The sequence below is a fragment of the Nocardia sp. NBC_00403 genome (assembly GCF_036046055.1).
Classification (GTDB): domain Bacteria; phylum Actinomycetota; class Actinomycetes; order Mycobacteriales; family Mycobacteriaceae; genus Nocardia.
Map to the genome: position 1 here is coordinate 917,762 of NZ_CP107939.1, position 461,373 is coordinate 1,379,134.

Annotated in this window: 343 protein-coding genes, 4 tRNA genes, 5 pseudogenes and 1 riboswitch (2 of these 353 only partly in view); of the genes and pseudogenes, 183 read left to right on the plus strand and 169 right to left on the minus strand. The window is 66.1% G+C overall.

What is annotated here, in order from left to right:
• The 3 genes in view from dhaK to ptsP are tightly spaced (at most 2 nt apart) and all read left to right on the plus strand, a layout consistent with a single transcriptional unit that may run on beyond the window.
• Window positions 1-698 carry the 3' portion of a dihydroxyacetone kinase subunit DhaK gene (dhaK, locus tag OHQ90_RS04080; protein WP_328407460.1) on the plus strand. The gene continues 304 nt to the left of window position 1, outside the view, so 698 of the gene's 1,002 nt are visible here — the last part of the coding sequence; its start codon lies off the left edge, out of view; the stop codon is at window positions 696-698.
• 2 nt (window positions 699-700) lie between these two features.
• Window positions 701-1,315, plus strand: coding sequence for a dihydroxyacetone kinase subunit DhaL (gene dhaL, locus OHQ90_RS04085; protein ID WP_328407462.1), 615 nt, complete (start codon window positions 701-703; stop codon window positions 1,313-1,315).
• Window positions 1,312-4,089 (plus strand): phosphoenolpyruvate--protein phosphotransferase, encoded by a 2,778-nt coding sequence (gene ptsP / locus OHQ90_RS04090; protein ID WP_328407464.1) that lies wholly within the window; start codon window positions 1,312-1,314, stop codon window positions 4,087-4,089. Before dhaL ends, ptsP begins: the two co-directional genes overlap by 4 nt.
• Before the next feature lie 428 nt (window positions 4,090-4,517).
• Here ptsP and OHQ90_RS04095 read toward each other — a convergent pair whose 3' ends face one another.
• The gene (locus OHQ90_RS04095; protein WP_328407466.1) at window positions 4,518-5,492 is read right to left on the minus strand and encodes a helix-turn-helix transcriptional regulator; all 975 of its coding nucleotides are present in this window, start codon (window positions 5,490-5,492) and stop codon (window positions 4,518-4,520) included.
• Window positions 5,493-5,626: 134 nt separating this feature from the next.
• On the opposite strand from OHQ90_RS04095, the gene OHQ90_RS04100 reads away from it, so the two are divergent.
• Window positions 5,627-6,022 carry a RidA family protein gene (locus tag OHQ90_RS04100; protein ID WP_328407468.1) on the plus strand — a complete coding sequence of 132 codons (396 nt, stop codon included), beginning with the start codon at window positions 5,627-5,629 and terminating at the stop codon, window positions 6,020-6,022.
• Between the two features lie 63 nt (window positions 6,023-6,085).
• Here the strand turns inward: OHQ90_RS04100 and OHQ90_RS04105 are convergent, their stop codons facing one another.
• Genes OHQ90_RS04105 through OHQ90_RS04120 form a run of 4 tightly spaced genes read right to left on the minus strand, consistent with a single transcriptional unit; the run spans window position 6,086 to window position 12,003 of the window.
• Window positions 6,086-6,931 carry an HAD family hydrolase gene (locus OHQ90_RS04105; protein ID WP_328407470.1) on the minus strand — a complete coding sequence of 282 codons (846 nt, stop codon included), beginning with the start codon at window positions 6,929-6,931 and terminating at the stop codon, window positions 6,086-6,088.
• Entirely contained in the window at window positions 6,931-9,567 is a 2,637-nt protein-coding gene (locus OHQ90_RS04110) for a phosphoribosyltransferase (RefSeq protein WP_328407472.1), read from the minus strand. The genes OHQ90_RS04105 and OHQ90_RS04110 overlap by 1 nt, the downstream gene beginning before the upstream one ends.
• Window positions 9,564-10,775: an HpcH/HpaI aldolase/citrate lyase family protein gene (locus tag OHQ90_RS04115; protein WP_328407474.1), complete on the minus strand. Its 1,212-nt coding sequence runs from the start codon at window positions 10,773-10,775 to the stop codon at window positions 9,564-9,566. The genes OHQ90_RS04110 and OHQ90_RS04115 overlap by 4 nt, the downstream gene beginning before the upstream one ends.
• 13 nt (window positions 10,776-10,788) lie before the next feature.
• On the minus strand, window positions 10,789-12,003 hold the full coding sequence (locus OHQ90_RS04120) for a hypothetical protein (RefSeq protein WP_328407477.1): 1,215 nt from the start codon (window positions 12,001-12,003) through the stop codon (window positions 10,789-10,791).
• Window positions 12,004-12,196: 193 nt separating this feature from the next.
• Between OHQ90_RS04120 and OHQ90_RS04125 the strand changes: the two genes are divergently transcribed.
• From OHQ90_RS04125 to OHQ90_RS04135, 3 genes are all read left to right on the plus strand, one after another.
• Window positions 12,197-12,772, plus strand: coding sequence for a TerD family protein (locus OHQ90_RS04125; protein ID WP_328407479.1), 576 nt, complete (start codon window positions 12,197-12,199; stop codon window positions 12,770-12,772).
• A gap of 191 nt (window positions 12,773-12,963) precedes the next feature.
• Window positions 12,964-14,067 carry a DUF475 domain-containing protein gene (locus OHQ90_RS04130; protein ID WP_328407481.1) on the plus strand — a complete coding sequence of 368 codons (1,104 nt, stop codon included), beginning with the start codon at window positions 12,964-12,966 and terminating at the stop codon, window positions 14,065-14,067.
• Window positions 14,068-14,156: 89 nt separating this feature from the next.
• A complete protein-coding gene (locus OHQ90_RS04135) occupies window positions 14,157-14,780 on the plus strand; it encodes a Tellurium resistance (protein WP_328407483.1) in 624 nt (207 codons plus the stop codon).
• Window position 14,781: 1 nt separating this feature from the next.
• Here the strand turns inward: OHQ90_RS04135 and OHQ90_RS04140 are convergent, their stop codons facing one another.
• Window positions 14,782-15,681: a DMT family transporter gene (locus OHQ90_RS04140; protein WP_328407485.1), complete on the minus strand. Its 900-nt coding sequence runs from the start codon at window positions 15,679-15,681 to the stop codon at window positions 14,782-14,784.
• Window positions 15,682-15,764: 83 nt separating this feature from the next.
• Here OHQ90_RS04140 and OHQ90_RS04145 point away from each other — a divergent pair, with 83 nt between their 5' ends.
• Window positions 15,765-16,304 (plus strand): CGNR zinc finger domain-containing protein, encoded by a 540-nt coding sequence (locus OHQ90_RS04145; protein ID WP_328407487.1) that lies wholly within the window; start codon window positions 15,765-15,767, stop codon window positions 16,302-16,304.
• 484 nt (window positions 16,305-16,788) lie between these two features.
• On the opposite strand, the gene OHQ90_RS04150 is transcribed toward OHQ90_RS04145, so the two are convergent.
• Entirely contained in the window at window positions 16,789-18,180 is a 1,392-nt protein-coding gene (locus OHQ90_RS04150) for a hypothetical protein (protein ID WP_328407489.1), read from the minus strand.
• A 225-nt stretch (window positions 18,181-18,405) separates the two neighbouring features.
• Here OHQ90_RS04150 and rpsF point away from each other — a divergent pair, with 225 nt between their 5' ends.
• The 6 genes from rpsF to OHQ90_RS04180 all read left to right on the plus strand — a co-directional run bounded on the left by rpsF (window position 18,406) and on the right by OHQ90_RS04180 (window position 23,652).
• Entirely contained in the window at window positions 18,406-18,693 is a 288-nt protein-coding gene (gene rpsF / locus OHQ90_RS04155) for a 30S ribosomal protein S6 (RefSeq protein ID WP_328407491.1), read from the plus strand.
• An 83-nt stretch (window positions 18,694-18,776) separates the two neighbouring features.
• Window positions 18,777-19,328 carry a single-stranded DNA-binding protein gene (locus OHQ90_RS04160; protein WP_328407493.1) on the plus strand — a complete coding sequence of 184 codons (552 nt, stop codon included), beginning with the start codon at window positions 18,777-18,779 and terminating at the stop codon, window positions 19,326-19,328.
• Between the two features lie 56 nt (window positions 19,329-19,384).
• Entirely contained in the window at window positions 19,385-19,636 is a 252-nt protein-coding gene (gene rpsR / locus OHQ90_RS04165) for a 30S ribosomal protein S18 (RefSeq protein ID WP_328407495.1), read from the plus strand.
• A 17-nt stretch (window positions 19,637-19,653) separates the two neighbouring features.
• Window positions 19,654-20,106: a 50S ribosomal protein L9 gene (gene rplI / locus OHQ90_RS04170; RefSeq protein WP_328407498.1), complete on the plus strand. Its 453-nt coding sequence runs from the start codon at window positions 19,654-19,656 to the stop codon at window positions 20,104-20,106.
• A 629-nt stretch (window positions 20,107-20,735) separates the two neighbouring features.
• The gene (gene dnaB, locus OHQ90_RS04175) at window positions 20,736-23,366 is read left to right on the plus strand and encodes a replicative DNA helicase (protein ID WP_328407500.1); all 2,631 of its coding nucleotides are present in this window, start codon (window positions 20,736-20,738) and stop codon (window positions 23,364-23,366) included.
• Between the two features lie 151 nt (window positions 23,367-23,517).
• Complete coding sequence (locus OHQ90_RS04180; RefSeq protein ID WP_328407502.1) at window positions 23,518-23,652, plus strand: hypothetical protein; 135 nt, start codon at window positions 23,518-23,520, stop codon at window positions 23,650-23,652.
• A gap of 8 nt (window positions 23,653-23,660) precedes the next feature.
• Here OHQ90_RS04180 and OHQ90_RS04185 read toward each other — a convergent pair whose 3' ends face one another.
• A complete protein-coding gene (locus OHQ90_RS04185) occupies window positions 23,661-24,560 on the minus strand; it encodes a LysR family transcriptional regulator (RefSeq protein WP_328407504.1) in 900 nt (299 codons plus the stop codon).
• 139 nt (window positions 24,561-24,699) lie between these two features.
• On the opposite strand from OHQ90_RS04185, the gene OHQ90_RS04190 reads away from it, so the two are divergent.
• From OHQ90_RS04190 to OHQ90_RS04195, 3 genes and pseudogenes are all read left to right on the plus strand, one after another.
• Window positions 24,700-26,025 carry an amidohydrolase family protein gene (locus tag OHQ90_RS04190; protein ID WP_328407506.1) on the plus strand — a complete coding sequence of 442 codons (1,326 nt, stop codon included), beginning with the start codon at window positions 24,700-24,702 and terminating at the stop codon, window positions 26,023-26,025.
• Between the two features lie 140 nt (window positions 26,026-26,165).
• Window positions 26,166-26,237, plus strand: a pseudogene (locus OHQ90_RS39335) (hypothetical protein); the annotation flags it as partial.
• Window positions 26,238-26,742: 505 nt separating this feature from the next.
• Window positions 26,743-27,471 (plus strand): aspartate/glutamate racemase family protein, encoded by a 729-nt coding sequence (locus tag OHQ90_RS04195; RefSeq protein ID WP_328407508.1) that lies wholly within the window; start codon window positions 26,743-26,745, stop codon window positions 27,469-27,471.
• Between the two features lie 545 nt (window positions 27,472-28,016).
• Here the strand turns inward: OHQ90_RS04195 and OHQ90_RS04200 are convergent.
• On the minus strand, window positions 28,017-29,285 hold the full coding sequence (locus OHQ90_RS04200) for an APC family permease (protein WP_328407510.1): 1,269 nt from the start codon (window positions 29,283-29,285) through the stop codon (window positions 28,017-28,019).
• Window positions 29,286-29,338: 53 nt separating this feature from the next.
• Between OHQ90_RS04200 and OHQ90_RS04205 the strand changes: the two genes are divergently transcribed.
• The 3 genes from OHQ90_RS04205 (at window position 29,339) to OHQ90_RS04215 (ending at window position 32,740) form a co-directional block, all read left to right on the plus strand.
• A complete protein-coding gene (locus OHQ90_RS04205) occupies window positions 29,339-30,298 on the plus strand; it encodes a GlxA family transcriptional regulator (protein WP_328407512.1) in 960 nt (319 codons plus the stop codon).
• A gap of 608 nt (window positions 30,299-30,906) precedes the next feature.
• Window positions 30,907-31,509 carry a DUF3558 domain-containing protein gene (locus OHQ90_RS04210; RefSeq protein ID WP_328407514.1) on the plus strand — a complete coding sequence of 201 codons (603 nt, stop codon included), beginning with the start codon at window positions 30,907-30,909 and terminating at the stop codon, window positions 31,507-31,509.
• Between the two features lie 937 nt (window positions 31,510-32,446).
• Complete coding sequence (locus OHQ90_RS04215; RefSeq protein WP_328407516.1) at window positions 32,447-32,740, plus strand: hypothetical protein; 294 nt, start codon at window positions 32,447-32,449, stop codon at window positions 32,738-32,740.
• A gap of 520 nt (window positions 32,741-33,260) precedes the next feature.
• Here OHQ90_RS04215 and OHQ90_RS04220 read toward each other — a convergent pair.
• Entirely contained in the window at window positions 33,261-33,986 is a 726-nt protein-coding gene (locus OHQ90_RS04220) for a GbsR/MarR family transcriptional regulator (protein WP_328407518.1), read from the minus strand.
• 274 nt (window positions 33,987-34,260) lie between these two features.
• Between OHQ90_RS04220 and OHQ90_RS04225 the strand changes: the two genes are divergently transcribed.
• Window positions 34,261-35,070 (plus strand): alpha/beta fold hydrolase, encoded by an 810-nt coding sequence (locus OHQ90_RS04225; protein WP_328407520.1) that lies wholly within the window; start codon window positions 34,261-34,263, stop codon window positions 35,068-35,070.
• Window positions 35,071-35,417: 347 nt separating this feature from the next.
• Here the strand turns inward: OHQ90_RS04225 and OHQ90_RS04230 are convergent, their stop codons facing one another.
• On the minus strand, window positions 35,418-36,698 hold the full coding sequence (locus OHQ90_RS04230; protein WP_328407522.1) for an MFS transporter: 1,281 nt from the start codon (window positions 36,696-36,698) through the stop codon (window positions 35,418-35,420).
• A gap of 132 nt (window positions 36,699-36,830) precedes the next feature.
• Here OHQ90_RS04230 and OHQ90_RS04235 point away from each other — a divergent pair, with 132 nt between their 5' ends.
• Window positions 36,831-37,028: a hypothetical protein gene (locus OHQ90_RS04235; RefSeq protein WP_328407524.1), complete on the plus strand. Its 198-nt coding sequence runs from the start codon at window positions 36,831-36,833 to the stop codon at window positions 37,026-37,028.
• A gap of 208 nt (window positions 37,029-37,236) precedes the next feature.
• Here the strand turns inward: OHQ90_RS04235 and rpoB are convergent, their stop codons facing one another.
• Window positions 37,237-40,752, minus strand: a complete 3,516-nt coding sequence (rpoB, locus tag OHQ90_RS04240) for a DNA-directed RNA polymerase subunit beta (RefSeq protein ID WP_328412533.1) — start codon at window positions 40,750-40,752, stop codon at window positions 37,237-37,239.
• A gap of 689 nt (window positions 40,753-41,441) precedes the next feature.
• Between rpoB and OHQ90_RS04245 the strand changes: the two genes are divergently transcribed.
• On the plus strand, window positions 41,442-43,166 hold the full coding sequence (locus OHQ90_RS04245) for a cutinase family protein (protein WP_328407526.1): 1,725 nt from the start codon (window positions 41,442-41,444) through the stop codon (window positions 43,164-43,166).
• A gap of 102 nt (window positions 43,167-43,268) precedes the next feature.
• Here the strand turns inward: OHQ90_RS04245 and OHQ90_RS04250 are convergent, their stop codons facing one another.
• The 4 genes from OHQ90_RS04250 to OHQ90_RS04265 all read right to left on the minus strand — a co-directional run bounded on the left by OHQ90_RS04250 (window position 43,269) and on the right by OHQ90_RS04265 (window position 46,601).
• Window positions 43,269-43,448 (minus strand): YegP family protein, encoded by a 180-nt coding sequence (locus tag OHQ90_RS04250; protein ID WP_328407528.1) that lies wholly within the window; start codon window positions 43,446-43,448, stop codon window positions 43,269-43,271.
• A gap of 63 nt (window positions 43,449-43,511) precedes the next feature.
• Window positions 43,512-44,315: a DUF1460 domain-containing protein gene (locus tag OHQ90_RS04255; RefSeq protein WP_328407530.1), complete on the minus strand. Its 804-nt coding sequence runs from the start codon at window positions 44,313-44,315 to the stop codon at window positions 43,512-43,514.
• Between the two features lie 138 nt (window positions 44,316-44,453).
• The gene (locus OHQ90_RS04260; RefSeq protein ID WP_328407532.1) at window positions 44,454-45,725 is read right to left on the minus strand and encodes an SGNH/GDSL hydrolase family protein; all 1,272 of its coding nucleotides are present in this window, start codon (window positions 45,723-45,725) and stop codon (window positions 44,454-44,456) included.
• 372 nt (window positions 45,726-46,097) lie between these two features.
• The gene (locus OHQ90_RS04265; protein WP_328407534.1) at window positions 46,098-46,601 is read right to left on the minus strand and encodes a MarR family winged helix-turn-helix transcriptional regulator; all 504 of its coding nucleotides are present in this window, start codon (window positions 46,599-46,601) and stop codon (window positions 46,098-46,100) included.
• A gap of 56 nt (window positions 46,602-46,657) precedes the next feature.
• On the opposite strand from OHQ90_RS04265, the gene OHQ90_RS04270 reads away from it, so the two are divergent.
• From OHQ90_RS04270 to OHQ90_RS04295, 6 genes are all read left to right on the plus strand, one after another.
• The gene (locus tag OHQ90_RS04270; protein WP_328407536.1) at window positions 46,658-47,269 is read left to right on the plus strand and encodes a hypothetical protein; all 612 of its coding nucleotides are present in this window, start codon (window positions 46,658-46,660) and stop codon (window positions 47,267-47,269) included.
• 89 nt (window positions 47,270-47,358) lie between these two features.
• Window positions 47,359-48,264, plus strand: a complete 906-nt coding sequence (locus OHQ90_RS04275; protein WP_328407537.1) for a DMT family transporter — start codon at window positions 47,359-47,361, stop codon at window positions 48,262-48,264.
• Window positions 48,265-48,344: 80 nt separating this feature from the next.
• Window positions 48,345-48,764, plus strand: coding sequence for a nuclear transport factor 2 family protein (locus OHQ90_RS04280; RefSeq protein ID WP_328407538.1), 420 nt, complete (start codon window positions 48,345-48,347; stop codon window positions 48,762-48,764).
• A 14-nt stretch (window positions 48,765-48,778) separates the two neighbouring features.
• Entirely contained in the window at window positions 48,779-49,423 is a 645-nt protein-coding gene (locus OHQ90_RS04285) for a class I SAM-dependent methyltransferase (protein WP_328407539.1), read from the plus strand.
• A gap of 135 nt (window positions 49,424-49,558) precedes the next feature.
• Window positions 49,559-50,920 carry a WS/DGAT/MGAT family O-acyltransferase gene (locus OHQ90_RS04290; RefSeq protein WP_328407541.1) on the plus strand — a complete coding sequence of 454 codons (1,362 nt, stop codon included), beginning with the start codon at window positions 49,559-49,561 and terminating at the stop codon, window positions 50,918-50,920.
• Between the two features lie 203 nt (window positions 50,921-51,123).
• On the plus strand, window positions 51,124-52,248 hold the full coding sequence (locus OHQ90_RS04295; protein WP_328407543.1) for an NAD(P)H-dependent flavin oxidoreductase: 1,125 nt from the start codon (window positions 51,124-51,126) through the stop codon (window positions 52,246-52,248).
• A gap of 17 nt (window positions 52,249-52,265) precedes the next feature.
• Here the strand turns inward: OHQ90_RS04295 and OHQ90_RS04300 are convergent, their stop codons facing one another.
• The gene (locus OHQ90_RS04300; protein WP_328407545.1) at window positions 52,266-53,234 is read right to left on the minus strand and encodes a DUF5996 family protein; all 969 of its coding nucleotides are present in this window, start codon (window positions 53,232-53,234) and stop codon (window positions 52,266-52,268) included.
• A 419-nt stretch (window positions 53,235-53,653) separates the two neighbouring features.
• On the opposite strand from OHQ90_RS04300, the gene OHQ90_RS04305 reads away from it, so the two are divergent.
• Window positions 53,654-53,827 (plus strand): hypothetical protein, encoded by a 174-nt coding sequence (locus OHQ90_RS04305; protein WP_328407547.1) that lies wholly within the window; start codon window positions 53,654-53,656, stop codon window positions 53,825-53,827.
• A gap of 36 nt (window positions 53,828-53,863) precedes the next feature.
• On the opposite strand, the gene OHQ90_RS04310 is transcribed toward OHQ90_RS04305, so the two are convergent.
• Together OHQ90_RS04310 and OHQ90_RS04315 are read right to left on the minus strand one after the other, a co-directional pair.
• Window positions 53,864-54,835, minus strand: a complete 972-nt coding sequence (locus tag OHQ90_RS04310; protein ID WP_328407549.1) for an oxidoreductase — start codon at window positions 54,833-54,835, stop codon at window positions 53,864-53,866.
• A 59-nt stretch (window positions 54,836-54,894) separates the two neighbouring features.
• Window positions 54,895-55,680: a GntR family transcriptional regulator gene (locus tag OHQ90_RS04315; RefSeq protein WP_328407551.1), complete on the minus strand. Its 786-nt coding sequence runs from the start codon at window positions 55,678-55,680 to the stop codon at window positions 54,895-54,897.
• 107 nt (window positions 55,681-55,787) lie between these two features.
• On the opposite strand from OHQ90_RS04315, the gene OHQ90_RS04320 reads away from it, so the two are divergent.
• Window positions 55,788-57,272, plus strand: a complete 1,485-nt coding sequence (locus OHQ90_RS04320; RefSeq protein WP_328407553.1) for an ABC1 kinase family protein — start codon at window positions 55,788-55,790, stop codon at window positions 57,270-57,272.
• 166 nt (window positions 57,273-57,438) lie between these two features.
• Here the strand turns inward: OHQ90_RS04320 and OHQ90_RS04325 are convergent, their stop codons facing one another.
• Entirely contained in the window at window positions 57,439-58,038 is a 600-nt protein-coding gene (locus tag OHQ90_RS04325; protein ID WP_328407555.1) for a DUF459 domain-containing protein, read from the minus strand.
• A gap of 89 nt (window positions 58,039-58,127) precedes the next feature.
• Here OHQ90_RS04325 and OHQ90_RS04330 point away from each other — a divergent pair, with 89 nt between their 5' ends.
• Window positions 58,128-58,919: a 2OG-Fe(II) oxygenase gene (locus OHQ90_RS04330; RefSeq protein ID WP_328407557.1), complete on the plus strand. Its 792-nt coding sequence runs from the start codon at window positions 58,128-58,130 to the stop codon at window positions 58,917-58,919.
• Window positions 58,906-59,697, plus strand: a complete 792-nt coding sequence (locus OHQ90_RS04335; RefSeq protein ID WP_328407559.1) for an SDR family NAD(P)-dependent oxidoreductase — start codon at window positions 58,906-58,908, stop codon at window positions 59,695-59,697. The genes OHQ90_RS04330 and OHQ90_RS04335 overlap by 14 nt, the downstream gene beginning before the upstream one ends.
• Window positions 59,698-59,712: 15 nt before the next feature.
• Here the strand turns inward: OHQ90_RS04335 and OHQ90_RS04340 are convergent, their stop codons facing one another.
• Window positions 59,713-60,576: an SDR family NAD(P)-dependent oxidoreductase gene (locus tag OHQ90_RS04340; RefSeq protein ID WP_328407561.1), complete on the minus strand. Its 864-nt coding sequence runs from the start codon at window positions 60,574-60,576 to the stop codon at window positions 59,713-59,715.
• A gap of 52 nt (window positions 60,577-60,628) precedes the next feature.
• A complete protein-coding gene (locus OHQ90_RS04345) occupies window positions 60,629-61,528 on the minus strand; it encodes a polysaccharide deacetylase family protein (RefSeq protein WP_328407562.1) in 900 nt (299 codons plus the stop codon).
• A gap of 270 nt (window positions 61,529-61,798) precedes the next feature.
• Here OHQ90_RS04345 and OHQ90_RS04350 point away from each other — a divergent pair, with 270 nt between their 5' ends.
• Window positions 61,799-64,171, plus strand: a complete 2,373-nt coding sequence (locus OHQ90_RS04350) for a lysylphosphatidylglycerol synthase transmembrane domain-containing protein (protein WP_328407564.1) — start codon at window positions 61,799-61,801, stop codon at window positions 64,169-64,171.
• 670 nt (window positions 64,172-64,841) lie between these two features.
• The gene (locus OHQ90_RS04355) at window positions 64,842-65,939 is read left to right on the plus strand and encodes a lysylphosphatidylglycerol synthase transmembrane domain-containing protein (protein WP_328407566.1); all 1,098 of its coding nucleotides are present in this window, start codon (window positions 64,842-64,844) and stop codon (window positions 65,937-65,939) included.
• Window positions 65,940-65,941: 2 nt separating this feature from the next.
• Here the strand turns inward: OHQ90_RS04355 and OHQ90_RS04360 are convergent, their stop codons facing one another.
• On the minus strand, window positions 65,942-66,652 hold the full coding sequence (locus OHQ90_RS04360) for a methyltransferase domain-containing protein (RefSeq protein ID WP_328407568.1): 711 nt from the start codon (window positions 66,650-66,652) through the stop codon (window positions 65,942-65,944).
• 131 nt (window positions 66,653-66,783) lie between these two features.
• Here OHQ90_RS04360 and OHQ90_RS04365 point away from each other — a divergent pair, with 131 nt between their 5' ends.
• Window positions 66,784-67,425 carry a TetR/AcrR family transcriptional regulator gene (locus OHQ90_RS04365; RefSeq protein WP_328407570.1) on the plus strand — a complete coding sequence of 214 codons (642 nt, stop codon included), beginning with the start codon at window positions 66,784-66,786 and terminating at the stop codon, window positions 67,423-67,425.
• Here OHQ90_RS04365 and OHQ90_RS04370 read toward each other — a convergent pair.
• Complete coding sequence (locus tag OHQ90_RS04370; RefSeq protein WP_328407572.1) at window positions 67,384-67,722, minus strand: cupin domain-containing protein; 339 nt, start codon at window positions 67,720-67,722, stop codon at window positions 67,384-67,386. The genes OHQ90_RS04365 and OHQ90_RS04370 overlap by 42 nt on opposite strands.
• 64 nt (window positions 67,723-67,786) lie before the next feature.
• Between OHQ90_RS04370 and yczR the strand changes: the two genes are divergently transcribed.
• Window positions 67,787-69,211 (plus strand): aminotransferase-like domain-containing protein, encoded by a 1,425-nt coding sequence (gene yczR / locus OHQ90_RS04375; RefSeq protein ID WP_328407574.1) that lies wholly within the window; start codon window positions 67,787-67,789, stop codon window positions 69,209-69,211.
• A gap of 234 nt (window positions 69,212-69,445) precedes the next feature.
• On the opposite strand, the gene OHQ90_RS04380 is transcribed toward yczR, so the two are convergent.
• Both OHQ90_RS04380 and fadD5 read right to left on the minus strand, forming a co-directional pair.
• Window positions 69,446-70,051 (minus strand): cysteine hydrolase, encoded by a 606-nt coding sequence (locus OHQ90_RS04380; RefSeq protein WP_328407576.1) that lies wholly within the window; start codon window positions 70,049-70,051, stop codon window positions 69,446-69,448.
• A gap of 65 nt (window positions 70,052-70,116) precedes the next feature.
• Complete coding sequence (gene fadD5 / locus OHQ90_RS04385; protein ID WP_328407578.1) at window positions 70,117-71,688, minus strand: fatty-acid--CoA ligase FadD5; 1,572 nt, start codon at window positions 71,686-71,688, stop codon at window positions 70,117-70,119.
• Between the two features lie 389 nt (window positions 71,689-72,077).
• On the opposite strand from fadD5, the gene OHQ90_RS04390 reads away from it, so the two are divergent.
• The 5 genes from OHQ90_RS04390 (at window position 72,078) to OHQ90_RS04410 (ending at window position 76,810) form a co-directional block, all read left to right on the plus strand.
• Complete coding sequence (locus OHQ90_RS04390; protein ID WP_328407580.1) at window positions 72,078-73,055, plus strand: NAD(P)H-dependent flavin oxidoreductase; 978 nt, start codon at window positions 72,078-72,080, stop codon at window positions 73,053-73,055.
• Window positions 73,056-73,128: 73 nt separating this feature from the next.
• Window positions 73,129-74,220, plus strand: a complete 1,092-nt coding sequence (locus tag OHQ90_RS04395; RefSeq protein ID WP_328407582.1) for an RNA ligase (ATP) — start codon at window positions 73,129-73,131, stop codon at window positions 74,218-74,220.
• 581 nt (window positions 74,221-74,801) lie between these two features.
• Window positions 74,802-75,257 carry a hypothetical protein gene (locus OHQ90_RS04400; protein ID WP_328407583.1) on the plus strand — a complete coding sequence of 152 codons (456 nt, stop codon included), beginning with the start codon at window positions 74,802-74,804 and terminating at the stop codon, window positions 75,255-75,257.
• A gap of 77 nt (window positions 75,258-75,334) precedes the next feature.
• Window positions 75,335-75,457 carry a hypothetical protein gene (locus tag OHQ90_RS04405; protein WP_328407585.1) on the plus strand — a complete coding sequence of 41 codons (123 nt, stop codon included), beginning with the start codon at window positions 75,335-75,337 and terminating at the stop codon, window positions 75,455-75,457.
• 456 nt (window positions 75,458-75,913) lie between these two features.
• Entirely contained in the window at window positions 75,914-76,810 is an 897-nt protein-coding gene (locus OHQ90_RS04410; RefSeq protein ID WP_328407586.1) for a recombinase family protein, read from the plus strand.
• On the opposite strand, the gene OHQ90_RS04415 is transcribed toward OHQ90_RS04410, so the two are convergent.
• The 3 genes from OHQ90_RS04415 to OHQ90_RS04425 form a co-directional block, all read right to left on the minus strand.
• On the minus strand, window positions 76,811-78,229 hold the full coding sequence (locus OHQ90_RS04415) for an outer membrane protein assembly factor BamB family protein (protein WP_328407588.1): 1,419 nt from the start codon (window positions 78,227-78,229) through the stop codon (window positions 76,811-76,813). It lies immediately after the preceding gene.
• A gap of 523 nt (window positions 78,230-78,752) precedes the next feature.
• The gene (locus OHQ90_RS04420; RefSeq protein ID WP_328407590.1) at window positions 78,753-81,437 is read right to left on the minus strand and encodes a helix-turn-helix transcriptional regulator; all 2,685 of its coding nucleotides are present in this window, start codon (window positions 81,435-81,437) and stop codon (window positions 78,753-78,755) included.
• 67 nt (window positions 81,438-81,504) lie between these two features.
• Window positions 81,505-82,455 carry an MBL fold metallo-hydrolase gene (locus OHQ90_RS04425; protein ID WP_328407592.1) on the minus strand — a complete coding sequence of 317 codons (951 nt, stop codon included), beginning with the start codon at window positions 82,453-82,455 and terminating at the stop codon, window positions 81,505-81,507.
• 175 nt (window positions 82,456-82,630) lie between these two features.
• Between OHQ90_RS04425 and OHQ90_RS04430 the strand changes: the two genes are divergently transcribed.
• From OHQ90_RS04430 to OHQ90_RS04450, 5 genes are all read left to right on the plus strand, one after another.
• Window positions 82,631-82,891 carry an acyl carrier protein gene (locus tag OHQ90_RS04430; protein ID WP_328407594.1) on the plus strand — a complete coding sequence of 87 codons (261 nt, stop codon included), beginning with the start codon at window positions 82,631-82,633 and terminating at the stop codon, window positions 82,889-82,891.
• Window positions 82,888-88,137: an SDR family NAD(P)-dependent oxidoreductase gene (locus OHQ90_RS04435; protein WP_328407596.1), complete on the plus strand. Its 5,250-nt coding sequence runs from the start codon at window positions 82,888-82,890 to the stop codon at window positions 88,135-88,137. Before OHQ90_RS04430 ends, OHQ90_RS04435 begins: the two co-directional genes overlap by 4 nt.
• Window positions 88,137-89,864, plus strand: coding sequence for a fatty acyl-AMP ligase (locus tag OHQ90_RS04440; RefSeq protein ID WP_328407598.1), 1,728 nt, complete (start codon window positions 88,137-88,139; stop codon window positions 89,862-89,864). The genes OHQ90_RS04435 and OHQ90_RS04440 overlap by 1 nt, the downstream gene beginning before the upstream one ends.
• A gap of 87 nt (window positions 89,865-89,951) precedes the next feature.
• Window positions 89,952-90,329, plus strand: coding sequence for a hypothetical protein (locus OHQ90_RS04445; RefSeq protein WP_328412535.1), 378 nt, complete (start codon window positions 89,952-89,954; stop codon window positions 90,327-90,329).
• Window positions 90,326-91,462: a cation:proton antiporter gene (locus OHQ90_RS04450; RefSeq protein WP_328407600.1), complete on the plus strand. Its 1,137-nt coding sequence runs from the start codon at window positions 90,326-90,328 to the stop codon at window positions 91,460-91,462. Before OHQ90_RS04445 ends, OHQ90_RS04450 begins: the two co-directional genes overlap by 4 nt.
• A gap of 68 nt (window positions 91,463-91,530) precedes the next feature.
• Here the strand turns inward: OHQ90_RS04450 and OHQ90_RS04455 are convergent, their stop codons facing one another.
• The 3 genes from OHQ90_RS04455 to OHQ90_RS04465 form a co-directional block, all read right to left on the minus strand.
• On the minus strand, window positions 91,531-91,935 hold the full coding sequence (locus tag OHQ90_RS04455; RefSeq protein WP_328407602.1) for an RNA-binding S4 domain-containing protein: 405 nt from the start codon (window positions 91,933-91,935) through the stop codon (window positions 91,531-91,533).
• Window positions 91,936-91,938: 3 nt separating this feature from the next.
• Window positions 91,939-92,529 (minus strand): C40 family peptidase, encoded by a 591-nt coding sequence (locus OHQ90_RS04460; protein ID WP_406239073.1) that lies wholly within the window; start codon window positions 92,527-92,529, stop codon window positions 91,939-91,941.
• Window positions 92,530-92,607: 78 nt separating this feature from the next.
• A riboswitch (cyclic di-AMP (ydaO/yuaA leader) is annotated at window positions 92,608-92,779 on the minus strand.
• Between the two features lie 223 nt (window positions 92,780-93,002).
• Window positions 93,003-93,287, minus strand: a complete 285-nt coding sequence (locus OHQ90_RS04465; RefSeq protein ID WP_328407606.1) for a hypothetical protein — start codon at window positions 93,285-93,287, stop codon at window positions 93,003-93,005.
• Window positions 93,288-93,458: 171 nt separating this feature from the next.
• Here OHQ90_RS04465 and OHQ90_RS04470 point away from each other — a divergent pair, with 171 nt between their 5' ends.
• The 4 genes from OHQ90_RS04470 (at window position 93,459) to OHQ90_RS04485 (ending at window position 98,612) form a co-directional block, all read left to right on the plus strand.
• Window positions 93,459-94,640 carry an ATP-binding protein gene (locus tag OHQ90_RS04470; protein ID WP_328407608.1) on the plus strand — a complete coding sequence of 394 codons (1,182 nt, stop codon included), beginning with the start codon at window positions 93,459-93,461 and terminating at the stop codon, window positions 94,638-94,640.
• Window positions 94,641-94,769: 129 nt separating this feature from the next.
• Window positions 94,770-96,716 (plus strand): acyl-CoA dehydrogenase family protein, encoded by a 1,947-nt coding sequence (locus tag OHQ90_RS04475; protein ID WP_328407609.1) that lies wholly within the window; start codon window positions 94,770-94,772, stop codon window positions 96,714-96,716.
• 434 nt (window positions 96,717-97,150) lie between these two features.
• Window positions 97,151-98,116 carry an alpha/beta fold hydrolase gene (locus OHQ90_RS04480; protein WP_328407611.1) on the plus strand — a complete coding sequence of 322 codons (966 nt, stop codon included), beginning with the start codon at window positions 97,151-97,153 and terminating at the stop codon, window positions 98,114-98,116.
• 208 nt (window positions 98,117-98,324) lie between these two features.
• A complete protein-coding gene (locus tag OHQ90_RS04485) occupies window positions 98,325-98,612 on the plus strand; it encodes a hypothetical protein (protein WP_328407613.1) in 288 nt (95 codons plus the stop codon).
• Window positions 98,613-98,665: 53 nt separating this feature from the next.
• On the opposite strand, the gene OHQ90_RS04490 is transcribed toward OHQ90_RS04485, so the two are convergent.
• Window positions 98,666-99,889 (minus strand): acetyl-CoA C-acyltransferase, encoded by a 1,224-nt coding sequence (locus OHQ90_RS04490; protein WP_328407615.1) that lies wholly within the window; start codon window positions 99,887-99,889, stop codon window positions 98,666-98,668.
• 394 nt (window positions 99,890-100,283) lie between these two features.
• On the opposite strand from OHQ90_RS04490, the gene OHQ90_RS04495 reads away from it, so the two are divergent.
• The 3 genes from OHQ90_RS04495 to OHQ90_RS04505 are packed head-to-tail and all read left to right on the plus strand — an operon-like array spanning window position 100,284 to window position 103,820.
• Window positions 100,284-101,114 (plus strand): hypothetical protein, encoded by an 831-nt coding sequence (locus OHQ90_RS04495; RefSeq protein WP_328407617.1) that lies wholly within the window; start codon window positions 100,284-100,286, stop codon window positions 101,112-101,114.
• A 16-nt stretch (window positions 101,115-101,130) separates the two neighbouring features.
• The gene (locus tag OHQ90_RS04500; protein WP_328407619.1) at window positions 101,131-103,071 is read left to right on the plus strand and encodes a fumarate reductase/succinate dehydrogenase flavoprotein subunit; all 1,941 of its coding nucleotides are present in this window, start codon (window positions 101,131-101,133) and stop codon (window positions 103,069-103,071) included.
• A gap of 2 nt (window positions 103,072-103,073) precedes the next feature.
• Complete coding sequence (locus tag OHQ90_RS04505; RefSeq protein ID WP_328407621.1) at window positions 103,074-103,820, plus strand: succinate dehydrogenase/fumarate reductase iron-sulfur subunit; 747 nt, start codon at window positions 103,074-103,076, stop codon at window positions 103,818-103,820.
• Window positions 103,821-103,870: 50 nt separating this feature from the next.
• Here OHQ90_RS04505 and OHQ90_RS04510 read toward each other — a convergent pair whose 3' ends face one another.
• The 4 genes from OHQ90_RS04510 to OHQ90_RS04525 all read right to left on the minus strand — a co-directional run bounded on the left by OHQ90_RS04510 (window position 103,871) and on the right by OHQ90_RS04525 (window position 105,800).
• Window positions 103,871-104,068, minus strand: coding sequence for a hypothetical protein (locus OHQ90_RS04510; RefSeq protein ID WP_328407623.1), 198 nt, complete (start codon window positions 104,066-104,068; stop codon window positions 103,871-103,873).
• Window positions 104,069-104,483: 415 nt separating this feature from the next.
• Window positions 104,484-104,705 carry a DUF397 domain-containing protein gene (locus tag OHQ90_RS04515; protein WP_328407625.1) on the minus strand — a complete coding sequence of 74 codons (222 nt, stop codon included), beginning with the start codon at window positions 104,703-104,705 and terminating at the stop codon, window positions 104,484-104,486.
• Between the two features lie 13 nt (window positions 104,706-104,718).
• Window positions 104,719-104,916: a DUF397 domain-containing protein gene (locus OHQ90_RS04520; protein WP_328407627.1), complete on the minus strand. Its 198-nt coding sequence runs from the start codon at window positions 104,914-104,916 to the stop codon at window positions 104,719-104,721.
• The gene (locus OHQ90_RS04525; RefSeq protein WP_328412537.1) at window positions 104,913-105,800 is read right to left on the minus strand and encodes a helix-turn-helix domain-containing protein; all 888 of its coding nucleotides are present in this window, start codon (window positions 105,798-105,800) and stop codon (window positions 104,913-104,915) included. The genes OHQ90_RS04520 and OHQ90_RS04525 overlap by 4 nt, the downstream gene beginning before the upstream one ends.
• A gap of 445 nt (window positions 105,801-106,245) precedes the next feature.
• On the opposite strand from OHQ90_RS04525, the gene OHQ90_RS04530 reads away from it, so the two are divergent.
• Together OHQ90_RS04530 and OHQ90_RS04535 are read left to right on the plus strand one after the other, a co-directional pair.
• On the plus strand, window positions 106,246-106,533 hold the full coding sequence (locus OHQ90_RS04530; RefSeq protein ID WP_328407629.1) for a hypothetical protein: 288 nt from the start codon (window positions 106,246-106,248) through the stop codon (window positions 106,531-106,533).
• Complete coding sequence (locus OHQ90_RS04535; protein ID WP_328407632.1) at window positions 106,533-106,739, plus strand: hypothetical protein; 207 nt, start codon at window positions 106,533-106,535, stop codon at window positions 106,737-106,739. Before OHQ90_RS04530 ends, OHQ90_RS04535 begins: the two co-directional genes overlap by 1 nt.
• A 175-nt stretch (window positions 106,740-106,914) precedes the next feature.
• Here OHQ90_RS04535 and OHQ90_RS04540 read toward each other — a convergent pair whose 3' ends face one another.
• Both OHQ90_RS04540 and OHQ90_RS04545 read right to left on the minus strand, forming a co-directional pair.
• Window positions 106,915-107,850, minus strand: a complete 936-nt coding sequence (locus tag OHQ90_RS04540) for a DNA-3-methyladenine glycosylase family protein (protein WP_328412539.1) — start codon at window positions 107,848-107,850, stop codon at window positions 106,915-106,917.
• A gap of 412 nt (window positions 107,851-108,262) precedes the next feature.
• The gene (locus OHQ90_RS04545; protein ID WP_328407634.1) at window positions 108,263-111,079 is read right to left on the minus strand and encodes an FAD-binding and (Fe-S)-binding domain-containing protein; all 2,817 of its coding nucleotides are present in this window, start codon (window positions 111,077-111,079) and stop codon (window positions 108,263-108,265) included.
• Between the two features lie 566 nt (window positions 111,080-111,645).
• Between OHQ90_RS04545 and OHQ90_RS04550 the strand changes: the two genes are divergently transcribed.
• Window positions 111,646-113,496: an ABC transporter ATP-binding protein gene (locus tag OHQ90_RS04550; RefSeq protein WP_442941444.1), complete on the plus strand. Its 1,851-nt coding sequence runs from the start codon at window positions 111,646-111,648 to the stop codon at window positions 113,494-113,496.
• Between the two features lie 2 nt (window positions 113,497-113,498).
• On the opposite strand, the gene OHQ90_RS04555 is transcribed toward OHQ90_RS04550, so the two are convergent.
• Entirely contained in the window at window positions 113,499-114,230 is a 732-nt protein-coding gene (locus OHQ90_RS04555; RefSeq protein WP_328407638.1) for a TetR/AcrR family transcriptional regulator, read from the minus strand.
• Window positions 114,231-114,352: 122 nt separating this feature from the next.
• Here OHQ90_RS04555 and OHQ90_RS04560 point away from each other — a divergent pair, with 122 nt between their 5' ends.
• Window positions 114,353-114,817: an MFS transporter gene (locus OHQ90_RS04560; RefSeq protein ID WP_328407640.1), complete on the plus strand. Its 465-nt coding sequence runs from the start codon at window positions 114,353-114,355 to the stop codon at window positions 114,815-114,817.
• Window positions 114,818-115,553: 736 nt separating this feature from the next.
• On the opposite strand, the gene OHQ90_RS04565 is transcribed toward OHQ90_RS04560, so the two are convergent.
• Window positions 115,554-116,549: an oxidoreductase gene (locus tag OHQ90_RS04565; RefSeq protein WP_328407642.1), complete on the minus strand. Its 996-nt coding sequence runs from the start codon at window positions 116,547-116,549 to the stop codon at window positions 115,554-115,556.
• Window positions 116,550-116,621: 72 nt separating this feature from the next.
• Window positions 116,622-117,692 (minus strand): DNA polymerase IV, encoded by a 1,071-nt coding sequence (locus OHQ90_RS04570; protein WP_328412541.1) that lies wholly within the window; start codon window positions 117,690-117,692, stop codon window positions 116,622-116,624.
• A gap of 89 nt (window positions 117,693-117,781) precedes the next feature.
• Here OHQ90_RS04570 and OHQ90_RS04575 point away from each other — a divergent pair, with 89 nt between their 5' ends.
• Window positions 117,782-118,342 (plus strand): TetR/AcrR family transcriptional regulator, encoded by a 561-nt coding sequence (locus OHQ90_RS04575; protein ID WP_328407644.1) that lies wholly within the window; start codon window positions 117,782-117,784, stop codon window positions 118,340-118,342.
• A 53-nt stretch (window positions 118,343-118,395) separates the two neighbouring features.
• A complete protein-coding gene (locus OHQ90_RS04580; protein ID WP_328407646.1) occupies window positions 118,396-118,845 on the plus strand; it encodes a PaaI family thioesterase in 450 nt (149 codons plus the stop codon).
• A gap of 64 nt (window positions 118,846-118,909) precedes the next feature.
• Here the strand turns inward: OHQ90_RS04580 and lon are convergent, their stop codons facing one another.
• On the minus strand, window positions 118,910-121,276 hold the full coding sequence (lon, locus tag OHQ90_RS04585; RefSeq protein ID WP_328412543.1) for an endopeptidase La: 2,367 nt from the start codon (window positions 121,274-121,276) through the stop codon (window positions 118,910-118,912).
• 355 nt (window positions 121,277-121,631) lie between these two features.
• Here lon and OHQ90_RS04590 point away from each other — a divergent pair, with 355 nt between their 5' ends.
• Together OHQ90_RS04590 and OHQ90_RS04595 are read left to right on the plus strand one after the other, a co-directional pair.
• Window positions 121,632-122,405, plus strand: coding sequence for a hypothetical protein (locus OHQ90_RS04590; protein WP_328407648.1), 774 nt, complete (start codon window positions 121,632-121,634; stop codon window positions 122,403-122,405).
• 56 nt (window positions 122,406-122,461) lie between these two features.
• Window positions 122,462-122,797, plus strand: a pseudogene (locus OHQ90_RS04595) (integrase core domain-containing protein); the annotation flags it as partial.
• A gap of 63 nt (window positions 122,798-122,860) precedes the next feature.
• On the opposite strand, the gene OHQ90_RS04600 reads toward OHQ90_RS04595, so the two are convergent.
• The gene (locus OHQ90_RS04600; RefSeq protein WP_328407650.1) at window positions 122,861-123,442 is read right to left on the minus strand and encodes a TetR/AcrR family transcriptional regulator; all 582 of its coding nucleotides are present in this window, start codon (window positions 123,440-123,442) and stop codon (window positions 122,861-122,863) included.
• Entirely contained in the window at window positions 123,439-124,131 is a 693-nt protein-coding gene (locus OHQ90_RS04605; protein ID WP_328407652.1) for a crotonase/enoyl-CoA hydratase family protein, read from the minus strand. The genes OHQ90_RS04600 and OHQ90_RS04605 overlap by 4 nt, the downstream gene beginning before the upstream one ends.
• Window positions 124,132-124,350: 219 nt before the next feature.
• Between OHQ90_RS04605 and OHQ90_RS04610 the strand changes: the two are divergent.
• The 7 genes and pseudogenes from OHQ90_RS04610 to OHQ90_RS04640 all read left to right on the plus strand — a co-directional run bounded on the left by OHQ90_RS04610 (window position 124,351) and on the right by OHQ90_RS04640 (window position 132,042).
• Window positions 124,351-125,817: pseudogene (locus OHQ90_RS04610) on the plus strand (MFS transporter).
• 162 nt (window positions 125,818-125,979) lie between these two features.
• Window positions 125,980-127,335: a hypothetical protein gene (locus tag OHQ90_RS04615; RefSeq protein WP_328407653.1), complete on the plus strand. Its 1,356-nt coding sequence runs from the start codon at window positions 125,980-125,982 to the stop codon at window positions 127,333-127,335.
• A gap of 108 nt (window positions 127,336-127,443) precedes the next feature.
• A complete protein-coding gene (locus tag OHQ90_RS04620; RefSeq protein ID WP_328407656.1) occupies window positions 127,444-128,235 on the plus strand; it encodes a TIGR03084 family metal-binding protein in 792 nt (263 codons plus the stop codon).
• Window positions 128,236-128,590: 355 nt separating this feature from the next.
• Window positions 128,591-129,352, plus strand: a complete 762-nt coding sequence (locus OHQ90_RS04625) for a hypothetical protein (protein ID WP_328407657.1) — start codon at window positions 128,591-128,593, stop codon at window positions 129,350-129,352.
• Between the two features lie 318 nt (window positions 129,353-129,670).
• A complete protein-coding gene (gene lhgO / locus OHQ90_RS04630; RefSeq protein WP_442941445.1) occupies window positions 129,671-130,819 on the plus strand; it encodes an L-2-hydroxyglutarate oxidase in 1,149 nt (382 codons plus the stop codon).
• Window positions 130,820-130,952: 133 nt separating this feature from the next.
• Window positions 130,953-131,423 carry an SRPBCC family protein gene (locus OHQ90_RS04635; protein ID WP_328407659.1) on the plus strand — a complete coding sequence of 157 codons (471 nt, stop codon included), beginning with the start codon at window positions 130,953-130,955 and terminating at the stop codon, window positions 131,421-131,423.
• Between the two features lie 10 nt (window positions 131,424-131,433).
• On the plus strand, window positions 131,434-132,042 hold the full coding sequence (locus tag OHQ90_RS04640) for a ribonuclease H family protein (protein ID WP_328407660.1): 609 nt from the start codon (window positions 131,434-131,436) through the stop codon (window positions 132,040-132,042).
• 87 nt (window positions 132,043-132,129) lie between these two features.
• On the opposite strand, the gene OHQ90_RS04645 is transcribed toward OHQ90_RS04640, so the two are convergent.
• From OHQ90_RS04645 to OHQ90_RS04685, 9 genes are all read right to left on the minus strand, one after another.
• Window positions 132,130-132,891: a hypothetical protein gene (locus tag OHQ90_RS04645; RefSeq protein WP_328407661.1), complete on the minus strand. Its 762-nt coding sequence runs from the start codon at window positions 132,889-132,891 to the stop codon at window positions 132,130-132,132.
• A gap of 169 nt (window positions 132,892-133,060) precedes the next feature.
• Entirely contained in the window at window positions 133,061-134,230 is a 1,170-nt protein-coding gene (locus tag OHQ90_RS04650) for an MlaD family protein (protein ID WP_328412545.1), read from the minus strand.
• A gap of 5 nt (window positions 134,231-134,235) precedes the next feature.
• Window positions 134,236-135,339: an MlaD family protein gene (locus tag OHQ90_RS04655; RefSeq protein ID WP_328407663.1), complete on the minus strand. Its 1,104-nt coding sequence runs from the start codon at window positions 135,337-135,339 to the stop codon at window positions 134,236-134,238.
• Window positions 135,336-136,427: an MlaD family protein gene (locus OHQ90_RS04660; protein ID WP_328407665.1), complete on the minus strand. Its 1,092-nt coding sequence runs from the start codon at window positions 136,425-136,427 to the stop codon at window positions 135,336-135,338. The genes OHQ90_RS04655 and OHQ90_RS04660 overlap by 4 nt, the downstream gene beginning before the upstream one ends.
• Window positions 136,424-137,422, minus strand: a complete 999-nt coding sequence (locus OHQ90_RS04665) for an MCE family protein (protein WP_442941312.1) — start codon at window positions 137,420-137,422, stop codon at window positions 136,424-136,426. The genes OHQ90_RS04660 and OHQ90_RS04665 overlap by 4 nt, the downstream gene beginning before the upstream one ends.
• The gene (locus OHQ90_RS04670) at window positions 137,419-138,447 is read right to left on the minus strand and encodes an MCE family protein (RefSeq protein ID WP_328407667.1); all 1,029 of its coding nucleotides are present in this window, start codon (window positions 138,445-138,447) and stop codon (window positions 137,419-137,421) included. The genes OHQ90_RS04665 and OHQ90_RS04670 overlap by 4 nt, the downstream gene beginning before the upstream one ends.
• Window positions 138,444-139,958, minus strand: coding sequence for an MlaD family protein (locus OHQ90_RS04675; RefSeq protein WP_328407668.1), 1,515 nt, complete (start codon window positions 139,956-139,958; stop codon window positions 138,444-138,446). Before OHQ90_RS04675 ends, OHQ90_RS04670 begins: the two co-directional genes overlap by 4 nt.
• Before the next feature lie 6 nt (window positions 139,959-139,964).
• Window positions 139,965-140,828 carry an MlaE family ABC transporter permease gene (locus OHQ90_RS04680; RefSeq protein WP_328407669.1) on the minus strand — a complete coding sequence of 288 codons (864 nt, stop codon included), beginning with the start codon at window positions 140,826-140,828 and terminating at the stop codon, window positions 139,965-139,967.
• Window positions 140,829-140,832: 4 nt separating this feature from the next.
• Window positions 140,833-141,651: an MlaE family ABC transporter permease gene (locus tag OHQ90_RS04685; RefSeq protein WP_328407670.1), complete on the minus strand. Its 819-nt coding sequence runs from the start codon at window positions 141,649-141,651 to the stop codon at window positions 140,833-140,835.
• Between the two features lie 562 nt (window positions 141,652-142,213).
• Here OHQ90_RS04685 and OHQ90_RS04690 point away from each other — a divergent pair.
• Window positions 142,214-142,888 (plus strand): S1 family peptidase, encoded by a 675-nt coding sequence (locus OHQ90_RS04690; RefSeq protein WP_328407672.1) that lies wholly within the window; start codon window positions 142,214-142,216, stop codon window positions 142,886-142,888.
• 43 nt (window positions 142,889-142,931) lie between these two features.
• On the opposite strand, the gene OHQ90_RS04695 is transcribed toward OHQ90_RS04690, so the two are convergent.
• Both OHQ90_RS04695 and lppU read right to left on the minus strand, forming a co-directional pair.
• Window positions 142,932-144,461, minus strand: coding sequence for an MFS transporter (locus OHQ90_RS04695; protein ID WP_328407674.1), 1,530 nt, complete (start codon window positions 144,459-144,461; stop codon window positions 142,932-142,934).
• 63 nt (window positions 144,462-144,524) lie between these two features.
• On the minus strand, window positions 144,525-145,172 hold the full coding sequence (gene lppU / locus OHQ90_RS39340; protein ID WP_442941313.1) for an LppU family putative lipoprotein: 648 nt from the start codon (window positions 145,170-145,172) through the stop codon (window positions 144,525-144,527).
• Between the two features lie 238 nt (window positions 145,173-145,410).
• Between lppU and OHQ90_RS04710 the strand changes: the two genes are divergently transcribed.
• The 8 genes from OHQ90_RS04710 (at window position 145,411) to OHQ90_RS04745 (ending at window position 154,489) form a co-directional block, all read left to right on the plus strand.
• Complete coding sequence (locus tag OHQ90_RS04710) at window positions 145,411-145,947, plus strand: DUF6764 family protein (RefSeq protein ID WP_328407680.1); 537 nt, start codon at window positions 145,411-145,413, stop codon at window positions 145,945-145,947.
• Window positions 145,948-146,006: 59 nt separating this feature from the next.
• On the plus strand, window positions 146,007-147,284 hold the full coding sequence (locus tag OHQ90_RS04715; RefSeq protein WP_328407682.1) for a serine hydrolase domain-containing protein: 1,278 nt from the start codon (window positions 146,007-146,009) through the stop codon (window positions 147,282-147,284).
• A gap of 111 nt (window positions 147,285-147,395) precedes the next feature.
• Window positions 147,396-148,715, plus strand: coding sequence for a cytochrome P450 (locus OHQ90_RS04720; protein ID WP_328407684.1), 1,320 nt, complete (start codon window positions 147,396-147,398; stop codon window positions 148,713-148,715).
• 366 nt (window positions 148,716-149,081) lie between these two features.
• Window positions 149,082-149,999: a L,D-transpeptidase gene (locus tag OHQ90_RS04725; RefSeq protein WP_328407685.1), complete on the plus strand. Its 918-nt coding sequence runs from the start codon at window positions 149,082-149,084 to the stop codon at window positions 149,997-149,999.
• A gap of 180 nt (window positions 150,000-150,179) precedes the next feature.
• Window positions 150,180-151,109, plus strand: a complete 930-nt coding sequence (locus tag OHQ90_RS04730) for a carbohydrate ABC transporter permease (RefSeq protein ID WP_328407687.1) — start codon at window positions 150,180-150,182, stop codon at window positions 151,107-151,109.
• A 71-nt stretch (window positions 151,110-151,180) separates the two neighbouring features.
• Entirely contained in the window at window positions 151,181-151,972 is a 792-nt protein-coding gene (locus OHQ90_RS04735; RefSeq protein WP_328412548.1) for a carbohydrate ABC transporter permease, read from the plus strand.
• Between the two features lie 19 nt (window positions 151,973-151,991).
• A complete protein-coding gene (locus OHQ90_RS04740) occupies window positions 151,992-153,320 on the plus strand; it encodes an ABC transporter substrate-binding protein (protein ID WP_328407689.1) in 1,329 nt (442 codons plus the stop codon).
• Window positions 153,321-153,412: 92 nt separating this feature from the next.
• On the plus strand, window positions 153,413-154,489 hold the full coding sequence (locus OHQ90_RS04745; RefSeq protein WP_328407691.1) for an ABC transporter ATP-binding protein: 1,077 nt from the start codon (window positions 153,413-153,415) through the stop codon (window positions 154,487-154,489).
• Between the two features lie 66 nt (window positions 154,490-154,555).
• Here OHQ90_RS04745 and OHQ90_RS04750 read toward each other — a convergent pair whose 3' ends face one another.
• The 3 genes from OHQ90_RS04750 to OHQ90_RS04760 all read right to left on the minus strand — a co-directional run bounded on the left by OHQ90_RS04750 (window position 154,556) and on the right by OHQ90_RS04760 (window position 157,887).
• A complete protein-coding gene (locus OHQ90_RS04750) occupies window positions 154,556-156,574 on the minus strand; it encodes a M13 family metallopeptidase (protein ID WP_328407693.1) in 2,019 nt (672 codons plus the stop codon).
• A gap of 73 nt (window positions 156,575-156,647) precedes the next feature.
• A complete protein-coding gene (locus OHQ90_RS04755; protein ID WP_328407695.1) occupies window positions 156,648-157,025 on the minus strand; it encodes a DUF397 domain-containing protein in 378 nt (125 codons plus the stop codon).
• Between the two features lie 10 nt (window positions 157,026-157,035).
• Window positions 157,036-157,887: a Scr1 family TA system antitoxin-like transcriptional regulator gene (locus tag OHQ90_RS04760; protein WP_328407697.1), complete on the minus strand. Its 852-nt coding sequence runs from the start codon at window positions 157,885-157,887 to the stop codon at window positions 157,036-157,038.
• 148 nt (window positions 157,888-158,035) lie between these two features.
• Here OHQ90_RS04760 and OHQ90_RS04765 point away from each other — a divergent pair, with 148 nt between their 5' ends.
• Entirely contained in the window at window positions 158,036-158,551 is a 516-nt protein-coding gene (locus OHQ90_RS04765) for a hypothetical protein (RefSeq protein WP_442941314.1), read from the plus strand.
• On the opposite strand, the gene OHQ90_RS04770 is transcribed toward OHQ90_RS04765, so the two are convergent.
• Window positions 158,548-159,090, minus strand: coding sequence for a DUF4190 domain-containing protein (locus OHQ90_RS04770; RefSeq protein ID WP_328407699.1), 543 nt, complete (start codon window positions 159,088-159,090; stop codon window positions 158,548-158,550). The genes OHQ90_RS04765 and OHQ90_RS04770 overlap by 4 nt on opposite strands.
• Window positions 159,091-159,379: 289 nt before the next feature.
• The gene (locus OHQ90_RS04775; protein ID WP_328412552.1) at window positions 159,380-160,171 is read right to left on the minus strand and encodes a pirin family protein; all 792 of its coding nucleotides are present in this window, start codon (window positions 160,169-160,171) and stop codon (window positions 159,380-159,382) included.
• Between the two features lie 259 nt (window positions 160,172-160,430).
• Between OHQ90_RS04775 and OHQ90_RS04780 the strand changes: the two genes are divergently transcribed.
• Entirely contained in the window at window positions 160,431-160,892 is a 462-nt protein-coding gene (locus OHQ90_RS04780) for an NUDIX hydrolase (protein ID WP_328407701.1), read from the plus strand.
• 1,016 nt (window positions 160,893-161,908) lie between these two features.
• Entirely contained in the window at window positions 161,909-163,255 is a 1,347-nt protein-coding gene (locus OHQ90_RS04785) for an MFS transporter (RefSeq protein ID WP_328412554.1), read from the plus strand.
• Here OHQ90_RS04785 and OHQ90_RS04790 read toward each other — a convergent pair.
• Complete coding sequence (locus tag OHQ90_RS04790; RefSeq protein WP_328407703.1) at window positions 163,229-163,771, minus strand: hypothetical protein; 543 nt, start codon at window positions 163,769-163,771, stop codon at window positions 163,229-163,231. The genes OHQ90_RS04785 and OHQ90_RS04790 overlap by 27 nt on opposite strands.
• A gap of 215 nt (window positions 163,772-163,986) precedes the next feature.
• On the opposite strand from OHQ90_RS04790, the gene OHQ90_RS04795 reads away from it, so the two are divergent.
• From OHQ90_RS04795 to OHQ90_RS04805, 3 genes are all read left to right on the plus strand, one after another.
• The gene (locus OHQ90_RS04795) at window positions 163,987-165,585 is read left to right on the plus strand and encodes a DUF4185 domain-containing protein (protein ID WP_442941315.1); all 1,599 of its coding nucleotides are present in this window, start codon (window positions 163,987-163,989) and stop codon (window positions 165,583-165,585) included.
• A gap of 79 nt (window positions 165,586-165,664) precedes the next feature.
• A complete protein-coding gene (locus OHQ90_RS04800; protein ID WP_328407705.1) occupies window positions 165,665-169,309 on the plus strand; it encodes a hydantoinase B/oxoprolinase family protein in 3,645 nt (1,214 codons plus the stop codon).
• 89 nt (window positions 169,310-169,398) lie between these two features.
• A complete protein-coding gene (locus OHQ90_RS04805; RefSeq protein WP_328407707.1) occupies window positions 169,399-170,214 on the plus strand; it encodes a hypothetical protein in 816 nt (271 codons plus the stop codon).
• A gap of 9 nt (window positions 170,215-170,223) precedes the next feature.
• Here OHQ90_RS04805 and OHQ90_RS04810 read toward each other — a convergent pair whose 3' ends face one another.
• Window positions 170,224-171,687, minus strand: coding sequence for a CCA tRNA nucleotidyltransferase (locus tag OHQ90_RS04810; RefSeq protein WP_328407708.1), 1,464 nt, complete (start codon window positions 171,685-171,687; stop codon window positions 170,224-170,226).
• A gap of 780 nt (window positions 171,688-172,467) precedes the next feature.
• Here OHQ90_RS04810 and OHQ90_RS04815 point away from each other — a divergent pair.
• The 8 genes from OHQ90_RS04815 (at window position 172,468) to OHQ90_RS04850 (ending at window position 184,783) form a co-directional block, all read left to right on the plus strand.
• Window positions 172,468-173,004: an NUDIX hydrolase gene (locus tag OHQ90_RS04815; protein ID WP_328407709.1), complete on the plus strand. Its 537-nt coding sequence runs from the start codon at window positions 172,468-172,470 to the stop codon at window positions 173,002-173,004.
• A complete protein-coding gene (locus OHQ90_RS04820) occupies window positions 173,001-175,649 on the plus strand; it encodes a hypothetical protein (RefSeq protein WP_328407711.1) in 2,649 nt (882 codons plus the stop codon). Before OHQ90_RS04815 ends, OHQ90_RS04820 begins: the two co-directional genes overlap by 4 nt.
• Before the next feature lie 785 nt (window positions 175,650-176,434).
• A complete protein-coding gene (locus tag OHQ90_RS04825) occupies window positions 176,435-180,148 on the plus strand; it encodes a murein biosynthesis integral membrane protein MurJ (protein WP_328407713.1) in 3,714 nt (1,237 codons plus the stop codon).
• 310 nt (window positions 180,149-180,458) lie between these two features.
• Window positions 180,459-181,043 (plus strand): RNA polymerase sigma factor SigM, encoded by a 585-nt coding sequence (sigM, locus tag OHQ90_RS04830; RefSeq protein ID WP_328407715.1) that lies wholly within the window; start codon window positions 180,459-180,461, stop codon window positions 181,041-181,043.
• A gap of 102 nt (window positions 181,044-181,145) precedes the next feature.
• On the plus strand, window positions 181,146-181,952 hold the full coding sequence (locus OHQ90_RS04835; RefSeq protein ID WP_328407717.1) for a hypothetical protein: 807 nt from the start codon (window positions 181,146-181,148) through the stop codon (window positions 181,950-181,952).
• 97 nt (window positions 181,953-182,049) lie between these two features.
• Window positions 182,050-183,036 (plus strand): thioredoxin-disulfide reductase, encoded by a 987-nt coding sequence (gene trxB / locus OHQ90_RS04840; protein WP_328407719.1) that lies wholly within the window; start codon window positions 182,050-182,052, stop codon window positions 183,034-183,036.
• Window positions 183,037-183,072: 36 nt separating this feature from the next.
• Window positions 183,073-183,405, plus strand: a complete 333-nt coding sequence (gene trxA / locus OHQ90_RS04845; protein ID WP_328407721.1) for a thioredoxin — start codon at window positions 183,073-183,075, stop codon at window positions 183,403-183,405.
• A gap of 181 nt (window positions 183,406-183,586) precedes the next feature.
• Window positions 183,587-184,783, plus strand: a complete 1,197-nt coding sequence (locus OHQ90_RS04850; protein ID WP_328407723.1) for an N-acetylmuramoyl-L-alanine amidase — start codon at window positions 183,587-183,589, stop codon at window positions 184,781-184,783.
• Between the two features lie 79 nt (window positions 184,784-184,862).
• Here the strand turns inward: OHQ90_RS04850 and OHQ90_RS04855 are convergent, their stop codons facing one another.
• From OHQ90_RS04855 to rpmH, 9 genes are all read right to left on the minus strand, one after another.
• Window positions 184,863-185,594: a GNAT family N-acetyltransferase gene (locus OHQ90_RS04855; RefSeq protein ID WP_328412558.1), complete on the minus strand. Its 732-nt coding sequence runs from the start codon at window positions 185,592-185,594 to the stop codon at window positions 184,863-184,865.
• A 252-nt stretch (window positions 185,595-185,846) separates the two neighbouring features.
• A complete protein-coding gene (locus OHQ90_RS04860; protein WP_328407725.1) occupies window positions 185,847-186,860 on the minus strand; it encodes a ParB/RepB/Spo0J family partition protein in 1,014 nt (337 codons plus the stop codon).
• A gap of 57 nt (window positions 186,861-186,917) precedes the next feature.
• Entirely contained in the window at window positions 186,918-187,868 is a 951-nt protein-coding gene (locus OHQ90_RS04865; protein WP_411998144.1) for a ParA family protein, read from the minus strand.
• Window positions 187,869-189,529: 1,661 nt separating this feature from the next.
• Complete coding sequence (gene rsmG / locus OHQ90_RS04870; RefSeq protein ID WP_328407729.1) at window positions 189,530-190,258, minus strand: 16S rRNA (guanine(527)-N(7))-methyltransferase RsmG; 729 nt, start codon at window positions 190,256-190,258, stop codon at window positions 189,530-189,532.
• A 196-nt stretch (window positions 190,259-190,454) separates the two neighbouring features.
• Complete coding sequence (locus tag OHQ90_RS04875; RefSeq protein ID WP_328412560.1) at window positions 190,455-190,985, minus strand: Jag family protein; 531 nt, start codon at window positions 190,983-190,985, stop codon at window positions 190,455-190,457.
• Between the two features lie 128 nt (window positions 190,986-191,113).
• On the minus strand, window positions 191,114-192,202 hold the full coding sequence (yidC, locus tag OHQ90_RS04880) for a membrane protein insertase YidC (protein ID WP_328407731.1): 1,089 nt from the start codon (window positions 192,200-192,202) through the stop codon (window positions 191,114-191,116).
• 4 nt (window positions 192,203-192,206) lie between these two features.
• A complete protein-coding gene (gene yidD, locus OHQ90_RS04885) occupies window positions 192,207-192,554 on the minus strand; it encodes a membrane protein insertion efficiency factor YidD (RefSeq protein ID WP_328407733.1) in 348 nt (115 codons plus the stop codon).
• Window positions 192,551-192,988: a ribonuclease P protein component gene (gene rnpA / locus OHQ90_RS04890; protein ID WP_328407735.1), complete on the minus strand. Its 438-nt coding sequence runs from the start codon at window positions 192,986-192,988 to the stop codon at window positions 192,551-192,553. The genes yidD and rnpA overlap by 4 nt, the downstream gene beginning before the upstream one ends.
• A gap of 21 nt (window positions 192,989-193,009) precedes the next feature.
• Window positions 193,010-193,153, minus strand: coding sequence for a 50S ribosomal protein L34 (gene rpmH, locus OHQ90_RS04895; protein WP_209885332.1), 144 nt, complete (start codon window positions 193,151-193,153; stop codon window positions 193,010-193,012).
• Between the two features lie 591 nt (window positions 193,154-193,744).
• Between rpmH and dnaA the strand changes: the two genes are divergently transcribed.
• The 13 genes from dnaA to OHQ90_RS04960 all read left to right on the plus strand — a co-directional run bounded on the left by dnaA (window position 193,745) and on the right by OHQ90_RS04960 (window position 213,120).
• On the plus strand, window positions 193,745-195,799 hold the full coding sequence (gene dnaA, locus OHQ90_RS04900) for a chromosomal replication initiator protein DnaA (protein ID WP_328407740.1): 2,055 nt from the start codon (window positions 193,745-193,747) through the stop codon (window positions 195,797-195,799).
• Between the two features lie 845 nt (window positions 195,800-196,644).
• Window positions 196,645-197,826 (plus strand): DNA polymerase III subunit beta, encoded by a 1,182-nt coding sequence (dnaN, locus tag OHQ90_RS04905; RefSeq protein WP_328407742.1) that lies wholly within the window; start codon window positions 196,645-196,647, stop codon window positions 197,824-197,826.
• A 235-nt stretch (window positions 197,827-198,061) separates the two neighbouring features.
• A complete protein-coding gene (gene recF, locus OHQ90_RS04910) occupies window positions 198,062-199,330 on the plus strand; it encodes a DNA replication/repair protein RecF (protein WP_328407744.1) in 1,269 nt (422 codons plus the stop codon).
• A gap of 332 nt (window positions 199,331-199,662) precedes the next feature.
• The gene (locus OHQ90_RS04915) at window positions 199,663-200,232 is read left to right on the plus strand and encodes a DUF721 family protein (protein ID WP_328407746.1); all 570 of its coding nucleotides are present in this window, start codon (window positions 199,663-199,665) and stop codon (window positions 200,230-200,232) included.
• Window positions 200,233-200,832: 600 nt separating this feature from the next.
• Entirely contained in the window at window positions 200,833-202,887 is a 2,055-nt protein-coding gene (gene gyrB, locus OHQ90_RS04920; RefSeq protein WP_328407748.1) for a DNA topoisomerase (ATP-hydrolyzing) subunit B, read from the plus strand.
• Window positions 202,888-202,948: 61 nt separating this feature from the next.
• Window positions 202,949-205,465 carry a DNA gyrase subunit A gene (gyrA, locus tag OHQ90_RS04925; RefSeq protein ID WP_328407750.1) on the plus strand — a complete coding sequence of 839 codons (2,517 nt, stop codon included), beginning with the start codon at window positions 202,949-202,951 and terminating at the stop codon, window positions 205,463-205,465.
• A gap of 38 nt (window positions 205,466-205,503) precedes the next feature.
• Window positions 205,504-206,625 (plus strand): DUF3566 domain-containing protein, encoded by a 1,122-nt coding sequence (locus OHQ90_RS04930; RefSeq protein ID WP_328407753.1) that lies wholly within the window; start codon window positions 205,504-205,506, stop codon window positions 206,623-206,625.
• 133 nt (window positions 206,626-206,758) lie between these two features.
• A tRNA-Ile gene (locus OHQ90_RS04935) sits at window positions 206,759-206,832 on the plus strand.
• 664 nt (window positions 206,833-207,496) lie between these two features.
• Window positions 207,497-207,883 (plus strand): hypothetical protein, encoded by a 387-nt coding sequence (locus OHQ90_RS04940; RefSeq protein ID WP_328407755.1) that lies wholly within the window; start codon window positions 207,497-207,499, stop codon window positions 207,881-207,883.
• 49 nt (window positions 207,884-207,932) lie between these two features.
• A complete protein-coding gene (locus OHQ90_RS04945) occupies window positions 207,933-208,277 on the plus strand; it encodes a hypothetical protein (RefSeq protein WP_328407757.1) in 345 nt (114 codons plus the stop codon).
• A gap of 121 nt (window positions 208,278-208,398) precedes the next feature.
• A complete protein-coding gene (locus tag OHQ90_RS04950; protein WP_328407758.1) occupies window positions 208,399-208,710 on the plus strand; it encodes a hypothetical protein in 312 nt (103 codons plus the stop codon).
• A gap of 101 nt (window positions 208,711-208,811) precedes the next feature.
• Entirely contained in the window at window positions 208,812-211,307 is a 2,496-nt protein-coding gene (locus OHQ90_RS04955; RefSeq protein WP_328407760.1) for a hypothetical protein, read from the plus strand.
• Window positions 211,308-211,320: 13 nt separating this feature from the next.
• Entirely contained in the window at window positions 211,321-213,120 is a 1,800-nt protein-coding gene (locus OHQ90_RS04960) for a glycosyltransferase family 2 protein (protein WP_328407762.1), read from the plus strand.
• A gap of 36 nt (window positions 213,121-213,156) precedes the next feature.
• On the opposite strand, the gene OHQ90_RS04965 is transcribed toward OHQ90_RS04960, so the two are convergent.
• From OHQ90_RS04965 to OHQ90_RS04975, 3 genes are all read right to left on the minus strand, one after another.
• On the minus strand, window positions 213,157-213,912 hold the full coding sequence (locus OHQ90_RS04965) for a hypothetical protein (RefSeq protein ID WP_328407764.1): 756 nt from the start codon (window positions 213,910-213,912) through the stop codon (window positions 213,157-213,159).
• Window positions 213,913-214,174: 262 nt separating this feature from the next.
• The gene (locus OHQ90_RS04970) at window positions 214,175-214,690 is read right to left on the minus strand and encodes an SRPBCC family protein (RefSeq protein ID WP_328407766.1); all 516 of its coding nucleotides are present in this window, start codon (window positions 214,688-214,690) and stop codon (window positions 214,175-214,177) included.
• The gene (locus OHQ90_RS04975) at window positions 214,683-215,057 is read right to left on the minus strand and encodes an ArsR/SmtB family transcription factor (RefSeq protein WP_328407767.1); all 375 of its coding nucleotides are present in this window, start codon (window positions 215,055-215,057) and stop codon (window positions 214,683-214,685) included. The genes OHQ90_RS04970 and OHQ90_RS04975 overlap by 8 nt, the downstream gene beginning before the upstream one ends.
• A 48-nt stretch (window positions 215,058-215,105) precedes the next feature.
• Between OHQ90_RS04975 and OHQ90_RS04980 the strand changes: the two genes are divergently transcribed.
• The gene (locus OHQ90_RS04980; RefSeq protein WP_328407769.1) at window positions 215,106-215,594 is read left to right on the plus strand and encodes an SRPBCC family protein; all 489 of its coding nucleotides are present in this window, start codon (window positions 215,106-215,108) and stop codon (window positions 215,592-215,594) included.
• Window positions 215,595-215,739: 145 nt separating this feature from the next.
• Here OHQ90_RS04980 and OHQ90_RS04985 read toward each other — a convergent pair.
• Window positions 215,740-215,812 (minus strand) — tRNA-Ala (locus OHQ90_RS04985).
• Window positions 215,813-216,379: 567 nt separating this feature from the next.
• On the opposite strand from OHQ90_RS04985, the gene OHQ90_RS04990 reads away from it, so the two are divergent.
• The gene (locus OHQ90_RS04990) at window positions 216,380-216,487 is read left to right on the plus strand and encodes a DLW-39 family protein (protein ID WP_328407771.1); all 108 of its coding nucleotides are present in this window, start codon (window positions 216,380-216,382) and stop codon (window positions 216,485-216,487) included.
• Window positions 216,488-216,853: 366 nt separating this feature from the next.
• Here OHQ90_RS04990 and OHQ90_RS04995 read toward each other — a convergent pair whose 3' ends face one another.
• Window positions 216,854-217,564 carry a YoaK family protein gene (locus OHQ90_RS04995; protein WP_328407772.1) on the minus strand — a complete coding sequence of 237 codons (711 nt, stop codon included), beginning with the start codon at window positions 217,562-217,564 and terminating at the stop codon, window positions 216,854-216,856.
• Window positions 217,565-217,699: 135 nt separating this feature from the next.
• Between OHQ90_RS04995 and OHQ90_RS05000 the strand changes: the two genes are divergently transcribed.
• The 3 genes from OHQ90_RS05000 (at window position 217,700) to OHQ90_RS05010 (ending at window position 221,397) form a co-directional block, all read left to right on the plus strand.
• Complete coding sequence (locus tag OHQ90_RS05000; RefSeq protein WP_328407774.1) at window positions 217,700-218,638, plus strand: acyl-CoA dehydrogenase family protein; 939 nt, start codon at window positions 217,700-217,702, stop codon at window positions 218,636-218,638.
• Window positions 218,639-219,523: 885 nt separating this feature from the next.
• Window positions 219,524-220,543, plus strand: coding sequence for an ATP-binding cassette domain-containing protein (locus OHQ90_RS05005; RefSeq protein WP_328407776.1), 1,020 nt, complete (start codon window positions 219,524-219,526; stop codon window positions 220,541-220,543).
• A gap of 35 nt (window positions 220,544-220,578) precedes the next feature.
• Window positions 220,579-221,397, plus strand: a complete 819-nt coding sequence (locus OHQ90_RS05010) for an ABC transporter permease (RefSeq protein WP_328412561.1) — start codon at window positions 220,579-220,581, stop codon at window positions 221,395-221,397.
• A 13-nt stretch (window positions 221,398-221,410) separates the two neighbouring features.
• Here the strand turns inward: OHQ90_RS05010 and OHQ90_RS05015 are convergent, their stop codons facing one another.
• The gene (locus OHQ90_RS05015; protein ID WP_328407778.1) at window positions 221,411-221,623 is read right to left on the minus strand and encodes a hypothetical protein; all 213 of its coding nucleotides are present in this window, start codon (window positions 221,621-221,623) and stop codon (window positions 221,411-221,413) included.
• A 214-nt stretch (window positions 221,624-221,837) separates the two neighbouring features.
• Between OHQ90_RS05015 and OHQ90_RS05020 the strand changes: the two genes are divergently transcribed.
• Both OHQ90_RS05020 and OHQ90_RS05025 read left to right on the plus strand, forming a co-directional pair.
• Window positions 221,838-222,365, plus strand: a complete 528-nt coding sequence (locus OHQ90_RS05020; RefSeq protein WP_328407780.1) for a peptidylprolyl isomerase — start codon at window positions 221,838-221,840, stop codon at window positions 222,363-222,365.
• Between the two features lie 4 nt (window positions 222,366-222,369).
• Window positions 222,370-223,242, plus strand: coding sequence for a rhomboid family intramembrane serine protease (locus tag OHQ90_RS05025; protein WP_328407782.1), 873 nt, complete (start codon window positions 222,370-222,372; stop codon window positions 223,240-223,242).
• Between the two features lie 54 nt (window positions 223,243-223,296).
• Here the strand turns inward: OHQ90_RS05025 and OHQ90_RS05030 are convergent, their stop codons facing one another.
• Both OHQ90_RS05030 and crgA read right to left on the minus strand, forming a co-directional pair.
• The gene (locus OHQ90_RS05030) at window positions 223,297-223,770 is read right to left on the minus strand and encodes a PH domain-containing protein (protein WP_328412562.1); all 474 of its coding nucleotides are present in this window, start codon (window positions 223,768-223,770) and stop codon (window positions 223,297-223,299) included.
• 99 nt (window positions 223,771-223,869) lie between these two features.
• Window positions 223,870-224,133 (minus strand): cell division protein CrgA, encoded by a 264-nt coding sequence (gene crgA, locus OHQ90_RS05035; protein WP_328407784.1) that lies wholly within the window; start codon window positions 224,131-224,133, stop codon window positions 223,870-223,872.
• Window positions 224,134-224,337: 204 nt separating this feature from the next.
• Between crgA and OHQ90_RS05040 the strand changes: the two genes are divergently transcribed.
• The 3 genes from OHQ90_RS05040 to OHQ90_RS05050 are packed head-to-tail and all read left to right on the plus strand — an operon-like array spanning window position 224,338 to window position 226,147.
• Window positions 224,338-224,982, plus strand: coding sequence for an aminodeoxychorismate/anthranilate synthase component II (locus tag OHQ90_RS05040; RefSeq protein ID WP_328407785.1), 645 nt, complete (start codon window positions 224,338-224,340; stop codon window positions 224,980-224,982).
• The gene (locus OHQ90_RS05045) at window positions 224,979-225,677 is read left to right on the plus strand and encodes a RibD family protein (RefSeq protein ID WP_328407787.1); all 699 of its coding nucleotides are present in this window, start codon (window positions 224,979-224,981) and stop codon (window positions 225,675-225,677) included. The genes OHQ90_RS05040 and OHQ90_RS05045 overlap by 4 nt, the downstream gene beginning before the upstream one ends.
• Window positions 225,677-226,147, plus strand: a complete 471-nt coding sequence (locus OHQ90_RS05050; protein ID WP_328407789.1) for a deaminase — start codon at window positions 225,677-225,679, stop codon at window positions 226,145-226,147. The genes OHQ90_RS05045 and OHQ90_RS05050 overlap by 1 nt, the downstream gene beginning before the upstream one ends.
• Before the next feature lie 4 nt (window positions 226,148-226,151).
• Here OHQ90_RS05050 and OHQ90_RS05055 read toward each other — a convergent pair whose 3' ends face one another.
• The 8 genes from OHQ90_RS05055 to OHQ90_RS05090 form a co-directional block, all read right to left on the minus strand.
• On the minus strand, window positions 226,152-226,571 hold the full coding sequence (locus OHQ90_RS05055; protein WP_328407791.1) for a CBS domain-containing protein: 420 nt from the start codon (window positions 226,569-226,571) through the stop codon (window positions 226,152-226,154).
• A gap of 121 nt (window positions 226,572-226,692) precedes the next feature.
• Window positions 226,693-228,597, minus strand: coding sequence for a Stk1 family PASTA domain-containing Ser/Thr kinase (pknB, locus tag OHQ90_RS05060; RefSeq protein WP_328407793.1), 1,905 nt, complete (start codon window positions 228,595-228,597; stop codon window positions 226,693-226,695).
• Window positions 228,594-230,120, minus strand: a complete 1,527-nt coding sequence (locus OHQ90_RS05065) for a protein kinase domain-containing protein (protein ID WP_328407795.1) — start codon at window positions 230,118-230,120, stop codon at window positions 228,594-228,596. Before OHQ90_RS05065 ends, pknB begins: the two co-directional genes overlap by 4 nt.
• A 37-nt stretch (window positions 230,121-230,157) precedes the next feature.
• Window positions 230,158-231,624: a peptidoglycan D,D-transpeptidase FtsI family protein gene (locus tag OHQ90_RS05070; protein WP_328407797.1), complete on the minus strand. Its 1,467-nt coding sequence runs from the start codon at window positions 231,622-231,624 to the stop codon at window positions 230,158-230,160.
• The gene (locus OHQ90_RS05075) at window positions 231,621-233,111 is read right to left on the minus strand and encodes an FtsW/RodA/SpoVE family cell cycle protein (protein WP_328407799.1); all 1,491 of its coding nucleotides are present in this window, start codon (window positions 233,109-233,111) and stop codon (window positions 231,621-231,623) included. The genes OHQ90_RS05070 and OHQ90_RS05075 overlap by 4 nt, the downstream gene beginning before the upstream one ends.
• Window positions 233,111-234,619: a PP2C family protein-serine/threonine phosphatase gene (locus OHQ90_RS05080; protein WP_328407801.1), complete on the minus strand. Its 1,509-nt coding sequence runs from the start codon at window positions 234,617-234,619 to the stop codon at window positions 233,111-233,113. The genes OHQ90_RS05075 and OHQ90_RS05080 overlap by 1 nt, the downstream gene beginning before the upstream one ends.
• A complete protein-coding gene (locus tag OHQ90_RS05085) occupies window positions 234,616-235,083 on the minus strand; it encodes an FHA domain-containing protein FhaB/FipA (protein WP_328407803.1) in 468 nt (155 codons plus the stop codon). Before OHQ90_RS05085 ends, OHQ90_RS05080 begins: the two co-directional genes overlap by 4 nt.
• Before the next feature lie 201 nt (window positions 235,084-235,284).
• On the minus strand, window positions 235,285-236,703 hold the full coding sequence (locus OHQ90_RS05090) for an FhaA domain-containing protein (protein ID WP_328407805.1): 1,419 nt from the start codon (window positions 236,701-236,703) through the stop codon (window positions 235,285-235,287).
• Window positions 236,704-236,931: 228 nt separating this feature from the next.
• On the opposite strand from OHQ90_RS05090, the gene OHQ90_RS05095 reads away from it, so the two are divergent.
• The 6 genes and pseudogenes from OHQ90_RS05095 (at window position 236,932) to OHQ90_RS05120 (ending at window position 283,224) form a co-directional block, all read left to right on the plus strand.
• A tRNA-Leu gene (locus OHQ90_RS05095) sits at window positions 236,932-237,014 on the plus strand.
• A 606-nt stretch (window positions 237,015-237,620) separates the two neighbouring features.
• On the plus strand, window positions 237,621-237,902 hold the full coding sequence (locus OHQ90_RS05100; protein ID WP_328407807.1) for a hypothetical protein: 282 nt from the start codon (window positions 237,621-237,623) through the stop codon (window positions 237,900-237,902).
• A gap of 87 nt (window positions 237,903-237,989) precedes the next feature.
• Window positions 237,990-254,732: pseudogene (locus OHQ90_RS05105) on the plus strand (SDR family NAD(P)-dependent oxidoreductase); the annotation flags it as partial.
• Window positions 254,733-254,916: 184 nt separating this feature from the next.
• A complete protein-coding gene (locus tag OHQ90_RS05110) occupies window positions 254,917-271,518 on the plus strand; it encodes a type I polyketide synthase (protein ID WP_328407811.1) in 16,602 nt (5,533 codons plus the stop codon).
• 45 nt (window positions 271,519-271,563) lie between these two features.
• Window positions 271,564-282,690 (plus strand): type I polyketide synthase, encoded by an 11,127-nt coding sequence (locus tag OHQ90_RS05115; protein WP_328407813.1) that lies wholly within the window; start codon window positions 271,564-271,566, stop codon window positions 282,688-282,690.
• Window positions 282,691-282,699: 9 nt separating this feature from the next.
• On the plus strand, window positions 282,700-283,224 hold the full coding sequence (locus OHQ90_RS05120; protein ID WP_328407815.1) for a PaaI family thioesterase: 525 nt from the start codon (window positions 282,700-282,702) through the stop codon (window positions 283,222-283,224).
• 66 nt (window positions 283,225-283,290) lie between these two features.
• On the opposite strand, the gene OHQ90_RS05125 is transcribed toward OHQ90_RS05120, so the two are convergent.
• The 4 genes from OHQ90_RS05125 to OHQ90_RS05140 all read right to left on the minus strand — a co-directional run bounded on the left by OHQ90_RS05125 (window position 283,291) and on the right by OHQ90_RS05140 (window position 288,492).
• Window positions 283,291-285,321, minus strand: a complete 2,031-nt coding sequence (locus OHQ90_RS05125) for an NADPH-dependent 2,4-dienoyl-CoA reductase (protein WP_328407817.1) — start codon at window positions 285,319-285,321, stop codon at window positions 283,291-283,293.
• Window positions 285,322-285,500: 179 nt separating this feature from the next.
• Window positions 285,501-286,370: a hypothetical protein gene (locus tag OHQ90_RS05130; RefSeq protein WP_328407819.1), complete on the minus strand. Its 870-nt coding sequence runs from the start codon at window positions 286,368-286,370 to the stop codon at window positions 285,501-285,503.
• A gap of 284 nt (window positions 286,371-286,654) precedes the next feature.
• The gene (locus OHQ90_RS05135; RefSeq protein WP_328407821.1) at window positions 286,655-287,176 is read right to left on the minus strand and encodes a hypothetical protein; all 522 of its coding nucleotides are present in this window, start codon (window positions 287,174-287,176) and stop codon (window positions 286,655-286,657) included.
• Window positions 287,177-287,292: 116 nt separating this feature from the next.
• On the minus strand, window positions 287,293-288,492 hold the full coding sequence (locus OHQ90_RS05140) for an NADH:flavin oxidoreductase (protein ID WP_328407823.1): 1,200 nt from the start codon (window positions 288,490-288,492) through the stop codon (window positions 287,293-287,295).
• Window positions 288,493-288,584: 92 nt separating this feature from the next.
• Here OHQ90_RS05140 and OHQ90_RS05145 point away from each other — a divergent pair, with 92 nt between their 5' ends.
• Window positions 288,585-289,349 (plus strand): SDR family NAD(P)-dependent oxidoreductase, encoded by a 765-nt coding sequence (locus tag OHQ90_RS05145; RefSeq protein WP_328407824.1) that lies wholly within the window; start codon window positions 288,585-288,587, stop codon window positions 289,347-289,349.
• 3 nt (window positions 289,350-289,352) lie between these two features.
• Here the strand turns inward: OHQ90_RS05145 and OHQ90_RS05150 are convergent, their stop codons facing one another.
• The gene (locus OHQ90_RS05150) at window positions 289,353-289,595 is read right to left on the minus strand and encodes a hypothetical protein (RefSeq protein WP_328407826.1); all 243 of its coding nucleotides are present in this window, start codon (window positions 289,593-289,595) and stop codon (window positions 289,353-289,355) included.
• Between the two features lie 181 nt (window positions 289,596-289,776).
• On the opposite strand from OHQ90_RS05150, the gene OHQ90_RS05155 reads away from it, so the two are divergent.
• Window positions 289,777-291,189, plus strand: coding sequence for a hypothetical protein (locus tag OHQ90_RS05155; RefSeq protein ID WP_442941317.1), 1,413 nt, complete (start codon window positions 289,777-289,779; stop codon window positions 291,187-291,189).
• A 381-nt stretch (window positions 291,190-291,570) separates the two neighbouring features.
• Here OHQ90_RS05155 and OHQ90_RS05160 read toward each other — a convergent pair whose 3' ends face one another.
• Window positions 291,571-292,215, minus strand: coding sequence for a TetR/AcrR family transcriptional regulator (locus OHQ90_RS05160; protein ID WP_328407828.1), 645 nt, complete (start codon window positions 292,213-292,215; stop codon window positions 291,571-291,573).
• A gap of 91 nt (window positions 292,216-292,306) precedes the next feature.
• On the opposite strand from OHQ90_RS05160, the gene OHQ90_RS05165 reads away from it, so the two are divergent.
• Window positions 292,307-294,472 (plus strand): MMPL family transporter, encoded by a 2,166-nt coding sequence (locus OHQ90_RS05165; RefSeq protein WP_328407830.1) that lies wholly within the window; start codon window positions 292,307-292,309, stop codon window positions 294,470-294,472.
• A gap of 766 nt (window positions 294,473-295,238) precedes the next feature.
• Here the strand turns inward: OHQ90_RS05165 and OHQ90_RS05170 are convergent.
• A complete protein-coding gene (locus OHQ90_RS05170; RefSeq protein ID WP_328407832.1) occupies window positions 295,239-296,246 on the minus strand; it encodes a stage II sporulation protein M in 1,008 nt (335 codons plus the stop codon).
• Window positions 296,247-296,288: 42 nt separating this feature from the next.
• On the opposite strand from OHQ90_RS05170, the gene OHQ90_RS05175 reads away from it, so the two are divergent.
• Window positions 296,289-297,083, plus strand: coding sequence for an RDD family protein (locus tag OHQ90_RS05175; protein WP_328407834.1), 795 nt, complete (start codon window positions 296,289-296,291; stop codon window positions 297,081-297,083).
• Window positions 297,084-297,101: 18 nt separating this feature from the next.
• Here the strand turns inward: OHQ90_RS05175 and OHQ90_RS05180 are convergent, their stop codons facing one another.
• The 5 genes from OHQ90_RS05180 to OHQ90_RS05200 all read right to left on the minus strand — a co-directional run bounded on the left by OHQ90_RS05180 (window position 297,102) and on the right by OHQ90_RS05200 (window position 302,315).
• Window positions 297,102-298,415 (minus strand): DUF58 domain-containing protein, encoded by a 1,314-nt coding sequence (locus OHQ90_RS05180; protein ID WP_328407836.1) that lies wholly within the window; start codon window positions 298,413-298,415, stop codon window positions 297,102-297,104.
• Between the two features lie 3 nt (window positions 298,416-298,418).
• Window positions 298,419-299,405: an AAA family ATPase gene (locus OHQ90_RS05185; protein WP_442941318.1), complete on the minus strand. Its 987-nt coding sequence runs from the start codon at window positions 299,403-299,405 to the stop codon at window positions 298,419-298,421.
• A gap of 355 nt (window positions 299,406-299,760) precedes the next feature.
• Window positions 299,761-300,846, minus strand: coding sequence for a DUF4129 domain-containing protein (locus OHQ90_RS05190; protein ID WP_328407838.1), 1,086 nt, complete (start codon window positions 300,844-300,846; stop codon window positions 299,761-299,763).
• The gene (locus OHQ90_RS05195; protein ID WP_328407840.1) at window positions 300,843-301,709 is read right to left on the minus strand and encodes a hypothetical protein; all 867 of its coding nucleotides are present in this window, start codon (window positions 301,707-301,709) and stop codon (window positions 300,843-300,845) included. Before OHQ90_RS05195 ends, OHQ90_RS05190 begins: the two co-directional genes overlap by 4 nt.
• A 60-nt stretch (window positions 301,710-301,769) precedes the next feature.
• Window positions 301,770-302,315 (minus strand): TetR/AcrR family transcriptional regulator, encoded by a 546-nt coding sequence (locus OHQ90_RS05200; protein WP_328407842.1) that lies wholly within the window; start codon window positions 302,313-302,315, stop codon window positions 301,770-301,772.
• A gap of 88 nt (window positions 302,316-302,403) precedes the next feature.
• Between OHQ90_RS05200 and OHQ90_RS05205 the strand changes: the two genes are divergently transcribed.
• Window positions 302,404-303,954: an MFS transporter gene (locus tag OHQ90_RS05205; protein ID WP_328407844.1), complete on the plus strand. Its 1,551-nt coding sequence runs from the start codon at window positions 302,404-302,406 to the stop codon at window positions 303,952-303,954.
• 345 nt (window positions 303,955-304,299) lie between these two features.
• Here OHQ90_RS05205 and OHQ90_RS05210 read toward each other — a convergent pair whose 3' ends face one another.
• Window positions 304,300-306,093: a DUF4407 domain-containing protein gene (locus OHQ90_RS05210; protein WP_328407846.1), complete on the minus strand. Its 1,794-nt coding sequence runs from the start codon at window positions 306,091-306,093 to the stop codon at window positions 304,300-304,302.
• A 413-nt stretch (window positions 306,094-306,506) separates the two neighbouring features.
• On the opposite strand from OHQ90_RS05210, the gene aroQ reads away from it, so the two are divergent.
• From aroQ to OHQ90_RS05230, 4 genes are all read left to right on the plus strand, one after another.
• On the plus strand, window positions 306,507-307,124 hold the full coding sequence (gene aroQ, locus OHQ90_RS05215) for a gamma subclass chorismate mutase AroQ (protein WP_328407848.1): 618 nt from the start codon (window positions 306,507-306,509) through the stop codon (window positions 307,122-307,124).
• 757 nt (window positions 307,125-307,881) lie between these two features.
• Complete coding sequence (gene gltB / locus OHQ90_RS05220) at window positions 307,882-312,534, plus strand: glutamate synthase large subunit (protein ID WP_328407850.1); 4,653 nt, start codon at window positions 307,882-307,884, stop codon at window positions 312,532-312,534.
• Complete coding sequence (locus OHQ90_RS05225; protein WP_328407852.1) at window positions 312,527-313,996, plus strand: glutamate synthase subunit beta; 1,470 nt, start codon at window positions 312,527-312,529, stop codon at window positions 313,994-313,996. Before gltB ends, OHQ90_RS05225 begins: the two co-directional genes overlap by 8 nt.
• A 519-nt stretch (window positions 313,997-314,515) precedes the next feature.
• Window positions 314,516-315,415 (plus strand): cutinase family protein, encoded by a 900-nt coding sequence (locus OHQ90_RS05230; protein ID WP_328407854.1) that lies wholly within the window; start codon window positions 314,516-314,518, stop codon window positions 315,413-315,415.
• Between the two features lie 63 nt (window positions 315,416-315,478).
• Here OHQ90_RS05230 and OHQ90_RS05235 read toward each other — a convergent pair whose 3' ends face one another.
• The 4 genes from OHQ90_RS05235 to lysX all read right to left on the minus strand — a co-directional run bounded on the left by OHQ90_RS05235 (window position 315,479) and on the right by lysX (window position 320,263).
• Window positions 315,479-315,817, minus strand: a complete 339-nt coding sequence (locus OHQ90_RS05235; RefSeq protein ID WP_328407856.1) for a hypothetical protein — start codon at window positions 315,815-315,817, stop codon at window positions 315,479-315,481.
• 136 nt (window positions 315,818-315,953) lie between these two features.
• Entirely contained in the window at window positions 315,954-316,571 is a 618-nt protein-coding gene (locus OHQ90_RS05240; RefSeq protein ID WP_328407857.1) for a histidine phosphatase family protein, read from the minus strand.
• A gap of 174 nt (window positions 316,572-316,745) precedes the next feature.
• Window positions 316,746-316,985 (minus strand): hypothetical protein, encoded by a 240-nt coding sequence (locus OHQ90_RS05245; protein ID WP_328407859.1) that lies wholly within the window; start codon window positions 316,983-316,985, stop codon window positions 316,746-316,748.
• 71 nt (window positions 316,986-317,056) lie between these two features.
• The gene (lysX, locus tag OHQ90_RS05250) at window positions 317,057-320,263 is read right to left on the minus strand and encodes a bifunctional lysylphosphatidylglycerol synthetase/lysine--tRNA ligase LysX (RefSeq protein ID WP_328412568.1); all 3,207 of its coding nucleotides are present in this window, start codon (window positions 320,261-320,263) and stop codon (window positions 317,057-317,059) included.
• A gap of 260 nt (window positions 320,264-320,523) precedes the next feature.
• Between lysX and OHQ90_RS05255 the strand changes: the two genes are divergently transcribed.
• Window positions 320,524-320,745 (plus strand): RNA-binding S4 domain-containing protein, encoded by a 222-nt coding sequence (locus OHQ90_RS05255; RefSeq protein ID WP_328407861.1) that lies wholly within the window; start codon window positions 320,524-320,526, stop codon window positions 320,743-320,745.
• A 16-nt stretch (window positions 320,746-320,761) separates the two neighbouring features.
• Here OHQ90_RS05255 and rraA read toward each other — a convergent pair whose 3' ends face one another.
• The 9 genes from rraA to OHQ90_RS05300 form a co-directional block, all read right to left on the minus strand.
• A complete protein-coding gene (gene rraA, locus OHQ90_RS05260) occupies window positions 320,762-321,250 on the minus strand; it encodes a ribonuclease E activity regulator RraA (RefSeq protein ID WP_328407862.1) in 489 nt (162 codons plus the stop codon).
• Window positions 321,251-321,420: 170 nt separating this feature from the next.
• Window positions 321,421-321,786, minus strand: coding sequence for a DUF5313 family protein (locus OHQ90_RS05265; RefSeq protein WP_328407863.1), 366 nt, complete (start codon window positions 321,784-321,786; stop codon window positions 321,421-321,423).
• Window positions 321,787-321,848: 62 nt separating this feature from the next.
• Window positions 321,849-322,229 (minus strand): DUF5313 family protein, encoded by a 381-nt coding sequence (locus OHQ90_RS05270; protein ID WP_328407864.1) that lies wholly within the window; start codon window positions 322,227-322,229, stop codon window positions 321,849-321,851.
• A gap of 81 nt (window positions 322,230-322,310) precedes the next feature.
• Window positions 322,311-322,769, minus strand: a complete 459-nt coding sequence (locus tag OHQ90_RS05275) for an SRPBCC family protein (RefSeq protein WP_328407865.1) — start codon at window positions 322,767-322,769, stop codon at window positions 322,311-322,313.
• 37 nt (window positions 322,770-322,806) lie between these two features.
• Window positions 322,807-323,703 carry a CopD family protein gene (locus OHQ90_RS05280; RefSeq protein WP_328412570.1) on the minus strand — a complete coding sequence of 299 codons (897 nt, stop codon included), beginning with the start codon at window positions 323,701-323,703 and terminating at the stop codon, window positions 322,807-322,809.
• A 32-nt stretch (window positions 323,704-323,735) separates the two neighbouring features.
• Window positions 323,736-324,281 carry a copper resistance CopC family protein gene (locus OHQ90_RS05285; RefSeq protein ID WP_328407866.1) on the minus strand — a complete coding sequence of 182 codons (546 nt, stop codon included), beginning with the start codon at window positions 324,279-324,281 and terminating at the stop codon, window positions 323,736-323,738.
• Window positions 324,278-324,937, minus strand: coding sequence for a YcnI family copper-binding membrane protein (locus tag OHQ90_RS05290; protein WP_328407867.1), 660 nt, complete (start codon window positions 324,935-324,937; stop codon window positions 324,278-324,280). The genes OHQ90_RS05285 and OHQ90_RS05290 overlap by 4 nt, the downstream gene beginning before the upstream one ends.
• A gap of 43 nt (window positions 324,938-324,980) precedes the next feature.
• The gene (locus OHQ90_RS05295; protein WP_328407869.1) at window positions 324,981-325,526 is read right to left on the minus strand and encodes a hypothetical protein; all 546 of its coding nucleotides are present in this window, start codon (window positions 325,524-325,526) and stop codon (window positions 324,981-324,983) included.
• Window positions 325,527-325,539: 13 nt separating this feature from the next.
• Complete coding sequence (locus OHQ90_RS05300; RefSeq protein ID WP_328407871.1) at window positions 325,540-326,175, minus strand: DUF6474 family protein; 636 nt, start codon at window positions 326,173-326,175, stop codon at window positions 325,540-325,542.
• A 502-nt stretch (window positions 326,176-326,677) separates the two neighbouring features.
• On the opposite strand from OHQ90_RS05300, the gene OHQ90_RS05305 reads away from it, so the two are divergent.
• From OHQ90_RS05305 to OHQ90_RS05320, 4 genes are all read left to right on the plus strand, one after another.
• Window positions 326,678-328,297 carry a TM0106 family RecB-like putative nuclease gene (locus OHQ90_RS05305; RefSeq protein ID WP_442941446.1) on the plus strand — a complete coding sequence of 540 codons (1,620 nt, stop codon included), beginning with the start codon at window positions 326,678-326,680 and terminating at the stop codon, window positions 328,295-328,297.
• Entirely contained in the window at window positions 328,294-330,261 is a 1,968-nt protein-coding gene (htpG, locus tag OHQ90_RS05310; RefSeq protein WP_328407873.1) for a molecular chaperone HtpG, read from the plus strand. Before OHQ90_RS05305 ends, htpG begins: the two co-directional genes overlap by 4 nt.
• Before the next feature lie 123 nt (window positions 330,262-330,384).
• Window positions 330,385-331,374, plus strand: a complete 990-nt coding sequence (locus OHQ90_RS05315; RefSeq protein ID WP_328399578.1) for an IS481 family transposase — start codon at window positions 330,385-330,387, stop codon at window positions 331,372-331,374.
• Window positions 331,375-331,695: 321 nt separating this feature from the next.
• Window positions 331,696-332,514 (plus strand): class I SAM-dependent methyltransferase, encoded by an 819-nt coding sequence (locus tag OHQ90_RS05320; RefSeq protein ID WP_328407875.1) that lies wholly within the window; start codon window positions 331,696-331,698, stop codon window positions 332,512-332,514.
• Window positions 332,515-332,592: 78 nt separating this feature from the next.
• Here the strand turns inward: OHQ90_RS05320 and OHQ90_RS05325 are convergent, their stop codons facing one another.
• A complete protein-coding gene (locus tag OHQ90_RS05325) occupies window positions 332,593-333,360 on the minus strand; it encodes an SDR family NAD(P)-dependent oxidoreductase (protein ID WP_328407877.1) in 768 nt (255 codons plus the stop codon).
• 217 nt (window positions 333,361-333,577) lie between these two features.
• Between OHQ90_RS05325 and OHQ90_RS05330 the strand changes: the two genes are divergently transcribed.
• The gene (locus OHQ90_RS05330) at window positions 333,578-334,450 is read left to right on the plus strand and encodes an SDR family NAD(P)-dependent oxidoreductase (protein ID WP_328407879.1); all 873 of its coding nucleotides are present in this window, start codon (window positions 333,578-333,580) and stop codon (window positions 334,448-334,450) included.
• Window positions 334,451-334,614: 164 nt separating this feature from the next.
• Window positions 334,615-334,671 (plus strand): annotated as a pseudogene (locus OHQ90_RS05335) (hypothetical protein); the annotation flags it as partial.
• A 391-nt stretch (window positions 334,672-335,062) separates the two neighbouring features.
• Here the strand turns inward: OHQ90_RS05335 and OHQ90_RS05340 are convergent.
• The 3 genes from OHQ90_RS05340 to OHQ90_RS05350 form a co-directional block, all read right to left on the minus strand.
• A complete protein-coding gene (locus OHQ90_RS05340; protein WP_328407881.1) occupies window positions 335,063-335,836 on the minus strand; it encodes a TMEM165/GDT1 family protein in 774 nt (257 codons plus the stop codon).
• Window positions 335,837-336,131: 295 nt separating this feature from the next.
• A complete protein-coding gene (locus OHQ90_RS05345; RefSeq protein WP_328407882.1) occupies window positions 336,132-336,659 on the minus strand; it encodes a peptidase in 528 nt (175 codons plus the stop codon).
• 517 nt (window positions 336,660-337,176) lie between these two features.
• Window positions 337,177-337,800, minus strand: a complete 624-nt coding sequence (locus OHQ90_RS05350; RefSeq protein WP_328407884.1) for a superoxide dismutase — start codon at window positions 337,798-337,800, stop codon at window positions 337,177-337,179.
• 304 nt (window positions 337,801-338,104) lie between these two features.
• Between OHQ90_RS05350 and msrA the strand changes: the two genes are divergently transcribed.
• Entirely contained in the window at window positions 338,105-338,785 is a 681-nt protein-coding gene (msrA, locus tag OHQ90_RS05355) for a peptide-methionine (S)-S-oxide reductase MsrA (protein WP_328407885.1), read from the plus strand.
• Between the two features lie 67 nt (window positions 338,786-338,852).
• Here the strand turns inward: msrA and OHQ90_RS05360 are convergent, their stop codons facing one another.
• Window positions 338,853-339,464, minus strand: coding sequence for a hypothetical protein (locus tag OHQ90_RS05360; RefSeq protein ID WP_328407887.1), 612 nt, complete (start codon window positions 339,462-339,464; stop codon window positions 338,853-338,855).
• 544 nt (window positions 339,465-340,008) lie between these two features.
• Here OHQ90_RS05360 and OHQ90_RS05365 point away from each other — a divergent pair.
• The 4 genes from OHQ90_RS05365 (at window position 340,009) to OHQ90_RS05380 (ending at window position 343,960) form a co-directional block, all read left to right on the plus strand.
• Complete coding sequence (locus tag OHQ90_RS05365; RefSeq protein WP_328407889.1) at window positions 340,009-340,383, plus strand: rhodanese-like domain-containing protein; 375 nt, start codon at window positions 340,009-340,011, stop codon at window positions 340,381-340,383.
• Window positions 340,384-340,476: 93 nt separating this feature from the next.
• Complete coding sequence (locus OHQ90_RS05370) at window positions 340,477-341,580, plus strand: DUF4328 domain-containing protein (RefSeq protein ID WP_328407891.1); 1,104 nt, start codon at window positions 340,477-340,479, stop codon at window positions 341,578-341,580.
• Entirely contained in the window at window positions 341,577-342,341 is a 765-nt protein-coding gene (locus OHQ90_RS05375; protein WP_328407893.1) for a glycerophosphodiester phosphodiesterase, read from the plus strand. Before OHQ90_RS05370 ends, OHQ90_RS05375 begins: the two co-directional genes overlap by 4 nt.
• 698 nt (window positions 342,342-343,039) lie before the next feature.
• The gene (locus tag OHQ90_RS05380) at window positions 343,040-343,960 is read left to right on the plus strand and encodes a DUF5926 family protein (RefSeq protein WP_328407895.1); all 921 of its coding nucleotides are present in this window, start codon (window positions 343,040-343,042) and stop codon (window positions 343,958-343,960) included.
• 304 nt (window positions 343,961-344,264) lie between these two features.
• Here the strand turns inward: OHQ90_RS05380 and OHQ90_RS05385 are convergent, their stop codons facing one another.
• From OHQ90_RS05385 to OHQ90_RS05405, 5 genes are all read right to left on the minus strand, one after another.
• A complete protein-coding gene (locus OHQ90_RS05385) occupies window positions 344,265-344,813 on the minus strand; it encodes a ferritin (RefSeq protein ID WP_328412572.1) in 549 nt (182 codons plus the stop codon).
• Window positions 344,814-344,884: 71 nt separating this feature from the next.
• Complete coding sequence (locus tag OHQ90_RS05390) at window positions 344,885-345,433, minus strand: ferritin (protein ID WP_328407897.1); 549 nt, start codon at window positions 345,431-345,433, stop codon at window positions 344,885-344,887.
• Window positions 345,434-345,442: 9 nt separating this feature from the next.
• Window positions 345,443-346,651 (minus strand): LCP family protein, encoded by a 1,209-nt coding sequence (locus tag OHQ90_RS05395; RefSeq protein ID WP_442941322.1) that lies wholly within the window; start codon window positions 346,649-346,651, stop codon window positions 345,443-345,445.
• Between the two features lie 548 nt (window positions 346,652-347,199).
• Complete coding sequence (locus OHQ90_RS05400) at window positions 347,200-347,994, minus strand: CPBP family intramembrane glutamic endopeptidase (RefSeq protein WP_328407901.1); 795 nt, start codon at window positions 347,992-347,994, stop codon at window positions 347,200-347,202.
• Window positions 347,995-348,040: 46 nt separating this feature from the next.
• The gene (locus OHQ90_RS05405) at window positions 348,041-348,802 is read right to left on the minus strand and encodes a DUF2470 domain-containing protein (protein ID WP_328407903.1); all 762 of its coding nucleotides are present in this window, start codon (window positions 348,800-348,802) and stop codon (window positions 348,041-348,043) included.
• 146 nt (window positions 348,803-348,948) lie between these two features.
• Between OHQ90_RS05405 and OHQ90_RS05410 the strand changes: the two genes are divergently transcribed.
• The 3 genes from OHQ90_RS05410 to OHQ90_RS05420 all read left to right on the plus strand — a co-directional run bounded on the left by OHQ90_RS05410 (window position 348,949) and on the right by OHQ90_RS05420 (window position 351,150).
• Window positions 348,949-349,377 (plus strand): hypothetical protein, encoded by a 429-nt coding sequence (locus OHQ90_RS05410; protein WP_328407905.1) that lies wholly within the window; start codon window positions 348,949-348,951, stop codon window positions 349,375-349,377.
• A gap of 196 nt (window positions 349,378-349,573) precedes the next feature.
• Complete coding sequence (gene pheA / locus OHQ90_RS05415; protein WP_328407907.1) at window positions 349,574-350,488, plus strand: prephenate dehydratase; 915 nt, start codon at window positions 349,574-349,576, stop codon at window positions 350,486-350,488.
• On the plus strand, window positions 350,485-351,150 hold the full coding sequence (locus OHQ90_RS05420) for a histidine phosphatase family protein (RefSeq protein WP_328407909.1): 666 nt from the start codon (window positions 350,485-350,487) through the stop codon (window positions 351,148-351,150). Before pheA ends, OHQ90_RS05420 begins: the two co-directional genes overlap by 4 nt.
• 5 nt (window positions 351,151-351,155) lie before the next feature.
• On the opposite strand, the gene OHQ90_RS05425 is transcribed toward OHQ90_RS05420, so the two are convergent.
• From OHQ90_RS05425 to OHQ90_RS05450, 6 genes are all read right to left on the minus strand, one after another.
• A complete protein-coding gene (locus OHQ90_RS05425; protein ID WP_328407911.1) occupies window positions 351,156-351,986 on the minus strand; it encodes an ESX secretion-associated protein EspG in 831 nt (276 codons plus the stop codon).
• Window positions 351,983-353,134 (minus strand): PPE domain-containing protein, encoded by a 1,152-nt coding sequence (locus OHQ90_RS05430; protein WP_328407913.1) that lies wholly within the window; start codon window positions 353,132-353,134, stop codon window positions 351,983-351,985. Before OHQ90_RS05430 ends, OHQ90_RS05425 begins: the two co-directional genes overlap by 4 nt.
• Before the next feature lie 43 nt (window positions 353,135-353,177).
• Window positions 353,178-353,498 carry a PE family protein gene (locus OHQ90_RS05435; RefSeq protein ID WP_328407915.1) on the minus strand — a complete coding sequence of 107 codons (321 nt, stop codon included), beginning with the start codon at window positions 353,496-353,498 and terminating at the stop codon, window positions 353,178-353,180.
• 157 nt (window positions 353,499-353,655) lie between these two features.
• Complete coding sequence (locus OHQ90_RS05440; RefSeq protein WP_328407917.1) at window positions 353,656-354,006, minus strand: metallopeptidase family protein; 351 nt, start codon at window positions 354,004-354,006, stop codon at window positions 353,656-353,658.
• Between the two features lie 16 nt (window positions 354,007-354,022).
• Window positions 354,023-355,159, minus strand: coding sequence for a septum formation family protein (locus OHQ90_RS05445; RefSeq protein WP_328407918.1), 1,137 nt, complete (start codon window positions 355,157-355,159; stop codon window positions 354,023-354,025).
• Between the two features lie 95 nt (window positions 355,160-355,254).
• A complete protein-coding gene (locus tag OHQ90_RS05450; protein WP_328407920.1) occupies window positions 355,255-356,961 on the minus strand; it encodes an aldehyde dehydrogenase family protein in 1,707 nt (568 codons plus the stop codon).
• A gap of 226 nt (window positions 356,962-357,187) precedes the next feature.
• Here OHQ90_RS05450 and serS point away from each other — a divergent pair, with 226 nt between their 5' ends.
• The 3 genes from serS to OHQ90_RS05470 all read left to right on the plus strand — a co-directional run bounded on the left by serS (window position 357,188) and on the right by OHQ90_RS05470 (window position 363,058).
• Window positions 357,188-358,450, plus strand: coding sequence for a serine--tRNA ligase (serS, locus tag OHQ90_RS05455; protein ID WP_328407922.1), 1,263 nt, complete (start codon window positions 357,188-357,190; stop codon window positions 358,448-358,450).
• A gap of 201 nt (window positions 358,451-358,651) precedes the next feature.
• Entirely contained in the window at window positions 358,652-360,514 is a 1,863-nt protein-coding gene (locus OHQ90_RS05460) for a putative bifunctional diguanylate cyclase/phosphodiesterase (RefSeq protein WP_328407923.1), read from the plus strand.
• Window positions 360,515-361,294: 780 nt separating this feature from the next.
• Window positions 361,295-363,058: an MFS transporter gene (locus OHQ90_RS05470; RefSeq protein WP_442941323.1), complete on the plus strand. Its 1,764-nt coding sequence runs from the start codon at window positions 361,295-361,297 to the stop codon at window positions 363,056-363,058.
• A 69-nt stretch (window positions 363,059-363,127) separates the two neighbouring features.
• Here OHQ90_RS05470 and OHQ90_RS05475 read toward each other — a convergent pair whose 3' ends face one another.
• Entirely contained in the window at window positions 363,128-363,772 is a 645-nt protein-coding gene (locus tag OHQ90_RS05475; protein ID WP_328407924.1) for a TetR/AcrR family transcriptional regulator, read from the minus strand.
• Window positions 363,773-363,886: 114 nt separating this feature from the next.
• On the opposite strand from OHQ90_RS05475, the gene OHQ90_RS05480 reads away from it, so the two are divergent.
• The 4 genes from OHQ90_RS05480 to OHQ90_RS05495 all read left to right on the plus strand — a co-directional run bounded on the left by OHQ90_RS05480 (window position 363,887) and on the right by OHQ90_RS05495 (window position 368,000).
• Window positions 363,887-365,143 (plus strand): oxygenase MpaB family protein, encoded by a 1,257-nt coding sequence (locus OHQ90_RS05480; RefSeq protein ID WP_328407925.1) that lies wholly within the window; start codon window positions 363,887-363,889, stop codon window positions 365,141-365,143.
• 206 nt (window positions 365,144-365,349) lie between these two features.
• Window positions 365,350-366,306 carry a DMT family transporter gene (locus OHQ90_RS05485; RefSeq protein ID WP_328407926.1) on the plus strand — a complete coding sequence of 319 codons (957 nt, stop codon included), beginning with the start codon at window positions 365,350-365,352 and terminating at the stop codon, window positions 366,304-366,306.
• Window positions 366,307-366,451: 145 nt separating this feature from the next.
• The gene (locus tag OHQ90_RS05490; protein ID WP_328407927.1) at window positions 366,452-367,441 is read left to right on the plus strand and encodes a peroxiredoxin family protein; all 990 of its coding nucleotides are present in this window, start codon (window positions 366,452-366,454) and stop codon (window positions 367,439-367,441) included.
• Window positions 367,442-367,661: 220 nt separating this feature from the next.
• Entirely contained in the window at window positions 367,662-368,000 is a 339-nt protein-coding gene (locus OHQ90_RS05495) for a BP74-related protein (RefSeq protein ID WP_328407929.1), read from the plus strand.
• Window positions 368,001-368,200: 200 nt separating this feature from the next.
• Here the strand turns inward: OHQ90_RS05495 and OHQ90_RS05500 are convergent, their stop codons facing one another.
• Together OHQ90_RS05500 and OHQ90_RS05505 are read right to left on the minus strand one after the other, a co-directional pair.
• Window positions 368,201-369,742: an MBL fold metallo-hydrolase gene (locus OHQ90_RS05500; protein ID WP_328407931.1), complete on the minus strand. Its 1,542-nt coding sequence runs from the start codon at window positions 369,740-369,742 to the stop codon at window positions 368,201-368,203.
• A 42-nt stretch (window positions 369,743-369,784) separates the two neighbouring features.
• A complete protein-coding gene (locus OHQ90_RS05505; RefSeq protein WP_328407933.1) occupies window positions 369,785-370,777 on the minus strand; it encodes a hypothetical protein in 993 nt (330 codons plus the stop codon).
• 135 nt (window positions 370,778-370,912) lie between these two features.
• On the opposite strand from OHQ90_RS05505, the gene OHQ90_RS05510 reads away from it, so the two are divergent.
• Window positions 370,913-371,665 (plus strand): lysophospholipid acyltransferase family protein, encoded by a 753-nt coding sequence (locus tag OHQ90_RS05510; protein ID WP_328407935.1) that lies wholly within the window; start codon window positions 370,913-370,915, stop codon window positions 371,663-371,665.
• 216 nt (window positions 371,666-371,881) lie between these two features.
• On the opposite strand, the gene OHQ90_RS05515 is transcribed toward OHQ90_RS05510, so the two are convergent.
• The 3 genes from OHQ90_RS05515 to OHQ90_RS05525 form a co-directional block, all read right to left on the minus strand.
• A complete protein-coding gene (locus OHQ90_RS05515) occupies window positions 371,882-372,250 on the minus strand; it encodes an Imm8 family immunity protein (RefSeq protein ID WP_328407937.1) in 369 nt (122 codons plus the stop codon).
• A complete protein-coding gene (locus tag OHQ90_RS05520) occupies window positions 372,250-372,834 on the minus strand; it encodes a hypothetical protein (protein ID WP_328407939.1) in 585 nt (194 codons plus the stop codon). Before OHQ90_RS05520 ends, OHQ90_RS05515 begins: the two co-directional genes overlap by 1 nt.
• An 841-nt stretch (window positions 372,835-373,675) precedes the next feature.
• Complete coding sequence (locus OHQ90_RS05525) at window positions 373,676-374,554, minus strand: helix-turn-helix domain-containing protein (protein WP_328407941.1); 879 nt, start codon at window positions 374,552-374,554, stop codon at window positions 373,676-373,678.
• Window positions 374,555-374,639: 85 nt separating this feature from the next.
• Here OHQ90_RS05525 and OHQ90_RS05530 point away from each other — a divergent pair, with 85 nt between their 5' ends.
• Window positions 374,640-375,521: an NAD(P)H-binding protein gene (locus OHQ90_RS05530; RefSeq protein WP_328407943.1), complete on the plus strand. Its 882-nt coding sequence runs from the start codon at window positions 374,640-374,642 to the stop codon at window positions 375,519-375,521.
• 252 nt (window positions 375,522-375,773) lie between these two features.
• Window positions 375,774-375,845: transfer RNA gene (locus OHQ90_RS05535), tRNA-Gly, on the plus strand.
• Here the strand turns inward: OHQ90_RS05535 and OHQ90_RS05540 are convergent.
• The 15 genes from OHQ90_RS05540 to OHQ90_RS05610 form a co-directional block, all read right to left on the minus strand.
• Window positions 375,827-376,288, minus strand: a complete 462-nt coding sequence (locus OHQ90_RS05540) for a YbaB/EbfC family nucleoid-associated protein (protein WP_328407945.1) — start codon at window positions 376,286-376,288, stop codon at window positions 375,827-375,829. The genes OHQ90_RS05535 and OHQ90_RS05540 overlap by 19 nt on opposite strands.
• A gap of 22 nt (window positions 376,289-376,310) precedes the next feature.
• Window positions 376,311-377,711, minus strand: coding sequence for a hypothetical protein (locus OHQ90_RS05545; RefSeq protein ID WP_328407947.1), 1,401 nt, complete (start codon window positions 377,709-377,711; stop codon window positions 376,311-376,313).
• Window positions 377,712-377,970: 259 nt separating this feature from the next.
• Window positions 377,971-384,474 (minus strand): hypothetical protein, encoded by a 6,504-nt coding sequence (locus OHQ90_RS05550; RefSeq protein WP_328407949.1) that lies wholly within the window; start codon window positions 384,472-384,474, stop codon window positions 377,971-377,973.
• Window positions 384,475-384,530: 56 nt separating this feature from the next.
• Window positions 384,531-386,186, minus strand: coding sequence for a hypothetical protein (locus OHQ90_RS05555; protein ID WP_328407951.1), 1,656 nt, complete (start codon window positions 386,184-386,186; stop codon window positions 384,531-384,533).
• A 103-nt stretch (window positions 386,187-386,289) separates the two neighbouring features.
• A complete protein-coding gene (locus tag OHQ90_RS05560; RefSeq protein ID WP_328407953.1) occupies window positions 386,290-387,525 on the minus strand; it encodes a cytochrome P450 family protein in 1,236 nt (411 codons plus the stop codon).
• On the minus strand, window positions 387,522-388,796 hold the full coding sequence (locus OHQ90_RS05565) for a cytochrome P450 (protein ID WP_328407955.1): 1,275 nt from the start codon (window positions 388,794-388,796) through the stop codon (window positions 387,522-387,524). Before OHQ90_RS05565 ends, OHQ90_RS05560 begins: the two co-directional genes overlap by 4 nt.
• Window positions 388,793-389,428 carry a GTP-binding protein gene (locus OHQ90_RS05570; protein ID WP_442941324.1) on the minus strand — a complete coding sequence of 212 codons (636 nt, stop codon included), beginning with the start codon at window positions 389,426-389,428 and terminating at the stop codon, window positions 388,793-388,795. The genes OHQ90_RS05565 and OHQ90_RS05570 overlap by 4 nt, the downstream gene beginning before the upstream one ends.
• Window positions 389,409-389,780, minus strand: coding sequence for a DUF742 domain-containing protein (locus OHQ90_RS05575; RefSeq protein WP_328407956.1), 372 nt, complete (start codon window positions 389,778-389,780; stop codon window positions 389,409-389,411). Before OHQ90_RS05575 ends, OHQ90_RS05570 begins: the two co-directional genes overlap by 20 nt.
• Window positions 389,777-390,193, minus strand: a complete 417-nt coding sequence (locus OHQ90_RS05580; RefSeq protein ID WP_328407958.1) for a roadblock/LC7 domain-containing protein — start codon at window positions 390,191-390,193, stop codon at window positions 389,777-389,779. The genes OHQ90_RS05575 and OHQ90_RS05580 overlap by 4 nt, the downstream gene beginning before the upstream one ends.
• On the minus strand, window positions 390,190-391,524 hold the full coding sequence (locus OHQ90_RS05585) for a sensor histidine kinase (protein ID WP_328407960.1): 1,335 nt from the start codon (window positions 391,522-391,524) through the stop codon (window positions 390,190-390,192). Before OHQ90_RS05585 ends, OHQ90_RS05580 begins: the two co-directional genes overlap by 4 nt.
• A 951-nt stretch (window positions 391,525-392,475) precedes the next feature.
• The gene (locus tag OHQ90_RS05590) at window positions 392,476-394,803 is read right to left on the minus strand and encodes a heavy metal translocating P-type ATPase (protein ID WP_328407962.1); all 2,328 of its coding nucleotides are present in this window, start codon (window positions 394,801-394,803) and stop codon (window positions 392,476-392,478) included.
• 281 nt (window positions 394,804-395,084) lie between these two features.
• Window positions 395,085-396,020: a hypothetical protein gene (locus OHQ90_RS05595; protein ID WP_328407964.1), complete on the minus strand. Its 936-nt coding sequence runs from the start codon at window positions 396,018-396,020 to the stop codon at window positions 395,085-395,087.
• Between the two features lie 29 nt (window positions 396,021-396,049).
• Window positions 396,050-396,277, minus strand: coding sequence for a heavy-metal-associated domain-containing protein (locus OHQ90_RS05600; RefSeq protein WP_328407966.1), 228 nt, complete (start codon window positions 396,275-396,277; stop codon window positions 396,050-396,052).
• A gap of 74 nt (window positions 396,278-396,351) precedes the next feature.
• A complete protein-coding gene (locus OHQ90_RS05605; RefSeq protein ID WP_328407968.1) occupies window positions 396,352-397,770 on the minus strand; it encodes an MFS transporter in 1,419 nt (472 codons plus the stop codon).
• 524 nt (window positions 397,771-398,294) lie between these two features.
• Entirely contained in the window at window positions 398,295-399,056 is a 762-nt protein-coding gene (locus OHQ90_RS05610) for a carboxymuconolactone decarboxylase family protein (protein ID WP_328407969.1), read from the minus strand.
• A gap of 119 nt (window positions 399,057-399,175) precedes the next feature.
• Here OHQ90_RS05610 and OHQ90_RS05615 point away from each other — a divergent pair, with 119 nt between their 5' ends.
• Entirely contained in the window at window positions 399,176-399,733 is a 558-nt protein-coding gene (locus OHQ90_RS05615) for a TetR/AcrR family transcriptional regulator (protein WP_328407971.1), read from the plus strand.
• 289 nt (window positions 399,734-400,022) lie between these two features.
• Here the strand turns inward: OHQ90_RS05615 and OHQ90_RS05620 are convergent, their stop codons facing one another.
• Entirely contained in the window at window positions 400,023-400,730 is a 708-nt protein-coding gene (locus OHQ90_RS05620; protein WP_328407973.1) for a sterol desaturase family protein, read from the minus strand.
• Window positions 400,731-400,840: 110 nt separating this feature from the next.
• Here OHQ90_RS05620 and OHQ90_RS05625 point away from each other — a divergent pair, with 110 nt between their 5' ends.
• Window positions 400,841-401,992 (plus strand): RNA-guided endonuclease InsQ/TnpB family protein, encoded by a 1,152-nt coding sequence (locus tag OHQ90_RS05625; RefSeq protein WP_328407975.1) that lies wholly within the window; start codon window positions 400,841-400,843, stop codon window positions 401,990-401,992.
• Between the two features lie 66 nt (window positions 401,993-402,058).
• Here the strand turns inward: OHQ90_RS05625 and OHQ90_RS05630 are convergent, their stop codons facing one another.
• Window positions 402,059-402,781 (minus strand): FadR/GntR family transcriptional regulator, encoded by a 723-nt coding sequence (locus OHQ90_RS05630; RefSeq protein ID WP_328407977.1) that lies wholly within the window; start codon window positions 402,779-402,781, stop codon window positions 402,059-402,061.
• A 186-nt stretch (window positions 402,782-402,967) separates the two neighbouring features.
• On the opposite strand from OHQ90_RS05630, the gene OHQ90_RS05635 reads away from it, so the two are divergent.
• A complete protein-coding gene (locus tag OHQ90_RS05635; protein ID WP_328407979.1) occupies window positions 402,968-403,312 on the plus strand; it encodes a YrdB family protein in 345 nt (114 codons plus the stop codon).
• Window positions 403,313-403,587: 275 nt separating this feature from the next.
• Here the strand turns inward: OHQ90_RS05635 and OHQ90_RS05640 are convergent, their stop codons facing one another.
• The 8 genes from OHQ90_RS05640 to OHQ90_RS05675 all read right to left on the minus strand — a co-directional run bounded on the left by OHQ90_RS05640 (window position 403,588) and on the right by OHQ90_RS05675 (window position 413,663).
• Complete coding sequence (locus tag OHQ90_RS05640; protein WP_328407981.1) at window positions 403,588-403,932, minus strand: PCC domain-containing protein; 345 nt, start codon at window positions 403,930-403,932, stop codon at window positions 403,588-403,590.
• Between the two features lie 128 nt (window positions 403,933-404,060).
• Entirely contained in the window at window positions 404,061-404,723 is a 663-nt protein-coding gene (locus OHQ90_RS05645) for a hypothetical protein (protein ID WP_328407983.1), read from the minus strand.
• Complete coding sequence (locus OHQ90_RS05650) at window positions 404,720-406,387, minus strand: ABC transporter family substrate-binding protein (RefSeq protein WP_328407985.1); 1,668 nt, start codon at window positions 406,385-406,387, stop codon at window positions 404,720-404,722. Before OHQ90_RS05650 ends, OHQ90_RS05645 begins: the two co-directional genes overlap by 4 nt.
• An 11-nt stretch (window positions 406,388-406,398) precedes the next feature.
• Window positions 406,399-408,078: an ABC transporter family substrate-binding protein gene (locus OHQ90_RS05655; RefSeq protein WP_328407987.1), complete on the minus strand. Its 1,680-nt coding sequence runs from the start codon at window positions 408,076-408,078 to the stop codon at window positions 406,399-406,401.
• A gap of 32 nt (window positions 408,079-408,110) precedes the next feature.
• Window positions 408,111-409,820, minus strand: a complete 1,710-nt coding sequence (locus OHQ90_RS05660; RefSeq protein WP_442941325.1) for an ABC transporter family substrate-binding protein — start codon at window positions 409,818-409,820, stop codon at window positions 408,111-408,113.
• A gap of 24 nt (window positions 409,821-409,844) precedes the next feature.
• Window positions 409,845-411,695 carry an ABC transporter ATP-binding protein gene (locus OHQ90_RS05665; RefSeq protein ID WP_328407991.1) on the minus strand — a complete coding sequence of 617 codons (1,851 nt, stop codon included), beginning with the start codon at window positions 411,693-411,695 and terminating at the stop codon, window positions 409,845-409,847.
• A complete protein-coding gene (locus OHQ90_RS05670) occupies window positions 411,692-412,612 on the minus strand; it encodes an ABC transporter permease (RefSeq protein WP_328407993.1) in 921 nt (306 codons plus the stop codon). The genes OHQ90_RS05665 and OHQ90_RS05670 overlap by 4 nt, the downstream gene beginning before the upstream one ends.
• A 73-nt stretch (window positions 412,613-412,685) precedes the next feature.
• Window positions 412,686-413,663, minus strand: coding sequence for an ABC transporter permease (locus OHQ90_RS05675; RefSeq protein ID WP_328407995.1), 978 nt, complete (start codon window positions 413,661-413,663; stop codon window positions 412,686-412,688).
• Between the two features lie 257 nt (window positions 413,664-413,920).
• On the opposite strand from OHQ90_RS05675, the gene OHQ90_RS05680 reads away from it, so the two are divergent.
• The gene (locus tag OHQ90_RS05680) at window positions 413,921-414,721 is read left to right on the plus strand and encodes an HAD family hydrolase (protein WP_411998148.1); all 801 of its coding nucleotides are present in this window, start codon (window positions 413,921-413,923) and stop codon (window positions 414,719-414,721) included.
• An 87-nt stretch (window positions 414,722-414,808) separates the two neighbouring features.
• Here the strand turns inward: OHQ90_RS05680 and OHQ90_RS05685 are convergent, their stop codons facing one another.
• Window positions 414,809-417,223 carry an N-acetylmuramoyl-L-alanine amidase gene (locus OHQ90_RS05685; RefSeq protein ID WP_328412581.1) on the minus strand — a complete coding sequence of 805 codons (2,415 nt, stop codon included), beginning with the start codon at window positions 417,221-417,223 and terminating at the stop codon, window positions 414,809-414,811.
• 318 nt (window positions 417,224-417,541) lie between these two features.
• Between OHQ90_RS05685 and OHQ90_RS05690 the strand changes: the two genes are divergently transcribed.
• Window positions 417,542-418,930: a SpoIID/LytB domain-containing protein gene (locus tag OHQ90_RS05690; protein WP_328407997.1), complete on the plus strand. Its 1,389-nt coding sequence runs from the start codon at window positions 417,542-417,544 to the stop codon at window positions 418,928-418,930.
• A gap of 103 nt (window positions 418,931-419,033) precedes the next feature.
• Here OHQ90_RS05690 and OHQ90_RS05695 read toward each other — a convergent pair whose 3' ends face one another.
• Window positions 419,034-419,534 (minus strand): MarR family winged helix-turn-helix transcriptional regulator, encoded by a 501-nt coding sequence (locus OHQ90_RS05695; RefSeq protein ID WP_328407998.1) that lies wholly within the window; start codon window positions 419,532-419,534, stop codon window positions 419,034-419,036.
• Between the two features lie 107 nt (window positions 419,535-419,641).
• On the opposite strand from OHQ90_RS05695, the gene OHQ90_RS05700 reads away from it, so the two are divergent.
• From OHQ90_RS05700 to OHQ90_RS05720, 5 genes are all read left to right on the plus strand, one after another.
• Window positions 419,642-420,580 carry an EamA family transporter gene (locus OHQ90_RS05700; RefSeq protein WP_328408000.1) on the plus strand — a complete coding sequence of 313 codons (939 nt, stop codon included), beginning with the start codon at window positions 419,642-419,644 and terminating at the stop codon, window positions 420,578-420,580.
• A gap of 83 nt (window positions 420,581-420,663) precedes the next feature.
• Window positions 420,664-421,437, plus strand: coding sequence for a MerR family transcriptional regulator (locus OHQ90_RS05705; RefSeq protein WP_328408002.1), 774 nt, complete (start codon window positions 420,664-420,666; stop codon window positions 421,435-421,437).
• Window positions 421,438-421,680: 243 nt separating this feature from the next.
• Window positions 421,681-422,259 carry a hypothetical protein gene (locus tag OHQ90_RS05710; protein ID WP_328408003.1) on the plus strand — a complete coding sequence of 193 codons (579 nt, stop codon included), beginning with the start codon at window positions 421,681-421,683 and terminating at the stop codon, window positions 422,257-422,259.
• 59 nt (window positions 422,260-422,318) lie between these two features.
• Complete coding sequence (locus OHQ90_RS05715) at window positions 422,319-422,894, plus strand: hypothetical protein (RefSeq protein ID WP_328408005.1); 576 nt, start codon at window positions 422,319-422,321, stop codon at window positions 422,892-422,894.
• A gap of 290 nt (window positions 422,895-423,184) precedes the next feature.
• The gene (locus tag OHQ90_RS05720; protein WP_328408007.1) at window positions 423,185-423,805 is read left to right on the plus strand and encodes a hypothetical protein; all 621 of its coding nucleotides are present in this window, start codon (window positions 423,185-423,187) and stop codon (window positions 423,803-423,805) included.
• A 302-nt stretch (window positions 423,806-424,107) separates the two neighbouring features.
• Here the strand turns inward: OHQ90_RS05720 and OHQ90_RS05725 are convergent, their stop codons facing one another.
• The gene (locus OHQ90_RS05725) at window positions 424,108-424,734 is read right to left on the minus strand and encodes a TetR/AcrR family transcriptional regulator (protein ID WP_328408008.1); all 627 of its coding nucleotides are present in this window, start codon (window positions 424,732-424,734) and stop codon (window positions 424,108-424,110) included.
• 106 nt (window positions 424,735-424,840) lie between these two features.
• Between OHQ90_RS05725 and OHQ90_RS05730 the strand changes: the two genes are divergently transcribed.
• On the plus strand, window positions 424,841-425,563 hold the full coding sequence (locus tag OHQ90_RS05730) for an SDR family NAD(P)-dependent oxidoreductase (RefSeq protein ID WP_328408011.1): 723 nt from the start codon (window positions 424,841-424,843) through the stop codon (window positions 425,561-425,563).
• A gap of 22 nt (window positions 425,564-425,585) precedes the next feature.
• On the opposite strand, the gene OHQ90_RS05735 is transcribed toward OHQ90_RS05730, so the two are convergent.
• Window positions 425,586-426,809: a hypothetical protein gene (locus OHQ90_RS05735; protein ID WP_328408013.1), complete on the minus strand. Its 1,224-nt coding sequence runs from the start codon at window positions 426,807-426,809 to the stop codon at window positions 425,586-425,588.
• 246 nt (window positions 426,810-427,055) lie between these two features.
• Here OHQ90_RS05735 and glf point away from each other — a divergent pair, with 246 nt between their 5' ends.
• The 16 genes from glf to OHQ90_RS05815 all read left to right on the plus strand — a co-directional run bounded on the left by glf (window position 427,056) and on the right by OHQ90_RS05815 (window position 453,316).
• Complete coding sequence (glf, locus tag OHQ90_RS05740; protein ID WP_328408015.1) at window positions 427,056-428,282, plus strand: UDP-galactopyranose mutase; 1,227 nt, start codon at window positions 427,056-427,058, stop codon at window positions 428,280-428,282.
• A gap of 77 nt (window positions 428,283-428,359) precedes the next feature.
• Window positions 428,360-430,297, plus strand: coding sequence for a glycosyltransferase (locus OHQ90_RS05745; protein WP_328408016.1), 1,938 nt, complete (start codon window positions 428,360-428,362; stop codon window positions 430,295-430,297).
• A gap of 116 nt (window positions 430,298-430,413) precedes the next feature.
• Window positions 430,414-430,926: a phosphatase PAP2 family protein gene (locus tag OHQ90_RS05750; protein WP_328412583.1), complete on the plus strand. Its 513-nt coding sequence runs from the start codon at window positions 430,414-430,416 to the stop codon at window positions 430,924-430,926.
• 1 nt (window position 430,927) lies between these two features.
• Window positions 430,928-431,854 carry a decaprenyl-phosphate phosphoribosyltransferase gene (locus OHQ90_RS05755; protein WP_328408017.1) on the plus strand — a complete coding sequence of 309 codons (927 nt, stop codon included), beginning with the start codon at window positions 430,928-430,930 and terminating at the stop codon, window positions 431,852-431,854.
• A gap of 4 nt (window positions 431,855-431,858) precedes the next feature.
• Window positions 431,859-433,814, plus strand: a complete 1,956-nt coding sequence (gene zomB / locus OHQ90_RS05760; protein ID WP_442941326.1) for a flagellar motor control protein ZomB — start codon at window positions 431,859-431,861, stop codon at window positions 433,812-433,814.
• A 235-nt stretch (window positions 433,815-434,049) separates the two neighbouring features.
• Window positions 434,050-435,141, plus strand: a complete 1,092-nt coding sequence (locus OHQ90_RS05765) for an alpha/beta hydrolase (protein ID WP_442941327.1) — start codon at window positions 434,050-434,052, stop codon at window positions 435,139-435,141.
• 325 nt (window positions 435,142-435,466) lie between these two features.
• On the plus strand, window positions 435,467-436,528 hold the full coding sequence (locus OHQ90_RS05770) for an alpha/beta hydrolase (protein ID WP_328408021.1): 1,062 nt from the start codon (window positions 435,467-435,469) through the stop codon (window positions 436,526-436,528).
• A gap of 351 nt (window positions 436,529-436,879) precedes the next feature.
• On the plus strand, window positions 436,880-437,923 hold the full coding sequence (locus tag OHQ90_RS05775; RefSeq protein WP_328408023.1) for an alpha/beta hydrolase: 1,044 nt from the start codon (window positions 436,880-436,882) through the stop codon (window positions 437,921-437,923).
• A gap of 281 nt (window positions 437,924-438,204) precedes the next feature.
• A complete protein-coding gene (locus OHQ90_RS05780; RefSeq protein ID WP_328408025.1) occupies window positions 438,205-439,239 on the plus strand; it encodes an alpha/beta hydrolase in 1,035 nt (344 codons plus the stop codon).
• A 263-nt stretch (window positions 439,240-439,502) separates the two neighbouring features.
• On the plus strand, window positions 439,503-441,275 hold the full coding sequence (locus tag OHQ90_RS05785; protein ID WP_328412587.1) for an alpha/beta hydrolase-fold protein: 1,773 nt from the start codon (window positions 439,503-439,505) through the stop codon (window positions 441,273-441,275).
• A 102-nt stretch (window positions 441,276-441,377) separates the two neighbouring features.
• Entirely contained in the window at window positions 441,378-441,914 is a 537-nt protein-coding gene (locus tag OHQ90_RS05790) for a DUF732 domain-containing protein (RefSeq protein ID WP_328408027.1), read from the plus strand.
• Between the two features lie 14 nt (window positions 441,915-441,928).
• Complete coding sequence (locus tag OHQ90_RS05795; protein ID WP_328412588.1) at window positions 441,929-442,903, plus strand: cutinase family protein; 975 nt, start codon at window positions 441,929-441,931, stop codon at window positions 442,901-442,903.
• Window positions 442,904-443,097: 194 nt separating this feature from the next.
• Window positions 443,098-444,117 (plus strand): LLM class F420-dependent oxidoreductase, encoded by a 1,020-nt coding sequence (locus tag OHQ90_RS05800; protein ID WP_328408029.1) that lies wholly within the window; start codon window positions 443,098-443,100, stop codon window positions 444,115-444,117.
• A 193-nt stretch (window positions 444,118-444,310) separates the two neighbouring features.
• On the plus strand, window positions 444,311-446,224 hold the full coding sequence (gene fadD32 / locus OHQ90_RS05805; protein ID WP_328408030.1) for a long-chain-fatty-acid--AMP ligase FadD32: 1,914 nt from the start codon (window positions 444,311-444,313) through the stop codon (window positions 446,222-446,224).
• A gap of 114 nt (window positions 446,225-446,338) precedes the next feature.
• Window positions 446,339-451,741, plus strand: a complete 5,403-nt coding sequence (pks13, locus tag OHQ90_RS05810) for a polyketide synthase Pks13 (protein ID WP_328408032.1) — start codon at window positions 446,339-446,341, stop codon at window positions 451,739-451,741.
• A 30-nt stretch (window positions 451,742-451,771) separates the two neighbouring features.
• Window positions 451,772-453,316 (plus strand): acyl-CoA carboxylase subunit beta, encoded by a 1,545-nt coding sequence (locus OHQ90_RS05815; RefSeq protein ID WP_328408034.1) that lies wholly within the window; start codon window positions 451,772-451,774, stop codon window positions 453,314-453,316.
• Window positions 453,317-453,382: 66 nt separating this feature from the next.
• On the opposite strand, the gene OHQ90_RS05820 is transcribed toward OHQ90_RS05815, so the two are convergent.
• Complete coding sequence (locus tag OHQ90_RS05820; protein ID WP_328408036.1) at window positions 453,383-453,880, minus strand: peptidylprolyl isomerase; 498 nt, start codon at window positions 453,878-453,880, stop codon at window positions 453,383-453,385.
• A gap of 265 nt (window positions 453,881-454,145) precedes the next feature.
• On the opposite strand from OHQ90_RS05820, the gene OHQ90_RS05825 reads away from it, so the two are divergent.
• Window positions 454,146-457,484, plus strand: a complete 3,339-nt coding sequence (locus OHQ90_RS05825) for an arabinosyltransferase domain-containing protein (RefSeq protein WP_442941328.1) — start codon at window positions 454,146-454,148, stop codon at window positions 457,482-457,484.
• A 109-nt stretch (window positions 457,485-457,593) separates the two neighbouring features.
• On the opposite strand, the gene OHQ90_RS05830 is transcribed toward OHQ90_RS05825, so the two are convergent.
• The 3 genes from OHQ90_RS05830 to OHQ90_RS05840 form a co-directional block, all read right to left on the minus strand.
• Window positions 457,594-457,842: a hypothetical protein gene (locus tag OHQ90_RS05830; RefSeq protein WP_328408038.1), complete on the minus strand. Its 249-nt coding sequence runs from the start codon at window positions 457,840-457,842 to the stop codon at window positions 457,594-457,596.
• On the minus strand, window positions 457,839-458,243 hold the full coding sequence (locus tag OHQ90_RS05835; RefSeq protein ID WP_328408040.1) for a winged helix-turn-helix transcriptional regulator: 405 nt from the start codon (window positions 458,241-458,243) through the stop codon (window positions 457,839-457,841). The genes OHQ90_RS05830 and OHQ90_RS05835 overlap by 4 nt, the downstream gene beginning before the upstream one ends.
• 161 nt (window positions 458,244-458,404) lie before the next feature.
• Window positions 458,405-461,373, minus strand: the 3' portion of a protein-coding gene (locus tag OHQ90_RS05840; RefSeq protein ID WP_328408041.1) for an arabinosyltransferase domain-containing protein. It continues 604 nt past the right edge of the window; only the last 2,969 of its 3,573 coding nucleotides appear in the window; its start codon lies off the right edge, out of view — the gene reads right to left on this strand; its stop codon occupies window positions 458,405-458,407.

Sequence of the window (461,373 nt, forward strand, 5' to 3'; positions counted from 1 at the left end):
TCGTCAAGAACTACACCGGCGACATCATGAACTTCGAGATGGCTGCCGAGCTTGCTGCCGCCGAAACGGGGGTCGCGGTCACCGCGGTTGTGGTGAACGACGATGTGGCCGTGCAGGACAGCCTCTTCACGGCAGGCCGCCGTGGCGTCGGCGCCACCGTCGTGCTGGAGAAGATCGCGGGCGCCGCCGCGGAACAGGGCAGGTCGCTCGCCGAGGTCGCCGAGGTCGCCCGCACTGTGAACGCCAACTCACGCAGTATGGGCATGGCGCTGACCTCCTGCACCGTCCCCGCTGCCGGTAAGCCGACCTTCGAGCTCGGCGAGACCGAGATGGAGATCGGCGTCGGCATCCACGGGGAACCCGGCCGCCACCGCGCGCCGCTCGCGCCCGCGCGGGAGACCGCCGCAATGCTGGTGGAGCCCATCCTCACCGATCTGCCGTTCACCAAGGGCGACACCGTGATCTGCTTCGTGAACGGGATGGGTGGCACGCCGCTGCTGGAGTTGTACGTGATGTACAACGAGGTGGCCCGCATCCTCGGCGGCCATGGGATCGGGATCGCCCGCTCCCTGGTCGGCCCCTACATCACCTCGCTGGAGATGGCGGGATGTTCAGTGACATTGACCAAGGTCGACGACGGCCTACTGACTCTGTGGGATGCGCCGGTGCGCACGCCCGCCCTGCGCTGGGGAGTGTGACGATGATCGATCCGATCCACTGGGTGCGCCGCTTCGCCGAGCTGATCGACGAGCACACCGACGAACTCACCGAGCTCGACGCGGCCATCGGCGATGCTGATCACGGCAGCAATATGCAGCGCGGGACGGCAGCGGTCGTCGCGGCGCTGGCCGAGTCCGCGCCGACAACACCGACCGAACAGCTGAAACAGGTCGGCATGACGCTGATTCGAACGATCGGCGGTGCGAGCGGGCCGCTCTACGGCACGTTCTTCCTGCGCTGCGCGGCCGCCGCGGGCGAAACCGACTTCGACGCAGCCGGTTTCGCGAAGGCGTTCCGGGCCGGGCTCGACGGGATCGTGGCACGCGGCAAGGCGGAATCCGGGGACAAGACGATGTTCGACGCGCTTGCGCCCGCGGCCGACGCGCTCGACGAGCGCCTCGCGGCCGGGGCTGATCTCGCCGCGGCACTCGAGGCCGCGGTAACCGCGGCCGAGGCCGGACGCGACGCGACCATTCCCATGCTCGCACGCAAGGGCCGCGCCTCCTACCTCGGCGAACGCAGTGTCGGGCATCAGGATCCGGGCGCGACCAGTGCGGCACTGCTGGTGCTCGCCGCGAGACAGGCGGTTCGATGATCGGCATCGTCGCCGTCTCACACAGCCGTGCCCTCGCCACCGCCGCTGTCGCGCTGGCCACCGAGATGCTGCACGACCAGCCGATCCGCATCGAGGTGGCGGCCGGGCTCGACGAGCACACCTTCGGCACCGACGCGATCGCCGTCGCCGATGCGATCGCCGACGCCGACTCCGGCGACGGCGCACTGGTATTGATGGACCTCGGCAGCGCTGTGCTCTCCGCCGAGCTCGCGGTGGATCTGCTCACTTCGCCGCATCAGGTGCGCTTGTGTTCGGCGCCATTCGTGGAGGGCCTGATCGCGGCCGCCGTCGCGGCGGCCGGTGGCGCGGGGCTCGCGGAAGCCGCGGACGAGGCCGAGAATGCATTGGCGGGCAAGCGAACTCACCTCCAGGAACCGCAAGCCATCGCGGACAGTGCGCCTGAGCTGATGTCGGCTGCGGCCGAAGGTGTGCGCGGTGCGCCGCAAACACTGCCCGGCAGCGACCCGACAGCGTCGGCGGCCATGGAACCGGGCGCCAGCAGCGCGGAGCCGACCGCTACCGGCACATTTGTCGTCACGAACGACCATGGGCTGCATGCCCGTCCGGCGGCACGCCTCGTCGCCGAGATACGCCGCCTCGCGGCGACCGTCCGACTGCGCAATCTGTCGACCGGCGCGGGCCCTGCTTCGGGAACAAGCTTGAGCCGGGTCGCCGCCCTCGGTGCGCTCTCCGGTCATGAAATCGAGGTCGTGGCAACAGGTCCGAGCGCAAAGGATGCGGTGGACCGCGTACTCGCTCTCGCCGCGCGCCGATTCGACGAGACGGCCGGTCGGGCCATCGTTGAACCTGACGCTGCCGGGTCTTCCATCCGCACCAGCAAGGGAGCCGGCCCGTATCCGGCGCCTGCCGATCACCCAATTCCCGCGCCGACCGATCACGGCACAGGCCAATTTTCCAAGCCCACTGGTCATGACGAAGGTCCTTTTCCCACGCTCACCGGTCAGAGCGCAGGCCCAATCCCCTCACCCACCGGTCAGAGCGCAGGCCCAATCCCCTCACTCATCAGTCAGAGCACAGGCCTGAACCCCTCACCTGGTCAGCGCGCGGGCTCAATACTCTCGCCCACCGGGCAAGGCCCGACTCCCACACCCACCGGACAGAGCGCAGGCCCAATTCCCGCGTCTGCGGGCATTGGTATCGGGCGTGCTTGGCGGATCGGGCAGACAGAATTCGATGTGCCCGAAACTCCGTCCGGCCCACCACAAGTGGAGCGAGAACTGTTCGATGCGGCCATCTCGGCCGTGCGTGCCGACATCGAGCGAACTCGCGCGCATGCGGGTGCGGAGGCCGAAATCTTCGAGGCGCACCTGCTGCTACTCGATGACGACGAGCTGATCGGCGCCGTCCATCAGGGCATCGATGCCGCGGGCTCTGCTGCCCGCGTGTGGTCCGAGGTGCTGGAATCGGCTGCCGCCGACCTGGATCGGCTCACCGACGACTACCAGCGAGCCCGCGCCGCCGACTTGCGAGCCATACGCGACCAGGTGCTCGCGGCGATGCTGGGCCACTCCACCGAGATGATCAGTCGCGCAGGCATTCTCGTCGCGGCGGACCTGACGCCTGCCCAGGCCGCCGGACTCGATCGCGACCTCGTCACGGGAATCGTGCTCGCCCAGGGCAGCCCGACCTCGCACAGCGCCATCATCGTTCGTGCGCGCGGCATCCCCGCCGTGGTGGGTGCGGGTGCCCATGTGCTCGCGGTCCAGGACGGGACTGTTATCGCAGTGGACGGCGGCACCGGCAGACTCGTGATCGAGCCCGACGCGGCAACCCTCGCCGCCTTCACCGGGCTCGCGATCTGGCAACGCGAACAACGTCGAGCCGCCGAGGCGGCGGCCGACAAACCCGCGATCACCCGTGACGGGGTGACCATTCACATCGCGGCGAATGTGGGCAGCGACCTCGATGCGACCGAAGCCGTGCGCAACGGCGCGGACCTGGCCGGATTGGTGCGCACCGAGTTCTTGTTCCTCGGCCGTGACGACGCGCCCTCCATCGATGAGCAGGAGCAGGTATACCGCGCGGTGGCCGAGGCATTCGGTGGTCGCCGCATCGTACTGCGCACCCTCGACGTCGGTGGAGACAAACCGCTCCCCTACATCGATCAACCGACCGAAGCCAACCCCTTCCTCGGCGTCCGAGGCATCCGGCTCGCCCTTGCCCGCCCCGCATTGCTACGCGACCAGCTCACCGCTATCTGCCGAGTCGCCGCCGACCATCCGGTGAGCGTGATGTTCCCCATGGTCACGCAATTGGAGGAGCTGCTTGCCGCCCGCCGCATCCTCGACGAAGTCGCCCCGCCCGGTATCACACCGGAGGTCGGCATCATGGTGGAAGTGCCTGCGGCAGCCGCGAAAACGGCAATTTTTGCCGATCACGTCGACTTCTTCAGCATCGGCACCAACGACCTCACCCAGTACGCGCTCGCAGCCGAACGCGGCAACGAAGCCCTCAGCACCCTCGCCGACCCCCTCGACCCCGGCGTACTCCGGCTGATCGCCATGGTCTGCGAGTCGGCCGGATCCGCACGAGTAGCGGTCTGCGGCGAAGCCGCTGCCGACCCAGTAGCAGCCCCACTATTACTCGGACTCGGCGTTCACGAACTCAGCGTCGCCCCACCCGCGATCCCACTGGTCAAGGCGGCGGTCCGCGACCTGGACCTGACCGAATGCCGACAAGCAGCAGCCCGAGCCCTGGACTGCACATCGGCCACCGAAGTACGCACCAGATAACAGAACAGCCGGCACCTGAACTCATCCAACTGCCCGACAACACAACCACAACCAGCCCTCTCACCGGAAGGACGAGCTGTGGTGCCGTTCTCGGGCCTTCCTCTATCGACGGTCCACCAGAGCCTGGAGTCCGCGCGAAGCGTCGGCGACCGACGGCCGCCACACCGTGCGGATCTCGGTTTCGGAACTGTCTGGAACGTGAAAGTTGTTCAAAGACAATTACCTTCAGGACTCCGGAAGCTCACACCACCGAAGTGGACAATCCCACGGGGCCCCGACGGCTAGGTGTTACGGGGTGGGACATTGGTGACGGTCCGCAACACCAGGCAGCACTGCGCGTTGCGCACGCGTCGTTCGGTGGGCTTGCACCTACCAATATGGAACGGTCCGAATCGCGTCGGCGGCGGCTCGGCACACGGCGACAACTCTCAGGATGACTCTGCGTAGCGGGTGGCGATCACGGCGGCGCGGTTGCGCAGGGATGTGCGCAACGACTGCGGCGCCAGGGCTTCCGCGTCCGTAGTGAGCTGCCACAGCGCCCATTCGGCGTATCGTGAATCCTGGAAGGTCACCTCCAGTCGCAGCCAGCCGTTTGCGTCCGGTTCCTCGGTGTGGACGGCCAGCGCGGTGCTCACCAGGTCCTCCCGCCGCGCCGGGTTCACCCGTACCAGCACGGCGATCTGGTCGCCGCTGGTCCGAAACTGTGTGCTGCGTTCCTGCCAGGCCCGGTCCAGATCGACGCGGTCTGGTCGCTGTGCCGGTTCGGGAAGTTCCTTTGCAGCCAACACCCGCGACAGCCGGTAGGTACGGTCCGCGCCAGATCTCGTGGCCAGCAGGTAGCCCCGGTCGCGAACGATGACCAGGCCGATCGGGTCCACCGTGCGCCACTTCGGGGTCTGGTCGAGCGCCGCGTAGTGGATGCGCAGCTTGTTTCCGGCGAACACCGCGCGCCGGACCTCGGCCAATATGGTGCCGGGCGCCTCCTCAGCGACCAGCCGACGCGACAGCAGATCGGTCTCCGGGTCGATGAGCAATCGCTCGGCCACGTCAGCTGCGGTGTCCCGATAGCTTTCGGGTAGCGCGTCGACCACCTTGAGCATCGCCGAAGCAAGCGCCGAGCCGAGGCCGAATGCCTGTGCGCCGCGCCGCGATCCGGCGACCAGCAAGGCAAGCGCCTCGTCGTGGTTCAGCCCGGTGAGCTCGGTCCGAAACCCAGGTAACAACGCGAAACCGCCGCACCGGCCGCGTTCGGCGAAGACCGGGACACCGGCCGCGGACAGCGCGTCGATATCGCGCAACACGGTGCGGGTGGACACCTCTAGTTCGTCGGCCAGCTCGGCCGCAGTCAGTCGGCCGCGCTGGCGCAGCAGCAGCACCAGCGACACCAACCGGTCGGCGCGCATACGAAAACTTTACCGAATACACGACACAGGATGTCGTGATTCGCTGGGAGGCTTACCGCCACGGCGTCACAGACGGCGGCTACCGGGCCGCTGGACGCACGTACTTCAACGAATCGAATGGAGCTGAAGTGGTAATGGAACGAACGGCAGTCAACCCGGTGACGTGGTCGGTGGAGATGGGATTCAACCAGGGTGAGCTCGTCTCCGGGCACACCCGGACCCTGTACTGCTCCGGGCAGACCGCGATGAGCGCCGACGGCAAGCCCCAGCATGCCGGTGACATGGCTGCGCAGTTGGCGCTGAGCCTCGACAACTTGGAGGCCGTGCTCGGAGCGGCCGGCATGTCCCTCGCGAACCTCGTCCGGCTCAACGTCTACACCACCGACGTCGACCTGCTTTTCCAGCACTACGGCGTGCTGGCGTCGCGGTTGGGCGCTGCCGGGGTGACGCCGACTACCACGATGCTCGGGGTCACACGGCTGGCGATCCCCGGCCAGATGGTCGAGCTCGAGGGAACCGCAGTCGAGTGATGCCACCGCGCCGCTCCGGTAGGGCTGCCGGAGCGGCGATTAGCAGGAAAGTGGGTGATTTCCCTATTCAGCGGACAGCGGCGCGGCTTTGATGAACCAGTTGATGATCTCCTCGCCGGCGAGGATGCCCGAGGCCCGGGTGATGGTGAGATTGGGATGAGTGAAGTTCAGTTGCTCGAGTTCGCCGTGGCGGGGTCGGATGGCCGAGTCGGCCGTGCGGAGCATTTCGGCATCCAGTGCGCCGTCGCCGGCGGCGAGAGTCATTGCAGCATGGGACAGCTCGCCGTTCTCGACCAGTCGGCGGCGAACTTCCTGGACGGCGCGGCTCTTGCAGACGGCCGTCGGCATGGTGTAGATCTTGCGGCCCTGCTGGGAGGCCGACCACCCGCGAGTGCGGCACCAGCCGTCCCATTCGGCGAGGAAACCCTCGGGCACCTCTTTCGGCTTGACCACCAGATAGTTGAACAGGTGGTCGGCGACACGGAACTTGGTGACCCAGCTGTCATCGATGCGCGCACGGAGCTCGGCATTGATCTCCGACAGCGTCGCACCGCCCGCGCGAACCTGGTCGTCGATATCGATGCGCCAGCGCATATCGGGCAGACCGTCGACAAGGATATTGCCGCCGTTGCTGGTGATCGCGTATCGCCATGGGGCGCCTGGCAATTGGATGCGTTCGAACTGCTTGATGGTGCGGGTGGTCGTCGGAATGACGGCGGCGGGTTCGGTCAGGGTCTGCATCCGCAGGGCCGCGGTGGTCGTCATGAACGACAGTGGCTCACCTTCCAGATGCTCCACACACACCGTCGGCACCGCGGTGGCCGCGCTGAAAGCGTTGCGCGAGTAGATCATCGTCCGGTCCAGGTCGGTGGCTACCAGCGTCTGTCTTCGTAGGCTTCGTAGGTGCATCACTGCTGTACGTCCTTGATCAATCCCATGCACGAATAGGCGAGGTCTCCCACGACCTCCACCGGGACACCGCGGGCCGCGGCAAGCAAGCGCAGGTGAGCGTGCTCGGGCGCATCGGCCGCACGGACGAGCACCCGCCACGGCACGCGACGCAGCAGCACCCTGGTGGTCTCGCCGACACCGGGTTTCACGAAATTCACGCTACCGATGCCGTACTGCTCACGCACCCGCTCCACCGAGGCCCAGCCCGACCAGGTCGGTGTCCGGTTGCTGTCGCGGATGGCAGCGACCTCGGCGGGCACCCGGTCTCGGACCGCGTCGAAAGCGCCGCTCACCGCGTCGAGCAGACGCACGGAGACATCGTCACCGGTCAGCTCGCGATAGAACTTCGCGCCGTGGAAATCGCCGGGTGCGATCAGGGTGTCGTTCAATACCGTGCGTGAAATCAGGCCGGAGACGGTCGAATTCAGGCAGGCCGACGCGATGAGGAAGTCATCGCGGGTGCCGTAGGTACGCACGCAATGCCCCGGATCGGCGAGTACGGCCAGTTCGTCGTTGAACCGAGCGCCACCCGCGGCGTGGTACGCGTCGAGTGCTTCGGTGAGTTCCCTGGTGATGGCGCCCTTGCCGGTCCAACCGTCGACGAACACCACCGACGCCGGATCATGATGCTTGGCAAGGTAGTCCAATGCGACGGCATCGATGCCGCGATCACGCACGATCGACACCGCATAATGCGGCACCTCGAGACTCGGCAGGTCGCCGCAACGGCCGGCAGCCAGCCAGCGGCGCATGAGGATACCCACTGGAGTGCCGGCACGAGCCAACGACACCAGCACGATGTCGTTGCCGCGCTCGGCGACAACCAGCTCCGCCACCGTCGCGACGGCAAGCGCGAGCCGCTCGGCACTGGCCTCGAGCACCTCGTCGAACAACGACCGATAGGCCGCATCCGGCTGATATTCGACCGGCAGCGATTCGGCGTAATGCGCGACTCCCGCCTGGATCCGACGCTCCCGCTCAGCGACGTCCGCCTCGAGGTCGACGTCGGACAGATCCTTCAGCAGCCAGGAAACCTCCTCGGGCGCATACGATCCGAAGTCCGGACCGTGCAGCGGAGCGGGAAGTTCTACTGCGGGGACGGTATTCACAGCAGCTGACCTCATCATGGCGACCGTGTCGGGCACTGCCGTACCCGACGGCAATTGATCGACCCGCCCTGCGTGCAGCATGCGCGGATCAGCACCGGGCAACACCGCGACGACGGCATCGGCGCCGGAGGCGGTGAGCACATCGATCAACCCACCGTCGGCAACGAGTTCGGCGGTGTCGGCAGGGGAATCGATGACGACAACCAGGACCGGATCGCCGCCCGCTGTGGAATTCGCCGACTGGCTGCCGAGGCTTTCGTCGGTGCCGACGAGTAGGCTCGACCGCTGCATCGACTCCGGATCGCGCGCGCCGGAAAACTCCTCGGCCCAATGCGCGTTGTAAAGGTAGCGAGGCTGCTCCTGACCGACCTCCGGTGCCAGGAAACGGAATCCACGACGCAGTGGATAGCCGGGTTCGTCGAGCACGTACGCCGGTGACCGCGTAGTGGTCTGGTACCGGGTCGGCATGCCGGATTCGGCGAGTTGCGCCGCCATCCGAAGCGGCATGTACATCAACTCTTCGTGCGCTAGCACGATCACCGGCCGGCCGGGGAATTCCGCATCGAGCTTCGTCCGCACCACCTCGGTCGCAGCGGTGACAGCGGAATCGAACGCGGTCATGTCCGAACGCAGAATCCCATGCCTACCGCCCTCCGGCACCGCCGCGGGCCACGGTAGTTCCATTCGCGTGAACGAACCTCGCTGCTCAGCAATAGGATTCAGCTCAGGTTCGGGTAGCGCGGCGACCGCGTCCACCAATCCGTCCGGCAATGCGGTGCGGCCGGACGCGAGGCACACCGTGTCGATCCGCGCGCCGATTCGCTGCGCCGCCGCTTCGAAAGCGGCGCGATCATCCTCGGTGCGCATATCCACCAGCGAAGCAAGCAGGTAGTGCGACCTCGGCGAGAACGCGTGCAGCGCATGGATTGCATCGAGAGCCGTAGCGCCGGTGGATATCTCGTCGTCTACCAACACGAGCGGGAGGTCGTTGGCGAAAATATCGGCCGGTGCAGGTTGCAGCTGGTGCGAGGTGGCGTGCGAATGCCCCTCCTCGAACCCGGTGAGTGTCTCCGCTTCGGCGACGTCTCGCCGGGTCGAATGCAGGTAGCAGCCCGCACCGATCCGCGCCGCCACACAATGACCGAGACCTGTTGCGGTTTCGGCGAACCCGAGTACGACCGCTTCCCGGTCACCGAGCACTCCGCGCACCAGGTCACCGAGCCGGTTGCCCGCATCGAGCACCACTCGTGGGTCCGTCGGCAGATGCTTGCCGAGCACCGTCGACACCAGCAGATGCGCGCGTCGCGGGTTGCGACGCAGGCCCGGCTGGATCAGCGACTCGATCGACAGTTCTACCGGTAACGCGCTGGTCGCCACGTCGGGATCGACCGGTCCGTACGAATCATCGTGGAACAGCGCCATACCGAGCGTCCTCGTCGCCCAGGGGATAGCAGTCCCGATCAGGTCAGCAGACGCGCCACTCATACCTTCACCATCGCCGACAGCAGATCCACGAACGAAACTCCCTTATTCGCCACACCGAACACCCGCGCCCGCAGCAGCGTCTGCCGCGCCCAACTGCGGTGCGGCCGCATCTCGTTCATCTTGTTGCGGTAGCCGGATGCCGCAACACCACCCACGTCGACCTGCAGAATGTCGAGTGCGTCGGAGTACTCCTCGTGCGTCACCACCGACAGCGCGTGCACGGCGGCCACGTGCGAGGGGTGGATCACCGTCTTGCCTTGGATGCCGTTGGCCCGGTCCAGCGTGATCTCACGCAGCAACCCGTCCAGATCCCGGCTGACCAGGTACTGCCGGAACGGCACCGCATCGGACTCTTCGAAGGGCGCGGTGCGCAGCAACGGCCGGAACATCCGCTCGTGATCGGCGAAGTACTCCCATACCGGGCCGGTGATGACGAAACCCGTACCATCCGCTCGCCCAAGGTAATTCACGATGTCGGCGATGACATCCGCGACCACCCGCACGTCGTAGATGGTCAGATCCCGGTCACGCCGGATGCCGAAGGTCGAGCACATGTCCGTCGCGCCGACCCGCACCGCGAGCACCCGCTCCCGATGCTCGGCGAGCAACGTCGCGATCTGGGTCAGCTCGTCGTCGCGGGTCTGCCGATGCACCAGTCCCGCCGATTCGAGCACCGGCATCCCGTATATCGGCCGGTCGAGCAGCTCCGCGGCGGTCTCGAGCGCGTCGAGATATTTGGTTCCCGTGGTGCTGTCGAATTTGGGGAAGACGAATCCGGTGAGCACCGCCGCACCCGCCCCGAGCTGCTCGACGATCTCGGTGATCGCGTCCGCGTCGCGAACCCGGACGAACAGCAGCGGATTCGGATCCTCGCTGCCTGCCAGCAGATCCAGCGTCGCCACCGTCTGCTGCTTGGCGAATTCCACCTCGTGGTCGGCGACCGCGTCCTCGAGATCGATCACCATCGAACACACGCCGCGCTCGGCACGTTTGGCGATCGTCACGGCGAGATCCGGCCGGGTCGCGGGTGCGTACAACGTGGCGCCGAGCGCGATCGCCAGTAGCTCCCGATCAGCGTGGTCGCCGAAAGGTTCGGGCTGCCGATGGAAAAGATGCCGTGCCTCCGGGCCGTGCAACTGCCGAAAATGGCGCAGTGGCAGTCGTTTCCGCAGCGAAACCGCCTGCGGGACGGCGATGCCTGCGGTCATCGTTGCCCCATCCTCATTCTCGTCGTGGTCCTGCTTGTTTTCTCATTCGATCCACTACCCCGGCTATGAATTCGGTGATGGAATCCAGTTCCGTCACATAGGCCCAGTAGTCGGGGTGTCGCCCCGACAGTGTTTCGGCGATTCGGTCGATTCGGTCCACCTGTGCATCGAGCACAGATCCCCATTCGGCGGTGAGCCCCCGGCCCACCGCGAGCATTTGTGCGTCCCGCAGCCGAAATCGTACGGCCTTGGCCTTCTCTTGCGGATTGTCCCGAACTTCGCGCAGCATGGTGAGCCGTTTGGTCACGGCGTCCACCTGCTGCTCGGCCTCGGTCAGAGACCCGCGCGCGGATGTGGTCAGATCAAGTGCAGACTCCGGGTTGTTCTGGGCCAATGCCACGCGCGCCTGTACCAGGGCTACGTCCGCGGCATCGATGGCCCGTTGGCTTTCCCGCCCATTGTTAGCCAGATCCGCGGAACTTGCAGCATTGAACTCGCGCAGCAGCGTAGAGAAGGCCGGCGCCAGCCGTTCGGCTCTGGTGCGCACGGCCGCCAACCTGGTGCTCGCCGAGCTGATCGCGGTGGTCGCGGTCCCTTCGCGAGATGGGGCCTGCGCCAATGCTTCTGTCAATTCCTTGGTTGCCGCTTCGAGGCGATTGGCAGCGGCTCGGACGGTCGCGGCAGCCTCGGGACCTGCGGCTTCCAGTGTGATCAGAGCCTCATCGACGGCGGCCGCGGCCTGTCGTACCGACGGGTAGCCGACGTAGTCCGACTCGGCCGCCTGCCGGCGAACACCCGCCGCGGTGATCTTCACCTGTTCGGCCAGCTGCGGCACCGTCCGATACACGGCAAGGGCGCGCTCGAGCTGTGTCTGATTGCCGCCGTAGAACTCATCCACCGCCACCGCCGCCGCATTCAGCTGCCGGACCAGCGCATCGGCGCGGGCCTGCCCCTGTGGGACGGGAGTGCCGTCGCGCTCGGCCGTATCCAACTCGTCGTTGAACGCCAGGTACGCGCCCGCCGCGTCATAGCACCGGCTGCGCACCGTTTCCCAGTTCGCGCTCATCCGTCGATCCGGGAACACTTGCTCGGCGGCGTGCACGGCCGCCTCGGCCGCGCTCTGGCGCCGATCCATATCGAGGAAGCCAGCAGTCAGCGCCGGTCGGGCCTGCTGAATCCATTCATTGTGCCCCGATGACCGGAACCATCCACGCCTGCGGCCTGCCACGCCCCGATGGTAGGCGGTGGACTCGTGTGTGCCTGCCCGAGCACAAGACTGCGCACCTTCCGGCGATCTTCCAGTTCGCCGGGGGTTGTACGGGTTCCTACGCAACTTCGCCGAAACCTACTACTGTCGTATGTCGTACCCGGCGATTCGGACATGCTGGGAACCTCAAACGTCTATTGAAAGGGATTCCCGCATGGGTGTCAGTTTGTCCAAGGGCGGCAACGTCTCGCTGACCAAGGCGGCGCCGAACCTTACCGCCGTTGCGGTCGGTCTCGGGTGGGACCTGCGGTCCACCACCGGCACCGACTTCGACCTCGATGCCAGCGCCATCGCGACCGGTGCGGACAAGAAGGTGCTGTCGGACCAGCACTTCGTGTTTTTCAACAACCTCAAGTCCCCCGAAGGCGCCATCGAGCACACCGGTGACAACAAGACCGGTGAGGGCGAGGGCGACGACGAGGTGATCAACGTCGACCTGGCGGCCACCCCGCCGACGATCGAGAGCATCTTCTTCCCGGTTTCGATCTACGACGCGGACGGCCGTCAGCAGTCCTTCGGTCAGGTGCGCAACGCCTACATTCGCGTCGTCGACCGCAGCAACGGCTCCGAATTGGCCCGCTACGACCTCACCGAGGACGCCTCCACCGAGACCGCCATGGTCTTCGGTGAGCTGTACCGCAACGGGGCCGAGTGGAAGTTCCGCGCCATCGGCCAGGGCTACGCTTCGGGTCTGGCCGGTATCGCCCGCGATTACGGCGTGAACGTCTAAGCACGACCTTGCTTGTCAGGGGGCTCGGCGACGGGCCCCCTGTTCGCGCGACAACGCGCCGAGACGCACGCAACACCGTTGGACAACCGCCGATTCAGCAGCCACGCTGGAACTAGCCGTCACCAACCCGGTCTCTTCATTCACACGTGCTCGGACGAAAGTCCGAGTCGCCGCATAGGAAAGGTCCCCGCGTGGTCCTGCGCATTTTCGGCATGTCCTTCATCGTCACGGTGGTCTCGCTTATCGTGGCGTTCCTGTACGGCGGACCGACCGCGTTCGCACTCGCCGCGATCCTCGGTATCCTCGAGGTCTCGCTGTCGTTCGACAACGCGGTCATCAATGCGACTGTGCTGGAACGAATGAGCGAGTTCTGGCAGAAGATCTTCCTCACCATCGGTGTGGTGATCGCGGTGTTCGGTATGCGCCTGGTCTTCCCGCTGGCGATCGTGTGGATCACCGCGGGCCTCGACCCGGTGAAGGCCTTCGATCTGGCGCTGAACCCGCCCGCCGACGACGCCGCGACCTTCCCGGACGGCAGCAAGAGCTATGAGACGTTGCTCACCGACGCACACCCGCAGATCGCCGCGTTCGGCGGCATGTTCCTGCTGCTGCTGTTCCTGAACTTCATCTTCGAGGAACGCGACATCACCTGGCTGTCCTGGCTGGAGCGGCCGCTGGCCCGGCTCGGCAAGCTCGACATGCTCTCGGTGGTCGTCTCCGGTGTCGCACTGATCCTGACCGCGGAGTTCATCGCAACCGAAGAAGAGCGCGCCACCGTCCTGCTCGCCGGCTTGCTCGGCATGCTCACCTACATCGTGGTGGACGGACTCGGCTCGATGTTCCACACCGAGGAGGAGGACACCGACGGTCCTTCGGAACTCGCCAAGGCCGCGGGCAAGGCCGGGTTCTTCCTGTTCCTGTACCTGGAAGTGCTCGACGCGTCGTTCTCCTTCGACGGCGTGATCGGCGCCTTCGCCATCACCTCCGACCCGATCATCATCGCGCTCGGCCTCGGCCTGATCGGCGCCATGTTCGTCCGCTCCATCACGGTCTACCTGGTGCGCAAGGGCACGCTCTCGGAGTACGTGTATCTGGAGCACGGCGCACACTGGGCGATCGGTGCGCTGGCCATCATCCTGATGGTCTCGATCGGCGTACACATCAACGACCTCGTCACCGGCCTTGTCGGTGTCGCGTTCATCGGTGCTGCCTTCATCACCAGCATCGTTCGCAACGGTCGCGAGGATGATGCCGAAGAAGTGAAGAGCGAACGGGAACCGACGCCGGTAGGCTGACATTCGGCAGACAGTCGACGAACTTCGAGCGGCAATGGCTGTATTTCAGCCATTGCCGCTTTCTTTGTGTACGAGGGGGAATCGCTCCGATGGCGAAGGACAACACTCCCGGCGGCGTCAACCAGTCGAAATTGACGCTGTCGAAAGCTACGCCGAGCACCACCCTCGTCAAACCCGGTGACCAGCCCGGAGTCATGCGGGTGAACCTGAATTGGACCACCGGTTCGAAGGGTTTCTTCCGCAAGTCCAAGCCTGTCGAGCTGAAGCTCGGTTGCCTCTATGAGCTGTCCAACGGGGCCAAAGGTGTGATTGCGGCTATCGGAAACAATTTCGGCGCACTGGATTCCGAGCCGCACATCGTCCTCGACGGCGACGATCGCAGCGATGCGGCGAACGCCGGCGCGAACCTGCACATCGATCTTGCGAGGCCAGAACTGTTTCGACGCGTCCTGATCTTCGCCGCCGGCTCCGACGGCGTGCCGAACTGGGCCGCCGCCAATGGCGTTGTCACCCTGTTCCCCACATCCGGCCCGCAGATCGAGGTTCGCCTCGACGCCCCGGTGCGAGGCGCCGACTCGTGTGCTGTTGCGCTGCTGCAGCATCAGGGCACCGGCATCACTGTGCACCGGGAGGTCCACTATGTCGAGGGCGCCCAGCGCGCCATCGACGAGGCTTACCGGTGGGGCATGGACTGGCACAGCGCGAGCACGTAGCTCAGCGCGCCCCCACCGCCACCACGCGCGGCTGTTCGACCGCGGCAACAGGTCGCCGCGACGCGAGCACCATGCCGATCACGCCGACCGCGAGTCCGGCAACGGTCAAGGGCCGCAACGGTTGATCGACCAGCAGCCACGCGAGGGTCGCGGTCACCACCGGCGTCGCGAAGAACAGTCGGCCGACCCGGGTCGCATCCCAGCGCTGCAGCATGTGGTTCAGCAGCAGGAACGCGACCATCGAGTTCATGAACACCATCCAGGCCAGTGATTGCGCGAAGCGGCCCATATCCCAGATATGCAGTTGCCCACTGGCCCAAGCCGATACACCCGCGATCGGCGCGCTCGCCACCACGTGCACGGCGGTCGCTGCGCGTGGATCAACCTGCGGGACGAACCGTTTCTGATACACCGTCCCGATGCTCAGGCCGAGCAATCCGACCACGCACAACAGTAGCCCGACCATCGACATGGCCGACTGGTCCAGCACGGCCAACCCCACACCGACGCCGCCGATCCCGAAGCCGAACCACTGCCGCACCGTGACGGTTTCGCCGATGAACCCGGCGAACAACGCGATGACCACCGGATTCAACCCCTGCACCAGCGCGATCACAGCACCCGAAACATGGTGGCTCATCGCGGTATAGAACGCACCGAACTGCACGATCTGCATCAGCAGACCCGCAACGACCACATGCCGGAGCTCGGCACCCTGTGGCCATCGCGCCCCCACCGCTCGCGCGTACAGCGCGAGCAACAGGCCCGCGATGGCGAACCGCCCGAACAACACCATCAGCGGCGGCGCGGCGCCGACTCCGATGATCCCCGCGATGAACGCACTGCTCCACAGCACAACAAAGAGCGGCTGCATGGCCACCGTCGCGATGCGATCTTTCACGAATCCTCCCGATGCAACCGGCTAAAGCGGTTACTACCGTCGCACCTGCTTTACTAACCTGTCAAGGCGGTTACCATGAAAGGGTGTTCGCCTTCGTAAGCGGTAACCTCGCCCTGGACTTCGCAGGCACGGTCAAAGCCCGAGCCACGACGTTCGACGACTACCTCCGGACACCGGCCGACCTCGACGAATGGCTCGTCGCCGCCGATCTGCTCGACGGCGAACCACACTGCGACACAGCGATATTCGACCGTGCCGTGCGCCTGCGCGAAGCCGCCTACCGACTGGCCCTTGCCGCCGCCGAGGATGAACCGTTCGCCGAGACCGACCGCGGCATGGTCAACGAGCTGGCAGTCGGCGAACTGCCCCGTCTGACACTGCAATCCGATGCCACGTTGATCCGCACCGGAACTCCCGAGGCCGCCATCACGGCCATCGCCCGTGCCGCCGTCGAAATGCTCGGTGGACCCGAGCGGCAGCTGATCAAGGCATGCGGCCGCCCCGTGTGCACCCGCCTCTACGTGGACACCTCACGCGGCAAGTCGCGCCGCTGGTGCGATATGACCCAGTGCGGCAATCGCGCCAAGAGCGCCGCATTCCGCGCCAGACACGCCGCGGACTGAGCAAACCCACCCGACTGCCCAACTAGGCGGCTGCCTCGCCTTCGCTCGACCCGGCGCGGCTATCGGCGGACCGCGTCCGACAGTGCCATTAAGCGGCTGCCTCGCCTTCGCTCGACCCGGCGCGACTGTCAGCGGACCGCGTCCGACAGTGCCATTAAGCGGCTGCCTCGCCTTCGCTCGACCCGGCGCGGCTATCGGCGGACCGCGTCCGACAGTGCCATTAAGCGGCTGCCTCGCCTTCGCTCGACCCGGCGCGGCTATCGGCGGACCGCGTCCGACAGTGCCATTAAGCGGCTGCCTCGCCTTCGCTCGACCCGGCGCGGCTATCGGCGGACCGCGTCCGACAGTGCCATTAAGCGGCTGCCTCGCCTTCGCTCGACCCGGCGCGACTGTCGGCGGACTGCGCCCGACAGTGCCATTAAGCGGCTGCCTCGCCTTCGCTCGACCCGGCGCGACTGTCGGCGGACTGCGCCCGACAGTGCCATTAAGCCACCGGCACCAAGTCGCCGCGGTCCAAACGCGAGATCGGCGGTGGCGCAGGTCGGAACCCGCGCGGCAGCGCCCGCGCGAACAGGAAGAAGAACACTACGAGCAGAACGGCGCGACCCCAGACACCGAACTGGACCACGTTCTCCATCAGATCCACCGAGGTGCCGGAACCGATCGAATAGAAGTATCGGAACACCCCGATGCCGATAGCCGCGTCGGCCACCAGGTACGCGCCGATCGCCGACCACGGCACTTCGAGCAACACCAGGAACGGAACAAGCCACAACGTGTACTGCGGCGAATGCACCTTGTGGAACAACAGGAATCCACACAGCATCGCGCCGCTGACCCCGATCCACGGGAAGGCGCCGGTCCTGGTGAATCGCTTCCAGCCCAACCACATCGCGAGCGCGAAGGACGCGAGCACCAGGGTGGGCGAGGCGATCGACACCGCATGCTGAAAGGCCGTCTCGCTGTCGGCGTCCTGCCCGAACAGCTGCCGAAGTCCCCAGTACCAAATGGAATTCGTGGTGATATCGGCCTGACGCAACTGCTGGAAGGTGATCGACGCCCGCCAGCCCTCGTAACCGGCGAGTGCGAAAGGCAGATTCACCGCCACCACGGTGCCGACGGCAGCGGCAGCCGCCATCAATGCGCCGCGCACATCGAGCCGCGCCGGCTCGAGATCTGCCACCTCGCGCCGGCCACCGGTGAGCACATAGGCCAGCAACGGCAGCACGAAGATGCCCGGGTACAGCTTGAAACAGAAGCCGACGCCGAGCAGTACCGCGGCGAGTATTCCCCTGGTGCGCAATGAATATCGGGTCATCGCGGTGACCACGTACACGGCAGCCACCGCCGTGCACACCACGGGGAGCTCCCAGTTGTGGAATGCGTACAGTACCAACGGCGGCCCCGCCGCCCACAGCAGCGCCGCACGTCCGGACAGTCGAACGAGCAACCACGCGGTCAGCAGCGCGAACGGCGCCAGCAGCAGCGCGGAGTGCAGCAGAAATTCGGCGTCATTGTGGGCTCCGACCGCACCGAGCCACATCAGCACACCGCTGAGCACCGGATATTCGACCGCACCCCCGGTCAGCATGCCGTCCTCGGTGATGCCGCCGTCGATATACGGAAAAACATGGTTGTCGATGTCGCGCCCGAGCCACAGGAACTGGATATCGGAATAACAGACATCCGAATCCTTGAGCACGTCGAACACCGAGCTGCGACCGTCCTCGGCAAACGGTGCACCCGCACAGCGCGCCTTGTTCAGGTAGGCGAGCGCCAGCGTGAGCCCGCACAGCAACACCACCACGGCGGAGAGCGCCGCAGTGCGCGTCACACGGCCTGCGATCCTGTCGCTGGCGGCCAGTCCGGTCGGCATGACGACCACCCTAAGTGGCCGGGCCGGGCCACGTTTGGGTCCCCCGCGGATGCGATCGCCCGCGCACCACCCACACCAGGGCGAAATCAGCGGGAGCCAGGCAGCTGTGGGGGCGTTTCGGCGCTCAGCAGCTGCTCATGTAGCCTTGTCGGGTTGCTGACGCAACGACCCTCCTGCCACGGAAAGTCCGTGGCCGTTTCCTAGTCCACAGGAGGTGATTGGTCCGTGCGTCATTACGAAGTGATGGTTATCCTCGATCCGAGCCTGGACGAGCGCACCGTAGCCCCGTCCCTGGAGACCATGCTCGGCGTGGTTCGTACCGAAGGCGGCAAGGTCGACAAGGTCGACATCTGGGGCCGCCGCCGTCTCGCCTATGAAATCGCCAAGCAGGCCGAAGGCATCTACGCGGTGGTCGATCTGACCGCTGAGCCCGCCACGGTCAAGGAACTCGACCGCCAGCTGGGCCTCAACGAGTCGGTGCTGCGCACCAAGGTTCTGCGCCACGGCAAGTGACTCTCGATTGCGTCGGAGCCTGTCTCTAGGCTCTAGCGCAACAGCGAGTGCATTGCGGACTGCAACCGAGCAGGAGGAACCACATGGCAGGCGACACGGTCATCACCGTCATCGGAAACTTGACGGCCGACCCCGAGCTTCGATTCACGCCCGCGGGCGCAGCGGTGGCGAATTTCACCGTCGCTTCGACTCCCCGCGTGTTCGACCGTAATTCGAACGAATGGAAAGACGGCGAAGCGCTCTTCCTGCGCTGCAACATCTGGCGTGAAGCTGCGGAAAATGTCGCTGAAAGCCTGACCCGTGGTTCCCGCGTCATCGTGAGCGGACGACTGAAGCAGCGCTCCTATGAAACCCGCGAGGGTGAGAAGCGCACGGTCGTCGAGCTCGAGGTCGACGAGGTCGGTCCCTCGCTGCGTTACGCCACCGCGAAGGTCGCCAAGGCCAATCGCGGCGGCGGCGGTGGCGGCGGATTCGGTTCCGGCGGCAGCGGTGGCGGCGGTGGCAACTTCGCCCCTGCCGGTGGCAGTGGTGGCGGAGGGCGTTCCGGCGGCGCCGAGGACGACCCTTGGGGCAGCGCACCTGCGGCAGGTTCCTTCGGGGGCAACAGCCGCGTAGACGACGAACCGCCGTTCTGAGAACGGCATTCATCGGCCCGGATCCACTTGGGCCATCAATGATTACGGAGTAAGACATGCCTAAAGCGCCAGCGCGCGAGAAGGTGCTGAAGAAGAAGGCTTGCACCTTCTGCAAGGAAGCCAAGACCGGCACCGTCAATATCGATTACAAGGACACGCAGCTGCTGCGTAAGTACGTCAGTGATCGCGGCAAGATCCGCGCTCGCCGGGTGACCGGCAACTGCGTGCAGCACCAGCGCGATGTCGCCGTTGCCGTGAAGAACTCGCGTGAGGTTGCACTGCTGCCTTACGTGTCGACGGCTCGCTGAGACAGGGAGGCATCGCAATGAAGTTGATTCTGACTGCTGATGTGGACAACCTCGGTGCTCCCGGCGACACCGTGGAAGTCAAGGACGGCTACGGCCGCAACTACCTGCTGCCCCGCGGCCTGGCGATCGTTGCCAGCCGAGGCGCTCAGAAGCAGGTCGAGGGCATCCGCCGGGCGCAGGACGCCCGCAAGGTGCGCAACCTCGATCACGCCAACGAGCTGAAGCAGACCATCGAAGGCCTCGAGGCCGTGTCGCTGTCGGTGAAGACCGCGGGCACCGGCAAGCTGTTCGGCTCGGTGACCCAGGCGGATGTCGCCGCGGCCATCAAGTCGGCGGGCGGCCCTGTTGTCGACAAGCGCAGCATCGAGCTGCCGAAGTCGCACATCAAGTCGACTGGCAAGCACGGCGTTGTGGTGCACCTGCACCCCGACGTGATCGCCAAGTTCGACCTTCAGGTCGCCGCGAACTGAGTTCGCTCCGAAGGCCACTCTCGTGTTCGGCACGAGAGTGGCTTTCGACTGTAATAGCTAAATGTTTGCCATTCGGCAAAAGGGTGATCTGGGTCATTCTCGGCAAATCGCCGCAACGGTTCTACCTCCGGTTATTCCACTTGTGGATCGTCGAGAAAACCAACCGTCCGCAATGTGACCTAGGCCATATCAGTAATCCACACTGTTTTACTCAACACGCCCGGCTGTTCAACTGGACCGACACGCCGACCCGAGATTCATCCACACGTGGATAGATTCGGAAATCAATATCTATCAGCGCGTTTGAATGCAATGACCTGGGTTTTCCCCAAGTAGTACACAGGGGGTGCACACCGTTGGGTAAACAGTCCCCAACTTATCCACAGATGTGTGCACAGTCCGGTTTGGTGACCGCCCCTCCGGTCGCCTAGGTTCGTCGCAATGTCATGAACAGACCAGCAGGAACGTCATGATTCGGTACCTTGCCGCAACGGTTGCTGGAACCCGCTGACGGCGCCCGCGAACGGTGGCAGCCGCACCCGCTGCTGCACGCCCAACGTGTCGGTACCCGGGAGTACAACGAGTCATCGATAGTGTGAATCCCGGTGGGGAAAGGACGGTCGAGTCTGGTGGCAGTCGTCGACGACCGCGGACACGCGGAATACTCCGAGCCGCCCGGCGAGGACTTCGGCAGGCAGCCTCCGCACGACCTCGCGGCCGAGCAGTCGGTGCTCGGCGGCATGCTGCTCAGCAAGGACGCCATCGCCGACGTCATCGAGGCGCTGCGGCCAGGAGATTTCTACCGTCCCGCCCACCAGGCCATCTTCGACACGATCCTCGATCTATACGGCCGCGGCGAACCCGCCGACCCGGTGACCGTCGCCGCGGGCCTCGACCGCCGCGGCGAACTCAAGCGCATCGGCGGCGCCCCCTACATCGTCACCCTCACCCAAACCGTCCCGACCGCCGCCAACGCCGGCTACTACGCCGAGATCGTCGCCGAGAAGGCCATCCTGCGCCGCCTCGTCGAGGCAGGTACCCGCATTGTCCAATACGGCTACGCGGGCGCCGACGGCCAGGACATCGCCGAGGTGGTCGACCGCGCCCAAGCCGAGGTCTACGAGGTCACCGAACGCCGCACCACCGAAGACTTCCTCCCGCTCGAAGAACTCCTCCAGCCGACGATGGACGAAATCGACTCCATCGCCAGCCGCGGCGGCATCTCCCTCGGCGTCCCCACCGGCTTCACCGAACTCGACGAGGTCACCAACGGCCTGCACCCCGGCCAGATGATCATCGTCGCGGCTCGACCCGGCGTCGGTAAGGCACTCGCGCTCGACACCCCGCTGCCGACGCCCACTGGTTGGACCACAATGGGTGAAGTCCGTGTCGGTGACGAGCTCCTCGACGCCAAAGGCACTCCGACGCGCGTCGTCGCCGCAACCGACGTCATGTCCGACCGCCCCTGCTACGAGGTCGAATTCTCCGACGGCACAGTGATCGTCGCGGATGAGGAGCACCAGTGGCTCACCGAGACACGGGCATCTCGACGCTCTGCACAGCAGGCAGAGACCGGTCACAACGGATACCGCAATCAACGTACATTCGCAGCGGTTCGCACCACCGCGGACATCGCGCGCACGTTGCGCTGCGAAACAGCCGACCGCAGGGTCAATCACTCGGTCGCCAACACGCGCGCTTTGCAACTGCCTGCACGCGAATTCCTGGTGCCGCCCTACACCCTCGGTGCCTGGCTCGGCGACAGAACGTCTGCTGCAGCACAGCTCACCACTGCGGATCCCGAAATCATCGCCTGCATCGAAGCAGAAGGGATCGTTGCGATCCCGTCCCCATCGGCGTACTTGCGCTACCACCTGCAGCTACCCGCCGACGAGCCGATCATGCCCCGTGCGTGCGCAGTGTGTGGTAACGAGTTCGTCCCACACACCAGCGAGGTTCGTACCTGCGGTCGATCATGCGGCGGCAAAGCGCGCTTCCACTCCGCCCCTGTTGCGGCCCCGTCCTGTGCGCATTGCGGTGGCCCCTCCATCGGACTTCGGCTGTGCCAGGCGTGCCGAAATAGTGTGGGTAGCGTGCAGGCTCGACTGCGGACCATCGGTGTGCTCGGCGACAAACACATCCCCATCGAATACCTGCGGTCTTCTGAGCACCAACGGCGGGCGCTGCTCGCGGGGCTGCTCGACACCGATGGAACCGTGACCAGCGGCGGCTCTGTTCAGTTCACGGTAACCAATGGGCGGCTATTCCTCGATGTGCAGGAGCTCGTGGTCAGTCTTGGATATCGCGGCCACGTTTCTACCAAGCGTGTCCACGGCCGGTCCGAGAAATCATCAACCGCTTACACGATGACGTTCTCGACGGACGACGAAGTATTCGGGCTGTATCGAAAAGCGATACTGCACAAAGAGCGGCGTGCGAGTCGCAGTACGGCACGGTCCAGCTCGCGGTACATCGTGGACGTCCGCAGGATCGACAGCGTGCCGATGCGCTGCGTCGAGGTCGACAACGCCGAGCACTTATACCTGGCCGGACGAGCCATGGTGCCCACCCACAACTCCACGCTCGGCATGGATTTCATGCGCAGCTGCTCGATCAAGCACGGGCTGCCGAGCGTTATCTTTTCGCTGGAAATGAGCCGTACCGAGATTGTCATGCGTCTGCTCTCGGCCGAGGCGAAGATCAAGCTGGGCGATATGCGTTCCGGTCGGATGAGTGATGACGACTGGACCAAGTTGGCGCGGCGGATGAGTGAGATCAGTGAGGCGCCGTTGTTCGTCGACGATTCACCCAACCTCACCATGATGGAAATTCGAGCAAAGGCGCGTCGACTCAAGCAACGCCACGACCTGAAACTCGTTGTCGTCGACTACCTCCAGCTGATGACGTCCGGTAAAAAGGTCGAATCCCGACAGCAGGAAGTCTCGGATTTCTCGCGAAACCTGAAGCTGCTCGCCAAAGAACTCGAAGTACCCGTCGTCGCCATCAGTCAGCTGAACCGTGGTCCCGAACAGCGAACCGATAAGCGCCCCATGGTCTCTGACCTGCGCGAATCCGGCTCGCTCGAACAGGACGCCGATATGGTCATCCTGCTACATCGCCCCGATGCAATCGAACGGGACGACCCACGGGGCGGCGAGGCCGATCTGATTCTCGGTAAGCACCGTAACGGCCCCACCGCAACCATCACTGTCGCGCACCAACTGCACCTGAGCCGGTTTGTGGATATGGCCCGCGGATAGGTGCATTTTGTAGGGTCTCAATGAAAATGGCCAAATCTCAATGAATATGGCCAGTCAATAGCCTATTGGCTATCTCTGTATGACGCGGCTACTCTGGCTCGCCGCAGCGGTCTCTGGCGCAGGCCCCTGCCAAGGGCGAGGAGGCGAGTGTTTGGCAGGCAAGAAGGGGTTCGACTGCGCGGCAATGGATTCCGATGTCGCCGCCTGTGCCGAGATCGAGTTCCGGCCGGCGAGCCGCGAGCAAGAAGCTGTCGATCAGTTCCACTGGGTGCGAGTCGACCGGTAGTTGCAGAGTCAACTACCGTTCGACGGCGCCTGCTTGCTTGCGGTTCTGGTCTGTGCAGCGGCGAGCAGGCTCAGCGCGGAGGCGCGAGGTGTGGGGTCGGGTAGCGCGAGTGCGGCGGGAACGCGGATCGGAGGGTCGGGCTGGATGAGGGCGACGGCGGTGAAGTCTTGCGAGACGACGCCGGCGGGGAGCAGGGTCCAGCACCCTCCGGAGGCAACGGGTCCGGCAAGGAGGTCTTGGACTCGGGTCAGAGTCGGCCCCACGCGGGGGGTGAACCCGGCCGCTTGGCAGGCGGCCGTAAACAGGTCGTAGATGCCGGGGTTATCGGCGCGGGCGGATCGGGCCAGGGGGAGCTCGGCGAGCGTGGCGAGGTTGCTGGCGGTGCGGGCGTATGCGGCGGGGACGGCCAGGAGTAGCGGCTCGTCCCAGAGGTGATGAACTCGCACACCCGGGGTGTCCGGTGGCGCTGCCACGAATGCGGCATCGAGGTCGTTAGCGGCGAGGGCGGCGAGCTGACCGGTCGTTGAGGCGGAACTTGTCACCTGGAGCGTGATGCCGGGGTGGGCGTCACGGACAGCGGCAAGAGCAGCTTCGATACGAGGGCTGAATGCGACGCTGCTGCCGATCCGCAGTAAACCGGTGTTACCGGCGGCGATGTCGACGGCCGCAGCAGCGGCACCGTCGATGCCGCGTAGCGCGTGGCGCGCGTGGACAAGGAATGCCTGGCCGTCCGGCGTGAGCCGGGCGCGACGGTGGGACCGGTCGAACAAGGTCAGTCCGAGTTCGCGTTCCAGCCGCGCGACCTGCTTGCTTACCGCGGATTGAACGATGTGGAGGGCCTCCGCGGCCCGGCCGAAGTGTTCACATTCGGCGACGGTGACGAAATAGCGCAGCTGCCGGACCTCCATCGCCACTGCCCTCCTCGCCGCGATCAATTCCTCTTGGTGATTGTTTCATGGCTGTGGTTGGTCGTTGATCGGCCCTGGTGAGACCGGCTGGAATAGAGCGTGCAAGTAGACGTCATCAACCAGCGTGGAAGGAGTCAGCATGGTGGAACCGGTACATGTCTCAGAGGGGCGCTGGCGGGCCGCGGCAACAACGATTGTGAACGCGAAGGTCTTCGACGGGACAAAGTCGCAGAACTGGACTTCGGTCCGGTTCGCTGACGGCCTGATCACCGAGTGCTCGGCCGCCTCGGCCGCCCAAGAAGGCGACGAAGTGATCGACGCGGGTGGCGGGACTGTGCTTCCCGGTCTGATCGACGCGCACGTGCACCTCGTTCCCGGCGCCCTCGCGCAATCGTTGACCTTCGGCGTTACCACCGTTCTCGACATGTTCAGCAAACTCGACCTGGTGGCCAGGGCCAAGGAGCAGGCCGGCTCCCGTCCGGACGTGGCCGATGTGCGTTCCTCGGGTGTCGGTGCCACCGCGCCCGGCGGGCACCCGTCGATGATGTACGCCCCGTTCCCGACGTTGACCGCCGCTGACCAGGCCGAGCAGTTCGTCGCGGAACGGATCGCGGAGGGCTCGGACTATCTGAAGATCATCTCCGGCACCGGGGGTCTATGGCCGTCGCTGGACTCCGAAACCATCAAGGCACTGGTCACTGCCGCGCACGCCCGCGGATTGGTCGTCGTCGCTCACGTGAGCTCGACGGCCGGTCTCGAGGAGGTCGTGTCCGCCGGTGTCGACGTGGTGGCACACGTCCCTGCGGACGCCGAGCTGGACAAGGACCTGGTCGAACGCATGGCCGAGGCCGGAATCGTGGTCGGTCCGACGCTGGCCACCATCGAGAACACCCTCGGTGAACCGGGTGGCGCAGCAGTGGTAGGGGACCCGCGGCTCGCTGCGGCGCTCGGGGACGCCTGGGCACGCCGGTTGACCTCGGGTGCCTCGGGATGGCGTGGCCGGGAAATGCCGCCCTACTCGCGGGCCGAGGACAACGTGCGGCGACTGGCCGATGCGGGGGTCACTCTGCTGGCGGGCACCGACGCCCCGAACCCAGGGACCGTGTTCGGAGCAAGCCTGCACCGGGAGCTGGAACTCCTTGTCCGGTGCGGCATCAGCCCGGCGCAGGCCCTGGCCGCTGCCACATCCGAACCGGCACGAGTGTTCGGCCTCGCCGACCGAGGACGTGTCGCGCCCGGGCAGCGCGCGGACCTGGTCCTCGTGTCCGGTAACCCGTTGACGGACATCACCGCAACACGAGCGATCGAGCGGATATGGCGCGCGGGCACAGCCTGCGATCGACGCGCCTTCGTCGCGAGCACTGCCGAAGCTGAGCAGCTTGACGCTTTCGACGCCCAGGTCGCCAAGGTCGTGGCAGCCGTGCGCGAACGCTGGTCCGACTTCGGCCCGAGGAAGGCCCCCTGAACGCAGGTCCCGTAGCTCATTGACCGCCCAGATGTGGCCGGCGGCAGCGCCGACGGAGGCAACGCCTCGGCGTACCCGCCCCCGAGACTCCGGCCGCACCCGCCACCGGATCGCCGCCCACCGCCGAAGCACGGGCATGGGCGCGCGCAACTGGCATCGTCGTCCCCGACCGCGGCAGAATGATTGGCCACGACTCGGCCAGTCGGCCATGATTTGAGATTCCGCTCCCGCCGCTGACCGGTAGGCGGATGGTCCTCGCCAGTTACGGTGCAGGGCAAGAGGATCCGGTGGTGAGCGTGGTGGCGCCGAGGGCATCGAGGTCTCGGCGGTCGGCCACTGTCGATGCAGTCCAGGTCGCGTTCCGTTTCGGCATGCACGAGCGCCGGGCAGTCGTGAGTGCTGCTGTGGCTGACCATTCGTCAAGGGATCCCCGCTGCGCTGGATCTACCTGACCATGATCGCGGTCGGCATCAGCGTCCATAACTTCCTGCCGCCTGGGCGACCCGCCGATGCTCGACTCGGCTCGCTACCTCGAGATCGGTCTGGCCCTTATCGCTCTCATCGGCGTGCTTACCGCGCCTGGCACCCCGTGACCCAGCACGAGACCACTGCTGGTTCGGTTGAGACGGGCGACCGACCGGTCTTGTCGAAACCGGCTCAGAATGGATGATCTCCGCCGAAGATGGACGGCATGAATCGGCGCGAACAAGGAGCAGCGTGATCAGGCATGTTGGTATCTTGGCGCACAGCATCGAAGGCGCGGCGCTGTGCTTGCGGACGCTGTCGCAGGAGGGTGCCCACGATCTCGGAACGCACGAGCACGCCGATGTGACCCTGGATTGCATCGCGATGGGCCGCAGCATGCCCGCGTGGGAGGCCGGTGATCACGGCGCGATTCGAAAGACCCTGGCCACCAGCGTCAATCGCCTCGCCAACGCCGGAGCCGAATTCTTCGTCTGCCCCGACAACACCGCGCATATGGCGCTGGAGTCCGATGGCGAAGACCTGGCTCTGCCGGGTCTGCACATCGCCGAAATCGTCGCGGAAAAGGCGGCCGCGGACGGTTATCGGCGGGTCGGCGTGCTGGGTACCAAGTACACGATGACCGGCCCGATCTACCCGCGCGTCTTTGCGGCCAAGGGAATCGACGCCGAGATCCCGGACTCCGACGAGCGCCGCCTGATCAACGACATCATCTTCACCGAACTGTGCGAAGGAGTGTTCACGGCCGTATCCCGGCAGCGCTACCTCGATATCATCAACCGCCTGCACGGTCTAGGCTGTGACGCCGTCGCCCTGGTTTGTACCGAGATCCCACTGTTGGTGACGCCGGACGTATCGCCTTTGCCCACACTGGATTCCACTCGCCTGCTCGCTACGGCCGCCCACCAGGTCGCCATCGGGGCTCGCCCGCTTCCGACCTGGTATGGCGGCACCATCGACTGAGGTCGTTGTCCGCCAACGATTTCGACACGCCATGACATCCGCGGCAGGTCGTTCCATGCCACGGCCGTCACTCGATTCGGTTGGTGCTCATTGGTTTCCCTCGGCGCACCATCAACCGAATCACGCAACGCGGACCTCACGAAGGAAATGCCATCAGACTGAGACAAGCACCGCTCGCCGCTACGTCAGACAACCCGAAACAGCCAGGTCAGCCAGCCGATGGATGCCAAAATCCTTTGAGATCCTACAAGACTGTAGGGTCTCAATGAACATGGCCGAGTCTCAGAATAATTGGCCACGACTTGGCCAATTGGCCACAATTTTGAGCTTCCGCTTCCCTTCGCTGGCCGGTTGGCGGGTGATCATCGCCAGTTGCGTTCCAGTGCAGAAGGATTCGATCGGTGACCGCTAAGGTGTCGCGGACATCGAGGTCTTCACCGACGACCCTTGCTGATGCGTGCAAGCCGTCCCGATCTGGCTCCGGCTCATGATCCGCCGAAGAGAACCTGTCTTCCTGGGCGAACCGAGCGAGATCCGGAGTCGTGTCAGGCATCGGCTCGCATGTGCTGCCGGGGGATGAGTAGTACTGCGATCGCGATGACGAGTGGGATCAGCAGGTGCCGGCCCGCGAACGGCACGGTCACGACCAGAAGCGCGACAGCGACGACGGCGACCAAGCGTTGCCCTCCCGTGAACAGACGTGCTGCGGCAGCCGTGCCCAGCAGGTAGGTCGCGAGCACGAGGACAGCGGGGATGAAGACGATGTCGTCGGTGCCCCAGCCGAAGACGGCAGCACCGACCAACCCCGCACCGCCGATTGCCGCGACAGCCAGTATCGCGATGATCGGAGCGTCGTGCCGGTTGCGGCGGGTCAGGATCCGGGGTGCCCAGCCATCGCGTCCGAGAGCGAAGCCGAGCCGGGAGACCGAGGCGACGAAGGCGTTGCTCGTGCCGAGGCAGATGACGACGGCGGCCCCAGCGACGACGCCGACCGCGGACAAGCCGAGCCCCTGCTCGATGATGACGCCGAGCGAAATGCGATCGAGCGCGCGACTGCCGTAGGACTCGGTTCCGACGACTGCGAAGGCCACACCGAGGTAGAGCACGGTGACGATCAGGATCGTCAGTAACGTCGCTCGCGGGAGGGTGTGCTCGACGTCGCGGAACTCGGCTGAGAGATGTGCGATCGCCTCCCATCCGGCGAAGGCGAAGAAGAGCACGACCACGGCTCGGCCGACCCCGTTGACGCCGTGCGGAGCGAACGGCGTGAAACTCCCGAACTGGATGTGTGGGAGCGCAACCAGGATCACCGTGATGAGGATTATCGCGACGCCGATCGCGAGGACGATCTGAACACGGGCACCAAGCTCGAGACCGACAAGATTGGCGATGACCGCGACCGCGAGCACGCCCGCGGCGATAGGCGGCTCCCAGCGCTGGGACAGGCCGAGCGCGTCCGCGACGTAGTAGCCGGCGGTCAGCGGCACGATGGTCTGCCCGACGGAGCCCGCAATGAAGTACCACCAGCCGGCCACCCCACCGGCGGAGGCTCCGAACGCCCGGGAAGCGAACGTCGCGACACCACCCGCGTCCGGGAATCGTGACGCCAGCGCAGCGAAGGTGAACGCGAGCGGCAGGCCCATCGCCGCGCTGAATGCCCAAGCGATCAACGACGCGGGCCCGGCCAGCGACGCAGCCTGACCGGGGAACACCAGAACTCCGGCACCGAGGATCGCGCACATATACAGTGCGACCCCCTGCGCCATCCCGATCGTGGTCGCAGAGTCGGTCACTGTCGTCTTTTCGCTCGTCACTCTCCTATCCCAGTCGATTCACCCCGGGCACGGTGAGTGTCATAGTTGACAACATGCGCAAGAGAACAGACACCCATCGGGTGGCGCTCGCGGTGATGCCGGGTGCTCCGATCTTCGAACTCGCGGTTCCCTGCGAGGTGTTCGGGATCTCTCGCCCGGAAATCGTCGACCCCTGGTACGAGTTCCGGGTCTGCGCTGCCGAACCCGGAGTGGTGGTCGCTGCCGGATTCGCCGCGACCACACCGCACGGGCTCGACGATCTCGTCACCTCGGACACGGTGATCGTGCCCGCCTGCACGAACATTCATGTTCAACAGCCCACCGAACTGGTCGACGCGGTCCGCGAGGCACATCGGCGCGGTGCACGGGTCGCGGCGATCTGTACCGGCGCGTTCGTGCTCGCCCAAGCCGGACTTCTCGACGGCCGTCGCGCCACGACCCATTGGATGCACGCCGACGACCTGCACCGCCGCTACCCGCACGTCGACCTCGACGCGAACGTGATCTACGCCCAGGACGACCGCGTCCACACCTCAGCGGGAACTGCCGCGGGTATCGATCTCTGTCTCGAGCTGGTCCGCCAGGACCACGGCACCGCGGTCGCCAACGCCCTCGCACGCCGCATGGTGACCCCGCCACACCGACCCGCGGACCAAGCTCAGTACATGCTCGCCCCGGTCCGGTCGCCCAGCGCCCCACCCCTGAGCGAACTCACCGAATGGGCCATGCAGAATCTTGCCGAACCGATCCGGCTTCGTGACCTCGCGGCACGCATACACCTCAGCGAGCGGCAACTCACGCGCCAATTCCTCAAAGCGTTCGGCCGAACTCCAGGCAGCTGGCTCGCTCGTGAACGCCTACGACACGCGCAGACGCTCCTCGAGACCACCGACCTCACGATCGCCGCCGTCGCGAGTGAGAGCGGATTCAGCACCGCGGCCGGGCTCCGTGCGGCATTCGCGAAACACCTCCAGACCTCACCAAGCGACTATCGTTCGACCTGGGCAGCCTGAATCGACAGTAAGCCACCAACCATGGGTGCCACAGACCGTCACTGGCCCACTCCCGGCGCTCGCCCACCACGGCCGATGACCCTCACGCCACTCGGCCGAGCTGTCCTCGACGCTGCACGCATCTCATTGACGAGTCCTGCTCGGAACTAGCTCGGCTGCTCTTCGCGGACTTCGATTCGAATGTTAATCACATTGTGGCGCAACCATTTCTACTCAGCACTGAAGTCGATGATCGGCCCCGAAAGCACATCCCGAGTCGAACACCGGAATCCACGCGATAGTGACCGCTGAGACCGCCGACCTGAAGGCGATCTCGGGTCGAACTCCTCGCAGCACCAAATACAGAGGGGGCCGTGACATCCGGCAAAACGACGCGGCCGGAGCCAAAGGGGAAGCGCGCGCGGGGATCGACCGTGAGATGGATCCGAGAACCGCTGGTCAAAGGCTGTGCGAAATGATGTCGAAAATGAGAACGTCCAGGTCGGTTTGTTTGCGTCTGCAATGATCACGGATTACTAGTGACCGCCTGGTCCCACTGGGATAGGGCGGCGACCTCGACGATCAGGGTTTCGATGATAAGAAGAAGCTTCGCCGCTGGTTGCCTGGTGATGAGTGCGACGACGCTGGTCGCCTGTGCTGGTAGTTCCACCGATCAGGGTGCGAACACGGTGGTTTCGGCGACGGCCTCGCCCGCGACGTCTGCCCGGCCGACCGCCTCCGTGCAGGTGAGCGTTCCACCGGCGCCGGTGCAGACCGGCGCCGCACAGGTTCGGTTCGATCCATGCGTGAGTGTGGGCGACGACCTGGTGACCCGGGCCGGATTCGCCCCGGCGACTCGCGAAAGATCCACAGCCGAAGGCGTTTCCGGGCTTCTCACGACTATCGGCTGCCAATTCTGGCGTGAGACCCTTGTCGATGGTGAGAAGTACCCCACTGGCGGGGTGTCGGTGACGTCGAGCGATTTGACTCTTGACGATATCCGGAAGAGCCCCAGCTACAACATATTCAACTCCGACCCGATCGGCGAGCGCGAGGCCGTGCTGTACCGGACGCCGCAGGTTGGCGGCGGTTGCTGGGCGTCGATCAAATCATCCGACGGGACTTTCACGGTTGGCCTGATTGTGCCCCCCGGTCCGGTTGCCGTGCCGTCGGCATGTGACCAGATCCGCCAGATCACCGAAACCTTCAGCGAATCACTCGGCACCAACTAGTAACTCCATTTGACGGACCATGCCCGCACGTAGGGTCTCAAAAATCGTGTCCAAATCTCAAAAGATTTGGCCACTTGATGGTCACTTGGCCATGGTTTTGAGATTCCTCGGTCTGCTCGCCCTCATTGATGCATGCCAACGTGGAGTTCACCTTCGCGTGGACGGAGGCACAGATGAAGGCTCGCGGCCGGCGCTACAAGGTCTGGAGTGAGCCTGATCCGGTTGAGCTGGGCAACATCCGGTTCCTAGCGGGATATCGGCGCGACTGACTGTTCGATCCGGAAGTCCGTGAGGTGCTGCGGAATTCGGTGTCGGATGGGATGACTGCTGGCGAAGCGTTCCGGTCCGCACCTGCGTTGCCTGCACCGACTGCGCGGGCAGAGGTGCTGCATCGTCAAGATGAATATGTCCGATCGATTGAGGCCAACAAGCGTCATGATGACGGTGTGATGTCCAGAGCTGCCGCATGATTCGGTTTCAGGACTCTCATCAGAGATCGCCACTCGGTGGCCAGTTGGCCAATTTCGGTGAGATTGTCTCGGCATGACTGCGTGGTTCGAACGAGCTTCCGGGTGAAACACATCGTCGCTCAACCGTTTCGGTTGCGGTTTCCCTGTTGACGGCAAGGAACGCAGGCACATTCCGACTGCCTGCTGCGACAGACGATGAGGCCACACCGTTGCGACAACCCGGACAGCCACTCGTCGTAGCTTCGGGAGATGCCAAGGGTGGTGAGAACCTACAGCTCTTCGTACGGGGGACACCGCAGGCGGCCGACACCGGACCGCGGGCAGGTAACCCCTTCACCGGCGGGCACGTCCTCGCGGGGGTGCCGGATCGACACCCGAGGGTGCCTAGGTACCTCAACCGATTTGGCCAAGACTCGAGGGGACACACACACACCAAACGAAGGACGAGTTTGAGTACACGCCGCGTAATGAAGGCCCTGACCGCCTCCCTGCTCATCGCCGGTGGCCTGATCGGCGCCTCGGCCGGAGTTGCCCACACAGACCAAAGAACGAATCCGGGCGGGACTGGCGCCTACTTCTGTACGTCGAGCGGAACCACCTACGACGTCGGCGGCAAGATCCACCATCCCGACGGCTCCGACCAGGTCTGCCAATCCGACGGCACCTGGAAGCGGATCGCGCCGCCAATCAACAGCGGCCCAGGGCAGGTCAGCCCCGGCTACGGCTCCTCGATTCCCGGTATCACCCCGGGGTTTAGATGACCCTGCCCGACCCCGTGTAAGCAGGACACCCCCGCTGGCCTGGCGCGTCACCCTGGCCGGGTGGACGATCCCGGTGGTGTGCGAGCGCAGCGATCAGAAGCTGCCTGCTGCCTGCGGCATCCTCGGGAAACGAGTCTCGGCGGAGCAGGCGGGACGATCACGCGACCGACCGCCGACTAACGACTGACGCGCCGCCAAAAGCCTTTCCGGACTGAGGAAAATGCGGATTGTTCTGGCCGGCGGCGACGGCGTCCTACTGTGCGGTGCTCGCCGCGCCGATGGTTGCCCTGTCCATGGGCTACTTCCCGATCGCCCTGTTGCGGCGGAGCCACGCGGACAAAGCCCCTAGCGCCGTCCGTCCTGTTGGAATGGCTTCGACAGTCCTGTTCGACGGATCCTCTCGCGATGTCTTACGGGAGCAACCCCGGCCCGCATCGTGATGTCGGCCGCGGAAATGCCGGGGAATTGAGACAGATTGCGGTGGCCACACTGTGCGTGACCGCCGCTCAGCGAAGGATCATTACTGTTGCTCGGTGCTGCGGGCGGCCAGGCTCTGCCGCCACTGCTCCATGGCCTGTCGGTAGGCCTCGCTCACGAGGAGCAGGAGTTCGGCGGAGGATTCGAAGCGGGCGCCCGCCGGGGTTGTGGGTCCGAGAATCTCGGCTGCGCGCTGCGATGCGGCCGCCAGGGCGCTGTTCATCTGCAGAGCTGCGAGGAGGCTCCGGAGCCAGATCTCATCGTCGATGACGTAACGTTCGCGACGCCCGCCGGGAACTCGTTCCCGCCTGAGCATTCCCTGCTGTTCGAGGAAAGCGACGGCGTGCGAGACAGAGGCAGGGCTGACGCGAAGCCGCCCGACCAGCTCAGCGGCGGTGAGAGCGCCCGAGTCGGTGATGTATAGGCAGGTCAGCACCCTGGCCTCCATCCGGGGCAGCCCCTGCTGCACGAGGAGGGCGGTGAAGGATTCCGTGAAGTCCTGGACCGCTTGGGGGTCGCGCCCATGGCCGCTATCGGGGATCGGCGGCGGCGGAGGCTGAGCCTGCTTGTGCCGGCGCGCACGCTGACGTGTGGCCTTGTGCGCCTGGTCCGCCCGGTAATCGTCGGGTCCGCCGTTGCGGGTGACCTCCCGCATGATCGTCGACGCAGGCCGCTCCAGACGCCGACCGATTTCCGCGTACCCGAGCCCCTCCGCCAACCCCGCAGCGATATACCGACGGTCCTCATCGGTGAGTCTGCCTCCAGGCATCGGTACCGATCTCCCATCTATCGACATGCGCGGCGCCCGCACACTCGCAGCCAGTATGCATTCACACCAACCCCATTGCAAAGAAAGAACCAATACAACCATTGCATTCACCATCACAACCATTGCAAAGGCGGTCAGTATGCCGCGCAGAGCTGGGAGAAAATGCCAATTCATATGTTGACGAAACTCTGAACGCAATGTAACTTTGCAGTCGTTCAGAGATCCCCAAACATTGCCGGGTCTCGCAGACCGAACACCACACAGGAGATCGACAATGGGAAACCCGACTACGTCCAACTCCACCCACTCGACCTGGTCGGGCATGGTGCCGGTCGATGACACCGCGCTGGCCGTCACCGACACCGGCGGCCCCGGCCGCCCGATCGTCTACCTCAACGGCTCCTACGCCGACCAGAAGCACTGGCGACACGTCATCACCGAACTCGGCACCGAATACCGGCACATCACCTACGACGAGCGAGCCCGCGGCAAATCCAAGAAATCGACCGACTACTCCTTCGAAGCGTGCCTGCGAGATATCGATGCCGTCCTCGCATCGACCGGAGCACAGCAACCAATTCTCGTGGGCTGGTCCTACGGTGCACTGCTCGCAGCACACTGGGCCGACCGCAACCCCGACCGCATCACCGCGGTGGTATCCGTGGACGGCGCCATGCCCTACGGCATCACCGGCGAGGAAGCCCGCGAACGAATCCGGAACCTGTTCCACAAAATGCGATGGCTGATGCCGGTAGCACGCCCGCTGGGCCTGGCCGCGCGAATGACCGCCGACCAACACGCCGAAATCAACATCGAAGCCAACGAACTCCACGCCGCCCTCGCACCGGTCCTCGACCGCGTGAGCTGCCCGATGCGCTACGTCCTGGCCACCGGCGGCAACCTCGGCGGCAGCCAAGAGGAAATGGAAGCCGTGCGCGCCTCACTCGATCCGATCCTCGCCGCCAACCCGAACATCCAGGTCAGCGCGCAAGTCGCGAGCAACCACTCCCACATCCTGCGCAAGGACTTCCGAGCCGTCGCCGACGCCGTCCGCCAGACCGCCGCAGCCCTCGACGCCGCCTGATGCGATCTCGACCCACCCAGCCCCAGCGGGTCACGGGGTCCCCCTTTCCGGCCCCCGTGACCCGGCAGCGTGGCGGGTCTTCCACGTGACGTCGGTCTGACACAGCGCCGACAATGCTTGGATCCGAACCCGCCGCTTGACCTCGGCTGCACTGACGTGCCACTTATCGCGCGTCCAGACAACTTGCTCAATTCGGCGATCGCTGTGCTCGAGCTCCCAGATGACACCGGCCGCCGAGCCCAACATGTAGATTCCGAATTTCGTGGCGGAATCTCATCGGCAAGGCCGGATCCCACGGAGGTCGTGCCCGACTGAGCTGCGACCACGATCGAGCTGTCGGTGCCTCGTTACTCGGCGTCCTGCGAAACGTCTGCTGCCTGTCGGTGGACACGGGCTGTTGCGAGCTCGAGCTCGGGTCCGAGTGCAGGATCCTCGCGGCGGGGTAGCAGCAGCGGGCTGGCGAGGATCAGCAGTCCTGCGACCGTGATAGCCGTGCGCGGGCTGGTGGCGGCGGCAAGCAGTCCGCCGAGCGCGCTGAGGACGGCGATGGCGGCGCTGCTGCTGATCGACCAGGCCGACAGGGTGCGAGCGATGCGGTCTTTGGGTGTGTGCTCGAGTCGATAGGTGGCCAGTACCGGGTTGTACAGGCTCATGCTGATGATGATCGCGAGCTCGACAGCGATCACCGTCGCGAGGCCGGCGACACCGGGCTGGACGAAGGCCAGGCCGATCAGCCAGACCGCGCGCAGCGTGCCGACTGCACGGAGGATCCGGTGTCGGCCATACCGCGCCACGACACGGCTGGCAAGACGTGAGCCGATGAGTCCGCCGACGCAGGGGGCGGCGAAGGCGAGGCCGTACTGCCAGGGCGGGAACCCGAGCTGGCGGAGCAGCAGCACGGCCAACAGCGGCTCGGTGGCCATGATCAGTCCGCTGACGAGCAGGTGGTTGAGGTAGAGCGCCCGTAGGCCGGGATGGGCCAGCAGGTGCCGCCAGCCGTCGAGCAACTCGCCGGCCCGGATCCGGCGCTTGTCGGTTCGCTGCGGGTGTTCTTCTCGGCCGCGAATCGCCGTGACCCCCAGCGCGGAGAGCAGGTAACTCAGCGCGTCGGCCACCACAGTGGTGACCGGCCCGAACAGGCCGATCGCCGCCCCGCCCAGCGGCGGCCCGACGGCGATGGAACTCCACATCGTCGACTCGAACCGCGCGTTGGCCGCGAGCAGGTCCTCGGGCCGGACCAGGGCCTTCAGGTAGGCGCCGCTCGCCGCGCCGAAGGCGATCTTGGCCGCCGCGGCGACGGCCGAGACGACCAGCAACTGGACGAAACTGAGCCGACCGAAGGCGTAGGCGACCGGGATCGTCATCATGACCGCGAACCGCGCCAGGTCCATCGCAATCATCACCGGCCGCTTGCGGCGAAACTCCACCCACGGCCCGAGCGGCAACGCGATCAGCGCACCCACTGCCGGCCCCACCGCCGACAACGTGGACACCTGCACGGGTCCGGCGTGCAACACCAGCACGGCGATCAGCGGGAACGCACCGAATCCCACCCCCGAGCCATAGGCGCTGACTGCGTACGCCGTCCACAGCCATCCGAACTGCCGACCCAAGGATCCTCTGGCCACCAAGCTCCGCACCTCCCGCTTCGAACAACTCACTGTTGATCGCTGCGATCAAAGCAAGGCCGAAGGGGCGTAATCAAACAACTGAGCCGACGGCGAGCCACAACCTTAGGTTGTGTGAGTAGGGTTTGCTGCGTGGATCTCGACGCCGTGCGCACCTTCGTCGCCGCTGCGGACGCCGGCCAGTTCCAGGAAACTGCCGCAGCGCCGTCGATCACCCAGCAGGCGGTCTCCACGAAATGGGAGCAGCGATCCGCCTCGAGGTCAGTAGTCGATGACGAGATCGACAACCCGCCACACCACGAGGCTCCGGAATCCCTTCGCCGAACGTAGGGAAGGACATCGACTTTGAGACTGAACGCCTATGACACTGCGTGAGACAGATGCGAGCACCGCTGGTCGAAACTGTGCGAGATCACGTCGAAATGAAGAACTACAGCAATTTGTAGGGTCTCATCCGCGCTTCACTGTGACAGCTACACCCGCGCATGTCTCGCAGCGCCGCGCACCGAGGATCTGGTGCGCGACTCTGCAAGGCTGATCAGCTCGGGAGGTCGTCGGCTGATGCGGATTCGTTGCGGGACAGTGTGATTCCGAGATTGGCGGCGGTGCGATCGAGCTCGTCCTCGTCGCCATGGTGCAATTCGATGGCGGAGCCGGCAGAGAGGACCTCGACGTTGAGGCACAGGGACTGGAGTTCCTTGAGCAGCACCTTGAACGACTCCGGGATGCCCGGCTCCGGAATGTTCTCGCCCTTGACGATCGCCTCGTAGACCTTCACGCGGCCGACGACGTCATCGGACTTGATGGTGAGCAGCTCCTGCAGCGTGTAGGCGGCGCCGTAGGCCTGCATGGCCCAGCACTCCATTTCGCCGAAGCGCTGGCCACCGAACTGCGCCTTACCACCCAGCGGCTGCTGGGTGATCATCGAGTACGGGCCGGTCGAACGGGCGTGGATCTTGTCGTCGACCAAGTGGTGCAGCTTCAGGATGTACATGTAGCCGACCGCGACCGGGTACGGGAACGGCTCGCCGGAGCGGCCGTCGAATAATGTTGCCTTACCGTCTGCCCCGACCATGACCTCGCCGTCGCGGTTGGGCAGTGTGGACGCCAGCAACCCGGCGAGTTCTTCCTCACGGGCACCGTCGAAAACCGGTGTCGCGAGATTCGTATCCGGACCCGCCGACAACAACTCCCCGGGCAAACGCTTCGCCCAGTCCGGACGATCACCGTCGGTGAGCTGAATGTTCCAGCCTGCCTTGCCGATCCACCCCAGATGGGTCTCCAAGATCTGACCGATATTCATACGACGCGGCACACCATGGGTGTTCAAAATGATGTCGACCGGGGTGCCGTCGGGCATGAACGGCATGTCCTCGGTGGGGAGGATCTTGCCGATAACACCCTTGTTGCCGTGCCGACCCGCGAGCTTGTCACCATCCTGGATCTTGCGCTTCTGCGCCACATACACGCGCACCAACTCGTTGACACCAGGAGGCAAATCGTCGTCGTCCTCACGCGAGAGCACCCGGATACCGATGACCTTGCCGGACTCACCGTGGGGCACCTTCAACGAGGTGTCACGCACCTCGCGGGCCTTCTCACCGAAAATCGCGCGCAGCAGCCGCTCCTCCGGGGTCAGCTCGGTCTCACCCTTCGGGGTGACCTTCCCGACCAGGATGTCGCCGTCACGAACCTCCGCACCGATGCGGATGATGCCACGATCATCGAGATCGGCCAGCACCTCATCGGAGACGTTCGGGATATCCCGCGTGATCTCCTCGGCACCCAACTTCGTATCACGAGCATCGATCTCGTGCTCCTCGATGTGGATCGAGGTGAGGACGTCCTCTTCCACGAGACGCTGCGACAGAATGATCGCGTCCTCGTAGTTGTGGCCCTCCCACGGCATGATCGCGACGAGCAGGTTCTTGCCCAGCGCCATCTCACCGTTCTCGGTGCACGGACCATCAGCGAGCACATGCCCCTGCTCGACCCGCTGACCCTCATCGACGATCGGCCGCTGGTTGGCACACGTGCCCTGGTTCGAACGCGCGAACTTCCGCATCCGGTAGGACTTGCGAGTGCCGTCATCGGCCATCACGGTGATGTAATCGGCCGAAACTTCCTCGACCACACCGGACTTCTCATTGACGACGACGTCGCCCGCGTCGACGGCGGCACGCAACTCCATACCGGTGCCCACGATCGGGGACTCCGACCGGATCAACGGCACCGCCTGACGCTGCATGTTCGCACCCATCAGGGCACGGTTGGCGTCATCGTGCTCGAGGAACGGGATCATCGCGGTCGCCACCGACACCATCTGACGCGGCGACACATCCATGTAATCGACCTCAGCAGCCGAAACGAACTCGACCTCGGAGTTCTTGCGACGCACCGCGATTCGCGCAGCAACCAAGCGTCCCTCGGCATCGAGCGGCTCGTTCGCCTGCGCCACCACATGCAGGTCTTCCTGGTCGGCGGACAGGTAGTCGACCTCGTCGGTTGCCTTGCCCTCGATCACTTTTCGGTACGGCGTCTCGATGAAACCGAACGGGTTGACCCGCGCGTACACCGACAGACAACCCATCAGCCCGATACTCGGACCTTCGGGCGTCTCGATCGGACACATTCGGCCGTAATGGCTGTAATGCACATCGCGGACCTCGAGACTGGCGCGTTCCCGACTCAGACCACCCGGCCCGAGCGCCGACAGGCGACGTTTGTTGGTCAGACTCGCGAGCGGGTTCCGCTCATCCATGAACTGCGAGAGCTGGGAGGTTCCGAAGAACTCCTTGATCGCGGCGACCACCGGGCGGATATTCATCAGCGTCTGCGGCGTGATCGCCTCGACGTCCTGAGTCGTCATCCGCTCGCGGACCACGCGCTCCATGCGCGACAGTCCCACCCGCATCTGGTTCTGGATCAACTCGCCGACGGTGCGCACCCGACGATTACCGAAGTGGTCGATGTCGTCGACCTCGACCCGAACCTCGATGCCACCCGGCGCGGTCATCACCCGATCACCCGCGTGCAGACGCAGCAGATATTCGATGATCGTGACGATGTCTTCCTCGGTGAGCACCGGTGACCCGATGACTTCGTCGGTATGGATGCCGAGCTTCTTGTTGATCTTGTAGCGACCGACGCGCGCCAGGTCGTAGCGCTTCTCCTTGAAGAACAGGTTCTCCAGCAAGGTCTGCGCGGACTCCTTGGTCGGCGGCTCACCCGGGCGCAGTTTGCGATGGATATCGAGCAGCGCCTCATCGGTGCCCGGTGTGTTGTCCTTCGCCAGGGACGTCGTCATGATCTCGGAGAAACCGAACCGCTCGGTGATCTGTGCACCGGTCCAGCCGAGCGCCTTGAGCAGGACTGTCACGGGTTGACGGCGTTTGCGGTCGATGCGAACGCCGACGGTGTCGCGCTTATCGATGTCGATTTCCAGCCACGCGCCACGCGACGGGATGACGCGCACGCTGTGCAGACTTTTTTCCGTGGCCTTGTCGACGGTGCGATCGAAGTAGACACCCGGCGAACGCACCAACTGCGAGACAATGACGCGCTCCGTGCCATTGACGACAAAGGTGCCTTTGTCGGTCATCATCGGAAAATCACCCATGAAGACCGTCTGACTCTTGATCTCACCGGTGTTGTTGTTCATGAACTCAGCGGTGACGAACAGCGGCGCCGCGTAGGTCATGTCCTTGTCTTTACATTCCTCGATCGAGGCCTTGACCTCCTCGAAACGGGGCTCGGAGAGCGTCAAAGACATCGTTGCGGCGAAATCCTCGATCGGGCTGAGCTCCTCGAGCACCTCCGCCAATCCGCCGACGAGTGAGCTGCCGCGCGCCGCTGCCCGTTCGCGCCAGGCCGGCGCCCCGATCAACCATTCGAACGAATCGGTCTGGACATCCAACAACCCCGGAATATCGAGGGGCTCACGGAGTTTGGCGAACGAGACCCGCTTCGGCACCCCGGAGATTCCGGTATCGACGGGTTTTCCGGCATTGACCTTGGTCTGACTCGAGACTGCCAAGATGCGTCCTTCCAGCACCTCGCGCCGCCCACGCGTTCGCGCGGTCGTCACGGTATCTGCTTGTCCTGTGGGCTGTATTTCACATTGCGCACCGTGTCGGCCGCTGCCCGAACATGACTCGACAACAACGGGTAGAAAATGACACGCAGACAGTGCCACTTTCTACAGTCATTTCGTATTTCGAGAGTTGGACAGCACGCGCCCCGGCGCGAAGTCCCAAATTACACCCGAATTCGACCGATGTCGAGGGCGAAAGAAAATAGACACACGATTTCCTCGTGTCTTCCCCTATTAATAATGGCATCCCAATATGCCATTCGTCAAGTCTATTAGCGGTAATTCTCCAACGCATTCACGCGGGCAGGAGAAAAGCCCGGCCCACAAGCGAGCGCGCTGCGTTCAGCGTCATGGTTCCCGAGCTGCAGCGAAGGCGCCCACGCGAGAAAACCGGGTCCCGCGCCTGCTCACCTGTCATCGGCTCCGGGCGGGCTCAGAGCGCGGCCGACGAGATCGCGGCAGCTACTTGTCGAAGACGGCTTCGAGGTGATCCTGGAGGTGCTTCAAAAGCACCTCGCGACGCCCGAAACAAGATCGACAACCGATTGCCCGAGTAACGCTCGGCGCCCCGACCACGACGTTCTTGGTGACGCATGGCCCGTCGGGGGGCTTGTCCGTCCACTTGTTGGTAATTGAATGGGGATCAGGACATGGCTTTTCGCGAGTTCATCGCGCGACATCGCATCGCTTCGGCCGTTGCCGGACCGGCGGTATTGGGGGTGGCGGCGGTCGTCGCCGCCTCCTGGGCACTGACATCGACGCCACAAACCAGGGATACGCAGCTCACCACGTCGGTGACCGAATGCCACGACATGGTGACCATCTCGGTGGCAGGCCGCGGCGACACTCCGGTCGCGGGGACCACGAAGCTGCTCGTCGGGGCCAACGGTGAGGAATTGCCCGCCGCGCTGTCCGGTGACCATTCCAGCGAGTGGGTCGATCCGGTCGTCAACGCACCGGCCGGTGCGGTCGACCCGGGCTCGTACGCCGCCGTCTACATCGCGTATCCCGCGAACATGGCCAGCTATGAAGATGCCGTCAACACCGGTGTTGCGAATACCGAACAGGTGATGCAGGAGATCACGAGGGCCTGCCCCGACACCAAGTTCTCGATCGTCGGATACAGCGAGGGCGCCGACGTCGTTCGTCGCGTCGCGATGCAGATCGGACACCAGGAGGCCGACAAGGACGGTGGCTACGGGATCGTCGATCCGGGCGACGTCGTCGGTGTCGTCATCCTCGCCGATGCGGGTCGCTCGGCGGGCGACGGGCCGTTCCCCGGCGCGAAGGACCCGTTCGGCAATCCCGACGGCTTCGACCAGCAATATCAGAACGGCACGAAACCGGCACCGGGCAGCGGTGCGGTGCCGGGCACCCGCGGTGACTTCGGTGCGCTGAACGGCAAAATCGCCTCGTTCTGCTCCGAAGGCGATCTCACCTGTGCGGCGCCGGAGAACATTTCCCTGCTGCAGCTGGTGGCCAATGTGGGCAGGCAGTTGAACGTCGACGCACTCGAACGAGAAGGGCTGACGCCCGCGACAGGGCAGGACGTTGCTGTCGTCCTCGGCCAGATCGCGCTTGCGGCGTTCGCCGACATTCAGTCGCAGCCGAACTGGATGCAGAGCGACGAGACGTTTCTCCAGGTACTGCTGAAGGTGTCGGATCCGGCGTACAAGCCAGGTGCGCCGAAGGCGCCGGCGAAGGCGGACTCGATCTCGACCAACCAGATGTCGCCGCTGGCCTACCTGCCGCAGAAGGTGCTGAACGAGATCATCGGTCTCATCGTGACCAATCAGAACACGATCCCCGTGGTCATGAGCGACCCGTACCAGCTCACGCTGGGGCCGAACCACACCGGTCACCACTTCGACTACTGGCGTGACGCCAACGCTGCCGACGGCAAGCCGCTGACATCTGCCGAGTATGCGGCCGCCTGGCTCACGCACCTGGCAAAGCAGGCACAGGCGGGTCAGCCGGTCGATACGACCGCCAAGCCGCAAGCGGCGGACCTCGACGCGGTGTACAAGGCGGTGGCGGTCACCTCGGCGGCGCCGACGACCGAACCGACCAAGACCCCGTCTACGTCGACGTCGACATCCACGTCACCGTCCGCATCAGCGACGACCACGCCTACTTCGCCCGCGAAGACCGATGTCAGCAGCACCACGACGACTCCAGCGCCGACGACTTCCGCGCCGCCGTCCGAGACCGCGAGCACGACAACCCCACCGGCTCCGACTTCGGTCGCGGCGCCCGTCGAGACCACGAAGCCGACCACAACACCCACCGAGACCACCAAGCCGACCACAACAACGGAATCCGCGGTGGTGACCACTACCACCAGTGCGCCCCCGGCGGCAGGCACCGGCGGCTAGCCGAATTCTGGACCCTGCCCGACTCACTACGCGTCGGGCAGGGTCTTTTTTGATCAGGCACCGAGCGCCGTGGCTCGAAGTGAATGCGCCGCGAAATCCGGATCAGGTCTGGTCGTCGAATTGCGCGACCGGTGCGTTCTTCTGGACCGATTCGATGCCGTTCAAGGCGGCGGCTTTGCTTTCGTAGGCCTGGCCGGCGGCGATGGTTTCGCCGTCCGCGGCGTTGAGTCGCCAGCGGAACTTCGCGTCCTTGTCCTTGTACAGCTCGAACTTTGCAGCCATTGCGGTCACCTCGTCTCGAAACGGGGATAGCACCTGGTCGGTGCAGAATACCGCTGCGGTCGGCTACTGCGGACGAAGTACGACTATGCCCGGGGTGGACCGCACATAGTCGGCGAAGGAGGAGTCGACGACTTTATTGTCGGCGGCGAGGGAGGACGCGTTGCGGAAAATCGGGCCGTTGGGCGTGCTGACGAAGATGCCGACGTGAGTGACATCCAGGCCGGGCAGGTCGGCGTAGGCGCCGATATAGTCGCCGGTGCGGAGTCGGCCGACGACGTTCTCGTCTACGGCCGCGCCGGGAATGTAGGTGATCGCGCGATCGACCACCGGCAGTCCGGGGAGATAGGTTGCCCCGTCGGCTTTCGCATTGAGGTGTTTGGTGACGGTCAGTGCGGCACCGCTCAGGGTTGCGGTGACGTCGGTAGCGGCGATTCTCGGCGTGTGCGCCCAATCGCTGAAGAAATGTTTGCGCTGTAGATAGTCGACTCTGCCGTCGGTATAGCGCGTCTCGATCAGATTCGTCACGAACTGGCTCCGGTCTGTTGACCTGCTCAGCGCTTCGACATAGTCGAGATAGGTGAAGCAATCCACGCGCCGGAAGTCGATGACGAGCTGTTCTGGCTTGCTCGCCGAGCCGACGAGCATATCCGCGCCGTACGGCGTGCCGAGGAATTGGCGAGACAGCACCTCGATCTGCTCGCCCTTGCTGTGCCCGCCGGTGCCCAACGCCAGCAATTCGTCGATCTTCCCGGCCGTAGCGTCATCGATCCCGGCAGCGCTCGGTGCGCCGAGCGCGATGGGCAGCATCGGCGCGACGCCGCAGACCATGGCCACGATGACGAACAGTAAGCGGGTGATGGTGCGCAAGACGCCTCCAGAGGTGAACCGGTGCACAAACCGACACCCACGGTAGTCCGGGCACTCCGGCGGCGTAGCCGGTTGCTCGGCACCGACGTGCGCGGGCCGAGCTGGTTTGCTCGGTCCGCGCACTGTAACCATCTCGCGCTACAGGGTTTTCAGGTCGATCGCGGCGGCCATTGCCGCATAGCCTGCGGCATTGGGGTGCTTGTGGTCGCCCGAGTCGAAGGCGGGTGCCAGACGTTCGGGGTCGGCCGGGTCTGCCAGTGCGGCATTGAAGTCGACGACGGCGTCGTACTCGCCGCTGGTGCGGATCCACTCATTGAGCAGGCGGATCTTCGCGGCGGATGTGTCGGTGTAGTACTCGGCACCCTGCATCGGCAGCAGGGTCGCGCCGATCGCCGAGATCCCGGCCTGGTGTGCCTTCGCGATCAGCTCCCGGTAGCCCTTGATCAGTTCGTCGACGGACACCGCCGGATTGGGCTTGTAGGTCGGCAAGTCGATCTCGGAGAAGCCGACGTCGTTGAGGCCGGCCAGTATGACCACCGAGGACACGCCGGGCTTGGCGATCACGTCACGCGCGAACCGCTTCAGCGCGCTGTCGCCGAACCAGGGTGAGTCGTTGCGGACCAGGTTGCCGCCGATGCCGGAGTTGAGGACAACGCGGGGTGCACCGGCCTCGGCCAGGCGGTCGGCCAGCAGGTCCGGGTAACGGTGGTTGGTGTCGTTGCCCGCACCGTAACCGTCGGTGATGGAATCGCCGAAGGCTACGACCGTGCCGACCGGTTTCCTACCGCCGGTGACCTGGAGGTCGGACAGGTAGTACCAGGAGTGAGTGGTCTCGGTGAAAGCCGCGCCGCCGGTGTCACCGGCGTGGTCGCCGCCCGCGCGGTAGCTGGTTGCGTAGCCCTGGGCATGGAAGGTCGCGGGTCCGGTGCGTGCCGGGAGGTACAGCGTCACCGTCGCCGACTCGAAGGGTGCCAGGCGCAGCTCGGCTGCGTCGCTGGTGGCCGCTTCGCCGGGCGCGATCGTCACCGATTCCGCGCCGCCGAACCGCAGCGGCCGAATCGTCTCCGGCGCCACTGCGGCGGCCTGGCTCGTCCGGGCGATCGTGGCGGCGTTGATCTGTAATCTGTCCGCGCCGTAGCGATTGGACAGGGTGATCCGTGCCTCGGTGCCGCCGCCGGTCACTCTGACCACCTGCCGCACTGTCTGGTCGGCGAAACCGTCGGTGGACCAGTTCGGTTCGAAACCCTCGCTGGGCAACTGCATCGGCACCGCCCACGCGGCGCGCCAGTCAGATGTTTCGGCAGGGCCGTCCGAGTGCGCGATTCCGACGGCGCCCGCAGCGGCGATTCCCACGGCCGTGGCCGCCAGCAGTTTCTTCCAGTTACGCACTACAGCGCTTGTGATCGTCATGTCGTACCCCACTATCGGGAATGCCGTTCCGTTAAGACAACCCAGACCGTAGCACGACTCGAGTCATTAACGAAACCCCAGTTCCATTAGATCTGCCCGTCCGGGTAGCGAACTGGACCGAAGCACGCCGTCGGACGCAAACGGGCGCTGCCACGAGCTGTGCGAACAGCTCGTAGCGACGCCCGTTTCGGCTTCGGATTTCGTCCCCGCTACGGAGCGGAGAACAACCCCTTCCCGAGCACCGGCCACGACGCCTTCAGGTCGTCCTGCCAGTAGCCCCAGGAGTGAGTGCCGCTGTCCGGTCCGACCCGGCCTCGTTACCGCACCGGCCCGAATTGCTACCCGGTCGAATCCGGTTGTCCAGCAGGCATATCAGTCGACACGCAGCACGCCGACGGTCTCGCCGCCACCTCGAACATAGGTCGAGCCCGCCCCGCCGATGATCTTCACAAGCACCTCACGCAACCGAACGACCTCGGCCGCACCGACTATCGCGTCGAGATGGGCATCGAACCGGGCAACCACATCGAGACCCGCCTCGAGCACCGACCACCCGAGCGCGGTGAGGCGCACCAGGCGCGCCCGCCCGTCGGTCGGATCGGGCAGCACCTCGACATAGCCGCGAGTTTCCAAGTGCCGGACGAGTTCTCCCATTGCCTGCTTCGTCATTCCCGCCCTGGCGGCGAGGTCGATCAGCCGCGTGCCTTCGGGATCGATCACCTGGAAGACCGGCGCGTGTGCGGCGCGCAGGTCGGTGAATCCGGCCGCCGCCAGACCGGCATCCAGCTCCGCGGCGAGCGTCCGCGCCGCCGCGCTCAGCAGGTTCCCGAGCGGCACCGGCCGGGCGGCCAGCGGATTAGTAAGGCCCTTGACCATTCCTCGCCTCCTTCGTATCTTTAGTCAGGCACCTTACTACTTTGAATGAGGCGGATATGACCAGGCACGTTGCGCTAGGACTTGCGGCAATCGCCCTGCTGACCGAACTCGGGTGGCTGGCCTGCACCGACGGAACGGTCGGACCGATCACCGCGGCGATCCTGGCGAGCATCGCGGTGTTGACGATCACCGCCGCACGCATCGTCGCCATCAATACCGTGACGCGAATCCTGGTGGGCGCCTTGTTCGCCGGCTCGGTCGCCGATCGGTTCGGACTGTTCGGCACACCGGACGCGCCGGGAGTCTCCTGGGGCAGCTACTCGCGATTCATCGACTACACCCGCACACTGATGCCCTCGACATTGGACTGGGCCGCGCCGACGGTGGGGACCATCGCGACCGTCCTCGAGGCAGCCATCGCAGTCGGACTGCTGCTCGGCATCGCGACGAGCAGCACCGCACGGGCAGCGACCGCCCTCCTGATCGCGTTCGCCACAGCGATGTGGACATCTGTCGGGTTCGGCGAAATGTCTTCCTACGGCGTCCTTGTCGTCGCCGGTGGCACGGCCGTCCTCGGGACCTGTGACACGGCTGTGCACCTCGATCGACTGTTCCAGCGATCGGCGACCCCCGATGGGGTGGGGTCGGTCGCGGAAAACCCGCGCTGAACGGGGTGTCGGATGATGGGATCTTCCGGATAGGCTCCCCGCTGGAACGAAAGTGAGCGGGAGATGTCCGAGAAAGAAACGGTCGCACGATGACCAGGCGTGGGTGGGTGCTTTTCCTGGCCATGGGCGTCATCTGGGGCGTGCCCTACGCAATGATCCGCGTCGCGGTGCAGGACCTCGATCCGACCGTGGTCGCCTTCGGCCGGACGCTGATCGGGGCGACGATTCTGTTGCCGATCGCGTTGTACAGCAAGACTCTTGCACCGGTGTTCCGGCGATGGCGACCGCTGCTGTTGTACACGCTCGTCGAGATCACCGGGCCGTGGTTCTTGATCGGATACGCGGAGACCACGTTGAACAGCTCGACCGTCGGTCTGCTGATCGCCGCCGTGCCGCTGATCGCGGTGGTGATCGTGACGAAGCTGGGCCACGACCGCTTCGACGCCCGGCGCACCATCGGACTCGTCATCGGTTTCGCGGGTGTCGCCGCCCTTGTCGGTCTGGACGTCGACCTCTCACAGCCGGCCGCCATCGGCGCGATCGCGCTGACCACGCTCGGCTATGCGATCGGTCCGATCATCATCAACCGTGCGCTCGCGGATCTGCCGCCGCTCGGCGTGGTCACCGCATCACTGATCCTGGCCGCGGTGATCTACGCGCCGTTCGCCGGTCTGCGCTGGCCCGCCCACATCACCGCCGACGCCGCATGGTCGGTACTCGGGCTTGCCGTGATCTGCACGGCCGCCGCGTTCCTGGTGTTCTTCGCGCTGATCAGCGAGGTCGGCCCGGCCCGAGCGACCGTGATCACCTACATCAACCCCGCGGTGGCCATCCTGCTCGGCGTGACCCTGCTCGACGAACCACTGACCATCGGAATGGCAATCGGCTTCCCCCTCGTCATTCTCGGATCCGTGCTCGGCACCGCACGCACGCGCACCACACCGGACCAGGATCTGGTGCACGCGGCTTCCGCCGCGCCTTTACCTGACAAGTAATCGCCAAGGGCCGCAGGCCCCGACAAGGATGGCGGTCGGCACCCGTCGCCGAACGCGGTGCGGATCGGAGGACACCTGTCATGACCACTCGCGCCGTAGTAGAGGATTTGCTGGGACGCATCGGGTCCGGCGATCCCGAACGAATTGCCGAGCTGTATGCCGACGGTGCGGACTGGAAGCTGGATTGGCCGCAGGACGAGCACGGGCGCACCGCGACCCCGTGGATTCGGCACAAATCGACCCGCTCCGAGGCCGCCGCGCATTTCCGTGAGATCGCCGAGCATCACGTGCCGGAGCAAGCCGACACCCGGATCGAGCAGATCCTGATCGACGGTGCGCACGCAGTGGTGCTCGGCGAGATCCGGCAGACCGCCCGCGCGACCGGTCGTGCGTACCGCTCGCGGTTCGCGCTGCACCTCACCGTCGAGCACGGCCTCATCACCCGCCACCATGTCTACGAAGACAGCCTCGCGGTTGCGAAGGCTTTCGACCCCGCATAGGTACTCTGCACAGGGTGTTGGATTCGAGAGCCGATACGGCCGCCACCCGAGCCGCCTACGACGACATCGCGGAGCTCTACGCGGACTTCGTCAAGGATCACCTCGCAGCGAGCACGTTCGATCGCGCCATGCTCGCGGCGTTCGCGGAACGGGTGCAGGCCATGGGTTCCGGCGTGGTTGCCGATATCGGATGTGGACCCGGACGGGTGACAGCGCATCTGACCGATCTCGGGTTGGACACATTCGGGATCGATCTGTCGCCGGAGATGATCCGGCTGGCGCGGCAGAATTATCCGCAGCTGCGGTTCGACGAGGGATCAATGGAGCGGCTCGCGCTGGGCGCGGGCACCCTCGCGGGCATCGTGGCCTGGTATTCGATCATCCATCTGCCGCCGGAGCGGGTCCCCGAGGTGTTGACCGAGTTTCATCGGGTACTCGCGGTAGAAGGGCACGCGCTGCTGGCATTTCAGGCGTCGGACGCGGCCGATGTGGTGGAACCGTTCGACCACAAGGTGATTCGCGCCTACCGCTGGTCACCGCGACGACTTGCCGGACTACTACAGGCGGCCGGGTTCGTGACTGTCGCGCAGCTGGTTCGGGAACCGGAGCCCGGTGAGCGTTTTCAGCAGGCTTACCTGCTGGTAGTCAAGGATCGATGATTCGGCGAACGCGAACCACTCGGGCCGGGTAAGTTCGAGGCGTCGCGCAGGGGATTTCATGGCCGCGCGGACCCGTACGACAACGTGGTCGAGCACCGAAAACACCGCACTGCTGTCGTCAGGGGGCGACCCACCATGGAACTCATTTCACCGATCGATGCCGTCTTCCTGCTCGCCGAATCGCGTGAGCACCCGATGCATGTCGGCTCCTTGCAATTGTTCGAGGCACCCGAGGACGCCGGTCCGGATTTCGCACAGCTGACCTACGAGAAGCTCTCGGCGGACAGGGAATTCCACCCGACCTTCCGCAAACGCCCCGCGACGTGGCTCGGCGCGCCACAAGTGGGCTGGACCCAGGAAGGCGACGTCGAGCTCGAATACCACCTCCGACGAGCCGCCCTACCTGCCCCGGGGCGATTCGACCAGCTGCTCGACCTGGCCTCCCGCCTGCACAGCACACTGCTCGACCGCCATCGTCCGCTGTGGGAGATCCATCTCGTGGAGGGCCTCGGTGACGGCCGCTTCGCGATCTATTCCAAGATGCACCACGCGCTGATCGACGGCGTCGCGGCACAGCGTGTGCTGGCGCGGACGCTGACCAACGACCCGAACTCCGCCGAGACCCGGGTGCCCTGGCACCTGCCGCGCTCGACGCGCCCACCCAAGGCCGCCGCTGCCGGGTCCGGGCTGGGCAATGCGGCACGAAATCTGTTGTCGGCGGCAGGTTCCGTGCCTGCCGCCGTGCGGGTTGCCCGTGCCGCACTTGTTGAGCAGCAGTTGACGCTACCGTTCGATGCGCCGCGCTCGATGTTCAATGTGCCCATCGGTGGCGCCCGCCGGTGTGCGGTCCGATCGTGGCCGCTGGAGCGGGTCAAGCAGGTCAAGAAGGCGACCGGCTCGACCATCAACGATGTCGTGCTCACCATGTCCGCCGGCGCTCTTCGCTCCTATCTGATCGAGCGAAATGCCTTGCCGGACAAGCCGTTGATCGCGATGGTCCCGATGTCGCTGCGGGCCACCGACGAGGACGAGGACACCAACGGCAACAAGATCGGCGCGATCCTGTGCAACCTGGCCACCGATGTCGAGGACCCGATCGAACGACTCCGGGTGGTGAGCGAGTCGATGCGCCGCAGCAAAGAGGTCTACAACTCGCTGTCGAGCGCCCAGGCCATGGCGCTGTCCGCGGTGATGCTCAGTCCGCTCGCGCTGACCCTGCTGCCCGGCGTCGTCTCCTGGACCAATCCCCCGTTCAATATCGTCATCTCCAATGTCCCCGGCGCGCGCGAACCGCAGTACTGGAACGGCGCCCGCCTCGATGCCACCTATCCGATGTCGATTCCGATGGACGGCCAGGCGGTGAACATCACCCTCACCACCAATGCCGACAATCTCGACTTCGGCCTGGTCGGCTGCCGCCGCAGTGTGCCGCAGTTACACCGCCTGCTCGACCACCTGGAGGACGCGCTGACCGGCCTGGAGCAAGCCGCTCGATAGCAGGTCTATCCGAGCAAAACTAGAACGTGTTACTGTCGAATTATGGTGCACTCGCCAGTCGACGGGGCCGCTGCCGCGCCATGGCGATACTCGCGGTATGCGGCCCATTCGGCCGGTTCAGGGAATCACCCGCCCTGCCGGACTGGAACACGGCAGAGCAACTATGTAACCCGTTCTAGAGCCACTAGGGAGACCAGCACGCCATGCGTACCGAAATCTGCGATCGGCTGGGGATCGAGTTCCCCATCTTCGCCTTCACCCATTGCCGCGACGTGGCGGCCGCGGTCAGCAATGCAGGCGGGCTCGGCGTGCTCGGCGCGGTGGGCTTCACCGCCGAGGAGCTGGAAGTAGAACTGGCGTGGCTCGATGAGCACGTGAACGGCGTCTACGGCGTCGACCTGGTCATCCCCTCCAAGTACGAGGGTAAGGGCATCGACGGGCTGAGCCCCGAGGAGCTGGAAGCCAAACTAGCGGAACTGGTTCCGCAGGGACACCGCGATTTCGCCGAGCAGATCCTTGCCGACCACAATGTTCCGCACCTGCCCGACAGCGAACACCACAACCAGCTGCTCGGTTGGACCGCGACCACGGTGGCACCGCAGATCGAAGTGATCCTGCGCCATCCCAAGGCCAAGCTGGTAGCCAACGCACTCGGCACGCCGCCGCCGGACGTCGTGCGTCAGATCCAGGACTCGGGCCGCCTGATCGGCGCGCTGTGCGGCTCGGTGAAGCACGCGCTCAACCACAAGAAGGCCGGCCTGGATTTCGTGGTCTGCCAGGGCACCGAGGGCGGCGGACACTGCGGCGAGATCGCGTCGATGGTGTTGTGGCCGCAGGTCGTGGACGCCATCGGCGATATGCCGATGCTGGCCGCGGGTGGCATCGGCAACGGCCGCCAGGTCGCCGCGGCCATGGCGATGGGCGCGGCGGGCGCGTGGACCGGCTCGCTGTGGCTGACCGTCGAGGAGGCCAATGTGCCGCCCGCGCAGATGCAGACCTACATCGACGCCACCAGCCATGACACCGTGCGCTCGCGGTCGTGGACCGGTAAGCCCTGCCGCATGCTGAAGAACGACTGGACCGAAGCATGGGAGCAGGCCGACAATCCCGACCCGCTGCCTATGCCGCTGCAGATGATGGTGGCGCTGGACGGCGTCAAGCGCGGGCACCGCTACCCCGAGGCCGCCAAGGACGTGAACTTCAACCCCGTCGGCCAGGTGGTCGGCCAGCTGAACAAGGTGGAGCGCTCCGCGGACGTGGTCGGCCGCCTGATCCAGGAGTACGTGGAGGCGTGCGACCGCCTCAACAAACTCAACGACGCACTCTGACATTCACCGCAGGGCCATCACTCCGGCCATTCCGGCCATGAGTGCTTCGCCTCGAGCACCGGGTCGGTGATGCCGCCCCAGCAGGCCAGCTGGGCGGCATCCCATCCGGCGAGCTCGGATCCGGCCGCGTAGACGGACTGGAAGAACTCGAGCGCGGCGCCGACCGGATCCGGGGACAGACGGGCTTTGTCGTAGGGGTAGTACGCGGCGTGCCCCGCACCGGACGGCACCCACAGCGCACCCGCGGGCAGCAGGCGATCGGTGAGCCCGGCGGGCTCGGGTGCGATGTAGGAATAGAACGTCGGCTCGGGCACCTTGGCGTCGCCGAACCAGAATCCAGCGCTGATGACCTCGCGCGAGTACGCTTCGCGCGTCACCGAGTCGACCGTCGCAGGCATATCGATCTGCCGCTCGGAGAATCGCTGCACCGCGAGATCGAATGTGTGCCAGAACAATTGCACCGGGCTGATCTTGCCGGAATAGGTGGCGCTGAACTCCTCGAGTATCCGCCCGACCTGGCTGTGCACCCGAAACGCCCGCTGCGCCAACTCCGGGTCGTAAGCGGCGTGGTCGGTGTCGTCCTCGAACGGGCGCGCCGCGTCCGGCAGATCGAAGGGATGTGGGTGCGGCAGTACGACATCGATACCGAGATCACGCAGACCAGTCATGACGTCGCCGTAGAAGGTGGCGACAGACTGCATCGGCAGATCGATCTCGACCTCGATGCCACGATCGGTCGCTATCCGCAGCACATGATCGAAAAAGTCGAAGGTGCAGGCGAATACCGGTCCGTTGCGAGCAGAACCGAGCGGGACCGTGGTCCAGCCGCGCGCAGTGAGCCGATAGGTCATATGCCACCAGTGGTTGCGCCGGATGCCCTTGGCAAGGGCAACCTTGCCGACGATCTGGGCGAACCGGTGCAGTGTCTCCTTGGTGGGGCGCCAGGATTCCAACGGCAGGGCGGGCAGCGGCTCGACAGCGTCCATATCGAAACGGTACGACCGATCGAGTGACTACGCCAGAAGATTGCCATTTCTCCCGTCTGTCTCAGATAATCGCCACTGATCTGCCAAAATGCGGTACCCGAAGCGTTGCCGAACAATCGCTGTGAATTGTTTCGCGGTATAAGACCCTCCGGAGCGACCTGGTTGCGCACCCTGCTGCCTGCCAACGATCGCGTCAGTGAGCTCACCCGTCGGCGTGGGCCCCGGTCGGCTACCGCGCAGTCGGCTGCCACACGCCGGACCGACCCGGACGGTGCCGCCGGTCCGCCACCGACACCAGGCCGGGCCCGTGGCGCAACGGCCTGACTGCTGCGCCTGCCGCACCGATCCCCATACTGGAAGCCGCGCTCCTGCATGCCGGGTAGCGAGTGCTCGATTGTGAAGATCGTTGAGAGGTCGATATGTCTTTGTGCACCAATCCCGATTGCGCAGGCGCAAGCCATGATTCGCAAGTCTGTCCGCATCGGGACAGCACAGATGCGCCGCGCGGCAGGAATCTGGCGATACTCGGCGTTCTCGCCCTGATGATCATCACCGCGCTCGTGCTGGCCGCAGGCGCGGTGGCCGAACGGTAAACGCCGGCGGCGCTGCGATCGTGCACTAGTGCAGTGTTATTCGACCGTCCCCTGCGCGGCCGAATCCCAGTCGTAGTGCACGCCGGTCAGCTTTTCACTCAGTCGCCACATCCTCCTGGACGCCGAGCGGCTGTAGGCCATCGGGTGTCGCAACGCACGCCGCGGATACCCCGCGAATTCGAATCCCGGTCCCAGATAGGCGTTTCCGGGCAGATCCGGGACAGTGGCCGCGTACAGCTGCGGCAGCGCACCCATCCGGTCGGACTGGGCGAGTGCGAACAGAATGGCCTGTGGGATGGCAGCAAACATGCCCGCAGCGCCCTTTTCGCCGTTCAGGTCGTAGAGATGAGTTGCCGACAGGCCCGGGTGCGCGGCCACCGCGCGCAACCCGGTGCCCGCGGCGCGGGCCCGGCGATCGAGTTCGGCGGTGAACAGCAGGTTGGCCAGTTTCGACTGGCTATAGGCGGGCCAGCGCAGGTAGAACCACCGCCAGTTCGGGTCCAGCCAGTTGATCAGACCGCCCCAGGCGGCCACCGACGATACGGTCACCACCCGCGGTCGCTGCGCCCGCAGTAGCGCGGGCAGTACGGCGCCGGTGAACGCGAAGTGGCCGAGATGATTGGTGCCGAACTGGGCATCGAAGCCGTCGGCCGTCTGCCCGCGTGGTGTCGCCATCACCCCCGCGTTGTTCACCAGCAGATCCAGCCGTTCGACCGTATCGTCGAGCTGTCCGCCCGCCCGCCGCACCGAGGCGAGATCGGCCAGATCCAGCGGCAGCACTTCGGGTTTCGGCCCGGTGGCCACCGCGGTCACTTCGTCCAACGCCACGGCGGCCTTCCGCTGGTTGCGACAGGCCAGCAGGACTCGGGCGCCCTTGCTCGCCAATGCTTCCGCGGTGCGCAGGCCGAGACCGCTGTTGGCGCCGGTGATCACGACGGTCTTTCCCGACTGGTCAGGGATATCGGCGACGGTCCAGCGGCGCGGGAGAATGGTGTTGTACACCGACATTTCAGGTGATCAATTCTGGCTCAGACAGTTGACCGGACAGCATTCGTCGAGCAGGGGCGTCAAGCCGTCGCCGCGTGCGCGTCATCCACATGACCGGCGTCCGCCGCGGCGCCGTCGAGCAGTTCCTCGAACTTGGCGGTCACCTTCTCGTGGTACATCCCGAACAGATCCTCGAACAGCGCAAGCTGCGCTTCCGACGGCCCGGAACCGGAGTCCCACACCGCGACCAGCGCCCGCCAGACCAGTACGTGCAGGTCCGCGGCACCCGCGAAGTAGGCCGCGATCGCCTCGGGCACCTCGAGCACCATTTCGCCGATGGAGTTCAGAATGGCCCGCTGCATGCTCAGCCCGAGCGCCGTCAGCAACTTGCGCACCAGTGCGACCTCGATCGCAAGAATCTGGCGGAAATCCGGAACCTCCAGCCGGGCAAGCGCTTCCAGCCGGTCGATATCGGCCTTCAATTCGGCCGGATCGATCTGTTGTTCGCTGCCGGTGTAGGCGAGCAGCGCCTCCATCACGATCCCGCGCTCCACCTCGACGATGTCGCGGAACATTTCGATCGCGGTATCGGGCATCGGGATGGAGAAGCGGAACAAGTGCCGGTACACATCTATGCCGCCCGCCTCCCGGACGTCACGGATGGTGAACCCCTTACCCCGCCGTGCTTCGACGAATCCGTACGACTCCAACCGACCCAGCGTCAGCTGCGCGGTCGCGCGATTCATGTCGAATTCCTCCGCGACCTGACGGACCGACGACATCAAATCCCCTGGCTGATATTCCCCCGCGGCAACCCGGCGTGCCAGCTCATCGGCAACGTCGGCGACTACCGTCTGGGATCCCATCGAATGCCACCTTTCGACTCGGTTCCAATACGTCCCAGACAGTCTAAGCCCTCCTCTGCCGGACTGCACGTGTGTAAGACTGATCTGCACACAGTGTGAGGTGAGTCATGACCATTCGACAAGGCAACGGTCCGCAGGACAGCGAATCCGCCGGTAGGCGCACACACCTTTTCGCGGCAGGGTCGAATGGCAAACCCCCAGTTCGCAAGGCGGTTCGCAGCGCGAAACTCGCGATGCTGCCGGTGGCCTTCGCCGGCAGGCAGGCGGCGGGCGTCGGCAAGCGCGCACTCGGCAGGTCGGCGAGTGAAGTGAACCGGGACATCCAGTTGCGCACGGCCCAGCACATTTTCGAGGTGCTGGGCGAGCTGAAAGGCTGCGCCGCCAAACTCGGTCAGCTGCTGGCGATCTACGAGCTGGCCCTGCCGCCGGAGATCGCCGAGCCGTACCGCATCGCATTGAGCAGGTTGCAGGATTCCGCGCCCGCGATGCTGCCGTCGAGCGTGCACGCGGCGATGGCGGCGAGCATGGGCGAGAACTGGCGGTGGTATTTCCGGGAATTCGACGACCGGCGCGCGGCCGCCGCATCGCTCGGCCAGGTTCATCACGCGGTGTGGCGCGACGGCAAGCCGGTTGCGGTCAAGGTGATGTATCCCGGCGGCCGGCAGGCGATCGAGAATGATCTGGAGCAGTTGCGCCGAATCTCCACTCTGGCAGGCGTTTTCCTGCCCGGCGCCGATGTCGAGGCGGTTACCGAGGCGATATGCGCCTGCGTCCGTGCGGAACTCGACTATGCGGCGGAGGCCGAGAATCAGCGCGTGTTCGCCGCGGCGTACGCCGACGATCCGGACATCTACATTCCGCAGGTGATCGAGCAGTGCGGCGATGTGCTCATCACCGAATGGCTCGACGGCACTCCGGTTCCGCGCGTCATCGCCTCCGGCGCGCAGGCCGAGCGCGACCGAGTCGGCATGCTGATGGTGCGATTCGTGGCTTCCGGGGCGCTGCGCACCGGCCTGCTCTATGGCGATCCCCATCCGGGAAATTTCCGCGTCCTGCCCGACGGCCGGCTCGGAGTCGTCGATTTCGGAGCCTGCTCGGCGTGGCCGCCCGACGGCTTCGAGGAGCTGGCGGCGGACTATTGCCACGCCCTGTTCAACGGCGGCCCGCCGGAGTTGGAGGCGGCGGCCCGACGCCACGGATTCGTCCAGGCCGGCCGCGAATTCGACGTCGAGGCCCTCTATGCCCTTGTCGTGCCGTGCACCGAACCGTTCAAACACTCGACCTATCGAATGACCACACCGTGGCTGCGCAAGCAGGTGCTGCGGGTGACGAATCCCCGGCTGTCCAACAGCGTTCGGCAAACGACCATGCCGCCGTATTTCACGCCGTTCGCGCGGTCGGCGCTCACGTTGATCGGCGTGCTGTGCCAGCTCGGCACCGAAGGACCCTTCCGCGACGAGGTCGGACGCTGGATGCCGGGGTTGCTGGCGGCATTCGTCTCGCCCGCGACCGACGACGGGCTGCCGGTGGACCTGGCCGCGGTGCGCAGGCAACGGGCCGACACGGCTGTTCCGCGTCGGTCCGTCGGCTGACTCGGGACCTCCCCGACTCGATCGAAGACCCGATCAGCCACCGCTCGCAACGTCTCAGACAGCGGAGTTATCGTCGTGGTACCGCGATGTGGGTCGATTCGCCGTATCCGCACACCCGCCCTATGACCAACCGGCCGACTCCCATCGAGACCGACCAGCGGATCACTCAGCGGGACAACCACTCCCGCCACTGCGGAGCAACCGCCGCGGCCAGCTCGTCGTAGCCTGCCGCCCCGGGGTGCGCGCCGTCGCCCTCCCGGACTTCACGCATCCACACCGCGTTCTCGCGCAGCTGGTGATGGATCCGGACATACGGGATCCCCTCGGCCGCACAGATTTCCGCGAATCGCTCGTCGAGTGCGGCGGTGCGGGCATTGTGTTCGACGTCGTCGATCGGCGGCGGCGCGACCATCAGCACCGGCCAGCCGTGCTCGGCGGCCTGCCGCACGAGCACACCGAGGTTGGCGACAGACTGGTCCGACGTCACTCTGCACTGCCCGTCCACCTGCATGGTGTCGTTGACGCCGAAGGACAGCACGATCCTGGCGTCGGTGCCCGCCGGCAGTCGCTGGATGCACTCGGCCAGGAAGCGCGCACGGATATCCGTGGATGTCTGCCGGCGGACGCCCAGGTTGTAGCCGACGATCGGGATTCCGTCGGTGTAGGCCTGCGCGGCGAGACGGCCCACCCACCCCAGGCACCGCGGGTCACCGACCCCGGCGACGAGCGAATCACCGACGAAACACACACGGAGGTCACGACTCACGGCGCGATCCTCGCAATGCCCGACCGACCAGCGCGCACCGGGGCACCGGCAGGCAATAGGATCGCGGGTGGTTCATCAGGGAGGGATTGATGTCGACAGGGGAAGCACTGCGCGCAGCGCCGACGGCGCCGCCATGGTTCGTGGAGCTGTTCGCCCACCGGCGCTGGATTCGCCGCGCTGGACCGTTTCCGCATGTGTATGCGCGGGATGTGTTCGTCCCTGAATTCTTCCAGCGGCTGACCGAGGAATTCCAACGGGTGCTTCGGCAGCAATCAGAGGCGTTCACACAGGTCACCGACGGATACAGCGCGAGCGGAGTGCCGCTGACAACACTGCGCGATGGACCGCTCGCGCTGTTCCTTTCGCGGGAGTGGCACGACCTGATCGCCGGGGTCGCCGGCGTCGCAACGACCGGAGACGTGGAGGGGTCGCTGCACCATCACCCGGTAGGCAGTCCCTCGGGGTGGCCGCACAACGACCTGAATCCGGCCTGGTTCGCCGGCCCGGCGCCGGGACCCGGCGAAATACGGACGCCCGACGGCACGGTCGACCTGAAGACCGGCGCCAGGGATTCGGCGATCACCGCCCGGGAAACCGTGCGCGCGGTGGCGGTGCTGTTCTACCTCGGCAACCCGGGGTGGACCGTGGGCGACGGCGGGGAGACGGCGTTGTACGAGCACATCGCGGGCAGCAGCCCGGTGCCTGCGCTGACCGTTCCGCCGCTGGACAATTCCATGGTGCTTTTCGAATGCACGCCGCGGTCGTGGCACACCTTCGTCGGCAACAATGCCGCCGCCCGCAACAGCGTGGTGATGTGGCTGCATCGGCCGAAAAGCGATGCCGTGCAACGGTGGGGAGGAGACCGCATTGCGCAGTGGTGATTTCGCACGCGAGGAACGCAGGGTATGCCTGCTGACCGGCGCCGGCGGCAGGCTCGGTGACGCCTTCTGCCAGGCGGCCTACACCGAATACGACATCGTCGCGGTGTGCCGCAACCGGATTCCGGCCGCGCCCTCGCAGCACGAATGGTTCGTCGACCCGTTCGCACCGGAAATACCGGTGCCGGAGAATGATTCGCGGATCTTCATGATCCGCGCCGATCTGACCGAAAAGGGTGAGGTCGAGCGGGTCGTCGACCTCGCGGTTGCCCGGTTCGGGCGGGTCGACCTGCTTGTCAACAATGCGGCCCACATCGGATTGCAGCCCCGTGGCATCGTCGACGGCGATGCCACGCTGGATGAATTCGAGCCGCACTTCGCGGTCAATGTCGGGGTGCCGTTGCGATTGTCGGCACGACTGGCGCAGCGGTCCTGGGTGCACGACAGGGACGAGAACCGCAGGCGCAACCGTAATATCGTCAATGTCTCCAGCATCTCGGGATCCGAGGTGTTCCCGGGTGGGCAGGCGCTCTACGCGTCGTCCAAGGCCGCGCTCAATCAGCTGACTCGCCACCTCTCCGCCGAGTTCGACGAGTTCGGCGTCCGGGCGAATGCGATCGCGCCCGATAGCTTTCCCTCGGCCGTGCCGACCGAGCAGGTCGTGCAAGCGATCGTCGAGCTCGACAGGGGCACCATGACCGGCGGCGTGTTCGGGGTCGGCGGCGCGCCCGAGAGCTCGGCCGGCGGCAGGCACTCGCGTGCCGGCGACCGGCCGAGCTGAGGCCCGATTCGACTGCTACTCGGTCGAATTCGACGCCAGGCCGGTGATCTGCTCCGACATAGTCCACAGCCGCTGTGCGAAGTCCAGGTCCACCGCTTGCTTGTTGCTCGGCGCTTCTTCTTTGAAGCGATGGAAGTACTTGCCGTTGATCGACTCGCCGTCCGCGACCGTCGCCAAGTGCACCAGGGGATCCGCGCCCTTGTCCGGTCGGATGAAGAAGGGCCGCGACAGCGGAGAACGGATCAGCGCGCCGAGGCCGAGCGGCGCGTTGTCGTACACGTGGGTCGCCACGGCACCGGGATGGAAAGCCGCGGTGACCAGGCCGGTGCCCTCGGTGCGGCGAGCGAGTTCCCTGGTGAACAGGATGTTCGCGAGCTTCGACGCGGCGTAGGCACTCATCTGGTTGAACGAGCCGGTCGCCGCGTTGACGGTGTCGAGGTTCAGCTTCGCCATCCGGTAGGTCATGCTCGAAGTGTTGATCACCCGGGCCCGCGATTGCCCGAGGCGCTCGCGCAGCAGAGCGGTCAGCAGGAACGGTGACAGATGGTTGACCTGGAAGGTCAGCTCGTTGCCGTCGTCGGTGACGGTCCGCTTCGCCCAGGCACCGCCGGCATTGTTGGCGAGTACATCGATGCGTTCGTAGCGGTCGAGCAGTTGCTCGGCGAGCTTGCGCACCTCGTCGAACCTGGCGAAGTCGGCGAGGAACGCTTCCGCGCCGACCCGCTGCGCCACTTCGGCGGTTCGCTCGGGTGAGCGACCGACGACCGCGACGGTGGCGCCGCGCGCCACCAGCTTCGCGGCCGCCTCGGCGCCGATGCCGGAGCTCGCGCCCGTCACCACCACGGTCTTACCTGCTAGATCCTGTTCCTGCCCTGCCATCGCTGCCCTCCGAGCGTCGGGTGCGGCGCCCGGACGAGCGTCCGGCTGCCGTCTAACCGACCTGATCGTCTTCGGATCGGGCGGATTCGGCAAGACCCGACGCGCCGGAGTAGTGCGCGGCGATCTCATCGCTGGTGGTCAGCCACACCCCGGGGTGGTTCACCACGTACTCGAGCGCCTGGTCCAGGTACTTGCTGCGAAACGCCTGGCCGATGACGAACGGATGCAACGCCAACGCCATCACCCGACCACTGGTTGCCGAGTCGGCGTAGAGCTGGTCGAGCTGATCGGTGACGATCTGCACGAATTCGGGCCCCGTCGTGCTCTTGCTGACGAACAGATTGATGTCATTGAGTTCCACCGAATACGGCACGTTCAACAAGCCGGGCACCTTGGTCTGATACGGCTGATCGTCATTGGTCCAGTCCAGCGCGTAGCTCAGCCCGAGTTCGGTGAGCAGCTCCGGAGTGCGGAAGGTCTGGGTCAGCGCGGGCCCCATCCAGCCCTGCGGCCTACGGCCCGTTGCCTTTTCGATGGTCTGTACAACCTCGGTCAGGTATGCACGCTCCTCGTCGACCGACATGTCGGCCTGGAAGATCGAATTATTCTTGCCGTGTGCGAGCCATGCCCAATCCCTGGCCAGCCCCGCCGCGATGATCTGCGGATTATGTTCGGCGACATCAGAATTGAGTAGCACACTGGCGCGGATTCCGTGGCGATCGAGGGTCTCGAGCATCCGCCAGAACCCGACACGCGGCCCATAGTCGCGCCATCCGTAGTTCAGCGGATCGGGTGCCAGCCCGGCCGTCCCGGCGAAGATACTGGTCGAAGGCCGATCGACTTGGTAGTGCTCGACATTCAGGCCGACATAGAAAGCGACACGCGCATCGCCCGGCCAGTGCATCGGCGCACGGTCGACGATCGGGCTGTAGTCGAAGAGTTCGTTGTCCATGCGTCCATGCTCGAACTTCACACCAATGTGAGATTCAACCCGAAATCCAGTGAGCTGGCCCACACGATGCGGCGGCAGCCCCGGATAAGCGCGAAAACCGCAATGGACGGGTGTGTATCGTGCGGCGAGCGCACCAGCCGACCTCGTAAGTACTTGGGTAACTTGCCGGGTACGCCCAGAACTCAGCCTGTCGTTAACCGCCGGCCCGCAACGGTAGGTTAAGCGCACCCCACGACCGGCAAAAGACGCGGAGAGGCGGACGAGCGGAGCATGCGAGTCGACGGGCGGGATATCCCGGTCACGGGCAGCTTGCTGCAACCACTGACCCAACGAACCAGTGACATCATCCGTGTCGTACTCGCGACACTGTGGGTCGGTGTTGTCGTCGCCGCCTCGGTGATCACCCGGCCGGAATGGCTGGCTCTGGAACGTTCGGTGTCGAACATCGTCGGATTCCTCAACCCCGACCAGTCGAATCTGGTGTACCTGGTCTATGGCATGGCCATCCTGGCGCTGCCGTTCGCGATCCTCATCGAGTTGATCATCAGCAGGCAGTGGAAGCTGTTGGCCGGCTATGCCGCAGCGGGTCTCGTTGCCGGACTGCTGCTATCGATCACCGGCACGGGCCTTTCGGCGCCGAGATGGCACCTACAGGTGTCCGACCGGCTCGATACCTTCCTCTCCCAGTTCCTGGACGACCCGCGCTGGATCGCCATGCTGGCAGCGGTACTGACCGTATCCAGTCCCTGGCTGCCGACCCGGCCGCGGCGCTGGTTGTGGTTGCTGCTGTTGGCCTTCGCGCCGATCCATCTTGTGGTCAGCACCGTCGTGCCCGCACGGGCGATGTTCGGGCTTGCGGTCGGCTGGCTGGTCGGCGCGGTGATCGTGCTTGTCGTCGGTACCCCCGCGCTGGAAGTTCCGCTCGAGGCCGCGGCACGGGTGCTGGCCAAGCGTGGGCACACGGTCACCGCATTCACCGTGGTGCACCCGGCCGGGCAGGGTCCGCTGGTGCTCGCCGCCGCAGTCGAGGGCCCAGAGCGCGAACTGATCGTCGAGATGTATGGCAAAAACCAGCGCAGCTTCGGGGCGTTGCGCCAGCTATGGCGCTGGCTCACCTTCCGCACCAGCGAAACCGCGGCATTACACGGATCCATGCACCGGGCTGTCGAGCATCGCGCACTGATGGCGATCGCGGCGGGAGACCTCGAATTGTCCTCGGTCACACCGGTGGCTGTGACCGCACTCGACCGCGGCTGGATGTTGTACTCGCATACCGTTCCTCGCGGCACACCGATTGCCGAACTCTCCGGCGATGTGCTCGCGTCGGTGTGGAATTCGCTCGACACGCTGCACCGCGGGCAGATCTCGCACGGCGACCTGCGGCCCGCCGAGATCCGCATCGACAACGACAGCGCCCTGTTCAGCGGATTCGCCAACGCCGAATTCGGCGCCTCCGAGAAACAGCGGCAATCCGATGTCGCGCAACTGCTGGTATCGACGACCGCGATCTTCGGCAGGGAACCCGCGGTGCGGGCCGCCATCGATACCCTCGGCGAACAAGAGGTTGTGACCGCCGCCAGCCGATTGACCAGGTCCGCCATGCCATCCGGGATCAAGAAGTCGGTACCGGACTGGAAGGAGGCCATGTCCTCGGCGCGCGACGAGGTGCGCAAGCAGACCGGGCACGACAAGATCGAGGCCGAGCAGATCACCCGGTTCAGCCGCAACCAGATCATCCAGCTCGCGCTGCTGATCGCGCTGGTGTACGTCGCCTACCCGTTCATCAGTGCGGTACCCACGTTCTTCACGCAGCTGACAACGGCCAATTGGTGGTGGGCGCTGCTCGGGTTGGCCACCTCGACCCTGACCTACCTCGGCGCTGCGGGGGCCCTGTGGGCTTGCGCCTCCCGGCTGGTCAGCTACCGCAACCTGGTGATCATGCAGATTGCCAACACCTTTGCCGCGACAACAACGCCCGCCAGGGTGGGCGGCCTCGCGCTGAGCGTGCGGTTCCTGCAGAAGGGCGGACTCGGCGCGGTACGTGCCACCGCCGCGGTCGCTTTGCAGCAGGCGGTGCAGGTGATCACCCACATCAGCCTGCTCACCATCTTCAGCATCGCGGCCGGGACCTCGGCGAACCTCTCCCATTTCGTACCGAGCGCCACGGTGTTGTATCTGATCGCCGGCGTCGCTATCGGCATCGCGGGCACCTTCATGTTCGTGCCGAAACTGCGGCACTGGCTCAATACTTCGGCGCGCCCGCAAGTGCTGGAGGTGCTCGGCGAGCTCGCTGCCCTGGCTCGCGACCCGAAGCGGTTCTCGGTGATCATTCTCGGTTCCGCCGCGATCACGCTCGGTCAAGCGGGAGCACTGTGGGCCAGCGTCGAGGCCTTCGGCGGCGGTGCCAGCTTCGTGGCAGTCACCATCGTGACGATGATCGGCGGCACGCTCGCCTCGGCGGCGCCGACTCCCGGTGGTGTCGGCGCGGTGGAGGCCGCGCTGATCGTCGGCCTCCAGGCATTCGGCCTGCCCGCGAGCATCGCGGTTCCCTCGGTGCTGCTCTACCGCGTGCTGACCTGCTGGCTTCCGGTGTTCTGCGGCTGGCCCACCATGCGCTGGCTGGCCGCGAAAGACATGATCTGAATTCGTGACCTGCACTGCCAAAAGATGGCAGTCGGTGAACAGCTTTCGGCGATCTTGCCTAGCCTGATCAATGTATTGCACTGCACGACAGCATGTCTCACAGCTCATCTCACGGAGGGGGAATATAAATGCTTCGTAATCTCGTGATCGGCGCTACCGCTGCCGCAGGCCTGATGATCGGACTTGCACCCGGCACGAATGCCTCGCCGATTGGAAATTACAGCCCTTCAATTAATTCAGGATTCCAAGCGGTCGACCTCCCGTGTGGACAATCCGAGTACAACTACAGTGGATATAACTTCACCAGGTGGAACAACTGCACCAGTGGCGGCCAAAAATTGCTGGTACACGTCAGGCAGTTCCCGGATGTCGAACGGTGCATCCCCGCGGGTACCGCCGAAGACATCGGCGGAGCGGGAGACGGGCCGGGCACTGTTTCGGGTGTCGAAATAATCGGGGGCTGCTGAACCGGCCTTTTGCCCGGTAGCAGACCGGTCTCAGCATCCGGGCACCTAAAGGGTATGAGCGGGTGCTGCACAGTCGGCGTCGTCACCGGCGGCCAATGAACAATGGTCGCCGGTGACGGCTTTCCGCCCGCGCCGACCGGAGGAGAATCAGACCCGCTGCCACCTCTTGGCCACGTACCGCGGATCCGGGCTAGGCTGAGCCCGTGGTGGACGCAGAACCCGACGCTAGACCGGAGTCCCCGCGGCGACGGGGGTACTCGAGATGGATAAAGTGGCTGCTCGGCACCGCGCTTGTAGCGATCCTGGTCGCCGAGGGCGTCATTCTTTGGCCCAGCCTGCATGACTCGTGGCAGCAGCTCATCGGCGTGAAATGGTATTGGGTAGCGTCCGCGATCTGGGCAGAAGCGGTGTCTTTCAGCGGATTCGCCCGGGTCCAGAAGCAACTACTCCACTCTGCCGGAGTCGAGGTCAGCCAGCGCAAATCTTTGGCCGTCACTTACACGGCGAATTCTATATCGGCAACACTTCCCGCCGGTCCGATCTTCTCGATGGCTTTCATCTACCGGAACACTCGACGCTGGGGCGCAAGTCCATTGGTAGCGTCGTGGCAGCTGGCAATTTCGGGCGTAGTCGCTGCGGCAGGCTTGGGCTTACTCGGGCTCGGCGGCGCCCTGCTGGGTTTCGGTTCCATCAGTCTCGTCACCTTGACATTTTCGCTTGCGAGTGTGGTCGCCCTGGTCTGGGCCGGGCATTATGCCGCCACCCATACTGATGCACTCGAAAACACGCTCAGGCGAATTGTTGGGAAAATCAACAAAATACGCAAAAAACCCGAAGACAGGAGCATGGCCAGAGTCCGTGAGATTCTCGGCCAGCTGGAATCGGTAGACCTGAATCGACGAGACGGGCTGCTGACACTGGCCTGGGCCATACTCCACCGCACCGGTGATGTCGTTTGTCTGGCCTTCTGCTGTTATGCCGTCGGCGCAAATCCGAACTGGGCCGGACTGATGGTCGCTTTTGCGGCCGGCAAAGCCGTCGGCACCGTACCGTTCATACCGGCAGGCATCGGATACGTTGAGGCAACCTTGATTTGGGCTCTCACAGCCGCAGGTATGCCACTGTCCCAAGCGGTACCCGCAGCGATTATCTACCGGATGATCAGCTTGATTCTGGCGGCGGTTCTCGGCTGGATCATCTTCCTCGTATCGTTCCGCACGCTTCATGAACAAGCCGACCTCGATACCGAGATCGACGCGGAATTGGGTGTCGGCACCCCAGCCCCGCGTGATCTCGAATAACCTCACACGTCTTTGACGGCGAGCAGCGCTCCGGTCGCCGGTTTGACCTCGGCGAAATCAACGGTCCGAAATCCGGCCGCCAGCAGAGTTTCCCGGTAGCGCCGAATATCAATGGCCGCCAATGGATCTGCCTGGTGCCCAACCGCGGCGTCGTCGTGGGTGCGGTGCCCGGCATACCGGGACATGCTCTTGACTACCGCGCGCAACATGCGGCCGTTGGTGTCCGTATCGGCAAGCAGCAGTCGGCCGCCGGGCCGCAGGACGCGGAACATGTGCGCGATCGCGGCATCGCGTTGCGCCTCCGGGATGTGGTGCATCACGAAAGTGCAGGTCACCACGTCGACCGAAGCGTCGGCCAGCCCTAGCGACTGAGCGGGGCCGAGTTCGAATCGACAGTTCGAATCTCCGCGGGTGCGTCCGATCGCGTAAGCGATCATCTGCGGCGATGGGTCGACGCCGATCACTCGGCCGCTGTTGCCGACCCGAGCCGCAAGGGCACGAGCGAGATCGCCCGGCCCGCTACCGATATCGAGTGCATGCTCACCGGTAGCAGCACCGGTCAGTGCGACAAGGCGGGCATTGAGCGCCCTGCTCCTGCCGAGCATGAATGCGGTCTTGAAGGCACGATAGCTACGCGGCTTGGTGAGCAGGACGCCGACTTCGTTGTCATCGCGAGAATGGGTAATGGCAAACTGTTGTTCGTTTCGGGTCATGTGTTCATGATCTGAAGGAACTGCCAGATCGACCAGAAGCAAATCGGCGGAATCGGTTCCGTTCGGGACGGATTCCTGCCTTCTGTTCGGAAGGCCACGCCATCGGGAGGCCCCATGCACGGAACGAAGCTATGAGCGACAGCAAGGATCGCCGGGTCAGGCGCACCAAGAGCCAGCTACATCGCGCCCTGATCGAGCTGATGCTGGAACAAGGCTACGACCGGATCTCCGTGCGGGACATCTTGCAGCGCGCCGACGTCGGGCGGTCCACGTTCTATGCCCACTTCCGCGACAAGGACGATCTGCTGCTGGTGAGCAGCACCGAATACCTGCGTGCGGCGGTGGCGGCCTGTCGCACCGGACGCGACACCGCGCCGCTGGCGCCGGTCTTCACGCTTTTCCGTCTTGCTGCCGAGAACCCCGAGGTGTACGAAGCGATGCTCGGGCGTAAAAGCAGCGCGGTGCTGCTGCATACGACCCGGCGCATGGTCGCGGCCATTCTCACCGAGCAGCTGTCCAAACGGCTGGATATGGACGACAGAGAGCTCACCACCACCGTGACATTCATGTCCTGGGGCGTGGTCGGCCTGCTCGGCGCGATTGCCGATACCGAATCGCCACTTTCGGCGACCGAGGCCTATCAGCGCTTCGAGCAACTGATCGGCCCCGGCCTCGTCGGCCGAGTGCGAGTGGTGCCGCCGGTCGACGACTCGAAGGTCACCGACCTGGAGTCAGTTGCCGTACTGCGCAGTCTCGGGGCGCTCGATCAATAGCGTGTGCGCGATCCCATCGGCCACCGGGCGGTGGCTGATGCCCTTGGGCACAACAAACATTTCACCGGCGTGCAGCGTGACGGGCTCCTGTCCCGCCAATTCGATGCGGAAAGACCCGTCCCAACACAGGAAGAGTTCGTCCTCCTCGTGGTGGTGCCACGGAAACTCGCCCGCCAACTGAGCGACCCGGACCACGGTGTCGTTGACGATGGCCAACTCGCGCTGTTGAAACGGTCCGGGCAGGCCCGCGATGGCCGCGATGATCGAAACGGGTCCGGTGGTGCTTGCTGCTGTCATGGGAACCATCGTCGAGCCGTCGGGCAACCCGATCCAGCGCCAATCCGGCATAATTGGTTTGCCTATGGATCCAATCAATGTGACGGAGCTACTCGGCCGCTGGTCGGCGGGCCGCGGCCCGTTGTACGCGCTGCTCGCCGCGGGACTGCGCCGTCTGATCGATGACGGCGAACTGTCCCCCGGCACGCCTCTGCCGCCGGACCGGGCCCTCGCCGCCGCACTGGCGGTCGGGCGTAGCACCGTGGTCGCGGCCTACGACTTGTTGCACGACGAAGGACGGATCGTGCGACGACAGGGCAGCGGCACCCGGGTAGCCGGGACACCACAGGTGAACCCGCCGGGAACCACGAGCGAGCCGATGTTCCTCGACCTGCTCGAACCGCGATCGGAGGTCATCTCGCTTGCCTGCGCGGCACCGGACCGGCCACCCGCCGAGCTGACCGAGTCCTATGCGGTGATGCTGCCCGCACTGGCCGCGACCACCGAAGACATCGGCTACTACCCCGCCGGTCATCCTGTGCTGCGCCGCGCAGTCGCGGAGTACTACCGCGGACGCGGCGTGCCGACCGAGCCCGCACACATCCTGGTCACCACCGGTGGCCAACAAGCGCTTTCGCTGCTCGCGAGGGCATACCTCCGGCCGGGCGATCGAGTGCTCGTGGAAGCGCCCACCTATCCCGGCGCGTTGGAGACATTCCGGGAGCAGGCGGCAGTCCTGTCCGGGTTGCCGCCCGGGCTGGACGGTTTCGCGGCCGCAGTGCGCGAACACCGTCCGGCAATCGCTTACGTGATCCCCACCTTTCACAACCCGACCGGCTCGGTGCTGTCCGCGCTCGCGCGTCGCCGACTCGCGGAAACCGCTGCCGCCGTGGGAATTCCGCTGATCGATGATGAAGTCCTCGCCGAACTCGGCTTCCCCGGTCACCAGACACCCCCACCGCTCGCCGCCTTCGCGGACACCGTGATCACCATCGGCTCGTTGAGCAAAAGCGTGTGGGGCGGACTGCGTGTCGGATGGATACGCGCGGCCGCACCCGTCATTTCCAAACTGGCCAGGATCCGTGCGGTACACGACCTCGGCGGCAATCTACCTGCCCAGCTCGCCGCCGCCGAACTGCTGCCCCGCCTCGATGACCTGCTGCGCAGGCAGGCGCCCGAGCGCAAGATGCGCCACGACCATCTGCGCGCCGAACTGGCCCGCCGCCTCCCCGACTGGGCAGCGCCCCCGGTCGAGGGCGGCCAGACCCTCTGGATCCGCCTGCCCTACGGCGACGGCGCCTCTTTCGCGCAAGCCGCACTGCGCCACCGTGTTTCGATCCTGGCAGGCAGCGGACTCGACTCGTCCGGCGGCTCCGAGAGCTCGGTACGAATCCACTTCCTGCACCCACCGGAAACCCTCAGCACTGCCGTCGATCGCCTGGCCGAGGCCTGGCGCACCTACCGTCCACCGTCCCGGCCCGCCACCGCGCCACCCGCACTCGCCATGTAGCGACGGCGGCAGGCCCGATCCGCGTCGGTTCGCGCACAGCCCGATTACCAAGCCGTCCTTCGAACAGATCGAGGGCGTCGCCGCGTCGGACTGGGCATTGCACCCCCGGCCCTCGACGGTCATAACGTCCGAATCGCTGACCGTTCGACTGCACGTATGCTGCATTGTTGCCAGCGCCACGAAGCGCAGCAGCGACCGCTCGTTCGCCTTTCGAGGGAGGAGACCCGGAGAGAATCAGCGCGGATCTATCAGTGCCAGTGCCTGGTCCGCGGTGCGGCACCCCGCCGTGGTCAGTTCGAGATTTGCCAGCGAGGCCGCGCCTGCTTCCGCGGTCGGCGCCGCGGCACAGTCCGCGATCGGATAGACGGTGAAGCCCAGATCGGTGCCGTGGCGCGCGGTTTGCTCGACCGTGAGGTTGGTGGCGACGCCGGTGATGAACAGGGTGTCGATCCCTTGATCGGCGAGCCAGTCGGCCAGCTTGTTGCCCGCGAGGCCGGAGAGCTTCTGGTTGTCGAAGACGATGGTCGGCTGTTCGATCATCTCCGGAATGAGCTGGCTACCAGGAGAATCCGGACGAAAGTCGGTCTGCGCCGCGCCGACCGAGCGCATGAACCCGGTATTTCGCACCAGCTCGCCCTCCCCGATCGGAATGGTGAACCGGGTGAAGACCACCGGCAGGCCGCGCTCGGCGGCCGCCTCATGGAAGCTCCGCGCACGCGGCACGACGCCACTGGCAGCGACCGGACCCGACAGCATCGGTCCGAAAAACCCTTCGGGCCGAATCACATTCACTTGCCAGTGCAGCGCGAGAACGGCCGCGCGGATGCGTGGGATAGCCATATCCGATCCTTACGCATACGCGCCGCCGTTGTCCACCGAACAGACGAGACCGATCCGACCGGGGATCAGGACGAATAGTCTTTGCGCAGTTGACCTTTCACAACCTTGCCACTCGCATTGCGGGGCAGCTCGGCCACGACGACCAGATCCTTCGGATGCTTGTAGCGCGCCAGATTATCGTTGAGGAAGGGCGCCAACTCCGCCAGCGTGAGCTCGGTGTCGGCATCGACAAGGGCGACGATGGCGACCGGGACCTCGCCCCACTTCTCGTGTGCCCGCCCGACCACCGCCGCCTCGCGGATCTTGGGGTGCGCGAACAGCACGTTCTCCACCTCCGCACAGTAGATGTTCTCACCGCCGGAGATGATCATGTCCTTCTTGCGGTCCACGACGTAGAGGAAGCCCTCCTCGTCGGCGCGAACCAGGTCACCGGAATGGAACCAGCCGCCCGCGAAGGCATCCGCCGTCGCCTCCGGCTTGTTCCAGTAGCCGGACATGAGAGTCGGTCCGCGGTAAACGATTTCACCGACCTCGCCGGGGGCGACATCGTTCATCTCGTCATCGACGATGCGAGCCTGGATGGTAGGGATGGGCTTGCCGACCGAACCGAGCTTGCGGATCGCGTCCTTGCCCTCGAGTACACAGGTAATGGGCGACATCTCGGTCTGGCCGAACACCGCGACATTGGCGGCGTTCGGGAAGCAGTCGGCCATCGCCCGCAGCACCGTGTCGGAGGCGGGGGCCGCGCCCCAGCTGAGCATCGTCAGCGCGAGTTTGCGGTCCTTGACCGTCGGCTCCGCACAGATCATCTGCCACTGCGCGGGCACGCAGAACGCCGCGGTGGCTTGCTCGCGCTCGACCGCGTCGAGGAAGTCGGTCGCGTCGAAGGCGCCGAGCGGGTGCAGGACCGTCTTGCCGCCGAGCAGGAAATACGGTGCGAGACTACCGATTCCGGCGATGTGGAACAGCGGCGAAGTACAGAAGCCGACGGAATCGGGACCGAGGTCCATGGCTCGAATGCAGGTCAGCGACTGGGCATTCATATTCGCGTGCGAGAGCACCGCGCCCTTGGGGCTGCCGGTGGTGCCCGAGGTGTACATGATCAGCGCCGGAGTGTCCTCCGGGATGTCGAGCGGAGTGTGCGGCGCACCGCCCTCGACGAGCACGTCGTCGTAGCCGACTACGCCGTCGGCGGTTTTGCCGCCGATCACGATGCAGCTCTCCAGCGCGGGCGCTTGCCCCTGCACGGCGGCGGCCAGCGGCTGCAGCATGGTGTCGGTGACGATCGCCTTGGCGCCGCTGTCGCCGACGATGTAGGCGACCTCGGGCGGGGTGAGGCGGAAGTTCACCGGCACCGCGATGGCGCCGATGGCGGTGATACCGAAGATCGCTTCGAGGTACTCGGGGTAATTCAGCGCGAGGATGAGCACCCGATCGCCGAACCCGACGCCACGCCGGGCGAGGGCGTCGGCGAATTTCAGCGAGCGGTCGTTGAGCTGCTGCCACGTGGTATCCACCTCACGGAACCGAATCGCGACCGCGTCCGGGCGCATCTGCGCGTGTGCCGCGATCTGGTTGTTCCAGTGGTTGCGCCGCGACCTGATCGGCTCGTCGAGCGGCTTCACACCAGTGGTCATGCCACGAACTCCTCTCGGACCGTCGTGTGTCCGCCGGAGAGTCCGGTAGCGCTGACGGGCTGAACTGAAGCCAGAATAACAACTAACTTACCGGTCTATCAAGAGACCAAGATATGAATCCTCGTTAATCGCCTCAGCGTGAGCCTCGGTGCACATAAATATCCCTTAGCTGCACATATATCGAGAGCACCGACGCGACAGCGAGGACCTCGGTCGAACGAACCGTAGGCAAGTATGCGAATGTCGGCTCACTTAGGAGTTGAACGTGAGGCGATTCTCGTGTCACCATCAGTGCCTGAGGCGGATGGTATGCAGCTGTCCACCCCGGACGACGGCGTCCACCCGTTCCGGGCGAGCACCGCGCCCGCGCAAGGCATAGGAGAAACGCAATGCTGCGTACCAGGTTCACCGAAACCTTCGGCGTCGAGCACCCGATCGTGCAGGGCGGCATGATGTGGGTCGGCAGGGCCGAACTCGTCGCGGCCGTCGCCAACGCGGGCGGACTCGGCTTCATCACCGCGCTCACCCAGCCGACTCCGGAGGACCTGCGCCGCGAGATCGCGCGCACCAGGGAGCTCACCGATAAGCCGTTCGGTGTGAACGTCACGATCCTGCCGTCGATCAACCCACCGCCCTACGCGGAATACGTGCAGGCCATCATCGACAGCGGCATCAAGATCGTCGAAACCGCGGGCAGCAACCCCGAGCCGTTCCTGCCGTACTACAAGGACGCGGGCATCAAGGTGCTGCACAAGTGCACCAGCGTGCGGCACGCACTCAAGGCCGAACGTATCGGCGTCGACGGCGTCAGCATCGACGGCTTCGAGTGCGCAGGCCACCCCGGCGAAGACGACATCCCCGGCCTGGTCCTGATCCCCGCCGCGGCCCGCGAACTGCGCATTCCGATGGTCGCCTCCGGCGGCATCGCCGACGCCCGCGGCCTGGTCGCGGCACTGGCACTCGGCGCAGACGGGGTGAACATGGGCACCCGATTCCTGTGCACCCAGGAATCCTCTATCGCACAGAAGGTGAAGGAGCAGATCGTCGCCAACTCCGAGCGCGACACCCAGCTCATCTTCCGCACCATGCACAACACCGCCAGGGTCGCCGATAACGAGATCAGCCGCAAGGTCGTCGAAATCGAAAAGGCCGGTGGCACTTTCGACGATGTCCGCGACCTGGTCTCCGGCGCGCGCGGCCGCCGCGTCTTCGAAGAGGGCGACCTCGACGCCGGCATCTGGTCGGCGGGTCTGTGCCAGGGCCTGATCCACGACATCCCGAGCTGCGCGGAACTCATCTCACGCATGGTCACCGAAGCCGAAGAGCTCATCACCGCTCGGCTGGCGCAAACCGTCGTCGTCGACTGACCCGACGCGGAAAACCCTTCGACCGCCCAGCTATCCGGAACGTAGGCTCGGCGGACGAAGAAGGGGGTTTCCTATGTCGACGTTGCAGGTCACCGCGGAGCGGCTGGTCGTCCATCCACATCCGAATGCCGAGCGGCTCGAGCTCGCTCAGGTCGGGCTCTATCGTGCGGTAATCGCCAAGGGGCAGTTCGCCACCGGGGACTACGCGCTGTATATCCCCGAGCAGGCCATCCTGCCCGATGGGCTGATCGAGGAACTCGGACTGACCGGAAAGCTGGCAGGCGGCGCGCGCAATCGGGTGAAGACGGTGCGGTTGCGCGGCGAGGTTTCGCAAGGGATCGTCTGCCTTCCCGGTGTGATCGGCACGGTGGATCTCGCGCAGGCCGAGGCCGCCCGAACCGATTTCGCCGAGCTGCTCGGGGTGACCAAATGGGTGCCCCCGGTGCCGGTTTCGATGTCGGGACAGGTGGAATCCGCACCGGATCTGATTCGGTGGATCGATGTCGAGAACATCAAGCGATACCCGGACATTTTTGTGGCCGGCGAAGCGGTGGTCGCGACGGAGAAGGTCCACGGCAGCGCGTGCCTGATGACCTATGTCCGCAACGACGACCGGGTTCATGTGTCGTCCAAGGGAATCGGCGGGCAGTCCTTGGCACTGACCGCCGCCGACGGCAACCTGTACTGGCGGGCCGTGCGGCGGTACGGGCTGATCGAGGCCGCGCGGAAAATCTCCGAGGCACTCGATCTTTCGCGGATCGGCCTGTTCGGCGAGGTGTTCGGCGCCGGGGTGCAGGATCTGCACTACGGCGCGGTCGCGAGCCGGGACGAGACGCTGGGATACGCGGTATTCGACATCGCGGTCGAGCCGGTGGGTCCCCCGCTGCGCTGGCTCGGGCATCACGAGATCGGTGCGCTGCTCGATGAACTCGGCATCACTCTGCCGCGTGTCCCGGTGCTATATGACGGGCCTTACGACATCGATCTGCTGCTCGAACTCGCCGAGGGCACCGAGACCGTCACCGGCTCCGGAACCAATATTCGCGAGGGCCTCGTGGTTCGGCCTGCGGTGGAACGCTATTCGACGGTGCTCGGTGGGCGCGCCATCGGCAAGGTCGTGTCGAACGCGTACCTGCTGCGCGACGGCGGCACCGAATACGAGTAAGCGGTGGCCTCGCCTTCGTTCTAGCCGAGCACACCAGCGGCGGCGGCGCCTTCACTCGAGCCAAGCGCACCAGCGGCGGCGTCGCGGGGGTCGAGGAACATCGTTGAGTCGGTGCACTCGCCGCTGGCCCGGGCAGCCTCGGCGTGGTCACCGCCGACACGATCCCGAGCTCGGTGGTGCTGAGACCGCCCGCCGTGCCGTGTGATTCGTCGGCGGGCCTGCCCTCCATCGCGGCGAGGCGCCAATTCGTCATCGGAGTGTCAGTAAATCCGTCTTCCGCGGCCGCGCCGCCGACCCGTCGTAGGCTGGTCGGGCCACGGGGAACACGTTCGCGAGGGGATCACGAAATGTGCAGTCTGCAAGAACGTTTCAGCGACACCATCACCGAGGTCAAAAGGCTGGACAACGAGCCGAGCATCGAACTGCGGACCACCACGCACGAGCCCGCCGCACGCTAACGGGAAAATGGGGGTTTACCCGGAGGCGGTAGTGGACCGTCCTTGATACCTTCGCTGCACAGAACGTTTCGATGTGCTGTGCGGACCCTGCGGTGGGGTTCCGTTCGAGTAGGAAGCCGACCCTTGCTGACAAGAATGAATCCGGGCCGCGCGCGGGTGACGGTGGCGCGAGCCGTCGTGATCACGACAATGGCGCTGGCTCCCGCAGCCGCGGCGGTGCCCGCGCTCGCCGCTCCCTGTACGACGGTTCTGACCGTCGGCTGCCAGTCCGACGGCTACGACACCTTCGGTTACGACAGCTTCGGCCGGGACCGCTTCGGCCGCGACCGATCCGGTTACGACAGTTTCGGCCGCGACCGCTTCGGTCGGGACCGATCTGGTTACGACAGTTTCGGTTACGACAGCTTCGGTCGGGACCGCTTCGGCCGGGACCGCTTCGGTTACGACAGCTTCGGTCGGGACCGCTTCGGTTACAACCGACAGGGTTGCGCTCGAAACGGCGAGGACAAGCCCGAGGCCGACCATGCCGCATGCGAGAGTGCGCGTCAGGCGCTTCCGCCGACCGGCAGCGCTTCTTGAGTTGAGCGGATCGGGCGCGGTTCAGCGTGCGCGAGCTTGTCGACGCCAGTAACCCCCTGGACTCGGCGTGTCGGATCATGATCCTCGAAGACCAGCTCGCCGAAGCCGAACGCATCAACACCGACTTGCAGCGCGCCCTCGACGACCGGCCGCCCGGAAACCCCTCTTCGAGCTCAGTGATCCCGACCGCCGGGCTGTAGAGGCGGTATCGCCTACGACGCGGCCAGACTCAACGGGTATGTGAACCGAATCGCTGGCCCGTCAGCAGCCACTAGCCTGGCCCCCGGAATCCCGAAGCTGACCCGATCCGCAAAGTAGCTTCGCGCTCAGGGCAGTCCTGGAGCGGCTTCCGTCGCCGCTGGGTTCGCAAGAGGTGCGTCAGCTGAGCCGCCCGAGCCAGTTGGTACGGCGCCTGCTTGGTTCAGTGCGGTGGCGATGATCGACCCAAAGTGCTTGTATCTCGCGTCTTCTGGCAGTTGGACCGCGAGTCGTTCCGCCTTTGAAGACATGCCTCGGAGACTGCTTCCGCGCCGACCGAATTATGCGGAACCGACGCACCCGATCCAATGGGATCCGTTCCCGATTGACGACAGGGTTTAACGACAGACAGTAGGGTGAACCGAAACCCACCGGGCCGAGGCGAAATAAACACTGCGATGGCCGAACTCGTCTACACCCGCGTATCCACCGACGAGCAAAGCACCCTGCGCCAGACCCACCTCATCACCGAGTCCGGTCTCCTCGACGGCACCCACGGCGTGCGGCTGTTCGCCGACCCGGCCACCTCATCCAAGATCCCCGGACTCGAACGCGAGGGATTCCGTCAGTTGGCTGAATACGCACGAGCTGGGGACCGGCTGACGGTGTCCGAGCTGTACCGACTCTGCCGCGACCTCGCCGACATCCTCGCCGTGCGCGACTGGTGCCAACAACACGGCGTGAAGCTGCGGGTGCTGTCCGGCATCACCGACCTCGCCGCGGCCGACGCGACCACCACCATGCTGGTCAACGTGCTGATCTCGGTCGGCCAGTTCCAGCGCGACCTGCAAAACGAACTCACCCGCGAGGGCCTGGCCGCCGCCTGGGCGCAAGGCGTCAAATCCAGGCGCCGCCCGCAGGTCGCCACGCTCGGGGCGGTGGACGAGGTCCGCCGGCAATACCGCGAAGGGGCGAGCATCGCCGCTCTGGCACGCAGGCACCTGGTGAGCCGGGTCGCGATCCGCACCGCGATCGCCGACCTACTGCCCGGCCGAGGCGAACAAACCGCACGCGCCGACAACGAAGAACCACACCCGATCCGAATCGAGATGCCGGGCAAGATCGCCCGCCACCTGACCGGCTACAGCGGCGATCTCGGTGACACCGAGCGCCTCGCCCTGCAACAAGGCCGGCAAGTGCGACGTGGCCAAGGCTACAGCCTGCACGTCACCGCACTGCCACATGTATACCGAGCACTACTGGCTGCCGCCGAAACAGTCGGAGAGAGCGCTTCGGCCGCTGATCGCAAGGCATTTCGGATCTACAGGGACCGACCGAACGACGCGACTATCTGATCAATCCGCAGCGTATCCGGTGAATTCCTGGGCGGTCGTTGTGACCATGCGACCGCCCATCGCGTGCACCGCGGAGCGCAATCGAGAATCACCGCTGGGCGGCAATGGCATTGACCACACCGGCGAACCGTCTGCGCCATCGATCGCCTGCACGGTGACGCCGTCGGTCAAGATGAGATGGCTTGCGTCGGTGATGCCTTCGTACCTCGTGAACTGTGAGGTGTTCGCGAATGGCGACGGCTGCTGCCAGATTCGATGTCCGTCGGTGAGATCGAGACCGGAAAGCGTTGCGCCATCGAGCGATCGGACGATCACCGTATCGCGCACCACTCCGACTATCGCGCCCTTGCGTCCCGTGAGATCGTCGAGGCCGATCAGCGCATTGGTCCACAGAACTCGGCCGCTCGTCCGGTCGTAGGCGCTCTCCCCGGTAAGGATCGGCAGTGGTGTCGCGGTTGCGGCCGGATACCACTCGAGGATGAAGCTGGCATTGGCGACCTCGGTGATCCGGTGGCCATCGCGACCGAGCAGCGCGACTGTTCCCGCACTGCCGCTGCGATCGATCACCTGCGTGGCGATCAAGCCGCCGTCGAAGACGTGGCCGACGGGAGCGGTGAAAAGCAGCTCACCGGAACGCAGATCGAATACGCGGACCTTGCCGTCGCGCCCTTCCCGGAAGTAATCCGGGGCGTCGATCCGGGGAGTAACGGGTTCGCCGGGAATCGGTGTCGGATACGTCTTGCGCCAGGTCGCGGCGATATCGGCAACGGTCCCTCGCGTAATGACAGCGGTCTGCCAGTCCGCGGTGCGCCCGGCAACGGAGACAACGCCGTCGCGGACCGCGATGTCCATGACCTCGAAATCCGTTGTGTGGTCCGTGAGTACCCTGCCGGTCGCACTGTCGACGATCAGCACTCGATGTGTGCCGCGACAGGTGAGCAGCCCCTCGAGGACGATTTCACCACAGCCGTCGACTTCACCGACATCGGTTGTCCAGCGCGGCTTTCCGGTGTCCGGGTCGATACCGTGCATTCGCACCGGACCGACCGGCAATCCAGCCTCGCCGGTTGCGCTACCCGGCACCGCGGTGGCCGCCACGATCAGCGTCCCGGCGTCCATCAGCCCGCCGTATCCGTAGTAGCGGCCCAAACTGTGCGGGGCCGACAGCAGGACCGCACCGGGCTCATCGGACAGATCCGAGGCGCGCACCGTCCACCGCGGGGCGGGAGCGGAGTCGAGCTGGGGCGAAATACGAAACCTGCCGCCCAACACCGGAGTCGCTTGCTGCGACTGCCGAGGTGACCGGTCCGTCCACACGATCGCCGCCACGCCCACCACCACGCCTACCACCACGACCAGCACCACGATCCAGATCCCGCGCCTGTTCCGACCGGTGAACCACTGTGTGGCCGAGTTCATGCGACTGTCTCCCCCAAGCATCGATCTGATCCAGACTCCAGTCTGGATGCGCCCCCACGCAAGGTATCAGCTACTTCCGAGGTGGGAATGGAGACCGGAGCGGTTTCGCTGCCCGGTAGTTCACTGAAACCAGAAGACCCCCAGTCGGACAATCCGGCCGTTTACCTCGGTATTCGCCGGGTATCGCCGCACCGATCGGCTGTATCCGAGTTCGAAGGAGCACGTGGATGGACGTTCTGCCCGGCACATCGACAAGTCGCGCCAGGCAGCTGTCCGTCTTCGATCGATTCGTCACGAAAGCCTGTGAATTTGCCTCTCGCGCAGGCTTTTCCGTGTTCTGCGTCGTCCTGGTAGTGGTGTGGATGCCATCAATCATCGCAGCGGATTTCTCAACGATGTTCCTCGACCCCGTCGCCTTCACTCGAGCCAAGCGCGCCAGCGGCGGCGTCGCCTTCATTCGAGCCAAGCGCACCAACAGTGGCCACGCCTTCACTCGGGGCTCGACAGATCGACGCGGTCGGAGTCAGTCGAGCTCGAGGCGGACGAGCTCGACGCGGCTGGCCACGCCGAGTTTAGGGAAGGCGCGATACAGGTGGTGCCCAACGGTTTTCGGACTCAGAAACAGTTGGGCGGCGATCTCTTTGTTCGTCGAACCGGCGGCCGCCAGCCGGACCACCTGGAATTCCTGCGGGGTGAGGACCGCGGCCAGATCGGTTTCCGGCTCAGGCACCACGCCCTCGCCCGCCGCACGCAGTTCGGTGCGGGCACGTTCGGCCCACGGCGCGGCGCCGAGACGGTCGAAGATCTCCAACGCCTTGCGCAGGTGGGTACGGGCCTCGCCCGCGCGCCGTTCACGGCGCAACCATTCGCCGTAGAGCAGGCCGGTGCGCGCGTAGTCATACCAACGCTCCACTGCGGCATGCAGTTTCAATGCTTGCCCGAACAGCTCGCCGTCGCCGTTGAGTTGCGCCTTGCAGCGCAACGTCAAAGCCTCGGCCCATGGCGATTCGATAGCGCTGGACCACTCTTCGATATCGGTCAACGCCTCGACGGCCCGCTGCGGACTCCGCAGCCGTGCGGCGGCTTCCACCAGGTCCGATAGCAGATCGATCCACTGGCCCCGCGCCCGATTCGGCGAATGGTACTGCGCCTCCAGCCGATCGAGCGCGAGCTCGTTGCGCCCGAGACCGAGGTCGAGCAATGCGAGCGCCCATTGGAAGTGCGCGACATCAATGGCGTTGTAGTCGCCGGGCGCTTCGCGCAAATTGCGTTCGGCGAGTTCGCGGCAGCGCTGCTCGTCACCTCGGACAGCCGCGATGATCGCCAGATTTCCCTCGGCATGGCAGACCCGGTTGGGCTGGCCGATATCGGCGGCGATCCGCCCGTACTGGGTCGAGGTGAGCTCGGCTTCGCGAAAGCGACCGAGGATCAACTCCGTCGTCGCCAGCGTGCAGCCGACGGCGGGCAACCAGCCGATCATGCCGCGATCACGCAGCAACTCGGCCAACTCCGCCAACATGTCCCGCGCGTCGGGCATATCGCCGATCAGCGCTGCCTGCAGCGCGTAGGCGAGCCGGATGGAGATCATTTCGAGTGGAATGGCGCGGCTGAAGGCCACACTGGCGCGGATCTGCGCGACCCCGGCCGCGCGCTCACCGGAATGCAGCATGAGTGGCCCGTTCACCGACGAAACCAGCAGCGCTCCCTGATCACCGAGTGGCAACGCCGCCATCCGGTCACGCGCCCGGACGACCCCGGTGAGGTCACCGGCGGTCCACGACGCGCGCCCCGCTTCGATCAAGGTCCACGCGGCACGCTCGGGATCGACCTCGGCGAGGTGCTCGGCAGCCTCCATGAACAGGTTGTGCGCCTTACGCAGTGAGCCGTGCTCGAACTCGATCAATCCGCGCACCCCGCCGATCCGGCCGCGTTGGCTCGGGTCGAGGTCCAATCGCTCGGCCTGCTCGGCAAGACGAAGAGCACGGTCGGTCCGGCCGGCCTCTGCGGCGATTTCGACCGCAGACATCAGCCGCCGGGCCCGCACGGCCGGGTCCGGCGTGAGCGATGCGGCGCGCTCGAGTGCCGCGGCGGCCGAGGCGTGACCGGTCCGGTCGCGGGCCCGATCGGCGGCGAGTTCCAACGCCGCGGCGACGGTCTCGTCCGGGCCCGTCGCGGCCGCGGCACGGTGCCAAGCACTGCGGTCGGGATCGTCGGCCAGCGCTGTGGCAATGGCAGCATGCACCGCGAGACGCTGGGTGAAAGACGCGCTGTGGTAGGCGGCCGCGCGCTTGAGCGGGTGCCGAAACGACACGGACGGTCCCGTGATGCACACCATGCCGGAACGTTCGGCCTCCGCGAGCGCGTCTGCGGTGAGCCCCATTTCGGTGAGCACCCGCAACACCAGACCGAGGTCACCGGTCTCCTCGGCGGCGACCACCAGCATGGCTATGCGGGCTGCCTCGGACTGGTCGGCGATGAACTGTGCATATCCGCTCTGCAGACGCGACGGCAGCGGCAACGGTCCCAGCTGCGGCGAATCGAGATCCATCCGCGGCAGTTCGAGCAGCGCCAAGGGATTGCCCGATGCCTCGGCGAGCACCCGCCGACGCACCGCAGGCTCCAGGTCCGGCCAGAAGTCCGCGAGCAGGGCAGCGGCGGCTTCGCCATCCAGCGGCACAGGCCGCAATTCCGGCAAACCGGGCGCGATGAATTCGGTACGGCCCGCGAACAGCATCACGATGCCTTCGGCGCCGAGCCGTCGAGCCGCGAACAGCAATGCGTCGGCCGAGGGGCGATCCAGCCACTGCGCATCGTCGATCAAACACAGCACCGGACCCTCGGCGGACAACTCGGCCAGCAGTGACAAGGTGGCGACTCCGACAAGGAACCGGTCGGCCTGCTCGGCCGGACACAAACCGAGCGCGCCGCGCAGAGCGTCGCGCTGCGGACCCGGCACCGCGTCGATCCGATCCAGCGTCGGGTTGAGCAAGAGGTGCAGGCCGGCGAAGGGCAGTTCGGATTCGCTCTCGATGCCGGTGCAGCGCAGCACCCGCCAACCAGCCCCGGACAGTTCCTCGGCATGGTGCAGCAACGCGGACTTGCCCTCGCCCGCCTCCGCGATGATCGCCAGCGCGCCGCTACGGGAGTGGCGCGCCCCGTCCAGCAATCTTCCGATCTGCTGTATATCTCCAGCGCGACCGTAAAGCATGTACGCCAACCTAAGGGGCCGGCGGAAAATCAGCAAACGGGATTCGGTCGCTGAACTGGTCCACTACCTATTTTGCGGCCAGCGCGGCGACGGCGGTGTAGTCGTGGGCCGCGACGATATCGATGCCGTCGGGCAACGCGTGCAACCGATGGATGGTGGCGAACGCGGCATCGCGGTCGGCGTCGAATAGTTGACCGGGCATCGGCGCCTTCTCCCGAATCAGCTCTACCTGCAGCTTGTTCCACACCGCGTCACCGGCCAGCAGCACTCGGCTGCCGTCGTCGACCGCGAGCAGTACGCCGATGCTGCCCGGCGTGTGCCCGGCCAGATCGACGAGCAGCACCGAGCCGTCGCCGAACAGGTCTTTGCTGCGCGGGAAGGTCGCGACCGGTGGCCCGTCGAGCTCGAAGGTGTCGAAGGTGCGGGCGCGCAGCGGACCGCGGGCAACACCGGTCGGGGCGTGCTCACCACCGAGCGCCCAGGCGTGCTCGGCGGCGGGCAGGCGGATCGCTACGGAATCGGGCAGCTCGAGCAGACCTGACACATGGTCCCAGTGCAGGTGGGTCGGGATCACGAAGTCGATCGTGGTGACGGCGATATCGCGGGCGGCAAGGGCATCGGAGAGCCCGAGCACGGGCTTGTGCGGGGCAACCAGCAGCGGGATCGGGAACGGGAGTTCGGGCAGCACTCGATCGTGCACGCCGGAACACAGCGCCGGATCCACCAGGAAGCGCGCGCTCGGGTGCTCGATGAGGTAGGTCGACATCGTCATCGGCAGCTGACCGATGCTCCGCACGCCCTCGGCGACGATGGTCGTCGGCGCCGACATCCTGCCCTGCATCAGCACCGTGAGTCCGACGGTGACCTGCGCGGGCGGCAGCGGTTGCGGACTCAGGCTCGCAAGCAACGCGGCATCGGGGCGCCGCGGGCGCAGCAACCGCCCCGGCGTCGCAGCTACCGCAGCGCAACAGCGCAAGACAGTGGGAAGGGTGGGCGTCCGCTCGCTGCTGTCGGCCATCGTGCCACCGTAGGCGATCGAGGCAGCCGGTGAAAGCGGCGGGGGGCCAGGCAATTTCCGGCCTTGCCCACAACGATTTCTGCGGCATAATTTCTGGGGTACCGGCCGCCACCGTCAGCAGCCCGCGGGCGGCAACTTCCGTGCGGCAACTTTCGGTCGAAGGGGAGGGAGATCGATGGCGTCCAGTCTTCCGAACCCGTACAGTCGGCGAACCGCACTCACCACCGCGGCCGTCGCCGCGATCGCGGATCTGCTCGGTGTCGAGGCCGCCGCGGTGTCCACCAACGCCCCGTTCAGCGAACTCGGACTCGGCTCGCTCCAGCTCGCCCGGCTCACGGCGCGCCTGGAAGATGCCATGGGCGTCGAGGTTTCACTCACCGCGCTCTACGACAACCCGGATATCGAGCAGCTTGTCGAGTATCTCGCGATGCGATGACAACCACCACCACATCCGACCGGCCGTATCCGCCGGTATCAATCGTCGGTATCGGCTGCCGGGTCCCAGGTGCCGCGGGCGTTGCCGACTTCTGGCGGCTGCTGTTGGAGGGCAGGGACGCCACCGGCGAACCACCGGCCGGACGGCTCGGTGGGCGCCGCGGCGGGTATCTCGACGATGTCGAATCCTTCGACAACGACTGGTTCGCCATCTCCGGCCGGGAGACCGCGCTGATGGATCCGCAGCAGCGGCTTGCGCTGGAGGTCGCGGTGGAGGCCATCGACGATGCCGGAATCGGCTACCGCACCCGAGGTTCCGGTGCGGCCGTCGTCTTCGGCGCCTGCTCCTACGACCACGGCATCGCGGTGCTCGGTCACGGCGGAAACGATGCGCCCTACGCGGTGACCGGCGCCGCGCTCAGCATCATCGCCAACCGGCTGTCCTACGTGCTCGACCTGCACGGACCGAGCCTGGTGGTGGACAGCGCATGCTCGTCCTCGCTGGCCGCGGTGGACCTCGCGCTGCGCATGCTCGCCGACGACGCGGTGCCGTTCGCCATCGTGGGCGGTGTCAATCTCGCGCTGCTGCCGCATACTTCCGACTACCTGGCCGAGGGCGGATTCCTGGCACCCGACGGCCGCTGCAAACCGTTCGACGCCGCAGCGGACGGCTACACCCGTGGCGACGGCTGCGGCGTGGTCGTCCTGCAGCGCACCGCCGACGCACTGCGCGACGGCAACCGGGTGTACGCGGAGATCGTCGGCTCGGCGGTCGGCTCGGACGGCCGCTCCAATGGCCTGTATGCGCCGAGCGGCCGCGCCCAGCAGGAAACCCTGCGCACCGCATGGGCGCAGGCCGGGCTCGACCCGGGCACGGCAGGCTATCTCGAATGTCACGGCACCGGTACGCCATTGGGTGACGCGGTCGAGGTCGGCGCCATCGCAGCGGTGCTGCGCGGCGACCATTCCGGCGCGACCTGGATCGGCTCGATCAAATCCAATATCGGTCACCTCGAGGCCGCGGCGGGCGTCACCGGCCTGATCAAAACGGCGCTGTCCATTCGGCACGGCGTGATCGCACCGACCATCCACTTCCACACCGAGAACCCGCTGCTGAAACTCGCCGAGCACGGACTGCGCGTCCCGACCGAACCCATCGACTGGAGCAACACCGAGGTGACCGAACGCCGAGCCGGTGTGAGCTCGTTCGGATTCGGCGGCACCAATGCCCATGTGGTCTTGCGCGGCATCGCCACCGAACGCCCGCACCGCGGCGGCGAGCCACCTGTCCTGATCGCGGTCGGCGGGCGCGATGTCGCGGACCTGCGGGCCCGGGCAACCGGGTGGGCCGACCTGCTCGAGCGGGCCGACGGGCCTGGGGCCGACGCCAGTACATTGCGACAATTCGGTTCAGCCACAGTGCGATTGATTCCGGAGGGCACTCGGGCCGCTGTCGTCGCCCAGGATGCCGGCGAGGCTGTCGGACGGTTGCGGGCCCTGGCCGCCGCAGACGCGGGCGTCGGCGTGCTCGGCCCGAGTTCGGTGCGACAACGCGGCGGCGTCCTGTTCCTGTTCTCCGGCCAGGGGAGCCAGCACTCGAAGATGGGGCGGGCGCTCGCGGCCCGCTATCCGGTGTTCGCCGCAGCCGTCACCGAGGCTGCCGACGCGATCACCGAGGCGGGTGGTCCGCGAATCTGGACTCCGCGCAAAGGGTTTGCCCTCGCATCCTCGGTTGCGAACAACGGCAGTGCGGCCACCGAACTCGTGCAGCCTGCGATGTTCGCCTTCCAGCTGGGGATGGCGAAATTGTTGGCATCGTGGGGTGTCACGCCCCATGCGGTCGCCGGCCACAGCCTTGGTGAGGTAGCGGGAGCGGCCGTGAGTGGAGCACTGTCGCTGCCGGACGCCGCCCGCGTCATCGTGCGGCGCAGCAGCATTCTGGCGCGGCTGGATGGTCACGGTGCGATGGCCGTGGTGGAGGCAGCGCCGGACGAGGTGGCGAACCTGGTGGAACCACTGCGTGCGATGGTGGGAATCGCGGCGATCAACGGACCGCGTTCGGTTGTCGTCTCCGGCGCACCCCGATATGTGGATACGGTGGTGCGCCGGGCCAAGCGGCGCAAGCTGTTCGCGCAGCGGATAGCCGTGGACTTCGCCGCGCACAGCCCGCAGGTCGCGGCGGTGCTGCCCGAATTCGTCGACGCACTCGACCATCTCGAACCGCTGGTACCCCACACACTGGTCTATTCCACGGCGCACCAGGGCAAAACCATCAGCACAGCCGAGATGGACGCCAACTATTGGGCCGACAACGCTTCGGGCACTGTCGAACTCACCGCGGCCCTCGAGCACGCCGCTGCCGACGGACTCACCACCGTGCTGGAGATCGCACCCCATCCTGTGCTGACGCCGGCCGTTCGCGAGCATGCCGACTTCCAGGATTCGACCCACCCCGTAGCAAGCCGCGACGACGAGGCCGCGGCCTTTCTCGCCTGCCTCGGGCGGCTCTACACCGAGGGACGATCCGTCGACTGGTCCGCGCACGGGCCGTTCACCGCTGCGCCGCCACCCCGGCATTGGATAAAACACCGATTCCCATTGATCGGTGCGCTCGATGCCGCCGCCGTTGCCCCGAGCCCTCTCCTCGGCGAGGGTGGCGACAATCCACCCCTCGAGCCGACTCTCCGCACGAGTCGCGAGGGCGGATCGGCCGAGGCAACTATCGCCGAATCGGCCTTTCCAGCAGACGATCTCGCCGACCACGTGGTGCAAGGCGTGCCGACCGTGCCTGCCGTGTTCTGGCTGCGCCGATTGCTGCACCTGGCGCGCGGAGCGGCAGCCACGGCTGTTGCCGACTTCGTGGTGCACGAGCGAACCGATCTGACCGCGCTGCCTGCGGTTTCTTATCGGCGCGACGACGAGGACGCCAGCGTGCGGGCGGAGGTCACGGGTGCCGGGACGCTGGCATCGGCTCGGCTCGCCGGTGACCCCACACCCGCCGATATCGTCGCATGGATGCGGGTGGTCGATGCAAATCGAGCGGCCCGTCGCCGCATGCGCAGGATTGATCCCGATGGTTTCTACGAGGCGCTGCACGGCCGGCAGCTGACATACGGACCCGGTTTCCGCCCGCTGCGCGGTATCGAGGCAGGCCACGATTGTGCGTTGGGCGCCTTCGATGCCGCACCGCTGCAACGCGCCGCGACACTCGATGGCTGCCTGCAGCTGCTCGCCGCGGCAAGCTCCGACGCCCTGCCCTCCGATGCGGTCCCACTGCCGGTCGGCATCGAATCGGCGTGGCTGTCCACAGAATCGGACCGCGTGGTGCTCGAGGCGCATGCCTTCGTACGTGAACGCACGGACACGGGCCTGACCGGCGACATCGTCGGCACCGACCAGCACGGCGTCCCGGTGCTGGCCATGTCCGGTGTCATGGTCCGGTTCGCGGCGCTCGGCGCGTATCCGCCACCGATCCAGTCCGGTTCGGCCACCGGACCCTTCCGCCGCCAGATATGGCGGCCGATACAGCTCGAGTTGCCGGACGACATGTCGACGAGCAGTCCCGCTCGCGGATCCGGGACCACGCAACGAGCTCTCGTGATCGGCGAATCGGAGTTGGCCATGCGGCTGACCAGGGAACTCGACCGGACGCTGCCCACTGAAAGGGTCGCCCGCGAGCCCGACGCCGCCGGCCCGATCGTTTCCGCCGTGCTCGCAAGCCGGACCACACCCTCGCGCACCGCGGTCGTGCTGGTGTGGCCGTCCGGACTCGAGGCAACGCGGCAGCGCGAATTCACCAGCGCGGTCCCCGCGGTGGGACGGATTCTCGATGTGATCCAACGCGTCCAGTCCGACGACGCCACTGCCTCATTGACGATCGTGCTCCCCGACCACGGCCTGCCCGCCGGGACGACGGCACCGCCCGAGCCGGGCCGCGGCACCGATAGCTCGGTACCGATGGCGATCGCCGGTTTGGTGCGCTCCCTGCAGCTCGAGTCGGGTCACGATGTCCGACTGGTGTGGAGTGATTCGGCCGCGGAGAGCACCGCGCTGCTGCGCAGCATCATTGTCGAGACATCCACCACGCGGACCGGTCGGATACCTGAGGAGCTGCGAATCACGCACGGCGTCACGGCCATCCGCCGGTTCATCGCCGCGCGCCGCCGATCCGCATCGCCGGCGCCCATCGACACCAACGGGACTTACGTGGTCACCGGCGGGCTCGGTGCGCTCGGCGCTGTCGCGGTGCGCTGGCTGCTCGATGCGGGGGCGCACGATGTGGTGGTGCTGACCCGTGCACCCCGGCCGGTGCCCGCGCTGTTGGAGGGTCTGGAGGACCGAATCGTCGTCGTTCGGTGCGACGCCGCCGATCGAAACGATCTGCGCAACGCGCTCAACGATATTCGTGAATGCGGTTCCACCATCCGCGGTATCGTGCACGCGGCGGGCACCCTGGAGGACGCGGTATTCGAGGCTGTCAGCGGTCGGCAGCTCGCACGCATGTTCGCGCCGAAGCACCGTGCCGCAAGCAATCTGATCGAACTCACTGCCGCCGACGCCACCGATTTCGTCCTGCTGTGCTCTTCTGCCACCGGCGCACTCGGTGCACCCGGCCAGGCCGCCTATGCTGCTGCCAACGCGGCCATGGACGCACTCGCTCTCGCCTATCAGGATCGTCGAATAGTGAGCGTCGGCTGGGGCGTCTGGGCATCGGGGCTTGCCGAAGTCGCCGGCGGGGCGGCGCATATGGGGCGCGCGGGTATCTCCGCATTCACCGCGGCGCGAGGTGCGCAGCTGCTGGCACAGGCGTTGCACTACGACGACGCCTACCTCCTCGCACTGGACTACGCACCGACGTCCGACACCTCGCCGGTCGCCCTTCGCCTCAGGGACTTACTCACCGCAGCCGACGACTCCGCAACAACGCCGGCACTCCCCGACCGATCGAAAATCGATGCCGCCACCAGCCCGACCCCGCCGCAGGACCCTTCCGAACCACTGACCGCAACCATCCGCGCCGTGCTGAGCGCCACCCTCGACCTGCCCGCCGAACACCTCGATCCCACCACTGACTTCAATGAACTCGGCCTCAGCTCCTTGCTCGGCATCGAGATGCGACGCCGACTCGAAGCCCGGCTCGATGTCCGAATCTCGACCGCCGAACTCTTCGAGCACCCGACCATCACCGCGCTCGCCGCGGCCCTTGCCGAGCGGGTGGCCGCGGCGAATCCCCGCAAGGTCCAGTGATGCCATCGAAAACTGCTCCCCCGCACAATGTCCTGGCAGCCCGGGTGGCCGAATGGGCGGCTACCAAACCTGGTGCCGATGCCTATACCGAATTGCGCTACCGCGGTTCGGAATGCCTACCCGTCACCATGAGCTACGCCCAATTGCACAGCGCGGCGGGGATGCTCGCTCAACAGCTCAGGGCTTCGACCGATGCCGGCGACCGAGTTGCAATCCTGTGCGACCACGGCATCGACTATGTCGTCGCGTTCCTGGCCTGCCTCTACAGCAATCGTGTTGCCGTCCCGCTTTTTCCGGCCACGGGCACCCGCAATCATGCTCGAATCGAGGGCGTGCTGGCCGATGCCCGACCGGCACTGAGCCTGGTCTCGGCGACGGACCGGATGACCGCCGCGCTCTTCGGCCCAGCCCTGGGCAACGTGCTCACCCTGCCGGCGGATGTCGCCGCCGCGGCCGTGACAGATCCAACGATCGACACGCTTCGCGCCGACCTCGCCTACCTGCAATACACATCCGGCTCCACCCGAGCCCCTGCCGGGGTGGAGGTTACGCACGCCAATTTCGCGGCAGCACTGGATCAGGTGTGGTCCGCCGTGCCTGCGGTGCGGCACAAACCCATCGTGACCTGGCTGCCGTTCTTCCACGATATGGGCCTGGTCCTCGCTCTCTCGCTGCCGCTGTACTCGGGGGTGCACGGGGTGACCATGGCACCCGCGGAATTCGTGAAGCGACCCATCCGATGGTTGCGCGCCTGCAGCGACTACGGAGCGGGAACCACCGGCGGCCCCAATTTCGGCCTCGCCCTCGCCGTCTCGTCGACCACACCGCAAGAGCGGTCCGGACTCGACCTATCCCGGCTGGACGCAGTGCTCAACGGCGCCGAACCGATCCGCGCCGATGTACTCGCGGACTTCACCGAGACCTATGCCGCACACGGCTTCCGCAACCACGCGCACACCCCCGGATACGGCTTGGCCGAGGCGACGCTTCCGGTAACAATCTGCCGGTCCGAGGATGACCCCGTCGCGCTCCGATTCGATCGCACGGCCTTGGCACAGGGACTGGCGGTCGTCACCGCCGATGGCGTGCCCCTCGTCGGCTGCGGCAGCGCGGCGGGCCAACAGGTCGCGGTGGTGCATGCGGTCGAGCGAATCGAGGTTGCGGACGGCACCGTCGGTGAAATCTGGGTCGCTGGTCCGAATGTCTGCGCGGGCTACTACGGCAACCCCGACGCCACTGCACAGCGCTTCGGCGCCGGATTGCCCGGCAGTGCCGAATCCTGGTTACGAACCGGTGATCTCGGCTTCTGGCATGAGGGACAGCTCTACATCGCGGGCAGGCTCGGGGACCTCATCGTCATAGATGGCCGCAATCACTTCCCGGCCGATATCGAAACAACGGTGGCGGCGTGCGCGCCCGAGGTGCGTCCCGGTCATGTGACCGCGTTCGGCCACGACGACGGCCGCCGCGAAGAAGTGGTGGTGGTCGCCGAGCTGGTGACAGCGGAGACCACGGCGGCCGACGAACTGGCCGCGCTCGCCCACCGGATCCGGATAGCCATCGCCACTGTGCACGAGGTGCCGCCCGGCGCGGTCGTGCTGGTCGAGCCCGGCCGCATTCCGAAGACCTCCAGCGGCAAGCTGCGCCGCGGCGAATGCCGGGCACTGTACGGGTCGGGCAGGCTGCCGCAGCTGACCGCTGTCGGCGCCGAGCCGCCACGGCAGTAGGTACAGCGGCGCGCAGCGACACGGAAAGGCGCACGCTTCCCCGTTATCGGGAGCCGCGACCGCGATGATGAGGCCATGACGACCGAAATCATCTCCGTGATCTGGAAAGACCACCCCGACGAACACGACTATCCCGCCGCTGCGGATTACCTGGAGTTGCTGGCCGAAGCAGGGATCGTCGACGCCGTCATCGCATGCCTGCGTGACGCCCCGATCGTGCACAAGAAAGCCAAGGACATCCTGCGGGCCGCCCGGCTGGAACTGGTCGGTGCCGAGAATCCGTATGTCCGACGAGATCTCATCAAGATCAACAACGGCACGGCGCTCTCGCCGATCCTGCTGGTGCGCGGCGACTTCCGAGCCGGTGTGCCGATGGTGATCGCGGACGGCTACCACCGGGTGTGCGCTGTCCACTGGGCCGACGAAAACATCGCGATACCCGCGAAAATCGCCGCCCTGCCGTGACGTTCTCCACCCTGGCACTTGTCGTGGCGCTCGGCCTGTGCGGACCGATCCTCGCCGTGCGTCGGTCGTGGCGCATTCCGGTGATCCTGGGCGAGTTGATCGCCGGAATCCTCTTCGGCAGCACGGGTTTCGGGTTCCTGCACACTTCGGATCCGATTTTCACCTTCCTGGCGAATATGGGTTTCGCGGTGGTGATGTTCGTTGCGGGAACCCATGTCCCGGTGCGGGATCCGGCCGTCCGATCGGCGCTCGGGGTGGGCGCAATTCGTGCCGGTATGGTCGGATTGCTCGCCGCGGCAGCAGGTTTCGGGCTGGCCGAGTGGTTCGGCACCGGGCACGGCGGGATCTATGCGGTACTCATGGCTTCTTCGTCGGCGGCGCTGGTGCTGCCGATCATCGACTCGCTCGGCTTACGGGGAAAGCCGGTACTGGCATTGACAGCCCAGGTCGCCATTGCCGATACCGCATGCGTGATTGCGTTGCCGCTTGTCATCGACCCCGCCGAGGCGGGGCGCGCGGCACTCGGCGCCATCGCGGTGGCAGTGGCCGCCGCCATCTTGTTCCTGGTTTTGCGGCAGCTCGAGCTCTCCGGTGCGCGCCGCCGCGTGCACCGCCTGTCCGAGGACCGCGCCTTCGCCCTAGAGCTGCGGGTGAGTCTCGCCGTGTTGTTCGCACTGTGCGCGCTGGCAACCCAGACGCACGTATCGATCATGTTGGCGGGCTTCGCCGCCGGGCTTGCGGTCGCCGGGATCGGGGAGCCACGCCGGGTCGCCCGTCAGCTCTTCGCCATCAATGACGGCTTTCTCGGTCCGCTGTTCTTCGTCTGGCTCGGCGCCCGGCTCAATCTGCGCGAATTCGGCGAGCATCCGAAGCTGATCGGGCTCGGCCTGTTCCTCGGCGTCGGGGCGATCCTTGTGCATCTGGCGACCCGAGCCGTCGGACAGCCGCTGGCCTTCGGCGCGCTTGCCGCCGCACAGATCGGCGTGCCGGTCGCCGCGGTAACCGTGGGCACCCAACTGCATGTTCTGGTGCCGGGAGAATCTTCGGCCGTGATGCTCGGGACACTGTGCACGATCGCCGGGGCCGCATTGGCGCCAAGCTGGACAGCGGGCGCCACAAGAGCCGATGACTAACGGGGCGGGGTGAGCTGTCTCGCGGCCGAGCAGCCGATCGGGAAGAGCCGGCGGCTAGCCCGGCGGGGTCAACTGTCTTCGCGGCCGAGCAGCCGATCGGTCTCCCGGCGTTCACGTTTGGTCGGCCGACCCGAGCCCCGGTCGCGGCGCGGCATCGTCGCGAGAATCTCGCGCGAGGGCGGCGGCGGGCTGTGGTCGATCAGGCATTGCGCAGCAATCGGAGGTCCGACACGTTTGGTGACGATTCGCTCCACGATCACGATGCGCTCGATGCCACCGGCGCGGATTCGCACCTCGTCGCCGGGGCGTACCGGTTGGGCAGGTTTGGCCGCGGCGCCATTGACGCGGACGTGCCCTCCGCGACAAGCCTCAGCCGCCGCGGACCTTGTTTTGAACAGACGCACCGCCCACGTCCACGAGTCGACTCGCGCCTGTGTCGCGGTGTTCTGATTGCCGGGTACGGCTGGTGCCACCCGTTAGACGATACGGCGCGCCGTCACAACCATGTCGGGGCGCAGCGGGGTGTAGGAGACCGGGTCGCCCGACTGGACCGCATTCAGCAGCTTGCCGTCGCCTGCGTACATACCGACGTGGCCGCCGCCGTTGGTCACGACGATGTCACCGGGCTGCAGTTCGTGGAACGCCACCGGCGCGCCGACGTGCGACTGCTCGAAGCTGGTGCGGGGCAACTCGACTCCGGCCTGCCGGTAGGCCCACTGGACCAGACCCGAGCAGTCGAAGCTGTAGGGACCAGCGGCACCCCAGGAGTACTGGGCGCCGACCTTGGTCTTGGCCGCGTCGAGTGCGATGTTCGCAGGGGTGGATTGGAACATCCCCTGCAGGTTGGGCGCACCGAAGCTGGGCAGCTGCAGCTGCGGGGCGGCCATCGGGGCCTGCGGTGCCACCGGCATCGCGGTCAGGGCCTGCTGGATCTGCTGATTGAGCTGCTGAACCGGCTGCTCGAACTCCGGCGGGACGTCGAAGTCGCCGATACCGGGGATATTGATGGTGGCGGCCATCGCGGGGATCGCGGGCATCGCACCTGTCGATGCGGCCACCGCGCCCATGACGAGGGCACCCTTGACGGAATTCGGTAGCCGCGAATCCCGCTGCAAACTGTGTTTACCCACCGAGCTGAGTCTCCGATCTTGCTGCTCTCCCGCCGACCGGGTTAGCTGACGGGCTCGGACCGGGAGATCGGTCCTACCTCACCAACCGAAATGGCTTGTGAGGATTCACCCCAGACGAAACCTGTGGGTCCCCGGCACGACAGCCGAGAGCTGGTGGCCCCGACAGTCGATTAGGCGGTGACTCCCTGGCGCCGTTTCTCTTACGAAGCGACAGACTCCATGAAGTCACGAAGAGATTACGATGCGGGCGCGGTGTTGTCCAGCGCACAGCAAAACAGGTTCTGTGGTCTCGGCAAATTGCCTGCACGAACGGCCGGAAGAGCAACACGCCCGGATGATCACGACACGATATCGGCGGAATCGGTCCCGTTATCCAATCGACAGTCACACCCGGATCCGGTAGTGCGCGATCAAAATTCGGACGACTGCCCAGGATCGTCGCCGGAACGTTCGGACAGCGCTCGCTCGAGCCGATCGATGCGACGCCGCGCCTCGGCGAGGTCGACCTCGAGCTGACCGAGCGCCATGACCAGCGGTCCGACCGCAAGATCAGCGACGAGCTGCGGATCGTCGTACCCGCGCTCGATCGCGACCAGGATGTTGGAGCGGATGCGTCCGGCGACCGTCGCTCCGGCAGGCACGTTCCAGGACTCGACCACCTCGGCGGTGGTGGTGGGAGTGGATTCCTCGGACATGCCCCTCCATTCCTGCGCTGGACCGTTCAGCGAACGGCCACCAGCGTAGAGATTTCCGTGGCGATAGCAATAGTGCAATGACAACAAGGCAATTCGCGCCGCTAGCAATATCTAGGACGCGCCGTAGACATCCGCAGATTTATCGGAGATGACGCGCTACGGTGTGTGTGCATGGACCCCGTGCGGAATCCGTATGCCCCAGGAGCCGGACAACGCCCACCCGAACTGGCCGGACGCGACAAACAACTCACCGCCTTCGACATCGTGCTGGAACGCATCGCACGCAGCAGGCCGGAGCGCAGCGTGATGCTCACCGGACTGCGCGGCGTCGGAAAAACGGTACTGCTCAATCAGCTTCGCTCCGCCGCCGTCTCGCGCGGGTGGGGCACCGGCAAGATCGAGGCGCGTCCGGATCAGGAACTGCGGCGCCCGCTGTCCTCGGCGCTGCACATGGCGGTCCGTGCGGTCGCTATGGCGCACCAGAATCCGGAGCGAGTCGACGACTTCCTCGGCATCCTCAAGGCTTTCGCGCTCCGCTCCACCGCGGACAAGGGCATGCGGGAGCGCTGGCAGCCAGGCATCGACGTGCCCGCGGTGACCGGTCGCGCCGACTCCGGCGACATCGAAATCGACCTCATCGAACTGCTCAAAGAGGCGGCGGCGCTGGCCGGCGATATCGGCGTCGGCATTGCGATCTTCATCGATGAGATGCAGGACCTCGGCGCCGCGGACATCTCCGCCATCTGCGGCGCGTGCCACGAATTGAGCCAGGACGCAGCGCCACTCATCGTCGTCGGCGCCGGCCTCCCCCATCTGCCCGCAGTACTGTCGGCGTCGAAAAGCTACTCGGAGCGACTGTTCAGCTATCACCGCATCGACCGGCTCGATCGCGAATCGGCCGACCAGGCGCTCATGGCACCGGCCGAACGTGAGGCGGTGAAGTTCACCGACGAAGCGCTGGATGCCCTGTACCAAAGGGCAGACGGCTATCCATATTTCGTACAGGCGTACGGCAAGGCCGCTTGGGATCAAGCTCCGGAGAGTCCGATCGGCATCGAGGATGTCGAAGTGGCCGCACCGACCGCCGAGGAAGAATTGGCCGTCGGCTTCTTCGGATCTCGCTACGAACGCGCAACACCAGCCGAGCGCGAGTACATGCGCGCCATGGCAGACCTGGCCGGGGACGACGGCCCGGTGGCGACCGCAGCTGTCGCCACCGAACTCGGCCGCAAACCTGCCTCACTGTCCCCTGCCCGCGATGGACTGATCAAGAAAGGGCTGATCTATTCGGCCGAGCGCGGCACCATCGGGTTTACGGTGCCGCATTTCGGCCGCTATCTACGCAGCGTCTGATTGCTACCCATTTGCCTCTCCAACAAGATCATTAGAGATCTGTAGAAATCTCTTTCCCGACAGACCTACCGGCGAGTAACTAAAGTTCTACACTCGAATGTGATCCTGATCACGTCCGAGGAGGACATCATGGCGACCACCGCGAAAGTCGACGCGACCGAAGAACAGGCCCGGGCACTTGTCGAGGAATCTCGCGAAACCAGCTGGGTCAAACCGTCGTTCGCAAAGGAAATGTTTCTCGGACGGTTCCGGCTCGATCTGATCCACCCCTACCCGCAACCCAGCGCCGAAGACACCGCGCGCACCGAGGCCTACCTGGCCCGGCTGCGGCCGTTCTGCGAAACGATCGACGGCGCCGTGATCGAAGCGGAGTCCCGGATCCCGGACGAGTACGTGAAGGGGCTTGCCGAGCTCGGCTGCTTCGGACTGAAGATCTCGGAAGAGTACGGCGGCCAAGGTCTTTCCCAGGTCGGCTACAACCGGGCGCTGATGCTGGTCGGCTCGGCGCATCCGGCGCTCGGCGTGCTGTTGTCGGCGCATCAGTCCATCGGTGTCCCCGAGCCGCTGAAGCTGGCGGGCACCGCCGAACAGAAGGCCGAGTTCCTGCCCCGCTGCGCCGCGGGCGCGGTCAGCGCCTTCCTGCTCACCGAACCCGACGTCGGCTCCGACCCCGCTCGGATGGCGAGCAGCGCGACACCGACCGAGGACGGCGAGGCCTACGAGCTCAACGGCGTCAAGCTGTGGACAACCAATGGCGTCGTCGCCGAACTGCTGGTGGTGATGGCGCGGGTGCCCAAGAGCGAGGGGCACCGCGGTGGCATCTCGGCGTTCATCGTCGAGGCCGATTCGCCGGGAATCACGGTGGAGCGGCGCAATTCGTTCATGGGCCTGCACGGCATCGAGAACGGCGTCACCAGGATGCACAACGTCCGCGTCCCCAAGCGCAACCTCGTCGGCCGCGAGGGCGACGGCTTGAAGATCGCGCTCACCACGCTCAACGCCGGTCGCCTCGCCATTCCGGCGCTGTGCACCGCGGCATCGAAGTGGTCGCTGAAGATCGCGCGGGAGTGGAGCACGCAGCGGGTCCAGTGGGGCAGGCCGGTCGGCGAACACGCGGCCGTCGGCGAGAAGATCTCTTTCATTGCGGCCACCACCTACGCGCTGGAAGCGGCACTCGACCTCTCCGCGACGATGTGCGACGAGGGCCGCAACGACATTCGGATCGAGGCCGCGCTCGCCAAACTTTGGGCCAGTGAAATGAGCTGTCGGATCGCCGACGAGCTCGTGCAGATCCGCGGCGGCCGCGGCTATGAGACGGCGGCTTCGCTGCAGGCACGCGGCGAACGTGCGGTTGGCGCCGAGCAATTGGTCCGCGACCTGCGGATCAACCGCATCTTCGAAGGCTCGAGCGAAATCATGCGGCTGCTGATCGCCAGGGAGATGGCCGACGCACACATGGCCGCCGCAGGCGCGCTCGTCGATCGCAACGCCGAGTTCAAGGCCAAGGCCAAGGCCGCTGTCGGCGCGACCGGCTTCTACGCCAAGTGGTTCCCGCAGCTCGCGGTCGGCGCAGGCACCGTGCCCGCAACCTATGGTGAGTTCGGTGTGCTGGCCAGGCACCTGCGGTTCGTCGAGCGCAATGCGCGCAAGCAGGCCAGATCGTTGATGTATGCGATGGGCCGCTGGCAGGCAGGCCTGGAGTACCGGCAGAACTTCCTCGGCCGGATCGTCGACATCGGCGCCGAGCTGTTCGCGATGTCGGCGGTCTGTGTGCGGGCTCAGGCACAGCGGGCCGCGGGCGCCGAGGAGGCCGCCGCCGAGGAGCTCGCCGATACGTTCTGCCGGCAGTCGCGGGTGCGGGTGCGCGCGCTCTTCGACGCGCTGTGGGACAACACCGACGACGAAGATCGGACCCTCACCAGGGGCGTCCTCGACGGTCGCTACCGCTGGCTGGAGGAAGGCGTGCTGGATCCGAGCGAGGGCACCGGGCCGTGGATCGCCGAATGGCAGGTCGGTCCGTCGACCGAGGCGAACCTGCTGCGCCCGTTCCTGCCCTCCACCAGGACCCGCCTGTAGTCGTCGACGCCGATCGGCCGCAGCTCGCGGCGTCGCGTCGGTGGCCCTGGCCACCGACGCCACGCTCGGTGCGGCCGATCGGCCTGTCTGCCGAGGTGCAGGAAAGCCGCTGGATACACGCAGGCGCCGAAGACGAGCGCGTGGGTGACCGTGGATAGCAAAATCTAGTGGACTCTAGGAAATCTGGTCGATCCACTGATAGTCGGCGGCCAAGTGGTTGATCGTAGGTATCTACCAAAATCTAGCGTTTGACCTACTGTTTCGTAGATTCTCCGATCAAAATCGGCCGGGACTGCGACGATGTTGATCACCTGCGTCGGTTCGGCATCGTGTGCATAACGGTGGGTATGGCCGGCTAACACCAAGGAAATGACTACCGACAACCAGGCAAGACGCTCCGCTCGAGGTGACTCGGCAGTCACAGGAGAACCCTCATGTCCACGATCATCGCCCGCTTCGCCGCCGACCATGACGGCCACCGGATTACGGTGTCGGCCGACGACGGCGTCCCGATCGCGGTTCGCACCTTCGGCGCCGACGACGCTCCGCTGTCCGTGGTTTTCGTGCACGGCCATTGCCTGCGCACCGAATCCTGGTCGTTCCTGCGCGATCAGCTCTTGCGCCAGTGGGGGCCAGGCACCCGGATGGTCTTCTACGACCATCGCGGCCACGGCGAATCGGGCGTGGCCGATCCGTCCAGCTACACCATCGACCAGCTCGCGCACGACCTCGACGCCGTGCTGCGGGCGGTGGTGCCGACGGGCCCGGTCATCCTGGTCGGCCATTCCATGGGCGCCATGGTCACTCTCGCCTACTCCCGCCTGTTCCCCGCGGCGATCGGCACCCGCGTCGTCGGCGTCGGCCTGATCGCGGGTGCCGCCAACGGCCTCACCGAGGTGGGCCTCGGCCGCTTCCTGCATCGGCGCGCGGTGAGCTCGCTGCAAGTGGCGGTGCTGCGCGCACCTCGGGCCATGCAGGCATCCAAGCGGCTGACCCGACGGATCTTCGAGCCGATCCTGCGCGAGGCGACCTTCGGCACCAGGAAGGTGAATCCCAGGATGGTCGCGGTCGCGACGGCGATGCTGAACGAGACCCCGCTGCTGACGATGTCGAGCTTCCTCGCCTCGCTGATCACGTTCGACGAGACCGCGACGCTGCACCGGCTCGGCACCATCCCGGCTCTCGTGCTCGCCGGTTCCGCGGACATCGTGGTGCCGTTCGCGCATTCGGTGGTGCTCGCATCGCAACTGGCCGGATCCGAGCTGGTCCGACTGGAAGGCGCGGGCCACAGCGTGATCCTGGAGCGCGCGGAGGAAGTGGCGCTGTCCATTGCAGGGCTGGTCGAACGGGTCTTCGCCGACCTGCGCGGACAGGGACCGGAGTACGCGGCCGTCAGCTGAGCGAGGGCCACCCATCGTCGCTGGCAACATTCGAGCCAACCGCCGGAATCGCATATCGACGAGCCAAAACACGATTCCTCACGTACTGTGTTGGAGATCACGTTGTGTGGTGAGTCACACAACTTGGTGCAGCACGTTCCGCGGCAGACTATGGAAACACCGCTGTGCACCGAGTTCGTATGTCCGCCAAGGAACACAGGAGGTAACGATGACACGCAGCGATATCGCGGAACTCCGCTACGCAGTCGGCCAGCTCCGGCAATCTATCGGCGCACTGCGCTCGCACTACGGCGACGCAAACACCGTGCGACGACTGGAGAACGACCTCGACCGGCTCGTCATCGACGCCGACGAGCTCGAGCAATCGCCGCCGCCGGAAGTCACCCGCCGACCCCAGGACACCATCTACGTCCCGGACAGCAAGTCGGACGAGGCAGCCTGGATGGGCGCGCAGGACGAAGGCCTGGGCTTCCACTCCCGCCCGCGCACGAAGTAGCACCTGCCGGTCACCGCCTGGAGCACCTGCATCGGGCGGTGTTCTTGCGTGCCTCAGGCCCGATGTCTGCCGAATCGACGGGGTCGAGAACCGTGAAAGCGGGCCCCGAGTGGTGCCGTCGCGACCGGGGTCGTCGCCGCTGATTCGAACAGGGCCGCGATGCCGTGGTCGTGACCGAGTGCGATTGCTTCGAGCCCGTAGCGCCCCTCGGTGCGAGCCAATTCGTGCAGCATCGTGGTCATGATGCGCAGGCCGGTGGCGCCGACCGGGTGGCCGAGAGCAATCGCCGAGCCATTGACGTTGAGGCGGTCGCGGGTGTCGAAATCCCACTCCTTGGCCAGCGCGAGCACTTCCACGGCAAAGCCCTCGTTGACCTCCACCAGATCGACATCGTCGAGGGTGAAGCCGGTGCGGCCGAGCACCTTGGCGACAGCCGGGGCAGCACCGAGAGTCGCTGTGTCGGAATCACATCCGGCCGCGGCCCAACCCACGAGATAGGCCATGGGGGACAGCCCGAGTTCCTCGAGCCGATCCTCGGCGACCACCAGGCAGGCGGCGGCACCGTGTCGATGCGCGCTCATATTTCCGGTGGTGACGACGCCCTCGGAGATCAACGGGTGCAGCGCGGCGAGGGTGCGCGCCGAGACATCCTCACGCACGCCCTCATCCCGCAGTATCTGATGCCGCGATGCGGTGTCGGTGCGGGAATCGGACCAGTCGTGCCCCTCCGGCACCACGCCGACCGGGATCACCTCGGCGGCGAAGTGACCCTGCCGCCACGCGCGAGCGGCCTTGCGATGGCTCGCCGCGGCGAACTCGTCGGCATCGGCCCTGCTGATTCCGTAATGGCGGGCCAGGTCTTCGGCATTCGCGAGATCGCCGGTTCGAACCGGGTCACCGTAGCCGGTCACCGCGTCCGCAGCACACTCCACACCACCCGCGACCACCACGTCGGCGGCACCGGTTTGCACCATCATCGCCGCGGTGATCACCGCCTGCAGGCCGCTGCCACAGCGGCGATCGGTGAGAAACCCCGGCACGGCGAAGGGCAGCCCGGCACCGCGGGCCGCGAGCCTGCTCAGCTCCGGTGCGCTGGTTGCACCGCCATCGACGCGGGCCATCGCGACATCCTCGATGCGCATCGGGTCGATACCCGATCGATCGATGACCGCCGAGAGGACGGTGGAGGCAAGCCATTCCGGCGGCATTCCCGATAGCGCTCCCCCCTCGACTCCACTCGGAGTTCGGACCGGCGCCACAATCGCAGCCCTTCTCATGCTGATGACTCCTTCCCTCGGCCTGCCCGTCCGGTGCGATACACGCATCAGCCCACGTCAGCGGGTAATTCTCGAGAGAAAAGGTCACCACAATTTTATTGCCGCCGTGTGACGATCGAACCGCCGATTATTCGACCTCGAGTCTTCTTTGTTCCACACCCACTCGAATCACGTTCTGTTTAAGCCGAGTTCGATGCGTTTGCGGTCCGTTCACTGCCGCGCGCCGGCTACCCGACGGCCGCCGATGTGGCGCAAATCACGGGCGTCGCAGCGGGTCTGTCTTACCGGGACCACGCTCGAGCAATAGCGGGGGTGTCGTATGGTGCTCAGCATCACATTCGATTGCGGAGGTAACGATGACCACCCGCACAGCAGATCAGCGAGGCATCCACCTGTGAGTGCCGCACCGACCGCCGGCCCGGAAACGGGCACAGGCGTCTTCAGTAAGACCCGGGCTCGAATCTCGGAGCGCACGCTACGCACCGATCAATGGTGGGTGCCGCCGCTCGTCACTGTCCTCGGCCTGGGCGCCTTCGTCCTCTACGCGACGATCAGATCGTATGTGCGAACAGCATATTGGGTTCCGGACTACCACTATCTGACGCCGTTCTATTCACCGTGCCTGAGCACCTCGTGCGCGGTAGGTTCCAGCCATTTCGGGACGCCTTTCGGCGAGTTGCCCGCGATCCTGCCGCTCGGCTTCGTGGTGCTGCCGTTCCTGCTCGGCTTCCGGCTCACCTGCTACTACTACCGCAAGGCCTACTACCGCGCGGTGTGGTTCTCCCCGCCGGCCTGCGCCGTCGCCGAGCCGCACGCCAAGTACACCGGCGAGACCAGGCTGCCGCTGATCATCCAGAATGCGCACCGCTACTTCTTCTATGTGGCCATTGTGGTTTCGCTGATCAACACCTACGACGCGATCACCGCATTCCACGGCAAGACCGGCGGTTTCGGATTCGGTCTCGGCAATATCGTGCTGCTGGTCAACGTGATCCTGCTGTGGGCGTACACGCTCTCGTGCCACTCGTGCAGGCACATTGCCGGCGGCCGACTCAAGCACTTTTCCGCGCATCCGGTGCGGTACTGGTTCTGGACCCAGGTCTCGAAGCTGAACACCCGCCATATGGCGCTGGCCTGGACAACTCTCGGCACCCTGGTGCTGACCGACTTCTACGTGATGTTGGTTGCCAGCGAGACGATTTCGGACCTGCGGTTCATCAACTGAAGGAGTATTCGCGGCCATGCCAGAAGTGGAACGGCACAAGTACGACGTCGTCGTTATCGGTGCCGGTGGCGCCGGACTGCGCGCGGTAATCGAAGCAAGGGAACACGGCCTTTCCGTTGCGGTGGTGTGCAAGTCGTTGTTCGGCAAGGCACACACCGTGATGGCCGAGGGCGGCTGCGCCGCCTCGATGGGCAATGCCAACGAAAAGGACAACTGGCAAACCCATTTCAAGGACACCATGCGCGGTGGCAAGTTCCTCAACAACTGGCGCATGGCCGAACTGCACGCCCAGGAAGCACCCGACCGGGTGTGGGAGCTGGAAACCTACGGGGCCCTGTTCGACCGCACTGCCGACGGCCGAATCAGCCAGCGCAACTTCGGCGGCCACACCTACCCGAGGCTCGCGCACGTCGGTGACCGCACCGGGCTCGAGATCATCCGCACCATGCAGCAGAAGATCGTCTCGCTGCAGCAGGAGGATTTCGCGGAAAGCGGCGACTACGAGTCGCGCATCAAGGTCTTTCACGAATGCACCATCACCGAGCTGCTCAAGGACGGCGATCGGATCGCGGGCGCGTTCGGCTACTGGCGCGAATCGGGCCGGTTCGTGCTGTTCGAAACGCCCGCCGTGGTGCTCGCCACCGGCGGCATCGGCAAGTCCTACAAGGTGACCTCCAATTCCTGGGAGTACACCGGGGACGGGCATGCGCTCGCGCTTCGAGCAGGCGCGACGCTGATCAATATGGAATTCCTGCAGTTCCACCCGACCGGCATGGTCTGGCCGCCGAGCGTGAAGGGCATCCTGGTCACCGAGGGTGTGCGCGGCGACGGTGGAGTGCTGAAGAACTCCGAGGGCGAGCGGTTCATGTTCGACTACATCCCGCCGGTCTTCAAGGGGCAGTACGCCGAAACCGAGGAGGAGGCCGATCAGTGGCTGCGCGACAACGATTCCGCGCGCCGCACCCCGGATCTGCTGCCCCGTGACGAAGTGGCCCGCGCCATCAACTCGGAGGTGAAGGCGGGGCGCGGCACCGAACACGGTGGCGTGTACCTGGATATCGCCTCCCGGCTGCCCGCCGACGAGATCCGGCGACGGCTGCCCTCGATGCATCACCAGTTCAAAGAACTTGCCGACGTGGATATTACGAAGGAGCCGATGGAAGTCGGCCCGACCTGTCACTACGTCATGGGCGGCATCGAGGTCGACCCGGACACCGGCGCGGCGACCGTGCCCGGGCTGTTCGCGGCGGGCGAGTGTTCGGGCGGCATGCACGGCTCGAACCGGCTCGGTGGCAACTCCCTGTCGGATCTGCTCGTCTTCGGCAGGCGCGCGGGCATGGGCGCATCGACCTACGTCGAGCAACTGACCGAACGGCCGGTCGTCGCGGACACCGACCTGGCATCGGCGGCGAAAGCGGCCGTGGCCCCGTTCGATCCGCCGTCCTCCGGCACCGGAGAGAACCCCTACACACTGCACACCGATCTGCAGCAGGCGATGAACGACCTGGTCGGCATCATCCGCAAGGAACACGAGCTGGAGCAGGCCATCGAGCGGCTCGCCGAGCTGCGCAAGCGCTTCGCGGGCGTGGTCGTGGAAGGGCACCGGCAGTTCAATCCCGGCTGGCATCTCGCGCTCGACCTGCGCAACATGCTGCTGGTCAGCGAATGCGTCGCGCAGGCGGCGTTGCTGCGCACCGAAAGTCGCGGTGGGCACACACGCGACGATCACCCCGCGATGGACGCCGACTGGCGCAACAAACTGCTGGTCTGTTCGATCGACCTCGCCGAAGCGGGCGAGGCCGTCCCGCCGGTGCGCGTCACGCCGGAGGAGCAGGTGCCGATGCGCACGGATCTGCTCGCGCTCTTCGACCTGGCCGAGCTCGAAAAGTATTACAACTCGGACGATCTCGCCGCTCATCCGGCCGGTTCGACCACTGCTGCGAAAAAGGAGGCGTAGCAATGGGCTACGACGCCAATTTCCGCGTTTGGCGCGGCGACAACGACGGCGGTGAGCTGCAGGATTTCACCGTGCAGGTGAACGAGGGCGAGGTGGTGCTCGACATCATCCACCGGCTGCAGGCCACCCAGGCGCCCGATCTCGCGGTGCGCTGGAACTGCAAGGCGGGCAAGTGCGGTTCGTGCTCGGCCGAGGTCAACGGGCGACCGCGGCTGCTGTGCATGACGCGGATGTCGACGTTCCAGCCGGAGGATCTCATCACCGTCACCCCGATGCGCACCTTCCCGGTGGTCAGGGACCTGGTGACCGACGTGTCCTTCAACTACCAGAAGGCCAGGGAGATACCGTCGTTCACACCGCCCGACGATCTGAAGCCCGGTGACTACCGGATGAAGCAGGTCGATGTCGAGCGCTCGCAGGAGTTCCGCAAGTGCATCGAATGCTTCCTGTGCCAGGACACCTGTCACGTGGTGCGCGATCACGAGGAGAACAAGACCGCCTTCGCGGGGCCGCGCTTCCTGATGCGGATCGCCGAACTGGAGATGCATCCGCTCGATGTCGCCGATCGCCGTGACCTCGCGCAGGACGAACAGGGCCTAGGCCTCTGCAATATCACCAAGTGCTGCACCGAAGTCTGCCCGGAACACATCAAGATCACCGACAATGCGCTGATCCCGATGAAGGAGCGCGTGGCAGACCAGAAGTACGACCCACTGGTCTGGTTGGGTAACAAGCTCTTCCGACGCTGAGTGCGAGGTAGCCACCGGCCGGGTCGACACCCGGCCGGTCGGCGCACCCTTTACAACATTGCCACTACTCCGACAGCGACGACCCACACCAGCACGCCGACGAACAGCGCCGACAAGAACGAGCTGGTGAGGACGAACACCCCCACCGCTGACACCGCGAACAGCAGCGCAACGATCAGCCATTCCACCCAATCGCCCGGCCGCAATTTCTTGTACCGGGGGTGGGAATTCTTGAGCCCACGGTCCACAAATTCTTGTCTACCCGGTATTTAGCCCGGGCAAACACAAATTTGTTGCCGAACCTCCGCCGTTTCGTGATCAACACCGCCCGCCCCTCAGGTCACACATCCTGCGTCAGGCAATAAGCGGCCACCCTCTCGGCACGATGACAGCCTCCGAACGCAGCCAGACCCAGCACCAGAGTTCGCGCCCCATCTTGTCCCGAACGATCAAAGGCGCACCCACCAAAGCCGCAAGATCTCCACCCACGCGCCCACTCGGCACGATGATGATTTCCGAGCGCAGCGAGATCGAGCACTAGAGTTCGCGGCCCGTCTCGCTTCCGAGTCGTCGAAGCGCATGCGCCGCAGGCGCGAGTCTCGACGGCTCGGAAGCGAGACCAAGGGGGCCGCGAACACGCAGCGCCACAGGCGCTGCCAAAGATTACGGCCGGTCGAACTCGCCGTCGTGCACACCCGCGGTGAATGCGGCCCATTCGCCCGGGGTGAAGATCAGTACGTCGCCGTCGGGATTCTTGCCGTCGCGTAGGCCGACATGGCCGTCCTCGAGCAGGGCGACTTCCACACTGTCCTTGCCTTCGCCACTGCCTGCCTTGCGCCAGACCGCGCCGGTCAGATCAACCTTCGAACCACGATCGATACTCACGATTCGGACTCCTTCAGAATTCGCCACTCACCACGCGTGCGGTAAAACTGTCCCACTCGCCCTGGGTGAACAACAGCGCGGGTCCACCGGGATTCTTGCTGTCGCGGACCCCGATCCGGCCGCTGTCGAGGAATGCCACTTCCACGCAGTCCTTGCCCGCGCCGCTGCGCGTGCTCTTGAACCACTGCGCACCAACCAGATCCGTACTCATGCCACATACTCCTTCGCTACCTGTCGCAACAGGTGTCTACTGGGTTGAATATCCAGCGCGCAGCGCTGGAGGCACTCGTGAGCCCGATCGTACCGCCGTACATCAGCACATCTTTCGAGGTAGAGATCCCCGGTGAAACCTTCTGCGTAAACCACCGGCGGTTCGATCGGCTGGCCCTTACTATCGGTTCCGAACTCCAGAACCGTGAACGGGCCGGTGCAAACTCCGAGTGGTACACCGGCCGCGAACGGCAGGATACGCAGTGAAACGTTTTCGCGGGTACTGAAATCGGCAAGATGACGTAGCTGCGCCGCCATCACTTTCGCGCCACCGACCACGCGGTGCAACACCGACTCGTGTAGCACCACATCAACGATGGCAGGTGAGGCTTTCCTGGTGATCAATGCCTGGCGTTGCAACCGTAACTGCACGCGCCGATCCAGCTCCGCGTCGGAATCGTTCGGGTAGCCGAGTCGATTGAGTGCCCAAGCGTAGTCGGCGGTCTGCAGCAGGCCGAGGACCAGTTCGGATTGGTAGGAGGTCAATTGCTGGGCGGAGGCCTCCAAACCGACATAGACGTCGAAATTTTCGGGGATCAGATCGCCGTAGGCGTGCCACCAGCTTTTGACGGCCGCTTGCTGAGCGAGGCCCTTGAGGCCGTCGGCGAGTTCGTCGGGAATGCCGTAGATGCGGCAGAGCTCTTGGATGTCGATGGTGCGGATGCGGTCGGCCTGGCCTTTTTCCAAGCGCTGCAGGGTACTTGCGCCCCATTCCATGAGCTTGGATGCCTCGGCTATGGTCAGGCCCGCCTGGGTGCGCCAGTCACGCAGATATCTGCCCAGCTGGCGCCTGGGTAGCGTGGACGATGCATTGTCGGTGGACAGACGATCCGAAGCCCCTGACGCTCTTGCGGAACTCGTGGATCCGTTCAATGATGCTTCCGAACTTGCCGATGATCTGGCCGAACTCGCTGACGCTCCTGCTGAACTCGCTGACACAGCACGCTCCGTTCTGCGATCGGATCCTCACCCAAAGGGCAGTCCGGGGCGACCCACAAGTCCGGTTCCCCGTCACTTCGCTTGGGCAGAGGGCTCTTTCGTCCACTATGGAGAATCCTCCCCTCCCGGCTGGATTTCATGCTGGGAATTCGCCTCAAATCTTTGGATATCCACCAAGGACGCCGCCTGAGCCGCAACCGAATGGTGTGCTGGAAGTGTGCCCGGAGCCGAGCAGGTCTTGCCCCTCCCGCTGCGACACCGCCTGGCACACCAACTGAATCGCACATAGGAACGAGGAGTCATGGCCGTACATGTCATAGCGTCTTCCTTGATGACCAGCGATTTGACCTCGCACAGGGCCCGCAGCGTCGGCCAGGAGAACTGGGTGGTTTCCTATCTGCCAGGACGCACACTGACCTGCGCGCAGGCAGTGGCGGCACTGCAGGTTGCTGAAGTTGTGCCAGCCCTGTTGGACACGGTCGGCGAGCTCGCCGACGAGGTCGGCCTCACCGCACTGGAGGCCGTCGGGATGGCCGTCCGGCAATCGCCGTGGGACGAGCCGACCACGTGGCATCCGTGCCGACTCGGGGCCGACGGGCGCCGGGCGGAGGTCGCCTGATGCAGCTGGCCAACCTGAACATGCACGTAGCCGGACTGCTGATCTGCGGACGCGACCCCGGCATCATGACGAACGAACAAGCCCACGCCGCAATGCAATTGCACATCGACTGCACCGTCGACCGCTGCCGCGTCCGCCGCAGGGCCCGCACCACTCTGGTCGAAGCGGGCAAATGCGTGCTCGACGAGCGCGCGCTGCCGTGCTGACCGACCCTCGAGCGCGCCTCGCCGACATTCCTCGCGCCGTCTTCCTCCGTCTCCCGCGCTGATCGGCCGATCCGTCGTCGCAGTGCCCTCACCCCCGCACCTCGATCGCCACCCGGCAGCGATCGCGGGCCACGCGCGGGGTCGCGTCCGCCGATGCGATCCCGCGCGGCCGGTGTCAGTGCCAGGTGTGATCGGTGAGCGGGGTGCGCGGGCCGAACTTCGGTTTGTGGGCATGGCCGCTGATCTCCAGCAAGCGAACCGCCCGATAGCGGTGCGGGCGCAGCGGTTCCAGGTACTCGACCATGGCGTCGTCATCGATGGGGTGCCCGAGCAGCGTCCAGCCGACAACTGCGGCCAGGTGGTAATCGCCGACCGACAACGCGTCGGCGTCGCCGAAGGCGCGTTGGCCGATCTCGGCCGCGGTCCACACACCGATGCCGGGCACCGTCTGCAGGCGGCGGGCGGCCTCGACCGGATCGTGGGCGGCCGACTGCTCCAGCGCGTCCGCGAGCCGGGCCGCGCGGACGATCGTCTGCGCACGTTGCGGACCGACATTCGCGCGATGGAAACTCCAGGATGGAATGCGCCGCCAGGTCTCAGCGTCCGGAGGGAGCAGCAGACCCGCGGGCGCGGGGCCCGGAGCCGGCGAACCGAACTGCCGCACCAGCTGCCGCCACGACGCGCGGGCGGAGACGGTATGCACCTTTTGTTCCAGGACCGCGGGAACCAGCGCCTCGAAGACCAGACCGGTGCGCAGCATCCGCAGACCGGGAAATCGGCGGTGTGCGTCGACGAGCTTCGGATGTTCGGGGGCGAACTCGGAGAGGTCCTCGTCGAGACACAGCATGTGGTCGAGGCGATCGAGGAACTCGGACGCACCCTCACCCCAAGCGTGAGCTCGTACCGAACAAAGGCCCGACTGGACGAGTCGGTAGGTGACCGGACCGGTCGGCATTCGCGATGCGTGCCAGTGCGCGCCGTCCGGCGTCACGTGATGACACGGGTCGCCTCGACCACGCGAGAGCGGTGCGAGGGTCGGCGCGAGATCAATGGTCCGCGCGGCCGTCACCGTGCGGGTCAGCCCGTCCGGGCTCACTCCCGGCTCGACCATCTGTTTGCGCACTGGTTCATTGTGCGCGGCGGGGTCGGGCGGTGGTTAGCCGGAGTGCATCCCGGGAGGGGCCCGCTGTCCACTCGCACGCATAGCGCCTAGCGAGAGGTGCCGGAGTCGTACCGATATTCGCCGGAAACGCGCGCTACCGACTCTGTGTCATCTCTGCTCCGAGTTATCTGTCACGCGACCGATAAAGTGTCGCGATACTGGTGCCGATTGGCAAATGATCGGCAGTCGCCTGCGCTGGAGGATGTCGAATGATCACCAACGTGCTCAACTCGTTGCTCAATGCCTGGGGTGGCGTCTCCGCAGGTAGCTCGGGTTACCAGATTCCGCCCGGCACGCTGCCCTTCGGCAGCTGACGGCTGTGCGCGCTCGCCGCGACAGGCGCGGCGGGTGCGCGAAAGCCTCACTCGTCCAGCAGGAATTGCACTAGGTGTCGGCTTTGTCGGTGTGCGAGCTGCGCGGCTTGGGTGCGGCACGAGAAGCCGTCGGCGATCAGGATCGAATCGTCTGGTGCGCCGCGCAATGCGGGTAGGAGTCCATTCTCGGCGACCGCGACCGATATGTCGTAATGGCCGGATTGCATTCCGAAATTTCCCGCAAGTCCGCAACACCCGGTGATTTCGGTCACCTCAACCCCCATTGCGGCAAATAGTCGGCGATCCGCATCGAATCCGAGAATCGCATGGTGATGACAATGCGGTTGCACGACCACCGACCGACCGTGCCGCTGCGGCGGACGCCACTGCGGCTGCTCGGCCAAGAACTCCGCCACCGTACGCACCGCCGCGGCGGTGGCCGCCGACCTCGGATCCTCCGGCAGTAGCTCCAGCAGGTCCGAGCGCAACACCGCGGTGCACGACGGCTCGAGGCCGACGACGATCCCGCCCTTGCGCACATGCTCGTCGAGCGCGGCCAAGCTCGCTCGCAATCGGGCGCGCGCGCCGTCCAACTGCCCGGTGCTGATCCAGGTGAGGCCGCAGCACACATTGCGCTCGGGTATCCGGACCCGATAGCCCAGCGATGTCACCAATTGTGCTGCGGCGAGGGCGATCTCAGGTGCGAAGGCGTCGGTGAAGGTATCGATCCACAGCATCACCTCGCGCTCGGCCGCCATCGGATCGGTATCGGACCGGGTGGCCTCGACCTGCGTGTTCAGGTCGCGCCAGATCCGGCGAAAGCTGCGGTCGGCGAACCGCGGCAGCTCGCGGCGCGGATCAATTCCCGCGACGCGCAGCCCTATTCGACGCAGCCATCGGACATCGATCAGCCGATTCGCGACGCGCGGCATCCGGTTCGCCACAGCCGACCACCGCGGCAGCCACCCGAGCGCATAGTGATCGATCGGCCGCGGGCGGCGATGATAGCGGCGGTAGAGCGCCTCCGATTTGTAGGTAGCGACGTCGACGCCGGCAGGACAATCGGAACGACATGCCTTGCAGGACAGGCACAGATCGAGCGACTGCGCGAGGGCCTCCGACGACCACGGTAGCGCACCACGCACTACCTCCTGCAGTACCCGGGCCCGGCCCCGGGTGCTGTCCTTTTCGTCCGCGGTGGCCAGGTACGACGGGCACATGAAACCACCGCTCGCGCGAGTATCCGCGCGGCACTTGCCGACTCCGACGCACCGGTGGACCGCGGACCCGAGGTCGTCGCCGTCGTCCGGAAAGGCGAAACCGCCGACCCGTGGAGTGCCGGGCAATCCGACCAGGCGCAGATCACTGTCGACCGGCTGTGGCGCCACGAGGACGCCGGGGTTCAGCACATTGCCCGGGTCGAATAGTGCCTTGTATCCAGCGAATACGTCGAGCACGGCAGGGGAGTACATGACCGAGAGCAGTTCCGAGCGGGCTCGGCCGTCGCCGTGTTCACCCGACAGCGAGCCGCCGTAGCCGACCACCAGTTCTGCGGCATCGAACAGGAAGGCGCGAAAACGTTGCGGGGCATCCGCGATCGGCAGATCCAAGCGGACGTGGATGCAGCCATCGCCGAGGTGGCCGTATAGCAGTCCGTCCACACCATGCTGTCGGGTCAGCGCGCTGAAATCACGCAGGTAGGCGCCGAGACGTTCGGGCGGCACCGCGGCATCCTCCCAGCCGGGCCAGGCAGGCTGCCCGTCCGGGGTACGGCCTGCCAGCCCTGCGCCTTCGGCCCGAATATTCCAGAGTGCCTTGGCCACCCCCGGATCGGTGACGATTCGTGATTCCAGTGCGCCGACCGATCGGCACAGTGTCTCGGCGGCGGCCCGCGCCTCGACCGGACTTTCGCCCGCTGTTTCCACGAACAGCCAACCGCTGCCGCGCGGCAGATCGGGCACCGCGCCGGAACCTGCGCCGCGATGCACACGCACGATGTCCACGAGGCGCGCGTCGATACCTTCGACCGCAATAGGGGCGCACGCCAGCACTGCGGCCACATCGTCTGCCGCGCATGCCATGTCGGGATAGCCGAGCACCGTGAGCACCGTGGCCGGTGGCAGTGCGACCAGATCGACGGTGGCATCGAGCAGCAGTCCGCAGGTGCCCTCGGTGCCTGCGAACGATTTCGCTACCGCCGAACCCTGTTCGGGCAGCAGGTGTTCGAGGCCGTAGCCGGATGCCTGCCGACCGAACCGGCCGAGCTCGGTGCGGATCACGGCCAGGCTCGCCCTGGTGAATTCGGGGAGTCCGGGAACTACGGATGGATCGGCCGCGAGGGTTCGCCGCGTACCTGTCCCGTCGAGGATGCGCAGTTCGCGCACGTTGTCCGAGGTACGACCCCAGGCAAGGGCATGGGGTCCGCAAGCGTTGTTGCCGATCATGCCGCCGAGGGTGCATCGATTCTCGGTCGATGGATCGGGTCCGAACCGCAGGCCGTGCGGACGAGCTCGGCGCTGCAGCTCCGAGAGCACCACTCCTGGCTGAACTCGCGCTACTCGTCGCTGCGGGTCCAGTTCCAGGACCGAGTTCATGTGCCTGCTGAAGTCGAGCACGATCCCGGGGCCGATCGCATTGCCTGCCACCGAGGTTCCCCCGCCGCGCGCGGTCACCGGCAATCCGTTGTCGCGCGCGAATTCGATTGTGGCTGCGACGTCGGCCTCGACCTGCGGAAATACCACCGCAGCGGGGAGGACACGGTAGTTCGAGGCATCGGAGGAGTACTCCGCACGCCGGCGCGCGGATCCGTCGACCTCGCCGCGGAGTTTGCCTCGCAGCGCCTGTGCGATTCGGTCCTCGGTCACCTCGCCAGCCTAAGTGCGGCGGCGGGTGGTCCGCCTTATCGACGCTCGAGCAAGCGACGCACTCGAAGCGATGAACGACGCCATCGAAATGGCCACCAACGGCTACGACCGTCGCGGTCGTGAGATCGGTGTCGCGAACCTGCGCGGCACCGCTCGTGCGCGGGACGCGGCGAACGGGTGTACCTGACGAAGACGGGCCGAACAGGCTCGCTCGCTGGGGGTTCACCGAGCAGCGCGGGGTGCGCCGAGTGCCGTACCCCGACTGCCTCCCGCAGTTCGGGAGGCGGTGGCGCCTTCCAGCGTGGCCATCTGGCTGTGGATGCGTTTCGGGCGACTGGACACCTGTTGTTGTTGCACGTGCGCACCTGCTTGCACGGAGTGTGTGGTTGGCGCGGGGGTGTGCAGTCGGCATGGAGGCATCGGGAGCGAGCGAGGCGCCAGTGCAGGGTGGGGAATGGGCTTGCCCTAAACCTTTGTTCAGGTCTTAGTGTCGGTGGCCAGAGGTTTGATGGTGGGGAGCGAGAGGGAGTTACGACGTGAGTATCGAGTCGGTGGCTTATAGCCAGATGTATCGGCGGATGAACGCGCCCGACGAACAGCGGCCGTTCCGGCTGGCCACCGCCAAGCGGATCCTGCGATTCGCCGGGCCGCATCGGCGCCGGATCCGCGCGTTCCTGCTGTTCAGTGTGGTTTCCGCACTGTTGGCGGTGGCCACGCCGGTGCTGGCGGGGCGCGTGGTCAACGACATCGTCGGCGGCGCCGCGCCGCGGGTGGTGGTCACTCTCGCGCTCGTGATCGGCGGGCTCGCGGTGATCGACGCCGCGCTCGGCGTGATCGTGCGGTGGCTGTCCTCGCGGATCGGTGAAGGGCTGATCCTGGATCTGCGCACGGCGGTGTTCGATCACGTGCAGAGAATGCCGGTGGCGTTCTTCACACGGACGCGGACCGGTGCGCTGGTCAGCAGGCTCAACAGCGATGTGATCGGTGCGCAGCGCGCATTCAGCGACACCCTCTCCGGGGTGGTGACCAATCTGGTGACGCTGGCGCTCACGCTCGCGGTGATGGTGCGGATCTCCTGGCAGATCACGTTGCTCGCGCTGGTGCTGCTCCCGGTCTTCGTGATTCCCGCCCGCCGCATGGGCAACCGGCTCGCCGGTCTGCAGCGCGAAGCGGCCGGTCTCAATGCCGCCATGAGCACGCAGATGACCGAGCGGTTCTCCGCGCCGGGCGCGACCCTGGTGAAGCTGTTCGGTCGGCCGCAGCAGGAGTCCGACGAGTTCGCGCTGCGGGCCCGCCGGGTGCGCGATATCGGTGTGCGCACCGCAATGCTGCAGACCGTGTTCGTCACCTCGCTCACGCTGGTTTCCGCGCTCGCGCTCGCGCTGGTCTACGGACTCGGCGGCTGGTACGCACTGCGCGGCCAGCTCGACGCGGGCGCGGTAGTGTCGCTGTCGCTGCTGTTGACCAGGCTCTACACACCGCTGACGGCGCTGGCGAGCGCCCGAATGGAGGTCATGGCCGCGCTGGTGAGTTTCGAGCGGGTGTTCGAGGTGCTCGACCTGAAGCCGCTGATCGAGGACGCGCCGGGGGCGGTCGCGGTGCCCGAAGGACCGGTCGCGGTGGAGTTGGACAATGTCACCTTCGGCTATCCCTCCGCCGACAAGGTGTCGCTGGCCTCGCTGGAAGATGTTGCGACGCTGGACAGTCGCGGCGGGGTGGAAGTGCTGCACCAGGTGTCGCTGCGGGCCGAGCCCGGTCAGCTGGTCGCATTGGTCGGGTCCTCGGGCGCGGGGAAGTCCACTGTGGCCCAGCTCGTTTCCCGGCTCTACGACGTGGACGGCGGCGCGGTGCGATTGAACGGCACCGACGTGCGAGACCTGACCACGACCTCGATCCGCGAGACCGTCGGGCTCGTCACCCAGGATGGGCATCTGTTCCACGACACTGTCCGCGCCAACCTGCTGCTCGCGCGGCCGGAGGCGACCGAAGCCGAGCTGTGGGACGCCTTGGAGCGGGCCAGGTTACGCACTCTGGTGGACTCACTGCAGGACGGACTGGACACCGTCGTCGGTGAGCGCGGCTACCGGCTCTCCGGTGGCGAACGTCAGCGTCTGACCATCGCACGACTGCTGCTCAAGCAGCCGCGGGTGGTAATCCTCGACGAGGCGACCGCCTCGCTGGATTCGACCTCCGAAGCCGCCGTCCAGGAAGCACTTTCCGAAGCGCTGGCCGGGCGGACCGCGCTGGTCATCGCGCACCGGCTGTCCACGATACGCGCCGCCGACCAGATCCTGGTGCTGGAGGACGGCCGAATCGTGGAGCGCGGCACGCATACTCAGTTGCTGGCCGCCGATGGGCGCTACGCCGAGCTGTACCGCACCCAGTTCGCGCAGGACCCCGTCACCGTCGCCGCCTGAGGTCAGCGGTTGCGCCGGGATTCCAGCCCGTCCAGGATTCGATCGAGCCCGTAGGTGAACTGGCGGTCGCGCGCGGCCGCCGGGTCCTGGTTCCACGTGCCGGTCGCGTCCGTCTGCTGCAATCTCGGGTAGTCGGCGGCGGCCTGCTCGGCGGCGGGCCGCAGGCCGGCGACCAGTTCGGCCTCGGTCTGACCGCTGCGGGTCAGCAAGGTCAGCCACGCGGCCTCGCTGATACCGATGCCGATGACATAGCTGATGACGGCACCGATCGCGTCGCTGCGTTCATCCGCCGCAAATCCGCCCACTTCGAACAGCGCGAGCATGCGGTCGTTGAGCCGCATGACATTCGGGCCCAAGTACGAGAGTCCGACCTGACCGAGCGTCGAGGCCATCCACGGGTGATGCAGGATCATCGCCCGTAGACTCGCCGCGCACTGTTCGGTGGCTGTGCGCCACTGCGCCCGCGCCGCGATCTCGGGGACCCGGATCTCGCCGTACACCTCGTCGACGACCAATTCGATGAGCTCGTCGCGGTTGGCCACATGCCGGTACAGCGAGGTGGCGCCCGCATTGAGGCGGGCGCCGAGCTGACGCATGCTCAGCGCTTCTATGCCTTCGGCGTCCAAGAGCGCGACGGCCTCCGCCACGATCTGTTCTCTGGTCAGCGCAGGCTGTTCCCTGCCACGCCGCGGGCGCGTCCAGACCGATCCGACCTGCTGCTTCTCGACGGGCATGTCGACTCCTTTCGATGCCGTCAGCATAGCGCACGACGTTCACAGTTGCGAACGATCGGCACTATTGCGTACAGTGTTCGCATGATAAAGCACCGTACGCAACACTGTCGAGAGAGCTTCCGATGGACGCGATCGAGGCCCGTAACCCGCGGCGCTGGTGGATCCTGATCGTGCCGTGCCTCAGCACGTTGGTCCTGGTCATCGATAACTTCGTGCTGGCGGTCACGGTGCCGCCGCCGGCCGAGGATCTGGACGCGAGCGCCCAGGACATCCAGTGGTTCCTGGACTCCTACATCCTCGTCTTCGCGAGCATGCTGCTCACGGCGGGCAGCCTCGCCGACCAGTTCGGCAGGCACCGGGTGATGATCATCGGCCTCGGCCTCTTCGGACTGGCCTCACTGGTCGCGACCCTGGCCGCCAACCCCGCCGAACTGATCGCCGCGCGGGCCGTAATGGGCATCGGCGGCGCGCTGGCGCTGCCGAGCACGCTGTCGATTCTGATCACCGTGTTCGACGATGAAGCAGAGCCCCAGGAAGCAGACCCGGTCACCGAAGAACCCGGCCCCGAGCCGGCAATCACCAAGTAGCCCAACCAAATGCACTGAAGCCCGTCCCGGGCTTCGGTGATCGAGGGTAGTCAAATGGCGGCTCGGACTCGCCTCTCGAACCACCATTTCACTACCCTCGATACAGAAAGGCCCGAGAACGCCACCACAGCCAGTCCGCACGCTGGAAGGTGTGGGCCTGGCTCCAAAAGCTGCGGAAGAGAAAGCCGGGTACCCCACCTGACGTGCTCAGCACCACCCCGGCAAAACCACTGGACGGCACACGATCCCGGACCGCGAGCCCGAGGAGTCCGTGCAGGACCACCACCCCGAACCGCAGCCTGACCAACCCAATGTCAACCAAGACTTGGGTAGCGTTCCCTGTCCGGGCAACCGGACTCACCTCCCAGCGGGTCAACGAGCAGTGCCGGGCACGTCGCCTGCCGTACCCGACTTTCTCTCCCGCAACCCGGGTAGCCAGGCACACAGCTTCCAGCGTGAGGACTGGCTGTGGTTACGTTGCCGGACCTTCCACTAGCGACGGACCGTCAGCCGCAGCTCCGCATACTCAGCACAGATGCCCGAAGCCTGATCAGGCAGACACATGGCTTCCAGCGGGCGAAATAGCTGTGGTTACGTTGCCGGACCTTCCACTAGCGACGGACCGTCAGCCGCAGCTCCGCATACTCAGCACAGATGCCCGAAGCCTGATCAGGCAGACACATGGCTTCCAGCGGGCGAAATAGCTGTGGTTCCGTTGTCGGACGGTTCGGCTTGATCAGAATTCGCCCGCGACGCCGAAGACCGTGCGGCCGGAGTGGGTGCCGCTCTGGATGGAGCGCAGTACTTGTTCGGCGTCCGTGATGGGGGACAAGTGCTCGATCGTCGAAAGATGTTGGGGCCGAAGGTCGTTGCCGAGGCGAGCCCACAGAGCGCGGCGCTTGTCGCTGGGGACATAGGCGGAGTCGATGCCGAGGAGGGCGACGCCGCGCAGGATGAAGGGCATGACGGTGGTCGGCAGCTCCGAGCCGCCGGTGAGGCCGCTGACCGCCACTGCGCCGCCGTAGCCGATTGCGCTGAGAATGTAGGCGAGGGATTTGCCGCCGACGCTGTCCACGGCACCGGCCCACGCGGCCTTCGTCAGGGGGCGCAGTGTGGCGTCCGGGTCCGCCGGCAGCCTGCCGATCACGTCGTTGGCGCCCAGTTCGGCGAGCAGGTCGGCCGCGTCGGTTTTGCCGGTGGAGGCGATCACTTCGAAACCGAGACCGGACAGGATGTCGATGGCGACGCTGCCGACGCCGCCGGTCGCGCCGGTGACGAGCACCGGGCCGGCTTCCGGGGTGAGCTCGCGATCGAGCAGCCCTTGCACGCTCAAAGCGGCGGTGAAGCCGGCGGTACCGAGCGCGGCGGCGTCGCGGGTGCTCAGGCCGTCGAGCTTCACGACCCAATCGGCGGGCACCCTGGCGTACTCGGCGAAGCCGCCGTTGTGCGAGACGCCGATGTCGTAGCCGTGCGCCACCACCAGATCACCGGGGGCGAAGTCGTCGTCCTCGGAAGAGACGACCTCACCGGTGATATCGATGCCGGGGATGATCGGGTATTTCCGGACTACACCGCCGCCGGGGGTGATCGCCAGGCCGTCCTTGAAGTTCGCACTCGAGTAATGCACTTTGATCGTCACATCGCCGGGCCCGAGGAAGTCCTCGTCGACCTGTTGCCGCGTGAGCACGATCCCGCTGTCCGATTCGTGTGCCACCATCGCCCAGAACTCCATGCCGACGAGCATACGAGCGGCGGCATGCGCTGGGGCAGAACTTGCCGTCGAACGGGGTCGGCGGCACGTCGATCATTCCGGCACGAGTTCGAGGCGGACGCCGAGCAGCCGAATGGGGCGGTCCAGGTCGAAGCGGTCGATGATGCGGAGCGCGGTTTCCACGATCCCGGCGATATCGGCGGTCGGCTCCGGAAGCTTCGCCTGTTTGCTGCGGGTGTAGAAGGTGTTGGTCCGGACGGTGACCGAGACCCGGATGCTGATGCGACCGGCCTCGGCCATCTCCTCGGCGACCTCGGTGGCCATTCGTGCGACCTGGGCGCGGATGTCGCCGGGATCGGTGAGGTCGTGTGGGAAGGTCTCGGACTTGCTGCGGCCCACCGGAACTCGCGGTTCGGTCGTCACATCGGTGTCGCCCTTGCCGTGCCCGAGCACCCAGAAGTACGGGCCGGTGTTGGGGCCGAACTCGGCGGCGAGGCGATGCCGGTCTGCCGCCATCAGATCGGCGACCGTCTCGATGCCGAGTTCGGCCATGCGGGCCGCGATCCGATTTCCGATGCCCCACAGGGCATGCGTCGGCCGGTGCGCCATCACCTCGGTCCAGTTCGCCGCGGTGAGCCGGAAGACGCCCTCGGCCGTACCCGCGCCGTCGTCCGGTTCCGCCGAGGACTTGCCTGCGGACTTGGCGAAACCGGTGGCGAGTTTGGCGGTCAGCTTGTTGTCGCCGATACCGATGGAACAGGTGAGATCCAATTCCGCTATGGCACTGCGGATCTCGCGCGCCAATGCCTCCGGGTCGTCGGTGTCGGCGGCGAGGAATGCCTCGTCCCAGCCCCACACTTCGACGCGCCCCGGAAAGGTCCGCAGCAGCGACATCACCTCGTCGGACGCCTCCTCATAAGTGGCCATGTCCAAGGGCAGGAAAACAGCGTCGGGGCATTTGCGCTGCGCACTGCGCAGGGCCATCCCGGCACGGACGCCGAACGCGCGGGCCGGGTAGGACGCACAGGTCACCACCTTGCGTGGTTCGGTCGGGTCACCGTTGCCGCCGACGATGACCGGCAGTCCGCGCAGCTCTGGATGACGGCGGAACTCCACCGCCGCCTGAAACTGATCGAGATCGACGTGCAACAGCCATCTGGCCACCTGTCCGTCATACCGCACGACACCGACAAGCTGCAGATATTCCACCCAGACCCATTGCGTCACCCGAAAAACAGAACTAAATTCTGGATATGAAGATTCGAGATCGGTTGCTGCTGGCAGCCGAGCGGCAGTTCGCGGAACGGGGGGCGCTCGAGACGACACTGACCCAGATCCGCGACGCGGCGGGTGCGAGCGTCGGCGCGCTCTATCACCACTTCCCGGACAAGGCCGATCTGTACCGCGAGGTGTGGGCGCACGCACTCACCGACTATCAGCGGCACTTCTGGCGCGCGGTCGGCGACAGCACCGACGCACGGGAGGGCATCACAGCGGGCGTGCGCGAGCATCTGCGCTGGGTTGCCGAAAACCAATACCGGGCAAAGGTTCTCACCGCAGCACGGCCGCCGGGGGTACGCGAGAGCGAGAGCAACCGCGAATTCATGACGAATGTGACGCGCTGGTGGCGGACCCATGCCGGGTACGGCGCGGTGCGCGATCTGAGCCTAGATCTCGTCTATGCCCTGTGGCTGGGCCCCGCCCAGGAGTACACGCGGCAGTGGCTCGGCGGTGACATGCGCATCGCACCACGGGATGTCGCCGACGAACTGGCCGAGGCTGCCTGGCAGTCGCTCGGCGTCTCGAATCACTGAGCAACCGGAACCGAAATCCGCACGAACCCGAAATCCGCACGAACGGAGCACCGATGACCGCCGATACGTTCACCCTCGACATCGAACTCGCCAAGCAGGTGCTGGCCGGCCAGCCCTTCGCCGAACTGGTCGGCACCGAGCTCACCGCGTTCGGCGACGGCGCCGCCACGCTGGTCGTGCCGATCCGCAAGGAACTCGGCCAGCAATTCGGTTTCGTGCACGGCGGCGTGCTGTCCTATCTTGCCGACAATGCGCTGACCTTCGCGGCCGGAACGGTCCTCGGGGCAAACGTGCTGACCGGCGGCTTCACCATCACCTACCTGCGTCCGGCCGCGGGCCTCCGGCTGCGCGCCGAGGCGGTCGTCAGCGGGTCGACCCGCCGCCAAGCCGTCGTCAACTGCGAAATCTTTGCCGAGAGCGACGATTCCGAGCCGGTACTGTGCGCCCTCGCCCAGGGCACCACCCGCACTGTGGAACGGGACCTGCCGAACAACGGCATCTGATCGGTTCGCGAGACGAAAAACGGGCCGTGCACGGAATTCTCGTGCACGGCCCGTTTCGGCCGGATCAGGCGGTGGCCGCCAGGGTGCGGCCGTCCAACGCCGGCTCGGCGACCGGTTCGATGGCGTAGGCCAGGATGTCGGCGACGTCGGCGACGGGGCGAACATCCAAGGCCGCCAGCACATCTGCGGGGACATCGTCCAGGTCCGGCTCGTTGCGGGCCGGGATGAACACCGTCTTCAGACCGGCGCGCTGAGCGGCGAGCAACTTCTGCTTCACGCCGCCGATCGGCAGCACCCTACCGTTCAGCGTGACCTCACCGGTCATGCCGACATCGGCACGGACCTGCCTGCCCAATGCGAGCGACACCAGCGCGGTGACCATGGTGACGCCCGCCGAAGGACCGTCCTTCGGCACCGCGCCCGCCGGGAAGTGCACGTGGATATTGCGATCGAGCACCGACGGTTCGATGCCGATCTCTTCCAGGTGCGAGCGCACATAGGTCAGGGCGATCTGCGCCGACTCCTTCATCACATCGCCGAGTTGACCGGTCAGGGTGAGCGACCGCTCGCCCTCCGCGGCATTGGCCTCGATGTAGAGGACGTCGCCGCCGAGACCGGTTACCGCCAGTCCGGTTGCCACACCCGGCACCGCGGTACGTTCCACCGAGTCGGGGGTGAATCGCGGACGGCCCAGGTATTCCTTCAGATCGCCCAGGTCGATCGTCAGCGCGTCATCCGGTGCGGATTTCACCGCGTCATAGCCCAGTTCTGCGCCATAACCCAGATCGGTCACCACCGATTCGGCTGCGGCCGAGTCGGTTCCGACCTCCGACAGCCGAGTCGCCGCCTTACGCAACGCCTTCGCGATCAGCCGTTCCAGCTGTCGCACACCGGCTTCCCTGGTGTAGTTCGCGGCGATCTCACGCAGTGCCGCGTCGGTGATGGTCACCTCGTCGGTGGTCAGTGCGTTGCGTTCCAGCTGCCTCGGCACCAGGAAGTCGCGGGCGATGTCGACCTTGTCGTCCTCGGTGTAGCCGTCGACGGTGATCAGTTCCATCCGGTCCAGCAGCGGGCCGGGGATGGTGTCCATGACATTGGCCGTCGCGATGAAAAGCACATCCGACAGGTCCAGATCCAGATCCAGGTAGTGGTCGCGGAAGGTGTGGTTCTGCGCCGGATCGAGCACCTCGAGCAATGCGGCCGCCGGATCGCCACGGAAGTCGGAGCCGACCTTGTCGATCTCATCCAGCAGGACAACGGGATTCATCGAACCCGCCTCCTTCATCGCACGCACGATCCGACCGGGCAGCGCGCCGACGTAGGTGCGGCGGTGGCCACGGATCTCCGCCTCGTCGCGCACGCCGCCGAGGGCGACGCGAACGAACTTGCGGCCCATGGCTCGTGCCACGGACTCACCCAGCGAGGTCTTGCCGACACCGGGCGGACCGACCAGCGCGAGCACCGCGCCCGAGCCGCGCCCACCGACAACCTCCAGACCACGAGAGGCCCGCCGGGAACGCACCGCCAGGTACTCGACCATGCGGTCCTTCACCTCGTCGAGTCCGTGGTGATCGGCGTCCAGTACCGCACGGGCAGCCGAGACATCGGTGCTGTCAGTAGTTTTCACTGTCCACGGCAGTTCGAGCACGGTGTCGAGCCAGGTTCGGATCCAGCCGGATTCCGGGCTATGATCGCTGGCCCGCTCCAGCCTGCCGACCTCGCGCAAGGCCTCCGCGCGGATGTCCTCGGGCAGATCCGCCTGCTCGACCCTGGTCCGGTAGTCGTCGGCGCCATCGGGCTCGTCTTCGCCGAGTTCCTTGCGAATGGCGTTGAGTTGCTGACGCAGCAGGAATTCGCGTTGGCTCTTCTCCAGGCCCTCGCGCACGTCGTCGCTGATCTTCTCGGTGACCTCGGCCTCGGCGATATGCGCCTTGGTCCATTCGATCAGCGTGGTCAAACGCTTGCCGGCCTCGGGGGTTTCGAGCAGTTCCCGCTTCTGGTCGTTGCTCAGATACGGTGCGTAGCCCGCAGTGTCGGCGATCGCCGACGGGTCGGTCAACTGATTGACCGCGTCGATGATCTGCCAGGCCTCGCGGCGCTGCAGCACCGAGACGACCAGCTTCTTGTATTCGGCCGCAAGTTCTTTGGTGCGCCCATCGGCCGCGGGCGATTCGACCGCTTCGGCCTCGACCCACAGCGCAGCGCCCGGCCCGGTCACCCCGTGGCCGATCTTCGCGCGCCGTTCGGCCTTCAGCACCGCGGCCGGCGCGCCGCCGCGCATCCGTCCGACCTGTTCGATGGTGGCGACGACGCCGTAGGAGGCGTAGCCCTCGGTCAGTCGCGGCGCGAGCAGCACCGCTTCGGTCTTCGCCGCCCGCGCGGCGTCGATGGCGGCCTGCGCCGATTCGTCCAGTTCGATGGGCACGACCATGCCCGGCAGCACGATCGGATCGGTCAGGAACAGCACCGGCAGGTTCTGTGGTGTAGTCACGTGTTCGACCCTTCCAAAAGTTGAGCGATGCCCAGTCAACCCCGGCGGTTCCACGTTTGTTCCGGCCTACTCGCCACGTTCGCTCAGGGCGAATCGTCGAATATCGGCGAGAGTCTCGGTCCAGCCGCTACACCTCTCCCAGCGGCCATCCAGCCGGCGCGACCGGTATCGATGTCTCCAGAGACAAGTCGATGGAACCAATCGCCCACTCGCCACGTCCAACCATGTTGTAAGACGCGAGACGTCGATCGCTGAACGAGAGCGATCGCACTGAATCGATGAAGATGGGCGGACTATGGGCGATGTCGACCCGGTGGCGGGGCAGATCGAGCGGCCGCAGGAAGCGCCGATCCACACCAGGGGTATTGCGGCGTCGACGGACCAGTCTGTCGCTGTCGAGGTCGGAGCCAACGGTGCGCTGCATGCGATTCGACTCGATGAAAACGGTGAGCGACTGCCTTCCCGTGACTTGATCGTACGGATCATCGAGTTACATGCGATTGCGCTGAGCGAGGCGGGCAGCGCGATGAGAGTTTCCGTCGCACAGCTGGATGGCGATCCGCGGATACAACAGCAGCGAGAGCGAGTCGCGGATGCGCTCGAAGGTCCGGCGACGCCGGAGAAGCCAACATCCACCCGTGATTCGCAGAGCACTGGTAATCACGCTGATTCCGAATGTCCGTCGGAGCCGGGGTCCCATCACTGCCCCGATGTGTTGGAGCCCACCATTGCGGACCGACAATTTTCATCGGGCAACGCTGCGGTTCAGGATGTGCACGACCACGGGGTGATCGAACCTCACCTGAACGCGATGCCCGACACGACGGACGTGTACCCACCGCCAGATCACAGCTGGATCAGGCCCCGGCCTGTTGCTCGGCGCGCCCACCAGCGGCCGGACGCCGCACCGAAACCCGCACCGCCCGAGCCGATCCGCCCTACCCCCGCCTGGCCCGACCCCGCAGAGTATCTGGAGCCGATGTTCCCCGAGGGAAACGTCAACTACGACGATCTCGCCTTCGCAGGCGATCTCCTCTGGGACAGCTGGCGCACAGACCCATGCGACTAGGCCGACTACCGTTCCGGATTCCCATTCGGACGCCTGCTCGTCGAGTGCGAATCCAACGCCCTCGGACCTGGTTCGCCGGTCACGGCATCGAGATCCGAAAAGTATCGACCGACAACGGATCCTGCCATCGGTCACGCACCTTCGCCACCGGACCGGGACCGGTCACCCACATACGCACCCCCTACCGACCCCAGACGAATGGAAAAGTGGAACGCTTCCACCGCACCCTGGCTGACGAATGGGCCTACGTCGAGCTCTACCGCCGCGACGAACAACGATGTGCAGCCTTCACCACCTGGCTCCACACCTACAATCACCACCGCGGCCACACCGCACTCGCAGGCCACCCGCCCGCTAGCCGCGTTACTAACCTCTCAGGTCAGTACAGCTAGCCCAGCACGAGACAGACAGCTCAGGCATGGGCACAGGTCGTGTCAGCCGGAAGGCAGGTTGGCTCAGCCATGAGGTGCCGAAGCAATGGCTTGTAGTGCCGCGACGGCCGCCTGACGCAGCGTCGAGGCCAGTGCCGAGGGCGGCGTTTCGACCGTGCCGCGCACCCATTGCCTGCAGTACTCCTGGGCGGGACCGATCCAGATCGCGTGCGCGAGGGGGTAGCCGGTCGAAGGGGTCAGGCCGAGCTGCTCGTAGCGGCGGCCGAGCGCCGCGAAGAATTCTCGATTCGGGTCCGCCAGTGCGGGCCTAGCCTCGCGTGCCACTTCCTCAGGGAGGGTGGCGAAGAGGAAGCGGGCCAGCTCGCGATGCTGCTGCACCCAGTCCAGGTGGGCATCGAGCATCGCGACAAGTGCCGCCATCGGGTCGGTCTCCGAGTCCAGTGCCGCGAGTGCGGCGCGCTGATAGTCGCGCATGCCGTCGACGTAGACGGCGGCGGCGAGCGCAGGCTTGGACGCAAAGGCATGGAACATGCTGCCGCTGGACAAGCCGAGCGCCTCGCGCACAGCGGTGATGGTGAAGCGGGTGTAGCCGTTGTCGAGCAGCTGACGGGTCGCTTCGGCGCGGATCCGGTCGCGAGTGTTCATGTGGTGGCGGGGAATTCGGTGTCGATGCCGGAACGCACGGCGGCGAGCACGGCGGCGCGGACTCGTTGCTTGGTGCCTTGATGCGCGGCCATCACGAGGCCGGTCAACCGGGCCGCCTCCGACTGAGCCCTTGGTGCCAGTTCGGCCGGATCGGGCACCAGGTCGTCGAGGAAACCAAGTCGCACTGCGTCCTGCGGGCTGTATAGCGCGCCGGTGAGGGTGGCGCGATCGAATCCGGGTGCGGTCAGCTTGTGGCGAGCCACCTCGACGCCGTAGTGCGGAATCGTCAATCCGATCGCGACCTCGTTGAGGCCGAATTTGAAACGGCCCTCGACCCCTATCCGCAGGTCGGCGGCGAGCATCAGGAACGCGCCCTGAGCGATGGCATGACCGGTGCAGGCGACAACGACCGGATGAGGGAAGCCCAGCATGCGATGCACCAGGTCGCCGCCGGCACGCAAGGTCCTGGTGATCGTCTCGGGATCGCCCTCGAACATGGCCAGGTCGTATCCGGCGGAGAACACGCCGGGACGGCCCTCGAGCACCACCACCGCAGCGTCGGCTTCGGCGCGGTCGAATGCGGACCGCAGCGCGGCGAGCATCGGCTCCGTCATCACGTTGACCTTGCCGTCGTCCATGGTCAGCGTCGCAATTCCGTTGTCGAACCGGTAGTCCACGAGATCGGTCACGACTGCCTCCAGAATAGAGTGACTCTCTAGAGAGACACTCTAGCCAGCCCGTAGGCGGAAGGGAAGATCACAGGCGACCCGGTCATACTGCGCCGGAAAGCGGCCACGGCATCGAATCCCGACATATCCAGCCTTGAATGGAACGAAGTATTCTGTTTTAATGAAACGGAACTAAACATTCCGTTCTATTCGGATCGGAGCTCGCTCCAGGAGGCGCACGTGACCACTGTCATCGAAGATCCACACGTCGAAACCACCACGGCCGCCGCCGAATCGGATGTCGAGCAGCGCTACCCCCGCCGCTGGCTCGGCCTCATCGCCATCCTCGCCGCCACGCTGCTCAACCTGCTCGACGCGACCATCGTCAATGTCGCGGCGCCCTCGATCCGGGCCGAACTCGGCGGCTCGGCCGCCACCATTCAGTGGCTGGCCGCCGGGTACACGCTGGCACTCGCGGTCGGGCTGCTCACCGGTGGGCGGCTCGGCGACATGTTCGGACGCAAGCGGGTGATGCTGGTCGGGTTGATCGGCTTTCTCGTCACGTCACTGCTGTGCGGCGTGGCAGGCTCGATCGAGACGCTGCTGATCGGCCGGGTGGCGCAGTGACTGTTCGCGGCGATCATGGTGCCGCAGTGCTTCGGACTCATCCGCGATCTGTTCGGCCGCGAACTCGGCAAGGCCTACGCGGCTTTCGGCCCGCTCATCGGAGTCGCGACCATCGCGGGACCGATCGTGGCCGGGCTGCTCGTCGACGCCGATCTGCTCGGGGCGGGCTGGCGGTCGATCTTCCTGATGAACCTGCCGCTCGGCGCGGTCGCGCTGGCACTGGGCAGCTGGATTCTGCCATCCGGATCGCCGATCGAGGGCATGCGTCTGGACCTGCGCGGCGCGCTCATCGCGGGCACCGGAATGAGTCTGCTGCTGTACCCGCTCGTCGAGGGCCGCGAGCTGGGCTGGCCGTGGTGGTCGGTGGCGATGTTGATCGCGTCGGTCCCGATGCTCGGCCTCTTCGCTCGCGATCAGATCCGCCGATCACGCACCGGCCGCACCGCGCTGATCGAAATGAGCGTCTTCGCCAAGCGGTCCTACACCTCCGGCATCGGATTCGTGATGGTCTTCTTCGGCGGCATCGCCGGATTCTCGCTGGCGATCGGCCTTTTCCTGCAGATGGGCCTCGGCTTCGGTCCGCTGAAGGCCAGCCTCACGATGGCGCCGTGGGCGCTGGGGGCGTTCCTCGGATCCGGCGCGAGCGCCGGCCTTGCCCCCAGGCTCGGCCGCATGGTGCTGCACCTGGGACTGCTCGGCATGGCGGTCGGCCTGGTGGCGTTGTTCTTCCAGTTCGGCGGCACCGAAGCCCCGGCACCGTCGGCATTCGCACCGGCTCTGCTGGTTTACGGCCTCGGCATGGGTCTGATCTTCGTCCCGCTGTTCGGCATCATCGTCGGCGATCTGGAGGATCACGAGGTCGGCTCGGCCTCGGGGCTACTCGAGTCTTTCCAGCAGGGCGCGGCGGCACTCGGCGTGGCGGGGCTCGGTTCGATCTTCTTCGGCCGGTTCGCGGTCGGCGATGGGGTGGGCGCGGCGCTGACGGCGGCGCAGACGATCACCAGCGTGGCGATCCTGCTCACGGTGGTGTCCTTCGCGGTGGTCTTCGGTCTGCCGAAGCAGGCCAACGAGCCGCACTGAGCAGGCGCTCGCATCGACGCGACCCCGGACTCCGACCGAGTTCGGGGTCGCGTCGTGAGCCGTCACGAGCCGCACCGGACCCGCGTTGACACTCGCCGGAGCCAATGAGAATGTTGGGGCCTCGATATGTCACTACCCGGTCAGCACTAGGGAGACCCCGCGATGTCAGTGATCGCCTCCGGTGTATTCATCGACTGGGAAGATCTGACCGGACAGTCCAAGTTCACCGTCGATCTGATTACTTTCCCTATATTCAGCGCATTGGCGGGCTGGCTCACCAACTGGACCGGCGTGCTGATGTTGTTCTGGCCCGTCGCATTCCGTGGTGTCCGGATCCCGGGTCTGCACGTGTTGTATCCCTATTTCCCGCGCCGGGTCCAGGTGCTGCCGACATTTTCGGGAGACGGGCGCAGGCTCGGATTCCAGGGATTCATTCCGGCGCGCGCAGAAAAGATGGCAAGCATCTGTGTCGATAAGGCGTTGATGCGGATCGGCAGCCCGAAGGATTTCATCCACGAACTGGATTTGGACGGAATCGCCGACTACATAGCAATACTCGCGAGCAAACAGGTGCAGCCGCTGGTCGACGAGCTGATGCGCCGGGAGAACCCGGATCTGTGGCGCACCATGCCGCGCGCGATGAAGCAGCTTGTCTATCAAAGAGTGGATCGCGAACTACCCGCCCTGTGCAGGCGCGCCTTCGAATCACTTGGTGACAATGTCGATCAGCTCATCGATATCAAGAGTTTCGTCATCCGGTACCTGCGGGAGAATCCGTACATCCTGAAGGACCTGACCACCACCATCGCGGCGCCCGAACTGAAGTTCATGGTGCGAGTCGGTTTGCTCGGCGCACCGTTCGGCCTGCTGCTCGCTCTGTATCTGCATGCACACGGCCATATTCCGGTGCTCGGCTGGGTGCCGGGCTGGGTGATCGTGCTGCTTGCGGGCGGGGCGATCGGCGTCATCGTGAATGTGATCGCGGTCAAGATGGTGTTCGAGCCGGGTGATCCGCAGCCGCGCTACAAGTACTTGTGGCGGCAGGCGCTGCTGGCCAAGCGGCAGCCACAGGCCGCGACCGACCTCGCGCACATTCTTGCCTATCAGGTGTTGACCCTGCCGAATCTGTCGAAGGAACTGCTCGAGGGCCCCAACGGCGACAAGACCCGCCGGCTGCTGGAGCGATTGATCGCCGACGAGATCCATCGCCAGCTCGGCCCGACCACCTCGTTGGTGCGCGCGGCCTTCGGACGCCGCCAGTTCGACAACCTCAAGGTCGGCGCGGCAGGCGCGGCGGTCGGCTTGGCGCCGAGTCTGGTCGAGGACGAGGTGTTCACCCGCGAGCAGGCGAAAAAGATCGATGAATTCGCCGCCCGCAAGCTTCAGACCCTGACACCGGGTGAGTTCATGGAGATGTTCTACGCCTCGGTCGAGCAAGACGCCTGGCTGCTCTATCTGCACGGCGCAGTGCTGGGCCTGGCCGTGGGGGCGACCCACCTGCTCGTTTTCGGTTGGTAACCACCTCGCCTAAATACAAGCACGCATGCTTGCATTTTTCTGGGCCCGCTGCGATGCTGAAGCGCGACGGCGCACCGAGCAGTGTGCCCGCGACCGGCAAGGAAACAGATGGTTGACCTCGACGCGCTACTCGGCGACTTCGCAGCGGAATGCGCGGATCTCGAACTGCTGGTCGCGCCGCTGGCGCCGGCAGACTGGTCCACTCCCACGCCCGCCGCAGGCTGGGACATTTCACATCAGATCGGCCATCTGGCCTGGACCGACGAGGTGGCCATCCTCGCCGCCACCGACGGATCCGGCTTCGCACACATGCTTGCCGAGGCCGCACCGAAGGCGCTGACCTTTGTGGACGAGGCCGCCGAAGCCGCCGCCGCCACGCCGCCGCCGGAATTGCTGGAGCGCTGGCGCCGGGGCCGGACCGCCCTCGCCGCCGCCCTGCGCGCGGTGCCCACGGGCACCAAGCTGGCCTGGTTCGGCCCACCGATGAGCGCGGCGTCGATGATCAGCGCCAGGATCATGGAGACCTGGGCGCACGGCCAAGATGTGGCGGACGCCCTCGGCGTCACCAGGACACCGACCGCCAGGCTGCGTACGGTGGCCCACCTCGGCGTGCGCACCAGGAATTTCGCTTACTCCGTGCACGGCAAAACCGCGCCTGCCGAGGAATTTCGAGTAGAGCTCACCGCGCCGGACGGCACCCTGTGGACGTGGGGCCCCGCCGATGCCGCACAGCGGGTCAGCGGACCCGCCCTCGACTTCTGTTTGATGGCGACACAGCGCCGTCATCGTGACGACCTGGCGCTGGAGACAATCGGCGCGGACGCCGCGGACTGGCTGACGATCGCGCAGGCGTTTGCCGGAAACACCGGAGAGGGCCGAACGGCGGGTCAGTTCGCCTGACCCGCCGTACTTCCCGACCACCCGTTCAAGCTTCGGGAGCGGGCGAGCGCCACACTTGGGTGCGCCGTACGTGTCGACGGCCGGACGCCGTTGGCCGGGGTGTCTCGATGTGGCAGTCGAGAATGACGCTCGCCAGCTAAGTGGGTTTACCCGCCCGTCAGCTGCCGGAAACATCGAACATCCGAAAAATATGCGCGATCCTGGCGCTGATGACACCCTTCGCCCGGCTTTGTGATGCTGCTCTCACCGATGCGGCAGCCCCACAGGCAACACCGTAACCTGGACAAGTGTACGGCTTTCAACGATGCGGGCCGCGCTGCAAGGGGAGCAGGGGCGGAGGGAAGGAAAAAGCATCGTGACTGCACACAAGCCTGCTCAGGTCGTTCGGCATGCCGCGATCGTGCTCGCAGGCGCAGCCAGTCTCAGCCTCACCGTTGTCTCCGGGGCCTACATCGTGAACCAGATGGCCGATACCCATCGAGCAGGCAGCGAACTCTCAGCACCGCCTACCACGACCGCCGAGGACATCGCCGCCGACGCCGGCCCCAGCATCTCCGAGGCCCTGCGGATCGGCGGAAGTCGCGATCTCCCTGCGCTATTCGTGCACCTGCCCATCGATACGACCGCCGCATCCCCGAATATCGCTGCACCACATATCAATCCGGCCGTCGGCACTCCGGCAGGCCTGGCCGGAAAGCTCCGGCTCGGTACCACCTATGTCGGTGCGCAATTGACCCCGATCCGCGCCGACACCATCGCCTTCACCGTCGACACCAACGCACTGACTGTGCTGTCGGACTTCCTGCTGTCCACACCGATCCGGGACCGGCTCGGCGTCGGCAACGACCCGGCCGCGACCACGCAGGTGCGCACCGAACTCGACACCCACGGTCAGGTCACAGTGACGTTTTCCGACCCGACCCTGGGTGAGCACGCACTGCGCCTGAACCGATACACCGCACCGACTCCAAAGGACGCGCCGAACGCGACACCGCAGGAATCCGCAGTCACCAGTGCGACGAGGGCCGACACGGCGGCACCCGAAACTCCGGTCGCACCTGTGGACTCGACACTGCACCCGCAACTGAAGACCGCACCGAGCACCATCGACGTCTGACCCACGCACGACCACATCCAGTTGCCGACATACGGCAACAACTGATTTCGTATGCACATGGGTAACTCACCGGGCACGCCCACAACCCGACCCAACACCACAACCCCTGGCCCGCAACGAAACAGTCGCGGCACCCACGACCGGCAAAAATCGCGGAGCGGCGGGGGAGCTGACTCACCGGGCACGCCCACAACCCGACCCAACACCACAACCCCCGGCCCGCAACGAAACAGTCGCGGCACCCACGACCGGCAAAAATCGCGGAGCGGCGGGGGAGGCTCACCCGGCGGAACAGACTTCTGCGTGATCGGTGGGGGGATCGTCGGTGTGGCGACGGCACATCGGATTCTCCAGCGCCATCCCGGGGCCAGCCTGGTGCTCGTCGACAAGGCCGCGGCGTTGGCCACCCATCAGACCGGGCACAACAGCGGCGTCATCCATTCCGGCATCTACTATCCGCCCGACAGTTTGAAGGCGAAACTGTGCAGGCAGGGTGCGCAGTGGACGAAGGATTTCGCCGCGGCGCACGGGATTCCGTTCGAGGTGTGCGGAAAGCTGCTGGTGGCCACCGACGCCGCCGAATACGAGCGAATGCTCGCACTGCACGAGCGGTCGGTGACCAATGGGGTGGATGTCGAATTGATCGACGCCGCCGAGCTCATTCGTCGCGAACCACATGTGACAGGGGTCGGGGCGCTGTTCGTGCCGAGCACCGGCATCGTCGACTACACCCGCGTCACCACGGCGCTGGCGGAGGAGATCCGGCGGGCGGGCGGGCAGATTGTGCTCGGCGCCGAGATCGATGCGATCACCGAGACCGATGACGCGGTGACGATCGCGGGCCCTTCGGGTTCCTGGACCGCACGCACCCTGGTGGTGTGTGCCGGTCTACAGGCCGATCGAATGGCCGCGCTCGCGGGCCTGCGCACCGATTTCCGTATCGTGCCGTTCCGCGGCGAGTACTACCAGCTGCCTGCCGAACGCGCCGGGCTGGTGCGGACGTTGATCTATCCGATCCCCGATCCGAACCTGCCGTTTCTCGGTGTACATCTGAGCCCGACCATCGACGGCGAGCTGACCGTCGGCCCGAACGCGGTGCTCGGGCTGGCCAGGGAGGGCTACCGCAAGGGCAGCGTCAATGCCCGCGACGCCCGCGAGGTGCTCGGGTTCCCCGGCGTCCACCGGGTGGCCCGCACCCATCTGCGCACCGGGGTGCGGGAGTTGCGCAACTCGCTGTTCAAACGCGGCTACCTGGCCGAATGTCGACGGTACTGTCCCGAGCTGACGATCGCGGACCTGCGGCCACGCGAGGCGGGAATCCGGGCGCAGGCGGTGCTGCGCGACGGCACTCTGGTGCACGACTTCATGATCGAGCGCACGCCGCGGTCGATCCATGTGCTCAATGCGCCGTCACCGGCGGCGACCTCCGCCATGCCGATCGCCGAGCATTTGGTCGATCAACTCTGATCCGCCACCATCCGGCAACCAAGCAACCGCCCGGTCGCAATGCGGAAAGCCGTCCAACCAAATCCTAGGCAACCCCCCAATAAAGAGGAGAACTGTAGTACTTTTATCGGCAGCCGTGGAACAGGGAGGGCCTATGGGCCACATCAAGTACGCGAGTGACGTCGGAGCACCTGTCGAGGTTGCCTTCACCTACACGGACAACCATCTATTCGTGCCGGACTGGATGTTCGCTGTCGCCGGCTTCGAGCCGACCGGGGAGATCGATCACGGCCTCGGGGCGAGCTACACGACCACAGCGCGGCTGGCCTGGTGGCGGCCGGCGGTGCTCTGCGAGATCACCGAGTACCGACGCAATGTGGTAATCGGCTACACGCTGCGCGGACGGCTAACGGGAACACTCACACTCAGATTCGATCCACTCGGCTACGGACGGTCGGTGCTGACGTCCGAGGCGGAGTACGCTCCACCGAGCGGCCTACTCGGCCGCCTGTGCCTCGGTTTGGTCGACTCCGCCGTGAAATCGGCGCTGCGCCGCACCGAGTCTCAGTTGCGAAGGGAGATAGAGGAATTCCACGGTACCGATCTTGTCGGTCGGATTGCGTAGGGTGCCACCCATGATCATCGTGAGCACCGACGGATCCTGCCTCCGCAACCCCGGTGGCGCCATCGGCTGGGCGTGGGTCAATCATCAGGGCTCTTCCCGCAGTGGAGGAGCCGCGTCCGGGACCAATCAGGTCGCGGAGCTACGCGCGGTGCTGGAGGCGATCCTCGCGCATCCCGGGGAAGAACCCCTGTTCATCGAGAGCGATTCGCTCTACGCGATCAAATGCGCGTCGGAGTGGATCTCGGGCTGGCGGGTCAACGGCTGGCGCACCTCCACCGGAGGCGCGGTGAAGAACGTCGAGCTCATCAAGCAGATCGATCGAGCCATCGCCACCCGGCCCGGGCCGGTCCGGTTCCGCTGGGTCCGTGGCCATGTCGGCAATTACTTCAACGAGCAGGCCGACAAGTTGGCGGGCGAGGCGGCCAGGCAGGCCGCGGTGACGGCCGCGGGCAGCGAAGTGGCGGCCGCGGAGCTGCCGACGGTGCCCGAGCTGCCGACGGTGGTCGAACTGTCGACGCCGGTCGAGGTGGCCGAGCCCGACAAAGAAAAGACTCCCGGGCCGCGGTCCGCGGGGAAGCCGGTCGCACCGGCGGCGCCTCAGACATTGACACTGTTCTGAGTCCGCCGGCGCGAACGGAGCGCAGGACCGCCCGAAAGACCTCCGGCGGTGGTGTCTCAACCCACCGCCGGAGGCGCTTCGGTCGGGTCAGTTATTGCCGAGCTGCTTGAGGATCGGCAGGTCGAACTTGTTGACCAGCCACTTGCCGCCGTCCTTTTCCAGGCCGGCAACCACGACGAGTTCGACTCGGCTCGGCGGCTTGCCCGCCGCGGCGATGTTGACATTGGTGGTGGTCTGGCCGATCACCACGAGCACGGTGGCCTTGTCCTTGTCACCGGACTGGAAGCCGCACTGCATGTCGTATGTCGACGACTTGGCCTTGGCATCGACGACCACACCCTTGAGGTCCTGGCCGAGCTTGCCGAAGGTTTGCTTCCACTCGCCGGTCGAGGCGGCGTCCACCTTCTTCAGGTAGTCGTCGATGGTGTCCGGGTCGTAAGTGGAGATGAGACGGCCGTATTCGCAGGCGGCCTTGGTCGCGTCTGCTTGCGCGTCCAATTTGTCGCCGCGGTCGGTGGCCTGCAGATAGAACACGGCGACCGCGGTTACCGCGGCCACCAGCAGAATGCCCGCCACGAAGGCGGCAACCACCGGAACAGCCCCGAAGCCACCCTTGGCGGTGTCGGCAGCGGGCTCGGTGTTCGCCGTCTTCTTCTCGGCCGACTTGGTCTCGGCGGCAGCATCTTTGCCCGCGGCGGCAGTCCCCGCGGCATCCGACTTTCCGAGCTCGACTGTCTTGTCGTCGGCTACCGGACTGTCCGGTGCCGTGGAGTCGGCGGCAGTGGTGTTCTCGGCCTCCGGGTCCCGCTTCGATTCGGGGTTGTCGGTTCCAGCATCATCGTTGGACATCGATACAATCCTGCACTTTCCCGGCGCGCTCTGGCACGCCGATTCAGCCTTATCAGCTCGCATGCGGCGAACCGTTCGAACTCTGCGGGCGAGTATCCCCGCCCGGCGGCAGCGCCGCCGAAGCGGGTTGTTTCGAGCGACCTGTACGCAGTCGCCGGCGGTGGTCGACTCACCGCACCGGCGGGAGGGTCATTTCATTCGGATCCACGTTGGGCGGTACCTGGGCGCCATTGTCGGGAACATTCGGTCGCGGTGCGTTCGCCGAACCGCGAATCTGCAGTCCGGGCGGCGGGCTCTCGCAGTAGTTCCACTTGGGCAGCGAGCCGTCCTGGATGACCTCATTGCGCAGCGGCACGTGCTTGTACTGGCAGATCGGCCGAACCCAGATGTCGGCGATGGTGAAGAATTCGCCGTCGTGCGCGGGCACACCCGCCGCCGACAGACCGACCTTCAACGAAGGGAACAGGGCCTGCAGCGCCGGGATGCGCAACTGCGCGGCCTTGGTCATCGCCGAGAAATTGGCAGCCAGACTGGTGATCGGGTCCGAGGTCTTGTCCAGCACCGCGCCGAGACTGGTCAGCTGGCCGGGCGCCTGCTCGAGAATCGTCTGCAATTCGGCGTTGGCGTTGTTGAACTGAGTGAACAGCGCACCCGAATTGCGGGTCAGCGTGGCCAGATCGGGCTGGGCATGCGAGGTGGTGTCCGCGATGGTGCGCAGATTGGTGATCAGGTTCTGGGTCTGCGGCAGCAGCGAATCGAAGCCCGCCATGGCCAGGCTGATGCCGTTCACCATGCCGCGCAACTGATCAGGGCCGCCACTGAGCGCGATGTCGAGCTCGGAGAGGATGGCACCGAACTTGTCCGGGTCGATCTGCGCGATCAGCGCGCTGGAGTTGTCCAGCACCGACCACACCGGGGTCGGGGTCTTGATCTTCTCCGGATCGAACTCGAGGACCGAACCGTCACGAAGATAGGGCCCCTGCTCGGTGCCCGGCCGGAAATCGACGTATTGCTCGCCCGCGCCGGACAGCGCCTGCACCGCGATCGCGGTATCGACCGGAATCTTGTACTTCGAGTCGATCTGGGCCTTGGCGGCGATGGATTGGCCGCGGTCGGTCAGCTCGATCGAGGTCACCTTGCCGATCCGGTATCCGCGCAGCGTCACATCGTTGCCGGGCTGCAGACCGCCCGAGCGGTCCAGATTCACCGTGACGGTGTAGTTGGACTTCAGCGGGTTCACCCGCATGACGCTCACCAGCAGATAGCTGGCGCCGACGAGGAACACCAGCACCAGACCGATGCTCGATAACAGGAGCTTGCGCCCGAACAGGTTCTTCAGCCAGGTCACTTATAGGCCCCCGTCACTCGGGCTTGGATCAACTGCAGGACGGTGATCAGGCTGCCCGCGAAATCGCCCACGTCACGAAGATCCTGGATCTTGCCGTGCGCCGGGTCGCTCAGCACGCTGAGGTCGAGGTTCGTCGCGGTCGCGTAGACGGCGAGGCTGTTGCCGCGGAACGACGCGTCGACACCGGGTTTCATCTCGCGCAGCGCATCCAGCGCCGGTCCGAAATTCTGTTCGGTCCTGGCCAGCGCGTCCATCAGCTGATGGACATTGTCGAGCAGGCTGGCCAGTTGACCGCCCGAGCTGCTGGCGTAGTCGCCGAGCGCCGCGCTGGTCGTCGAAATCTTGGTCAGCAAGTCGCCGATAGCCCGGTTGTTCTCCGCGACGGCACCGATCATCTGCGGCAGCGTGTCGGCGACCTGACCGAGTTCCGAGCGCCTGGTCTCGATGGTCGTCGCCAGCGCGCTGAACTGGTTGAGCACGTTGTCGACGCGGGTGGTGTTGTCGTTCAAACTTGTGACGACCCCGGTCATCTCGGTGATCAGATGTGCCATCTGTGCACCGCGACCGCCGACGATCGAATCCAGCTCCGAGGTCAGCTTGCTCAGCGCGGCGACACCGCCGCCGTTGAACAGCATGGAGACCGAGATGAGCAGCTCCTCGACCGTGGCGCCCGCCGAGGTCTTGTCGAGCCCGAGCGTGTCACCCTCGTGCAGGATCCGCGTGCCCGGCTCCGACTTCGGCTTGGACACCGAGATGAAAACATCACCGAGCGGCGTGGCCTGACGCAGCTCGGCGGTGCTGCCGAGGGGCAACTCGATGTCCTTGCGAATGGTCAGATCGACGATGGCCTGGAAGTTCTTCGTCCTGATGTTGGAGACCACCCCGACATCCGAACCGCCGATCTTCACCTTGGCCTGATCCGGCAGGTTCAGCGCGTTCTCGAAAACCGCGTGCACGGTGTAGGTTTCGCCGCTCGCGCCCGGCTTGGGCAGCGGCAGTTTCTCCACGGTGAATCCGCAACCGGAGGTCACCGCGACACCGGTCGCCACCGCCAACGCGATCAGCGTGCGGCTTGCGTTCTTGATCAGCCGGTTGGTCATTTGGTCATCCCCAGCAGTGCCGCCGTAATTCCCAGGTCGGGTCCCAGGTCCTCGAGCCTCCCGGTTCGGCATCCGTCCGGCTTCATCTGAATCCGTTCACAGAACACGCTCAACAGCTCGCCATTGAGGAAGGTCTGGATATTTCCGTGCAGTCGGATGTAACCCATCTCCCTGTTCACCGACCGATCAAGGTTGTACATGAGCAACGGCGCGATATCGACGACCTCGGTGACGCCACGCGCATTGGCGCGCAGTTGGTCGGTCACCTTGGTCAGCCCGACGAGCGAGCTCGACAACTGATCCTGGTACTGCACGAACACCGAACTGGTGTTGTTCAGGAAGTCGTTGAGCTGTTGCAACGTCGCCTCGAGGCCGGGCGCCTGATCGGCCAGCAGTCCCGTCATCTGCGTCATCCGATTGCTGAAATCACGGACGGACTGGTCGTTTTCGGCCAGCATCGTGGTCAGCTCGTTCAGCTTGACGATGATGTTGGAGACCGCATCCTTGTTGTCGACGCCGACCTTCAGTGCGCCGGAGAGCGCATTGAGTGTGTCGCGCATCTTTTCGCCCTGGCCGTTCACCATCGGGTACAGCACCCGGCCCGAGAGTGGGCCGATGCCTTCGGAACCGGGTTCGGGCTTCAGTGCGGCGGCGAACTGATCGATGGTCTTGATCATCGTATCCAGCTCGACCGGCGTCCTGGTGCGCGCCTTCAGCAGGTGAGCGCCGTCGGACATGGTGGCGCCCTGGGTGTAGACCGGGGTCAGCTCGATGTGTCGATCGGTCACGATGGACGGCGAAACAATCGCGGCCATCGCATCTTTCGGGATCTTCACCCCGGAGTCGATCGACAGGTGGACCTCGACCAGAGTGCCCTTCGGAATGATCTTGTCTACCTTGCCGACTTCCAGCCCGAGCACCGTCACCGGATTGCCCTCGTACATACCCGCGATGTTCTCGAAGTCCGCGGTGATGTGCATTTGGTTGCCGAAGGCGTTGTTCACCGAGCTCGGCAGAATCGAGCAGCTGCCGACCGCGAGCGCCGCGGCGCTGATCGCGACGGTCTTGGCGATGGTCCTGAGGTTCATCCCTGGCATCCCTCGATCATGTGGGCGAAGCACAACCAGTTATCGGGGAACACCCACGGCAGACCGACCTCACCGTAGGGACCGTTACCGAACGCATTGTTGAACTGGCGCACCGACACCGGCATGATCTGCAGCAGCCTGTCGAGATTGTCCTTGTTCTTCTGCAGACCCTCTGCCATGGTGTTCAGCTGCGTGATGGTCGGGCCGAGCTGGTTGTTGTTCGCAGCGCCGATCTCCTGCAACTGCCTACTGAGCGTCGACACATTGTCCAGCAGCTGGCGCAGCAGGCCCTGGCGCTCCATCACCCGGTTCGCGATGGCCTCGCCCTGGGTGATCACCAACAGCACACTGTTGCGGTTGTCGCCGAGAATCTGGGTGACCCGATTGAGATCCTTGAGCAGACCGTCGACCTCGCCCTTGCGCGCGTCCATCACCTTGGCCAGCACGCCGATGCTGTCCAGCGCCTGCGCCGTGAGCTGCGGTGAATCGCCCATCTGCTTGTTGATCATGTCCAGCGAGGTAGCCAGCTTCTTGGTGTCGAGCGCCTCGAACTTCGGGGTGCCGATCTCGACCACATCGGCGAGGTTGTAGGGAACCGCGGTGTTGGACAACGGAATCCGATTGCCCTTCAGACCCGAACCGTCACCCGGCTCCAGATCCACGTACCTGGCGCCCAGCAGCGTTGCCATCTTGATAGAGGCCTTGGCGTCCGGTCCGAGCTCGATGTCGTCATTGACGCTCAGGGAGAGCAGAATGTGTCCGCCCTCGAGCTTCGCATCCACAACCCGGCCACTCGGGACGCCGGCCACGTTGACCTTGTCGCCGACCTTGACCCCTGCGGTCTGGGCGAATTCGGCCTTCACCGTCTGCTCGCCGACACCGATCAGCTTGTAGGCGCTCGAGCCGATCAGCAGCCCGAGAACGAGCACCGCGCCGACGACGCCGAGCCAGAAGTTCCGGTTGTTGTCGAACCTGGATCTGATCTTGGTCATCATGGGCGGCACACCGCCGACTGTCCGTTGCCGCCGATCTGGGTGAGCAGACCGCGCGGGAGCAGGATGCCGTACAGCGAGACATCCAGTTTGCACATGTAGGCGTTCGCGTAGGCGCCGTCCTGGGTGGCCTTGCCGAGGTTCGAGAGCATCCCGGGCAGGTCGATGGCCGCCTGGTCGAGCCTGGCGCCATTGGCGATCAGCAGCGTCAGCGCGGCGCTCGTCGAGTCCTGCGCCGTCTTCATCTTCGGCTGCACCAGTCCGATCATGTCGACCAGGGAGCTGGTCGCATCCGCGATCTGCACAGTGGATTGCTGCAGGGACTGTCCCTGGTCGTACAGACCGCCGATCAGTGACCGGGTCTGGGTTACCAAGGTCTCCAATTCATCACCTCGCTTGGCCAACCCCTGCATCACGCCGCTGAGGTTGGTGATCACATCGCTGAGAATTGCGTCCCGGCGCTGGAAATCCGTGGCCAGGGTCGCGGCTTGAGTGATGAACGCGCTCAACGAAACACCGTCACCCTGCAATGCCTGGATGAAGGTCTCCGACAGCCTGTTCACCTGCTCGGGCTGCAATACCTGGAACAGCGGCTGGAATCCGTTGAGCAGCGCCGAAACGTCGAAGGACGGCTCGGTGCGTTCCAGCGGAATGCTCGCGTTGTTCTTCAGTGCGGCCGGGCTCGCCGATTTGCCCGGCGCCAGCGCGATATACCGTTGGCCGATCAGGTTCTGGTAGCGGACAAGGGCTTTCGTGTCGTCGTACACCGTCTGGTTGCGCTGCACGATGAACGTCACCTTGGCGTCGTTCTTCCGGTCGAGTTCGATCTTCTCGACCTTGCCGACCCGCACGCCTGCCATGCGAACGTCGTCGCCCTCACGCAGTCCGAGCACATCGGTGAATGTGGCTGTGTAACTGTTGGTGTCACCGTCGACGACGCGCGCGAGGGTGTTCCAGATGACCACGGTCACCAGGATCGACACCAACGCGAACAGACCGAATCCGATCAGGGGTTTGCGAACGCTCACTTGCCCTCACCGCTCTCGGTGACCTGCAGGGTTCCCCCACGCAGCGCCGAACTCAGCAACAGATATTCGGCGGTCGTCGGACGCCGCCCGAGCAGCGCGGTGATCGCGGCATCTCCTTCGTACGCAATGGGACCGGCCGACGGGGTACTGGCCGGCCGCGCGGGTAGCCCCGGCGCCGGCTCGGCCGCCGGCGCGGGAGTGGGGGAGCCGCCGGGTGCGGGCGGGAACAGCTGGGGGAAAAGCCCTTCCAGCGGTGTGCCCGCGAACGGGCTCGAGGACCTCGGCGCGTTCGAGCCGGGCACACCGGCGGTGTCCGCGGTGCCACCCGGAGTGGTCACACCCGGGATGTCCGGCAGACCCGCGGGCAGCGGCAGCCTCGGCAGGCCGGCCGCCGAATCCAGCGCCCGCGGCCGCATCGACTCCGGCAGGTAGCCGGGGTCGGCGATCGCCGGTGCGGTGACGCAGCTCGGACCGGGCAGACTGCCGTAGCGAGGGCAGTCGTCCACGGTGTACGGCTTGTACGGGGTGAGCGTGACGCCTGCGTTCCACACCATCTGCCGCTGCGGGCCCCAATGGAAGGTCTGGCTCAGTTTGCGCAGCGAGGTGTTGAGGCTCTCGATCGCCTCCGGGATCGAGTTCGCATCGCCCGCGAGCGCACCGAACATGTCGCTGGTGCCCGCGGTCACCTGCTTGCCCACGTCACCGTTGCGCGCGAAGAGTGCGTTCACGGTGTCCACCGTGCCCGCGCCGTTGGAGATCAGCACGATCAGCGCGGTGCGCCGGTCGGCGATCGTCTGTGCGGTCTTCACCGAACTGCCGAGCACGTCGAGCAGCTCCGGCGCGGACTGGTTGAGCGCCTGGAACGAGTGGGAGAAATCGTCCAGCAGCACACCGAGGTTCGGGATCGACTCGTCGACCGCGGTGAGCCAGCGATCCAGCCGTTCGACGGTGGAGCCGGGCATCCGGCCGCTGCCGTCGAGCGCCTGCGACAGCGTGCCGAGCACGCGGCCGAACTGGACCGGGTCGATCTTGTCGAGGATGGTGCGGACCGTGGTCAGCGTGTCCTGCAGCGCGATGGTGCCCTGGCTGCGGTCCTCTTCGATCTGCGAGCCATCGTGCAGGTACTGGTCGGCGGGTCCGTTGAAGACGAGCTCGACGGAGGTGACGGCGAACAGGTTGCTCGGCACAACTCGGGCGGTCACATTCGACGGGATGTCGTCGGCGAACTCCGGCTTCAGCTCGATCTGCACCTTCTGCTCTTCGCCCTTGGCGGCCACGTTGACGTTCTTGACAGCCCCGACGAGCACGCCGCGGAACTTGACGTCGGCCTGACTCGGCAGTCCGTCGCCGGTGGTCGTCAGATTGGCGACCACATTCACCTTCGGCACGAAATAGCCGCGGTAGCGGGCCATCAGGAAGCCCAGGAGCAGCGCGAAGACGACCAGACCGCAGACGCCTGCGATGAGCAACTGCCGCATGGTGGGTCCGCGCCCACTCGGATCGATGATCATCTCGCCCTACCCAGAAATCCGGATGCCGGGGTTGACGCCCCAGATCGCCAACGTCATGAACAGGTCCGCGAACACCACCACGATGATGCACATCTTGATCGCCCGGCCCGCCGCGACACCCACACCTTCCGGTCCACCGGAGGCGAAGAAGCCGTAGTAGCACTGGATGAACGTGGTGATCGCGACGAACAGCATGGCCTTGGCCAGTGAGTAGAGCACGTCCGTCGGTATGAGGAACTGATAGAAGTAGTGCGCGTAGGTGCCGCTCGATGTGCCTCCGATCAGCTGCACGGTCAGCGAGCACGAGATGTAGGCCATGGCGAGGCCGAGGCAGTAGAGCGGGACGATGGCGACCATCGCCGCGAACATGCGAGTGCTCACCAGGTAGGGCAGCGGCTTGATGGCGATGGAGTCGAGCGCGTCGATCTCTTCGGAGATGCGCATCGCGCCCAGCTGCGCGGTGAATCGACAGCCTGCCTGGGCGGCAAATGCCAAGGCCGCCAACAGCGGTCCCAGTTCTCGGGTGGTGGCGAAGGCCGAGATGGCGCCGGTGATCGGGCTGAGGCCGAGCAGATTCAGCGAGGTGTAGCCCTGGATGCCGACCGTCATGCCGCCGAACGCGCTGAGGATCAGCACAACGCCGATGGTGCCGCCGCCGACGACCAGGCTGCCGTTGCCCCAGGTGACATCCGAGAGCAGCCGCCACACTTCCTTCGGATACTGCTTGAGCGCCGTAGGGATCGACGCGATCGACCGTAGGAAAAAGAACACCTGGTGCCCCAGGCGCGCGACCATATTTACCGGCCACTGCGCGGACTTCTTCAGTTGCTGAAGTGGCCGCAGCAGCGGCGGCACATAAGTTGATGACACCGGCTCAGACCACCTGTGGAGGGAGAAGTACGTTGTAGATCTGGGTGATGATGAGGTTCACTCCGAACAACATGATCGCGGAGCTGACCACCGCGGAGTTCACCGAGTTCGCCACTCCGCCGGGGCCGCCACGGGTATTGAGCCCGGTATCGCAGGCGATGATGGCCGCGAGCAACCCGAAGATCAGCGATTTCACCAGTGCCACAAGGAGATCGACGGTCACTGCGAACGAGGAGAAGGTGCCGACGTAAGAACCGGGCGTACCGTTCTGTGCGAAAATATTGAAAATGTAGCCGGTCAAGAATCCGACGAAAACAACGAAACCGCAGAGCAGCACACTGACCAACATGGCGGCACCGAGCCGAGGGGCGACCAGGCGGCGCAGCGGATCGACGCCCATCACCCGCATCGCGTCGATCTCCTCGCGGATGGTGCGCGAGCCGAGATCCGCGCAGATCGCCGAACCGACAGCGCCCGCGATCATCAGCGAGGTGACCAGCGGTGCGCCTTGCTGGATGATGCCGAGACCGTTGGCCGCGCCGATGAAGGAGGTCGCGCCGACCTGGCCGGCGACCGCGCCGACCTGAATGGAAACGATGACACCGATCGGGATCGCGACCAACAGCGTCGGCGCCGCAGCGACGCTCGACATGAAAGCACACTGCTTGATGAACTCTTTGTAGGGAAAGCGGCGTCGGAATATCGCGATGAACAGCTCGGCAACGGCGGCGAATCCCATCGTGATCTGCCTGCCGAAGGTCTCGAGTGACCGCTTCGGATGGTCTTGCCAGTAGCCTTTTACCCAATCAACCGCATCACTCATCCGTGACTCCGACGGTGGACTCTCGGTCGACTGCACTGACTAACCCCTCTCGACGCCGGTAACCAAACCCCGACGACTTGCTTTGCTTGACGCACCTTACTACGGAGTAGTGCAGAACACACCATCGTCATGTGATTGCAGTCATAGCCGCGTGTCACTGTTCGCGAAAAGCTATGAGACGCGGCACGGACGTTGGTACGGGGCCCAAAGTTAACCGTCCATCTTCTAGAACAAGTTACAGTTCACCTGCGCAGATCAGCGTCATGTTCAGTATCTCGACGCAATTACGAGGAATATATTCATCGAAAATCGCATTTGTTTCGGAGCACCGGACATGACACAACGAACTTGTCGCCGAAACACAAACTCGATGCGCAAACAGTGTTACTTATAGAAGACTGCTATTACGGTAGTAAGAGACGCTAGACCTGAAATGTCGAAAAATGAGGTGGCCACTGCACCACCCCCGGCCATGGCCAGTACATGACGCGCCCGGGGCCGAATACTGACACGATGGGTGCGACAGATTGATATCGTGCGGATTTCCGACCTCTGGAGGGACATGTTCAGCAAACTCGCCAAGGTGGCCAACGCCGCCTTCGCCGTAGCTCTTGGTGCGGCGCTGCTCGGGACGGGCGCAGGGGCAGCGGACGCGGCACCCGCCCCGCCGGTCGTGGGCGGTGGTTCGGGGATCATCATCGACAATCAGTTCGAATGCACAGTCACCACAGTGGGTTACGACGGCGGCGGTCGACTTGTCGGCCTCACCGCCGGACACTGCGGCGACCCGGGCGCTCAGGTGTACGCCGAGGCAGACCGCGGCGCAGGCCAGATCGGCCGGTTCGTCTACTCCAACCACGATCTCGACTACGCCATCATCGAGTTCCAGCCGGGCAAGATCACCCCGGTGAACCGCATCGGCAACGTGACCATCACCGGGATCGGCGGCCCGGCCCGGTTCCCGATGATCGTCTGCAAGGAAGGCCGGACCACCGGCAACACCTGCGGGATCTCCTGGGGCGATGTCTTCGGGTCGAATATGGAGACCTGGTCGCAAATGTGTGTGGTGGAAGGCGATTCCGGCGCGCCGGTCGTCGTCGGCACCACGCTGGTCGGCATGGTGAACGCCTACCTCGCCATCGCCTGCTTCGGGCCCGAGGTCGGCACCAACATGAGCTCGATCATGGGTGACATCAACGCACGTGGCGACATCGGCGCGGGCTTCAACCCGATCTGATCCAACGCTGTCGGAAAGAAATGAGCGGGCCCGTGCGGCCCGCTCATTTTTCGTTGACGGCCGCTTCGTGCACGGCGGGCGCCACCGCGGGACCCGACATTCCGCACTGCGGCATGCAGTCGACGTTGTCCAGCAACGGTGTATGGCGCGGCTGCCGCAACAGCAACGCGGCCAGCAGCGCGCCCGCCACCAGCAGGCCGACACAGATCCACATGGCGACACCGAACCCGCGATCGAATTCGACCGGGTCGCTCAGCGATCCGGAGATCCCGGCCAGCCCGGGCAGCGCGGCGACGGCGAGCAGCTGAGCGGTGCGGGCGACGGCATTGTTCACACCGGAGGCGATACCGGCCTCACTGGAGGGCACCGCACCGAGCACCGCACCGGTGAGCGGGGCGACGAGCACCGACAGGCCGAGGCCGAACAACAGCACGCCGGGCAGCACGTCGGTCACATAGGTGGTGTCCGGTCCGATGCGCAGCAACAGCACCAGCCCACCACCCGCGAGTAGCGGTCCGGCCGTCATCGGGATGCGTGGACCGTGTACCTGGGCCCATCGGCCCGCGGGCGCCGAGAGCACCAGCATGATCAGCGTGACGGGGACAGTGGCGACGCCCGACATCAATGGCGAGTATCCGGCCACCAGCTGCAACTGCATGACCAGCAGGAAGAAGACGCCGCCGAGGGCGGCGTAGACCGCGAGCGTGACCAGATTCGCCGCGGTGAACACCCGCCCGCCGGAAGGGAACGGCCCGGAGGCGACGGCTTGCGCAGCACTCGCTTCCCGCGTCATCGACCCGGTGAACAGCGACGGCGGCACCAACGGATGATCACTACGCACTTCGATGACCACGAACAGCGCAAGCAGCAGCAGGCCCGCGACAACGAGCAGCGGCATCTCGTCGATCAAACCGAAGGTCAGCGCGCCCAGCGCCAGCGCGACCACCACCGCTCCCGGAATATCCAGGCGCGCGGCGGCATTCGGATCGTGACTTTCCGGCACATGCCGCAGCGTGACCAGCACGACGACCAGTGCGAGCGGCACATTGATGAAGAAGATGGACTGCCAGCCCGCCACGTCGATCAGCCAGCCACCGAGGAACGGGCCGAGCGCACCGGCGACGCCGCCGAACCCCGACCACAGCCCGATCGCCGCACCCTGGTCGCGCTGATCGATGGACGAGGAGATCAGCGCCAGGCTGCCCGGTGTCAGCATGGCGCCCGCCACACCCTGCAGGATGCGGGCGAAGACCAGCATCTCGATGTTCACCGCGGCACCGCACAGCACCGAGGCGATGGCGAAACCGATGGTGCCCCAGACGAAGACCTTGCGGCGGCCGAGGCGATCACCGAGCGATCCGCCGAGCAGGATGAACGACGCGAGCGTGAGCGTGTAGCCGTTGAGCGTCCACTGCAGGCCGGCGACGTCGGTGTTCAACGACTCACCGATGCGCGGCAGCGCGATGTTGACGACGGTGGCATCGAGCGAGGCCACCGACGACCCGAGGATAGTGGCCAGCAGGATCCAGCGGCCCTTGGCCGAATGTAATCGGGGTAGCTCCAGGGTGCTCACCCACCCAACCTAGCCGCAGGGCCAGGAATCCGCCGGTGACCGCTGCTGGGGATACCTGCTGGTTCAGAGCTCCTGAACGCAGACCACGAAATGCCTGACCGGGTAGGTGAATCCGGTGCCGCTGCTGCAGGCGCCCGCATCGTCGGCGTTCTGCTGGATGTTGGTCACCTTCACGCGCTGGGTGCCGCGCTCGGTGCAGTCGATGCGCTTGGGATCCTCGCCGCCGACATCCATACAGCCGCCGACGACCCAGTCGATATCGAGGCAGAGCGCGCCCTGCTCGATGCCGTTCAGAGTTTCCGCATAGTAGTTGTCGCGGTCGCTGATGCACTGGCTGTTGTTCGGAGCCTTGCCGACGACCTTGTAGTTCGATACCCGACTGCCACAGGATGCCTTGGCGATGGTGGCGTCGGCCACCGTGCCGCCCAGGGTCACGCAGTCACCGACGTTGGCCTCGAAGTCGGTGCTGCCGCCGCGATCCGCCGAAGTCGGCGTCGGCTTGCCCGAGGTGGGCCTGCCAGTGGTCGGCCTGCCCAACGAGGTCTTCGGAGTGCTTGTTGTCGATAGCGCATCGACCGTTCCATTGTTCATCGCAGGCTGTGCGGAGCCACTGATAGTGGAGCCACATCCCGCCACAAAGATCGCGGCAACAGCGGCAACCGCCGCGACGGCGGCGACCGCGAGCCGCCCCGAGTGAAGTCGACCAGACACGTAACAGTCCTCCCGAGCTGTAACGCTCCGAACTCACACCCCCGTCAGAATCCGAAGTTGATAATGCAGAGCTTGAATACCACGCCATGCATACACCATGCGCGGCGCGCACGTCGAGTCGAAGACGGCACGGCGCCTGGTCGGTACCCGCGGTACGACGCAGCGGCCCACCAGCCGAATCGCATTCCCAGCAACCGATCTGAGTAGGGTGGTAATTCCCATGTGAAAGGAGTTGTCCGTGAAGCTGATCAGCACAATCGTCTGCACGACCGCCACGATGGGCACCTCCTTACTGCTGCCGGCAGTGGCCTCAGCAACCGATGTGCACTGCTCATCGGACCAGGGAATCGACATCACCGTTATCGATGGACGCGCCGCATGCCGGGCCGCGAGCGACACCTCCGGCCGAGCCCGCGCCGCGGGGTACGACGGCGTCGGCTACGCGAAGGCGACCTTCGGCGCGATCGCGTTCGGGATCGGCGCCGCCGGTGGCGTCGGCGCGAGCGAAGGGGCAGGCGGGATTCCGATCGCGATCGGAATCGGCAGGGATGCGGTGGCCCTGACCTCGATTGCCGATCCTGGCGGGCGCGGCGCGGGTGCGCCGATCCTCGCGGTGTCGATCGCCTTGGACGGATCGCGCGCCGGTGTCGAATCCTTGGACAACACCGTGGTCTGCCTCGGATCGGCGGCACTCGCCTGGAGTTCGACGACCGGCGCCACCTGTCTGGCAACTCCGTTCGGTCGCTGGCAAACCGCACCCGCCGCGATAGGCTGAACGTCCGGCCGCTGAGTTCGTGCCCGCTTCGGCCGTCCCCAGGTCAGGAGGTGCGAGGCATGGTTTCTGCCTTTCAACCATCCGGCAGGCGACTGGCAGCGCCCCGGGAAATGCTCGTCGACCCGAGGTTCGTCCGGTTGGCCGACCACTTCTTCGGCATGTTCACCCAGCCCAACCGCGGCGGCGGCGCCCTCGCGATCTATCTCGCCGGCCGGCCCGTCGTCGATATCTGGGCCGGGTGGGCGGCCAAGGATCGCCGCTGGAACGGCGGCAACGTGGCACTCACCTTCTCCACCGGCAAGGGTGTCGCCTCCACCGTGGTACACCGGCTGGCCGAACGCGGCCTCATCGACTACGACGCACCGGTGGCCGAGTACTGGCCGGAGTTCGCCGCGCACGGTAAAGCCGACATCACGGTGCGCGATGTGCTCTCGCACCGGGCCGGGCTGCACCGGGTGCGGGGGCTGGTGCCCGGCCGCGAAGGCATCCTCGACTACGACGCGGTGGTGCGGGCCCTCGCCGAAAGTCCGGCCGACCCGCGCCGCATCCGCTCCTCCGGCTATCACGCGATCACCTTCGGATGGCTGGTTGCCGAGATCGTGCAGCGGGTGACCGGTGATCCGTTCACCGATGTGCTGCGCAGGGAGATCGCCGTACCGCTCGGCAGAGATGAATTCTGGTTCCGAGTACCGGAATCCGAGCGCTACCGGATCGCGAAGATCTTTCCGCACCTGAGTCCGCCCGGAATCCGTTGGAACACCGCATCTTCAGTGCTGTCGTGGGTGCGGCCGAGCCGCGGACTCGCCGAGGCGGGCATGCCCGAGAGCTTCGATGAGCTGGTCCGCGATCCTCGGGTGCACGATGCGGTGATGCCGGGATGGAACGGCGTGTTCTCGGCACGCGCACTGGCCGAGATGTACGGTGCGCTCGCCAACGGCGGGCGGGTCGAGGTGGATCGCGGCACGCAGGGGATCGAAACCGTGCAGCTGCTGAAGCCGGAGACGATCGAAACCATCAATCAGGTGCAGCCGTCCGAAAACCGCGACTACGTGCTCGGATTCCCGCTGCGCTTCACCCTCGGCTATCACCGTCCGGTGCTGATGTCCAAACAGCAGCCGCGAAAAGCCTTCGGGCACTACGGCATCGGCGGCTCCGGCGCTTACGCCGATCCCTTGCTCGGCATGTCGATCGCCTTCGTCACCAACCGGCTCGGCAATGCCGTCACCGCGCTCGGTGACGCCCGGCTCGCGAAGGTCGCGGCCATCGCAAGCAACACCGTGCGCAAGTATCGACAGGCCACGCAGGTCGCCGTCGATCCGATCGAGCCGCCGGACTGATGCCACACGTCGAACCGCGAAGCCGATGAGTTCGTACCTATAGATATGAACGTCGGTCCGTCGCATGGTGGGGACGAACCAGCACCGGATGTCCCACGGGCACCGAGGCTGGTGGTCGCACACGCACTTGCGGCGGGCATCGATTTCGAGCGGTACTTCCGCTGGCGCCGCGCGCACGAGGGAGATCCGTTCTTCGTGCGCTTTCCCGGCCTCGGTTCGGTCCTGTTCACCGGAACGCCCGAAGGCGCCCGCGAGATGTTTCGCGCACCGCCCGACCTGCTCGAACCGCCGCGGCCGAATCCGATCGAACCGCTGGTCGGCAGCGCGTCGCTGATCCTCGCCGCGGGCGAGCGGCACCGGCAGGACCGGACCTTGCTCGCGCCCGCCTTCCACAGCGCCCGGATCCGGGCATACAGTGAGCTCATCCGCGATTCGGCGCTGGCCGAAATATCCGGTGACACAGCAGGATCCGGCCCGGCCTGGCGGCCGGGCACGCGCATCGACTCACGGGCGGCCGCGCGGGCCATCACGCTGCGGGTCATCCTGGAGGCCGTCTTCGGAGTGGACAGCCACGAGCAGCGGGCCGCGTACAACAGCGCAATCGCCGAATTCCTCGCCGCGTTTTCCGGGCCGCTGATGCTGCTGCCGGTGCTGCGCCACGGACTGTTCGGACAGGCGCCGTGGGATCGGTTCGTCGCGGCGCGCGACCGGCTCGACGCACTGATCCTGACCGATATCGCCAGGCGCAAGAACGAGGCGAGCCGATCGGCCGACATCCTCGGAATGCTGCTCACGACGTGTTATGACGACGGCACCGCGATCTCCGACGCCGATCTGTGTGACCAGCTGCGCACCCTGCTGGTCGCGGGGCACGAGACCACCGCGACCACGCTGGTGTGGGCACTGTTCCATCTGCATCGGGAACCAGCGGCCTTGGGACGGCTACGCGCGGAAATACAGGCCGCAGGCCCCGAGGCGACGCCGCTGGAGCTGGCGGGTCTGCCCTATCTCGACGCCGTGTGCCAGGAAACGCTGCGTCTGCATCCCACGGTGCCGATCGTGCTGCGCCGGGTCACTGCGCCGTTCTCGCTGCTCGGAGTCCCACTCGCGGCCGGCGACACCATGGGCATCGCGGTGCCGCTGCTGCATTCCGAGCCCCGGGTGTGGGCGGAGCCCGAGCAGTTCCGGCCCGAGCGATTCCTCGAGCGCCGGTACGGGCCGTTCGAGTTCGCACCGTTCGGCGGCGGTCACCGGCGCTGCATCGGCGCATCGTTGGCCGACTACGAACTGCGGATCGTGCTGGCGACAATCCTCGGCCGGGTTCGGCTGCGACTGGCGCCGCGCTATGCGCGTAGGCGGGCGCCGCTGTCGGTGCCGCACAACATCGCGACCGGTCCTCGGCGGTCGATCCCCTTCGATGTTTTGGCGTGATTTACATCACGAACCCGTTTGGTGTCAGCTACAACCGTCCACCCGGTCGGCTCCACATCCACATCGAGACTCGCCGCTGTGACCGGCGACTTTCGCGAAAGTTGGTGATCGCCAACAACATCTGTGGCGCACGCCACAGTGAACACTTGGATCGAATCAATGTGAAAAGCGGGTGGCCCCGAGCCGCGCCCGACGGTAGGAATGGACGTCAGGGGCGGGTGCGTCAAATGCCCGCGGGGCCGCGTCATGGGCTCCGCGCTTCATCCGCGGGGCCATGTCACTGGTTCCGCAACACATTCGTGGGGTGCCTCCAGAGGCTCCGCGCCTATGAAAGATCTCGCTCGCTACCGGCGGATGAGAAATGGAATGGACGAGAAACCTATGCATGTCGCTTTGCACACCAGGTCGTTGTCGTCTGCACACCGGGGAGCGCAGCTAGCCCGCCGGATCCGGCAGGGCGTCCTGTTGTCCGCGGCGATCGCGACGGTCGGCGCCGCGCTGGTCGCGCCCGCGCAGGCCGCACCGCTGCCCGGGGGCTCCGGCTCCTCTTCCCCCGCAGCCACCGATCAGACGCCGAAGGCGAACTTCGCGCCGCCGTCGATCAACATCGCCGACGGCGAGACCGTCGGCGTCGCGCAGCCGATCATCATCAACTTCACGGACCCGGTCACCGATCACGCCACCGCCGAGAAGGCCATCAAGGTCACCTCGTCGACTCCGGCGCCCGGCCACTTCCGCTGGGTCAGCGACAAGCAGGTGCGCTGGCGGCCGAACGACTTCTGGCCGGCCAACACCGACGTGACCGTGCAGGCGGGCGACACCCGCAGCGCCTTCCGCATCGGCGACGCGCTGGTCAGCACCGCCGACGACACCACGCACACCATCACGATCACCCTCAACGGTGAGGTCGTGAAGGAAATGCCGACCTCGATGGGCAAGACCAAGCACGAGACCCCGAACGGCACGTACTACGTCGGCGAGCAGCTGCGCAAGATGACGATGGATTCGTCCACCTACGGCGTCCCGATCACCGATCCCGAGGGCTACAAGCTCGAGGTCGAGTACGCAACGCGGATCTCCAACAGCGGCATCTTCGTGCACGCCGCCCCGTGGTCGGTTTCGCAGCAGGGTGTTTCGAACGCCAGCCACGGCTGCCTGAACGTGAGCACCGAGAACGCCAAGTGGTTCCTGGAGAACACCAAGAAGGGCGACCCGGTCGTTGTGCAGAACACCAACGGCGGCACCCTGAGCGCGAGTGACGGCTTCGGCGACTGGAACGTGTAGAGCTAGCGACAGCGCATGGGCCCAGCAACTGGGTGACCGAGAGCCGAACACTACGATCAATTCGGGCAAAGTCCGATCGTAGTGTTCGGCTTTTGTTTCACTAGGTCGGTGGTTGGAAAGTTCAGCGGGTTGACGGGTGATGTTAACCGGTCGTTTGCTATCTTCCGTAGAGTGCGCGCTGTGCGAACCAGCCCCGAGCGTGTGCTCCCGCAACTCCGAGGTCGCGGAGGACGGGGGCGGCCGTGGCAGGACTACGCGCTGTTCTTCGTGTTGCTGGTACCGAATCTCGCGTTGCTGTCGCTGTTCGTCTATCGACCACTGCTGGACAACATCCGGCTGTCGTTTACCGACTGGAACATCTCCGACCCCTTCGTGACCTACATCGGGTTGGACAACTACCGCGAGTGGTGGGGCCGGTCGGATTCCTGGCAGATCGTCACCAACACAGTGGTTTTCACCGTGGCCGCCGTCGTCGGAAGCATGGTTGTCGGCCTGGCGCTGGCGCTACTGCTCGACCGTAAACTCTTCGGCCGCAACGTGGTCCGCTCGGCCATCTTCGCGCCGTTCGTCATCTCCGGCGCCGCCATCGGCGTGGCGTTCCAGTTCATCTTCGATCCCAGCTTCGGCCTGGTCCAGGATGTGCTGCACCGCATAGGCGTGGACGAGGTGCCGGATTTCTATCAGGACCCGCACTGGGCGATGTTCATGGTGACGGTGACCTATATCTGGAAGAACCTCGGCTACACCTTCGTCATCTATCTGGCCGCACTACAGGGCACTCGGGCCGATCTGATGGAGGCGGCCGAGATGGACGGCGCGAGCCGGTGGACCACCTTCACCAAGGTGCTGCTGCCGCAGCTGCGCCCGACCACGTTCTTCCTGTCCATCACGGTGCTGCTGAACTCGCTGCAGGTCTTCGACATCATCAACGTGATGACACGGGGCGGACCGCTCGGCACCGGAACCACGACGATGGTCTACCAGGTCTACGAGGAGTCCTTCCGGAACTTCCGCGCCGGATACGGCGCGACCGTGGCCACCATCATGTTCCTGGTATTGCTGACCATCACGCTGATCCAGGTGCGGATCATGGATCGAGGCGAGCAGTGAAACACGTCGGACCGACCACGTCTTCGTACCAGACGCGGCAACGGCTGGTACGGCTGCTCGGCTACGCCGCCATGCTGTGCGTGCTGATCATCGTCGGCGTGCCGCTGTTCTGGATCATCATCACCTCGTTCAAGGCGCGCCCGGACATCTACACCCAACCCGCCGTGTACTGGCCGCACAGCTGGCATCCGGAGAACTACGAGGAAGCCACCACCGCGCTGCCGTTCTGGACGTTCCTGCGCAACTCGCTGATCGTCACCGGCGTGATCGCCGCGGTCAAATTCGTGCTCGGCATCCTCAGCGCCTATGGGCTGGTGTTCCTGCGCTTCCCCGGCAAGAACGTGGTGTTCCTCGTCATCATCGCCGCGCTGATGGTGCCCAACCAGATCACCGTGATCTCCAACTACGCATTGATCGCCCAGCTGGGCTGGCGAAACACCTTCCAGGGCATCATCGTTCCGCTCTGCGGCGTCGCCTTCGGGACGTTCCTGATGCGCAACCACTTCCTCTCGCTGCCGGTGGAGGTGATCGAGGCGGCCAGGATGGACGGCGCCAATTGGTGGCGACTACTCACCAGGGTGGTGCTGCCGATGTCCGGGCCGACCATGGTTGCCTTCGCTGTTGTCACGCTGGTCAACGAGTGGAACGAATACCTCTGGCCGTTCTTGATGGCCGACGACACCACCGTCGCCACCCTGCCTGTCGGCCTCACCCTGCTGCAGAACACCGAGAATCCGAGCGTCACCAACTGGGGACCGGTGATGGCGGGCACGCTGCTCACCATGCTGCCGATTCTGCTGGTGTTCCTGCTGCTGCAGCGCCACATGATCAAGGGCCTCACCTCGGGTGCGGTCAAGGGTTAACCGATACAGGAGAAACCACGTGTCCACTTCACAATTCCCCGCACTGTCGCGGCGCGGATTCATCGGTCTGGCCGGCGCGGTCGCCGCGGGCGCGGCGCTCACCGCCTGTGCGGGCAGCGGCGGTGGCGGCAAGCAGTCCGGCGACGCCAACACTATTACCTTCTGGTCGAACCACCCTGGCACCTCGAAGGAACTCGAGACCGAGCTGATCAACCGGTTCCAGGCCCAACACCCGGACCTGAAGGTCAACCTGGTCGATGCGGGCAAGAACTACGAGGAGGTGTCGCAGAAGTTCAATGCGGCGCTCTCCGGTGGCGACCTGCCGGATGTCGTTGTGCTGTCGGACGTCTGGTGGTTCAACTACGCCCTCAACGGCACCATCGAACCGCTGGACGCGCACTTCGGCGACGCAGGTGTGAAGCTGGAGGACTACGTCGACTCGCTGGCCGCCGACTACGTGTTCAACGGCAAGCACTACGCGCTGCCCTACGCCCGCTCGACACCGCTGTTCTATTACAACAAGGACGTGTGGTCGAAGGCCGGCCTCCCGGACCGGGGACCGCAGAGCTGGCAGGAATTCGACGAATGGGGCCCCAAGCTGCAGCAGGTCGTCGGCGAAGGCAAGCTCGCCTACGGCTGGGGCGACGCGAAAAACTACCTGGCCTGGACCTTCCAGGGCCCGAACTGGACCTTCGGCGGCGCCTACTCCGATCAGTGGACGCTGAAGTTCACCGATCCTAAAACCATCGCGGCGGGCCAGTTCCTGCGCGACATGATCCACACCAAGAAGTACGCGGGCATCAAGCCACAGATCGCGGTCGACTTCGGCACCGGCGTGATCGCCTCCACCATCGCCTCCACCGGCGACCTGAAGGGCATCAAGAAGAATGCCGAGGGCAAGCTCGAATTCGGCACCGCGTTCCTGCCGCACCCGAACGGACCCGGCGTCACCACCGGTGGTGCGGGCCTTGCCATTCCGTCGCGTATTCCCGACCAGCGGAAGGTGAACGCGCTCAAATTCATCGAGTTCATCACCAATGCCGCGAACACGGCGTATTTCTCGCAGGGCACCGGATACATGCCGGTGCGCAAGTCGGCCGTCACCGATCCGAGCGAGGTGGACTTCCTGGCGAAGAACCCGAACGCGAAGGTCGCCATCGAGCAGCTGCCGCTGACCAAGTCGCAGGACTACGCCCGCGTGTTCGTACCGGGCGGAGACCAGATCATCGGCACCGGGCTCGAGCAGATCGGTCTGCAGAACGCGGACCCGGCAACGGCTTTCGCCAATGTATCCAGCCAGCTGCAGGCGATCATCGACCGCCAGATCACACCGAAGCTGCCCAAGTAATTTCGCCAACCCCCCATCGGACAACGCGCGAGCATCCGGCCGGGCAACAACCTGCGTGACCGCGCAGGCCATCTCACAAGGAGATCGACAGCATGGCAACAGTGCACTTCGACGGGGTGACGCATCTGTATCCCGGTGCGCCGACGCCTGCTGTCGATAGCCTCGACATCGATATCGCCGACGGGGAATTCATCGTCCTCGTCGGCCCGTCGGGCTGCGGCAAGTCGACCAGCCTGCGCATGCTCGCCGGACTGGAGTCGGTCGAGGCGGGCCGAATCCTGATCGGCGGCAAGGACGTCACCGGGCTGCCGCCGCGGGCGCGGGATGTGGCGATGGTGTTCCAGAGCTATGCGCTCTACCCGAATATGACCGTCGCGCAGAACATGGGCTTCGCCCTGCGCAATGCGGGAATGAGCAGGGCCGACACCATAGTTCGCGTGCAGGAAGCCGCCAAGATGCTGGAGCTGGAACCCCTGCTCGACCGCAAGCCCGCGAAACTCTCCGGCGGCCAGCGCCAGCGAGTCGCCATGGGCCGAGCCATCGTTCGGCGTCCACAGGTGTTCTGCATGGACGAGCCGCTGTCCAATCTGGACGCGAAGCTACGGGTCAGCACCCGATCTCAGATCGCCGCCCTGCAGAAGCGGCTCGGCACCACCACGGTGTACGTCACCCACGATCAGGTCGAGGCGATGACCATGGGTGACCGGGTCGCGGTGCTGCGCGACGGCAAGCTGCAGCAAATCGCTGCGCCGCGCGAACTCTACGACAATCCGGTGAACACCTTCGTCGCCGGTTTCATCGGCTCGCCGGGCATGAATCTGCTCGACGCACCGGTGCGCGAGAACGCCGCGGTGCTCGGCGACCTGCGAATTCCCTTGCCGCACAGTGTGCAGACCGATCGCGTTGTCGTCGGCGTACGCCCGGAATCCTGGGAAGTCACCACCGAACCCGACAGCCTTGCCGTCGCCGCCGAACTCCTCGAGGAACTCGGCGCCGAGTCCTTCATCTACAGCCACGGCATCACCGAGGAGTGGAACAGCCACTCCGGCAAGGTAGTTGCCCGCGTGGACCGCCGCTTCCAGGTCGCCCTCGGCGATCAGCTGCGGCTACGGCCCAAACTCGACGAGATCTTCTTCTTCGACGGCGCCACCGAGCTGCGCCTGCGCTGACATCGGACCATCGGGAGCACCCCGGCATCCCGGCCTGACCCGGGATGCCGGGGCTCGGTCGAGCAGCTACCAGATCCGGACGCGCTCGGCCGGGTCCAGATACAGGCTGTCACCCGGCTTGACGTCGAAGGCTTCGTGGAAGCTGTCGATATTGCGAACCACGGCGTTGCAGCGGAATTCGGGCGGGGAGTGCGGGTCGACGGCGAGACGGCGGATCGCTTCCTCGGTGCGGGCCTTGGTGCGCCACACCTGGGCCCAGCCGAAGAAGACGCGCTGCAGGCCGGTGAGACCATCGAGCTCCGGGGCCTCGGCGCCCGCCAGCGAAATCTTGTAGGCCGCGAGCGCGATCGACAGACCACCGAGATCGCCGATGTTCTCGCCGATGGTGAACTCGCCGTTCACGGTGTGCTCGTCGGGCAGATCCTTCGGCGAGAGCACGCTGTACTGATCGATCAATGCCTTGGTGCGCTTGCCGAATTCGGTGCGGTCGTCGTCGGTCCACCAGTCGATCATGTTGCCGTCGCCGTCGTACTTGGCGCCCTGGTCGTCGAATCCGTGCCCGATCTCGTGACCGATCACCGCGCCGATACCGCCGTAGTTGGCGGCGTCGTCGGCATGCATGTCGAAGAACGGCGGCTGCAGAATGGCGGCGGGGAAGACGATCTCGTTCATGCCGGGGTTGTAGTAGGCGTTCACCATCTGCGGGGTCATGAACCACTCATCGCGGTCCACGGGGCCGCCGAGCTTGTTCAGGTCGCGGTCGTGCTCGGCGGCATGGCCGCGCCGGTAGTTGCCGACCAGATCGGCGGGATCGATGACGATGCCGGAGTAGTCGCGCCACTTGTCCGGGTAGCCGATCTTCGGGGTGAACTTCTCCAGCTTGGCCAGCGCGGCCGCCCTGGTGTCGGGGCCCATCCAATCCAGTGCGGCGATATTGCGCCGGTAGGCCTCCTGCAGGTTGGCAACCAACTCCACCATCCGCGCCTTGGCCTCGGGCGGAAAATGCTCGGCCACATACAGTTTGCCGACCGCCTCGCCGAGCAGATCCTGCACCAGCGAGACGCCACGCTTCCAGCGTTCCCGGTTCTCCTGCGCGCCGGTCAGAGTACGCCCGAAAAAGTCGAAGCTCTCCTCGACCACCGCGTCGGTGAGATACGACGCGCGCGAGCGGATCACCCGCCATGCGGCCCAGGCCTGCCAGTCGGCCGTCGACTCCGCGGCCCAGGTCTGCGCGAAGGTCCGCACATAATCCGGCTGCCGCACAATCACTTCCGCGAAGAGCTCGGGGCCGGTTGCCATGACGCCTTCGGCCAGGGCCGAAGTCCATGCGGTCCAATCGAATTCGGGATTCTGGGTGGTCAGCTCGTCGAAGGTGGTCAGGTTGTAGCCGAGTTCGGCGTCGCGGCGACGCACCACGTCCCAGTGCCCGGCCGCGAGCTTGCGCTCCAGCTCGAACACCTGCTGCCCGACGGTGTCCAGATCGTCCGGCAAGAGACCCGCGAGCTGTGGATCAGCGGCGGCCAGCGCGAACATGCGGCCGATATGCGCGATGTACTTGGTGCGGATCTCGGCGAATTCGTCCTGCCGGTAGTAGGACTCGTCGGGCAGGCCGATCCCGGACTGGGAGGCATGCACCAGATACCGGTTGGAGTCCTTGTCGTCGGTGTCGACGTAGAAGCCGAGCGCGCCGCCGACACCGGTGCGCTGCAGTCGGCCGAGCAGTGCGGCGAAGGCGCTCCGGTCGGCGACCTCCTTGATCGCCGCGAGCTCGATGACGATCGGCGCGAGCCCGACGGCCGTCACGGCCTCGGTGTCCATGAAGCTCGAGTACAGGTCGCCGATCTTGCGGGCATCGCTGCCCGGCTCGGATTCGGATGCCGCCGCGTTCTGGATGATCGTCTGCACGTCGAGTTCGGCCTGGTCGTACAACGTCCGGAAGGCGCCGTCGACCGCACGATCCGCCGGTATCTCGTAGGTGTCGAGCCAGGCGCCATTGACGTGCGCGAACAGGTCGTCTTGCACCCGCACGGCCGCGTCGAGGTAGGACAGGTCGATACCGGAGGGACTGGTCAGCTCGGAAGTCACGATCTCCAGTATGCCGATCGCAGCGACCGGGCGCCGGAGGGTTGCCCCGGCCGCGGTGCGGCCGGGGGAGTGATCATGCGGGCAGAATGATGCGGTTGAATTCGCCGTCGTGAACGCCGGCGAGGAAGGCGTCCCACTCTTCGGGGGTGTAAGTGAGGGTGGTTTCGCCGCGGCGGAGCGTGGTGTGCCCGTCGGCGGAGGTGCTCGCGGTGAGATCGCTGTGTGTGCGCCCGCGGACAATGGTGTCCAGGAACGAGGTCCACTGGTCGGCAGTGATGGTGATGATGGGCTCTTCAGCGGGGCGGTTGGCCGGGTTACGGCGGTATTTGCTGTCTCGGATGAGGACCGCATCACCATCGAACCGGACCTCGACGCATTGGTTGCCGTTGTTCGATCGAGTCGATGTGAACCAGCCGGTAGAAACCGACCGGGAGGTAGCGGTGGTGGCCATGGGCAGAATTTTACACTCCGGCATACCGGCTGATCAGGGCCAATGACTCGTCACGGTTCAACGATTGCTCCAGTGCGCGCACGTACGCGAAGCTCAGATCGCGCACCTGTTCGGGGTCGTCGACGGCGCCGCCGAACACCGCGCTCTCCGCCCAGCCGAAGGTCGGCAGTTGCTCACCCGCGAAGTCGATCAGATGGAAACTCGAGCCGCCGAGCACCGCGCCCGCGGTGGCGGAGAACGGGATGACGCGCACCTCGATGCTGTCGAGCTCCTCGATCAGTGCGGCCAGGTGCTCCAGCTGTCCGTAGAGCACCTTCGGTCCGCCGGTCTGCTGTAGGAGGGTGCCCTCGCCGATCACGGCGGTCAGCTCGATGCGGTTTTTGCCGCGCAACCGCTCCTGGCGGCGCATTCGGATGGCGACCAACTGCTCGACCTGCACCGGCCTGATCATCACATCGGCGCTGATCAGGGCCCGGGCGTAGTCCTCGGTCTGCAAGAGCCCCGGGACGACAAGGCTGTCGTAGCTTCGGATGCTCTGCGCGCCGGACTCCATGCCATAGAGCCGCTGCAACTCCGGGCCGATCAGTGCGGAAGACTTTGCCCACCAACCGCGCTGCTTGCTGGCCTCGAGCAGGGCGAGCAATTCCTCGCGCTCCTCGACGTCGACCTCGAGCAGCTCCAGCACCGGGCCGATGGTGTTGGTGGTCAACACTCGTCTGCCCTTCTCGACGTGCGACCAATTGGCCGGGGTGAAGCCGACACGTTTGGCGAAGGTGGCCGAATCGAAGCCCCGTTGTTCGCGCAATTCGCGCAGGCGAAGCACCAGTTCCCAGCGGGCAACGGTAGGCGAGACGGGTGCCATGACAGGCGATGCTACGCCGGTCGACTTACCGGCGTGTGACTATTGTCAAGCATGTTGTGCAGGTCTAGGGTCGATTTCAGCGGCAGATCCACGAATCATTTTCGATCCACTTCATTTCGATCAACTGAGCATCGAGGCGAGGTTCGTCATGAGCACAACAGATAGCCACGAAGTGTTCGGACAGACCCGTGTGCAGCCGATGTCGCCCGGACAGGAATTCGCGACCACCCAAGAAGCCATCACGCGCTGCCGCGGCTACCGCAAGGACCACGGGCTCTACGGTGTCGTGGATCCCGCGCTCGGGCGCATCATGCTGGAAGTCGGGGCGGTCGGGGCGGTGGTCATGCCTGCGGTACTCGGCGAACACGTGCGCGACCACCTCGGCGCGCGCAACGGCCCGATCATCGCGCACCCGCGCTCGGGCCGCTGGACCTTCCTGACCGGACCCACCGACAATTCGTACCTGGACATGGCCCTGTTCTCCGACCTGTTCCGGGTCTGCGCCTCGGTCGCGCTGCCGGGCAGCAATATCGTGCTGCCCTCACCCGCGGACGAACACAGCGGTTACCGAACCTGGATCGCAGCGCCCGAGCGCGACTTCCGACCCGAACTCGCCGAGGTCGTCGCCGCGACCCGGGCTTGCACGGCGCTGCGGCGTCACTAGGTCGGGACCGGCGCAGGCGTAATGGTCACGCTGTACTTGGTCTCCAGTGTTCGGTTCCAGTCCCGCGTGCACTGGTCGATCTTGGCTTGATCATCGCCCGCCTTGTTCACGCAGTCGAGGAAGTCCTTGCCGCCGGAGTCGACGAACAAGCTCCAGCCGACAATCGACAACAGAATCGCGGCGGCCAGCGACAGCACACCGAGGATCAGACCGGTGACGGCCATGCCGGTGCCACCCGCTGTGCCCGAACGCGTCTTCACGAACGCGATCAGGCCGAAGATGATCGCGAAGGCGCCGAAGACGTAGCCGCCGACAAGAGTCCAACAGGTCAGGAAGGCGATGATGCCGAGCACAAGCGCGGTAATCGCCAGACCCTTGCCCTTGGGCGACTCTTGCCAATAGTTCGGCTGACCCTGCTGGTACGGACCCGGCGGCGGGTACTGACCGGGTGGCGGATATTGACCGGGCGGTTGATATTGACCAGGCGGCGGATATTCGCCGGGCGGTGGATACTGACCAGGCGGTGGATGTTGCGACATGGACTTCCTCTCAGTCCCGCGGGGTATGCACACGGCAGTCCCCTACTGATCGCGCTCCCTACTGAGGGATGTTAATGCCGCGAACGTCGTTCGAACGTTGAACATGACCTGAAACCCTGCGCTGCGCCGAGCGAAGGCGAGGCCACCGCCTTACTGGAACACCGGCCGACGAAGTCGGTCCTGAACCGCACTCGGCCCGAGCGAAGGCGAGGCCACCGCCCCAATAGAACACCGGCCGACGAAGTCGGTCCTGAACCGCGCTCGGCCCGAGCGAAGGCGAGGCCACCGCTTACTGCGCGCCGAGGCGCGCATGCATCTCCCAGACCAGCACTTCGGAGGGCCTGCGCGCGATGACCCGCTGGCCACCGGACCTGGTCAGGCGCACGGCGTCGCCCTCATAAAGTGTCCCGACGCCTTCCATTTCGACCTCGCCGCGCGCGATGAACACATGCAGGTAGGGCGCGTCGGGTAGGTCGATCGTTTGCTCGGTGTCGTCCGGCTCCGATCCCGCCATTCTGGCCACATGCAGCGCGGAATGACTGCTCGCGATCGCAATGGCGGTCTTGTCGCGGTAGCGCGCCAGCCCGGAGGCCACCGTCACCAGACGGCCGCCGGCCAGTTCGTCGTCGATCTCGAGTTGCTGGTAGCCCGGCGTCAGCCCCGGCTCGTCCGGAACCACCCACATCTGCACGAAATGCACAGGCTCGTCGTGTTCGGCGCTGTTGCCGTCCAGCCGCCAGGAGTCGTTCTTCTCCGAGTGCAGAATGCCGGTGCCCGCACTCATCCGCTGCGCGAGACCCGGGTAGATGATGCCGCTGTGGCCGAGCGAATCCTGGTGCACCAGGCTGCCGCCGAGCACCCAGGTGACGATTTCCATATCCCGGTGCGGATGGGTATCGAACCCCTGACCGGGGGAAACAATGTCCTCGTTATTGACGAGTAGCAGGCCGTGATGGGTGTTGTCAGGGTCGTAGTGCTCACCGAAGGAGAACGAGTGCTTCGAATCGAGCCAGGACACGCGCGTTTTCATGCGGTCGCCGCCACGATGGACATCGATGTGTGGTGTCGTGAGTGTGGACATCATGGTCCTCCTCTCGGGACCGTGCACCGATCACCTTTCAGGGTAGGAGCACTTCAGTCGCGGTACTCCGAATTCCTAGTAAATTGTCCTGCACTCGGCATTTTACGCGAGCGACCAGCGGGTGAACGGCAGGCGAGCAGAACCGATCGGTAGGTCGCCGCGTTGGGCCGACCGGCTCGACACCGGAGCAGCGCATCCCACCGCCGGAGGCCGCCTTCATAACATGATGTGCCACAACGGAACCGGAGGTGAGAACCAGATGCGACCCGAAGCGCTCGCCGACATCGAGCGGCAGCTGCGCGACGAGGCGCGCCGCGACGACATCTCCGATTTCGTCGTCGGCGTCGCCGTGTTCCGCGACCACAAACTCCTGCTGGTGCGCCGGGTCCCGGACGACTACCGCGGCGGCCTGTACGAACTGCCCGGCGGCGGAGTCGAATCCGGGGAAACCTTCGCCGAATGCGTGGCACGGGAGCTGTTCGAGGAGACCGGCCTGCGCGTACGCAACATCACCGATTTCCTCGGCGGGTTCGACTACGCCACCCGAACCAAGGCCAGGGTCCGCAAGTACAGCTTCGTGGCGGAGGTAGAACCCGGCGAGGTGGCCCTTGCCCCCGGCGAACACGACGCCTTCGCCTGGATCGACGCCACCGCCCTCCCCACCCTCCCGATGGCGCCCGACATGCGAAAAACAGTCAGCATGCTCGTCGACATCTCCTGACCACCGCACCCAACTGACGACTCTTACCAGCGTCCGTTCACAACCAACTCACACGGCAAGTGCCTCCGACGTCACCCCGAGAGCACCACCCACAACCCTCCCGACGACACCCCCTCACGAGCGCAGCAAGATCCCCGGCAGCCGCAGCACAACCGACACAGTCGCAAGCTCGCCACTGACACGCCCCTCCGCACGATCACACCTTCCGCGCAGCGACACCCCAGACTTTCGCAACCGGTCCCACCCACAACAGCCGCGGCACGCCACCCAAGTCGCAAGCTCAGCTTCCAGCACCCCCACCCCGCACGATGACACCTTCCAAACGAACCGAGACCCAGCACCAGCGTTCACGGCCGTCCCACCTTTCACAACAGCCGAAGCGCATCCACCGAAGTCGCAAGCTCAGCTACCGACGCACCCACTCAGCACGATGACGCCCGCCGAGCGCAGCGAGATCGAGCACTGGAGTTCGCGGCCCGTCTCGCATCCGAGCTGTCGAAGCGCACGCGCCGCAGTCGCAACTATCCGCACCGTCGCACCTTCTCGGCGTGATGGCACCTTCCGAGCGCAGCAGACCTGGCACCAGAGTTCGCAGCGGCGTCCGGCCGCACAGCAGCCCAAGACCATCCATCGAAGTCGCAAGCTCAGCTACCGACGCCCCCGCTCGGCACGATGACACCTTCCGAGCGCAGCAACACCGAACATCAGAGTTCGGGGCGTATCCCACCTCTACAGCCGCCGAAGCGCCTAAACCAAAGTCGCAAGCTCAGCTACCAACGCCCCCACACGGCACGATGACACCTTCCGAGCGAAGCGAGACCCAGCACTAGAGTTCGCGGCCCGTCTCGCTTCCGAGCCGTCGAAGCGCATGCGCCGCAGGCGCGAGTCTCGACGGCTCGGAAGCGAGACCAAGGGGGCCGCGAACACGCAGCGCCGCAGGCGCTGCCAAAAAAACACAGCGAACACGCCGCGCCGCAGGCGCGGCAAATCAAACACAGTAGCCTCGCGGCGTGTCTATTGGTCGCTCCGAGAGCTCCATACCTGCGGATGAGCGGCACGTTTCGCTGCGAAGCGTGCTACGTGAAAGCCCCGGTGTGCTGCGGCTGGCGATGGTGCGTTTCACCGGGCAGTTCGGTGACGGCATGTTTCAGGCGGCGCTGTCGGGGGCGATTCTGTTCAATCCCGAGCGGGAAACCGATCCGCTTGCGATCGCGGCGGCCTTCGCGGTGTTGCTGCTGCCGTACTCCCTGATCGGCCCGTATGCCGGGGCGCTGCTCGACCGGTGGGATCGACGCGCGGTGTTGCTGGTGGCCAATGTGCTGCGAGCGGTCCTGATCGGCGCGGTGAGCATCGGGCTGTTGGCGGGTGCGGGTGCGAAACCGCTACTGCTGCTTGCGCTTGCGGTGGTCGGGATCAGCAGATTCGTGCTGTCCGGTGTGTCGGCAGCGCTGCCTCGGGTGCTGGACCAGCACTGGCTGGTTGCCGCAAATTCGGTGCTCGCGACGGTTGCTTCGGCGTGCGCGGGCGTCGGGGCCGCGGCGGCGGTGTCGATCATCGGACTGATCGGTGCAGGCGATGCTGCTTCAGCGCTCGCCGTGGCGATCAGCGGCGTCTGGTCGATCGTGGGTGCGGTTCTCGCGGCCGGGTTCGCCGCCAGGGTGCTCGGTCCGGAGCGGAAGAACACGGCCGAGGAGAGCGCGGTGCGGGCCATCGCCACCGGCCTGCGCCACGGTGCCGCAGCGGTCTGGGGATCGGTGCATGTCACTACCGCGATGCTCGGTATCGGCGCGCACCGGATCGTGTTCGGCACCAACACGCTGATCATGGTGCTGGTGCTGCGTCAGGCCCCGGCCGACGGCAGCACCATGAACAATGGGCTGACGCGGTTCGGGCTTGCCATCGGTGCGGCCGCGGCGGGCATGCTGGTCGCCGCGATCGTGGCGCCATGGCTGATACCTCGGCTCGGTCGGCCGCGGACAGTGATCGCCGGGCTGCTGACAGCGACGCTGGTCCAATTGGTGTTTGTCACTCCCACTGCGGTCGCCGCGGCCGGTCCCGGCGCGCACCGAGCGCATCAATTGCTGCTCGTCGGTGCTTTTCTGTTCGGATTGGCAGGGCAGACGATCAAATTGACCGGTGATGCGACGATGCAGATCGATATTGATGACACGCGGCGCGGCCAGGTATTCGCGTTGCAGGACACGGTCTTCAACATTGCCTTCGTCCTGGCGATCGCGATCACGGCGCTGGTGATCCCGGCCGACGGACGCTCGCTTGCCGTGGTGATTGCGGGTGCCGGAATATATTGCGCCGGAATAGCGGCCATCGCGCTCAATTCACGGCGCAGACCCACTACCCTCTGACGACTCGCCGACTCCCCCTTCGAAATTGAGCTGTTCGGCTGTATGGTCGCCCGTTGCGGCGCGTTGGTTGGGTAATGCGCCGATCTGATCCAGCGGCACCAATCGGTCGGCGAACGCCGACGGATAGCCGAGCGGCGCATCGGATTCCGCCGGTGCTGTGCCGATTCCCGCACCGACATCATGGTCCGACGCCGGGCCGGTACGCACGATCCAATCGAGCTGCTCGCTGCCCGCATCGGACGCGGAGCCGGTGACCAGGTGATTCCACGTGCCGAGGCCGGAGGGGTCGGTATAGAAATGATCGAGGACGCCATCCTCGTCCAGATCCAGCGCCGCCACATCGGCGATGCCGGCGCCGTGGGAATCCCATAGTGCGTCATCGGCGAGGCCGTCACCGTCGAAATCCAGTTGCAGTGCATCGGCGACGCCAGTGTCCGACAGCTCCAAATCCGCCTGGCTGGACCAGACATGAACCGTGCCGTCACCCGTCCCGAACACGTACTCGATCTCGCTCATGTCTTTTTGGACGCAACGGGTCCGCTTTCGGTTCCCTGCTGAGCCGGATCGATTCAATTCGCTCGCCCTCCCGCATTCGGACCCCGAGGTCCGATAAGGTTGATCTTTCGGCAACCCGATTCGACAGGGAGGCAAGAACACATGCGATTTCTGCCGAACAGGTCGCGAGCGTTCCTACCCGTCGCCGCGAAGTGACGACAGAAATACGACCCGACGTGACATCCCGAATCGGCGTCACTTCTTCTGGTACCCCCACACTGTTCGGCGTGCTCCTCGCGGGACTGCTCGCGGTGCCCACACCCGCGCAGGCAGCGCCGCACCCATGGGCGCCGCCACCGGTGAACAGCTGCGGCGAGACCGGCTTCGACCCACTCGCCCGAGAGCCGGACCCGAACGCACCACCGCCGCCGCCCTTGCCGCCGCGGATCGATATCCCGATACCGATTCCGCAGTTCACGCCGGTCCCGGTGCCCGATCCGCCGCAGGACAACACCCGCATCGATCCCGAGCCACTGCCGGCGGACCCGTGCGGCAATCCGTGCCCGGACATTCGCGACTCGCCCAGACCGCAGGAGAGCAGCACCGACCCGGACCCAGTCCCCGGCGCTGTTCCGCAGAGCGGCTCGAGTTCCGGCTCGGGCTCAGGTAGTGGCTCCGGGTCGGGCGGGCCGATCACGTTGCCGCGCATCGAGATCAAGCCCGAGATCGAGCCCATTCCGATCGCCGTAACCGGCCGCGAAGGCGCGCCTGCGCAACCCGCGCCACCGCCGGTGGTGCATCCGGCCGAACGCGGCGCGCTCGCCCCAGCGGTCGCCGCGCCTCGAGTGGACTCGGTGCGGCTGGTCGGGCAGCTGACCGGACACGGTTCGGAGAACCGGACCGACATGCGCTGGCAGGTCGACGGCACCGATCTCGGTCTGATGTGGGAGACGAAGCCGGGGGAGGTCGCCGTGGCGTTCGGCGACACCTTCGGCACCGGCTGGGGCGGTGGTGGCATGGGTGGTGAAGACCAGGATTGGCGTAGCAACGTGCTCGGCTACAGCACCGATCGCGATCTGTCCGACGGCCTGACCATCGACACGATGGTCCAGGACAGCCGCTGCCACGCCGTCGAATTGCTGGGCAGCCGCAAGATCAAGAACTGGGAGACGACCACCATCCCGACCTCCGGGTTCGCGATCGGTGATCGCCAGTACCTGAGCTACATGTCGGTGAACCGGTGGAGCCGGATCCCTGGACTGTGGTGGACCAACTACGGCGGCCTCGCCTACTCCGATGACAACGGGCGCACTTGGACCAAGGATCAGCATGCCAAGTGGGACAACCTCTTCGGCATCGGCCGCTTCCAGGTGGCGGCCATGGCGGTGCAGGGTGATTACGTCTACATGTTCGGCACCCCCAACGGTCGTATCGGCATGATCGGGTTGGCCAGGGTGCGGAAGGCCGAGGTGTTGAACAAGTCGGCCTACCAATACTGGGTCGGCGGAACGTGGGCGCCGGCCGCCGAAAACCAGTCCACCCCACTGTTTCTCGGCATGGCCAGCGAGTTGTCGGCGCGCTTCGATCAGGCCTCGCAGCAGTGGCAGATGGTGTACCTGGATTCGGCGCGCGGCGCCATCGTGATGCGTACGGCTGCCGCGGCCCAGGGCGCCTGGACCGATGCGGTGCCGCTCGTCTCGACCTCCGACTATCCGAAGTCCTATGGCGGCTTCATCCATCCGTGGTCGACGGACAAGGATCTCTACTTCACGATTTCGGCGTGGGACAGCTACAACGTGTATCTCATGCATGCCCAACTGGACCCGCCGAGCTGACGCGACGCCGCGATCGATGACGTACCGGGACGTTCGGTACCGTACGCGATGTGATCGGTACTCAGAACGGGAGATCCCGGTGACGGACGCCCCGACCACCGGCCCAGCGGAGCGGGGCTGGCAGTTCTGGGTCGACCGGGGCGGCACCTTCACCGATGTGGTGGCGCGGCGCCCCGACGGCCGCCTCATCACGCGCAAGCTCCTATCGGAGAACCCAGCGCGTTACACCGACTCCGCGGTGGCGGGCATCCGCGAAATTCTCGCGACCGACGCGGGCGGCGAACCTGCGACGGCTCGGATCGAGGCCGTTCGAATGGGTACCACGGTCGCCACCAATGCCCTACTGGAGCGCAAGGGTGAACGAACCGTCCTGGTGATCACCCGAGGCTTCCGTGACGCCCTGCGCATCGCCTACCAGAACCGCCCGCAGATCTTCGCCCGCGAGATCGTGCTGCCCGAGCTGCTGTACGAGCGGGTGATCGAGGTGGAGGAACGGGTCGCGGCCGACGGCACGGTGCTGACGCCGCCGAACACCGCTGCCCTCGCCGTCGAACTGAAGCATGCCTACGACAACGGCATTCCGGCCGTTGCTGTTGCGTGCATGCACAGTCACCTGTATCCCGCGCACGAACAGGCGATCGGCCGGGTCGCGAGCGAGATCGGATTCCCGCAGATCTCCTTGTCCAGCGAGGTGAGCCCGCTGATGAAGCTGGTTCCGCGCGGGGACACCGCCGTGGTGGACGCCTACCTTTCGCCGGTGCTGCGCCGCTACGTCCAGCAAGTCTCCGACCAGCTCACGGGCGTGCGACTGATGTTCATGCAGTCCAACGGAGGACTCACCGAAGCAAGTCGGTTCCGGGGCAAGGACGCCATCCTGTCCGGACCGGCCGGCGGCATCGTCGGGATGGTGCGAATGTCCCAGCTCGCCGGATTCGACCGGGTCATCGGCTTCGACATGGGCGGAACCTCCACCGACGTCTCGCATTTCGCTGGCGAGTACGAACGGGTGTTCACGACGCAGATCGCCGGGGTCCGGTTGCGCGCCCCGATGCTGGACATCCACACCGTCGCGGCGGGCGGCGGCTCGATCCTGCATTTCGACGGCAGCCGCTATCGCGTCGGCCCCGACTCCGCGGGCGCCATGCCAGGACCTGCCTGCTACCGCGGGGGCGGACCGCTGACCGTCACCGACGCCAACGTGATGCTCGGACGTATCCAATCCGCTTACTTCCCACCGGTTTTCGGCCCGGACGGCGACGAGCTGCTAGACGAAGCGCTGGTGCGCACCCGGTTCGCGGAGCTGGCCGCCGAGATCGGCAAGAGCACTGGTGACGACCGCACTCCGGAGCAGGTCGCCGAGGGCTATCTGCAAATCGCCGTCGCCAATATTACGGCCGCCGTGAAGCGCATCTCGGTGCAGAAGGGCCACGATGTCACCCGCTATGCGCTGACCACGTTCGGCGGTGCGGGTGGCCAACTCGCCTGTGCGGTCGCCGATTCCCTGGGCATCCGCACCGTTCTCGTCCCGCCGATGGCCGGTGTGCTCTCGGCCCTCGGCATCGGGCTCGCCGACACGACCTCCATGCGCGAGCAGTCTGTGGAGCTACCGTTGCGGCCCGAGTCGATGTCGCGGGTCACCGATATCGCCGACGCGCTCGAGACCGCCGCCCGCGCCGAACTGCTGGCCGAGGACGTGCCCGAGCAGCGGGTCCGTGGGATCCGCCGCGCCCAGCTGCGCTACGACGGCACCGATACCGCGCTGACCGTGGCGCTCACCGAACCGGCAACGATGGCAGCGGATTTCGAAGCGCGTCACCGTGCCACGTACTCCTTTACGCTCGAACGCCCGATCATTGTCGAAGCCCTCTCCGTCGAAGCGATCGGGCTCACCGAGCCACCCGAGCTGTCAGATCTGGCACACCCCCCGACAAGCGCGACCGGACCGGAGCGCGTCAGCCTGCACACAGGAGGCGCCTGGCAGGACGTATTCCTCTATCGGCGTGCGGAATTGACGCCCGGAGAGAACGTGATCGGGCCCGCCGTGATCACCGAGGCCAACTCCACCACCGTCGTCGACGACGGCTGGCAGGCCACCGTGAACGACATCGGACACCTGATCATGAAGCGCGTGGCCGTAGTTGCGGAGCCGCTGGCGGGCACCGAGGCGGATCCGGTGCTGCTGGAGGTCTTCAACAACCTGTTCATGTCCATCGCCGAACAGATGGGCGCGCGGCTGGAGTCGACCTCCCAATCGGTGAATATCAAAGAACGCCTGGACTTCTCGTGCGCGCTGTTCGACCCCGATGGCAATCTGGTCGCCAACGCTCCGCACATTCCGGTCCATCTCGGCTCGATGGGAACGAGCGTCAAGGAGGTTATTCGGCGCAGGCGGGCCGGAGCGAAGCGAGACGGGGATCAGGACCGGGAGAGCATGCGTCCCGGGGACACCTACGCGGTCAACGATCCTTACCACGGTGGCACCCACCTGCCCGACATCACGGTGATTACCCCCGTCTTCGATGAGGCGGGTGGACAGATCCTCTTCTACGTCGCCTCCCGCGGCCATCACGCGGAGATCGGTGGCATCGCCCCCGGCTCCATGCCTGCGAACAGCCGCCGCATCGAGGAAGAGGGCGTCGTCTTCGACAATTGGCTGCTCGTCGAGAACGGACGGTTCCGTGAGGAGCAGACCCACCGGCTGCTTACCGAGTCGCCGTACCCGTCCCGAAACCCGGCCACCAACCTCGCCGACCTGCGCGCGCAGATCGCGGCGAATGCAAAGGGCGTCGAGGAAGTCGGGAAGATGATCGAGCATTTCGGGCTCGACGTCGTGGAGGCCTACATGCGCCACGTCCAGGACAACGCCGAGGAATCGGTGCGCCGGGTGATCGACGCGCTCGATAACGGCGAGTATGTCTATGAGACCGACCTGGGTGCCACCATTCACGTGCGGGTCACGGTAGATCGGGAAAGCCGCAGCGCCACTGTCGATTTCACCGGTACTTCGGCTCAGCTGCCCGGGAACTTCAACGCACCGTACGCGGTGGCCAATGCGGTGGTCCTGTACGTCTTCCGCACGCTGGTCGACGACGATATTCCGCTCAACGACGGCTGCCTGCGGCCGCTGCGGATCATCGTGCCGCCCGGATCCATGCTCGCTCCCGAACCGCCCGCCGCGGTCGTCGCGGGCAATGTCGAGACCTCACAGGCGATTACCGGCGCACTGTATGCGGCGCTCCGCGTGCAGGCCGAAGGGTCGGGCACGATGAACAACGTCACCTTCGGCAACGACCGCTCCCAGTACTACGAGACCATCGGTTCCGGTTCCGGTGCGGGCAACGGCTTCGACGGCGCGAGCGTGGTCCAGACTCACATGACCAACTCCCGGCTCACCGATCCCGAGGTTCTGGAATCGCGACTCCCGGTGCTGCTGGAGGAGTTTTCGGTGCGCGCGGGCAGCGGGGGATCGGGCCGTTGGCACGGCGGTGACGGCGCCGTGCGCCGCCTGCGGTTCACCGAACCAGTAACCGTCTCCACCTTGTCGAGTCACCGACGGATCCCGCCGTACGGCATGGCAGGCGGCGCGCCAGGGGCGTTGGGTGTCAATCGGGTCGAACGCGCGGACGGTTCGGTGATACAGCTGCACGGCGCCGACTCGGCACAACTGGAACCCGGCGATGTCCTGGTCGTGGAGACACCCGGCGGTGGTGGATACGGGGGCTGAACGCGCTACCGCCCGCCAGGAACGGACCGTGGCGTGGGACACGTGGCGATGGGCGTGTTCCCCCGAGGACAAGTACGCTCGGAGCAATCATGGCCACGTACTTCGATCCGACGTCATGGTCACCGATGCGGGCCGTCGATCTCGGCAAGCGCCTGTTCGACCAGTCCCTGCTCGAGCAGTGGGTCTCCTTCACCACCGCATGGGTGGATCCGGTGGCCGACTTGAGCGCGGGCGCGGTCACGGCGCTGATGCCGGATGTGTTGATGACCGTGCTCAGCGAGGGCATTCTCAGCCGGTTCGGTGGCCAAGGGGTCACCGCGACATTGCTCGGACACGACCTGAACGCCACCCTGCAGGTGCTCAAGGTCCGGCGCCGCGGTGCACACTTCCAGACCAAGACGGTGTTGTCACAGATGCGCTGGGACGATCACCCGATCGAGTCGGTGACCGTCATCGCGCACGGCGTCCGCCTCATTCCCGGCGTGCCGACCAGGGTGCGGACCCAGCAGCTCGACCTCGACGGCACCGTCACCACCGAAGCGCTGGTCGGGTGGCTCAACACGCTGCCGCTCGACTGGGAGTTGCAGGTCGATGCGAGCGGGCTGATCAAGGCCGTACATCGACGCAGGCTGATCACCGCGGTGGTGGACGCCGAGGTGCGCGACAACCTGTTGACGGTCGAGATCCGCCGGGCGAACTGGCTCGGCATTCGGGTGCCGCGCAAGATGCTGACCGCACCCGAGTTACGACTCGCGGGCCTGCCGAACGATGCGCGCATCGTGCACGCGACCCGCGAGGGCGACCTGATCCGGTTCCGGATCGAGCTACCGCAGATAACCGGGTCGTTCGATCTGGCGCAGATTCGCTCGGCCATCGTCACCGGAACCACGCTGATCGTCTTCTGACCAGCCGAGTCAGCCCTGCGTCTGCCACCATTCCAGCAGCGCGGCCTCGGCCTCCTCGCGAGTGAGCGGTCCACGATCCAGCCGCAGCTCTTTCAAGAAACGCCAGGCCTTTCCAACCTCCGGACCCGCGGACAGGCCGAGCAGTTCCATGATGGCGTTGCCATCCAGATCGGGCCGCACCCGATCCAGATCCTCCTGTTCCTGCAGCTTGGCGATCCGCGCTTCCAGCTCGTCGTAGGTGGCGCGCAATGCTGCGGCCCTGCGCTTGTTGCGGGTGGTGCAGTCGGCACGGACCAATTTGTGCAGCCGCGGCAGCAGATCGCCCGCGTCGGTGACATACCGGCGCACCGCCGAATCGGTCCACTGCCCCTTGCCGTAACCATGGAAACGCAAGTGCAGGAACACCAGCCGGGCCACGTCCTCGGTGAACTGCTTGGGGTACTTCAGCGCCCGCATCCGCTTGCGCACCATCTTCGCGCCGACCACCTCATGGTGGTGGAAGCTGACGCCACCGCCCGGCTCGTTGCGCTTGGTGTCCGGCTTACCGATGTCGTGCAGCAGCGCGGCCCAGCGCAGCACCAGATCGGGATCGCCCGCTTCCTGATCGATGGCCTGTTCCAGCACGGTGAGCGAATGCCAGTACACATCCTTGTGCTGGTGATGCTCGTCGATCTCCAGTTTCATCTCCGGCACCTCCGGCAGCACCCGCTGGGCCAACCCGGTCTCGCACATGATGTTGATGCCATCGATCGGGTGCGCCGCGCCGATCAGTTTGTCGAGCTCGGTACGCACCCGCTCCGCGGTGATCCGATCGATCTCGGCGACCATCGCGGTGATCGCGGTCCGGACCCTCGGATGCAGCTCGAAGCCGAGCTGCGCGACGAAACGGGCTGCGCGCAACATGCGCAGCGGGTCGTCGTGGAACGAATCTTCCGGTGCCGCAGGGGTATCCAGCATTCCTTCGAGCAGCGCGTCCATCCCGCCGAGCGGATCGACGAACTCCATCGCACCGTCCGCACCGATCCGCACCGCCATCGCGTTGACCGTGAAGTCCCGGCGCACCAGGTCGCCCGCGAGCGAGTCACCGAAAGTCACCTCGGGATTGCGGGAGACCCGATCGTAGGAGTCGCTGCGGAAAGTAGTGATCTCCAGCTGCTGATCGGCCTTGGACGCGCTCACCGTCCCGAAGGCAAGCCCCCCGGTGTCCCACAGATTATCGGCCCAGCCACGCAGCATCTCCTGCACCTGCTCCGGCCGCGCATCGGTGGTGAAATCCAGATCCGTCCCCAACCGTCCGAGCACCGCATCCCGCACACTGCCCCCGACCAGGTACAGCTCGAATCCGCGCGCCGCGAACAATTCACCGAGTGGCGTCAGCACATCGGACAACCTGCCGAGCGTGACCGCGGCCGCAGCCAGCAATCGGGTACGTCGATCCTGCGCTGCTACATCCTCAGACTGGGGCGAAACCACGAATCAGCAGCTTACCGAGCCCCACCAACCGATATTCCAGCGCAACCCACGCAGCACCCCCGGGATATATAAGGCCTCCCGCATAGCCGACCCCGGATCCCGCCCACGCCGCCAGTTCAGGTCGAACGTCTGCCACCCGCCGCGAAGAGCGCCTTCCGGCGAGTCCACCGCCATCTCCCGCCGACACGCACGGCAACCCGGCTGGAGACGTCACCGCATTCAGCTAGATCACGAGCAGCACCACCGTTCACCCACCCAGCAGCGAGTCCTCCAGGGAAGAGTCAAGGCCACTGCACACAAGCCGACGTGTATCCAACAAGGTCGCGACCATCCCTACCGACGCCCCCACTCGGCACGATGGCACCCTCCCCGTGCCGCGAGACCCAACACCCAGACCTCGCAGCCCGTTCCACCCGCACAGCCGCTGAAGCGCATCCACCACAGCCGCAAGCTCAACTATCAACACATCTACTCGGCACGATGAAACCTTTCGAGCGAAGCCAGACCCAACGCTCAGACCTCGCAGCCCGTCCCACCTCCACAACAACCGAAGCACAACCACCAAAGTCGCAAGCTCAACTACCAACGCCCCCACTCGGCACGATGACACCTTCCGAGCGAAGCGAGACCGAGCACTAGAGTTCGCGGCCCGTCTCGCTTCCGAGCGGCCGAAGCGCATGCGCCGCAGGCGCGAGTCTCGGCCGCTCGGAAGCGAGACCAAGGGGGCCGCGAACACGCAGCGCCGCAGGCGCTGCAAAGACAACACAGTAGGATTGCTGGGTGTCTCCGGCCGATCGTGCGAACAGTCGACGCCGCCAGCCTCGGCGCCGCGGTTCGGCCGCCAACGCGGCGAAACCTCGCATGCGTACGGTCCGGGAAACCTCGGCGGGCGGGCTGGTCGTCGATGGGTTGGATGGTCCGCGGGAAAAACGGAGCGCGGCACTGATCGGGCGCACCGATCGCCGCGGCAGGCTGCTGTGGTCGCTGCCCAAGGGACATATCGAAGAGGGCGAGACCTCTGAGCAGACGGCGATCCGTGAGGTGGCCGAGGAGACCGGAATCAACGGAATAGTGGTCGCCGAACTGGGCAGCATCGATTATTGGTTCGTCACGGAGGGTCGTCGGGTACACAAGACCGTGCATCATTATCTGCTGCGTTCGGTCGGTGGCGAACTTTCCGACGCCGATGTGGAGGTCACCCAGGTGGCGTGGGTTCCGTTGAGCGAGTTGGATTCTCGATTGGCGTACGCCGACGAACGGCGTCTTGCCGAGGTGGCGAATCGGATGATCGACCGGATGGAGACCGGCAAGCGATGACGCGTGGACTGTTCCGGATCATCGTGGCGGTCCTGACCATTCTCAGTTCGGCGACGGTGATGCCGATGTTGCTCGCACAGCATGCGGCGGCACAACCTACCGGGTCGAGCGGTTCGTCGGCACCGAAATTCTTGAAGCTGTCACTGGATTCGGTGACTCCGACCGCGGTGACTACGGTCAGCGATCCACTGCTGACGGTGTCGGGCACCATCACCAATATCGGTGACCGGGTTGTCGACAATGTCATCGTCCGCATTCAGCGCGCCGCCGCGGTGACCTCGCCGAACGTGTTGCGCTCCACGCTGCGCCTCGATCAGGTCAACTACGACGTGACCGGCCCGTTCGAGGATGTGGCCGAGCGGTTGAGCCCGGGGCAGCGCAAGCAATTCACGTTGAGTATCGCGCTGCGTCCCGGCGGTCGTGATTCGACATCATCGCTGGATATCACCGCGCCCGGTGTGTATCCGTTGTTGCTGAATGTGAACGGTGAACCGGCCTACGGCAGTCAGGCCCGGCTCGACGACGCCCGTTTCTTGCTGCCGGTGCTCGGTGTCCCGCCGACGACGGATGCCGAATCGGGCAGCGCTGGGGCACAGGCGGTGGCTGCCGCGACGGATGCGCCGGTGGCGACGACGCTGCTGTGGCCACTGGCCGACCGCCCCCGGCTGGTCGCGGGTGTCCCTGGTTCGGTCAACGGGAGGGTGGAGCTGACCGATGACGAGTTGGCCGCCTCGCTCGGTAAGGGCGGTCGCCTCGATCAGTTGCTCGGTGCACTGGAGTCGGCGGTAGGCACGAATATCGGCCGTGATCGGTCCCTGGCGGGCGCGGTGTGCGTCGCGGTCGATCCGGATCTGCTCGTCACCGCGCAGGCGATGACCCATGGTTATCGCGTGCTGGCGAGTCCATCCGATCCGGACGGCGCGACCAGGCCGGGCACCGGCGCGGACCAGGCCCAGACCTGGCTGGACCGGTTGCGTGCGCTTGCCGCGTCGGTGTGCACGGTGGCTTTGCCCTTCGCCCAGGTCGATGTCACGGCGTTGGCGGCGGTGAACGATCCTGATCTATCGGCTCGCGCGCTGGACGCACCTGCTGACATCGTCGACTCGATCCTGGCCACCCGATCGGTGCGCGGCGTGAGCCTGCCCGATTCCGGCAGTATCGACACGAGCGCCGCGATGTTGTTGCGCAGCCACGGTTTCGCAACCGCGGTGCTGGCGGATACCGCCGCTGTCACCGTCGGTTCCGCGGGCTCGAATGATTCCTCGCCCACGACCAGTGACGCGGGGCGCACCACCAGCGATCAGCCGACTTCGACGCTGAGCTCGGCAGGCCAGACGATTCCGGATTCCGCGGCGCCGGACATCGTCCGCGTGCCCGAGGTCACTGCGGCATTGCCCGGGGCGAACAACGCCGAGGTCACCGTGCCGGAGCCCGCGCCGGCCGCTGCCGCGCCACCCGCCAACGGCGCGAACCCGAACAACCCGGCCCTGCCGGCAGGCCCGGCGTCGGATCCGGTGCTGCACGCCGCGACGTTCGATATCTGGTCCGCGACGGCGCTCGCCGCGGTCGGCTCCAATCCGCCGACACCGTCGTTCACGCCCGCGAAGGTCCGCTATGACGTCACCAACGACTCGCGGATGGCTCGGCTGCAGGACGCGCTCGGCGCCGTCTCCTGGACCGCGCTGAACTCGCAGCCGAATCGGCCGCGTTCATTGCTGCTGGTCCCGCCGCAGCAGTGGGGTGCCAGCCGCGACGAGGCGACCGCGCTGCTACGCCAAGTGGAACTGTTGATGCGCAATAACCTCGCCACACCGCGCGCCTTCCACGAGCTGCTCGCCGAACCGCCCGACGGTCAGCCCTATGAGCTGGACTACCTGCCCCAAGCCGCGCATGACGCAGTACCCGACCGCCTCGTGCTGCCCACCCGCGACCAAGGGAAGCGGATCAGTGAGCTGATGCGCTCGCTGGTCGAGTTGCCGGAGGCCGAGCCGACCCCGCGCCAATTCCTGACCCCGCTGCGCGACGACCTGCTGCGGGTGCTGACCCTGTCCGATCGACGCACCGGCGATGCCACGCAGCCGGACACCTTCGCGCACCGACGGCTCGATCAGACCACGCGGGCGCTGGACAACCTGTACCGATCGGTCACCGTGCTGCCACCGGGCGGCGTCTACACCCTTGCCTCCGAGCAGAGCCCATTGTTGCTGGTTGCCCGTAACGAACTGCCGGTCGCCATCCGCGTCAAGTTCCGGATCGAGGCGCCCGCGGAGACGAAAATCACCGATATCGGTGAACAGGTGTTGCCGCCGACCGGGACTCGTTCGTTTCAGATCCCGACCGAGGTCAGTGACAGCCGCAACCTGGTGATTCCGATCTTCCTTACCACGCCTGACGGAATCCCGCTCGGCAATCCCACCTCGGTTTCGGTGCGCTCGAACGCCTACGGTCAGGCGTTGGCAATAATTACGGCGTGTGCCGGAATACTGCTGTTTCTGTTGGCCGGGCGTCGGTTGTGGCGTCGGTTCCGCGGACAGCCGGATCCGGCGGACGAGGGTTTCGATCCGCCAACCCGGCGCCGGGTAAACCGGTATCGGCGTGCGCGGCAACGAGTACTACGGCAACAGGAGCAACAGGAGGCACCGTGAGGGACCCGAATGAAGGGCCCTCACCTGCATCGATTGGCTGTCCCGCAGTGCACGATGGCACAGTGGTGGACAATCACGTTGCGCCTTCGGCGCGGCCGATCGGCCGCGGGCGGTCGGGTAGAACTGGGGAGTCATGGTGAGCGGAACAGTCGAAATGCTGCTCACCGAACCGCCGAGATGCAGCTGTTCCGGCGGGTACAGGAGGCATGATGAGCGACGATGACTTATCCGCTCATCGGTATCGATCTGGCGATAGGTACGACGGGCCACCGGCCCGCCGCGCTCCCGCAGCGCCGTGGGAACGGCGATTGCAGCAATCCCATGAGGATCCGGAGATGAATTCCGGCGATCCTTACCGTGACCCGGGCAGGCCGATGCCTCAGGTCAGTCATCCGGCCGGCCCGCCGCCGGGCCAGCGGATGGTGCCACCTCCGTCACCGCCTTCCGCCCCTATTCCGCGACTGCCCGGACCGCCACCGCCCTCCGGCCCGATACCGCGACAGCCGAGCCCGCCGCAGCGCCCTGTGCCACGCCCGCATCCGGGTCAGCGCCAGTATCCGGTGCCGCCGGGTAACGCGGTGCCACCCGCGGGGCCGAGTCAGGCCCGCCCGGTGCCGCCGAACCAGGGACGTCCCGGACCGGCCCAGCCCAACCGGGTGCCACCAGAACGTTTCGCGCCGCCACCGCCACCGGCACGGCCGCAGCCGTACCCACCGCAACAGCGGCAACATCCGCCTGCGCCGCCCCAGCGCATCCCGGGGGACAACCGCCCGACCACTCGCGAGATGGCGGCCCAGAGCAACCACGCGACGGATGCCCAGGAACCGAAGCAGAGCGCGAACTCACGCCTGCTGCGCGATTCCGGATCGATCGCGTTCGCCACGCTGGTCAGTCGCATCACCGGGTTCGGCAAGCAGTTGCTGCTGCTCACCGTGCTCGGCCCGGCCATCGCCAGCTCGTTCACCTCCGCGAGCCTGATCCCGAACATGATCACCGAGCTGGTGCTCGGCGCAGTGCTCACGGCCATGGTGGTACCGACGCTGGTCCGTGCCGAACAGGAGGACGCCGACGGCGGCACCGCCTTCGTCCGGCGACTGGTGACCGCCGCGTTCACGGTGCTCGCCGCGGCCGCGCTGCTCGCTACCGCGGCCGCACCGATCCTGGCGACCCATGTCTTCGTGTCCTCCGACGGCAAGGTCAACACCGCGCTGACGACGGCGCTGACCTTCCTGCTGCTGCCCGCGATCCTGTTCTACGGCATGTCGGCGCTGTTCACCGCGATTCTGAACACCCGCCAGGTATTCAAACCCGGTGCGTGGGCGCCGGTGCTGAACAACCTCGTGGTGCTCGTTGCCCTAGGTCTGTACGCGCTGACGCCGGGGGAAATCACCCTGAACCCGGTGCGGATGAGCGATCCGAAACTGCTCGTGCTCGGGTGCGGCGTCACGCTCGGCGTGATCACCCAGGCCGTGAGTCTGTTGCCCGCGATCCGCAGAGAAGGCATCGACCTGCGGCCACTGTGGGGCATCGATGCCAGGCTCAGGCAGTTCGGCTCCATGGGCGGCGCGATCATCCTGTACGTCCTCATCAGCCAGGTCGGCCTGATTTTCGCCAACAACATCTCCTCGCACGCCGACGAGGCGGGTCCGGCGATCTACTCGCAGGCCTGGCTGCTGCTGCAGCTGCCCTACGGCATTCTCGGCGTCACGCTGCTCACCGCGATCATGCCGCGCTTGAGCCGCAACGCCGCCGCGAACGACACACCGGCTGTTGTGGACGACCTCTCGGTCGCCACCAGGCTGACGATGATCGCCCTGATCCCGGTGGTCACCTTTCTCACGCTGGCCGGCCCACAGGTGGGCGAGGGGCTTTTCGGCTACGCGCGCTTCGCCGAGGATGCCTCCCGCCTCGGCCACGCGGTGAGCTGGTCGGCCTTCGCACTGATTCCGTATTCGCTGGTGTTGATTCACCTGCGCGTGTTCTATGCCAGAGAGCAGGCCTGGACGCCGACCTGGATCATCCTCGGCATCACCGGCGTAAAGATCCTGTTCTCGGCGCTGGCGCCGGTGGTAGCGAGCAGTAGCGACGAGGTCGTCATCGTGCTCGGTGTCGCCACCGGCCTCGGTTTCACCGCGGGCGCGGTGATCGGCGGCTATCTGCTGCACCGCAGCCTCGGCGATCTGCGTATGGCCAATGTCAGCCGGACGGTGACCCGCGTGGTGCTGGCTTCGGTCGCGGGCGGCGCGGTCATGCTGATCGTGGACAAGGTGCTCGGCCTGGATCGGTTGTCGGGCGGTATCGGCTCGCTAATCCGCGTCGCGGTGTCGGCGATCGTGATGTTCGCGGTGGCGTTCGGGTTGATGCGCCTGGCCGGAATTCCGGAAATTGTCGGAATCACCGTGGCGATCTCGCGGCGGCTCGGCCTCACGCCGCCTGCCCCCGACCTCGATCTGGACAGCCCGGTCGAGGACATCTACGCCACGCAGGTGTTCCGCAGGCCTGATCCGTATGCCTACCCACAATTCGACCCGTACATGGATGCCCAGACCATGGTGCTACCCGTGATCAGAGGCGATGCTGTTGACCTCACCGGCAAGGGTGAGTTCCCGTACCCTGTTCGGCAGAGAAGCACAAGTGGCGAATTCGCCGGAACCTCGACATATCAGGGCGAAGGAGGACCGAGGGTGAGCGACGACGCGGCAGTGGGCGGCGGCGTCCCGGCCGCCGATTCTTCTGCGGCCACGGCAGGCGGGCTCTCCACAGACGTCCCGCCGAACGCCGGGGATGCGTCGGATCCCGCATACGCGAACCAGGAGGCCGAAACCGGTCCTCCTGATCGCGATTCGGGACCGGCACCGGGCGAAGGCAAGTTCCACGCACCGGAACGTGATCCGATGTACGACACCGGCATGATTCCGATCCCGCCTCAATTGCCGCCCATGGGCGGCGATCCGAGCGGTCGTCGAACGCCGCGCGGCCCCAAGCTGATTCCCGGCGCCTCGGTCGCCGGCGGACGCTACCGGTTGCTGGCCGGCCACGGCGGTTCCCGCGGGCTCAAGTTCTGGCAGGCCCTCGACATCAAGCTCGACCGCGAGGTCGCGCTGACGTTCGTCGACGCCGATCAGAAGGCGAGCGAGAATTCCGGTCATGACGGCCCGCAGGCGATTCTGTCGCGCACGCTGCGGCTCGGCCGGATCAACTCACCTGGTCTAGCGCGGGTCCTCGACGTGGTGCGCGGCAGCTCCGGCGGCATCGTGGTGGCCGAGTGGACACCGGGCCGGTCACTGCGTGAAATGGCCGAGACCGTACCGTCGCCGATCGGCGCGGCCCGAGCGGTCCGTGCTCTGGCCTCGGCCGCCGAACTCGCCCATCGGGGCGGCGGCTCGCTATCGATCGATCATCCGGATCGGATTCGGATCAGCGCATCCGGCGACGCGGTGCTCGCATTCCCGGGCACGCTGGGCGATTCCGACGCGCAATCGGACGTGCGCGGTCTCGGCGCCATGCTCTATGCGCTGATCACGGCACGCTGGCCGATCCGTTCCGGCGGTGTCACCGGCACCGCCGCGACGATCGGTGGACTACGGTTGGCCGATTTCGGCCCCGACGGTACTCCGATCGAGCCGAGGCAGATCCGGCCCGAGGTGCCGTTCGAGATCTCGGCGGTCGCGGTGCGCTCGCTGGAATCGAACAAGGGTGTCCGCACTGCCGCGACCGTGCAGCACGTGCTCGAACAGGCGTCGGTGGTCGATCAGAAGACCGACTTCATTCCGGTGCTCCGGCTCGGTCAGCGCCCGCCGAGCGGTGTCGAGGAATCGCTGGCCGATCCCGAGCTGCTCGCCGCGGAACGGGAGCGTTCGCAGCGGATGATGTGGATCATGGTCGGGCTCGGCATCCTGGCCGCGCTCGTCGTCGGCATCGTGATCTGGTGGATGGTCAGCGTCTTCGCGCCGGGCGCGTCCGAAGCGCCGCTCAACGAGCAACGCAATATCGGTCTGACCACGAACAGTTCACCCGCGCCCGCACCCACGCCGGGGTCGAATCCGACCCCGGCGGGCGGCGTTCCCCTTGCGGTCACCCGGGTGTCGGTGTTCTCTCCGGAAGGCACGCCCGACGGCGTCAGCGGTGCGGCGGCGGTGCTCGATCACGATCCCGCCACCCTCTGGCGGACCGATCAGTACTTCCAGCAGTTCCCGGCCCTCAAGAAGGGGATCGGGCTGATGGCCACGCTACCGAGCCCGGCGAAGCTGACGAATGTGTCGATCACTTCGCCGAGCTCGGGCACCGCGGTCGAAATCCGCACGTCACCGACCGCGTCGCCGACGCTCGACCAGACCCAGCTGATCGGCTCCGCGCGATTATCCGACGGCGACACCGAGATTCCGGTGCGCACCGACCAATCCGCTCGCTATGTGCTCGTCTGGATCACCGGACTCGGCAACTCCGGTGCCCAGTTCCAGACCTCGATCGCCGAGATTCGTTTCGACGCCGCGCCCTAACTGCCCTTCGCCGCTCGCCGCACGTGTCCGCACCGTGCCGCCGCTGAGTGGTGTTCCGGCCTTGCGCCGCAGGCTTTCTCGCCGCCGTCGCGTCCCGATCAGTCTGGTTGCTGCCGAATCGTGGCTGACGATATGATTCATTCCGCGCTCTCAGCAGGGGAGCTTCCCGGGTTCTGGTGCTTCGATCCTGGATGCTGCGAAATCTTCGGTTAACGGTCGCCCGTGTCCGTTTGCCACCGTGAGCGCTGTCCGAGGGGTTGGCTTTTTGTCCGAACTGAACGACGAGTCCCGTGGGGGGAGATCGCAACCGGTGGCATCTCGCGAACGTTCGTTCATACCCGACGAACTGACCGACATCGAACTGCTTCATGCCCATGTCCGTGGCCAGCGGCATGCCTTCGCCGAACTGCTGCGCAGGCACAACGACCACCTCTGGCAGACCGCGTTGCGCACGTCCTACACGCGCGAAGACGCGGCCGACTGCCTCCAGGACGCATTGCTCTCGGCCCACCGCACCGCTGCGTCGTTCCGTGCAGAGGCAGAGGTGCGCAGCTGGCTGCATGCGATCGTGGTCAACGCCTGCCTGGACCGGATCCGGCGCAACAAGACCCGGCGCGCGATCTCGCTGTCGCCGGAGAACATGCCGGAACCGCGTGATGAGCGCGACAATATGGCCGAACTGGAGATGTCGCTCGTCATCGACCGCGCCCTGTTCTCGCTCCCGCCTGACCAGCGCACGGCCCTCGTCGCGATCGACCTGGAGGGGTATAGCGTGGCGGAAGCGTCCGCGATGCTCGGGGTTCCGGAGGGCACGATCAAGAGCCGGTGTGCCCGCGCCCGGCAGCGACTACAAGAACGCTTGGAATTTCTCCGGGATCCGGGGAACCGGAAGTAGCCGAGATGCGTCATTAATAGTGACGAACCGCTAGACGATGTACTTGCAGTCCCCCCGCGTGGGCGGTGGGATCCCACGTCAGATGAGAGAACCGGAGGTGCCATGGCGACCCGTTCCGTACCGCAGCCTCCGTTCTCGACCGAACTCCTCGCCGATCTCCATGCCGAGAACGTCGCGCCGGAGCTGGGAGAGCAATTGTGGACCGAGGTCCGACGCGACCCCGACGCAGTGCGGTATCTGCACTCGCTCGACACGGTGAGCGCGCAGCTGCGCACCCTCGGCCAGGACGACCACATCATCCATGCCATGCCTGCCGATATCGCCGCTCGGCTGGAACAGTTCGTCGACGGATTGCACTTCGACGAGGAGCCCACCGAGCAGGTGGCAACCATCCACCAGCTGCCGTCCGCGGCCGCTCCCGAATCCGTGGACGCCCCAGCGGTTTCCGACCCGGATGCGCAACCACCCGGCATCGCCGCACCGGTCTCCCTGAACGAACGGCGCGGTCGCAGACTCCGCTGGCTCGCCGCGGCGGCGGCAGCCGCGGTCGTGGCCTGCGCCGCTGTGGCGGTGTCGACGCTCGGTGGCCGTGAGGTCGCCCCGACCGCCCAGCCGACCACCGGCAATGTCGAACTCGGTGACGATCTGAACGCCACCGTGGCGCTCGCCGCGCTCGGCCGCCACGACGTCACCGGCGCACTCGGCAGCCAGGCCGCCCTGAACCGCTGCGTGCACGCCAACGGCCTCGACCGCACCATCCTCGGCTCGACCAACACCACGTTCCATGGCCAGGCCTCGGTGCTGATCCTGCTCACCGGCCCCCGCCCGCACAAGATCACCGCACTGGTCGTCGGGATCGGTTGCACCACCGACGATCCACAACAACTCGCCCTCACCGACATCGGGTGACGCGATCAAGGCGTCCACCACACCGTTGCCCGGGAACAACAACGTTTAGGCTGTTGTTGACCGACACGTCCCAAGATTTCTCCCTCGGAAGGGTCACATGAGCACGCCAGTTCGCGACTTGATCATCGTCGGCTCCGGACCCGCCGGCTACACGGCCGCCGTCTACGCCGCCCGCGCCGAGCTCCAGCCGCTGCTGTTCGAGGGCACCCAGTTCGGCGGTGCACTGATGACGACCACCGAGGTCGAGAACTTCCCCGGCTTCCGTGACGGCATCATGGGCCCGGACCTCATGGAAGAGATGCGCGAGCAGGCCAAGCGGTTCGGCGCCGACATCCGCACCGAGGACGTGGACACGATCGACCTGAGCGGCCCGGTCAAGACCGTAACCGTCGGCGACGAGACGCACCAGGCCTACGCCGTGATCCTCGCCATGGGTTCGGCTGCGCGCTACCTCAATGTGCCCGGTGAGCAGAAGCTGCTCGGCCGCGGCGTGAGCGCCTGCGCCACCTGTGATGGCTTCTTCTTCAAGGGCCAGGACATCGTCGTGGTCGGCGGTGGCGACTCCGCGATGGAGGAGGCCACCTTCCTGACCAAGTTCGCGGCCAGCGTGACCATCGTGCACCGCCGCGAAGAGTTCCGTGCCTCACGCATCATGCTCGAGCGTGCCAAGGCCAACGAGAAGATCAAGTTCGTTCTCAACGCCGAGGTGGCCGCCGTCAACGGCGACACCAGTGTCACGAGCCTGACGCTGCGCGACACCCGCACCGGTGAGACCTCGGAGCTCGCCGCCACCGGTCTGTTCGTGGCGATCGGCCACGACCCGCGCAGCGAACTGGTCAAGGGCCAGGTCGAACTCGACGACGAGGGCTACGTCCAGGTACTGCACCCGTCGACGGCAACCAAGGTGCCCGGCGTTTTCGCCGCGGGCGACCTGGTCGACCACACCTACCGGCAGGCGATCACCGCCGCGGGCACCGGCTGCCGTGCGGCGATCGACGCCGAACGCTGGCTCGCCGACCAGGGCGACATCACGTCCAACACGCTGGACCATGCCGGCAGCCCGGTTGTCGTCTCCGCCAACTGATCTCATCACTTTTTTTCCACCGCAAGGAGATAACCCATGTCCAAGAGTGCCAATACGGTCACCGTCACCGACGCGTCCTTCGCCGATGACGTGCTGCTCAGCGAGAAGCCGGTGCTCGTGGACTTCTGGGCCGACTGGTGCGGTCCGTGCAAGATGGTCGCCCCGGTGCTGGAGGAGATCGCGGGCGCGCACGCGGACAAGCTGACCATCGCCAAGTTGGACGTGGACGCCAACCCGGGCACCGCCCGCGATTATCAGATCCTTTCGCTCCCAACTATGATGCTGTTTTCCGGCGGTAAGCCGGTCAAGCAAATCGTGGGAGCCAAGGGCAAAGCCGCCCTGTTGCGCGAACTCGACGGCGTCATCTGACGCGAAATCGAGTCCCCAAAGGCCGCCGTTATCCAACGGCGCGCCGTTAGGATGCCTGGAACCCGGGAATTGTCGAATTCCCGTCCGGGTCTGAGACAATCGACCGACCTCCGGTCGTGCGAGGGTGTATGCCGTCGCATGAGTGGGTACCCGGGTTGACGGAAGGAAAGGGCTCTCACGCATGCACCGACTTCGTCACGGCGATACCGGTCCAGCCGTCGCCGAGGTTCGGAGCACCCTGGCAAGTCTCGGGTTTCTGCACGCTCACGCCGTCGGCACCGATCACGCCGATGCGCGCGAGTATTGGAAGGACACCGACGCCTCCTTCGACCGTCAGCTGGATTCCGCGGTTCGCGCCTTTCAGCAGCACCGCGGACTGTTGGTCGATGGCATCGTCGGGCCGGCCACCTATCGAGCCCTCAAAGAGGCGTCCTACCGCCTCGGTGCCCGCACCCTGATCTATCAACTGTCCGCACCGCTCTACGGTGACGATGTGGCAACCCTGCAGCGCAGGCTGCAGGACCTCGGTTTCTACGTGCATCGGGTCGACGGCTACTTCGGCCCGCATACCCACGAAGGCCTGACCGCGTTCCAGCGGGAGATCGGGCTGTCCGCCGATGGCATCTGTGGGCCGGACACGTTGCGGTCACTGGAACTGCTCGGTGCGCGCGTCACCGGCGGCAATCCGCATCGCATCGCCGAGGAAGAAGTGGTGCACCGGGCCGGGCCACAGCTCACCGGCAAACGCATCGTCATCGACCCCGGTCTCGGAGGTCAGGACAAGGGCCACGCGGTCCCCACAGAGTACGGCGACGTCTACGAGTCGGAGATCCTGTGGGATCTGGCCAGTCGGCTGGAGGGTCGCATGGCCGCCACCGGTATGGAGACGTTCTTGTCCCGACCGTGGGGCGCCAACCCTTCCGATGCCGAACGGGCCGAGACCTCCAACGCTTTCGACGCCGATCTGATGATCTCGCTGCGCTGTGCGACCAACCCGAGTCCGTCGGCGAACGGGGTCGCGAGCTTCCATTTCGGTAACTCGCACGGCTCCGTGTCGATGATCGGTCAGGTGCTGGCCGGCTTCATTCAGCGCGAGGTCGTCGCACGAACGTCGTTGCAGGACTGCCGACTTCACGCCCGAACCTGGGATCTGTTGCGGCTGACCAAGATGCCGACCGTGCAGGTCGATATCGGCTATCTCACCAACGAATACGACGCGACGGTGCTCACCAACCCGCGGATGCGCGACGTGATCGCCGAAGCCATCCTGATTTCGGTGAAACGGCTGTATCTGCTCGGTCAAGACGATCAGCCAACGGGCACATACACTTTCGCCGAACTACTGGCCGAGGAGTTGGCTGCGGCCGACCGCATGTAGTACGACTCGAACTCCGAAAACACCTACGCCCCCGCCGACTTCGGTCAGCGGGGGCGTGGTCTTCTGTGCCGTTGGCAGGTTAGGGCGCACCGATCCGGAAGGGAACCGTCAGCGCCGCCGCCGCGAGCAGTTGATCAAGGGCGCGCTCCACGTCTTCTTTCCAGCCGTGATCGGAGTCGAGCTCGAGACGCAGTCGCGGAAATCGATGATGCGGCGCGATCACCTCGAAGCCGACCTCCTCGAGGAAGTCCGCGTCGATCATGCACGTTTCCGGCGAGCATTTGGTAGCCGCGGTCGCCGAGCCCGAATCACGGACCGGTGAGCCGATCCGCTCCATCAAGGTCATCGAACCGAGCGATCGATCCGACATCGCCTTGGTCGGGGGATCGGTGCGAATACCGAAGGCCTCCAGCGCTCGAACACCGCGACGCACCAGATCCGCCACCACGGCCGAGATGAGCCGGTGGGCTATGTCGGCATCCGAATAAGGGAATTCGGCGCTCAGCGTGGTCAGCAGGACCGCGTCCGGGCTTACCGGTGACGTGGGGAAGAGAGCGGCACGCGGCACAGCGCTGGGTGGCGAATACAACGCGCAACCCGCCACATTGCCATTCACGTTGGCCACCTGGCCGCACGAACCCCATTCCAGCATCACCGTCGAGAGCCAGGCCTCCTTCTCGAAGACCGGATCGCTGAACTCCCGAGAGTTCTCCGCGACAGCGGGATCGATCTCCCAGAACACACAGCGCCGTGCGTGTGTGGGGAGCTTGTCCAGTCCGCCGAGGGTAAGTGCTGTGACGCTGGTCGACACCGCTCTACTCAGCCTCCAGCTGTCCGATTCATCCACGCTCACGCCGCATCAGTACTTGCTCGCCAGCAAGAATAAGCGATCAACGAGATCCCGCCTCATTCCACGTCACTGTGCTATTGGTCAGGAGCCGTGCGCCGGTCCCACCGAGGGTCACGCCGACGCCGCATCCCTCTATTTTCCGCGCCGTCACTGTGACGTTTCGGCGCCAGACCCGTACTTATCGGAAACACGGGGCCATTTTCGCCACTTTTGTCACGTGCCGAGCTGCTGTTGCTCCATCATGCCGACAATCCGCTCGAGGTCTTCGACCGAACCGAACTCGACAACAATCTTGCCCTTGCGCTTGCCGAGACTCACCGTGACCCGAGTATCGAACGACTCCGACAACCGCTCGGCAACGTCCTGCAGACCCGGCATGTGGATCGGCTTGCGTCGGGGAGCGGTCGGGGCCGCGGCGTCCGGATCGCGGTTCGCCAGCGTGACAGTTTCTTCGGTGGCGCGGACCGACAACCCCTCGGCGACGATGCGCGCGGCAAGGACCTCTTGGGCGTCCGCTCCGGCCTCGAGACCGAGCAGGGCACGAGCATGTCCCGCCGACAGTACGCCGGCCGCCACCCGCCGCTGCACGGGGATCGGCAGCTTCAGCAGACGGATCATGTTCGTCACGACCGGTCGGGACCGGCCGATTCGCGATGCCAATTCCTCGTGGGTGACATCGAACTCTTCGAGCAGCTGCTGATAGGCCGCCGCCTCTTCGAGCGGGTTGAGCTGCACCCGATGGATGTTCTCCAACAGTGCGTCGCGCAGCATGGATTCGTCGGCGGTCTCGCGGACAATCGCCGGAATCGTCGTCAGGCCGGCCTCTTGGCAGGCCCGCCAGCGGCGCTCGCCCATGACGATCTGGTACCGGTCCACCGCGGGCTCGACCCGACGCACCACGATCGGTTGCATCAGACCGAACTCGCGAATGGAGTGCACCAGCTCGGCGAGTGCCTCTTCTTCGAAGACATGCCGCGGCTGCTTGGGATTCGGCTCGATCTGCTCCGGGCTGATCTCGCGATAGATCGCGCCGCCGGGGGAGGAGAGCTCCTCCTCGGTCGGATCGGGGACCCGATGGAGGAATGCGGAAGCCGGTTGCGGGCCGATCGGATCGAGACCGATGACCACATTCGCCGCGGCACTGCCGAGACCCGGTGTGGCCGCCGGTCCCGTCGGGATCAACGCGGCAAGACCGCGTCCTAGCCCACCCTTCTTCGCCTGAGTCATCGGTCTACCGATCCCTTCTCTGTTCGCCACCACGCCAGTCCAACCGACCGCTACGGGTCATTGCGCGCCTGCTGCCCCACGTCGGGGCACCGCACGCGCCGCCATCTCACGACCAGCATCGAGATAGCTCATCGCACCCCGGGAGCCTGGATCATAATCGAGCACCGTCATTCCGTAGCCCGGAGCTTCGGAGACCTTCACACTGCGCGGGATCACCGACCGCAGCACCACGTCGCCGAAGTGTCCACGCACTTCCTCCGCGACCTGGTCGGCCAGCTTGGTGCGGCCGTCGTACATCGTGAGAACCACGGTGGAGACATGCAATTCGGGATTGAGATGCGCCTGCACCAAGCCGATATTGCGGAGCAGCTGACCGACACCTTCCAGCGCGTAGTACTCGCACTGGATCGGGATCAGCACCTCTTTGGCCGCGACCATCGCATTGACTGTGAGCAGACCGAGGGACGGCGGGCAGTCGATCATCACGTAATCGATGTCGTAACCCGCGATATTGGCTTCCTGGATCGCGGCTTTGAGTCGACCCTCCCGAGCCACCATCGACACCAGCTCGATTTCCGCACCGGCGAGATCGATAGTGGCCGGAATGCAGAGCAGGCGCGGACTGTGCGGGCTTTGCTGAATCGCGTCCTTGACCGAGATCTCACCGATCAGCAGTTCATAACTCGAGGGGACACCCGAGTGATGCTCGACGCCGAGGGCGGTGCTTGCGTTGCCCTGCGGATCGAGGTCGATCACGAGAACTGTCATCCCTTGGTGCGCAAGGGCGGCCGCGAGGTTGACCGCTGTCGTCGTCTTACCGACGCCACCCTTCTGATTGGCAATGGTGATGATGCGCTGCTCGTGCGGTTTCGGCACTGTCACCTTTCCTGGATGCAATATCTGACTGGCGCGTTGCGCTTCGGCCGCGATCGGGGTCTCACTGGCGGAGATGTGCCCGAACGGTGTGCTTCCGAAGGCCTCCGCATCGAGATTGCTGGAGTCCAGCATTCCCGGCACGCGCGACGTAGTTTCCCGTGAAACATTCGCCGGACCACCGCTCGACATAGACAGCTCCTAACGCGAGAACCTCAGATGACGCCCCCCGACGAACGTCGGCGCCGTGTCATCAATAGCTGTGTCGGATCGAACATGATGCTCAATCGGAACCGCGGCGCCCGATCGACCGAGCGGAGCTCTCGCCGCTGTGACACCCTCCGTGGCACCAACGCTCACGCCCGACGGTGACTAGCTTGCCAGCACCGAGCGTGATTAGAAAGCTGAATCGCGGCAACGCACAAAGGACACGCAAATCTGCGGCGATTCTCCCTGGCGCGGTCGAGATTTCGACCACCCGAGCCGATGTTTCACATGAAACGTGATGCCGAATCCGAACTTCCGCACCAGTCGATCGGACGCGCCAACGCGCCCTCAGCCGGTTCGGATGGGCCTGAATCCCGCTGACACCATTGGCGACGCCCATCTCCGCCCGCCACTACGACAGCCGTGCGATCCGTCACGCCGCTCAGCCAGACGCAGATCTCGTTGCACCCCTCGCGTTGTGCCGTTGAGTCACACCACGTGGACACATCACCGGCCATCGCTGAGTCGAGCCGACTGGACCACACCGGGTACCGCTGTTGGCGCACATTGTAGGGATGAGTCGTTCGCATCTTCTGTCTGACCGTTGGGCCGCAACCGGATCGCACATCACGCTCTTGGTTCGTTGTGCCATGCCCTGGACCGCTTTGTCGTGCCGCCGAGTAGTGCCGTCGAGCCGCACCTGGATCACGCTCCCGTGTCAGACTCCAGGGACACATCGTTGGGACCAGCCGGTAGCCATTCAAGTGTCGGCTGACCTTCCGCCCACCACTGGGCAGCTCGCGCTCGACCACTTCGTTGGGTCACGCCGCCCGGCCACCTTTACGGCCGCACCGCTAGAGCCATGTCGTTCGAGCCTCACCACATCACAGCATCGCGTCACTCGAAAAGGGTGGCCCGAGTCGCACCACGCGACTTCGCTCCGCTGGGCCGCACCGCTGGGTCACACCGCTGGGTCACACCGCTGGGCCACACCGCTGGGCCACACCGCTGGGCCACACCGCTGGGCCACACCGCTGGGTCACACCGCTGGGCCACACCGCTGGGCCACACCGCTGGGCCACACCGCTGGGCCACACCGCTGGGTCACACCGCTGGGTCACACCGCCGGGCTGATCGCAATCGCGGGCGCAGGCGCACTGTCTCACGTTGGGTCCGCGGGGCTCAGCTCACCTGCCTCCCTTTGCCCGCCGCCCAAACTGTCACGTGGAGATTCTGCGCCATCTGTGGTGCCAAGAAGATCACCCGAGCCAGGGCGGGGTCGCTGCTAAGTCATGTCGCCTGTAGGTGTCGGTCCGGGTGCATGATTTTCCTTGGCTGCAATTAGCAAGGTTTACAGAGAAGGTCGATCTGAGACCCATTCCGGCACTGACGTCTTCGTGGCTCCCGGGCAGCGCGGCGCAACGATCGCTCGACGCGGAGAGGGGAGCGATCGGGCCAGGTTTCACATGAAACACCGACCGGGACCGTTATGGCAAAGTCGCCTTCCAGGCCCGCCCGCGCAGCTGCGCAGCGGGGACGTGAGCGATCGAGCCAGGTTTCACATGAAACACCGACCGGGACCGTTATGGCTAAGTCGCCTTCCGAGCCTGCCGGGCGGCGCGGCGCGGCGATCGCTCGGCCCGAGGGAGGCGCTCGGCGCTGATCACCAAGGTGGGCGTAGAGACGATTCCTGCTCCGCATTCGAGGACAGTCGCGTTGCCTGCGCCCGCGCTTGCCAAGGCCGCTCCGTCGCGCTCGAGTTCCTCGGCGGCGCTGACTCCCTTGAGCGCCAGCATCCGTCCGTGATCGCGGAGCAGGGGGAGCGACCACTGTGCCAGCTTCGCCAGGGGTGCGACTGCGCGGGAGGTGACCACATCCGCGCCGCCCGCTTCTTTCATCACGCCCGATTGTTCGGCCCGGCCGCGCACGACCGTGATGTCGAGTCCGGCCGCCTCGATGAACTCACTGAGGAAGATGGTCCGGCGCAGCAGCGGCTCCACCAAGGTGATCCGGAGGTCCGGTCGCGCGATGGCCAACGGGATTCCCGGCAGGCCCGCACCGCTGCCGATGTCAACCACCGTCGCGCCCTCGGCGATCAACTCGCCGAGCACCGCACAGTTCAGGATGTGCCGATCCCAGAGCCGCGGTACCTCTCGAGGACCGATCAAGCCACGCTCCACTCCGGCAGTGGCCAGCGCCGCACAGTAGCGGCGCGCGAGATCGAGACGGTCACCGAACACCGTCGCGGCGATCGCGGGCGCTTCCAGCTCAGCCGGCAGTGCAGTGGCTCCACCGAGATCTCGTTCCACGTGAAACATCCTTCCGAGCTCGAGTCGATCAGGCAGCAGGCGGGTGATCAGTCGACTGCTCGCACAATCGGCCGCCGGCGTTGAATCAGGCGACAGACATGACATGTGACATGAACACATGATTAAGGGCCCCTGGTCCGAAGACCAGAGGCCCTATCCAACCATTGCTCATCCGGCCGCCGAAAATGGCGTCCAGGAAGGTGGTTCAGGAAGGTACGACGACCACGTGCCGATTCGGCTCGACGCCTTCGCTCTCGCTGCTGACGCCATCGACCGCAGCCACCGCGTCGTGCACGATCTTCCTCTCGAACGGGGTCATCGGAGCCAATGGCTCCGGCTCACCTGACTCGAGCACGCGTTGCGCGGCGGCGGTCCCCAGCGCGCTCAACTCGGCGCGACGCTTGGCTCGCCACCCGGCTACATCGAGCATCAGCCTGCTGCGCACACCGGTCGTCTGCTGCACGGCCAGCCGAGTCAGCTCCTGAAGCGCATCCAGCACCTCGCCGTTGCGGCCGACGAGCTTCGACAGATCGCGGCCACCATCGATGCTGACGATCGCGCGGTCACCCTCGACGTCGAGGTCGATATCACCATCGAAGTCGAGCACGTCGAGCAACTGCTCGAGGTAGTCGCCGGCGATCTCGCCCTCTTCGATCAGAGCTTCCTCGGCGTCGCTCGCGACATCACCGGGCTCCGCCCCGGTCTCTGATTCACGACCCGTCGTGGTGTCCACCATCGTCGTCGTCGCCACAGTGGCGTCCCCTCCGTCGGTCTCAACAGTCATTTGATTTCCTTCATCTGCTTATCGCGCGGACCCGGCGCCGGGCGCCGGCCGGAAACGCGATCAGGGGTTGCTCAATGCGTTCAGCGCCGGCGCTTCTGGTTCGCACGGCCTCGGGTTCCCGGCCGCCGCTGGCCACCGGGCCGGCGTTGTCCGGATGCCTTGCCTGTCGCAGGCTTCGCGGTGCCGTTCGTCGACGGGGGAGCGTCGGCCGACTCGTCGTCAGTCGATTCTGCGGCGTCGACCGCGGTCTGCTTCTTCTTGGTACTGACCGGCTTGGCACCAGGCTTCGGCGCGTTCTGCGCACGCAGCTCCAGCTTCGCCTGCTTCTTCTCTTCTTCTTCCTTGGCCATCCGGCCGAAGACGAGGTGCTGCTGCCCGTAGGTCCAGATGTTGTTGGACACCCAGTAAAGCAGGATGGCGATCGGCAGGAACGGACCACCGACGAGCACGCCGAGCGGGAACACCCACAGCGCAAGCTTGTTCATCATCGCGGCTTGCGGGTTGGCGGCCGCCTCGGGAGTCTGGCGCTGTACCGAGGCCCGCGCGTTGAAGTGGGTTGCCAGACCGGCGATGACCATCAACGGAATCGAGACGAGCGCGATGCTCAGCTTCGATGGCACGCCGCCGTAGTCGGCGAACGCCTCGAGCTGACTCATCGGGCTGGTGATGTAGGCCGAAATGGGGGCACCGAAGATACGCGCCGCCAGGAACGACTGGACGTCGATGGCGCTGAAGACATAGTTCGGCGTGTGCGCGTTGTCGTAGGTCGACATACCGAGCTGTCCGATGCCGGTACCGGTGCGGTTGAAGGACCGCAGCACATGGAACAGGCCGAGGAACACCGGCACCTGCGCCAGGATCGGCAGGCAGCCCATCACCGGGTTGAAGCCGTGGTCCTTCTGGAGCTTCTGCATCTCCACCGCCATCTTCTGGCGGTCGTTTTTGTACTTCTTCTGCAGCTCCTTGATCTGCGGCTGGAGCTCCTGCATCTGCTTGGTCGTGCGGACCTGCTTGACGAATGGCTTATAGAGCAGCACTCGCAGCGTGAACACCAGGAACACCACGGCAAGGGCCCAGGTGAGTCCGTTGTCCGCGCCGAACGCGAACCCGAAGACCCGATGCCAGAACCAGAGGATCCAGGACACCGGGTAATAAATGAAGTCGAGCACGGCTCTATGCACTCCCGTCGTTCGTGTCGCCGATCACCGCGCGCGGTGATCCTTTACAAGCATCTGGCGCCGGCGTCGCAGGGTCGGCGTCCGACTCGTTCCCTGCGCGTTTTCTGCGCTCCGGAACGGGGTCCCACCCACCAGGGTGCCAGGGCGCACATTTGGCCAATCGCACGACCGTCAATAAGAGGCCGACGAACAGTCCGCGCGTGCGAAGTGCGGTGACGGCGTACTCGCTACAGGTCGGGGTGAAACGGCACACCGGCATGCGAGTGGGGGAGACGTAGGTGCGGTACAGCTCGATCACAAAGATCAGGGCATTGGCAGGCAGTCGAACAAGGGTCGTCTTCACGACCGATCACCGGCGGCCGCGCCATGTGGCTCTATTGTGATGCCCAGCTTGCGTAGTGCGCCGCGTAACTGGCGAAGCAGTTCGTCCGAGTCGGCCGCCGCCGCGCCGGGTAGCGCGCGGATCACGATGTCTGTCTCGGCGGGCAGATCGGCGGTCACCTTGGCGCACATATGACGCAGGCGGCGGGCCACCCGGTGTCGAACCACCGCGGAGCCCACCGCCTTGCTGACAATCAATCCGAACCGTGGCCCGCCAATGCGAACCAACGATCCGGCTGTTGCCGGATCGTCCTGTCGTCCATTCGCGCCCACAACTCCGTCATACCCGTGCACAAGCGCGTGTACGACCAGATCTCGCCTCCCGATTCGCTGGCCGCGGCGCACCGTCCGGGAGAAGTCGGCACGATGATGCAACCGATACGGCTCAGGCAGCACCCGAGCGTCCGAAAGCGAAGATCAGGCAGTGAGGGTTTTGCGGCCCTTGCCGCGACGCGCGGAAACGATGGCGCGACCCGCACGGGTCCGCATCCGGAGACGGAAGCCGTGAACACGCGCCCGACGACGGTTGTTCGGCTGGAACGTCCGCTTGCCCTTGGCCACGGTCAACACTCCTCGAGTAGGTGGGCGCCAGTCGGCACCCGAAGTATGGGTATTACGTATTTCGCGACGAATCGCAGTCTGGTCATCATCGGCGCGCGTCGGTCCTGGCGCACAGGTCTGGTTTGACCAACCGCGGTCAGCACAGGACCGCCACCGCACCAAGGGGTGACTGTACGAGGGTACTGATCGGCCAGGAGCGGGTCAAACTCGGCCCACCGCTGCGGGAGTTACGCATTCGTGCGGTCTGGCGTGAGTTCGTCCACACCCCTAGCCTCCGGCTACTTCGGCGAGCGGTGCGTGTAGCCAAAGGATTGCTGAAGAATCGCAGGTCCGGGCGTTGTCACGGACGAATGTGAGTACGTTTCACATCTCCCCAGAGTTCTCCACATCTGTGGATAATTGTGTGGAAAGACCCCTGGAGTGGCATATTCGTAGGGCCGACGGTGCCACGTCGCCGCCCGGGATGGGGGAATCCGGGCAGCGTCCGAACCTAACGGACGTACGCAGGATCATCAAAATCTACCTTGCCCGGTAGCTGCCCGCGTACCCCGGCCGTCTGCTCCTATCGCCTACTTCTGGGGAGGAACCTGCATGGACGAGCAGAACGTGTTGGCCACAGTGTGGCCAGAGGTAGTTGCCGAGCTCACCACCGGCTCACCCGATGGTGCCATCCCACCGGTGACCAGGGCGCAGCAAGCCTGGCTGAAACTCGTCAAGCCGCTGACGGTGGCCCAGGGTTTCGCCTTGCTCTCGGTGCCCTCGTCGCTGGCCCAGGAGGCCATCGAACGCGATCTGCGCGAACCCATCCTGCGCTCGCTGGCCCGGCGCCTCGGCCCCCAGGTGGAAGGACTCGGCGTACGGATCGCGGCACCGACCAACCAGCCTTCGGAGCGGCCGGGCAATTCGGCGCGCCACGCCAGGATGACAAGCAGGCCGGAGCGGAGCCGGGACACCGGTCGCGGGCCCGCCGGGTATCCGTCGGCCGACTATCCCGGCCGCAGTGACTATCAAGCACCGCGCTACGCCGCCCAGAGCGACTTCCCGGCCGCGTCCAATGACTATGCACCGCAGTCGAACGACTATGCGCCCGCGTCCAATGACTACGTCCCTGCGTCCAATGACTACGCGCCGACATCGGACTATCCAGGTGCCGGCTACGAACCGGAGTACGTGCCGTCCCAGGAGTACGTGCCTGCCACGGAGTACACACCCAACGGCGACTACCACATCGACGAGTACCCGACCCGCGGCGATTACCCGAGCCAGGGCACTCGCAGGGAAGGCCCCGGCGGACCGACGCCAGAGGTAATGCCCGCGCCGCGCCGCGACTCCGGGATGCCACCACGGCGCGACTCCATTCCGCCGGGACAAGAGTCACTGTTCACCCCGGAGCCGCCGCCGATGCGCGGCCCGGCCAGGGCGCCGATGCGTGAGGACGGCCGCCCGAGCGAGGATCCCGCGTTCGCCGCAGCACACGAATCGGTCCGTGAGCCGATGTCCCGCGAACAGATGTCCGAGAATCCGCGCGACCACGACGACGAGCCCGTCGTCAACGTGCGCAACTCTTGGCCCACCTACTTCACCAAGACCCAGGAAGCCCCCGCGCAGTCGAACTCCTCGGCCAGTCTCAATGCGAAGTACACCTTCGAGACGTTCGTGATCGGCGCATCCAACCGTTTCGCGCACGCCGCCGCCGTGGCTATCGCCGAGGCTCCTGCCAGGGCTTACAACCCACTGTTCGTGTGGGGCGCTTCAGGTTTGGGCAAGACGCATCTGCTGCACGCGGCCGGCCACTACGCCCAGCGGCTGTTTCCTGGGATGCGGGTGAAGTACGTCTCGACCGAAGAGTTCACCAACGACTTCATCAACAGCCTGCGCGACGATCGCAAGGTCGCCTTCAAACGCCGCTACCGCGAGACCGACATCCTGCTTGTCGACGACATCCAGTTCATCGAGGGTAAGGAAGGTATCCAGGAGGAGTTCTTCCATACCTTCAACACCCTGCACAACGCCAACAAGCAGATCGTCGTCTCCTCGGACCGGCCGCCCAAGCAGCTGGCCACCCTGGAGGAGCGGCTGCGGACGCGGTTCGAGTGGGGCCTCATCACCGACGTGCAGCCGCCGGAGCTGGAGACGCGCATCGCGATCCTGCGCAAGAAGGCACGGATGGACCGGCTGGACGTGCCGCACGATGTGCTGGAGCTCATCGCCGGCCGCGTCGAGCGCAATATCCGTGAGCTGGAAGGCGCGCTGATTCGGGTGACCGCCTTCGCGTCGCTGAACGGTCAGCCGCTGAATCTTCCGCTGGCCGAGGTGGTGCTGCGTGATCTGATGCCCGATACGGCAGCCTTGGAGATCAATGCCGCGACGATCATGGCCGTCACCGCCGAGTACTTCAACACCACGCTCGAGGAGCTGACCGGGCCGGGCAAGGCGCGGCCGCTGGCACAGGCCAGGCAGATCGCGATGTATCTGTGCCGTGAGCTCACCGATCTTTCACTGCCGAAGATCGGTCAGGCCTTCGGGCGCGACCACACCACGGTCATGTACGCCGACAAAAAAGTGCGCAAGGAGATGACCGAGCGCCGCCGGGTCTATGACCAGGTGCAAGAACTAACAGCCCGGATTAAACAGCGTTCGCGCTGATCGCCACTAACACCCACTGCACCGTCCCTGAACTGGGGCGGTGCCTTTTTTTGGCTTGTGGATTCCTCGAGGAATCCCTGTGGAGTCCTCGAGGAATCTCCCAGTTGTGCACCGGTTCGTGCACAGGCCGGGGGAGCGGGTCCGGCGCCGGGATTAACAGGGGTGGATTCAACAGTCTCCACAGCGGTTGCTCCCCAGGCATCCTGACCAGCGCACCACTCGGTCAACGCCTTGTGGAGTCCTCGAGGATTCCTTGTGGAGTCCTCGAGGATTCCTCGAGTTGTCCACGAATCGGTGCACACGTGTGAACAACAGGGTGAATCTGGTGGAACAACTCGAGGAGCACTCGAGGATGGATGTTGAACAACTTCGGAGCCTCCACAGACCCCTCCCGTTCATCCTCGAGTCACCCGATGGCCATCCCCACGGCACCACACCCCCGGACCTGCGAAGACCGCCCCACTCCACAGATTCCACAGTGCCTACTACTACTTCAGTTCTTCTTCTTAGAGAACTCTCTTCAAAACAGGGTGTGTGGAAAGTCCGTTGGTGGGTGTCGCCTCCGTGCCACTCGCCGAAAAGCGGGCAAGGACGAAACGGGAGACCTATCGACAGACAGGACCGACCGGCATCGGACAACCGATGAGTTCCGCGCAGTCGCGCGTCGAGAAAGCCGAGCACTCGGTTGATCGGCTCGGAGGGTCGGACTAGGTTCAGGTGCCGCACGCGAGTACGGTTTGGTGTCGGTCACCTGTGCCACACTTTTCGAGGCGGCCGATTCAGCACCCGTTCAAGAACTGACGAGCCGAGATAGATCACGGAACCGGGAGAGGACAGATCGGGCGATGGAGCTTGCAGGCATGAAGTTTCGGGTCGCACGAGAAGACTTCGCCGAATCCGTTGCGTGGGTTGCTCGTAGCCTCCCGTCCCGGCCTCCTGTCCCGGTGCTCGGCGGTGTCCTGCTGGTCGCCGATGAAGGCGGGCTCACCGTCTCCGGCTTCGACTACGAGGTCTCCGCACAGATGCGGGTCGCGGCCGAGGTCGCCGGTCCCGGCCAGGTGCTCGTCTCCGGCCGGTTGCTCGCGGACATCACCAAGGCGCTGTCCAACAAGCCGGTCGACGTCTCGCTCGACGGCACTCGGGTGCTCATTGCGTGCGGCAGCGCGAAGTTCTCGCTGCCGACCATGCCGGTCGAGGATTACCCCCAGCTTCCCGAGGTGCCCCAGCAGACCGGCGAACTGAGTGTCGAGGTCTTCGCCGAGGCGGTCGGCCAGGTCGCTGTCGCCGCAGGCCGCGACGACACCCTGCCGATGCTCACCGGCATCCGGGTGGAGATCGAGGGACCCAAGGTCGTGCTCGCGGCCACCGACCGGTTCCGGCTCGCGGTCCGGCACATCGAATGGCAGCCCGCCCGAACCGATATCGAGACCTCGGTGCTCATCCCGGCACGCACGCTGTCCGAAGCCGCGAAGACACTCGGCCCCTCGGATGCCCCGGTTCAGCTGTCGCTCGGCACGGGTTCCGGATCGGGCTCGGACGGTCTGCTCGGCATCGTGAACGCGGGCCGCAGGACCACAACTCGACTGCTCGATGCCGAGTTCCCCAAGTTCCGTCAGCTGCTGCCGAAGGAACACACCTCGATTGCCACCCTCCAGGTGGCCACGCTGACCGATGCCATCAAGCGCGTCGCCCTTGTCGCCGAGCGCGGTGCTCAGGTGCGTCTGGAGTTCTCCAGCGAGGGCCTGCTGCTGTCCGCGGGCGGCGACGACGCCGGGCGCGCGGAGGAGTGGCTCGAGGCCGATTTCCGTGGCGAATCACTCACCATCGCCTTCAACCCCGGCTACCTCATCGACGGACTGTCCGCGCTGCATGCCGACCGGGTCACCTTCGGATTCACCACTCCGAGCCGCCCTGCGGTGCTGTTGCCCGCCGGCGACGAGGAGCCGAAGGTGCTCGAATCCGGCGCGTTCGCCGCGCTGGAGAGTGTGTACACCTACCTGCTGATGCCGGTTCGGCTGCCGGGCTGAGCGTCTGTGCATGATCGGGTGCCGCGCGCTCCGGCGCAAGCCACAGCGCCGCACGGTGGTTCGAACCTCTTAGGGACGCAGCGGTATTCGTTGTCCACACCATCCACATGGACGCGATCCATCCACAGTTCTTCCACAGCAGGTGATCGGGCCGCAATTCCTTCGGCGTTCGCGCGACCACACGTGATTTCGTGGCCTCTACCAGCGGCGATGACAATCGGGTCGAGGTAGGCGGATGTTCATCAGGGCGCTGTCGCTGCGTGATTTTCGGTCCTGGGAGCACGCGGAACTCGAATTATCCCCAGGCCGAACGGTTTTCCTCGGATCCAACGGCAACGGCAAGACCAACCTGCTCGAGGCGATCGGCTATCTGGCCACACTCGGCTCGCACCGGGTCGCCGCGGACGCGCCGCTGATCCGGCTCGGGACCGAACGCGCCAGAATCGGCGCCACCGTCGTGAACGCGGGCCGGGAGCTCCGCATCGATCTGGAACTGAATCAGGGCGCCGCCAATCGCGCCCAGATCAACCGCTCTCCGGTCCGCCGGCCGCGCGAGATTCTCGGCATTCTCCAGACGGTGCTCTTCGCGCCCGAGGATCTTGCGCTGGTGCGCGGTGATCCCGGCGAGCGCAGACGGTTCATGGACGAGTTGTGCACAGCCAGATTGCCTCGGCTCGCCGCGGACCGCGCCGACTACGACCGCGTGCTGCGGCAGCGTTCGGCGTTGCTGAAAACCGCAGGGCGACAAGGGCGATCGAGGGGATCCGGCACCGCCGAACTGACCACCCTCGACGTCTGGGACGGACACCTTGCGTCGCATGCCTCGGTGCTGCTCGCCGAACGCTTGCGGCTTGTGCACGACCTGTATCCCTATCTCGCACAGTCCTATGCGTCGATCGCGCCCGAATCGCGGCCCGCCGCAATCGGTTACCGCAGTGCCACGCTGCCTCCGGAATTCCTGGATCCAGCCCGGGCACCGCTGCCGGGGGACATCGAGGCATTGGAGACGATCATGCTGCAGGAGCTGACGGCGGCGCGACCGAAGGAATTGGAGCGCGGCGTCTGCCTGGTCGGGCCGCACCGCGACGACCTCGACCTCATGCTCGGCACCGCACCGGCCAAGGGGTTCGCCAGTCACGGCGAATCATGGTCCTTCGCCCTCGCCCTTCGCCTCGGCGCGTTCGAACTGCTACGTGCCACCGCGGCGGAGCCGGTGCTGCTGCTGGACGATGTTTTCGCCGAACTCGACCGCCGCAGGCGCACCGCACTTGCGGCGGTGGCCGCGGGTGCGGAGCAGGTATTGATCACCGCCGCCGTCCCCGAAGACGTGCCTGCGGAACTGGCGGCGGTTGCGCTGCGCGTGGAAACGAGTGGTGGGTCCGACGGCCGGATCTCCCGGATCGTGGAGCCGGTAGCCGAGGCGCTCGGCTCGCCTCCGGCCGAGGGCGCAGGCGTCGGCGACGACATCGAGAACAGCCCGGATAGCGCGTCCGCGACCAACTGACGGGTTCGGACACCCTGTCGGTGTGCTCCCGTACAGTGACCCATGCGTCGGCGGTGCTGCCACCGGCGCGGACACATCGGCCGGACTACCAACACTTGTGGATAAATTCGGCCCGGTCACCCGCTTCTCGGACCGGTGGATCCCGACTCGGTGTGGCATCGACCGATACCCGGCAACAAGAAAACGCCGAAATGGGCGTGGAATGTGATGGCCGACACCCTTGGCCGGCCGTTCGGTCGCGGAACCCCTCGCCGTGCGCCGGCAAGCCGGGGGCTGGGGACAAAGTGAACAAAGCTGGGGACAAATCAAGTGCGTGCGAACGGAGCAGGTCGATGAACGATCAGCCTGAACAGGGCGCCTCCGCACCGCAGCCCGGTGTGGAGCCGGAGCTGCGTGGGATCGATCTGGCACGGCGGGCCCTCGAGGAAGCCCGGGCGGCCGCCAAAGCCAGCGGCAAGTCGGTGGGGCAGGGACGTGCGTCACCGCGCCGGAATCTGCGGGCCGGCGCCAGGCGGCGAACCGGATGGTCGGGCGCGCGGCCGGACGAGCGTGATCCACAGCTGCTGGGCAGGCTGACCGGGTCGATCGCGAAGAACCGTGGCTGGTCGACGAAGGTCGCGGAGGGCATGGTTCTCGGCCGTTGGTCCGGCGTGGTCGGTGACGATATCGCCTCGCACGCCACGCCGGTGACACTGAAGGACGGCGTCCTCAGCATCGCCGCCGAATCCACCGCATGGGCCACGCAACTGCGCATGCTGCAGGGACAGATCTTGGCGAAGATCAATGCCGCGGTCGGCCAGGGTGTGGTCACCTCGTTGCGCATCTCCGGCCCGGCGGCGCCGAGCTGGCGCAAAGGCGAACGGCATATCAAGGGGCGCGGACCCCGGGATACGTACGGATAGCCACCGGTCGGCCGCGGGCGTTCCACGTGAAACCGTTCATCGGGGATTATCGACGCAGCAACCGATTTCATGCTCCGGGCAGCGCGACGGACTCGGCCGCCGGCTGGGCCGTGACGCGACGGCACGGGTAGTCGGGTCACGCGCCCGACCGCCGGTTCCCAGCCCCGGCGATGCCCGACGCCCCGCCTCGGCACTGGGCATACGATGCCTCGGAGGGCTCGTCACCTGCCCCGACTGTCCCGCGCCCGGCCCTCGCGCGGCAACCGAAATCTCGTCCCGAACGAAGCCTGGCAAACGACGGCGAAGCCGGGGCGCGGGCGACAACTCTCAGGGCAGCCGAGATGGATCGAAACCCTCGGAAGGCGGAACGGACTCGTCGTCGCTCGATTTCTCGCATCCACGGAGCCGCCAGGGGTGTCGTAGGTGCATTGTGGCTTGGGTCTACCAGTAGGATGGTGACGTAACTAGCGGCGATACCTTCGGCGCGTTCGGCACAGTCCGCGCGTGGACCCCTGAATCTCGAGCAGAAAAAGACCAGGCCCCACGTGTGCTATCCGACCGCTGTGCCGAGGATCAGCAAGTAAGGAGAGCTACCGACCAGTGGCTGCCAACGACTCCAATGAATCGGGCTCGACCAACGCGACATCGGGCAAGCAGGATTACGGTGCCTCCTCCATTACGGTCCTCGAGGGACTCGAGGCGGTCCGCAAACGGCCGGGCATGTACATCGGCTCCACCGGCGAGCGCGGCCTGCACCACCTGATCTGGGAAGTCGTCGACAACTCCGTCGATGAGGCGATGGCCGGATACGCGAGCAAGGTCCAGGTCACGCTGCTCGCCGACGGCGGCGTCGAGGTCGTCGACGACGGCCGCGGTATTCCGGTGGCCATGCACGCACAGGGTGTGCCGACCATCGAGGTCGTCATGACCCAGCTGCACGCGGGCGGCAAGTTCGACTCCGATTCCTACGCGGTGTCCGGCGGTCTGCACGGTGTCGGTATCTCCGTGGTGAACGCGCTGTCGTCCCGGTTGGAAGCCGAGATCGACCGTGACGGCTACCACTGGACCCAGAGCTACAAGGCCTCCGAGCCGGGCAAGCTGGTCCAGGGCGAACCTTCCAAGAAGACCGGAACCACGATCCGCTTCTGGGCCGATTCCGAGATCTTCGAGACCACCACCTACAACTTCGAGACGGTCGCGCGCCGCCTGCAGGAGATGGCGTTCCTGAACAAGGGCCTCACCATCATCCTCACCGATGAGCGCGTCACCGACGCCGACGTCACCGATGAGGTGGTGAGCGAGACCGCCGAGGCGCCCAAGCACGCCGACCCGAACGCGCCTGCCGCGCCGGTCGAGCACAAGGTGAAGACGCGGACCTACCACTACCCGGGTGGTCTCGAGGATTTCGTCCGACACATCAACAGGACCAAGCAGGCCATCCACAACTCTGTCGTCGGGTTCACCGGCAAGGGCACCGGGCACGAGCTCGAGGTGGCCATGCAGTGGAACTCCGGTTACTCGGAGTCGGTGCACACCTTCGCCAACACCATCAATACCCACGAGGGCGGTACCCACGAAGAGGGCTTCCGCGCAGCGCTCACCACGGTGGTCAACAAGTACGCCAAAGACAAGAAGCTGATCAAGGAGAAGGACGGCAGCCTCACCGGTGACGACATCCGTGAGGGTCTCGCCGCGATTGTCAGCGTGAAGGTCAGCGAGCCGCAGTTCGAGGGCCAGACCAAGACCAAGCTCGGCAACACCGAGGTCAAGTCGTTCGTGCAGCGCACCTGCAACGAGCATCTCGCGCACTGGTTCGAGGCCAACCCGGCCGACGCGAAGACCATCGTGAACAAGGCGGTCTCCTCGGCACAGGCGCGCGTCGCCGCCCGCAAGGCGCGCGAGTTGGTGCGTCGCAAGAGCGCCACCGACCTGGGTGGACTGCCCGGCAAGCTGGCCGACTGCCGGTCCAAGGACCCGAGCAAGTCCGAGATCTACATCGTGGAGGGTGACTCCGCCGGTGGCTCGGCCAAATCCGGCCGCGACTCGATGTACCAGGCGATCCTGCCGTTGCGCGGCAAGATCATCAACGTCGAGAAGGCCCGTATCGACCGGGTACTCAAGAACAACGAAGTCCAGTCGATCATCACCGCCTTCGGCACCGGCATCCACGACGAGTTCGACATCGGCAAGCTGCGCTACCACAAGATCGTGCTGATGGCCGACGCCGACGTCGACGGCCAGCACATCTCGACGCTGCTGCTGACGCTGCTGTTCCGCTTCATGCGTCCCCTGGTCGAGCACGGGCACGTGTATCTCGCGCAGCCGCCGCTGTACAAGCTGAAGTGGCAGCGGTCGGATCCGGAATTCGCCTACTCCGACCGGGAGCGCGACGGGCTGCTCGAGGCGGGTCTCGCCGCGGGCAAGAAGATCAACAAAGACGACGGTGTCCAGCGCTACAAGGGTCTCGGCGAGATGAACGCCAAGGAGCTGTGGGAGACCACCATGGATCCCGCGGTGCGGGTGCTGCGTCAGGTCACCCTGGACGATGCTGCCGCGGCCGACGAGCTGTTCTCCATCCTGATGGGTGAGGACGTCGAGGCGCGTCGCAGCTTCATCACCCGCAATGCCAAGGACGTTCGCTTCCTCGACGTGTAGCCGACGTGAATTGCGCTGCGTCAACGCGAATTCCACGTCCGGTTCCTAAGGAGACCTACAGATGACTGAAACCACGCTGCCACCGAACGGCGGAGCGGGCGACCGGATCGAGCCGGTCGATATCCAGAACGAAATGCAGAACAGCTACATCGATTACGCGATGAGCGTGATCGTCGGCCGCGCGCTGCCCGATGTGCGTGACGGCCTGAAGCCGGTGCACCGGCGGGTGCTGTATGCGATGTACGACAACGGCTATCGGCCCGACCGTGGGTATGTGAAGTCCGCCCGCCCGGTCGCCGAGACCATGGGTAACTACCACCCGCACGGCGACGCCTCGATCTACGACACCCTGGTCCGGATGGCCCAGCCGTGGTCGCTGCGCTACCCGATGGTCGACGGCCAGGGCAACTTCGGTTCCCGAGGCAACGACGGCGCGGCTGCCATGCGGTACACCGAATGCCGGCTGACCCCGCTCGCAATGGAGATGCTGCGGGAAATCGACCACGAGACGGTCGATTTCGTCCCGAACTACGACGGTCGCTCGCAGGAGCCGACCGTGCTGCCCGCCCGGGTGCCCGCCCTGCTGATGAACGGCAGCAACGGCATCGCGGTCGGTATGGCGACCAATATCCCGCCGCACAACCTCAACGAGTTGGCCGAGGCGATCTACTGGGCGCTGGAGAACTACGAGGCCGACGAGGAGTCGACCCTCGCGGCGTGCATGGAGCGGGTCAAGGGCCCGGACTTCCCGACCTACGGCCTCATCGTCGGTGGTCAGGGCATTCACGACGCCTACACCACCGGTCGCGGTTCGATCCGGATGCGTGGTGTCGTCGAGATCGAAGAGGACAACCGTGGGCGCACCACGATCGTCATCACCGAGCTGCCGTACCAGGTCAACACCGACAACTTCATCAACTCCATCGCGGAGCAGGTGAAGGACGGCAAGATCGCGGGCATCTCCGATATCCACGACGAGTCCTCCGACCGTGCCGGTATGCGGATCGTGGTCACCATCAAGCGCGATGCCGTGGCCAAGGTGGTGCTGAACAACCTCTACAAGCACACCCAGCTGCAGACCAGCTTCGGCGCCAACATGCTCTCGATCGTCGACGGCGTGCCGCGCACGTTGCGCCTGGATCAGATGATCCGGCTCTACGTCGAGCACCAGTTGGAAGTCATCGTCCGGCGCACCCGCTACCTGCTGCGCAAGGCCGAAGAACGGGCCCACATCCTGCGCGGTCTGGTCAAGGCGCTCGACGCGCTCGACGAGGTCATCGCGCTGATCCGGCGCTCGGCCAACACCGACACCGCGCGCACCGGCCTGATGCAGTTGCTCGATATCGACGAGATCCAGGCCACCGCCATCCTCGACATGCAGCTGCGCAGGCTGTCTGCCCTGGAACGGCAGAAGATCGTCGACGAATTGGCCAAGATCGAGGCCGAAATCGCCGACCTCAAGGACATTCTCGAAAAGCCGGAGCGCCAGCGTGCGATCGTGCGCGACGAGCTGGTCGAGATCGTCGAGAAGTACGGCGACGAGCGGCGCACCAAGATCGTGGCGAACGACGGCGACATGGCCGACGAGGACCTGATCGCTCGCGAGGACGTGGTCGTCACCGTCACCGAGACCGGCTACGCCAAGCGCACCAAGACCGACCTGTACCGCAGCCAGAAGCGCGGCGGCAAGGGCGTGCAGGGCGCGGGTCTCAAGCAGGACGACATCGTCAAGCACTTCTTCATCAGCTCGACGCACGATTGGCTGCTGTTCTTCACGAACAAGGGCCGGGTCTACCGTGCCAAGGCCTACGAGCTGCCCGAGGCGAGCCGGACCGCGCGCGGTCAGCACGTTGCCAATCTGCTGGCGTTCCAGCCGGACGAGAAGATCGCCCAGATCATCCAGATCAAGGGCTACGAGGACGCTCCCTACCTGGTGCTGGCCACCAGGAACGGCCTGGTGAAGAAGTCCAAGCTTTCGGACTTCGACTCCAACCGCAGCGGCGGCATCGTCGCGGTGAACCTGCGCGACGAGGACGAACTGGTCGGCGCCGTGCTGTGCTCGGCCGAGGACGACCTGCTGCTGGTTTCGGCGCAGGGCCAGTCGATCCGGTTCTCCGCCACCGACGAGGCGCTGCGTCCGATGGGCCGCGCCACCTCGGGTGTGCAGGGCATGCGGTTCAATGCCGACGATGAGTTGTTGTCGCTCAACGTGGTTCGCGAGGGAACCTATCTGCTGGTCGCCACCTCGGGTGGCTACGCCAAGCGCACCGCCATCGAGGAGTACACGGCCCAGGGCCGCGGTGGTAAAGGCGTATTGACTATCCAGTACGACATCAAGCGTGGCACCCTGGTCGGTGCGCTCATCGTCGACGACGAGGATGAGTTGTATGCGATCACGTCCGGAGGAGGAGTTATCCGGACGGCGGCGAAGCAGGTTCGTAAGGCTGGACGGCAGACCAAGGGCGTGCGATTGATGAACCTCGCCGATGGCGATACGTTGCTTGCTATCGCGCGCAATGCCGACGAGCCCGAATTGGTCGACGGCGACGACGACACCACCGGTTCTCCCCAGCAGTAACCCCCAGCGGCGGCAACGAACGGATCTAAGGATTCCCATTGACCACTCCGAATCAGCCGAATGACGAGCGGCACCAGACGAACGGCGTGACCGAACGGATCGCACCGTCACCGATTCCGCCTCGGCCGATCCCTCGGCCGGTCGCTTCGGCCGAGAACGGGCAGCAGGGTGGCCCGCAGGGTGGTGCCCAGCCGCATGAAATGTCCAACCAGCAGGGCGATTTCGCCTCCCAGCAGGGTGGTCCGCAGCAAGCGGCCGCGCAGCAGGGTTCGCCGCAGCAGTCGGCGCCGGAGCAGAACTCCGGCGCCGCGCGGCCCGAATCGTTCGACCAGCAGACGGCGCGGATGAACAACTCCCCAGAGTCCAAGCCGTCCAGCGGCAGCGATAAAGCACCTGGCAACGGTGGGGGCCCGTCGCCCTACCAGCAGGACGGCTGGGCGCAGTTGCCGCAGCGGGAGCCGCAGTCCAACCTGTACCGCCCCGGTCAGGCTCCGGTGACCGGTCGTCCGGGCACCGGATCGGGTGGTCTCGGCGGCGGTGGCGGTCTCGGCGGCAGCACGAGCAACGCCCGCACCACCGCCGACCTCGCGGCCAAGGCGGCCCGCAAGGAAGCGGCGATGGTGAAGTCGGTCGGCATCGACGGACCGACGCGCAGCATCGCGCGGCCGGAGCTGATCAAGGACATGCCGGACCTCTCCGAGATCCGGCATCCGCTGCCCCCGATGATGGAGTCGACGGGTCCGCAGCCGCCCATCTCGCCCGCAGTGCCTGTCGCGGTGGCCGCGGCTGTCGCCTCCGGTGAGCCGCTGCGCGCCACTGTGCAGATCCGCAGGATCGATCCATGGTCCACTTTGAAGATTTCGCTGGTGATCAGCGTGGCGATGTTCTTCGTGTGGATGCTCGCCGTCGGCCTGCTCTACATCGTGCTCGAGGGCATGGGTGTGTGGGAGCGGCTCAACAACACCTTCACCGACATGGTGTCGCAGGACAGCGGTTCGGTGGGGATGATCGACGCGGGCACGGTCTTCGGCTACGCCGGTGTCATCGGTCTGATCAACGTGGTGCTTTTCACCGCGCTCGCGACCGTCGGCACCTTCATCTACAACCAGTGCTGCGACCTCGTCGGCGGCATCCAGATAACCCTGGCCGACCCCGACTAGGGACGATTTCCAGCCGGCCGGTAGCGACCCTGCACAGGGCCGCTACCGGCCGTTTTGGTCTTCGGTAGGCCGGTAGGGTAATCTCGTGCCTCGGTTCGGTTAACAGCTTCGGCGGGGAATCAGGACTGGTTCAGGGCCTATAGCTCAGGCGGTTAGAGCGCTTCGCTGATAACGAAGAGGTCGGAGGTTCAAGTCCTCCTAGGCCCACCTACATTTCCACCTTCGAGTCACGTTACTCATTCAATGTCCGCCAGCACATGGCATCGCTCGGGTCGAGCCGAGAAGCAAGTGGTCGGATCCTGCCGCGCGATGTTGGATTGTCCGCCGCCGAACCTGCGTGATACCTGTCCCCAACAGTGGTGAGACGCCGCCAGGAATTCCCGGCGCGGTTCTAGAACCCGCGCCGATCGTCGATGCGTATGGAGCCAAGCCTGGCCGGCGGGGACTCTTCCCGATCGTGCATCATGTCTCCGATCGGGAACACGGCACTGCTGCGCATTCTCGCGTCGACCGCACCGCACCGCCGCGTCGAGCCGGGAACGATGACCGGGATTGTCGGTGCAGAAACCATTGAGCGACAGTGCATCTGTGATCAGACAGGGGAGGGCCGTGTCACCCGGTACGGGGCGGCCCGCAATGTGGTTGTCTGCTTCGAGCTGAGCCTTCGAGATGCCTGCCGACGATCGACCGCCGCGGTGCGCCGGTACCGAGGAAGCGGTGCCGAGCTTCTCAGATATGGGAAGACCGGAGAAAGCGTGAAGAATCGGAAACGTACCATCCATCGAGGAGGTGTCATGCGCAAAGAGCTGGGTGTGAACCCTAACTCACAACCGATGACCTCGCGGACCGGCATGTCTGTTCCGTTCACGTCATGCTGCCGGTTCGTCACTGGCGCGGCGGTTCTTCAGATGCTGAGGGAGTGGTAATCGTGTCGGAAGGCTGGGCCCGCGACATACACCCCGATACGGTGTCAGCGATCAAATCCGGCCGGAATGTCGTGCACACTATCGACGACATGCTGGAGCGGATCGACCGGATCCGTGCCCGGCGTCCGTCGCCAACCTCCCGGGTGATTCCCGAGGTGGACGGCCTGGGCAGGCTCACGGATATGTACATCGCCCCGGGAACGATCGCGCATGCCACGAGCAGCGAGGAGCTGGTGGCCGACATCATGGCGGCGATTCGGGAAAGCACCGACGACGCTCTGCGGCAGCACAAGATTGCTGTCCAGGAGACGACCCTGCCCCCGTTGCCATGACCGAGTCCGTAACTCGTCGGCGCGACCGACGATGCCCAGGAGTGATGCGGTGACGGATCTGGATACTTCGAGCGATGTCGGGCAAGCGCAGCCCGATTGGCGCAATCTGATCTATGAGGTGTTCAACCCTGACTACTCGGTTGGTGTGGCCTGCGACCGCAGCGGCACGATCGTCGGTCTGCATCTCGGCGACGGAGTCTGGGACAACACCGACAGCTGGCTTGCCAACGAGCTCGTCCGAGTCGCGCGGCTCGCCTATCTGAAGTCCCGGGTAGGTCGGCGTGCGGAGTTGCTGCACAACGGCGCGTGGCCGAGCATCGCCGATTCGTTGGGTTTGATCACCGAGACCGAGTACAAATTCCGGGAACAGGCCGAGTTCGGTCGAGAGGTCTGATGGTGATCGATGCGGAAACCGGACATAACGAGTCGGCTGTCCCGTCCTGGACGGATCGCTCGTCCCAAACATGGGGATGCCTAAGAATTGTTATACAGGTAGGAATGGAGGGTTCATCGTCATGAACTACTTTCAAGATTCGCAAGCGCAGCGCAAAGAGGCCGACCTCACCATCGTCGCCGGCGCAAACACCAGTGCCCAGGGCCAAAGCGATCCGGAATGGGGTCGTAAGTGCGAGGAGATGTACGGCAAGGGCGCCAACGCGTTCAAGGTATTCGGCGAGCAGTACATGGACGATCGTAAGATCGGCTACACCACAACGGGTGATGGCCTGACCGATTCGGGTTACATACGGCACGACAGCACGAATGCATTCGAGTCTCATGATGGCGAGGCGGGCCAAGTGGTACGGAAGACGATACCCGGGGCGTGAGTCCGTAGTGAGCTTCCGGTTATCTGTGGAGAAGGATTAAGTATGGTTGTTCCCGGTTTGCGAATGGTTCGCCGCCACCTGTGTGATCGGGGGCTGCACTGATGGTTTCTAAAGACGAAGAAAAGAAGAAGGCGGAGCTAAACGGCAAGGCGGACATCAAGGGCGGTGTCCTGAATTGGGAAGACAGAATTCATGAAGGGAATTGGCTTTATTCCAAGAATGAAAAGTACCGGATGGGTATGCTGGATGGCCGAATGGTCATCCAGGAATACCCAAGCGGAAATATAATTCAGGAGCGTGGAGATAGGTTCAGTGGTGCCACGCATCTGCGATTCGAAGATCAAGATCAAGATGGTTCTGAAACCAGGCTCGAGTTTCATAACGACGACGAAGACGACAACGAAATCGGCGATGGGGTTTCGAATCCTGATCAGGATAATAACAATCGCGGTGCTGCCTGGAGAGAAAACTGGGACGACGTCAATGCGGATATGCCGACCCAGTACATTCTCACGAATGACGGCCAGCTTCTTGCAATAAAGAACCGGGTCCCGGAAGGTTGGGACGGGAATTACAACGGCCAAGACCCTAATGTCATATGGCGCCAGGAAAAAACTGACGACGCCCTCAAGCGGGATTACCTCCGTAACGACGGAGGGGATATCAACAAATTCGAAGCTGGCGACAAGCTATCGAGATTCCCGCTGGAATTCAAAGTGCCACCAGGAAAGATTTCATCCGATCTGGATCTGTTCATTAAAGCTTACAACTTTCAGTTGAAAAACTTGATGCATCAGTTGGGTACGGGAAGGAGCGACAAAGCCAGTTATGATAGTTTCCTTTCTCCGAAAGAAAAAGACAAAGACAAAAATAATCGCGATGACAATATCGACGCGGATTTCGTCAAGAATCTAGCGACGCAAGGCGTTGGTGTAGGCGTGACTACGCAAAAGTACACCGAAAATCTCGGAAAACTTGGGCAGATAAAATCGTACTGGCAGGCGGCCGATGCCCTTTTTGATTCAAAAGAAGATAAGCTCTTTGTAGGTAACGAACAGTACTATAAGTCTATGTACAATGCGGTGCATACGGCCCATGAAAGTATCTGGAACCAGCTTGTAACCGGGCAGGCCTACGATAAAAACAAAGACTTCAACCCTGATACGCTAAAGGTAGACGAAAAAGGCGTTGCGACCAGCGAAAATGGCGTAAAAGTAGTTGATGAATACAAAGCCGGTGGCATCCAGAACGTTGCCGAGGAATTTCCAATTTATGGGATAATAAAGCAGGCGGTCCAGCACTGCGTGGATCAGGTTACGGCGTATACGGATTTTGTTGCGAGCCTCCCTGCGGATTTGAAGCCCCCAGCCCCCGCAACCCCCGCCTCGAGTACCGACTCGGATACCGATAAAACCGATCCCGCTAAAGCCGCTGCCGATAAGGCTATAAAGGAAGCTAACGATAGGGCTGCCGCCGCTGAAAAAGACGCGAAGGAAGCCAACGATAGAGCCGCCGCCGCTGAAAAAGCCGCAAAGGAAGCTGCCGCCAAAACCCCCGGGCCAGCTCAACCGGCGGTCAATCCCATCATTCCGGCCAATAATCAGCAGCAGCCGGGCCAGCAGCAGCAGCCGGGCCAGCAGCAAAATCTGACTTCTTCTGACCTCAGTGCTATAAAGCCGGTTGTGGATACGGGCACCGGCACAGAAACCGGCACAGAAACCGGCAAAGAAACCGGCACAGATACCGGTACGGGCAAGGGCACCGGCAGCACGTCGGAGACCCCGGGCGTCGATGCAATTCTGGCGGAGTTGAAGAAGCCCATAGGAAATAGTTCGGGGAACAACACGCCCGCCAACACCGGCAATGTCCAGCCCCCCGCTAGCCAGATGCCTTTCGATCCGTCGACGCTGATGCTCGCGAACGCTATGCAGCCCAAACACGACATGCAGCAGGGCGACGGCCTCAGCAGTAAAGATCGTCGGGAATTCGAAGAGTTCAAAGACGAAAAACGTCGCAACGCGCAAGCCGGCGGACCCGCTACCGCCACACCCGCGGTTCAGACGACTCCTCCCGGTGTGACCGCACCCGCCAATGTCGGCACGCCGCCGCCGGTTGCGGCACCGGGCGCATCGGTGGACTTCCCGCTGCCGGACAAATCGACCGTTCAGGTTCCCTCGTCGGTCGCGGAGGCTTTGCAGAAGCAGATACAGAACCCAGCCATCGATGCGGCAGTGGCATACGCAGGTACCCCGGGTGAGAACAAGGGGAATTGGACGCCTGTCGACCCCAACTCCGGCAACATGACGTCGGGCGATACGGTGCTGTACGTGAGCCCTGACGGTCAGCAGCACTACGCGATGGTCGTCAAGAACCAGAACGGCTATTTCATTCTGGACGGCGGCAACCTCGTTCCCCTCCCCGATCTCAACAGCCCCCCGCTGACCGATAAATACGGGGAATCCAGAGGCTTCTGGCATCCGTCCGGTTTGGATGCCGCCGCAGTTCCGGACCCCGCTTCCGCTGAGCCACCGCCGCCGGTAGTGAGTCAGACGCTGCCCTCGGGCCCGCCGCCGGTCACGCCACCTAAGCAGATCTGATCGGACGGAGCAGTTGACTACTAAGCAGGATATCGTCATCGGTGCGGTGACGGGATATTCCTGGGCTGATGTCGAGGCGTGGGCTACGAGCCTCGTGACGAGTGGGTTCACCGGTTTGGGTGTCGTCATCGTGTACGACCGTGATCGCGCCGGTGATCTCATTGCCGAGAACTTGGAATCGCTGGGGCTGTACCCGGTACGGATGCCACTTCGTGGCAGCGTGTACAACCAGCGGTTCGAAGACATCGCCCACGTGCTACAGACGTACGTGAATTCACTGAGATACGCCGTCATCACCGACGTACGCGATGTGTACTTCCAATCGGATCCGATCGAGTGGCTGGAAGACCACCTCGAGCGGCCCTTTCTCGCCGTCAGCGAGTCGGTGCGATACGCCGACGAGGAGTGGAATCGGGACAATCTGCGAAACAGTTTTCCGGCATATTTCGACCGTCTGCGATCGAAGGCGGTCTGCAATGTCGGAGTCCTTGCAGGTCAGGCCGGCATGGTGGCAGATTTATGTCTCGCTGTCTCGCGGATAGCCGAGTCGGCAGGTGTGCCCGTCGCGGACCAGAGCGGGTATAACCTGCTGCTCGATATGGAACCGTATCGTTCGGCCGTACAGTTCGTGGCGTCGGAGGATGGGTTCGCCTGTCAGGCGGGCACGATCGCAGACCCTCTCAAGATCGAAAAACTGCGCCCGTTTCTGTTGGAGCCCGAGCCGAAACTGGATGCGGGCGGCGTGCAAACAGCTGCTGGCAAGCTGTATCCGATTGTGCATCAATATGATCGGGTGCCGGAGTGGAATCAGGCGCTGCGGAGGCGACTCGAATCGGAGCCCGTATCGGATGCGCTGGATGTGGTTCGGAGAACACACGCCGAGCGTTCTGCCGCGTATCGACCCGGTCTGCCCTATATTCTCGGGGATTCCGACGGCGCATCAATCCTCGAGGTGGCAAGTACCTTCGGCGTGCCGCAGGAAAAGTCATCGATACAGCTGTTTTCGGCTATACCTGCGCACACTCCGATCGACAATGGCGAGCCTGCCCCGCGAGTCAGCGTGGTCTGCCCGACCTACCTGCGATCGGATTTTCTACGCAAAGTCGTCCAGTACTACTGTGCACAGACTTTCGATGGTGGGATGGAAATGATCATCCTCGACGACAGTCCAGAGCCGGTCGACTTCTTGGACGACGATTTGTGTCGCCAGTATCGAATTCGCTACATTCATATTGAGAAAAATCGAATGACGCTCGGCGATAAGCTCAATCTGATGACCCAGTTGGCTCGCGGTGAGATTATTGTAGAGTTCGACGATGACGACTACTATGCTCCGCAGTATGTCGAGCGCATGGTCGAATACCTCGGTGACGCCGACTTCGTCACGTTGAGCGGATGGTTCGCATACGATCCCGAAAACAAAGGGTTCTACTACTGGGCGCAGGATGTAATCTCCCCAACCCATTTTGTATTATCGCCGTCGAAACCAGCCTATCCGGTGTCGACGACTGGATGGGATTCGGACTGGGCATACGGAAATATTTGGGGCTACGGCTTTTCGTTCGTGTGGCGGAAATCAACCTACCCCGAGGTGGAAGTTCGCGGCTACCCACCGGAGGGATACTACTGCGATCTAGACTTCACCCTCAGGCTGCAGCGAGCCGGATTCAAAACCGTCTGCGCACCCGATACCGAAGGTATTGTGCTGCACATTCTGCATCCCAGAAGCAGCGTGGGGATGCTTCCGCAGTATGTGCTGCCCGATTTTCTGATCGAAAAGTACTTCCCGTTGTACGCGGAAGAAGAAGTATGACAGGCGGGCCATAAGTCATCCGACTGGCCGCTGGTGTCAGCCGGCCAGGTTGATGCCTGCATCTGCATCGACCTGGCCGTTGTCCAGTGTGTCAAAACTCGCTTTGTGCGGTGTGAAGTTGAATTCGTAGCTGCTGTAGCGATTTCTGCTGCTACCCGCATCTTCCCAGGTGAATCCGTACTTTCCGACGTGTTCGAGGCGGATCTGGGTATCGGCGTAGATGGCCAAGCCGCTGCGGCGAGCTCGTTCGCAGAACGAGAAATCTTCGCCGAGATACCAATGGCCCTCGCCATGCGGGATAATCATCGGTAGGAAGTACGGCACGATGGTTTGTTCGAACTGTTCATTGCAGACGGGGAGATTCTCGTGGTCGGCGATCTTCTCGTAGACAGTTCGTTTGGTGTACAGGAAACCGCCGGCCGCGTATCGGATCTCCATCGCGCCGCCGCCTATGCCGAATATGATTTTTTCGGTATCCGGCAACAGGCTGCAGACAAGTTCGCGTGATCTCTTCTTGGCGTAGATACCGGAAACTATGGGCAGGCCGTGGGACCGCAACATCTCTACGGCTTCGGGCTGGAAGCCGATGTCCGAATCAATCCACATCAGTTCTTCGTAGCCCTCCGCCAAAGCCTCTGTGGCAATTCGGCTGCGCGCCTGGTCGATCGCGGAGGCGCCGTATACCCGCCATATCGGATAACCGAGCCTTTCGAGCGCGGACAGACCCGTTGCGCAGGCGGGCTCGATGTAGTCGTGTACAGGTACCAGCACAACGCAGCGGGACGGATCCATTTCTTCATTTCTCCATCTAGCAAGGGTTCACATTCGAGGGCAACAGTACCCGGCAAACGGAGATCGGCCGTCGATGGGAAGCGGCTATTCAGCGCAATAGCGTTGTGCTATAGATTGGTTCGTCAGTGGCGACGCTCTAGGGGTGCCGGATTCGCTCACGACCGCGAGAACGATCGGCACGGCTGTTCCGGCGGTGGCAACGAGCGTAGGCACTCCATCGACGTATTGCAGGCTCAGCGTATCGGCACCGTTACTTTGCAGGCTAGGGGAGTGTGGCGTCGTATCGGCTTTGGAGTGCGGCGATTTTTGGCCAGAATTTGTCGGGCGCACGTTGTTCGAGGCGGGCTTGCAGGATGTCGAGGTGTGTGTGCCAGCCGGAGGCGATGTTGATCATTTCCCCGCGGGTAGGGAGCTTGGTGTGGGTGACGGTGAGCCGTACTTTCTCGCCGGCCTGCTCGAGTGTGAACGTAACTTCGGAATCTGCGAGATCGCCGCTGGTGCTCCAGGTGTGGCGCAGCCGGTGCGGCGGATCCCATTCGAGTACCTCGCCGTGTCTGCGGTCGGCGATATCGGTCGCCTTACCTTCGCCGGTGAGCTCGTGGATGCGAAAGACGTGTTCGATGCGGCCGCCGGTGTGTGGTTCCAGCAGGCCGCCGGCCAGCCAAGTCGCGCGCTTGTCGACGTCTGTCAGGTAGATCCAGACCCGTTCGATCGGTCCGGGTAGCAGCCGTTCGACGCGAATCGTGGTTGTGTCGACGACCTCGCCGTACTCACTCATCGTGTTCCTCCTGTCGCAGCGCGGTTTCCAGTGCATCGAGGCTGTCGTTCCAGAACCGTTCGTAGAAGCGCATCCACTCGGCACCTTGCTCGAGCGGGCGTGCGTCGAGCCGGCACATGTGCGTGCGCCCCTGCACCATACGACGCACGAGACCAGCGCGTTCGAGCACCTTGATGTGCTTCGACGCAGCGGCGAGCGAGATATCGAACGGTGCTGCCAGTTCGCCGACACTGTGCTGACGTCGGGCGAGGCTGTGCAGCATCGAACGGCGTGTGGAGTCCGCTAGCGCGTGAAACACGATGTCGAGCTGATCTCCAGGATTCCCAACCACAAGGTTGAATCTTACTCCCACTCGAGATACATTCAACCTATCGGTTGAATATTTCCGATTCCCCTCTACTTCGATGGAGAACCCATGACTGAACAGAGTTTCACAACGACGATCTCGGTGGATCGAGCCGCGAAGGTGGCTTTCGACGCTGTGCTCGACGTGCGCGGCTGGTGGTCGAAAGCGCTTGTCGGGAGCACCGAAAACCCTGGTGACGTGTTCACATACGAAGTTCCGGGCGTGCACCGCAGCACTATGGAGGTGGCTGAGGTGGTACCGAACGAACGGGTTGTCTGGCGGGTGCTGGATGCGTGGATGGATGGTGTCGAGGATCCGACCGAATGGAACGGCACGCAGGTACAGTTCGAGATCACCGAGTCCGGCGCCACCACCGAGCTGCGTTTCACCCACTTCGGCCTGGTGCCGAAGTTCGAGTGCTTCGACGCCTGCCGCAAAGGCTGGAGTTTCTATGTCGACACGAGCCTGCGCGATCTGATTGCCACCGGGACCGGCCGGCCCGACGAGGACCCGCAAGCGATCGCGCTGTCGGCGGAGAAAGCCGCAGCGGCTTCCTGATAGCTGATCCTGTGCCATCATGCGTGGCCGCATGGTGCCGTCCACCCAGGGCAGTGACCATCCAGCCACGACGACGGCACAACCGGAGAGTGGGCACAGGTTGGGGCAAGATTGCGAATCTTGCCTCTGACCTGCGTCTTTGCTGTGGAGCCTAGGGGAATCGAACCCCTAACCCCTGCCTTGCAAAGGCAGTGCTCTGCCAATTGAGCTAAGGCCCCTTCACCGCTCATCGCGGCACGCAATCCATGAATGCGCCCTCGGAACGTTACCTGCCAACGGTTCGCAGCGTCAAAACAGCCTGCTGCCGAGCGGCGGGTTTATCGAGTGATATATCTGACATATCGCTCATATGTGCAGGTCAGGAGGATTTTGACGGCTTGGTGTCGTCGGCGATTCGGCCGCCGGCGCGTGCTTCGAGGGTTGCGGCGCCGCGCCCGGTTGTCGGTATCCGAGTTCGGGTAAACAACCAGCGATGCCTTTCGTGAGTCGCCCTCGCGGCTCGGGTATCACGCGGGCGAGGTCGTAGGCACCTTCGTCGGGGTATCGACCGGGTCAACGGCGTGGTCGCTCATCGGCGTGGTCGCCGCCGAGCGCGAAACCATAAACGGTGCTGGGAGATTCGCACCGTCACATGATGGGAACGCGTTGTCTTTGCGGGGGCATTGCCGAGGATCAGCCTGGTTGGGCCATTCGTACCAGCTGACCAGTCGCGGCCACGCCGGTCCAGCCGTCCCCGGCGCAACGTCTCCTGGGCTCACCCTGAACACCGCAGTACGCTGGGAGCCATGAAACTTCTTCTGACGGTCGGTGTTGTGGTCGCGGTTCTCATCGGAATCACCAAGCTGCGGAAGCGGGACGATGCAGACCTGTGGAAAGAGGTGACCACCCGCTGATCGCGGGTAACCGATCACCGGGCCCTCAGCTCGATCGACAAAGTGGCCGGAGTCAGGGTTCGGACACCGGACTCGACAACCAGAGGCGAGCGCTCTAGCAGAGCGTTCGCCTTTTCTTTGGCGTGTCGTTGTCGGCGCTTCTCATCGCGCCGTTGCTGGTGTCGCTCATCGCGTCGTTGTTGGGAGCATGCATCGTTGCTATGTGGGACGTTGCCTGACCTATCCAGTGGCGACTTATATCGCCGCCATTTGGTAGATGAGCCGAATCCATTTGTGCCGCTTTCTTTCCCGCATGTGGCGACCAGTTGTTTGTGCGGAGTTGTGTGCGCCGGCCGCCGCTCTGGGCGCTGCCTTTGTTTCGGGCCGTCACGTTTCCTTCGGCGGTCCGTGGCGGTCCAGGTGCAGGTAGGTGTAGCAGGTGACGATGAGGCAGACGAAGGTGGCGGTGATCAGCATCGCCCAGCCTGCGACAACGAGGCTGAACAGACCGCCGAGCAGTGCGCCGAGTGCGAATGCCAGGTAGAGCAGGAAGTAGCCGAGCCAGTCGGCGTAGGTGCCGCCGCTGAGGTGGCGTTCGAAGCCCTGCGCCATTTTGACGAGCGTGCCGGTGACATAGCTCAGCGGAATCGATACTTCGTCGTTCTTGACGAACGAGGTGTTGAGCGCGCCGACACCGAAGGCGACGAACAGGATCGGGACGAGGTCGATCTTGTCGGTGTCCAGCGCCTGGTAGATCCCGATGTCGGCGATCGAGGCCATGGCGAGGCTCGCGGTGGTGAGCAGGGTCGGGCCGTGCGGATGACCGGACCAATAGCGCCTGCGGCACCAGGAGGCGACCACCACGCCGGACAGGAACGACACCAGTAGCAGGGTCGCCGCGACCGCCATGTCGGGCTCGTGGTGGAAGTAACCGAGAACCGCGCGCTCGGTGTTGCCTGTCATGAAGGTGACGAAGTAGCCGGCGGTGTGCATGAATGCCGCCGCGCCGATCAGTCCGGCCAGCCCGGCGAGCACCCACGACAGTCTGGCTTTGGCATCGTATAGCGCTCTTCTACGGTCTTCGTCCAGTTCGGACACAGGTCGAGCTCCTTTCGAAGCGGTCGGGCCACTCAGTGATACCTGCTGATCCTGTGAATAGCCCGGTGCACCGCCGCGTGATTTGCTGAGATGTGGCCCTGCCGAGAGCATTCGACCCGGGGGTACCGTGCAGGCGTGGATTCAGTGCTCGACTACCTGCTGACCGAAGCCGTCGATCCGGCGCCCATCGACACCATCGCGGACGCGTGGTCCAGGCATCGAGCGGTCGCACCTCGGTTCGCCACGCCGGTGGATGTGGCGATCGCGGGCGGGTTCGGCGCCGACCGCCTTGGTTTCGCGTTCCTGTCCGGTTATCAGGAGGCGTTGCGGACACTGATCGCCGACCTGCCCGCCGACGAACTGGTCGCGGTGTCGGCGACCGAGTCGGGTGGCGCGCATCCATCGGCGATCCGTACGGCGCTCGCGGAGACCGACGGCCGCTGGTCGGTGCATGGCACCAAGTCGTTCACGACGCTCGGCATCATGGCGCAGCGGCTGGTGGTGATCGGCAGTTCGGGTGAATCGCCGGACGGCCGCAACCGCCTGCACGCGGTGCTGGTGGATGCGGACGAGCCGGGTGTGCGGGTGACGAACCTGCCCGCGGTCCCGTTCGCCCCCGAGATTCCGCACGCCACAGTGACATTCACCGACGCCGCGGCGCGGATGCTGCCGGGGGACGGCTACCTGGACTACCTCAAACCCTTCCGGACCATCGAGGACATTCATGTGCTTGCCGCGGCGCTCGGCTGGCTGATCCGGGTCGCCCGCGAGTCCGGGTGGCCGCAGCCGGTGGTGCAGCGGCTGCTTGCCGCGGTAGCGGCCGTGCGCGGTCTCGATATCGACCGGCCCAGTTCGCCCGGCGTCCACGTCGCACTCGGCGGCGCGTTCGAACTTCTCGACCGGCTGTTGGCGGAACTGGAACCGCTGTGGGAGAGCGCGGCCCCAGTCGTCATGGCGCGCTGGGAGCGCGATCGCCCGCTGCTTGCGACGGCCGGAAGGGTACGGGCGCAACGGTTGACGGCTGCCTGGCGTTCGCTGGCTGCCGAGGCGGAACACCGCAGCTCAGCGAGCTGACCTGGCCTGGAAATGGGGAGCGGGCCTCGGCGAAGGGGGGGAGTTAGCCGAGGCCCGCGTAAGGTCGGCCCGGGGGGGAGGGGCCGACGAGAACGATCCTACGCGATGATCCGCGATTCTGGGTGCGTGGGGACCGCCACTTTCCAAGATTTTTGGGGTTGGCTTATTGGGCTGCGGAATGCGGGCCGAGCGCCCGACCGGAGGGTGTCGATCGGCCCCGGGTAAGCGATGGCTTACTGTTTGCCAAAACTGTTGTTGTACAGGAAGTTACGTTGCTGCTGTTGGCGCTGACCCGCCATTACGGCGTGCTTTCAGAAAACATTCCGACCGGTCTCCGTGTGTCATGGATCGCGCGCCCGGGACGTTCCGAGGCGGTGTCGCGCCGGATGTGCCGCGTGTCGCGGCAGCGGGAAAACGGGGCGGCCCAGCACGCGCGGCGACAGAGTATGTCGTACCCCGATGCGAACATGTGTTCGTGCGAATCGCAGCCTGCCGTAGTGGTGGGAAAACAGCCGAACACGGTGACCCACCAGCCCGCTTCCTACCTTCCACGCCGGCGGATCCGCGCCGAGACGAGTACTGCGCACGGCCGAATCGGGTAGCGGGCTACGCGCGATCGAGCAACGAGACGGGCGGGATGATCGAACCGGTCGCATCCCGATCCGGCACCCCCGAGCACCGCCTTGGCCGGGATGCGGCCTCTTCTTTTTTCTCCGGTCCGACTCGGTTCGACCGAGCTGTCGGCAAATCGGATGAAATTGTCGGTGCCCACCGCAATACTGACTCGAGTATCGGTCGGTTACCGGTTCAGCGAATTCGACTCGGCACCGCGGGCCGGCGTCATCAGAAATCCGACATCGACAACTCACGAACGTCAGGAGAATCATGCCCGACGCAATAGTCGCCGAGGGTCTGGTCAAACGCTACGGCCGGCTGGTCGCCCTCGATGGCCTCGACCTATCGGTGCCGGAGGGCACCGTGACCGCACTGCTCGGACCCAATGGTGCAGGTAAGACCACCACGGTCCGAGTGCTCACCACACTGCTGATACCGGATGCGGGCCACGCGACCGTCGCAGGCATAGACGTACTGCGCAATCCGCAAGCGTTGCGGTCGCGAATCGGAACGTCGGGTCAGTATGCGGCCGTCGACGAATATCTCACCGGCTTCGAGAATCTGGAAATGGTGGGACGTCTCTATCACATGGGCGTGCAGCGCAGTAAGGAGCGCGCTCGCGAACTACTCGATCGATTCCGGCTCACCGACGCGGCAGATCGGCCCGTCAAAGGTTACTCGGGCGGTATGCGGCGCAGGCTCGACCTGGCAGGCGCGCTGGTAGCGAATCCGCCGGTGTTGTTCCTCGACGAGCCCACCACCGGCCTGGATCCCCGGGCGCGTCTCGACCTCTGGGATGTCATCGAGGAATTGGTCGCAGGCGGAACCACGTTGCTGCTCACCACGCAGTACATGGAGGAGGCCGACCGGCTGGCCGACGCCATCGCGGTGATCGACCATGGCAAGGTCATCGCTCGCGGCACCGCGGACGAGCTGAAGACCCTGGTCGGCGGCGACCGTATCGAGCTCACCGTCGATCATGCCGACAACCTCGCGACCGCGCAGCAGGCGCTGCAGGGTCTCGCCGACGGCGAGATCCATCTCGAGCCCGGCTTGCGCCGGATCACCGTTCCGGTCAGCGACGGCTCGCAGGCGCTAGTCGACGCCATCGGCTTGCTGACCCAGCACAACGTGCAGATCCACGATGTCGGTCTGCGGCGTCCCTCGCTCGACGACGTCTTCCTGACCCTCACCGGGCACGAGGCCGAGGAGTTGATCAACGGCGACGGTTCCGTCGCATCAGGTAAGCGCGGGGACCGGCTCGAAGCGACGGAAGGAAAGATCCGATGACCGCGGCGACAACGGCGCCCGAACCCAGCATCTCGATGCCCGTCGGTGAACGACTATCGATCGTGTTCACCGACAGCGTGACCATCGCCAAACGCAATGTCATCAAGATCAAGCGTGTGCCCGATGTGCTGATCTTCTCGACGCTATCGCCGATCATGTTCGTGTTGCTGTTCGCCTACATTTTCGGGTCGGCCATCGAGGTGCCCGGCATGTCGGGCGGCTATCGGGAGTTCTTGATCGCGGGCATCTTCGCGCAGAGCGTGGTGTTCGGCGCGACCTTCACCGGAGCCGGTCTTGCCGAGGATATGCAGAAGGGCATCATCGACCGATTCCGGTCGTTGCCGATGGCGCCGTCGGCGGTGCTGGTCGGCCGGACGCTGAGCGATGTGGTGATCAACGTGGTCAGCCTCGTGGTGATGTCGCTGACCGGTCTTGTCGTCGGCTGGCGGATCCGCGGTTCGTTCCTCGACGCGGTGCTGGCGTACGTGCTGTTACTGCTGTTCGCCTATGCGGTGTCGTGGATCATGGCCGTCGTCGGACTGCTGGTCCGGGCGCCGGAGGTGTTCAACAACGCCAGCTTCATGGTGATTTTCCCGCTGACATTCCTCGCCAACACATTTGTGCCGCTGGAGAACCTGCCGACCGTGCTGCGGGTATTCGCCGAATGGAATCCGGTGTCCGCGGTCACCCAGGCCACTCGCGAACTGTTCGGCAACACCAGCCCGATGGCGCCGCAATCGGACGCCTGGTCGATGCAGCATCCGGTGGTGACGACGCTGGCCTGGGTGGTGATCATCCTGCTCGTGTTCATCCCGCTGGCTCTGCGTCAGTACCAGCGGACCGTGAGCCGCTGACCGAAAGCCGAGATCAGCGACCGTTTTCCGCGCCGGCCTCCGCCAAGGGAGTCGGCGCGGAGCCATTGCGGGAGTATCCGATCCGCGGCGGTGCCGGGGCCGGCTCCTGGGCCTGCGGTCGCTTGCTGCGCACCAGCCAGGCCACGCCACCCGCCAGTGCGACAAGGGTCGCGACCAATAGCCGGTTACGAGTACGTGCAGATACGTGAAGGCGCCCCAAGCTCATTCGACCACTCTGGCACAACCCCGCGATTCGCGCAGAATTGCAACGATGACGACTTGTCTCGGTGGTACCCGGGGTAACTCACCAGGTATGCCCAGAGATCTGCCCCGCATTCAACCGCCGGCCGCAGCGGAACGTTCGGCGCGCTTGCAGATCGGCAAAAAGACGTGGAGCCCGGTTCCCTGCGCAGTCGCCTGAGCGTGGCACGATGGGCGGCGTGACCTCACCGAATCAGACCGCTGTTGCGACGGTGCACACCAACCACGGTGACATCAAGATCTCGCTCTTCGGCAACCATGCTCCGAAGACGGTGCGGAACTTCGTCGGCCTCGCCGACGGCACCGCCGAGTACACAACGGAGAACGCGAGCGGTGGAACCTCCGGACCGTTCTACGACGGCGCGGTCTTCCACCGGGTGATGGACGGCTTCATGATCCAGGGCGGCGACCCGACCGGCACCGGTCGCGGTGGACCCGGCTACGAATTCGGTGACGAATTCCACCCGGAACTGCGCTTCGACCGCGGCTACCTGTTGGCGATGGCCAACGCGGGACCGGCGACCAACGGGTCGCAGTTCTTCATCACCGTAGGCCCGCAGCCGCACCTGAACCGCAAGCACACGATCTTCGGCGAGGTCGTCGATCCGGATTCGCGCAAGGTCGTCGATGCCATCGCCACCACGCCGACCGATCGCAACGACCGTCCGAAGGAACCTGTCGAAATCTCGAAGATCACGATCGAATAGACCGATGAACGCTCAGCCGCCCGCACCGACCTGTGTGCGCCACCCCGATCGCCCGACGGGCCTGGCCTGCACGCGCTGTGGGCGGCCCGCTTGCCCCGAATGTCTGCGACCCGCCGCCGTCGGCCAGCACTGCGTCGACTGCCTGCGCCAGGAGCAGCGCGATGTGCGCCAGGTGCGGACAGTCGCGGGTGCGCCCGCCGCACAGAAACCGATTCCTTACGTCACCTATGCGCTGATCGCGGTGAATGTGCTGGTGTTCGCGGTGACCGCGGCCCAGTCGCGCAGCCTGGTGGACAACTACAACGGGTCTCAGCTGTTCCGGCGCTGGGTACTGGTTCCGCACCTCGTCGCCGACGGTGACTGGGTGCGCGTGATCGGATCGGGGTTCCTGCATTACGGCCCGATCCATCTGATGCTCAACATGTTCGCGCTGTATGTGGTCGGCCGGGATGCCGAGCTGGTGCTCGGACGGCTGCGCTATCTCGCGGTCTATCTGGTCTCGCTGCTCGGTGGGTCCGCGGCCGTGATGGTTCTCGCGCAGAACAGTGCGACAGCCGGTGCGTCCGGTGCGGTGTACGGCCTGTTCGGTGCGATCACGGTGATCCTGATCCGATTGCGGCAGAACCCCAATCAGATGTTGATCCTCATCGGCATCAACATCTTCATCAGCTTCTCGCTGCCCGGCATCTCCATGTGGGGCCACCTCGGTGGTCTGAGCGCGGGCACCCTTGCGACACTCGGCATCCTGTTCCTCCCGGCCTGGCTGCGCGCGAAATCACAGGAGACCGCGGGCCTCATCGGCTGGCTGGCGATCGCCGTGCTCGCAGTCGTCGCGCTCTCGGTGACCGGTGTTGTAGCGGCATCGCTCGCCGCCTGACGGGCCCCGCACTGTCCGGCTTCACGTGAAACGGCGCTGCTACCGCCGGCGCTGCTAGTAAGCCGGCGGCTGCGCGAGCCCATGTTCGACCAGTGTGTCGAAGACGTCCACGGGGCTCGCGCCGAGATCCCAACGGCCGAAGATCAGCAGCCGCTCGGCACCGTCGTGCTGCACGTCGATCTCCAGCATGGGCGTTTTGCGGCCGAGGCGGCGATAGCTGACCACGCGGGCACGCACGATCTGACCGCGGGTGTATTCGGTTGGGCCGACCAGGCTGCGCACCACAAGGCGCGGCTGCGGACCCGGGGTCACCGAGAGCCGTGGTCGCTGGCGGAAGCCGAGCCCGGCAAGCACGAGCAGTCCCACCGCGGCCAGCCCGATGAGCAGCCTGCTCGCGGCCTCATCGGCCAGGACCGCGGCGGTCGCCAAGACCACGCCGCCCACCGTGACCGCGATCAGGGCAGGGGTGGGAGTGGTCCAGGCGATGCGTGGGTCAGGTGTCCTGGACTGTGGACTTTCGGGATGCATGAGCCGCTTTCCCCAATCGTTCCTCGAGTTGTCCACAGGGTCATCCACAGGTGTGAATGAATGACACGTCTGTAATCCGGGGTTCGGGCGCGCGAAACCTCAGCGCCACCGCATGGTCATGATCAGACCGACGACCATGAGGCCGAAGCCGATCAGGAAGTTCCAGGCGCCGAGATCGGCCATCCAGCCGATCTTGTCGTTTGCCAGGTAGTAGACGAGCAGCCACACCAGCCCGGCGAGCATGAAGCCGAGCATGATGGCGACGTACCAGACCGGGGAAGGCCCGGCCTTCACCTTCACCGGCGTCCGGCTGGCAGGGTTGATCGTATAGTCGGTCTTCTTACGGACCTTCGACTTGGGCATGACGTCCTCGTGTTCGGCGTGCAGGTCGGTACCGGCAGGACAGCGACAGTGAAGTTGGGTCGAGCACCACCCGCCGCGACGTCCGATCCGGGGTCAGCCGGGACCGGTCCGGGCGAGGCTGAAGTTCCCTCCGGTGTGCCTCTAGGCTATCCCAACTGGTAATGGATGCGACGCTGTGCCATACGGCCACGTAATCTCGATCTCATGCGTGTATTGGTCGTCGACAATTACGACAGCTTCGTATTCAACCTGGTGCAGTACCTCGGCCAGCTTGGCGTCGAGGCCGTCGTCTGGCGCAACGACGACCCGCAATTGGCCGATGTGGACGCCGTCGCGGCCGAATACGACGGCATTCTGATCAGCCCCGGCCCTGGCTCGCCGGACCGCGCGGGCGCGAGCATCGACCTGGTACACGCCTGTGCGCGCCGGCTCACCCCACTGCTCGGAGTGTGCCTCGGCCATCAGGCGATCGGGGAAGCGTTCGGCGCCACCGTCACCCGCGCGCCGGAGCTGCTGCACGGAAAGACCAGTTCGGTATTCCACCTCGGCGTCGGGGTGCTCGCGGGCCTGCCCGACCCGTTCACCGCGACCAGGTATCACTCGCTCACCGTCCTCGAAGCGACGATCCCCGACGACATCGAGGTGATCGGTCGCACCGAGAGCGGGATAGTGATGGCCATGCGGCACCGCACGCTGCCGATCCACGGCGTGCAGTTCCATCCCGAATCGGTGCTGACCCAGGGTGGGCATCGGATGCTGGCGAACTGGCTCGAGGTCTGTGGCCGACGTCCTCCCGAGGGCCTGGTGGAGATCCTCGAGGCGGAGGTCGCGTCCTTGGTGTCCCAATGACGCGTCCATATGTCCTGCTTTCGGTCGCGGTCAGCGTCGACGGCTACATCGATGACGCCGGCCCCGAGCGATTGCGGCTCTCGGACGAAGCCGACTTCGATCGGGTCGATCAGGTGCGCGCGGAATCCGACGCCATCCTGATCGGCGCCGAAACGCTGCGCCGCGACAATCCACGCCTGCTCGTCAACGACCCGGACCGGCGGGCCGAACGGATCGCCGCCGCGGGCAAGCCCGAGTATCCACTTAAAATCACCGTCACGGCCAGCGGCGATCTGGACCCCGAGCTGAACTTCTGGCACCACGGCGGGGACAAACTCGTCTACACCACCGAGGCCGGCGCGGCGCGGCTCGGTGACAGGTTGCGCGGCCTCGCCGAGGTGGCCATCCTCGGCGCCGATATTGATCTGGGCGCGCTGCTCGATGATCTCGGTCGCCGCGGTATCGCCCGCCTCATGGTGGAGGGCGGCACCCGAATCCACACCGCATTCCTCGCGGCCGACCTCGCGGACGAGCTGCACATGGCCATCGCGCCGATTCTCGTCGGCGACCAGGCCGCGCCCCGCTTCCTCAACCCCGCCGCATATCCGGGCGCTCCACGCCGGCGGATGCAGCTGGCCGACATCGCCAGGATCGGCGACATCGCCCTGCTCATCTATCTGCCCAAGGCGACCACCGACATCACGCAGGACCGGTGATGACGAAAGCTCCCCACGCGCACGAACAGGACCGCCAGTTCATGCACCGGGCAATCGAACTGGCGCGAATGTGCCCACCGAGCGACACCGCCTTCTCGGTCGGCGCGGTCATCGTGGTCGACGGCGCGGAGATCGCTATCGGGTACTCCAGGGAGACCGATGCCAAGGTCCACGCCGAGGAGTCCGCGTTCGACAAGCTCGATGCGGATGATCCTCGGCTGGCCACGGCGACGATCTACAGCACGCTGGAACCCTGTTCCCAGCGCGCCACCCCGACACGGCTGCCGTGCACCGACAGAATCCTGGCGGCCCGGGTGCCCCGCGTTGTCATCGCCTGGCGGGAACCGACGACCTTTGTCACCAACTGTGTCGGTGTGGAGAAATTACGGCAGCACGGCGTCGAGGTGCTCGAGCTGCCCGACCTGGCCGAGACGGCCATGTCGATGAATCGGCACCTGGATTTGCGCTAGCGGGTCAGGGCCTGCCGTAGACGGCTGTCACGAACTCGCCGAGCTGGTTGTCGTCGAGGTGCCTGGCCAGGTCGGCTTCGCTGATCATGCCGACGAGACGCTTGCGCTCGATCACCGGCATCCGCTTGATTCGGTGGCTCTCCATTTCGTCGAGCACCTCATCGATATCGGCGTCGGCGTCGATCCAGCGCGGCGTCGCTTCGCACAGCTCTTCGGCTCGGGTGGTGGCAGGCGGCCTGCCCTGAGCGATGCATTTCACGACGATGTCGCGGTCGGTGATGATCCCGCACATCCGCTCGTTCTCACCTGCGATCACCAGAGACCCGACCCCGAGTTCGGCCATGATCCGGGCGGCCTTGCCGACGGTGTCGTCCTTGGAGATCCACTGGGCCCCGGGCTTCATGATGTCCCTGGCAGTGGTCATTGGGCTACCTCCTCGTATGCAGCGTCCTTGGATGGAGCAGCTGATGGGATGAAGCAGCCTCATTCTCGCCCGGACAACACCGACCGGTTTGTGTTTTCGGGTTATCCGGGCGAGCTTGTTATCAGGGCGGTCCGAGGACTCCGGTGCTGATCGCGACCGTGCCGTTCTTCGCGATCGAGGAACCGGCCGCGGGCTGCTGGCCGAGGATGCGGCCCACACTGCTGGTGTCGAAAGTGCCCTGGGCGGACTGATTGATCTGGCCCGCGGTTCCGGTCCAACCGGCTTGACGCAATTTATCCAGCGCCGCGGCGGGAGTCAGGCCGATCAGCGTCGGCATGGTGATCTGGTCACCGGTGGAGATCTGCACGGTTACCGCGGAGCCCTTGTCCGCGGTGGTGCCACCTGCCGGGAATGTCCCGATCACCTCGCCCTTGGGCTTCGATGACTGAACCTCTTGCACGACTACCTTGAAGCCATTGCCCTCGATGTTCGGCTGTGCGATGTCGATCGATTGGCCGATGACGTTGGGTACCCGTACCGCTTCTGGGCCCGTGCCGATGGTGATGATGACGGGCGAACCCACGTCGACCTTGGAACCCGGCGACGTGTTCTGGTCGATGACCGTGTCCTTCTCGGTACTACTCGAGGCCTTGCGTTGCACGTCGGGACTGAGCTGCAATCCGATGGAATTGAGCTTCTGCTCGGCCTGCTGCTGATTGAGTCCCGTCAGCCTCGGCACCTGCACCTGGGCCGGCCCGGTGGAGACCTGGACGGTGATGGTGCTGCCCTCGGCCACCCGGGAACCGCCGAGCGGCTGGGTCGAGATGACATTGCCGGTGGCGACCTTGCTGTCCGGCTTCTGCTGGATGGCCACGGTGAAGCCGAGCTTCTGCAGCGTCTCCTGGGCTTGCTGTTGCGACTTGCTCGAAAGATCGGGCACCGCAATCTGATCCGGCTTGCTTCCCGGCCCGATCAGCACCCAGAACAGGGCGAAGGCCACCGCGACGGCGGCGGCGGCGCCGACCGCTATGTAGATGTTGCGACGCGGGTCCGATGGCTCCGCCGGTTCCTGCTCTGCGGTGTCGTCGTTGCGCTCGACGGTGCGGAAGGTGCGCGGCGGCGGTTCGTTGGCGCCGAGGATCGTGGTGCGGTCCTCGTCGGTCATCACCATCGGCGCGCTCGGCTTCTGCCCACCGAGCACCCGGATCAGGTCGCCACGCATCTCGGCGGCGGTCTGGTACCGGTTGGCCGGATTTTTGCTCATCGCCTTGAGCACAACGGAGTCCAGCTCACGGGGCACCCCGGAGTGCACGTGCGAGGGCAGCCGCGGATCCTCGCGCACGTGCTGGTAGGCCACCGCGACCGGCGAGTCACCCGTGAAAGGCGGTTCGCCGGTGAGGATCTCGAACAGCACACAGCCGACGGAATACACGTCGGAGCGGGCGTCGACGGTCTCGCCGCGCGCCTGCTCGGGTGAAAGATATTGCGCGGTGCCGATGACCGCCGCGGTCTGGGTCATCGGGTTGGCGGCGTCGGCGATCGCGCGGGCGATGCCGAAGTCCATCACCTTCACCGCGCCTGCGCGGTTGATCATGATGTTGGCCGGCTTCATGTCCCGGTGCACGATCCCGGCCTTGTGGCTGAAATCCAGTGCGGCACAGACGTCGGCGACGACCTCCATGGCCCGGCGCGGTGGCATCGGGCCCTTGCCGCGCACGATATCGCGCAGCGTGTCGCCGTCGACGTACTCCATCACGATGTACGGCAGCGGCCCACCGTCGACCTCGGCCTCGCCGGTGTCGTACACCGCGACGATCGCCGGATGGTTCAACGCGGCCGCGTTCTGCGCCTCCCGCTTGAAGCGCAGATAGAAGGTGGGGTCCCGGGCGAGGTCCGCGCGCAGCACCTTGATCGCCACGTCGCGGCTCAGCCGCAGATCGCGGGCCTTGTGCACCTCGGACATGCCGCCGAACCCGATGATCTCGCCAAGCTCGTAGCGCGAGGAGAGGTTCTTCGGGGTCGTCATGGCTGTCCTTGCGGAGGAGGGGCTGCGCCGAGGGTGCCCGAGGGTCCTCGGGCACCGGGACTATCCGGAAATGGTAGGTCGAGCGTGGGGAAGCGCGACCTGGTGGTGGTGGTTGGCGCTGTTGTCTTCGGTGGTTTCGTCGTGCTCGGCGCCGTGGTGCTCGGTGCGGGCGTCGTGGTCGGCGGTTCTGTGGTGGTGGTCGGCGGTTCCGTTGTCGTCGGCGGCACCGTGGTCGGCGGTTGCGTCGGGGGCGGCTCCACCGGCTTCGGTGTCGTAGTGACCGGTGGTGGCGGTGGTGGCAGCGGCACCGTAGTCGGCACCACCGTCGTGGTCACGGGCTTCACCGTGTTCGGATTGGTGTCGCCGCCGAACAGCAGGTAGGTGACGACGCCGCCGAGGATCAGCGCACCGATACCGAGCCCGCCGAGCCACTTCTGCGTCGAGGTGAACCGCTGGCCGTTGCCCGGTGGTGTCGTGGGACCCGCCGCCGTCGAACTCAGCACGGTCGCCGGTGCTGCCGCGTGTGCCGCGCCCACGGGCTGACCCGGGGTCGAATAGCGAACCGTCGGGCCGTTGTCGTAGCTGTGCTGCCCGGACGGCAGCATCACCGTCGGGCCGGGCGGCAGCACCCTGGTCGCGCCCGTGGTGAGCGGTCCCGCACCCGATGCGGCGCCGCTCGGCGATGGTGGCCGGCGTCCGGCGCGGACGGCGGCGACAGCGTCGGCGAACTCGCCGCCGCGCGCATACCGGCGTCCCGGCTCCTTGGCCATCGTGATCTCGATGAGTTCACGCACGTTGGCGGGCAGATCCGCGGGCATCGGCGGCGGGGTATCGCGCACATGCTTCATCGCGACGGTGATCGCGCCATCGCCGGTGAAGGGCCGCTGGCCGGCCAGCGCCTCGTAGCCGACAACACCGAGGGAGTACACGTCGCTCGCGGAGGTGGCGTCCTCGCCGACCGCCTGCTCGGGCGCGATGTACTGCGCCGTGCCCATCACCATGCCGGTCTTGGTCACGGGGGAGGCATCGACCGCCTTGGCGATGCCGAAGTCGGTGATCTTCACCTGACCGGTCGGCGTCACCAGGATGTTGCCCGGCTTCACATCGCGGTGCACGACGCCGGCCTGGTGCGCGACCTCCAGTGCGCGGCCGGTCTGCTCCAGCATGTCCAGACCCTGGACGACCGAGAGCCTGCCGAGCCGGTTCAGCACCGTGTTGAGCGGTTCGCCCTGGACCAGTTCCATCACCAGGTAGGCGGTCTCGCCGCCACTGGGGTCCAAGGTCTCGCCGTAGTCGTAGATTCCGGCGATACCAGGATGATTCAGCTGGGCGGTGGTCTTCGCCTCGGTGCGGAACCGGTGTCGAAAGGTGGGGTCGGCGGAGAACTCCGACTTGAGCACCTTGACGGCCACCCGGCGATCCAAGCGCGTGTCGAGCGCCTCCCAGACCTGACCCATTCCGCCCGTGGCAATCAGGCGTTGCAGCCGGTACCGGTCGGCGATCATCGCGCCGTTGTTCAGCATCGGGGCCCCCGTACATTCACTCGCACGTTCATATCCTTCAGCTGCCTCGCAGTCCGGCATCCAGCACTGCACGCGCGACGGGCGCGGCTACCGAGCCACCGGTGGCGGCCAGCGCCCGGTCTCCGCCGTTCTCCACGATGACCGCGATGGCGATTTTCGGGTTCTGCGCGGGGGCGAACGCGATGTACCAGGCGTGCGGTGGGGTGCTGCGCGGATTGCTACCGTGCTCGGCCGTGCCGGTCTTGGAAGCGATCTGGTACCGGGACTGGCCGCCGCCGGCGGTGTTCTGCTCCGAGGCCACCATCAGGTTGGTCAGCGTCGACGCTACCTGGGCGCTGACGGCTTGGCCCACCGAGACGGGCTTGGGCTTGGACAGCTCACTCAGGTCCGGGCCTTGTAGTTGTTCGATCAGTTGCGGCTCCATCCGGACGCCGCCGTTGGCGATGGTTGCCGCGATGACCGCGTTGTCCAACGGCGTGAGCGCGACGTCGCGTTGTCCGATGCTGCTCTGGCCGAGTGCCGCGTTGTCCGAGATCGTCCCGACGGTGCTCTCGGCGACCGGGATCGGGATGCCGCGGTGCGCGCCGATACCGAAGGCGGCCGCCTCGTCCTTGAGGTTCGTGGCCCCGACCTTGAGTCCGAGTTCGACGAACGCGGTGTTGCAGGACAACCGGAATGCGTCGTACAGCGACGCGGTCGGGCCGCCGCCACAGGTGGAGCCGTTGTAGTTCTCCAGCGTGGTAGTGGTGCCCGGCAGGGTGATGTTGGGCGCCGCGGTGAATTGATCCTCCGGGGTCGCCGTTCTATTGGCCAGTGCGGCCGCGGTGACGACCACCTTGAAGGTGGATCCAGGCGGATAGGTCTGCGAGACAGCGCGATTGAGCATCGGCTGACGTGGGTCGGTGCTCAGCATCTCCCATTCCTTGGTGCCACTGGCACCGTCGTGCCCGGACAGCAGGTTGGGATCGTAGCTGGGTGTGGAGACCATCGTGAGAACTTTGCCGGTGCTCGGCTCGATTGCCACTACCGAACCGGTGTATCCCTTGCTGGTCAGCTGGTCGTAGGCGACCTTCTGCATCGCCGGATTCAATGTGGTGAGCACGTTGCCGCCGCGCGGATCGCGACCGGAGATCATGTCGATCAGGCGGCGCCCGAACAGTTGGCTGTCGGAACCGTTGAGCACCGAGTCCTCGGCGCGTTCCAGGCCGGTGCTGCCGTACTGCATCGAGTAGAAGCCGGTGACCGGCGCGTACGCCTGCGGGTCTTCGGGGTAGGTGCGCAGGTACTTGTAGCGGTCCTCGGTGGCGACCGAGTTGGCGAGCACCGTGCCACGCGCCGAGATCTGCCCGCGCTGGCGAGCGTACTCGTCCAACAGCACCCGGGAGTTGCGTGGATCGCTTCGGTAGTCGTCGGCCTTGATGACCTGCACGTAGGTGGCATTGATCAGCAGCGCGACGATCATCAACATCACCGCCATCGCGACCCGCCGTAGGGGCGTGTTCATTCCTGGGGCCTCGCTTCCGATCGGCCCGCTTCGGCGGACTTGCGCAGCAGCTCCGTCGGCGCGTCCGCGATCGGTGCAGGCTCTTTCTTGCGGGCCGGTGCGGGGGCGCGTGCGGCGTCGGAAACCTTGATCAGCAACGCGAGCAGCGCGTAGTTGGCCAGCAGCGACGAACCGCCGTAGGACATGAACGGGGTGGTGAGGCCGGTCAGTGGAATGAGCTTGGTGACGCCGCCGACCACGACGAACACCTGGATCGCGATGGTGAACGACAGACCGGCGGCCAGCAGCTTGCCGAAGCTGTCGCGCACGGCGAGTGCGGTGCGCAGGCCGCGCACGATGAATACCAGAAACAGCAGCAGCACCGCGGCGAGCCCGATCAGACCGAGCTCCTCACCGATGGTGGTGATGATGAAGTCGGTCTTGGCGAAGGGCACCTGCGAGGGCCGGCCGCTGCCGAGGCCGGTGCCCGCGAGCCCACCGGTCGCGAGCCCGAACAGCGACTGCGAGATCTGGTAGCCGGTGTTGCTGTAATCCGCGAACGGATCCAGCCAGGTATGCGTACGCACTCGCACATGGCCGAAGGCCTGGTAGGCGAAGAAGAATCCCACCGCGAGCAGGCCGCCGCCGATGACGAGCCAGCCGACGCGTTCGGTGGCGATGTAGAGCATCACCAGCACGGTGCTGAAGATCAACAACGAAGTGCCGAGGTCCTTTTCGAAGACCAGCACGCAGATGCAAACGATCCAGACCACCAGGATCGGACCGAGGTCGCGCCCGCGCGGGAACTCCATGCCGAGGAAATGCCGCCCGGCCGCGGTGAACAGATCGCGCTTGGCCACCAGTACCGAGGCGAAGAAGATGATGAGCAGGATCTTCGCGAATTCACCCGGCTGCACACTGAATCCCGGCAATCTGATCCAGATCTTGGCGCCGTTGGTCTCCGAATACGCTCCTGGCAGCAATGCCGGAATCGCCAGCGCGACAAGGCCCAACAGACCTAGGGTGTAGCTGTAGCGGGCCAGCGTGCGGTAGTCGCGCAGCACGATCAACAGCGCGATGAACACCACCATTCCGAGGCCGGTCCACATGATCTGCTGGTTGGCGTCGGGGGAGGGGATCGCCGAGGAGTTGTACTCGGCGGTCTGTGCATCGGCGAGATCGAGGCGATGGATCAACACCAATCCGAGGCCGTTGAGCAGGGCGACGATCGGCAGTAGCAGTGGGTCGGCGAACGGCGCGAAGCGGCGCACCGCAAGATGCGCGACCGCGAACAGCGCGAAGAACGCCAGCCCGTATTTGGCGATATCCCAGGTGACCGACTGCTCCTGACTGGCTTCGACCAGAAACAGGGCTGCGGTCGTGATGACCCCCGCCACGGCCAGTAAGAGCAATTCGACGTTGCGTCGGGTGGATGGCGGCGGCGCGGGTGCGAAGCCGCCGGGAGGACTGGGAAAAGCCCCAGCGGTCGGCGGTGCCGGTGCGGACATCAGTCCGTCACCCGGCAGGTCTCCCCCGCGATCTGGGGGTTCGCCGCCGCGGTCGACGTCGGCGCCGTCGGCTCCGACTTGGTCGGCGTCTTGACGTCGGTACCCCTGGTTTCACCCGGACTCGGTTCGGTCCCCGCGGGCGGCGGCGCCGGGATCTCGCTCGGGGCGGGCGCCGGGCTGCCGGTCGAGGACGGCGGCGGCGCCACGGGCGGCACAACCCCTGGCTGCGGGACCTGCTCACGGACCGGGCACGGCGGCAGCAGCTCGTCCTGTGCGAGGACCTTCATCTGGTCCTTGGCCTTGTCCAGTGAAGTCGGCGGCAGGCCACGGTCCACTTGGGTGCGCCCGGTGGACTTGAGATCGGCGGCCTTCAGCACCCGGCAGCCAGGGGGCAGATCTCGGCCGGGCTGCTCCAGGGTGAGTTCACCGGAGGATTTGACGCAGCCGACCAGATCGACCTCATGGATCGAATACCCGAGCACCGAACCGGGCAGCCCGCGCAGGATCACCACTTGGCCGTTGTCCGCGGCAACGTAATAGTTGCTGCGAATCATCTTGTAGCCGACCAGCAGACCGACGAATACGGCCACCACCAGGGCGATCGCGAGCACAATCCAGCGCAGCCTGTGCGACTTGCCCTTCGCGGGCGGCTCCGGCGCCGCCGGGGCACGCCGTGGCGTCGCGCGCGGCGGACGCATGGCGGCCGCCCGGCCTGCCGCGGTGTTCGGCGGCGGGGTGTCCTCGTCCTGACCGGAGGCGGCGCCCGCGACGATGGGATGGCTCTGCCCGTAGTCGAGATCGATGACATCGGCGACGACGACGGTCACGTTGTCCGGCCCGCCGCTGCGCAAGGCCAGCTCGATGAGCCGGTCGGCACATTCGTCCTGGCTGCCCTCGCGCATGGTGTTGGCGATCGTCTCGTCGCTGACCACGTCGGACAGGCCGTCGGAGCACAGCAGGTAGCGATCACCGGCGCGAGCCTCGCGCATGATCAGCGTCGGCTCGATCTCGTTGCCGGTGAGGGCACGCATGATCAGTGAGCGTTGCGGATGGGTGTGCGCCTGCTCGGCGGTGATCCGGCCCTCGTCGACCAGTGACTGGACGAACGTGTCGTCTCTGGTGATCTGGGTCAGCTCGCCGCCGCGCAATAGGTACGCGCGGGAGTCGCCGATGTGGACGAGGCCGAGTTTCTTGCCCGCGAACAGGATTGCGGTGAGCGTGGTGCCCATGCCATCGAGTTCGGGCTCTTCCTCGACGTGGTCGGCGATCGCGGCATTGCCCTCGTGGGTGGCTGCGTCGAGCTTGCCGAGGAGGTCGTCGCCGGGCTCGTCGTCGTCGAGATGCGCCAGTGCGGCGATCATCAACTGGGAGGCCACCTCGCCCGCGGCATGGCCACCCATGCCGTCGGCCAGTGCGAGCAGGCGTGCGCCCGCGTAGACGGAGTCCTCGTTGTTGCCTCGGACAAGACCGCGGTCGCTACGTGCTGCGTAGCGGAGAACAAGTGTCACGATCGCAGCTCGATCACTGTTTTGCCGACACGGACGGGAGTTCCGAGTGGAACTCGGACTGCGGTAGTGACTTTCGCGCGGTCGAGGTAGGTGCCGTTCGTCGAGCCGAGATCTTCGACGTACCAGTCGTCACCGCGTGGAGACAACCGCGCGTGTCTGGTGGAGGCGTAATCATCTGTGAGTACCAGCGTGGAATCGTCCGCCCGCCCGATCAGCACCGGTTGGGTGCTGAGCGAGATGCGGGTGCCGGCGAGTGAACCTTGAGTCACCACAAGATATTTGGCGCCCTTCTGGCCTCGGCTGAAGGAAGGCAGCACCGCGGAACCGCGTGCGGCCCTGGGCTGGATCCGTATGCCGGATGCCGCGTAGATGTCGCTGCGCAAGGTCCGCAGTACCGCCCACACGAACAGCCATAGCAGCAGCAGGAACCCCGTACGGGTCAATTGCAAGATCAATCCCTGCACGGCGTTCCACCTCCTGTTCGACCGTGTACGTCGGTGCCGTAGGTGCTGGAGCGCCCCCGCCGGCTTGCTGGTCTTGCCGGCCCCGGTTCTGGTGCCGCGCGTGTGTTCGCAGCATCATAGGACCGTCAGCCGATTCCGATCACGATACGACCGCAGAATCCCTGATGGCCATGTCGTGACCCGCATCGCGAACTTACAGGATCAGACGATACGGATCAGGATCTCGGAATGCCCGGCACGGATGACATCTCCGTCGGCGAGCTGCCAATCCTGCACCGGGGAACCATTGACGAGGGTGCCGTTGGTGGATCCCAGATCCGAAAGCATCGCGGTCGCGCCGTCCCAGCGGACCTCGATGTGCCTGCGCGATACACCGGTGTCGGGCAGGCGGAAGTGGGCGTCCTGACCGCGGCCGATGATGTTGCTGCCCTCACGGAGCTGGTAGGTGCGTCCGCTGCCGTCATCGAGCTGAAGAGTTGCCGAGTAGCCCGAGCCGGCTGGAGCGCCCCCGCTGTAGGCGGGTGCGGCGTAGCCGGGTTGCGCGGCGTAGCCGGGCTGTTGCGAGTAGGCCTGGCCGTAGCCGCCCTGCTCGTCGGGCGCGGCGTAGCCCGGCTCGGCGTAGCCGGGTTCGGCGTAACCCTGTTCACCGTAGGCCGGTTGCTGGCCATAGCCCTGCGGCTGCCCATAACCCGGCTCGGCGTAACCCTGTTCACCGTAGCCGGGCTGACCGTAGCCCTGCTGCCCGTAACCGGGCTCGCCGTAGCTTTGCTGGCCGTAGCCGGGCTGACCGTAACCCGGCTCCTGGTAGCCCTGCTGACCGTAGTCGGGTTCGGCGTAGCCACCACCTTGCTGGCCGTAGCCACCGCGGTCGGCGTAGCCCTGCTGCCCGTAGCCCGGCTCCTGGTAACCGGGCTGGCTCTGCTGGCCGTAGCCGGCCTGGCCGCCCTGGTAGTCGTAGCCGTTCTGGTAGTCGCTGTACCCCTGCTGGGAGTCCGGCGCCTGGTAGTCGGAGCCGCCCGGATACGGCGCGCCACCGCGGCCGTACTCCTCGCGGTACGCACCGTTTTGCGGACCGCCCCGCCCGGCGGGTGGTGGTGCGTACCCGCGGTTGCGTGGATCGGACTCCGCGGGCTCACGGCTGGGGTCGTAGCCTGAGTTCTGCGTCATGGGGCCAGCTCCTGGTTGCGGGTTTGCAGGTCGTTGTGGCGTGGGCTCGGGGCTGTGAGCTGGTGTGGCTCGACGACCGACGTCGGGATCGACCCGGCCGCTCGCCCTGAACTGTCCGGTGTGCAGCGTAGGTGATGCCTCGAACGCCACGTGTACTTCGCCGTAGGTCTGCCAGCCTTGCTCGCGGATGTAGTCCTGCAGGTGTTTGGCGAACGCGCGGGTCGTGAGCTCATGATCCGCGACGAGTTGCTCGTAATCGGACGGGTTGATCGTGATCACATAATTGTTGGCCGCCAACTGGTGGCCGCCGCCCAGATCCTGGACGTGATCGGTGGCTTCGCGTTGCAGCGCAGCCTCCACTTCCTGCGGCACGACACTGCCGCCGAAAGCCCTGGCGAACGCATCATCGACGGCGCCCTGCAGACGACGCTCGAACCGTGAAACGATGCCCATCTCGGCCTCCCTTCGGTTGAGCGTCCTGTTCTGATTGATAACAACGACACGCAGGCATGGCGTGTCGTGTGTCGACCACGTTCATTGCATGATATCCACGATCCTCCACACCTGTAACTCTTGGAAACCCCCGGCGGGTTCCCCGTGGTTGCCCGGCCTGCGCACAAAGGCCGCCGGGCGCCGATTTCGTGTCCCGCATATCTGCGTGATACTGTCTCCCAGTCGCTCGGGCGAGTGGCGGAATGGCAGACGCGCTGGCTTCAGGTGCCAGTGTCCTTCGGGACGTGGGGGTTCAAGTCCCCCTTCGCCCACAGCTGTAGTACGTGAAAGCCGTAGTCCGGAGAGTATCTCGGGACTACGGCTTTTTTCGTTGTTCCGGGATGTGGACGAGCTCCCCGTTACTGGGGAGCCCGGACCGCACGACGCCCCGCACGCCCACCGTGTGGACGATGGGTCGCTGATTCGATCTTGGTCGGGCTGGTCGACCGCCGGATCCTCGCAGTGGAACGTCGATACCTCCCGATCGCGAACATCTGGCGAATGCCTGCCGCGCCTCCGGTGTGGCCCCCCCGTCAGCGTGTGACTCGGCGGTCCGTACGCGACCGACTAATGAGAAACGTTGGTGCGCAACATAATCGGCGGATCGATGATTGTTGACGTGACTAGTATCGCCGTGATCACGCAGAACCGGATGCCACTGCACGACGACGCTTCTCCGGCCCGTGGTGCACCGGCCGCCTTTGTTACCGATCGTTCATGCGGCGGTGGCCGGTTCGACACAGGATCGACGAGCCGCCGAAGGGCGGCACATCAAAGGGCGGTACATCGGTTGCGAGGAACCGATTCGGCTGGCAGGCTAACTCTCAGCAGGCAACTGGACGCATATCCTGGGGTTTGCTTGGCGGAGAGAGATTTTGATGAGCACTGATTTCGTCTTCTGTGCAGGCGAAGTACCGGCTGCGGGTATCGAGCCGGGCAATTTCCATGACGTTGCCAGCCCGCCTTTCAGCGTGGTGAAAGGGAACGTTCCCATGGACTACGTCTCGATAACCAGCGACAACGTTCACCGACGGAACCGCGGAACCGCGGCCGTACGTCGAGGTCTGCGCACCGATCCTTCGCCCTCCATGGCCGCGAGTCTGCCGATGCACCGCGCGCCCGCCGACTCATCGAGTCGCCGCCTCATCACCGACACCTGACCGAACGACCTTCGGTAACCCGCTAGCCCGCGTCGCTCCTGCCGCCGGGCTTCTTTGTCAACCCCGAAATACCCCTGGATGTGAAACGTGGACACAGGCACCGGCGATTCGTCCGACCGCATGTTGGAGTATCTGAAGAAGGTCACCGTCGAGCTCCTCACGACTCGCGACGATCTGACCCAGCTGCGGGAACGCATCGACGAGCCGATCGCGATCGTCGGTATGAGCTGCCGCTACCCGGGTGGCGTCGAGTCGCCGGTACAGCTGTGGGATCTGGTCGCGTCCGGTTCGGACGCCGTCGGCGAGTTTCCGGTGGATCGGGGGTGGGATGTCGAGGGGTTGTTCGATCCCGATCCCGACCGGTTCGGGAAGGTGTACACGCGGGAGGGCGCCTTCCTGCGCGATGTCGGCGATTTCGACGCGGGGTTCTTCGGGATCGGTCCGCGCGAGGCGGCGGCGATGGATCCGCAGCAGCGGTTGTTGCTGGAGGCGTCATGGGAAGCGCTGGAGGACGCGGGTATCGATCCGTTGTCATTGCGGGGCAGCGACACCGGCGTCATCGCAGGGGTGATGTACGAGGACTACGAGCACAAGACAAGGGCTGCGGGTCCGGCCTACGAGGGGTACGCGGGCGTCGGCTCGGCGGGCAGCGTGGTGTCGGGTCGAGTGGCGTATACGTTGGGGCTGGAAGGCCCTGCGGTGACGGTGGATACGGCGTGTTCGTCGTCGCTGGTCGCGATCCATCTGGCTTGCCAGGCACTGCGGCGTGGAGAGACTTCGCTCGTGTTGGCCGGCGGTGTGACCGTGATGTCGACACCGTATTTGTTCATCGAGTTCTCCCGGCAGCGTGGTCTGTCGCCTGACGGTCGATGCAAGTCCTTCTCGGCGGCGGCCGACGGTGTCGGGTGGTCCGAGGGCGTCGGTGTGTTGGTGTTGGAGCGGTTGTCGGATGCGCGGCGGCTCGGTCACAACGTGCTTGCTGTGGTTCGGGGTTCGGCGGTGAATCAGGATGGCGCCTCGAATGGTTTGACGGCGCCGAATGGTCCGTCGCAGGAGCGGGTGATCGCGGCGGCGCTGGCTGCTGCCGGATTGGCTCCTGCCGATGTGGATGTGGTGGAGGCGCATGGGACGGGCACCTCGTTGGGTGATCCGATCGAGGCGCAGGCGCTGATCGCGGCCTATGGGCAGGATCGTGCGGAACCGATCCGGATCGGATCGTTGAAGTCGAATATCGGGCATTCGCAGGCGGCCGCGGGTGCCGGTGGGGTCATCAAGATCGTGCAGGCGCTGCGGAACGAGGTGCTGCCGAAGACGTTGCATGTGGATGCGCCGTCGCCGCATGTGGATTGGTCGGCGGGTTCGGTGCGTTTGCTGACGGAGGCGGAGCCGTGGCCTGCGGGGGAGCGGGTGCGTCGGGCGGGTGTGTCCTCGTTCGGTATCAGTGGCACGAACGCTCATGTGATCGTGGAGGAAGCACCTGCGCCCGGCGGCGGGTCAGCCGAAGGGACCGCCGCGGGCGACCCGGTTTCGTCGACATCGCCTGCCGAATCCGAAACCGTCGCCGGGGATGTGGTGCCGTTGCTGGTGTCGGCCAAGTCCGGCGAAGCGCTGCGCGGCCAGGCGAATCGGTTGCGGCAGTGGCTGCTCGACCACCCGGATGCGGACTTGTGGAGTGTGGCCTCGGCGCTGATCGATACCAGGGCCCAGTGGGACTTGCGGGGCGCGGTGGTCGGTCGCGATCGGGAGCAACTGGTTGCGGGGTTGGCCGAGCTGGCGTCGGGTGCGGTGTCGTCCGGTCTGACTGTCGGGGGTCGGACGGCATTCGCGTTCACCGGTCAGGGTGCCCAGCGTGTCGGGATGGGGGCGGAGCTGTATGTGGCGTTCCCGGTGTTCGCGGCGGCGCTGGACGAGGTGTGTGCCGAGTTCGATCGGCACCTCGGCGGGGCCGATTCGGCATCCGGCCACCACTCCTCGACGAGCTCGGCGATGTCGTTGCGGCAGGTGATGTTCACCGATCCCGAAAGTGTGTTGGATCGGACGGAGTGGACGCAGCCCGCGCTGTTCGCGTTCGAGGTGGCGATGTTCCGGCTCGTCGAGTCCTTCGGCATCACACCGGATGTGTTGATCGGGCATTCGATCGGCGAGTTGGCGGCCGCCTACGTGGCAGGGGTGTGGTCGCTTGCGGACGCGTGTGCGTTGGTGGCGGCGCGCGGTCGTTTGATGGGTGCGCTGCCTGCGGGCGGCGCGATGCTCGCGGCGGCCGTGACCGAGCAGCGTGCGGTCGACATCGTGGCGGAGTACGGGAATCGGTTGTCGGTCGCGGCCGTGAACGGTCCCGCGTCGGTGGTGCTGTCCGGTGACATGGACGTTGTCGAAGCGGCGGAGCGCGGGCTGGCCGGCGCGGGTGTCAAGACATCGCGATTGCGGGTCAGTCACGCGTTCCATTCCGCGCGGATGGAACCCATGCTGGCCGAATTCCGCTTCGTTGCTTCGGGTCTGACGTATCGAACGCCGATTGTTCCGATGATGTCGAATGTTTCCGGTGCTGTGGTCGGAGTCGAGGTGACCGATCCGGAGTACTGGGTCGAGCAGGTGCGCGGGTGTGTGCGATTCGCGCCCGGCGTGGACGCTCTCGTCGCGGCAGGGGTGCGGCGGTTTGTCGAGGTGGGCCCGGATGCGGTGCTGACCTCGATGACTCGCCAGTGTCTGGCCGAACACCCGGAGGTCGAGGCGGACTCGGTGGTGGTCGCCGCGTCTCGACGCTCGGTCGACGAGGTGACGCAGTGTGTGACGCTGCTGGGGCAAGCGCACACCGCCGGTGTCCACGTGGACTGGCGACCGATGTTCGCGGGGCGGTCTCTGCACCGGGTGTCATTGCCCACGTACGCGTTTCAGCGTCAGCGGTACTGGTTGGAGCCACTCGTCGCTAACGCGTCGGTCGGGTCATCGGATCATCCGATCTTGACCGGCACGGTGTCGTTGGCGGGCAAGGACGAATGGCTGTTCACCGGACGGGTGTCGTTGCTGACCCACCCGTGGTTGGCCGATCACGCGGTGTTCGGCTCGGTGTTGCTGCCCGGGACCGGCTTTGTGGAACTCGCGTCGACCGCGGGCATGCGGCTCGGGGTCGACTTTGTCGAGGAACTGCTGCTGGAAGCGCCGCTGCTACTCGAGGCAGGCACTGCGGTCGATATCCAGCTCGGTGTCGAACCCACCGACGGCGCGGGCCGCCGCCGGTTCGTGATCCACTCGCGTGCCGTTGCCGACGGGAATCCCGATGCGGGCGAATGGGTGTCGCATGCCAACGGCGTGCTGGCTCCGGTTGCGCAGAGCGTTCCCACGTGGGTCGAGTCGGGCTGGTATGGATCGGCTGCGACCGCAGAATGGCCGCCCGCCGGTGCCGAGGCGGTGCCGAACGATGGGCTCTACGACCAGTTGGCGGACTTGGGGCTCGGCTACGGCCCCGCGTTCCAGGGGGTCACGTCGGTCTGGCGCGACGGCGACGATCTGCTCGCCGAGGTGTCCCTTGCGGCCGAAACCGCTGATCAGGCACCTGGATTCGGGATTCATCCCGCGTTGTTGGACGCCGCATTCCACGCGGCGATCGGGGGGCTGGCGCAGGACATGTCCTCGGGTCGGCTGCCGTTGCCGTTCTCCTTCGCCGGGACGCGGGTGTACCGCACCGGGGTGACGGCCGTCCGGGTTCGACTTGTGCGGTGGGGAGCCGGGCGGACACGGGTCCTCGCTGTCGACGACACCGGGGCCCTGGTGTTGAGTCTCGATTCGCTCGTTGCCCGCCCCGTGGACGCCAAAGTGCTGAACAGCGGGGCCGGTCGTCGACCGTCGCTGTCGGATGTCGAATGGGTGCCGGTGTCGTCCGGGTCGACCGGGGCGGTTGCGTCGGTCGCGCTACTCGGCGGTGCGATTGTCGCGGGCGTCGAGCGTCGGAGTGCGGAGCTCATCGAGCTGCTCGACGATGCGGCGACTCCGGAGATCGTCGTCTGGTCGCCTGTCGGCGACAACTCGACCGACGGTGTTGTTTCGAGCGACCCACAAGCTGTCGCCGGCGGCGACGTGACGGCGCGGACCCACAGGTGGGTGCGGTCGGCGCTGGAGCTGTTGCAGACGTGGCAGGCCGAGCAGCGGTTGAGCGATTCGCGACTGGTGGTGCTGACCCGTGGAGCTATGGGCGTGTCGGGCGAGTCGCCGGACGCGGCGGGCGCGGCGGTGTGGGGCTTGGTGCGCAGTGCGCAGGTCGAGCATCCGGGCCGGTTCGTGCTCGTCGACGTGGGAGTCGAGGAGAACCCGACAGTCGATGTGATCGCCGCGGCAGTGGGTTCGGACGAACCGCAGCTGGCCGTGCGCAGCGGTGGGCTGCGGGTGCCGCGACTGCGGCGGCAGGCGGGCTCTGCCGTGGCGGACGCGTCGTCCTTCGGCGCGGGCGCGGTGTTGATCACCGGTGGCACCAGCGGTCTCGGCGCCGAGCTGGCACGCCACCTCGTCGATGCGCACGGTGCGCGACGACTGGTATTGGCGTCGCGGCGAGGTGAGCGTGCCGACGGTGTTGCCGAGCTGGTGAGCGAGCTGACGGCAGCGGGCGCGCAGGTGCGGGTCGTGGCCTGCGACGTGGGCGATCGTGCGGCGGTGGCGGCGCTGCTCGCGGAATTGCCCGACGAGTTCGCTCCGAGCGCGGTGATCCATTCGGCGGGCGTGCTCGACGACGGCACCATCGAGACCTTGACCACCGAGCAGCTGGACCGGGTGCTGGCGTCGAAGGCGGACGCCGCGTGGCATCTGCACGAATTGACCAGCGACCGTGATCTTTCGGCGTTCGTACTGTTCTCGTCGGTCGCGGGAGTGGTGGGCAACCCGGGACAGGGCAACTATGCCGCGGCGAATGCGTTCCTCGACGCGCTGGCGTTGCGGCGCAGGGCGGCGGGCTTGCCCGCGGTGTCGATCGCGTGGGGATCGTGGAACCAGAACATCGGTATGACCAGCGGTCTGGGAACTGCGGCAATGGCGCGGATGAGCCGCCTGGGCGTGCGTCCGTTGGAGACGGCGGATGGCTTGGCGTTGTTCGATCGCGCGGTCGTCGCGGCAGCACCGGTGGTGGTCGCGACGGAGTTCGACACCGAGGCGCTGACGATGCAGGCACGCGAGGGGGCCCTGCCCCGGATGTTGCATTCGATCGTCACGGTGCCGGTGCGGCGGGCCGCGGACACGGGCGGGACATTGGCGCGGCGGCTGGCCGCCGCGCCGGCCGAGGAGCGCGCGGCCATCGTGCTCGACGTCGTTCGTGAGCAGGTCGCAGGCGCGCTCGGTCACATTTCCGGCGACGCCATCGATCCCACCGCGCCGTTCGCCGAGCTCGGCTTCGATTCCCTTGCCGGAGTGGAGTTTCGCAATCGGCTTGCCAAAGCCACCGGAGTGCAGCTGCCGTCGACGCTGGTGTTCGACTACCCCACCGCGACCGCGGTGGCGGCGTTCGTGCGGTCTCATGTCGGTGATCTGGAAGAAGCGGACACCGGCCGTGCCGTCGCCCGCGTGCCGCGTCGGGTCCGTACCGATGAACCGATCGCGATCGTGGGGATGAGCTGCCGGTATCCCGGGGGGATCAGCTCGCCGGAGGGTTTGTGGGAGCTGGTGGCGTCCGGAACGGACGCGATCGGCGAGTTCCCGACCGATCGCGGCTGGGATCTGGATCGGCTGTTCGATCCCGATCCCGATCACTCCGGCACCTCCTACGCGCGACGCGGCGGATTCCTTTCCGGTATGGCGGATTTCGACGCGGGGTTCTTCGGGATCGGTCCGCGCGAGGCGGCGGCGATGGATCCGCAGCAGCGGTTGTTGCTGGAGGCGTCCTGGGAGGCTTTGGAATACGCCGGTATTGATCCGTTGTCGTTGCGGGGCAGCGACACCGGCGTAGTCACCGGCGTCTCGTATCAGGACTACGAGGAGATCGCCAAGGCGGCCGGTTCGGTCGCCGAGGGGTATGTCGGTACCGGTTCGACGAGCAGTGTGCTCTCGGGTCGAGTGGCCTACACGTTGGGGTTGGAAGGCCCTGCGGTGACCGTGGACACGGCGTGTTCGTCGTCGCTGGTGGCCATCCATCTTGCCTGCCAGGCATTGCGTCAGGGGGAGACCTCTCTGGTCCTCGCAAGTGGTGCTCAGGTGATGTCGACGCCGTTCATGTTCATCGAGTTCTCGCGGCAGCGTGGTTTGTCGGGTGACGGTCGGTGCAAGGCGTTCTCGGCGGCGGCGGACGGTGTCGGGTGGTCCGAGGGCGTCGGTGTGTTGGTGTTGGAGCGGTTGTCGGATGCGCGGCGGCTCGGTCACAACGTGCTTGCTGTGGTTCGGGGTTCGGCGGTGAATCAGGATGGCGCCTCGAATGGTTTGACGGCGCCGAATGGTCCGTCGCAGGAGCGGGTGATCGCTGCGGCCTTGGCGTCGGCCGGGCTCGATCCCACCGATGTGGATGTGGTGGAGGCGCACGGGACCGGGACACCATTGGGTGATCCGATCGAGGCGCAGGCCCTGATCTCCGCGTACGGGCAGGGCCGTGCGGAGCCATTGTGGGTCGGATCGTTGAAGTCGAATATCGGGCATTCGCAGGCGGCCGCGGGTGCCGGTGGGGTCATCAAGATCGTGCAGGCATTGCGGCACCAGATGTTGCCGAAGACGCTGCATGTGGATGCGTTGTCGCCGCATGTGGATTGGTCGGCGGGGTCGGTGCGATTGCTGACCGAGCAACGGGCGTGGCCTGCGTCGGTGGAGCGGGTGCGTCGGGCCGGGGTGTCCTCGTTCGGTATCAGCGGGACCAACGCCCACATCATTCTCGAGGAAGCACCCGCGGGCCAGGAGCGTGCGACGGAGCCGGTCACGCCGCCCGTGGCTTCGGGCATGATGCCGTTGCTGGTGTCGGCGAAATCCGAGGCGGGACTGCGGGGGCAGGCCGCTCGACTGCGTGCGTGGCTGTCGGCCCACCCGGAAGCGGACCTGGTCGACGTGGCACGTTCGCTGCTGACGACCCGGGCCCGATTCGATCGGCGCGGGGCCGTCGTCGCGGGCGATCGGGATGCCATGCTGGCGGGCCTCGCCGAGCTGGCCGCAGGCGCGGCTGCGCCGGGCGTAACCGAGGGCACGCCCGTCGGCGGCAAGATCGCGTTCCTGTTCACCGGACAGGGTGCACAGCGTGTCGGCATGGGCGCCGGGCTGGCTGCGGCGTTCCCGGTCTTCGCGTCGGCGTTCGACGAGCTGTGCGCCGAGTTCGACAGGTTGCTGGAGCCCTCGTTGCCCGGCGCCTCGCTCAAAGACATCGTCTTCGGCACCGCGGGCGAAGATTTGCTGCATCGCACGGAGTACACCCAGCCCGCGCTGTTCGCCTATGAGGCAGCGCTGCTACGGCTCGTGGAGTCGTTCGGGATCACCCCCGACGTGCTCATCGGGCATTCGATCGGCGAGCTGGTCGCCGCGTACGCGGCCGGGATGTGGTCGGCGGCCGACGCCTGCGCGCTTGTCGTGGCGCGGGGACGATTGATGGGCGCACTGCCCGACGGCGGTGCGATGCTGGCCGCCGCGATCCCGGAAGCGCGGGCGCTCGGAGCCATTGCCGGGTTCCGTGGCCGGCTATCGATCGCGGCGGTGAACGGGCCGTCCTCGATCGTGATCTCCGGCGCCGAGGATGCCATCGCGGAACTGGAACCGCAGCTGGCCGCGGACGGGATCAAGACAACGCGGTTGCGGGTCAGCCACGCTTTCCATTCGGCATTGATGGAACCGATGCTGCCGGAGTTCGAGGCCGCCGCCGCAGGAGTGACTTACGGTCGGTCGCTGCTGCCGGTGATATCGAACGTGTTCGGCGTGGTAGGCGGCGAGGCTTTCGCCGATCCCGGGTACTGGGTCGGTCACGTGCGCGACACCGTCCGCTACGCCCACGGCGTCGAGGCCCTGGTGGACATGGGTGTCCGGCGGTTCCTGGAATTGGGACCCGACGCCGTACTGACGGCGATGACCAGGCAGTGCCTGCCCGAGGATATCGATTCGAGGTCGCTGGTCGCGGCCGCGGGACGGCGCGGCGTCGACGAGGTGACACAGTTCCTCACGTTCCTCGCCGACGCCCACAACGCCGGCATCGAGGTGGACTGGGAACCGTTGCTCGCCGGCCGGGCAGCAGTGCGGGTTCCGTTGCCGACCTACGCCTTCCAGCGTCGGCGGTACTGGCTGGACGTGGTGCGCCCGGTAGCCGCGGGCAACATCGAGCATCCGATCCTGCGGGATGCGGTGCCGGTGGCAGGCAAGGACGAGTGGTTGTTCACCGGGCAGCTTTCCGACGCCCGTCATCCGTGGATCGCCGAGCATGTGGTGTTCGGTACCGCGGTGGTGCCGGCGACCACCTACCTGGAGCTGGCGTCAGCGATCGGTGAGCGGCTCGAGCTGCGGACCGTCGAAGAGATGCTGCTGGACATTCCACTGGCGCTCGGGGAGCACGCCGTCGATCTGCAGGTCGCTGTCGGCGAGAGCGAACCGGATGGGCGACGACGCTTCACCATCTACTCCCGGGCCGAGCACCTCGACGATGCCGATGCGTGGGTGCCGCATGCCAGCGGGGTGCTGGCCGCCGCCGACACTACGGCGGACGCCGAGACCGGATGGGACCAGATATGGCCGCCCTTGGGTGCGGTGCAGCTCGACGAGCAGGTTCTGTATCGGCGGGTCGCGGATCTCGGCATGGAATACGGTCCGGTGTTCCGTGGGGTGCGCACGATGTGGCGGCGCGGCGACGAGATGTTCGCCGAGGTCTCGCTGGACGCGACAACGGCCGGTCAGGCATCGGGATACGGGATTCATCCCGCGTTGTTCGACGCCTGCCTGCACCCCGCTCTCGACTTCGTCATGGACGACATCCCCGAGGGGCGGATTCCGCTGCCGGTCTCGATCGGCGGCCTGCGCCTGGCGCGGACCGGGTCGGGGCCGGTCCGGCTCCGTGCGGTGATGCTCGGCGGCAACCGCATGCGGATGGATGTGGTGGACGAGGCAGGCGAGCCGGTGCTGAGCGCGGACTCCGTGGTGATGCATCCGGTGGAGCGGCGCACGGTGGAACGGGTTCGGTCGAGCTCGGCGTTGGTGCCGCTGTACGGCGTGGAGTGGGTGCCGGTCGCGGCGGGGTCTACCGAGCCTGCGGGGACGATGGCCATTCTCGGCGGCGGGAATGTGGCAGGGATCGATCGTCGATCCGCTCAGGTGCACGACCCGGCCGATACCGATGCGGTCGCGGAAACGCTCGTCTGGGTGGTCGGTGACGACGAATCCGACGTCGTGAATGTGGCTGAGGCGGGCCGCAGAACCGTCGCGGAAGCGCTCGGCCTGTTGCGGTCGTGGCTGGCGGACTCGGGGGTTGCCCGGTCGCGGCTGGTCGTGGTCACCCATAACGCGCTCGGGCTGCCGGGCGAGTCACCCGATCCGGTGTCCGCGGCTGTCGCGGGGCTGGTGCGCAGCGTGCAGGCCGAGCATCCGGGTCGGATCGTGCTACTCGACCGCGACGACGAGATCGACGCAGGCACGGTGTCGGCGGTGCTGGCCGCGGATGAGCCGCAGGTCGCGGTGCGCGGCGGCCGGTTGTCGGCACCGCGGTTGCGCAGGGAATCGGTGTCGCCGAGTGCGGGCCCGGTGTCGTTCGGGGCCGGGACGGTGCTGGTGACCGGAGGGACCAGCGGGCTCGGTGCGCTCGTCGCGCGGCATCTGGCCGCCGAGCACGGGGTGCGCAGGCTGCTGTTGGTATCGCGACGTGGTCGCGACGCCGACGGCGTGCCCGAACTGGTCGCGGAACTGGCGGCGCTCGGCGCCGAAGTGGACGTCGCCGCGTGCGATGTCGCGGATCGCAGCGCCGTCGCGGCGGTGCTCGCGGAAATTCCGGCGCAGTTCCCGTTGACCGGTGTCGTCCATGCCGCGGGTGTGGTGGATGACGGCACCGTCGAGACCTTGACTGCTGAGCAGTTGGATCGGGTGTTGCGTCCGAAGGTGGACGGGGCGTGGTTGTTGCACGAATCGACGCGGGAGTCGAATCTTTCGGCGTTCGTGGTGTTTTCGTCGGTCGCGGGGCTGGCCGGTGCGCCGGGGCAGGGCAACTACGCGGCGGCGAACGCGTTCGCCGATGCGGTCGTCGGGCTGCGGCGGGCGGCAGGTCTGTCCGGTGTCTCGGTGGCATGGGGTCCGTGGAACGCGAACACCGGTATGACAGGTGAGCTGGGTGCGGCCGGTTTGGAGCGGTTGCGGCGGTTGGGTTTCCGTGCGCTCGGCGACACGACCGGGCTGGCCTTGTTCGACGCGGCGGTCACCGCCGATGCGGCGCTGGTGGTCGGTGCCGAATTCGATGCGACAGGACTTGCGGAACAGGCCGCGGCGGGATCACTGCCGAAGGTGCTGAGTTCGCTGGTTTCGGCGCAAACCCGGTCGCGCGGGAACATCGGGTCGGTGGTGGGGCGGCTGGCGTCGGCGTCGGTCGCCGAGCGCGACGAGGTGGCGCTCGAAGTGGTGCGGGAGCAGGCGGCGGCGGTGCTCGGGCATGCCTCCGCCGAGGCGATCGAATCGGAGGCCGCCTTCACCGAGTTGGGCTTCGACTCGTTGGCCGGTGTGGAATTCCGGAATCGGCTCGCCAAGGCCACCGGATTGTCGCTGCCATCGACCCTCGTCTTCGATCACCCGACCGCTCGGGCGGTGGCGGCGTTCCTGGTGTCCCGGATCGGGGATACCCCCGCCGCGCAACGACGGCCGACGAGAACCGTGCGCCGGACGCGGACGGACGAACCGATCGCCATCGTCGGAATGAGCTGTCGTTATCCCGGCGGCGTCGGATCCCCTGAACAGCTCTGGGATCTGGTGGCGGCCGGTAGGGACGCGATCACGCCCTTTCCCTCGGACCGGGGCTGGGATCTCGAGCGGCTGATCAACCCGGACCCGGACGAACCAGGCACCACCTATGTCCGGGAAGGCGGATTCCTCACCGCGGCGGGTGCTTTCGACGCCGGTTTCTTCGGTATCAGTCCGCGCGAAGCGACGGCAATGGATCCGCAGCAGCGGCTGATGCTCGAGGCCGCCTGGGAGGCATTAGAAGACGCGGGCATCGATCCGACGTCGCTGCGCGGCAGCGATACCGGGGTGTTCGTCGGCGCCACCCCGTCCGGGTATGCCGAGCGGGTGACCGGCGAACACGAAGGTTTCCGGATGACCGGGAACTCGGACAGCGTCACCTCGGGCCGGGTCGCTTACGTGTTCGGTTTGCAGGGGCCTGCCATCACGGTGGACACGGCGTGCTCGTCGTCGCTGGTCGCGCTGCACCTGGCGTGCCAGGCACTGCGCAATGGGGAGACCACGCTGGTGCTCGCGGGCGGTGTCACGATCTCGGGGAGCCCAGAGCTGTACGTGGACTTCGCACGTCAGCGTGGTCTGGCGCCCGATGGCCGCTGCAAGTCCTTCTCCGACGGCGCCGACGGTGTCGGCTGGTCGGAGGGCGTCGGCGTGCTCGCCATCGAGCGGTTGTCGGATGCGCAGCGGCTCGGTCACAACGTGCTCGCCGTGATCCGTGGTTCGGCGGTGAATCAGGACGGCGCGTCCAATGGTCTGACCGCGCCGAACGGTCCGTCGCAAGAGCGGGTAATCGAGGCGGCATTGGCGGTCGCCGGGCTGGATCCCGCCGATATCGATGTGGTCGAGGCGCACGGGACGGGCACACCGCTGGGTGATCCGATCGAGGCGCAGGCCTTGATCGCCACCTACGGGCAAGGGCGCACGGAACCGGTCCGCATCGGATCGTTGAAGTCGAATATCGGGCACTCGGTCGCGGCTTCCGGCGTGGGTGGCGTTATCAAGATGGTGCAGGCATTGCGGCACCAGATGCTGCCCAAGACGTTGCATGTGAATACGCCGTCGCCGCATGTGGATTGGTCGGCGGGTTCGGTGCGTTTGCTGACGGAGGCGGAGCCGTGGCCTGCGGGGGAGCGGGTGCGTCGGGCGGGTGTGTCCTCGTTCGGTATCAGTGGCACGAACGCGCACGTGATCGTCGAGGAAGCGCCTGCGCCCATGCGGGACGCGCGGTCCTCGACGGAGGTCCCGACGTCCTCGCGAGAGGGTGTGGTCGCGTGGCTGGTGTCGGCGAAATCCGAGGCAAGTCTGCGGGCTCAGGCGGACCGATTGCGGGCGTGGTTGGTCGACCATCCGGAAGCCGACGCGCCGAGCGTCGCGCGGTCGTTGATCGAAACACGTGCACAGCTGGAATGGCGCGGCGCGGTTGTCGGCCGGGACCGGGAACAGCTGCTTGCCGAACTGGCGGAGTTGGCGACGGGTTCGTCGTCCTCCGGCGTGGTCGAAGGAACGGTTGGGTCCGGGAAGACGGCGTTCGTGTTCACCGGCCAGGGCGCGCAGCGGGTGGGCATGGGGGCGGAGCTGTCTGCGGCGTTCCCCGTCTTCGCGGCCGCCTTGGACGAGGTGTGTGCCGAGTTCGATCGCCACCTCGGCCAGGCCGGCCGGTCATCCGACCACCCCTCGACGAGCTCCGCGCTGTCATTGCGGGAGGTGATGTTCGCCGATCCCGAGGGTGTATTGGATCGGACGGAGTTCACCCAGCCCGCACTGTTCGCGTTCGAAGTGGCGTTGTTCCGGCTGGTGGAGTCGTTCGGCGTCATCCCGGATGTGCTGATCGGGCATTCGATCGGCGAGCTGGTTGCCGCGTACGTGGCGGGGGTGTGGTCGCTGTCGGATGCGTGTGCCCTGGTGGCGGCGCGTGGTCGTTTGATGGGTGCGCTGCCGGAGGGCGGCGCGATGCTCGCGATAGCGCTGCCGGAAACCGAGGCGGCACAGCTGCTCACCGGCTTCGGAGACCGGGCATCGATCGCTGCCGTGAACGGTCCGGACGCCGTGGTGATCTCCGGTGACGCGGACGCCATCGACGAGGTGGAGCGGACGTTGTCGGGGCAGGGCAGCAAGACCACGCGATTGCGGGTCAGCCACGCGTTCCATTCCGCGCGGATGGAACCCATGCTCGCGCAATTCCGTGCTGTCGCACAGGAGGTGACCTACCGGGATCCGCTGCTGCCGATCGTGTCGAACGTAACCGGTGCGGTGGGCGAGGCATTCACCGATCCCGAGTACTGGGTCGGGCAGGTGCGTGCCGCGGTCCGGTTCGCGCCGGGGATCGGGTCGCTCGCCGACACCGGCGTGCGCCGATTCCTCGAAATCGGCCCCGACGCGGTACTCACGGCGATGACCCGCCGATGTGTGAGCGACGACGGCGATGTCCCGGCCGGATGGCTGGTGGCCGCTGCGAGTCGTCGCGTCGGCGATGAGGCGAGTCGCTTCGTGACATTCCTTGCGCAGGCGCACATCGCCGGCCTCGGTGTGGACTGGCAGTCGTTGTTCGCTGGGCGCTCGGTGAATCGAGTTTCGTTGCCGACGTACGCATTCCAGCACCAGCGGTACTGGCTGGCGGCCGCAGCCGATACGGGCGATGTCCGGACCTCGGGTCTGGACGACGTCGAGCATCCGCTGTTGAGCGCGGCGGTCTGGCTGCCCGACACCGATGGTGTGGTGCTGACGGGTCGGTTGTCGTTGTCGAGTCACCCGTGGTTGGCCGATCACATGATCGGCGGGACGGTGCTGCTGCCCGGCACGGCGTTCGCGGAGCTGGCCTTGCATATCGGGGCGATGACCGGCAGCCGGCGACTTGCCGAACTGGTCGTGACCGCGCCGCTTGCGGTGCCCTCCGAGGGCGCCGTCGAGCTGCGGGTGGTTGCGGACGGACCCGATGACACCGGCGCCCGCCTTGTTTCGGTGTATTCGCGTCCGCAGCGCGAGGGTGCGCCGGAGCGGGCGCAGTGGGTTCGCCATGCGACGGGAACCCTTGTCGCACCGGCGTCGCCGGCCAGGAGCAACGCGACGGCGATGGCCGCGAGCTGGCCGCCCGCGGGCGCGGTCGGGGTGGATATCGGCGGCATGTATGCGGAGCTGGCCGAGCGCGGATACGGGCACGGGCCATTGTTCCAAGGGTTGACCGCGCTGTGGCGGCGCGACGGTGAGGTCTTCGCGGAGGTGAATCTCCCGGAGCAGGACCATTTGTCGGCCGATCGGTTCGGGGTGCATCCCGCGCTGTTGGATGCGGCACTACACGCGATTCGCTTCACCGGGTTGACCGGAGCGCCGGCCGACGGCGAGATCTTCGTGCCCTATTCGTGGGAGAACGTGGACATGCACGCCGTCGGAGCCACGGCGGCGCGGGTCAGATTGGCTGCGGCCGAGTCGGGTCCGGCGGGACCGGACAACCATCGGATCACGGTGACACTCGCCGACTCACACGGGGAGCCGGTCTTCGAGGTCGCGGCGCTGACCATGCGTCCGATCCCGATCGACACCCTGCGCGCCGCGGGTGCTTCCGAGCTGAGCCGCGGCGCCTACCAGCTCCGCTGGGTCCCGGTGCCGACACCGAAGCCGAGCGACCTCGTTGCCGGCGTGCGCTGGGCGAGCACCGCCGGGGGCGAGACGGTGACGATCGACGGCAGGCCGATGGCCGTGATCCGACTCGACGACACGCCGATCGATGCGGACGTGCCGGGTGCGGTACACGCTCGGCTCGTCGACGTGGCAGCGCAGGTGACCGCACTCCTGACCCATCAGGAGCGGATCGCCGTCGTCACCAGGAACGCGGTTGCTCTGGAAGCCGGTGCGCCGGTGGATCTCGTCGGAGCTGCGGTGTGGGGTCTGCTGCGCAGTGGTCAGCACGAGAACCCCGGCCGGATCGCGATCGTCGATGTGGACAGTTGGGACGACTACCACGATGGCGTCGCGGCGGCTGTCGCTGTCGCGGACGAAGCTCAGCTGGTGCTGCGCGAGGGTGTCGCGTACGCGCCTCGGTTGAGTCGCGGTGGCATAGACGCAGGCAAGGACGTTGCGTCACGATCGGACGGCACCGTGTTGATCACCGGAGGAACCGGCGGGTTGGGCGCGCTCACGGCCAGGCATCTCGTCGTCGAGCATGGGGTGCGGCGGCTGCTGCTGGCCAGTCGGCGGGGCATGGCCGCGCCGGGCGCCCCGGAGCTCGCGGCGGAATTGGCCGCACTCGGCGCGCATGTCGATGTGGTCGCGTGCGATGTGACCGAACGCGCGGCACTCGACGAGCTGCTGTCGGCCATCCCGCAGGAGCATCCGCTGACGGGTGTCGTGCATACCGCAGGCGTGCTGGCCGACGGTCTGCTTGCCGATATGACCGCGCAGCGGCTTGCCGCGGTCCTGCGGCCCAAGGCCGACGCGGCGTGGCATCTGCACGAGGCCACCAAGGACCTCGACCTGTCGATGTTCGTGCTCTACTCCTCGTTCGCGGGGACGATCGGCAGCCCGGGCCAGGCCAACTACGCGGCGGCGAACGCGTTCCTGGACGCGGTCGCCGAACACCGGCACCACCACGGTCTCCCCGCGACATCCATCGCGTGGGGTCCGTGGCGCGCGACCAGTGGTATGACAAGCACCCTCACCGAGGCCGATATCGCGCGACTGCGTCGAGAAGGGGCGATCCCCCTCGACGACGACTACGGGATGTCGCTGCTCGACGCCGCGCTGGCCGCCGGTCTACCGACGAGCATCGGTGTGCGTCTCGATATGGCGGCACTCACCGCGCAGGCCGCCGGGGGTGCACTGCCGAGGATGCTCAGCACCCTGGTCACCGCGGCGCCGCGTCGCGCAACCAGTGTGCGGTCGTTGGCGCAGCAGCTGGCCGGCGCACCCGAAGCCGACCGAGCGGGCGTTGTGCTCGCGACGGTTCGCGAACATGTCGCCGCGAGTCTCGGACATAAATCCGGGGACGTGATCGATCCGGCGGCTCCGTTCACGGAGCTGGGTTTCGACTCGCTCGCGGGCGTCGATTTCCGCAATCGGCTCGCCAAGGCGACCGGCTTGGCCTTGCCTTCCACGCTCATCTTCGACCATCCCACCGCTGCGGGACTGGCCGACTATCTGTGCTCGCGGATCCCCGAGATCTTGCCGACCACGGTGGACGCCGTGGTCGCACCCACGGTGGCGCCCGTGAAAGCCGGGACCGCGCAACGGAACCGAGGCGGGCTCACCGAGCTGGTCCTTGCCGCACATCGGCGCGGGAGCGTCGAGACCGCGATACCGATGCTGTTGGAGAGCGCCAAGCTCGTCGACACCTTCCCCAGCGGCACCGAGCTGCTGGTCCAGCCTGCTCCGATCCCGCTGAGCAGGGGCACCTCCCGGCTCTCGCTGATCTGCGTTCCTTCGTTCGTGGTCGGTACCGGACCGCACCAGTTCGGCGGGCTGGCGCGCGAATTAGGCGCGGACCGCACAATCGCCGCGCTGCGCCTGCCGGGAACTCAACCGGGCGAACCGCTGCCCGAATCATGGGAGGTGCTGCTGGATTACCTGGCGGCGGCCGTTGCGGGCGCCGACAGCCTGCGCCCGATCGTTCTCGTCGGCTATTCGGCCGGCGGCGCGATCGCACACGCGCTGGCGCATCGGCTCGAGCAGACCGGGCGTGGGCCTGCGGCGGTGATCCTGCTCGACACCTATTCACCTGATGACCCTGAGCAGAATCGTCGGGTTCTGGTGACCGCGATCGGCTCTGTGCTCGATCTCGGCGACGAGGTCACCGAGATCGGTGATCACGGTCTCATCGCCATGGCGAAGTACGCGCAGCTATTCGACAAACGGCAACCCGTGTCGATCGCGGCACCGACGTTCGACCTGCGGGCGGCGACGCAGCTGCCCGGCCTCGATATCGCCGAGCCGGTGCCCGCGTGGATGCACACCGGTAAGAGGGCCGAAATCGACGCAGACCACTTCTCGATCATCGGCACGGAGTCCGCTGCCGCCGCGGAGGAGATACGGCGCTGGCTGGAGGAGCTGGGCGAGGCCTAGCCGAGGCGAATCCGTCCCGAGCCGACGGGCAATAGCGATTCGCAATAACCACTGACGTGGCTGGTTTTGAAGTACCAAGCGTGAAGATGAGGAATTCCCAATGGTCGAACGAGCGAATGACATCGCTATCGTCGGAATGTCGTGCCGGCTGCCGGGCGCTGCCGACCTCGAGAAGTTCTGGCGATTGCTGCGCGAGGGCCGCGATGCCATCGGATCCGCTCCCGCCGACCGCCCCGGAATCGACGAGACAGCCGGATTCCTCGACTCGGCGTCGGAGTACGACGCCGACTTCTTCGGCGTGCCACCGAACGAAGCGCGGTCGATCGATCCACAGCAGCTGCTCGGTCTCGAGCTGAGCTGGGAGGCGCTGGAGGACGCCGGCTACCGCGACCTGGCCGGCGCGCGGGCTGGGGTGTTCCTCGGCTCCACCGGAACCGATTTCGCGGAAATAGCGGCCGCGCAGGGCAAACCCGGTGTCGGCAGGCATTCGCTGTGGGCCGTCGGCCGTGGCGTCGTCGCCAACCGCATCTCCAATCAGTACGGGTTCACCGGTCCGAGCCTCGTCGTCGACAGCGGGCAGTCGTCGTCGCTGGTGGCGGTGCACCTGGCCGGTGAATCGGTGCGCAACGGCGAATGCGATGTGGCACTGGCCGGCGGGCTGAACCTCATCCTCTCGCCGTTGAGCGGTGAACGCATCGAACAATTCGGTGCGCGCTCGGCGTCGGGTAAGTGCCGCACCTTCGATGAGAGCGCCGACGGAATCGTGCGCGGTGAAGGCGGCGGCATCGTCGTGCTCAAGCCGCTGTGGCGAGCCGTCGCCGACGGCGACCGGATCCATGCCGTGATCCGCGGCAGTTCGGTCAACAACGGCAACGAGCGCCAGGTCTTGAGCGCGCCGAGCGCGGCGTCGCAGGCGTCGGTCATCCGGGCGGCCCTCGCCGCGGCCGGCGTAGAAGGCTCGTCGGTGCACTATGTCGAATTGCACGGCACCGGCACCCCGGCAGGCGATCCGGTGGAGGCGGCTGCGCTCGGCGACACCTACGGCGCGGCGCGCCCCGAGGACGGACCTCTTGCCGTGGGATCGGTCAAGACGAACATCGGGCATCTCGAGGCCGCCGCGGGGATCGCGGGTCTGATCAAGACCGTGCTGTGCCTGCGGCATCGAGAACTCGTGCCGAGTTTGAACTTCCGCGTTCCGAACCCCAGGATTTCGCTCGACGCGGCGAGGTTGCGGGTTGTGACCGGTGTGCAGGATTGGCCGTCGGCGGAGGTCCGCAGGGCGGCGGTGTCGGCGTTCGGCATGGGCGGCACCAATGCGCATGTGGTGTTGGAGGAAGCGCCCGCGGTTCCGACGGTCGATGCCGCGCCCGTTCGCGGCTCGGAGGTTCTGTCATGGGTACTGTCCGCCAGGAGCCGGGAGGCATTGCGGGGACAGGCCGCTCGGCTGCGGGACTGGTTGGACGAGCACCCGGAGGCGGATGGCGCCGACGTGGCGCACTCGTTGTTGCGATCGCGCACGCAGCTGGAGTGGCGCAGTGCGGTAGTCGGTCGTGATCTCGTCGCGATGAAGGCCGGGCTTGCGGCGTTGGCCGAGCCAGGAGCCGACTCAGCTGAGCTCGCGGAGTCCGCGGTGGTGTCGGGTCGCGCGGCGTCGCGGCAAGTGGCGATGGTGTTTCCGGGTCAGGGCAGCCAGTGGCCGGGGATGGCTGCGGGTTTGTTTGCTGCGGGCGGTGTTTTCGCGGAGTCGATCGCCGAGTGCGAGACGGCGTTGTCGCCGTTCATCGAGTGGTCGTTGACCGATGTCGTGCGGGGGGAACCAGGAGCTGCGTCGCTGGACCGGGTGGACGTCGTCCAGCCGGTGCTGTTCGCCGTCATGGTCTCGCTGGCACGGCTGTGGCGCGCCGGCGGCGTCGAACCGAGTGTGGTCATCGGGCATTCGCAGGGCGAGGTCGCGGCGGCCGTCGTCATCGGCGCGTTGTCTTTGTCGGACGGGGCGCGCGTGATCGCGCTGCGCTCCCGAGCTGGGGCCGAGGTGCTCATCCACAAGGGTGCGATGGCCGCGGTCGGTCTGTCCACCGCGGCGGTCCTCGAGCGGTTGGCGCCGTTCGGGGACGAGTTGTCATTGGCGGCGATCAATGGGCCCGCACAGACGGTGGTGTCGGGCGGGTCGGCGGCGTTGGACGAGTTCGTCGCGCAATGCGCGGCCGACGGAGTCTGGGCGAAGCGTGTCCCGGCGACCTGGCCCGGACATTCGAAAATGGCCGAGGAGATCCGGGATCGGATTTTGACGGAACTGGCACCGGTTCGACCGAGGGCGAGTTCTATCCCCTTCTTCTCCACGGTGTTCGCCGACTATGTCGATACATCGACGCTGGATGCCGAGTACTGGTATCGGTCGCTGCGGGAGCCGGTGCGCTTCGCCGAATCGATCGAGGCCCTGATGCGTTCCGGGGTGAACGGATTCGTCGAGACGAGTCCGCACCCGGTCGTTTCCATGGCCGTCGAGCTGACTGCCGACTCGATCGGTTTTGCCGACCGCGTGGCCGTTGTCGGCACCCTGAAACGCGGTCACGGCGGCCAGGAACATTTCGCGGCGGCACTCGCACGCGCCCATAGCGTCGGTATCGATGTACCGCCTGCGGCGCTCGCCAGGGCGGCGACGCGAATCGACCTGCCCACCTATGCGTTCCAGCGGCTGCGCTGGTGGACACCTGGTGACTCGGTCAGCCCGGGCGCGGGCGATGTGAGCAGCGCCGGGTTGATCCATCCGGATCATCCGATGCTCGGCGCTGCGGTGCCGGTCGCGGGCCGGGACGAATGGCTGTTCACCGGCCGCCTCACCCGCGCAGCCCATCCATGGCTCGGTGACCACGTGATCCTCGGGTCGCCCGTCGTGCCGGCGGCCGTATTGATCGAAGCCGCGTTGGGCGTCGGCGCCCGAGTGGCCGCAGGCTCGGTGACGGAACTGCGGATCGAGTCACCACTGCCGACGATCGCCGAGGCGTTGACCATCCAGGTGAGTGTGGCGGCGCCGGACGACCTCGGTCGACGGATGTTCGCGATTCATGCCCGGCCCGACAGCGGCAGCGCAGAGCTCCTCGACGGATCGGGTGACGGGTGGGCGGCCGATGGCGAGGTCGAGGCGCAGGAATGGGCCAGGTACGCGACGGGTGTGCTCGCCCCCGACACCGGTGACGCACCGCTCTCGGTGGACGGCGACTGGCCGCCCGGCGCAGCCGAGCCGGTGGCAGCCGCGGAAATGTATGACCGCCTCGGTGCGCGCGGTTTCGGTTACGGCGTGGCATTCCAAGGAGTCACAGCGGCTTGGCGGCGGGGTCACGATGTCTTCGCCGAAGTGTCGCTCGACGCGACGGTGAGTGATCAGGCCGGGCGATTCGGCGTGCATCCAGCTCTGCTGGACGCGATGCTGCACGCGGCCGTCGACGAACTGGCCGACGGATCGGAAGCGGACAGCAACACATTTGCGATGCCGCTGTCGCTCACCGATATTCGGCTGTACCGCCCTGGATCGGAGGCGGCGCGGGTTCGCCTCGACCGGGTGGATACGAACACCCTTCGCGTCACGGCGTTCGCCGAGGACGGCGCACCGATTCTCGCGATCAAGTCGTTGCTGCTGCATCCGGTCGAGATGGCCGCGACGTCGGCGCCGGATTCGCCCGCCGCCGTGGTTCCCGCGCGTAGGCGGAATTCTGTGGTCACGGGTCCGCTCGCGCCCCGCTTGCTCGCCACCTCCGAGTCCGAACGTGATGCCCTGGTGCTCACGGTGGTCGCCGAGCAGGCCGCGGCAGTCCTCGGTCACGACTCCGCCGCGGCTATTGATCCCGACCAGCCGTTCACCGACTTCGGATTCGATTCGCTCAGCGGTCAGCAGCTACGCAATCGGCTGGTGCAGGCCACCGGCACGGAGTTGCCGACGACGCTGGTATTCGACCACCCGACGCCACGAGCGGTGACCCGGCTGGTGCGTTCCTTGCTCGAAGGTATCGACCTCGGCAAGCGGCGTACCGCCCGCCGCACCCGCTCCGATGAACCGATCGCGATCGTCGGAATGGGGTGCCGCTTCCCCGGCGGTGTTGCCTCGGCCCAGCAGATGTGGGACCTGCTCGCCGAGGGCCGCGATGCGATCACCGGGTTCCCGACGGACCGCGGCTGGGATCTCGAGCGGCTGTTCGATCCGGATCCGAGCAAACCGGGCACCGTGTACACCCGAGAAGGCGGATTCCTCACCGACCCCGGCGCTTTCGACGCGGGCTTTTTCGGTATCGGCCCGCGCGAGGCGGCGGCCATGGATCCGCAGCAGCGGCTGATGTTGGAAGTCTCCTGGGAAGCTCTGGAGGACGCGGGGATCGATCCCGCCGCGTTGCGCGGCACCGACACCGGCGTGTACGTCGGCGCGATCTCATCGGGTTACGCGCGCGCGGTGACCGGTGAGCACGAAGGCTTCCGGTTGACGGGGACCTCGCCGAGCGTGATCTCTGGTCGTGTCTCTTATCTTTTCGGGCTGGAGGGGCCCGCGGTCACTGTCGACACCGCGTGCTCGTCGTCGCTGGTCGCACTGCACCTCGCCTGCCAGGCCCTGCGCCGGGGCGAGGCTTCCCTTGTCCTCGCCGGCGGCGTGAGTATCTCCGCGAGCCCACGGCTGTACATCGACTTCGCGCGCCAACGGGGCTTGGCGCCCGATGGACGGAGCAAAGCGTTCGCCGCTGCCGCCGACGGCGTGACCTGGTCCGAGGGGGTCGGCGTGCTGGTGGTCGAGCGGCTGTCGGACGCGCAGCGCCTCGGCCACAATGTGTTGGCGGTCGTGCGTGGCAGCGCGATCAATCAGGACGGTGCGAGCAACGGTTTGACCGCACCGAACGGTCCCTCGCAGGAGCGGGTGATCGCGGCGGCGTTGGCCGATGCCGGGCTGGAGCCGTCGGATGTGGACGCGGTCGAGGCGCACGGCACCGGAACGACTTTGGGTGATCCGATCGAGGCGCAGGCACTGATCGCCGCCTACGGCCAGGGCCGCGCGGAGCCACTGCGGATCGGATCGCTGAAGTCGAATATCGGCCACGCGGTCGCCGCGGCAGGCGTCGGCGGTGTGATCAAGATGGTGCAGGCACTGCGGCAGCAGACCCTGCCGAAGACTTTGCATGTCGACGCGCCGACGCCGCATGTGGACTGGTCGGTGGGGTCGGTGCGGCTGTTGACCGAGGCGGAGCCATGGCTCGCCCGTGGCCGGGTCCGTCGTGCTGGGGTCTCTTCGTTCGGTATGAGCGGCACCAATGCGCACCTGATCTTGGAAGAGGCGCCGCCCTCGAACCCGACCGAACCTGCTGTAGTCGAACGAGATTCGGGTGCCGGTGGTTCCGACGTCCTGGCGTGGACACTGTCGGCGGGAAGTCCGGAGGCATTGCGGGAACAGGCTGTTCGGCTCGAGGAATGGTTGCAGTCGCACGAAGACGTGAATGCCGCGGACGTGGCGCACTCGTTGCTGCGGCACCGCTCGCAGTTCGAATGGCGCGGCGCGGTTGTGGGGCGGGAGCTGACCGACTTGACGGCCGGGCTGGCGAGTTTGGCCGAGTCACGGCCCGCCAAGGGCACAGACAACGTGGTCTCGGGCCGCGCCGCGGCGCGCCGGGTGGCGTTCGTGTTCCCGGGGCAGGGTAGCCAGTGGCCCGAGATGGCCGGCGAGCTGCTGGCCGCGGGTGGGGTGTTCGCCGACGCGATCGCGGAGTGCGAGGCGGCGTTGGCGCCGTTCGTGAATTGGTCGTTGACCGCTGTGCTGCGCGGCGAGGCGGACGCGGCGTTGCTGGACCGGGTGGATGTGGTTCAGCCCGTGCTGTTTGCGGTAATGGTCTCGTTGGCGCGCGTGTGGCGCGCGAACGGGGTGGAACCCGCGGTGGTCGTGGGGCACTCGCAGGGTGAGATCGCGGCGGCCGTTGTTGCGGGCGGACTTTCGCTGTCGGATGGAGCGCGGGTGGTAGCCCTTCGTTCCCTGGTCGTCGCCGAGGAGCTCGCGGGCGCCGGTGGCATGGTGTCGGTGGGTTCGGCCGCCGAGGCAGTCGCGCAGCGGTTGACGAGTTTCGGGGACCGGCTTTCCGTGGCGGCGGTGAACGGCCCGGCCCAGACGGTGGTGTCGGGGGAATCGTCGGCCCTGGACGAGTTCTTGGCGGCGTGCGCGACTGACGGCGTGTGGGCGAAACGGATTCCGGTGGACTATGCGTCGCACTCGAGGGCCGTGGAGTCGATCCGGGATCGGGTGCTCGCGGAGCTGGCTGCGGTGGCGCCGGTGTCGGGCTCGGTGCCGTTCTTCTCGACCGTGTTCGCGGACTATGTCGATACCGAAACGCTGGATGCGGGGTATTGGTACCGCGGGCTGCGTGAGCAGGTGCGCTTCGCCGAGTCGGTCGAAGCGCTACAGCGCGCGGGGGTGAATGCCTTCATCGAGGTGAGTCCGCATCCAGTGCTGACGATCGGCGTCGAGCTGACAGCGGGGGCGATCGGCTCGGCCGATCGGGTGGCCGTGCTCGGGACACTGAAGCGCAATCAAGGGGGTCCGGAGCAGGTTGCCGCCGCGCTGGCGCACGCCCACTGCGTCGGCATCGAGGTGACGGCGCAGGCATTGGCTCCGGACGCCACTCGGGTGGACCTGCCGACGTACGCGTTCCAGCGCAAGCAGTATTGGTTGCAGCCGAGCGGCGCGCCGGATGTGTGGCAGGCGGGCCTCGACGAAGCAGGACATCCACTGCTCGGCGCGCTGGTGCGGCTGCCGGATTCGCGGGATGTGGTGTTCACGGGGCGGCTGTCGCGAGCCGATCATCCGTGGCTGGCCGACCATACGGTCGCCGGGGTGACCTTGCTGCCCGGCGCCGCCCTCGTGGAGCTGGCCCTGCACGTGGGAACGATGCTGGACTGTCCGCGACTCGACGAGTTGGTGATCGAGGCGCCGCTACCGGTGCCGCCTGTCGGAGCCGTCGAGCTGCGGGTGGTGGCGGGCGGACCGGATGGGACCGGTGCGCGGACAGTGTCGGTGTACTCCCGCGCACGCGGCGCCGAAGAATCCGATCGGGACGAGCTCAGCGGCGGCCCCGGATCGGACGAGTGGGTGCGCCACGCGTTCGCGTCGGTCACCGCTCAGACGGACGTGCCGTCGGCCGACCAGAGCATGGTGAGCTGGCCGCCGGCCGGCGCGGCTGCGATCGAGATCGACGGCGCGTATGCGGATTTGGCGGAGCAGGGTTACGGGTACGGGCCGGTCTTCCGCGGACTGACGGCGCTGTGGCGACGTGACGATGAAGTGTTCGCGGAGGTGGCGCTGCCGGAGCAGGCGCGGTCGGAGGCCGGGAAGTTCGGTGTGCATCCGGCGTTGCTGGACGCCGCGCTGCACCCGATCCTGCTCGGCGGATTGATTCCGGCCCCGCGCGCCGGTGAGTTGGCTGTCCCGTTCTCGTGGGAGAACGTTTCGCTGTACGCGACGGGGGCGACTTCGCTCCGGGTCCGGGCGGTGGTATCCGGCTCGGGGGCCGGGAGCGAGCGGATCGCGGTGACGGTCGCCGACGGAGCGGGTATGGCGGTGGCCGAGGTGGGTGCGCTGACACTGCGGTCGCTCTCGACCGACGGACTCGGTGCGTCTCGGCGTCACAGCGAGGGCGCCGGCTATCAGGTGGATTGGGTCGCGCTGGGCTCCGATGCAGAGCAGCTCACCGAAGCTGAAGCCTGGGGTCCCGCCGATGACGGCGAAACCGCCACTATCGGTGGCCGAGTAGTGACGGTACTGCGCCACGACGAGGCGGCAGGCGATCGTGATCTCCCGGCGGCGGTGCGTGATGCGGTGACCGCGCTGATGGTGCGAGTGCAGCGGCTGCTGGCGCGGGACGAGCAGATCGTGGTGGTCACCAGCCAGGCGGTGGCGGTGCATCCTGGGGAGCTGGTCGACCTGTCCGGTGCGGCGGCGTGGGGTTTGCTGCGTACGGCGCAGAGTGAGCACCCGGACCGGATCCGCGTGGTCGACATCGACGACTCGGCCGACTATCGGCACGGTGTCGTCCTCGCTGTGACGATGGATGGCGAACCCCAACTGGCGGTTCGGCGCGGCACTGCGCATGCACCTCGGCTGAGCCGCGGCATCGCCGACGGCGTGGGCGCGAGTGATCTGGTGCGGACGCCGGCGTGGGCGTTGACCCACCTCGGCAAGGGCACGTTGACCGGAGACAACCTCACGCTGATCGAGACACCCGCCGTGTTGCGGGCGCTCGCGCCCGGCCAGGTTCGGGTGGCGCTGCGCGCGGCGGGCGTGAATTTCCGTGATGTCCTGCTCGCTTTGGGGATGGATTCGGGTGGCAATGACGCGATCTGTGTCGAAGGCGCGGGTGTGGTGCTCGAGGTCGCGCCCGATGTCACCGAATTCGCTCCGGGCGACCGGGTTTTCGGGTTCATCGATGGTGTCGGATCGGTCGCGGTGACCGATCGCCGTCTGCTCGCGCCGATGCCGCATGGCTGGTCGTTCGCGCAGGCCGCCGCCGTTCCGGTGGTGTATGCGACGGCCTACTACGGCCTCGTCGATCTGGCCGGGGCGCAACCCGGGGAGACCCTGCTGCTGCACGCGGCGACCGGTGGTGTCGGCATGGCGGCGGTGCAGTTGGCACGGCATCTGGGGTTGCGTCTGCTCACTACCGCCAGTCGGCCCAAGTGGGATGTGTTGCGCGGCATGGGGTTCGACGACGCGCAGATCGGTGACTCACGCACCCTGGACTTCGAGCAGAAGTTCCGAGACGTGACCGAGGGCCGCGGAGTGGACATCGTGCTCGATTCGCTGGCAGGCGAATTCGTGGACGCGTCGCTGCGCTTGCTGCCCCGCGGCGGCCGGTTCATCGAGATGGGCCATCTCGACGAGCGCGATCCGGCCCAGGTGGCCGCTGAGCATCCCGGCGTGGATTACCGCACCTTCATGCTGTTGGAGGTGGATCCGGATCGGTTGCGGGAGATTCTCGCAACCGTTGTCGAGCTTTTCCAGGCCGGAACGTTGACGTCTGCGCCGACGACCGCGTGGGATGTGCGGCAGGCGCCGGAAGCGTTTCGCCATGTCAGCCAGGCTCGGCATATCGGCAAGAACGTGCTCACCGTGCCGACACCGTTGCGGCCCGACGGCACTGTCCTGATCACCGGCGGCACCGGACGACTCGGCGCGTTGCTGTCCCGGCACCTGATCATCGACTACGGCGTGCGGCGACTGGTGCTGGCCAGCAGGCGTGGGCCGGATGCGCCCGGCGCTGCCGAACTGCGAGACGAGCTGGTCGCGCTCGGCGCGCACGTGGACGTGGTGGCCTGCGATACGGCCGATCGAGCCGCGCTGGATGCGGTGTTGGCAGCGGTCCCGTCGGAGCATCCGTTGACCGGCGTATTCCACACCGCGGGTGTGCTGGCCGACGGTCTGCTGGCAGACATGACGCCGGAGCGGATCACGGAGGTACTGCGGCCGAAAGTGGATGCCGCGTGGAATTTGCACGAGGCCACAAAGGATCTGGATCTGTCGGCGTTCGTGCTCTATTCCTCGATCGCCGGTGTGATCGGCAATCCGGGGCAGGCGAACTACGCGGCCGCGAATGTGTTCCTCGACGCGTTGGCACAACACCGGCACGTGGCCGGTTTGCCGGCGACGTCGATGGCGTGGGGGCTGTGGAAGGAGAGCACCGGCATGACCGGTGGTCTCGGCGATGCCGATATCGCCAGGTTGCGCCGCGAAGGTTTCCCGCCGCTGAGCGACGAGGACGGTATGGCGCTGTTCGATGCGGCCCTTACCGGCGGCCGGGCGGCATTCGTGGCCGTCCGGGTCGATAGATCCGCACTCGCCGAGGCAGGTTCCGACGGTCCGCGCGCGCTCATGCGCGGTTTGGCGCGGCCGTCGCGCCGCCGCGTCAGCATCGGCGCGAGCGAGTCGTCGGTGCTGGCCACACAGGTGGCGGGCCGCCCGGCGGCCGAGCAGGAACGCATCATCCTCGAGGTGATTCGCACCCAGGCAGCAGCGGTCCTAGGTCACGACAACGCAGAGTCGATCGCCCCGGACAAGCCGTTCAGCGATATCGGGTTCGACTCGCTCGGTGTCATGGAATTCCGCAACCGGCTGGTCAAGGCCACCGGTATGCAGTTGCCTTCGACCCTGGTATTCGACTATCCGACCGCGGAGGCGATGGCGAAGCTGGTGCGATCCCGCGTCGCGCCGACGACCGCGGACGGACCCGCTCGGCAGGCCCCGCGCCGGGTTCGGGCGGACGAACCGATCGCCATCGTCGGGATGAGCTGCCGGTTCCCCGGAGGTGTCGCATCACCGGACGATCTCTGGGAGCTTCTCGCGTCCGGAACCGACGCGACCGGAGCTTTCCCGACCGATCGCGGCTGGGATCTGGAGCGGCTGTTCGATCCGGACCCCGACAAGCCCGGCACCATCTACACCCGCCGCGGCGGATTCCTCGATGCCGCAGGCGATTTCGACGCCGGCTTCTTCGGCATCGGCCCCCGCGAGGCGTCCGCGATGGACCCGCAGCAACGGCTGCTGCTGGAAGCGTCCTGGGAGGCGCTGGAGGAGGCAGGCATCGACCCGATCTCGTTGCGCGGCAGCGACACCGGAGTCTTCGTCGGAGCGTGCTTCTCGGGTTACTACGATCGGGTGACCGGCGATCTGGAGGGTTTTCGGCTCACCGGCACCACACACAGCGTGATCTCCGGCCGGGTGGCTTATACCCTCGGCCTCGAAGGCCCCGCCGTCACCGTGGACACCGCATGCTCGTCGTCCCTGGTCGCTTTGCACCAGGCCTGCCGTGCGCTACGTCAGGGGGAGACCTCGCTGGCGCTGGCGAGCGGCGTGACGGTCGCGGCAGCGCCCTACGTCTACATCGATTTCGCGCGGCAGCGCGGGCTGTCTCCGGAGGGTCGCTGTAAGTCGTTCGCCGCCGGGGCCGACGGCGTCGCCTTCTCCGAGGGCGTCGGTGTTCTGGTGCTCGAGCGGCTCTCCGACGCCGAGCGGCTCGGCCACAACGTCCTGGCCCTGGTGCGCGGGTCGGCGGTGAACCAAGACGGCGCGAGCAACGGTTTGACCGCACCGAACGGTCCCTCACAGGAGCGGGTGATCGCGGCGGCGCTGGCCGATGCCGGGCTGGAGCCGTCGGATGTGGACGCGGTCGAGGCGCACGGCACCGGAACGACTTTGGGTGATCCGATCGAGGCGCAGGCACTGATCGCCGCCTACGGCCAGGGCCGCGCGGAGCCACTGCGGATCGGATCGCTGAAGTCGAATATCGGCCACGCGGTCGCCGCGGCAGGCGTCGGCGGTGTGATCAAGATGGTGCAGGCGCTCCGACACGAAACTCTGCCGAAGACGCTCCATGTGGATGAGCCGAGCCCGCACGTGGAATGGTCGGAGGGCAACGTCGCGTTGCTGACCGAGGCCGCGCCGTGGCCGGTCGGCGAGCGGGTCCGCCGCGCGGGGGTGTCGTCCTTCGGCGTCAGCGGCACCAACGTGCACGCCATCCTGGAAGAAGCACCGGCCCGTCGGGTGCAGACATCGCTGCCTGCGCCCACCGACCGGCCCCGCCCTGACACCGTTGTTCCGTGGTTGGTGTCGGCGGATTCCGAGTCGGGTCTGCGGGCGCAGGCAGATCGACTGCGGCAGTGGATGATCGGCAATGCCGACGCGGATGTGTGGGATGTCGCGTACTCGCTGATGACGTCCCGGGCGCGATTGGATCGGCGTGGCGCCGTCGTCGGTCGCGATCGCGACGAGCTGCTGGCCGGTCTGGCCGATCTGGCGGCGGGTGCACCGGGAACGATCGAGGAGACGGCCGGGTCGGGCCGGACGGCGTTCCTGTTCACCGGGCAGGGTGCGCAACGGGCCGGGATGGGTGCGGGGTTGTACGCGGCCTTCGACGTGTTCGCTGCGGCGTTCGACGAGGTGTGCGCCCAGATCGACCCGCTGCTCGGGCTGGCGCTGCGGGACCTGGTGTTCGACAAGGACGGTGCGGCGCTGCTGGATCGGACCGAGTTCACCCAGCCCGCCCTGTTCGTGTTCGAGGTGGCGCTGTACCGGCTGCTGGAATCGTTCGGCGTCGTGCCGGACGTGCTGATCGGGCACTCGATCGGGGAACTCGCGGCCGCCTATGTGGCGGGTGTGTGGTCGTTGCCGGACGCGTGTGCCCTGGTGGTTGCCCGCGGGCGATTGATGGGGGCGCTGCCAGAGGGCGGGGCGATGCTGGCGGTCGCGGTGCCGGAGGCGCGAGCGAGCGCGGTGCTCACCGGGTTCGCGGGCCGGGTGTCGATGGCCGCGGTGAACGGCCCGTCGTCGGTGGTCTTGTCCGGGGAGGTATCCGCGATCGACGAGATCGCGGACGCGTTCGTCGCGGAAGGAGTCAAGATCTCCCGGCTCCGGGTGAGTCACGCGTTCCATTCGGCGTTGATGGAGCCGATGCTCGACGAGTTCCGTGGCATCGCACAAGAGTTGACCTACCACCAGCCGACCGTCTCGATCGTGTCGAACATCTCGGGTGCCCTGTTCGGTGACGAAGTGACCGATCCGGAGTACTGGGTCGAGCAGGTGCGCGGTTGCGTCCGGTTCGCGCCGGGCATCGACACCCTGGTCGAGACCGGGGTGCGGCGCTTCCTGGAGATCGGACCGGATGCCGTGCTGACCGCGATGGTTGGGCAGTGTCTTGCCGAGACTCCTGGCGTCGAGGCCAAGTCGACGGCACTCGCTGCCGCCCGCCGCTCGACCGACGAGCCCACCCAGTTCGTTTCCGCGCTGGCCGCTGCCGACGTCGCGGGGATCCGCATGGACTGGACATCGTTGTTCGCCGACCACTCCGTGGTGCGAGTGCCGTTGCCCACGTACGCGTTCCGGCACCGGCGGTATTGGCTCCAGCCGGTCGCCGCGCCGGACACCTGGCAATCGGGCCTGGACGAAGCGGGACATCCGCTGTTGAGCGCGATGGTGCGGCTGCCGGATTCCGATGACGTGGTGTTCACGGGCAGGCTCTCGCACGCAGCCCATCCGTGGCTGGCCGACCATACGGTCGCCGGAGTGACCTTGCTGCCCGGTGCGGCCTTCGTGGAGCTGGCCTTGCATGTGGGAACGATGGTGCAGTGCCCACGACTCGCCGAGCTGGTGATCGAGGCGCCGCTGCCGGTGCCGTCCACCGGTGGCGTCGAGTTGCGGGTGGTGGCGACCGGGCCGGACGAGACGGGCGCGCGGACGGTGTCGGTGTACTCCCGTTCGCGTGGTGCGGACTCCGGTAATGGAGCGCAGCGTGTGCGCATCGACACAGCCGGTCGCAGCGAGCACAGCGACGGCCCCGATGACCAGGCGCCACAGTGGGTTCGGCACGTGGTCGCGACAGTCGCTACCCAAGCGGACACACCGTCGATCGACACGAGCATGGCGAGCTGGCCACCGGCGGGCGCGTCGGCGATGGACATCGACCACGTCTATGCGGATCTGGCGGAGTTGGGTTATGAGTACGGACCGGCGTTCCAGGGACTGACTGCGCTCTGGCGGCGTGCCGATGAGGTATTCGCGGAGGTCGCACTGCCGGAATCCGTTCGATCGGCAGGCGGGGAATTCGGTGTGCATCCGGCGCTGCTGGACGCCGCCTTGCACGTGCTCCTGTTCGGCGGGCTGCTGCCCGCCCCGCAGGCCGGTGTGGTCGCCGTTCCGTTCTCGTGGGAGAACGTCGCGCTGCACGCCACCGGGGCGACCGCGCTTCGGGTCCGGGCGACCGCGACCGGCTCCGCGACGGGCGACCGGATCGCGGTGACGCTCGCCGACACGTCGGGCATAGTGGTGGCCGAGGTGGGTGCGCTGACGCTGCGGCCCATTTCGACCGATTCGCTCGGTTCGGCGCACCGCAGGACCGACGGCGTCGGCTATGGCGTGGACTGGGGCGCGCTCCCAGCGGGCGAGTTCACCGAGACAGGAGAATGGAGTGCCGCCGAAGACGGTGAAACCGTCTCGATCGCGGGCCGGACGGCGACGGTGTTGCGGCTCGACGCCGCGCCGGTGGACCGCTATCTCCCGGTGCAGACGCGGGATGTGGTCGCGGCGCTGACCGCGCGCGTTCAGCGGTTGCTGACGCAGGACCGGTCCATCGTCATCGTGACCAGCCAGGCGGTGGCAGTGCATCCCGGCGAGGCCGTTTATCTGACCGCCGCGGCGGCATGGGGTCTGCTGCGCACCGCGCAGAGCGAGCACCCGGACCGGATTCTCGTGGTCGATGTCGACATGCCGGCCGACTATCGGCGCTGGGTGGAACTGGCTGTGCGGACGGCGGGTGAACCTCAACTGGCGATACGGCGAGGCACCACGCACGTGCCGCGGCTGCACCGCGCGGGTTCAGATGTGCACGGGGTCTCCGCGTTGCGAGGCACCTCGGAATGGGCCCTCACTCCGCTCGACAAGGGCACATTGACCGAGGACAACTTCGGTCTGCGCGATCATCCCGCCGCGACGGCGCCGCTGGAGCCGGGCAAGGTCCGGGTGAGCATGCGGGCGGTCGGCCTCAACTTCCGTGACGTGCTGGTCACGCTCGGCACCTACCCCGACCCGAACGCCCGGATCGGCGGCGAAGGTGCGGGCGTCGTGCTCGAGGTCGCGCCCGATGTCACCGAATTCGCTCCGGGCGACCGGGTTTTCGGGTTCATCGATGGTGTCGGATCGGTCGCGGTGACCGATCGCCGTCTGCTCGCGCCGATGCCGCATGGCTGGTCGTTCGCGCAGGCCGCCGCCGTTCCGGTGGTGTATGCGACGGCCTACTACGGCCTCGTCGACCTGGCCGGGGCGCAACCTGGGGAGACCCTGCTGCTGCACGCGGCGACCGGTGGTGTCGGCATGGCGGCGGTGCAGGTCGCGCGGCATCTGGGGTTGCGTCTGCTCACTACCGCCAGTCGGCCCAAGTGGGATGTGTTGCGCGGCATGGGGTTCGACGACGCGCAGATCGGTGACTCGCGCACCCTGGATTTCGAGCAGAAGTTCCTCGACGTGACCGAGGGCCGCGGCGTGGACATCGTGCTCGATTCGCTGGCAGGCGAATTCGTGGACGCGTCGCTGCGCTTGCTGCCCCGCGGTGGCCGATTCGTCGAAATGGGCATGATCGACCGGCGTGATCCGGCCGAAGTGGCCGCCGAATATCCGGGGGTGCGCTACCAGAGCTTCATGCTGCTGGAAGCGGATCCGGATCGGTTGCAAGAGATCATGCGGATTCTGGTCGGCCTCTTCGACGACGGAACGTTGACGTCTTCGCCGACGACCGCGTGGGATGTGCGGCAGGCGCCGGAAGCGTTCCGCCATGTCAGCCAAGCTCGGCACATCGGCAAGAACGTGCTCACCGTCCCGACACCGTTGCGGCCCGACGGCACCGTGCTGATCACCGGCGGCACCGGTGGACTGGGTGCGCTCCTCGCGCGGCATCTGATCACGGCTTACGACGTGCGCAGTGTGGTGTTGGCGAGCAGGCGTGGGCCGGACGCGCCCGGCGCTGCCGAACTCCAAGCCGAACTCATCGCGCTCGGCGCGCAGGTCGACGTGGTGGCCTGCGATACCGCCGACCGAGCCGCGCTGGATGCGGTGTTGGCGGCGATCCCGCGGGAACACCCGTTGACCGGCGTATTCCACACCGCGGGCGTGCTGGCCGACGGTCTGCTCGCAGGCATGACACCAGAGCAGATCACTGACGTACTGCGGCCGAAAGTGGACGCGGCGTGGAATTTGCACGAGGCGACGCAGGATCTGGATCTGTCGGCGTTCGTGCTCTATTCCTCAATCGCCGGTGTGATCGGCAATCCGGGCCAGGCGAACTACGCGGCGGCCAATGTGTTCCTCGACGCGTTGGCACAACACCGGCACGTGATCGGTTTACCGGCGATATCGGTGGCATGGGGACCGTGGCGGGCGAGCACCGGCATGACCAGTGCCCTCGGCGAGGCCGATATCGCCAGGTTGCGCCGCGAGGGTTTCATTCCGCTGAGCGACGAGGACGGTATGGCGCTGTTCGATGCGGCCCTTGCCGGCGGCCGGGCGGAGTTCGTTGCGGCCCGGATCGATCGGTCCGCACTCTCCGAGGTCGGCACCGACGACTTGCGCGCGGTCATGCGCGGTTTGTCACGGCCGTCGCGGCGCCGGGTCAGTAATACGCCGAGCGAGTCGCCCGATCTGGCGGCACAACTGGCGGGCCACTCGGCGGCCAAGCAGGATCGGATCGTCCTCGAGGTGATCCGCGCCCAGGCCGCGGCGATCCTCGGCCACGACGGTGTGGACTCGATCGCCCCGGACAAGCCGTTCAGCGATATCGGGTTCGACTCGCTCGGCGTCATGGAGTTCCGCAACAGGCTGAAATCGGCGGTCGGCGTGCAGTTGTCCGCAACCGCGATGTTCGACTATCCGACCCCTGCGGAGCTCGCCGGTTTCCTCCGCCAAGAGATCGCCCCGGACGTCGATTCCTTCGATCGGATCGCGGCCGAGGTCGAGTCGTTGGCGCGCAGTTGCTCCGCGGCCGATCTGTCGCCTGCGGACCGTTCCGACATCGCACTCAAGTTGCAGGCGATGTGGCGCGAGCTCCAGGGCAAGGACGCGAGCGAGCCCGATCTGGGCGGCACCGCCGAGGTCCTCGACGCCGCGGACGACCGCGAACTCTTCGACTTCATCGACAACCTCGGCTGATTCGCCGCCAACCTCAGCTGAACTGAAACGACCAGGAGCCCCACCATGGCCGACAATGACGAGCTTCGCCGGTATCTCAAGAAGACCGCGATAGAGCTGTACGAGACCAAGCAACAACTGCGCGACATCACCGACCGGTCGCGTGAGCCCATCGCCATTGTCGGAATGGCTTGCCGATACCCGGGTGGCGTGCGGTCACCCGAGGATCTGTGGCGCGTTGTCGAAGGCGGCGTGGACGCCGTCGGTGACTACCCGTCGGACCGGGGGTGGGACCTGGAGCGGCTGTTCGACCCGGACCCGGATGTGCCCGGCACCATCTACACCCGGCAGGGCGGGTTCCTCGACTCGGTGGCCGACTTCGATCCCGCCTTCTTCGGGATCAGTCCACGCGAGGCCGCGGCGATGGATCCACAGCAACGCCTGATGCTCGAGGCGTCCTGGGAGGCGTTGGAAGACGCCGGTATCGACCCGGCGTCGTTGCGCGGCAGCGACACCGGGGTGTTCGCCGGGGTCGTTCATCAGAACTATGGTCCACGCGTCGGCTCGGCCGGGATCACCGCCGAGACGGAAGGTCATGTCTACCTCGGTGTTTCGAATAGCGTGCTGTCCGGCCGGATCGCCTACACCCTCGGTTTCAAGGGCCCTGCCATCTCGGTCGACACCGCGTGCTCGTCGTCCTTGGTGGCCCTGCACCTGGCGTGCCAGGCGCTGCGTCAGGGTGACGCCGCACTCGCTCTGGCAGGCGGCGTCACGGTGATGTCGGACCCGTCGGTTTTGATCGCGTTCGCCCGGCAGCGCGCGCTGTCCTCCGATGCCCGCTGCAAAGCGTTCGCGGCGGCCGCCGATGGGACCGGCTTCTCCGAAGGTTTGGGGATGCTGGTGCTGGAGCGGCTGTCGGACGCGAAGCGTCTCGGGCACACCGTCTTGGCGGTGGTGCGTGGCAGCGCGGTCAATCAGGATGGCGCGAGCAATGGTTTGACCGCGCCGAACGGCCCGTCCCAGGAACGCGTCATCACGCAGGCGCTGGCCAATGCCGGTCTCGACCCCGCCGATGTCGACGCGGTGGAAGCCCACGGCACCGGCACCATGCTCGGCGACCCGATCGAGGCGAGCGCGCTGATCGGCGTCTACGGTGCGCAGCGCAATGCCGCGCCGCTGCGCCTGGGGTCCTTGAAGTCCAATGTCGGCCATACCTCGGCCGCTGCGGGCGTCGGCGGCGTGATCAAGATGGTCCAGGCCATGCGCCACGGTGTGCTCCCGAAGACTTTGCATGTGGATGAGCCGACCCCGCACGTGGATTGGTCGGCGGGCACGGTGCTACTGCTTCAGGAGCAGCAGCCGTGGCCGGCTGGCGAGCGAATCCGGCGGGCGGGCGTGTCGGCCTTCGGGGCCAGCGGCACCAACGCCCACCTCATCCTCGAGGAGGCGCCCGCCGCCGCTGCGCAGGAGACATCCGGAGAAACAGCGGAGCAAGGCGATGCCGCGGTGACGGCGACCGCCCATCGCGACCCGTCGGATGTTGTCGCGCTGCTGGTGTCGGCGCGTTCCGAACCGGGGCTGGCGGCGCAGGCGGATCGGCTGCGGCAGTGGATGCTCGGCGCGTCCGATGTCGACGTGTGGGATACCGCGTTCTCCCTTGCGACCTCCAGAGCGCATCTGGATGTGCGCGGCGCGGTCGTCGGGCGCGACCGAACTGAGCTGCTCGCGGGCTTGGCCGCGCTTGCCGGCGGTGCCGCCGCCGCGCCGGGCGTCGATGTGGTGCGCGGGTCTGTCGGCTCCGGACAGACGGCGTTTCTGTTCACCGGTCAGGGCGCGCAGCAGCCCGGGATGGGCAAAGGTCTGTACTCGGCGTTTCCGGTGTTCGCGGCGGCGCTCGATGAGGTGTGCGCCGCATTCGATCCGCTGCTGGCGCAGGCCCACCCGTCGCCCGACCACCACACCTCGATGAGCTCCGCGCCGTCGTTGCGGGAACTGATGTTCGCCGAGGACGGCGCGGCGCTCTTGGATCGGACGGAGTTCACCCAGCCCGCGTTGTTCGCGTTCGAGGTGGCGTTGTACCGGCTCGTCGAGTCTTTCGGTCCGACTCCGGACGTGCTGCTCGGTCACTCCATCGGTGAGCTGGTCGCGGCGTATGTCGCGGGGGTTTGGTCGCTGTCGGACGCGTGCGCGCTGGTGGCCGCGCGTGGACGGTTGATGGGTGCGTTGCCGCCGGGCGGGGCGATGCTCGCGGCCGCCGTTTCCGAAGACGAGGCGACCGCGCTGGTGGCCGAGTACCACGACCGACTGTCGGTGGCCGCGGTGAACGGTCCGTCGTCGGTGGTGCTTTCCGGCGACGCGGACGCCGTCGACGAGATCGAGCGACTGCTCGGTGACCCCAGCGGCATGAGCGCCAGGCCGGCGGCGGCAGCGGAGCGTAACCATGAGGGCCGAGAGAATGCCGTAATTCAACACCGTCGCAAGACGAGTAGGTTGCGAGTCAGTCACGCCTTCCATTCGGCGCGAATGGAACCGATGCTGGCCGAATTCCGTGCGGTGGCCGAGAGTTTGACCTATCGAACGCCCACCGTCCCGATTGTGTCGAATGTATCCGGCGCGGTGGTCGATAGTGAGCTGACCGATCCGTCGTACTGGGTGAGTCAGGTACGGGGAGCCGTCCGCTTCGCTCCGGGTGTGCAGGCACTGGTCGCTGCCGGTGCCCGTCGGTTCCTCGAGATCGGCCCTGATGCGGTGCTGGCGGCGATGACCCGCCAGTGCCTGGCCGAAGACCCCGATATCGAGGCGCGGTCGGTGGTGACCGCTGCCGGTCGGCGCGGTGCGGACGAGGCCGCGCAGTTCACCACCTTCCTGGCCGCCGCGACCGCCGCCGGACTGGAGGTGGATTGGCGCTCGGTGTACGCGGGCCGGTCGACGCGCCGAGTTCCGTTGCCGACCTACGCATTCCAACGTCAACGGTATTGGCTCGCGCCCACCGACGGTCTCGGCGACGTCGGTCGCGCCGGTCTCATGGCCATAGATCACCCCATGCTCGGTGCGGCGGTCGCGATGGCGGGCACCGACGAGTGGCTGTTCACCGGTCGGCTTTCGACGGCAGCACAGACATGGATCGCCGATCACACGGTGTTCGGCGCGGTCCTGCTGCCCGGCACCGGTTTCGTGGAGTTGGCGTTGGCGGTCGGTGCCCGGCTGGGTGTCGAGATCATCGACGAACTGGTTCTCGAGGCGCCGCTGCGTTTGGACGACCGGACCGAGATCGATATCCAGATCAGTGTCGATGCGCCCGACGACAACGGGCAGCGACGGTTTGTCATTGCTTCGCGGCCTGCCGACGAACAGTCCGCGGGCGCGAGCGGAATCACCCACGTGCACGGCGTTTTCGCGCCGGGCACTGCGATTGATGCCGTCGAGTCCGGCAGCTACCGCGAGCCACCGTCGGAGGACGCGACGCCCGCGGGCGCGCTGTATGACCAATTGGCTTCGCTCGGGCTCGATTACGGACCAGCCTTCCACGGCGTGCGCCGGACCTGGCGCGACGGCGACGACGTGCTCGCCGATGTGCAGTTGCCCGCCGAGGTCGGTGCGGACGCGGCGCGGTTCGGCGTGCACCCGGCGCTGCTTGACGCCGCGCTGCACGCCGCGGTGGACGAACTGTCCGCGGATCTGCGGCCCGGCACGGCGCCGCTGCCGTTCGCGTTCCACGGTGTGCGGTTGTATCGCCGCGCCGCGACGGCGGTACAGGTGCGAATCCGGCGGACCGGAACCGACAGTGTGCGGCTCGAACTCTGCGATGACGCGGGAATTCTCGTGGCGACGGTCGAATCGCTGCAGACGCGCCCGGTCGACAGCCAGGTGGTGAACACCGGTCTTTCCGTCGGTCGCCACGCGCTCTATGAGGTGCGGTGGATCGCGGTCGAATCGCCGGTCACGGCCGACCCGGGCGCCCGGCGGATGGTCGCGGTCGGTGCGCGGACCGAGTCCGGATTCGATGAGGACTACCCGGATGTCGCGGCACTGGTCGGGGCGTACGGCCCGGATGCCGAGGATGCGGGGCAGCACCCGGCCATCGACGCGGTGGTGTGGTTCGTCGATGACGCCGACACCGAATCCGTGGACGCCGCCGCTGCGTCGTCGGATGCTGGTGGTGTCGCTCCAGATGCCGGCGCAGTGCCGGTGGCGGCCGGCATGACGTCGGCGGAGGCCGTGCACCGCCGTCTGCATACGGCGTTGACGATGATTCGATCGTGGTTGCGTCTGCCCGTCGCGGCCGAGTCCCGACTGGTCGTCGTGACGCACAACGGCATCGGTCTGCCCGGCGAGAATCCGGACCTGACGGCGGCGGCGACCTGGGGCCTGCTGCGCAGCGCGCAATCGGAGCATCCCGGTCGAATCATTCTGGTGGACAGTGCTATCGACGGCGAGGTGACCCCCGAGCTGATCGCGGCGGCCCTCGATGCCGACGCGGCGCAGCTGGCGGTGCGCGAGGGTGCGCTGCTCGAGCCGCGGCTGACCCGTCGCGACGGTGCCACCGGCTCGACCGTGGCGCTCGGCTCCGGCGCGGTGTTGATCACCGGTGGCACCGGCGGTTTGGGCGCTACGGTCGCCCGGCATGTCGCCGTGACGCACGGGGTGCGTGACCTGGTGTTGGTCTCGCGGCGCGGCCCAGCGGCCGACGGCGTCGCCGAACTCGTCGCCGAGCTGACCGAGCTCGGAGCCCGACCGAAGGTACTGGCCTGCGACGTCGGTGACCGCGCCGCCGTAGCGACGCTGCTCGACAGCATCTCCGACGGTCCCGCATTGACCGCTGTCATCCACGCGGCGGGCATCCGCGACGACGGCACCATCGACACGCTCACGCCCGAGCAGATCGACCGCGTGCTCGCACCGAAAGTCGATGCGGCACTGCACCTGCACGAGCTCACCCTCGACCGCGACCTTTCGGCGTTCGTGGTGTTCTCCTCGGTCGCGGCGGTTCTCGGTTCGGCGGGCCAGGGCAACTACGCTGCGGCGAACTCCGTTCTCGACGCACTGGCGCTGCGGCGCGTCAACGCGGGTCTGCCCGCCGTTTCCGTGGCGTGGGGTCCATGGAACGCCAGCAGCGGTATGACGGCCGAACTGGACGCGGTTGCCCTGGTCCGGTTGTCGCGTATGGGTTTTCGACCGTTGGCGCAAGCCGACGGGCTGGCGCTGTTCGATCTGGCCTGCGGTGGCGGCGCACCGTTCGTCGCCGCAGTCGACTTCGACGTCGCCGCGTTGTCCGTGCAGGCCCGCGCGGGCATGCTGCCCGGTCTGCTGCAGTCGCTGGTGTCCTCGCCGCGGCGCGCCGACAACGGTGGTGGGGACCTGGCCGGGCGCTTGGCGGCGGCGTCGCCGGACAAGCACGACGCGATCGTGCTCGACTTCGTGCGCAATCAGGTCGCCGAGGTGCTCGGGTACGCCACAGGCGAGCTGATCGACGCCGAGAAGCCGTTCAGTGAATTGGGTTTCGATTCGCTCGGCGTGGTGGAGTTCCGCAACCGCCTCGCCAAGGCCACGGGTCTGCGGCTGCCGTCGACCCTCGCCTTCGACTACCCGACGTCGGCGGCGATCGCCAGGCACGTGCGCTCGCGGATCGAAGGCGCCGCAACGAGCGTGCGTCGCACCCAGCAGCGGACGCGGACCGACGAGCCGATCGCGATCGTCGGCATGGCCTGCCGGTATCCCGGCGGTGTCGAATCGCCCGACGCACTGTGGGATCTGGTGTCCTCGGGTACAGACGCCATCAGCGAGTTTCCGTCGGATCGCGGCTGGGCGCTCGAGCGCCTGATCCATCCCGACCCCGACCACCCCGGCACGTCTTACGCCAAGGAGGGCGGGTTCCTGACGAACGTGGCCGACTTCGACGCGGGGTTCTTCGGCATCGGCCCGCGTGAGGCGATCGCGATGGACCCGCAGCAGCGGTTGCTGCTCGAGGTGTCGTGGGAGGCGTTGGAGCACGCCGGGATCGATCCGACGTCGTTGCGTGGCAGCGACACCGGTGTCTACACGGGCGTGATGTACCAGGATTACGAGGCCTTGTCGCGCAAGGCCGGGCCCGAGGTCGAGGGCTACGTCGGGACCGGTGTGGCGGGCAGCGTGGTGTCCGGACGAGTGTCATATGCGCTCGGCTTGGAAGGTCCCGCGATGACAGTGGACACGGCGTGCTCGTCGTCGCTGGTCGCGCTGCATGTCGCTTGCCGGGCGCTGCGCCAAGGGGAGAGCTCACTGGCGTTGGTCGGCGGTGCGACGGTCATGGCGACGCCGCTGGTGTTCGTGGAGTTCTCCCGGCAGCGTGGTTTGGCGCCGGACGGGCGATGCAAGTCGTTTTCGGCGGCGGCCGACGGGGTGGCCTGGTCGGAGGGCGCGGCCGTCCTCGTGGTGGAACGGTTGTCGGATGCACTGCGTTTGGGCCACAACGTACTTGCGGTGGTGCGCGGCAGCGCCATCAATCAGGACGGTGCGAGCAACGGTTTGACCGCGCCGAATGGTCCCTCGCAGGAGCGGGTGATCGCTGCGGCATTGGATAACGCCGGCCTGCGCCCTGCGGATGTGGACGCGGTGGAGACCCATGGGACCGGCACGCCGTTGGGCGACCCTATCGAGGCGCAGGCGTTGATCGCCGCCTATGGACAGGATCGACCGGAGCTGCCGCTGCGGATCGGTTCGCTCAAATCCAATATCGGTCACACACAGGCGGCTTCGGGCGTCGGTGGCGTGATCAAGATGGTGCAGGCCTTGCGGCACGAGACCTTGCCGAGGTCGTTGCATGTGGACGAGTTGTCGCCGCATGTGGATTGGTCGGCGGGGGCGGTGCAGGTGCTGACCGACGCGCAGCAGTGGCCGGCGGGCGATCGGGTGCGGCGCGCGGGAGTGTCGTCGTTCGGGATCAGCGGCACGAACGCGCACGTGATTCTCGAGGAAGCGCCGAGGAAACCGTCCGATCAGCAGCCGCGAGCAGCGGCGCCGGAGCCCGACGGCGGCGATGCGTCGGCCGGGTCGGACCTCGACGTCGCTGCGGTCCCATTGCTGGTGTCGGCGAAGTCGGAGGAGGGGTTGCGGGGTCAGGCGCAGCGGTTGCTGACCTGGTTGACCGATCGTCCCGAGGTGGATCAGTGGGCGGTGGCACGGTCGTTGCTCGACTCGCGCGCGTTGCTGGATCGGCGCGGGGTCGTCGTCGGTCATGATCGTGCGGAGCTGTTGGCCGGTCTGGCCGCTTTGGCATCGGGTTCGACGCGGCCGGGTGTGGTCGCCGGCGTTGCGGTTTCGGGCGAGACGGCTTTCCTGTTCACCGGCGGCGGTGCGCAGCGGGTCGGCATGGGTGCCGGGTTGTACGAGGCGTTCCCGGTGTTCGCGGCGGCGTTGGACGTGGTGTGCGCCGAGTTCGATCGGCACCTGGGCGGGACCGACCCGTCATCCGGTCACCCTTCGACGAGCTCATTGCGTCAGGTGATGTTCACCGATCCCGAGGGTGTGCTCGATCGCATGGCGTGGATGCAGCCCGCGCTGTTCGCGTTCGAGGTGGCGATGTTCCGCTTGCTGGAATCCTTCGGTGTGACACCGGATGTGGTCGCGGGTCATTCGCTGGGTGAATTGGTCGCGGCGTACGTCGCGGGGGTGTGGTCGCTTGCCGATGCGTGTGCTCTGGTCGCGGCGCGTGGTCGGTTGATGGGGGCGGCGCCGTCCGGTGGTGCGATGCATGCGGCGGCCATTTCGGAGGCCGAGGCCGAAGAGATGTTGGTCGGATATGCGGACCGGGTGTCGCTCGCGGCGGTGAATGGTCCGGAGTCGGTGGTGTTCTCGGGATTCGCGGATGCCGTCGACGAGATCCAACGGCGGCTGACCGACGCTGGTCGTAAGAACTCGCGCCTGCGGATCTCGCACGCGTCCCACTCCGTGGTGATGGAGCCGATACTTGACGAATTTCGTGCTGTGGCAGCGGGATTGACGTATCGGGAGCCGCTGTTGCCGATCGTGTCGAACGTCTCGGGTGAGCGGGCAGGCGCCAAGGTGCTGGATCCGGAGTACTGGGTGACACACGTGCGCAGTTGTGTGCGGTTCGCTCCCGGTATCGACAGTTTGGTCGAGTCCGGTGTGCGGAGGTTCGTCGAGGTCGGCCCGGATGCGGTGCTGACCGCGATGGCTCGTGAGTGTTTGGCGGAGCGTCCTGAGATCGAGGTCAAGTCGGTAGTGCTGGCGTCGTCCCGCCGGAAGGTCGACGAAACGGTCGGGTTCGTCACGTGCCTCGCGCATGCCCATGCGGTGGGGATGCCCGCGGATCTGCGGCGCTTGTTCGCCGGGCGTACTGCGGACCGAATTGAGTTGCCGACGTACGCGTTCCAGCACCAGCGGTACTGGTTGCAGCCGAGCGACGACGTCGTGGCAGGCTCGTTCGGACATCCGCTGTTGACGAATGCGGTGCCGCTCGCCGGAAAGGACGAGTGGCTGTTCTCCGGACGAGTCTCCTTGCGGACGCAGCTCTGGATCGCCGACCACGCGGTGTTCGGCTCGGTGTTGCTGCCGGGGACGGCCTTTGTGGAATTGGCGTTGGCCGCGGGTGCGCGACTGAACGTCGATGCCGTCGAGGAACTGCTGCTGGAGGCCCCGCTGCTGCTTGCCGGTGGCACCGAGGTCGACCTGCAGCTGAGTGTCGAGGCGCCCGACGACGAGAGCAGGCGCGCGTTCGCGATCTACTCCCGTTCCGAAGTCGCCGAAGCGGACTCGGCCGATGCGGAGCCGTGGGTGCTGCACGCACGCGGCGTCCTGACCGCCGCCGACGAGATCGCCCCGACGTGGGACGAGCGGACCTGGCCGCCATCGGGTGCCGAGCCGTCGGACGACGGGTCGCTCTATGACCGCCTGGCACAGCGCGGTTTCGACTACGGCCCGGTCTTCCAGGGTGTTACCGCGATGTGGTCGGACGGCGAGCAGACCTTCGCCGAAGTCTCCCTCAGCGAATCCGTGAGCGACGCGGCCGCCACGTTCGGCATTCATCCCGCGCTGCTGGACGCCTGCCTGCATGTGGCCATCGACGAGCTGATCCAGGATCTGCCGCCGGGTCGGATACCGCTGCCTTTCTCGTTCACCGGAGTGCAACTGTGGCGTTCCGGCGTCGCCGCTGTCCGTGCCAGAGTGGTCCGCGACGGCAGCGGGCAAGTGCGGATCGATGCTGTCGACGACGCCGGTTCGATCGTGCTGACCATCGCCGGGGTCGCCGCGCGGCCCATCGACGCGGAAGTTCTCGCGGCGAGCACGACGCGCCGCGCGTTGCCGCTGAACCTGCGATGGACCGAGTCGACGCTGGCTGCCGCGTCGTCTTCCGGGCTGTCGGCCACGTTGGGTTCGACGCGTATTACGGGCATCGATCATCACTACGACGATGTCTCAGAAGTGGTTGCGGCCCAAGAGCTTCCGGACTTCGTCATATGGTCGATCGTCGGTGATCCCGCCGTGGTCGCCGACGCGGAAGCCACCTCCGCTGAGCGAGCCGCGGCGATTCGGCAGTCGGTCCACACGGCCTGGGATGCATTGCGTTCGTGGCTGTCGATCGAGCAACTGACCGAAACCCGGCTCGTGGTGGCGACCCATCGTGCGGCGGGCTTACCGGGTGAGCCGGTGGACCTGGCGGCCGCCGCGGTAATCGGTCTGATCCGCAGCGCCCAATCCGAATACCCCGGCCGGATTGTGCTGCTGGACCACGACGGCGACCTGCACGCCGATCTGGTGCGCGGCGTGATCGAGTCGGATCAGGCTCAGGTGGCGGTCCGCGACTCCCGGATGTTCGTGCCGAGGCTGGCGAGCGGCGGAGTTGCCGACAACAACGGTTCGCTCGACAAAGGTGCCTTCGGTGCCGGCACGGTGCTGATCACCGGCGGCACCAGTGGTATCGGCGCGGTGACGGCTCGGCATCTTGCCCTCGTGCACGGCGTCGAACACCTGCTGCTGGTGTCGCGCCGGGGCGAACAAGCCGACGGCGTCGCGGAGCTGGTTGCCGAGCTGGCTCGACTAGGAGCCGAAGCGCGCGTCGTCGCCTGCGATGTCGGTGATCGGGCGAGTGTGGCGGCGGTGCTCGATTCGATCGGGACCGAGCACCCGTTGACCGCGGTGATCCACTCCGCCGGTGTGCTCGACGACGCCACGATCGCCACGCTGACCGCGCAACAGTTCGATCGGGTGCTCACGCCCAAGGTCGACGGCGCGCTGCATCTGGACGAGCTCACCCGAGAGCACGACTTGGCGGCGTTCATCGTGTTCTCCTCGCTCGCCGCGGTGCTCGGTTCACCCGGACAAGGCAACTACGCGGCGGCGAACTCGTTCCTCGACGGGCTCGCGCGCGCCCGTCGCACCGCCGGCCTGCCCGGGTTGTCGGTGGCCTGGGGACCGTGGAACCAGGACACGGGCATGACGGGCGCCATGGACCGGGCCGCCGTGGCACGGCTGGAGCGATTCGGCGTGCAGGTGATCAGCGACGACGACGGGACCGCGCTGCTCGACGCCGCCGTCGCCATGGACGAGGCAATGGTCGCCGGTGTCGAGTTCGACAAGCCCACGCTGTCAGCACAGGCTCGCGCCGGACTGCTGCCCGATGTGCTCAGCGGTCTGGTGTCGGCGCCCGCCAGAGTGCGGCGCGCGACGAGCGGCGGCGCGACCGGTGGTCAACTGGCGCAACGGCTTGCCGCAGCGCCGGAGGACGAACGGGACGCGCTGGTACTGGGGTTCGTGCGGGAAACCGTCGCGGCGGTGCTCGGATACCCGTCGGCTGCGGCGATCGATCCCGAGACTCCCTTCAATGAACTGGGATTCGATTCGCTCGGCGGTGTCGAGCTGCGCAATCGCCTCGCCGAGTCGGCGGGCATGAAACTGCCGACGACGCTGGTGTTCGATTACCCGACCGCCACCGCCGTGGCGAAGTTCTTGCGCTCGCGGTTGGAAGCCGTCTCGACTACTTCCGCGCTCGACGGCCAGATCGCCTCCCTCCGAACGTTGTTGGCGACCATGACGTCGGCGGGGGAGAAGGAGCGCCTTGCCGAGCGAATCCGCGCGACGTTGGCCGAAGCACTACAGGAACCCGAATCCACCACACGCAGTGACCGCGACGCCGTCGAGGCGGCGAGTGTCGATGAACTCTTCGCGCTCATCGACCAGCAGATCACCTCTCAGTAAGGAACGGCCATGACGAGCAACGATTTGGCGGCCATCGAAACGTCCGACGGCGTGCGGAGGTTGCAACTGGAGTGGGATGATCCGGCCCAGGCCGTGCTCGGCCTGCTGCAGCTGTCGCGCGATGAACTGGTGCAGCGTCTGCGGTCCGGCGACCTACCCCAGCCGCCGCTGTCGAAGCTGCTCAACATCGCGGTCGTGGACGCCGAGCCGGGGCGGATGGTCTTGAGTCTCGGGCCCGACGAGCGGCACGTGAACTTCCTCGGCGTGGTCGGCGGCGGGGTGCTCGGCGCCGTCCTCGACGTGGCGATGTGGGGGGCGGTTCAACTGTCCATGGACGACAAGTCCATGGTCACCACCACCAGCATGAATACGAACTTCCTGCGCAGAGTCTCGCACGACCAGGCAACGCTGCGCGCGATCGCGCAGACCGTGCATGTCGGCCGGACGACGGCCGCCGCCGAAGCACGTCTTGTCGACGACGACGACAAGATCTATGCGACAGCGACTGCCAATTTCGTTCGGTTGGGAGGCTGAGACGTCAGCGGTCGGGTGCCCGGGCCAATTCGCCCCTCGGTCACCCGACCGCTGCGATTGCGGAGTTCAGATCGTGGCCGCCAGGCGGGTACCTTGTTCGATTGCCCGCTTGGCGTCCAGTTCACCGGCCTCGTCGGCGCCGCCGATGAGATGCACCCGCACACCGAGCGTTTCGAGCTCGTCGCGCAGATCTCGAACGGACTCCTGGCCTGCGCACACGATCACGTTGTCGACGTCGATCACGCGCCGACCTTCCCGGTTCGGGCCGAAGCTGATGTGCAGACCACGATCGTCGATCCGCTCATAGTTGACCCCGCCGATCTGCTCGACCCCCTTGCCGTCCAGGGTGGCGCGATGGATCCAGCCGGTCGTCTTGCCGAGGGTGGTGCCGAACGGGCCGGTCTTCCGTTGCAGCAGTGTCACTTTCCTGAGGGCGGGGGATGGCGTCGGCGTGGTCAACTGGCCTGGAGCCCGATCGTCCTCGGTGACGCCCCACTCCGCCTGCCACTCCTCGAGCTTCTGCGCGGCGGGGCCGTCGACTGTCAGGAATTCGCTGACATCGAAACCGATCCCGCCCGCACCGACGACGGCGACGCGATGGCCGACGGATCGCTCCTCGCGGATCAGCTCCGGGTAGGACAGCACCATCGGGTGGTCGATTCCCGGGATATCGGGAACGCGCGGACGCACGCCGGTCGCTAGGACGACCTCGTCCCAGTTGCCCTCGGCAAGCTGTTCGGCGGTCGCCTGTACGTTCAAATGCAGGGTGACGCCGCAGACTTCGAGCTTTCGGCGGAAGTACCTGATCGACTCGTTGAACTCCTCCTTGCCCGGGATGCGACGAGCCAGGTCGAACTGGCCGCCGATCTTGTCCGATGCTTCGAACAGTTCGACGTGGTGACCACGCTCGGCCAGCCCGATGGCCGCCGACAGGCCCGCCGGGCCCGCGCCGACGACTGCGACGCGTTTGGCGTGCTCGGTGGGCAGCAGCTGCAGCAGCGTTTCATGGCAGGCGCGCGGATTCACCAGACAGGAAACGGTTTGGCGAGTGAAGGTGTGGTCCAGACAGGCCTGGTTGCACGCGATACAGGTATTGATCTCGTCCACGCGGGATTCGGCGGCCTTGTTCACCCATTCCGGGTCGGCCAGCAGTGGACGGGCCAGCGAGATGAGGTCCGCGTCGCCGCGCTCCAGGATCTCCTCGGCGACCTCGGGCATATTGATCCGATTCGACGCACACACCGGGATCGACACGTGCGCCTTGAGTTTGGCGGTGTATCCGACGAACGCAGCCCGCGGCACCGAGGTGACGATGGTCGGCACGCGCGACTCGTGCCAGCCGATATCGGTGTTGATGATGTCCACGCCGGCGGATTCCAGTTCCTTCGCCAGGGCGATGATCTCCTCGAAGGTCTGTCCGTCTTCGACGAAGTCGGCCAAGGACATCCGGAACATGATGAGGAAGTCCTCGCCGAGCGCGGCGCGGGTTCGTCTGGCGATTTCGACCGGGAACCGCCGTCGATTGGCTGCCGAGCCGCCCCAATCGTCGGTGCGAATGTTGGTGCGCGGCGCGAGGAATTGGTTGATCAGGAAGCCCTCGCCACCCATCAACTCGATGCCGTCGTATCCGGCCTTTCTGGCCAGCTCCGCGCAGCGCACATGGTCGGCGATCGTCGATTCGATGCCCGCCTCGGAGAAAGCCTTCGGCTCGAACGCGACGAGCGGCGACGCCACGGCCGAGGGCGCGACATTACCGGGAATGTTCGAATCGCGGCCACCGTGGATGATCTGCAGCGCGATCTTGGCTCCCGCCTCGTGCACCGCCGTGGTGATGACCTGGTGGCGTTCGGCGTCGGCCTCGGTGAGCATCGCGCAGGCGAACGGCCACAGCCAGCCCTCGCGAGTAGGGGAGTACCCACCGGTGACGATCAGACCCACCCCGCCGCGGGCCCGTTCGGCGAAAAACGCGGCCAGCCGGTCGATGTGCCAATCCCGGTCCTCCAGGTTGGTGTGCATCGAACCCATCACCACGCGATTGCGCAGCGTGACACGCCCCAGCTGGAGCGGTGACAGCAAGCGCGGAAAATCTGAACTCATGGAAAGAACCTAATGACCGGTCGGTACTCCCGCAACGGGAGTTGAACGGCTGTTCAGCTCGCCCTGGGACTATGTCGGGTCGGTTTCCTGGTCAGGGCGTGCACTCTCGTCCCAGCCGACCACGGCGGTGTCGCTCGAGCGCCGTACTCGGCCGGCCGAACCGGGTGATTCGAAGGAGCTCATTCTTGGATGATCAATGCAGTGCGGTTCAGGATTACCCATTCTTCATAGTGGTCAGCTGTCGCTTCCGGCACGAGGTAGGCGTCATAGCCTTTGGCGGCGGCGAAGCGCCCGCGATCTTTCAGGATGAAACTCTTTTCCTTCAGCTCCTCGATTCTCGCTTCTTCCTCTGGCGTTCTTTCCATTTTGTGTAAACGGTTCAATTCATCGTTTATCTGCGACAACGCCTGCTGTTGCTCATTGTGTAGACGTTCATAGTCGACGATTCTCGCATCGGGGTGTAGTACCATTTCGATCACTTGGTCGGGATCATAGTGCGCGTACTGCATTGCCCGCTGCGGATCTGTTGTCGCATAGGTTCCATGGCCGAAGCCTCCGGTGCCTGGGAAGAGTGGACCGAACTTGAACTCCTCGACATGGCGTGCGTCGCTTACGCCTCGGAGCAGTCGAGTGCGACCTGTCGATTCGAGCCCGGCAATGCCCTCCGCGTCCGTCAGTTCCGCCGGTCCATCGAATCCTTGGCGTCGATATATTTCTGCCAGCGCCATATCGCCATTCCGGCCGATCTTTTCTGAATAGAGCTGCCGGTAGTCGAGGTCTTCGATAAGATCGCGACCGGGGGTGGGAATGCCGAATATCGGCACACTGGGCTTCGGTTGCGTGATCGAATCGTGGTTCGGCTCGAAGTCCGACGATTCGAAGCTATAGCTGATATCTGAATCGGAGGAGCCGATCGTGTGGCCCACGCCGCCGCTCATTTCGGCCAATTCGCTGGTTTCCCGTGCTGCGGCCCCACCACCTTTTGTGATCAGCGTTCGTGTGTGGTCGCGCAGCGCTGCCATCATGTCGATCAAGATTCTGCTGATCACCCTGATGTCTCCGTATAGAGGCGCGGAGCTCCCTCTTCTCCTGCACTGCTGCCCTTGCCAAGGGTATCCCGCACTGCGCGTTGGATTTACCGCGTGCGGGAGCCTCGGACCGAAGGCCGCAATTCCCCGGCCTCGCTACGCGTGGGCTTCCGAACTCAGCACATTGAGCCAGCCGGTGAAGCCGAGCCGCCTGGCCACCGCCGAGTGGAATGTGACCGAGGCGCGGTCCAATGAGACTGGGCCTCCGCGCTTTTCGGGTATTCGCTCGTTTCGATAACTGCGCCTCAAGCGAGGACGAGTGCGATGAGGATGAGGATCGAGCCGCCCATCACGACCGCGTGCCGCACGTTCTGCAGGATGGGCATCACCCAGCGGGGGAAGCCGCTTTCCGCGGCCTTCAGCAGGGCGGCCGCGTCGATGCGCGTCAGCATCGGGTCGCCCTTGCGGGCGAAAGCGGCCTGAACGGACTTCGCGGCGGTCAGATTGCTGTAGATGATGAGCACGTTGCCGATGAGCACCAGCGGCTGGAAGATCCAGGACAGGGTCTGGCCCCAGTGGTTGCCGGTCAGCTGGAGGGCGGCGAGGACCATCATGATCAGGGCGACGGTCGCGGGGACGATCGTCTCGTGGCCGCCGGCGTCGAAGCTGAGGTTGTTCTCCTTCAGCACCGACGCGGGAATGCCCTGCCGCCGCAGTTCCGCCTCGGCGGCGGTTTTCGCGGCGGCGCCGTAGCGGTGGCGCACCAGCGGGATGCTCACGAAGGCGAGGGCGATCAGCAGCTGCAAGACGGCGGCGAAGACGTACATGGTGTTCTCCTCATCGGATGTGCTGTCACTGTGGCGATGAACCGCAGTGGCGTTGTCGATGAGAGGGACGATGCCGACCGGCGCTGACAGCGCGCTGACACGGCTTTGGGTGCTGGTTACGCGGTGTGTGCGGGATCGGCCGCCGGGGTGGTCAGCACGCAGCGAGTGCCCTGATAGATCGTCGGCATGCACTGGTTGCAGTGCGTACACGGCGAGACCGATATCTCGTCGGCACGCATCCGATTGATCAGTTCGGGGTCGTAGAGCAGTGCGCGCGCCATGGCGACGAAGTCGAAACCGTGTGCCATGGCGGTGTCGATCGCCGCGCGGGAGGCGATGCCGCCGAGCAGGATCAGTGGGAGGTCGAGGTCGGCGCGGAAGCGTGCCGCCTCGTCGAGCAGGTAGGCGTCGCGGTAGGGATAGGTGCGCAGGAATTTCCGCCCGATCAGGCGAATTCCCAAGCGCTGCGGTTGCGGGAATTGGGCGGCGAACTCGCGCAAGGGGACGTCGCCGCGGAACAGGTACATGGGATTGCGCAGCGAGCTGCCGACGGTGAGTTCGAGAGCGTCGAGGTTTCCGTCCTCGGCCAGCCACTGTGCGACGGTGCGGCTTTCCTCGATGCCGAACCCGCCGCGCACGCCGTCGTCCATATTGAACTTCGCGAGCACCGCGATCTCGTTGCCGACTTCGTCGCGCACCGCTTCGGCGGTCTGCCTGGCCAGGCGCGCACGGTTGACCAGGGTGCCGCCGTAGGAGTCGGCGCGTTTGTTCAGCGCCGGGCTGAGGAAGGCGCTGATCAGATAGTTGTGGCCGAAATGTAGCTCCACGGCGTCGAATCCGGCGCGCACCGCGAGCCTCGCGGCCTCGGCGTGTGCGGCGATGATGCGCCGGATATCGGACTCGGTCGCCGCGTGCGTGACGCGCATGCTGATGGGGCTGAGCTGTCTGCTGGGCGCCAGCGCCGGTGCGCGGTTGGAAGCCGCGTTGGCGACCGGGCCCGCGTGGCCGAGCTGTGCGGAGACCGCACCGCCCTCGGCGTGTACCGCGTCGGTGAGTCGTTGCAGTCCGGGCACGGCGCCGGTGCGCATCCAGATCTGATGACGATCGGTGCGGCCCTCCGGCGCCACTGCACAGTAGGCGACGGTGGTCAGTGCCGCGCCGCCCGCGGCGACTCTGCGGTGAAACTCGATGAGATCGTCGGTGACCAGCGCGTCCGGTGTGCGTCCCTCGAACGTCGCGGCCTTGATGATGCGGTTGCGCAGCTGGACCGGCCCGAGCATGGCGGGTTGGAATGCATCGCGGGTTTCCGACGACATGAGCCCAGGCTAGAACGTGTTGCAGTCTTTTGCACCGAAATGCGCAGCGCGAACATATTGACTCTCTATGAGAACCTGTTCTAATTTTTGGCATGCGTAGATACGAGGGCCGCCGAGTATTGGTCACCGGAGCGGGATCGGGCATCGGTCAGGGCATTGCCCTGCGGCTGCTCGACGAGGGGGCGCAGCTGGTCGCCGCCGACATCGACCAGCCCGGCCTGGAGGCCACCACGGCGAAGGCGTCCGCCGCCGACCGGCTGCGGACCGTGCAGGTGAACGTCGCCGATCCCGAGTCGGTGCGCACCGCGACGGGCTCGGCGCTCGAATTTCTCGGTGGTCTCGATGTGCTGGTGAACGCCGCGGGCATCCTGCGGCCCGCCCGCACCGATGAAATGCCGTTGGAAGTGTGGAATCAGGTGATCTCGGTGAACCTCACCGGAACCTTCCTGATGACCCAGAGCGCGCTGCCCGCGCTCGTGGAAACCGGGCACGGCGTCGTCGTGAATCTGTCCTCTACTGCGGCCTTCAGTGCCGCGCCCTACCTTGCTGCCTACGCCGCATCCAAGGGCGGAGTCAATGCATTCACCCACGCCATCGCGCTGGAGTACGCCAAGCAGGGTCTGCGCGCTGTCAATATCGTGCCCGCGGGCATCACCAGCGGTATCACCACGAAATCCATTCGGGATCAGCCGGAGGGTTTCGACCCGAGTCTGTTCGCGAGGTTGACCGGCTGGCTCAACGGTGGCGCGCTCGGGACCCCGGACGATATCGCGGGCGTGGTCGCCATGGTCGCCTCCGATGACGGCCGCTACATGACCGGGACCGAGATCCGCATCGACGGCGGGGCTTTGATGTAGTCCCTACGCGGGCGTGGCGACCAAAAGGTGGTGTGGGATCGGCGGGTTGGGCAGCTCGTGGTGCGTAACGGAACACCCGGCGCGTTCCAGCGCGTCGATCACCTCGGGCACCGGCCGCAACGTGAATCCGTAGGCGGTGAACGGCATTTTTGCCATGGCGTCGGCATCGCCGATGCCGATCACGAGGTGGCCGCCCGCCCGGACGACGCGGGCGAGTTCGGCGCAGGCGACGCCCTTGCCGAGCACGCCGTGTGGGTTGCCGAGCTGACCGGCGAGGGTGGACAGCAGTCGCGCGCGGACTCCATTCGTGGCGCCATCGTAGCCACCGCTGCGGCGCTATTTGGATCATCGGCGTTTCGAATACTGTTGCTGCCCCGCCGGATCGGATTCGATCGAAGGCCACGCTGCGGAACGGAAGGATGACCGGATGCGATCACCGCTGATTCTCCTGGCCGCCTCCGCATTAGCGCTCATGCCCGCGAGCACCGCCGACGCGGCGGGGCAGTGGGGTCCGCTGGCCTCGCCCAACCCGCATCTCGGGCCGCCCGGCACCGCGACCATGCACGGCGACGCCGGCTCGTCGGACGCGACACCTTTGGCGGGCCCTGGACCCGGCAACGTGTCGGTGGGCGTTTATCCGCTTGCGGCGGCTTGTCCGACGCTGCTGCAGGGCTCGGACGGACTCGTGGTCGCGCTGTGCACCGCGATCGCGGGGCAAGCTCCGGTCCTACACCTGCTCGATCCGGCCGGTGGTGCGCCACTCGGTGCCTCGCTGGCTGCGCTCACCTTGACCAAGGGCAGTCTGCTCGGCGGCGTATACGCCTACCTGGACAACGCCGACCGGCTGGTGGTCGTGGACGGGAACCGCACGTTGCTGCGCGTCGCCCACACCCACGATGCGGCAGGCGGGTGGCAGCTCGCGGTCGAGTCGTCGACCGATCTCTCCTCGGCAATTCCGGTCGGCGACAACGTCACCGGGCTCGTTCCGGATTGGTCCGGCAATGTCTGGTTTGCGACCGGCAAGGGCCTGGTCGGACTGGTTGCGCCCACGGGCCGGGCGGCGGTCGTCGCGCTGCCCGCGGGCGAGCAGGTCGCCAACAGCATTTCCGCGGCACCGAGCGGGCGCATCGCCGTCGCGACCACGCACGCCCTCTATGAATTGCGGGCCGCGGCGGGACGACCCGAGGTGCTCTGGCGTGCGCCTTACGATCGCGGCCGGGCGCGCAAGCCCGGCCAGCTCAGCTGGGGAACCGGTTCCACGCCTACCTATTTCGGTCCGAACACCGGCGCCGATTACCTGACGATTGTGGACAACGCCGACGGCCGGGTCAATGCGCTGGTCTTCCGTTCGGGCAGCGGCCAGTTGGTGTGCACACAGCCGGTGCTCACGAAGGGCGGTGCCGGCAGCGAGAATTCACCGATCGGCATCGGCCGCTCACTGTTCGTCGCCAGCACCTACGGCTATCCGTATCCCGCTGTCCCCGAGGGTGCGGGCCAGGCGGTTCCGGCCACCGCGCCGTTCATCGGCGGTATGACTCGCGTCGACGTCGACGGCGCGGGGTGCCACACGGTCTGGGAGAGCACGGTGCGCAGCGCCGCCGTTCCACATCTATCCACAGTCGACAGTGCGATATACACAGTGACGCGAATCGGTCTCGACACCACAACGCCGCTGGACGGTTACGCCTTCACAGTCATCGATCCGGACACCGGCTCCGTCACCTCGAGCAGGCCGCTCCCCGGCACCGTCGCCGACGACCCACTGCAGACATCGCCGCTGGTCACCCATGGTGGCGAGGTCCTGCAGGGCACGATCACCGGGATACTGCGCATCCGTTGACACGCCGCCGCACGGCCATTCGATGCTGGGGATCCACGGCCGGCACCCGGTGAATCGCTCCCGGTGGAAGTGCCTGTGGATAGTGCGGCACAACACTTTTGGTCTCGACCGATGATCGAGACTTTCCACAGGCCCTGTGCATACCTGCGTGACACCTGTGAGTGGTTGTCGAGTGTGTGGACCGCTCAGTGCAGTGCTTGTGGATAGCACGCCCAGATTGTGGGCTCGAATGCGCGGCAGTGACGTTCGGCCGCGCACCGGGCGTCACGAGTCTGCACAGGCTGTGCAGTGCCAAGTCTGCACATCCTGTGCGATAGGAGATTTCGCAGCAGCCCGGCCCGCCGGCCTTCGAGCTCGCTGCGATACCGATCGTGAAGGGGATCAGTCGGACGCGTTCGGGCCGGTGGCGAGTCCACGCTGGATGACGGCGAGGGTGTGGGTGATGGCCTGTTCTCGTGCGGCGTCGTCCAGGCCGCGGATGGGTCCTTCGACCATCAGTGCGGCAAGTCCGTGCACCATTGCCCAGGCCGCGATTTCGGCGTCGGGGCGGTGTGCCGGGTCCATGTAGCCGATCTCGACGAGCTCGTCGAGCACTGCGGACAACAGGTTGAACGCAGGCGAGTCTTCCGGTGCTCCGTCGACGGGGCCGGTTTCGCAGAAGGCGGTGCGGAACAGCCCGGGTTCCGCTCTGGCGAAGGCGATATACCCGCGGCCGACCGCATTCAGGCGCAAGATCGCGTGCGCCTCGGGGCCAAGGGATTCCACACCGGCGGACATCGCCCCGAACAGGCTCTGCTGTGCCTCGGCCTGCGCGGCGCCGAGCAGTTGTTCGTGATTGGTGAAGTGGCGATAGGCCGCGGTCGGCGTGACACCGACCAGCCGGGCGGCCGCGCGCACGGTCACCGCCTCCGGCCCGCCGGTTTCCGCGAGCTCGGCGGCGGCGCGCACGAGCGCGTTGCGCAGGTCGCCGTGGTGGTACGGGCCTTCGCGGTGGCCGCGCTTGGTCGCTGATTCCGAGTTCGTCATCTTTTCGATGTTGACACCCGCACACATCTCATGGCAAGTTAACACCCATCAAGTTTGCGACCGTAAACATTCTCGATCGGGGAGGCCCGATATGTTCGAAACACTCGGCAGATTCACCGTCCGCCACGCCCGCTGGATACTCGTCGTCGGCGTATTCGCGCTGCTCGCGGGCGGGGTGGTCGGCGCAACCGCGTTCAGCAAAATGCAGCCAGGAGGGCAGGAGGATCCGCACGCGCAGTCCAGCGCCGCAACGAGCCGATTGGCGGACAAGTTCGGTGCGGACACCGACTATGTCTTCCTGATCGGCGCGAAGACCGGCACCGTCGACGACACCGGTGTCGCCGATCTCGGCCGGGACCTGGTGCACCGACTCGCGGCCGACAGCAGGCTCACCAATGTCGTCTCGTATTGGGAGACCGGATCGCCTGCGATGCGGTCCGCCGACGGAACCGCAGCCGTTATCCTTGCGGGCAGTTCCGCCAAGGCCGCCGCCGACAAGGAGAAGGACGCCGAGGCGATCGTCGAGGATTACCGTGCCGACGGCCCGGTCGCGCAGATTCGCATCGGCGGCAGCTCCGCGATCTTCCATTCGATCACCGAGCAGATCGGCAAGGATCTCGGTCTCGCGGAAGCCGTTGCCGTGCCGCTGATCCTGGCACTGCTGGTGCTCGCCTTCGGCAATGTGATCGCCGCGCTGCTCACCCTGGTCGTCGGCGGGATCGCCATTCTGGGTACCTTCACCGAACTCGCGATCCTGGGCTCGGTCACCGATGTGTCGATCTACGCGGTGAACCTCACCACCGGCCTCGGACTCGGGCTCGCGGTCGACTACGGGTTGCTGATGGTCAGCCGATTCCGGGAACGGCGTGCGGCAGGCGCGGAGCCGTCCGATGCGGTGGTCGCCGCGGTGTCGACGGCAGGCCGCACCATCGTTTTCAGCGCGGCGACGGTGGTCGCGGCACTCTCGGCCCTGGTGATCTTCCCGCAGTACTTCCTGCGCTCGTTCGCCTACGGCGGGATCGGTGTTGTGGGCATCTCCGCACTGGCCGCGGTAGTCGTGCTGCCCGCGCTGCTCGCGGTGCTCGGTGCACGCACCGATTCCTGGCGGGTGCCCGGTGTCCGCGGGATCCGTGGTGACGCGACGCCGTTCTGGGCAGGCGTCGCCGGTTTCGCGATGCGCAGGCCGGCACTGGCAGGTGTTCCGGTGGTTGCGGTGCTGCTGCTTGCCGCGGCGCCGCTGCTGAATGTGCAGTTCGGCACCCCCGACGATCGGGTGCTGCCCACCAGCGCCGAGGTGCGGCAGGTCGGTGATGCGATGCGCGACGATTTCGGCGGCGGCGACGCCAACGCGCTGTCGGTGGTCACGACGGCCGGGGTGGCCGCAGGCCGGCTTGCGGACTACGCGCGCACCCTGTCACTGGTCGAGCACGTCACACAGGTCGATTCCAGCGCGGGCACTTTCGTGCGCGGCGCACCGTCCGCGACCTCGCCCGCCGATGCCAGGTTCGCCCGTCCCGAGGCGCAGCGGCTGGCCGTGCTCACCGACCTGGACCTCAACTCGAGCGCCGCTGGTGAGCTGGTCGACAAGGTGCGCGAGGTACCGAGCCCGGCCGGGGCGAGTGCCTTGGTCGGCGGGCAGGCCGCCGAGCTGCGTGACAGCCTCGCCTCGATCGGGTCGAAGCTGCCCATCGCGATCGGCTGGATCGTGCTGACGACCTTCGTGCTGCTGTTCCTGTTCACCGGCAGCATCGTGCAGCCGCTGCGCGCCCTGCTGTCGAACGTGCTGAGCCTGGCCGCGACCCTCGGCCTGATGGTGTTCATCTTCCAGAACGGCCACCTGTCCGGCCTGATCGGTTTCACACCCGCGCCACTGGACGTGTCGATGTTGCTGCTGTTGTTCTGCATCACCTTCGGCCTGTCGATGGACTACGAGGTGTTCGTGATCAGCCGGATCAAGGAGTTGCGCGACCTTGGCGTGTCCGCGGGTGACGCGGTCGTCGAGGGCTTGGCCAGGACCGGCAGGCTCGTCACCACCGCCGCGGCGCTGATCTCGATCAGCTTCCTCGCCTTCACCACCAGCGATGTCCGGTTCATCCAGTTCTTCGGGCTCGGTGCGGGTTTGGCGATTCTGGTCGACGCGACGCTGGTGCGCGGCGTGCTGGTGCCGGTAGCGATGCGACTGCTCGGCCGGGCCGCCTGGTACGCGCCACGGCCGATGCGGTTGGTGCACGCTCGGGTCGGTCTCGCCGAGGGCTGACCGAGGTTCGTCGGACGGCCCTCGCGCTCGGTGTGCGGGGGCCGTCCGACGCATTCCCGGATGTTGTCGGCAGCGCGGTGAAACATCTGCCACTGTGTGGATTTCGCCTGGTTCGAGCACGTTCTCGGAGGCGATGAGGCGAAGATCACACGCGGCTACATAGTTGCGGCCGCGGTGCTGATGGCAGCAGAGCCGATGGCGTGAGCAACCACCGTTGCGCAACTGGTTATTTCTGATCTTGACGGGCCATCGGTATACCTACGTGCAGCACCTCATGGCACATATCTTGTTTATTACGCTTTAAACAAACCTTGAGTCGCTTTCTGTTCATCCACTGTCCAGCTATCTCCATTAGCGGCCGCTAAACATGCAGGTAGTGACGCGTGTCTGGCGACCATGGAGAGATCTATTGAATGGCTCCAGCTAATCGTTCGGAGAATGTTTGGTGCGCGGCCCGGTGGTTAAGGACCGCCACGCGGTATCGCGTGGCAGAGACCCTTTGTGGGCCGGTAACTCGGCGCCCGAAGTGCCGCCATAGGTTAGCTGGAGTAGTGAAAAACCATGCGCCCACATGGGTTTGCTGGCGTGCTGCTTTATACGCTCGGCCTCGGCGTGGAGGGTTGCGTGCGGATAACGATTGTGTACAGTTGACGGTAACGCTGGCCGCAGCTGAGCTGGACTCGCTGCGGCCAGCGGAACTCAAATGGGGGAGTCGAAAACTAGGCTGTAGCGCATCGTTGCTACCGATTGCCCAGAGTCATTTCACTCACCGTGTGCTCGGCGTTGTCTGCCAGCGATCCTCGGCCGGGTTCCCCTCCACCACCGCCTCCTGCTCGAGCGCCGCGCGCCGACCCGCGCCGAACACATAGACCAGGAACAAGACTTCGGCGACGAACCCGATCGCGATGCGCGCCGACGCCGGCAGCGGGCTCGGTGTGACGAAACCCTCCAGGAAGCCGGACACCAGCAGGACACCGACCAAGCCGAGCGCGATCACCGCGGTGGCTCGTCCCTGCCGCGCCACCGCCTCGAGCCTGCTGGCCCGACCCGGATCGATCAGCGTCCAGCCCAGCTTCAATCCGGCCCCGCCCGCGACGAAAACCGCGGTCAGCTCGAGCATCCCGTGCGGCAGGATGAACCCGAAGAACGAGTCGAGCCTGCCCGCCTCGGCCATGAGCCCGGCGCTGACACCCACATTGAGCGCGTTCATGAACAGCAGGTACACCGCTGGCAGGATCAGCACACCGGTGAACAACGCGATCGCCGACACCCACGCGTTGTTCGTCCACACCTGCGCGGCGAACGCACCCTGCGGATGCTCCGAGTAGTAGGTCTCGAATTTGCCGCCCGGTTCGGTGAGTGCGTCGGTGTTGTCAGGGAGCCCGAGTAGGTCGTGCGCCGCACCGGACCCTTGTACCCACACCGCAAGCCCGGCCGACACCACAAGGAACACCGCCGCGACGCTTATCCACCACGGCCAGGCCCGGTAGACCGCCGCCGGGAACCGGTGGGTGCAGAACCTGCCGATCTCCGCCCAGGTATCGGCCTTGGTGCCGAGCACCTTGCCCCGCGCCCGCGCCAGCAATGCGCTGAGCCCGGCGATGAGTTCGGGGTCGGGACTGTGCGACTGCAACCGAGCCAGCTGCTGTGAGGTCCGCCGGTACAGCGCAACGAGCTCGTCCGCCTCGGCGCCGCTCAGCGATCGTCGCCGGGCCAGATAGTCCAGCCGGTCCCAGGACCGCCGGTGGGTGTAGCTATACGCGTCGACGTCCATTGGTTGCCTCCCTCACCACCGGTCGGAAGAATGCTATTCGACATGGCTGAATTCACTACCGGCGAAGCGGTCGCGCTCGAGCTGCCGATCGCCCGGATCCCCACCAGAGCGACTGCTTTCCTCATCGATGTCGTGGTGCAGTTCGCGCTGGGTTGCTCGCTGTTGTTCGCGGCCGCCGCAGTGCTGGCCACCGCGGGCGCGGACTCGGCGTGGATGGATGTGGCGGCGCTGGTGGCGATCGTCGGGGTGCTCATCGGCTACCCGGTTGCCTGCGAAACCCTGATGCACGGGCGCACGGTCGGCAAGGTGATGATCGGCCTGCGGGTGGTGCGCGCCGACGGCGGACCGATCGATTTCCGGCATGCGCTCACCCGCGGCCTTGCGGGTGGCATCGTCGATTTCTGGGTCCTCGGCGGCTTCGGCGCCATCGCGGTGCTCACCTCGATGTGTTCCCCGAACGCGCGCCGCATCGGTGACGTGCTCGCCGGAACCGTTGTGGTGCATGCCCAGACGAGCCTGCCGCGGCCCGCGCTCGCCACCGCCCCGCCCTGGCTCGCAGGCTGGGCCGGACAGCTCGACCTCTCCGGCCTCCCCGAGGATCTCGCGCTTTCGGTGCGTCAATACCTGACACGGGTCCGCACGCTCACTCCGGCCGTGCAGGCGAATCTCGGCCAGGCGCTTGTCAGCGCGCTCTGCGAGCGGCTGCAGATTCGGCCGCCGCTGGGTTATCCGCCGGTGCAGGTGCTCGGCGCGGTGATCGCCGAACGCCAACGCCGGGCACTGCCTGCCGCACCGGCGGCTGTCTCACCGTTCGCCATGGTCGCTATCCGCGGTTAGTGTCTACCGCCGCGGCGCTCACATAGTTCCGGACTGCTTCAGTTCGAGGTACTCGTCGGCCAAGGCCTCCGGCAGGTGGTCCGGTGGTGCGGAGACGACCGCGATTCCCCTGCGGCGCAGCGAGTCCTGCACCAGCGCGCGCTCGGCGAGGATGGTCTCCGCGGTGGCGGCGAGGTAGAGGTCGGCGCTGGTGTCGCGGCGCGCGGCGGCCGCGGCGATCTCGGGGTCGGTGACGGAGACGATCAAGACCCGGTGCCGTTGGGCGAGCACGGGCAGCACCGGAAGCAGGTTCTCCTGCACCGCGGCGCCGTCGAGGCTGGTGAACCAGACCACCAGGCTGCGGCGGCGGGTGCGTTGGATGGTCGCGCGGACCATTCCCGCGCTGTCGGTGTCGACAAGGGCGGGGCTGATGCCCGCCATCGCGTGCATCAGCTTCAGCTGCAACCCTTTTCCACCGACACCGCGAACCTCCGCCCGGACCTTCCTATCGAAGGCGAGCAGATCCACCGAATCGCCCGCCGCGGCGGCCAGCCCGCCGAGCAGCAGGGCGGCCTCGATGCTCGCGTCCAGTCGGGTGCCGTCGTCGATGTGCCCAGGACTGCCGACCCGGCCGGCACTGATGCGGCCGGTGTCGAGCAGCATCAGCATGTGCCGGTTGCGTTCCGGACGCCAGGTGCGCACCAGCACATCGGTAGCTCGTGCGGTGGCGCGCCAGTCGATGGACCGCACGTCGTCGCCCGGGACGTACTCACGGAACGAGTCGAACTCGGTGCCCTGGCCGCGCAGGTTCGCGACATTGCGACCCTCGAGATGTTGCAGCCGTTTCACTTTCGACTGCATCAGGCGTTCGCTGCGGAACGGCGGCAGCGCGCGCACCCGCGCGGGCACGCTGCGCCGGGTCTGCCTGCCCGCGATGCCCAGCGGGCCGATCAGACGCAGCGTGACCGGGCCCGCCGCTCGATCGCCGCGGTAGGTCGGCGTGAGCGTGGTGTGCAAGCGTGTCCGCGTGTTGTGCGCCAGATCCAGTCGGTGCGCGCGGTGCGCGGCGCGTGCGCTGCCGGGCCAGTCGTCCCACAGGGTGCCGCGCACGGTGCGGGTTCCGCTGTTGAGCACGACGAGCTCCACCTCGGTGCTGCGGCCGAGGCGGACGACGGTCAGCGGTGCTCTGCTGAGAGTGAGGTCGCGCGGGCGTGCGACCGAGCCCATATCGACGAGCACAGCGGCGGCAAGCGCACTTGTCATCGAGGCGACCCCGAGCCAGGTCGGCATGACGAAGACGACGAACAGCGCGACCACCGCGCCCGCGGCGGCCAGCCGACCGGTGACGACCACGAGCTACACCGGGACCGGGACCGACAGCAGCAGCGACGACATCACGCCCTCGGTCGTCACCCCGTCCAGCTCCGCCTCGGGTCGCAGGTGCAGGCGGTGTCGCAGCACCGCAACCGCCACCGATTTCACGTCGTCGGGCGTCACGAAGCCGCGCCCGTTGAGCCAGGCGAACGCGCGCGCGGCCGCCATCAGGGCGGTGGCGCCGCGCGTGGACGCACCGTGCTGGACGGCGGGTGAAGTGCGGGTGGCCCGGCAGATGTCCACGGTGTAGGCGAGCACCTCCGGGCTGATGGTGACGTGCGAGACCGCGGCCCGGCCTGCGGCGATATGTGCCGGTCCCGCGACCGGCCGCAGCCCGGCGGCGGCCAGATCGCGCGGGTCGAATCCGCCGGCGTGCCGCTGCAGGATGCGGAATTCGTCATCGCGACCGGGCAATTGGATGTCGACCTTGAACAGGAACCGGTCCAGCTGCGCCTCCGGCAACGGGTAGGTGCCCTCTTGCTCGATGGGGTTCTGGGTGGCGACCACCACGAACGGATCGGGCAGCGGCCGTGGCTTGCCGTCGACCGAGACCTGGCGCTCCTCCATGGATTCCAGCAGCGCGGACTGCGTCTTCGGCGGGGTGCGGTTGATTTCGTCGGCAAGCAGCAGATTGGTGAACACCGGCCCGTGCCGGAAGGTGAACTCCGCCGAGTGCGGGTCGTAGATCTGCGAGCCGGTGACATCGGCGGGCATCAGGTCCGGTGTGAACTGGACGCGGGCATGCTCGAGGTCCAACGCTGTCGCCAACGCCCGAACCAGCAGCGTTTTCGCCACGCCGGGTACACCTTCCAACAGCACGTGGCCGCGGCACAGCAGCGCGAGAACCAGGTACATGATCGCGGTGTCATTGCCGACTACCGCTTTACCGATCTCGGCGCGCAGCGCGGCGAACGCAGCACCCGCCTCTTCGGCGGTGGGGGTGTGGTTGGTGTTGGTCATGCTGGTCATCCGACCTCCTGTGTCGTGCCGGGGTTACCGCACCCCATCGGCGGCGTGAGCGCTCGGCGACGATGTCCCATCCACCCTCTGCTGTCGTGTGGGTGATTCCGTAACCCGACTACGCGGATGGGCGCTGGTTGGTGATGTCTCGTCCGCCCTCCGGTGTCGTGTGGGTGATTCCGTAACCCGACTACGCGGATGGGCGCTGGTTGGTGATGTCTCGTCCGCCCTCCGGTGTCGTGTGGGTGATTCCGTAACCCGACTACGCGGATGGGCGCTGGTTGGTGATGTCTCGTCCACCCTCCGGCGTCGCGCGGGTGATCCGGTGACCCCACCAGGTGGACGAGCGTTGGGTGATGATGTCTCATCCGACCTCCGCCTCGATCCATTCGAGTTGTGCGGCAACAAGATGCAAGGTGTCCGTGTCGGACACCGGACCGTACAGGGTCGAGCCGACCATGCTCGGGTCTGCGCCGATGCGTGTGCTGACTGCGGCGATCAGTCGGTCCGGAGTGGTTTCGGCGGTGGCGCCGAGGTGCGGGCGGATGCGGCGCAGGGTCGCCGCGCGCAGCTTCGACGCGACATGTTCGTAGTCCTTCGATCGGCGATACAGCGCGGCCTGCCCGGCGAGCAGTTCGTTCGCCGCGACCTCGACCGGCCGCGGCTCACCAACGAGCGCGCCGCGGCGGCGGGCCCGCCACCACACCAATAGCGCTGCGGCGATCAAGAACTGGAGTCCGCCGAAGGCGACCGGTCCAGGTAGTCGGCTGAAGATGGAATCCTGGCCTGCGCCGGCACTGGGTGCGTCGATGTCCGGGCTGTCGGGGTAGTCCGTCGGCGGCGGGATCCGCGGCGGTTTCTGCGGTGTCTGGGGGTCCGGCGCACCACAGGCGTTCAGCATCGCGTAGAGCAGCAGCAGGAGTACGACCACGCCCGCGAGACCAACCCAGAACTTCGGGCTGCGAAGCAGTTCCGGCAGTGGGGGCCGTTGCCTGCGCGTTCGCGGTGGTTTCTCGGTGACCGCCACTTCGGCAGGTTCCGGTGCGGGCGGCGGCGCGGCACCGGAGTATCGGTCGGCATATTCGAGGCTGCGGTATTCATCTTCGGTGGCGTGCCTGCCGCCGTAGACGATTTCGTCGAAACTGTAAGCAGCGGGATGGAGTTCGGTCGCGGCCTCGAGCGGTAGCACGGTGGTGGCGTCGTCGGCGGTCTCCCGTGCAGTGCGCGAGCGACGTACCTCGAGTAGGCCGCCCTGCTCGAGCCCGCGCAGCACGGCGCGGAAGCGTTCGCGCAGCGCGGCATCGAAGTCACGGTGCTCGGCGGCCGACTCGGCGGCGGCGCGATGATGCGCGGCCGCGCCGAGCCGAGGCGGCGGTGGGGCCGCCGGCTCGTGCACCGGAGGCCAGGGCTCGGGGGTGAGGTTGTCGGTCGGGTGCTCGGCGTCGGTCATCGTGCCTCCGGCACTCGAATATCGAGTCCCTCACGGCGGCAACGCCGATCCACATACGACACCACGCGTGTCGCCGCCTCGACGACCTCACCGAAGGCGACGATCAACAGCACCGCCGAGGTGGTGAGCACGATGACCTGCCAGCGGTGCGTGCCCGAGAAATCCGAGAGGAACCACGGGATGCCGAGCAATGGCACGGCCAGCAGCACCGTCAGGCCGCGCTGGCACAGCCACAACCCCGCTGTCGGCCACTCCGCTCCGGCGACGAGCAGTTGCGAACGCGCCACCGCCGTGGCGTGCGAGGCCCGCTCGACGAACATCACCGGCACCGCGACGAACCGCTGGGCCCGCAGGTAACCGAGCCACAGCAGCCCGAGCGGGAAAGTGACGACAAGAACGCTGCCCAGCGCCAGCACGCTCACCCCGACCAGCGTGAACAGCACGTGGAATACCAGCAGGGGCGTGCCGACGGTCGCCGTCCTGCGCAGCGCGGTGCGCCACCCGATCGGGGATCCGGCGACACCGGCAAGCCCGATGGTGACCGTCAGCCCGCGCAGCACGAATCGCAGCAACCAGGCGCAGGCCGCCGTCGACAGAATCGCAGCCCATCGGGTGCCCTGGTCGGAGCCGTGCGTCAGGTGCGACACGCCAGCGGTGATCGCGACAACGATCAGCTCGGCGACGACCAATCCGACCACCGTCGAGCAGGCCAGTACGACGATGTTCGCCTGGATCAGCGCGAACGGCTCGTCGAGCAGTTCACGAAAGCGCAGTGGACGGATCGGTACCGTCGGCCCAGGTGACCCTGGTGATGGATGATCTCCCGCCCCGACGGCACCGGCCTGCTCGGCGGCTGGTTGCACGGGGCCGAGTCTAGAGCGTGCCGGGCGGCTTCGCCGGGAGCGGAGCGGGAACCTCGCCGCTCAGCGTTCGAGAAGGCGATCCACGACGGCCCGGTACCGCTGCGGCTCGATGGGCGGCAAACCGAGCAGAGCCCGCAGGTACACACCGTCGCCGACCAGCCGGACGATGTCGGCGCGCACCGGGTCGTCGATTTCCTCGTCGAGGCCGGTCGACCAGGCGTTCAGCATTTCGGTGAGTGCCTGCTGCACCTCGTCGGTGTCCGGGCCGGAGCTGGCATCGATGGTGCGCATGGTCGCGAGCATGGATCGGTAGACCTCGAGTTCCACCGCTTCCGCGGCGTCATCGGGGTTCGGGGTCTGTAGGTACCACTCGGCGACCGAGGTGCCGTGCGCGACGGCGTCGCCCAGGTGCTGTTCGGCGCGTTCGCCGAGGCGTCTGACCAGGCCGGCGAGCAGGGCGTCCTTGCTCTTGAAGTGGTAGAGCAGGCCGCCTTTGGAGACGCCGGCGGTCGCGGCGACGCTCTCCAGCGTCACCTGGGACATGCCCTTTTCCAGCAGCAGAGTTTCGAGCGCGTCCAGGATGCGGTCGCGGGTGGTTGCCGTCACTTGTATGACTATACCGGCTGGACGGTAATGTAGATCTACTGTACCGTCTGGACGGTAAGAAACCCCGCGACGAGAGTCGGGAAAGTCGATGAGCACACAGACCACGAAGGACACCCGGAACGATTTCGGGCCGGCGACGGGGATCACCGCCCCGCCCCGCGCCACCACCCGCGACTGGGTCGGCCTCGCCGTGCTCGCACTCGCGCTGCTGCTGCTCGCCGTCGACGCCACGGTGCTCGACCTCGCGGTGCCAGCGATCAGCGCCGATCTGACGCCGACCACACCGCAGCTGCTGTGGATCATCGACGTGTATTCGTTCGTCCTCGCCGGTCTGCTGGTGGTGATGGGCAACCTCGGCGACCGGATCGGGCGGCGCCGGCTACTGCTGATGGGTGGCGTCGGCTTCGCGGTCGCGTCGGCGATCGCGGCATGGTCGGTTTCGCCCGAGATGCTCATCGCCGCCCGCGTGCTGCAAGGTGTCGCCGGTGCGACCCTGATGCCCGCAACGCTGGGTTTGATCCGCTCGATGTTCCTCGATCCGCGCCAGCGCACGGTCGCCATCGCGGTCTGGAGTGCGATGGCGGGCGGTGGCGCGGCGGCAGGTCCGCTATTGGGCGGCTGGCTGCTCGAGCACTACTGGTGGGGCTCGGTGTTCCTGGTGAACCTGCCGGTCATGCTGGCACTGCTGGTGCTCGGCCCGGTCCTCCTGCCGGAATCCCGTGATCCGAACCCCGGCCGGTTCGATCTGCCGAGTGCCGCGCTGTCCATGCTGGCCCTGGTGCCGGTGGTGTACGCGGTCAAGGAGAGCGCTGCCCACGGTCCCAGCCTGGGAATGGTCGGCATCGGTGCGATCGGCGTGCTCGCCGGTGTGCTGTTCGTGCATCGGCAGCGCGGTCTCGAGCACCCGATGATCGATCTGAAGCTGTTTGCAGTGCCGAGGTTTCGCATCGCGGTGCTCACCAGCCTGCTTTCGGTGTTCGCGCTGGCCGGCGAGCTGTTCTTCGCCTCGCAGTACCTGCAACTCGTGCTCGGCCACTCGCCCTTGGAGGCGGGCCTGCTGCTGTTGCCCGGTCTTGCGGCCAACGTGATCGCGGCGCTCGCGTCCGCATGGTTGGTGCGGTATCTGCGGCCCGGCCTGGTGCTCAGTGGTTCGCTGCTGGTTGCGGCGATGGGTTCGGCACTATTCCTGCTACTCGGCGCCGATGCGACGAGCAACGTGACATTCATCGTCGCCTTCCTGTTCACCGGCGCCGGTGTCGGTGTCTCGCTGACGATCTCGTCGGATCTGGTGGTCAGCTCCGCGCCCGCGGCGCGAGCCGGTGCGGCGGCGGCGGTCTCGGAAACGGCGTACGAGACCGGCATCGCGCTGGGCGTTGCGGTGCTCGGCAGCGTGGTCATGGCGGTATTCCGCAACGGCCTCGAGCTGTCGCAGATCCCTGCCGAGCATGCGGAAACCGCGTCCGAATCCCTGGGCGGTGCCACAGAAGTAGCGCGTGGACTACCGGAATCCGTCGGTGCCGAGTTCCTGACCTCGGTGCACGAGGCGTTCGTCTCGGGCATCCACATCGCGGCCATCGGCACTTCGGCGGTGATGCTCCTCGCCGCGTCGGTGGCGTTCCGGCTGCGGGTCCGGTCGTAGGTGCGCCGCACGCCGCTGTCGGGCACGCACCCGGCTGCGGTGGATAGCTGTTGGCGCACACCACGATCGCGCTGAATCCGATACCGCCCCGATCTCGACGGCCGCCACACCCGTGTCGATCCACACCCCGTGTCGGTCCCGGACCCCGCCCGGCCCACCACCTGTGTGGCAACCGGGCACTCCGTCTGGTGGGCGTCGGGTTGCTACACGAGGTGTTCGGCCGGGTCGGTGAGAGAAATGGTGGCTACCGAGAGGGATCTGAGCAACCATTTCACTGCGCTCGATTGGGTGCTGCGGAGCTCGGCGGGTGGGGGTGTCGAGGGAGGGATCAGGACGGGGTGGGGGTCAGTGGCCGGGTGGGAGTTCGCGTTGGGGGCGGCCGGGGAGTTCGGGGGTGTGTCGTGTGGGCAACTCGCTGTGGGTGTGCGTTGCGGGCAGGCCGTAGCCGTGCGCACCGGTGGGCGGCAGTGCGGAGTAGTAGCGCGGGTCGTTCGGGCTCGCGTACTGCTGCTGGTAGTCCGCGTCGACGACGGTGGAGGCGATCTGCTGGGCCTGCCACTGGGGTGAACCAGGGGGCAGTTGGTAGCCGACGGGGGCGGCGTTCATCGCTGGTGCGTGCGAGTCCTGGGAGTCGACGGTGACCTTGCGGGTGCGGCGGAGGGTGAAGGTGATTTCCTCGACCTCCTCGAAGGCCTGGCGGGCGGTGCGCAACGGGTTGGTTGCGGAGTCGATCGCATTGGCGACGAAGGCGGGGACGAGGGGGCGGATGAAACGGGCCGCCGTGTCGGAGAAGGGCACCGTGCCGATGATGGGGAGTTCGAGGCCGCCGCCTTTGGTGGCCGGGGTGGGGGCCGCGACGGCCGGGGTCGATGCGGCCGCGGTGGTCGCCGGTGCGAGTGCGCCCACTGTCACGGTGGCGGGCAGGTTCGGTGTCGCGTGAGACACGGAGGTGTCCTCTCGGTCGCCAGCCGGTGCGGCTGGTAGTTCGCGGCGGCGTGGCGGCTCGGTGATGCCGAGCTCGAGCCCGCCGATAGCGGCGATGATGTGGGTGCGCTGGCGTTCCCGATCGATCGCGGCGTCCGCCTCGACGGCCAGTCGCGCCGCGGTGAGTTCGTGTTCGGCGCGCAGGGCGGCTGCCTCGGTCCGCACCTCGGCGCGTTTGACGGCGATCTCGGTGTCGGCGGTGCGCTCGGCGCGGTCCTGCACGGTTCGGGCGGCGAGGCGACGGTCGAAGGAGGTTTCGCCGCGCCACCACCGAAGGATCAGCGGCAGCAATGCCAGGAAAATCAAGGCCACGATCGTCAGCACCCGAAGTGGCAGCGCGCCCGCGTTGTGGCCGGTGTATTCGTTCACGGCCTGCCAGCGCGCGCCGAGGCCGCGGTCGGCGTCGGCGAAAGCGGTGGATTCGGCTGCGCTGACGGTCTTTTGGTCGTCGGCGATGCGCTGGTCGAGCGGGGGCACCCGATCCTGTGCCGCCGCCAGCTGCTTGCGGGCATCCGCGAGCATGTCGTTGGCGGTCTGTGCTTCGGGTCCGCGGCCGGGCACCCCGGTGATACGGGTCCGGGGGCACTCCGGGCTCGGGTTGAATTCACACCTTGCAATGACAAGCGCGTGATCGATGTCGGTTTGCGCCTTGGCGATCGCCTGATCCAGCGAGGTCCGGTCGGCGCGGGCGCGATCCAGCTCAGCGTTGGCGGCCACCACCGCAGGAGCCGAGGCGACCGAGCGCTGGGACTTCTCATCCAAGAGCCGGTCGACGGAACCACCGAATACGACGATCGCGGCCAACTCGGCAACCAATCCGCCGACCAATACCGCTACGGCGATCCGCGCGATCACTCCGAGCCGGTCCGGTGTGCCACCGGGGCGCGGGGTGGCGAGCGCGCGAGCGACCGCGCCTGCCAGCAGCGCGACGACGAGGGCCGCGGCAATGATGGCGAGCAACGGCCAGGTGTCGGCCGCGGCGAGAGCGAGCGTCGTTATCGTGCCGGACACCGTCGCGAACAGCAGCACGACGGCACCGGTGACGGCGTAACTCGCGTGCTCGTGCCGGTCATCGAGTTCGGTGCCGGATGCTGTCGCATCCTGCGTCCGCTCGAGACCTCCGCCGAGCCAGGCGAACATGCCGGTGACCGTCATGGGATCTCACATCCTCTACGTCCCAGTCATTGTGGCGAGCTTGGCGAAACTGTCACAGATTCGTTGTCACAGCGTGACAGGCCACGGCCCGACACACCGAGCACGGTCCTGTGGATGTGTTCAGGTTCACAAAGATTCGGTTGCCGGATGCCTCCCCACGAGCGGAAACGCTCCCGGCGCAGTCGAACCGAGCGGGTCGACCGCCTGATGGCACGCCGTGGACGGAGTTCGTCGCCGGTCGCGCCGAATCGAGCGGAGGTAAGGCAGTCGCCTGATTGGACTGCTGTGCGGCGTCTGTCGCTGGTCGCGCTGGGTCGAGCGGAGGTGAGCCAGTCGCCTGATGGCACTGCTGGCGAGGTCCGTCGCTGGTCGCGCCGGGCCGAGTGAAGGGGGCAGCCGCTTAACCTGGCACGGTGATTCGTTTCCGAGCGTTGAGGTCGGGACTGCGCGGTGGCCTGCTGGTCCTGCTGTCGGTGGCGCTGGTCGCGCTGGTTCCGGCCAGCGCTCTCGCGTCGCCTGTCGAGCCGCGCACCGGGTCGCTGCACAGGCTCGTCGAGTTGGTGGTCGATCGGATCGACACCGCCGATGCGGTCGCTGCGGCGAAGTGGGCGACAGCGCAGCAGCTCGGAACAGCGCCGTCGATCGATGATCCGGGCCGCGAGGCCCAGGTCTACGACGATATGGCCCGCCTCGGCGCCGGGCGCGACCTGCCCGAAAACTGGATCAGGCAGGTGTTTTCCGGCCAGATCGAGGCCAGCAAGATCGTCCAGCGCGGACTGGTCGCACGCTGGCGATTCGATCCGGCGGCGGCGCCTGCGGCCCCACCGGATCTGTCGAAGGTGCGCCCGCGGATCGATCGGCTCAACGTGGACATCGTCGAACAGTTGGCCGCACAGCGCGACGAGCTGACCGCGCCCGACTGCATGGAAAGGCTTGCTCCCAGCGTTTTCGGTGTCCTGACCTCGGGGCGTGCCGACGCGCTGCACCAGGCCGCCCTGATTCGCGCCGTCGCCACCCTCTGCGCGCCATAGCCCGCGGACGGGTTTCGCTGCCGCGCTGATGCTTCGGTGTCGCTGTGTGGCGTAAAGCACTTCGGAATGATTGCTGGAAATGTGCTGAAAACCACAAAAAGCAAAAGAGTCCGGACGGTCGGATCGGGTTCTGTGCTTGTCATGACCCTGTCGGAAATGTCTCACCGGGTCCCTTGTCGAGTTAGCCGCCGACAAGGTGGTTTGCCCGCTGCGGAGCAGGGGAAATCATCTTCGATGCAGGTGAGGGCCGGTTCTGGCGGCGCGAGCTGCGCTATCGGCCAGGTCTGACCCGCCGGGTGTCGTTGGCTGGCACTCGGTGCCAGGGGATCGATCCCGCCAGGTTCGCTGCTTTACACTGGACAACGCGCACACGTGGAGGACCCCAATGAAGAAGCCCAGCTAGACCTGGTTATTAGTGCAACCTTGGTTGGTTGGGCCCTGGACCTGACTTATCGTTTGCTCTTACGTCGAACACAGAATGTTCGGCCACGATTGCCCGCTCGGGCACCTCACGCCGGTGCTCAGCCTAGTGGGCGAGCACCCGCACGGAGGTAAGGAACTCGTAAGCGTTCCGTTACCGCCGAGCACCCACTACGTAACACCAGCGGGTGGACAACTGGAGACGTGACTGCACGCCGGACCATCAGCGCGGCTGGATCCGGAACGTACGGGCGCAGTCTTGACGGAGGCATTCGACGAAAGGCCGTTTTTCACGCAGGCCAACCTCATCGAGGCCGACTTTCTTGAAGGCAGAGGCATGACGCAACTTCCTGGCCACAGGTCCCCTGGACCCATCGGGCTCTATGACCCGGCGAACGAACACGACGCCTGTGGTGTCGCATTCGTCGTCGACATGTACGGCCGCCGCAGCCGCGACATCGTCGACAAGGCTATTACGGCTCTGTTGAACCTGGAGCACCGTGGTGCCGCAGGCGCCGAACCCAATAGTGGTGACGGTGCAGGCATCCTGATCCAGATTCCGGACCGGTTCTTCCGCGCCGTGGTCGATTTCGAGTTGCCGCCGGAGGGCTCCTACGCCACCGGTATCGCCTTCCTGCCGCAGGCCCGCCGGGAGGCGACCAAGGCCGCCTACGGCCTGGAGCGGATCGTCGAGTCCGAGGGCCTCGCGGTCCTCGGCTGGCGCGATGTGCCCACCGACGAGTCCACTCTCGGCGCCCTGGCCCGCGACGCCATGCCCACCTTCCGGCAGATCTTCATCGGCTCTCCGAAGGGTGCGGCCGAGCAGTTGTCGGGCATGGATCTCGAGCGCCGCGCTTACGTCGTGCGCAAGCGGGTGGAGCACGAGCTCGGCAAGGCGGGTGCAGGCGAAGGCGCGGTCGGCAAGGAGTCGGTGTACTTCCCGAGCCTGTCCGGGCAGACCTTCGTCTACAAGGGCATGTTCACCACGCCGCAGCTGCGTGCCTTCTACCTGGACCTGCAGGACGACCGGATGGAGTCCGCCCTCGGCATCGTGCACTCCAGGTTCTCCACCAACACCTTCCCGTCGTGGCCGCTGGCGCACCCGTTCCGCCGGGTCGCGCACAACGGTGAGATCAACACCGTCACCGGTAACGAGAACTGGATGCGGGCCCGCGAGGCGCTGCTGCGCTCCGAGGTGTTCGGCACCAACGAGGCGGGCAACAACCGGCTCGAGAAGATCTTCCCGGTCTGTACGCCCGGGGCAAGCGATACGGCCCGCTTCGACGAGGTGCTGGAACTGCTGCACCTCGGCGGCCGCAGCCTGCCCCACGCGGTCTTGATGATGATTCCCGAAGCCTGGGAACGCAACGAGACCATGGACCCGCAGCGCCGGGCCTTCTACCGCTACCACTCGATGCTGATGGAGCCGTGGGACGGCCCCGCATCGGTGTGCTTCTCCGACGGCACCGTGGTCGGCGCCGTGCTCGACCGCAACGGTCTGCGTCCCAGCCGCATCTGGGTCACCGATGACGGCCTTGTCGTGATGGCCTCCGAGGTCGGTGTCCTCGACATCGATCCGGCGAAGGTGGTCAAGAAGGTCCGGCTGCAGCCCGGCCGCATGTTCCTTGTCGACACCTCGCAGGGCCGCATCGTCGGCGACGAGGAGCTCAAGTCGCAGTTGGCCGTCGAGCACCCTTACCAGCAGTGGCTCGACGCGGGCGTGACCAAGCTTGCCGACCTGCCCGACCGCCCGCACGTGCACATGTCGCACGACCGCGTGCTGATCCGGCAGCAGATCTTCGGATACACCAACGAAGAGCTCAACCTGCTGATCTCGCCGATGGCGAAGACCGGTCTCGAAGCGCTCGGCTCGATGGGCACCGACACCCCGATCGCGGTGCTCTCGTCGCGGCCGCGACTGCTGTTCGACTACTTCTCGCAGCTGTTCGCGCAGGTCACCAACCCGCCGCTGGACGCGATCCGCGAGGAAGTCGTCACCAGCCTGCGCCGGGCCATCGGTCCGGAAGCCGACCTGCTGAATCCGGGACCTGAGTCTTGCCACCAGATCACCGTGGCATCGCCGATCCTGGACAACGACGAGCTGGCCAAGCTCGTGCACATCAATGACGACGGTTCGCAGCCCGAGCTGCGTTCGGTGGTCGTGCGCGGTCTGTACCAGGTCAAGCAGGGCGGCAAAGGCCTGCGCAAGGCGCTCGAGGCGATCAACACCCAGGTGTCGGCCGCCATCGACGGCGGCGCGCGGATCATCGTGCTGTCCGACCGTGAGTCCAACGAGAAGCTGGCGCCGATTCCGTCGCTGCTGCTGACCTCGTCGGTGCACCACCACCTGGTCCGCGAGCGCACCCGCACCATGGTCGGTCTCGTAGTCGAGGCCGGTGACGCCCGCGAGGTGCACCACATGGCCATGCTCGTCGGCTTCGGTGCGGGCGCGATCAACCCGTACATGGCCTTCGAGACCATCGAGGACATGCTCGAGCGCGGCGGACTCCAGGTCCCCGGCAGCACCGGTGATCTGGCCGCCGACTACCGCAAGGCGGTTGTGAACTACAACAAGGCCGCAAGCAAGGGTGTGCTGAAGGTGATGTCCAAGATGGGCATCTCCACCCTGGCCTCCTACACCGGCGCGCAGCTGTTCCAGGTCATCGGCCTGTCGCAGGACTTGGTGGACGAGTACTTCACCGGTCTGCGTTCGCATCTCGACGGCATCGGGCTCGACGAGATCGCCACCGATGTGGCCGCCCGCCACACCGTCGCGTTCCTGGAGAACCGCAACGAGCGCGCGCACCGCGAGCTCGAAGTGGGCGGTGAATACCAGTGGCGGCGCGAGGGCGAATACCACCTGTTCAACCCGGACACCGTGTTCAAGCTGCAGCACGCGACCCGCACCGGTCAGTACTCGATCTTCAAGCAGTACACCAAGCTGGTCGACGACCAGTCCGAGCAGCTCGCCTCGCTGCGCGGCCTGTTCAAGTTCAACACCACCAACCGGGCCGCGATCTCGATCGACGAGGTCGAGCCTGCCAGCGAGATCGTCAAGCGGTTCTCCACCGGCGCGATGAGCTACGGCTCGATCTCCTCGGAGGCGCACGAGACCCTGGCGATCGCGATGAACCGCCTCGGCGGACGATCGAACTCGGGTGAGGGCGGCGAAAGCCCGTCCCGCTTCGAGCCGGAGGAGAACGGCGACTGGCGGCGCAGTGCGATCAAGCAGGTGGCGTCGGGCCGCTTCGGCGTGACCGCGCACTATCTGACCAACTGCACCGATATCCAGATCAAGATGGCGCAGGGCGCGAAGCCCGGTGAGGGCGGCCAGCTTCCGGCGCACAAGGTGTACCCGTGGGTCGCCGAGGTACGGCACTCGACACCCGGCGTCGGCCTGATCTCGCCGCCGCCGCACCACGACATCTACTCGATCGAGGACTTGGCACAGCTGATCCACGACCTGAAGAACGCGAACCCGCAGGCGCGGATTCACGTGAAACTTGTTGCGGAGCCTGGCGTCGGCACGGTTGCGGCCGGTGTGTCGAAGGCACACGCCGACGTAGTGCTGATCTCCGGCCACGACGGCGGCACCGGCGCCTCGCCGCTGACCTCGCTCAAGCACGCGGGTGGTCCGTGGGAGCTCGGCCTGGCCGAGACCCAGCAGACGTTGCTGCTCAACGGACTTCGCGACCGCATCGTCGTGCAGGTCGACGGCCAGATGAAGACCGGTCGCGACGTGATGATCGCCGCGCTGCTCGGCGCCGAGGAATTCGGTTTCGCCACTGCGCCTTTGGTGGTCTCGGGCTGCATCATGATGCGGGTCTGCCACCTCGACACCTGCCCTGTGGGTGTCGCGACGCAGAACCCGGTGCTGCGCGAGCGCTTCACCGGCAAGCCGGAGTTCGTCGAGAACTTCATGCTGTTCATCGCCGAAGAGGTTCGGGAACTGCTGGCGCAGTTGGGCTTCCGCACGCTCGACGAGGCCATCGGCCGGGTCGACATGCTCGACACCACCAAGGCCAAGCAGCACTTCAAGGCCAGCAAGCTGGACCTGTCGCCGATCCTCGACGACGTCGAGACGGCGTTCATGCGCCAGGACCGTCGCTGCACCAAGACGCAGGACCACGGTCTGGACAAGGCGCTGGACCAGCAGCTCATCACGCAGAGCCGCGATGCGCTCGAGCGTGGTCAGGCGGTGAAGTTCGAAACCAAGATCTCGAACGTGAACCGCACCGTCGGCACCATGCTCGGCCACGAGGTGACCAAGCTCTACGGTGGCGCGGGCCTGCCCGACGACACCATCGACATCACCTTCACCGGCTCCGCGGGTAACAGCTTCGGCGCCTTCGTCCCCGCCGGCATCACGCTGCGGGTGCTCGGTGACGCGAACGACTATGTCGGCAAGGGACTTTCCGGCGGCCACCTGGTGGTCCGCCCATCCCCGAACGCACCGGCCGAGTTCGTCGCGGAAGAGAACATCATCGCGGGCAACGTGATCCTGTTCGGCGCGACCAGCGGTCGGGCGTTCATCCGTGGCGTCGTCGGCGAGCGGTTCGCCGTGCGCAACTCGGGCGCCACCACGGTGGTCGAGGGTGTGGGCGATCACGGCTGCGAGTACATGACCGGTGGTCGGGTCGTCATCCTCGGTGAGACCGGCCGCAACTTCGGCGCAGGTATGTCCGGCGGTGTCGCGTTCGTCTACAACCCGAACGGCACCTTCGAGGCCAGGCTCAACCCCGAGCAGGCCGACGCCGTCGAGCAACTGTCAGGTGACGATTTCACCTGGCTGCGCGACATCATCACACAGCACCGTGATCAGACGGGTTCCGCTGTCGCCGACCGCATTCTGAGCGATTGGTCGCAGCAGGTGAACCACTTCGTGAAGGTCATGCCGCGGGAGTACAAGAAGGTTCTGCTCGCGATTTCCGAGGCCGAGAAGAACGGCACCGACGTCGACGAAGCGATTATGGAGGCAGCACGTGGCTGACCCGCAAGGATTTCTGAAGCACACCAAGCGGGAGCTGCCGACGCGTCGTCCGGTTCCGCTGCGTCTGATGGACTGGAAAGAGGTCTACGAGCAGGGGTACCCGAAGGAGACCCTTCAGCGTCAGGCCAGCCGGTGCATGGATTGCGGTATTCCGTTCTGTCACAACGGCTGTCCGCTGGGCAACCTGATCCCGGAGTGGAACGACCTGGTCTACAGGGGCCAGTGGCGTGAGGGCATCGACCGGCTGCACGCGACCAATAACTTCCCGGAGTTCACCGGGCGGTTGTGCCCTGCGCCGTGCGAGGCGTCCTGTGTCCTCGGCATCAACCAGGACCCGGTGACGATCAAGCAGGTCGAGATCGATCTCATCGAGAACGCCTTCGACGAGGGCTGGGTGACCCCGGTCTACCCGACCCGCATCACCGGCAAGAAGGTCGCCGTCGTCGGTTCCGGTCCGGCCGGTCTGGCCGCCGCGCAGCAGCTGACCCGCGCGGGCCACACCGTGACCGTGTTCGAGCGCGCCGACCGCATCGGCGGTCTGCTGCGCTACGGCATCCCGGAATTCAAGATGGAGAAGCGCTTCATCGACCGCCGGATCGCGCAGATGGAGGCCGAGGGCACCATCTTCAAGGCCGGCGTGAACGTCGGTGTCGACATCACCGCCGAGCAGCTGCGTGAGCGGTTCGACTCGGTGGTGCTCGCCGGTGGCGCGACGCTCGCGCGTGACTTGCCGATTCCGGGTCGCGACCTGAACGGCATCCATCAGGCGATGGAATTCCTGCCGTGGGCCAACCGGGTGCAGCTCGGTGACGACGTCACCGACGCCGACGGCCTGCCCCCGATCCACGCCAAGGGCAAGAAGGTCATCATCATCGGTGGCGGTGACACCGGCGCCGACTGCCTGGGCACTTCGCACCGGCAGGGCGCCGAGAGCATCCACCAGTTCGAGATCATGCCGCGCCCACCGGAGGAGCGTGCCTCGTCCACTCCGTGGCCGACCTACCCGCTGATGTACCGGGTTTCCTCGGCGCACGAAGAGGGCGGCGAGCGGGTGTTCTCGGTGAACACCGAGCGTTTTGTCGGCGCCGACGGCAAGGTCACCGGCCTGGAGGCCCATGAGGTCAAGATGGTCAACGGCCGCTTCGAGAAGGTCGACGGCACCGACTTCACCCTCCAGGCCGACCTGGTCCTGCTGGCCATGGGCTTCACCGGTCCCGAAAAGCCGGGCCTGCTAGAAGGTCTCGGCGTCGGCTACGACCAGCGTGGCAATGTCCAGCGTGACAAGAACTGGGCGACCAACGTCCCCGGCGTCTTCGTCGCGGGTGATATGGGCCGCGGCCAGTCCCTGATCGTCTGGGCGATCGCCGAAGGCCGCGCCGCCGCGGCCGCCGTCGACAAGTTCCTGGAAGGCGAAACCGCGTTGCCCGCGCCCATCACCCCCACGATGGTCGCGCAGCGCTGAGTAGATAGACCCGTCTCTTACCGGAGCGGAAGGCGCCTGTGGATTGCGAAATCCACAGGCGCCTTTGTCGTCCGGTGCCGTGTGCTCGACATTTGCTACTGCCGTCGCGGTGACTGTCCATGTGGCGCAGGCGAACCAGGCGGCGGCGATATGCGGCTGCCTCGCCTTCGCTCGGCCCGGCGCGGCGGCTGCCTCGCCTTCGCTCGGCCCGGCGCGGCGGCTGCCTCGCCTTCGCTCGGCCCGGCGCGGCTGTCGACGGACTGCGTCCGGCAGTGCCAATTTGATGGGGCGGAATCGGACACGCCTGCTGGTTCGAATGGCGTTGACGAGGCCGTGGCCGTATTGTGATCTTCGGTGTGCCTCGAATCTTGGGATGTGGATTGCGTAGCGTACGTCATGCTGGCGGGTGATTTTCGTTCACCCGACGTGCACTGGAACGACATCCGCCGAGGTCAGCATAGGTAGTGACAACTTGTCGGGATTTTGCTCCCGCGGGAGCAAAGGTTGAACTGGAGCAGTATGCAGTTGAAGAAAGTTGCCGCGGGTCTCGGTGTGTGCGCAGCGATGGCGTCTGGTTTGGTCTTCGGTAGCGGTTCTGTAACGGCTGATCCGGGGTGCCCAAGTCTGTATGTCGTTGCCATACCCGGCACCTGGGAGACCGGTCACGACAAGAAACCACAGCCCGGCATGCTGTCCGGTGTCACCAATGGGCTACCCCGTTCCACCGACGTCGACTACGTGACCTACGCCGCGACCGCGTTCCCGTGGGAAGGCGATGTCTACGGTGCCTCGAAGAAGGAAGCGACCGACAAGGCTCGCGGACTCGTCGGCGCGATGGGACAGCGTTGCGCAGGCACCAAGATCGCCCTCGTCGGATACAGCCAGGGTGCGGACGCGGCCGGTGATCTCGCGGCCGAAATCGGCACGGGCCTCGGCGTTGTGTCGCCGGACCGGATCGCGGGCGTCGGCCTGATCTCCGACCCGCGTCGCTCGCCCACCGATGTTCAGGTCGGCCCGCCCGCCGCGGGTGCGGGCGCGGGCGGGCCGCGCGTCGGCGGCTTCGGCTGGGTCAGCGACCGCACCAGGACCATCTGCGCGACCGATGATCTCTACTGCGCCACCGCGTCCGACGACTTCGTGACCCGATTCGCGGGTTGGCTGGCCCAGACCTCCGACGCGAATCCGGCCAACATCTGGCGCTACCAGCTCGAAGCGGGCGCGATCATGAACGACCTGATGGCGCGTGGCGGTGTGCCGCTGTTGCAGTCGCAGCTCACCGACTCCGCCAACCAGCAGCGGGCCAAGGAGCTCGAGGAGTTCTACAAGTCGCAGGCCCACACGCTCTACGGCAGCTACTCGGTGGGTGGCGGCCAGACCGCCGTCTCCTGGATGCACAACTGGATCGCGGGCATGGCCTGATCTCGAGCAAGAAACACTGAAGGCCACCTCCCGCGCGGGAGGTGGCCTTCAGTGTGCCGATTGCTAGCTGCTACCTGCCGAACCGGTCGGCGGCAGTACCCGATTGAACCGATGCGGCCCGTTGCCAGGGCCGGGATGGTCGCCGCGTTCACGGAACTCTGCCCGCGGCCCATCCGGACCCGGCCGATCAGGGAAGCCGTGACCGCCGCGCGGGCCGTTGATTTCCGTTCCTTCCTGGACGGCTTCGCCCGATACCGCCTGGACCTGCGCGGTGCCGGCGGGATCTTGAGTCTCGGCGGACGCAGTGATCGCCAGCGTGGCGAGTGGAACGGTGACCAGCGCGCCGGCCACCGCCACTCGGGCGAGCCGACGCCTGAACGAGATCGGTGTCTTGGTGAGCAACACGGAATTCCTTTCTCTCGGACCGTGAGTCGCGGTGCGGCGGCTGACCGGTTCCATAGAAGGTTCCGACGCTGGGATGCTGGTGCGATCGCACTGGCAATCGCCTGTGAGTGCCGGTGAGACGAAGGCCGAATGCTCAGTCCCGCGCAGCGATGTTGCGCGGCAACAGATCCCAGACATGACCGTTCTCGTTGACGGTCGCCGCGGTGCGGCGGCCGGTGCGCGAATACAGGATTCGGGTGATCGAGCAGTAGTCGATCGGAAAGGTCAGCGGCCGCGCCAAGTCGAGCACTTCCTGCAGGATCACATTGATCACGCCGCCGTGCGCGAAGACCGCGACCGTGTCGGCGGGATCGGTGGCCGAGGCGATCTCGAGGACGGCGTCGCGCACCCGGGTGCGGAAGGCGTCGGCGTCGACCTGCTCGGGCAGCTGACCGGCCTTGATGCGTTCGTAGGCGGCCCGGAACTCGATCTTGGCGTCCTCGATCGGAATGTAGGCGGGCAGGTCGCGATCGTATTCCGCGAGGTCGTCCATGATTTCGACATCGAGACCCAGCTTTGCGGCGGTCGGCGCGGCCGTGTCGCGGGCGCGCCGCTGCGGGCTGCTCACTACGCGGCTGATCCGATGGTGGCTCAGCGCCGCGGGCACCCGCTCGGCCTGCTCGAGTCCGACGGCGGCTAGTTCGGGATCAGCCGGGCCGTCGGCGTTCATGACCCGAAGCGGTTGGGCGTGACGGACGAGAATCAACTGCACACAGCCCACTCTGCCGCATCGGCTGCGCTCGGCGGAGGCCGGGCGATCCCGGCGGCGGCTTACGGGGCCGCCTTGCCGCGCACTGCACGCCCGAACCGTACAGCCACGAAGGGCCCGGGTCGCGGCGAGCGACCCGGGCCCTGTCGTCTGGGTACCGACTACCGGTCGGTGCGGTCAGTTCTGATTCTTGCGGTTCTTGAGAAGGTAGATGCCACCGATGATCAGCGCGACGACGAGCAGGCAGCAGATGCCACCGAAGATCAGTCCGCCGTAGCTCTTCTTCTTTTTCTTGGCCGCGTAATCCAGCGCCTGGGTCCACGTGTCGCCCGCGGCCCAGGTGTCGGGGCTCGCCCACACCGTATGGTCCAGCAGACTCGCGTTGGTCAGCAGGTCGAGGTACATATGCATCCCCATCTCTGTCGGTATCGGCCTCCTCCCGGGGCCGAATGTCCAAGATTAGCGGGCAAATCGGGCGCGTGTGAAGCTCAGCGCGGCTTCACCAGCGGGAAGGGCAAGGTTTCACGGATGCTGCGACCGGTGATCAGCATGACGATCCGATCCACACCCATCCCGAGTCCGCCGGTCGGCGGCATCGCGTGCTCGAGCGCCTGCAGGAATTCCTCGTCGAGTTCCATCGCCTCCGGATCGCCGTTGGCCGCGAGCATCGATTGCTCGGTGAGCCTGCGGCGCTGCTCGACCGGATCGGTGAGTTCGCTGTAGGCAGTACCGAGTTCGACGCCCCAGGCGACCAGGTCCCAGCGCTCTGTCACCCCGGGAATGCTGCGGTGCGCCCTGGTCAACGGCGACACCGAGGTGGGGAAGTTGATGTAGAAGGTCGGCTCCTCGGTATGGGATTCCACCAGGTGCTCGTACATCTCCAGCACCACCTGCCCGGTGTCCCAGCCGTGCTGGTAGGGCACATGCGCCTTATCGCACAGCTCCCTCAGCTCCGCCAAGTCCGTCTCCGGGGTGATCTCGGTGCCCAGCGCGTCGGACACCGCGCCGTGCACGGTCTTCACCGCCCAGTCACCGGAGATGTCCACCTGCTCGAATGAGCCGTCCGGGTTGGGCCGCAGCGCCACCGCCGCGCCATTGGCCGCCACGGCGGCGTTCTGGATGAGCTGACGGCAGACGTGCATCATCCGCTCGTAGTCGCTGTGTGCCTCGTAGGCCTCGAGAATGGTGAACTCGGGATTGTGGCTGAAGTCGACGCCCTCATTGCGGAAGGTGCGGCCCAGCTCGAACACCTTCTCCATACCGCCGACGCACAGTCGCTTGAGATAGAGCTCGGGCGCGATCCGCAGGTAGAGATCCAGGTCGTAGGCGTTGATGTGGGTCATGAACGGCGTGGCGTTCGCACCGCCGTGCACCTGCTGCAGGATCGGGGTCTCCACCTCGAGATAACCCCAGCCGTGCAACGAATCCCGCAGTGATCGGACCACCGCGCTGCGCTTGGCGAGCACCTCGCGGGCCTCCGGGTTGATCGCCATGTCGACGTAGCGCTGACGCACCTTCGCCTCGGGATCGGCGAGCCCTTTCCACTTGTCCGGCAACGGATGCAGGCATTTGCCGATCATCCGCCAGTCCGCGGCGAGCAGCGAGAGCTCACCGCGACGGCTGCGCCCGATCTGTCCGCTGATCTCGATCAGATCGCCGAGGTCGAAGAACTCGGTGAATTCGGCGCTGTGTTCGGCGCCGACGCGATCGCGATCGATGACCAGCTGGATGTCGTCGGTCCAGTCGCGCACCACCGCGAAGATCACACCGCCGTAATCGCGGATGCGCAGCAGCCTGCCGCACACTCGCACGGTGGTGCCGCGCGGCGACCGGCGGGCGGCGGCGACGGTGTGGGTGGGCGGATAGGCGACCGGATAGGCGTCCACCCCGGCGTCGGTGAGCCGGGCCAGCTTGTCCATCCGCACCCGCACCTGCTCCGGACGGCGATAGCCTGGTTCCGCGGTCTCGATGTCGGCCAGGGCCGGCGGGCTGCCGTCGGGATGCAGTCCGGTCAATGTCGGTGGCACCGCGCTAAAGACGCCGGTGTGCGTCACGGTCTCGGGTTCCTTGCCGAACCGCGGTAGGAAGCCCTCGGCCAGTGCGCTGGCCACTGCCACGCGCGGCAGCTGCCTGCGCTCCTCGAACAGGAAGAACCGGGGCACCCAGTTCGGCTGGTACTTGACATTCGACCGGTACAGCGCCTCCAGCTGCCACCATCGCGAAAAGAACAGCAGCACACCGCGCCACAGCCGCAGGATCGGCCCTGCGCCGATGCGCCCGCCTTCCTCGAAGACCGAACGGAAGACCGCGAAGTTGAGCGAGACCTTGGTAATGGCGTGCTGTTCGGAGGTCAGCGCCAGCTGGGAGATCATCAGCTCCATCACGCCGTTGGGGCCTTGGGGGTCGCGGCGCATCAGCTCCAGGGAGGCACCGGAGCGCCCCCACGGGACCAGCGACAGCATGCCGAGTACGCGATCCTGACCGTTGACCGCCTCGACCAGCAGACAGTCGCCGTCGAGCCGGTCGCCGAGCCTGCCGAGCGCCATGGAGAAGCCGCGTTCGGTCTCGGTGTCGCGCCACGCGTCCGCGCGGGCGATCACCTGCTTCATCTCCTCGGGCGCAATCTCACGCTGCCGGCGAATCCGCACATGTATTCCGTGCTTGCGCAGGCGATTCGCGGCCTGACGGACCTGTTTCATCTCGGGGCCCGCCAGCGAGAAAGTTCTGGTGTCGAGGATGGCTTCATCACCGAGACGCAGCGCGGAAAGCCCGGCCCTCCGGTACGCCGTCGCGCCGAATTCGCTGGCACCCATGACCGCTGGGGCCCAACCGAATTGATCGGCGAGTTGCAGCCAGGCATCGATCGCCTGCGGCCATGCCTCCTTGACACCGATCGGGTCGCCGCTGGCAAGACAGACACCGAGCTCCACCCGATAGGTGACCGCGGCCTTGCCGCTGGGCGCGAAGACCACCGCCTTGTCGCGGCGGGTCGCGAAGTAGCCGAGGGAATCCTCGACGCCGGAATGCTCCAGTAGTCCGCGGATCGCGGATTCATCGGTGCCGGTCATCGCGTTCGCCGCGCGCTGCGAGCGCAGCAGGATGATCACCGCGGCCAGTAGCGCGATCGCGCCGAACAGACCGAGCAGGAAGTTGACGAACGCGCGCGGGTGGCCGTCGAAATGTTCGTTGTCGACAAGCACCGCGGCGGTGACGCGATAGACCGCCCACGCGGGCCGCTGCCCGCCCTGGGGCAGCGAACCGGGGAACAGCTCCACCAGACCCCAGCCGAGCAGGCAGCCGATCACAAGACCACCGAGCAGCACCCCGAGCGCCTTCAGTCCCGCTCCGCGGCGCACCTTGGTGTAGAACTCGCGCCAGGCGCCGATGAGCACACCGATCGCGAGCACGTGCAGCACCATCGCCACCAGCGCGTCGATCTCGCCGTCATTGATGAAATCGACCACGTTGGACAGCGTGTACAGCGTGAGATAGCCGACGAGCAACCACCAGGCGATGCGCTTGCGACTGGCCAGCGCGCCCGCGAGCAGGCCGATGACGAGCGCCCACATGAGGTTCGTGTCGGGAGCGTCGAAGTAATAGGCGTCGATGTAGCGGCGCGGTATATGCGTCAGATAGCGCAGCGCGGGCGACAGGCTCCACAGGAAACACAGCACGGCGAAGACACCGAGGATCATTCCCGCGATGTGCGGGACCTCCCTGAGCCGGCCGTGTCCGCGATGCGGCACGGGTGGGGTCGGTCTGCCCGCGGGTGGTTCGATTTCGATCTGGTGCTCGGCGTGCGTGGAGGTCACCGAACCAGTGTGTACGGTGTCACGGCATCGATGCTCCAAGATCGCCCGGGCATGTCGGTTATGGGCGCGTCATACGTGCGTGTCAGTCGTCACGATGGGGGTTGGCGTTTCGTTGTTTCCGGGCGAAGGGTAAGGATGTACCCATGTCCGATCCAGTCGATGTGCCGATCGATGACGACGTCATTCGACTCGGCCAGTTCCTGAAGCTGGCCAACCTGATCGAGTCCGGCTCGGAGGCCAAGACGGTCATCGCCTCCGGTCTGGTCCGGGTGAACGACGAGGTCGAGCTGCGTCGTGGCCGCCAACTGCACCCCGGCGACGTGGTCACCATCGCCGGTCACAGAGCTCGCGTGGCAGGCGAGTGACCGGTTCCCCGGCCGGTCAGTCCTCCGCGCGGACCACGACGCCGTCGTGGTCGCTGTAGAGCATGTCGCCCGGGGTGAAGGTGATGCCGCCGAACTCGACCGGGACGTCCCGATCGCCGCTGCCGGTCTGGGTGCTCTTGCGCGGGTTGGTGCCGATGGCCTTGATGCCGATCTCCAGCGTGCGCAGAATCGCTGAATCGCGCACTGCGCCGTTGACGATGACACCGGCCCAGCCGTTGGCAACGCCGCGGCCGGCGATGATGTCGCCGACCAGCGCGGTGTGCACACTAGCGCCGCCGTCGACGACCAGTACGCCGCCATTGCCCGGTTCGCTCAGCGTTTGCTTGACCAGCAGATTGTCCTGGAAACAGCGGATCGTGGTGATCCGCCCGGAGAATGTCGCGTGGCCACCGAACTGAATGAACTGCGTGTCGCAGCTGCGAATCTCGGGGCCGATTTCATCGGCGAGATCGGCGGTGGCAACAGCGTTCTGCGATTCGGTCACTGCGTTATTTTTGCAGCGCCTGCGGCGCTGCGTGTTCGCGGCCCCCTCAGGCTTGCGTCCGAGCGGCCGAGACTCGCGCCTGCGGCGCATGCGCTTCGGCCACTCGGACGCAAGCCGGGCCGCGAACTGCGCTCGTAAGACTCGCGCGTGGTGGCTGGGTAGCTCGATTGTTACCGGTGGCCGTGCCGCAGCTCGTAGAGATCCCGATCATGCTCGGAGATCTTCCCGTGATCTACGAGTTCCGGATCCAAACCGTGCTGGACCAGCCGGAAGCGCCGCCACACATAGCCGAGGGCGACCGTGAATATGACCAGCGGAACGATCATCATCACGATGAGGCCGATCTTCAGTGGCATCGGGCCGGGGAACAGCAACACCAGGGCGAAGAACGGGATGATCGGTCCCAGAAACCGGACGAGATAGCGTTCCATGGCCCCGTGGCCGACGAGGTCGCGGATAACCCACTCGTGCAGCTCCTCGGGGAGCTCGCGGCCCAGATCGTAGGCGATCCGCTGCCGTATCGTGGGAGTCTTCATAGGTCCAGGCTATGCCTGTGGTATAAGTCACCGCCAGTTTTTCCGTGGCAACTCGGCAAACTTCAGGCGCGCCCGTGTCTGCGTTCGTAGGCCTGTCGTTCGGCCTCGCCACGGCGGCGGGCATCGGAGTCGGCGAGACTCGGATCGAGGCCGTGTTTGATCAGGCGGCTGCGCCGGTAGACATACATCAGCGCGATCGTGAAGTAGATCAGCGGCAGATACAACAGCGCCATCATGGCCAAGCCCATCCACTTCGGGCCGGGTACCAACAGAAACAGCATGAGCACCGGAATCACCGGGAGCAGAAACCGCATCAGATAGCGACGCGCGGCCCCCTGCCCGGTCAGATCATCGCGCACCCACTCCGACATCGACGCGGGCAGCGTTCGACCGCAGGCGTAACCGATCCGCTGCGGGAAGGTCGGGGTGGTGCGTTCAGCCATGGACTCAGCATCCTCGGTGGTGAGCAGGCCGGACAAGTTGGGCACCCGACCCGATGGGCCGGGTGCAGGGCATATCGGAACTCAGCTTTGCCTGCTCGCGTGGAATTCGGCGATCTGAGTGGTCAGGTTGTGCGTGGAGTGCTTGACAGCGAGCTTCACGAACGGCTCGATGGTCTTACCGAGGACGCGTCCGGCGAGACCGCCGGGGACGCGGTACTCCACGATCGCATCGACGGTGCATGTCGCCTCGCCCTTGTCGTGGAACAGAAAAGTGGATTCGATCTCGAAACCCTTGATCGACTTCACCGCGATCGCGGCGTGCTCTTCCCAGCGCACGACCTGGATGCGCGAATGCAGCGTGGCGGGTCCGAGCTTGATGACGCCGTCGAAGGTCGCGCCGACGCCCTCGACCTGGTCGGTGACCGGGGTGAATTCGTGGATCTCGGAGATGAACCGCGGCAGATTGCGGTAGTCGTTGACATAGGCGAAAGCGGTTTCGGCCGACGCCGTGCAGTCCTCGACGATTTTCACTTCGGTCATGAAGTCACTGTAACTGCGGCGTGCTGGGCCTACCTGGTCACGCTGTCACGGCCAGTGTCGCGGCCAGCCCGAACGCCAGCGCCATCACGCCGACCTCGAGCACGGCCCTGCGCAATGACGCCTCAGCGGTCATCCGATGGTCCGCAGCGCGCCGCACCCAGCTGCGCCGCCACCACCAGCCGAGCGCGAGCAAGCCAACCAGCACAAGGGTTTTCGCGAGCAGGATGCGGCCGTAGCCGGTCGTCACGAACGGTGCAGGCCCGCCGATCCGCACCAGCCCGTTGACGACCCCGGTGGTCGCCACCGTCGCGATCAACGGCAACGCCACTGCCGAATACCTCGGTATCGTGACCGCCCATTCGCCACGGGTGCGCACTACCAGCGCGAGCGCGACCAGCATCCCGAACCAGGCCGCCGCGGCCAGCGCGTGCACCGCGCCGAGCACCGAACCGAACGGCTGCTGCGACATGTGCCCGGTGATCGGCCGCAGCGCCAGCGTCACGGCCGCGAATACGAGCACGAGATCGGTCGATGCGGCGTCGGGTCGGCGGAAGGCCAGCGCGCAGTAGCAGGCGATCGCGAGGGTGCCCACCAGGATCGCGATGCCGACCTGTCCGCCGCTGATCTCGACAAGGAAGGTACCGAACTGTCCGCCGCCCAGGCGTGTCACCGGAACCCCGACGATGTCGGCGGCCTCGAAGGCGAGCACCGCGAGCTCGGCCGCGCACCAGATGCCTGCCAGCACGGCGAGCAGCCGCCACGGCGGCTGCGCTCGCGGATGCACCCGGGGGAGCGCGGCAAGCCCCAGCACGGTCGCACCCGTGCCGTCCGCGATCACCCGGACGCCGCCCTCGGTCGGTATCGGCGCCGGGATGTCCAGCGCCCAGGCGAGCAACACCCCGAGCAGGCCGGCCGGGACGGCCAGCAGCAGCATCCGCGCGTCCCGGCCGCCGGCCGTCACACCGCTCACGGTTGTTTCCGGCTCCTGCCGCCGAACAGCGCGAACGCCAGGCCGCCGCCGAACAGCAGGACCGCGCCGACGATGAACACCCACAACGGAATACCGTTCGAGCCGCCGTCGTCGGCCGCGCCGCTTTTGGCGCCCGGCTTCGGCCCGGGGACGCCGTTGCCTGCCTTACCGAGGGTGAACTTCCTGGTTCCGCTCACCGGATGGCCGTCGGCGGAAGTCACCCGGTAGGCGATGGTGTACTCGCCGACCGGGCCGAGCTCACCCACCTCGACGCTGACCGACTTGCCCGCGACGGTCGGTGTCCCCTTCGACCACAGGTTGCCGTCCGGGCCGACGACGGTCAGCGACGGGAAGCTGGTCTGCAGATCCTCGTTGAAGGTGACGCTGACCCGTGCCGGGCTCGCGTCGATAGTCGAACCGTCTTCCGGCGAACTGTCGGTGGCCGCCGAGTGCGCGGCGGCGGTGCCTGCGGCGGCCAGCCCGACGCCGAGCAGCAGCAGACCCGCGAAGAGTGCGGTGAGCAGGCGGCGCGCCGTGGTCATGAGCGTCGTCCGCGGATCACGTTGCCGAGGCCGAGTGCGACACCGAGCAGACCGAGCGCGAGGCCGATGCCACCGAGCCACCTGGCAGTGCTGTCATCGGCGTCGTCGGATTCCTGGTCCGCGGCTTCGGCGGTCGACCCGTGCTCGTCTTCGCCGGCCTTCGCGGCCGCGAGGGTGATGCTCGGGGCCGGATGCTCCGGCTCCGTGCCGTCGCTGCCCATCGGCTGATCCCAGTTGACGACCTTGCCATTGCTGTAGGTCTGCTTGGCCGGGAAGCTCAGCATTGCCTGTGCGGGCAGTGGGCCGATCGAGAGGGCGAATCGCTGGAACTGGCCGGGCCCGACGCCGGGTGTGCCCGGGTCGGCGGTCCAGGTGACGGCGGTGATCTCCGACTTCTCGTTGCGCTCGATCTTGGAGCTCCAGCCGGGCATGGGCTCGGTGCGCGCGCTCTTGGGGGCGGGCAGGGTCACGGTGAGTGCGGTGGTGCTCGCGGTCTCCGATTCGGTCGGCACCTTGAAGGTGACCACCGAATATCCGCCCTGTTGGGCGCCGGGTGCGTCGGCGGTGACGTGCGCTGCCGCGGTGCCGCCGGTGGCTATGACCAGGCCCGCGGCGACCGCGGTCGTGCAGGACGCACGCAAAAGGGAACTACGCATGGGATGAAAGGCTTTCTCTCCGAAGGAAAATGGTGCGAGCGGGTCAGGCGGGCACCGGTGGCGCGCGCGGACCGATCGCGCCGTTTGGATGAAAGCGGTAGTGCCGCAGGCCGGGATCGGGCCAGCGGGCCTGGTCGGTGCTCCGGGCGCGGCGCGGCGCGGTAAGCACCGTCCGGAGCGCGCCGGACGCCATCGCATAGAGCCGCTCGGCCGACACGATCAGCGCCGCACAGCCGAGCGTCGCGACGACATGCGCGGCGAGCATCCAGCCGGTGGGCAGCGCGGCCGTGGGCAGCTGGATGGATGTGCCGACGCCGGAATCGTGACCGTGGCCGAGCAATCCGGACAGCACCAAGTGGCCTGCCAGTTGTCCGCCCGCGAGCACACCGAGCAACCCGATGGGTCGGCGCGCGATCGGCGACCTAGTTGTGGCGCATCCGACCGAGGCGGCGATGAGCAGCATCAGCGCCGCCTGCGCCGAATCCGGATAGCCGCCACCGGCCGGACCGTGTGCGGCTATCGCGAGCGCACCGAGCACGAGGCCGACCAGGCAGCCGCGCAGGCTGCCGGTGATCGGACCGGTGCGCATCGCGGGTGGGAGGTCAGCCCACGCCGAGGCGCGCCAAGACGTCCGCCTCGATCCCGGACAACTCGGTGGAGATCGACGTGTGCACAGCGCGGCGGCGCGGCGCGGGCATTTGCTCCGCGGTCCGCACGGCGGCGGTCAGATTGTCGAGCCGATCCTGCGTGGCCTTGACGAAGGTCTTGCCGTCGCCGTTCTTGCTGTCGCCGATCGTGCCAAGTGCGCCTTCGGCATTGGCGATACGGGCCTGGAGCTTGGCGCCGTGACCGCTGAAGTCGCCCAGCTGTTCGATGCCGATGCCGAGTTGGTGGGCGCGACGGTTATCGATCTGACCGCGAATCAATGTCGCGGCGCGATAGGCCAGCGGCGCGAGGACGGGGATCAGCACGCGGGCCACCCCGAGGTATTTGCGAACCTGGCCGGCGCTGAACGGATCCCGCTCGGCCTTCGCGGCCAGCTTCAGTGCGGCCTTCTCTTCGGCCTGCAGTGCGGAGATCTGTGCTTTGGCGACCTTGCGCTGGGTGCGGGCCTCGGCGCGACGGGCTTTGCGATCGTTCTTCGCGCCGAGTTTGGCCTCCAAGCCGGCCTTGTGCTTGAGGGCTTTCGCCTCGGCCTTGCGGCTCGGGCGCCGCTTGCGCTTCGTGAACAACCCCATCGAAGGCCCTCCGTCATGCTGGTTTGCCATGGCAGTACGACGTCGGGGAACGCCCGTCCGCCCCATGTCACGTTTGTCGCTACCCTAGCTTGTGTCCGATGTGCCGCGCCTGCGGCACGGCGTGTTCCCGGCCCCCTCGGTCTGGCTTCCGAGCGGCCGAGACGCGGGCCTGCGGCGCTTGCGCGAGTGTCGGACATTCGCCCGCCCCGGGGCACCTCCCGGCCTTGCCCACTCGGCAACAAGAGGATCGCGAACGGACGCTCACAAGATTCGCACCGTTGTGGTCGAGATGTGGGCCGAGCTCATTCGCCACGGTGCCGGTGAGGACTCTGTGCAGGTCGGTCATGCGGTTCGCGGAGTTGTCGGGGGTAGGGACCATACTGCATACGTGTATTCGGGCATCGGCGATCGCAACGGTCGCAATCACGAGGGCGGCCATCGTGACGGCACAGCCGACGATCGGCCGCGCGATGCCACGGCGGCTTTCGTCGATGCCAGGGCGCTGATCGGGTGTCGGCATCGGCTGCATCTCAACGCGGCTCATCCGGAGATGCTGACCGGTGTGAGCGAGGATGCCGGGGTTCAGCAGCGGCGCGAGGCCGCCTCGGCGCACCGGACGCAGGTGCGAGAAGCGCTGATCGCGGCAGCTCCGGACAGTTGGCTGGTGATCGACCCGACGCTGCGCGCGGGAGCGCGATCCGAGGCGACGCTGCGTGCGTGTGCCGCAGGGACGCACCATATTTGGGGCGGATTGTTGCCGCAGGAGCCCGACACCGGCCGACGCGGCGGCTCGGAGATCCTGCTGCGCGACCTGGACCGCGGCGGCTACATCCCGGTGATTGTGGTCAACCACAAGGTGACCGACCCGCGTCAGCCCGAGCCCGCCGACTTCCATCCGACCACCTCGGATCTGTATCACTGGGATCCGCAACCGGATCCGCATCGCAAACTGCGTCAGCAGCCGCGCGATCAGCAGCGTCTCGCGCACCTCTATCGGATGCTCCAGCGCCACGGACTGGCCAGCCCGGCCCTGGTCGGCGGCGTGATCGGGTATCACTTCGACCGCATCCTCGTGCACGATCTCGGCCCGCTGCTCGCCGATTACGACCGGCGCTACGCCGACCGGATCGCGGTGGTCCGCGGCGAATCGCCGACGGTGCCCTCGAAGGTGCCCGAGTGCAGGCAGTGCCCGTGGTGGAGCCGGGGTGCCGCCGGCGAGGGCAGCGCCGAGGGCGTCAGCTGTGAGGGCTGGTTGACCGACCATCGGGACGTGAGCCTGGTGGCGCCGGGTTCGCGCGCGGAGGTGCTGCGCGGGCACGGCGTGCAGACCATCGACGATCTGGCCGCCTGGGTCGGCGACGATCCGGAGGACTGGCAGCACGGACCGTTCGACGAAGCCGTGGTGACCGCACGAGCGTGGCTCGCCGGCGCGCCGCTGGTCCGCAAGGTCGACAAGGTGTGGGTGCGCCGAGCCGATGTCGAGGTGGATGTAGACCTGGAGAGCTTCCAGGAATACGGCGCCTACCTGTGGGGCACGCTGCTCGACGGGCAGTATCGGCCGTTCGTCACCTGGGATCCGCTGCCGACCGAGGACGAGGGCCGCTCCTTCGGCGAGTTCTGGACCTGGCTGATGACGGTGCGCGCCGAGGCCGCCACGGCGGGGAAAACCTTTGCTGCCTACTGCTATTCGCGCACCGCCGAAGACAAGTGGCTCTACGAGTCGGCGCGCCGGTTCGCAGGGCGACCCGGGGTGCCGACGGTCGACCAGGTGCGCTCGTTCGTCGACGGGCCACAGTGGGTGGACATGTTCCAGGCCGTCTCCGACCAGTTCATCTGCCCGAACGGCAAGGGTCTGAAGAAGATCGCACCGGTCGCGGGTTTCGCATGGCGCGATCCCGAGGCGGGTGGCGAGGCGTCGATGAGCTGGTATCGGCGCGCCGTCGGCTACGACAGCGAACCCGACCTCGGTCAGCGCACCCGGCTGCTGGAATACAACGAGGACGATGTGCGGGCCACCATGGTGCTGCGCGAGTGGATGCACCCGCGCGAACCCGGTCCGCACAGCGCAGACCTCGAGGTTCCTGCGCTCGCCGATTTCGGGCGTCGTAGTATCGCGACGTGACTGAGCACGTCGAAGAACTCGAGTTCCAGGCCGAAACCCATCAGCTGCTCGAGCTGATGATCCACTCGGTCTATTCGAACAAGGACACGTTCCTACGGGAGCTGATCTCCAACGCTTCCGATGCCCTGGACAAGCTGCGGCTGGAGTCCTACCGGGACAAGGATCTGCACGTCGACACCTCCGATCTGCACATCGAGCTGGAGGTCGACACAGACGCGCGGATCCTGACCGTGCGGGACAACGGCATCGGCATGTCGCGCGCCGAGGTTGTCGATCTGATCGGCACGTTGGCCAAGTCGGGCACCGCGGAGTTGCGCAAGAAGCTGAACGAGGCCAAGAGCGCCGCGGCCGCCACCGGCGACCCGGCAGAGCTCATCGGCCAGTTCGGTATCGGTTTCTACTCGACCTTCATGGTCGCCGACAAGGTCACGCTGACCACTCGCAAGGCAGGCGAGACCGAGGGCACCCGCTGGGAGTCCACCGGCCAGTCCACCTACACGATCGAGACGCTGGACGAGGCGCCGCAGGGTACCGCGGTCACGCTGCACCTCAAGCCCGCCGACGAGGACGACCACCTCTTCGACTACACCCAGGAGTGGAAGCTCCGCGAGATCGTCAAGAAGTACTCCGACTTCATTGCCTGGCCGATCCGCATGCAGGTCGAGCGGACCGTCACCGAGGGCGAGGGTGAGGACAAGACCGAGAAGACCATCGTCGAGGACCAGACCCTCAACTCCATGAAGGCGCTGTGGACCCGCCCGAAGAGCGAGGTCAGCGACGAGGAGTACAAGGAGTTCTACAAGCACGTCAGCCACGGTTGGGACGATCCGCTCGAGATCATCCCGATGAAGGCCGAGGGCACGTTCGAATACCAAGCGCTGCTGTTCGTTCCGTCGCACGCACCGTTCGACCTGTTCACCCGCGAGCACAAGCGCGGCGTGCAGCTCTACGTGAAGCGGGTGTTCATCATGGACAACTGCGAAGAGCTGATGCCGGAGTACCTGCGCTTCGTCAAGGGTGTGGTAGACGCCCAGGACCTTTCGCTCAACGTTTCTCGCGAGATCCTGCAGCAGGACCGGCAGATCCAGATGATCCGCAAGCGCCTGGTGAAGAAGATCCTTTCGACCGTCAAGGACTTGCAGGGAGCCGAAGACCAGGCGAAGTACCAGACCTTCTGGAAGGAGTTCGGCCGTGTCCTCAAGGAGGGCCTGCTCTCGGACTTCGACAACCGCGAGACCCTGCTGCGGGTGTCGTCGTTCGCCTCGACGAACTCCGACGCCGAGCTCACCACGCTGGCGCAGTACGTCGAGCGGATGCAGGACGGCCAGGACGCGATCTACTACATGACCGGCGAGAGCCGTCAGCAGGTCGAGAGCTCTCCGCACATGGAGGCTTTCAAGGCCAAGGGCCGTGAGGTGCTGATCCTCACCGACCCGGTCGACGAGATGTGGGTCGGTTCGGTGACCGACTTCGACGGCAAGCCGTTCATGTCGGTCGCCAAGGGCGAGGTCGATCTGGAGTCCGAGGAGGAGAAGAAAGCCTCCGAGGCGCTGCGCGAACAGCAGGACAAGGACTTCGCCGAGGTACTCACCTGGCTCGGCAAGGCCCTCGACGACAGCGTCAAGGAGGTGCGCCTGACCAGCAGGCTCACCACCTCTCCTGCCTGTCTGGTCGGCGATGTCTTCGACTTCACCCCGATGCTGGAGCGGATGTATCGCGCCTCCGGCCAACTGGTCCCGGAAACCAAGCGGATTCTCGAGCTCAACCCGGCACATCCGCTGGTCACCGGTCTGCGCGACGCCTACGACACCCGCAAAGAGGACGCCGACGCGGGCAAGGTTCCCGAGCTCACCGAAACCGCCGAACTGCTCTATGGCACAGCGGTTCTGGCCGAGGGCGGCGAGCTGAAGGACCCGGCCCGGTTCGCGCACATCCTCACCGATCGGCTCACCCGCACGCTCTGAGCTCGCTGTCCCGCTAGTTGTACTGACCATGGACGTTGGTGACGGCGTGGCGAGCTGACATGGCGAAGACCTCCGAGTGAAGTGCGAGCTGTCTAGGAACGCATTCACCTGTCGGAGGTCTTCGTGTCTCACCGTAATGCCCCGCTCACGGAGTTGGGCCGGTTGCGTCTTGCTCGTTGTGTCGTCGATGAAGGTTGGCCGCTCCGCCGGGCGGCCGAACGGTTCCAGGTCTCGGCCACCACCGCGTCGAGGTGGGCGGGTCGCTATCGCCTGCAGGGCCCGGCGGGCATGGTCGATCGGTCCTCGCGACCACATCACAGCCCGCGCCGGACACCGACTCGCACCGAACGCCGCATCATCAAAGTTCGTGTGCTGCGCCGATGGGGACCGGCCCGCATCGCCTACCTACTGGGCTTGCATCCCTCGACGGTGCACCGGGTCCTGACCCGCTACCGGCTGGCACGGCTGCGCTGGCTCGACCGCGCCACCAGCCAACCGGTACGCCGCTATGAACACGATGCCCCGGGCGATCTGATCCACATCGACGTCAAGAAACTCGGCAAGATCCCCGACGGCGGTGGCTGGCGCAAGCTCGGCCGTTCCGCTGGCAACCGAAATTCCCAGGCGCACAAGCTAACCAGGGTCAACAATGTTCACGGCAACCCGATGCACGGCTACCACTACCTGCACACTGCCCTCGATGATCATTCCCGGCTGGCCTATACCGAACTCCTCGGTGACGAGCGCAAGGAAACCGCCGCCGCGTTCTGGGCACGCGCCAACGCCTGGTTCACCGCCAACGGCATCATCACCCGAAAGGTGTTGACCGACAACGGGTCCTGCTACCGATCCCGCACCTTCGCCGAGGCCCTAGGGCCGGTGGTCCACAAACGCACCCGTCCCTACCGGCCCCAAACCAACGGCAAGGTCGAACGCTTCCACCGCACCCTGGCCGACGAGTGGGCCTATGCGCGGCTCTACCGCAGCGATGTTGAACGATGCGCAGCCTTCACCACCTGGCTCCACACCTACAATCACCACCGCGGCCACACCGCACTCGCAGGCCACCCGCCCGCTAGCCGCGTTACTAACCTCTCAGGTCAGTACAGCTAGTCCGCCTCTCCGCGTCTTCAGGCCGGACTCGTGTGCATCGCCAGTCGCGTCGGCGGCTGGCGGTGTGGTGGTGAGCTGGGTTCGCTGGTACCCCGTGAGTTACCCATGTGCTCACGAAATCAGTTGTCACGTGGTCAAACCGGGTGGCGGGCCGCAACCGGCCCGTCACCCGGCTAACTTTCGATGACAATGGCGACGTGGCGGATGTGCCAGAGGTTTCGGTTCGCGTAGAAGTCCTTCGCGCACAGTGATATTCGCATGGGTGGGTAGGGCCTCGCGGGTGGCGCGACTAGCCTTGGGCGAGTCGAAAGGATCGTCCGAATGCCAGGAAACCCGCTCGCGGCCGCTGAACCTTGGGATCTCGTCGCCGACGGATACGCGGAATTCGCGCCCGCGATCATGGAGCCTTTCTCCGCTCGCGCGCTCGAACTGGCGGGATTGACGGTGGATTCGCAGGTCGTCGATATCGCGACGGGAACGGGCATGCTGAGTCTGCTCGCCGCCGAGCGGGTGGCGCAGGTGCAGGCCATCGATTTCTCCGAACCGATGATCCGCAGGCTCGTCGCGGCCGCGGACGCCGCAGGTCTGACCAATATCGAGGCTCGGGTGGGGGATGGGCAGGCGCTGCCGTTCGATGCGGACCGATTCGCCGCCGGTTTCTCGATGTTCGGGTTGATGTTCTTTCCGGACCGTGCCAAGGGGTTCGCCGAACTGTTCCGGGTGCTGAGCCCCGGCGGCACCGCGGTGGTGTCGAGCTGGGCGCCGGTCGTGGAGTCGCCGCTCATGCGAATGATGTTCGGCGCCTTTGCCGCCGCCGACCCGAGCATCCAGGAGCCGCAGCCCAACTTCCAGAGCCTGGAGAATCCGGACGTCTTCGCTACCGAAATGCGCATGGCCGGATTCGCGGGCGTGAGCATTCAGCGCCACACCACCTCGCTGACCTTCGGCAGCGCCGACGAGATGTGGGAAACGATGGTCCGCAGCAGCGCCTCGATGGTCCTGACGCGCCGCAACGTCGGCGAAGAGGTCTGGGCCGAGCGCGCCGCGCTCATGCGCGCCTACCTCGCGGACAACTACCGCCCGAATCACCCGTTGTCCACCACGGCCTTCCTCGGCATCGGCCACAAGCCGCAGCCCTGATCTCGCCCGGTAACGCGAACACCCCGCCATTCCGGCCGGGCCGGAGTGACGGGGTGCAGGTGTTTGTACGGCAGGTTATTACCGCGGGGCCATGCGCAGCGCGCCATCCATGCGGATGGTCTCGCCGTTGAGGTAGTCGTGCTCGACGATGTACTGCGAGAGCTGCGCGTACTCGTCGGGGCGGCCGAGGCGGGACGGGAACGGGACGCCCGCCTCGAGGCCCTTGCGGTACTCCTCGGTGACACCGGCCAGCATCGGGGTGTCGATGATTCCGGGGGCGATGGTGTTCACGCGGATGCCGAACTGGGCCAGGTCGCGCGCGGCGGGCACGGTCATGCCGTGCACGCCACCCTTGGAGGCGGAGTACGCGATCTGGCCGATCTGGCCCTCGAAAGCGGCGACAGAGGCGGTGTTGATGATGACGCCGCGCTGGCCGTACTCGTCGACCGCGTCGGTCTTGGCGATAGCGTCGGCGGCCAGGCGCATGACATTGAAGGTGCCGAGCAGGTTCACCGTGATGACCGTGCGGAACAGCTCCAGGTCGTGCGGGCCGTTCTTGGAAAGGATGCGGCCTGCCCAGCCGACGCCGGCGCAGTTCACGGCGATACGCAGCGGCACACCGGACTCGACGACCGTGGCGACCGCGGCGCTGACCTCGTCGTTGCTGGTGACATCGGCCGGAATCAGGGTGACACCCTCGGGCACGTTGTCGCCCGCGCGCTCGATCGACTGCGGCACATCAAAGCCGAAGACGGTGGCGCCCAGTTCGGCGAAACGCTTGGCAGTGGCGGCGCCGAGGCCGGATGCGCCTCCGGTGACAATGGCGGCGGAACCCGAAATCTCCACGATGGTCCTCTCGTTCGTGACAGCCAGTTGGCCTTTCGTCAATTGCACCCTAATAGGTGCAGCCCGGCGCAGTCCGTCCGGAGCCCGCGCCGGGCCGAGCGTAGGCGGGGCAGTCGCGAACCAATCAGGGTGAGAGCCTGATCACGGCACTCTCCACTGTCTGTGGTGCCCAAGATTATTTGCGAACATATATGTTCATCGGTGGTACCGTCGCAATATGAACGTGTTCTCCTCCGTGTCTGTCGCGGATCGGCGAATCCTCATCACCGGTGCGGCGCGCGGAATCGGGGCGGCGCTGGCTCGGCAGTTGCACGCGCGCGGGGCCAAGGTCGCGCTGCTCGGGCTGGAGGCGGAGCTGCTGGCCGAGGTGGCGCACGAATGCGGTGACGCGCCATGGCGTTACTGCGACGTCGGGGACTCCGCGCAGGTGGAGCGGGTGGTGTCAACGCTGGTCAGTGAGCTGGGCGGGCTCGATGTCGTGGTGGCCAATGCCGGGGTGGCGCGGCAGTTGGCGCTGCTGGGCGGCGATCCCGCGGTGATGGAGGAGACCCTCGCCGTCAACGTGCTCGGCGTTTACTACACGCTGCGCGCCGCCGGCCCACACATTTGCCACCCGGATGGTTACGCACTGATCGTCTCGTCGCTTGCGGCCGCGGTGAATCTCCCGCTGGCCGGGGCATACAGCGCATCGAAGGCCGGAGCCGAGGCGCTCGGCAACACGCTGCGCAACGAGATCAGACACTCCGGCGCCAAAGTGGGCATCGCCTACTTCGCCGAGCTCGACACCGATATGACCACCCGCGGCTTCGGCACCGCCGCCGCGCGGGCCATCCTCGGCCGGTCCACGGTATCGGGCGTTGCGCCGCTCGGCCCGGCGATCGATGCGGTCGAACGGGCCATCGCCCGCCGCAAGCGCAAGGTTGTTTCGCCGTGGTGGGTGGCCCTGGTACTGCCGTTCCGGCCGATCGCCCAGCGTGCTGTCGATATCGCACTGCGCCGCGGGGTTGCGCGGGCGCTCGAGATCGCGCGCACCGAAGCGGCGCCCTTCACCACCGACCAGCCGTCGCGGCCACGCAGAATGGAGCGATAGTCCTAGCGTGACCGAGTACCGAACCAGACCGAACCACCCGGAGCCACCGAATGACCGAACCGGCCAGCACCGTCCGCCAACTCCCTCGAGGCCGCCACGGCCTGCCGAGGGAGCAGGTGATCGCCTCGCAGCGTGATCGGATCCTGGACGCGATGGCCGAGGCGATGGCCGAAAACGGTTATGTCGGAACATCGGTCGCGGCGGTGCTGAAACGTGCGGGAGTATCGCGGGAGACCTTCTACGAGCAGTTCCGTTCCAAGGAGGACTGTTTCGAGGCGGCCTACGAGCGGGCGGTCGGCCAATCGCTGTCCCGTATCGCGGAGGCCGCGGCGCCACTCGCCGATTCGGCCGAGGCCGACAGGGACCGCCCGGCGGCGCCGGATCCCGAGCGGATGGACCGCATTCTCGGCGCCTACCTCGACGGCCTCGCCGACGAGCCCGCCTATGCCAGGTTGTTTCTCGTCGAGGTCTACGCGGTGGGGTCCAAGGCGGTGGCGCGCCGGGCTCTGCTGCAGGAGTCGTTCGTTGCCTTGATCGCCGATGTCCTCGGTGCGCGCACCGAGGAGCAGCGCTTCGCCTGTCAGACCCTCGCCGCGGCGGTCAGTGCGATGGTTACCGCTCGAATTGCGGCCGACGATCTGGATGGACTTCGTGGGTTGCGCGGGCCGCTACTGGATCTGGTTCGTCGCAGTGGTGATCTGTTCGGGACTGCGATGGTGCGCCACGGCGCCGTGCGCGCATGAGCAGCACGGCACCGGCAACGGCGGGTGCGATAGCGGCGATCGCGGCACCGAGCACTACTCCCATGCCGGGCATCGCCGCAGCGAGCAGGGTCGCAAGACCGAAGTAGAGGAACAGCAATCCGGAGCAGATCCCGATCACGTGTTCCGGGAGATGCTTGCCCACCAGGATCCCGACTCCGATAGCGAGTGCGTCGGCCGCGACCATGCCGATGGTCGACCCGATCCAGACGCCGAACCAACTGTTGTCGGTGGCAAGCGCAGCGGTCGCGAACATGGTCCGGTCGCCGAGTTCGGCAAGTAGGAAGGCCGAGAGCACCACGAAATACGGCGCGGTGGTCGAGCGTGGCGGCGCGGATTCGGTGTCGTCGGCTGCGGCGTCGAGATGCTCACGCAGCGTCCACAGGCCGACGGCGAGGAAGGTGATCGCGGCGACCAGGGAGATCGCCCGGGTCGGCAGTGCGGCCCCCAGGAAGAACCCGACGCCGACCGAGATCAGGTGCACCGCCGCGGTGGCGGAGGCGATCGCGCCGAGCACGACCCACCAGCGGTAGCGCAGCGCGAATGTCAGCGCCATCAGCTGGGATTTGTCACCGAGTTCGGCAAGGAAGACGATACCGACGCTCAGCAATATCGTGGCGATCATGTGTGCACTCCCGGGTCTCCGGCCTGCCTGCCTGGAGAACGGGGTACGTCTCCGGCCGACAACGAAATAGATGTCTAGGCCGAAGGTCTCGCCCACCGGACCTATGCCGGTTCACACCGCCGGACCCGCGCCATCGTGTGGCGGCAGGTCAGTATGTCGACTGCATGATTGGGGGCTACTCCCCTTCGTTGCTTCCGACTGTACCCCGGTAGCTACCGGGATGCCAACTTGTTGTTGTCGAAATCGCAATGCGCACAATAAGTTTGGCGATCCACGTAGCAGTTTTCGGGCACCCTCACGCGGCGAGCAGCATGGCAAGAACCGCAGTGTCGGGATCACTGATCGGGTCCAGGCCCACCCGGCTGACCAGCGAGGTGATGGTGCCGTCCGACTCGGCCTCCGCCCAAGCCGCTCGATGCTCGAGCCCCAGGTGTGGGACACCGGGCAGCAGCACGCAGCCCGATGCCGCGCCCGCGCACTCCGGCAGCGAAGGCCGGGTTTCCGAGGGCGGATGCAGCATCAGGAGGGCTGTCGGCACATGATCGGCAAACCGGCCGGGAGCCAGCGCCTCCGCGCCGAGCACCGGACCCTCGGCCAGCACCATTCCCACCGTGCCGGGTTGCGGGTCGTCGGGCAGATCCTCGCGGACGCCGAACACGGTCGAGGTCGTCAGCAGCCCCGGCATGGTGGCCACCCGTACGGCGAGCACCAGTACCTGCGCCCATTCCTTGGTGGTATCCGGCCAGCGGCCGGAGATGACGAACCCGCGCAGCGATCCGCGAGCTTGGAACGGCGTGATGCCGATCGGTCCGTTCGTGTGCATGGTGCCTCCCGTCAAAGAACCGGGGGCGGCGTTGCCCGTCCTCGTACTGTGGACTCTCGAGAATGGCTCACGAATCACCTGGCACACAAGTACCAAAGAGTGCTAACCAGACAAAACGGACCAACCCGTAGTCGGCAGTGCCGACTACGGGTTGGTGATGTTCGTGCTCGAGGCAGGCCACACCGCATTTTCAGGCCGGGCGTGGCGCCCCGAGCTGCCTGAAAATAGTGACCTCTCGCCACGACAACGCCTTCCGAGCGCAGCGAGCCAGAGCACTAGAGTTCGCGACCCGTCTCGCTTCCGAGCGACCGGAGCGCATCCACCGAAGTCGCAACCTCAGCTACCCGACGCCCCCGCTCGGCACGATGATGTCTTTCGAGCGCAGCGAGATCGAGCACTAGAGTTCGCGGCCCGTCTCGCTTCCGAGTCGTCGAAGCGCATGCGCCGCAGGCGCGAGTCTCGACGGCTCGGAAGCGAGACCAAGGGGGCCGCGAACACGCAGCGCCGCAGGCGCTGCCTAACCAAAAATGAGCCCCTTGGCCTGGCCGATGGCACGCGCGAAGCGCTCCTGCACGTCTTCCCAGTTCACGACGTTCCAGAACGCGGTGACGTAGTCCGCCTTGACGTTCTTGTACTGCAGGTAGAAGGCGTGCTCCCACATGTCGACCTGCAGCAGCGGGATGATGCCGAGCGGCACGTTGGCCTGCTGGTCGTACAGCTGGAAGGTCAGCAGCTTCTGGCCGAGGGTGTCGTAGCCGAGCACCGCCCAGCCGGAGCCCTGCAGGCCGTTGGCCGCGGCGGTGAACTGCGCGCGGAACTTGTCGAACGAGCCGAACTGGTCGTCGATCGCGGCGGCCAGCTCGCCGACCGGCTTGTCACCACCGTTGGGGGACAGGTTCTTCCACCAGATGGAGTGGTTGACGTGCCCGCCGAGGTGGAAGGCCAGGTTCTTCTCGTTCAGGAAGATGGCGGCGTGATCGCCGGCCTCGCGGGCGGCCTCGAGCTTCTCCAGTGCGGAGTTGACGCCCGCGACGTAAGCGGCATGGTGCTTCGAATGGTGGATCTCGTTGATCTGCCCGGAGATGTGGGGCTCCAGGGCGCTGTAGTCGTAATCCAGATCTGGCAACGTGTACTCAGCCACGATGTCCCTTCCTAATGTCGGGCTGTGTGTGCCCTCGTCTTCGAGCACACTCAGCCATCATTCGTACACCCGCTCGGTTCCAACCGGGCCGTGTACCCCCGCATTCCATGATCAATACCATCGGCGCTTCGGTTGTCTCTCGCCATGCGAACGTACCGACTGATTTCCTGAGCACATGGGGTAACTCGCCCGGGACACGCAGAACTTCTGTCAGGTACTCGACCGCCGACCCCGCGACGCGACTACCTCGGCACCTGCGATCGACAGCAGACGCGCAGTGGCGGCGGAGCCTAGCATTGAACCCATGTCCTGGTATGACGAATTAGTGGGGCGGGTGCGCCTTCCGGAGCCGGTCATGGTGTCACCGGACCGAGCGCTGCCAGGGCGCGGCGAGCCGCTGGTGGTCCCCGAGACGCACTACCTGAACGGGCATCCGATCCATCCGCCGTTCCCGGAAAATATGCGGGTCGCTGTGGTGGCGATGGGCTGTTTCTGGGGTGCCGAGAAGGAGTTCTGGCAGATCGAGGGCGTCTACTCGACCGCAGTCGGTTACGTGGGCGGCTATACGCCGAACCCGACCTACGAGGAAGTGTGCAGCGGGCGGACCGGTCATACCGAGTCCGTGCTCGTCGTCTTCGATCCCGAGGTGATCGACTACGCCGGTGTCCTGCGGCATTTCTGGGAGAACCACGATCCGACGCAGGGCATGCGGCAGGGCAACGATCGCGGAACCCAGTATCGCTCGGCCATTTTCACGCTGAGTCCGGAGCAGGCAGAGATCGCGCATGCCACCGCGAGGGCGTTCGGTGGGCGACTCGCGGCGGCCGGCTACGGCCGGATCACCACGGAGATCACCGAACTGTCCGACCTGTCCGGTTTCTATTACGCCGAGGGCTACCACCAGCAGTACCTGGCCAAGAATCCCGGCGGCTACTGCCCGGTGCACGCCACCGGCGTGAGCTGCCCGGTGGGCTTGGGCGCCTGAGCGGCGGAGCTGGAAAAGAAAACCGCACATCCGGTGGATCGGATGTGCGGTTCGGGTGTGTGGTTGTTCAGAGCTGCGGCACTATGCCTGGGCGCATGGTCTGTGGATCACCCGCGTCGTGAGCCTTCCACCAGCGCACCCCGCCCTCGATGAACTCGGCCAGTGGGATTTCCCGGCCGTTCTGGTCGTGGATGGTCATGTTGTCGAACCACACGCGCACGTCCAGCTCGCGTGGATCGATGCCTTCCTCCTGCGAGAACTCCAGCACGTGCGCGGAAACGCCGTCACCGATCTTGGTGTCGAAGCTGAGCAGTTCGCTCCACAGCGCCCAGCCGCTGTCGTCGACGTCGATGAACTCCCAGCCGTGCAGCCGTCCACCGCCGAAACTGCGGATTCCCTCGTCCAGCCCGTCGAGCTGCAAGGGCAGCACTGTCGCGGCTAGATCGTCCCAGCGCTGGATGCGCATCGAGGCGGCGACACGGCCGACGCCGGTGAATGTCAGCCGCACCCGATTTCCCTCTGGCGCAGGTCCGTCCTTCGGGAGGGTCAAGACCTCCAGTTCCAGGCTCAGTCGACGACCCGCCTCGTCAACCTCCAGTCCTAGGCATGTGGCCTCGGACAGCGCGGTGTTGAGCCCAGCCGTATCCAATCCGTCGAGTAGCCCCCTGCTCACATTCATACCTTCAGGCTACCGACAGCACCTGCGGGAACCCGGTATTTAAGTTTTTCGCTAGTGTTCTCGTTTTTTATGGAACCGAATCGATCGCAGGGCCGTCCAAGTAGATATCGGGGTCTGCTCGGCCGATGGCCCCGAAGCTGCGGCGAATGACCGCTCCGGGATGGCTAGGAGGGGAGTCTCGGATCGGTCGTTCGTGTCGCTCGGTTCGCTGCAGGGCTGCTGTTCGGGGGCGATTCGTCCGAATTCGATGCTGTTGCATTCCGGGATCGAGTGGACCTGCTGGTTTCTTGATAGACCTCAGCTGTGAGCGGTGTGCTGCTGGATAGCGAGACCTGTGGATCAAGTTGTGGATTATGTGGATAACTCCGATAGAGGTATGCACAAGCAGCCCCGCAGCGGGGTATCCGACAGGAACCGGAAGGACAGAACATACCCGAGGTAGCCGACCGCTGTCGAGGCCGTCCTCCTGTCATAGCGGGGAGTCGCCGGTGCAGCGCGAGCCCACAACTCCCCGGCAGTGCGGCGACCATGGCAGGATCGAAGAGTGACAAGCCCTGAGGTCCCGTCGGTGCCGGTGGAAGCCGTGCCCGGCGAATTCGACAATCCCGCTGACACCACCGCGGCCGACGCCGCGCGGGCGATTCTGCTCGACGTGCGCGAGGATGACGAATGGCAGCTCGGGCACGCACCGGGCGCGACCCACATTCCCATGGTCGACGTGCCCGCTCGAATCGACGAGCTGGATTACGACGCCGACCTCTATGTCATCTGCAGGCAGGGCGGTCGGTCGATCGAGGTGGTCAAGTACCTCACCCACGTCGGTTTCGATGCGGTGGACGTCAAGGGTGGCATGGTGGCATGGCAGCAGTCGGGCCGTCCGCTGGTCGCTGTCGGCGACCACCCGGCGAAGATCTACTGACGGAAAGAGCGAGGTGCTCGGCATGAGCGTCAGGCCCGGAGGCGGCAGCCTGGGTAACCACGGCGGGCCCGCGAATGCCGAAAAGGAGGCACTGTGAGTACGGTGGTGCAACCTTGCGCGCGCTGTGGCGCGCGCTGGGCCGTGCAGACGACCCCGATGCACTGGTGCCCGCGCTGCCGAGGCGTGTTGCTGTCACCTGCTCCGATCGACGCCCCCGCCGAGCGTCGCAACTACCGCTGGGTCGCGCGCCGGCCCGACCAGCGCGTTCGCCGGGCTTCGACCTCGGGACGAGCCGGGCAGTCGGTCGAAACACCGCGCTATGCCGAGATGCCTCGGTGGGGTCTGTCGGACCCGAAAGCCTCGCCCGCCGCCGCCCCGAAGCGTCGACTCGCTCCCTTCTCGGACCGCGTCGTTGCGCTGCTGCTTGCCACAGCGGTCGTGTTCGCCGTCGCGTGCCTCGCTGAACTCGGGCGATATGGGATTCTGCTGCGCAACCGCACCCACCTGGTGAATCCGTTACTGCTCACCCTTTCCGACTACCTGCTGTTGCTTTCCGCTGTGCTCGGCTCGGTACTGGCGCTGGCTACCGCGTTGGCGCTGCTCGGCTGGCTGATCGAGACGCGCCGGGTCGCCTACGAGCGGTCCGGGCGGCGGGACCCTCGATCGGTCCGGACGCTCGCCCTCGGCTGCCTGATTCCGGTGGTCAACCTGTTGTGGCCCGGTGTCTTTCTGACCGAGGCCGTGACGGTCTCCGCGCCGAACCGGCCGGCCGATCCTCGGGTCTTGCTGGCCGTCCGGATCTGGTGGTGCGCCTGGGTGTTCGGCGGCTTTGTCGCGGTCGCCGCGCTGCTGTGGCGGACTGCGGACTCTTTGCAGGTCAAGGCGGACGGGGTGATGTTCACCGCGTTCACCGATGCCATTGCCGTTGGGGTCGCATTGCTGACGCTGTGGCTGATGCGGATGATCGAGGGCCGGGATCTGTTCGGCCACACCAGGATCGCGCGCCGCTGGGTGATCGCGGTCGATCCGCAGGTGCCGGTCATCGAGCCGGTACAGCCGGGCGGCACAGCCGAGGCAGCACCGCCCGACTCCGCGAATTCAGCGCCGCGTGGTGCTGCGGATACCGTCAGCAGCGAGGATCAGGACAACGCCAGCAGCGCTGTGCACCGTGAGCACGAGGAGGTTATGGCCAAGTGAGCCAGGGCAGTCGCGCACCGTTCGTCGTCGCGCACCGGGGAGCCTCGGCGGCGCGACCCGAGCACACACTCGCCGCCTACGAGCTTGCGCTGCAAGAGGGCGCCGACGGTGTGGAATGTGATGTCCGGCTGACCAGGGACGGACACCTGGTCTGCGTGCACGATCGCACCGTCGATCGAACCTCCTCGGGCACCGGGCCGGTGAGCGAGATGACCCTCGACGAACTCGGGAAGCTCGACTTCGGCGCCGACGGCGCACCATCGGCCGTGCTCACGCTCAGCGAACTGATCGAGCTCGTGCTCGACTGGCGCAGCAGGCCCACCAAGTTGTTCATCGAAACCAAGCATCCCGTCCGCTACGGCGCACTGGTGGAGAACAAGCTGCTCGCCGAACTCCAGCGCTTCGGAATAGCGACACCGGCTTCTGCCGACCACTCCCGCGCGGTGGTCATGTCCTTCGCGGCCACCGCGGTATGGCGGATCCGCCGTTCCGCGCCACTTCTGCCGACGGTGTTGCTCGGCGAATCATCGCGCTACCTGGGCGGCGGCGCCGCGACCACCGTCGGCGCCACCGCGGTCGGCCCGTCGGTGAAAACCCTGCGCGAGCACCCCGACCTGGTCGACAAGGCCGCCGCCGCCGGCCGCGCCACCTACTGCTGGACCGTCGACGACCCCGACGACGTCCGCCTCTGCGCCGACCTCGGCGTCAGCTGGGTCGCGACCAACCACCCGGGCCGCACCAAAGCCCTGCTATCGGCTTGAGTTTTTTGGCAGCGCCTGCGGCGCTGCGTGTTCGCGGCCCCCTTGGTTTCGCTTCCGAGCGGCCGAGACTCGCGACTGCGGCGCATGCGCTTCGGCCGCTCGGAAGCGAGACGGGCCGCGAACTCTAGTGCTCGGTCTCGCTTCGCTCGGAAGGTGTCATCGTGCCGAGTGGGGGCGTTGGTAGTTGAGCTTGCGACTTCGGTGGGTGTTGTGGAGGTGGGACGCGCCGCGGTCGCTGGTGCTCGATCTCAGTCGGCTCGGAGGGTGCCATTGTGCCGAGTGGTGTGTCGATGGCGATCTTGCGATTTTGGTGGATGTGCTGCGGCTGTTGTGAGGGTGGACGCAACGCAAACCCTTGGGCGGGGGTCTCGCTGCGCTCGAAGGTGTCATCGTGCCGAGTGGTTGTCGGCATGCGTCGGTTGCTGACACAGGGTGCGCCCCACGGCGTCGGGGGGCCGCGAACTCCTGCATCGATGGTGCGAGATCGCCACCAACGCAGCTCCTCGGCACGGTGATGTCTTCCGAGCGCAGCGAGACCGAGCCCTAGAGTTCGCGGCCCGTCTCGCTTCCGAGCCGTCGAAGCGCATGCGCCGCAGGCGCGAGTCTCGACGGCTCGGAAGCGAGACCAAGGGGGCCGCGAACACGCAACGCCGCAGGCGTTGCCAAATAAACACAGCCGTTGCAGTAGGTTTTGGCGCGTGGGTAAGAGCAAGCGCAATAGTCCGAAGCCCGGGGGCAACCGGGCGCAGCGTCTCGCCGAGCGGCGGGCGGTGCTGGAGCAGTCGGGGCAGGGTGTCGCGCGCCCGTTCGAGGGGTTGGCCGCGGAGTGCGATCTTGTCGCGCTACGTGAGTTCGTACCGTCGGCGACCGCGACGCTGAAGCTGTCGCCCGATGTCGCGGCGGAGCGGTCGGTGGTGCTGGCCACGGTGCTGCCCGGTGCGGTCGCCGCGTTGGTGCGTGCGGGGGATCAGCCGACCGGCTACGTCGGCGCGCAGGTCCAGTTCCAGGGTGCGGATCCGGCTGCCGATCTTGCGGCCGCCATTCTGTGGACGCAGTCGGCGGAGCCGGGCGAATCGCTTTCTGCTGCGCAGAGCGTGGCCGGCGGGCCGCGGTTGGCCGATGTGATCGATCCCGGCGCGGATCTCGAGCTCACCGTGCATCAGGACTTCGACTGGTGGGTGCCCGAAGGCGTGCAGCCCGATCCGCAGGTTGCCGCGACCATCGAGCAGGCCAAGCAGGCGATCATGCCGTCGGCGCGGTTGGATCTCGGCGCCGATTCGATCGGCGCCGCATGGTGGGTCGACGCGGGCGAGAAGGCGCACGTGCGCTGGGTTCGGCCGGAAGACGAAGATGCGCTGATGCTCGCGCTGGCCAGGCTGCATGCCGCGGGCGGGCTGCACCTGGGCGAGGGCTCGCGCTTCGCGGGGTCGTTCCGTACGCACGGACTGCTGGTGCCGGTGTTCGACCTCGATCCCGAGCTGCACGCTACCGAATGGACCAAGCCTGCCATCGAGTTCGGTGCGCGGTTGTCGGAGGCGCTGGCGAAGGATGCGCCGCTTTCGGCCGATGAACGTCGCTCGCGGGATGGTCTGCGGTCGCGTCAGATCACCTTGCGGTAAACCGAAAAAATCTCAGAGAATTTTGTGAAATACCCTCCTTTCTAATCAGCTCTCGGTTAGGTTCTCTTCATCACCGAAAGATGGTGGTGGTGAGGACAACCTCACCGATCTGATGAGGAAGACAGGGAACACATCATGGACGCGATCCTCTTGCTGCTCAAGACGCTGCTCAGCTCGCTGAGTGCTTCGTAAAGCATCTAGCAGAATGTTGATGGCGGCGTTTCGACGCCGCCCTCGATTTACCAGCGACAGGCCCAGCTCGTCGTGGCGAACTGGGCCTGATTGCATGGAGAATACTTTTTGACTAGACGGTGCCGCCTGCAGCGGAAGGAGCGCCGGATGTATCGCTCGGGCCGCTCATTTCCCGCGCGATGAAATCTTCGAGGTCGAACAGGTTAGCCCCGGCGCGATCGGCAATGGTGAGCAGTGTCGTCATGTTGGCGACCTCCTCGACCTGTTCCTTGAGGAACCACTGCATGAACTGTTCGCCGAGGTAGTCGCCCTCTTCGCGGGCGGTGCTCGCCAATTGGATGATCTGGTCGGTAACGGCCTTCTCCTGGGCGAGTGCCAACGCAATGGGTTCGCGGACATTCTCGAAATGGGATTTCGCGCTGTCGATACCCGACAGTTCGATACTGATATCCCGATCGAGGAAGTACCGCACGATCATCATTGCGTGATTGCGCTCTTCGACTGCCTGCGCATAGAAACGCTTGGCCAGCTGCGGCAGATCTGCATTGTCGAACCACACCGCGATAGCGATGTATTGATGCTCGGCGTTGAATTCATGCCGAATCTGGTCGTGAAGCAGGCTGTGAAATTTGCTGCGCGGGGACTCCGGATGGCTGGACATGGAAGCGACATTAGCGCTGGTCAGCGCGCGTGTCATCCAAGTGCGACCTTATTGAGGCTAGTATTGCCTAATTAATTCTTTGCGGCCCCTGCCATTTTCGGCGCTGCGACATCGGCGCGCGGGGTAGTCCGCAGTTCGCGTGAGATGAAATCCTCGACGTCGAACAGATCGCCTGCGGCACGGTCGACGATCGTCAACAAGGTGGTCATCCCCGCAACGTCCGCCACCTGTTCCTTGAGGAACCATTGGATGAACCGCTCACCGAGGTAGTCACCGGACGTGCGGGCCGCATCGGCGAGCGCGGTGATCTGCGCTGCGGTGGTCCGCTCCGACTCCAGCAGATGAGCGATCGCGGTACGAGGCGACTCGAAGGTGGACTGCACCTCGTTTAAACCCTCGACCCGGACATCCAGGTCCCGATCGAGCAGATACTGCACTATGCGCAGCGCATGTGCACGGTTCTCACCGGACTTGCCGTAGCAGTATTCGGCCAACTGCGGCAGGCGATTCGAATCGAGATACACCGCGGCGGCAAGGTATTGCTGGGCGGCGGTGAAGCCATGACGGATCTGTGCGCGCAGCAGGTTGGGGAACGGCTCGGCGACGTCGGTGTCTGGCATGTCTCGACGCTACCTCGTCAGCAGGTCGTCCGGTACGGGTTGGTCCTTGGCCAGCGCATCGAAAAACCTGCCCGCCTTGTTCTTGTCCCACAGCAGCACGTTTCCGCTGTCGGTGTCGCTGAAGCCGCCGACCGGGACGGTGGTCGCCACCGTGGCGCCGCGCAGTGCCCAGCCCAGCTGCCCCAGGTTCCAGATGTGATCACCGTTGTCGACCTTCAAGGATTTGGCGGTGTCGCTGGCGAGTGGCCACAGCTTGAACGGGTTGGCCAGGGTGGCGGTGCTGGTCGCCTTCTTCAACAGCGCCGCCATGAACAGCCGCTGGTTGTTCATTCGGTCGAGATCGGCGAGCGCGGTCGCGCGGCTGCGCACAAAGCCGAGTGCCTCCGGGCCGGTGAGTCGCTGGCAGCCCGCGGGCAGGTCGATGCCTGCGAGCGGGTCGTCGATGGGCTGCGGTACGCAGACGTCGATGCCGTCGAGGGTGTCGACGACGCCTGCGAAGCCGCCGAAGCCGATCTGCGCGTAGTGGTCGATCCGCACACCGGTCGCGATCTCGACGGTCTGCACCAGCAGTTGCGGGCCACCGAACGCGAAGGCGGCATTGAGCTTGTCTTTGCCGTAGCCGGGGATGCCGACATAGGAATCGCGCGGCAGGCTGACCAATGTGGTCGGCCCCGATTTCGGAACGTGCACCAACATGATGGTGTCGGTGCGTTCCGGTCCGACCTCGCCGCCGGTGGCCAACTCCCGCTCCTGTTCGGGCGACAGGCCCGCGCGACCGTCGGAACCGACGAGCAGCCAGTTGGTGCCAGGTGTGTCGCCTACGCGATCGGCGTAGTTCGCCAGTGCGTCGATCCGGTTCAGCGAATTGTCCAGCTTGATGACCGCGCCGATCGCGGCGAGCACGAGCACCACGAGCAGGACGAGAGACCAACGGAACAGATGCAGCTTGCGGCGTCGCCGCGGAGGTTGGGGTTCGCGATCCCGCCGCGATGGCGGCGCGGCCGGCGGAGGCGGGGGCGGTGTCCGGTATTGGCGGGGCCGCTGGGACTGTTGTGGCGCGGGCTCGTGATAGGGGACCGGTTGCTGTGTCGGCTGGTGCGTCGGTGCCGGTCGAGGTTTCTCCATGGGCGGTGGCGGTGTGCGCCGGGCTCCCTGGTCGGGCGGGACCTGGGAATAAGCCCGGGGTGGTGCGTAGTTCGGCGGTCCGTCGCGGTGCATCTTTCGCGTGGGCTCGACGGGGGCCTGCCCCGGCCGGTGCGATCCCGGGGCGTGTGCCTCGCCTCGATGCGGTCCGGAGGTGTGTGGCTCGGCCCGGTGTGGACCGGGCGGGTGTGGCTCGCCTCGGCGCGGTCCGGAGGTGTGTGGCTCGCCCCGGTGTGGTCCAGGAGGGTGTGGCTCGGCCCGGTGTGGGCCGGGCAGGTGAGGCTCGGCCCGGTGTGGACCAGGAGGGTGTGGCTCGGCCCGCTGCGAACGTGGAGTCGGCGGTTCACCGGGTCTACCAGGCGGTGGCGGGACCCGGCGCGTCCGTGCGTTGTGCTGGGGGTCGTCGCCATTCATCACTAGGCACTCTACTGATCGGGGGCCGCGCGGGGTGGTTTCGCGGCGGCCGGAAGTCGGGTGGGTACAGGATCGGCGCAGTCGGTCCGTTCGAGTGCTCGTGCGCGAGTGCGTGTTCGAGCGCTTCATGGTCGCCGGTGCCCAGCGTCGATGGTGAGCGACGGACGAATCCGGCGCTCCTAGTGAATTCGCGAATGGACCGAAGTTGGTTACGGCAACCAGGAAACGTGCCCGCGCAAGATCGTGTAGCCGATGTAGGCCACCGCGTCGATTGTGGCGTGCGCCAGAATCAGCGGCCACAGGCGATTGGTGCGCTGCCAGAAGCGGCCGAAGATCACGCCCATCACCAGATTTCCGATGCCGCCGCCCAAGCCTTGATACAGGTGGTAGCTGCCGCGCAGCAGCGCCGAGGCCAGCAGCGACGAGTTCTCCGACCAGCCGAGTTTGCGCAGCCTGGTGATCAGATACGCGACCACCAGGATCTCCTCGGCCGCCGCGTTCGCGCAGGCGGAAAGGATGAGGGCCGACAGCCGCCACCAGTGGTCGCCGAGCGAGCTCGGCACGATGGTGACGCTGACGCCGAGTGCGTGCGCGGTCAGATACAGGCCGAGTCCGGGCAGCCCGATGATGGCCGCGAGTGCGAGCCCGGGCAGTACGTCCGAACGCCACCGCAGCCGCGCGAGTCCGATCACCCGCGGTCCGATACCGCTGCGCCACAACAGGTATAGGCCCAGTGCCGCCCACCCGGCCAGGCGTAACACCCCGAGCAGCTGAAACAGCAGATCGATCGTCGACTGGGTCGCGCGCGACGGATTCAGCGCGACAGTCCGACCGCCGACCCCGCCGGGTGAGAGCGCGCTCTCGATCAGCGACAGCGCGGCGTTGAGCCCGCTCAGCCCGAAGGTGACGACCAGAACGACCGCGATCTCGAGCCGGACGGCGAATCGCTCCCGATCCGCCGGCTCAAGCCTGTCCCAGGTGGGAACCGATTCAGCAGCGCACATGCGCACGAATCTATTGCCAACGCAGAGTGCGCGGCACCGGCGGACTTCAGATGCGCCGCAACCCGTTGAGGAAGGGGCAGCCCGCGAGCGTGCGGACGGCGCGGCTCAGGGAATCGATGTCTTCGGCAGGGCTGTTGAAGGGCAAGCGGAAGTCGTGGTCGCCGTCGGTGCCCTCGATGCGCAGGGTGAGGCCGTATCGGTCGATGGCGAGCGGGTGTACCGAGCCGCGCTGCAGGCGGGGCGGCAGGTGGCGGGCGAGTTGGGCGACGACATCCGCGTGGTCGGCGTCCATGTGCTGCAGCCATGCGGACTCGAGCGCGCAGAACGGGTCGGGCTCGGCGTGGCGGAGTTCGTCGACGCAGACGGATTCGGCGCCGGTCGAGTCGGCCAGCACCGCAGAGTTGATCACCACCCGCAGCAGGGTCGCGGTGTATCCGACATCCAGCAGTCCGGGATGCGGATGGTCTTCGGCCACCTGGGAGGCCAGTGCACGTTGCGCCTGATTGGGCACGGTGCGCACCCAGCCGCGCAGCCATACCAGTGCCCGCACCGGCTCCCGCAATGTCAGCGGCGAGTGATCGGTGAGCTCCAATACCGCCGCCGCGCCGGCAGCGCCGGAATTCGCGGCGAGCACGGTGGCCATGGACGCGGTCGGCACCGCGATCACCACATCACCGCACTCCCGCAGGTGATGTACCGAAACCGGGGTCGGATCGATGCCCGGCATCGCGAGTACCGCCTGCTCCGCATGCGCGCACGCGTTGCGAACCCGCTCGGCGGTGGATGGTGCGACGGTCGGGTTCGGCATGCAGACCTCCAGTACTCGGTGTTGCCCGGCTTCGCTTGCGTTAGCTTAGGTAAACCTAAGCTAAGTCACGCGTGGTCGTTCCGCAAGCGTTCGCCGCGGCCGGATCCTGAGATTTCCGTGCGACCGGCCATGGCTACGGTGAGGAGATGGCGGATGGATCGGGAGAACCGGTGTTGGTTTCGTTGACGGCGCCCGCGCGACGCAGCCTGGTCGCAGGTCTGGTGCGTGCCACCGGATCCGGACCGGGAGATACGACGGCGCGCACCGTCGATGTGGATGTCGCGGATGCGGAGATCGCCGATTTTCTTGCGGAAGTCGCACACGCGGATACCGGGTTCATCGCTCGTACCGCCCACGGCGATCGGGCCCTGGCAATCGTTGCGGCAACCGCCGCTGCCCTGTGCGGCGAGGACATCCGCACCGCCCTCAGCACCCCGAACATCGCCTTTCTGACCGCACTGAAACCACCGGCGATCGAGGCCGTTCGCAGCATGCTGCTTGCCATCGAAACCGACACACCAGATGAGGTGACGCATTCCCTCGCGCCGCTCGCCATCGCCGATTCGCCCAGGTGACAACAGATTTCGCGAGCGCGAGGGCAACCCGCGAACAGTGCGGCGAGCCGCCCGAAGGCAGATCCGCGCCGGTGTGGCGGTAGCGCCCTTACCATCGGCGACGGAGGCCGCACGGCAGGGGAGTGTCAGGCGAACAGACCTTCCCAGTGCGCCGAATTTTTCCAGCACACCGGCAACCGCAAGTACTGTCGTAATCGTGCCGCGAATCGCGTACTTCGGTCCGTCCGGAACCTTCACCGAGATGGCCCTTGCCAAGCTCGAATCCTCGGAGGCCTTCGACGGGCCGGTCGAGCGGGTCGCCGCGCCGAGCCAAGGGGCCGCGCTGGACCTCATTCGGTCCGGTGATGTCGACGGTGCGGTTGTGCCGATCGAGAGCTCCGTCGAAGGATCCATCTCGGCGACCTTGGATTCGCTCGCGATCGGCCCGCGACTGCAGATCGTCGCCGAGACCGAGTTGGAAGTGACCTTCACAATTCTCGCCAAATCGGGCACCCGGCTCGCCGATGTGCGGACACTGGCCGCCTATCCGGTTGCTGCGGCGCAGGTGCGCGTGTGGGTCTCGCGCAACCTGCCGAACGCGCAGCCGTACACCTCGGCATCGAACGCCGCCGCCGCCGAGGACGTGGCTGCCGGTCATGCCGACGCCGCGGTCTCCACCGCACTGGCGGGTGAGCGCCTCGGGCTGACGGCAGTGGCTTCGGGCGTGGCCGACCATGAACACGCGATCACCCGGTTCGTCCTGGTCACCAAGCCTCGCGTGGCGCCGCGCGCGACCGGCGCGGATCGCACGTCGATCGTGCTGGAACTGTCCAACGAGCCGGGTTCGTTGATGCGCGCGTTTGCCGAATTCGCCACTCGCGGTATCGATCTGACCAGAATCGAATCCCGCCCCACCCGGACGGGCTTCGGCACCTATCGCTTCTATCTCGACTGCGTCGGGCACATCGATGACGCGGCGGTGGCGGAGGCGCTCAAGGCGCTGCACCGCACCGCGCGGATCAGGTTCCTCGGTTCGTGGGCCGCGACATCGGCGACGGGGACCCCGCCGCCGTCGGATGAGGCGGCCGCAGAATGGCTGACCCAGCTGAGAAAGGGGGTGGCGGATCTATGAGCGGAAAGCTGATTCTGGTCCGGCACGGTGAGACCGAAGGCAATGTCGCCAAGATCCTCGACACCGAAGTCCCTGGCCTGCCACTCACCGAACGTGGTGCGGCACAAGCGAAGACGTTCGGTTCGAGTCTGCTCATGGAGCCGCGTGCGGTGTTCTGTTCGACGGCGCTGCGCGCCAGACAGACCGCGGGCTACATCGAGGCGGCGACCGGCGTGCCCGCCGAAGTGCTAGACGGCGTGCACGAGGTGCAGGTCGGCGACCTGGAGGGCCTGGCAACCCAGGAGGCGCACGAGACCTTCCAACGGGTGTACCGGGCCTGGCACGAGGGCGATCTCACGCAGCGAGTGTCCGGTGGCGAGTCCGGGTACGACGTGCTCGCCCGCTTTCTGCCGGTAATCGAGACGCTCCGGACGACCTACCTGGCGTCTGACGCCGCCGACGGCGACGTGCTGCTGGTCAATCACGGCGCCGCCATGCGACTGGTCTCACGGACCCTCAGCGGGGTAGCGCCGCCGTTCACCACCAACAACCATCTCGACAACACCGAGACCATCGAATTGGTGCCCCGTGCCGTCGGCGGCTGGGAATGCATCCGCTGGGGCCGTTTCACACCGCCGTTCGGCTACGAGGTGGCACCGACCGCGGACGACCCGATGGGTTAGCCGCGTCAGGTCAATGCCCGGTTGCTCGGGAAGTCCTCGCGTTCGGGCAGCACACTGATCAAATCCTGCAGTGCGGTCCGCAACCGTCCCGTCGTTCCGCTGCTGAGCGACGTCCACTTGGTGCCGTCATCGGAAACGCTTGCGGTGGCGATGAATCGACCGCCCCGGGTGTTGAACACGGCGATGTGGTTCTCGGCGTAGTCCTTGGTGCCGTCGCCATAGATCACGCCCACGATCTCGGCGTGCGAATGGATCTCCACCATCGCCGAGGCGATGGCCTGCGCGTCAGTGGCGGGATGTCCCACCCTGGCGAGCCGGGCGGCAGTCGCCTTGGCGTCGCCGGTGTCGTCGAAGATCGGGACGAGCTGTTCGGTCTCGGCGCGCATGCCTGTCAGCTCGAGCGGCTCGGCAGGCCCGAGCGCGGTGATCACCGGTCCGGCCAGGTCGTCCTCGACCTGGTCGATGACATAGGAGTGCGGCCCGCGAAGGGCGACGGCAACGAAGTCGTCGCCCTTCGCCAGGCACATGCGACTCGCATTGCCTTCCACGAACAGTCGTATCGCGACCACCCAGTGGGGTCGGTACAGCGCCCGCAGCCGGTCTTCGAGCTCTTGGTGAACCGAGCCACCGATCAGGAGTTCCCGATCGGTGAGCGACTGAGCAGCCACGGCCATCGCCGCATCGTGATCGGTCACGTTGTCGTAGCGTCCCATCGCCTGGAGCACGATGGGCAGCTCGTCGATCTCCAGCTTCTCCAGGAGAAACTGCATCTCGTCGAGCGACAACACAACCGCCGCGAGCATCGGCGGGCCGTGGCCCGCACCCAGCACCGTCACTTAGCCGTCCCGGCGGTGTCCGCGCCGATGACGCCGTCGGCCATGTAGCGACCGTCGTTGAAGTGATCGGCGCGCAGGTAGTCGGCCGACTTGTGCTCGGTCTCGTCGTCTTCGCTGTCTTGCACCCGGTTGCCGAGCAACGGACTGCCCGAGGGCGCCGCCGGACGGACCGGCGCGGCATCGAAACGCACGTTGACGGACTCGGCGACCGCGGTCGTGGCAGGCATGCCGACCGCGGCGCCCGCACCCCAGCCTTCGGGAAGCTTGAGCGATGCGTTGGGGTTCGCGCCCGGGGCGGATGCCGCCGAGCGGGTTGCCGCGGCAGCCGCGGAGACCGCGGTGCCGACGCCCATCATCGACATCGGCGCGGCGGCCATACCGCCCATCGACGGCGTCGCGCTGGTGACGGCCGAGATCGCATTGGCGCCGAGGGTGCCGACCGTGCTGACACCCGAGGTCGCCACCGAGCCGATAACATTCGCTGCCTGTGTCGCGGCGCTCGCCACGGCCGGGTTGTTCACGAACCCGACTGCCGCGGCGATCGCGGACGACACCGGATCACCCTGGAACGCGGCCTCGGCCGAGCTCGGGTCCGCGGTTCCGGCGCCGTTGGCGATCGCGGGCGGCGGCACGAACTCGCCGGGGGTCGCCACTGTGGCGGTGGTGGCCGCTTCGTAGGTCTCCATGGTCAGCGCGGCGCGCAGATCCAAGGCGGCCTTGGCTGCCTCCGCGATCTCGGAGCTGCCGTTCAGGACGCCGCCGGTGGAGGCGGCCGCGACCCGCGCGCTGTCGACGGCCGCGATCTCCGGGATGCTCGGCATCGCTATCGACGCGACGGTGTACGCGGTCGCGTTCGCGACGGCCTTCGCGCCCAAGGTGGCCGCCATGACGCTCTGCTGCTCGGCCCATCCGGTGAAGCCGGCGAGCCTGGCGAGCGCGGCGACACCGTTGACACCCTGCATGCCGATGCCCAACTCGGCCATCACCCGGACAGCGGTCGTGGTGGCGTCGATCCACGCGCCGGTCAGCCCGCCCCACGCGGCGGCGGCCGCCGAGATCGGGACGCCGTGTGCGCCCGCGTTGAGCGCGATGGAGTTTCCTTCTGCCAGGCGGGGCATCCAGAACACCCCGGTCATACCTGCGGTCATGCTTGTTTCTCCCCTTTTTCCGTAATCAGAGCTGTCCGCGGGCCTACAGGCCGAGGGTCATCTCGGTGGCCTTGATCACGCTCGCGCGGAGGATGTCCTCACCGACGTGCGTGGCGAGCTGCATGCGCAGCGTGGCGGCAGCGTGATGCAGCTCGAGGACTGCCTGGGCGACCGCCTGGTCGTGGGTCATCGCGCCCCGGTTGAAGTGATTGGCTGCCAGCAGCGACACCTCGTCCATCCCGGACGGGAGCACGTGCGTCGCCGCGGCGCTAACCACGTGTGCGGCGGCCAGCCGGTCGGCAACCAGATCCAGCTCTAGTGCTGCGGCCAGGACGGCTTCGGGTGTGATGTCTACACCAAACATGACTCGACTCCTTCTAGTGGCGGCTACTGGGCGGAACCACGAGAATTCCCCCTACGAGTGATAGGACGCGACAGCCAGGCAATCGGTTCCATCGAATCCCCAATTTTCTTTCGTGCCTTGACAGCTGCGCTCCGGTCCCACACAGCTGCGTAAAAGACTAACCCCATCCCAACTGATGCAACCGGTCTTCGTCAATCCCGAAATAGTGTGCAATCTCATGGATCACAGTGATCGCCACTTCTTCGACGACTTGGCTCTCATCGTCGCAGATTTCGAGGATCGCGTCGCGGTAGATCGTGACAGTGTCGGGTAGCGCTCCGCCGTATTGGCTATCGCGTTCGGTGAGTGCGATCCCGTGATAGAGACCGAGCAGCCGCGAGTCTTCCGAATTGCGAGCCTCGATAAGCACGACCACATTATCGATGGCACTGGCCAGCTCCGGCGGAATGAGATCGAGCGCATCGCCGACCAGTTCTTCGAACCGGTCCTCGGACATGGTGACCGACATCGGAAGTGCGGCCTGCCTAACGCGGCTGCGGCGGCAGCGGCGCCGCACCCGGCAGCGGCGCAGGCGTCCGGCGGCCCGAGTTCGGCGGTGGCACCGGCGCCTGGCCGTTGATCAAGATCTCGCCCTTCGCGGAGCCGGTGATCGGGGCGAAGCCTTCCCGGTCGGTGCCTTTGCCGATCATGCAATCCAGCTTGCGACTGCCGGCCAGCCAGCTGCGGGCATCGACATAGTCGAAGAACAGCGTCAGCGTCTTGTTGCGCACCTGATCGGGCGACCCCAGATAGTCGGTAGCGGAGCGGGCGCACTCCTCCTCGACGAACCGATCCTGCTCCTCCTTGGCGGGCGGCCCACCGGGGAACCGAGCCGCGAGGTCGATGGTGGACACGATCTCGACGGCGTGCGCCTGCCCGCAGTCCACCGGATCGGTCGGCAGGTTCTGGTTGATGCCGAGGCAGGTCCCCACCTCGAACACCTTCGACTGATCGTGTTCGGCGGCGCTGCCCGTCGACGGCAGTGGGGTCCCGGTACTTCCGGAGAACTGCAGCCCACAGCGCAGCGTCCGATCACCGTGTTTCCACCCGTCGGGGCTCGGGTACATCAGCCCGACGACATAGCGCCCGCGCGGATCGAAGTGCCCGCCCATGTACTGCTGCACTGCGGGGACGCAATGCTCTTCCTTGAGCTCGGTCAGTCGCAGCGAGTCCGGGAACCGCGAGCCGGCGCCGAATTCTTTGCCCGGGTACTTGCTCATGTCGATATCGGCAGCGACCTCGAACAGATGCCTGTTCGAGCACGCCACCTTCACCAGGTCGCCGCGGTCCGGCTTGGTCCAGCTCAGGCAGTCGCCTCTGGCTGCCGTGCCGAACTCCTTGTCCAGCACGGTGTCGACCGGCGACCCGGGAGTGTGCGCCTCCAGCCCTGTTTCGTTGTCGAACCCGGTCACGAACAGCGTGACCATGGCCGCGATGACGGCGCCCGCCGCGACGGCGAGCAGCCCCCAGCGCAGGGTCGGCGCGGACAGGTGCAGGTTGCTACCCGTGAGCAATGCGCGGGCGTCATCCAGCGAGCGTGGGAACGAGCCGAGACGCGACGGCTTGGCGCCCGAGGGATGCTCGGTCGCCCGCGGGGGCTGAGGCACATCATCGGAGGACATCGCGATCCATCATGGCAGCGTCTGATCCCCGGTGCTACGACCTGGTCGATCAGGCGCAGGCGATGGCTTGCCGACACCGCCGTAGCGGCGTGATCTCAGCCGCGAAACGCCGACAGGAACACTCCCGGCAGCCGCGCCGGGTTGCCGCTCGCGTAGAACTCCGTCAGTTTGCGCCCGGTCGCCGCGGCGGTGGCATTCGTGACGAACCACGGCGGCTTCGGAGACAGCGCGAGTTCACCGTGCATCAGTGACCGCGGCGCCGGCCGGAACGGCCCGCTCACCACCGTCCGTTCCACATCGTCGAGCAGGAAAGCGTTGTGCACCACGCCGATTCCGCTCTGCACGTCGTCGATGGTGTGGCCGGGGTAGGCGCCCCACGCGGCCCGTGGCGTGAGGAAGGCCAGCCCGGTCCAGGCGTTGACCGCGATCGCGCCGTAGCGCAGCCGTTCGATCGCGCGGTCGAAGGCGGCGCCGAGCCGTTTGATGGTGCTCGGGTGCGCGATCACATTGGCGCCGAGCGTTCCGGTGAGTTCGGTGTTCGCGAAATCGACTGCGTACTGCAGGAATTCGCCGCCGCCATCGGGCAGTTCGACCACGCCGAGCACCGGTGAGAAGTACTCGGTGCGCAGCAGCGGGGTCTCGGTCTGCGGCAGATTCTCGACCAGCACCCGACTCTGCCCCGGCCCGAACCGTTCCGCGTCGGGATACGCCGCAACTGCGTCGGCAACCCGGTTGTCGCTGCCCGGGTAGTAGGCCGGACGCTGCGGCGCCTTGTCGAGCGCGGCGCGCAGCTCGGCGAGGAATTTCACCTTCTGCGGCCAGTTCGCGCTCAGCACTACGGCTTGCGTGGCGACGCAGTTGTAGCCGCCGTTGTGCAGCCGCTGGGTCGCGACGTGCTCGGCCTGGAAACGCAGATCGGCGTCGCTCCATTCGCCTGGCACGACGATGGTCGGCGAGACGCCGCCGAGTTCACTGGTGATCGGCTTGTCCAGCAGCGGGCGCTGGTCGGACTTGCGTTCCTGTCCCTCCGGTCCGGGCCCCCAGACGATCGCGTCATGGGTGTGCGCGCTGCCGGTCATGTGCACATGCGCCACGTCGGGATGGTGCACCAGATACCCGCCCGCTTCTGCCCCGCCGGTCAGGATCCGCAGCACGCCGAGCTCGATGAGCGGCGCGAAGATCATCTCGAGCACCGTGAACAGTGGATCGGTGATCGGGTTCAGTTTCAGCGCGACCACCCGGTTGTGCGCGTAGAGCTCGTACAACGCATCCAGCGGCGGAATCGAGGTGATGTTGCCTGCGCCGAGTATCGCGCCGATGCCCGCCGTTGCCGTCGGGTCGAGCTGGGCGAGCCCGGCGCGTCGGCGCGCGGTGCCGGCGTCGACCCCGGGCCGCAGCCACACCTCGCCCCGGAAGCCGCTGAGCAGCAGCCGGTCGTAGACATCCAGCGGCAGGATCGGCACCGCGACCCGATCTCCTGGCGCCGCGGTCAGCGCAACCCCGTCGAGCGGACTGCGCCCCTGCTCCAGCGCCGTCAGCGTGGCCGACAGCGCGGCTGTGGCCTGCAGCAGCGTCATCGGACCCGACATCCATTCCTCACCGACCAGCGGTGAGTCCTCATCGAGCCCCTTCCAGGTGCGAGCGGCACGCACCCAGTCGGCGGCGAAGCGTCCGGTTCGGGTGTGGATTTCGTCGAGGAGCTCGCGACGACGGCGCAGCGAAGTCTGGGCCCACACCTTCTCGCCCGCGGTCAGATCGGACAGTGCGCTATCGATTTCTGTTTCGTCGAAAGTTGTGCCCACAAACCAACTATGCGCGCGAACAGGGCCCGATGGCCCACATCCTGGGATATCGGCGTGAAACAGCAACACCGCGCCTATTAGGCGGCTGCCTCGCCTTCGCTCGGCCCAGCGCGGCTGTCGGCGGACTGCGTCCCACAGTGCCATTAGGCGGCTGCCTCGCCTGCGCTCGGCCCGGCGCGGACTGCGGTCGGACTACGTCCGGCTGCGCCTATTAGGCTGGTCACCCATGATCGACCTCCGATTCCTGCGGGACAACCCTGACGCGGTCCGCGCCTCGCAGCGCGCCCGCGGCGAAGACCCCGCCCTCGTCGACGCCCTGCTCGAAGCGGACGCGGCGCGCCGTGCGGCGGTGGCCACCGCCGACAACCTGCGTGCCGAGCACAAGGCCATGGGCAAGCTGGTCGGCAAGGCGAGCCCGGAGGAACGGTCCGCGCTGCTCGCGCAGGCACAGGAGATGTCGGTGAAGGTCAAGGAGGCCGAGGTGGCGCAGCACGCCGCCGACGCCGACCTGGACGCCGCGCAGCGCGCCCTTTCGAACGTCGTGCAGGAGGGCGCGCCCGCGGGCGGCGAGGCCGACTACATCGTCTTGGAGACCATCGGCACGCCAACGGAATTCGATTTCGAGCCGAAGGACCATCTGGAACTCGGCGAGTCGCTCGGGCTGATCGACATGGAGCGCGGCGCGAAGGTCTCGGGCGCGCGCTTCTACTTCCTCACCGGATACGGCGCGCTGTTGCAACTGGGGCTGCTGCAGCTGGCCGCGCAACGAGCGGTCGCCAACGGCTTCACCATGATGATTCCGCCCGTGCTCGTCCGGCCGGAGATCATGGCGGGTACCGGGTTCCTCGGCCAGCACTCGGCAGAGGTCTACCACCTCGCCGACGATGATCTATACCTGGTCGGCACCTCGGAGGTGCCGCTCGCCGGCTACCACTCGGGCGAGATCCTCGATCTGAGCGACGGTCCGAAGCGGTATGCGGGTTGGTCGTCGTGCTTCCGTCGCGAGGCGGGCAGCTACGGCAAGGACACCCGCGGCATCATCCGGGTGCACCAGTTCGACAAGGTCGAGATGTTCGTCTACACCACGCCGGAGCAGGCCGACGCCGAGCATCGGCGGCTGCTGGCGTGGGAGCAGGACATGCTGGCCGCTGTCGAGGTCCCTTATCGGATCATCGATGTCGCGGCAGGCGATCTCGGCAGCTCGGCGGCGCGCAAATTCGATTGTGAGGCGTGGGTGCCCACCCAGCAGGCCTACCGTGAGCTCACTTCGACCTCGAACTGCACCACCTTCCAGGCGCGCAGGCTGTCGGTGCGGTACCGGGACGAAAACGGAAAGCCGCAGATCGCCGCCACTTTGAATGGCACACTGGCGACCACGCGCTGGATCGTGGCGATTCTGGAGAACAACCAGCAGGCCGACGGTTCGGTGCGGGTGCCCGCCGCGCTGGTTCCGTTCGTCGGAACCGACGTATTGCGACCGACCAAATAGGCGGTGGCCGAACATTCGTCCGTCCAAGCGCCCTCTGCTCACCATCCGTCAGGCACTGTGTCAGCGGTATCGGCCGAGGGAGACATTGCGGGCGAATCGCGCTAGCCGAACGGGTCGCCGGACCCCATAGCCGCTGGTTCGCCATGCCGGATTCACGGGATGTGGCAACCAGTGCGAATCGTTACCTCTAGGCTATTGCCCGTGCGAGGAATCGGGGCGCGCGGCGATACCCGAACCCGGGTGCGGGCGGCATCGGCGCTGGCGACAGCTATGGTCATGGCTCGGACCACCGGGGCGTTCTACGTCATGGGTGGTGTGCTTGGCCTGATTATTACTGCCATCGCACCGGGAGACGAGGGTAATCGACCGCTGGTCGGTACAGCTGCGGCGATTGCGCTGACGCTGGGACTCACGCTGCTCGCGTGGGGGCCGCGACTGCCGCATTCCATTCATCACGGGTACGTCGCCATCGCGACGGTCCTGGTGACGGTCGCGGTGCATTCGTTCCCGAACACGGTCGGCGCGATCGGCCTCGCCTCGTTCTATGTCTTCGTCGCCTGTGATGCGGCGCTGTTCTTCGCCTGGTCGCAGGCGCTCGCGCACATCGCGTTCGCCATGGTGTTGTGCCTCTGGGTGCTGCCCGCGCGGCCCGTTGTCCCCGGCCTGCCCTGGTGGTCCGGGTTGATTCCGGCAGGCGTGACCTTCGGTGTGGGTGTCGTCGTCGGCATCCTGACCAGGATGGCCTCCGAAGCCGATATCGATGTGCTCACCGGTCTGCTGAACCGGCGTGGCTTCGACCGCGCGCTGAACACCGCGATCGAGCACGCCACCCGCAGCGGGCAGGGCCTCGCGCTGGTGCTCGTCGACCTCGACCGCTTCCAGAAAATCAACGATCACCTCGGCCATCGCGCCGGTGACGCGGTACTACAGCGTGTTGCTGATACCTGGTCCAAGCTGCTCGCTCCCGATCAACGGCTGGCCCGCTACGGCGGCGATGCTTTCGCATTGCTGTTGCCGAATACCACTGAGCAGGCCGCGATCCTGCTGACCGAGCAGTTGCGGGCCGCGGTGACCACCGGGTGTTCCGCGGGCGTCACGTCATGGCAGCCGGGGGAGTCGGGTTCGCTGCTGGTCAGCCGTGCCGACGTCGGCCTGTACCGGGCCAAGCAGGCCGGTCGCAACCGCACGGTACTCGAGTCCTCGCGGCAGCTGCCGCTGGCCGTCGAGCTGCGCGAGGCGATCGATCGCGGCGCGTTGGACGTGCACTACCAGCCGATCGTCAGCCTGACCGAGGGCGGCGGCAAGGCGGTCGGTGTGGAGGCGCTGCTGCGCTGGTCGTCGAGCGCGCAGCCCGACGTCACCACCGAGGGGCTGATCCGGGTCGCCGAAGAATACGACCTCATCTCCGACCTCGACGAGCTGGTGTTGCGCAGGGCCTGCGCTGATGCCGCGCGGCTGCAAGAGACCTTCGCCCAGCTCGATCTGACGTTGAATGTGAACGTCAGTGGTCTGGAACTCGCCGAGACCGGCTACGCCGATCGGGTTGCGAACATTCTCGCGAGCACCGGCTGGCCCGCCGACCAGCTGGTGCTCGAGGTCACCGAGAGCGAACTCGCCGCCGAATCCCAGACGGCCATCGGCAATCTGCACATCCTGCGTGAGCGGGGCGTGCGCATCGCCATCGACGATTTCGGCACCGGATACTCCTCGCTGAGCCGGCTCGCCACCCTGCCCAGCGACATCCTCAAGGTCGACCAGTCCTTCGTCGCCGCGATCCGCTCGGATTCCCCGGCCCCGCCGCTGCTCGGCGTCATCGCCGCCCTGAGCAGCGCGTTGGACCTACAGGTGATCGCCGAGGGCGTGGAAACCGAATACCAGGCCGCGGTCCTGACCGAGCTCGGATTCGCCCTCGCACAGGGCTACCACTACAGCGATTCACATCCTGTCGCCGACCTGATCAGCGACCTCAACGAGCACAACGGCCGAGTCGGCCCCGGCGCGTCGGACCGTGAGATCGGCGACGGCGACCTGCACGCTGCCAACGGCTGGCTGCCGCTCGGGTGAGCCGCGTTCGACATCCTCGCCGCTAGCTGTCCGTCGAGGGTGGACGTCTGCCGCCGGTTGCGTCCCGTGGGCGGTAAGGACCGGGCGCAGGGTGATCGTCGATTCGCGGGTGTCTCGCAGCACTGGGGTCATCATCGAAATCGCTGCCAGGAATCGTGTGCCACCGGATTCAGCTCTGGCCCGGCCGGCCCGGTGACTCGCTCCGCGAAGCCCGGTTCGCCGGTGTGCCCCGAGTACAGAAGGTCTACGGCGGGCCACGCAAGGGCGACTGAGTCGAGTCGGCCGGCGGCGTCGTGATCGATGCCGTCCAGGAATTCGATTGTGCCTATGGCGCCGGGTTCGATTAGGGGCTTTGTGCTGTCTCGGGGCTCGCCATCTTCGACAGGCGCACGGATTCCGTCTGCGCCGCGCGATTCGGCGCAGTCGCCTCCGCGCGAGCTTCGAGTCGGGCCGTAGGTGAGGGAGCGTGCGGGCGAGCTGAACAGCGGTGTGGACGAGTCGAGACGCCTGCGAGTGGGCCGTAGGTGAGGGAGCGTGCGGCGATCTGAACAGCGGTGCGGTCGAGTCGAGAAGCCTGGGAGTGGGCCGTATCGGTGCACGAAAGTCTCGTGCGGCCAGCCCCTTCTGCGCCGTGGGAATCACTTGACGGGCTGCGGCGGGGCGACCAAGCTGAGCATCATGCGGTTGCTCTTCTACGGCTGTTGAGCCGATAGGTCGCTACGCGTCCGGTTGACGGGTCGCGTCGGCAAACTCGGCCTTCATGCCCTCACGGTTCGGGCGGTGCTCTTCAAGGGCATCGGTGAGCTCATCCCGCTGTATGCGCTGTACGCGTTGCTGTTCGCTGATCATGGGTTGAACACCGGGCAGATCTCCTCGCTGTTCGCGATCTGGTCGACCACCGCGTTCCTGCTCGAGGTGCCCTCCGGTGCCTGGGCGGACACAGTGTCGCGGCGAGCTCTGCTTGTACTCAGCGGTGTGCTGCTGACCGCGGGATTTGCGGCATGGACCCTGCTTCCCACCTATCTCGGCTTCGCGGCAGGTTTCGTCCTGTGGGGTGTTTCCGGCGCATTGCAGTCCGGAACCTTCGAGGCACTGCTCTATGACGAGCTCGCCGCACAAGGCGAGCGCGCGGCCTACCCGCGCATCCTCGGCTACGCGCGAGCCGCCTCGGAAGCCGCGATTGTGATCGCCATTCTCGCCGCGACACCGCTGTACATCTGGGGCGGATACGCCCTGCTCGGCTGGTCCAGCATCGTCATCGCCGCAACCCACACCCTCCTCGGTCTGTCGCTCCCGAGCGCACCGAAGGCAGTGTCCGCCGCAGCTGTCGAGGACCTGGAAGACGATGCCGCCGAAGCCGATCCGCCCCGATCACCGCAGCAACGCCGCTCAGCGCCGGGCGTCGATAGCTCGACCTCACCGCTAGCGGTATGCGCGGCGTACGCCGACGGCCCGGAACATGATGTCGTTGCGAATGATTCAGCGCAATCACCGGCCGGCCCCTCCGTGGCCTGTGCTGAAGTTCCGACCACATCGGACGGATCGACGACCACTGCTGCCGGGATCCGGTCTGCCGAATCAGTCCAGCCTGCAGGAGTATCCCTCGCAGGAGTATCCAATGATCGCGCCGCGCTGTCTGATGGTTGTGCTGCGCTGTCTGATGGTTGTGCTGCGCTGTCTGATGGTTGTGCTGCGCTGTCTGATGGTTGTGCTGCGCTGTCTGATGGTCGTGCTGCGCGGTCCGATGGTCCTGCTGTGGTGGTGGACGTCGCTGAATGTGGCGGCGGACCGGATCGTCCCGCAGCGCTATCGACGAGCCAGTCGGCCGCCCATCGCGGTCGCTCGACAGTTTTGTGTGGTGCGATGCTGGTCGACCAGGCCGCGCCCGGCTCAGCTGTGTCGGGGCCGTTCGCCGGGTATCTGACCACGCTGCGCACCGGAGTCGGTGAGGCGATTCGGGTGCGGGCCGTGCGAAACGGCGTGCTGTTGGGGGCGCTGTTGTCCGGGATCACGGCGTTCGACGAGTACTTTGCGCTGCTCGCGGAGTCGGTCGGTGTATCGACTGCCGTGGTGCCGTTGCTGGTCGGAGTGACGGTGCTCGGCTCATTGATCGGTTCGATGTCGGCGGGGCGCACCGAGGCGATGGCGGCGCGGACGATGGCCGTTGCGGTCGGGGTGGGCGGTGTGCTGTTTGCCGGTGGCGCACTGGTCGCCGGACTGGCGATCCGTTGGCCCAGCGCCGTGTATGTGCTTGCCGGCATTGGCTTTACCGCAATCGGCGTCTCCTACGGCATCGTCTACAACGCGAGCATCGTGGCAGGAGCGCGGCTACAGGATGCCATCGAAGGACCCGCCCGCGCGACGGTCACCTCGGTGTCCGGTCTGGCCTCGGAGGTGGTCGCGCTCGCGGTATTCGGCTTCGCCGCCGCCGCAACCTCCTGGCTGTCGATGCCCACGACGGTCGCTCTGCTCGGCGCCACAATCCTGCCGATCGCGCTGGTCACCCCCTCTTGGCTACCCCGCCGCCGAGTGAATGCCGACTGACCGGGCGAGTGGCAAGTGGTGGAGAGGTCTTCTCGTTCTTCGGCCGCAGCCATGACCCGCTCGGCGTGGTCAGTCGAGCGGGCTGCCGATGAGATGGCTTGCGGTGAGCAGGAATTGGTCGGTGGAACGGTCGATGAGGGTTCGGCGGGTGATGGGGAGGGTGCCTGCCAGCCAGCTGTTGGTGGTTTCCCAGAGACCGCCGAGGAGGTGGGTTGCGGCGAATTCGGCGTGTTCGCCGGCGTTTTCGACGACGCCGGCGCCGACTTCTTCGGCGCATACGGCCAGCATGATGCCTGCGAACGAGCGCATCACCTCGGCCCTGCGCATCAGCAGGGCCGGGTTCAGTTGAGCCTCGACGGTGGCGATGCGTGCCTTGCGTGGATCATCGGCGATGAGGTCGACGGCGGCGGCGATGGCGGCCCTGGTCTTCGCGCGGATGTCGGCGCCGGTTGTCATGAACGCGGTGACGACGGCCTGGCCGATCTCGTCGACGATCCGGTCGAACAGTTCGCTGAATACCGAATCGAGGTCGGTGAAGCTCTCGTAGTAGTAGCGCTCCGACAGCTTGGCCTTGGTGCACAGTCCGGAGACGGTCAGCCTGGCAAAACCCGAGGTCCCGATGATTTCCAGTGCCGCATCCAGCAGCGCGGCGCGGCGGCGCGCCCGGCGCTGTTCGATCGGCACGCCACCGTAGGACCGCGAGGTGGTAGTCATCGGAGACCATTCTGGCATAGATCCTTGCCAGATTTTCAATTCTGTGAGACGTTCTTGTCAGAAGGTGCCCGATGCGTGCACCGACGCGAACCTCGAACCGATGGGTGAAGTGCAATGACGCATGACAACCAGCTGCTACCCACGCCGCCGCTGTTCACCGAGTTCCCCTTCCGGCAGGCTGTTCCGGTCCTCGCGCCGGGCGATCTGCGCTGCACCGCCGCCCAGCGCGATTCGTTCCGCCGCTTCGCGCAGGCAGGCGATCCGCTGGCCGACGACGTAGTGGCGATGATCCAGCGCCTGCCGGTCGGCGAGGGCCGCCGGATGTTCGAGATCGCCGTCGAGCAGGGCATCGATGCGGTGCCGGACGCGCCGCAAGAGCTGCGGGCACTCTTCGGACAAGTCGAGGCAGACCCGTACTGGCTCGACCGCGGCAAGATCGATCGCGGTGCCCGCGTCGTCGGCCGCACCAGTGTCTGGGGCGGCATAGCCATGGGTATGTTCGCCCTGATGGGCGGCTATCTCGCCTCCCGTGCGGACAAAACGCTCGTCGGCACCGGCGACCTGAACGCGATGGCGCCGCGCCGACTCGCCGAAACCACACAGTGGTGGCTGGATGTCACCACTCCCGGTGGGCTGCAACACAATCGGGTCGGATACCAGAGCGTGCTGCGGGTGCGCCTGATGCACGCGCTGGTGCGCGCGGGCATGAATCGACGGCCCGACTGGGATTACGCCGCATGGGATCAGCCGGTGAACCAAGTGCTCACCGTCGGTACCCTCGGCCTGTTCTCCATGGCGAATCTGGTTGGCGCGCAGGCGCTGGGGCTGCGATTCTCCGCCAAGGAAAAGGACGCGGTCTTCCACCTGTGGCGCTACGTCGGCTTCCTGCTCGGCATCGACGCCGAGATCCTGCCGACCTGTGAAACCGACACCTGGCGCGCCTTCTGGATCCTCGCCGACACCGAATTCATCCCCGATGAGGACTCCCGTCTCTTGGCCCAGGCCCTCGTCACCGCCGCGGGCGGCCTGTTCGTCGGCAACGACACCGCTCCACAGCGCCTGGTCCGCAAGGCGGTCACCGGCTACATGGTCGCCTACAGCCGAATCATCCTCGGCCCGACCAACTCCGACTTCCTCGGCCTACCGAACAACAAACTTTTCCAGAGCGCGGTCATGGCCACCGCCGTCGTCAACGGCGTCCTGGAAATCCCCCGCCAACTCCTCCCCGGTGCCACCCGATTCCACGAACAACTGGGCGCCCGCATCCGTACCCGCCTGGTCCGCGGCTCCATCGCCCGCAACGGCGGCGACCGCACTTATGCCCGCCACGACACCTTCGCCACCCACCGCACGGCACTACGCGCGGGGTAGCTCGCGCGAGCACTGGTTAGGGTTGCGTCCCAGTAACTTTGGGTAATGGCGTTAGTGAAATGGTGGCCGCCAATGCGGTGGCGGCCACCATTTCTCTCACGTCGACCCGAGCAGGGTGCACGGCTTTCGGAGTGCGGACTGGCTATGGGCGCGTGGCGAGGCGGAGGCGTAGTCGGGATGCGGACGGGGCGCGGTACCGTGCGGGGGTGACCGGGCGGCGGCAGGCGGGGCTGGTCTTCGGCTTCTGTATCGGGGCCGGGGTGGCGGTGCAGGGGCGGGTCAATGGTGCGCTGGGGGCGCGGTTGCATGACGGAATCGCTGCCGCGTGCATCAGTTTCGGCCTCGGGCTGGTGCTGCTCGGCGTTGCGTTCGTTGTCAGTCGCCGCCTGCGTGGCGGGCTCGCGCGGGTGCGGGTAGCGCTGGAATCCGGTGAGCTGCGCCTATGGCAGTTGCTCGGCGGGCTGTGCGGTGCTTTCTTCGTCGCGTGTCAGGGGCTTACGGTCGCCGCGATCGGTGTCACCGCGTTCACGGTGGCTGTGGTGGCAGGTCAGCTGGTGAGCAGTCTGGTGGTGGATCGTCTCGGTGTGGCTCCCAGTGGCCGCACCCCGGTCACCGCATTGCGTCTCGGCGGCGCTGCCCTCGCGATGGTCGCGGTGGTCCTGGCCGCGGCCGGTCGCTCAGGTACCGCGGTCGGTTCTTCGGCCGTCCCGGAGTGGCTGCGTGACGGCCCGGTCGCATTGCTGGTCGTCCTGCCCGCGTTGGCAGGCATCGGTCTGGCCTGGCAGCAGGCGGTCAACGGTCGAGTCGGCGTGGTCGGCGGTCCCTTCGCCGCCACCCTCGTGAACTTCGGTATCGGCACAGCTGCCCTGTTCGCCATCGAAGCGCTCATTCTCGCCCGCACCGGTTGGCCCACCGAATTCCCCAGCGAGCCTTGGCTCTATGTGGGTGGCGTCATCGGTGTCGCTTTCATTGCCCTCGCGGCTCTCACCGTCCGCTGGATCGGGGTCCTGCTCCTCGGTCTGACGTCGGTGGCAGGCCAACTCCTCGCCTCGGTCCTCTTGGACATCGCGATTCCCACCGGTGCCGGACTGTCGGTCATGACTGTCATCGGCTGCGCCCTCACCCTCGCGGCGGTCGTCGTTGCCGCTCGCTCCCGAAGCTGAACACCACTGCTCAGCTGAAGCGCCACCGGGTTCCGGCGTCATGGCAGCCCAATTGATCGACCGCCGCCCAGCCTGCGGCCACGACCACTGAAACCGTTGCGTGTTTCATGTTCTATGGGCATGACCGATGTGGGATGGTGCGGTCATGCTGATCGAATACGGGGTGTGGGTTTCGCGGCTGGCGGTGAGTGCGGTGTTCGGTCTGTCGGCGGTGGGGAAGCTGATGGACCGGGCCGCGATGCGGAAGTCGGCGGCCGAGTTCGGGGTACCGATCCAATGGGCGCCCGTCGTGGCGTGGGGGCTACCGATGTTGGAGGCGGTGATCGCGGTGGCGGTGCTGCCGCCGTGGACGGCGGTGGCGGCGGCGGTGCTTGCCACGCTGGTGCTCGCGGTGTTCACGGGCGCAGTCATTCGACTACTGGTGCGGGGAAGACGACCTGCCTGTTCGTGTTTCGGCTCGTTGAGCGACGCACCGATCGGCGCCTGGACCGTAGCCCGCAATGGGGTGCTGGTGGCGCTCGCGGTGCTGGTCGGCTGGGGTTCGCTCGCGTATCCGCAGGTGCCGGGCGGGCTGCCCGCCGACAATGCGGTCGGGCTGGGAGTGGTCGCGGTGCTCGCCACGCTGCTGGTCTGGATGTTCGGCGAGGTCCGCGGCTTGCAACGGCGGGTAGACGAGCAGGCGCTCTCGACCCTCGGTGCCGAGGGGCTGCCGGTGGGCGCCGTGGCGCCCGAGTTCGAACTGTTCGACGTCGATGACGGCCGCACGACTCTGGAATCGCTACTGGTCCATGGGCGCCGAGTGCTACTGGTGTTCGTGCATCCCAACTGTGAGCTGTGCGCAGCACTGGCTCGGGAGCTGCCGCGGTGGCACTCGCGCACCGCCGAGGCGCTGACCATTGTGGTTGTCGGCAACGGCGACGCCGCGGAGCAGGCCGAATGGGCGCAGGAGCAGGGGCTCGACGGTATTGCCGCGCTGGTGCAGCGGGGTAACGAAGCCGCTCTGCGCTACCGCGTCCGCGGCACGCCTTCGGCCGTACTGGTCGATGCCGAAGGCCATATCGGCGCGCCGGTCGCCAGGGGCGCGATGGCGGTCCGGGAGCTGATCATGTCATCGAAGAAGGTTGTACGGCAGTGATGGGGAGCCGCCAGCGCGCTGACGGTCCAGTCGATCCCTGTGTATCGATCCGATCCGCTGCTTGTTCGAGGCAATACGGACCGGCTTTCTATTTCCATTGTCCTGCAACAAATTTTATGAGCAATTGGCATCACGCCTGATCGTCGAGTCGATACCATCGAAGCGCTAGGTTCCTCCAATCGAAGTCGATTGGCCCTACTCGACCGAGGGGAAAATCAACATGGCGGACTTTGCATTCACAGATTATTCCGGCAAGGAATTCATCATCCGGCTCAACAATGAACAACGGATATCCGAGGCCCGTCGAATTCTGTCCGGCGAGGAAAGCATGTCGGTCCACGTGATGGGCCGAATCAGGAAAACCACAGCGAACTACAACCCGGGCTGGAGTTTCCATCTCGACCCGGACACGATCACCTTCTTCACCATGGCGATCGAGGTGTGCGACTCGAGCATCACCTACCTGGAAGATCACCTGGATGAGGCCTGCGGTCCCTTCCTGCCCGGGTGCTTCTGGTGTCCGTGGTCCTCGCGGCTCACCCGCGAAATTACCGCCTGAGCGAGCCTCTTCGAGGAAAATCGCGCTCGTTGGGTGCTGGTACGGCCTCCGGCCGAAACTCTGTCCGACGGTTCCGTGTGCGCAGTGTCACTGCGCACACGGATCGGACGACCATATGCCCGATCGATCGACATCCGGAATGATGCGTCGACATTCGGCGCGATGAAGTTCGGGCGCTCGAAATTGGTGCAGCGACCGACTCAGGCCAACTTGCGGGAACGAAGTTCGTGACCTTTGGAGGTTTTGCAGCGACCCGATTCCAGATCCCACTGCCACCCGTGCAAATTGCACAGGAGCGTATTACCCTCGACGACTCCGAATTTCGAAAGGTCGGCCTTGAGGTGCGGGCAGCGCCGCTGCACTTCCCAGCCGTCGAGTTCGGTGGACGCGGAATCGTCGTGCGCCTCGGCGAACCAGCCGTCGGCATAGGCGATGCGCTCGTCGGTCAGGCATTTGAAGAACGTATAAAGGAATTCGTTGTACCCGCCGATGCGCCACGCCTGGAATCGGGTGGACAGGAAGATGGTATTCACCCAGTCCGGCTCGTTGTCGCGCAACACCGTGCGCACCAATTCCGGGGCGATGCGGAAGCCGTAGCGATACTTGCCCTCGCCGTCGACCGGACCGCGCACCACGCGCTTGGGGAAGTCCAGCACCACGGTCTCGTCCCCGATGACGAGCCCCACGGGGTAGCCGATGCCGTCGCAAATCAGGTCGCTCTGCGCCATGATCGGCTCGAACAGGGCCTGCAACGGCTCCAGCAGCGGCTCGCCGGTCGCCGGTGACCAGCTCGCCTTCTCCGCGGCCAGCACCGGCGCGAGACGCTGCGCCATCTGTTCGATGTATTCGGCCTTGTTGTCGTAGATCAGGCCCGGTTCGAACGGATGGGTCAACTCCAGCTCGGAACCACGCACATCGGCGACCGAGCCGGGGATCATCAACAGCCCGCCCTCGTTGCCGTGGATGCGCATCTGTTCCAGGAACACCATCTGGTCCGGGAAGATATTGCCTTCGTCGCCGCGGTCGTCGTTGAGATAGCGCAGTTCGTCGTCGAGGAACACCGGCGGCCCCGCCGACGGCACCACCCAGGTGGCGCCGACCTGCTCGATATAGCTGCGGCACCGGTCCATGCCGCGCTGTCGTTTCTGCTTGCCGAAGTTCGACTTGGTGCGGCTCGGGATGTCGTAGACCATCGGGTACCAGATGGCGCCCGAGTACTGCAGCAGATGAATGTCGATCCGGCCGAATGCGTCGTGCAGCACATCCATGTCGACCGGCCGGGCGTCGTTCATGTTGAAACAGGTGGTCACGCCGTCTGAGACGATAATCCCGGAGTCGCCGATCGGTCCGTCTGCCGGCGCGCGCAACGCGATGATCATGATGTCCAGCTCGCCGCCCGGACCGGTGATCGTGTGCTTGACCGAGTCCTCGGTCTCGAAGAACTTGGTGAAACCGAGCAGCTCCAGTTCGCGCTTCAGATCCGGCACCGGGTAGTCCGGCAGCAGCACGGTCGCGTCCTTGTTGACGTGCTGGGCCAGCGTGACGGCGTCGAAGTGGTCGCGATGCAGGTGCGAGACGTACAGGAAGTCGCAATTGCCCAGCTCGTCCCAGTCGAGCTGGGTGTTGTCGGGGAACGGGAACCACGAACCGAAGTAGGCGGGGTTGACCCAGGGATCGCAAAGGATCGACCCGGCCGCGGTGCGAATATGGAATCCGGCGTGTCCGACGCTGGTGATCTGCACGAGCTGCTCCTCCTAGCCGTTACCAGCCATCCAGAGTAGTGGCTATGGTGAAACGTCGCCGATGCAGTAGCCCTTGGAGCTCTCGTGGCCATCGGTCAGGGTGAAAGTCCGCGTCTGGGTCACCCCGGCGGCGTTGGTGACGGGCACCTGTACCGCGATGTAGTCCGCGCGCAGTCGCTCCGATTGGATTTCCTGGTCGGCGAACTTCGTGGCGCCGGTCAGCTTGCCCGCGTTGTTCGCCAACGGCGCGGCGATCGGTTTGCCGGTGCCGGTGGGGTCCCAGGTCGCCGGGCTCGCCTTGCACACGAGCGGGTAGGTGCCCTCCTTGTCGGAGGGGTCGAGCGGAGCGCCGACAGATCGGGCCAGATACCGGCGCACGGTGTGCCTGGCGTCGGCGTCGTTCAGGCCGGTGTCCTCGCCCGCCGCAATCACTCGCGGGCAGGCGTAGCCGGTGTCGGCGGCGGCGCGGTCGATGGTGACTGCGGTGGTCCTGGTCTTCCAGGTGACGGTGTCCTCGGTCGCGACGCCGGGCTGGGCGAGGGCGTTGAGGATGGCCTGCTTGCCCTCGTACATGTCGGCCACATTCCCTGGGGCCATGGACCAGCACTTGGCCTGCAGCGCGGTGATCGTTTCGGTTTGCAGGTCGACGGCCCAGCGCTGTACCGCGGGTGCGGCGGCCGGGAGGCCTGGCACCGCTGCGACCTGCGGGGCGTTCGCGGGGATCGGCGGGAGGGCCGAGGCGCTCGGTGTGGTCGGGGCGAGGATGGGCGAGGTGGTGGTCTGCGCCGTGGCGCGCGCGGGCTCCTCATTGGGAATGCCGACGGCCGAATCGCAGCCCGCGAGCAGGACCGCTCCGGCGGCGACGAGTCCGCCGACCAGGCTCCTGCCGATGCGTGGCGTTGTCCGCAGGTCGCCGTGGCGAGGGGCGCTGCGCTGCTGGTGCGCCGCCCCGTCGTGCTCGAATTGCCTTGTCCGGTCACGATAGCGCGGGTCTTTCCGGTCGCGTTCACGCGTTATCGGTCGGGCGCGGTCCACTTCCAAGGTCCTCTTTCGTAGGTCTTTGCTCTCGGGCCTATCGGGCGAATTCCGGGTCCGGTTCGGCGCTCGCGAGACAGCGCGCGCGGCGGCGCTCTGCCGGATGGGACAGTCTGCGACTACGCTAGCGGAATTGTGGAACCCGTCTACCGGACGATCGTCGGCCTGGCCCGTACCGTCTTCTTCGTCGAAGGTCTGAAATTCACCGTCAAGGGTGAGGAGAATATCCCTGCCCGGGGTGGTGCCGTAATCGCGGTCAACCACACCGGATATATGGACTTCACCTACGCCGGGCTTCCGGTGCGCACGCCTAAGCGCTACATCCGCTTCATGGCCAAGAAAGAGGTGTTCGACAACAGCATCTCCGGGCCGATCATGCGGGCGCTCGAGCACATTCCCGTGGACCGATCGGCGGGCGCCGATTCCTACCAAGCCGCGGTCGAGTACCTGCGCAAGGGCGAGCTGGTCGGCGTGTATCCCGAGGCGACCATCAGCCGCAGCTTCGAGATCAAGGACTTCAAGTCCGGCGCCGCGCGCATGGCGATCGAGTCGGATGTCCCGATCATCCCGATCGTCATCTGGGGTGCGCACCGAGTGTGGACCAAGGGCTTCCCGAAGCGCCTCGGCCGCACCAACACTCCGATCTCCATCGCGGTCGGCGCACCGATCCAGCCCTACGAGCCCGCGGCGGACCTCACCGCTCAGCTGCGTGCCGCCATGCAGGAAATGCTGCTCGATCTTCAGCGCGACTACCCGCACGAGCCGGGCGCCTACTGGGTTCCCGCCCGCCTCGGTGGCAGCGCGCCCACCCTGGAGGAAGCCGACGCCATGGATGCCGCGGAAGCCGAGGAGAAGGCGGCCCGCCGGGCGGCGAAGGATTCTCAGTAGGGGGAGCTACGGCACTGCCGAGGGCCGAGCGGCGGAGCGTTGTCGACCACCGCCTTCCTTGGACGCGCCGCTCGTCGCCGACGGCGCAGGAAGCGCGGCGGGCCCTGAGACGTCTACGAGAGAGTCGTGTAGCCGGTGCGGTGATGAACCGACCCCCCGCCCGGGGCTGGTTGTGACTCGCAGCGCTATGTGGCGGTGTTCTCGCTCGGGTGGCGTCTACCCGCTCTCGCCCGGACCACGGCGGTAATCCTGGAATTCCCATTTGCCGATCCGGCTGATTTCCGTGGCCAATTCTTCCCAAGTGGGGCGTTCGAGATCCCGAAGGAAGTCATCGACGTATCGGCGAACCAGTGCGATATCAATACGGTCGAGGATCAGTGTGTATTCCTTCGCCTCGGAACCGCGCGAGTCACTGGCCCGCGCGTGCCCCTCGGGCGTGCAGACGATGACATCGAACGACTCTTCTCCCGGTGCGTTCTCCGGGCCGATCATCAACTGCACCAACAGGGTATCGACTGAGAGCTCGGCACTGCCGTCGGTGAGATCGGCGTCCGGGCTGTAGATTCCTTTGAGTTCGGCTTTCATCACAGCTCCTCGATATCCAGGTGCGCATTGCCTTCCCAGTGCCGGTTGGGATCGGACCGCCACTCGTAGTTTGCTTGCACTCCCCGGCCGGACGGCTTCTGCTGGGGCGGACGATAGTGCAACAACCCATCCTTGCTAATCAACCGGTGGGTGTCGCCATACGGCAGTTTCCGCGCATCGACGCCAACCCAAGCCAGACCGGCAGCATCCGCTTCGGCTCGGCTGGCTCGGCCGACGCCGAAGTTTCCGCTCTGCGCGCGAGCGCCGCGCACGATCTCTGCAATCTTCTGTTGATCGGGAAAGATCGGGTGCTTCCCTTCGGGCAATTGCGGCGCCCACGCACCTGCGCCGGTATCCGCATCCGGCACGGCTACGCTATTGCGGGCAGTCCCATTCTCGGCTCGCATGGCGGCCCGAATGGGCTCGGCCCCCGCCGCATCGCCCTCCAGCAGTTGCCGCGGCTTTTCCCGTACCGCGGAATCGATCAGGTGTCCCGCCTCGGCGCGGACTTCCTGAACGTACTTCTGGAGGTACGTGGACAACCGATTGGCTAACGCGGCGTACTGGGCTGCGGCGTGCGACACCAGTGGCTCCGGGTTCGTGCTGTGCGACAGGTTGTGAAGTTGTGGACCACAGCCGCCGTCTGTATGCGGATGGGTCTCGACAGCGAGACGCCGAGGTCGCAGACCTTCGTGCCGGGCTGCGCGGCCGACCGGCCGAATGCGGCGGCAGGACCCACATCCACGCCACCGGCGTCGCTCAGCAGCATGATGGCATTGCTAGTCGACGTAGGACCGTTGTCGACAAGGTCAGCTCTTGTGGACGTGATGCACGCCCGGAAGTGGCTGCTTTCGCCGCCGTTGCTGTACGCATTGGGCAGGCGGGCGCGGTGACCGGGCCGGTGGAGATCCGGCGGCGGGTCATCGAGTCCATGGGGAACTCCTCTGAGAACGTGTTCGAGAACGCCGGTTCCGGCGTATGACGCTCGAGATGTGAGTGAGCTCCTGGTTGTTGATTGATTGCTGAAGTCAGCGATCCGCCAGAAGTTCGTGCGTCATTATTCTCGATCGCGTCGTGCTCGTCGTGTCCGGCTGGTGCGGAGGCTGTAATCGCCTCAGGCACAGGGCATTTCGGCGGTGCGACACCTGATGAGCTAGTCTGGGTGTGCGATGTCACCACGGTATCGCCAGAGAATAACTACAGCTCGGTGGGCTTTGTGTGCTCACGGCGAATGGCGGATGAACCTCTAGCAGCAACGAGGCTGACAGGAGGTGACCGATGATGGGGCCGGTAGCAGGACCAGGAGCCGTTGGCTATGCCGGCGACAACTGGAAAGAAGCACTGAACGCCGATGACGACAGCAACGACGACCGAAGCACCACGACTACGAACCCTGGTGTTGACAGCGGAAACCTGCGCCGGGGTTCATGCTGGTCTGGCCAGGCCTGAAATCTGGCGGCACGGTGCAGGTGCGGGAAGGTCCCCCCGGAAGAACCTGGTCGGCGGTACACCCATCAGAGCTTTGAAGTCCGCCGACATATGGGATTGATCGTAGTAGCCGTTTTCGGCCGCGACCCGGGCCAATGAAGTCGGTGAAATCTTGACCCTCGACTGGTCGTAGTAGCCGGTGGTGGTGGCCGGTTGGGCTGCGTGGGCGAGGATGTGGCGGATTCGGCCGATGCGGGCGTAGTGCTTGGGAGAGATGCCGACACCGGCGGTGAAGAGGTTGCGGAGTTGGCGTTCGCTCACGGCCAGGTCGGTGGCCAGTTCGTGGACCGGGGTCGGTGCGGCGGTGGACATGGCGGTGACGGCGGTGCGCAGCAGGGTCCGGTGGGCGCGCTCGGTCGGGGCTTCGGAGATGTGTCGGGGGAGGATGTCTTCCAGGAAAGGCAGCACCTCCTCGGGAGCAAGGCGCGTCAGCTCGTCGGCCAGATCGGCTGCGACACCGGGAAAGTCGGCGAGCCGGAACACCCGGTTCGCAAGGTCGGTGGCCGGTACGCCCAGCAACTGACGGGTGGCTCCCGGTTCGAGGCGAAGGCGCACGCATCCGGCCGGCTTCTCGGCCTTGGAGTAGGTCGCCCTGGTTTGCGGGCCGATGACCATCGCCTCGCGGTGGCCTGCCGCCTCGGCACGCAGCACAATGGTCGTCGCGACCTGCGGAATATGTGTGAAGGGCAGCGAGACGTCGGCGACGGTCGGGATGTGTCCGAGCTCGGTGATCCACGGCCGCAAGGGTTCGGGCGCTGCCACCGTGGTCTCGATGAGCTCATCGGTCAGCGTGTGCGCCGGATACGTGGTGGTCACCTGATCAACTGTAGGCAGTTCGAGGCCGTCCAGGTGTGCCGAAATTTCCTATCGACCGCGCGGCGGCGGCGGCAGGCTGGCCATCATGATTCTTATTACCGGTGCCACCGGAACCATCGGCAGCGAAATCGTTCGTCAACTCGCGGCGCGCGGCGAGCAGGTTCGTGCCGTGACGCGAGACCCGCGACGAGCGCGGCTGCCCGCCGAAGTCGAGGTGGTGCGTGGCGACTACACCGATACCGCGTCGATGGCCGCGGCCATGTCGGGTGCGGACGCCGTTTTCATCGTTGGTGTGCTCGGACCGGACGACGCCGAAACCGACCGGGCATTGGTTGCCACCGCCAAGGCGGCCGGCGTCCGCAGGATCGTGAAACTGTCGGCCATCGGCACCGGCGAACCTGAACTCGGACGAGTCGGTACCTGGCACATTCCCGGTGAGAACGCCGCGCGCGAAAGCGGCCTCGAATGGACCATCCTCCGCCCGAGCTCTTTTGCCTCGAACACCCTGAGCTGGACCCAGGCGATCCGCTCCGGTCAGCCCGTGCCCAACCTGACCGGTCCGGGCAGCCAGGGCGTCATCGACCCACGCGATGTGGCGGCGGTGGCCGCCGAGGCGCTGATCGCACCCGGCCACTCGGGCCGCATCTACACCCTCACCGGCCCCGACCTACTCACCGGTCCGGACCAGGCCGCCGTGCTGGCCGCCGTCCTCGGCCACCCGGTGGAGTCCATCGACATCCCCGAAGACACCGCCCGCGAACACATGCTTGCCGCGGGCATGTCCGCGGAATTCGCCGATGGCGCCCTCGCCGGCCAGGCCTACGTCCGCGCAGGTGGCAACGCCGTTCTCACCGACGACGTCCATCAGGTCCTCGGTCGCGCCCCACGTACGTACGCCGAATGGGCCACCGACCACGCGACAGCGTTCAGTGCGGTGGTGAACCCGGTCGCTCAGGGATCTCGCTAGTCGCGGCAGCCCTCATCGCGGGTGACGTAGTCGGGTTCGGTGCACAGGACCACGTCTGTAGGCCCGGAGCCGGCTGTTCCAGCCGAGGCCGATCGCGGGTCGCCACGGCCCCACACTGCTCGCGCCTGTGGAGCGATGGCTGTGCCGACTGAGCATCTTTTACCACCGGATTTCCGAAATCCGGTCTGCACCTACTACAGTTCAGCGTCGCACGACATGCGCGGCCGGATTCGGATCGCGCAGACGGTGCATGCGGATGTAGCGCAGTGGTAGCGCATCACCTTGCCAAGGTGAGGGTCGCGGGTTCAAATCCCGTCATCCGCTCTTACGACCGACCCGCCGAGGTCATTCTCGTCGCGCCGCGAAGGTCCGCGGAGATCTCGGAGGCTGGGCGCACCCGGCAGCAGGTCGGGTAGATCGGGCATCGCGTCGGCGCCCGCGGCGATGGGGGCGGTGATCGCCTCGTTCTGTTTGTTCGCCAGCCGCGCCGCCTCCTGAGCCGCCTCGGTCACGGATCGGCCGAGGGTCTCGGGGGTGCTGCGAAATGCCTGCTGCGCAAACCGCACATCGGTGAGGACACCCGCGCCATCGACGGTGACGGTCACCAAACCGTCGGCCGAGCTCGCCGACGCCCGCACGGCGGCCAGCTGCTCGTAGGCCGCGGCCAGCTGGGCTTGCTGTCCGGTGAACGTGTCCAGGATGCGTTCGACCTGGTTGCGTATTCCGGAGTTGGTCGAGCGCAATCCATCGCGCTCCCATTGATCCATCGGTAGCCACTCTCCTCGAGTCTCACCCGGTTCGAGTTACTGAACCATGGCGTTCGGAGAATCGCTGTGTGAAATCGGCCATGTACACCGCCGGAGCGATCGAGGACGACGAAGGCTCGAGAACCCCGTCGTCGCCGATGTAGAAGATCGCCCTGCCGATCGCGATCTCGTCCGAGGCCACTGGTACATACACCATCCAGCCGACCTCGAATCGGTGAGCGACCAACTGGGACAACGGATATCCTTCGGTGTCGAGCCCGCGTCCGGTGATGTAGTCGCGCACCCGAGCGATCGCCTCCGGCGCAGGCATCTGTTCGGGTACCGTCGACACCAGCCCGGCGAGCGAATATTGATGGAGCGCACCGTCGATGTCGAAGCGCCCGTCGTCGCCGAACACAGTGATCAAAGTCTCGCGAGTTACCGCGCCGGCCGCGGCGGCCGACAGCAGTCCCGCTATCGCGTCGAGCACTTCGTCGCTCTTGCTGTCGACAAGTGTTGCGACGATCCCGATCACGGTGTCCGCGGTCCACACGCCGGGCACCGCTGTGGCGGACTCCTTCGCCGACGGCGATTCCCCGCGGTACCAATGTCCTCCGTCCCACCAGTAGCAGAACGAAAGCAATCCCGATGCCGCCCGCGGATCCAGCACTGAGTCGGCCACCCAATCCGGCGCACCCGCATAGAGTTTCGGCATCGGCGCACCGCCGTTGTACGTTGCGTCCAAAGTGGGTGCATTCCACACCCCACCCGACAGCACCGCCCGTCCGGCGGGCAGCGCGTACAACGTCGACCCGCCCCGCGCGGAACCCTCGAATACGCCCGTCCATGGCAGCATCCGTGGACCCCAATCCGATTTGGTCGCGACGAACGCCGCCGCGATCGTCGCCCACCGCACCCACATCACCGGGAACGGCGGAAACTCGTTCTCCGCCAGCACCGCCCACACGTGCTCGAGCCGATCGGTGCGCGCTTGTGCCGCCGCAGCTTGCGGGGTGCGCACCTGCCGGTCGCCGTGTCCGATATACGCGGCCAGCCACACCGGCACGCTGTCTCGCGGATACGCCTCCAGGTCAGCGCGGTACACCTCCGGAGCGAACAGCTGTCCCGCAGGGAACGGCTCCGCACCGTAGTCGTACTCGACCTCCAATGCCCCGGAACTGCTCAACATCAACAGCATTCGCCACCACGGTCCCGCACCGGACCGCGCAGAGGCGGCTCTCATCTCTCGGACGAGAGCGAGCGCCACCTCCGACGGATTCATCGGAACCGCTTGCTCACCATCGGAATACACGACACCCGCGATCTCGCCCGCCACCGTGACCACGAAAACCACGTCCGCTCGTTGCCAGCCCACCGGTCCCTGTGCCGCCAATTCTCGGGCAAGCGGGTGTTCAGCGGTCAGCCCGCTCATCTTGTCTGTCATGGTCTGCTCCTCGCGGCGCCGCAACGGCTTGTCCCGGCTGGGACGGTCGGCTCGAACTGTCTCTCGGCGTGCGCCGCCGCCCAGCGCCCCCATGCCCTTCGTTCGTCGCTGTCGATCCAGGCACTGCCGCGCAACTCGGTCTCCAGTGCGCCAGCCCGTCGCCGGGAGACAACTGCCAAGGTGTTCTCGGCTGGACCGGGTTCGAAAAGCTGTACATGCCGCACGGTGTCATCCGGTCCGACTTGCTGGGAAAAGTCACTCACTTGTCGAAAGCCTCCGGATGCGCCTGCGTCACCGTCTCTTGTTCGGCCGGACTCAGGTAGCGCCACCAATGCTGGATCTCCAACAAAATGCTGCGGCGATAGGCGCTGTCGGGTCGGGTCAGCGGTGGCGCCTTGCTCCAGGCTTGTGCCGCCAGTAGGCGGACGGCCTCCGAAGACATTTCCAGCACGCCTGGTCGACCGGGACGTGATGCGACATTCGCACCACTGAAGGCCAGGTCAACGAATCGTGAGGCGGCCTCGACGAACTCTGCGAGCTCGGGGACCGAGTTCGCCTGCGCGGCAAGTCGTCGAACACCGAACAGGAGATCGTCGGTCGGCATGGCAGCCCCCGGTGGGGCGGGCTCCGATAGCTCGAGCACTGAGGTCACTGCCGCGTTCAGGCGATTGCTCCTCTCGTGCAATTGCCAGAAATCCTCAGGAAGGGTCATCTGTGTCAGCACCTCCGCCATCTGGGTCGACCAGGTTGCTCCTAGCCCGATCAGCGGCAGCAGCTGCAGCAAACGACGGTCTTGGCCTGCGACCGAGCGCAATTGCTGCTCGTCCATGACGCTCACCGCATCCTGGAGGCGATCGACTCCGTTGAGCAGCGCCTCCGGCCTCTCGACGAGCAGTTCCGGGTGCACCCCGATAAATGCCGCTACCTTCGCAGCCGCTGCGTGGAGATCGGCGGCCGCTGTCGTCGGATCGACGACGATCGGGGCCTGCCCGCTCTGGGCATCGTCGGTCCGCGCCTGCGGCTGCGATGTCGGGTCGGTGTTCGTATTCGGGGCGAACGGTTGACGTTTCGATCCGATGCCCGGAACACTGTCAGGTGGTGTGAAGTAGGTCATCGCGCCCTCGGACAGAAACGAATTCTTGGTGGAGGACCGTCTATCGATTTGCGTAATATGATCGCCACGGGACCCGCGCCCACCATGGGTATCCGTAATGGCGTCCCCCGTCGGATAATACGTCTTCGCCGGGCGGATCGAGTCCGCAACGGGCGGCGAGGTGAAGTCGATCGGCTCCGCTCCTTCTGCCCGCTCCGCGGCGGTGATGAGCCTGTCGAGAGCTCGGTACAGCGCGGCCAGATCGCGGCCGCCCAGGCTGGGGAAGTCGGCCTCGTCGACCAGCTGGTAGCCGCCGAGGCGGATGCCCTGCACTGCCTCGTACACGCTGTGGTGTTCCGGGACCACGTATGCGAACACCGCGAGGGCGTACAGGTGTCGCAAATGCTCGGGTAGCCCGAGAATGTCGCCATGTGCCGTCGCCCGCAAATTGGTGCCTGAAACCCCTGCTCCCGCTCCGATTTTTCGCTCGACGGCGACGTCGAGGAACCACTCGCTGCTCTTGTCGAATTCCCACACCGCCACGCCTTGGATCGTGGTCAGCTCTACGACTTTTTGCCTGGGGTCGACCGACATCGCTGTTTCGGGATCGATCAGGCCTTCATCGAAGTGCACAACCACGCGCTCGACGACGGCGTATCCCGCATCATCGCGCAGGTGCTCGCGCGTGCCATAGCGGTATTGCGGCACAACGTAAGCCACTGTGCTGTCGTTGGCCCGAAGCGTCGCCTCCAGTGCGGCGGCATCCACCAAGCCGGTCTCGGGGTCTCGGGGGAGGGGGAAGCCAGGATCCAGTATCTCTTTGCGCAGCAGGCGTAACTCGCCCTCGAACACCTTCATTTCGTCGTCCGACAACGGCTTGAACAACTTGTACTCATGCAGATTGAGGCTTCTGCGCCGGGCCATGTTGTCGGTGTCATCGGTAGAGCGACGCTTGCGTGCGGCTTCGCTTCGGCGGAACTCGGCGGCTAGGGCACCCTCCTCCACCAGGAAGCGGGCAAGTCGGAGATCTCCTGCCTCGATGTCCGGTACCGGCTGGCCTGCCAGCTCCGCCTCCGCGGCGACCCGCGCTTTTATCGCGCTCAGCGCGGTGACATTGAGCCCCAGGCTTTCTGCGATCTCCTCCCAGCCTGTCTGGTTCAGCAGTCTTGCCAAACCTTGGTCCAGCGTTGTCGACACGGAGGGGTTTGTCGCCGAGCTCTGGTACATGGCGTTGATTCCTGCCAACACCAGCTCACGTAGATTGCCGCTGCGTCGCAGAGTGTCCAGCGATACCGAACGGGGCACCCGGCCGGTCTCGGTCTTATCGTTTACTGCGTAGAAGGCGTCTTGGATCTCCTCGATGGTCGCGTCGGGATGCAAGATGTACAACAGCGCCTCTATCCTGTCCAGCACCGCGATAGCCGCTGCTCGGGTCGATTTCAAGTTGTAGGCCCGCACGCCGAGCTCGAGCTCGATCCCCATTCGCAGCTGCCGCCAGCCCAACTCCTCATCCGGTATCGGTCGGTCGAGGTCGGCCGCAGCGCTCGCGGCGCGCTCGTGTTCGCGTTTGGCGGCAAGGAACTCGGCGAGATCGGCAGGGGTGGGCGTGGGTGGTGGGGATGGCGCCGTGGATCCTGAAACCGGTTCCGCGGCGTTCTCGGGTGGTGCGGGGTCCGGTGCCGGCGTGGAGTTTTCGGCGACTGCCCGTGTCGGCGTGACCGGCTTCTGCTGCGGTTCGCCGCCTTCGGCATGGGAGTCGCCGCCCATGGTCACCTTCGTCCATGGGACCGGACGACGGGGTGCTACCGGCCGCGAGTCCTGCTCAATGCGTTGTCGGCTCGGTGGTGACTCGATGTGCGGGATGCCGTTCGATTCAGGGTTGTAGTCGAGATCGTCAGGGTCGAAGACGGGAAGGATCTTCGGATCGGCTGGCGCGCCGAGGTTTTCCTTCGGGTGCGTTTCGTCAGGAGTTGGACTGAATGCTGGGACGGCGGGCAAGCGGGGTAGCGGCGGTTCGGGTGAGTGCGCCGGAGCGGTGAATTCGGGTGGTGGCTTCCCGGTCCACGGCGAGACGGGGCTATTGGGGCCTACGTGCTCGGCGGGGGTCGGGGATCGTGGGGCGGTCGGCGTGTCCGTCAGCGGCGTCGGGGACAGGGCGGGCAGGCGCGGTATGGCGGTGCCGTTATCGGGGCGGTCCATTTCAGGGGTGTGTGGAAGGCCCGGTGTCGGTATGTCCGATTTCGGAATCGGGACGTCTTCCGGACTTTCCGAGGGAAGATCCGGAAATTCGCGATCGTTCGGGTCGGGTACGAAGGTGGGCCGGATATCCGGGATAGTGGTCGATGTTTCGGGGAACTCCTCGGGTACTTCGGGATATTCGTCGTCGGAACCTTGGCGGGCCACCATGGCACCGAGAGTGTTCGATGGGCCGGGTGTCGGGTCGGTGATTCCGGGAGGTACCCGCACCGTCGTCAACGGCCGTACGTCGGAATTTGCACCGGGCATGATCGATTGAGCGGCGATGTGATTCGAGACTTCGGTAGAGAATTGCGAGGCTGTCGGAGCTGCTTTCGGCGTGTCTACCTGTGTGGCGGGTTGCGGTGCGGCCTGCGGCTCAGGGTTGGAGACCGGTCTGTTCGGGTTCGCTTGTGGTCCAGGAATTTTTGCGTTGGACGCGTGATCGTCGGGTGTCGATAGTGCTTGGTCGGGAATTGGTTTCGGTGGTACCGATGGTGTGTGGTCGCCGGTAGGTCTCGGTGTGACAGCAGGTGCCGTGGGGCTGTTCGTTTCTGCGGTGGCAGGTGCCGATGTGTGGTCGGAGGCCGCTTTCGGGGACGCAGCAGGGACGTGCGCTTCCGGGGTCGGGTGTGGCGGTATCGGCGACGGGGTACTCGGAGCGGTTCTCGGCGTTGCGGTGTGTGCGGCGGGATTGCTCGTCTCGACGACAGGGCGTTGCGATGGCGCGTCGGGAGCGGTTAGCTGTGGATGAGACTGTGGTGCCAGGTCGTCGCCCTGTGGCCGAGAGGGCGAGGTCGGTGGGGGTGCCTGCTCTGAAACCAGGTCCGGCGTGGGTGCGGCTGGGCTGGTCGCGTCGAGCGGCGGAGGCGGCACGGATGGTGCGGCCTCCGATACTCCCTCGCCGAGGATCTGGGCCAGCGCTTCATCGAATGCGGACTTGGACTGGAGGAACTCCAGCTCCACGCGAACAGGGTCGTTGTGATCGGTCGCAGTCGCCGGTCGCTCGAGAACGTCGGCTCCGCCGGTCGGTCGGTGCCCCATCTCATCGCGTGGACCACGCCCTGTCGGCGCTTGCCCGGGCTCGAGCGGCACTTCCGCCTTGTTGTCGGCACCGAAGCCGACACCGTGCGTGCTCTCGACCAGCGGCGTGAGTTCGTCGAGGAATTGCCCGACAGCATCTTTCACCTCACGTGTGCGTATCTCGCCGACCCGTTGCCCCTGCGCGTCGACTGTCCATTCCTCGACCTGGTCGCCGGACATGCGGCGGACCACGTTGCCGACCTGCTCGTGTACCTCGACCCGCCCCTGCGCGTTCTTGCCCACCCCGAACGCGTGCGCACCCGCATCTTTGAACTGCACGCCCGCAAAAATCGTCCCCTTGATGCGTTGAGCGTGCTCGACCAACGCCCTCGGTGATGCGTAGGTCAGCCAATCCCCGCGCAATCCTCGCGCGACCTGGTCACCGCTGACCCCCTTTGCTCCGGCAGGTCGATCGCCGATCACCGATAGATCGATGGCGTCGTTCTTGGTTTGGGCTTTGACGTATGACCCGGCCTCCGGAGCACAGTTCCGCATGCCGTCGTCCACTACGTGCGCGGGCACGAACTCGCTGTCGCCATCGTGCATGAGCGGTGACTCTCCGTGCGTACCGTCGGGTGGAGCCCCGGTGGCGTCCTGCCCGCTCTGCGACGGCGAATCATCCAGCAAGCCAGTCGATTCGGCTACCGGAGCCTCTTCGCTGACCGGTGCTCGGACCTCGTCGGCTGTTGCTACACCGCCGGCTTCCTCGGGACCGGCCACCACCTTTCCTTCGTCGACGCGCACGCCGGGCTCTGTCGTGTGCGTCGACGCGAGCGGCGCATCTCGTTGACTCGCAGGGGCCTCCACACGCATGTCGGGGCCGGTACGTGCGACGCCCGGCTCGACGGCATAGGTGGGCCCGGTCGGACCGCTCTGTCTGATCACGACGCGCTCGGGCGCAAAGACGGTGCCGACAGCGTTGCCGCCGCGCGCCGTCACCACCGCGGGATGGATGGGGCCGTGCCCGAGCGGCGAGCGCGGTGTCCCCGGCGGAGGGTGCTGCGTCGGCGGTGTCGGAACCGGGTCTCGCGCTGAACCCGGCTGCTGGCCAGTGCCTTTCGATGGCGGCGCCGAACCCGCTTCAGGATTGTGCGGTCGGGGCTGCCCCAAGGCTTCGGCATGGGCCATGCGCTGGAGCTCGTCGGCGGTGGGGATTCGCAAGTTGTCGAGATCGAACTTCGGCTTGCCCTCATCGGCGGGCCTGCCGTGGCTGTCGAGGAATTCGGCAGCCCTATCGCGCGCCGATCCCGGCTCCATCGTTGTGAGATCGAGGTCGCGGGCGACGTTGTCGGACAGCTCCCGTCCCAACGCCACCATCTCCGGAGTGGTGAGGTTGTCCGGTCGAGCCAGGTGGCCATCCACAGATCCGGTCCGCGGTTGCTCCGTACGGAGGGGGATGGGTTCGGCGCGCGATACGAGGTTCACCGGCGCTGGGCCGCGACCATTCCGCGCGACCGATGCACCGGAGTACCCACCGGCCCGTATGCCTCGGACGGCCGCGCCGACACCACCGAGCAAGCCGCCGCCGACTCCCATCAGGATCATGTCGGCCAGGTTCCTGCCCTCGATTTTCCCGAGGGTCAGGGCCTCCGCGGTCAGCCCGCCTATCAATCCACCGAATCCACCAGCAAAGACGGCGGCTGTGAGCACCGACCCGAGAAGCCAAGCCTTTTGCCCTGTCTGCGATACCGCGTTCGCCCCGAGGCGGCCCACCGCGGGCGCGACGTAAGCGCCGACCACTGCACCCGCCGCACCGCCGGCGAAGCCGGCCGCGCCCGCTATCCCGACCGCCTTCCAGTCCACCGCCTTTCGGTCCCCATGCAAGACCTGGATACCTTCCGCGACAGCGCGGACCCCAGCCATGCTCACCCCGCCGATAACCGCACTACGAATGACTATGGCCAGTAGCGGCCGTTGCGCCGCAAACCTCGCCATCAACAGCCGCAGTTGCATGAGCAGCTCCCGCCAGGCGACCTTCATCGCCGTCTCGCCAACGGCGCGATCGGTGGCCGCCTTCGCGAGACCCGCAGGGCCCATCAGCAAATCAATCGCGAGCTGCGCAGCGAGTACCATGGCGATGCCGCGCACCATGTAGATCTCGAGCTCGAGTGCTGTGGCGCCTTCGTACAACTGCTTCGCCATGCTGTTGCTGTGGTCGATCAGTCGCTGTGTGTCGTCGATGAGCTCTGGGTACTGCGTCCGTATCGCGTCAGCGGTGACACCATCGGAGGCCGCTTTCAAAGCGCGCTCTTGGGATTTCACGAGTTCAGCCAGAACCAACGTAAGCCCATTGGCAGAGTCCGACCAGCCGTCCGCGGCCCGCCGCATGCCTTCGATCTTCGCTTCCGGCATGTGCCCGAACACCATGTCCTGCAAACCCGGCGGGATTCCGGGTAGTAGTGGCGCTGTCACGTGGTGCCCGAAAGCCCTCGCGCGTTCTCGACGACCAGGTGGTGCAGGACTTTCGCAGGCCCGCATGCGCCGTCATCGCGCAACTCGACCTCGGTGAACGCCTCGGCCAATGCCGCGCCGGCCTGGAACTGATTGCGGGAGAAACAGCGGCCGCTCAGTTGCCCTCGCCATTTCCGGTAGCCGGCAAGGATCTGCGCGAGCGTGTCGGTTCGGTCCCATGGCCCGCTGATGCGCCGATATTCGGTGATCAACGACATCTGCGCCCGCTGCCGCGCGGCGGGACCCGCGGCAGCCTCCATTATTCGGCCGAGGTCGTTGACGATGACCGAATACATCGGCCGTTCCTCGGATCCCGGTACCGAGGCGCCTGATCGGGTTGCGGCAGAGACTATTTCGGCAATCCGAGTAGGGCTGGCCACCACCGCCCTATCGAGAAGGATCCAGCCGGCTGTCCGGTCCCATTTCACACAGGACACAGCGTCGCCGCCGAGTTCGGTGATCTCGATCCCACCGAGAGCCAGGAACGGGTACTTCCCGAGTATGTCGTCGATGGCCGCCGCAATCTCGTGCACCGTGCTTTCCGCAATGCCGGCGGTCTCGAAACCGACGATCCGCAGGCCGTGCCTTGCGGCAAGCGTGCGGGCTGCCTCCATGGCGGCCTGGTCGGTCTGGACCTGCTTCGCTCGGGCAGGAACAGGCCGGGCCCGAGGGGCTTTCGCGACTCTACGCGACATCGTCCGCTTCCTGGGCTGTGCCGCGGCCGGTGCGGGTCTTGCGGGTTGCGGCGGAGAAACACGGCCGGGAGGGACACTGCCGGGAGGGACACTGCCGGGAGGTGCGCCACCGGGCGTGTTTCGCGGTACCGACACACCAGCACCAGGAGGCGGCGGTGTCGTACCGGACGCTTTGCGTTGCCACGGTGTATCCGATGACGGCCCCGACCACGGGGTTTCCGACGGTTTCCCGGCGATTGCCTGGCGCTCGGGCGTTCCGGATCGGGGGACCGCTGCGCCGGGAGACGCGGAGTTCAGTGCCGTCGGAGAGGCATTGGTGCCGGGCGGGCGGTCTATCGGCGGTCCGTCGGGCATACCGGTGCCGGTGTTCGGACCATAGTCGGGATAGCGCGATTGATAAGGCGAGTCCGGATCGCCGTTCGATTGGTACTGCGGCTGTTGTGATCGAGGGGGAGCGGCATCGGGGTCACGGGCACCGGTGCCGAGCTCATTATTCGGCGTAGTACCGTTGGGGGGCAGAGATTCTGGGGACAGGTCGGAGCCGGGCCAGGCGGGCTGGTCGAACACCGGGATGGGATCGTGCCACGCAGGGTGGACGTCGACGGGGTCGAGATCACGGAGTTGGTTGCCGATGTACTGGTCTTCGCTGTGGAAGGCATCGGCGGCGTCCGCGACACCCGCACTGGTCCGACGCAGGTTGTCGATCAGGTTCGAGTAGCCGGCCAACCCTTGTTCGGCGTCCGGCTCATAGCTTTCGCCGAAGGTCCGGCCGGGTTCGTCGTTGCCCCAGCACTGGCCTTCCGCCGCGAGCGTGGCTTTCAGCTGCGTCAGCTCTTTGTATGCCATGTCGGCGAGTTCGGCGAGCTCTGGGGCCAGCGCTCGAAGCAGGTCTGAATCGACCCGCAACGATTCGCCCATGCTCGGCAACCCTTCAAACCTGGTTCGGTGGAACCCGAGAAGGAGATTGTCCTCCAATGATCGCTATTGCTAATTCACACTCGTCCCATTGTTGGGAAAGTGTCTAGTTGCCCAGGTGGATCGGGAATGCGGCCAGGTCGTTCTGGGTGAGAATCGGGAGGTTGCGGAGGTCGATGTCGGGGATGGCGAGGTGCAGGTCGGGGAATCGTTGGAAAAGAGCTGGGACGGCGATGGTTGCCTCGAGGCGGCCGAGGGCGGCGCCCGGGCAGATGTGGGGGCCATAGCCGAATGCGATGTGTCGGTTGGCGGTGGGGCGGGTGAGGTCGAAGGCGTCGGCGTCGGGGCCGTGGAGGGCGATGTCTCTGCCGATCGCGCGGTAGGACATGACGACGCCGTCGCCTTTTTCGATGGTGGTGTCGCCGATGGTGATGTCGGTGGTGGCGAAGCGCATGAGCAGGTGGGTGACGGGGCTGTCCCAGCGCAGGGTTTCCTCGACGGCGGTTTTCCATTCGTATTCGCCGTTTCGGACACGGTTCAACTGGTCGGGTTGTGCCAGTAGTGCGCGCACGGTGTTGAGGATGAGGCCGACGGTGGTTTCGTGTCCGGCGGCGACCAAGGCTTTGAGGTTGCCGACGACTTCTTCTTCGGTGAGGGGTTCACTGTCGTCGTCGGCGTGGATCAGTGCGGTGGTGAGGTCGTCGGTGGGGTCGGCGGTCTTCTTGCGGACTAGGTCGGTGAAGTAGGTGTCGAGGTCGTCGATGACTTGGAGGCGTTGGTCCTGGGGGGTCAGGACGGAGAAGAATGCTTTGTACCAGGTCAGCAGCATGGGGTGGTCGGTGCGGTCGACGCCCATGAGTTCGCTGATGACGCGCATGGGCAGGGGGTAGGCGAAGGCGGGTTTGAGATCGACGACAGTGTTGTCTTGCCCGGCGGTAGCGAGCTCATCCAAGAGTTCGGCGGTTAGTTGTTCGATGACGGGACGCAGGGTGTCGAGTCGGCGTGGCGTGAGTGCCTGGGTGGTTTTGATCCGCAGCCGTCGATGCTCGGCACCGTCCACGGTGAACATCGAACGGCCGACGTCGATCATGCCGATCAGTGGCCACTGCCTGGTCACGACACCGGATGTCCACAGCGACCAGGCGTTGATGTCTTTGATCAGTCGGGGGTCGGTGAGGAGTTGTTTGGCGAGTGCGTGTTCGGTGATGGTCCAGGCGGGCACGCCGAGCAGTTCGATGCGGGTGACCGGTCCCGCAGCGCGTAGTCGGGTTGTTTCCCCGGCGAGGTCGGTGACCATGGGGTCGATGGCGATGGGCCCGGCATGCGGACATTCTTGGCTCACTGATGACCTCCGACAGCGCGAACGGGTGTGAAACGGACGGGCAGCGACACCATGCCGCGCATGAACACCGACGGGCGTCGGACCAGGCTTTTCGCGGGCACCGCGAGATCGATATCGGGCAGCCGGTCGAGGAAGACCTCGATGCCGGTCCGCGCGATGATTTCGGCGATCTGCTGGGCTGGGAACGGGCAGCGGTACTCGCCGTAGCTGAACGCGAAGTGCGCGCTGTTGCCGGTATGGGCTGGTTCGCCGCTCGCGCTGAGATGTTGGCGGACATGGGGATCGGCATTGGCGGCGGCGAGTCCGAGCAGCAGCATGTCGCCCGCCCTGATGACTTTGTCGCCGAGTCTGGTGTCACGAGCCGCCCAGCGACCTGCGAGGATCTGAGTCGGCGTTTCTTCCCACAGCACCTCGTTCATCGCCTGGCCCGCGCTGTGCCGCCCGCCGCCGAGTGCCGCGGCGAACCGGTCGTCGGTGAGCATCAGTCGCACCGAGCTCGCGAGCCAGTCCGCGGTTGTCAGGTGTCCCGCCGCCGTGATGGCCATCAGGTCCATCGCGTATTCCTGATCGGTGAACGGGGTCGGGTGCGCAAGCATCCGCGACACCAGATCGTCGCCGGGTCGCGCCTTCTTCACGGCGACCAGGTGTTGTATGCGTTCGAGGAGATGCAGGTAGGCCGTCTGCGCGTCGGCGCCGCCGTCGGCCATCGTCTTCATCAGCCAGGCCAGCTGCGGCCCGTCCGCATCGGGGAAGCCGACGATTCGCGCGATCGCCAGCACCGGAAGCGGCTCGGCGAAGTCGGCGACCAGATCGGCCGCGCCTCGTCCGCAGAATACGTCGATCAGCTGATCGGCCAAATCCTCACAGGTGCGCCGCAATTCGAAGGGGTCGACCGCTTCCAGCGCGGGTTCCACCATCGCGACGTGCCGCAGGTGCTCCGCGCCCGCGGTGAAGTAGATCGACGGCATCGGCCGCCCGACCATCGGGAGCAGTGGCCAATCCTCCGGGATGTTCGGCCACTGATTCCACAGACCGACATCGCGGGGGAACAACTCCGGATCACTGGTGACCTGATGCAACTCGCGATAGCCGATGACAAGCCAGGCCGGAAATCCGCCGGGCAGTTCGACGGCGACCACCGGCCCGTGCTCGCGGCGCATCTCGCGATAGAGATGGTTCGGGTCGATCTGGAAACCGGGACCGCTCAAGGGAACTGCGTGGGCGACCGGGCACTGCTGGGTATTGCCCGACGTGGCACTTGGCGTGGTCATGATGCGGGCTCCGAGGCGGTGAGGAGAGTGGGCCGGTCGGGTTCGGTATACAGGTACTCGACCAGGGTGATCAGCACCTGCTTGCTGGATTCGCGTGACCTGGCGTCGCATTCGATGAGCGGTACCTGTGGGTCGAGATCGAGGGCTTCGCGCACGGCTGCGCCCCGATCCGACGGACCGCCGAAGTTGTTGCATGCCACGATGAATGGTGTCCGCTGGTGTTCGAGCCGGTCGATGGCGTACCACGAATCGGCGATCCTGCGCTGATCGACGAGCACGATCGCGCCGAGCGCACCGGTGAACAATCGGTCCCACAGGAACCAGAACCGTTCCTGGCCAGGGGCTCCGAAGAGGTAGAGGACGTTCTCGTCGTCGATGGTGATTCGCCCGAAGTCGAAGGCGACCGTCGTCGTCGATTTGCCCGGCGCGCCAGTGGGATCGTCGATTCCCACACCCGCGTTGGTCATTGTCGCCTCGGTGTCGAGCGGCCGAATCTCGCTGACCGAGCGGACCAGGGTGGTCTTGCCGACGCCGAAGCCGCCGACGATGACGATCTTGAGTCCCTGGCGGGTGCTGCTGTTCAGCGGTGCGTCGGCCCGTGCGGGCCGGAGATCAAAGTTTACGGAGTCCAACGAGCACCTTCTCGAGGGTGGTGGCGTCGGGCAGCGAATTCCACGGCGCACCAGGAACTGTGGGGCCCGGCTGGGGATGACGCACGGTGATCTTGCCTGCGTGCAGCAGGTCCGAGAGCAGGACCGTTGTGATGCCGACCGGCAGCCGTAGCTCCGCCGCGATTTCGACGACGGCGGTGGGAGCCTGGCACATGCCGAGGATCGCCACGTGTTCGGACTGCATGCCGGGCGACGGATCGCACTCGCTGACCACGAGGGCGACCAGATCGAAGCTGTCGGAATCCGGTGTGCTCCGTCCGCCGGTCAGTGTGTAGAGCCGATCCGGATCGTCGTCGCGGCCGCTCCAGCTCAAGACACGCTCTCTCCCCCGACGCGCGGTGCGGCGGCGAGGTAGTGCCCGAGTTGTTCCACGAGCTCCCGCATGTTGTGGCCGACCAGGCCCGCGTCCGCGTCTTCGGCGGCGACGACGGCGATATGCGCGCCCATACCGGCCTCGACGACGAACAGGATCCCGCCGTAGAACTCGGTCATCGACTGGCGCACACCGCCACGGCCGTCACCGAATTCGACGGAAGCTCCGTGCGAAAGGCTCTGGATACCCGCGGCGATGGCGGCGAGCTGATCGGCGCTGTCGACGCCGAGTTCGGGTGTGTGGCAGATCTTCAGGCCGTCGCCGGACAGCAGCAGGGCATGTCGGGTGCGCGGGGTCTTGGACAGCAGTTGTTCCAACAGCCAGCCAAGCTGTGTCGGCAAAGACGTTGTCATTGATCGTTCTCCACAGCAACGGAAGGGGACGGTGATGCGGCGGTATCGGTCTCACGACCGGCCAGCGCACGCTGGAAAGCGCCCAACGCCGAAGGCGTCGATGCGGGCGGGGTCGCCGCGGTGTAGGTGGCGGCGTCGGGTGTGGACAGGCCATTGGGATGAGCCGCGGCCAGTGCGCTGCCTCTTTGCCGCTTCGGCAGCGCCGCTTCGGTCGGGGCCGGCTCGGGTTCGATAACGGGAGTCGGCACCGCGGCCGGCGCGGGGGTGGGCAGTGTGATCGTGGTGATCGACTCCGGTATTCGTTCGACACGCGCGATGAGATCGCGCGGCACCACCATGACCACCGCGGTGCCACCGATGGCCGAGGGCCGGTAGGACACGGTCAGTCCGTGCTTGCGCGCGAGGTGACCGACAACGGCGAGGCCGAGCCGAGTACCGGAGAGGGAAGACAGGTCCGAGCCCGCTCGACTACCGCGCGCGTTGGGGCCCGAAACCGAGACGGCCTGCTGGGCACGGCGCAGCGCCGATTCGCTCATAACCAGTCCGCTGTCCTCGATGGTCAGCACGACACCGGCGGGGACCTCGGCGGCGTAGACATGGACTTCGGTGGTCGGCGGGGAGAAATTGCACGCGTTGTCGAGCAGTTCCGCCAAGGTGTGCATCACGCCTTCGGCCGCGTGGCCCACGATGGCGATGTCGGTGATGGCGCGCAGTCGGACGCGCTGATATCCGGCGACTCGGCCCATCGCGCCACGCAGGATCGATTCCATGGCAATCGGTTTGGCCCATCTACGTCCGGACCTGGCACCGCTGAGTACGGCGATGCTGTCGGCGAGCCTGCCTGCCTGTGCGGTGCGGTGATCGAGGTGCAGCAGGTCGGCAAGCACTCGCGGATCAGCGTGGCGATGCTCCATCTCCCGCAGCTCGGCGAGCATGCTGGTGGTCATCGCCTGCATGCGGCCCGCGGCGCCCGCGAAGGCGGACATGGCGGCGGCGCGGCGATTCTCGCTGGTCTTCGATGCCTGTTCACAGCCCGCCGCACGTTCGTTCGCGGCAGCGATTTCGGCCGCCGCCGTGGCTGCTGCCTCGGCGACGGTCGCCGCAGTAGCCCGGCGGGCTCGTTCGGCCGCACCGTGGGCACGCGCGGCCTCACCGCGGTAGTGCGCGGCCCCGGTGATACTGGCGCACAGAATAATCGAGACCACAATCGCGCCCGCGGCAAGCGTAATACGGAATTCGGCCGGTGCGCTGACCACCGCTATCACCACAACAACCGCGCTCGTGACACCGGAGGTCAGCAGCGCTAGATAGGGCATGTGAAGACCAGGCACGGCATGTTCCTGCAGCTCGCCATCCGGCGGATTCAATAGCTCTGACAAGTTCCGTACTTCCGCACTCGCGTTCACCAAGGGGGAGATGCCGTAATTCCCCCGATACCTCCTGCCTGCGGGAGCCTTCGGTGAATATGCAGGCCACCAGGCAGTTTCGAATCTCGCGGACGAGCATAGCCGCCAGGGTCTGCGAACGAAAGAGTGATCTTCCATCAATGGGAACTGGCGACGGGGCGCCAATGTGTGCGTAACCTGTTGTCTTACTTGAATTTTGAATCAGTACGGCATGCGGGCCGAGCCGGCACCGCGCAGGCTGGGTGCTGTGGGTTTGCGGTGCCTGCCGTTATCTTTCGCGCAACCGACGGCTGGGTCGTCACCGTTTGGTCGGGCCCTTTCGCGAGGCAGATGAATTCGGTTGCCGCAATGCCGGAATCGGCAATGTCGTCCACGTCCGGATTGCGGCAGGTCGGGCGGAGTGAATATCTCAGGTGCCGGGTGTTCGAGGCAGTAAGTAACGGGTAGTTGCCATTCTGTAGCTGATCGGCTCGCATTTCCAATAGGAAACGGGAACATTCACTACAGGGCAGGAGCATGTCGATGCTTGATATTGCCTACCGAAGAATTAGCTCGACCAGGACACCCAGCGGCTGGATATCGGTCGATATCGGGGCCGGTCCGGACACGATGATGCAGTTCGGCGGACGCATCGCACGTCACGGATCACCGACGATGAGGTCACACCGGCCGAGAACGACTGAATCACATTCCCGAGTACACGGCGGGCAGGTCCTCCACTACGGAGTCGATCCGCGCCACGCGGGGTGGGACGGCTATGACGCGGGCGGCCGGCAAGCTCGGGCCTGCGCCGAAGGGATAGTGGCGCAGCGGTTGCCGGACCGATGCGGGGCGGCACATGAGATGTGCCGCCCCGCCCGATCCGGTCCGAGTGGGCTACCGCGCGGTCGAGCGGAAGCCGCGCAGCCGCAGGCTGTTGCTCACCACGAAGACCGAGGAGAACGCCATGGCCGCGCCCGCGAGCATCGGGTTGAGCAGGCCCGCCATCGCCAGCGGGATCGCCGCGACGTTGTAGGCGAAGGCCCAGAACAGGTTGCCCTTGATGGTGCCCAAGGTCTTGCGGGACAAGCGGATGGCATCGACCGCGGCGCGCAGATCGCCACGCACCAGCGTCAGATCGCTTGCCTCGATGGCGACGTCGGTGCCGGTGCCCATGGCCAGTCCGAGATCGGCCTGCGCCAGTGCCGCGGCATCGTTGACGCCGTCGCCGACCATGGCGACGACCTTGCCCTCGGCTTGCAGCCGTGCGACGGTGTCCACTTTGTCCTTCGGCAACACCTCCGCGATCACCTCATCGATGCCGACCTGATCGGCGATCGCGCGGGCTGCGGCGGCATTGTCACCGGTCAGCATGATCGGGGTGAGCCCGAGTGCCTTCAACTGCGAGATCGCTTCGGCGGAAGTGGGTTTCACCGCATCGGCGACGACGAGCACGCCACGTGCCTTGCCGTCCCAGCCCACCGCGACCGCGGTCTTGCCCTGTGACTCGGCTTCGTGCATCGCGCGCTCGAGGTCGGCGTCCAGCTGCTGCGACCAGTCGGCGAGTAGCCGGGCACGCCCGACGATCACCGCGTGGCCGTCGACAACGCCCTGCACGCCGAGGCCCTCGATATTCGCGAAGCCCTCGACCGGCTGCAGTTCACCGACCTTGTCGCGCGCGCCCTTGGCGATGGCCTGTGCGATGGGGTGTTCCGACGAATCCTCCAGCGCTCCGGCGAGTGCCAGGATCTCGCCGGTGTCCTCGCCGACCGTGGCAACGACATCCAGCAGCGCCATCTTGCCTGTGGTGACAGTGCCCGTCTTGTCCAGCACCACGGTGTCCACCCGCCGGGTCGATTCGAGCACCTCGGGACCTTTGATCAGGATGCCCAGCTGCGCGCCTCGGCCGGTGCCGACCATCAACGCGGTCGGCGTGGCCAACCCGAGGGCGCACGGGCAGGCGATGATCAGCACCGCGACGGCGGCGGTGAAGGCCGCCGCGATGGAACCGCCGGTGCCGAGCCAGAATCCGAGCGTCGCAACCGACAGCGCGATCACGATGGGCACGAAGATCCCGGAGATCTTGTCCGCCAGCCGCTGGGCCTGCGCCTTGCCGGTCTGTGCGTCCTCGACCAGCTTCGCCATCTGCGCCAGCTGCGTATCGGAACCAACTCGACCGGCGCGCACCACGATTCGTCCGCCGACATTCACCGTCGCGCCGACCACCGCATCGTCGGGCCCGACCTCGACCGGCACCGATTCACCGGTCAGCATCGAGGCGTCGACAGCGGAGGAACCCTCCACCACCACGCCATCGGTGGCGATCTTCTCACCCGGCCGCACGACGAACTGATCGCCGACAACCAACTGGTCGACGGGGATGCGCTGCTCGACCCAGCTGTATCCATCGCCTTGCTCCCGGGGCCCTGCGTGGTCACGCACGCTGCCGCCTCCGGGCCCGTCGCTCGCACGGCGCAGTACCGAAACCTCCTTGGCGCCGAGCTCCAGCAAAGCGCGCAGCGCAGCGCCTGCCCGCCGCTTGGACCTGGCCTCGAAGAAGCGTCCGGCCAGGATGAAGGTGGTGACGCCCGCCGCGGCCTCCAGGTAGATGCTGCCGCTGCCGTCCATCCGCGAGATGGTGAACTCGAAAGGATGCTTCATGCCCGGCATTCCTGCGGTGCCCCAGAACAGTGCGTACAGTGACCAGCCGAGTGCGGCGATGGTTCCCATCGACACCAAGGTGTCCATGGTCGCCGTCCCATGGCGGAGATTGGTCCAGGCCGCTTTGTGGAACGGCAGCGCGCCCCAGGCGACGACCGGCGCAGCCAGCGTCAGCGACAGCCACTGCCAGTTGGTGAATTGCAGTGCGGGCACCATCGCCATGGCGATCACCGGCACGGTCAGCACCAGCGAGACCAGCAGGCGTGTCCGTAATGACGCGGTCGGATCAGGTTCGGCCGCAGCGGTTTCCGTCGGCACCTCGGTTTTCGGCGCGGGCAGCGCCGCGGTGTAGCCTGCCTGCTCGACCGTGGCGATCAACTCCGCAGGCGAGACATCACCGCTGACGTCGACCCGAGCCTTCTCGGTCGCGTAGTTAACGGTCGCGGTGACGCCGTCGAGCTTGTTCAGTTTCTTCTCGATGCGATTGGCGCAGGACGCGCAGGTCATGCCACCGATCACCAATTCGACCTGACCGCTGGCCGGTGGTTGCGTCGTGGTGGTCATCGTCTGCTCCGTTCTGTGCGGCAAAGGGGCTGGGGGAGCGGGCGTGCCCGCTGTGGGTCGGTTACGGGTTATTCGAGTGGATTCGGTGCGGGTGGCGGCTTGCGGTCCGGCGTCAGCGGGATCGGCAGCAACCACGCTGGGGTTCGTCGACGCGGACCAGTGACAGGGAACTCGGATCGGTGTGCGGGCCTGGTGCCCGAGTTGGTTCGGTCGTGGTGGTCTGCTCGTTGCCGGTCGGCCGAGTTTCGGGGGTCATTGTTGCTCCGTTCGGGGCGGCACGGTCAGTGGCCGTGTGCGGGTTCCGGCGCGGTGGCACTGCTGGTGGGCGCTGGACCAGGGGCGACGCTGAGAGTGAATTCGGCTGTGCGGACGACTCCTTCGTGCTGGAAGTCGAGGAACAGTCGGTAGTCGCCCGCGCTGGGTGCGGTGACGGCGAAGGTTATGCCGGGGCCTGCCGGGGTGATGCCTTCACCGGGATGGCCTTCGGGGTGGACGTGCAGGTAGCCGAGGTCGGCGGCCCGCAATGCGACGAGGTGACCGTAGGCGCCCAGGTAGGGCTGTAGGTCGGTGACCGGCTTGCCGTCGCGGCGCACCGAGAGGGTGACCATGGAGGCCTGTCCTGGCGTAACCGCGCCGCTCGAGGTGACCGTGTAATCGCCGACCGTGCTGGTGGTCGCCGGTGCGGGCAGTGGCTGTGCGTCGTAGTTGCCCGCCACCCGCAGGTCAGCGCCGAGGGTGAGGTTGTCGCTGCCTTCCGCGGTGAAATCGGCGAATACCCGGTAGTCACCGGCGCGAGTGAGATCCAGTGGGACACTCCATGTTCCGGTCTGGTCGAGGGTGGGGTGCACGTGCTGGAAAGCGACCATGTCGCGGCGAACCACGATCAGATGCAGATCCTTGTCGTGACTGCGCACGTAGCGGGTCACCGGTGTGCCTGCCGGATTCAGGATGCGGAAACGCAGGGGAACATTCGCTGCCGCGCTGGTCTGCGTGGTGTCCAGCCGCAGGGTGTAGCCGTTTTGCGTGGCCATAAGTCCGGCAGGGTATTCCTCGGAGTTCGGCCCGTCAGTGGTGGCGGGTCCTTCCGCGTGGGTATTCGAATCGTGCGCGGCCGGTTCGGTGGGGTCCGGTCCGATCGCGGCACCGATGGCCAGAGCGATCCCGAAGACCGCCGCGAGACCGAGGGCGAAGCCGGCGAATTTGCTGGATGCGTTCATCGGGATGCTCCGTTCTGAAAGATGTCGAATTAGTCGGCGGTGACTTGGTAGCCGGCCTTGTCGACGGCCGCGGCGATCGCGCCGGGCTCGACCGGGGCCGCGCTGTCGACGGTGACCCTGCCGGTGGCGAGGTCGACGTCGACAGCGGTGACGCCGGAGATCTTGCCGACCTCCTTGCTGACCGAGTTGACGCAGCAGCCACAGGTCATTCCGGTGACGGTGACGGTGACAGTGGCGGTGGTGGCTGCGGTGCTCATGAGGTCTCTCCTTCTGGCGATGGCGGCGCCAGCCGCCTCATTTGATATTTACCATACCCCCCTAGGGTATTTTGTCAATCGGTTTCGGGCGTGGATTCCCGCTCGGGGGTGCGCATGGTCACCGCCGCGATGCCCGCCCCGGCAATCGCGATGCCGCCCGCGCCGAGGAATGCTGCCGAGAAACCACTGGTCAGGGCGGGAAGATCGCCGATCTTGTCGGCGCCGAACGCGGTGGCGACCGCGGTCATCGCGGCCAGCCCGATGGCCGAGCCGACCTGGTAGCTGACGTTCACGATGCCGGAGGCCAGCCCGCCCTCTTCGGGACGCGCAGCGGAGATAGCCGTACCCAGTGAGGGTATGAAGGCCAGCGACATGCCACCCGCGGCGACCAGCGAGGCGGGCAATACATCGATCCAGAAGTTGCCGGTCGGCCGGACCAGCGACATGATCCCCAGCCCGATGCCGAGCACCAGCAGGCCGGTGACGATCATCGGCTTCGCGCCGAAACGCTGCATCGCCCGCGGTGCGATCACCACCATGCCGAGCATGATCAGCGTCGTCATCGGCAGCAGCGCCGCGCCCGACGGGAATGCGCGGTAACCGAGGACCTGCTGCAGGTAGAGGTTGAGGAAGAACCACATCGGGACCCAGGCCGCGCCGAGCAGCAGCTGGGCGATATTGGCTGCGGCGAGGTTCGGTGCGCGGAAGATGCTCAGCCGCATCAGCGGCTCGCTGCGGCGAGATTGCAGGTAGACGAATCCGGCGAGCAATGCGGCCGCGGCGGCGAGGACCGCCCAGGTCTGTCCGGACGCCCAGCCGACCTCGGGTGCGCGGACGATGCCGTAGACGGCGGCGGCGAGTCCCGCGGTGACGGTGGCGGAACCGAGCAGGTCGACCGATCCGGAGCGGGCCGGTGCGCTCGGCATCAGTGCGGGAACGGCGATGAGTGCGAGCGCGGCGATCGGGATGTTGATGTAGAAAACCCAAGGCCAGCTGATGTATTCGGTGATCACACCGCCGAGGAACACGCCTGCGGTGCCGCCGGCGGGTGCGGCGGCGCCGTACACGGCGAGTGCCTTCGTCAGCTCCTGTGGCGAGGAACCGAACAGCATCATCAGCAGTGTCAGTGCCGACGGTGCGACGAGGGCGGCCCCGCCACCCTGGATGGCGCGACCGGCGAGCTCGATGCCGACGGTGCCTGCCGCGCCTGCGATGGCGGATCCGGCCAGCAGCACCACCCAGCCCATGACGAATACTCGCCGCGCGCCGAGTAGGTCGGACAGTCGGCCGCCGAGTAGCAGCAGTCCGCCGAAGGCGACCACGTAGGCGTTGAACACCCAGGTCAGGTTCTCCTGGGAGAAACCGAGTTCCGCCTGCATCTTCGGCAATGCGATGCCGATGATCGAGGTGTCCATGATGACCATGAATTGCGCGGCGGCGATCACCGCTAATGCCAACCACTTTCGCGTGGTCGGTCGTACTTGTGTAGTCATGTCGATTCCGTCCTTTCCGAACAGCCGAACGATGGTCGGTACCATACCCCCCTAGGGTATTCATTTCAAGATCGATACCGCCCGGATTCGCTCGGAAGGGCGTCGTGGCAGCTGGTCTGTGGCCGATGAGGTGAACGGTGCGGCGGCATCGAAGAGGATGTTGCGGAGGGTGCGGCGCTCTCGGAGCGTGGATCTCGACGGTGTTGTGGAACCACATGCGAACACTCGAACGCCCCGTGCGGATCTATGTCCTGCCTAGGGTGGTGTGCGGAACGCGTTCTCGTCCAGGTAGATCCGATGTTCCGAGTGGGACTGCACCGGGCTGGGCCTGTGCGCCCGGAAATGCCGCGAGCCCGGAAATGCCGCGAGCCCGGAAATGCCGCGAGCCCGGTCCTGACGATCGATGATCGTCAGGACCGGGCTCTACGGTGATCGGCCGATCGACGGCGCGGATTCGGTCGCTCGTCGCGCAGCGCGGGCGTGGCCGGAATCGAGTCGGGCGGACCGCGAATCGAGGGTGGCGTTCAGGATTCGGGACGGTAGCTGACAACGGCGACCGCCGGTGCCGACACGACCTGCACCTCGGCGGTTTCCGAGACTTTGACGTGCAGGAAGCCGCCTTCGATCAGCACCTGGACGTTATCTATAGTGCGGACGGGCCGCCCCTCGTTGTCGAGTATCGAGTAGCCCTCGACCAGTGCGACTGTGCGTGCCGAACGCCATTTCGTAGTCATTGCAGTGTCTTTCGGGGTGAGGGCCGCGGCCGGCGGGAAGTCCAGCTCCGGCTGTGCGACGTGATTGAAGTAGTTGGACAGGATGTTCAGCGAAACGTGGCCGACGATCTCGCTCAGCTCGGCGTCGCTCACCCCGCGCTGCCGGGCCGAGGCGATCAAGCCGTCGTCGACGCGGCCGCGGGATTGCAGCACTTCCTTGGCGAAGTGCAGTACCGCATCCGCGTGCGGGTCTTCGGCGGTGGCTGCGCGGGTGGCCGCGATCGCCTCATCGGTGAATCCCATCCGTCCGGCCCGCATGGTGTGCGCGGCCACGCAGTAGTCGCAACCGTTTTCGCCGGCCACCAGCAGCGCAAGCTGCTCGCGGACGCGGGCGGAGAGCTTTCCCTTCGTCAGCGCGTCACGCAGGGTGAGGTAGCCGCGCAGCGTCGCCGGGCTGTTCGCCATGGCGGCATAGAGATTCGGGACCCTGCCCAGCTGTCGTTGAACTTCGGTCAGCAGATCCGCCTGTTCCGCGTCGGCGGTTTCGGTGGAGACGAGAGGTAGCCGCGACATGTGCACTCCATGCTCGAACGTGATGGTACCGATCGGTGCCGAAATGAAACGGTACTGATCGGTGCCGAACTAGTCAAGTCGGATGGTACTGACTGGTTCCGTCCTGGTATGGTGGCGTCATGGCAACACAGGCCAGGCAGCGTTTGCTCGCCACCGCGGAGGAGCTGTTCTACGCCGAGGGCATCCGCGCGGTCGGCGTCGACCGCCTGCTTCAGGAGTCCGGCGTCGGCCGTGCCTCCTTCTATCGCCACTTCACCAGCAAGGACGACCTGGTCGTCGCGGTGCTCGAGGGCCGCGACCGCCGCTGGCTGGACTGGTTGCGGGAATCGGTCGATTCGAAAGCGTCCGACCCGTCCGACCGCCCGCTGGCCGTATTCGATGCCCTCTCGGAACGCTTCGCCCGCAAAGACTTTCGTGGCTGTGCCTTCATCAACACCATGGTCGAAGTAGCCGACCCCACTGCCGCCGCACACCAGGCAGCAGATCGACACAAGCGCCGAGTAATCGACTACCTCACCGAACTCCTCACCGCGGCAGGCAGATCCGACGCCCCCGAACTCGCCGCCGAATTCGCCCTCCTGGTCGACGGTGCCATCGTCACCTCCGTCCGTGAAGCGAGTCCCGCCGCCGCTCACCGCGCTCGTGCGATCGCCGCGCGCCTGCTCGCTTCGAACTGACCGACAGAGCGGCCAGTCCGGTGGACGACGACGAGTGGTACGCCGGCGAGAGCGCTTCCCGGCGTGGCCGCAGCCATGGGCCACTCACGCGAACCCGGCATCGTCGGCCCCCGCGCGAAATCCGCCAACCCGGCCGCATCATGCCTGCTGGTGGTCATCGCCCGTCTCCCGACTCGGCCGCTCGCTGCTGCTGACAGGGGGGTCGGAGGGCGGAGCGGTCGGGGGTGATGGGCCGAAGCCGACAGCCGACGCGTGGACCGGTGTCCTGCGGAGCGTCGGCTGTCGGCGGTCAGGCGGAGTGGAGGTTGCGTGCGGTGGGCGAGGCGGTGACTTCGGCAGGGTCCGGGTGGGTGCCGAACAGGCGGTCGGCGGTGCCGGAGGTGGTGACGGTGAACCAGTAGTGCTCGTTCTTGTAATGGTGGTGGCGGTGGTTGCGCCAGACCGCGCGGTAGAGCGAGCCTTGCGGCTTGTAGTCGGTGTGGATCAGGTAGTGGGTCCACTCGTAGCCGAGGCCGAGCAGGGTGATGGTGAGCAGGAAGGTCAGGCCGAGGCCCAGGCGTGGGAATGCCAGGGCGGCAACGGCGATGAGGACGACGACCAGTACCGACAGTGTTTTGGTCGGGATGAAGATCAAAGGGATATTGCGCGGATCAACATGGTGCTCACGGTGTTTGCGCGCGAGCTCGCTGTCGATGGCGACCGGACCGAGCTTGCGTGGCCGCCAGTGCAGCACGGTGACGTGCACGATCCATTCGAAGATCGGGAACACCGCGAGCATCACGGCGGGCACCAGCGCGTCGGTCAACTGCCAGTCGCCCACCATGATTCGGCCGGCGAGGGCCGCGAGCAGGGTGACGCCGATGAGCCACGGCGAAGGGTGCCGGACGAACTCGCGGAAGGCCTCACCGAGGGTGAGGCCGCGCCGCAGCGCCCGCTCGTCTCGCTGGACGCGCGCCCGGGCGCTCGAATCCTGTTCGGAGGAATGCGGTTTCGTCATCGGGTGTTTGGCGCGGATACTCCCTCGTTCACTGGGGAGAGGAAGCGCCATCCTCCTTCCAGAGGTTGGGTCGCCAGGATGTGTCGGTGGTGTCGGTTACATTGCCGCGTATGACCGAGGTGGTGCGGTACAACTACCGACTGCGACCTGGCGTACAGGCGGCGCGGGCCCTGGTCGCGGAGTGGCATCGATGCCGGTTTCTGTGGAACGAGGCTGTGCACCAACAAAAGTTGGGTGGCTGTGTCAGCTTCGGCAAACTCGGAAAATTGCTGACCGAAGCGCGTGGCCGGAACGCGTGGTTGCGCGAGGGGTCGCAGGTTGCCCAGCAGCAAGCCCTCCGCGCTTACGCAAAAGCCCTTGATCATTCGTTCACGGTGAAAGGACGCGGCCGCCCGCGGTTCAAACCACGTAAGAAGGCGCTGCCGTCGCTGGAATACACCGTGCGTGGGTTCACCATCCGCGATGGCAGGTTGCTGTTGCCGAAAGGGGTGAGTATCCCGGTGGTGTGGTCGCGGGAGCTGCCTTCGGATCCGACGTCTGTCCGTATCACCCGGGACAGTCTGGGGCATTGGTATGCGTCGTTCGTCGTGCGGCGTGAGATCGAAGCCATGGCAGCGGCTGACGGTGGAATCGGTATCGATTGGGGTGTGAGCGTCACGGCCACGACCACCGACACCCGGTTCGATCTGCCCGTTCTGGGGCACCGGAAACGGTGCGCCGCGGAACTGGCGAAGGCGCAACGCCGTATGGCCCGCCGGCACAGCGGCAAACGTGGCCCGCAGTCCGGGGGCTACCAGCGGGTAGCCCGCCAGGTTGTGAAGTTGCATAAGAAGGCGGCGCGGCAAACCCACCATGATTCGCGGGTATGGGCGAAACGTGTCGTCGCCAACCATGCGTTGATCGCAGTAGAGGACTTCCGGCCGAGGTTTCTGGCGAAGTCCACGATGGCCCGTAAAGCGGCGGACGCAGCGATCGGTGCGGCGAAGCGGGAGTTGGTCGAGCGTGCTGTGCGGGCTGGCCGGAGGGTGGTGTTGGTTCAGCCCGCTTACACGACGATGACGTGCAGTGCCTGTTTCGCGAGAGCCAAGCGACTGGAGCTGTGCGAGAGAACTTTCCGGTGCCTCGACTGCGGCTATACCGCCGGTCGGGATCGGAACGCCGCCAGGGTGGTTCTGGTTGTGGCAGAACGCGGCCACATCAGTGTTGAGGATGTGAGACAAGCGGGTCACCTCCTTCGGGTGGGTGGTTCGGTTGCGGTCTGAGCTGGGAATCTCCTGCCTTCAGGCAGGGGAAGCGTTAAGGTTCGTTCTTCCTAGGGTGAAGCGTGATCAGTGCCCGCCGAGGGCATCGATCAGGATGGTGGTCGCCGGCTCGAGCAGCGCCCGGGCGATCTCGGCGGCCTGTTGCGGCCGGCCCGCCACGATGGTGGCGGCCAGTTCGCGGTATGCCTCGACATTGCCCACCTCGGCGGACATGATCGGAGCCAGCGCGGTGAGCGCGGGTTCGTAGGCGGCGCTGAGCATGTTGAACATCAGCCGGAACACGATGGAATCGGCCGCGTCGATGACGTGATCCCAGAACTCCATCGCATGCCGCTGCTGGGCGACCGGATCCTGTTCTGCGGCAAGTGCTGCCACGGTGCGTTCGAGCGCCGCACCGACTGTCGCGGAGTCGGTCTTGCCCAGCCGCGTAGCCGCCAACTCGGCGACCTTCGGCCCGTTGTGCAGCCGAGCCTCGAGAATGCTGCGCGCAACCCCCGGATCCAACTCCCCGCCCTGCACGAGCAGTCGAGGCAAAACCTCCAGCCCGGCCCCCCGTCGATAATCCAGCACAGTCGTCGCATCCCCCTGCCGCACCGCAACCAACCCAGCCGCCGCCAGCCGCTGCAACGCCTCCCGAACCGCAGGCCGAGAAACCCCCAACGCCTCCGCCAACTGCCGCTCACTAGGCAAAGTTGCCCCCGGCGCCAACTCCCCACTCAACACATCCGCCGCGATCTGCTCGAACACATCGCCGGACACCGACCGCTTGACTACCGGTTGCAACGCCATGTCTTAACTGTGCGCCATATCGGCCAGATGGTCAAGTGGTCAGACCAGTTGCCATTCTCATCCTGGCAGGGATTTCCCACTCGACCCCACTGTCAGTACCGGGCTGCAACTTGACGAAGGCGAACCAGTCCGGCACGCTGCTCTCATTAGAGAGCGATGCTCTCAGATATTTGAGGGAGAACGGACATGCAAGAAGTCTGGAAATGGGCCAACCTCACACTGGCATTCGTGATGGAGTTGGTCGCGCTCGTGGCGCTGGCGGTGTGGGGCTGGAAGGCCGCCAATGCGATTCCGGTCAAGCTCGTGTTGGCTGTGGGAGCGCCTCTCCTCGCGGCGGTGGCGTGGGGCCTCTTCGCGGCGCCGAATGCGACACTCGACAACCCGCTGCTCGCGGTCGTCACCAAGGTCGTGGTTTTCGGCAGCGCTGCGGTCGGATTGTGGGCCGTGAGCTACCGAGCGGCCGCGGTCGTCTTCGTCGCCGTCCTGGTCGCGAACCTGTTGGCGATCAGGCTCGGGCACATCACCCCGTGAGCACGCCGCGTGTTGTACGGGTTCAGAAGATCTTGCGGGGAGGGTGCGGTGACCTGCGCGGAACCCCAGCCCCGTCCGCTCCGCCAGCGCGAGCGTCGTCGACGACGCTCGAATCCGCAAGGTAGATCCGAACACCCATGCCGCCGAACTTATTCGGCCAACCCTTTCGGGCCGCCGGTGGGCCGGAGCACGATCCGAAAGGTCCATGCGGAGCGGACGGCTCAATGCTTCCGTTGCAGTGGTCGAGGTGTCGCCCAGTCTTCAGCCGACGACCGCTACTGATCACGCGCTGGACGCGGAATTACGTACGCCCGCGCGAACCAAGTGCCGATGTGCGCCTCGTGTACATGGCCGGCAATAGCCCTGTCGCCTTGGACTGCCATGGTCGCGTGGACGTGGACTTTGCCGTCACGGATCTCGCCGGATCCGTGCATCTCGGCCGGTAGCGCATAGGTGCTGACGATGTCCTTCGTCGCGTCATCGGCGGGCATGGTCGAGATGGTGAAACGGTCGACTCCTCCGATCAGACTCACGATCGCGGCATCGGTGATTTCCGCCGCCTCCGCTTGTGCAGTAAGGGATTTCATCATTTCGCCATAGTTGACCTCGAACACCAGCATGGATTCATCTTCCCTGACGAGCGCCGCATAACCGGAACTGCATCCGCGAACTCAGCCGCCGGATCGGACTCGACGCGTGAGGTAGCGGCTGATTGCTGCCGTCGGCTGGCGGATTGTGTCACGGGGAGTCAGCTGGGGTCGGAGCCTCGGATGGCGGACAGCCAGATGGTGCAGGCGGCGGCGACGATAGTGGCGGCGAGGAAGGCCGTGAAGCCGCCATTGGCGACGTAGACCCACATCAGGGCGATAAACGGGGCGGCGACTGTTGATTGGGCGTCCAGCAGGAGTCGGCGGGTCGGGCGGGTGGAACTGGTGGCGAGAGTGGGGGCCTCTGGGTCGGGGCGAGAGGGATTGTCGACGAGGCGGCCGGGGGGTTCGGTATCGCGGATGCGGCCGGAGGGGTACAGGCGGAGGGTGCCGGTGTGGATGGATCGGTCGGTGATCTCGCCGGTGGTTTCGGTGAGGGCCAGTAGGGCTGGGTCGAAATAGACAGGGAGCCAGCGGGGCCGATCGGTGCCGGTGATTTCGAGCCAGGTTCGGCTGAGGAGGCGGTGGTCTTGGCGGATGCGTTTGATGCCGATGGTGCGGGTGGCGCTTGGGGATCCGTTGGGTAGCAGGCCGAGGGCTCTGCTCAGCTGGTAGGCCGTGTAGCCGAGGACGCCGAGCGCCACTGTTACCAGGGCGGCGAGCTCGTCCGGGTCGGCGAACGGCGCCCAGGCGAGGCAGATCGCCAGGGCGCCGATCGTCACGGTGACCGGGTAGGCCAGGGGGTGGCCCGGTCCGGAACTCACTTCAGGAAGCCGACTTTGGTGTAGTCGGGGGAGGCGAGGCCGAAGGCACCGTAGTTGGCCAGGTTTTCGCGGACCGCGTAGGTGCCCGATGCCTGCTGGAGCGGGATCGAATAGCCCTCGGCGAAGATCATCTGATCACACTGGTTGGCCAGCGCGATCGCCTTGTCGGGGTCGAGCTCGGAGATGGTCTTATCGATGAGCTCGTTGAGTTCCGCCGAACCGATCCTGGCCTTGTTGCCCTGTAGGTTCTCCGGGTTGTAGGCATAGATCTGGGGCAGCGCGCTGAGCGGGAGAACGCTACCGCTCCAACTGAACTGGGCGATATCGAAGTTGCCCGGATCGATCACGTCCTTGAAAAGGCCACTGCCGGGCACGGTCTGGATCGTCAGCTTCACGCCGACCGCGGCCAGATTCTGCTGCACGATCTGCGCGGTCTGCACCCACTGATCCTGCTGGTACATCACATCGCGGATTTCCAGCTTGCGGCCATCCTTCTCACGGACATCGCCGTTGAGCTTCCAGCCGAGCGCATCGAGCATCCGCGCGGCCTCGGCGGGATCGAACGCAATGGGACCCGCGTTGTCCTGGTAGCCCTTCTGACCTGCCATGAAGACGTGATTGTTCAGCGGCTTCGGGTCGGTGACGATGCCGTTCTGGGCTGCGGTCACCAGCCCTTGCCGATCGATCGCCTTCGAAATGGCAATGCGCAGTTGCGGATCCGAGAGCAGCGCGCCGGACACACCGTTGAAGGTCAAGTGCGACCAGCTCGGCTCCGGTGTCCGGCGGATGACGACATTCTTCGAGTTCTTGGCCGCGGTCACCAGCTCGATACCGGACATGTACCCGTAGTCGAGCTCGTTGTTCTGGATCGCGGGCAGCATGGCGCTGTGGTCGAGCACGCTGAGGGTGATGGTGTCGAGCTTGGGGGTGTCGCCCCACCAGGTCGGGTTGCGGTTCAGCGTGATCCGGTTCTGGGCGCGATCGATAGTGGTGATGACGAACGGTCCCGAGCTGACCGACAGCGAGTTGAGGTCGAGATTGGTGAACGCATCGGGATTCGCGGTCACGGCCTTCGGATACAGCGGGCTGAACTGGCCCTGCCATTCGGCGTAGGGCTTGTCGAAGGTGACGATCGCCTGCCGATCGTCGACGCCGCGCTCCACCTTGGCAACCCGTTCGAAACCGCTGGTCGAGGAGACCAGGAACGCATTGTCCTTGCCGCTCAGCGCCGCCGCCTGCGAGCGCATGTCCTCCCAGGTGAGGGGGCTGCCGTCGGACCAGACGGCCTTCGGGTTGATCGTGTAGGTGACCTGCTGTGGGGAGGTACTCGTCAGGGTGATGTCGGTGAAGTAGTTGTGGTCGACAGTGAGCTGTCCGGCGGCGTCGCTGACGAACGCGGCAGGCATCGTCGGGCCGATCACGGTGGCGCCGTCATCGGTGCCACCGTCCACATGCAGGTAGTTGAAGTTCGACGGGAAGGCACCCAGCGCCAACCGCAGATTGCCGCCGTCGCGCAGTTCGCTCGGGTCCTTCGGGTTGATGTCGTTCGTACTGCCGATGGTGCTGGTGCCCGCGGTCACGTCGCTGTTGGAGCAACCGGCCACGATCAACCCGAGGGCGACGACCGGGATGGCGCACCGGGTGCCGAGGGTACGAAGCCGCATAGCTGGTCCTCTCACTTCAGGAATCCGATCTTGGTGTAGTCGTAGGATGCCAGCCCGGCCGCGCCGTAGTTCGCGAGGTTCGCACGGACCGCGACATTGCCCGGTGATTGCATCAGCGGCAGGGAATGCCCCTCCTCGAACACCTTGCGATCGATCTGATTTGCCAGTTCGATGGCCTTCTTCGGGTCGAGTTCCGAGATGGTCCGCTCGATCAGGTCGTTGAGTTCCGGCGAACCGATGCGCCCGTAGTTGCCCTGCAGATCGTTCGGGTTGTAGCCGTAGATCTGGATGAGGCTACCGAGCGGGAAGGGATCACCCACCCAGGTCCACTGCCCGACATCGAAATTGCCCGGCGCGATGACATCAGTGAAAAAGCCCGTGCCCGACTTGGTTTCGATGGTCAGTTTGACGCCGATCTGGGCGAGGTTCTGCTGGATGATCTGCGCCATCTGCACCCAGACGTCCTGGTTGTACATGATGTCGCGGATCTCCAGCTTGCGGCCGTCCTTTTCCCGAACCTCGCCGTTGAGCTTCCAGCCGAGTGCGTCCAGTTCCTTGGCGGCCGCGGCTGGATCGAAACCGAGGCTATTGTCCTGGTAGCCGTCTTGGCCCTGCAGGAAGATGTGATTGTTCAGCGGCTTCGGGTTCTCGACGAGGCCGTTCTGGATGGCGCTGGCAATGCCCTGCCGGTCGATGGCCTTCGAGATCGCGACGCGCACGCCCTGATCGGCCAGGATCGATCCGGGCGCCCCATTGAACGTCAGGTGCGACCAGCTATTTCCCGGTGCGCGGCGGATCGCGATGCCGTTGGTATTGCGCGCCGTCTTCAACTCGTCCCTGCTGGCGAGGCCGACCGCGTCGATTTCGTTGTTCTGTAGCGCGGGCAGCAGTGCCGCACTGTCGAGCACGCTGAAGGTGAAGGTGTCGAGTTTCGGTGTGTCGCCCCACCACTTGGGGTTACGACCGAGCACGACCCGGCCCTGCGCCCGGTCCACCGACTGGATGATGAACGGACCCGATGACAGCGTGAGGCCGTCGAGCTGGCTCTTGTTGAAAGCCTCCGGGGTGGCCGTGACGGACTTGGGGTACAGGAACGTATTGCCCGCGAATTGTCCGCGCCAGTCGGCGTAGTGCTTCTTGAAGGTGATGACGGCCTGCCGGTCGTCGACACCGCGCTCGACCTTCTCGACCCGGTCGAAGCCGGTGTTGTTCGCGATCAGGAACGATTTGTCGGCCCCGCTGAGCGCGTTGGCCTGGGATTTAATGTCTTCCCACGTGATCGGGGTGCCGTCGGACCAGATGGCCTTCGGGTTGATCGTATAGGTGACCTGCTGTGGCTCGGTGCCGGTCAGCGCGACATCGGTGAAGTAGTTGGTGTTGACCGAGAGTTCGGCTGCCGCATTGGTTTTGAACGCCCGCGGCATCACCGGGCGCAGCAGCGCGCCGGTGTCGGCGTCGTTTCCGTCGTTGTGCAGCGCATTCCAGTTCTGTGGCAGTGCGCCGATGGCGAGGCGCAGATTACCGCCGTCGCGCAGTTCGCTGACATCTTTCGGGTTGATGTCGTTGGTGGTGCCGAGCGCGGCGACGGCGCCTTCGGGCGCGGCCTCCTCATCCGAACTACACCCGGCCGCGATCAAGCCGACCGTGACAAGGGGGATCGCCAGTCGTGTCGTCCATGAACGAATCCGCATGGTCCGCTCCTTTCCGCAGCGATGCTGCTGGGTTACTTCAGGAAGCCGATGGTGGTGTAGTCGTAGGACGCGAGCCCGGGGGAGCCGATATTGGCCAGCTCGGCACGGACGCCGAAGCTGCCGTCGGATTGGGTCAGCGGCAGGGAATGGCCCTCCTCGAACACCTTTCGATCCACCTCGTTGGCCAACTCGATCGCCTTCGTCGGATCGAGTTCCGCGAGGGTGCGATCGATGAGGTCGTTTAGCTCCGGTGAGCCGATGCGGCCATAGTTGCCCTGGAGGTCGTTCGGGTCGTAGCGGTAGATCTGCCGAATGCTGCCGAGCGGGAACGCGTCACCCTGGAAGATGAACTGGGCGGCGTCGAAGTCACCGGGCTGGATGACATCGGTGAAATATCCGGCGCCCGGCTTGGTGTCGATGGTCAGCTTGACGCCGATCTGTGCCAGGTTCTGCTGGATGATCTGGGCGATCTGCACCCACAGCGGGTCGTTGTACATCACGTCGCGGATGATCAGCTTGCGTCCGTCTTTCTCGCGGACATCACCGTTGAGCTTCCAGCCGAGCGCGTCCAGTTCCTTGGCGGCCGCAGCCGGATCGAAACCGAGGCTGTTGTCCCGGTAGCCTTCCTGGCCCTGCAGGAAGATGTGGTTGTTCAGCGGTTTCGGATTCTCGACGAGGCCGTTCTGGGTTGCGGTCGCGATGCCTTGCCGGTCGATGGCCTTGGAGATGGCGACCCGCACCCGCGGATCGGCGAGGATGGAGCCCGGTGCTCCGTTGAACGTGATGTGCCGCCACCGGTTGCCCGGTGCGCGGCGCAGGGCCAGGCCCTGGGTGTTGCGCACCGTTTTGACCTCGTCGATGCTGTTGAGCCGGACCAGGTCGATTTCGTTGTTCTGCAACGCCCCCACCCAGGCCGGGTGGTCGAGCACGCTGTAGGTGATGGTGTCGAGCTTCGGTGTCGCGCCCCACCATTTCGGGTTGCGGCCCAGCACGATTCGGCCCTGCGAGCGATCGGTGGACTGCACCACGAACGGGCCCGCACTCGGTCCCATGGCGTCGACGAGACTGTTGTTGAACGAATCCGGGTCTGCGGTCACGGATTTCGGGAACAGTGACGCATTGCCCGCGAACTGGCCGCGCCATTCCGCGTACGGGTGCTTGAAGGTGAGCACCGCCTGCCGGTCGTCGACACCGCGTTCCACCTTGTCCACGAACTCGAAGCCGTTGGTGATCGCGATCAGGAAGCGTTTATCGGCCCCGCGCAGCGCGTTGGCCTGGGAGCGGATGTCCTCCCAGGTGATGGGGTTGCCGTCGGACCAGACGGCCTTCGGGTTGATCGTGTAGGTGACCTGCTGGGGGTCGGTGCTGGTGAGCGCGATATCGGTGAAATAGTCCTTGTTCACCGAAAGCGCTCCCGCCGCATCGGTGCTGAAGGAACGCGGCATCATCGGTCGTTCGACATCGGCGATCTCGCCGTCGTTTCCATCGTTGGACAGCGTGTTCCAGTTCGCCGGAAACGTGGTCGTCACCAGGCGCAGGTTGCCGCCCTCGCGAATGTCGTCGCGGTTGCGCGGGTTGATATCGCTGGTGGTGCCGAGCGCGTCCGACAACCCCTTGCCCGCGTCGGAGTCCTCGGCGCCACAGCCGGTCGCGATCAGGCCGATCGCGACCGCCGCCGCGGCACATCGCAGTGCGGTCATTCGGGTTGAGCCCATCCCGGCTCGGCTCGATCGGATCCGCATTGCGCTCTCCTTTGCTCCCGGCCGCTACCGGCTCACGGCCGGAACCGGAATCGCGTCGATCAGCGCCCTGGTGTACTCATTGCGCGGATCGGCGAAAATCTGTTCCGCCGGACCGGATTCGACGATCTTGCCGCGGTACATCACCGCGATGTCGTGGGCCAGGTTGCGGACCACCGACAGATCGTGCGAGACGAACAGATAGGACAGTCCGCGTTCGATCTGCAGGTCGCGCAGTAGGTTCAGCACGCCTGCCTGGATCGACACGTCCAGTGAGGACACCGGCTCGTCGAGCACGAGTAGCTCCGGATCCAAGGCCAGCGCGCGGGCAATGCTGATGCGCTGCTTCTGGCCGCCGGAGAAATCGGCCGGATAGCGATCGGAGTGTTCCGAGCGCAGGCCGACCTGTTCGAGCAGTGCCGGTACCCGCCGGGCGATGTCGGCGCGTGAACGGCCATCGATGCGCAGCGGCTCGGCGAGTGCGTCGAAAATCGGCAGCCTCGGGTCCAATGACGCGGTCGGATCCTGGAAGACGATCTGCATCTTCCTGCGGATCTCCCGCTTGTGCGCCTTGGTCAGGGTCGCGACATCGCTGCCCATGATCTCGATGCTGCCGGATTCGGGCCGGACCAGGTCCAGAATCTGGGTGAGCGTGGTGGATTTTCCGGAACCGGACTCGCCTACCAGCGCCAGTGTGCGGCCGGCGCGGACTTCGAAGCTGATGCCGTCGACCGCGCGCACCTCGCCCTTGTGGCGCCGGAACACCACACCCGAGGTGATCGGGAAGGTCTTCACCAGCTCCGAAACCTTCAGCACCACACGGTCTTCGGTAGCGGCCTCGGTCTGCGGTTCGGAGATTTCCTGACGGTAGGCCTCGAACAGTTCCTTCGAACCGACCTCCGCGGTGCGGATGCAGGCGGCGGAGTGCCCCGGGTTGGTCTTCTCCAGCGGTGGTTCGGCCACCCGGCAATCGTCGATGGCGATCGGGCAGCGCGGCGCGAAGGAGCAGCCGGGCGGCAGCGAGTGCATCGCGGGCGGTGCGCCGACGATCGGGATCAGCGGACTGCGCGCCGGGCCGTCGATGCGCGGAATGGAGCCGAGCAGCCCCACCGTGTACGGCATCCGTGGTGCATTGAAAAGCTCTGTGGTGGTGGCAGTTTCGACGATCTTGCCCGCGTACATGACCGCGACCCGGTCGGCGAGAGTGGCGGCGATGCCCATGTCGTGGGTGATCATGATGACGCCGGCGCCGGTGATGTCGCGCGCCTTGCGCAGCAGGTTCAGGATCTGCTTCTGCACGGTCACATCGAGGGCGGTGGTCGGCTCGTCGCAGATGATCAGCGCGGGATCGTTGGCGATCGCCATCGCGATGACAACGCGCTGGCGCATGCCGCCGGAGAACTCGTGCGGAAACATGGTGGCGCGCACCGCGGGCTCGGGGATGCCGACCAGGTCGAGCAGCTCCACCGCCTTCGAGGCGGCTTCCTTCTTGCCCATCGTGCCGTGCGCGAGCAGCGCCTCGGCGACCTGGTCGCCCACCCGGTATACCGGGGTCAGCGCCGAAAGCGGGTCCTGGAACACCATGCTGATGGAACTGCCGCGCAGCTTGGACAATTGGCGGTCACCGAGGCCGAGCAGCTCGCGCCCGCGCAACCGGATGGACCCGTTGATGCGCGCCTGCTCCGGCAGCAGCCCCATCACCGCGAGCGACGACACCGACTTGCCGGAACCGGATTCGCCGACGATGGCGAGTACTTCGCCGTCGGACACCGTGTAGTTCACCCCGCGCACCGCGTCGATCCGGCCCTCCTCGCTGGGGAACGAGACTCGCAGATCGGTGACCTCGAGCAGGGGGGCGGTCGAACTTGCTCCCGTCATAGTTTCGCTTTCTTCCGCGAGCGGGCCCGCTTGGCGCCCGGATCGAACGCGTCGCGCAGGCCGTCGCCGACCAGATTCGCGCTCAGCACGGTGATGATCAACAGGCCACCGGCGAACAGGAACAGCCAGGGGTAGGTCAGCGCCGATTTGGTGCCCGCTGCGATGAGCGAGCCGAGCGACACATCGGGCGGCTGCACACCGAAACCGAGGAAGCTCAAACCGGTTTCGGCCATGATCGCCGCACCGACGCTGAGCGTGGTGTCGATGATCAGGATCGACGCGATGTTCGGAATGATGTGGCTGACGATCACCGTCCGGGTCGGCGCACCCATGTACCGGGCGGCCTTGACGAATTCGCGATCACGCAGGCTCAGGGTCAGGCCGCGCACGATGCGCGCGCTGATCATCCAGCCGAATGCGGCGAGCAGCACGATCAGCAAGACGATGGATCCGCTGCCCTTCGTGCGCGGTGCGAACAGCGCGATGATGATGAAGCTGGGCACCACCAGCAGCAGGTCGACCACCCACATGATCGCCCGGTCGGTCCAGCCGCCGAGCAAGCCGGCCAGCGAGCCCGCCGTCGCGGCGATGGCGGTGGAGAACAGTGCGACACACAGGCCGATGACCAGCGATTTCTGCAGGCCGCGTAGCGTCTGCGCCAGCACGTCCTGACCGATCTGCGTGGTGCCGAAGGGATGCTTGGCACTCGGTGGCTTCAGCAGCGCGGTGTAGTCCAGCTGCTGATAGTCGTAGGCCAGCAGCGGCGGCAGCGCGAAGCTGGCGACGAACAGTGCGATGAGCACCGCCGCGCCTGCGATGGCGGGCTTATTGCGCAGGAACCGGCGCCAGACGAGCTTGCGTCTGCCGGAGGCGGCTATCTCGGGCGCCCCCTGAACAATGATTTCGGCTTCGGTCACGACTCCGCCTCGCTAGCGCTCGACTCCGCCGTGCCGAACGGTGCTGTGTCGATGGTTCGATCGCCGCGCTCACTCATGAGACACGCACCCTCGGGTCGAGAATCGCGTACACGATGTCGGAGAGCAGACCCGACACCAGCACCACCAGCCCGGCGAAGGCCGTCACCGTCACCACCACGTAGAGATCCTGGGCGTTGATCGAGTCGACGAGCCACTCGCCGACGCCGTGCCAGCCGAAGATCTTCTCGGTGAACGTCGCGCCGGTGATCAGGCCGCCGAGGCTGTAGGCGAACAGCGTCGCCATCGGAATCAGCGCGGTGCGCAGGCCGTGCTTGTACAGCGCCTTGCTGCGGGTCAGCCCCTTGGCGCGGGCGGTGCGAATGAAGTCGCTCTGCAGTACGTCGAGCATGGCGTTGCGCTGATAACGGCTGTAGCCCGCCATACCGCCGAGCGCGAGGCCCGCCGTCGGCAGCACCAGGTGCTGGAGGCGGTCGAGCAGCTGCGGCCAGAAGCCGGTGACCGTATTCGCCGAGGTTTCACCGGTATAGAGGAAGATCTGCGAACCGGTGAGCGAGTTGACTTCCAGCGCGCCATATTTCAACAAGGTGGCGAGCAGGAACACCGGAGTGCTCAGGATCAGCAGCGAGACGACCGTGGTGAAATAGTCGCTGAATTTGTATTGCCGGATCGCCCCCGCCGCGCCGATCAGCACGCCGAGCACGGTGCCGACCAGCGAACCGATGATCAGCAGTCGCAGACTGACCGCGACGCGGCGCGGCAACTCCTCGCTGACCGGCTGTCCCGCAAGCGTGGTGCCGAAGTCACCGTGCGAGACACCCTTCAGCCAGGTCACGTAGCGCTGCGGAATCGGATCGTTGAGATGCAGCTGCTCGGCCTTGGCGTCGATCACCGCCTGCGGTGGCCGCGGGTTGCGCTGTTCGAGACTGTCCAACGGCCGAAACGTCAGCGAAGCAAGGCTGAACGTCAGGAACGAGGCCAGCAGCAACAGCACGACATAATTGAGCGCGCGTCGTAGCAGGAAGCCGGTCATCAGTCCTCTGGTCTTACGGCTGGGCGGGCCAGCGTGAGTATTAGCCCCTGATCATAAGGACGTGGGTGGCCGCGCGCGTGCCACGCGGTGGTTCGGCATGTCCTTTATTCTGTCGGATCTCCGAAGTCCCAGCCGGAGACCGGGACCGACGACGCGATATGGCCTCGACCGCCCTCCTGACGCGCATCGCGATCGTCTCGAGACTGTTTTCCGGCAGGATGGCGTAGGTGACTCGCCTGGACCTGCCCAAACCGAAGATGGTTGCCACCGATGTCGACGGCACCCTCATTGATCACGACGAGCGGGTCACCGCGCGGACCAAGGCGGCGATCGACGCCCTGGTCGCCGATGGCGTGCCGTTCGTCCTCGCGACCGGTCGGCCGCCGCGCTGGATCGATCCGGTGGTCGACGGTCTCGGTTACGCGCCGCTGTGTGTCTGCGGCAACGGTGCGGTGATCTACGACAGTGCCACCGATCGGGTGCTGGCGAGCAAGACGTTGGACGTGGAGACCCTGGTGTGGATCGCGGATCTGGCCGAACGCGCGCTGCCCGGCTGCGGTCTCGCCGCCGAACGAGTCGGCGCCCGCGCGCACGACGCGGTGACGCCGCAGTTCGTGAGCTCGCCCGAATACGAACACGCCTGGCTGAATCCGGACGACACCGCCGTGGCCCGCAGCGAGGTCATCGACGCGCCCGCGATCAAAATGCTGGTCCGACTACGCGGAACCAGTAGCGCCGATATGCGCGCGGTGCTCGCGCCACTGATCGGGGACCGCGCCGACATCACCTATTCGACCGATCACGGCCTGATCGAGCTGTCCGCACCGGGCGTCACCAAGGCCTCCGGGCTGGCCTCGGTGGCACAACGGCTAGGGGTGGAGCACTCGACGATCATCGCGTTCGGCGATATGCCCAACGATGTTCCGATGCTCACCATGGTCGGGCACGGGGTGGCGATGGCCAACGCACACCCGGAGGCGCTGGCCGCCGCCAACGAGGTCACCGCGGCGAATTCGGAGGACGGGGTTGCGCGGGTGCTGGAACGCTGGTGGGTCTGAGTCGGCTCGGTTGGTCTCGGGTGGACCAATCGACGGGGCGCAATATGTTGTGCTGCAACAACTTTCGAAACATCGCAGCTGTGGGTCCTACTCCGGGGCCGGACCGGCTTCTGGTGCGGACACAGCCTCTGGTGCCGGAGCGACCGCCGGTGTCGAAGCGGCCTCTGGTGCCGGAGCGACCGCCGGTGTCGAAGCGGCCTCGGGTGCCGGAGCGACCCCCGGTGCCGGTGCCGGATCAGCGCCATGTGCGGGAGCATCGCCCGGCGCTGCGGTGGGTGCGACGCCGGGCGCCGGTGCGGGCGCCGGTCCGGGTGCGGCGATCTGGTCGTTCGGTGTGCGCCGCATTTCCTGCTGGTAGGTGTCGTTGAAGGTCTTCCACACTGTGGTGACGATGCCGGTCAGCTGGTTGAGAACCAGTGAGCCGTACTGGAAGTCCGAACGCAGGCCATTGGGCACCGGGTAGGAATTGCTCAGCGGCAGGCCGAGCACGCCCGCGTCGGCGCCGAGCGCGAGGAAGCGGTCGAGGAGCGCACCCATCACCGCGTACACCTGGCCGTCGGGTGCGGAATAGACATACCCGTTGGTGAACTTGGCGTACTGCTGGCCCTGGGCCGCGGGAAGCAGCAGCGACTTCGCGGCGCCGAGCATGCCGGTCGGGCCCCCGTGGTCGAACCAGTACCTGGCGATTCCGCTCTCGTTCACTATGGCGAGCAGCTCGTTGGTCAGCGCGGCAAGTGTGGCGAGGTCGGACTGCGTATGCGGTGCGGTCTGGTGCTGAGTGCCGTTCTGCGTCTGCGTATTACCGGTCCGCGGTTGGGTGGTCTGCGCCGGCGCGCTGGAATGTCCCGTGCCGCTCGCGGCGATGTCGCGAATGCGATCCATCATCGCGTAGGCGGCGTCACCGGGGCAGCTGGTGTTGCCGACGTCGCGGTGCGCGAACACTATCGGCAGTCGGACGCTCTCACCTTGTGCGTAGGAGGTGAATTCGGTGCCTTCGGAGTACATGGTGGTGTACCCCTTCGGGTCGAGGCCCGCGACCTTCGTCTTCCAGCCGACGAACTTGCCGATGGCGTTGATCGCCTCGTCCGAGGGCTCCTCCGACTCGTAGTTGCCCATCAGCGACACACCCGAGGTGTTCTCGTTGAATCCGCCCGCATGCGCGCCCTGCACCGGGCGATCGAGTCCGCCGAAGCGACCCTCGAAGATCTGTCCGTACTTGTCGACGAGGGCGTTGTAGCCGATGTCGCACCAGCCCAACGTTGTTGCGTGATAGGCGTAGATCGCGCGGACGATGCCCGCGGACTCGGCCTTGCTGTAGTCGTTGCGCCCCGCGGTGTGGTGCACGGTCACCGCGCCGACGCCGTCCGCGTCGTAGGTCGGTTCCTCGCAGCGGATCGATTCGTCGGCGCCCCACTGGGCGCGGGTGATCACGTTCGGGCCGCCGCCGGGCAGTGCCGCGGCGACGTTGGACAGTTCGCCGTCGATGGCGCCGCGGCCGGGATCGATGAGGACCGCGTTCATGGCCGCGGCATCGATCTGGGCCGGGTCGTCGGAGCGTGCGGCGGCCGGTGTCGGCGGCATAGGGGTCGCGGGCTCCTGCGGCATTGTCGACGCAACGGGCTTGCGGGTCACCAGGATCTGCACGGCCTTCGTGTCGCCGACATAGATCGGTTCCGTACCGGTGGTGCCGCCTGCCGGGGCATGGTCGGTGCGCCGGGTGTCGACGGCCTCGGTGTCGTACCAAGGTCCCCATGCGCCGTCGGGTTGGCGGGCCCGGACCATGGCGTTGGTGTTCACCAGATCTTTTGCCGTGAGTGCGACCACGCTGAACGGTGTTTCGCGGCTGAGTTCTTTGACCTGCGCGCCGACCTGGTCGACCAAGTCGGGCGGGACGGCGCCGGGCGCCAATGCCGGTGTGTCTGGGGTGGTTCCCGGTTCCAGCAGGCTGGTGTCGGCGATGAAGCTCGCGATCGGGGCGCGGCCCGGGATCGACGGCGCGGGAGCCGTTCGGCTCGGGGCGGTGTACTGGCCGGAGTTGGGGCGTTGTCCGGGAGCTGTTGGAAACTGCCCGGGAGCGAATTCGCTCTGACCAGGGACATTTCGGCTCGGCCCGGAATTCGGGCTGGGGCCCGGCGCTGTCGGGCTCTGGCCGGAATTGAGCTTGGGTAATGGAATTTCCCGGGGTAGCTGAATGCCTGGTGGCAGCGGAAGGCCATCGGGAATCCGTACCGACGATGGCAATGGCAGCATGCGCAGGTCGGACAGATGCAGATCCGGCAGGTCGAGGCCGGTGAGATCCCTCAGCGGGAGCGTGATGTCGGGGGCGGAGGCCAGCGCCATTTCGGCGAGTTGTGCGGGTACAGCAGCCAGCTCGCTATCGGTGGTCGAGCGGTAGTCGCTGGAATCGCTCATGGTCAATGCTGCGAGCGGGGCCGCTACCGCGAGCGTGGTGACAACCGGGATTACGTAGGAACGTTTCGGTTTGCGGTACGGCACCAGCATCTCCATTCAGGTCGAACCGACGATCTGTACAAAAAGTCAGGCTTGCTTCCTGATGCATCAACAATCACACTAGTTTACAACTGTCACATATCTAAACCTCTTGTTGAGGATTAATATGATTGCTCGAATGTAGCTCTCGGATTGCGACCGGATGGCGCGACATGCCGACAGGCAGGCAACCGATCCGGTCCTGGAAACCGTGGGAGTGAACGGATGCGACGCAGACAGCACCGAAATGAAAGCGCACGGGCGCAGCGACAATTGCCGGCGAAATGGCGTGCGCGCATACCGCGCTCGGTCCGCGGATATCGCGGCCCGATGGCACGGTCCGCGATATCCGTGCGTCCGGCGCTGATCACCGGTGGTGTGCTGCTCGCTGTGGGTGTACTTCTCGCATTCTGGGGTTGGCCAGGGCAAACGGGATATCGACCGCTGGCCGGGCCCGGGCACGGACGTGGCATGAGTCAGGTCGGGGCGTTCGACAGCGCGCTCGAGGGGTTGTCGGCCGAGCGGATTCTCGAGCACTACTACCCGGGCGCAGACCTTGGCCGGATCCCGCACACCACGGTCGCGGTGCGGCTCGTCGAACAGGACGACTCCACCCTGGATGCCTACGCCGATGCGGGCGGTCGGGTCGCGGGACGGGAGCTCGCCGCAGGCCAGGCCGCTCATCTCGCACCGTTGGCCGACGGCGGCGCGAATGTGGTCGTCACCACCGGCTGTGATGGCGAGGTGGTGTGGCAGTCCGCGACCGACGACCCGTGGATCTATCCGCTCGACCGAGCGCCCGGCAGGCCCGCCGCTGAACATCTGACCCTGTGCGGCGGCCTTGCGTACCGGGGCGCGCTCGGTGTGGCGACGGAGAACGGCGAGGCGCGCACGCTCAACCGGGTCGACGTGGAGGACTACCTGCTCGGCGTGGTGCCCGCCGAGGTGCAGGCCAATTGGGCGGACAAAGGTGCGGCGGAAGCCCTTCGCGCTCAAGCGATCGCAGCTCGTTCGTATGCCCTTGCCGAACACCGCTACCCCTACGCGCAGACCTGCGACACCACCGACTGTCAGGCATATCCCGGCACCGACAAGGAAGATCCGCGTGCGGCGGCCGCGGTAGTCGCCACCGCGGGCATGGTTCTGCTACGCGACGGACGGATCCTGCGTGCGGAATACTCCGCCGCGCCCGACGGTGGCGAGCCGGCCGATATCTATACCTTCGCCGTCGGCCCGACGCCGGGCGAATTGGGGCCGCTGCCAGTCGAACCCGGCCCCGGCGACCGGACGGTCGTTGCTCCATCGGATCCGCGCACCCGGACGGTCGTCGGTGAGTCGCCGATCGATATCGAGTACCGGCGGATCGGCGGCGCGAACAGTTCGGTCGGACAGCCGTTGGGGCCCGAGATGGCGCTGCCACAGCAGGCGGGCACTTATCGGATGTTCACCAACGGCATCATCATTTCGACGCCGACGCTCGGTGCTCGGGTCGTCGACTTCACCAGGCTGATGGAGCTGGTGCCCGAGGGGCCGGCCAATCAGGCGACGCCTTCGGGCGCCGCCGTGCCGTTTGCCGATGCGATGCCGCCCGCGAGCACCGTTGCGCCGGGGCGCATCGTCGCACCGAAAACCGCGTCGACCCCGACGCCACGTCCGACGCCGAACACTGCCATCCCGTCCGGCGGTCCGACCGGAGACGAACGCCGATCGGTTCGCTGACTTTGCCCGAGGAGTGCTCTCGGGGCCGAGGTTTTCCGAATCCGCCGGCGTGTCGAGCGGTTCGTCTTTCGCGCGAAAGCTGACCCCGAAGCGTCGGTGCAGGTCAATCCAGCGAGGTGTCGCCCAGGGACTCGGACAGGTTGCGCAACAGGCCCGCCAGCTGTTCGCGCGCCTCGGGATCCAGTGTCTTCAGCATGCGCTGCTCATTTGCCATGTGGAGGGGGAGTAGGTCGTCGATCAGGGTGCGGCCGGCCGGGGTGAGCTGAACCCGGACCGATCGGCGGTCCTCGGGATCGGGCATGCGTTCCACCAGGCCCTTCGCTGCGAGTCGGTCGATGCGATTGGTGATCGCGCCGGAGGTCACCATGGCCGCTCGGTTCAAAGCGCCTGCGGTGAGCCCGGTTTCGCCGCCGGAGCGCCGCAGTGTGGCCAGCACGTCGAACTCCCAGAACTCCATGCCGTGGCCAGCGAAGAACTTCTTCAGGTCCTGTTCGACCACGCGCGACAGGCGGCTGATCCGCCCGATCACCTCCATCGGTGAGACATCCACATCGGGGCGTTCGCGGCTCCAGTGTTCGGTGATCAGGTCCACAGCGTCTCCCATGAGGGCTCCTCTCGCTCTTAAGAATCTTAACATTAATCTACTTGACGATGAGACACCCGGTGCGGTAGATATTTCAACGTTGAGATTATCAATGAGGAGCGACCGACATGACCACAACCACCGCCCCGCGTGCCGCAGGTTCCTACGCGGGCACCCTGGCGCTCACCGCCCTGACCCCGATCGTCTGGGGCTCGACCTATGCCGTCACGACCGAGTTCCTGCCCCCGGACCGGCCGCTGTTCACCGCGCTCATGCGTGCGCTGCCAGCCGGGCTCGTGCTGCTTGCTCTCACGCGGGTGCTGCCCCGCGGCATCTGGGTCGGGCGGGCCGCGGTGCTCGGCATCCTCAATATCGGGGCGTTCTTCCCGCTGCTGTTCCTGGCCGCCTACCGGCTGCCGGGCGGTGTCGCGGGCGTGCTCGGTGCGGTGGCGCCGATGATCGCACTCGGCTTCGCGGCGATGGTGCTCGCGGAGAAGCCGACCGGGCGCAAGATCATCGCCGGTCTGGTCGGTGTTTTCGGCGTCGCACTCGTGGTGCTGCGGGGCAATGCCCAACTCGACACGCTCGGGGTGATCGCCGGACTCGCCGGCGCCGCGTCGATGTCGTTGGGCACGGTGCTCACCAAGCGCTGGGGACGGCCCGACGGTGTCGGTCCACTCGCGCTCACCGGCTGGCAGCTCACCGCGGGCGGATTGTTCATCGCGCCGCTGGCTGTCCTGATCGAGGGCGCGCCGCCCGCGCTCGACGGCCGTGCAGTCGGTGGCTACCTGTACCTCGGCATCATCGGTACCGCGGTGGCGTACTGGCTGTGGTTCCGCGGCATCTCCCGGGTGCCCGCCACCTCGATCGCCTTCCTCGGACTGCTCAGCCCGGTGTCGGCGGCCGTGATCGGCTGGGTCGCGCTCGGTCAGGCGCTTACTCCCCTACAGGTCACCGGCATGGTGATCGCCTTGGTCGGCACCCTGCTCGGTCAGCTGGCAGGCAAGCCCGCACCGGCGGCGCTGCCCGAGGAGCCGGGCACGCAGGTGCCCGTCCCGGCTCGCTAGGAGCTCGCCGAGAAAGATATTGACCTTGACGTAACGTCAACTTGCAAGCTGGTAACTACCGACGAGAACGAAGGGAAAGGGTTATGACATCGGCCACCCGCAGCGGCGAATGGTCCATCCAGGACCTGGCCAAGGCGGCAGGCACCACCAGCCGGACGCTGCGCCACTACGGGCAGCTCGGGCTACTGCTACCGAGCCGAATCGGCGCCAACGGGTACCGCTACTACGACCAGAACTCCCTGGTGCGGCTGCAACGCATCCTGCTGCTGCGAGAACTCGGCCTCGGCTTGCCTGCCATCGCCGAAGTTCTCAACGGACACCAGGACACCACCGCCGCACTGCGCGCGCACCTGGAACTGCTACGGCAGGAACAGGATCGGATCCGGCGCCAGATCGAATCGGTGACCACCACGCTGCACAAGACGGAACGAGGTGAACAACTCATGGCAGCAGAAGTTTTCGACGGCTTCGACCACACCAAGTACAAGGATGAGGTGATCGAACGCTGGGGCAAGGACGCCTATGAGAGCGGTGACCGTTGGTGGCGTTCGCTGAGTGAGGCCGACAAGATGGCATACCAGCAAACGCATATCGACATCGCGGCCGACTACGGCCGCGCGCGCGCCGCAGGGCGCACCCCCGACAGTGACGAGGTCCAGGCCATCGCGCAACGGCACCGTGACTGGCTCGGCGACGGCTGGCATGGCCGTCAGCTCACTGCCGAAGCCTTCATCGGTCTCGGCGAAATGTATGTCGCCGATATGCGGTTCCGGAAGAACTACGACGTACACGGCGAGGGCATAGCCGAATTCGTGCGTGACGCGATGAAGGTCTACGCCGAGCACCGGCTGCGGTAGCCGGAAACTATTCGGTCGCAACAAGGTAGAGCGCCCGCATGTCACAGGACATGCGGGCGCTTTCGGCTTGGATGCGGCAGTAGAAGCGCGCGGGCGGGTTGTTCGGTAGACCATCCCTGGGGTAGGCGCTCGAATATCGAGTGCCACTCGGCGGTGACTGTGTCGGCGGGAGGGGTCCACGCCGAGCGCTCGATTCGAGTGCTCGCGGAGGGTAGAGTTCGCCGGCAGGGACGAGGGGGCTCGATGAACTATCCGTATGGTCACGCAGGGAATCCGCAGCACATCTATCCGCAGGTGCCCGGCTATCCACAGCAGCCCGGCTACCCGCCGCCGTACAGCTACCAGCCACGGCCCGGCGGCGGAACTGCCATCACCGCGGGGATACTGGCGCTGATCGGTGGTGTGCAGAACACGATCAGCACGGTGTTCGCGTTACTGGATTGGCGGGACCATCACGGTCCGCTCACCGCGAGGGACGGCTCTATCGCATCCACTCGGGTCCGGCTCGACACCGTCTACACCGTGTGGTTCGGTGGCGTCGGACTCATCGCGTTTCTGCTGGTCCTCGGTGCCGTTCTGCTGTTGTGTCGCAAGCAGACCGGAAGGATCATGGTGATTCTCGGAGCGGTTCTGGCATTGTTCGTCGCCGCCCTCCCGATATTCGGCGTCGGCGCCCTCGGTGGCATCGACGCGCTCGCCGATTCCGATCTTGCGATGGTTGTTGCGATCGGCGCGGGCCCTCCGCTGCTCACCTTGATTCTGGCCACGTGGAGTTCGACAGGCCGCTGGATCGCTGCGGGCCGCTTGCCGCGATACCCGTAGCTGTTTCCGGGCTACCTGGATGTCCAGTGGGGACACCGATCACCGACTACGGTCGAGCTGTGGATGCCACTGTGAATTCGGGCGCAGCCCCGTACTCGGAACCGAGCGGAGTGTCGGCGACGGCGGCGGGGGTCCTCGGCCTTGTCCTCGGTGCGAGCAACCTGATCGGCGCGGGCATGCTGCTGATCGCTTTCCGCAGCGACCCGGACGAATTCGACAACTCCCTCACCATCTTCGCGACCCTCGGCGCCCTGCTGCTGGCCTTCGCGCTGATCTACGGCGCAATCCTGCTGTTCCGCCGTGACGAGACCGGCCGCTATACCCTCACCGTCGCTTCGGGCCTGATGATCGCCATCGCCCTTGCCGCCCTTGCCTGTTCGCTCACCCACCACGAATTCAGCTACGGCATCCACTGGTTCGACGAAGGGACCCGCGCCGCCGACGCCCTCCAGTCGACATTCGGCCTGGTCGGCACCCTCACGGCCCTCGTTCACACGGACTGGCTCGCCGGCCTGACCGCAATGGTCGTCCCTCTCCTCACCTTCCTCACCGCGAAATCGAGCTACACCGCCCGTTGGGTAGCGGCACCCCCTCGCCGCCGCGCCGTTCCACATCCGGACGAGTCGGCCTACTGACGGCCGCCTGCCCCGGTGTACGGCCAACCGCCACAGTATCCCCACTGCTGACGGTCGGCATCGATCGTCATTGGTTGCGGCGCAACGGTATTCCGCGAGCCGCTCACGACTCAGGTGTGCGGGCTGCCGAAACCAGCCAGAGAATAGTAGGGTTCTCGATCGAGTCAAGGGGGTTGCATGGGTTATCCGTATGGCCAACCGGGATTTCCGGACGGTCGGCAGTTGCCACCCGGCTATCCGCCGCAGGCTTCCACCGGGGCGGCACCGGTATCGCCGCTGGGGTACTAGCGTTGGTCGCCGGGGGTTTGATCGCGCTCGGTGCCGCCGCGGCGCTCGCCGATATCGGCGTCGGGTATCTCTTCGTGATGCTCCCCGAGATTCGATTCAGCGCTATCGTCTCCGAACTCCTCGGTTTCCTGCTGACTCTCGGCGGCATACTGTTGCTGCGTCGATCGGCGGCCGGGCGGGTCTTGGTGATCCTCGGCGGCATCCTGGCCCTGGTCACCCTGGGTTTCAGCGTTGCGCTGTTCCAGTTTCTCGGGCCGCTGCCTGCCGTAGGCATGTCCCTGATGCTTACCACGGTGACACTTGCGGCGGTCACCCCTACAGGCCGCTGGATCGCAGCTGGTAGCCAGCCCGGAACTCAGCCGCCCGCGTCGGCCTACGGCCAGCCGCCTGCTTACGGTCAACCAGCCGCTTATGGTCAGTCACCGGCCTACCCCCAACCCCTTCCCTCGCATCATCAGCCCGCACCACAGCCGTACGGCCAGCCTCCCGCTTATGGTCAGCCCGCGCCTTTGTACAGCCAAGCCGGCGCAGGACAGGGTCTGCCTGCCGCATCGCTCTACGGTCAGCCGCCGCAGCACCCGTATCCACAGACGCCTGGCTACGACCAGCCTCCGAGCCAGTAGTCGCCTCTCATCAGTCCTGAACATTCGCTCTGCGGAGATGCTGGTCGGTCCTGCCACTGTCATCCCGCGAGGCCTCGGTCAGTTGCGTACGGCCGGCCCGGCGCGTCGCCTGCCGCCGCTCCATACGCCCAGCCTCCCCCAGGTCTCCGGCTACGGCACCCCCGGTTCAGCAGCCCCCGTATACCCGTACTGAGTACCAGCCTGATGCCGAGGCGCTCTCGCGCCGTCACTGACCGTCGGTCACCCATACGACGGGTCACGGTCGGCTGAACCAGGTTGCGGCCGAGCGCCTTTCGATTCGCTCAGCCGCGCATTGCCTGTATCAGTTGGTCCTCGGTGATCGGTGGGACCGGGAGTGGGTGGGCGGCGGAGGCGCGGAGGCCGTCGAGGATCAGGGCCAGGTGGCGGCGCCAGAGGTCGGGGGCCACGGTTGCGGTGGCTTCGACTATGCGGGTGTGGGACCAGGTGATGAAGGCGATGTCTTCCAGGACCCAGTCGGGACGCAGGACACCGGCTTCCTGTGCGCGGATGATGATTCGGCGCATCAGGCCGTGGCCGTGTTCCTGGGCGTGCGCGATGGCGGCGCTGGGGGCTGCGCGCAGTGACAGGTCGCTGAGTAGGCGGTCACTCGCTTGGAGTTCGCAGACCTTCTCGACGAGGTAGGTGAAGGCGTCCCAGGGGTCGTCGATGGCGATGGCCTGTTCGGCGATGCGTCCGCCTGCTTCGATGCGGTCTTCGACGGCGGCGGCGATGAGGTCGTCGCGGGTGGGGAAGCGGTTGTAGAGGGTGCCGATGGCGACGCCGGCGCGGGCGGCGACCTCCTTCAGGGGTGCGTCGAGACCGCGTTCTTCGAACACTTCCCTGGCAGCAGTCACGAGCGCGTCCCTATTTCGGCGGGCGTCGCTGCGTAACGGCTTGTCCTCGGGCATTCGCCGATCCTACAAATCTGCTGCTCGATTTATCTTGAGCATAGGTTCAAGTTAATGCTACGGTCACATGAACTTGAACCATGACTCAACTTAGTGAGGTAGTGGCATGACGAAGACGATCGCGATATTCGGGTTCGGGCCGGGGCTCGGCATGGGGACCGGGCGGCGGTTCGGCCGCGAGGGCTTCCGGGTCGCGGTGATCGGCCGGAATCCGGACAAGGCCGCGCAGTACGTCGAGGAGCTGGCCGCGGAAGGCATCGAGGCTGCCGCCTTTCCCGCGGATCTCACCGACGAAGCGCAGCTGCGTGGTGTGGTCGAGGACATCACCGGCACGTTCGGGCAGATCGACGTCGCGCTGCACGGCGCGGCAGCCGACATGGCCGACCGGACCCCGACCACGCTGGACGTGGACGCGGCAGCCTTGCGCGTCCCGCTCGAACTGAAGCTCTACTCGCCGATCTGGATGACTCGCGCGCTCGCGCCCGCGATGGTCGAGCGTGGTGCGGGCACCTTGCTCTTCTCCTCCGGGTCGTCGGACCGGTTTGTGCTGCCCTATCTGTCCAACTTCGGCGTCATCCTCGGCGCACAGCGCACCTATATCCGCCAACTCGAAGTCGAACTCGCGGGCACCGGCGTCTATGTCGGACTGCTCAACATCGGCGTGCTGATCGGCAACAGCAAGGCCGAACGCATCGTCGACGAGCATCCCGAGCTGGTGCCGCCCGGTGTCGAGATCGCCAGAATGGGCAATGACGAACTGGGCGAACATTATTGGCGCATGTACACCGAGCGCACCGAGGTCGAGGTGGAGGTCGGCTTCCCCGAGTGACGTGGGTTCGTCCGAGCAGTGATTACACCGCGCACATCGACTGCATGACGCCCTTCATGACCGGCGCGCCATAGGTCGTCGGGGCGAAGGCGAGGGTCTGCACGATCGACAGCGGGGTCGTGACCGACGCCGCGACGCCGGTGAACCCGAGCACCGTGGTGCCCGCGGTCAGCAGCAAGCTGGTTACATCCAAGGCCAACGTCGCGAGGTCGAAGGCATGCTCGACGCGAACCTCGGACAGCGGCACAGTGTCGAGCGCCTTGCCCTCGTAGATGCCGAAGCCGAGGTTGGTGAGGAAGGTCAGCGGGCCGTAATCCATCGCGCTGACCAACGGGCCGAGCTCTTCGGTGCGGCGCAGCAGTGCGATCTCGGCGACGCGGGTTTCGCGCAGGAAGTTTTGCACGGAGTCGGCGGCGGCGTTCATGGCCGGACGGTCCAGCGGCAGGTCGGCGTGCTCGAGGAAGTTTCGGGTGCGTTCGACCAAGGTGTGGGTGGTCAGCTCGGCCAGCGGCGTGCAGGAGCCGTCGGCGCGGATCAGGGTATTGGCGAGATCCACAATGGGCGCGGGCACTTCGACGCGCTCGGTGCCGATCTCGGATTCGTCGAGCACCAGCTTGGGGTAGGCGTTCGGCGTGGCGCAGTTGGCGGCGATGAAGTCCTGCACCTTGCGTGCCAGCAGCTTCACACCGTTGAACGCCGCGCCGACCACCGGCTTCAGGAGGAAACCGACGCTGGGCACCAAGCTCGCTGCCAGCTGGGTCGGGATCTTCACGATTCGGGTAGCGAGGACGAACATCTCGATCGCGTCGTTCACGGTGAGCCGCGACACCGAGATGGTGGTGTCGAGCCGCCCGGTGCGCACCGCGTCGAGGCCGTTGACCAGGTAGGTGACGATCGGATCGTCCAGGAACTCCAGCCGTCCACCTGCCGTGGCCGGATCGATCGGCAGCCCATCTCGATGGACTCGAACCGCGGCGATGGTGGCGCGGAAGTCGGTGACGGTGCGGTCGAAGTCGCCGAGCCGGTCGATCGGAACCATGGTGCGCACGGCGGTCGCGGCGGCAGTCACCACATCGTCGAAGGTCGGCGCGCCCGTCACGCACAGCCCCGCGCCGTCGCCGATCGGTGTGCCTGCCAGCGAGTCGGCCTCGGCGGCCTGCGCGGTGGGGACGAGGACCGCGCTGCCGAGGACGGCGAACAGGGCGAGAAGCCCGATGAGTGGGGCGAGGGGGCGTGGCATCCGCATGTGCGAGGTCTTCCGGTCGATCGGGCGATGGTGCGGCTCGAACCGGCATCCGACAACAAACTGGACGTCCGCTCAATTCGAGTGCCTATGTAATAGCGGCTTTATTGCGGTCACATGGCGGTTTCGGCAAACTTGCGGCGAAATTCGGATGTTCTCGAGACGAAACCACCGGCAGGAGCAGGGCCGCTCAGCCCGCCCGGTGACTCCGCCAGGACAGCGCGGAGACTTCCGATACGCTGGGCTCCCGTGACCGCCGCATCGTCCTCGGGTAACTCCGTCCCCACCGCCTCACAGTTCGATCTGATCGTCGTCGGCTCCGGATTCTTCGGGCTGACCGTCGCCGAACGCACCGCCAACTTGCTCGGCAAGCGAGTGCTGGTGATCGACCGCCGCTACCACCTCGGTGGCAACGCCTATTCGGAGCCGGAGCCGGAAACCGGTATCGAGGTGCACAAGTACGGTGCGCACCTGTTCCACACCTCGAACAAGCGAGTGTGGGATTACGTCACCCAGTTCACCGAGTTCACCGGCTACCAGCACCGTGTCTTCGCGATGCACAAGGGGCAGGCCTACCAGTTCCCGATGGGCCTCGGCCTGATCTCCCAGTTCTTCGGTCGCTACTTCACCCCCGACGAGGCGCGCACGCTGATCGCCGAACAGGCCGCTGAGGTCGAGACCAAGGACGCGCAGAACCTGGAGGAAAAGGCGATCTCGCTGATCGGCCGCCCGCTCTACGAGGCGTTCGTCCGCGACTACACCGCCAAACAGTGGCAGACCGACCCGAAGGAACTGCCCGCGGGCAATATCACCCGCCTGCCGGTGCGCTACACCTTCGACAACCGCTACTTCAACGACACCTACGAGGGCCTGCCCGCGCAGGGCTACACGAAGTGGCTGGCGAACATGGCCGCCTCCGACCTGATCGAGGTCAGGCTCGACACCGACTGGTTCGACGTGCGCGAGCAGATTCGCGCCGAGAACCCGGACGCACCGGTGGTCTACACCGGCCCGGTGGATCGCTACTTCGACTACAGCGAGGGCGAACTCGGCTGGCGCACTATCGATTTCGAGACCGAAGTGCTGCCGACCGGCGACTACCAGGGCACCTCGGTGGTGAACTACAACGATGCGGACGTGCCCTACACCCGCATCATCGAGCCGCGCCACTTCCACCCCGAGCGCGACAGCTACCCGAACGACAAGACCGTGATCATGCGCGAGTACTCCCGCTTCGCGCAGACCGGCGACGAGCCGTACTACCCGATAAATACGCCGGAGGACCGCGCCAAGCTCGCCGCTTACCGCGCCCTCGCCAAGAAGGAAACCGCAACGGAGAAGGTCCTTTTCGGCGGCCGCCTCGGCACCTATCAGTACCTTGACATGCACATGGCCATCGGCAGCGCGCTGAGCATGTTCGACAATGTGCTGCGGCCGCACCTGGAATCGGGCGAGCTGCTCGCGGATGAGGCCTAGATGAGTCACACTCGCGAAGCCCGGCTCGTCGAAGCCGACCGGGTGCGGGTGACCCGCACTGAGACCGAAAGTAACGGATGACCTCCCAGTCGATCTTGGAAGATATGACCACCGAAACCCGCGCGAAGTCGCTGCTACAGCGCATCATCCTGCCCAGGCCGGGTGAGCCGCTGGACGTGCGCACCCTCTACGTCGAGGAGTCGGCGACCAACGCACGCCGCGCGCACGCCGCCACCCGCACCTCGCTGTCGGTCGGCGCGGAATCGGAGGTGTCGTTCTGCACCTACTTCAACGCACTGCCCGCGAGCTACTGGCGGCGCTGGAGCATCCTGGAATCGGTGGTGCTGCGGCTGGAGCTGGCCGGACACGGCCGCGTCGACGTCTACCGCTCGAAGGCGGACGGCTCGCGAATCCACGTGCAGGGCAAGGAGTTCGCCGTCGCGCCCGGCACCGAATCGGTGCACGTCGAGTTCGAGACCGATCTCGGCCCGTTCGAGGACGGCGGCTGGATCTGGTTCGACATCACCACCGACACGGCGGTCACGCTGCTGGCGGGCGGCTGGTACGCCCCGATCGAAGCGCCGGGCGACGGCAGCATCGCGGTCGGCATGCCCACCTTCAACCGGCCGACCGACGCGGTGAAAACCCTCGGTGCCCTCGGGGCCGATCCACTGGTGCTCGAGAAGATCAAGGCCGTCATCATCCCTGATCAGGGCACCCGCAAGGTGGTCGACGAGCCCGGCTTCACCGAGGCCGCCGCGGTGCTCGGCGACCGGCTCGCCATCTACAACCAGCCCAACCTCGGCGGCTCGGGCGGCTACAGCCGGGTGATGTACGAGGCGCTGAAGACCACCGACGCCCAGTACATCGTCTACATGGACGACGACATCGAGATCGAGCCCGACTCGATCCTGCGCGCACTGGCCTTCGCCCGTTTCGCCAAGTCACCGGTCCTGGTCGGCGGGCAGATGCTCAACCTGCAGGAGCGCTCGCACCTGCATGTCATGGGCGAGGTCGTCGACCGCGGCATCTTCATGTGGACTGCGGCGCCGAATGTCGAGTACGACCACGACTTCTCGAAGTACCCGCTGAAGGACCGCGACAACTCCAAGCTGCTGCACCGACGCATCGACGTCGACTTCAACGGCTGGTGGACCTGTGTCATCCCGCGGCAGGTCGCCGAGGAGCTCGGTCAGCCGCTGCCGCTGTTCCTCAAGTGGGACGACGCCGAATACGGTCTGCGTGCCCGTGCCGCCGGATACCCGACGGTCACCCTGCCCGGCGCCGCCGTCTGGCATATGGCCTGGAGCGACAAGGACGACGCCATCGATTGGCAGGCGTACTTCCACCTGCGCAACCGCCTGGTCGTCGCCTCGCTGCACCTGCCGGGCAATGGCCGCGCCATGGTGGTGAACACGGTCAAGGCGACCATGAAACACCTGTTGTGCCTGGAGTATTCGACGGTCGCCATCCAGAACCTGGCGATTCGTGACTTCCTCGCGGGCCCGGAGCGGCTGTTCCAGCTGCTGCCGAGCGCCCTCGGCGCGGTGCATGAGCTGCGCAAGCAATACCCCGACGCGGTGATCCTGCCCTCGTCCACCGAACTACCGCTGGCCAGCCACATCGGTGTCGGCGCGGTCGGCGAACCTGCCAGCCCGATCGCCAAGGTGGTCCGGCTCGCCAAGGGCCTCGTGCACAGCGTGCGGCCCGCCCAGCCCGAGCACCACGAGCGTCCGCAGCTGAATGTGCCGACCCTGGACGCGCGGTGGTTCCTGCTCTCGCAGGTCGACGGCGTCACGGTCACCACCGCCGACGGCCGCGGCGTCGTCTACCGCAAGCGCGATCCACGGCAGGCCCTCGGCCTGTTCAAGGAGGCCATGCGGCTGCGCAAGGAGCTGGCCGCGCGCTTCCCGGAGATGCAGGAGCGCTACCGCGCCGCCCATCCGCAGTTGACCAGCACCGCCGCGTGGGAGAACGCCTTCGGCATCGGCGACACGAAAGGCACGCAGCAGTGAGCATCGGAGCAAGTGACAGCGCGGCGGTGAACGAGGCGTTGCGCAGCACGAACGGGCATGCGGCCCATGGCGTCGCGCCCGAAACCGCGACCGCGCCGGCACCGCCCGAGGTCGCCATCCTCAATGCGGTGCAGTCGGCGATCGGCGGCAACCCCGCGGTCGTCAAGGCGGCCCGCGGCATGTCGCACTTCGGTGAGCACGCGCTCGGCTGGGTCGGCATCGCCGCCGTCGGCTGGCTCGCGGACAAACCGCGGCGTCGGCAGTGGGCGGGGGTCGCGGTCGGTGCGGTCGGTGCGCACGCCGCGTCCATCGTGATCAAGCGGATCGTCAGGCGTCCTCGCCCGAACGACCCATCGGTGCAGGTCAACGTCTCCACGCCGAGCAAATTGAGCTTCCCGTCCTCGCACGCGACCTCGACCACGGCGGCGGCGGTGTTGCTCGGGAAACTGACCGGGCTACCCTTGCCTGCGGTGCTCGTTCCACCGATGTTGCTCTCCCGGGTCGTGCTCGGGGTGCACTATCCCTCCGACGTGCTCGCTGGATCCGCGCTCGGTGCCGCGTCCGCCGCTGTAGTGCTTGCCGCCGAAAAGAGACTCGATAGTGACCGGACAAGAAAGAGCCTTGGTTGACATGAGTGAAGAGCCGACCAGCGCCGACCTAGCCGAGGCTGTTGTCAAGGGCCCGCCCAAGACGCTGGCCGGCGGGTTGATCAAGGCCGTTCGCCCGCGACAGTGGGTGAAGAACGTTCTCGTGCTCGCCGCGCCGCTGGCCGCGGGCTCGGCTACCGAGGTGGACGTGCTCGCCCCCGTCGGAATCGCCTTCGTGGTGTTCTGCATGGCGGCGTCGGGCATCTACCTCGTCAACGACGCGCTCGATGTGGAAGCCGACCGGGCCCACCCGACCAAGCGGTTCCGGCCGATCGCCGCGGGTGTGGTTCCGGTGAACCTGGCCTACATGCTGGCCGCGGTGCTGCTCGTCGCGTCGATCGCGGGATCGTTCCTCGCGTCGTGGCATCTCGCCGTCGTGATGGCGGTCTACATCGGTATCCAGCTGGCTTACTGTCTCGGCCTCAAACATCAGGCCGTGCTGGACATCTGCATCGTGTCCTCGGGCTTCCTGCTGCGCGCCGTCGCCGGTGGCGCGGCCGCGGATATTGATCTGTCGCAATGGTTCCTGCTGATCATGGCGTTCGGTTCGCTGTTCATGGCGGCGGGCAAGCGCTACGCCGAACTGCAGATCGCACTGGGCACGGGCGCCAAGATCCGCAAGTCGCTCGAGTACTACACGCCGACCTATCTGCGCTTCATCTGGACTCTCGCCGCGACAGCGGTGGTGGTGTTCTACGGCCTCTGGGCGTTCCAACAGGACAGCCTCAAGCACACCAATTGGTTCGCCATCTCGATGGTTCCGTTTACCATCGCAATCCTGCGTTATGCGGTCGACGTCGATGGCGGCGAGGCCGGTGAACCCGAAGAGATCGCGCTGGGGGACCGCATCCTCCAGTTCCTCGCAATCGCCTGGATCGGAGCGGTAGGTGTCGCTGTCTATCTCACCTGACGAGATGTTGGTCGAGGGAGCGGAGCGAACGGAATACGCAAGCGAGGAGCCGGCCGAAGGGTCGGCTCGCTCGGCCTTGCGGCACGTGCAGCTATCCCGAGCCATTTTCGTCGGTGGGATGGCGCTCACTGTTGTCCTGTTCGCGACCGGCGCCTGGCAGCGGCGCTGGATCGCCGACGACGGCCTGATCGTGCTGCGCACGGTGCGAAACCTGTTGGCAGGCAACGGACCGGTCTTCAACGAGGGCGAACGCGTCGAAACCAACACCAGCACGGCGTGGACCTATCTGGTCTGGTTCTTCAGCTGGCTCACCCAGGCCAGGCTCGAGTACGTGGTGCTCGGAGTCGCGCTGACGGTGTCGATGGCCGCGATCGTGTTCGCCATGCTCGGTACGGCACGGTTGTGGGGCGGCACCAAATCCGCGCTGCTGCTGCCCGCGGGCGTGCTCGTCTACATCGCGCTGCCGCCTGCCCGCGACTACGCCTCCTCCGGACTGGAGAGCGGTCTGGTCATCTGCTGGCTCGGCCTGCTGTGGTGGCTGATGATCCGGTGGAGCCAGGCCGAACGGGTCCGGCTGCCCGGCTTCTTCGGACTGGTGTTCCTCGCCGGACTCGCGCCGCTGATTCGTCCCGAGATGACCCTGGTCGGCGGACTGGCGCTGGCAATGATCTTCTGTGCGCCGGTGCCACAGACTCGGCTGCGTCCGATTGTGCTGCGGGCGTTGATCGTTGCGGCCGCCGGGATCGTCCCGCTCGGCTACCAGGTCTGGCGGATGGGCTACTACGGCCTGCCCTACCCGAACACCGCCGTCGCCAAGGACGCGGGCGGCGCGAAGTGGGGACAGGGCTTCAAATACTTGTGGGACCTGGTCGGTCCTTATTACCTGTGGGTTCCGCTGTTGGTGCTGCTCGCCGCGGGCGTCGTCGCGGCGCGCACCGCGACTGCCGTCGCGCCGGCACCGGCCGGTCGGCCCACCACTGCCGATGAGCAGCGCGGCTGGACCGTGGACCGCGTGCGTGCATGGCTGCGCTCGCCGAGCGCGGTGGTCACGCTCATGCTCGGCAGCGGATTCATCCTGACCGTGTACGCGCTGCGCGTCGGTGGTGACTTCATGCACGGCCGGATGCTGTTGCCGCAGCTGTTCTGCCTGTTGCTGCCGGTCGCGGTGGTGCCGATCCGGCTGCCGGAGGGCGGTCTGCGGTCGATGTCGGCCACCGACTGGTCGTTCGCGGTGATCGGGTTCGCATTGATCGGCACCGCGGGCTGGGCGCTGTTCGCCGCCAACACCACGGCCATCAAGACCGGGACCAAGATCAGCTCCTCGGGCATCGTCGACGAGCGCGTCTACTACGTGCTCAACACCGGCCACGATCATCCGATCCTGGCCGAGGACTACCTCGACTACCCGCGCATTCGGCCGATGGTCAACGACATCGCGGCCACCCCTGACGGCGGCCTGCTGCTGAACTCGCCGTCGTTCATGTTCTGGTACGTCGCACCACCGCCGCAGCCGATCCCCGAGGGCGGCGCCGGACACACGGTCTACTTCCTGAACCTGGGCATGACCAGCATGAACGTCCCGCTGAACGTGCGCGTGATCGACCAGATGGGCCTCGCCTATCCGCTGGCCGCGCACACCGACCGGTTGACCGACGGCCGCATCGGGCACGACAAGGCGCTGTATCCGGACTGGGTCATCGTGGACACCGGCGTGGTGGACAGGAAGCCGTGGATGCCGTGGTTCCTCGACGAGAAATGGGTCACCCAGGCTCGCACGGCGATGAAGTGCCCGGACACCGAGGCGCTGGCGATCTCCTACCGTGATCCGCTCACGTGGGACCGTTTCAAGCACAACCTGCTGCATGCGCTGAAGTTCGCGAAGTACCGGATAGATCGGGTGCCGAAGTACGAGATCCAACGCTGCGATCTGGTCGATCCCTTCCCACAACCGCCGCGGTGATCATATTCTCGTAGTCACACTGAGCCCACGGGTCACCGTGGGCTCAGTAGTTTCATGGGAGGATGCCGATAGAGTGGCGTACGCCGCTTTATCACTTTTTGATAACGCCCATGCATCGATGACGCGTTAGGCTGCGACGGCACGCCCGCCGGTGGCGTTCCCTCGCGATGGGTGAAAACCGGCGGTCACCGTAAATCGATCGGGATTCGGTCGGACGAAGAAAGGGTCCAAACAGATGCGAGGCGTTATCGGGCGTAAGGCCGAAAGTGGACGTCTGAGGTCCCGGATAGCCGGTTCGTGGTTCAAGCGGTCGGTGCTGATGTCGCTGGCCGTTTTGCTACCGCTCGGGGTGTCGGTGGCAGGACCTGGCGCCACCGCGTCGGCAGCGTTCAATCCCGACGCGTTCGACTTCTGGGTCGACTCGTCGATGGGGCCGATCAAGTCGCGGATCTTCCGCGCGGCGGACGGCAACACCGGACGCGTGGTGTACGCGCTGGACGGCATGCGGGCCCGCGGCGACATCAACGGCTGGGAGGCCGAGACCGAGATCGCCCGCGAGCTCACCAAGTGGAACATCAACGTCGTCATGCCGGTCGGCGGACCGTCCAGCTTCTACGCGGACTGGAACGCGCCGGGCAACTTCCTCGGCCTCAACACCGGTTCGTCGGGGTCGGCCAACGGCTCCTCGTCGGGTTCCGCGATGACGGGTTCCTCGGGCTGGAACGAGACGCTGGGTAAGAACAACACCTACAAGTGGGAATCGTTCCTCACCAACAACCTGCGTTGGGCGCTGCGGGACCGGCTCGGCTTCAACCCGAACGGCAACGGCGTCTTCGGCTTGTCCATGGGCGGCAGTGCCGCGCTGACACTGGCCGCCTACCACCCGGACCAGTTCCGGTACGCGGGTTCGTACTCGGGCTACCTGAACATCTCCGCGCCGGGTATGCGTGAAGCGCTGCGTGTGGCCATGATCAGTGCCGGTGGCTACAACATCGACGCGATGGCGCCGCCGTGGGGCCCGCAGTGGCTGCGGATGGACCCGTTCGTCTTCGCGCCGCGACTGATCGCGAACGGCACCAGGGTGTGGGTCGCCGCCGGTAGCGCGCTGCCGGGTCCCGCCGACGCGACATCGCCGCTGGATATCCTGCAGGGCACTCCGCTCGAGGCGCTCGCGCTGGTCAACACCAGGGCCTTCCAGGTCCGCATGATGAGCCTCGGTGCGCAGAATGTCACCTACAGCTTCCCTTCGGTCGGTATCCATAACTGGCGCAACTGGGAGGCCGAGGTCTACCGGATGATTCCGGACCTCTCGGCCAACATCGGGTGAATCATGAGCCCGGCTCTGTAGAGCCGGGGACGCGGTGAAACCGGCCGCCTGGTGCGCATGCACCAGGCGGCCTTTTTCGTTATCCGAAACAGGGCGTCCCCAGCCCCCTTGACAACGAATGTGCACCGACGAACGCTGCACTTCTTGTGGCTTGAATCACTTTCCAGCAACATAGAAGCATTCGCTTGCGATTGATACACGGAGAACATGCACACAGGTGGAAACGTCCGTTTTATGGAGTTTCCCCGCCTGAATGCCCGATGAGGGGGCTGGTCGAGATTGCTAATCATTTGCCGACCGCCTTCTGAATGAAAGGTCGAGAGGAATGCGAAGTCCGCGCTGGAAACGTAGGCCCGATAGCTCTGCAGCCCAGGCTTCCCGGTTGCGTAAGTGGGCTGTCGGAGTAACGGTCGCCCTGCTCATGCCGCTGGGGATCACCATTGCGGGCATCGGCGCAACAGCATCGGCAGCATTCGATCCCGCCGCGTTCGATTTCTGGGTCGACTCCGGCATGGGTCCGATCAAGACCAGAGTCCTGCGCGCCGCGGACGGCAACACCAACCGCGTCGTCTATGTGCTCGACGGTATGCGGGCCCGCGAGGACCTGAACGGCTGGGAGATCGAAACCAACATCGCCGAGATGCTGGCGAGTAACAACATCAACGTGGTCATGCCGGTCGGTGGCCAGTCGAGCTGGTATGCCGACTGGAACGCGCCGAGCGAATTCTTCGGCGTTCCCGCGGGCGCTGGTTCGTCCTCCGGCTCGGGTGCCATGAATGTGCTCTCCGGCGGTCCCGGCAAAAGCTACCGGTACCAGTGGGAGTCCTTCCTGGCCGACAACCTGCGCGGGGCGCTGCGGGACCGGCTCGGCTTCAACCCGAACCGCAACGGCGTCTTCGGCCTGTCGACCGGAGGCAGCGCGGCACTGACACTGGCCGCCTACCACCCGGATCAGTTCAGCTTCGCCGGCTCGTTCTCGGGCTACCTGAACAACTCCGCGCCCGGCATGCGTGAGGTCATCCGGGCCGGCATGATCGACGCCGGCGGCTACAACGTGGACTCGATGGCGCCGCCGTGGGGCCCGCAGTGGCTGCGGATGGACCCGTTCGTCTTCGCGCCGCGACTGATCGGCAACGGGACCCGACTGTGGATCGCCGCGGGCAGCGGCAGGCCGGGCGCAACCGACGCGCCGAGCTTCAACACCCTCACCGGCATGGGGCTGGAGAGCTTGGCGTTGATCAATACGCGCGCCTTCCAAGTGCGGATGGCCGCACTCGGCGCATCCAACGTCGTCTATTCCTTCCCGGAATTCGGCATCCATGCGTGGAACAACTGGCAGGACGAGGTCTACCGGATGACTCCCGACCTGTCGGCGAACATCGGCTGACGTGCACCACAACGGACCGCCCGGCACCCCTTCGGCGCCGGGCGGTCCGTTTGTATTTGCCCGAATAATCGCCTGTGTGCATGATGTTCGCTGATTAGTTGCTGTCGGAAGAATTTCGGTGCTGCGGTACTCCTTGCGACGCTGACCGCATGTTGGTTCGGCAAATCTCTGATTTTTTATCACGATCCGGTATCGCAGTGCGTTTCAACCGGGATCAGCTTCGAATAGCTGCCTATGAAGAGCGGTAGCGCCACGACCTGCCCGGTGCGGAGAGTCGTCGGTGTTGAACGTCGATCCTCATGCACGACAGTTGCGGTCAACGGTGATCGCACGGGCGAAAGGTCGAATCGAATGCGATCAGGCGTGGTACGCGGAAATGTTGCCGATGAGCACGGATGCATACTCGAAGCCGACGGGCGTGGTCGTCGCCGTCGGTGGCTGCGCCGGTCCGTCGCCGGCGTGGCCTTCGCGCTCGCCCTGCCGTTCGGAATCGCAGTCACCGACTTCGCCACACCGGCTGTGGCGAGCTTCGATCCGGCCGGTCAAGATTTCTGGGTCGACTCCAACATGGGCCCGATCAAGACCAGGATCTTCCGCGCCGCCGACGGCAATACCAACCGCGTCGTCTATGCCCTCGACGGTCTGCGGGCCCGTAACGACCTCAGCGGCTGGGAAATCGACACCGACATCTCCCGGGTGCTTCCGCAGTGGAATATCAACGTTGTGATGCCGATCGGCGGGATGTCCAGCTTCTATTCGGACTGGATCGCACCGAGCAACACCAATGGCCAGCAGCGCCCCTACGCATGGGAAACGTTCCTGACCGAGAATCTGCGCTGGGCGCTGCGCGATCGGCTCGGCTTCAATCCGAACGGCAACGGCGTATTCGGTTTGTCCATGGGCGGCAGCGCCGCGCTCGCGCTCGCCGCCTATCACCCGGATCAATTCCGGTACGCGGGCTCGTATTCGGGCTACCTGAATATCTCCGGACCCGGCATGAGGGAGGGCTTGCGGCTGGCCCTGCTCGACGCGGGCGGATACAACATCGACGCCATGTGGGGCCCGCCGTGGGATCCGCGCTGGCTGCGCAACGACCCGTTCATGTTCGCACCGTTGTTGCGTGCGAACGGAACTCGGCTCTGGATTTCGTCCGGCAACGGCCAGAGCGGTCCGCGTGACGTAGTCAACAATCCGCTCGACGCCTACAACCTCAGCAATGCAATGACGCTGGAGACGATCGCGCTCGCCAATACGCGGGCCTTCCAGCTGCGTCTGGACTCACTCGGCCCGACGAATGTGCACTTCGACTACACGCCCATCGGCGTGCACAACTGGCCTTACTGGGCCGACCAGGTCTACAAGATGCTGCCCGACCTCAGCGCCAATCTGGGGTGAATTCCCGATCGGGGACGACATCTCCGAGCGAACGCGATAAGGTCACCGCACGATCACAGGTGTGTGTATGGGCGGATTTCGGCCACCCGGTTGCTTAGGCTTCCGGCGTCGAATATCGTCCAGCGAGCGCAAGTGTGACCAGATCGTTGTAGCGCCGTCGTTTTGCGTCGGAATGTCGGGGTCCGATGCACATGTGACGTGCGTCTCGTTCGAAGCACGGGTGCTGCCCGGCCCTCATGGGCTACCGGCGGTACCACAACAGCAGAAAGAGAGCAGGATTCATGCGTTTCGGCAGGGCGGCCGGCCCGAAGAGAAGCACGGGACGGCGAGTCACCCCTCGCGGTTGGCGTCATCGAATTCTGGCTGTCGGTGCCGCAGCACTTGCGCTACCGATTGCCGCCGGAGTGGCGGCCCCGACCGTTGCCACGGCCGCCCCGGCGCACAGCCCTGTGCTGCGCGCCCCCGCGGGTGGCTTCGAGGATCTGATGGTCCCCTCGGTCATGGGCCCGATCAAGGTTCAGGTGCAGTGGGCGGCGCGCGGCGGCAACGCGGCGCTGTATCTGCTCGACGGCCTGCGTGCTCGCGACGACCGCAATGCGTGGTCGTTCGAGACGAATGCGCTGCAGCAGTTCGGCAACGACAACATCTCGCTCATCATGCCGGTCGGCGGTCAGTCGAGCTTCTACACCGACTGGTACGCGCCGAGTAACACCAACGGCCAGAAGACCACCTACAAGTGGGAGACCTTCCTGACCAGGGAGCTCCCGGCCTTCCTCGAGGGTTACGGCGTCTCCCGCACCAACAACGCGATCGCGGGCCTGTCGATGGGCGGCAGCGCCGCGCTGGCCCTCGCCGCCTACCATCGCGATCAGTTCAAGCACGCCTCGTCCTTCTCCGGCTACCTGAACATCTCCGCGCCCGGTATGCGTGAGGCGATCCGTATCGCGATGCTGGACGCGGGCCGTTTCAACGTCGACTCGATGGCGGCGCCGTGGAGCCCGGCGTGGCTGCGGATGGATCCGTTCGTGTTCGCGCCGCAGCTCAAGGGCCTGCCGATGTACATCTCGGCGGCCAGCGGCCTCCCAGGTCAGTTCGACCGGCCGAACTCGGCGGTCGGCGCGTTCAACACCAGTAACGCCATGGCACTCGAGGCGCTGTCGCTGGTGAACACCCGCGCCTTCCAGGCTCGCCTCGCGACCCTGAGGATTCCGGCTCAGTTCGACTTCCCCGCCCAGGGCACCCACTCCTGGAAGTACTGGGAGGGTGAGCTTTTCAAGGCCCGCAACGGCATCCTGGATGCCACCGGCGGCTGGTGATCCAGCCACATAGACCGCGAACGGCGCCGCCTGCTTCCCCGACCAGGGAGCGGCGGCGCCGTTCGCGTTTCGGGTAACAGTGCCTGAGTACGCGGGGCGGCGGATTAGCTTGCTACCCGCGCGTCCTACCAGGTTGACCGCCCTTCCAGGGGTAGAAAACACTTGTGGCAGGGATCAGGGGCGGCAGGGGTAGACGCGGACGCGGCGACGCCCGCCGGGCTCGTAGGCGGTTCGCGCTGCTGGCCACCGCGGTGGCGCTGCCGATGGCCGCCGGGCTTTCGCCGCTGACCGCGCCCGCCACCGCGCAGCCAGAGGTCGCCGCCACCGCACCGGCAGGCGCGTCGGTGCAGAAAATGGTGTGGTTCACCGACCGCAGGGTCGCCCTGTGGATCAATTCGCCATCGATGGGCGCACCGGTCCAGGTGCAACTGCTGCTGGCCAGGGATTGGAACACCCGCCCGGAGGCCAGGTTTCCGCTGCTGTTCATGCTCGACGGTCTGCGCGCCACCGACGACGAGAACGGCTGGACCAAGGAGGCGGGCGCCGCCGACTTCTATGCCGACAAGAACGTCACCGTTGTGCTGCCGGTCGGCGGACAGTCGAGCTTCTACTCCGACTGGCTGCAGCCGAACAACGGCCACAACTACAAGTGGGAAACCTTCCTGACCAAGGAACTTCCGCCGCTACTCGAGAGCCAATGGCGGGCAACGGATGTGCGTGGCATGGAGGGCCTTTCGATGGGCGGCACGGCCGCGATGTTCTTGGCCGCGCGCAACCCGAGCTTCGTCAAGTACGCCGCGTCGTATTCCGGATTCCTCACCACGACCACCCTCGGTATGCCGCAGGCGATCCAGTTCGCCATGCGCGACGCGGGTGGGTTCGACTCCGCGGCGATGTGGGGTCCGCCGACCAGCCCGGAGTGGGACGGCCACGACCCGTACGCGCTGGCGGACAAGCTGAAGGGGATCAGCCTGTACGTGTCCAGCGGTAGCGGTGCGATCGGGCCATTCGACCAGGCCGCCGTCATTCCAGGGGTGAGCGCCAATTTCACGGGCATGGGTCTGGAGATTCTGTCGCGGCTCACCTCGCAGAACTTCGTGACCAAGCTCAGCAAGCTGACCATCCCGGCCCAGGTGAATTACCGTCCCTCCGGCACCCACTCGTGGCCGTACTGGGATTTCGAGATGCGGCAGTCCTGGCCGCAGGCCGCCGCCGCGCTCGGCATCGACACAGACATGGCGTCTTGCCGGGCAGGCGGCGCGATTGCCGCCGTGGCCACCGCCAATGGCTGGCTCGGCGACTGCGTCACCGCCGAATACCACGTGAACGGCGGTGTGGCCCAGGACTTCCGGTCCGGCCGGGTGTTCTACTCGCCCGCGACCGGCGCGCATACTGTCGGCGGCATGATCGGCGGCGGCTACCAGGCCGCGCTCGGTGCGGTCGGATTGCCGACCGACGACGAGCGCCCGCTGCCCGACGGCCGCGGCCGGTTCCAGGCCTTCCAGCACGGTTCGCTCTACTGGACGCCACAGACCGGCGCCCAGATGGTGCGCGGCGCGATCCTCGACGAGTGGGGCAAGCAGGGCTTCGAGCGCGGACCCGCGGGCTATCCGACCGCGCCGGAGGTCGAGACGCCGCACCGGGACGGCTCGGTGCAGGCCTTCGAGAACGGGCCTTTCTACTACAGCCCCAAGACCGGCGTCCACCGCCTGCAGGGGCTGATCATGGGCAAGTACGCCCAGCTGGGATACGAAAACAGCTGGCTGGGCTTCCCGGCAGCCGAAGAGCTGCCGCTGAAGGACTTGGGCCACTTCAGCAGGTTCGAGGGCGGCAACATCTACTGGAGTCCGCTGTCGGGAGCGTGGGCGGTCCGTTCGGGTCCGATCATGGACACCTGGAAGGACGTCGGTTACGAGAACGGCAAGCTCGGGTATCCGATCAGCGACGAGTTCACGGTTCCCGGCGGTTTCCAGCAGAATTTCCAGGCCGGTTTCATCGTGGTCCGCGACGGCAAACCCGAAGTTCACAGTATTTAATTCAGACCGGTCTGTTTGCTGACCGCCGCCGCCTCGTCGAAGGTTGCCGCTAGCCTGGTGGCGATCGGACCCTATTCGCGAACAGATCGAGGACACGAATTCATGCATCGGACCCGTGGAAAGGTACTCGGCGTCGCTGTGGCGCTCGCCGCCACCGGATTGCTCGCCGCATGCGGTGACAACGATTCGACGGCATCGAGCACTCCGAAGCTGACCCACACCACGACGGCTTCGCAGCCGCCTGCCACGTCGAGCAGCGCAGGTGGCGACACCGGGGCGCAGACGCCTGCTCCGGAGTCGCCCCAGCAGACGCCCGCCGAGACGGTCGCCCCCGAGCGCCCGCAGCCGGTGCCGACCGATGTCGTGCCACCGGGGGACACCGCCAAGCTCACCGACAAGGACAAGAAGTTCCTCGACGCGCTGAAGGAGAAAGGCGTCACCGCCTCCAGCCCGGACATCGCGCTGAGCATCGGCACCTATGTCTGCCAGGGCGTCGCGGCAGGCGCCTCCGAGCAGGACCTGACGACCTTCGTGAACGCGATGGCCGGATCCGACCCGTCCTTCGATCCGGCGAAGATGCCGGTCGAGAAGGTCGGCAAGATCTACATCGACACCGCTAAGCAGACGTACTGCCAGTGAGTGTCCGTCGAGGTATGGCCTCCCGCCGGTTGCGGCCGGTGGGATGTCTGGTGCTCCTCGTGGTCGTCGCGCTGGTCATCGTTCTCGTTCTGCTGCTGTGGTACCTGCTCGCGGGCAGACTTCGCCCGCCGGGTCCGGGTCCGGGACCGAAGCCTCCGGAGCGACCGACCTCGCAGCCTGCGAGCTGCCCGGATGTCCAGATGATCTCGGTGCCCGGCACCTGGGAGTCCAACAGCAACGACGACCCGCACAACCCGACGGCCAATCCGATCTCGTTGATGCTCAACATCTCCGGGCCGGTGCAGAGTCAGTTCCCGCCCGGCAGGCTGGATGTGTACACCGTCCCCTATGTCGCGCAGTTCTCGAATCCGATCGCGATTCCGCCGGACGGCCAGCAGTCCTACAACAACAGCCGTTCCGAGGGCGCGCAGCGGATGGTCGATGCGATGGCGAAGCGGCATCGGGAATGTCCGTTGACCACCTACGTGATCGCGGGCTTCTCGCAGGGCGCGGTCATCGGCGGCGACGTCGCCTCCCAAATCGCCGCAGGCAAGGGGCCCGTCCCCGCCGACCAGGTGCTGGGTGTGACGCTGATTGCCGATGGGCGGCGGACCAACGACAACGGACCGGGGCAGCCCATCCAGATCGGGAACCCGCCACTCGGTGTCGGCGCGGAGGTCGCGTTGAAGGGTTTGACCGTGCCGGGAATCACGATGACCGGTCCGCGGCCGGGCGGCTTCGGCTCGCTGGCCGACCGCACCTTCACGATTTGCGCACCGGGCGATCTGATCTGTGACTCGCCGCGACAGGCGTTGAACCCGCTGAACATCATCGGCAGCACAATGACGTTGATCCGCGCGGCGGGCAACCCGGTGCACAGTCTCTACAACGGTTTCGTGGTCGACAGCGAGGGAACAACCGCGACCCAATGGGCGGTGAACTGGGCGAACGGTCTGATCGAAGGGGCACCACACCCGCCGCACTCCTGAGAAGTCCACCTGTGAACAACCACATCGGCGAGGCCCGACAATAGGGCCATGCATGCCTGCATACCGAAGCCTCGTCAGTCGGACCGGAGCAGGCTGTAAAGTGCGCTGATGATCGCGACGCCGGCACTGCTGCCCCCAGGACCGGGGGCTGGCCGGCGCGCAGGCAATTTCCTTACAGCCAGGAGCATGAGTTCATGACAGAAGCCGCCGCACCGGCTGGTGAGTTGACCGCGTTGGGTACGCCGCTGCGTAACTTCCGCTTCGCGGCCGCGGGCGAAGGAAACAAGCAAGAGGGCGGTGCCCGCAAGTTCATTCAGACGGCGCAGCAGGCCGAGGAGTACGGCTTCGACACTTTCGTCGTGCCCGATCACCTCGGTGACCAGATCGGTCCGATCGCCGCGCTCGGCGCCCTGACGCAGGCTACCGAGAAGATCCGACTCGGAACGTCGGTGCTGGCCAATGGTTTCCGGCATCCTGTGGTGCTCGCCAAGGATCTCGCCACCATCGATGTGCTGTCGAAGGGCCGCCTCGAGGTCGGCGTCGGCGCGGGCTGGAAGCAGGACGAGTTCGCCGCCGCCGGGCTGCCCTACGAGACGCCCGGCATTCGGCTGGAGAAGCTCGACGAGACCTTGACCATCCTCGATGTGCTGCTGCGTGGCCAGGAATGCACCTTCGAGGGCAAGCACTACCAGGTCAACGGCATCAAGGGCACGCCGCGTCCGCGTCAGGGTCCGCGCCCGCCGATCTGCACCGGCGGTGGCGGCCCGAAGATGCTCCGGCTGGCCGCCAAGCACGCCGACATCATCTCGATCGTTCCGGTCACCACCAAGAACGGCAAAGGTCTGCTCTCGGGCATCACCATGTCCAAGACCATCGAGAAGGTGAACCTGATCCGCGAAGCCGCGGGCGATCGGTTCGCCGACATCGAGCTGAACTGGGCCATCACCGCGATCGTCATCACCGACGACCGTGAGAAGACCGCGGAAATGGCCCTTTCCGCGATCGATCGAGGCCTGCACCCCGACCTCGAGGTCGACGTGAAGCTCTCTGTCGAGGAGATTCTCGAATCGCCGTATGTGGCCATCGGCACATTCGAGGAGATTGCCGAGCAGATCCGCCGGGTGCGCGAGCTCACATCGATGTCCTACGTCGGTGTGTTCCCCACCCAGATGGACGCTTTCGCGCCGGTTATTCCACTGCTGCGGGATGAGTGAGCCGCTCTTCTCTGTAACATGACTCTGGTTTGAGAACATCTAGCCGATAGCGGTCACCGCGCAGACCGCAACAAAATCTGCAGGCTGGCTCTTTGTATGTAGAGCACCCGCGGGCGATAGCGAGTCGGGGCCTCACAGGTAACAGCGGCGATGTCGCCGTCTTGCTGCGATGTGCCTCGGAGGAGAAGAAGGAATGGAAGAGACTTTCGACGACTACCTGGACGAAACCGGGAACATCCGTATTCCCGAGGATCACACCCTGGTCGATCACGTCGAGAAGCACACTCGGAACGACGCGAACACCCTGGCCTATCGCTACATCGATTACTCGCGTGAACGTGATGGTGAAGCTCAGGAACTGACGTGGCGTGAATTCGGCATCCGGCTGCGCGCGGTGGCCGCTCGACTGCAGCAGGTGACCAACCCGGGTGACCGGGTCGCGATCCTGGCGCCGCAGGGCCTCGATTACGTGATCTCCTTCTTCGCCGCGATCTACGCGGGCACCATCTCGGTGCCGCTGTTCGACCCCGATGAGCCGGGTCACACCGACCGGCTGCATGCGGTGCTCGGCGACTGTGAGCCTGCTGCCATCCTCACCGCGAGCTCCTCCGCGGCCGGGGTGCGCCAGTTCTTCCGCTCGCTGCCCGCCGCGCAGCGCCCGCGCATCATCGCCGTCGACGCGATCCCCGACAGTGTCGGCGACACCTGGGTGCGTCCCGACATCGCGATCGATGACATCGCCTACCTGCAGTACACCTCGGGTTCCACGCGGACCCCGGCCGGTGTCGAGATCACCCACCGGGCGGTCGGCACCAACCTCCTGCAGATGGTCGATGCCATCAACCTGGACTGGAATTCTCGCGGTGTCACCTGGCTGCCGCTGTTCCACGACATGGGCTTGTTGACGGTGATCTTGCCCGCGGTCGGCGGCAAATACATCACGATCATGTCGCCGAGCGCTTTCGTGCGTCGCCCCTACCGCTGGATCAAGGAACTGGCCGCCGCCTCCGACGGCGCCGGAACCTTCGCTGCCGCACCGAACTTCGCGTTCGAGCACGCCGCGGCGCGTGGTCTGCCGAAGAACGGCGAGTCCCTCGACTTGTCGAACGTGATCGGCCTGATCAACGGCAGTGAGCCGGTGACGACCTCGTCGATGAAGAAGTTCAACGACGCCTTCGCGCCGTTCGGTCTGCCCAAAACCGCGATCAAGCCCTGCTACGGCATGGCGGAGGCGACGCTGTTCGTCTCGGCGACCAAGGCCGAGGACGAGGCCAAGGTGGTCTACGTCGACCGCGACGAGCTCAATGCGGGTCGCATGGTGAAGGTCGAGCAGGGCACCGAGAATGCCATCGCTCAGGTGAGCTGTGGCTTTGTGGCGCTGTCGCAGTGGGCCGTGATCGTCGACCCGGACGCCATCGACGACGACGCGGGCCGCGAGCTGCCCGACGGCCGGGTCGGTGAGATCTGGCTGCATGGCAACAACATGGGCATCGGCTACTGGGGTCGTCCGGACGAGACCTACGCGACCTTCAAGAACAAGGTCGCCCATCGCCTGCCCGAGGGCAGCCACGCCGACGGCGCCGAGGACGACGCCAACTGGATGCGCACCGGCGACTACGGCGTGTATCTCGATGGCGAGCTGTACATCACCGGTCGCGTGAAGGACCTGGTGATCGTCGACGGTCGCAACCACTACCCGCAGGATCTGGAGTTCTCCGCACAGGAGGCGAGCAAGGCGCTGCGACCGGGCTTCGTCGCCGCGTTCTCGGTGCCCGCCAACCAGCTACCTGCCGAAGTTTTCGACCAGGGCAGCCATTCGGGCCTGCAGTTCGACGCCGACGATGCCTCCGAGCAGCTCGTCATCGTGGGTGAGCGTGGTCCGGGCGCAGGCAAGGCCGACCCGCTGCCCATCGCCGACGCGGTCCGCGCGGCCGTGTCGCAGCGCCACGGTGTGACCGTGCGTGACGTGCTGCTGGTGCCCGCGGGTTCGATCCCGCGCACCTCCAGCGGCAAGATCGCTCGGCGCGCCTGCAAGACTGCTTATCTGGAGGGAACGCTGCGCGGGGGTTACACCCAGCAGGCATTCCCCGATGCTCCGGAAGAGTAATTGCCCGCAGGGGTGATTCGGCGAGCCGACCATCGATGCTCGGCGCCGAACACCCCCATGCCGAGCGTCAATTCCAGGCGCGCCCGGTACGCAGACAGGTAGCTTGAGGAATTGATGGCTGACAACGAGGGCACGCCCACCCAGACGACCGATATTGCGCGCGCCGAGGCGGACGCAATCGATACTCCTGACGCAGGAGAGGCTACGCAGTCCGCTGCGGAGTCCGCCGCCGCGACGGAGCTGTCCGTTGCGGAGCTGCGGGAGTGGCTGCGGCGCTGGGTTTCCGACGCGACCGGTCAACCCGTGGAGAACATCACGGTGGACCGGCCGATGGAGGAATTCGGGCTGGCCTCGCGCGATGCCATCGCGCTCGGTGGTGACATCGAAGAGCTCACCGGTGTCGTGCTGACGGCGACGGTGGTCTACCAGCATCCGACGATCGCGTCGCTGGCGGAGGTCGTCATCAATGGTGATCCGGAGTTGCCGCAGGAATCCGACGACGACTCGTTCTACACGGCCGGGTACCAGCCGGGCGAGGCGCACGACATCGCGATCGTCGGTCTTTCGACCCGGCTGCCCGGCGCGGGCGACACCCCTGAGTCGACCTGGGAATTCCTGATCAACCGCGGCGACGCGATTCGGGACCTCCCGGAGGGCCGGTGGGAAGAGTTCACCAGTGAGCCCGCGGTTGCCGCGGCGGTTGCCGAGGGCAACACCCTGGGCGGCTACCTCGACCAGGAGGTCCTCAAGGGCTTCGACGCGGAGTTCTTCGCGATGTCGCCGATCGAGGTCGAGCGGGTCGATCCGCAGCAGCGCCTGATGATGGAGCTGACCTGGGAAGCGTTGGAGCACGCCAGGATTCCGGCGAGTGAGCTCAAGGGTGAGCCGGTCGGCGTCTTCATCGGCTCGTCCAGCAACGAATTCCAGTTGATCGCCGCGCTCGGGCTGGGCAATCCCGATCCGAACGTGCCCGCCTCGGCCGAGGCGTACGCCATCATGGGCAGCGTTTCCAGCATCATCCCCAACCGGGTGTCCTACTTCTTCGACTTCCGCGGCCCGTCGGTCGCCATCGACACCGCCTGCTCGTCGACGATGGTCGCCGTGCACCAGGCGGTGCGCGCGCTGCGTGACGGCGACGCGAATCTGGCGCTGGCAGGCGGTGTGAACATGCTGCTTTCGCCGATGGCAACGCTCGGCTTCGACCGCAACGGCGGCGTCGCCAAGAACGGCCACATCAAGGCCTTCTCCGCCGATGCCGACGGCATGGTCCGCTCCGAGGGCGGCGGTCTGGTCGTGCTGAAGCGGCTTGCCGACGCCGAGCGTGACGGCGACCATATCTACGCGGTGATCAAGGGTTCCGCGGTCAACAATGACGGCCGGTCCAACGGCCTGCTCGCGCCGAACCCGGACGCGCAGGCCGACGTATTGCGCCGTGCCTACCGCGACGCGGGTATTGCGCCGTCGACTGTCGACTACATCGAGGCGCACGGCACCGGCACCCTGATCGGTGACCCGATCGAGGCCGACGCACTCGGACGGGTGGTCGGCCGCGGTCGCGAGGACGACAAGCCCGCGCTGCTCGGTTCGGCCAAGTCCAACTTCGGGCACCTCGAGTCCGGCGCGGGTGCGGCCAGCCTGGCCAAGGTGATCATGGCGTTCCAGCACAATGTGCTGCCGCCGAGCATCAACTTCGTCGGCCCCAACCCGTACATCCCGTTCGACCAGGCGCACCTGAAGGTCGTCGCCGAGCCGACGGAATTCCCGCGCTACAGCGGTACCGCGACCGTCGGCATCTCCGGATTCGGCTTCGGCGGCACCAACGCGCACATCGTGCTGCAGGAATATGTGCCCGCGCAGGCCACGGCCGAGGCGCAGCCCGTGTCCGAGGATGTCGCAGCAGACGCGGAGACCACCGAGGTTGCGGTCGAGTCCGTCGCGGAGACCACCGAGGTTGCGGTCGAGTCCGTCGCGGAGACCACCCCGACCGCGGCGTCCGAGGCGGAATGGTCGGCCGAGCGCGAAGAGCCGATGCCGGTGATCCTGGCTGTGTCGGCGTACTTGCCCTCGCGTCGTCGTCGTGCCGCGGCGGACCTGGCCGACTGGCTGGAGTCCGACGCCGGGCGCGATGTCCCGCTCGCGGATGTGGCGCGGTCGCTGGCCAAGCGTAGCCACCACCGTTCGCGCGGTGTGGTGCTTGCCAAGACTCATGAGGAGGCGGTCGCCGGCCTGCGCGCTATCGCGGCGGGTAAGCCCGGCGCAGGTGTTTTCACCGCGGACGCCCCCGCCGCCAACGGCCCGATCTGGGTGCTCGCCGGTTTCGGCGCGCAGCACCGCAAGATGGGCAAGCAGCTGTACCTGGAGAACTCGATCTTCCGCAAGACCGTCGACGAGGTCGACGAGCTGGTGATGGACGAGGCCGGGTACTCGGTGCGCGAGATGATCCTGGACGACAACCAGGACTACAACGTGGGCACCTCGCAGGTCGGCATCTTCACCATCCAGATCGGCCTGGCCGCGCTGCTGCGCGCGCACGGTGCCGAACCCGATGCGGTGGTCGGTCATTCGATGGGCGAGGTCGCAGGCGCCTATATCGCCGGTGGTCTCCCGCTCGAGGACGCGGTGCGCGTGATTTGCGCCCGCTCGCGCCTGATGGGTGAGGGCGAGGCCATGATCAGCGACGCCGACGTGCGCAATATGGCGCTGGTCGAGCTCAGCGCCGACGACGTCGAGAAGATGCTCGTCGACTACCCGGACGTGGAATGCGCGGTGTACGCCGCGCCGACGAACACGGTGATCGGCGGCCCGCAGGACCAGGTCGCGGCCATCGTGGCGCAGGTCGAGGCGGCAGGAAAATTCTCTCGGGTGCTGCAGACCCGCGGCGCGGGGCACACCTCGCAGATGGATCCGCTGCTCGGTGAGCTCGCGGCCGAGCTGGCGGGTATCGAGCCGACCAGGTTGAAGGCGGGCCTCTACTCGACTGTCAACAAGGAGCAGTTCTACCGCGCGGGCAGCGATCCGGTGCACGACGAGGACTACTGGGTCAAGAACATGCGCCACGCGGTGTACTTCACCAATGCGGTGAAGCTCGCGGTGGACACCGGGCACACCACGTTCCTGGAGCTGGCCCCGAATTCCGTTGCGCTGATGCAGGTCCTCGGCACTACCTTCGCGGCGGGCCTGCACGACGCGCAGCTCATCCCGACGCTCAAGCGCAAGGAAGACGAGTCGGCGGGCGTGATCGCCGCGCTGGCCCAGCTGTACGTGCACGGGCACCGCGTCGAGCTGTCCTCGCTGCTGCCGGTGGGCGACTACGCCGATATTCCGCGGACCGCGTTCCTGCGCAAGCAATACTGGCCGAAGGCCCGGATGTCCTCCGGCGGAGGCAACGACCGGGTGCCGGGCGCCCACGTCGCGCTGCCCGATGGCAGGCACGTGTGGGAGGTGCAGGCATCGACCGTCACCGACCTGGCCGCGCTGGTGAATGCCGCTGCGGCACAGGTGCTCAGCGATGTGTCGCTGGGTGCATCGATCCCGCACGCGGCGCTGCCGGACACGGGAACACTGACCACCACGCTGACGCCGCATCTCGGTGGCGCGTCGGTACAGGTGCACGCCCGCGCGGGCGCGACCTTCCAACTGCTGTTCGAGGCGGTCGTCACCTCCGGTGCGCCGCTGCCCGAAATCGTTGTGGCCGCACCTGTTCCGGGTGCCGCGCTCGCGACGACCGGTGACGCGGACATCGAGATCGTCGAAACCTTCGGTGACCGTTGGGATCCGGAAGGCACGCAGCCGCTGGAGGAGCGGCTGGCGCTGATCGTCGCCGAGTCGATGGGCTATGCGGTCGAGGATCTGCCGATGGAGATCCCGCTGATGGAGCTCGGCCTCGACTCGCTGATGGCGATGCGCATCAAGAACCGGGTCGAGTACGAATTCAATATTCCGCAGCTGCAGATCCAGGCCGTGCGCGACGCGAACCTGAACGAGGTCGGCAAGGTGCTGCGCTACGCCATCGACCACCGTGAAGAAATGCAGGCGATGGCCGACAAGCAGGCCGCCGGCGAGGAAATCGTGGTCGACGGTGGGTTCATGGCCGCGGCCCGCGCCGCACTGGAGGCGGGCGAGGATCCGGCGGCAGCGGTGGCGAATGTGGCCGCCGCCGAAGGGGTTTCGCTGAACGCCGAGAGCACGTCGGTGGAGTCGGAAGCCGAAGCGATCGTCGCGGAGGCCGAGACGGCCGCAGGCGTTACCGGGGCCGCCGCAGGCACGGCGACTCCCGCCGCGGGCTCGGCCGCGCAGCATGCTGCCGCCGAGGCGAAGGACGTCGCGATCGAGCGGTCGCTCGACACCGTGGACACCACTGTGGAAGCCGCCGCCGAAGCGGTCGTCGCGCAGGCTCCCGCGGCGGTCGAGTCCGTGTTCGGTGCACCGCAGCAGGCCGACGAGGACGACGTGCCACCGCGTGACGCCGCCGAGCGGTTGACCTTCGCCACCTGGGCCATCGTCACCGGAAAGTCGGCGGGCGGCATCTTCAACACCCTGCCGATCCTGGAGGAGGAACTCGCCGAGAAGCTGGCGGCCCGACTCACGGAGCGAGTCAAGGCCGAGGTCACCGTCGACGACGTGCTCGACTGCGAGACCATCGAACAGCTGGCCGATATCGTGCGCGAGCTGCAGGACAGCGGCGCCGATGTGGACGGCTTCATCCGGCCGCTGCGCCCCCGCGCCGAGGGTTCGAATGCCGTGCCGGTCTTCGTGTTCCACCCGTCGGGTGGCAATACGCTGGTCTACGAGCCGCTGCTCAAGCGGCTGCCGTCCGACACTCCGATGTACGGCTTCGAACGCGTCGAGGGCGACATCGTGGAGCGCGCGCGTCAGTATCTGCCCGAACTGCGCAAGATCCAGGGCAACGGTCCGTATGTGCTGTACGGCTGGTCGCTCGGTGCGGTGTTCGCGCTGCAGGTCGCGCAGCTGCTGCGGGCCGAGGCCGCCGATGTGCGCATCGTCGGGCTGATCGACCTGGCCATCCCGACCGAGGGCGAGGACAACAGCCCCGAAGAGCGGGTGCGTCGCGTCGAGCGTTACCAGGCCTTCGCGAAGAAGACCTATGGCGTCGAGGGCGAGCTGGATCGCGAGCAGTTGGAGACGTTGGCCGCGGCCTCCGATGAAGAACAGTTCAAGATGATCAGCGATCTCATCAAGATCAGCGGCACCAAGATCCCCGGCGGTGTGCTCGAGCATCAGCGCACCTCGTGGATCGAGGGTCGCCACTTGGCCAAGACCACTCCGACGCATTATGACGGCGATGTGGTGCTGTACCTGGCGGATCGCTATCACGACGGCATGATCGAGCTGGAGCCGCGCTACGCCGATCGGCGGCCCAACGGTGGCTGGGACGAGTACATTCCCAATCTCGAGGTCATCCACATCGCGGGCGATCACTTGCAGATCGTCGACGAACCGCGGATCGGGAAGATCGGAGCCGACCTCACCGCGAAGCTTGCAGTGATTGCCCCCTGAGGGGCCGCACCACCTGATGAGAGGGGCCAAGTGAGCACTACTGCCGAGAAACTCGCCGACCTGCGCAAAAGACTCGAGTTAGCGCAGGAACCGGCGGGGGCAGCGGGGGTGGCGAAGCGGGCGAAGAAGGGAATCCCGAGCGCCCGCGACCGGATCTACATGCTGCTCGATCCGGGCACCTTTGTGGAAATCGGTGCGCTGGTGCGCAAGCCGGGCGACCCGACGGCGTTGTACGGCGACGGTGTGGTCACCGGGCACGGGCTGGTGGAGGGTCGGCCGGTCGCGGTGTTCTCGCATGATCAGACCGTGTACGGCGGATCGGTCGGCGAGATGTTCGGCCGCAAGGTTGCCTACATCATGGAATACGCGGCGAAGGTCGGCTGCCCGGTGGTCGGCATCAACGATTCGGGCGGCGCGCGTGTCCAGGAGGCTGTGACGTCGCTGGCCTGGTACGCCGAGCTGGGCCGACGCCAGGAACCGCTGTCCGGCATGGTGCCGCAGGTGTCGATGATCCTCGGCAAGTGTGCCGGTGGCGCGGTGTATGCCCCGATCAACACCGATGTGGTGGTGGCGACCGAAGAGGCGTACATGTTCGTCACCGGCCCCGGCGTGATCCGGGAGGTGACCGGTGAGGACGTCAGCCTCGAGGAACTCGGCGGCGCCCACAGTCAAGCGCAGTACGGCAATATCCATCACGTCGCCACGGACGAGGCCGCCGCTTTCGAATGGGTGCGCGCCTACCTGAGCTTCCTGCCGACGAGCTGCCAGGAGCTGCCGCCGGTGGTGAATCCGGGTCTGGAGCCCGAGACCACCGAGAGCGATCTGGAACTGAATTCGCTTGTCCCCGACGCGGACAACTCGGGCTACGACATGCACGACATCCTGTTGCGCATTTTCGACGACGGTGATTTCCACGAGATCGGCGCGGGGTCCGGGCGCAATATCATCACCGGATTCGCGCGGGTGGACGGACGCAGCGTCGGCGTGGTCGCCAATCAGCCGATGGTGTCCGCCGGTGCGCTGGACGCACGGGCCTCCGACAAGGCTGCGCATTTCGTGCGGATGTGCGACGCGTTCGAGATTCCGCTGGTGTTCGTGGTGGACACCCCCGGCTTCCTGCCCGGCGTCGAGCAGGAGAAGATCGGCGTCATCAAGCGCGGTGGCCGGTTCCTGTTCTCCTATGTGGAGGCCACCGTCCCGAAGGTCACCGTGGTGATCCGCAAGTCCTACGGCGGCGGGTACGCGGTGATGGGCTCCAAACAGCTTGGCGCAGACGTGAATCTGGCGTGGCCGACCGCGCGCATCGCGGTGATGGGCGCGGAGAGTGCGGTCAGCCTGATCGGGCGCAAGCAGATCGAGGCGGCTCCGGAGGAGCAGCGCGCGGCCGTGCGTCAGCAGATGATCGACTTCTACAACGCGACCATCGCGACACCGTGGGTGGCCGCCGAGCGCGGCTACATCGACGCGGTCATCGAGCCATCGGCCACCCGGCTGGAGCTACGTCGCGCGCTACATCTGTTGCGCGACAAGAAGCTTGCCCGCAATCCGCGTAAACATCACCTGCTGCCGCTCTGATCCGCCGTACCCGATCGGGCCGCACTCCGGTGGAGTGCGGCCCGATTCGCGTTGTGTGACAACAGGTCAGGCGACGGACGCCGATTCGATGACGACCTCGTCGCGCGGCACATCCTGGTGTCCGCCTTTCGAACCGGTGCTGACAGCGGCGATCTTGTCGACCACCTCGGTACCCTCGACAACCTTGCCGAACACCGTGTAGCCCCAGCCCTGCGGGCTCGGCGCGGTGTGGTTGAGGAAGCCGTTGTCCGACACGTTCACGAAGAACTGCGCGGTGGCCGAGTGCGGGTCGTTGGTGCGCGCCATCGCGACGGTGTACTTGTCGTTCTTCAGGCCGTTGTCGGCTTCGTTCTTGACCGGAGCGTTGGTGGGCTTCTGCTTCATGTCGAGGGTGAAGCCGCCGCCCTGGATCATGAAGCCGGGGATAACGCGGTGGAAGATGGTGCCGCTGTAATGGCCGGCGTTCACGTACTCCACGAAGTTCGCCACGGTGGCGGGGGCCTTCGCATCGTCCAGCTCCAGCACGATCTTTCCGAAATTCGTCTCGAGATTCACCTTGGTCATGACCCCCAGCTTTCCACTGACCCCACATCCGGTCAGCCATTCGGGGTCTACTTTCTGTTCGCTCGACTGCTGCCAAGCCCCCTTTCCCATCGATTGGGGCCTGTGTCGGCTGCCATCGCGAGCGGGGACATCCGGTCGACAACCCTGACTTTTCCCAGGATGACCGGGTGATAGCCGACAGTCGGCTCGGACGCCGACGCCACGCAGGGCGCAACTGCGTCTGGCCTGAAGACGCGGAGAGGCAGGGGAGCTAGCATTGCCAATCGTGCCCGACGCCGCTACTGCTGTCTTGACGAAACCGCCTGCCGCGCCTGCGGCCGCGCCGAACGATTTCCGCACCGCGCGAATAATCGCGCTGGTGGCGGGTGTGCTGGGGGCACTGTTCGCGCTGGCTAGTCCATTCCTGCCGGTCGCGCAGACGACTGCCGTACTGAACTGGCCGCAAGACGGCAAGCTCGGCAACGTGCAGGCGCCGCTGATGTCGCAGGTCCCTATCGAAATGAAAGCCACCATTCCGTGTGCCGCGGTCGCGGAATTGCCCGAGCAGGGCGGCATGCTGCTTGCGACGGCGCCGCCGCAGGGGGATCGGGCGGCGCTCGAGGCCATGTTCGTCCGGGTGTCCGACACTGCGGTGGACGTGATCGACCGCAACGCGGTGGTGGCCTCGGCGCAGCGGTCGCAGATGGGTGAGTGCTCGTCGATCACCATCAGCTCCGACAGCAACAGCACCAAGGCGGCGTTCGACGGCCTGACCACGATGGTGGAGAAGCCGGTCGAGGGCGGCGCGCCCGGTGCCAAGCAAATGGTTGCAGTGCCGGTCGCGGGGCAGCTCGCCGGTGATCTGCGGCCGCAGGTGGTCGGCGTCTTCTCCGATCTGCAGGGCGCGGTGCCCGCCGGGTTGTCGATGCAGATGACCGTCGACACCCGCTTCACCTCCACCCCGACCGCGATCAAGCTGGTCGCGATGATCGCGGCGGTGCTGTGCACCCTGATCGCCCTCGGTGCGCTGGCCCGGCTCGACGGCAGCGACGGGCGCGGCCACCGCCGATTCCTGCCCGCGAACTGGCTGAAGCCGACCTGGACCGACGGCGGCGTCATCGGGATCCTGCTGGTGTGGCACTTCGTCGGCGCCAACACCTCCGACGACGGCTACATCCTGAGCATGGTGCGGGTCGCACCGCACGCGGGCTACATGGCCAACTACTTCCGCTGGTACGGCGTGCCGGAGGCGCCGTTCGGCTGGTACTACTACGTGATCCAGATCTTCTCGGAGATCTCGACCGCGAGCGCGTGGGTGCGGCTGCCTGCGCTGGCCTGCGCCATCCTGTGTTGGATGGTGATCAGCCGCGAGGTGGTGCCTCGCCTCGGTCGCGGTGTGCGCAACAGCAAGGTTGCGCTGTGGACCGGTGGGCTGGTCTTCCTGACCTTCTGGATGCCGTTCGACAACGGGCTGCGCTCGGAGCCGATCGTCGCGCTCGGCGCACTGCTGACCTGGGTGTCGATCGAGCGGGCCATTGCCACCGGTCGCCTGCTTCCGGCCGCGGCAGCGATTCTGGTCGCCGCGTTCACGCTGGCGGCCGCACCGACCGGGTTGATGTGTGTGGCGGCCCTGCTCGCCGGTATTCGCCCGCTGGTGCGGATCGTGGTGCGACGGCATCGGCAGTTCGGCACGTTGCCATTGCTCGCGCCGATAGCGGCGGCCGGTTTGCTGGTGTTGATCGTGGTCTACAGCGACCAGACCTTCGCCGGTATTCAGGAAGCCAACCGGGTGCGTCAGGCCACCGGGCCGAACCTCGCCTGGTACGAGGACTACCTGCGCTACTACTACCTGTTCGTCGAGACCGTCGACGGTTCGCTGCCGCGCCGTTTCGCCTTCCTTGCGATGCTGCTGTGCTTGTTCACCACCATGTTGGTGTTGCTGCGGCGCAGGCAGGTTCCCGGCATCGCGAGCGGCCCGACCTGGCGGCTGATGGGCGTTGTCCTCGGCACCATCTTCTTCATGATGTTCAACCCGACGAAGTGGACCCACCACTTCGGCGCGTATGCGGGCATCGCGGGATCGCTCGCCGCGGTCACCGCGGTGGCGGTTTCGGCGAGCGCATTGCGTGCGCGGAAGAATCGAGCGATATTCCTCGCCGGGTTGCTCTTCCTGCTGGCGATCTCGTTCTCCGGCATCAACGGGTACTGGTATGTCTCGAGCTTCGGTGTGCCATGGTTCGACAAGCGGATCTCGCTGCACGGTTACCAGTCGAACACCCTGATGCTCGTGCTCTTCGGCGCGGCGCTCGCGCTGGTCGCCTGGTATGCGCTGCGCGAGGATTACACCAAGCCACAGCCTTCGGCGAAGTCGTTGCGCGGCAAGCGAATCCGCAAGTTTGCCGCCATCCCGCTGACCGTTGTCGCCGCGCTGATGGTCGCCATCGAGGTGCTCTCGCTGGTGAAGGGCGCGTACTCGCAGTACCCGGCCTACTCGCTGGCCCGCTCGAACTTCGATGCGCTGGGCGGCAACACCTGCGGTCTCGCCAATGACATTCTGGTGGAACCGGATCCCAACGGCGGCAGGTTGCAGCCGATCGTCGACCCGGCCACTGCGCTGAAGGATCCCAACGACCCGCTTGCCGGGGCCGACCCGGTCGGCTTCGACCCCAACGGTGTTCCGAAGGACCTGTCCGCCGACAGCGTCGAGGTGAAGCCGGGCACCGGCAACACCTCCACCCAGTCCGTCGGCGCCGCGTTCGAGAAGGGCCAGAGCGCGGGCACCGGCGGCGGCGTCGGCGCGCGTGGCGTCAACGGCAGCACCGTGGCGCTGCCGTTCGGGCTCGACCCGGCGACCACCCCGATCCTCGGCAGTTACCAGGAGGGGGTGCAGCAGCCCGCGCACGTGGTGTCCAGCTGGTACGAGCTGCCCGCCCGCTCACCGGAGAAGCCGCTTGTGGTGATTTCGGCGGCCGGCCGCATCCTGTCGATCGACGACACCGGCGACGTCAAATACGGCCAGTCGCTGACCGTCGACTACGGCAAGCGGCTGCCCGACGGCAGCGTCGAATCGCTCGGCACCTACCTGCCGCGCGACATCGGTCCGTTCCCGTCGTGGCGCAACCTGCGGGTTCCGCTCGATCAGATCGCGCCGGAGGCCGATGCGGTGCGGATCGTCGCCAACGACCCGATCCTGATCGGAGACCAGTGGCTGGCCTTCACCCCGCCGCGGATGCCCAAGTTGCAGTCGCTCAACAGCTTTATCGGTACCGAGCAGCCGGTCCTGCTGGACTGGGCAGTCGGTCTGCAGTTCCCGTGCCAGCGTCCGTTCGACCATAAGAACGGTGTTGCCGAGGTACCCGGCTACCGCATCCTGCCGGATCGTCCGCTGGCCGTCAGCTCCACCAACACCTGGCAGGCCGAAGAGTTCGGCGGTCCGCTCGGCTTCGCCCAGATGCTGGCGAAGTCGACAACGGTCCCGACCTACATGAAGGACGACTGGGCGCGTGACTGGGGCTCCCTGGAGCGCTACGACCAGTACGACCGCAATGCCACCCCGGCGAAGCTGGAGACCGGCACGACCACCCGTGGCGGTCTGTGGTCGCCAGGACAGCTCCGGGTGTTCTGACCCGCGGGGGCGCCCCTGCCCGGGGCGCCCCCGACATGGCAAAAGGCCGTCGCGCCGGTGATTTCAACCGGCGCGACGGCCTTCCTGCTCTCAGCGCTCGGACGGGTGGTCAGACCTTCGTCATGCGAAGGCCGAGTTCACGGCGAAGCAGTTCGGGCGAGGGGTGGCGGGCCAGTACACGCAGCACCGCCGGTCGTAGTTCCCGTTGCTCGTCGGCGGTGAGCATTCCGACGAGGTCGCGTAGATCCATGTCATCGAAGGCCGCGGTCATGGTGCTCAGATTACGGTCCCGCCGCAGGTTCGGCAGGTTTTCGGATTGCCAATCTTGGGGGTAGTTCTGGCTGTACCGGCGCGTCATACTCCCGACTCGCCGTCGTAACGGGCTCGCGCGGCGAGCACGTCGTCCATCCGTTCCTCGGCCCATGACTTGATCACCGACATCACCGGTTGCAGGCTGCGGCCCAGCGCGGTGAGTTCGTAGTCGACGCGGACTGGCACCTCGGCAGTGATCCGGCGTTCCACCAGACCGTCGCGTTCGAGGGTGCGCAAGGTTTGGGTGAGCATCTTCGGGCTGACTCCGGCGATGGACCTGTTGATCTCCGCGTAGCGCCGCGGGCCTTCGGCCAGCGCGACGAGCACCAGGCTCACCCATTTGTCGCTGATCCGGTCCAGCAGTTGGCGTGTGGGGCACTCCGCGACGAATGCGTCGTACCGCTGTTTCGCCAGCTCGCGGTGCTGCGCCGCCGTTGTGGTCGCCATGGACTTCCCTTGCTACTCGTTACGTCCCGTAGCACCAACACCGCACGGGTACGCACAGTCAGCACCATGAGGGGTGGGTGAGGGTAGTGAAATGGTGGTTGGGATGGGACCGCCATTTCACTGCGCTCGGCGCTTTGATCGGGGTGGGAGGTAGGGAGCGGTCAGCGTACTCGGATCGGGTCGGATTTGGTCCAGCCGTTGCGGGTTTCGACTGTGACGCCGATGGGGGCGGGGGTGGCGTTCGGGGCGTAGGGAGTGAACTTTTCGAGGGAACCCCAGTCTCGGGACCAGTCGTTGTCGAGGTAGGTCGGGATGGTTTGGGACTTCAGGAGCAGGCCGGTCCAGCCGAGCGGGCCGCCGCCGATGTCGTCCTGCCAGGCGTTGGAGGCGTCGGAGCCGACGCGGTCGGGCAGGATGCGCCAGTCGGGGACCTCGGCCACGCCGTCGTGGTGATCGAACGGGCGTTGGCAGGGGAAGGCCAGGCCGACATGCCAGTCGAGCAGGACCGGATTCGTTGAGCCGACAACGGAATTCAGGGTTGCCAGTTTGGGCAGCCGGGGCGGGGTGAGCGCCAGCCACTGCTTCTGGGTGATGTCGTTGTCCACCGCGACCAGGCGTACCGCGTCGACCTCCCGCGGAATGTGGTTCAGCGGGACACGGAGATTGCGCCACGACGGTGCGGGGCCGATGTCCAGCGGGGCGACGGAGCCGAGCACATTCACGGTGCCGTCCGCGGCCCGCGTACCGTACTCGAGCCGCAGTTCCGCGCCATAGGTGACCACACCATCCGCGTCGACCGAGCGGATCCGGCCTGCGGCGGTGATGGCCAGGACGCGGTACGCGGGGTCGTCGCGCAAGCTGCCGCCCAGGTCGAGGCGATACCACTGCGAGGTCAGCTTGGCCTGCTGCTGATCGCTGTCCTGGTAGCTGCCCATGACGGGCGTGCGCGTCGGGTCCAATCCGAACGGCAGGGCCACCGTGCTGCCGTTGATGCCGGCCTGTTCGCTGGTGCCGCCCCCGGTGCCGGCTCCGGTTGTCTTGGTGGTCTTGTTCTTCGAATCGGTATTCACCGAATTGGCGCCGCCCGACACTGTTTCGTCGGCGTCGGCGGTGAGGTCGCTCGCGACGCCGTTGGGGGTGAAGCCCTTGGATTCCGCCGACAATCCGTCGGCAGGGGAGCCGGTGAGGGGCAGTAGCAGCGAGTCCGGAGTGTCGGTCTCCACCAGCACCTCGTTGGCCAGTGCGCACGAATTGCCCGCCAGCGATTCCAGATTCGACTTCGCGATGGAGTACGCGGGGAACTGGGTGACCGCGGCCTTGGCCAGCGAGGCCACCTCGAACAGCACCAGCACCGCCGCGGCGATGGTCAGCGGTGCGGAGGCGAACCGATCGAAACGCGTGGGGGCCGAAGCACTGGCCCTCCGGTAAGGCTCGCGATAGTGCAGCCACACCGCCACGACCAGCGCCACTCCACTGAGCACAAGGAACAGCGTGGAGATGCCCTTGCCCGCTATCAGCGGAGCCTTGTCCCACCACGGCACGCCGTAACTGGACACGTACCACCAGCCGTTGGATCCGGTGAAGGTGATCGCCAGCAGGAACAGCACCGCGGCGGCGAACAGCGCCCTATTGCGCGGTGCGCGAATGCCCTCGCTGCCCACCGCAACCGCGGCCAGTGCGGCGAGCGATCCGGCCAGCCCGGCGTACACACCGAAGTGGTGGGTCCACTTGGTCGGTGTGAACATCATCAGCAACAGCGAGGCGAAAACGATGCCGAGGATGCGCACCGACGGCCCGCGCGAGGTGCCGGGAATCCGCCCCTTGCGCAGCACCTGCAGCACGCAGACCAGCAGGCACAGCAGCATGACGAGCACGCCGAAGCGTCGCGACAGCGACCCGTCGGGTGCCAGCATCAGCAGCGAATCCCAACGGGTGCGTTCATCGAACCAGGCCACATTCGGGCCGACGATGGTGCGCGCCCTGGTCGCTTCCATGACGGTCGCCAGTGTTTGGTCGGCGAAAACCACTACCAGGACCAGGGTTCCGGCCGCGAGGCCAGGTGCGAGCAGTGCCGCATACCGGAAGAACGCGGCCAGCCGCGACGGGCTGCCGTCGGCAGTGCGCCGCTCGGTGACCGCAGCGCCCTGGCGCCGGTCGCCGGAATCAGCCCGGCTCGCAGCGGAATCCTCGCTGCGATCGGATTCGCCGCTTTCGGTCGCAGCGCCGGTGCGGGCGCCACGCGCGGTCGAGTCCTCGCTGCGACCGGTTTCGTTGTCCCCGGTCGGTGTGCCGGTGCCGGCCTCGCCCGCGGTCGAATCCGTGCTGCTGCCGATTCCGCGCCCACGGGTCTCGGTGCCGGATTCGGCCTTGGCAGCAGCGAGATCCGCCTCGGCCTCGTCACGCCGCACCCCGCCGAGCGTCCCAGCCGCGTCCCGTGCCCGCCGGATGATGATCTGCAATACCGGTCGAGACCCGGCGATCAGCGCGGCGATGCAGATGAGTCCGGTCGGCCCGGCCGCCAGCGAGAAGGCGGCGATCAATACCGCGATGGCGGCGGGCAACAGCCGTCCTGTCGCGATGGCGCGTTCGATCGAGCACCAGGTGAGCAGCGCGCCCGCGGCGATCAGCGGTTCCGGCCGCAGGCCGTTGTCGTAGGGGAGCCAGAAGGCGAGGAAGACCAGCCCGGCCGTCCACAGCGCGACCTTGTTGCGCCGCACCCTTGCGCCCAAGCGGGGCAGCACTTCTCGGCTGATCACCAGCCAGCACACCACTCCCGCCCCCAATGCGGGTAGCCGCATCCACGGGCTGGCGTCGGAGACCTTGGTCATCCACGCGAGCACCTCGTAGGACCAGCCGAACGGCGCTTCCGGCACGGCGAACCAGCGGTAGTAATTGGCCATATACCCGGCATGCTCGGAGGCGCGGGCCATGTTCAGGATGTAGCCGTCATCGGAGGTGTTCGCGCCGATGAAGTGCCACAGCACCAGGATGCCGAGCACCGCGCCGTCGGCGATGGTGAACCGCCACCAGTGCGCGGGCAGGAAGCGCCGTGGCCGCCTGCCATCGGCATTGTCGAGCAGATGCAGTGCGATCAGCGCGATGATCGTGAACACGGCAGCGGCGATCATCG

Bases quoted from the DNA above. Each gene is read 5' to 3' on its own strand.
- dhaL (WP_328407462.1), top strand. From the start codon at position 701: ATGATCGATCCGATCCACTGGGTGCGCCGCTTCGCCGAGCTGATCGAC.
- ptsP (WP_328407464.1), top strand. From the start codon at position 1,312: ATGATCGGCATCGTCGCCGTCTCACACAGCCGTGCCCTCGCCACCGCC.
- OHQ90_RS04095 (WP_328407466.1), bottom strand. From the start codon at position 5,492: ATGCGCGCCGACCGGTTGGTGTCGCTGGTGCTGCTGCTGCGCCAGCGC.
- OHQ90_RS04100 (WP_328407468.1), top strand. From the start codon at position 5,627: ATGGAACGAACGGCAGTCAACCCGGTGACGTGGTCGGTGGAGATGGGA.
- OHQ90_RS04105 (WP_328407470.1), bottom strand. From the start codon at position 6,931: ATGCACCTACGAAGCCTACGAAGACAGACGCTGGTAGCCACCGACCTG.
- OHQ90_RS04110 (WP_328407472.1), bottom strand. From the start codon at position 9,567: ATGAGTGGCGCGTCTGCTGACCTGATCGGGACTGCTATCCCCTGGGCG.
- OHQ90_RS04115 (WP_328407474.1), bottom strand. From the start codon at position 10,775: ATGACCGCAGGCATCGCCGTCCCGCAGGCGGTTTCGCTGCGGAAACGA.
- OHQ90_RS04125 (WP_328407479.1), top strand. From the start codon at position 12,197: ATGGGTGTCAGTTTGTCCAAGGGCGGCAACGTCTCGCTGACCAAGGCG.
- OHQ90_RS04135 (WP_328407483.1), top strand. From the start codon at position 14,157: ATGGCGAAGGACAACACTCCCGGCGGCGTCAACCAGTCGAAATTGACG.
- OHQ90_RS04150 (WP_328407489.1), bottom strand. From the start codon at position 18,180: ATGCCGACCGGACTGGCCGCCAGCGACAGGATCGCAGGCCGTGTGACG.
- OHQ90_RS04160 (WP_328407493.1), top strand. From the start codon at position 18,777: ATGGCAGGCGACACGGTCATCACCGTCATCGGAAACTTGACGGCCGAC.
- rpsR (WP_328407495.1), top strand. From the start codon at position 19,385: ATGCCTAAAGCGCCAGCGCGCGAGAAGGTGCTGAAGAAGAAGGCTTGC.
- rplI (WP_328407498.1), top strand. From the start codon at position 19,654: ATGAAGTTGATTCTGACTGCTGATGTGGACAACCTCGGTGCTCCCGGC.
- OHQ90_RS04185 (WP_328407504.1), bottom strand. From the start codon at position 24,560: ATGGAGGTCCGGCAGCTGCGCTATTTCGTCACCGTCGCCGAATGTGAA.
- OHQ90_RS04190 (WP_328407506.1), top strand. From the start codon at position 24,700: ATGGTGGAACCGGTACATGTCTCAGAGGGGCGCTGGCGGGCCGCGGCA.
- OHQ90_RS04205 (WP_328407512.1), top strand. From the start codon at position 29,339: ATGCGCAAGAGAACAGACACCCATCGGGTGGCGCTCGCGGTGATGCCG.
- OHQ90_RS04210 (WP_328407514.1), top strand. From the start codon at position 30,907: ATGAGTGCGACGACGCTGGTCGCCTGTGCTGGTAGTTCCACCGATCAG.
- OHQ90_RS04215 (WP_328407516.1), top strand. From the start codon at position 32,447: ATGAAGGCCCTGACCGCCTCCCTGCTCATCGCCGGTGGCCTGATCGGC.
- OHQ90_RS04220 (WP_328407518.1), bottom strand. From the start codon at position 33,986: ATGCCTGGAGGCAGACTCACCGATGAGGACCGTCGGTATATCGCTGCG.
- OHQ90_RS04225 (WP_328407520.1), top strand. From the start codon at position 34,261: ATGGGAAACCCGACTACGTCCAACTCCACCCACTCGACCTGGTCGGGC.
- OHQ90_RS04245 (WP_328407526.1), top strand. From the start codon at position 41,442: ATGGCTTTTCGCGAGTTCATCGCGCGACATCGCATCGCTTCGGCCGTT.
- OHQ90_RS04250 (WP_328407528.1), bottom strand. From the start codon at position 43,448: ATGGCTGCAAAGTTCGAGCTGTACAAGGACAAGGACGCGAAGTTCCGC.
- OHQ90_RS04260 (WP_328407532.1), bottom strand. From the start codon at position 45,725: ATGACGATCACAAGCGCTGTAGTGCGTAACTGGAAGAAACTGCTGGCG.
- OHQ90_RS04265 (WP_328407534.1), bottom strand. From the start codon at position 46,601: ATGGTCAAGGGCCTTACTAATCCGCTGGCCGCCCGGCCGGTGCCGCTC.
- OHQ90_RS04270 (WP_328407536.1), top strand. From the start codon at position 46,658: ATGACCAGGCACGTTGCGCTAGGACTTGCGGCAATCGCCCTGCTGACC.
- OHQ90_RS04275 (WP_328407537.1), top strand. From the start codon at position 47,359: ATGACCAGGCGTGGGTGGGTGCTTTTCCTGGCCATGGGCGTCATCTGG.
- OHQ90_RS04280 (WP_328407538.1), top strand. From the start codon at position 48,345: ATGACCACTCGCGCCGTAGTAGAGGATTTGCTGGGACGCATCGGGTCC.
- OHQ90_RS04290 (WP_328407541.1), top strand. From the start codon at position 49,559: ATGGAACTCATTTCACCGATCGATGCCGTCTTCCTGCTCGCCGAATCG.
- OHQ90_RS04295 (WP_328407543.1), top strand. From the start codon at position 51,124: ATGCGTACCGAAATCTGCGATCGGCTGGGGATCGAGTTCCCCATCTTC.
- OHQ90_RS04300 (WP_328407545.1), bottom strand. From the start codon at position 53,234: ATGGACGCTGTCGAGCCGCTGCCCGCCCTGCCGTTGGAATCCTGGCGC.
- OHQ90_RS04305 (WP_328407547.1), top strand. From the start codon at position 53,654: ATGTCTTTGTGCACCAATCCCGATTGCGCAGGCGCAAGCCATGATTCG.
- OHQ90_RS04310 (WP_328407549.1), bottom strand. From the start codon at position 54,835: ATGTCGGTGTACAACACCATTCTCCCGCGCCGCTGGACCGTCGCCGAT.
- OHQ90_RS04315 (WP_328407551.1), bottom strand. From the start codon at position 55,680: ATGGGATCCCAGACGGTAGTCGCCGACGTTGCCGATGAGCTGGCACGC.
- OHQ90_RS04320 (WP_328407553.1), top strand. From the start codon at position 55,788: ATGACCATTCGACAAGGCAACGGTCCGCAGGACAGCGAATCCGCCGGT.
- OHQ90_RS04330 (WP_328407557.1), top strand. From the start codon at position 58,128: ATGTCGACAGGGGAAGCACTGCGCGCAGCGCCGACGGCGCCGCCATGG.
- OHQ90_RS04340 (WP_328407561.1), bottom strand. From the start codon at position 60,576: ATGGCAGGGCAGGAACAGGATCTAGCAGGTAAGACCGTGGTGGTGACG.
- OHQ90_RS04345 (WP_328407562.1), bottom strand. From the start codon at position 61,528: ATGGACAACGAACTCTTCGACTACAGCCCGATCGTCGACCGTGCGCCG.
- OHQ90_RS04350 (WP_328407564.1), top strand. From the start codon at position 61,799: ATGCGAGTCGACGGGCGGGATATCCCGGTCACGGGCAGCTTGCTGCAA.
- OHQ90_RS04360 (WP_328407568.1), bottom strand. From the start codon at position 66,652: ATGACCCGAAACGAACAACAGTTTGCCATTACCCATTCTCGCGATGAC.
- OHQ90_RS04365 (WP_328407570.1), top strand. From the start codon at position 66,784: ATGAGCGACAGCAAGGATCGCCGGGTCAGGCGCACCAAGAGCCAGCTA.
- OHQ90_RS04370 (WP_328407572.1), bottom strand. From the start codon at position 67,722: ATGACAGCAGCAAGCACCACCGGACCCGTTTCGATCATCGCGGCCATC.
- yczR (WP_328407574.1), top strand. From the start codon at position 67,787: ATGGATCCAATCAATGTGACGGAGCTACTCGGCCGCTGGTCGGCGGGC.
- OHQ90_RS04380 (WP_328407576.1), bottom strand. From the start codon at position 70,051: ATGGCTATCCCACGCATCCGCGCGGCCGTTCTCGCGCTGCACTGGCAA.
- fadD5 (WP_328407578.1), bottom strand. From the start codon at position 71,688: ATGACCACTGGTGTGAAGCCGCTCGACGAGCCGATCAGGTCGCGGCGC.
- OHQ90_RS04390 (WP_328407580.1), top strand. From the start codon at position 72,078: ATGCTGCGTACCAGGTTCACCGAAACCTTCGGCGTCGAGCACCCGATC.
- OHQ90_RS04395 (WP_328407582.1), top strand. From the start codon at position 73,129: ATGTCGACGTTGCAGGTCACCGCGGAGCGGCTGGTCGTCCATCCACAT.
- OHQ90_RS04405 (WP_328407585.1), top strand. From the start codon at position 75,335: ATGATCCTCGAAGACCAGCTCGCCGAAGCCGAACGCATCAACACCGAC.
- OHQ90_RS04410 (WP_328407586.1), top strand. From the start codon at position 75,914: ATGGCCGAACTCGTCTACACCCGCGTATCCACCGACGAGCAAAGCACC.
- OHQ90_RS04415 (WP_328407588.1), bottom strand. From the start codon at position 78,229: ATGAACTCGGCCACACAGTGGTTCACCGGTCGGAACAGGCGCGGGATC.
- OHQ90_RS04420 (WP_328407590.1), bottom strand. From the start codon at position 81,437: ATGCTTTACGGTCGCGCTGGAGATATACAGCAGATCGGAAGATTGCTG.
- OHQ90_RS04425 (WP_328407592.1), bottom strand. From the start codon at position 82,455: ATGGCCGACAGCAGCGAGCGGACGCCCACCCTTCCCACTGTCTTGCGC.
- OHQ90_RS04430 (WP_328407594.1), top strand. From the start codon at position 82,631: ATGGCGTCCAGTCTTCCGAACCCGTACAGTCGGCGAACCGCACTCACC.
- OHQ90_RS04435 (WP_328407596.1), top strand. From the start codon at position 82,888: ATGACAACCACCACCACATCCGACCGGCCGTATCCGCCGGTATCAATC.
- OHQ90_RS04440 (WP_328407598.1), top strand. From the start codon at position 88,137: ATGCCATCGAAAACTGCTCCCCCGCACAATGTCCTGGCAGCCCGGGTG.
- OHQ90_RS04460 (WP_406239073.1), bottom strand. From the start codon at position 92,529: ATGGGCGCGGTGGCCGCATCGACAGGTGCGATGCCCGCGATCCCCGCG.
- OHQ90_RS04465 (WP_328407606.1), bottom strand. From the start codon at position 93,287: ATGTCCGAGGAATCCACTCCCACCACCACCGCCGAGGTGGTCGAGTCC.
- OHQ90_RS04470 (WP_328407608.1), top strand. From the start codon at position 93,459: ATGGACCCCGTGCGGAATCCGTATGCCCCAGGAGCCGGACAACGCCCA.
- OHQ90_RS04475 (WP_328407609.1), top strand. From the start codon at position 94,770: ATGGCGACCACCGCGAAAGTCGACGCGACCGAAGAACAGGCCCGGGCA.
- OHQ90_RS04480 (WP_328407611.1), top strand. From the start codon at position 97,151: ATGTCCACGATCATCGCCCGCTTCGCCGCCGACCATGACGGCCACCGG.
- OHQ90_RS04485 (WP_328407613.1), top strand. From the start codon at position 98,325: ATGACACGCAGCGATATCGCGGAACTCCGCTACGCAGTCGGCCAGCTC.
- OHQ90_RS04490 (WP_328407615.1), bottom strand. From the start codon at position 99,889: ATGAGAAGGGCTGCGATTGTGGCGCCGGTCCGAACTCCGAGTGGAGTC.
- OHQ90_RS04500 (WP_328407619.1), top strand. From the start codon at position 101,131: ATGCCAGAAGTGGAACGGCACAAGTACGACGTCGTCGTTATCGGTGCC.
- OHQ90_RS04505 (WP_328407621.1), top strand. From the start codon at position 103,074: ATGGGCTACGACGCCAATTTCCGCGTTTGGCGCGGCGACAACGACGGC.
- OHQ90_RS04520 (WP_328407627.1), bottom strand. From the start codon at position 104,916: ATGAGTACGGATCTGGTTGGTGCGCAGTGGTTCAAGAGCACGCGCAGC.
- OHQ90_RS04530 (WP_328407629.1), top strand. From the start codon at position 106,246: ATGACCAGCGATTTGACCTCGCACAGGGCCCGCAGCGTCGGCCAGGAG.
- OHQ90_RS04535 (WP_328407632.1), top strand. From the start codon at position 106,533: ATGCAGCTGGCCAACCTGAACATGCACGTAGCCGGACTGCTGATCTGC.
- OHQ90_RS04540 (WP_328412539.1), bottom strand. From the start codon at position 107,850: ATGGTCGAGCCGGGAGTGAGCCCGGACGGGCTGACCCGCACGGTGACG.
- OHQ90_RS04550 (WP_442941444.1), top strand. From the start codon at position 111,646: ATGTATCGGCGGATGAACGCGCCCGACGAACAGCGGCCGTTCCGGCTG.
- OHQ90_RS04555 (WP_328407638.1), bottom strand. From the start codon at position 114,230: ATGCCCGTCGAGAAGCAGCAGGTCGGATCGGTCTGGACGCGCCCGCGG.
- OHQ90_RS04560 (WP_328407640.1), top strand. From the start codon at position 114,353: ATGGACGCGATCGAGGCCCGTAACCCGCGGCGCTGGTGGATCCTGATC.
- OHQ90_RS04565 (WP_328407642.1), bottom strand. From the start codon at position 116,549: ATGGAGTTCTGGGCGATGGTGGCACACGAATCGGACAGCGGGATCGTG.
- OHQ90_RS04575 (WP_328407644.1), top strand. From the start codon at position 117,782: ATGAAGATTCGAGATCGGTTGCTGCTGGCAGCCGAGCGGCAGTTCGCG.
- OHQ90_RS04580 (WP_328407646.1), top strand. From the start codon at position 118,396: ATGACCGCCGATACGTTCACCCTCGACATCGAACTCGCCAAGCAGGTG.
- lon (WP_328412543.1), bottom strand. From the start codon at position 121,276: ATGGTCGTGCCCATCGAACTGGACGAATCGGCGCAGGCCGCCATCGAC.
- OHQ90_RS04590 (WP_328407648.1), top strand. From the start codon at position 121,632: ATGGGCGATGTCGACCCGGTGGCGGGGCAGATCGAGCGGCCGCAGGAA.
- OHQ90_RS04600 (WP_328407650.1), bottom strand. From the start codon at position 123,442: ATGAACACTCGCGACCGGATCCGCGCCGAAGCGACCCGTCAGCTGCTC.
- OHQ90_RS04615 (WP_328407653.1), top strand. From the start codon at position 125,980: ATGTCAGTGATCGCCTCCGGTGTATTCATCGACTGGGAAGATCTGACC.
- OHQ90_RS04620 (WP_328407656.1), top strand. From the start codon at position 127,444: ATGGTTGACCTCGACGCGCTACTCGGCGACTTCGCAGCGGAATGCGCG.
- OHQ90_RS04635 (WP_328407659.1), top strand. From the start codon at position 130,953: ATGGGCCACATCAAGTACGCGAGTGACGTCGGAGCACCTGTCGAGGTT.
- OHQ90_RS04640 (WP_328407660.1), top strand. From the start codon at position 131,434: ATGATCATCGTGAGCACCGACGGATCCTGCCTCCGCAACCCCGGTGGC.
- OHQ90_RS04645 (WP_328407661.1), bottom strand. From the start codon at position 132,891: ATGTCCAACGATGATGCTGGAACCGACAACCCCGAATCGAAGCGGGAC.
- OHQ90_RS04655 (WP_328407663.1), bottom strand. From the start codon at position 135,339: ATGACCAACCGGCTGATCAAGAACGCAAGCCGCACGCTGATCGCGTTG.
- OHQ90_RS04660 (WP_328407665.1), bottom strand. From the start codon at position 136,427: ATGAACCTCAGGACCATCGCCAAGACCGTCGCGATCAGCGCCGCGGCG.
- OHQ90_RS04665 (WP_442941312.1), bottom strand. From the start codon at position 137,422: ATGATGACCAAGATCAGATCCAGGTTCGACAACAACCGGAACTTCTGG.
- OHQ90_RS04675 (WP_328407668.1), bottom strand. From the start codon at position 139,958: ATGATCATCGATCCGAGTGGGCGCGGACCCACCATGCGGCAGTTGCTC.
- OHQ90_RS04685 (WP_328407670.1), bottom strand. From the start codon at position 141,651: ATGAGTGATGCGGTTGATTGGGTAAAAGGCTACTGGCAAGACCATCCG.
- OHQ90_RS04690 (WP_328407672.1), top strand. From the start codon at position 142,214: ATGTTCAGCAAACTCGCCAAGGTGGCCAACGCCGCCTTCGCCGTAGCT.
- OHQ90_RS04715 (WP_328407682.1), top strand. From the start codon at position 146,007: ATGGTTTCTGCCTTTCAACCATCCGGCAGGCGACTGGCAGCGCCCCGG.
- OHQ90_RS04725 (WP_328407685.1), top strand. From the start codon at position 149,082: ATGGACGAGAAACCTATGCATGTCGCTTTGCACACCAGGTCGTTGTCG.
- OHQ90_RS04735 (WP_328412548.1), top strand. From the start codon at position 151,181: ATGCTGTGCGTGCTGATCATCGTCGGCGTGCCGCTGTTCTGGATCATC.
- OHQ90_RS04745 (WP_328407691.1), top strand. From the start codon at position 153,413: ATGGCAACAGTGCACTTCGACGGGGTGACGCATCTGTATCCCGGTGCG.
- OHQ90_RS04755 (WP_328407695.1), bottom strand. From the start codon at position 157,025: ATGGCCACCACCGCTACCTCCCGGTCGGTTTCTACCGGCTGGTTCACA.
- OHQ90_RS04760 (WP_328407697.1), bottom strand. From the start codon at position 157,887: ATGGCACCCGTCTCGCCTACCGTTGCCCGCTGGGAACTGGTGCTTCGC.
- OHQ90_RS04765 (WP_442941314.1), top strand. From the start codon at position 158,036: ATGAGCACAACAGATAGCCACGAAGTGTTCGGACAGACCCGTGTGCAG.
- OHQ90_RS04770 (WP_328407699.1), bottom strand. From the start codon at position 159,090: ATGTCGCAACATCCACCGCCTGGTCAGTATCCACCGCCCGGCGAATAT.
- OHQ90_RS04775 (WP_328412552.1), bottom strand. From the start codon at position 160,171: ATGTCCACACTCACGACACCACACATCGATGTCCATCGTGGCGGCGAC.
- OHQ90_RS04780 (WP_328407701.1), top strand. From the start codon at position 160,431: ATGCGACCCGAAGCGCTCGCCGACATCGAGCGGCAGCTGCGCGACGAG.
- OHQ90_RS04790 (WP_328407703.1), bottom strand. From the start codon at position 163,771: ATGAGCGAGATCGAGTACGTGTTCGGGACGGGTGACGGCACGGTTCAT.
- OHQ90_RS04805 (WP_328407707.1), top strand. From the start codon at position 169,399: ATGGCCACGTACTTCGATCCGACGTCATGGTCACCGATGCGGGCCGTC.
- OHQ90_RS04820 (WP_328407711.1), top strand. From the start codon at position 173,001: ATGACGCGTGGACTGTTCCGGATCATCGTGGCGGTCCTGACCATTCTC.
- OHQ90_RS04825 (WP_328407713.1), top strand. From the start codon at position 176,435: ATGGCGGCCCAGAGCAACCACGCGACGGATGCCCAGGAACCGAAGCAG.
- OHQ90_RS04835 (WP_328407717.1), top strand. From the start codon at position 181,146: ATGGCGACCCGTTCCGTACCGCAGCCTCCGTTCTCGACCGAACTCCTC.
- trxB (WP_328407719.1), top strand. From the start codon at position 182,050: ATGAGCACGCCAGTTCGCGACTTGATCATCGTCGGCTCCGGACCCGCC.
- trxA (WP_328407721.1), top strand. From the start codon at position 183,073: ATGTCCAAGAGTGCCAATACGGTCACCGTCACCGACGCGTCCTTCGCC.
- OHQ90_RS04850 (WP_328407723.1), top strand. From the start codon at position 183,587: ATGCACCGACTTCGTCACGGCGATACCGGTCCAGCCGTCGCCGAGGTT.
- OHQ90_RS04860 (WP_328407725.1), bottom strand. From the start codon at position 186,860: ATGACTCAGGCGAAGAAGGGTGGGCTAGGACGCGGTCTTGCCGCGTTG.
- OHQ90_RS04865 (WP_411998144.1), bottom strand. From the start codon at position 187,868: ATGCTGGACTCCAGCAATCTCGATGCGGAGGCCTTCGGAAGCACACCG.
- rsmG (WP_328407729.1), bottom strand. From the start codon at position 190,258: ATGTTTCACGTGGAACGAGATCTCGGTGGAGCCACTGCACTGCCGGCT.
- OHQ90_RS04875 (WP_328412560.1), bottom strand. From the start codon at position 190,985: ATGGTGGACACCACGACGGGTCGTGAATCAGAGACCGGGGCGGAGCCC.
- dnaA (WP_328407740.1), top strand. From the start codon at position 193,745: ATGGACGAGCAGAACGTGTTGGCCACAGTGTGGCCAGAGGTAGTTGCC.
- dnaN (WP_328407742.1), top strand. From the start codon at position 196,645: ATGGAGCTTGCAGGCATGAAGTTTCGGGTCGCACGAGAAGACTTCGCC.
- recF (WP_328407744.1), top strand. From the start codon at position 198,062: ATGTTCATCAGGGCGCTGTCGCTGCGTGATTTTCGGTCCTGGGAGCAC.
- OHQ90_RS04915 (WP_328407746.1), top strand. From the start codon at position 199,663: ATGAACGATCAGCCTGAACAGGGCGCCTCCGCACCGCAGCCCGGTGTG.
- gyrA (WP_328407750.1), top strand. From the start codon at position 202,949: ATGACTGAAACCACGCTGCCACCGAACGGCGGAGCGGGCGACCGGATC.
- OHQ90_RS04940 (WP_328407755.1), top strand. From the start codon at position 207,497: ATGCTGCCGGTTCGTCACTGGCGCGGCGGTTCTTCAGATGCTGAGGGA.
- OHQ90_RS04950 (WP_328407758.1), top strand. From the start codon at position 208,399: ATGAACTACTTTCAAGATTCGCAAGCGCAGCGCAAAGAGGCCGACCTC.
- OHQ90_RS04955 (WP_328407760.1), top strand. From the start codon at position 208,812: ATGGTTTCTAAAGACGAAGAAAAGAAGAAGGCGGAGCTAAACGGCAAG.
- OHQ90_RS04965 (WP_328407764.1), bottom strand. From the start codon at position 213,912: ATGGATCCGTCCCGCTGCGTTGTGCTGGTACCTGTACACGACTACATC.
- OHQ90_RS04970 (WP_328407766.1), bottom strand. From the start codon at position 214,690: ATGAGTGAGTACGGCGAGGTCGTCGACACAACCACGATTCGCGTCGAA.
- OHQ90_RS04980 (WP_328407769.1), top strand. From the start codon at position 215,106: ATGACTGAACAGAGTTTCACAACGACGATCTCGGTGGATCGAGCCGCG.
- OHQ90_RS04990 (WP_328407771.1), top strand. From the start codon at position 216,380: ATGAAACTTCTTCTGACGGTCGGTGTTGTGGTCGCGGTTCTCATCGGA.
- OHQ90_RS05005 (WP_328407776.1), top strand. From the start codon at position 219,524: ATGCCCGACGCAATAGTCGCCGAGGGTCTGGTCAAACGCTACGGCCGG.
- OHQ90_RS05010 (WP_328412561.1), top strand. From the start codon at position 220,579: ATGCCCGTCGGTGAACGACTATCGATCGTGTTCACCGACAGCGTGACC.
- OHQ90_RS05015 (WP_328407778.1), bottom strand. From the start codon at position 221,623: ATGAGCTTGGGGCGCCTTCACGTATCTGCACGTACTCGTAACCGGCTA.
- OHQ90_RS05025 (WP_328407782.1), top strand. From the start codon at position 222,370: ATGAACGCTCAGCCGCCCGCACCGACCTGTGTGCGCCACCCCGATCGC.
- OHQ90_RS05030 (WP_328412562.1), bottom strand. From the start codon at position 223,770: ATGCATCCCGAAAGTCCACAGTCCAGGACACCTGACCCACGCATCGCC.
- crgA (WP_328407784.1), bottom strand. From the start codon at position 224,133: ATGCCCAAGTCGAAGGTCCGTAAGAAGACCGACTATACGATCAACCCT.
- OHQ90_RS05040 (WP_328407785.1), top strand. From the start codon at position 224,338: ATGCGTGTATTGGTCGTCGACAATTACGACAGCTTCGTATTCAACCTG.
- OHQ90_RS05045 (WP_328407787.1), top strand. From the start codon at position 224,979: ATGACGCGTCCATATGTCCTGCTTTCGGTCGCGGTCAGCGTCGACGGC.
- OHQ90_RS05050 (WP_328407789.1), top strand. From the start codon at position 225,677: ATGACGAAAGCTCCCCACGCGCACGAACAGGACCGCCAGTTCATGCAC.
- OHQ90_RS05055 (WP_328407791.1), bottom strand. From the start codon at position 226,571: ATGACCACTGCCAGGGACATCATGAAGCCCGGGGCCCAGTGGATCTCC.
- pknB (WP_328407793.1), bottom strand. From the start codon at position 228,597: ATGACGACCCCGAAGAACCTCTCCTCGCGCTACGAGCTTGGCGAGATC.
- OHQ90_RS05065 (WP_328407795.1), bottom strand. From the start codon at position 230,120: ATGCTGAACAACGGCGCGATGATCGCCGACCGGTACCGGCTGCAACGC.
- OHQ90_RS05070 (WP_328407797.1), bottom strand. From the start codon at position 231,624: ATGAACACGCCCCTACGGCGGGTCGCGATGGCGGTGATGTTGATGATC.
- OHQ90_RS05075 (WP_328407799.1), bottom strand. From the start codon at position 233,111: ATGTCCGCACCGGCACCGCCGACCGCTGGGGCTTTTCCCAGTCCTCCC.
- OHQ90_RS05090 (WP_328407805.1), bottom strand. From the start codon at position 236,703: ATGGGCATCGTTTCACGGTTCGAGCGTCGTCTGCAGGGCGCCGTCGAT.
- OHQ90_RS05100 (WP_328407807.1), top strand. From the start codon at position 237,621: ATGAGCACTGATTTCGTCTTCTGTGCAGGCGAAGTACCGGCTGCGGGT.
- OHQ90_RS05110 (WP_328407811.1), top strand. From the start codon at position 254,917: ATGGTCGAACGAGCGAATGACATCGCTATCGTCGGAATGTCGTGCCGG.
- OHQ90_RS05115 (WP_328407813.1), top strand. From the start codon at position 271,564: ATGGCCGACAATGACGAGCTTCGCCGGTATCTCAAGAAGACCGCGATA.
- OHQ90_RS05120 (WP_328407815.1), top strand. From the start codon at position 282,700: ATGACGAGCAACGATTTGGCGGCCATCGAAACGTCCGACGGCGTGCGG.
- OHQ90_RS05125 (WP_328407817.1), bottom strand. From the start codon at position 285,321: ATGAGTTCAGATTTTCCGCGCTTGCTGTCACCGCTCCAGCTGGGGCGT.
- OHQ90_RS05135 (WP_328407821.1), bottom strand. From the start codon at position 287,176: ATGTACGTCTTCGCCGCCGTCTTGCAGCTGCTGATCGCCCTCGCCTTC.
- OHQ90_RS05140 (WP_328407823.1), bottom strand. From the start codon at position 288,492: ATGTCGTCGGAAACCCGCGATGCATTCCAACCCGCCATGCTCGGGCCG.
- OHQ90_RS05145 (WP_328407824.1), top strand. From the start codon at position 288,585: ATGCGTAGATACGAGGGCCGCCGAGTATTGGTCACCGGAGCGGGATCG.
- OHQ90_RS05155 (WP_442941317.1), top strand. From the start codon at position 289,777: ATGCGATCACCGCTGATTCTCCTGGCCGCCTCCGCATTAGCGCTCATG.
- OHQ90_RS05160 (WP_328407828.1), bottom strand. From the start codon at position 292,215: ATGACGAACTCGGAATCAGCGACCAAGCGCGGCCACCGCGAAGGCCCG.
- OHQ90_RS05165 (WP_328407830.1), top strand. From the start codon at position 292,307: ATGTTCGAAACACTCGGCAGATTCACCGTCCGCCACGCCCGCTGGATA.
- OHQ90_RS05170 (WP_328407832.1), bottom strand. From the start codon at position 296,246: ATGGACGTCGACGCGTATAGCTACACCCACCGGCGGTCCTGGGACCGG.
- OHQ90_RS05175 (WP_328407834.1), top strand. From the start codon at position 296,289: ATGGCTGAATTCACTACCGGCGAAGCGGTCGCGCTCGAGCTGCCGATC.
- OHQ90_RS05185 (WP_442941318.1), bottom strand. From the start codon at position 299,405: ATGACCAGCATGACCAACACCAACCACACCCCCACCGCCGAAGAGGCG.
- OHQ90_RS05190 (WP_328407838.1), bottom strand. From the start codon at position 300,846: ATGACCGACGCCGAGCACCCGACCGACAACCTCACCCCCGAGCCCTGG.
- OHQ90_RS05205 (WP_328407844.1), top strand. From the start codon at position 302,404: ATGAGCACACAGACCACGAAGGACACCCGGAACGATTTCGGGCCGGCG.
- OHQ90_RS05210 (WP_328407846.1), bottom strand. From the start codon at position 306,093: ATGACGGTCACCGGCATGTTCGCCTGGCTCGGCGGAGGTCTCGAGCGG.
- gltB (WP_328407850.1), top strand. From the start codon at position 307,882: ATGACGCAACTTCCTGGCCACAGGTCCCCTGGACCCATCGGGCTCTAT.
- OHQ90_RS05230 (WP_328407854.1), top strand. From the start codon at position 314,516: ATGCAGTTGAAGAAAGTTGCCGCGGGTCTCGGTGTGTGCGCAGCGATG.
- OHQ90_RS05245 (WP_328407859.1), bottom strand. From the start codon at position 316,985: ATGGGGATGCATATGTACCTCGACCTGCTGACCAACGCGAGTCTGCTG.
- lysX (WP_328412568.1), bottom strand. From the start codon at position 320,263: ATGATCCTCGGTGTCTTCGCCGTGCTGTGTTTCCTGTGGAGCCTGTCG.
- OHQ90_RS05255 (WP_328407861.1), top strand. From the start codon at position 320,524: ATGTCCGATCCAGTCGATGTGCCGATCGATGACGACGTCATTCGACTC.
- OHQ90_RS05265 (WP_328407863.1), bottom strand. From the start codon at position 321,786: ATGAAGACTCCCACGATACGGCAGCGGATCGCCTACGATCTGGGCCGC.
- OHQ90_RS05270 (WP_328407864.1), bottom strand. From the start codon at position 322,229: ATGGCTGAACGCACCACCCCGACCTTCCCGCAGCGGATCGGTTACGCC.
- OHQ90_RS05275 (WP_328407865.1), bottom strand. From the start codon at position 322,769: ATGACCGAAGTGAAAATCGTCGAGGACTGCACGGCGTCGGCCGAAACC.
- OHQ90_RS05280 (WP_328412570.1), bottom strand. From the start codon at position 323,703: ATGCTGCTGCTGGCCGTCCCGGCCGGCCTGCTCGGGGTGTTGCTCGCC.
- OHQ90_RS05285 (WP_328407866.1), bottom strand. From the start codon at position 324,281: ATGACCACGGCGCGCCGCCTGCTCACCGCACTCTTCGCGGGTCTGCTG.
- OHQ90_RS05290 (WP_328407867.1), bottom strand. From the start codon at position 324,937: ATGCGTAGTTCCCTTTTGCGTGCGTCCTGCACGACCGCGGTCGCCGCG.
- OHQ90_RS05295 (WP_328407869.1), bottom strand. From the start codon at position 325,526: ATGCGCACCGGTCCGATCACCGGCAGCCTGCGCGGCTGCCTGGTCGGC.
- OHQ90_RS05300 (WP_328407871.1), bottom strand. From the start codon at position 326,175: ATGGGGTTGTTCACGAAGCGCAAGCGGCGCCCGAGCCGCAAGGCCGAG.
- OHQ90_RS05320 (WP_328407875.1), top strand. From the start codon at position 331,696: ATGCCAGGAAACCCGCTCGCGGCCGCTGAACCTTGGGATCTCGTCGCC.
- OHQ90_RS05330 (WP_328407879.1), top strand. From the start codon at position 333,578: ATGAACGTGTTCTCCTCCGTGTCTGTCGCGGATCGGCGAATCCTCATC.
- OHQ90_RS05340 (WP_328407881.1), bottom strand. From the start codon at position 335,836: ATGATCGCCACGATATTGCTGAGCGTCGGTATCGTCTTCCTTGCCGAA.
- OHQ90_RS05345 (WP_328407882.1), bottom strand. From the start codon at position 336,659: ATGCACACGAACGGACCGATCGGCATCACGCCGTTCCAAGCTCGCGGA.
- msrA (WP_328407885.1), top strand. From the start codon at position 338,105: ATGTCCTGGTATGACGAATTAGTGGGGCGGGTGCGCCTTCCGGAGCCG.
- OHQ90_RS05360 (WP_328407887.1), bottom strand. From the start codon at position 339,464: ATGAATGTGAGCAGGGGGCTACTCGACGGATTGGATACGGCTGGGCTC.
- OHQ90_RS05385 (WP_328412572.1), bottom strand. From the start codon at position 344,813: ATGTCCAGCCATCCGGAGTCCCCGCGCAGCAAATTTCACAGCCTGCTT.
- OHQ90_RS05390 (WP_328407897.1), bottom strand. From the start codon at position 345,433: ATGCCAGACACCGACGTCGCCGAGCCGTTCCCCAACCTGCTGCGCGCA.
- OHQ90_RS05395 (WP_442941322.1), bottom strand. From the start codon at position 346,651: ATGCACCGCGACGGACCGCCGAACTACGCACCACCCCGGGCTTATTCC.
- OHQ90_RS05400 (WP_328407901.1), bottom strand. From the start codon at position 347,994: ATGTGCGCTGCTGAATCGGTTCCCACCTGGGACAGGCTTGAGCCGGCG.
- OHQ90_RS05405 (WP_328407903.1), bottom strand. From the start codon at position 348,802: ATGCCGAACCCGACCGTCGCACCATCCACCGCCGAGCGGGTTCGCAAC.
- OHQ90_RS05410 (WP_328407905.1), top strand. From the start codon at position 348,949: ATGGCGGATGGATCGGGAGAACCGGTGTTGGTTTCGTTGACGGCGCCC.
- OHQ90_RS05420 (WP_328407909.1), top strand. From the start codon at position 350,485: ATGAGCGGAAAGCTGATTCTGGTCCGGCACGGTGAGACCGAAGGCAAT.
- OHQ90_RS05430 (WP_328407913.1), bottom strand. From the start codon at position 353,134: ATGACCGCAGGTATGACCGGGGTGTTCTGGATGCCCCGCCTGGCAGAA.
- OHQ90_RS05435 (WP_328407915.1), bottom strand. From the start codon at position 353,498: ATGTTTGGTGTAGACATCACACCCGAAGCCGTCCTGGCCGCAGCACTA.
- OHQ90_RS05440 (WP_328407917.1), bottom strand. From the start codon at position 354,006: ATGTCGGTCACCATGTCCGAGGACCGGTTCGAAGAACTGGTCGGCGAT.
- OHQ90_RS05445 (WP_328407918.1), bottom strand. From the start codon at position 355,159: ATGTCCTCCGATGATGTGCCTCAGCCCCCGCGGGCGACCGAGCATCCC.
- serS (WP_328407922.1), top strand. From the start codon at position 357,188: ATGATCGACCTCCGATTCCTGCGGGACAACCCTGACGCGGTCCGCGCC.
- OHQ90_RS05475 (WP_328407924.1), bottom strand. From the start codon at position 363,772: ATGACTACCACCTCGCGGTCCTACGGTGGCGTGCCGATCGAACAGCGC.
- OHQ90_RS05480 (WP_328407925.1), top strand. From the start codon at position 363,887: ATGACGCATGACAACCAGCTGCTACCCACGCCGCCGCTGTTCACCGAG.
- OHQ90_RS05490 (WP_328407927.1), top strand. From the start codon at position 366,452: ATGCTGATCGAATACGGGGTGTGGGTTTCGCGGCTGGCGGTGAGTGCG.
- OHQ90_RS05495 (WP_328407929.1), top strand. From the start codon at position 367,662: ATGGCGGACTTTGCATTCACAGATTATTCCGGCAAGGAATTCATCATC.
- OHQ90_RS05515 (WP_328407937.1), bottom strand. From the start codon at position 372,250: ATGAAAGCCGAACTCAAAGGAATCTACAGCCCGGACGCCGATCTCACC.
- OHQ90_RS05530 (WP_328407943.1), top strand. From the start codon at position 374,640: ATGATTCTTATTACCGGTGCCACCGGAACCATCGGCAGCGAAATCGTT.
- OHQ90_RS05540 (WP_328407945.1), bottom strand. From the start codon at position 376,288: ATGGATCAATGGGAGCGCGATGGATTGCGCTCGACCAACTCCGGAATA.
- OHQ90_RS05545 (WP_328407947.1), bottom strand. From the start codon at position 377,711: ATGACAGACAAGATGAGCGGGCTGACCGCTGAACACCCGCTTGCCCGA.
- OHQ90_RS05550 (WP_328407949.1), bottom strand. From the start codon at position 384,474: ATGCCGGAAGCGAAGATCGAAGGCATGCGGCGGGCCGCGGACGGCTGG.
- OHQ90_RS05555 (WP_328407951.1), bottom strand. From the start codon at position 386,186: ATGGGCGAATCGTTGCGGGTCGATTCAGACCTGCTTCGAGCGCTGGCC.
- OHQ90_RS05565 (WP_328407955.1), bottom strand. From the start codon at position 388,796: ATGACCACGCCAAGTGCCACGTCGGGCAATACCCAGCAGTGCCCGGTC.
- OHQ90_RS05580 (WP_328407958.1), bottom strand. From the start codon at position 390,193: ATGACAACGTCTTTGCCGACACAGCTTGGCTGGCTGTTGGAACAACTG.
- OHQ90_RS05590 (WP_328407962.1), bottom strand. From the start codon at position 394,803: ATGACCACCACGACGCAACCACCGGCCAGCGGTCAGGTCGAATTGGTG.
- OHQ90_RS05595 (WP_328407964.1), bottom strand. From the start codon at position 396,020: ATGAACGCATCCAGCAAATTCGCCGGCTTCGCCCTCGGTCTCGCGGCG.
- OHQ90_RS05600 (WP_328407966.1), bottom strand. From the start codon at position 396,277: ATGAGCACCGCAGCCACCACCGCCACTGTCACCGTCACCGTCACCGGA.
- OHQ90_RS05605 (WP_328407968.1), bottom strand. From the start codon at position 397,770: ATGACTACACAAGTACGACCGACCACGCGAAAGTGGTTGGCATTAGCG.
- OHQ90_RS05610 (WP_328407969.1), bottom strand. From the start codon at position 399,056: ATGTCGCGGCTACCTCTCGTCTCCACCGAAACCGCCGACGCGGAACAG.
- OHQ90_RS05615 (WP_328407971.1), top strand. From the start codon at position 399,176: ATGGCAACACAGGCCAGGCAGCGTTTGCTCGCCACCGCGGAGGAGCTG.
- OHQ90_RS05620 (WP_328407973.1), bottom strand. From the start codon at position 400,730: ATGACGAAACCGCATTCCTCCGAACAGGATTCGAGCGCCCGGGCGCGC.
- OHQ90_RS05625 (WP_328407975.1), top strand. From the start codon at position 400,841: ATGACCGAGGTGGTGCGGTACAACTACCGACTGCGACCTGGCGTACAG.
- OHQ90_RS05630 (WP_328407977.1), bottom strand. From the start codon at position 402,781: ATGGCGTTGCAACCGGTAGTCAAGCGGTCGGTGTCCGGCGATGTGTTC.
- OHQ90_RS05635 (WP_328407979.1), top strand. From the start codon at position 402,968: ATGCAAGAAGTCTGGAAATGGGCCAACCTCACACTGGCATTCGTGATG.
- OHQ90_RS05640 (WP_328407981.1), bottom strand. From the start codon at position 403,932: ATGCTGGTGTTCGAGGTCAACTATGGCGAAATGATGAAATCCCTTACT.
- OHQ90_RS05650 (WP_328407985.1), bottom strand. From the start codon at position 406,387: ATGCGGCTTCGTACCCTCGGCACCCGGTGCGCCATCCCGGTCGTCGCC.
- OHQ90_RS05655 (WP_328407987.1), bottom strand. From the start codon at position 408,078: ATGCGGATTCGTTCATGGACGACACGACTGGCGATCCCCCTTGTCACG.
- OHQ90_RS05660 (WP_442941325.1), bottom strand. From the start codon at position 409,820: ATGCGGATCCGATCGAGCCGAGCCGGGATGGGCTCAACCCGAATGACC.
- OHQ90_RS05665 (WP_328407991.1), bottom strand. From the start codon at position 411,695: ATGACGGGAGCAAGTTCGACCGCCCCCCTGCTCGAGGTCACCGATCTG.
- OHQ90_RS05675 (WP_328407995.1), bottom strand. From the start codon at position 413,663: ATGACCGGCTTCCTGCTACGACGCGCGCTCAATTATGTCGTGCTGTTG.
- OHQ90_RS05680 (WP_411998148.1), top strand. From the start codon at position 413,921: ATGGTTGCCACCGATGTCGACGGCACCCTCATTGATCACGACGAGCGG.
- OHQ90_RS05685 (WP_328412581.1), bottom strand. From the start codon at position 417,223: ATGCTGGTGCCGTACCGCAAACCGAAACGTTCCTACGTAATCCCGGTT.
- OHQ90_RS05690 (WP_328407997.1), top strand. From the start codon at position 417,542: ATGGCACGGTCCGCGATATCCGTGCGTCCGGCGCTGATCACCGGTGGT.
- OHQ90_RS05695 (WP_328407998.1), bottom strand. From the start codon at position 419,534: ATGGGAGACGCTGTGGACCTGATCACCGAACACTGGAGCCGCGAACGC.
- OHQ90_RS05700 (WP_328408000.1), top strand. From the start codon at position 419,642: ATGACCACAACCACCGCCCCGCGTGCCGCAGGTTCCTACGCGGGCACC.
- OHQ90_RS05705 (WP_328408002.1), top strand. From the start codon at position 420,664: ATGACATCGGCCACCCGCAGCGGCGAATGGTCCATCCAGGACCTGGCC.
- OHQ90_RS05710 (WP_328408003.1), top strand. From the start codon at position 421,681: ATGAACTATCCGTATGGTCACGCAGGGAATCCGCAGCACATCTATCCG.
- OHQ90_RS05725 (WP_328408008.1), bottom strand. From the start codon at position 424,734: ATGCCCGAGGACAAGCCGTTACGCAGCGACGCCCGCCGAAATAGGGAC.
- OHQ90_RS05730 (WP_328408011.1), top strand. From the start codon at position 424,841: ATGACGAAGACGATCGCGATATTCGGGTTCGGGCCGGGGCTCGGCATG.
- OHQ90_RS05735 (WP_328408013.1), bottom strand. From the start codon at position 426,809: ATGCGGATGCCACGCCCCCTCGCCCCACTCATCGGGCTTCTCGCCCTG.
- OHQ90_RS05745 (WP_328408016.1), top strand. From the start codon at position 428,360: ATGACCTCCCAGTCGATCTTGGAAGATATGACCACCGAAACCCGCGCG.
- OHQ90_RS05755 (WP_328408017.1), top strand. From the start codon at position 430,928: ATGAGTGAAGAGCCGACCAGCGCCGACCTAGCCGAGGCTGTTGTCAAG.
- zomB (WP_442941326.1), top strand. From the start codon at position 431,859: ATGTTGGTCGAGGGAGCGGAGCGAACGGAATACGCAAGCGAGGAGCCG.
- OHQ90_RS05765 (WP_442941327.1), top strand. From the start codon at position 434,050: ATGCGAGGCGTTATCGGGCGTAAGGCCGAAAGTGGACGTCTGAGGTCC.
- OHQ90_RS05770 (WP_328408021.1), top strand. From the start codon at position 435,467: ATGCGAAGTCCGCGCTGGAAACGTAGGCCCGATAGCTCTGCAGCCCAG.
- OHQ90_RS05775 (WP_328408023.1), top strand. From the start codon at position 436,880: ATGCGATCAGGCGTGGTACGCGGAAATGTTGCCGATGAGCACGGATGC.
- OHQ90_RS05780 (WP_328408025.1), top strand. From the start codon at position 438,205: ATGCGTTTCGGCAGGGCGGCCGGCCCGAAGAGAAGCACGGGACGGCGA.
- OHQ90_RS05785 (WP_328412587.1), top strand. From the start codon at position 439,503: ATGGCCGCCGGGCTTTCGCCGCTGACCGCGCCCGCCACCGCGCAGCCA.
- OHQ90_RS05790 (WP_328408027.1), top strand. From the start codon at position 441,378: ATGCATCGGACCCGTGGAAAGGTACTCGGCGTCGCTGTGGCGCTCGCC.
- OHQ90_RS05795 (WP_328412588.1), top strand. From the start codon at position 441,929: ATGGCCTCCCGCCGGTTGCGGCCGGTGGGATGTCTGGTGCTCCTCGTG.
- OHQ90_RS05800 (WP_328408029.1), top strand. From the start codon at position 443,098: ATGACAGAAGCCGCCGCACCGGCTGGTGAGTTGACCGCGTTGGGTACG.
- fadD32 (WP_328408030.1), top strand. From the start codon at position 444,311: ATGGAAGAGACTTTCGACGACTACCTGGACGAAACCGGGAACATCCGT.
- pks13 (WP_328408032.1), top strand. From the start codon at position 446,339: ATGGCTGACAACGAGGGCACGCCCACCCAGACGACCGATATTGCGCGC.
- OHQ90_RS05820 (WP_328408036.1), bottom strand. From the start codon at position 453,880: ATGACCAAGGTGAATCTCGAGACGAATTTCGGAAAGATCGTGCTGGAG.
- OHQ90_RS05830 (WP_328408038.1), bottom strand. From the start codon at position 457,842: ATGACGCGCCGGTACAGCCAGAACTACCCCCAAGATTGGCAATCCGAA.
- OHQ90_RS05835 (WP_328408040.1), bottom strand. From the start codon at position 458,243: ATGGCGACCACAACGGCGGCGCAGCACCGCGAGCTGGCGAAACAGCGG.